A 409,674-nucleotide genomic window follows, 5' to 3' on the forward strand; every position below is an offset into this window, starting at 1 on the left:
AAAGAATGAACCATCCCTTCGATCATTGGTTTGAAAAGGATTAATAATGTCCAAATCGCCGCAATACCGATAGTACCTACACCGATAAAGCGAACTTTCGTTTTCCATTCAGCCATGGCATAACTAACAATAGAGGCATCCGTTGGCATATCGCCTGTTGCAGTGAAATAAGGTACCGCGACACCCCAAGCAAGGAATGTCCCGAATAACATAGCAAGACCGCCCACGATACCAATTAAGTAACCTGCACCCACTAAGGCAAGTGAGAAACCCATTGGTAATTGGAAAATCGCTTTGCCGTTAGAGAACCATGCGCTCGCGCTATCAGACATGACACGTAATGCGTTGGTTAAGAATGCAACGGTTCCTGCAAAAATACCGCCGTAAGCAATATCTTTTACACCACTGTCGCTTTCGTCATTATTACCCGCTTTTAAGATTTCAGCGGCAGCCACGCCTTCAGGGTAAGGTAAGTCACTGTTTACCACCATTGCACGACGTAATGGAATGGTAAATAGTACGCCTAAGGTACCACCAGCGGCACAAATAAGCACTGTTTGCCAGAATGGGAATTCTTGCCAGTAACCCATCATTAATAGGCCAGGAAGCACGAAAATAACAGAAGATAACGTCCCCGCTGATGAAGCTTGGGTTTGTACCATGTTATTTTCTAAAATACTGGAATCCTTGAAGAATTTTAAAACAGCCATAGAGATAACGGCAGCAGGAATGGAGGACGCAAACGTCATCCCCACTTTAAGACCCAAATAAACGTTAGATGCAGTGAAGATCACTGTAATTAACGCCCCAAGGAACATCCCCCGGAAGGTCAATTCTTTTAAATTATTATGAGACATAGATTTTCCTATATATATTTTTCAAAAAATGGCGATACATTCTCAAAAAAAGAATATTTATGCAAGTTTTCTTTAAAGTTAATCGCTTGCGATTAGAATTTATCTAAATTTATTCGATTTATTTACGTTTTTTCAAAAAATCTCGCAAAGAATAAAGTGCAGCAAGATTTCTGGCCTCATTAAATTCATCACTGACCAAAAGTGCATCAAGTTGCGATAACGGATAACGCACCATTTCTAATGGTTCAGGCTCATCGCCTTCTAGTTGATTTGGATACAGATCTTCGCCTAATAAAACGTGCATTTTATGCCCCATAATTTGTGGATTGATTTTCATGGTACGTAAAAATGTCCATTTTTTTGCGCCGAAGCCAATTTCTTCCTGTAATTCTCGATTGGCACTTTGTTCGGGCGTTTCTCCCATATCCATTCCACCTTTTACAAAGCCTAACTCATATTGTTCTGTTCCTACCGCGTATTCACGAACAAGAAGTAAATCTTCACCATCAATTGCAATCACCATGACAGAATCGCGATTGAAAGGGCGAAAACGTTCGTAAGTGCGGTCAATTCCATTGGAGAATTTGAGAGCAACAGCTTGAATTTCAAACAAGCGGGATTTTGCCACCGTGGAAAGGGAGAGAATGTGTGGAAGTTGTTTTTTCATGATATTAGCCCTATTATCTTGTCATTGGCTCATCATACGCAAAGTGAGAGAAATAGGAAGAGTTATGGCTGAAAATAACGAAGTACGATTAGATAAATGGCTCTGGGCAGCACGTTTTTATAAAACCCGTAGCATTGCGAAAGCGATGATTGAAGGGGGCAAAGTCCATTACAACGGTCAACGAGCAAAAGTGAGTAAAAATGTAGAAATCGGTGCCATGATTAAGCTCCGTCAAGGCAGCGATGAAAAAGAAATTGAAGTGATTGCGTTGAGTGACCAACGTCGTGGCGCCCCTGAAGCCCAATTGCTTTACCAAGAAACGGCACAGAGTGTGAAAAAACGCGAGGAAATGGCGTGGGCAAGAAAAAATAATGCCCTTTCGATGCCACATCCTGATCGTCGTCCAAACAAAAAAGAACGTCGAGATTTATTGAAATTTAAACACCAAGATGAGTTCTAGAAAATAAAAGTGCGGTCAATTTTGACCGCACTTTGTGTATTAATGGTTTTTGTGGCTTGTACTGTAGAGAATTTTGTCGGTATAAGCCATCGCAATCGCTGAAATCAAGAAAGAAAAATGAATAATCACTTCCCACATAATTGTTTTTTCAGAAATTTTTGAGGCATTCACAAAGGTTTGCAATAAGTGAATAGACGAAATGCTGATAATTGACATAGAAAGTTTCACTTTCAGCACTGTTGCATTAACATGGCTCATCCATTCAGGTTGATCAGGATGGTTTTTTGTACGAAGTTTTGAAACAAAAATCTCGTATCCGCCTAATGTCACCATCACCAATAAGTTCGCAATCATCACCACATCAATGAGATTAAGTACAGCGAGCATAATGGTGTCCGCATCCATTTCATTAACATTGGTGATGAGATACCACAAGTTTTTCATAAACTTGTAGGCATAGATGCCTTGCACGACAATTAAACCTAAGTAAATAGGCACTTGTAACCAACGGCTTGCAAAAATTGTTTTGCTTAGAAAACTGGTTTGTTCGTTATATTTTGCGCATGGATCCGTGATTTCTTTTTGTTCTGTTGCCATAAAATTCCCCACAAATAAAAAAGCGGCAAGAAAATAGCCGCTTTTAGAGAAAAATTCAACAGGTATGCTTTATTTTACCCCGTTCTCGGTAGTGATAAGAGATAGGCGCGTTAAATCCACGTCATTATTGAGCAATTCAACGTTTGGCATGCTCTTGTTAGCCTTCGCTGACAAGTCTTTAAATCGCTCCACTTTCCCCACTAAACCCTGTTGCCCCACAAGAGCGGTAACAGTACTGTTATATTGATTGCTCACGGTGGAAAGGGTATTGCCCAGTTTGCTCAAGCGTTCTGCTACCAAGCAAATCTGGTTGTAAATTTCGCCTGCTTTTTCTGCGATTTCTTTAGCCTCAGCATTACCTCGTTCGATACGCCATAAATTTGCCACCGTGCGTAAAATTGGCATTAAGGTCGTGTGCGACACCATAATGACATTTTTCTCGTAGCCATAGTTAAACAGACTTGGGTCTAATTTTAAGGCTTCAATATAAGCGGGTTCCACAGCGATGAACATCAAGACAAAATTAGGGCTACGCATGCCAATCAAATTGCTGTAATCCTTGCGGTGCAAGTCATCAATGTGATTTTTCAACGCTTTAATATGCTCCCTTAGTAAACGCTCACGTTCGAATTCATCCTCAGAATTGACCGCACTTTCGTAAGCATTCAATGACATTTTGCTATCAATGATGATATTTTTCTCATCGGGCAGATTCAGTACAAAATCAGGATAGTTTCGTCCGCCTTGCTCATCTTTAAAATGGACCTGTGCACTGTAATGCACGTTCTCAATTAAACCAGCCAACTGAAGTGCGCGCTCAAGTTGTACTTCTCCCCAGTTTCCTAAGGTTTTCTTTTCACCTTTTAGTGCAGAGGTTAAATTATTGGCTTCTTTCGACATGTTTAAGCCAATTTCCAACACCTTTTTGATTTCCGCTTCTAAACCCGCATTGCCTTTTACTGATTCCGAATGGATTTCATTGACTCGTTTTTGAAAGCCTTCGATTTGTTCACGGAAAGGCTTCAATAAGGTTTCCAATGCCGTCTGATTGGTTTGATTAAAGGATTGGCTTTTTTCTTCCAAAATGCGGTTGGCCAGATTTTGGAATTCTACGCCAAGCTGTTGTTTGGATTGTTCAATATGCTGTTGCTGTTCAGCAAAATGTTTTTCTTTTTCAGAAAGTGTGGTTTTTAATTCCGTTAATTCCTGTGAAAGTGCGGTCAATTTTTCCTGCGTTTTTTGCTGCTCTTGTTCTTTTCTAAGTAGATTTTCCTGAGCTTGTTGTAATTGACCTTGCAAGCTTTCGGCTTGTGCAGATGCTATCCCAAAACGTTCTTTTAATGCGGTGATTTGCCCGCCAATTTGATCGTGTCGGAGCTGTTCTTCATCTAATTCTTTTTCTAAATATTGGATTTTTTCATCACGTTCATTAAGGCGAGTTTGCAAACCTTCTGCATGAGTTTGCGCTTTAACGGCTTGTTGTTCTAATTGATTTTTGACCGCACTTAAAGAATCAAAACGCTCAGCTAATTGATTGTAATCTTCGATGGTTTTATTGAGATCTTGTTGTAATTCTTGCGTATCTCGTTTGCTGCGGCTTAATAGAAAAAGCATCACAATACTGATAAAAACCAGCACGGCAATGATGATTAAATATTGATTAGACGTGAGTTCTGACATAAATAGGCTCCTAGAAACGCAAAAATTTTAGCATATTCCCAGAAACTTTCTAAAAATTAAGATTGTTAATTAGGTAAGAAAAGTGCGGTCAAAGTAACCGCACTTTTTTTATAAAGATTAGTAGTTTGAGTTAATCAATACTTCTTCGCCGTAGCCACCAAGGGTTGGCATTGGTTGATAAGTTGAGTTAGCGGCACGCATTAAACGAATACCACGAATACCTGCTTCTTTTGCGGCTAGGATATCGTCATCGCTGTCACCATAGTGAATACTCACTTTGTGCTCAATAATACCCGGTGTTTTGTTATATTTAGTTGGAAGTTTGCGACCACCCATGAATTCTACAGGATGCATGTCTTTAATATTAAAGGCTTTTTGTAGCACTGGTGTCACACCATCTTTATCGCCTGCTGTACGACCGGTAATGAAATAAATTTGGTCACCACGTGCTTGGTGCATATTAATTAAATCCACCGCAATTTGTTTTGGAATAGAATATTGGTCACAACCCGCATTTACTTCATTCCAGAAATCTTGATTTTTTAAGTAATCATTTTTACCTGGTGAGTATTTTTCTTGGCCGTGATAGAAACAAGGGCTACTGAAAAGGACGGTATCGTCAATGTCGAAGCTCACATTAATGGGTGCTTTGCCTTCCAATTCTTTTTTCAATTGTTCAACAGAGATCCAGTGAATCGGTTTTTGCTCTGTCATTTCACGAGCATTCGTACCTTGTTCAGTGTAAGGTTCTTTGTTTGATGCAAAAGTAGAGACTGCGCTTGCCGCTAAAATTGCAATGGCAGAAAGTTTAAGTAAATTTTTCATGTTTTCCTCATTAAGTAGTTTGTTTTACTTGTAACAAATCATATTCCTAAAAAATATGGGTGTGAAATAATAGCAATCGTTTGCTATTTAAAAAAGTGATCTTTATCACATTTTTTTCAGATGATTGTTTAATAAAGCATCAAAGAAAAATTACCCCTTGAATTTGGCTGAATTGAACGCCATATAACGAATAACTTTTCTTAAAAGAAGGATAAAAGAATGACAACAATTGTAAGCGTACGTCGTAATGGCCAAGTGGTTGTTGGAGGCGATGGACAGGTTTCATTAGGCAACACCGTCATGAAAGGGAATGCCCGTAAAGTACGCCGTTTATATAATGGCAAAGTTTTAGCCGGTTTTGCAGGTGGTACAGCCGATGCGTTCACCTTATTTGAATTATTTGAGCGTAAATTAGAAATGCATCAAGGGCATTTGTTAAAAGCTGCCGTGGAATTAGCGAAAGATTGGCGAACCGATCGTGCGTTACGCAAATTAGAAGCAATGTTGATTGTGGCAGATGAAAAAGAAAGTTTAATCATTACCGGTATTGGTGATGTGGTGCAACCGGAAGCCGATCAGATTTTAGCCATTGGTTCCGGTGGTAACTATGCATTATCGGCAGCCCGTGCGTTGGTGGAGAATACTGATTTATCAGCTCGTGAAATTGTGGAAAAATCTTTAAAAATTGCCGGTGATATTTGCGTGTTTACCAATACGAATTTCACTATCGAAGAATTACCGAATAAATAAGGAAAAATTATGTCTGAAATGACCCCTCGTGAAATTGTTTCCGAATTAGATCAACATATTATCGGCCAAAAAGAGGCGAAAAGAGCGGTTGCGATCGCATTACGTAACCGTTGGAGAAGAATGCAGTTGCAAGAGCCACTTCGCCATGAAGTGACCCCTAAAAATATTTTAATGATTGGGCCAACAGGGGTGGGTAAAACCGAGATTGCACGTCGTCTTGCAAAATTAGCTAATGCGCCATTCATTAAAGTGGAAGCAACCAAGTTCACCGAAGTGGGCTATGTGGGGAAAGAAGTGGACTCCATTATCCGTGATTTAACGGACAGTGCGATGAAATTAGTTCGCCAACAAGAAATTGCGAAAAATCGTGCGAAAGCAGAAGATGCGGCGGAAGATCGTATTTTAGATGCATTATTGCCTCCACCGAAAAATCAATGGGGTGAAGTGGAAAACCACGACACCAACAGCAGCACTCGCCAAGCGTTCCGTAAAAAATTACGTGAAGGACAATTAGACGATAAAGAAATCGAAATTGATGTGTCTGCAGGCGTTTCAATGGGGGTGGAAATCATGGCACCTCCAGGCATGGAAGAAATGACCAATCAGTTGCAATCCATGTTCCAAAGCCTGGGTTCGGATAAAACCAAAAAACGCAAAATGAAAATTAAGGATGCATTAAAAACCTTAATTGACGATGAAGCGGCCAAATTGATTAATCCGGAAGAATTGAAACAAAAAGCCATTGATGCAGTTGAGCAAAACGGTATCGTGTTTATTGATGAGATCGACAAGATCTGTAAAAAAGGCGAATACAGTGGTGCGGATGTTTCTCGTGAGGGTGTGCAACGTGACTTATTGCCATTAGTGGAAGGTTCAACGGTTAATACCAAACACGGGATGGTGAAAACCGATCATATTCTCTTTATTGCATCGGGTGCATTCCAAGTGGCGCGTCCATCAGATTTAATCCCAGAGTTGCAAGGTCGTTTACCAATTCGTGTTGAATTGTCTGCATTAACGGCAGAGGATTTTGAGCGTATTCTAACTGAGCCAAATGCGTCTTTAACGGAGCAATATAAAGCGCTCATGGCAACAGAAGGCGTGAGCATTGAATTTACACAAGATGCTATTAAGAAAATTGCCGAAGCAGCTTTCCGTGTGAATGAGAAAACGGAGAATATTGGTGCAAGACGCTTACATACCGTTATGGAACGTTTAATGGATAAAATCTCATTTGATGCGAGCGATATGAACGGACAAACCGTGAATATTGATGCGGCCTATGTGATTGAGGCATTAGGCGAAGTGATCGAGAATGAAGATTTAAGTCGATTCATTCTGTAATGAAAGTTTAGATAAAGAAAAAGGGGCTGTAACAGAATGCTGTGAAACCGCATTCTAGTTGCAGTCCCTTTAAAATATAGAAAATACCAAGGCTTTTAAAGTAATACGTTCTTTAAAGCTCTTGGTATTTTTCATTTTTAGGCGCACTTAAATAAGCCCTAGTCAGATTAAAATTTTTTGGATTTAAGCTACTTCTTTAATCTCGAATAAGGTCTTGTTAATTTGGCCAGATTGTATTCTGTTATGTAATTTTGCAAGATTAAATCTCATCGCTCGAATATAGAGCATTTTATGAACATTATCTTTACCGCGATGGTTAAATCGTTTAAATTGAAAGTCCTCTTTAAGTACACCGAAGGTACCTTCCACTTGTATGGAACGTTTAGTCCGTAATTGTATGCCTTCAGCACTTATTAATCGCTTTTGGTTATCTGCCAATAATGCATCATATGCTGGATTCGTTTCAATTTGTTTAGGATTAGATGCATTCCATATTTTGGCATATGGCTGGCATTCTTTACGAAGACCACAGCGAGGGTTGATAGGAACGTGCTGAACTGCACAGTATTCTACGAATATCGATATAGCAAATGCACGAGTAAAACGATGTTCACTGGGGAACCGTAAAAAATAACATAGGAATTAATTTAATCAAACAGACATATTACAGTAGATTTAATTTGGTAAGCAATTCCATAATATTTTCTCCTAATACTAGATTTGTGATTGTCTTTGATGGACTTAGATATTCTATCATTTGTCGATAGAGAAAGGGGTCACCATATGGTGCATCAGAACTAAATAAGCATCTTTCAGGCAATTCTAATAATGCCATTTTTGTTGCTATAGATGTAAATTGTGCTGATAAATCTAAATATATATTAGGTACTGTTTTTGCTAATTCAATTAATTCCATCCAATTAGTACCGCCTAAATGACCAAAAATGATTGGCACTGTAGGGAATTTTTTACATAAATCTACAAGTGAAAATATCATTTCTTTTGTTACTGGTAGAAATGTATGTATCCAGAGGGGATATATTCTATTGGAGCATACTATTTTCATAATGTCCCCTATTTGTTGTATTTGAGCAATAGTACTAGGTGTAAATTCTCCAAGCCCCATTAAGTGATTTCTACATATTTGTTTGTCAATCCATAATTCTATATCGAATGATGTCATACCTAATGGTATATTTCCAAAACCTAGAAATCTATCAGGGTAATAATTCATTGCTGTGGTTAAATCTTTTATATTATTTTCATATAGTCTTTTCTTTTCTTTCGCATTTATATTTCCATTTAACACGGAATTTAGCATAGAAATTTGTTGTTTTAATTCCTGTAAAGAATGAGCCTGTTCGGGATGAGGAGTTGTAGTAAATAGAATAGCTTTATCAATTTTTGATTGATCCATCAACTCTATTTGATTTTCGGTTGGCAATATTAGGTGTTCGTGACTATCTATAACCATTGTTATTCATCTCCTATTATTTTATTACTAAATATATTATAGTAATAACTGTACGCTTTATTATGATATATAACAAGAAGGCACTTTCTCTATACTACGTATCCTTTAGTATAGTAGGTGTGAAAGAGGGTAGTATTTTGTCGAAAGTAGATTCTATTAATCAAGAATGTCCTATGGAGATTGCTTTAAATCTGTTAAGCGGTAAGTGGAGGTTAAAAATACTGTATTATTTACTAAAGGGAGAGTCAATTCACTTTAATCAATTACAACGATTATTAGGAGATATAACGACAAAAGTGTTGACGGCTCAATTACGTACACTAGAAGAAGCGGGTATTGTATCTAGAGTTGTATATGATGAATCGCCAATTAGAGTTAAATATTCTATGACAGATACAGGTAAAACACTGATTCCACTTATGACCGAATTATGTAATTGGGGGAAGACATACAAAAAAAGCCGACTTTTATCATAATTATTAATTCTTGATATAATTTAGCATCTCAACTTTTATGCCTTGTAAAGTTTAAATAAATAGTTTTATATGATAACCAAGAGTGATATATATAGAGATATATAAAAAGGGGCTGTAACAGAATGCGGTTTTACCGCATTCTGTTACAGCCCCTTTTTTTGTCTCTAGTTTTATCTCTAGATTAAGATTAGTGACCGCCGCAACCACAGCCGCCATGACCGTGTCCGTGATCATGATCGTGTTTATGACCACCGCCACAGCAACCGCCGTGTCCATGATCGTGATCATGGTGGTGGTGACCGTGACCGCCACAACCACAACCGTGACCATCTTCGTCATCATGATGGTGGTGGTGATCATGTGCGCCATGTACGTGACCGTGAGCAATTTCTTCTAATGTTGCTTCACGAGTACCAACAACTTCCACAGTGAAGTGTAATTCTTGACCCGCTAACATGTGGTTACCATCAACCACCACTTCATCGCCATCCACTTCAGTGATCACAACAGGAACTGGGCCGATATCTGTGTCAGCTAAGAAACGCATACCAACAACGACTTCATCAACGCCTTGGAATACCTCTTTTGGTACACGTTGAACCATGTTTTCATTGTATTCGCCGTAGCCTTCTTCAGGTTGAACACGCACTTCAAATTTGTCGCCAACTTCTTTACCTTCTAAGGCATTTTCAAGACCAATGATTAAGTTATTGTGGCCTTGTAAATATTCTAATGGTTGATTTGCTGGTGCTTCATCAACTAATACACCGTCTTGAGTACGTACTTGGTAAGCAATACTCACAACCGTATTTTTTGCTACTTTCATAGTGTTTTCCTTATTAAAAAAATCGTCGTTCATTGTATAGAAAATTATTCTTTAAGCAATGCAATTCGCGCATTCACACTGACTTTAATTTTCTCTTTACCACTTTGAGTGTAAGTTTCATCTTTTTCATCCGAGTAAGAGAAACTTTTTGCCATCATAGCCCCTGCGGCATAAGGGCGGAAATCATTCGCGGAATCATTGGCAGAAGACACGTCAAGGCTTTGTGTGTGATAACCTTTCATCTGCAAAGATTCTTGAATTAAGAGTGCTTTATCTTTAACTTTCGCTAAAGCCTCTTTGGTTAATTCATTTTCTAAACTACTTAATTTCTCACGTGAAACAGAGGCACTTACGCGATCAATGGCTAATACACCATCTAATTCATGTACAAGTGTTGATAACGCTTGAGAATCTTTACTTTCCAAAGTTAATTCTGCACGCGCAATCCAGCCTTGTTGTTTGCCTTTATTGTCATAACGAATCCAGGTATTGCGAGAATTATCTTTAATTTCAACCGCACTTTGTGCTTTTGCTAACTCAATGGCTTTATTCATTTTTTCTGCCATGGTTTTATTGAGCGCGGATAAATCATTGCCTTCCGCTTGGTAAAAAAGGGACACTTGCAATAAATCTCGTTCTACCTCTCTTTCAGCTTCAACACTAAAGCTGACATCCGTTGGCTGATGAGATACGGGCTCTGCTGCAAAAGAAGTGATAGGCAAGGCAAGTAATGCTAAAGAAAGCGCTTTGAGTTTCATTGTTTCATTCCTATTTGGGTAAGATAAAAATTAAGGGCGGTTTAACACGCCCTTTGTTATTATTAATGTAAACGTTCGTTGTCGTCTTCGACATCTTCATCGTCAAAAAATTCGCCATCATCGCCGTATTCATCATCTTCCGCATTCGGATCTTCAAAATACGTGCCCCAGCCATCATAAATACCTTTGTATTTTTCCACTAATGGCAGAATTTCTTTTTGCTGTGCATCGATAATTTCGGGCTTTAATTCTACTTCACTGATGATGTCAAAGCAGAAAATCACCTTGCCACTTTCATCTTCAAATTCTTCCGCTTCTGACACTTCATAGCCTGCTTTAAAAGCATCCACAGCAATTTTTTCTAAGGTATCAAAATCATAATGAGCGATGTGATGTTCGATAATATAAAGGGCATCCGGATCGCTGCCGTCATTTAATAAATCCGTAATGATTTCACGGGTTTCTTCTTGAAGTTCGTTAAAATTCGTCATAAGGTATTCCTTTTGTCAGAAAAAGTGCAGTCATTGTAGGGGATAAAGATGAAAATGTCGCTAAAAATTTATTCTCATTTCAGTTTGCCTTGAAGGGGCGGAAAGGTTAAAATTCTGCGCGAATAAATTGTGCTTAACATGCCCAGCTGATCACGCTATTTATTGCAGCGAAAAAGTTGGGTTTTCTTATTTTAGAACGAAAAAAAATGGTCAAACATCTCCCTTATTTCACCTTAAAAACACCGCCAAAAACAACCGCACTTTTAAAGCAAGCGTTCGCTGATTTTATTGTTAAAGAAGATCTGGGCTATGAAATGTCAGGCGAAGGCGAATTTGTGGCGGTAAAAATCCGTAAAACGGATTGCAATACACTGTTTGTCGGTGAAAAACTTGCCAAGTTTGCGGGTATTTCTGATCGAAATATGGGGTATGCCGGTTTGAAAGATCGTCATGGCATTACGGAACAATGGTTTTGTTTACAAATGCCGGGGAAAGAAACGCCTGATTTTAGCCAATTTCAATTGGAAGGCGTCGAGATTTTAGACGTCACTCGTCACAATCGTAAAATTCGTACGGGTAGTCTTCAAGGAAATGCCTTCGAGATTTTATTACGCGGTGCAAAAGAAAGTGATGAGTTAAACGAACGTTTAAATTTTGTGGCGAAATACGGTTTTCCTAACTACTTCACTGAGCAGCGTTTTGGGCGTGATGGTCATAATCTGACTCAAGCGATTCGTTGGGCGAAAGGGGAGATTAAGGTCAAAGATCGTAAAAAACGCAGTTTTTACCTTTCAGCAGCTCGCAGTGAAATTTTTAATTTAGTTGTGGCAGGACGAATTGAACAAAATGTAGCAGATCAGGTTCTAAGAGACGATATTGTGCAATTAAACGGATCGCACAGTTGGTTTAAAGCCGATGAAAATGAAGATTTAGCTGTTTTACAGCAACGTTTGAACGAGCAAGATATTTTGCTCACTGCACCTTTAATTGGCGAAGAAAATTTATCTGCAAGTGCGGTCGAAAATCAAGTGGTTTTAGAACACCAGGTTTTCCAAGAATTAATGAAACAAGAAAGAATGAAAGCCGCTCGCCGCCCTTTATTGATGCAGGCAAAAGATTTCCATTGGACGTTTGTTGAAGAAGGATTAAAACTCTCATTTTATTTGCCGGCGGGGAGCTATGCCACTGCATTGGTGCGAGAGTTAGTGAATATTAAGGAAGAAGAATAATGCGAATTTTAGTCAGCAATGATGACGGTTTTCACGCCGAAGGGATTCAAGTTTTAGCAAAAGAATTACGAAAAATTGCCGATGTAGTGATCGTCGCGCCCGATCGTAATCGTAGCGCGGCATCAAGCTCATTAACGCTTGTTGAGCCGCTTCGTCCGCGTCATTTAGACAGTGGTGATTATTGCGTGAACGGCACACCGGCTGATTGTGTGCATTTGGCATTGAACGGTTTTTTATCTGGACAAGTGGATCTTGTGGTATCAGGTATTAATGCAGGCTGTAACATGGGTGATGATACCTTGTATTCAGGTACCTTAGCTGCCGCGTTAGAAGGTCGTCATTTGGGATTGCCAGCCATTGCGGTATCTTTAGATGGTCGTCTGCATTATGAAACAGCGGCTCGCGTAGTGTGTGATTTGATTCCTAAATTACATCCTCAATTATTGAATAAACGCGAAGTGATCAATATCAATGTGCCAGATTTGCCTTACGAAGAGCTTAAAGGAATCAAAGTCTGTCATTTAGGTTATCGCTCATCCGCTGCAGAAGTGATTAAACAAGAAGATCCTCGAGGCGAAAATATCTATTGGATTGGTCCGTCAGGCTTGCCTGAATATGATGGTGAAGGTACCGATTTCCATGCGGTAAAAAATGGTTATGTTGCCATTACGCCAATTCAAGCGGATCTTACTGCTCATCAGTCAATTGCTGCTTTACAAGCTTGGCTGGAAAGTGAATAATGTGCCGTTTTGAAACGAATTTTCCCGATTGAAGCAATAAAGGATAAGTGAATGAATATTTTTGGTGCGATGTATGATAAAACAATGCAATGGTCAAAACATCGCTTTGCCGTGTTTTGGCTATCCTTTGTGAGTTTTATTGAGGCCATTTTCTTCCCCGTTCCACCGGATGTCATGTTGATTCCGATGTCAATGTCAAAACCGAAAAGTGCATTTCGTTTTGCACTTTATACCACGATTGCTTCGGTTGTCGGTGGAATGATTGGTTATGCTATTGGTTACTATGCCTTTGATTGGGTACAAGGCTATATTCAACAATGGGGTTACCAAGCCGCTTGGGAACAAGCTATGGCATGGTTTAAAGAATGGGGTATTTTAGTGGTCTTTGTTGCCGGTTTTAGCCCGATTCCTTACAAAGTTTTCACCATTTGCGCAGGCGTGATGCAAATGGCGTTTATCCCCTTTGTGATTACCGCGTTTGTGTCGCGTTTTGCTCGTTTTATTTTAGTCGCAAAACTGGCTGCATGGGGCGGAGAAAAATTCGCCGCGAAATTACGTAAATCTATTGAAATCATTGGTTGGAGTGTGGTTGCTCTAGCTGTGATTGCTTATCTTATTTTAAAATAACAGGGTGACCTTTTTTATGAATAAATTACTCTTAATTATCTCGAGTGCATTGCTGATCTCAGCTTGTACAGGAGAACCACAAAAACAAGATCCCGATGCATTACCTAATGGTATTATGCAACCCGTAGAAGGAACGGGAGCGGTTGCCGGTGGTAGCTTTATGCCGGAAATTGAAAAGAACTCGATGCCAAATCAAATGAAATAAATTTAATGTTAAAGGAAGAATAAATGAAAAAATCGTTTTTATTGCTCCCTGTGAGTATCGCTATTTTAACAGCTTGTAGTTCAAACAGCCCTGCGCCAATTGAAAATGTAGATGGCACACTTTCTCCGGGCGTAATGCAGCCTGTTGATAATAATTCGAGCGGTACATGGCAGCCAGAAATCCAACAAAATACCATGCCAAGTACAATGGGCAATAGCGTGCCAACGGGCACTCAAACACCACAACCAAGTTTTCAACCAACTTATCAACCGGTTCAACAACCTGCTGCAGCACAGCCTAAACCAACGCCAGCTCCAGCTCCTGCACCGGTTCAACCACAGATTAAAACCGTAACCAAAACGGTTTCTGATTGCACCAGCTCTGGCGCAATCAATGTGCCGCGTAATCCAAATACCAATGCGCCGGATTACAGCCAAATTCAAAAAGGTTCATACAAAGGAAATACCTATAAAGTAAACAAAGGCGATACCATGTTCTTAATCGCTTACTTGACCGGTATGGACGTGAAAGATTTAGCGAGCATGAACAATATGAAAGAGCCTTATAGCTTAAGTGTGGGCCAAACGTTAAAAATTTCAAATTGTTCAACTAAAACGGTTACCACGACTGTACCAGTGAAAACGACGGCACCAACTGCACCAACAGCTCCAGCTGAACCAGAAGTGACTTATACACCAGGTGCGAATGGTACTCAAATTGGCTCTGATGGTACGGTAATTGGTCCAATTAAAGCTGGTGTCGCAACAGGTGGAACATCAGCCCCAGCGTTTACCAACAATACACCGAGTACACCTGTGACAACGACAACGCAAGTGGGAACTACTACAAACGATACGCCAATTAATGCGAACGTTGTGGCACCAGTGGCATCGAATGTGGCATGGCAATGGCCAACCCAAGGTAACGTGATCCAAGGTTTCTCTAACTCTGATGGTGGTAACAAAGGGATTGATATCAGTGGTTCTCGCGGACAAGCGGTTAAAGCGGCGGCGAGCGGTCGTGTTGTGTATGCAGGTAACGCATTACGTGGCTACGGTAACTTAATCATCATCAAACATAATGATGATTTCTTAAGTGCTTATGCACACAACGACAAGATCCTTGTGAGCGATCAACAAGAAGTGAAAGCGGGTCAAGAGATTGCGAAAATGGGTAGCACAGGGACCAATGCTGTGAAACTTCACTTCGAGATCCGTTATAAAGGTAAATCTGTCGATCCAGTTAGATACTTACCGAGAAGATAATCTTTTCTCAGAAAAAAGTGCGGTTAAAAATGACCGCACTTTTTGTTATACTCTCACCAATTTTTTCTCAATGCTTAGAATCTAAGGTTAATTCAATGCGTACAAGTCAATATTTATTCTCAACACTAAAAGAAACCCCGGCTGAAGCGGCCATTGTGAGCCATCAATTAATGCTTCGTGCAGGGATGATTCGTCCTCTTGCTTCAGGTCTCTATAATTGGATGCCAACCGGCTGGCGTGTGCTCCGTAAAGTAGAAAAAATCATTCGTGAAGAAATGGATAAAAGCGGCGCACTTGAAATCAAAATGCCAGTCGTGCAACCAGCAGAATTATGGGAAGAATCAGGTCGTTGGGAACAATATGGCCCCGAATTACTTCGTTTTGAGGATCGTGGTAATCGTAACTTTGTATTAGGTCCAACACACGAAGAAGTGATTACGGATTTAGTTCGCCGCGAAGTGTCATCATACAGACAACTTCCAATCAATTTATACCAAATTCAAACCAAATTCCGTGATGAAGTGCGTCCGCGTTTCGGTGTAATGCGTTCACGTGAATTTATCATGAAAGATGCGTATTCTTTCCATGCTGATCACGCGAGCTTACAACAAACTTATGATGTGATGTATCAAACGTATAGCAATATTTTTAATCGCTTAGGTTTAGATTTCCGTGCAGTACAAGCAGACACTGGTTCTATCGGTGGTAGCGCCTCACATGAATTCCAAGTGTTAGCAAACAGCGGTGAAGATGATGTGATTTTCTCTACGGAATCTGATTACGCAGCAAACATTGAATTAGCGGAAGCGGTGGCGATTGGTGAGCGTGCAGCGCCAACGAAAGCGATGGAATTAATTGATACACCAAATGCAAAAACCATTGCTGAGTTGGTGGAACAATTCAATTTACCAATTGAGAAAACGGTTAAAACCTTGATTGTAAAAGGGGCAAGCGAAGAGCAACCATTGGTGGCGTTAGTGATTCGTGGTGACCATGAATTAAACGAAATCAAAGTAGAAAAATTACCAGAAGTGGCTTCACCATTTGAATTTGCAGACGAAGCTGTTATCAAAGCTAAAATTGGTGCGGGTGTAGGCTCATTAGGCCCTGTTAATCTCAATATTCCAGTGATTATTGACCGTTCAGTGGCGTTAGTGTCTGATTTCAGCGCAGGTGCAAACATTGATGGTAAACATTACTTCAATATCAACTGGGAACGTGATGTAGCGTTACCAAAAGTAGCCGATATTCGTAATGTGGTTGAAGGTGATCCAAGCCCGGATGGTAAAGGTACCTTATTGATTAAACGTGGTATCGAAGTAGGTCATATTTTCCAATTAGGTAAAAAATACTCAGAAGCCATGAATGCAACTGTTCAAGGTGAAGATGGTCGTCCAATGGTCGTAACCATGGGATGTTACGGTATTGGTGTAACACGAGTGGTTGCTGCGGCGATTGAACAGCATTTTGATGGGCGCGGTATCGTGTGGCCAACAGATGAAATTGCGCCATTCACCGTAGCCGTCGTGCCAATGAATATGCACAAATCTGAAAGCGTTCAACAATATGCGGAAGAATTGTACCGCACTTTACAAGCACAAGGCGTCGAAGTGATCTTTGATGACCGTAAAGAACGCCCAGGTGTGATGTTTGCCGATATGGAACTTATCGGCGTGCCACACATGGTGGTGATTGGTGAGAAAAATCTCGCAAACGGCGAAATCGAATATAAAAATCGCCGCACTGGTGAAAAACAAATGATTGCAAAAGATCAGTTGTTAGATTTCTTGAAAGGACAAATTAAAGCTTAAGTAAGTCTTTGATGATGAAAAAAGGAGATTGAGATATCCACTTCAATCTCCTTTTTTATTATCGATTAGTAATTACTTGAGGTATTACCGGAAACACCCGTTACAATCGCAATGCCTGCGCTTGCGCCAATTCGTGTCGCACCTGCTTCAATCATCGTTAGTGCGGTTTGAGTATCACGAATACCGCCAGAAGCTTTCACGCCAATGTTGCCTACCGTTTTCTTCATTAATGCGACATCTTCTACGGTTGCACCGCCTTTATTGAAACCCGTTGAGGTTTTAACAAATGCCACACCTAAAGCCTTACAGATTTCACAGGCTTTCACGATTTCTTCTTTGGTGAGTAAGCACGTTTCTAAAATCACTTTAAGTGGCACGCCATGACAAGCGATTAACACAGCTTGAATATCGTCTTTTACGGCATCCCATTTATTTGATTTAATCAAACCGACATTAATTACCATATCGATTTCACCCGCACCCGCTTTGATGGCTTCTTGGGTTTCAAACGCTTTGACTGAGGATAAGTTGGCGCCAAGAGGGAAACCAACAACCGTACAAATTTTGACGTTTGAGCCAGCGAGTTTTTCTTTGGCTAAAGGAATATAGCCTGAATTAATACAGACTGAATAAAAGCCGTATTGAATGGCTTCATCACAGAGTTTAAGAATATCCTGTTCTGTTTTTTCTGCAGTAAGGGCGGTGTGATCAATATATTGTGCTAATTGTTTACTATTCATATTTTTCTCCTTAACTTAGTCATCGGTTATTATTGATGATTATTCTTTATTATGAAATTTTTAGGTAATTCTTGATCACATATTAATAAGTCGAATTGATTTAAATCATTAATATATGCTTTTCTTACTAGTCCTATTTTCATATGATCAAATACCAATATATTCTTTTTACTTTTTTTCATTGCCATTTTTTTTACTTTTGCTTCATTATAATCAAAGCAGCTAACACCATATTCATCGCTTACACCTGCCGCAGAAATAAAGGCTTTAGTTGTAAGTATCGATTCTATTTCTGAGTTATTAATTGGAGTGAAAAATGAGTTATGACTAGAGTATGATCCACCTGCTAGTATTACTTCACAATTACTTTTTTCTTGCAAAATTGTAAATGTATTTAGAGAACAACAAAGTGCAGTAAATTTTATATCTGATTTTATTTGTGATGCAATAAAAGGGATTGTTGAACCACAATCAAAAAAAATAACATCCCCATTTTCAACAAGTTCTGCAGCCGCTTTACCTATAGTCATTTTCTCCTTTAAATTCTTATTTTCTTGTTCAAAAATCAGATAGTTAGCCTCATGATGGTTTTGAGGGGCTTTGACTATGTGACCACCTAGTAGAATTAAGGGGCATCCTTCAGTACTTAAATCTCTTCTTAAAGTCATTTCAGATACACTTAGTATATTGGCTGCATCTCTTAATTTTATAGAGCTCATTGTTCTGAGTATAAATTCTAAGCTTTTTATTCTTGAATTGTTTTTTCTGTCCATGGTGATATGTGGTTATAGTTTTATTGCTTCTAATAATATCATAAAAATTTTTTCTAGAACTGTGATCTTTGTCACTTTTTTAACATTTTTTGAGTATTATACTGTTGTTTAAATGAAATGTTACTTTATTAACAATTGAAATGGAGGTCGTATGGATATTGCAGTTATTGGTTCAAATATGGTTGATCTGATTACATATATAGATCGGATGCCTAAGTTGGGTGAAACAATCGAAGCTCCTAGCTTCAAGATAGGATGTGGAGGTAAAGGTGCTAATCAAGCAGTAGCTGCTGCTAAGTTAGGATCGGATGTGATGATGTTAACAAAAGTTGGAGATGATTTGTTCGCTGAGAACACACTAAAAAACTTTCATCTGAATGCTATAAATACTGATTATGTAACAGTAGCAAAAGGTGTTTCCAGTGGTGTCGCACCGATATTTGTAGATAAGTCATCCCAAAATAGCATTCTTATTATTAAAGGTGCAAATAGTCACTTATCAACAAAAGATATAGATGACGCAGAAAATGAACTTAAAAAATGTAAGCTTATTATTTTGCAATTAGAAGTTCCATTATCTGTTGTTTATTACTCAATTGATTTTGCAGTTAAAAATAATATACCTGTGATATTAAATCCAGCTCCTGCTGATCCAAATTTAGATATTAATTATGTGTGTAAGTGTGATTTTTTTATGCCTAATGAGACTGAATTAGAAATTCTTACAGGGTTACCAGTTTCTAATATTGATGAGATTCTGATAGCAGCTAATTCATTGATTTCAAAAGGATTGAAAAATCTTGTTGTTACTTTGGGGGAGAAAGGTGCGATATGGCTAGATGGAAATGTAATTCATCATATTGCTCCTCATAAGGTTAATGCTATTGATACTAGTGGAGCTGGGGATGCATTTATAGGATGTTTTGCACACTATCTTGTTAAAACGCATGATATTTTAGCATCTTTGAACATGGCCTCTGCATTTTCAGCTTATAGCGTGACTGGTCAAGGAACTCAAATATCATATCCGGATAAAAAAGAATTTGAGTGTTTTTTGGGTAAATTATAAGGAGTATGTTATGAAAGGAATACAGCAAATGCCTGATGGATATTTGAATCGAACACCTATATTTCAGTTCATATTATTATCTTGCCTATTTCCATTGTGGGGGGCTGCCGCGAGCTTAAACGATATTCTTATTACTCAATTTAAGAGTGTATTCACATTAAGTGACTTTGCAAGTGCATTAGTTCAAAGTGCCTTTTATGGTGGATATTTCTTAATTGCAATTCCAGCTTCTCTAGTAATAAAGAAAACAAGTTATAAAGTTGCTATTTTGATTGGTTTAACCTTGTATATTATAGGCTGTTCAATGTTTTATCCAGCTTCTCACATGGCTACTTATACTATGTTTTTAGCTGCTATATTTTCTATTGCTATCGGTTTAAGTTTCCTTGAAACATCAGCGAATACTTATAGTTCTATGCTCGGCCATCGAGATTATGCGACATTAAGACTGAATATTAGTCAAACATTTTATCCGATTGGTGCGATTTCTGGCATTTTACTGGGTAAATATTTAATCTTCCAAGAAGGGGCTAGCTTGAAAGAACAATTGCTTACGATGTCACCAGATCAAGCTCATGAATTTAAATTATCATTGCTTGAGCATACATTACAACCTTATAAATATCTTATTTTTGTATTAATTGCTGTTACTTTGTTGTTCTTATTGACAAAATTCCCTAGATGCAAAGCTGAAAATGAAGTTTTAGCTACTAATGTGAAATTCATTGATACATTGAAATATTTATCAAAGAATAAACAATTTAAGAAAGGAATTATTGCTCAATTTTTATATGTGGGCATGCAGGTTGCAGTATGGTCGTTTACAATACGTTTAGCTTTAAATTTAAGTAATATTAATGAGAGGGATGCTTCAAATTTCATGATATATAGTTTTATTGGTTTTTTCATCGGAAAATTTGTAGCAAATTTTTTAATGACTAAGTTTAAATCAGATGCAGTATTGTTTGTGTATTCTATTCTTGGTGTATTTACTCTCTCTTATACTTCTTTTGTTCATGACTTTTCAGCTGTTTATGCTGCAATTTTTGCAAGTGTATTGTTTGGACCATGTTGGGCTACAATTTATACATCTGTATTAGGAACTGTTAAACAAGAACATCGGGAAGTAGCCGGAGCTGTTGTAGTAATGTCAATTATTGGAGCTGCGGTTGTTCCTGCTATTCATGGATATGTTTCTGATACTTTAGGATCTTTACAATTAGCCTTTGTTGTACCAACGCTTTGCTTTATCTATGTTGGATATTACTTCTGGGATAAAATGAAATTAGAAAAAGGAGAGGAATAATGGAAACGAAGTTATTTTTATTCAAAGAATTATTTTCTAGAGATGAAAAAGTATTGCTTAGTAATAATGATTTTACAGTGTTTGGCTTTAAGTATGAATCAGGAATTGAAGCAATAAAAATTTGTAATAAAAAAGGATTTATTATTGTATTGCCTTTTTATGGTCAAATTATTTGGGATGCTGAATTTGGTAAACATTCATTAAAAATGAAGAATATGTTTTCTGAGCCGAAATTTGGTAATAGTATTGTTGATACTTACGGATGTTTTGCTTTTCATTCGGGGTTAATCAGAAATGGCTGTCCAAGCCCTGAAGATGATCATGTTTTGCATGGAGAGATGCCCTGTTCAATTATTAATAATGCCTGGTTAATCATTGATAATAATTCAATAACCCTTACGGGAGAAGTTGAATATGTGAAAGGGTTTGGAAATCATTATTCAGCAAGACCAGCTGTAACACTTTATTCAAATAGTACTTTATTTGATATTCAAATGAGTGTAACTAATTTATCTAGTGTTGATATGCCATTGCAATACATGTGCCACATGAATTATTGTTATGAGCATGGAGCGGTGTTAACACAGAATATTCCTGATGAGGCTATTGTTTTGAGAGAAACTATACCAGCTCACGTTAGCCCAACAGAAAAGTGGCTTGAGTTTAATGATAAAATTAAAAAAGGGGAATACCATCTTGATAAATTAGATAATGATGTGATGTATGATCCTGAAATAGTATTCTTTATGGATAATCTCAGTAAATATCAAGAGAATTTAGAATATAAAATGAAATCACCTAGTGGGCATAGCTATGTAACAAAATTCTCATCTAAAGACTTTAATTATGCAACACGATGGATTTTGTTTAATGAGGATCAACAAGTAGGTGCATTTGTATTACCAGCAACTTGTAGGCCAGAAGGTTTTTTAGCAGCTAAAAAAGCAGGAAGTTTAATTATGCTAAAACCTAAAGAGACAAAAGCATTTAGTGTAACTACAGGAATTGAAAATTTATAGTTATTAAATAATGCTCCTATTTTTATAATAGGAGCATTTTTTATGTGATGCCAAGTTTAGATAATGTATTTATAGCAAAATATCTGTAATTTTGACCGCACTTTTCTGATCGATTACAATCCATTTATCCTAGATCATGAAATTTTATTGTGAAACTTAAAACCTTATTAAAAAATGCGATTTCGCTCTTGCTGACGTTGATTATCGTGAGCAGTATTCTTGATTTTATTCGTAAACCTAATATTCCGCCTGAAATCAATGCAACGGCACTTTATGATTTACAGGGAAATGCCTTCTTTTTACCTCAATTAGATCAAGCTAAGCCGACAATCATTTATTTCTGGGGAAGTTGGTGCGGTTATTGTCGTTATACTTCTCCAGCGATTAATTCACTTTCAGAAGAAGGCTATCCGGTAGTTTCTGTCGCACTACGTTCGGGGACAAATAAGGACGTGGAGGATTATTTACAAACCCATCGCTATCAGTTTACAACGGTGAATGATCCTCAAGGCAAGATTGCGGATCAATGGCAGGTGAATGTGACACCGACGATTATTATTTTAAACAAAGGAAAAATGGATTTAGCCACAACGGGTTGGACAAGTTACTGGGGCTTAAAAGTGCGGTTGTTTTTCACAGAGTTTTTTGGCTAAGCGGCACAAAATCTATTACAATACACAGACTTATTTTAAAGAGGACAGAATTATGATTATCGTAACAGGTGGCGCCGGCTTTATCGGCAGTAATATCGTTAAAGCATTAAACGATATGGGACGCAAAGATATTTTAGTGGTGGATAACTTAAAAGACGGGACTAAATTCATTAACTTAGTGGATCTTGATATCGCAGATTACTGCGATAAAGAAGACTTCATTGCGTCAATTATTGCAGGTGATGATTTAGGTGAGATCGATGCGGTATTCCATGAAGGCGCTTGCTCGGCGACTACTGAATGGGACGGTAAATACATCATGCATAATAACTACGAATATTCAAAAGAGTTATTGCATTACTGCTTAGATCGTCAAATTCCGTTCTTGTATGCATCAAGTGCGGCGACTTATGGCGACAAAACTGAATTCCGTGAAGAGCGTGAATTTGAAGGCCCATTGAATGTGTACGGTTATTCTAAATTCTTATTCGACCAATATGTGCGAGCGATTTTACCTGAAGCAAAATCACCAGTATGTGGTTTCCGTTATTTTAACGTGTATGGTCCGCGTGAAGGCCACAAAGGTTCAATGGCAAGCGTGGCATTCCACTTAAATAACCAAATCCTGAAAGGCGAAAATCCAAAATTATTTGCAGGTAGTGAACACTTCCGCCGTGATTTCGTTTATGTAGGCGATGTGGCACAAGTCAACATTTGGTGCTGGCAAAATGGCATTTCAGGTATCTTCAACTGTGGTACCGGCAATGCAGAATCTTTTGCGGAAGTGGCAAAAGCGGTGATTAAATTCCACGGAAAAGGCGTAGTGGAAACCATTCCATTCCCAGAGCATTTGAAATCTCGCTATCAAGAATATACGCAAGCGGATTTAACGAAACTTCGCGCAACTGGCTATGACAAACCATTTAAAACCGTAGCGGAAGGTGTGGCTGAGTACATGGCGTGGTTAAATAAATAAAAATATTGAACAAATAATGTCGTTCAATACTAGAAAATGAATAAAGTGCGGTTAAAATTAGTCTTATTTTTAGCCGCACTTTTGTTATAAGGTCAAGCATGAATATTTTAATTATCGGCCCGTCTTGGGTCGGCGATATGATGATGTCGCACAGTTTGTATCAACAACTCAAACTGCAATATCCCAATTGCCAAATTGATGTGATGGCACCGAATTGGTGTAAACCGCTTTTAGCCCGTATGCCAGAAGTGCGCCATGCCATTGAAATGCCGCTTGGACACGGCAAGTTTGCCTTGTGTGAACGTTATCGTTTAGGTAAGGCTTTGCGCAATCAATATGATATGGCGATTGTGTTACCAAATTCCTTGAAGTCAGCTTTTATTCCTGCTTTTGCAAAAATTGCTGTGCGTCGTGGTTGGAAAGGGGAAAGCCGTTATTTCTTACTTAATGATTTACGCAATAACAAACGTGATTACCCAATGATGGTGCAACGTTATGTGGCGTTAGCTTTTGAGCAAAATGCAGTACCGAAAGCGGCAGATATTTCTGTTCTAAAACCTTATTTAGCCGTTGATCCAACGCAACAAACAGAAACCTTAAAAAACTTTGAAAAACAGACCGCACTTTTAGGCGAACGTCCGATTATCGGTTTCTGCCCAGGTGCAGAATTTGGTCCAGCTAAACGTTGGCCGCATTATCATTATGCTAAATTGGCTGAAATGCTAATTGAAAAAGGCTATGCGGTAGAATTATTTGGTTCACCAAAAGATGTGGAGGCAGGAGAGCAAATCCGCAATGCGTTGCCAGCCGAGCTACAACCGTTTTGTTTGAATTTGGCAGGGCAAACGAATCTTAATCAAGCTGTGGATCTAATCGCTAACTGCACAGCAGTGGTGAGCAATGATAGCGGCTTAATGCATATTGCCGCTGCAACAGATCGTCCATTGGTCGCGCTTTACGGCCCAACGAGCCCAACTTATACGCCACCATTATCTGATAAAGCGGTGATTATTCGTTTAATTGAAGGCGATTTAATTAAAGTGCGTAAAAGCACAGATAGCTCGGAAGGGTATCATCAAAGTTTGATTGATATTACACCAGAAATGGCATTAGAAAAATTAGAGACATTATTAGCAAAATGAACCCTCTTCGCATACACTTACAATTAATCGGAATGGCTATTTTATGGGGCGCATCTTGGCCTTGGGGGCGAGTGGTTGCCCAAGCTATGCCGACATTTGTTGCCTCAAGTTTACGATTTTTCTTTGCGATTATTCCGCTCATGATTTGGTTATATGCGGCAAATCGCTTTAAATATGCGAAACAACTAAGAGCAAACCAATGGATAGGTTTGTTTGTGACTGCCTTTTTCGGTGTTTTTGCCTATTCCACGTTTTTTATCTGGGGACTGAAATATCTTCCGGCAGGGCAAGCTGCCGTGATTGTAGCAACAAACCCAGTTTTCACGACGTTTTTGGCAATTTTTTTATTTAAAGAAAAATGGAATCGATGGGTAATACTCGGAATGATTATTGCCATGAGTGGATCGCTATTGGCTCTCACAAAAGGGAATTTTTTACAGATGATGGATTCCTTTGGCTTTGGGCAAATATTATTAATTGGGGCGCTAATTTGTTGGGTCGTTTATACCTTACTGGCGAGAAAAGTACTCGCAGGTATTGATTCACTCACCGCAACCACCTTATCTTCTATTTTTGGTTTTTTATTGTTATTTATGAGCGCATTATGCGTGGAAAGTGCAGCCGATTGGCTTACGGTACTGAATTTATCTCAAGGTGAGTGGATAAGTTTGCTTAGCCTCGCATTTGGAGCAACAGTATTAGCCTATGCCTGGTATTTTGATGGGGTGAAATACTTAGGGGCAGGTAATGCCTCAGCTTATATCATACTTGTGCCGATTTTAGGGATTTTATTCTCAGCTGTTTGGTTGAATGAACAAGTGGATTCATCCTTAATTATTGGTGGTATTTTAGCTGTGTCAGGTCTCGGTATTATGCACTGGGGAAGAAGGTTAATTAAATGAAAGTATGCGTGATCAAAACGTCTTCTATGGGCGATGTAATCCATACTTTGCCAGCATTGACTGATGCGCAGCATGCTATTCCTAATCTCTCCATTGATTGGGTGGTAGAAGAGAATTTTGCCGAAATTCCACATTGGCATTCTGCCGTGAAGCAAATCATTCCAATTGCCTTAAGACGTTGGCGAAAATCGCCTTTTTCGACTCAGACCAAAAACGAGTGGAAATCTTACCGCGCGTTATTACAAGCCAAGCAATATGATGCCGTGATTGACGCACAAGGGCTTTTTAAGAGTGCTTTTTTTGTAACACGCTTAGCTAATGGCATTAAACATGGCTATGATTGCAAAAGTATCCGTGAACCGATTGCTTCATTTTTCTACGATAAAAAATACACTATTTCCTATCAACAACATGCGGTAGAACGTATTCGTCAACTTTTTGCGCAAGCCTTATCTTATCCATTACCGAAAGAAAAAGGGGATTATGGTATTGCTCGTCATTTTATTTCTGCAGATTCTATCGAACCTTATGTGATCTTTTTTCATTCTACGACAAGAGATGAAAAGCATTGGCCAGAACAAGAATGGCGAAATTTAATTGAAAAACTGACCACGCTTTCTGTTCAAGTCCGTTTACCTTGGGGAAATGAAAAAGAAAAGGCAAGAGCAGAGCGATTAGCCGCAGGTTTATCTCATGTAGTCGTTTTGCCTAAGCTTTCATTGAATGAATTGGCTGGACAAATTGCCAATGCGAAAGCCGTGGTATCGGTAGATACAGGGCTTGCCCACTTAACTGCTGCGCTGGATAAACCGAATATTACACTTTATGGCGCAACAGATCCGACCTTAATTGGCTGTTATGGTAAAAATCAGCATTATTTAACGGCAAATTCAATGGAAAATATTACTTCAGACCAAGTGTTTTCTACGCTAAATTTATTAATTAAATAGGTGATAAAGTAATCAAATATGTATTTATCTTGATTGATTTTAGTCAAAATATTGCCTATTTTCTGATAGTTGGCAAAATTTAGGGTTGACCATTTAAGTTGTAGTGTATAAACTGCAAAAAGTTCAATTTTTTAATAAACTTCATTAAATAATAGGGAAAGCGTTATGAAAAAAACACTTCTTGCTTTATCTGTAGCTGCATTAGCAGCAGGTTCTGCACAAGCTTATAATTTCCACATTGACCAAACTGGTACTGATGTTGATTTTTACGGTTCTTTACGTGTTAAATGGGAAAGCACCTCTAACAAAACTAACTATGTAAATGGTGATGTAACTAAAGAACACATCAATCACGCAGTTGATAACAACGGTTCACGTTTTGGTTTCAAATTAAAACAAAGCTTAGGTGGTGATTTCTACGCTTTAGGCCGTGCTGAATGGCGTATGCGTGGTGAAGCACCTTCACAACATGATTTTGACCATGTTTATACTCACCAACTTTATGCTGGTTTTGGCCACAAACAATTCGGTGAATTAACTTACGGTAACATGGTAACTATCACTGATGAAGTAAAACAAAGTGATTTAGCAAATACTTACAGCTTGACTGATGGTTTATTAGAGACTTCAGCTCGTCGTGTAACACAATATGTTTATAATGGTGACTACGGTTCAAATAAAGTGAAATTTGGTGCGTACTACGGCGGTTCAAGCAAACGTAACATCAAAAACGTAGATTTAAAAAATAATCGTAAAAACACTTGGGGTACAGGTCTTATCTTCAATCATGAAATTGATAGTATCCAAAATGTAACTGTCGCAGCAGGTTTCACTCGTGAAATTTCTGAAAATGCGAACAAAACAGCATACTACAGCAATGCTTATGCTTTAGGCTTAGCGTATAACTTTGTTCACACTACTTATGGTTTAGACTTAGCTCACAAAGATACTAAAAATAAAGATGGTGCAGGTAACAAAGTGAAAAATAATGAAGTAACTGCAGTGATTCGCCAAGGTTTAAATGAAGATTGGAATGTATATGCAATGTATTCTTACAAAACTGAGAAAACTTTACCTGTAGGTTCTGCATATTCAAAAGCGACTGATCGCCAGTTCTTAGTGGGTACTGAATACTATGTGTATAATCAAGGTTCGTTAAAAGTGAAACCATTCATTGAATGGCAAGCAACTCGTACTAAATACGAGAATACCTTTGATAAAGACTCTGGTAAACAACTTGATCGTAGCCGTGATTTCAAAACTGTTATCGGTTTACGTGCATACTGGTAATTTATCAGTTTAATCTTATAAAGCGAGCGGATAGTGAGAGCTATCCGCTTTTCTTTTTGGCTTGTAATTTTGATTTTCACCCCCATAATATTGCTCAGGCACAAAGTGCGGTAACAAAACGACATCTTTTTTGAACGTTTAAGATTTATTCACAAAATTGACCGCACTTTTTACTCAAAGAATAAATAGGAACAAATAATGAATTACACTCAAGACAATGACAAACTTTACCGTTACCTTTTCCAAAACCGTGCCGTGCGTGGTGAATGGGTACGATTAAACCAAACTTTTACTGATACGTTGAACACTCATCATTATCCAAAAGCAGTACAAAACTTACTGGGTGAGATGATGGTGGCAACGAATTTGTTGACCGCCACATTAAAATTTAATGGCAATATTACAGTTCAAATTCAAGGTGATGGTCCATTAAAATTAGCCTTAGTTAATGGCAATGATCAGCAACAGATCCGTGCATTAGCACGTGTGCAAGGTGATATTCAAGACGGCATGAGCCTACATGATATGATTGGCAAAGGCGTATTAGTGATTACGATTGCTCCAACTGAAGGTGAACGTTATCAAGGCGTTATCGGTTTAGATAAACCAACGATTACGGAATGTTTAGAAGACTATTTTGTGCGTTCAGAGCAATTACAAACCCAACTTATTATTCGCACGGGTGAATATGACGGTAAAGCTGTTGCCGCTGGAATGTTGCTACAGATTATGCCAGATGGCCAAGGTACGCCAGAAGATTTTGAACATTTAACGACCTTAGCTGCAACCGTAAAAGATGAGGAGTTATTTGGATTACCTGCAGAAGAATTGCTTTATCGTTTATACCACGAAGAAGTAGTGGAAGTTTTTGAACCTCAAGCCGTTTCTTTCTTCTGTGGTTGCTCACCTGAGCGTTCTGGGGCAGCATTATTACTGATTCCAGAAGCTGAAATAGAGGAAATTTTAGAAGAGCATAAAGGCAGCATTGATATGCAGTGTGAATGTTGTGGTACGCATTACTTCTTCAATAAAGAAGCGATTGATAAACTTAAACAAGCCCAATAAGAAAAATCCCCGTTCATGATAATGGGGATTTTTTTATGCTCTTTTATTGTTGAACTTGTTCTAAACAATGTTTGATAGCGTCCGGAATTGAGCCACCATGATTTTTATTGGGAATAGAAATAAATTCCACGGAATTACCCTGTTTTTCCAATATTTCCGCCAGTTGATGCGCATTGATTGTTCGCATTTGTTTCCGTTGATTAATACGCTGTAATTGTTCTTCAGTCATATTTGGATCCTGTTCAGGATGCTCTTCATAATAGCCTAATGTAATCAGAATATGTGATGGTTTTGGGCTAATCCATGGTTCATTTTGAGGTAGAAATGAGCCATTCCCCCACCAAAGAGAAGGGCTTGCCAAGGTGTAATATTGAAATAAATCCGGTTGATGGAAGAGTACGTACAATCCAAATAATCCACCAAAAGAATGGCCAAAGAAATATTGTTTTTCCTTATTAATATCGAAATGCTGTTCAATATAAGGCTTTACGTCTTGTTGAATAAAGCGTAGAAAATCGGCTGCTTTTCCTCCTTTGGCGAATTCGGTACCTTCTGCCGGGAAAGTGTAGTCTCTCGTGCGTTCTTCAATGACATAAGCTTTATCTGATACATAACCGATACCGACAATAAGCGGGAGAGGTTTATTGGGATTGACAGCATTCACTGCCATTGGAAATTGAGCATTGCCATCTAACGTGTAAAGTGCGGTCAGTTTTTGCGATGTTTTTGGTGGTACCGCAATAAACAAGCGGTAATGTTTGTCTTCAAAGGTAAAATCTTTTTGTTGAATTTGATACATTTTTTTCATGTTTTCTTGAATAGGTGGAATCTTAAAGTCGGGTTCTGCTTGCGTGCTTTGCGTAAACATCAGCAGACAAAATAAAAAGGGTAAACGCAGAAATGAGAACATAGGTATTGAGTCTTGAGTTGATAATAGTTCTCACTATATCGAAAATATGATGGGTAAATCAACCTTGTTGTATCCCAACCTCCTAAACCACCTAAAAAGGGGTAGAATTTTCCAATGAATGTTCAAAAATGAGATCTAGTTAACATTTTTTTTTTGACAATTCCCATACAATAAACATAGGAAAAATTTTTAAACTTTAATCAAGAGGTGAACTATGACTGATGTTAAAAACGTAATTAAAGAACTTGAAGCCGTTGGTATTCATGATGTTAAAGAAGTGGTTTATAACCCAAGTTATGAACAACTTTTTGAAGAAGAAACAAAACCAGGCTTAGAAGGCTTTGAAAAAGGGACACTTACCACAACTGGTGCGGTGGCTGTTGATACAGGGATCTTTACCGGTCGTTCACCGAAAGACAAATACATCGTTTTAGATGATACCACAAAAGATACTGTGTGGTGGACTTCTGATGTGGCGAAAAACGATAACAAACCAATGACTCAAGAAACTTGGTCGAGCTTGAAAGATCTTGTGACTAAACAACTTTCTGGCAAACGTTTATTCGTGGTTGATGGTTTCTGTGGCGCAAGTGAACAAGACCGTATCGCAGTGCGTATTGTGACTGAAGTGGCATGGCAAGCACATTTTGTAAAAAATATGTTTATTCGTCCGACAGAAGAACAATTAAAAACTTTTAAACCAGATTTTGTGGTCATGAATGGCTCTAAATGCACCAACCCGAACTGGAAAGAACAAGGTTTGAACTCTGAAAACTTCGTTGCATTTAACTTAACTGAGCGTATTCAATTAATCGGTGGTACTTGGTACGGTGGTGAAATGAAGAAAGGTATGTTCTCAATGATGAACTACTTCTTACCACTTAAAGGTGTAGGTGCAATGCACTGTTCTGCTAACGTAGGTAAAGACGGTGATGTAGCAATCTTCTTCGGTTTATCAGGTACAGGTAAAACCACGCTTTCTACCGATCCAAAACGTGAATTAATCGGTGATGATGAGCACGGTTGGGATGATGTAGGTATCTTCAACTTTGAAGGTGGTTGCTACGCGAAAACTATCCATCTTTCTGAAGAAAATGAACCAGATATCTATCGTGCAATCCGTCGTGATGCATTATTAGAAAACGTCGTGGTTCGTGCAGATGGTTCAGTTGATTTCGATGATGGTTCTAAAACTGAAAATACTCGTGTGTCTTACCCAATTTATCACATTGATAATATTGTTAAACCAGTATCTCGTGCAGGTCACGCAACGAAAGTAATTTTCTTAACTGCGGATGCATTCGGTGTGTTACCTCCAGTGTCTAAATTGACACCAGAGCAAACCAAATACTACTTCTTATCTGGTTTCACTGCTAAATTAGCTGGTACAGAGCGTGGTATTACTGAGCCAACTCCAACTTTCTCAGCATGTTTCGGTGCAGCGTTCTTAACTCTCCACCCAACACAATATGCTCAAGTATTAGTTAAACGTATGCAAGCTGCTGGTGCAGAAGCGTATTTAGTTAATACTGGTTGGAACGGTACAGGTAAACGTATCTCAATCAAAGATACTCGTGGTATTATCGATGCGATCTTAGATGGTTCTATCGAAAAAGCAGAAATGGGCGAGTTACCAATCTTTGATTTAGCGATTCCAAAAGCATTACCTGGCGTAGATCCTGCGATTTTAGACCCTCGTGATACTTATGCCGATAAAGCACAATGGGAAGCGAAAGCGAAAGACCTTGCTGGACGTTTCGTGAAAAACTTTGAAAAATATGCGACCAACGCAGAAGGTAAAGCACTTATCGCAGCAGGTCCAAAAGCTTAATTAGAGAATATCGTATCTAATTAAACATTTCTAAAAATAACCGCACTTTGATTTGTTAACCAAAGTGCGGTTTTTTTTATGTTAAGTTTTTTGCGAGTTATTCTTTTGCTACGGTAAGAATAGACCAAATATAAGCCAAGATGACCAATACCGCAGAGACAGAAAACATGATGCTGACCACATCGACAAAAAAGAAACTTTCCAGAATCGGTTTAGTGAAGATGCGTTCCGCATATCTCGCGACAAAAGTGATGATATAAGCCCATAAAGCCCAGGTAACTAGATCTAGTACAAAGCTTTTGGCTTTAATCAGCAAGGGAAGGCTGCTACCTTTATTAATAACCATCAATTGTTGTAAAGTGGCGGTTGCCATTATTTAAACTCCTCTGTCAGGGCTTGTCCAGACAGCTAGCTTGGACTTGTTTCTAAAAATCGCTTTTGGGATCCCAATGAGTAACGTTACTGTATTAAGTAACCAATAAACATAGGGATACCAAATGCAGGAAATTCCATATTGGATCAATCCTTTTTCATAACGTGAATCAATGTATAAGCTTAAGAGACACTGTAAGAAGAAAGAGAAAAACATGATCGAGATATTTGTTTCAAACAGCTCCATGTTTTGAATACCTATACCTAAGGTAATCTTGCGGTATAGTGCAAGCGCAACCAGTACAACCAATAAGATTGCCCAAGTTGCGGTAACAAAATATTCGGCATACATTGGCCATAGACGGCGGTTTCTCCAACGCCAGACCTGAGGGAAATATTTGAGAATGGTTTCAGCACCACCTTGTGCCCAGCGTAAACGCTGTTTGTATAAGCCATAAAGACGTTCAGGCATTAATACCCAACATAAGGCACGAGGCTCATACATGATGTTGTAACCAGCCGTTTGAATTTTCCAACTGACATCAATATCTTCAGTGATCATATTGGTACTCCAGCCACCGATTTCTTCCATCACATCTTTGCGGAATAAACAACATACGCCGGATACCGTGAAAATGGTTCCCATTAGACTTTGAGCGCGTTTGATTAAACCGATAATAGAGCTAAATTCAGAAACTTGTAGACGACCTAAAATGGTGCTGCGGTTACGTACGCGTGGATTGCCAGTAACGGCGCCATAAGCACGGTTTAATTCGAGGGATTGCACCATGTAATCGATCGCATCGAAATCCAATACTGCATCGCCATCAATACAAGCTACATATTCACCTTTAGCAACTAACAAGCCATGATTTAATGCACTGGCTTTACCTTGGTTTTCTTGGTGAAGCGCCACGATGCGTTCGTCAGCTTTTGCCCAACGCTCAATAATTTCGCCCGTGTTATCTTTACTGCCATCATTGATGAAGATCAGTTCATAGTTTGGGTATCTGAGTTGGAGCAAGTAAGGAATGGCTTCATCTAAATTGTCCCCTTCGTTATAGCAAGGCACCATAATGCTGACCATCGGAACACGTTCTTTTGGCATTTGTTGGAAAGTTGGTTGCCCAAGTTTTCCTTCCATAAAAAGGTAATAACACAGACTTGCCGTCACCCAATATATCGCCATTCCAGCAGGATACATGAATACGAAGATACTCACGGCTTCTAAGAATTGTTGGTTCATAAGTCAATCCTTATTGTTTTCCTGCATTCGTATTTACGGAAAAATACGGTTTCATTTTGTTCAGATCCGGTTGATTTGTTAAAAAGTTATCCGGATAGTAGCCATAGCTATAAATATGATTTTTTTGTAATAGCGTCATCCAATCAATCAATTCGGATTCAGGAATTGGCTTTTGAGTCCGCCAATTCACCGCTTGGAATTCAAATAAGACTTTATCTAATGGCGCTTGGGCTTTCACATTTTCAATGAGAGAAGCAAACCATTGATAGGCTTCTTTTTGTGAAATAGGCTGTTCATTTTCCATGTATGGCATCGCCATGATGGCAATGGTATCGTAATTGTCGGTGAGCGTTTTTAAGTTTTGTGCCAACCATTCTTCTGCATTTGGATTTGTGATCACTGATGCATAAAGATTACGAGCCGTTTTAAGAGAATATGAACCACGCAAGAAATAAGGTTTTAACGCATCGGTGAGTTGATGGGTTAATTGGATTAAATCTTGTGTTTTTTGTTTTGCTTGTGGGCTAACTATACCTTCAGCATGATCACCTTCTGCGCCCTCAAAATCGGTTAGGAACGCGTCATCGTGGAATAAAATGCCATTAAATTTGGCATAGAATGACAAATCGTTATAAATGGATTTAATGATTTCAACATTCTGTTTGTTATAAGGTGAAAGGCGTAAATAAGCCTTTGTTGAAGGTTTGCCCGTGCGGCTATCAATGACATATTCCGCCTCTTTTACACTTTTGCGTAAATCAAAGGCGAGTACAGGCATCCAAGCGTAGACTTGTACGCCTGCGCGCGTTTGTAATTGCCAGGCAATTCGGCCAAAAATATCATCTCGTACAGGAAGGTATTTATTTGGGAAATACAAGGCATCCGCTACACCATCCCCATCGGGATCAGAGAAGGCTTGAAGATAAACTGTCGTCACACCATAGCGATAGATGCGGTCGATTAACTTATCAAGGTTTTTGGCTTGCTGAGCTTTATCCGCATCATAGACATAATCTAAATCGACATGCAGTACTCGTTGAATTTGTTTGCTTTCATCAATGCCATCAAGATAGTTTTTAACGGTATTTAGATCGGTTTCTGCATTAAGTAATAAGCGTCCAATATGTTTATCGTCAACTTTATTGATGATTTTTTCACCTAATGAGAAATAGTGTGACATTCCTGCTTGTCGTGCAAGTTGCACAGCAACATCATTAAATTGTCCATAAGGCCACACCATTACACGTGGTTTCTTACCGATATGATTGACTAACGTTTGAACAGAACGAGTGAAATCAGATTTCAATCTGTTTTTGTAGGCATCTTCCGTTTCATATTTTCCGTTTTTATATTCAGGTGCAATCACTGAGGGTAATTGACCACCAGATGGGTTGGCATTTATACCGTTATGAAGATTATGAGTATGTGAGGCTACTTCAACGAGCCCACTTTGTTCCATTTCTTTGACTTGCGACCAAGTGGCAAAAACGGAACGATCTAGCATTTTATCGGCATAAGCGATTTTTTGATCTGCCGACGTATCTAACCAGCCTGTCACTGGCGCAAAAACAGCAGGGTAGTTATAGGCCTTTAATAGAGGAAAGACCACGTTATACATGGTTTCATAGCCATCATCGAAGCTTAGCAATACCGCATTATCAGGTAATGTGCCTTTACCATTTTCAGCATCGATAACTTGCTGCCAACTGATCACGTTGTATCCGTTTTCTTTTAGCCAATTAAAATGTTTAATTAAGGTTTGGGCTGAAATCGTTTGAGGAAAATAATGTTTTTGATTTTCAGCCGCACTTTCATCTACAACAGAGTGATAAGCTAATACGCCATAACGATCTTGCGCAAAGGCAAAAGCCGAAAAAAGGGAAAGCGTGCAAATAATGATTTTTGCAAAATGTTTTAGAGATTTCATAAAGTTATACCGTTTAAGTATTTAATAATAAATAGAGAAATTTAAATTTCCGAAATTGTTAAATTCAGCATTGCCATCGTAAATATTCTTTTTACGGCCAATTTCATAAGACACGCCAAATTTTTTACCCACTCGCCATTGGTGTCCGTAGCTAATCGACCACATTTTTTCTCGACTGAGTTCTGCCTGTTTATAGGCACCCACACTGGCTTTCAGATGGTGATTTAAGATCAAGCCATAATTAAGTGGTTGGTAGTAACTTAAATCCGCACCGAATTCCAAGCTTGTCGCTTTTGATGGGTTGTAATATTCAGCAGAATCAATGGTTTTGTTTTTGCTGTAATCGACTCTGAAATTGTTGGTTAGCGTCCAACGGTCATGTTTGAATGTATTGAGATTCAACCAGAAATTGGCTTCTTTTCTTAAGTTGCCGTCATCAAATTTCATGACGCCACCACCTAGTCCGGCTTGGAAAATATCGGAATAGGAATACGTGGTAGAGAAACCAATATCTTTGGTATACACACCTTTATTAATGGCTTTAACTGGGGTGCCACTACCATTAATATTGGCGTTTAAATTAAATGACCAATGTTGGTTGAGGGTATAATTTGCCTCTGTAGAGAAATAGGCTTTATCATTAAGCTTAATGCCTTTCCCGCCTTCCATTTTCAATTGGAGCGGATAGAAATTGAGCTCTGTTCCCACACCAATTCGGCGAGAAATGAGGCTTTCTTTATCATAAGGGGAGCGTGTTTCTAAGTAATGAACGTAGAGATCGTGACCATTTGCTGTTTTCGGTGTGTAAATCGCATAATCTTGACTACTTTCATTGCTATAACTTATTGGTGAAGTGCGATGCTGTATGCCGACGCTCCCTACAATTTTGCCAGAACGCACTTGTTCATAATGCTTAATAAGGGATTGCGCTGACTGACGTTGTTCTTCATTCATTGCATCAATCGTTTTTGAAACTGTTGGTAAATCATTTTGACTTAAGGCAGTCTCAGCCAGGTTATTACGAGCTTCTTGCTGATCATTTTTTCTCAAAAAATAACCGGCTTTTTCCGCCCATAATTTAGCATCATCATAATTGCCGCGATTTCGCTCAAGTTCCGCTTTTTGCAACATCACCCATGGATCACCAGGCGTTTTGTTAAATAGGCGATCATCTATAAGTTGCTGAGCTAATTTGCTGTTACCACGCCATAAAGCTAAACGTGCCAAACCAAAATAGCGAGAATCGTAGCCTGGATTCAGAATTTTTGATGTTCGGGTATAGTCATTGATATAAACATTTGAATTCATACGCTCTAAATATTGTTGAGCCAATTCAAATTTGCCCGCATCGCTTGCGGTCAGAGAGAGTTTATGAAGTAAACCATCACTCACAGCGAGTTTATTGTTTGAGTATTGTTGTTCAATTGATTGATAAATCGCTAATGCTTTGTGTGGTGAGCCTTTTGCTGCCCAATAATCACCAAAGGCTTCTTCTAAATACGCGGGCACATTAGGTTGAGCCTGTAATGTATTGAAGTCGTCTTCTATTTCATAAAATTTATTCAATCGGACACCCATCACAAAATGATCTTGCAATGCTTGTTGATACAAAGGATGTTCAGGGTTAATTTTAGCCAAAAGTGCGGTCAATTCTTCAAATGATTTTTCTTGCTGTGCAGGCGTTGTCGCATTTTTTGAGGAGGTAATCGTCTTACCATGCTCAAACCACATCATGTCTTTTTGATTGAATTGATCTGGATAGGCTTTTTGTAGTTTCTCTTGTAATGGCAGAAGGTTGTATTTTGATGCTAAACGATACAACTCTCTCATTAAGGTGATATTTTTCGGATTTTGTTCTAACTGACGTTGCCAACGGCCAAGTTTAGCCATATCGGGTTCAGTGAAATCAAGCAAATAACTCTCAGCATCAAGATAGGCATTATCTTGTCCAAAACGTTTTTTATAAACACTCAGTGCATTTTTTGCCGCATTGTAGTTTTTGGTTTCTGTGAAAGCTAATGCGCCACCAAGCCAGCCATTTGGATTATCAGGGTATTGCTTTTGCAATTGGGAATAGAATGCAACGGCACGATCGTATTGTTTTTCATTTCGAGCGGCTTTGCCTAAATTTTCGAGTTCATTTTGGGAAAATTGCGCTGGTGCGCAGCTTTCGCAAAGTGAAAGTGCTTTAGCAGATTGATTCGTCCTCAGATAGAGTGTCATTAAATCATCGCGCACTTTTACATCGTGAGTCCTCTTAAATAAGGATTCAAGTTTGGGAATAGCTTGATTTAATTGGGTATCTCCTTGACGGGAGAAAATGATGATATTTTCTCGTTCGGTATCAATAGAGGAATTTTGGGCATAGGCAACCTGTACTACTGAGGTACTGACACCTACTAATAGCATTGCCTTAAAGACATGGGCTAGAGATTTCATTTTTTAGTTCTACTATATTAATAATAATTATCTAGTACTTCGTTATTTCAGACAGTGTAAAGAAGTGTAAGTTTTGCAAAGAGGTCCGACCTCTTTGCAAGCGATGGAAAATATTAATTATGTATAAATGGAGGGGGGGGATAAAAAAATAGGCGTTCTAGTAAAATAAAACACCTATTTTATATTTAGAGAAGTGATTGAACGTTATTTCAAAATAAACATCGGTGTGTTACTGATAGGATCACGATGAATGATGACATCCAAATCAAACACATCCTTAAGTAACTCTTCGGTCATGACCTCATCAGGTGTGCCTTGTGCCATTACGGCACCTTTTTTCATGACGATTAAGTGATCGCAATAGCGGCAGGCTTGGTTGAGGTCATGTAACACTGTAATTACGGTTTTGCCGTTTTGTTGCATTTGTCGCATCATGCCCATGAGTTCTGCTTGGCGGTTTAAATCCAGATAAGTGGTAGGCTCATCAAGTAGCACTAATTCAGCATCTTGCGCAAGTGTCATGGCTAAAAATACCCGTTGTTGCTGACCACCAGATAAATCGGAAACCAACTGTTCGGCGAGTTCGGCAGTTTGTGTTTGCGCCATCGCCCAAGTGACCAATTCTTCATCTTTTTGACTGAGTTTACCCCATAGATTTAAGTAAGGCGAACGCCCGTAAGCGATCAATTCGCGCACTTTTATCCCTTCAGGTACCAAGTGTTGCTGCGGGAGAAAAGCCAATTCTTGGGCATATTCTTTAGGGCTTTTTTGCCAAATGTCCTTGCCTTTATGGGTGATTGAGCCTTGCTTCGGTTTAAGCAGGCGAGCCACCGCTTTTAATGTGGTGGACTTACAGCAACCATTTGGGCCGATTAACGCAATCACTTTATTTTTCGGGAATTTTAGCGACAGATTTTTAACCACGAGTTTATCTTGATAACCTAAAGATAAATTATTGATTTCAATGCTCATTATTTAGTTCTCATCAATAAGTAGAAGAAATATGGCGCACCGATAATCGCGGTCAGAATACCCGCTGGTAGTTCAGTTGGTGGGTCAATCACCCGCGCCAAAATATCCGAAAGTTGTAATAAGAGGGCGCCAATAATCAAGGCCGCCGGTAATAGGGTGCGATGTCTGCCGCCGACTAAACGACGGGCAAGATGCGGCGCAACCAAGCCTAAAAAGGCAATCGGACCACAAATTGCTACGGCCGTAGTGGAAAGGGCGACCGCTAGCACTAAAACGCTGATTTGCACTTTATTCACAGTCACGCCTAAGGTGGAGGCTTTGTTTTCACCTAAACCAAGGGTGTCGAGATCGCGACAGAAAATAAATGGCAAGGGTAGCAACACTACTAACCATGGCAATACCACATTCAAATAAGACCAGCTGCGCCCCCATAGGCTTCCTGTAAGCCATAACATCGCTGTATTGATCTCGACCGGATTGGTAAGCATCAGATAATGACTAATGGCTGCCCACAATGCGGAAAGTGCGACCCCAATGATTGCCATTTTAATAGGGCGGAAGTTAAAACCGCACACGATCCATAAAATGACAAAAGAGAGCACTCCACCTAAAAAGGCAAAAATTGGCATCCAGTAAAATGCTAAGTTTGGTAAGAACATCAATACCGAAACAGCAACTAACCCTGCCGCATTGTTAATCCCTAAAATATCGGGAGAGGCAAGTGGATTGCGTACTACGCTTTGCACTAACACACCGGAAATCGCTAAGGCTCCGCCTAATAAAATCGCTAATACCGCACGAGGTAGGCGATATTCCATCAAGGTAAAATAGTTTTTATCGTCAGGCTGAAAGGCCGCCCAAATTTCCTCAAAAGAAAGCGTATAAGTGCCAAGTCGAATACTCAATCCAAAGAGTAGTACCATCAGACTGAGCGTGACGACATAAAAGCCGATAGCGCGAAAAGATACATGAGAAGCTCGCATTAGTGTCTTCCTCTGGCAAATAATACAAAGACTGGGGCACCGATTAAGGCAAGCACCGCACCAGCAGGCACTTCGCTAGGGAAGTTCACCGCACGGGCAATGGTATCTGCAGCGAGCATTAAAATTGCGCCGAGTAACATTGCCATAGGGAGCGATTTTCGCAAGTCATAACCAATCCAATAGCGGGCAAGGTGGGGCACGAGTAAGCCAATAAAGGCCACAGGGCCAGCAACACTCACGCTTGAGCCCACAATCAATAACGCCATGATGTTAGCGTACCAACGTAAACGGAAGAGATTGATACCTAGCGAACGCGCGGATTCATCACTTAAATTGAGTAAATTCAAACGACTGGCAAAAAGCAGGCAGAAAAGTGCGGTCAAAATAAAGAACGGAAATAACGTCAATAATTCATTCCAACGGGCATGTGCAATGCCGCCAGCTAGCCAGCTCATAATACCGAAGGCATGATCTTCCGCGATAATGAGCACCAATTTCGTGAGCGCGGCACAAAGTAGTGATACGGCAATCCCCGCTAAAATCACTCGGCTACGATCTCCACTATTATCTTTCCATCCGTTGCTGATCAGCATCACCACAAACCAACTCAGACCGCCGCCGATACTAGCCACTAAGGCAATGCTATAACCAGAAAGAATCAAGGGGCTAAACGCACTGGCGGTTACCATGGCAAGACTAGCTCCAGAGTTCACGCTGAGTAGCGTAGGTGAAGCAAGCGGGTTGCGCGTAATGGTTTGTAACAACGCCCCCGCCACCGCAAGATTGGCACCTAAAATCATGCCAACTAATGCGCGCGGTAGGCGTAAATCGGTTACCGTAATTTTGGCAATTTCATCGCCATCGGGGAGGAACGCTTGTAACGCTGCAAGCGGTCGAATTTCGATGGGATAATACAAAAACAGGCTTCCCCATAATAGGAAAGCCAGAATGATAAGGGGAAGTCCCCAACGGAAAGCAGACTTCATCATTATTTTTGCTTCACGAAATCTTCAATTTGTTTTGCCATAATTTTGCTTGCTTCTAAACCGCGACCACGCGCCCACATGTCGGAGTCAACACTGTAAACATGGTTCGCTTTGACCGCAGGAATGGCTTTCCAAAGTGGCTCAGCTTCCCATTTGCGCGCAATACTTTCATCACGATAATGGGCAATGAACAAGTATTCCGGTTTTTCCATTACTAATTGTTCAAGGTTGATTTCTACGAAAGCTTGATCGCTATTGAGTTTAGTTGGCGCAAAACCTAATGTCGTTAAGAAACTACCCACATAGCCATTGTCATTTTGGATATTAAATTTATCTTCTCGGGAAGTACCAAATGAGGCTTTTTTGCCTTGTACACCTAAATTTTTTGCGATGTTGGCAATGTAATCATTATGTTCATTGATCTTCGCTTTCATTTCAGCGCTTTTACCGACTAAATCACCAATTTTCTGCGCAGTTTCAAGATTTTCTTGGTAGCTTTCATGACGGGAATCAAACATCACCGTTGGCGCAATTTTTTTCAATTCTTCAAATACTGCAGTATGGCGAGATGGATCAGCAATAATTAAATCGGGTTTGAGAGAAGCAATCACTTCAAGACTCGGTTGAGAACGCGTGCCAACGGATTGCCATGCAGCAATTTTTTCGCGCACTTGCGGCAAAATACGATCGATTTTGTTGTCGTCAGCCACACCTACTGGGCTTACACCGACTTGGGCTAAAGCATCCACAAAAGAATATTCCAATACCACAACACGGCTTGGGGTTTTATCAAGGGTAAATTCACCTTTCGCATCTTTAACCGTCACGGCGCTAGCGAATGCGGATACCATTAATAATGCGGAAGCTAAAGTAGTTTTGAATAATTTTTTCATGTTGTGTCCTCAATAATAAAAAGCATTTGGATTATACACTCAAACAATGTTATTGAGAATAGTTATATTCTAGCTATTTGGTCGGATTTCTCTATTTTGCCCGCATTCTGGCAAGTAAACTGACGGCAATAATAATGACTAATGAACCAATCCAGAAATTTAGGCTTGGTACGTTATCCCAGAAGAACCAGTCACAGATGCTGGAGAAAATCACGCCAGTAAAAGCAAAAGGCGTGATGACATTGGCAGGGGCGTATTTAAAGGCGCGAGTGAGTAATAATTGGAAAATAAGACCAAATCCGCCCACTAAAAGCAGTAATGTGAATCCATGTAGTGTTGGTATTTCCCATTGAGTAATAAAAAAGAGTGGCAATAAAATCGAGCCTAATAAGTGGAAGTAAAACACGATATTTTTAGGTGAGTTGTGTTTATTGAGCTCTTGTAAGCTGATAAATGCCATGGCCGCCAATACTGCAGCACCTAACGCATAGCCTACATGGATAGGGTTGATATTCATTGAACCGTTGGTCAGCATAATGATGGATACACCGATAAACCCCATAAAACTGCAAGCTAATACTTTTAATGGCGTTCTGACTTTAAAGAAAAACAGCAATAAAGGCACAAAAAGTGCGGACGTATTCATCAATAAAATCGCAATAGAAATCGGCAAATATTTAATGGCGTAGAAGGTTAGCAACATACTGGCAATGCCGGCTAGATTACGCAAAATGAGAAACTTCCATTGCGACATATCGACTTTGAAATCTCCATCTTTAATTAAAAAGGGCAAGAGAAAAACAAAACCAATAAAGAAGCGGGAAAATAAAATTTCACTGGACGGTAATTCATCAGAGGCGTATTTTACAAATACACCCATTAAGGCAATGCTGATGTAAGCTAACACCATACAAACAACAGCTTTTTGATAATTATTGCGGAGATGTATGTTTGGCATAAAGGTTCCTTGCACAAAGTGCGGTAAAAAATTGCCTTATTTTGTAAGAAAATGGGCTTGTCTTCGTCTAATGAAATGCAAGCTGAAGATTTTTCTATAATAAGGAAAGAAAATGAAATATACAAAAACATTTCTCATATTGACCGCACTTTTTGGCGGTTTGCAAAGTAGTTTAACGTATGCTGATCACACAGAATCATCAAAGGAGCAAAAAATGACAATGGAAAGTAAACAAGAACAACAAATTATTTATCTTGCCGGTGGTTGTTTTTGGGGACTAGAAGCTTATATGGAACGCATTCAGGGCGTGACCGATGCAGTTTCGGGTTATGCCAATGGAAAAGGTGATACCACTAACTACCAATTATTGCATGCGACAGATCATGCGGAAACGGTGAAAGTCACTTACGATCCAAATAAAATTTCGTTAGATAAATTACTGCAATATTATTTCCGCGTTATCGATCCAACCAGTATTAACAAGCAAGGCAATGATCGAGGCAGACAATATCGCACCGGCATTTATTATCAAAATGAGCAAGATAAAGCCGTTATTGAAGCGGCATTAAAAACCTTACAAAGTAAATATCAAGTGCCGATTCAAATTGAAGTAGAACCGCTGAAAAATTATGTGGAGGCGGAAGAGTATCATCAGGATTATCTCAAGAAAAACCCGAATGGTTATTGCCATATTGACATCAAAAAAGCCGATGAGCCATTAATTGATGATAAAAAATACCCAAAACCAAGTGATGCAGAATTAAAGCAAAAACTGACCGCACTTCAATATGATGTGACGCAAGGCAAACATACCGAACGCTCTTTTAGTAACGAATATTGGGATAATTTCGCGCCGGGTATTTATGTGGATATCACCACGGGAGAACCGTTATTTTCTTCTAAAGATAAATTTGAATCAGGTTGCGGCTGGCCAAGTTTTACCAAACCGATTGCCGCTGAAGTGGCGGAGTATCAAAGAGACAATAGCTTTAATATGACTCGCATTGAGGTATTAAGCCGCAGTGGCCATGCCCATTTAGGTCATGTATTTGATGATGGCCCTCGTGATAAAGGCGGTTTACGTTATTGCATCAATAGCGCATCGATTAAGTTTATTCCATTAGATGAAATGGAAAAACAAGGCTATGGCGATTTGATTCCCTTTGTGAAATAAGAGGAAAAAATGAAAAAAATATTGATCGCACTTTTATTGTTTTTGAGTCCATTGAGTTTTGCACAAGAGAATGTGTCTTTGGCGGACATCCCCTTGAAGACGTTGGATAATCAAACCGTCTCTTTATCACAATATCAAGGCAAACCGCTTTATATCAAAATGTGGGCATCTTGGTGTCCAATTTGTTTAGCGGGGTTAGCAGAAATTGATGATCTCAGTGCTGAAAAGAACCTTGATTTTAATGTGATTACGATTGCCTCACCTGGACAAAAGAATGAACAAAATAGTCAAAAATTTATCAATTGGTATAAAGGCTTGGACTATAAAAATATCACCGTATTATTGGATGAAAACGGTGAAATCATTAAACGAGCTAATGTATTAGGCTATCCGTTTAATTTGCTCTTGGATAAGGATTTAAATCTTATCAAAGCACAACCTGGACATTTGAATTCAGATCAAATTAAACAATTTGTGAAGGAATAAAAAAGTGCGGTCATTTTTGACCGCACTTTTATTATTGGCTTGATTATGCAAATGCCTGTAATTCAGGATTGATTGGGGTTTCAGCGATATTATTCACATAGTTACATAATGTGGCGAGGCTGACACCTAAAATCACATCAATGGCATTTTCTTGAGTATAACCTGCATCAAAGAACGCTTTAAGCTGTGCTTCAGTTAATTTTGCTTTTTGCAAAATAACGGCAAGGGTGAAACGCGCTAAAGTATCGAGTTTTTTATCACTTTCAATACGAGCAGTTGCACGAATTTGGTTCACAAGCTCTTCTTCAAGTTTTAACACTTTTAAAGCGATCTTCGTGTGGCCTGCTACACAGAAACCACAGCCATTGACTACAGCAGCGGTAATTTGCACCACTTCGCGTTCTGTTGCCGTTAAGCTGTTACGACCATTAATGCCGCCTACCGTGCGATAAGTTTCAAGTGCAGTAGGGGCATTCGCAAGAACACCAATTAAATTTGGAATAAACCCATTGGCATTTTGTACGGCTTTTAAGGCTTCTTGTGCGGCTTCAGGGGCTGATTCAATGGTGTGAATTTTAAATTGAGACATAAACTACTCCTAAGGGATAAATCATAAATTTCCGCTTGATAATACCTTTCTAACTTAAATAAGAAAAAGAAGAAAAGCTTATTTCATATAGCCAAAAGTTATGATTATTTTGGCGTTGCTATGCTAAATGCGTTTAACGACAGACAGTAATCTCTCCAACTCTTTTTTGCCTTTTTCAGAAAGGACTTTGTTGTCGCGCAACATTTGGGTGGCGCGTGCTTCAATAAAGCGGAGGTAATTGCTGTTTTGGGTTTCTTGGAATTGCTTTTCGGCTAACTGCATTTCAGTGAAATCTTTATTGGTTTGAGCAAGCAGCACTTTTTGTCCGATTAATACAATTAATGCGGCAATTAAGGCGATGACAGCACCATAGCCGTTAGTGGGATAATAAAGAATGCCCGCGAGAACAAAAAGTGCGGTCACTAAATTGGATGAATTCTTGATATAGCCTTCAGCCGGTGGTGGCTTAATGAGATCTTTCCAGTTCATAGGATTTATATGTCATGCTAAAAAATTTGCCTTCCCTCAATAGAAAGAGAGAAGGCAATACCATAATATATTATGCTAACACACCAAAATGATAGCCTAAAATACCCACGCCGAATAAGGCGAAGATGATGTACATAGCGTTGATTTTTTTACGTAATAAATACATACATAAGAAGGTTAAACCTAACGCTGCAAGACCTGGGAGAAGGTCATTTAACACGCTTTGCACAGTGGTCACCACTTCTTCGCCCATTTGGTTTTTATAGCGGGAAAGTTCTAATGGAATGTTGATACTTGTCCATTTCGATACCAGTGAGCCCATGACAAAGAGACCGAGGATAGACGCCCCCTGCGTCAATTTTTGTAAGCGACCGCCACCCATATCGTTAACGATTGTGGTACCTTTTTCATAGCCGTATTTGAAACCATACCAACGAGTTACTGCACGGCAAAGGTTGATACCGATGAAGAAAAGCAATGGCCCTAAAAGGCTACCAGTAATGGCTAAACCTGCACCAAGTGCGGCCAATACAGGACGTAATGTTCCCCAGAAAATTGGGTCACCCACACCGGCTAATGGGCCCATTAAACCGACTTTCACCCCGCTGATTGCTGAGTCATCAATATCGTTACCGTTCGCACGTTCTTGTTCCATCGCAGCGGTTACACCGATGATAGATGATGCGACCCAAGGTTGGGTGTTAAAGAATTCTAAATGGCGTTTTAATGCCGCTGCTTGATCTTCTTTTTTGCTGTAAAGACGTTTAATGGCTGGGATCATGGATACACAGAAACCCATTGCTTGCATACGTTCAAAGTTGAAGGATCCAAGCAAGAAAGTTGAACGCCAGTAAGTGCTACGAATATCGCCTTTTGTTAATGATTTTTTAGTTTGTTCAGTCATAATTTCTTCCTTATAGTCCTTCAAGTTCATCGTCAGCTAATTCACGTTTTGCAACTGCTTGTGGTGCAGTAGATTGATGGAAACGTGGGTTCAATTGAATGTAAATCATCGCTAAGCATGTGCCTAAAATACCGAGACCGACAAGGTTGTAATTGGTGAAAGAGGCGATCACGAAGCCTAGGAAGAAGAATGGCATTAATGCGCCTGCACGCATCATATTGATGACCATCGCATAACCGACGACCACGATAAAACCACCAGCGATTTGTAAACCGCGAGTAACCACTTCTGGAATCGCGTTCAATGCTTCGGTTACCGTATCCGTACCTGCTACTAACGCAACGAAGAAGGTTGGAATTGCCACGCGTAACGCTTGTAATGCAAGGCCGCTAAAGTGACAGAATTCAATACCTCGGAAGTTCGCTTTTGCGGCAAAATCATCGGCTTTGTGTTGAAGGAAGATAGTTAAAGTACGAACGAAGATGGTTAATACTTGACCTGCCGCCGCTACCGGAATCGCAATCGCTAATGCGCTCCCTTTATCTTGTCCGCCTTTGATGACAAGGATAGTCGCAATCACACTGGCTAATGCCGCATCTGGTGCCATTGCTGCACCCACGTTCATCCAGCCTAATGCCACTAATTCAAGGGTACCACCGACAATAATACCGGTTTCTAAATCACCTAATACTAAGCCTATTAGGGTACAAGCAACTAAAGGACGATGGGTTTGACGTTCGTCCAATACACTCCCCATTCCGCAAATGGCGGCAACGAGCGTGACTAAAATAATTTCCATTGTTGTCATAATGAATTGTCCTCGTAATTAAAATTGAATCGCATCAAGCTCTTTGTGTGTGAGCATTGATTTCGGGCTGCTCGCCACTTGTTGTAAGCTTAATTCCACGCCTTTATCTAAAAGCTGTTTAAATGCCGCTACATCTGTTGGGTTGACGGCAACGGCTTGAGAAATAAGTTTATCACCTTCGCGATAGGTCATACCGCCCACATTGACCTTATCAATTTTCACGCCACCCTCGATTAAGCGCAGGATGTCTGTTGGGTTGGTTACCAACCAAAGGATGTTTTTACCTGCATATTTCGGGTTGTGATACACCTTAATGGCTTTCTCCACTGGAATCACATAAGCTTTCAAATGTTCAGGGGCAATTTGAAGTAATAAATCACGACGAAGCGCATCATTCGCCACATCATCATTTACCGCAAAAATCGCTTCACATTTCACCGCTTTCGCCCAAGAGGTTGCCACTTGACCGTGGATTAAACGGCTATCAATACGCAATAAGGAAATGTTCATATTGCCAGAAAGTGCGGTTGGATTTGGAGCGGTTTTTGGTGCTTCAGCTGGCTTAGCAGCGGGCGTTGGAGCAGGCTTGCTTTCTTTAGGTTGACGGAAGGATTTCACAGCAGCGACCCCGACTTCTTTCGCGGTTTCTACCAATTCATCTAAGCTGGCGCCATCTTTAGCATCAAGTACTTCTAGCAACATCGGTAGATTAATGCCGGTGACGATATCGGTATTATCTCTTTCACTGGCGACTCGGCTTGCCGCGTTATAAGGGCTACCACCAAATAAATCGACCAAAAAGAGCACTGGTTCATTTTCAGGCAGCGTGGCAATAATCGCATTGTATTTCTCGATTAAATGCTCACCGCCTTCACCCGGTAAGAAAGTCACGACATGGCAGTTTTCATCTTCGCCATACACCATAGCGGCGGAGTTGACGATTTCTTCAGAAAACTTACCGTGCGTTGCAACGATAATGTGGGTCATGGATATTCCTCCCATTGAGTTGATAAAATCAGTCTATTTTGCTTTCAATACGCATTACGCAAACGATTGCTCCGAATGGAGTTTAGTGTATGGATTTGAAGATTACCGTCAAATAAAGAATAGTCAAATAGTGATCGAGATCAAATAAACAGGTAAGATGACTTACAACTTTTGAGGTATTTATGAATGAAATGCAAAGTGCGGTAGATTTTTTGATTATTTTTCAGAATAGAAAGCATTTCGCGACAAGATAAATAGGAAAAGGTTAAAATAAGCCAAATTTTCTGTTGGGAGTTTCGATGTTTTTTGTTTATCTCATTATCGCCTTAGCGGCAGGTGTCGCACTCGCCACGCAATCGGCAATTAATACACAACTCGCGAAAGCCATGAGTGGCCAAGCAGTGATCGCGACCTTTATTTCTTTTGCAGTGGGAACGATCGTTCTCTTTTTTATTGCTTGGGTAAAAACCGATTTATGGGGCAATTTATCAACCGTCCCTTCACAACCTTGGTGGAAATTAATTGGTGGGATACTTGGTGCAGTTGTCGTGTTCACAACGGTTTTACTTGCGCCTAAACTAGGTATTACCGCGATGTTATTTTTTATCATCGTCGGGCAATTAATTACGGCAACAACCATCGATCATTTTGGTCTTATCGGTATGCCAATTCGAGAAGTGAATATCACAAAATTCATTGGATTAATTATTGTCGCCTTTGGATTGGTGTTTTATTTCTTTGGAGATAAGTTGGTTGAGCTATTTGGGGCGAGATAGGATAGAATACGCCTTTATTTTTATTGATTAATCGTGCAATTGGGGAAACTATGCGAAAGCGTTGCCTGTGGGCGTTGATTATTTTGTTGCTGTTGATCGTAGTAAGCGTTGGCTTAGTACGCGTTTTGGCGACTCCGAAACGAGTGGAACAACTTGCAAATCATTTTTTAGCTCCCCATTATCACATTGAATTAGCTGATGATTGGCAATGGAAAACGACAAGTTTAACGCTGCCTGAGCTAAAAGTGAAAACAGATCAATGTACCCTCGTAAACCTCAATAATACGCAACTCACTTGGTGGAATACGCGTAGTCTTGATGTTGAAAAGGCTAGCTTGAATTATGATTGTTTAACCCATTTACCCAGTGATAATGCCGAAAAAAGGCCGCCAAATTTGACCGCACTTTGGGCAGCATTGCCTATTTCCAATGTTAAGGTTAAACACTTTCAATTAACGAATGCCGAAGCGTTGACACAAGAGGCTTTAAAACCTTTCTTATCGGCTGATTGGACGTTAGACGCAAACTATAACGGCAACCAATTAGCACTCGAAGCCCAAGCAAATAATGATGGGCTTGAGCTACATCACCAATCCACTGTCACGCCAAGAGATGGAATCTTCCAATGGACGGGGAGTACCGACATCAAGCAAGCGGGCGATAAAAACTACGATCTTCATTTTACTGCGAATTTTGAGCCCGATCTTTCTCAACTCCCTCAACAAGGCAATGTCTTACTCAACTGGAATAACCCAGAACTAGCCGTCACAAAAGGCGAGGCAAAAGTGTCATGGCAAGGTGCAGATGGTCAGTTAAATGTCCAAGATTTAACAACAAATTCGCCTCTGTTAGATGTGCCTTTTGTGTTCACCAAAGACGGTTTGGATATTTCGTGGGGGAAATTTTATTGGACCTTCGACAGCTATCAACCGATTAAAGGCTTCCTTGGATTATCAATTCACCGTTCGGCAGAAGGCTTGTTGCCGTTAAGCATTGATATGAACGTGATCGTGCAAACCTTTGGCGAGTTTGGTAAAGGGGAGATCGTGATTTCAGGTAAAAATGGTGAAATCGGCGGTGGCGATGACAATAACGAATTGGATTTTGAACTGAAAACACGCGGGGATTTACGTTATAACGCTACCGTGGCACTCACTAATTTAACTTATCATCTAGGCGGGATTTTTACGCATCCAGTGGTATATTTTTATCCGGGGTCGGTCTTCAAAATGGATACGGTGCAACCCGATACCAAATTACATGTTCGTTTACCGTTAGATGACATTATTATCGGTCGTTATGGCTTAGAAGGGCGTTTGCAGGCAACGTTGAATGGTACAACTCCGCAGTTTGAAAATCTCAATCTAAAATTAGACGGAAACGCCCACGAGTTTATTGCGGGTATTAAAACCGTATTTGACTTCCGAGATGAAGAACATAAGTTGCAGTCAGTGGAAAAACAAGCGACAAACCGTTGGGATTGGATTATCAATGGCAGTGCAAACTGGAAATCTTTAAATACGCCAGTCAAAATGGAAGGTAAAGGATTTTGGGAAGCTGATCATATTGAATTAAATCAACTTTCTGCTCACTCCAAAGAAGTCAAAATGAAAGAGGTAAAAATGGCACCACTTTCGTTGGAACTTAAAGATCGACTCCGCTGGGATTATGAAGAAGAGCATATTCGAGGTTTGTTGCAAGCGAAAACAGATTGGATTGAATTGGCTTATGGCGGCCGTTTTGTTTCGCCTGTTTTCGGCTTAGGTATTGATGGTAAGAGTATCAGTAACTTCAATTTTGCAGGTGATTTAAAGGCTGGTTCGCTTGGACCTTTAGATGTCTTAGGTGTATATCAGAATAGTGCACTTTCAGGCAAAATTAGCTGGAAAGAACAATCTGCAAAAGTATTCCAATCACTTTTCCCTCAACAATGGAATTGGATAATTCATGAGGGCAGCATTAAAGGACAAAGTGAATTCGCAATCAATGGCAATGGCGTGAAGATGAAGGGGGAGCTGAATCTTAAAAATGGCAAAATCACTATGCCAGATGGTGAGATTTATGGCTTGAATATTCGCTTCCCGATGAATTATGAAAATTCGGCATTGCAAGTGGCTTCGGGTAAACCGATCCATATTTCGACTCAAAATATTCGCTATGGCGCGCTTTCCGTCGCAAATGGGGAATTGGATTTGTTTGGGCGTTATCCGAACACCATGAAAAATCCGCTTACTTTGAGAAATGTGAAACTTTCCTTATTTGATGGTGTATTAACAGTGCCTCAGCTTACTTTCCCACAAAGTAAAATGGCGACACTTTCTTTTACTAATATTGATTTAGCCCAAGTATTAGCCTTGGCACAATATAACCAAGTAACCTTAACCGGCCGCGCCAATGCGACCCTGCCATTTTGGCTTGGACATAAGGAATGTTTGATTTGTAATGGCACATTGGAACAAGTGGGTAATGTATCCATCAAATTAACCGATGAAATGGTGAAAGGGCTAAAAAAAGGCGGTTGGACAGAAAATATTTTGGTGGATTTATTAAAAGAAATAGAACTACAAAATTCCCATGCGGCGGTGACGCTCGATCCTAAAGGGCAAATGACATTGCGGGCGAGTATTAGTGGATTTAATCCAACCAAGCGAACCCATAATCCGATAACGTTAAATTATACGCACCAAGAAAATATGTTTGAATTGTGGAATATGATTGACTACGGCTCGCAATTTGAACAAAATCTGCAATATAAACTTTATAAGCAATTAGACAAAGACAAATGATAAAACACCTTAAATTTCAACCGCACTTTTTTATTTGGGCGGCGATGTTCACGCTTACAGCTTGCACACCGACCATTCAATTGGATACACCAAAGGAAGGCATCACCATTAATATGAATGTGGTAGTGGATCACAATATTAAAGTGGAAATGGATGAAAAATCTCAGAAAGCCGTGGGTGAAGTAGAGCCTGCGAAGAAATAATCGAATAAATTGAAAAGGCCATCTGAATGTTAGATTTCAGATGGCCTTTTTTCTTTTTAAGCGCGGTTAAATTTCACGAAAATTTTACTTAATTTTTACTTCATTTATAGTTTATTATCTTTATATTTAGGCGTATGATGACTGTCAGTTTTACATAACCCCTAAATTTATTTAGGTAAATATATTATTTTTATTTAATAGGAGATTAAATAATGAAAAAATTATTCACAGCAGTACTTTATGCGGCAGCGATTGCTGTACCTTTTTTTGCTTCTGCGAATACTGCACCACAAACAGAACAAAGCGCAGTACAACCGGAAAAAGCAAAAGGCGTTTGGATTGATGTACGTTCAGCCGAGGAGTTTAACGCAGGTCATTTGCAAGATGCAGTGAATATTCCACATGATAAAATCGTTGAAGGTGTTAAAGCGATTGGCTCAGATAAAGATGCACCGATCAACCTTTATTGTCGTAGTGGTCGCCGTGCCGAAACCGCACTCACTGAGTTGAAAAATGCAGGTTATACCAATGTAACCAACCACGGCGGTTATGAAGATTTGGTTAAAAAAGGTTTGAAATAAACATCCCATTATTTAAAGCAAAATCCCCTAGAGCAGAACAGTAGGGGATTTTTACTATAAAGAGCGGTCAGATTTTCCAGTATTTTTGCAAATGCTCTTCAAAACTTGACCACTTGCATCATTATCAAGACCGCAGCCGTCTGAAACATTGATAGACCGGTTACTGATGTTCGCTTTCTGCTACTTTTGTCCATTTTGCCAATGTCTGTTTCATCTGTGCCTGAGGGATGAAGCGGGCCATCCGTTCTACTTCCTTGCCTTGATAAAACAGCAGCCATGCAGGTGCGGTCAGCACGTGGAAACGTCCGGCCATTTCGGGTATTTCAGCAATATCGGCTTTTACGGCATACACATTTCCTTCCTCCGCCAAAGCTGAGTCAAGCTGGGCGGCCACGACCGTACAAACACTGCAGATTGGGGCTTTGATGTACAGTGATACTAAAGGGTGTGTGGCGATGGCCTGTTCGATGTCTTTCAGAGTGTGTAGTTGTTGCATGTCATGTACTCCTTTGAGCGATTAAGCACGTTTCTAGTTGTCCAGAAAAGGGGCTTTCAACGAAATGAAAACAAGAAAACGTTTTGAGTCGTCTAGATTTTTTCCACAACCACTTTTGCCCGCGCTTTCAGGCTGTTCAACACTGGCGAGGTGGCGGCGGAGCGGTCGGCGAAATTTTGCAGGGAATGAAAGGTCTCTCTTCATAAAACAATGTTATATGAATAATTTGTAAAAAATCTCCAAAATTATGCAGGATTTGGGTGTTTGCAAATTAAAATAACTTATTTTGCCTTCAATTTTTAACCAGTCAAATTTACCATTGCCCACTCTTCGTATTGGGAAGTTTGATTTTTAACTGGTTTTAAATTCATTTTGCTATGATATTCTGTTTAAGGTTTTTATTATTATACCTAATGAATGTTTAAATTGGGGTGTTCACGCAAAAACACATTGACTGCTTTAAATCCGTATGTGGTACTGTGGTGATGGTTATTTTATTTTCTGATATTTCAAAAGCTTGCGGCTCTCTTGTCCAGACAAGTGATTTGGGATGGAATGTGTGCATTATTACTCCTGAGTAATGAGACTGTATTATAGTAAAGATTTCATACATATTGAAAAACAAGCGGTAGGATTTTGAGAAAAATTTGCAAATTATTTTTTCAAATCCCTTGAGCTTAACCCTAGGTTAAGCTTTAACATGATGTCCATTCAATCTCAATAAAAAATAAGGACATCTTATGAAATTACATAAATTCACCCGCTCATTGTTGCTTTTAAGTTTAGGCATAACCGCTTTTGCTCAAGCACAAACACTTTCTATGGAAGTGTGGAAAAGCCCGACTTGTGGCTGTTGTAATGAATGGATCAGCTATATGCAGAAAAACGGTTTTGAGGTTAAAGTCAACGAAACAGGCAATTATGATGCTCATAAGCGCTTTAACATTAAATATGAACATGCTTCTTGCCACACAGCCGTGATTGATGGCTATGTGATTGAAGGACATGTACCTGCTGAGGATATCAAACGTTTACTCGCAGAAAAACCCGATGCAATAGGCTTGTCTGCACCGGGAATGCCAATTGGTTCACCAGGTATGGACGGTGAAGCATACGGCGGACGCAAAGATCCTTATGATGTTGTTTTGATTAAGAAAAACGGTGAAAGTGAAGTGTTTAAATCCTATAACCAATAGGGGGGGAAAGAATGAAACGTCGAGATTTTTTACGTTATGGAATTGGAATTAGCTTAGCCAGTAGCTCGCTTTATAGCCTTGCGAATGCGAATATGATGAACCACGCACAACATGGCAATATGGCGATGATGCATTCAGTACCTACTGGCCTAATGCCAACTGAGGCAATGCCTTCAGGTTTATCGCTTAATGGGATATTACCAAAACTTGCTAATCAATCGACTCAAGCTGGACTGTTCAAAGCCACTTTAAAAGCAGAGCCAATTAAAATTCGCCTCGCAGACAATAAAGAAACGGAATTTTGGGCTTATAACGGACAACTACCAGGGCCACAAATTGAAGTATTTGAAGGCGATGCCGTAGAAATTGAATTTATCAATCACCTACCACAACCCTCAACAGTACATTGGCACGGCTTAGATGTACCAAATGAAGCGGATGGTAACCCGATGGATATGGTTGAACCGCAAGGGAAAAAAGTCTATCGCTTTACGCTACCTCAAGGCAGTGCTGGGACATATTGGTACCACCCTCATCCACATGACCATGTTTCCGAACAAGTCTATAAAGGCTTAGCAGGCACTTTCGTTGTTAAAGCGAAAAATGATCCGCTTGCACACCTTCCTGAACAACATTGGGTGATTTCCGATCTGCGTTTAAATGCCGATGGCACCATTCCAGCAAACACGATGTTAGATTGGATGAACGGTCGTGAGGGTGAATTTGTGTTAATCAACGGTCAATATCAGCCCCAGATTCAAGTGAAAACGAATGAACGAATCCGTCTTTGGAATGCCACTAGCGCTCGTTATTTTCGTTTAAACATTCCAGGGGTGAAATGGATTGTGGTGGGTACCGAAGGTGGTTTACTTGAAAAACCTCGCTCGCCTGTTGATGAACTGCTACTTACACCAGCCGAACGCGTTGAAGTGATTATGGTGGGTGAAACGCAAGGAACAGTCAATTTACAAAGCGGTTATTATGATCGCCGTAAGATGATGGTGCAAGAACAGCCTAAAGATCTCACTTTAGCCACAATTCAGGTGAAATCAGAACCTATTCAGTTACCTGAAAGCTTAAGGTCCTTCCCTAACTGGGATGAGCCAAAGCAGGTTCGCCAAATTCGCTTTAGTGAAAAAATGATGAACCATACGAATATGCCAATGATGAATCAAGGTACACATCACGCTACTACAACAACAACGGACAACCCTATTCCACCAATGATGAATGGTATGTTCTTAATCAACGGTCAAACCTTTGATATGAACCGTATTGATTTTGTTGCCAAATTGAATGAAGTGGAACAGTGGGAAATTTTCAATGAAAGCCATATGGATCATCCGTTCCATTTGCACGGCACTCAATTTGAAGTGATTCAACATACATTAAACGGCAAAACCTTCAAGCCAGAAGGCAGGGCGTTAAAAGATGTAGTCAATTTGCGCCCTTATGAAAAAGTGATTATTCGCTTTAAGCAAGGACACACTGGGTTGAAAATGTACCATTGCCATATTTTGGAACATGAAAATCTCGGTATGATGGGGATGTTTAAAGTGGAATAGTGGTATCTAACCATAAAAAACAGAGGGATTTTCGTGAAAATTTGTAAATCGCGAAAATCCCACTGCGTATTGATAATCTTGTACCAATACAATTCAGAATGGAATGTTATCATCAAATGCGTCCATTGGTGGCTCAGCTTGTGGCGCTGGCGCAGATTGTGCTGGACGAGATTGATAGCTTGGTTGTGGTGCTGATTGTGCAGGTGCATAACCGCCCATATCTTGAGAGCGACCACCTAACATTTGTAAGTTATCACCTTGGATTTCAGTGGTGTAACGATCTTGGCCGTTGTTATCTTGCCATTTACGGGTTTTTAAACGACCTTCAACATAAACTTGTGAACCTTTGCGTAAGTATTGACCCGCAATTTCCGCTAAACGACGATATAACACGATGCGGTGCCATTCGGTCACTTCGCGACGTTCACCCGTGTTTTTATCTGTCCAGCTTTCACTTGTTGCCACGCTGATATTTGCTACCGCTTCGCCATTTGGCATCGTGCGGATTTCAGGATCATTACCTAAATTACCCACGATGATTACTTTATTAATACCTGCCATAGAATCCTCTATATTTTAGAAATAAGATGAAAAATTTTGGCTATTTTGCCTTAAAAGAAACAAAAGATCCATAAAAATTAACTGGATATTTGCACAGATATTGAAATATGCGATAATGGTCGCAATTTTTGAATTTATTTTCTTAAGGCAATCGCTTTTTTTATGGATACTATCGACATTCGTGGGGCTAGAACCCACAACCTCAAAAACATCAATTTAACCATTCCGCGCGATAAATTAATTGTGATAACAGGCTTGTCTGGTTCGGGCAAATCTTCTTTAGCATTTGATACGCTTTATGCGGAAGGGCAGCGCCGTTATGTGGAATCGCTTTCTGCTTATGCGCGTCAATTCCTTTCTTTGATGGAAAAGCCGGATGTGGATTCGATTGAGGGCTTGTCGCCAGCGATTTCTATTGAGCAAAAATCCACTTCTCATAATCCGCGTTCAACCGTGGGCACGATCACCGAAATTTACGATTATCTGCGTTTGCTGTTTGCTCGCGTAGGGGAGCCGCGTTGTCCTGATCATGATGTGCCATTAACGGCACAAACCATCAGTCAAATGGTGGATAAAGTTTTAAGTCTGCCTGAAGAAAGCAAAATGATGTTGCTTGCGCCTGTGGTGAAAAACCGTAAAGGTGAGCACGTTAAGCTGTTAGATAGCTTGGCGGCACAAGGTTATATTCGCGCAAGAATTGATGGTGAGATTTGTGATTTATCCGATCCACCAGAACTTGCTTTACAGAAAAAGCATACCATTGAAGTGGTGGTAGATCGCTTTAAAGTGCGGTCAGATTTAGCCACACGTTTAGCAGAATCCTTTGAAACGGCTTTGGAGCTTTCTGGTGGTACAGCAGTTGTGGCAGATATGGATAATCCTAACGCTGAAGAATTGGTTTTCTCGGCGAATTTTGCTTGTCCACATTGTGGCTATTCCGTACCGGAATTAGAGCCTCGCTTGTTCTCATTTAATAACCCAGCAGGGGCGTGTCCGACTTGTGATGGCTTAGGTGTTCAGCAGTTCTTCGATGAAAGCCGTGTGGTGCAAAATGAAAGCATTTCCCTCGCAGGTGGTGCGGTGAAAGGTTGGGATCGTCGCAATTTCTATTACTATCAAATGCTTACCTCGTTGGCGAAACATTATAAATTTGATATTGAAACGCCATACGAAGATTTACCACAGAAAATTAAAGATATTGTGATGCATGGTTCAGGCAAGGAAGAAATTGAATTCCAATACATGAACGACCGTGGCGATGTGGTGATCCGCAAACATCCTTTTGAAGGGATTTTGAATAATATGGCGCGCCGTTACAAAGAAACGGAATCCATGTCTGTGCGCGAAGAATTGGCGAAAAATATCAGCAATCGCCCTTGTGCAGATTGTGGTGGTTCGCGTCTTCGTCCTGAAGCTAGAAACGTGTATATCGGTAATATTAACTTGCCACAAATTTCAGAGAAAAGCATTGGTGAAAGCCTTGAGTTTTTCCAAGGGCTTACTTTAACCGGCCAAAAAGCACAAATTGCAGAAAAAATCCTGAAAGAGATCAGAGAGCGGTTAGAGTTTTTAGTGAATGTGGGTTTGAATTATCTTTCCCTTTCTCGTTCTGCCGAAACCCTTTCGGGTGGTGAAGCGCAACGTATTCGTCTTGCGAGTCAGATTGGTGCCGGCTTAGTTGGCGTCATGTATGTGTTGGATGAGCCTTCTATCGGTTTGCATCAACGCGATAATGAACGTCTGTTAAATACGCTGATTCATTTGCGTAATTTGGGTAACACCGTGATCGTAGTGGAACATGATGAAGATGCTATTCGAGAAGCCGATCATATTATTGATATTGGCCCTGGGGCAGGTGTGCATGGTGGTCAAGTGATTGCGCAAGGTACCGCCAAAGAAATCATGGCGAACCCGAATTCGATTACAGGTAAGTTCTTATCGGGTGAAGAAAAAATCGACATTCCGAAAAAACGAACTGCACTTGATAAAAGCAAACTTTTAAAATTAAAAGGTGCGACAGGGAACAATCTAAAAGGTGTGAATTTAGAGATTCCAGTAGGCTTATTTACTTGTATAACAGGGGTATCAGGTTCAGGCAAATCAACGCTAATTAATGATACCTTATTCCCATTGGCTCAAAACGCTTTAAATCGTGCGGAAAAAACAGATTTTGCACCTTATAAATCCATTGAAGGCTTGGAATATTTCGATAAAGTGATCGATATTAACCAAAGCCCGATCGGTCGTACACCGCGTTCTAACCCAGCGACTTACACGGGATTATTTACCCCAATTCGTGAATTATTTGCGGGCGTGCCAGAAGCGCGTGCGCGTGGTTATAACCCAGGACGTTTTAGCTTTAACGTGCGTGGTGGACGTTGTGAAGCATGCCAAGGTGATGGTGTGCTGAAAGTTGAAATGCACTTCTTGCCGGATGTGTATGTACCTTGTGATCAATGTAAAGGTAAACGCTATAACCGTGAAACCTTGGAAATCCGATACAAAGGTAAAACTATCCACCAAGTGCTAGATATGACAGTGGAAGAAGCGCGCGAGTTTTTTGATGCGATCCCAATGATTGCGCGTAAATTGCAAACCCTAATGGATGTGGGCTTGTCCTACATTCGTTTAGGTCAGTCTTCTACCACGCTTTCAGGTGGTGAGGCACAACGTGTTAAGTTAGCGACAGAGCTTTCAAAACGTGATACCGGTAAAACCCTTTATATTTTGGATGAGCCGACAACTGGCTTGCATTTCGCTGATATTAAACAGCTTCTCGAGGTGTTACATCGCTTACGCGATCAAGGCAATACTATCGTGGTGATCGAACACAACTTAGATGTGATCAAAACCGCAGACTGGATTGTGGATCTTGGTCCTGAAGGGGGCAGTGGCGGTGGTCAAATCATCGCAACAGGTACACCGGAAGACGTTGCAAAAGTCAAAGGTTCGCATACCGCGAGATTCCTGAAAGATATCTTAGCAAAAGGCTAGAAAAAATAACCGCACTTTTGAGCATCATCAAAGTGCGGTTATTTTTTTAAGGTTTTTTAATGGCGATTTCCAAAAGGTGGTTTAGCAAACCAGACGATAATAAATAATGCCAAGAATGTGATAGCCGATAACCAGAAAATTTCATTAGCGCCAATAATAAAGCCCTGTGCAGTGATTTGTCTGGCGAGATATGAAGCTGTTTGTTGTTCGTTCAATCCAAAACTTGCCATCGTCTGGAAGAACTGTTGGGAAATCGGATTATATGGGTTAATCGCTTCCGTGAGTTGAGTATGATGCACGGCTTCGCGGTTATACCACATAAATGTCGTGAGGGATGTTCCCACCGAGCCAGCAAGGGTTCGAAGGAAATTAAATAAGCTCGATGCTGAAGCCATTTTTTCGGGTGGTAAACCCGAAAGTGTGATGGTTGTCAGTGGCATAAAGAAGCAAGCAACCGCTAAACCTTGCACAAATTGTGGCAAGGCAACATCGGCAAAGGTCATGCCAGGCTCAAAGGTTACAGCTCGCCAATAAAAGGTCAAAGCATAAACCATAAAACTGATCGTGACTAAAATTCGCATATCAATTTTATGTCCTAGTTTACCGATGATTGGTGAAAGTAAAATCGGGAATAATCCCACTGGTGCGGCTGCGAGCCCAGCCCAAGTCGCGGTGTAGCCGTAAACTTGTTGGAGTAGAAGTGGGATAAGCACAACAGACCCCAAATACACCAAAAAGGCGAGACTGGTTGAAAGGCAACCTACGCTAAAATTGCGTGATTTGAACAGTGAAATATCCACAACGGGATTGTCATCAGTGAGTTCCCAAATGGTGAGCGCGATTAAACACACAACCGCAATCACGGTGAGAACAATAATCTCCGTTGAATTAAACCAATCTTGCTCTCTTCCTTGGTCCAGCATTAATTGTAAACAGCCTACGCCGAGAACCAGTAAAACAAGCCCAACAGTATCAATAGGTTGATGAGAAATTTGGCTTTCTCGATCGCCTAAAATCTTCCAACTCATTAAGACGACGGCTAATCCAATGGGAACATTGATGAAAAAGATCCAACCCCAATGAATGTTATCGCTGATCCAGCCTCCCAGAATTGGCCCGAAGATAGGTGCTACGACCACGGTCATTGACCAAAATGCGAGTGCCATACCTCGTTTTTTAGGCGGATAGTTATTGAGTAATAAACTTTGCGAAAGCGGTATGATTGGACCGGCAACTGCACCTTGGATGACGCGGCAAATAATCAACATTTCCAAACTATGTGAAATGCCACAAAGCCAAGAGGCAAGGACGAAAAGTAAGGTTGAGATTAAAAATAACCGCACTTCACCGAAACGTTTTGCCAGCCAACCGGTGATAGGAATTGAGATCGCATTGGCCACACCAAACGAGGTGATGACCCATGTGCCTTGGCTGGATGAAGCCCCTAAATCTCCTGCAATAGTAGGAATGGCAACGTTAGCGATGGTGGAATCCAACACCTGCATAAAAGTCGCAAGCGAGAGCGCTAACGTGAGAATAACCAGTGCACCGCCTTGTACCGGCGTAAAATGAGATTGCGACATCGTGAAACCTAGTAACTATTGTCGCGAATAATGGATTCGATCAAATTATTGACCGCACTTTCATCATATTGCAGCACATTGGTGGAATAAAGTGTTGTAGTAGGTGCTTGGTTACGCAAAGTTTCGCCTTGGCCATCACTCACATTTACTTTCACTGTCGCAGAAAGACCAATACGTAATGGATTTTCAGCCAGTTGTTGCGGATCTAATTGAATACGCACAGGCACACGTTGCACCACTTTGATCCAGTTACCGGTCGCATTTTGAGTGGGTAATAATGAGAATGCACTGCCCGTACCCATTTCAATTCCGACGACTTTTCCATTAAAGGTTTTATCCTTACCATAAAGGTCGAAATGAATTTCAACCGGCTGACCAATTCGCATATGGGTTAATTGTGTTTCTTTAAAGTTGGCATCTAACCACATTTGATCGGTATTCACCACTGCCATTAATGCCCCACCAACAGAAACCGCTTGTCCTACTTGCGCATTGCGACGAGCCACATAGCCTTTAATTGGACTACGGATTTTTGTGCGTTCTAAATTCAACCAAGCTTGCTTCAAATTACTGACCGCGCTTTGAATTTGTGGTTGTTCACTTAAAGGACCGTCTAACAATAAGGCTTGATTGGCTTCAAGTTGGTTTTGTGAGGTGGTTAAGTTTGCTTTCGCCAGTTCAACGGCTTCTTTGGCGTGTTGGAAAGATTCTTTATCGATAGCCCCATCTTTTACCAATTGAACGCGACGGTTTAAATTTCCTTGGGCTTGAGCAAGGGTAATTTCATTCGCTCGAACAGCAGATTTCAATTGTTTTACGGTGTAATTCAGTTGAGAAATTTGGCGAACGGCATTGGCTAAATTGCTTTTAGCCTGTTCAAAACTTAATTTGGCGTTGGTGTCATCCAGTTCCAATAACACGTCACCCGCTTGTACGGGATCCATATTATCAACATTAATTTTCGAAATATTTCCCGCAACTTGTGATGAGACCATCACCTGATTGCCGCTCACATAGGCATCTTCGGTTTCTTCAAAGTCTTTAATAAAGAAAAACCAATAAGCCGCAGAACCTATTGCAATCAGAAGAAGCAAAAGAATAAAAATGGAAAGCCCTTTTTTACGTTGTTGAGATTTATTATTTGAGGAAGTTTGTGTATCTGTTTGTTGATCGGACATAATGCGAGCCTTATGAGAAAATGCTGAAGTAAAAAAGGCTTCAGTCTATAAAATATGAATGTTTGTTCATTATGAACATGAATTAGAATTATTTCAAGAATTACCGCACTTGTTTAGATAAAAGTGCGGCCAATTTCAATGACGTTTTTTCATAACAAACAGGTGTCGGTATTGCTAAAGCAGAGAGTGGGATTTTGTTATGGTTTCTGAGTATAAAAATAAAATAATTATGTATTTGTTTTTTTAGGATAATTTATTTACATACTTTTACATAAATTATATTGAAAATGCCTAGATTTTATTATGCGGGTGTTAGATAATGGGGATTTGTCTCTGCTTGGGCATTTTGAGGCAGGCTCATTGTTTTATATAAGTTAAATTTATACAAAGGAGTTTCATTCTTTATGAATAAGATTTTTAAAGTAATTTGGAATCGTACGACTCAGTCGTTGGTGGTGACGTCTGAGTTGGCGAAAGGTGCAGCTAAAGCATCATGTGAGAATAACAACCAGGAAAATAAAACTTCCTTTGGAAGAATTTTCAAATTATCAACTCTTGCGATAGCTTTAACTAGTGCCGTTAATTATGCAAATGCTGCGTATACAGAAAATGGTTTTGCAAAGGCTGATAGTATTGCAATTAGCGGTAATACTGATATAAGCAAAAAAGCTGATGCACGAGGGCAAGGTCAAAATACTGATACAGGGAATATTGCCATTGGTACAGAAGCAGCTGCTCAGGGTGGTAATTCTGTAGCAATTGGATATTTAGCTAAAACCAGAGGTAATGGTGGTACAGCTGTTGGTCAAGGTGCTAAAGCTGGTGTTTCAAAAGATGATGGCTCAGCATCTTCAGCTTTTGGTTATTATGCAAATGCTGCTGCAAGTGGTTCAACTGCATTAGGCTTTCAAACTGTCGCTTCTACTAAACAGGCTACAGCAGCAGGTTATAAAGCTTCAGCCTCTGGCGAAGGTGCAACCGCTTTAGGTGCTAATGCAATAGCCTCCAATCAAAGTACAATCGCTATTTCTGCAGGTCCTAATACCACAACTGCAAGTGGAGTTGGTTCTATCGCGATTGGTACGAATGTAACTTCGAATGGAGCTGGAAATATTGCAACGGGTGCCAATGCCAATGCAACTGGAAACGGTGCTGTTGCAACGGGTTCTGGTTCAGTAGCAAATGGAAATAATGCAGTAGCAGTTGGAAATAATGCAAATGCAACTGGGGCAAAAGCTATGGCATTTGGTTCAGATGCTAAAGCACAAGCAAATAGAACTGTTGCAATTGGTGATGGAGCTAGCGCTACTAAAGAAAATGCAACAGCAATTGGTACTAATGCTACTGCTACTGGTAATTATTCAATTGCAATTGGTCTCAATGCAACTAGTGATCAAGCGGGTATTGCACAAGGATTCAATGCTAAGGCAGGTATTGACTCACTTGCTTTAGGAAGAGATAGTAAGGCAGCGTCTGGAAATAATATTGCTATTGGATCAGGTTCTAACGTTACTTCGGATAATGATGGCGTAGCGTTAGGAAAAGATACCTTTGTAAGTGGCGCTTCAGGTACCGCTTTAGGTTCTAGAGCTAATGTTAATGCTACTGCTGCTGCTGCGTTTGGTATGGCTTCTAAAGCCGAAGCTGAGTATGCTATTGCACTAGGCGCATTGTCAAAAGCAGGAACTAAGAATAGTATCGCGTTAGGAGCAATGTCAGAAGCAAAAGAAAATAAATTTGATGACTTAACAGCTCAAAAAGCAACATTTAATAATAAACAAGTTACTTTTGCAGGAACAAGTGGTTTTGAAGGAGCAGTTTCTGTTGGTACAGAACAAAGACAGCGCCAAATCCAAAATGTGGGTGCTGGCCGTCTAACCGCCACTTCTACCGATGCTGTCAATGGTAGTCAACTTTACGCTGTAATGACTAATTTAGGTTTTAATGCAGAACAAAATGGCGAATCAAAAGTACGTATTAACAATGATGGTAAGCTTAACTTTAAAAATGGAACAGAAACTGTTGCAACTGTTTCTAACACTGGTGATGTAGTTTACGATTTATCTGATGTAGCAAAAGCCAACATTACCACTGCATTAAGTAAAGCAAATCAAGCATTAAATACAACAAACTATTTCCATGTAAACAACGATGGAAAGAATCCAGCTAGTTCAACAGATGCTTTAACTTCTAATAGTGATAAAGTAGGTTTAGCTGGTGGAGCACAAGGTAAAAATTCTATTACTGCAGGTGTGGCAGCTACTACAACAACAGCTGCAGCTGGTGCCGTTGTGATGGGATATAAATCTTCATCAGCATCTGAAGATGCAGTTGTAATTGGTTCTGGTAGTGCTGTTTATACTGATGCAGCAAATGCAACACTCATTGGTAAAAACTCAAGCATAAAAGTGGGTAGTACCAATTCAACTCTATTAGGTTCTAACTCAGAAGTTCAAGCTGGCGCCCAAAATGCGACTGTTGTCGGTCAATACTCTGCAGCCGGCGAGAATTCATTAAATGCAACTGTTGTAGGTTCAAGAAGCTATGTTCGTCCGAATACAAATGATGGCACAGCATTAGGACATTACGCTGGCGTGGATAATAGCACAACAAATGGTACATCTGTTGGTGCCCGCACTTGGGTTGGCGAAAATGTGAATAATGGTACTGCTTTAGGGGTATATAACCTCGTTGGTAATAATACGCAAAATACCATTGCTATAGGTGTTGCAAATAATGTAAAAGATGGTGTTAAAAATAACACGATTATTGGACACGGCAATACCATTGCATCAAATGGTACAACAGTATTAGGTAATAACTTAAATATCGCAGCTGGCCTAGATGAAGCGGTGGTATTAGGTAATCATTCAACCACAACTGGCTCTCACGCAATTGAAAACGTAACTTCTGCAACTGTGGGTAATTTAACCTATAGTGGTTTCAAAGGAACAGTTGCAGGTGCAGGTAGTTTCGTAAGCGTCGGTGCGGCAGGTGATGAGCGTAAATTGATCAATGTTGCTGCAGGTAATATTTCCGCGACTTCAACAGAAGCGATCAATGGTTCACAACTCTATGTAGTAACTTCGCAATTAGATAAAACAAATACAACAGCGAATACGGCTAATGCAACAGCCAATGCCGCCAATGCAACTGCCAATACGGCTAATGCAACAGCGAATACCGCAAATGCAACGGCCAATGCTGCCAATGCAACAGCGAATGCCGCGAATGCGACGGCCAATACGGCCAATGCCACAGCGAATACCGCGAATGCGACGGCCAATACCGCCAATGCCACAGCGAATACCGCTAATGCAACAGCGAATACGGCTAATGCAACAGCCAATGCCGCGAATGCGACGGCCAATACCGCCAATGCAACAGCGAATACGGCTAATGCAACAGCCAATGCCGCCAATGCAACTGCCAATACGGCCAATGCAACAGCGAATACCGCAAGCGCAACGGCCAATGCTGCCAATGCAACAGCGAATACCGCGAATGCGACGGCCAATACCGCCAATGCAACAGCGAATACCGCGAACGCAACAGCGAATACCGCGAACTTAACAGCGAATACCGCGAATGCCACAGCGAATACCGCGAACGCAACAGCGAATACCGCGAATGCCACAGCGAATACTGCGAATGCCACAGCGAATACCGCGAATGCCACAGCGAATACGGCTAATGCGACAGCCAATACCGCCAATGCAACAGCGAATACCGCAAACGCAACAGCGAATACGGCTAATGCCACAGCAAATACAGCCAATGCAACAGCCAATACTGCCAATGCGACTGCCAATACCGCGAATGCAACGGCGAATACGGCTAATGCGACAGCTAATACCGCCAATGCCACCGCGAATAAAATAGCGGAATACATTGCAGCTGATAACACCAGCAAACGTGATAGTGCGAAAGCGAAAGGTAAAGATGCAACAGCGGTTGGTTATGGATCAAATGCAAGTGGCGAAAATGGCACTGCACTAGGCAATAACTCACAAGCTTCAGGTAAAAACTCAACTGCTGTGGGTCAAGGTGCGAAAGCAACTGCAGCTAACTCAGTAGCTCTAGGTCAAGGCTCTGTAGCAAATGAAGCAAATACTGTTTCAGTTGGTTCAGTCGGTAATGAACGTCGAATCACAAATGTCGCAGATCCTATTCGTGGTACTGATGCGGCTAATAAACAATATGTTGATAGTAAAATTGGTTCCGTACGTAGTGATTTGAGAAAAACTGATAAGAAACTTCGTGGTGGTATTGCTGGTGCAACAGCCGCAGCTAATATCCCACAAGTAACGAAAGCAGGTGGTTCAATGGTTGGCCTTGGTGTTGGTAACTACAAAGGTGAAAGTGCCGTTGCTGTAGGTTACTCTCGTGCGAGCGATAACAATAAAGTTATCTTCAAAGTGAGTGGGGCTGCAACTACTCAAGGTGATTACAATGTTGGTGCAGGTGTAGGTTATCAATGGTAGTCACTCACTAAACTAGATAAATCACTCGGGTAGGAATATCCGAGTGATTTTTATTATTTAAGTTATTTAAAAAACAGTTTTATTTTTGATCGCACTTTTAGATAATTTAAGTAATAGAAGAAGGACGAAAGCATGCGTAAATATAAAATTCGGATTACTTTTAATTTGTGAGCAAGCTTATCGAACAGATCCTGGGAAGCTTAAACATTTTTATGCCTGTAACAATTATCATAAGAAAGATAACTCAACATTCTTTAATTTTATTGGTCGAACTCAAATTATAGGAAAGGGGATTATGACCGTTGAAGGACATTATCAAATGCCTGATTTTCTTACCCGTTATATTGATGTAGTATTAAGCCACCAATGGGAAAATGGTCTGAATTATGCTTACAATGATGCGTTATATGGTGGCTATCCTTTTATTCATAACTCCAAGTTATTACCGGTGTAGGGTATTACTACAATGAATTTGATGCATTTGAGGGTGCAAAAGTTTTACTTGATGTGATTGAAAACTACGATAAAAATCATGATAAATATGTAAAACGTGCAAATGAATATCTCGATTCGTTACTGCCAACAAATCCAATGAATATTTATCTCTACGAGAAAGAACTTAAAAGACTTTTTGAATAAAAAAGAAAATCCTTTGCTAAAGTGGCAAAGGATTTTTTATTAAGACGTGATTATTTCGGTAACCTTGTGGTGGCTTTTAACGCCATATACCCCACAATCGCAGAAACAGTGGAGCCTAATAAGATCCCTAATCGAGAAAGGGCGTTAATGCTTTCACCGGCATCAGCATTGAAGGCAAGGCTGGCTAAGAACATTGACATGGTGAAGCCGATACCACACAAAATTGCTACGGCAAAAATTTGTTTAAAGTTGATGCCTTGTGGAAGTTTTGCAATGCCAAGTTTAACGGAAAGATAACTGAAACCAAATACGCCGAGTGGTTTTCCGATAATTAAGCCAAGAGAAATCGCGAGCAATAATGGTGATGTCAGCATGCTGAGATCAATGCCATCAAAGCTTACACCCGCATTGGCAAATGCAAATAATGGCAAGATAACAAAGGATGACCAAGGGGCAAGAATGTGCTCAAAGTCGTGTAATGGTGTTTCGCCATTTTTGCCTTTCAATGGAATACAAAATCCGATGATAACCCCTGCAAGGGTAGCATGCACACCTGATTTTAATACCGAAGCCCATAAGATTGTTCCCACTACCATATAGACACAAAGTGCGGTCACTTTAAAGCGGTTTAATGCGATAAGTACAACAATAGCAACCGCAGCAAAGATAAGTGCTTGTACACTTAATCCGTGTGAGAAAAACAGTGCAATAACGACAATGGCACCTAAGTCATCAATGATGGCTAAAGCAAGTAAAAAGATTTTTAGTGGGAGTGGCACTTGTTTACTTAATAACGCCATGATGCCCAGTGCAAAGGCAATGTCTGTCGCCATTGGGATTGCCCAGCCATCGGCTAAAGTAGGATCTTGTTGTGCAATAAAAATATAAACCAAGGCAGGAATAACCATTCCGCCAACTGCAGCAATGGCAGGGAAAACCGCTTGTTGATAGCTTGAAAGGGAACCCTCAAATAATTCTCTTTTGACTTCCATTCCCACTAAAACAAAGAATACCGCCATAAAACCATCATTGATCCAGTGAATTAAGGTTTTATCGATAGAAAAAGTCCCTACTTGAATGCTGACTGGTAAGTTTAAAAAGTCGTTATAGTTTTGATTGAGCGGTGAATTAGCTAATAGCATTGCGACTACCGCTGAAAAAAGTAATAAAATTCCGCCAGCTGATTCCAATTTGAAAAAACGCTGAATTTGTTGAATCAAACTCAGTTTATTCATTCATTTTCTCCTAAAAAAGTAATAATAAAGCTTGGATATTATCACAAATTTACTAATTTAGGGAAAATAGGCTGTGGATAATGTGTGATTTAATCAGAATGTGATAGATTTCGTGATCTATTTCACAAAATTTATTTTCATTTTTGGAATAAAAAACAATTTAATAGTAGAATTCTTAAAATTTATTTATTCGAGAATACTTATGTTTTCAAAAAAAGACATCATCGTACTAGGTATGATGATTTTTGCTTTATTTTTAGGCGCGGGAAATATTATTTTCCCACCGATGGAGGGGTACTCCGCAGGTAACCATTGGGCAACGGCTTCGCTAGGGTTTGTGATAACAGGTGTACTCATGCCATTTATTACATTGGTTGTGGTGTCAGTGTTAGGACGTGGCGAAGAACTGACTAAGGATTTACCCAAGTGGGCAGGCGTATCCTTTTTAACCATTCTTTATTTAGTCATCGGTTCAACCTTTGCGATGCCTCGAATTACCAATGTCGCTTATGAAATGGCATGGTTACCATTGGGGCTCGTTGAAGATAGTTCGACGACACGCCTTATTTTCTCTGTGATCTTTAATATTATAGCAATGGGATTCATGATTCGCCCAAGTACCATTATTTCAACGGTGGGTGAAGTGATGACGCCAGCATTGTTGGTATTATTACTCGTTGTTGGGATCACGGTTTTTGTTTCACCTCTTTCTGACATTGTTGCCCCATCGCAGGCGTATGCCGAGAATTCAGCATTAACTACAGGATTAATTAGTGGTTATCAAACGATGGATGTATTGGCTGCGATTGCCTTTGGTGGCATTGTTGCAAGGGCGTTGTCTGCAAAAAATGTGACCAATCCACAAAAGATTGTTCAATATACGATTTCAGCGGGTTTTGTCTCTGTCATTTTATTAGCTTGTCTATATTTTGCCTTATTCTATTTAGGGGCGACTTCTGATGCTGTAGCACAAGGTGCAACAAATGGCGGCCAAATTTTCTCTCGTTATGTGAACAGTTTATTTGGCACAGCGGGAACCTGGATCATGGCAGGTATCATTACTTTAGCAAGTTTAACCACATTAGTGGGCGTAACCAGTGCGTGTGGTGATTATTTCTCCAAGTTTTCGACACGTTTTTCTTATCCATTTTGGATTGTCTTCTTCACCGCAATGACGACAATTATTTCACAATATGGCTTAACAAAATTACTCCGAGTGACAATTCCAGCCTTGTTGTTGATTTACCCAATGGCGATCATGTTAGTGGTTTTACAGCTTGTGCGTAATAAATTGCCTTCTATTCGATTGAGTTATTACGTAACCATCTTTGTGACAGTTTGTTTTAGTTTGGTTGATAGTTTGAAAAACTTAGATGTCTTGCCTGAAGGGTTGCATCAAGTCATGATTCATTTCCCGCTTTACTCACAGGGATTAGCTTGGTTGGTACCTGCATTATGTACTTTAGTGATCTCCATACTATTAGGGAAAACCATTTCAAAATAACAAAAATGCCGACAATGATTTGTCGGCATTTTTTATATCAAGTGCGGTTATTTTTTCACGCGTTTTTAGGCGGCTAGACGTTGTCTTACAATTTCAAATAAACATACGCCAGTCGCAACAGAAACATTCAGGGATGAAACTGATCCCGCCATTGGAATACTAATGAGTTGATCACAATGTTCACGAGTAAGGCGACGCATGCCTTCACCTTCGGCCCCCATCACCAAGGCAAGAGAACCCGTAAGTTTACTTTGGTAAATGGTTTCTGTTGCTTCACCAGCTGTACCCACTACCCAAATATTATGGTTTTGTTGTAGATCTCGCAAAGTACGCGCTAAGTTAGTGACGCGAATCAATGGTACAGTCTCCGCAGCACCGCAAGCCACTTTACGTGCGATAGAGGTAAGTTGAGCCGATTTATCTTTTGGCACGATGACTGCACTCACACCAGCTGCATCCGCAGTACGTAAACAGGCCCCTAGGTTATGGGGATCCGTCACGCCATCAAGCACCAATAAAAGTGGATTTTGTTTACGAGTAAGAAGTTCATCCAAATCATGTTCATTTAGCTCTTTGGCTTCTTGCACACGCGCAATCACACCTTGATGCACTTCACCATTAGATTTTTTATCTAATGTTTGACGGTTTACAAATTGCACCGCAATACCTAAAGCATAGAGCTCATTGAGTAAGGGTTGTAGGCGTTTATCTTCACGGCCTTTCAGCACAAAAACTTCAATTAAACGTTCAGGGCTATTTGCTAAAATGCTGTTTACAGCATGGATACCATAGATATTTTCTGACATAGGGTTCTCTTATTTATTATTTTTTGTCATTATCCTCCCTCTTTAGCAAAGAGAGGGAAGGGGAGATTGGATAAAAATATTATTTCTTCCGTTTTCTCGTCGGTTTCTTCGAAACATCTTTATTTTTGACCGCACTTTTACGTTTCTTTGACGCTTTAGGTGGCAGTTCCTTAAAGACTTTTTTCGCTTTTTGTTTCGCTGTTTTTCCCACTCGACGTGGTTTTCTGGCACTTTCAACTAAACTAAAATCTACCATTTTTTGTTCTAAATGAACGGCGACCACGCGAATTTTGACTTTATCGCCAAGGCGGTAGATCATACCACTATTTTCACCGATCAAACGTTGTTTTGCCGCATCAAATTGATAGTAGTCGTTATCTAAAGTGGAAATATGGACTAATCCGTCAATGAATAAATCATCTAAACGTACGAATAAGCCAAAGCCCGTTACAGATGAGATCACTCCGCTAAATTCAGCGCCCACGTGATCTTGCATATATTCACATTTCAGCCAATCTGCTACTTCGCGAGTGGCATCATCGGCACGGCGTTCTGTCATCGAGCAGTGATCGCCTAATAAATCCATTTCATCAAAGGAATAGTGATAGCCGCCAGTATCTGTGGTTTTACGTTTAGCGCCTTTTTCTTTCGCTAACAAATACTTAATCCCACGATGAAGGGTTAAATCCGGATAACGACGAATCGGGGAAGTAAAGTGTGCATATTCCTCTAAAGCTAAACCAAAGTGACCGATATTATCCGCATGATAAACCGCTTGGCTTAATGAGCGAAGTAACATGGTTTGAATGAGCTCGTGATCCGGACGATCTTTCACTTGCTCTAACAATTTCGCATAATCTTTTGTGGTCGGTTTCATGCCACCTTCAAGGCTTAAACCACATTCACTTAAGAATGCACGGAAAGACGTCAGTTTTTCTTCACTCGGAGCGGCATGAATGCGATAGAGTGCAGGCTCTTTATGTTTTTCCATAAAGTTTGCCGCCGCAATATTCGCGAGAATCATGCATTCTTCAATGATTTTGTGAGCATCATTTCGCACAACAGGTTCAATGCGATCAATTCGTCCCATGGCATTGAAAATAAATTTGGTTTCAATGGTTTCAAAATCGATGGCACCACGTTGTTTACGGGCATCGAGTAACGCTTGATAGAGATGATGCAATTCTTCTAAATGTGGCACTAGCCCTTGATAACGGGAGCGAAGTTCATCATCGCCGTCTAAAACCGCCGCGACTTTCGTATAGGTTAAACGTGCATGAGAATTCATGACCGCTTCATAAAAACGATAGTCCGTGAGTTTACCTTTGGCAGAAATGTGCATTTCACACACCATACACAAGCGATCAACTTGTGGATTCAGTGAACACAATCCGTTCGATAAAATCTCCGGTAGCATTGGCACGACACGATTTGGGAAGTAAACGGAGTTACCTCGGTTATAAGCTTCAGTGTCCAATGCAGAACGTAAACGCACATAATAGCTGACATCGGCAATTGCCACCCAAAGCTTCCAGCCTTTACCACTTTTTTCACAATATACAGCATCATCAAAATCACGTGCATCTTCGCCATCAATGGTCACCAGAGGAAGATTGCGTAAATCCACACGGCCTTTTTTTGCTTCTTCAGGCACTTCTTCAGTAAATTTTTTAACGTATTTTTCGACCGCACTTGGGAATTGGTGAGGAATGTCATGATTACGAAGGGCGATTTCCACTTCCATCCCTTTTGCCATATTGTCACCGAGAATTTCGGTGATGATACCAACAGGTTGACTAAAGGATGCAGATCGTTCTTGCAATTCAACCACGACAACTTGTCCCATTCGGGCACCATTGCGGTGTTCATTAGGGACTAAAATATCTCGTCCGATACGGCTATCATCAGGCACCACATAGCTAAAACCATTTTCTAAGAAGAAACGGCCGACAATTTGTTTTTTACGACTTTCAAGTACACGAACAATTCGAACTTCACGACGACCACGGCGATCTAAGCCTGCAGGTTGGGCTAACACAAAATCACCATGCATTACACGTTGCATTTGGTGATTAGGAATAAAGAGATCTTCTTTTTTGCCTTCGACTTGTAAAAAGCCATAGCCTTCGCGGTGGCCAATAACCATGCCTTTGAATAAATCTAATTTTTCAGGCAAGGCATAGCGTTTACGTTTAGTGAAAACTAATTGTCCATCATTTTCCATGGCGCGTAAGCGGCGGCGCATGGCTTCTTGTTGTTCATCACTTTTAATTGAAAGTGCGGTCAGAATTTCTTCCCGACTCATCGGGGCATTATTTTCACGGATAATTTGCAGAATGTAGTCTCTGCTTGGGATCGGATTACCATATTTGGCTAATTCTTTTTGATAATTCGGATCCGCTTTTTTAAAAGATTTTTTGGTCATTTATTGTTTATTTTATGATTAATTTTTAAGTTGTGGGGTAGTTTACAGGTTAAAGGGGGGAATGCAAGCTTGTTATCAGGCGTTTGTGGCAGGACGGTTTACGGCAAACAAAAACCGCACCAAAGTGCGGTTTTATTTTTAAGCTGTTTTAATGCTTTAATTACGCTAATTTTTTGATTTGAGCAGCTAATTTAGCTTTGTGGTTTGCTGCTTTGTTAGCGTGGATTAAGCCTTTAGAAGCCATACGGTCAACAACTTTTTGCATTTCAACGAATGCTGCTTCAGCTGCTGCTTTTTCACCTGCTACTACTTGAGCATATACTTTTTTGATGTAAGTACGCATCATAGAGCGTTGGCTTGCGTTGTGTTGGCGGCGTTTTTCAGATTGAACCGCGCGTTTTTTTGCTGACTTGATATTAGCCAAGGTCAAACTCCTAAAATTTCTGTTAGATGATTATGACAAAATAAGGGCGTAGAATATGCCGATTTTTTATACTTTTGTCAATGAATAATTTGTGTTGATTTCGGTGAGACACAACCGAAAGTAAGCATCGTTATTAAAAAAAAGCGCTTTCTATTGGCTCACACAAACGATGTGGGCAGGATTTTATCAGTTTTTTTCGTTGGAATATAGCGTAAAAACAAAAATTCTATACAATTAAGGCAAATTTTTTTGAAGAGACCCCTATTTTGAGTAAACGACTTTTAAAATCCGGCATTATCGTGAGTGGGATGACATTAGTGTCCCGTGTGTTAGGTTTAGTCCGCGATGTGGTGATTGCCCATTTGATCGGTGCAGGCGCAGCGGCAGATGTGTTTTTATTCGCTAACCGTATCCCAAACTTTTTACGTCGTTTATTTGCGGAAGGGGCATTTTCTCAGGCTTTCGTCCCTGTGTTAGCCGAATATCAAAAATCGGGCGATCTTTCTAAAACGCGAGAATTTATCGGAAAAGTATCGGGTACGCTAGGCGGATTAGTCAGTATTGTTACTTTGCTTGCCATGGTGGGCTCACCTGTTGTTGCGGCGATCTTTGGTATGGGCTGGTTTACCGATTGGCTAAATGACGGACCTGATGCGCACAAATTTGAACAAGCGTCTTTACTCTTAAAAATTACGTTTCCTTATTTATGGTTTGTCACCTTTGTGGCACTTTCCGGCGCGATTTTAAATACGATAGGTAAATTCGGTGTGATGTCGTTCTCGCCTGTTTTACTTAATATTGCGATGATTGCGACCGCACTTTTCCTCGCACCAAGATTAGATAATCCTGATCTTGCCCTTGCTATCGGGATCTTCTTAGGCGGTTTATTACAATTTTTATTCCAAATCCCTTTCTTGAAAAAAGCCGGCTTGCTCGTAAAACCAAAATGGGCATGGCATGATGAAGGGGTAGCCAAAATTCGTCGATTGATGATTCCTGCCTTGTTCGGGGTTTCCGTCAGTCAAATCAACTTGCTACTTGATACGGTCATTGCCAGTTTCTTAATGACGGGATCTATTAGTTGGCTTTATTATTCTGATCGTCTATTAGAGTTTCCACTTGGTCTATTTGGTATCGCCATTTCCACCGTGATTTTACCAACACTGGCTCGCCATCATGTGAATCGAGAAGATAATTCTTCCCAAAGCGCAGTGGATTTTCGTAACACCATGGATTGGGGCGTGCGAATGATTTTATTACTCGGTGTGCCGGCTGCAATTGGTATTGCCGTGTTAGCGCAACCAATGTTATTGGTGTTATTTATGCGTGGCAGTTTTACCTTAACAGATGTGCACGCAGCCTCTTATTCTTTATGGGCATTCAATGCCGGTTTACTTAGCTTTATGCTGATTAAGATCCTGGCTAACGGCTATTACGCACGCCAAGACACCAAAACCCCCGTGAAAATCGGGATCATCGCCATGGTGAGCAATATGGGCTTTAACGTATTGGCGATTCCATTTAGTTATGTGGGCTTAGCGATAGCTTCTGCGATGTCAGCAACCTTAAATGCTTATTTGCTTTATCGTGGTTTAGCTAAAGAAGATGTATACCATTTTTCACGTAAAAGTGCGGTCTTTTTTCTGAAAGTTTTAGGTGCAGCCTTAGCCATGGGCGGTTTGGTTTGGTATAACTGCCCACCGATTCAAGAATGGGCATCCATGACATTTTTAATGCGTATCTATTGGTTGGTTTGGTTAATTGGACTGGCTGCGGTCGTTTATTTAGGCGTATTGGTGCTCTTGGGTGTTCGTAAACACCATTTACTGACAAAACATTAAGTTACCGCTATAATGCACCGATTATTTTTCGTTTTTTGGAATAAGATGTAATGCAATTAATTCGTGGGCTTCATAATTCACAGCCATATTTGTCAGGGTGCGCATTAACCATTGGCAATTTTGATGGGGTGCATTTGGGGCATCAGGCGATTTTGCGTCATCTTCGTCAGAAAGCGAATGCGCTAAATTTACCCATGGCGGTGATGCTTTTCGAACCGCAACCGCGCGAATATTTTATGGGTGACAAAGCCCCTGCGCGCTTAATGCGGTTAAGAGATAAATTACATTATTTAGCTCAGGCTGGTGTGGATGTGGTGATCGTCGCGAAATTTGACCGCACTTTTGCTGATCTTCCTGCAGAACAATTTATTGAAGATTGGCTTGTTCGCAAATTAAATGTGAAATTTCTCAGTATTGGCGATGATTTCAAATTTGGTGCGAAACGTTTAGGCAATTTTGCGATGTTGCAAGAAGCCGGAAAGCAGTTTGGTTTTGAAGTTGAAGACAGTCGCACCTTCTGTTTAGATGAGTTACGTATTAGTAGCACCGCTATCCGTGAAGCGTTGGCTAAAGATGATTTACAGCATGCGCAAAATTTACTCGGCAAGCCTTATCGTATTTTTGGTCGAGTGATCCATGGCAATAAATTAGGCCGAACCATTGGTTTTCCTACCGCGAATGTTCTCTTACATCGCCAAGTGAATCCTGTAAAAGGGGTTTATGCGGTGAAAGTGCGGTTAAAATCAGGCGAGATTTTTAATGGTGTCGCCAACATGGGAAAACGCCCAACTATTAACGGTACGATACAATTATTAGAAGTCCATTTGTTTGATTTTTCTGAGAATATTTATGGACAAATGGTCGAAGTGGAATTCTGCCATAAGATTCGAGATGAGATAAAGTTTCCGTCTTTTGAGGCGTTAAAAGCTCAAATTGAACAAGACGTAAAAACAGCGAAAGCATTTTTTGCAAAATAGAATTAGATTGAAATATAAAATTGGAAAATAACATGACAGTTGATTACAAAAACACGTTAAATTTACCTGAAACAGGTTTCCCAATGCGTGGCGATTTAGCCAAACGCGAACCTGTAATGTTAAAAAATTGGTATGACAAACAGTTGTATCAAAAAATCCGCCAAGCGACGAAAGGTAAAAAATCCTTTATTTTGCATGATGGCCCTCCATATGCGAACGGTAACATCCATATCGGTCATGCCGTGAATAAAATTCTGAAAGATATTATTATTAAATCTAAAACGGCATTAGGTTTTGATTCACCTTATATCCCGGGTTGGGACTGTCATGGTTTACCAATTGAATTAAAAGTAGAAGGTTTGGTGGGTAAACCAAACGAGAAAGTGACCGCAGCTGAATTCCGCCAAAAATGCCGTGAATACGCCGCAGAGCAAGTAGAAGGTCAGAAAAAAGACTTTATCCGTTTAGGCGTGTTAGGCGATTGGGATAATCCTTATTTAACCATGAACTTCAACACCGAAGCAAACATCATTCGTACACTCGGTAAAGTGATTGCGAATGGTCATTTATACAAAGGTTCAAAACCGGTGCACTGGTGTTTGGATTGTGGCTCTTCTTTAGCGGAAGCGGAAGTGGAATACGAAGACAAAGTTTCTCCGTCTATCTATGTGCGTTTCCCTGCAGTAAGTGCGGTTGAAATTGAAGAGAAATTTAATGCAGTAGGCAAAGGCCATGGCAAATTATCTGCGGTGATTTGGACAACTACACCTTGGACAATGCCATCTAACCGTGCGATTGCAGTAAATGCAGACTTAGAATACAACTTAGTACAACTTGGCGATGAGCGTGTGATTTTAGCTGCTGAATTAGTGGAGTCTGTAGCGAAAGCGGTGGGTGTAGAACAGGTCGAAGTTTTAGGCTCAGTAAAAGGTCAAGCACTTGAGTTAGTACGCTTTAACCATCCATTCTATGATTTCACTGTGCCAGTGATTCTGGGCGATCACGTTACCACTGATGGCGGTACAGGTTTAGTTCACACAGCACCAGACCACGGTTTAGACGACTTTATTGTAGGACAAAAATATAATTTACCGATGGCGGGTCTTGTATCGAATGACGGTAAATTTATTTCAACGACTGAATTCTTCGCAGGCAAAGGTGTATTTGAAGCCAATCCATTGGTTGTTGAAAAATTACAAGAAGTGGGCAACTTATTAAAAGTTGAGAAAATCAAACACAGTTATCCACATTGCTGGCGTCACAAAACTCCGATTATTTTCCGTGCGACACCGCAATGGTTTATCGGTATGGAAACACAAGGCTTACGTCAACATGCTCTAGGCGAAATCAAACAAGTTCGTTGGATTCCAGATTGGGGTCAAGCTCGTATCGAAAAAATGGTTGAAAACCGCCCAGACTGGTGTATTTCCCGTCAACGTACTTGGGGCGTGCCGATGACCTTATTCGTGCACAAAGAAACCGAAGAGCTTCATCCGCGTACTTTAGAGTTACTTGAAGAAGTAGCTAAACGTGTAGAAAAAGCCGGTATTCAAGCATGGTGGGATTTAGACGAAAAAGAATTATTAGGTGCAGATGCAGAAACCTATCGCAAAGTGCCTGATACCCTTGACGTATGGTTTGACTCAGGATCAACCTATTCTTCTGTTGTGGCGAATCGTCCGGAATTTAACGGTCAAGATATCGATATGTATTTAGAAGGTTCTGACCAACACCGTGGTTGGTTTATGTCTTCTTTAATGCTTTCTACGGCGACAGACAGCAAAGCACCATACAAACAAGTCTTAACCCATGGTTTCACCGTGGATGGTCAAGGCCGTAAGATGTCAAAATCTATCGGTAACATCGTGACTCCACAAGAAGTCATGGATAAATTCGGTGGTGATATTTTACGTTTATGGGTTGCGTCTACCGACTATACCGGTGAAATGACCGTTTCTGATGAGATCTTAAAACGTGCAGCAGATAGCTATCGTCGTATTCGTAACACTGCGCGTTTCTTATTAGCAAACTTAAACGGTTTTGATCCGCAACGTGATGCGGTTAAACCGGAAGACATGATTAGCTTAGATCGTTGGGCGGTAGCTTGTGCCTTAGATGCACAAAAAGAAATTAAAGACGCGTACGATAACTATCAATTCCATACTGTGGTACAACGTTTAATGCGTTTCTGTTCTGTGGAAATGGGCTCATTCTACCTTGATATTATCAAAGACCGTCAATACACCACCAAAGCAGACAGCCTTGCGCGTCGTAGCTGCCAAACAGCGTTATGGCATATTGCGGAAGCATTGGTTCGTTGGATGGCACCAATCTTGTCATTCACGGCAGATGAAATTTGGGGCTACTTGCCACAAACCGTGACGCCACGTGCTGAATTCGTCTTCACTGAAGAATTCTACGAAGGCTTATTTGGTTTAGGCGAGAATGAAAAATTAGATGATGCTTACTGGCAACAACTGATTAAAGTTCGTTCTGAAGTGAACCGTGTATTAGAAATCGCCCGTAACGACAAAGTGATCGGTGGTGGTTTAGAAGCAGAAGTAACGGTTTATGCGAACGATGAATATCGTGCATTGTTAGAACAATTAGGTAATGAATTACGTTTCGTGTTAATTACCTCAAAAGCAGAAGTGAAAGTATTAGCTGACAAACCAGCAGATATAGCTGCTGGCGAGTTAGAGGGAATTGCCGTAAGCGTAGTACGTTCTAACGGTGAAAAATGCCCACGTTGTTGGCATTATTCTGATAAAATCGGTGTGAACCCTGAACATCCTACACTTTGTCCACGTTGTGTGGAAAACGTAGCGGGTAACGGCGAAGTACGTCAGTTTGCGTAGCTTAACATCATAAAGAGAAAGTGCGGTCAATTTTGACCGCACTTTTTTTTGCTGAAATGCACAGAAATAAAAAAGGCTGACATGAATCAGCCTTAAAGATCTTATTGGTTAAAGGTATTACATACAGAAGGGTTAGCGCTTTGTAAGCCTTTTCTGAACCATTCTAGACGCTGTGCAGATGTACCGTGAGTGAAACTATCCGGTACCACATAACCTTGGCTACGTTTTTGTAAACGGTCATCGCCCACAGCTTCTGCCGCATTAAACGCTTTTTCTTCATCACCGCGTTCAAATAAACCACTTTTCACCGCTTGGCTCGCCCAAACACCGGCGAAACAGTCAGCCTGAAGTTCTAATTGAACGGAAAGTTGATTCGCCGTTTTACGATCGCTGCTTTGTTGTGCGCGATTCACTTGCGGCAGAATACCGAGCATATTTTGCACGTGGTGACCAACTTCGTGTGCAATCACATAAGCAAAGGCTGAATCGCCTGCTGCACCTAGTTTATTTTTCATTTCATTATAGAATGATAAATCAAGGTAAACTTTGCGATCGCTTGGGCAGTAGAATGGACCCATTGCAGATTGACCCGTACCACAAGCAGTTGGGGTCACACCATTGTAAAGTACCATGGTTGGCTCGCTATAGGTTTTACCCATTTGTCTAAAATATTGCCCCCAAACGGTTTCAGTATCCGCTAATACAACTTTAGAAAGACTCGCAAGCTGCTGTTCTTCTTGGGTTTCTAATTGTTGAGAGCTTTGTCCTGAAAAATCAGGCGTACCTACTAAGCCTGAAAGATCCACGCCATAATAAGCGCCGACTAAAAGAATGATAATACCGAGAACACCGGTGCCTTTTCCGCCACCGAAGTTACCGCCGCCAGAGCCACGTCTATCTTCAATATTTGAGCTTTCTCTACGACCTTCCCAACGCATAATTTGTCCTTTCTGAGTGAGTAAATTAAAAATCGGCGTATTCTATCAAAGTGCGGTCAATTTTAGATCAGTTTTCTTGAAATATTTACATAGCTTTACACTCTGTTTTATAGACTTCTTAAGGGAATTTCAGTATCGTAATACTCCCTTAAACAAACATACAAAAGGAACTTTAAAATGGGTTTATTTGATTTTGTCAGTGACATTGGTAAGAAAGTTTTCTCTAAAGAAGAAGATGCATCTAAAGCAGTGACTCAACACATCGCTGAAGATAATCCAGGCGTGGAAAACTTATCTGTTACCGTTGAAAATGGTGTAGCAAATATCCAAGGTGTGGCAGCAAACGCGGCTGCATTAGAAAAAGCAGTATTAATGGCGGGTAATATTCAAGGTATCCGTTCAGTGACTAGCGATGCAAGCATCAATAGCGGTGAAACCTTAGGCAGTGATGAAACATTCTATGTAATCCAAAAAGGTGACACCTTGTGGAAAATCGCTGAGAAAGCTTATGGAAATGGTGCAAAATATACCGCTATCGTTGAAGCAAACAAAGAAGTGATTAAAGACGCGGATAAGATTTTCCCAGGTCAAAAAATTCGTTTACCGAAAGGTTTATAATTCGATAAAAAGTGCGGTTATTTTTGACCGCACTTTTTTCTTTATCAAAAATTGTTGATAAATTGTGCAATTTTAGCCGGTTTTCCAGTGAATTTTCCGGTTTCTATCGACTGTTTGATTTTCTTTCGCTATAATTTGGCGGTTTTTTACTTTTACAAACAATAACGTGTTCGGTGTGGTTTTTACCGAGTGCAACATTAATTGAGGTTACAAATGTCATTAAATATTGAAACAACTCAAGGTTTAGAGCGTCGCGTGACGATCACCGTTCCAGCTGAAGCTGTAGAAAAAGCAACTCGTGAAGAATTCAAACGTGCAGCAAAAAATGTACGTGTTGATGGTTTCCGTAAAGGTCACGTGCCAGCTCACATCATTGAACAACGTTTTGGCGCATCAATCCGTCAAGATGTATTAAATGATTTATTACCACGTCATTTCTTTGACGCAGTAATCGCTGAGAAAATCAACATCGCAGGTCGTCCAACTTTCGCTATCGAAACGTTTGAACCAGGTAAAGATTTATCATTCACTGCAACTTTCGAAGTGTACCCAGAAGTTGAATTAAAAGGCTTAGAAAACATCAAAGTTGAAAAACCAACTGTTGAAATCACTGAAGCTGATATCGATAAAATGATCGATGTATTACGTAAACAACAAGCAACTTGGGCTGAAAGCAAAGCAGCAGCGAAAGCAGATTCTCGCGTAACAATCGACTTCGTTGGTTCAGTAGATGGCGAAGAATTCGAAGGCGGTAAAGCAACTGATTTTGTTCTATTCATGGGTCAAGGCCGCATGATTCCTGGTTTTGAAGAGGGCATCGTAGGTCACAAAGCAGGCGAGCAATTTGATATCAATGTGACTTTCCCAGCGGAATACCATTCTGAAAACTTAAAAGGTAAAGATGCAAAATTTGCGATCACCTTGAAAAAAGTAGAAGAAATGGAATTACCAGAATTAACAGATGAGTTCGTTGCTAAATTTGGTCCAAACACCAAAACTGTGGCAGATTTACGTGCAGAAATCCGTAAAAACATGGAACGTGAATTGAAAAACGCATTAGTTTCTCGCGTTAAACAACAAGTAATCAACGGTTTAATCGAACAAAACCCAATTGATGTTCCAGCTTCTGCTGTAGAAGAAGAAATCAATGTGTTACGTAACCAAGCAGCACAACGTTTCGGTGGCAATGCACAACAAGCAGCACAATTACCACGCGAATTATTTGAAGCAGATGCAAAACGTCGTGTTCAAGTTGGTTTATTATTCTCTGAAGTGATCAAATCAAACGAATTGAAAGCGGATGAAGAACGTGCGAAAGCAATGATCGCAGATATCGCTTCTGCTTACGAACAACCAGCTGAAGTAGTTGAATATTACAGCAAAAATGAAGAGTTAATGAACAACATTCGCAACGTAGTATTAGAAGAACAAGCCGTTGATGCCGTTCTTGCTAAAGCTCAAGTGACTGAAAAAGCGTCTTCATTTGATGAGATCATGAATCCACAAGCATAATAATTGATATAACGTGAATTAAATTCACAGGTATATCATCGAAAAGTGCGGTTGTTTTTTTCAATGAAAAGCGACCGCATTTTTGTTTTTACTGATTTTCGGGTAGAATATTGCCCGATTTTTTAGCACATATTTAGGGGCAAAAATGAGTGTAATTCCTATGGTTGTCGAACAAACCTCTCGTGGTGAACGTTCGTACGACATTTATTCCCGCCTATTAAAAGAGCGCGTGATCTTCTTAAGTGGTGAAGTAGAAGATCGTATGGCAAACTTGATCGTGGCACAGCTACTTTTCTTAGAATCAGAAGATCCGAAAAAAGACATCAATATTTATATTAACTCACCAGGTGGTTCGGTAACTGCGGGTATGGCAATTTACGATACCATGCAATTTATTAAACCGGATGTGCGTACCCTTTGTATTGGTCAAGCGTGCTCAATGGGCGCATTTTTACTAGCGGGTGGTGCGGCAGGAAAACGTGCGGCATTACCGAATGCTCGTGTGATGATTCACCAACCGTTAGGTGGTTTCCGTGGACAAGCATCAGATATTCAGATCCACGCTCAAGAAATTTTAAAAATTAAACAAACCTTAAACGAGCGTCTTGCTTTCCATACTGGTCAAAGCATTGAACGTATCGAAAAAGACACAGATCGTGATAACTTTATGTCGGCAGAAGAAGCAAAAGCTTACGGCTTAGTGGACGATGTGTTGATTAAACGTTAAGGATTTAACATGACAACAAATGATAACGATCTTCACTGTTCTTTCTGCGGAAGAGAAAAAAGTGAAGTAGGTAAATTAATTGCGGGTACAGATGGTTATATTTGTAACGAGTGTATCGAGCTTTGCCACAGTATGTTAGAAGACAGTGGAGAAATCGAAACACCTAGCGAACTGGCAGTTGAAGAAAAATTACCAACACCACACGAAATTCGTGCACACTTAGATGATTATGTAATTGGGCAAGATTATGCGAAAAAGGTCTTGTCAGTGGCGGTTTACAATCACTATAAACGCTTACGCACGAATCACCAAAGCAATGATGTGGAATTAGGTAAAAGTAACATCTTGTTAATTGGTCCAACTGGTAGCGGTAAAACCTTATTAGCTCAAACCTTGGCGCGTCGTTTAAATGTACCTTTTGCTATGGCCGATGCGACGACGTTAACTGAAGCAGGCTATGTGGGCGAAGACGTGGAAAATGTTCTACAAAAATTATTGCAAAACTGCGATTACGATACAGAAAAAGCAGAGCAGGGCATTATCTATATTGATGAAATTGATAAAATCAGCCGTAAATCAGAAGGTGCGTCTATTACTCGCGATGTGTCTGGTGAAGGTGTGCAACAAGCCTTATTAAAATTAATTGAAGGCACTATTGCGTCTGTGCCTCCACAAGGTGGACGTAAACATCCTCAACAAGAAATGTTGAAAGTGGACACCTCAAAAATCCTCTTTATTTGTGGTGGGGCATTTGCTGGCTTAGATAAAATCATCGGTAAGCGTACACAAACTGATACCGGAATTGGTTTTGATGCTAAAGTAGAGAAGGAAGAAGATAAAGAAAATCTTTCTGAATTATTCCGTCAAGTTGAGCCGGATGATTTAATGAAATTTGGTTTGATTCCAGAATTTATTGGTCGTCTTCCAATGATTGCGCCATTAAGCGAATTAGATGAAGAAGCATTAATTCAGATCCTTACTCAACCGAAAAATGCACTGACCAAACAATATCAAGCATTATTTGGCTTAGAAGATGTAGAGCTTGAATTCACGCCAGAAGCATTAAAAGCGATGGCGAAAAAAGCTCTTGAACGTAAAACCGGTGCGCGTGGTTTACGCTCAATCGTTGAGGCTGTATTGTTAGATACGATGTATGATTTACCTTCAATCGAAAACTTGAAAAAAGTGATTGTGGATGAAGAAACCATCGTTGATAACAAACCACCAAAACTCGAATATAAAAATTAACAGAAAGTGCGGTTGTTTTTTCTGACATTTTTCATAGGCAATTCCGAAAGAAAATGCTACAATCGCACGTTCTGAAATTAATCTAAAAATTATTTATCCCTTATTTTATACGGATTCAATTATGGCAACTGAAATTGTTGAGAAAAAGAAACACGACCAAGAACAAGTCGTAGAAGGAAAATCAAAAGGCTTAAACACGCTTCTTTGGATTCTTTCTGTGGCATTTTTTACCGCAGCAGCAATTGGTAACGTTTATTTTAAAGAAGCCTTTTCTTTACCTGTGCGTGTAGTTGGCGTAGTTGTCGCCTTATTAATTGCCTTTGGTTTCGCTGCAATTACCAACCAAGGTACAAAAGCTCGTACATTCTTTAGCGAAGCAAAAGTTGAAGGTCGTAAAGTGGTATGGCCAACTCGTGCAGAAACACGTCAAACAACTTTAATCGTTATTGCAGTAACGGTGCTTACTTCTTTATTCTTCTGGGCAATTGATTCAATTATCATTGCATTGATTAACTTCTTAACTGATTTGAGATTCTAAAATGAGCGAAACTGAAAACGTATCCAAAAAACGTTGGTATGTATTGCAAGCATTCTCAGGCTTTGAGAGTCGTGTTGCAATCACATTGCGTGAATATATCAAACAACAACAAATGGAAGATCAGTTTGGCGAAGTGTTAGTGCCGACTGAAGAAGTCGTTGAAAACGTAGCAGGTAAACGTCGTAAAAGTGAACGTAAATTCTTCCCTGGCTATGTATTAGTTGAAATGGCAATGAATGATGACACATGGCACTTAGTGAAAAGTGTACCACGTGTAATGGGCTTTATCGGGGGGACACCAGATAAACCAGCACCAATTTCTAAACGTGAAGCGGATTTAATTTTAAATCGTTTAGAGCAAAGTGCTGAAAAACCACGTCATCGTAAAGAATATCAACCAGGTGAAGAAGTGCGTGTGACAGAAGGTCCATTCGCAGACTTTAATGGTACGGTTGAAGAAGTAGATTACGAAAAAGGCCGCTTAAAAGTATCAGTATCGATCTTCGGTCGTGCAACACCAGTTGAGCTTGAATTTGGTCAAGTGGAAAAAACACGTTAATTTCCCTTTTCCAAAATAAGAAATTTAATGACCGCACTTAAAAAATAAAGTGCGGTTGTTTTTCGAGTAGTTTTTCTGCTTGAAATTTCGAGGCTGATTAATTAAAATACAGCCTTTCATTAACAGGGGAGCCGATTTCGGCGTTATCACCCATTTAGAGGAAACTAAAAAATGGCAAAAAAAGTCCAAGCATACGTTAAGTTGCAAGTTGCAGCTGGTATGGCAAACCCATCACCACCAGTTGGTCCTGCATTAGGTCAACAAGGTGTGAACATCATGGAATTCTGTAAAGCATTCAACGCTCGTACTGAGAGCATTGAAAAAGGTTTACCAATTCCAGTTGTTATCACTGTATATGCAGACCGTTCATTTACTTTCATTACTAAAACTCCACCAGCAGCAGTATTATTGAAAAAAGCTGCAGGTATCAAATCTGGTTCTGGTAAACCGAACAAAGATAAAGTGGGTAAAGTAACTTTAGATCAAGTTCGTCAAATCGCTGAAACTAAAGCAGCAGATATGACTGGCGCGACTATCGAAACTAAAATGAAATCAATTGCTGGTACTGCTCGCTCAATGGGCTTAGTGGTGGAGGAATAATACGATGGCTAAATTGACTAAAAAAATGAAAGCAATCAAAGCTGGCGTAGATTCTACTAAAGCATACGAAATCAACGAAGCAATCGCGTTATTAAAACAATTCGCAACAGCTAAATTCGTTGAAAGTGTTGACGTTGCAGTAAACTTAGGTATCGATCCTCGTAAATCAGACCAAAACGTTCGTGGTGCAACAGTATTACCACACGGTACTGGTCGTGAAGTACGCGTAGCTGTGTTCACCCAAGGTGCTAACGCAGATGCAGCTAAAGAAGCTGGCGCTGATTTAGTCGGTATGGAAGATTTAGCAGAGCAAATCAAAAAAGGCGAAATGAACTTTGACGTTGTTATCGCTTCTCCTGATGCAATGCGTGTTGTTGGTCAATTAGGTCAAGTATTAGGCCCACGTGGTTTAATGCCAAACCCTAAAGTTGGTACCGTAACACCAAACGTTGCTGAAGCAGTTAAAAATGCTAAATCTGGTCAGATCCGTTATCGTAACGATAAAAACGGTATCATCCACACAACAATTGGTAAAGCAAACTTCTCTGAAGTTCAATTAAAAGAAAACCTTCAAGCATTATTGGCTGCTTTAAACAAAGCAAAACCAACTACTGCAAAAGGTATCTTTATCAAGAAAGTAAGCATCTCTACAACTATGGGTGCTGGTGTGGCTGTTGATCAAGCTTCACTATAATTAAGCGTTAAAACTTAATTCAAATTAACCGCACTTTGGGTAACTAAAGTGCGGTTATTTTTTTGTGTTCTTTTCAATAAAGTGAAATATTGAGAATATAAAAAGAGCGGTCAAATTTCATTATATTTTGAATTTGACTGCTCTTTCTTATGAGAGATTACTTCGCTAAAGCGAAAATGGCTTCAATAGCTTCTTTAGTATACGTTTTTTCCACTTTCGCTCTGATAGCGGTTTGAACCGCATTATCGACAATTTCAGATAAGGTTTTATCATCAATGCCAAGTTGTTCAAGGCGAGTTGGTGTGCCGATTTTATCAAACCAGGTTTTTAAAGCTTGAATACCCTCTTCAGCATTATCTAGGCCAAATATTTCTTTAGCAAAGCGTTTGAATTGAGCAGGTCTTTGAGATTGATACCATTGCATCCATGCAGGCATAATCACAGAAAGCCCAGCTCCATGTGGCACATCTGAAATCGCACTCATGGAATGCTCAATCATATGATTTGGGAAACCGTAAGGTGAGATACCTAAATGCGTTAAACCATTTAACGCAAGTGTAGCCGCCCAGGCAAATTCACCACGTGCATTGAGATCTTGTGGGTCATTAAGCAAGATTTCCGTGGTGCGAATAACGGTTTTAATATTGCTTTCTACTAAGAAATCAATAATTTCAGGGCGATATTCCGCCGTGAAATAGGCTTCAATCGAATGAGCAATAATATCTGCAGCAGAATACACTAAATAATCACGGCTGACAGTCGCTTGTAATTTCGGATTAATGACTGATACTTTTGGGAATAAATGATTGCTATGAATCGAATATTTTTGCTGTGTTTCTTCATTGGTAATGACTGAGCCCCAGTTCATTTCACTGCCTGTTGCCGCAAGGGTGATCACATCGAAAATCATTAATGCTTTTTGCACCGGTGTGCCTTTAAAGAAATCCCAAGTATCGCCGTCATAGCATGCACCAGCCGCGATCGCTTTTGCACTATCAAGGCAAGATCCACCACCGATACTCAACACACTATCTGCACCGAAGGCTTTCGCCATTACAACGGCTTCACGGACTTTGCTGATTGTCGGGTTGCTTTTTACCCCACCACATTCAATATATTCAATTCCCTGCTCACGCAAGCTTTTCGCCACATCTTCAAATAAACCGGATTGTTTGACACGCTCACTGCCATAGATAATTAAGGCCTTTTTTGCACCGTATTCGTGCATATATTTCCCCATCTCTTTTTCTTTATCGAGGCCAAATTCAATGCGAGTAGGGTTTTGAAAACTAAATGGATACATATTTATCTCCTTATTATCTGTTAAGTGCGGTCAGTTTTTGCGTTGTTTTTATTCCACAAAGTAATGCGGAATGAAGTGGCTATCATTGCCGGTAACTGGGGTAAAATCTTCTCTTAATCCAATGCCACAAGCCACATCACCCACTACCCAAGAACCAATCATAGGGTACATGCCATCAAAATTTGGCAGTTCAAATTTTTGTTGATAGATGTAACCTGCTTGATCGTAAAAGGCAGAATGTTCGCTACCTTTGGCGGCAAATTCTAGACCATTACGTTTTTCATAGTAAAAAACATTCGCGCCCTCACGGCCTAAGGTTGGTTTTTTCACCCATATTGATTGGCGATCTGTAATATCATGCTTGCTAAAGTAAGCGGGTAGTAATAATGGATGATTTGGATGTTTTTGCCATAATTTCGCCAATAGCACTTTATTGCTTAATAGTAATTTCCACGCCGGTTCAATAAAGGTGGTGGATGAGTTAAGCATGTGTGGTGCATATTCTGTCGTGGTCATCCATTCAAGTGGGTAGAGCTTAAATAAACAATCAATAGGTTGATTATTCAGATCGAGGAATTGCTGACTGTCTTTATCGTAACCCACGTCTTCAATAGCAAGCTGATGAATATGCCAACCTGCGTTGTAAGCCACATCCGCTAGGTAATCGATATTGCCCCAATCTTCACGGCCTGCTTCTTGCATGGCACTAAAATGGAAATCTTTTAATCCAGTTTGCTGTTGAATAAACTGAAAGCGATTAAGCAATTCTTCGTGAATCCAATTGAATTGGTCACGATGCGCTAAGCCTTCAATTTGCTCTAACCATTGCCATTGCACCACGGCAGCTTCAAGCAGGGAAGTTGGGGTGTCGGCATTGTATTCAAACATTTTGAGGTTTTCACCGTCATAACCAAAATCAAAACGGCCATATAAGTGCGGTACGTTTTTAGACCATGTTTGTTCAATCAGATTTTTCTGTAAATCGGTGAAGCGATAATAGGCATAATCACCTTGTTTGATTTCATCGGCAACAAAATCCATACACATCGCATGCAATTCGTTGGTGGCGTCTTCAATACGATCGATTTCCGCTAGGGTAAATTCATATGCTACATTGTCCGACCAATAATGGGAGCCATCAGAGGAAGGCAGGTTATAGTAATCAAAGCCCACATCTAATAATTGTTGCACCATATTGGGGCGAGTAGGAAAGCCTGTGATTCGTTTCATATTTAACCGCCTGAGCTACGGCTACTACTTGAGTTAGAACTTTTAAAGCCACCGCGTGAAACTGGTTTGCTGTAAGTACTGCCTGCATTGCCTTTAACTAATACGGGCTTACCGACAGAACGATTAGTTTGCGGTTGAATAACTTGACCCGTTGGCGTTGAGACGGCACGATTGCTTGGATTGTAACTAGGGCCTAAAAATGAGCCCATCGTACGCGCGATCATATAGCCCATTGCTGCACCTGCAATCGCACTACCCATACTGCCGTGTCCTTCTCCTGTTGCTGAGCTAGTGTGGCTTGCTCCCTCTGTGCTGCTTGAATTGCCAGAATGAGTTGCACCATCAGGATTTAAGGTTTGTTTAACGGTCTGATTGTCTTCTGACCATTCACTATTATTGCTTGGACGTGTATTTAAATTGCCCGAGAGAGAGGAACCAGATCCAGCATGTGCAGTTGTGCCGCTGTTATTTTCATTAGATTGGTCAGCTTCGCACAATTCAATTTTTTGCCAATCGGCTAAACAATCCTCAAGGCTATTATAAACATCTCGTTGAACTTGCTCTTCTGAGCAACCGCCCAATAAAGCCACAATGGAAAGGCTGACGAGAATTTGATTTTTCTTTTTCATCATAGGGTTAAAGTGTTAATAATTCAGTTAAATGATTGATTTCTAATGTAGGCAAAACACTTGCTTCAGTAAATGAATTGAGGTTTTTACCCGATAAATTAATCCATACAGCTTGGCAGCCAGCTTGAATGGCGCCTTGAACATCCGTGGTTAAGTTATCACCGATATGTAAAATTTCACTCGGTTTTACGCCAAAATAATGGGCGGTTTGGTGGAACAAATCTTGATGAGGTTTCGCTCTGCCTTGTTCTCCACCACGTAAACTCAGCTGAAAGTGTTTAAATCCAATACGTGTTGCAATCACATTACCGTTAGTAATCACGCTAAGTGGGTAGCGATCTTTCAGTTGATTCACCACTTCGATGCTTTCAGTGGGGACATTAATTTTATGTCGCCATTCAATAAATTCTTCCATGGCAAGCGCTAAAGTGCGGTCAATTTCAACCGCACTTTTACCATGATGTGTCAGTAAGTTGCGTAACGTTTCGACGCGCCAGGCAATCACATCTTCAGCAATCAAGGGATCTTTCTCCGCCAATTGCCATTTCCATTCTCGCCAATATTCTGAGGTAAGATCGCTTAGTTGCGCGTGTTCTTGCACACATTGAAGAAAGCGTTCTTCGGCTAAACGAATGACATCACTGTTATCGTAAAGGGTATCATCAAGATCAAAACTCATGACCTTGAAAGGCTGAAGACCGCGGTAAAATCGCATAGTTAATCCTATTTAATCGTATTCACACCAAGCCATGCTGTCGCACGTTCATTGGTGATTTCTTCGTGTGTCCACATGCTCATTAAGTCAGGCTGAGGATGTTTGTTGGTGTTATAGCCGATCAAATGGGCAAAATCAAATACAGCATGGGGATAGCCGTTAATGAGCAATAAGGCTAAATAACCACTTTCATCCCAGCAGATTTCTAATTTACGTGCTTCGTGGTGATTGCGTGTGTTATCAACATTATAAACATGTAAGCAATCGACAACAGGCTGCGCATTTTGACGCATATCTAATGCATAAAAATAGCCGGTTTCGCCATCATCTTCAAACATTACCGCCAGATGATCATGCACAGTCGAGTGTGTGCCGACTTGTTTTGGTTGACCGAGAAAGAGTTGATCTTCGAGGGTTAAATGTAACATGGTATTTCCTAATCAAATTGTGTAGTCCAGTGACTACTATGGTGTGCTTGAAAGCAAAGTTCAACCTGTGCGGGCGTATTTTTTTCTTCATTCATTGGTGGCAGTTCACTCAACGCAAAATAGGCAGATTGCACAGTTTCACTATTTGGTTGAAATTCACCACTTAATGGTTCGCACATGACGAAGGTTTTGAGTACAGGATGCGCAAAAGGCGGAAAATTTCGTTTATGTTGTTCGTGAATAGCAATAATGAAAGTCGGTTTAACATTAAGCCCCGCTTCTTCGCGTACTTCTTTAATCGTATTACTATGAATGGTTTCTAGCACATCTATCCAGCCGCCAGGCAGTGACCAAAGTCCATCATTTTCTTGTACTAATAAAATTTTATCATCTTTAAAAATAGCTGCACGCGAGTCGATTTTAGGGGTTTGATAACCTGCCCCATTGCAGAAAAATGATTTGACGGTTTCTTTGGGTATTGCTGTTTTATAAGCGAGCATTTCAGCAGACAAATCCCGCAAGCGTTCATAGCGTTCAATATCATAGATATTTTTGCAATAAGTTAGCCCGTTTTGTGCAATGCTTTGGATTTCGATAGCCCAAGATAGCCAAGGTTCAGTAAGAAGTGAATCAGATTGTGTCTTCATAAAAACACCTTAAAAAAACACCGCACTTTTGTGCAAAGTGCGGTGAGATTTTACAGTAAATTCAGCGTGAATTACGCTTGACCTTTAACCGCTTTTAAACCTAAGAACGGAGCTGGTGTGCCAGCACGTTCTAATGCTTCTTCGATACGGATTAATTGGTTGTATTTCGCAATACGGTCAGAACGGCTCATAGAACCAGTTTTGATTTGACCTGCTGCTGTACCAACCGCTAAATCAGCGATAGTCGCATCTTCGGTTTCACCTGAACGGTGAGAGATAACTGCTGTGTAACCTGCATCTTTAGCCATTTTAATTGCTGCTAAAGTTTCAGTTAAAGAACCGATTTGGTTGAATTTGATTAAGATAGAGTTTGCGATACCTTTTTCGATACCTTCTTTTAAGATTTTGGTGTTGGTTACGAATAAGTCGTCGCCCACTAATTGAACGCGGTCGCCTAACACTTTAGTTTGGTATGCGAAACCTTCCCAGTCAGATTCATCTTGACCATCTTCGATAGACACGATTGGGTATTGTTTAGTTAATTCTTCAAGATAGTGTGTGAACTCTTGAGAAGTGAATGAACGGCCTTCGCCTTTCATTTCGTATTTGCCAGTTTCTTTGTTATAGAACTCAGAAGATGCACAGTCCATTGCTAAAGTGACGTCTTTGCCTAATACATAACCTGCTTTTTCTACAGCTTCTTTGATACATGCTAAAGCGTCAGCGTTAGATGCTAAGTTAGGTGCGAAACCACCTTCATCACCTACAGCCGTGCTCATGCCTTTAGATTTTAATACTTTCGCAAGGTTGTGGAAGACTTCAGCACCGATACGAAGTGCTTCGCGTAATGTTTTCGCACCAACTGGTTGAATCATGAATTCTTGGATATCAACGTTATTATCTGCGTGCTCACCACCGTTGATGATGTTCATCATTGGTAATGGCATAGAGTAAACGCCTGGAGTGCCGTTAAGTTCTGCGATGTAAGCGTAAAGAGGTAAACCTTTAGACGCAGCTGCTGCTTTTGCGTTTGCTAAAGATACCGCTAAGATTGCGTTTGCACCGAAGTTAGATTTGTTTTCAGTACCGTCTAAATCGATCATGATTTGGTCGATTTCAGCTTGGTTAGACGCTTCTTTACCCACTAATGCATTTGCGATAGGACCGTTTACAGCCGCAACCGCTTTTAATACACCTTTACCTAAGAAACGAGATTTGTCGCCGTCACGTAATTCTAATGCTTCACGAGAACCGGTAGATGCACCTGATGGAGCAGCTGCTAAACCAACGAAACCACCTTCAAGATGAACTTCAGCTTCTACAGTTGGGTTACCACGAGAGTCGATGATTTCACGACCAATGACTTTAACGATTTTTGCCATTTTGTTTTCCTCTGTTTAAAGTTAATTAAAATTAGTTAGGCGAACCTAAAACGGGAATATAATAAAGCAAATTTAGAAATTTGTCTTGGAAAAATGACCGCACTTTGATCTGTATCTTATTTTTCAATCAAGTGCGGTAAGTTTTTGTCTCTTTTTCGCCAATTATTTCTTTTATTTCAGTGGAATTGCCTTCAAAAGTTAGTTACAGTTGCACGAAATTTCGTATTATTTTACGACGAATTATTTATTCTTAATTGAGACTTTCTTGCATTGAAAAAGGAATCATTATGTCTCTTTCGACTTTTTTTCACCAAACCAAAACACGAATAAAATCAGCGATATCCACCCATCCGATTGAAATCTTCATGATTGCTACGTTTGCTCTTGGGATTTGGTTTGTGGATATGAATTCAGAAAAAGATCATTTAGCTTATTGGCTATTTGAGCCGATGCTGTTTGTCTTTATTTATTTATCTCGCCCTTATGCCTGGTATCGTTTTTCGTGGATTGTGCCGATTATTGCCGTTTTCACCATTTGGCAAGTGAATGATAATGCTGATTTTTATGCTTATAGCCCTAAGTTTTGGAGCGCTCAATTTATTGTATTATTGATATTATGTGGTTTTCCATTTTTCAGAAACAATCAAGCCTTTACTTATCGTAATTTTACGACGCTATATTACATCACGTCATCCATCGCTGGCTGGGGGCTCGTCTCTGGTTTGGTCGCTGCAATTTTGGCTTCAATCAGTGCATTATTTAATATTGATTTTAGTGAATGGTTTCAAAAGCATCTTTATTCCTCAATTACCGCATTTTGTCTTCCTTTATTCTTTTTGGTTTTTCAACAGCGCCAAGAAAATACAGAGATGACGCTAAATCGTAGCGTTGAAATTTTAGTAAATTTTATCTTAGCGCCCGCCTTGATGATTTTTACTGCGCTACTTTATGCTTATGTGGGCAAAATTATCTTAGCAGAGGCCTTACCCAAAGGGATGGTGTCGAATATTGCGTTGCCTTATTTAGTTGGTGGCTTAGGTGTTTACGCTTTACGTAGTATTAGTATTAAAGCAAATTGGGATGGTTTCTTTAAGTTTTTCCCATACCTTTCCATTGTGCCCATTGTACTGCTATGGTTGGCCATTGACCGTCGAATAAGTGCCTATGCTTGGACTGAACAACGGATTTATTTAGTGGCATTAGCCTCAGCGATTACGGTGGCTTATGCCATTTTAATCATCCCTAAAATTCGCCAATATCGTTTGATTTCTGTCGTTGTAATGGCCGCAATTTTTGCCATGACTTGGGTGGTGAAACCAAAAGAAATCGCTTATCAAAGCCAAACGGAACGTTTTGAGCATTTACTCACAAAGCTTAATTTATCTGATGGGCAAGGAAAAATTCGTGATGATGTGGATTTTTTTAGTCGTTTAGAAAATATGCCAGAAAACGAACGCCAAGATTGGAATGAATTAGATGATGTATCTGATTATTTAGTCCATCGTTTGGACTTAGGGCCTTATGACAGCTCTAATTATGAAGAGAAACGAAAAGCCTTTGTACGAAGATATGGTGAAAAAGCGAATGAACTGATTTCATTGGATGTTTATGAACATTCTTTCCGTATCAATGATAGCGACATTATGGCTCTGCAAAATAGTCCGGTTAGAGAAGCTGAGTTTGAATGGTCATCAATTGATGTGAGTTCATATAAAAAATGGATCCATGTGCCAGTCTATCAATTCTATCGTGTGGACGATAACAGCTCGAAAAAAGAAGAGAATGAGCCAAAAGAACGAGCCGAAGTTTGTTTTGTTGAAGAACATGATAGATATTGTACCGATATGGATCAGCATATTAAACAGGTCTTTCAACAACATCATTTAGATTCAATGAAAAAACTGGCGGAATCAGATCTTAAACTCATCCGTAAAGACTTACTAAAAATTGATGCGCCAAGTTTTGCTATCTATTTAGGTTCACTTGAAATGCAATTTAGTCAAGAAAAGGGCTATCACTACAAGGAATTAACCGTCGAAGCCATTTTTGAGAAATAGGCTGGATATGTAAAGTGCGGTGATGTTATTGCAAAAATTTGGTTAAAAATGACCGCGCTTTGAGATTAAATGAATAAAATTTCCCCAATCCTATTTAAATTGGGGAAGTAGAATGGTAGAAATCAAAGCGTTATTGAACGCATTGATATAAAAGTTTTTTCAATAATTGGATGCGTTGGTCTAAAATGCTGAACATCGTATGTCGATCTTCTCCAAATAATGAAATCTCACGAGTAGATTGAACCTTATCGTAAGCCGAAAATGCCATTTCAAACTCTTCCTTGCTGAGTTTAATGGATTTTTCGTGTAACGTTCGGCTTAGTAAGCTCACTTCTTTCAATGTTAAGTCAGGAAATAAATGGCCGATCCAGAGTTCCATCGAGTATTGAACGGCCTCGCTAATTTTTTCTTGTTTTTTACTTTCTTGTCCGGGATGTAGTCGATAAAGCAACAAGGGCTCCGGTAAATTTGCAAATTTCTTTTTGTGTAATGCGCATTGTACCCACATATGAAAATCGGGCGCTGTGGCGGTTTTGGCATAATTAATGGCGAGCACTTTGACACTAGAATGTCGCCACATTGAAGAGGGATTAATGATATTGTCACGAGCTAAAGAAAAATGTGCTTTTATATCTTTATCTAAAAGAGGAAGTGTACTCACTTTAGTCATTTTATCAGTTTGCCCATCATTAAAGAGCAGAGCATTACTTCCTAAAATATCAATTTCAGGATGCTTATCTAAATATTGAACTTGTTTTTCAAAACGGTGTGGTACACAAATATCATCGGCATCCATGCGAGCGACATATTCCACATCCATCTCTTTAAGTATATCCATAGTGAATTGCATTACGGCAGGTTCACCTTGGTTTTCAGAAAAGTGATAAACGCGTAAGCGAGCATCTTTCGCTGCATAATTCTCGAGAATCTTGCCTGTGTTATCGGTAGAATCATCATTAACCGCAAGAATACAAAAATCACTAAATGTCTGATTCACCAATGAATCTAAACATTCAGTGATAAAATTTTCTGCATTGTATGCAGGTAACATTACGGCAAGTTTCATTTTTAGTTATCCGTTATTAAATGAGTGAATAAGGCATAGATAATTTTATTCCCTATTAATACAAAGTGCGGTCAAAAACACAAGAATTTTTGACCGCACTTTTTCATCGTATTATCAACAAATTACTTTTCAGTTTTTAACTGATTTTCTCTGGCTGCTTTGACAAAGCCCTCGAATAATGGGTGACCATCACGTGGTGTTGATGTAAATTCCGGGTGGAATTGACATGCCACAAACCATGGGTGGTTCGGTACTTCAATGATTTCCACTAATTTACGATCCGCAGATAAGCCCGTCACTTTAAGACCTGCTTTTTCAATTTGTGGAAGCAGATTATTGTTCACTTCATAACGGTGACGGTGACGTTCTTCAATGGTTTCTTTGCCATATAATGCACGCGCTTTTGAACCTTCAATTAAATGGCATTGTTGTGCTCCTAAACGCATCGTACCACCGAGATCTGAATTATCATCACGGGTTTCAATGTGGCCTTCCGCATCTTGCCATTCTGTAATTAAGCCCACAACAGGTTGCTCACAGTTACGATCAAATTCAGATGAATTCGCTTTCTCAAGACCTGCAACATTACGCGCGTATTCGATTAATGCAATTTGCATCCCTAAACAAATACCGAGGTAAGGAACATTGTTTTCACGTGCATATTTTGCAGTCAAGATTTTGCCTTCTACACCGCGATAGCCAAAGCCGCCTGGTACTAAAATACCATCTACGCCTTTTAATACGTCAGTGCCTTTGGTTTCAACATCTTGTGAATCAATGTATTTGATATGCACGCTTAAACGGTTTTTCAAACCTGCGTGTTTTAAGGCTTCATTCACTGATTTATACGCATCTGGTAATTCAGTATATTTACCTACCATACCGATGGTGACATCGCCCACAGGGTTGGCTTCTTGATAAAGCACTTGTTCCCATTCAGAAAGGTCCGCTTCAGGACAGTCTAAGTGGAAACGTTGGCAGATGAATTCATCTAAACCTTGCGATTTCAATAATGCTGGAATTTGGTAGATCGAATTCACATCTTTTAATGAGATGACTGCACGTTCTGGCACGTTACAGAATAAGGCGATTTTTGCACGCTCATTTGGTGGAACCATGCGATCTGAACGGCAGATAAGCACATCTGGTTGAATACCAATCGAAAGTAATTCTTTTACAGAATGTTGTGTTGGCTTGGTTTTCACCTCGCCCGCCGTTGGGATATATGGCACTAACGTTAAGTGCATAAAAATAGTATGCTCACGTCCTACTTGCACGGCAAGTTGACGCAGTGCTTCTAAGAATGGAAGTGATTCAATATCACCCACTGTTCCGCCTACTTCCACGATAACTACATCATGGCCTTGCGCACCGGCAATCACGCGATCTTTAATTTCATTGGTGATGTGCGGGATAACTTGAATTGTCGCACCTAAATAATCACCACGACGCTCTTTGCGTAATACTTCAGAATAAATTTTACCGGTGGTGAAATTATTGCGTTTTGTCATTTTGGTACGAATAAAACGCTCGTAGTGACCTAAGTCTAAATCGGTTTCCGCCCCGTCTTGTGTCACGAATACTTCGCCGTGTTGGGTTGGGCTCATTGTACCCGGATCTACGTTGATGTAAGGGTCTAATTTCATAATAGTCACGTTTAAGCCACGTGCTTCTAAAATGGCTGCTAATGATGCTGCAGCAATACCTTTACCTAACGATGAAACCACACCGCCTGTGACGAAAATATAATTTGTAGCCATAGTGAGAGACCTAAAATGTGTTGGGATAAAAATGATTATAGCCAATCATCTTTTATGCAAATTTGTGCAGAATGCTGAAAAGTGCGGTCAAAAATAAAAGAAAAAGATGATTAGCTATCAAGACGGGAGGATAGTTTACAGGATTTGAGATTTTTATACAATCTTGTCTTGTCAGGAATGTATGAAAATTAAATGGCTTATCATATTCTCCATTCTACGATAGAATACGCCCAAAATTTTTTATAAAGAAGAGAAAAATTTATGACAAATAAAGCATTAAGCGTGGTGATTTTAGCAGCCGGTAAAGGCACTCGTATGTATTCTGATTTACCTAAAGTCTTGCACAAAGTGGCAGGTAAACCGATGGTAAAACATGTGATCGATACGGCAAATCAATTAGGTGCGGAAAACGTGCATTTGATTTATGGTCACGGTGGCGAATTAATGCGTGAGCGTTTAGCAAATGAAAGCGTGAACTGGGTGTTCCAAGCGGAACAATTGGGTACAGGACATGCTATGCAACAAGCAATGCCTTTTTTCCGTGATGATGAAAATGTTTTAATGGTGTATGGCGATGGCCCAATGATTACACCGGAAACATTGCAAAAATTAATCGATGCGAAACCTGAAAATGGTATCGCAGTGTTAACGGTCGTATTAGATAACCCAACAGGTTATGGTCGAATCGTACGTGAAAATGGCAAAGTTGTAGGGATTGTTGAACAAAAAGATGCAACGCCTGAGCAACTCAAAATTCAAGAGATTAATACAGGTGTGTTAGTTTCAGATGGTGCAAGTTTCAAAAAATGGTTAGCGCGTTTAGATAATAATAATGCACAAGGTGAGTTTTATATTACTGATGTAATTGGCTTAGCTCATCAAGATGGTTGTCCGATTGTAGCTGTTCAAGCAACTGATTTTATGGAAGTTGAAGGGGTGAATAACCGCCTACAATTAGCCAAAATGGAACGCTATTATCAACGTAAACAAGCAGAAAAACTTTTACTTGCAGGCGTCATGTTGATTGATCCAGCTCGTTTTGATTTGCGCGGGACATTAGAACACGGTAAAGATGTTGAAATTGATGTGAACGTAATTGTGGAAGGCAATGTGCGTTTGGGCGACCGTGTAAAAATCGGTGCAGGTTGTGTATTGAAAAACGTGACCATTGGTGATGATGTTGAAATCAAGCCTTATTCTGTTTTAGAAGATGCCACAATTGGTGAGAAAGCAGCGATTGGCCCATTCTCTCGTTTACGTCCAGGTGCTGAATTAGCGGCTGAAACCCATGTGGGCAACTTTGTGGAAATTAAAAAATCTACAGTAGGGAAAGGTTCTAAAGTAAATCACCTCACTTATGTGGGTGATACAGAAATCGGTGAAAACTGTAACATTGGTGCGGGCGTGATTACTTGTAACTATGATGGTGCCAATAAATTTAAAACAATCATCGGTAACAATGTTTTTGTTGGTTCGGATACGCAGTTAGTTGCACCAGTTACTGTAGCCGATGGCGCAACGATCGGTGCGGGCTCAACGATTACTCAAAATATTGAGAAAGATGAGTTGGTGATCACTCGTGTGCCACAACGTCATATTCAAGGTTGGCAAAGACCGGTGAAGAAAAAATAATTAACATTGAAAGGCGAACCAATGTGTTCGCCTTTTATGATTTGATGCCTTTTACTTTATAAAGGTTGTTCGAGTTGCTAAAATCATCGTCCATTTATAAAGACAGATAATTTCCTATGACAAAAAATAAAACAGGACTTTCATTCCTTTGGCTAAGTGCGGTCGCATTTATCCTTGATTTACTGACCAAATATATTGTGGTACAGCGCTTTGATCTCTATGAAAGCGTGAACATATTGCCCGTTTTTAATTTAACTTACGTACGAAATTACGGTGCGGCATTTAGCTTTTTAGCTGATCATGATGGTTGGCAGAAATATTTCTTTATCGTGCTCGCAATTGGGATTTCTTTAATGCTGGCTTACTTTATGAAAAAGAATTCGGCAGAACAAAAATTACAAAACTCAGCTTATGCGCTGATTATTGGCGGTGCGTTAGCCAATATGGTGGACCGTGTGTATAACGGTTTTGTGGTGGACTTCTTAGATTTTTATTGGGATATTTATCATTATCCGGTATTCAATGTGGCAGATATTGCGATTTGTATTGGTGCGGGTTTATTAGCATTAGATGCCTTTAAAGGTGATAAAAAGAGCGGTCAAAAATGAAGATAATTTTAGCCAATCCTCGCGGATTTTGCGCAGGTGTCGATCGAGCCATTAGCATTGTTGAATTAGCGCTTGAAATTCATGGCGCACCGATTTATGTGCGCCATGAAGTGGTGCACAACCGTTTCGTGGTAAATGGTTTGCGTGAGCGTGGAGCGATTTTTGTGGAAGAACTGAGCGAAGTGCCTGATGGCGCCATTGTGATTTTCTCTGCTCATGGTGTGTCACAAGCCGTTCGTCAAGAAGCGAAAGATCGTCAGTTAAAAGTGTTTGATGCAACTTGCCCGTTGGTAACCAAAGTTCATATGCAAGTGGCTCGTGCGAGCCGTAAAGGGACGAAAGCGATTTTGATCGGTCACAAAGGCCACCCAGAAGTGGAAGGCACCATGGGGCAGTATAATAATGCCGAAGGTGGCATTTTCTTAATTGAAAGCGTGGAAGATATTGCGCGCTTGCCGGTTCAAGAAAATGATGATTTAACCTTTATGACACAAACCACACTTTCTCTTGATGATACGGCAGAAACTATCAGTGCATTGAAAGATAAATATCCTGCGATTCAAGGCCCGCATAAAAACGATATTTGCTATGCCACAACTAATCGTCAAGAAGCAGTGCGTGAATTAGCGAAACAGTGTGATTTAGTGGTGGTTGTAGGCTCTAAAAACTCATCGAATTCTAATCGTTTAGCTGAGTTGGCATCGCGTATGGGTGTGAAATCAAAATTGATTGATGATCCAAATGATGTAGCGGCAGATTGGTTTGAAGGTGTTGAAACAATTGGCGTAACAGCAGGTGCATCAGCACCAGAAGAGTTGGTGCAATCCGTGATTGCTCGATTAAAAGAATTTGGTGCGGATAGTATCGAAGAGCTTAAAGGCTTAGAAGAGAATATGTTCTTTGAAGTGCCAAAAGAGCTACGAATAAAAGAAGTAAACTAATTCTATTAAAAAAGTGCGGTTAATTTACCGCACTTTTTTTGTGTTATTTTATTTTTTATTGTGCACTTTAAGCCATTTTTGCATTTGTTCAATTTCTGCCTGTTGAGCGTTAATAATATTCTCAGCAAGCTTACGCATCTCAGGATCTTTTCCGTATTTTAATTCAACTTCCGCCATTTTTACTGCGCCAATATGGTGTGGCAACATACCTGCTGCAAAAGCAACATCAGGATCTTTATATTGCGCAGCTGCCATCATGTCTTGATTCATTTGATTCATACCTTGCATTAATTCTTGTTGCATTGCAGAATCTGTCGACATTGACATATTCATGTGTGCTTGATGTGGTTGTTCATTAGCTTGGGCATAAATTGAAACTGCAGCAGCGCTAAGTGTGATAAAAGTCATAAGTTTTTTCATGTTTTTCTCCTATGTGATAACTGAATGAGCACGAATCATAAACTTTAACCTAAGGTTAAGGTCAATATTTATTCCGAAAATTTTTGGTGAGATGCTAAAATAAGACAATGTTTGATATGAGGGACAGAATCATGAAACAAAAAATTGTGCTTGCCACAGGTAATAAAGGCAAAGTAAAAGAAATGGCGGATGTATTAGCCAATTTCGGTTTTGAAGTGATTGCTCAAACGGATTTAGGCATTGAAAGTCCAGAGGAAACAGGCTTAACGTTTGTTGAAAATGCCATTCTGAAAGCACGTTATGCATCTGAAAAATCAGGTTTACCGGCTATTGCAGATGATTCTGGTCTTGTGGTGGATGCGTTAAATGGTGCGCCTGGATTATATTCTGCTCGTTATGCAGGTGTGGATGGTGACGAAGCTGATGCGAAAAACCGAGAAAAATTATTGGCAGAATTAGCCGATGTACCGACTGAACGTCGCCAAGCAAAATTTGTGAGCACGATTGTGTTATTACAACACCCAAGTGATCCTTCTCCGATCATTGCTCAAGGTGAATGTGACGGGCAGATTATTTATGAAGAAAAAGGTGAAAATGGCTTCGGTTACGACTCGCTCTTTTTTAGCCCTGAAAAAGGCTGTACCTTTGCCGAATTAGAAACCGTAGAGAAAAAGAAAATTTCTCATCGTGCGAAGGCATTAGCTGTTTTAAAATCAAAATTAACCGCCTAAAGTGCGGTTGATTTTTAACGAGAATTAAAGGATACAAAATGATTATTACCACTACACCTAATATTGAAGGTAAACAAATCGTAGAATATAAACAAGTTGTCTTTGGAGAAGTGATTGCAGGGGCAAACTTCATACGTGATTTTTTTGCGGCTATTACCGACGTGATTGGTGGGCGTTCTAGTGTTTATGAGCGTCGAATTAGTCGTGCACGCCAAGATGCCTTGAAAGAGTTGGAGGAAAAAGCGATTGCTTTAGGGGCAAATGCCGTGGTTGGCGTAGAGATTAATTACGCAACAGTAAGTAATAAAAGTATGTTTATGGTGATTGCAAGTGGCACGGCAGTGGTAGTGCGCTAAGGTCGTTTTTTCATTTACTTAAATGTAATTTTTGCGATCAGGATCGCAAAAGTGCGGTCAATTTCTTGCGTGTTTTCGGTGTTTCTTAAAAATGTCGCTGTTGATATGAATCAACGGTACTTATTTGTTAATAAAGGGCATTTTTATGAAATTGATGAAACATTTATTTAGTTCATTATTTATTGCAGGCGCGATGTTGAGTACACAAGCAATTGCAGAAGAAAAGACAGCAGAGCAGGCTCAACCGCAAACGCAAGTGCAGCAACAAACTGCTGTGCAAGCACCATCACAAACTGTACAACAAACGGTGAGTGATAAATTAAATATCAATACCGCTAGCGCATCAGACATTCAAAAAGCACTGATTGGTATTGGGGCGAAAAAAGCAGAAGCCATTGTGCAGTATCGTGAAAAACACGGTAATTTCACTGTGGCAGAACAACTACTTGAAGTACAAGGCATTGGCAAAGCCACACTAGAGAAAAACCGAGATCGTATCGTGTTTTAATGTTGTTATTTTTATATGAAAAGCGGAATAGTGATATTCCGCTTTTTTTATTTTTTGAGCAGAAAATTTACCAAAACTTGCAAAATATCAAATTTTTTTGGAATAAGTCGGGGATTTCTTGCAATGGTTTTATAAGAGAGTAGAATACCAAACGGGTATAGGAATACCTATGTTGTAGTATAAGAAATAATAAACCAACTATTTGGAGTTAGATATGGCATCAGAAAATTTAAATCAATCTTCTGTTGCTCTCACACCAGTTGAAGCAACGGATTATGCTGAAAGCGTCGCTGCGTATAAAGCGCAAAAACGCCCATTTTTATCATTTCTGTCTGGTATTAGTGCTGGGGCTTGTATTGCTTTAGCCTTTGTATTCTATACGACGACACAAACAGCAAGCGCAGGAGCGCCTTGGGGATTAACCAAGTTAGTCGGTGGGTTAGTCTTCTCTTTAGGCGTAATTATGGTGGTAATTTTAGGATCTGAATTATTCACCTCTTCTACTTTAACCTTAGTTGCCCGCGTAGGCGGTAAGATAACCACAGCTCAAATGATCCGAAATTGGATTGTGGTGTATTTGGGCAACTTTGTGGGCGGTTTATTTATTGCTGCAGTGATTTGGTTTGGGGGACAAACCATGGCAGCAAATGGTCAATGGGGTTTAACCATTTTGGCAACCGCTCAACATAAGATTCATCATACTTGGTTTGAAGCATTTAACCTTGGTATTTTATGTAACATTATGGTGTGTGTAGCGGTATGGATGTCTTATTCCGGTAAAACTGTTACAGACAAAGCATTTATTATGATCATGCCGATTGGTTTATTTGTCGCATCAGGTTTTGAACACTGTGTGGCAAATATGTTTATGATTCCACTAGGCATTATCACAGCTCATTCTAGTACGCCAGAATTTTGGCAACAAATTGGTGTGGATCCAATGAAATATGCAGATTTAGATCTCTATCATTTCATTGTGAAGAATTTGATTCCAGTAACGTTAGGAAACATTGTGGGTGGTGCGGTTTGTATCGGCTTATTCCAACGTTATTTAACCAAAGCTCACTAATGTACTAACGAACTAAACAAGACTTATTTTTTATCAATTAAAAAAGGAAATGACTATGTCAGAACTTAATGAAGCACAAAAAGTTGCGTGGGCAGGATTCGTTGCCGGTGATTGGCAAGAAAACGTCAACGTGCGTGATTTTATTCAAAAGAACTACACCCCGTATGAAGGTGATGATTCTTTCTTAGCAGGTCCAACCGAAGCGACAACAAAACTTTGGGAAACCGTTATGGAAGGAATTAAAGTTGAAAACCGCACACATGCGCCATTAGACTTTGACGAACATACGCCTTCAACGATTACTTCTCACGCACCAGGTTATATCAATAAAGACTTAGAGAAAATCGTAGGTCTTCAAACCGATGCTCCATTAAAACGCGCCATTATGCCATTTGGTGGTATTAAAATGGTGGAAGGATCATGCAAAATTTACGGTCGTGAATTAGATCCTGAAGTGAAAAAAATCTTCACTGAATATCGTAAAACCCACAACCAAGGTGTATTCGATGTTTATACGCCAGACATTTTACGTTGTCGTAAATCAGGTGTATTAACTGGTCTTCCAGATGCTTACGGTCGTGGTCGTATCATTGGTGACTACCGTCGTGTCGCACTTTATGGTGTTGACTTCTTAATGAAAGATAAATACGCACAATTTACTTCTTTACAAAAAGACTTAGAAGATGGCGTAAATCTAGAAGCAACTATCCGTTTACGTGAAGAAATCGCAGAACAACACCGTGCATTAGGCCAAATGAAACAAATGGCAGCAAGTTACGGTTTTGATATTTCTAATCCTGCAACTAACGCTAAAGAAGCAATTCAATGGATGTACTTTGCTTACTTAGCAGCAATCAAATCACAAAATGGTGCAGCGATGTCATTCGGTCGTACTGCAACCTTCATTGATATCTATATCGAGCGTGATTTAAAAGCAGGTAAACTTACTGAAACTGAAGCTCAAGAATTAGTTGACCACTTAGTCATGAAACTTCGTATGGTTCGTTTCTTACGTACACCTGAATACGATCAATTATTCTCTGGTGACCCAATGTGGGCAACTGAAACCATCGCAGGTATGGGGTTAGACGGTCGTACATTAGTAACCAAAAATACATTCCGTATTTTACACACCCTTTACAACATGGGTACTTCTCCAGAGCCAAACTTAACAATTCTTTGGTCTGAACAATTACCTGAAAACTTCAAACGTTTCTGTGCAAAAGTATCGATTGATACCTCATCTGTTCAATACGAAAACGATGATTTAATGCGTCCAGACTTCAACAATGATGATTACGCAATCGCATGTTGTGTATCACCAATGGTTGTTGGTAAACAAATGCAATTCTTCGGTGCGCGTGCAAACTTAGCGAAAACATTGTTATACGCAATCAACGGCGGTATCGATGAAAAATTAGGTATGCAAGTAGGTCCGAAAACTGCACCAATCACGGATGAAGTGTTAGATTTCGACACAGTCATGACTCGTATGGACAGCTTTATGGATTGGTTGGCAAAACAATATGTGACTGCCTTAAATATCATCCACTATATGCATGATAAATATTCATACGAAGCAGCATTAATGGCATTACATGATCGTGATGTATACCGTACCATGGCTTGTGGTATCGCAGGTCTTTCTGTTGCAGCAGACTCACTTTCAGCAATTAAATATGCGAAAGTTAAACCAGTTCGTGGCGACATCAAAGATAAAGATGGCAATGTTGTAGCAAGCAACGTAGCGATCGACTTCGAAATCGAAGGTGATTATCCACAATATGGTAACAACGACAACCGTGTTGATGACATCGCTTGTGATTTAGTTGAACGTTTCATGAAGAAAATTCAAAAACTTAAAACTTATCGCAATGCAGTGCCTACACAATCTGTATTAACCATTACTTCTAACGTGGTTTATGGTAAGAAAACAGGTAACACCCCAGATGGTCGTCGTGCAGGCGCGCCATTCGGACCAGGTGCAAACCCAATGCACGGTCGTGACCAAAAAGGTGCGGTAGCATCATTAACTTCTGTAGCTAAACTTCCATTTGCTTACGCGAAAGATGGTATTTCTTATACCTTCTCAATCGTACCAAATGCGTTAGGTAAAGATCCAGAAGCACAACGTCGCAACCTTGCGGGCTTAATGGATGGTTACTTCCACCACGAAGCAGCAGTAGAAGGTGGTCAACACTTAAATGTGAACGTATTAAACCGTGAAATGTTATTAGACGCGATGGAAAATCCGGACAAATATCCGCAATTAACCATTCGTGTATCTGGTTACGCAGTACGTTTCAACTCTTTAACTAAAGAGCAACAACAAGATGTCGTGACTCGTACATTCACAGAATCGTTCTAAATAAAGTTATGCTTTAATACAAACCACTTATAGACTAGTTTTATAAGTGGTTTATTTTTATATATAGGAGAGCAAATTATGCTAACAGTTATTGCCCAATTTTCAGTAAAAGCAGACAAAATCAATGATTTTCTCACTCAATGCCAAGAGTTGATTAAGCATACTCGCCAAGAAACAGGATGCGTATCTTACGAATTACAACAAAATAGCGAACAAGCTAATCATTATGTTTTTATTGAGCAATGGAAAAGCAAAGCCGATTTAGAACAACATTTTGCAACACCACACTTTACCTCAATTGTACCTGTATTGGTCGAGTATTGTGAACAAGCGCCGGTGGTGCAAACCTTTCAAAAAGTTAGCGAATAATGACCGCACTTTGATAAATATATTTTAATTATGAGCCTGATTTTAAGTCAGGCTCATTTTTTATAGATGATATTTTTGGTAAAATTTAGCTAGATTTATTTTTTTGGAAATTTATGTATGTCTGTTCTAGGAAGAATTCACTCCTTTGAATCCTGTGGAACCGTGGATGGTCCCGGCATTCGTTTTATTTTATTTATGCAAGGCTGTTTAATGCGTTGCAAATATTGCCACAATCGTGATACTTGGGATCTAGATGGTGGTCGCGAAATCAGTGTAGAAGAGCTCATGAAAGAAGTGGTGAGTTATCGTCACTTTATGAATGCAACCGGTGGTGGTGTCACAGCATCAGGTGGTGAAGCCATTCTTCAAGCTGAGTTTGTTCGTGATTGGTTCCGTGCTTGTAAAGCAGAAGGGATTAATACGTGTTTAGATACCAATGGTTTTGTACGTCATTATGACCACATTATTGATGAACTACTCGATGTAACCGATCTTGTTTTGCTTGATTTAAAAGAACTGAACGATCAAGTACACCAAAACCTGATTGGTGTACCAAATAAACGGACGCTGGAATTTGCGAAATATCTGCAAAAACGTAATCAGCGCACTTGGATTCGTTATGTAGTCGTTCCAGGCTATACAGATAATGATCATGATGTTCATCTGCTCGGACAGTTTATTGAAGGTATGACCAATATTGAAAAAGTCGAACTTCTCCCTTATCATCGATTAGGGGCTCATAAATGGAAAACCCTTGGCTTTGAGTATGAGCTCGAAGATGTTTTACCACCGACAAAAGAGTCACTTGAACATATTAAAACGATCCTTGAAGGATATGGACATACGGTAAAATATTAAGCTAAGGTATAAAAAGATTAACAGCAGGCTTTAGAAAGCTTTAAGGAGGAAAAATGAAAAAATTAGCATTAACGTTTTTAGGTGTAGCCCTTTTAGCAGGCTGTTCAGCTGTTCAATCGCCAGTTACACAAGAAGAGGTGACATTAACGCCCCCTTCAAAAGATAGAGTAGGGTATGTTCGATTAGTAAAAGATAAAAATTACTACATTGATACCGATTCAATTTGGGTAGATAACCAAGATTTAAACCAAGTGCATTTTGATGCGGTGGTGAATTTGGATAAAGGTTTATATGTGTATCCAAATGAGAAAAGACGTTATGCACGTTCTGTTCGTCAATATAAAATCTTAAACTGTAAGAACTACCATTTAACCCAAGTTCGTACTGATTTTTATGATGATTTCTGGGGCGAAGGTTTGCGCGCGGCACCGAAGAAACAAGAGAAATACACTATTAGTTTAAAACCTAATACAACGCTCTATGCTGCAGCACAAATCATTTGTGTAAATTCAGACAGAAAACCTTCTTTAGATTTAGAAGGCTCAAAAGCGAAATAATCAATCAAAGTGCGGTTAGAAATAACCGCATTTTTTATTTTTCTGAAACGAGTGAGTAGGCAATAAAAAACGGTCAATATTCATTAAATATTGACCGCGCTTTTTATCTCTCAATGAAAGATTATTTCACACGAGAAACGTATTCGCCTGAACGAGTATCGACTTTAATTACTTCACCGATTTGAACGAAAAGAGGTACTTTCACCACAGCACCAGTGCTTAATGTTGCTGGTTTACCACCTGTACCCGCAGTATCACCTTTAAGACCTGGGTCAGTATCGATGATTTCTAATTCTACGAAGTTTGGTGGGGTAACAGTAATTGGCGCACCGTTCCATAAAGTCACGATACAATCTGCTTGGTCTAATAACCATTTTTCTGCATCACCTACTGCTTTTGCATCAGCAGAGTATTGTTCAAATGTTTCAGGGTGCATGAAGTACCAGAATGCATCATCTTTGTATGAATAAGTCAGGTTAAGATCCATAACATCAGCAGCTTCAACCGAAGTACCAGATTTGAAGTTTACATCTAATACTTTGCCTGAAATTAATTTACGAATACGAGTACGAGTAAAAGCTTGGCCTTTACCTGGTTTAACGAATTCGTTTTCAACGATCACACAAGGCTCACCGTCTTGCATAAATTTTAGACCTGGTTTGAAATCACTGGTAGTATATGTAGCCATATTAAAAATATCCTAAAAAATAGAGATTGTTTGAAAGTGCGTATTTTAACCCGAAATATTGCGATTAGAGAAGAACAAAATTGGTTAGAAACCCTAAAAAATGCGATTTCTGATCCGAAAATCTTATTAAAAACCTTAAATTTGCCCGTTGACGATTTTGCAGAGGATATCGCTGCCCGTAAACTTTTTGCCATGCGAGTGCCTTTACCTTTTGTTGAAAAAATGGAGAAAGGGAATCCGAAAGACCCACTTTTTTTGCAGGTTATGACAGCTCAACAAGAATTTATTGAAGCGGAAGGGTTTAGCCAAGATCCTTTAGATGAGCAGCAAAAAAATGCGGTGCCTAATATTCTGCATAAATATCAAAATCGCTTGCTGTTCATGGCAAAAGGAGGCTGCGCCGTTAACTGTCGTTATTGCTTCCGTCGTCATTTCCCTTACGATCAAAATCCAGGTAATAAAAACAGTTGGCAACAAGCAATAGACTATATTGCCGCCCATCCTGAAATTGAAGAAGTGATTTTTTCGGGCGGCGATCCGATGATGGCGAAGGATAGTGAATGGGCGTGGCTATTAGAACGTCTTGAAAAAATACCGCACTTACAGCGTTTACGTATTCATTCTCGTCTGCCGGTTGTGATTCCGGAGCGTATTACGGATGAATTTTGTGATTTATTGCTAAAAAGCCCATTACAAACGGTGTTTGTGACGCATATCAATCATCCGAGTGAAATTGATGAGGCACTCGCTTTCGCTATGCAAAAATTGGCAGTGGCTAAAGTCACCTTACTCAATCAATCGGTCCTCTTAAAGGATGTGAACGATAACCCACATACATTAAAAGTATTAAGCGATAAGCTGTTTCAAGCAGGAATTTTGCCTTATTACTTGCACTTGTTGGATAAAGTGCAGGGGGCGAGCCATTTTTATATTTCAGATGAGAAAGCATTACAAATTTATAAAGAATTGCAGGCGCTCACTTCTGGCTATTTAGTGCCCAAATTAGCACGAGAAATCGGTGGAGAGCCAAATAAGACTTTATACACAGCGTAAGATCCGATAAAATACGATTCAATTTTTCACCGCACTTTTGTGCGATCTTTAGTTTAGCAAATCGAGGTAATACCGTGGATAATAAAAATCAACCTAACGACAATTCATCTCAAAATGAATTAGATTTAGGATTTAATCACTCTGACTCTGTGACACCAAGAAAACCGGTTCAACAAAGTGGCTCAATTTTTGATAAAGCCAAAGGTTTATTTGGTAAAAAAGAACAGCCAGATACACAATTCCATGTTCGCCGCGAACCAACTTTTGGTGCGGCAGCAAGTCAACCTTTTTCACCTTCTCAAGCATTCCAAAGTGAAAATACTGAACAGTCAGTGCAATCAAGTGCTTTCGGCGCTCAAGAGCCTGTTGAAAATGTTCAAGTGGAAAACGTAGCGGAAGAAAAAGTGATTTTTGAAAATTCACCTGCAGAAGAGATTGTGGAAGAAGTGACAACTCAAGCCGAAACCGTTGCACCGGCAGCCGCTGCAGCAGCAAGCTTGAAATCACCTGAAAAATGGAAGGTTCTACAAATGTTACCAGAAAAACATCGCCGTTTATTTATTGCTATTTTGGGTTTAGTGGTATTACTGATCATTTTCTTCACCCTAAAACCAAATTCAGATACGGTAGAGTCTTTTGAACAACAAAACAGCAATGAAATTCCGGTTCAATTCCAATCATTGGATCAGTCTCAACCAGTTGAAACCACTGTATTAGATAACAATAACAATGCAGCGCCGGCAATGACAGAACAAGCTGTAAATGAGACTAAATCAGATACACCTCCAGCCATGGAGTACGTAGGTGATAAAGCGGATGCCGCAAAATCAAAACCTGTAGAGCCTGCACAGCAAACTGTTGCTCAACAACCAGCAACTCAACCTGCACCGGTTCAACCAGCTGTTGCTCCTGCACCAGTTAAAGAACCCGTGAAAACAGTACAACCAGCTGTAGAAAAACATACCGCAACAGTTGAGCATAAAGCAGAACCTCGTCGTGAACAAACACCAGTGGTTCAAGAGAAAAAACAGCCTAAACCTGTAGCTGAAAAAGCGACAGTTCAGCCGACTCAAACCGTGAAAAAAGAGTCAAGTAAAATTCAAGAAGCGAAACCAGCTGCGACTAAAGACAGTAAGGTTCAAATTGTGGAAGCGAAATCAGCAACCCACAATGCGGTGAAAGCAGCTGAACCTTCAGCACAAACCGCTTCAACAGGTGCGACAAAAACATTAACTGTGCCTCAAGGTGTTTCACTGATGCAGGTATTCCGTGATAATAAATTGAATATTTCAGATGTGAATGCGATGACCAAAGCAAGCGGTGCAGGTAATGCATTAAGCAGTTTCAAACCTGGCGATAAAGTACAGGTATCTGTGAATAGTCAAGGCCGAGTGAGTGAGCTTCGTTTATCAAATGGCGGTAAGTTCATTCGTCAAGCCGATGGTTCATATCAGTATAAAAAATAATTTTTAGTGGGCGAGTAATCGCCCATTTTTCTAGATAAGATTGTTTATCCTTGCTCATTTCGCAAAGTGAGCAATCATAAACAAACCTTAATGGAAATAGAATTCATGTTAAAAAAATTAAGCGTAATTTTAACCGCACTTTGTCTTTCCGCTTGTTCACAAAATGTTGAGTTAAGCAAACCCGCACCACAGAAAATGAAAGTGCAAACCGTTGATAAAAAATCCCAAAAGGGTTCAGCGACGGTTTATTTGTGTAAAGGCAATAAAGAAGTGAGTGTGGTTCATACCAAGCAAAAACAGAAAAGTAAAAAAACACTCAGTCAGGTGACCGTTACTTTTAATGATGTAACTGAAAAATTGACACGAGTGATTTCTGAGCGTGGGAGAAATTATGCGAATATTCGTTGGTATTGGCAGGAGCGTGATGACTTCAGTCAATTACAAACTAGCGTAGGTGAAGTGCTCGTAGAACGCTGTGTTAAACAACCAAGTGAATTAAAATCAGGCAAATAATTCTTTTATGGATCTCCAACGCGGCTTTGTGTTACATCGTCGTCCTTATAGTGAAACTAGCCTTTTGGTGGATTTATTCACTGAAGAAACAGGACGTTTGACGGTTATTGCAAAAGGTGCACGTGCGAAACGTTCGGCATGGAAATCTGTCTTACAGCCTTTTACGCCATTACTTCTTCGTTGGTCAGGAAAAGGCGCATTAAAAACACTCACGAAAGCAGAGCCCGCGGCAATTACGCTACCTTTGCAGCAAACGGCTTTATACAGCGGCTTTTATGTGAATGAATTGATTACGCGAGTGATCGAGCCCGAAACGGCCAATTCACAACTTTTTCAGCATTATCTGCAATGCTTAACAGGCTTAGCCACTCAGCCACAGGTTGAGCCTACATTGCGCTTATTTGAATTTCATTTACTTAAAATCTTAGGTTATGGCATTGATTTTCTGCATTGTGCAGGTTCAGGTTTACCAGTGGATGAATCGATGACTTACCAATATCGTGCGGAAAAGGGTTTTATCGCTTCGTTGGTGAAAGATAACTTGACCTTTTATGGCAGAGATTTGCTTGCTTTTGACCGTTTGGAATTCACCGATGAGGCTGTATTACAAGCGGCAAAGCGCTTTACCCGCATCGCACTTAAACCTTATTTAGGCGATAAACCGCTGAAAAGCCGAGAATTATTTACACAAAACGTACTTTATTTGAAATAATCCCTTTCTTTGATACAAACAGATTAAAACATCACCATGGCTTTACTTTACGCTCCACAAAAAAAACAGAAAACCACGCAAAAAATCGTCGCAGAAATTCAGGATTTAGATTATCAAGGATTAGGCGTAGCCAAAATTCAAGGTAAAACCTGGTTCATTGAAAATGCTTTGCCAACGGAAAAAGTGGAAGCGGTAGTGACTGATGAAAAACGTCAATATGGATTAGCGACTGCACAAAAATGGCTACAAGAGAGTAAGCAGCGTGTTGAGCCTCAATGTACTTATTATGGCCGTTGTGGTGGATGCCAAGGTCAGCATATTCCGGTGGAAATGCAGCATAAAGCGAAAGAGAAAGCACTTTTTTCTCGTTTAAGTAAACTGCAAGCAGAGCCTATTCAATTAATGCCAATGATTTGTGGCGAACAATGGGGCTATCGCCGTCGTATACGATTAAGTTTGCTATGGAATGCTAAAAACAAAACCGTTGACATGGGATTTCGTCAGAAAAACTCCAATCAGTTAGTCAGCATTCAGCAATGCTTAGTCGCAGAGTCTGCAATCAATCATCTTATCCCAAAATTGACCGAACTTTGGACTCAATATTCAGCCCCGAAACAATTAGGGCATATTGAATTAGTTTCAGCGGGTAATGGCGTAGCCATGTTGTTACGTTACAAAGGAAATTTAGCCGAAACTGACCGCACTTTGTTACTCGAGTTTGCACGTGTCAATGCTGTGAATTTGTTTTTACAAGATGATCAAAATATCCAACTTGTGCATGGTGAAATGCCTTATTATTCTCTGGACGATATTCGTTTATCTTTTGATATCCGCGATTTTATTCAAGTGAATACCCACTTAAATCAACAAATGGTTGAGACGGCTTTAGATTGGCTTGATTTGAATCAGGACGATCACGTTTTAGATTTATTCTGTGGTATGGGCAATTTCACGTTGCCTTTAGCCAAACGCGTGAAAAGTGCGGTTGGAATTGAAGGTGTTTTGGATATGGTGAAAAAAGCCCAAGCGAATGCGCAGTTTAACCATCTTGAGAATGTTGAATTTTATCAAGCCGATTTAGACCAAGCTTTTTTAGAACAACCTTGGGCAACACAACATTTCAATAAAATTCTTCTTGACCCACCTCGTAGTGGTGCTGCATTTGCACTGAATGCGTTGTGTGAACTTGGTGCCGAAAGCATTCTCTATGTATCTTGCAATCCCGCAACCTTAGTACGGGATGCTGAGATTCTTCGCTCTTTCGGCTATCGCATTATCAAAACCGCTATGATTGATATGTTTCCACATACCAGTCATTTGGAGTCGGTGACATTATTTATCAAATAAGGCGTAAATTCTGATAGAATAGTCAGACTTTTTTGTTGTCTTAAAAAGACAACTCGGCTGACAGGATGTTGCCGAGCCATATTCATCAACAAGGGGGTATTATGGTTGCAGTTCGTGGTTCTCACTTATCAAATCCACATGATTTTGAGATCGAACAATGGTGTTCGAGCCTTAAACTTGCTGCCCCCGTAGAAAAGTCCCTGATTGATGCATGGTATTATGCCCAAGCCAAAATAGCTGAACATGCCGATCAAATGGAGAATGCAATCCTTACATTGCAATCCGGTGTGGAAATGGTGGAAATCCTGCATGAAATGAATATGGACAGTGAGAGTTTGCTCACTGCGATGCTATTCCCATTAGTGGCCAACCAGCTCGTAGATTGGGAACAAATTCAAGAAGATTTTGGTCCTAAAATCACCAAATTACTCAAAGGCGTGGAAGAGATGGATAACATCCGTCAGCTCAACGCCAGTCATTCTGCCAATGCTTCCCAAGTAGATAATGTGCGCCGTATGCTCCTTGCAATGGTGGACGATTTCCGCTGTGTGATCATCAAACTTGCCGAACGTATTACCTTTCTTCGCGACGCGGAAAATCATTTTTGCGAAGAAGAAAAAGTGTTGGCAGCCAAAGAATGTTCCAATATTTATGCCCCGTTGGCGAACCGTTTAGGTATCGGTCAATTGAAATGGGAGCTTGAAGATTACTGTTTCCGTTATTTGCATCCAGAACAATATCGAAATATCGCCAAATTATTGCATGAGCGTCGTTTAGATCGTGAACAGTATATTACTGATTTTGTGACAGAATTAACCGGTTATTTAAAAGAAAATATTGATCAGGTTGAGGTTTACGGTCGTCCAAAACATATCTATAGCATTTGGCGAAAAATGCAAAAGAAACATTTGGAATTCAGTGGCTTATATGATGTCAGAGCGGTTAGGGTGATCGTACAGAAATTGCAAGATTGTTATACGGCGCTCGGTATCGTCCACACGCATTTCAAACACTTGCCAAAAGAATTTGATGATTATGTCGCCAATCCGAAACCAAATGGCTATCAATCCATTCATACTGTGGTGTTAGGCAAAGGTGGTAAGCCAATTGAAGTGCAAATTCGAACCCAGCAAATGCATGATGATGCGGAGCTTGGTGTAGCCGCCCACTGGAAATACAAAGAGGGCACGACAGGTAGCCTTTCTGCTTACGAAGAAAAAATCACTTGGTTGCGTAAATTACTTGCATGGCAAGATGATATTACGGATTCTGGCGAAGTGATGGCTGAATTACGTAGCCAAGTCTTTGATGACCGCGTATATGTGTTTACGCCAAAAGGTGAAGTGGTTGATTTACCCGCGGGATCAACCCCTCTCGATTTTGCTTATGCGATCCACAGTGAGATTGGCCACCGTTGTATCGGGGCGAAAGTTGGGGGGCGTATTGTGCCATTCACTTATCACCTGCAAATGGGGGAGCAAGTGGATATCATCACACAGAAAAACCCAAATCCAAGCCGAGATTGGGTCAATCCGAACTTAGGCTTTACCCATACCTCAAAAGCGCGAGCCAAAATCCAAGCGTGGTTTAAGAAACAAGATCGTGATAAAAACGTTCCAGCGGGTAAAGAGCAGTTAGATAATGAACTTGCTCGTTTGAATATCAGTTTGAAACAGGTTGAGCAGCTTGCCTTGCCGCGTTATAACTTAAGAAACCTCGAAGATTTATACGCCGGTATTGGTAGCGGAGATATTCGTTTAAATCAGTTGATGAATTTCTTGCAAAGCCGATTGATCAAAGTGACGGCTGAAGAAGCAGATCAAGAAATTCTCCGCCATGTGGCGAGTAAAAGCGCGAATACTGCACAGCAAAAGGCGCAACAGAAAGCCGAGCAACAACAGAATAAAGGTTATGTCATTGTTGAAGGGGTCGGTAATTTAATGCATCACATGGCGCGTTGTTGTCAGCCTATTCCAGGTGATGCGATTGCAGGCTACATTACGATGGGACGAGGTATCTCAATTCATCGTTGTGATTGTGAACAGTTCATTGAATTACAAGCTGCCCATCCTGAACGCGTGGTAGAAGCCCTTTGGGGAGATGATTATGCGGCTGGTTTCCATATTAATATTCGCATTGTGGCCAGTGATCGCAATGGTTTATTACGCGATATTACTACCGTGCTTGCGAATGAAAAAGTCAGCGTGTTAGGGGTTTCAAGCCGTGCGGACACCAAAAAACAAGTTGCAACGATGGATATGGAAATTGAACTGAAAAATGTCGAAAGTTTAAGTAAAATACTGGCCAGATTAGCAAAGTTAGACGACGTTATCGAAGCAAAACGTTTATAGATTACAACATAGGAACTTTTATGTATAAAACCACGGGATTAACTCATTTAATTAACTCTACAAAATATTCTTTGCAAGGCTTAAAAAGCGCATTCAAAAATGAAACCGCATTTCGCCACGAATGTTTTCTTGCGTGTATTATGATTCCGCTCGCCTTTTGGCTGGGTGACACTAAAATTGAAATTGCTTTGATGATTTCATCGGTTTTACTTGTGATGGCAGTAGAACTGTTAAACAGTGCAGTTGAAGCGGTGGTGGACCGTATCGGTACAGAACGCCACGAGCTTTCTGGAAGAGCCAAAGACCAAGGTTCAGCAGCGGTATTTATCGCTCTTTGCATTGTTGTCGTGGTTTGGGGAAGTATTTTATTTTTCTAAAGTGCGGTCAATTTTCAGTAACAATTTCGGCTTATGTGTTTTACATAAGCCGTTTTTGTAGGTGGAAGTCGGACAAGATTTTATTCCTCTGCTTTTGCTGATATAAATAAGAAAGATTTTTGCATATTCATATCAACAGGAGGACGTTATGCCAACAGTCTCAGCCTTAGGTGCGCTCATTGCACTCATCGTCGCTATTTTCCTTATTTTGAAAAAAGTCTCACCAGCCTATGGTATGTTAGTCGGGGCTTTAGTCGGGGGATTAGTTGGCGGCGCTGATTTATCTCAAACCGTGAGTCTCATGATCGGAGGCGCTCAAGGTATCACTACTGCAGTCATGCGAATTCTCGCAGCAGGGGTATTGGCGGGAGTACTGATTGAATCCGGTGCGGCTAATAGCGTTGCTGAAACCATTACAAACAAGTTAGGTGAAACAAGAGCATTATTAGCGTTAGCGTTGGCCACATTAATTTTAACCGCCGTTGGTGTATTTATTGATGTTGCCGTGATTACGGTCTCTCCAATTGCCTTAGCACTTGCTCGTCGTACTGACTTATCAAAACCTGCCATTCTCTTAGCGATGATTGGTGGGGGAAAAGCAGGAAACTTAATGTCACCCAATCCCAATGCAATCGCGGCGGCAGACACGTTCCATCTACCTTTAACGTCAGTGATGATGGCAGGGATTATTCCCGCTATTTTTGGCTTAATATTGACCTATTTATTAGCAAAACGTTTAAGAAGCAAAGGTTCGCGCGTTTCAGCCCAAGAAGTTGTCGCAGTTGAAACACAGAATCTACCCTCATTTTTGACCGCACTTGTGGCGCCTTTGGTTGCCATCTTCTTACTGGCACTTCGTCCGTTAGCCGATATTAAAGTCGATCCTTTAATCGCTTTACCACTTGGTGGTCTGATTGGCGCATTATGTATGGGCAAGCTTCGCCAAGCCAATAACTATGCGATTAGCGGTTTAGGGAAAATGGCTCCGGTGGCGATTATGCTACTTGGTACGGGAGCTTTAGCCGGTATTATTGCCAATTCCGGTATGAAAGATGTGCTCATTGAAGGCTTAAAACATTCGGGTTTGCCTTCTTATATCCTTGCGCCAATTTCAGGCGCACTCATGTCGCTTGCTACGGCATCAACAACTGCAGGTACTGCTGTTGCTTCGAATGTGTTTAGTTCAACGCTATTAGAGTTGGGAGTGAGTAGTCTGGCAGGTGCCGCGATGATTCATGCGGGGGCGACAGTTTTCGATCATATGCCACATGGTTCTTTTTTCCATGCAACTGGTGGTAGCGTAAATATGGACATGAAAGAACGCTTAAAATTGATTCCTTATGAAAGTGCAGTGGGGTTAATGATGACCATTGTGTCTACCTTAATTTTTGGTGTATTTAATTAGTGTAAGGAGAAAATATGAAAATTGTCATTGCGCCTGATTCATTTAAAGAAAGTTTAACCGCACTTGAAGTGGCTAATGCAATTGAAACTGGTTTTAAACGTATTTTCCCAAACGATGAATATGTGAAATTACCAATGGCAGATGGGGGAGAGGGAACCGTGCAATCCTTAGTGGATGCCACTCAAGGCCGCCTGATTGAAACGGAAGTCACAGCACCGTTGGGTAATCAAGTAAAAAGCTTTTTCGGTTTATCGGGTGATGGTAAAACGGCGATTATCGAAATGGCGGCCGCATCGGGATTACATCTTGTTCCAATGGATAAACGAAATCCTTGTCAAACCACTAGCTTTGGTACGGGGGAGTTGATTAAGCAAGCCCTAGATCTTGGCGTACAACATATCATTTTAGGAATTGGTGGGAGTGCCACAAATGACGGTGGTGCGGGTATGCTGCAAGCGTTAGGTTTACGTTTATTGGATAAAAATGGGCAATCCATTGGCTTTAGTGGTGCAGCATTATCTAATCTTGCTGAAATTCAACTGGTTGATTTAGATCCTCGATTGCAACACGTACAAATCGAAGTGGCTTGTGATGTGAATAATCCACTTTGTGGCGAACGAGGCGCCTCTGCGATTTTTGGTCCTCAAAAAGGTGCCACGCCTGAGATGGTGAAGGAACTCGATGCTGCATTAGCCCATTTTGCCGAAATTGCCGAGCGAGATTGTGGCAAACAAATTAAAGATCAATCAGGTGCGGGTGCAGCAGGTGGTATGGGCGGTGGTTTATTGCTCTTACCTAATGTGCAACTGAAAGCCGGTGTACAGATCGTGTTAGATAATTTGAAACTCGCTGAGCAAGTTAAAGAGGCTGATTTAGTGATTACTGGTGAAGGCCGTATGGATGCGCAAAGTATCTTAGGTAAGACCCCTATCGGTGTGGCGCGCACGGCGAAACAATTTAATAAGCCTGTCATTGCGATTGTGGGTTGTTTGCGTGAGGATTATGAAGTGGTGTATGAACATGGCATTGATGTGGTGTTCCCAATTATTCGTAATCTGGGCGATTTACCGACAATTCTCAAACAGGGCGAGCAGAATTTAATCTCAACGGCTCAAAATGTGGCGAGATTATTGTCATTAAAATAAGCTTTTCATACTAAAGTGCGGTCAAAAATAACGATAAATTTGACCGCACTTTTTTATTTTATCCCCGTGGATGGAATCTTTCATGAAGGTGTTTTAAGCGTTCTTTAGCCACATGAGTATAGATTTGCGTGGTGGAGAGATCGCTGTGTCCGAGGAGCATTTGTACAACACGGAGATCCGCACCATGATTCACCAAATGTGTCGCAAAGGCATGACGGAGAACGTGTGGAGAAAGTGCATCTGTATTGATTCCTGCTAACACGGCATAATGCTTTATACGATGCCAAAAGGTTTGGCGAGTCATTTGTTGAGCTCGTTGACTAGGAAAAACCACATCAGAGCTTTGCCCATTAAGCAAAATAGGGCGACCGTAAAGTATGAATTGTCGCACCCAAAACGCGGCTTCTTCTCCCATTGGTACAATACGTTCTTTGTTACCTTTACCAATCACACGCACGACACCTTGTTGTAAATTCATATTCTCAATAGTGAGCGTGACCAATTCCGTGACACGTAATCCAGTGGCATAAAGTAATTCCAACATGGCTTTATCACGTAACTCGAGCGGAATTTCGACATCAGGTGTATTTAATAAATCCGTGACTTGTTGCTCGGTTAAATATTTAGGTAAGCGGCTTGGCAATTTAGGTGAGCTCAGTACAGCACTTGGGTCATCCGTACGATACTTTTCACGATACAAATATTGGAATAATTTCCGCATTGCACTCAACATTCGCGCAGTGCTGGTGGCTTTGTAACCTTGCTCTAAACGACTGCCTAAAAATTGTTGCAGATCTAAGGGTTCGAGAGTTTCGAGGGATAAATTTTGTTTATCCAACCAATCACAAAGTGCGGTCAAATCGAGACGATAGGACTGCACGGTGTTTTCAGACAATCCTTTTTCGATCCAATATTCATTTAAGAACAAATCGACTAGCGTAAGGTTATTCATGTTTACACTCTATGTACCAAAAAGGCTTTCACACCACGCGGAGTGATAAATAAGCCAATGAAGGCAAAGGCAGCCATTAAACTAAAGGCATAAACAGGCGAAATTGGATAAAGTATGCCAGAAAGCGCAGTGAAAATCGCAATGGCTGCACATCCCGCCAAGGCATTGTATAAGCCTTGTAATTTCGCAATATGGGTTTGTGGTTGAGTGGTGATATAACGCACGGTCGCGTAATGGCCAACGACATAAGTAAGACTGTGAAAGCATTGTAGTAAGACAATCTCAACAAAGGTATCGGCATAACCGAAAGCGAGCCAACGCACGATAGCCGCAATACCGGTGAGATAGAAAAGGGCTGTAATGGTCCAGTTTTTGAATAATCGGGTGGAGAAGAAAAAGACCACGATTTCAGCTAATACACTGATTCCCCAAAATAAACCTGCATCGGAAACGGAGTGGCCATGATTTGTCCAAAAAATAGTGCTATATGAGTAATAAGCTGCATGCGATCCTTGAATGAGTGAAATCGCAATAAACAAACGAAGGGTCGTTTTATTTTTCAGTAAGTCTAAAAATCCAACGGAATTTTCGACCGCACTTTGGGGTTCATCTTGCGGCATTGGGTTCGGATGAAGTAATTGCACAATACAGTAAAAAACGAGTATGCCTGTGATCATCCAAGTAATATATTGTTCACCCACGAGTCCAATAAAATAACCGAATACCATCACACCGACAACGAACGCAAAGGAGCCAATTAAGCGCGCTTTACCGTAATCTAAATGAATTTGCTGTTGCCACGTGCTGGCGAGACTATCACCAATCGGCATACCGGCTGCATTCACCATGGAATACAATGCAAGTCCAATAAATAATAGCCAGAAATTGTGTGACATCAGTCCAATTAAGGCCATTGTAATGGCACTGGCCACACCTAAATAACGTAACCCATTTACTAAGAGGGAAACACGTTTGATTAAGCCAGAAAATAAAATACCGCCGCTGAAACGGAAAATGTAGGCACAGGCAAGCAATAAGCCGATGCTTTCTTCGCTATAAGATTGTGTTTTCAACCACGCAGGGAAAAGCGGAAGAAACACACCGTAGGCACAGTAGTAACCAAAAAAGCTCAAGGCGAGCCAAGTAAAAGGACGAACTTGCATTAGAATAATTTTTCCATTTCTTGTGAGCGTGCCACACAGGCTTGCATCGCTAGTTTAATAATGTCGTTAAATTGGTGTTGATTGAATACATTTAATGCGGCTGCGGTGGTGCCGCCTTTTGAGGTGACATTTTCTCGTAATGTGGAAAGGGCTATTTGAGGATTTTCAATCACCAACTTCGCCGAGCCTAACATGGCTTGTTGTACCAACTCACGAGATTGGTTTTCATCTAAGCCCATTTCTATTAAGCCTTGTTGCATGGCTTCTAAAAATTGGAAGAAGTAAGCTGGGCTACTGCCAGATGCAGCGGTGACTGCATGCATTTGATCTTCATTTGTCACCCAAGTGGTTTTCCCTACAGCTGAAAGTAAATCTTCCGCAAAAGCGCGGTCAATTTCAGGTGTGTTTTTGTCCGCAAATAAGCCTGCCATGCCTTCACCCACTAATGCAGGTGTGTTTGGCATCACGCGAACAATGGATTTTGCTGTTGGAAGGAGTTCAGCTAATCGGGCAGTCGAAATTCCTGCTGCAATAGAAATAATTAATTTATCAGATAAATCAACCGCACTTAATGGCTTGCAAACATCGGCTAGCACTTGTGGCTTAATGGCAAATAACACAACTTGAGATTGTGTGATGGATTGCTCGTTATCCGTAGAAACGGCGACGCCATATTGAGCAAAAAAAGCACGTTTCTCTTCATTAGGATCATTAACGATAATTTTATCGGCAGGATAACCTTGCTTTAATAGGCCTAACACAATCGCTTGTGCCATATTGCCACCGCCGATGAAGGCAATTAATTTCTGTTGCATCATTTTTTCCCGTGAGTTTATGGGCTACAATGTCGCGTATTTTACCCTATTATGAAGGAAGTGTTACGATGTGGTTTAAAAATTTAATGTCATATAGGCTGACTAAGCCCTTAGATTGGGATCTTAATGAATTACAACGCCAGTTGTCAGATTGTGAATTTCATCCTTGTGGTTCACAAGATCAAAGTAAATTTGGCTGGACGAATCCGTTGAAAGGCAGCGAATTATTGCATTTTTCAGTGGGTAAACACATTTTGTTAGTTGCGAAAAAAGAAGAAAAAATGTTGCCGGCGAATGTGGTAAAACGTGAATTAGATGAACGCATTGAAAGCCTAGAGCAAAAAGAAAACCGTAAATTGAAGAAAACGGAAAAACAAACGTTAAAAGATGATGTGGTGATGAATTTATTGCCACGTGCATTCACTAAAAATCAGCAAACTTCTGTATGGATTGATACAGAGAACAACCTTGTGCATGTCGATGCGGCATCGAGTAAACGAGCAGAAGATGCCTTGGCGTTATTACGTAAATCACTTGGTTCGTTACCCGTTGTACCGTTGGCATTTGCAAATGAACCTTCGACCATTTTAACGGATTGGATTGTGCAGGAAAAAATCCCGCATTGGTTGGTGGCATTAGAAGAGGCTGAACTGCGAGGAAGCCAAGAAGACAGCGTGATCCGTTGTAAGAAACAGCCTTTAGAAAATGAAGAGATTCTCGCACTTTTACAAGATGGCAAAAAAGTGGTGAGCAAACTCGCATTGGAGTGGGAAGATACGCTGACGTTTGTATTTAATGAAGATTGCACGCTCAAACGTTTAAAATTTGCTGATGCAGTGCGTGAGAAAAATGCGGATATTTTAAAAGAAGATTATGCGCAACGTTTTGATGCTGATTTTGTATTAATGACGGGCATTTTATCTAAACTGACCGAAAACTTACTCGATGAATTTGGTGGCGAGAAAGTCAGATTAGGCTAGTTTTAATCATGAAATAAAAAGGCGAACATCATGTTCGCCTTTTGTTTGTTTAAAAGTGCGGTCAAATTTCCGCACGTTTTTAATTAGTGAGTACTCGTACTAGTTGTCGTACGGTTTGCACGTTTACGATCGTTTTCCGTTAAGAGTTTTTTACGGATACGGATCGATTCTGGTGTCACTTCCACTAACTCGTCATCATCGATAAACTCGATGGCTTGTTCAAGTGTAAATTTCACCGGTGTGGTTAAGACGATGGCATCATCTTTACCCGATGCACGCATATTGGTGAGTTTTTTACCTTGTAAACAGTTTACGGTTAAGTCATTTGTTCGGCTGTGAATACCGATGATTTGACCTTCGTAAACTTCTACGTTAGCTTCGATCATTAATTTACCACGCTCTTGTAAACCAAATAGTGCATAAGCAAGTGCTTTACCGGTTGCGTTAGAAATTAATACACCGTTTTTACGTTGGCCGATTTCACCTGGTTTGATGTCATCGTAGTGATCGAAACTAGAGTAAAGTAAACCAGTACCAGATGTCATAGTCATGAATTCACCACGGAAACCGATCAAGCCACGGCTTGGGATGATGTATTCTAAACGTACACGACCTTTGCCATCCGGCATCATATCGCGAACTTCACCTTTACGGATACCTAATGCTTCCATGACAGAACCTTGGTGTTGTTCTTCCACGTCGATAGTCACTTGCTCGTAAGGTTCTTGTTTTTTACCGTTGATTTCACGGTAGATTACTTTAGGGCGAGAAACCGCAAGTTCATAACCTTCTCGACGCATATTTTCAATTAATACAGAAAGGTGTAATTCACCACGACCAGAAACACGGAATTCATCTGGGTTTGGTGTTTCTTCTACGCGTAATGCCACGTTGTGAACTAACTCTTTGTTTAAACGTTCAAGAATTTGACGAGAAGTCACATATTTACCTTCTTGACCCGCAAACGGAGAAGTGTTTACACAGAAGAACATGGTTACGGTTGGTTCATCAACGGTTAATGAAGGTAGTGCTTCAACCGCGTTGATATCACAAATAGTATCCGAGATATTTAATTCACCTAAACCCGTAATCGCGATGATATCACCTGCGTAAGCAACATCTTCTTCATAACGTTGTAAACCAAGGTGACCTAATACTTGACCTACACGGCCTTGACGAGTTTTACCTTCGCCATCAATGATCGTCACAGGTTGATTTGGTTTGATTGAGCCACGTTTGATACGACCGATACCAATAACACCCACATAGCTGTTATAGTCTAATTGGGAAATTTGCATTTGGAATGGGGCATCAAGTTCCACTTTTGGCGGTTCAACGTGTTGAACAATCGCTTCAAATAATGGGGTCATGTCTTCTGCTAATTCTTCGTGTTCAAGACCTGCGACACCATTTAATGCAGATGCATAGATAATAGGGAAGTCTAATTGCTCATCGGTTGCACCAAGGTTAACGAATAAATCGAAAACTTGATCCACCACCCAATCAGGACGTGCGCCTGGGCGGTCAACTTTGTTGATAACTACAATTGGTTTTAAACCATGAGCAAAGGCTTTTTGTGTCACGAAACGCGTTTGTGGCATTGGGCCGTCAAAGGCATCTACCACTAAAAGTACAGAATCCACCATAGAAAGTACACGTTCTACTTCACCACCGAAGTCGGCGTGTCCTGGGGTATCTACGATGTTAATGCGATAACCATTCCAGTTAATTGCGGTATTTTTTGCAAGAATGGTAATGCCACGTTCTTTTTCAAGATCGTTTGAGTCCATTACGCGTTCATCAACATCACCACGAGTTGATTCAAATGTACCAGATTGTTGAAGGAGTTTGTCAACGAGGGTGGTTTTACCATGGTCAACGTGAGCGATAATTGCGATATTGCGCAATTTGTTAATATCAATGTCGTTTTTCATTTATTACGTTCTTAAAGTTTAAGTTTTGTAGGGTGGAATTTTAATGCCACCGAATAGTCCAAGTAGTTTGAATTAGTGAGTAAACTCACTCTACGAGAATCTCGAAAGGGCAAAAATTATACACGATATTTCGCTGCTCTGCTATGCCAGGACATAAAATAAATCTTATGAAAAAAGCAAGCGATTGCGTTATAATGCTCTTTTAATTTTATTAAAGATTATACACATAGCAAAATAGAGGACTCCTTATGCCAAATGCAAATGCAATTGCCAACGTATTTAAACTGATCGAAGAGAACGATATTAAGTTCGTGCTACTTCGTTTCACCGACATTAAAGGTAAAGAACACGGTGTTTCTATCCCGGTTAGCCTTGTTGATGAAGATATGTTTGAAGATGGCAAAATGTTCGATGGCTCTTCTGTTGAAGGTTGGAAAACCATTAACAAAGCCGATATGCTTTTAATGCCAATTGCTGAAACTGCAGTAGTCGATCCATTTGCGCAGATCCCAACACTTTCAATTCGTTGTAGCGTGTATGAACCAACAACTATGCAAAGCTATGATCGTGATCCGCGTTCAATCGCTATTCGAGCTGAAAACTATATGCGTTCAACAGGCGTTGCAGATCAGGCATTCTTTGGTCCAGAACCTGAGTTCTTCTTATTTGATGATGTACGTTTTGATGTATCAATGAACCGTGCTTCTTTCGCCATTGATGATATTGAAGCCGCTTGGAACACCAATAAAAAATATGAAGGCGGAAACAATGCTTACCGTCCATTGAAAAAAGGTGGTTATTGTGCAGTGGCACCAATTGATACCGCTCATGATATTCGTTCTGAAATGTGTTTAATTTTAGAAGAAATGGGCTTAGTCATCGAAGCTCATCACCATGAAGTGGCAACAGCAGGTCAGAACGAAATTGCAACCAAATTCAACAGCTTAACCTTAAAAGCGGATGAAACACAAATCTATAAATATGTGGTGCAAAACGTTGCATTAGAACATGGTAAGACCGCTTGCTTTATGCCGAAACCAATTACGGGTGATAATGGTTCTGGTATGCACTGTAATATGTCATTAAGCAAAGATGGCAAAAACATTTTCCAAGGTGATAAATATGCAGGCCTTTCTGAAACCGCACTTTATTACATCGGCGGTATCATTAAGCATGCTAAAGCATTAAATGCGTTCACAAACCCAAGTACTAACTCATACAAACGTTTAGTGCCAGGTTTTGAAGCGCCAGTATTGTTGGCTTACTCTGCAAGTAACCGTTCTGCGTCAATTCGTATTCCAGCAGTAACTAGTCCGAAAGCAATCCGTATTGAAGCTCGTTTCCCAGATCCATTGGCAAACCCGTACCTTGCATTCGCTGCATTATTGATGGCTGGCCTTGATGGCGTGGTAAACAAAATCCACCCAGGCGATGCAATGGATAAAAATCTTTACGATCTTCCACCAGAAGAATTAAAAGATATTCCAGCAGTTGCGAGCTCGCTAGAAGAAGCGTTGAATTCATTAGAAAAAGACTATGAATTCTTAACGCAAGGTGGTGTGTTTACGAAAGACTTTATCGAAGCATTTATTAATATTAAACGTAAAGAGGTAGAGCGTTTAAATATGACACCACATCCTGTTGAGTTTGAGATGTATTATGCATAATGATAAACAACAGAATTCAAGTTGTTGAATAAGAAAAGTGCGGTCATTTTTGACCGCACTTTTTTCATAAGTATTGTATTCTTTAATTGTGAAATAGTATTATTTCAAATAGAATACAGGGCAATGTTTTATTTGTTAAATAACCAAGAGGATGAAAATGAGCAAAACAATTTTGGTTACTGGTGGTGCTGGTTTTATTGGCTCTGCAGTTGTTCGCCACATTATTGAAAGCACGCAAGATAACGTGGTAAATGTTGATAAATTAACTTATGCAGGTAATTTAGAATCTTTAGAATCTGTAGAAAATAATCCACGTTATGCATTTGAACAAGTGGATATTTGTGATTCAAAAGCATTGTTGCGTGTATTTGAACATCATCAACCTGATGCCGTAATGCATTTAGCGGCAGAAAGTCATGTTGACCGTTCTATTGATGGGCCAGCAGCTTTTATCGAAACAAATATAGTAGGCACTTACACGCTATTAGAAGCAGCTCGAGCCTATTGGAATACTTTAAATGATGAGAGAAAAGCAGCATTTCGTTTTCATCACATTTCAACAGATGAGGTATATGGTGATTTAGAAGGAACAGATGATTTGTTTACTGAAACTACACCTTATGCACCTAGCAGTCCTTATTCAGCATCTAAAGCCTCTAGCGATCACTTGGTTCGCGCATGGTTGCGTACTTATGGTTTACCAACGATTGTGACTAACTGTTCAAATAACTATGGTCCATTTCATTTCCCTGAAAAACTTATTCCATTAATGATTTTAAATGCACTAGATGGAAAACCATTACCAGTTTATGGAAATGGTCAACAAATTCGAGACTGGTTATTTGTAGAAGATCATGCGCGTGCATTATATAAAGTCGTAACCGAAGGAGAAGTAGGGGAAACATACAACATCGGTGGACATAATGAGAAAGCAAATATTGATGTAGTACATACTATTTGTAGTTTATTAGAAGAGTTAGTACCAAATAAACCAGAAGGTGTAGCAAAATATGAAGATCTTATTACCTATGTGAAAGATCGCCCAGGTCACGATGTACGCTATGCGATTGATGCAGCCAAAATTGGCCGAGAATTAGGTTGGAAGCCACAAGAAACTTTTGAATCAGGTATCCGCAAAACGGTAGAATGGTATTTAAATAACAAAAAATGGTGGAGCCGTGTATTAGATGGCTCGTATAACCGTGAGCGTTTAGGTAACTAATTATTAACAAGCGGTGAAGTTTTCCTAATAATTTACAAAAATTTAAGAAAATCTATCCGCTCTTTTAAAGGTCTCCTTATGAAAGGTATTATTCTTGCAGGCGGTTCTGGTACTCGCCTCTATCCCATTACTCTAGGTGTGTCTAAGCAGCTTTTGCCTGTTTATGATAAACCGATGATTTACTATCCACTTTCAGTATTAATGTTAGCGGGTATTCGCGATGTTCTTATTATTACTACCCCTGAAGATAATGAAAGTTTCAAGCGCTTATTAGGTGATGGTTCAGACTTTGGTGTGAATTTACAGTATGCAATTCAACCAAGCCCAGATGGTTTAGCCCAAGCATTTCTTATTGGTGAAGAGTTTATCAATGGAGATAGCTGTTGTTTAGTATTAGGCGATAACATTTTTTATGGTCAGCATTTCTCTCAAATGTTGCAAGAAGCAGTTGCTCAACCAAGTGGTGCAACAGTATTCGGGTATCTTGTAAAAGATCCTGAACGTTTCGGCGTAGTTGAATTTGATGAAAACTTCAAAGCGGTTTCAATCGAAGAAAAGCCTGCCCAACCTAAATCTAACTATGCCGTAACAGGATTATATTTTTATGATAACCGTGTGGTTGATTTTGCAAAACAAGTTAAACCTTCAGCGCGTGGTGAATTAGAAATCACCACATTAAATGAAATGTATCTAAAAGACGGTTCATTAAACGTGCAATTACTTGGACGTGGTTTCGCTTGGTTAGATACAGGTACGCACGAAAGTTTACACGAAGCTGCTTCTTTCGTGCGTACCATTGAAAATGTTCAGGGCTTGCAAGTCGCTTGTTTAGAAGAGATTGCATGGCGTAATAGTTGGTTAACTTCTGAACAAGTCGAGGCATTGGCAAAACCGATGGCGAAAAACGAATATGGTCAATACCTACTTCGTTTAATCAAAGAGGGCAAATAGAATGGCAAAATTTTTGATTACGGGTGCTAAAGGGCAAGTTGGCTACTGTTTAACGCAGCAATTACAAGGTAAACACGAAATTTTAGCCGTTGACCGTGATGAACTTGATATTACCGATCAAAGTGCGGTAAAAAATGCGATTGAAAATTTCCATCCTGATGTCATTATCAACGCCGCTGCACACACAGCTGTGGATCGTGCTGAAACAGAAGTAGAACTTTCCAAAGCCATTAATGTGAAAGGCCCGCAATATTTGGCAGAAGCCGCAAAAGATGTAGGGGCAACCATTTTACATATCTCAACCGATTACGTTTTTGATGGGCAGCGAGAAGGAAAATATAAAGAAACTGATGCTACCGATCCGCAAGGCGTATATGGCAAAACAAAATTAGAAGGTGAGCAAGCTGTTGCAAAAGCGAACGATAAATTTATTGTCTTGCGTACAGCTTGGGTATTTGGCGAACACGGCAATAACTTCGTGAAAACGATGTTACGTTTAGCAAAAACTCGCGATACATTAGGCGTCGTAGCAGACCAAATTGGCGGGCCTACCTATGCAGGTGATATTGCAGCAAGCTTAATTCAAATCGCAGAAAAAATTATTGCTGGCGAAGATGTTCAATATGGCATTTACCATTTCACAGGTGAACCTTGTATCAGTTGGCATGATTTTGCAAAAGCGATTTTTGCTGAAGCTGTTTCACAAAAAGTACTAGAAAAGGCACCGCTTGTGAATTCTATTACTACTGCTGATTATCCTACACCAGCAAAACGTCCAGCAAACTCATGCTTAGATTTAACTAAAATTCAGCAAGTTTTTGATATTCAGCCAAGTAATTGGCAAAAAGCATTGAAAAATATTAAGGCTTATGCAGAATAAGAAAATATAAGGATTTATAATGAAAGTTATTGATACTAAAATTCCCGATGTAAAATTATTAGAACCTCAAGTATTCGGTGATGAACGTGGTTTCTTTATGGAAACCTTCCGTGATGAATGGTTTAAACAAAATGTAGCAAATCGTACTTTTGTGCAAGAAAATCACTCTAAATCAATAAAAGGTGTGTTACGTGGATTACATTATCAAACTGAAAATACACAGGGTAAATTAGTGCGTGTAGTATCTGGAGCCGTATTTGATGTTGCCGTTGATATGCGGGAATTCTCTCCCACATTTGGACAATGGGTAGGTGAAATTTTGTCAGTTGAAAATAAACGTCAGCTTTGGGTACCTGAAGGGTTTGCACATGGCTTTTATGTTTTAACTGATGAAGCTGAATTTACTTATAAATGTACTGATTACTATAATCCTAAAGCAGAGCATTCTTTAATTTGGAATGATGAGACCGTTGGTATTGAATGGCCTCTTGAAGGTGAGCCGAGTTTATCTGCTAAGGATTTAGCAGGTAAAGTGTTGGCGGAAACAGTGAAATTTAAATAAGATCTTGCAAATATATGGGGGTATTGCATAAACTTCCCCCCTTTCATCTTTTAGATTCTATTGTTTTACATTCGTATTGAGATTCTTATGAAAAAACAAACTGGATTAATTGAATTATTACACTACAAAGAGTTATTAAGACAATTAGTCATTAAAGATATCAAATTAAAATATCGCCGCAGTTATTTAGGTTATATTTGGAGTATTTTAAATCCATTATTAATGATGACTGTATTGGTTATTGTTTTCTCGCAATTATTTAGATTTGATATTCCAAACTTTGCAGTATATTTACTAAGTGGACAAGTATTATTCAGCTTTCTTAGTGAAGCAACAACAATGGCTGTAAGCTCTATCGTAGGGAATGCACCTTTACTAAAAAAAACCTATGTTCCTAAATATATTTTTACTATTTCTAAAGTAACAAGTTCATTAGTTAATTTATTATTTTCACTTGTTGCATTAGTATTAGTGATGATATTCACTCAAGTTTCTTTTACTTGGAATATTCTTTGGTTTCCTGTTGTATTACTTGAAGTTTATGTTTTCAGCTTAGGCGTTAGCCTTATTCTTGCCGCCACTGCAGTATTTTTCCGAGATATTCAGTATTTATGGGGTGTATTTATTTCTATTTGGATGTATTTAACGCCAATTATTTATCCTGTTTCGATTATTTCAGAAGAATATCGTTGGTGGTATGACAATTTAAATCCAATGTATGGTTACGTTACGCAATTTAGAGATGTCGTTTTAAATGGTAATCCATTGCCATTAGAATGGTTAACTCAAGGATTTATTGTTGCCTTTGCTTTCTTATTTATTGGATATTGGGTATTTAAACGTAAACAAAACCAATTTATTCTTTATATTTAACGGAGGTAAGAAATGAATGACATCGTTGTAAATGTAAAAAATGCCTCCGTACGCTTCAATAAAGCTTCTGGTAATATCAGTGGCTTAAAAGAATATGTAATTAAACTTTTAAAACGAGAACTGATGTTTCAGGAATTCTTTGCTTTAAAAGATATTAATTTGCAAGTAAAAAGAGGCGAAGCTTGGGGATTAATTGGAACAAATGGTTCAGGAAAATCTACATTATTAAAATTAATTAGTGGAATTATTGACCCTTACACAGGTAGTGTTGAAATTAATGGTTCGATTTCACCGTTAATTGAATTAGGTGCTGGATTTGATTCTGAGTTAACTGCGCGTGAAAATATATTTTTAAATGGTTCGTTATTAGGGCATAGCAAAAAATTCATAGAAGAGCATTTCCAACAAATTGTTGATTTTGCTGAGCTTAATGATTTTTTAGATGTGCCTATTAAGAATTTTTCATCAGGAATGTCTGCCCGTTTAGGTTTCGCCATTGCAACCGTAACAAAACCCGATATTTTAATCGTAGATGAAGTATTAGCTGTCGGAGATTATGCTTTCCAACAAAAATGTAAAGCAAGAATGGAAGAGTTATTAAGTGGTGGTACAACGCTTCTCTTTGTATCTCACTCTATTGAACAAGTAAAAGAGCTTTGCCAATACGCCATTTGGATTGATAAAGGTATTGTAAAAGCACAAGGTGATGTGAATTTGGTAGGCCAACAATATATGTCAACGTTTAATTAGGTTATTTTTTATGTTAAAAAAAATCTTCCATATTCTTAAAGAAAAATTTTTATTTAATTCTATGCTTTCTTTCTTAATCAAAGAACGCTATAAAATGAGTAAAGCTGCTAAAAATTACTCAAAATCTAACCCTAATGGTACGATCAAGCCAATTAAGCAATTTGAAGCTTTTGACTACACTTCATTAAATAATGAAAATGTTATCTTGTTTGTTGTTTATGCTCCTAAATCATTTCTAATGTATGAAAGATATTTTCAAATGTTAGAAAAATTAAATTATAAAATTGTAGCGATTTCTAATGGTACATTAAATTCAGATTTTGTTGAAAAATTTAACGATAAAGTCGTCTTTATGGGCGAACGTGCGAATATTGGACGTGACTTCGGTACTTATAAAGAATTTATCCGTTTACTTCGTCACAAAAATGTAACGCCTAACAACCTTATTATTTGTAACGATTCTGTTTTTGCTAATTTAAAACAAAAAGATAATCGATTTATTGACTTCCTCATTAAAAGTGAAAAAGAAGATTTTGTTGGTGTTGCGGAATATATGGGAAAACCAGGTTATCACGTTCAATCTTATTTCTTAAAATTTTCACATAATGTGCTAAAAGCACCCAATTTTATTAAGTTTTGGGATAATTTCTTAATTAGCGATGATAGACGTTTGAATATTCATAATGGAGAAATTAAACTTTCTGCATCTATTTTAAAAGATGGGTTTAAACCAGTTGTATTTTTAAGCACAGATAATGTTATCAATAAAATTGTTAGTTCAAAAGAGACCCTGCAAAAATTCTTAATTGAAGCCTCAGCGAATAAACACTTAGATCAAAATGTTATCTCAAGTCTAAAATCTTTAAGTCTTGCTTTTTATGATAAAAAATCTACACCAGAACACATAGCTTATTATACTGCCTCTTTAAAACAAGAAATTTCTCGTATGATAGATCGATTTGGGATGATAGTAGTTTGTCCATTTTTTATTATCGATGAGTTTGGTTTTCCATTCTTAAAACGTGATTTAGTCTATAGACAAATTACAGAATGGATGTTAATTCGTGAGCAAGGTAAGTTATTTGATCAAGATTTATTAAATGAATATGTTAATGATCAGCGTATTCGCTGTCGAGCTTGGAATCTTGGAAGTTTAAAAGACAAATTGATGTATCATACAGGTATGAATTAAATATGGAAAAGTCTTTTTTTAAAATCAAAGATAAACAATATGAGAAATTAATTAAATTTTTATTATCTATTATTTTTATCTCTGGAATATTATCTATATTTTATCGTTCTCCGATGTCTTGGCTAGATGAACAAATCCACTATGCTAGAGTTATTCAGTTATCTAATGGTGATATTTTTAAATCCATTGATAATGATAACTCTAAATGGGGGGGGGATATATCAAAAAATCATCAGGAATTTATTGATCGCTCTATGTCAAAAATTGTTGCATCTCTTTCTTCAGGAGAAGACTCAATTATTAGTGATGACTGGAGTAACTATTATAATGATCTAGATTATACTGAAGATAAACATTTTCATATAGCAACAGGCGCAGTACCTTATGTTCCTGCTGTTTATGGAATTTATGTTTTAGCTGCAGATTTTAATAAAATATTGCATCTAAATATAGTAAATGAATATAAATTTATGAAATTATTAAATTTCATATTTTGTTATCTACTTATTTTAGCCACTGTAAGAGTGCTTCCTTATCATAAATTGGCTTTTTGTGCTATTTTTTTACTACCAACTACTATACTAACATTATCTTCTGTTACCGCAGATGCAATATCTTTTTCAATAAGTTTTTTATTCGCGGCATATACTCTCAATTTATTTAATAGAATAGCTAAAAGTAATAAAATTGATAAATCATCTATTATTTTTTATTTGATTATATCTATTGGAGTAATTATCTCAAAAATGCCCACATTTATGCTTATAGTGCTGTATATCCCTTTAATACTTAAAAATTACATTACTAATAAAAAGATCACTAAATTTAGTCTAATACTATTTTTCTCTGCATTGCTATTTGCAGCATTTACTCTGAGTTGGTTTTATCTTATTAAAGATATTAATACAGGGGCTTATCACGGAAAAAATGATGTTAATACACTTGAACAAATAACATACATTATACATAATTTTAGTGAGTTTTTAACTACACTAATAAAATCAATTTTTAGTTATAACTTTTTAAATATGCAGTTGGGGTATGCTGATAGATCTTATTATATGTATATACCAAATATATTTAGCTACCTATTTTTAATTGGTTTAATACTTTCATTCTTTATTCAAGATCAAGAAGAAAATAAACAAAATTCGCTATTATCAATATTCTCAATATCTTCTTTTGTTTTAATTACAGTGTTAATTTTTACATTGCTCTATTTACAATTTACTCAAGTAGGTGGAAAAGAGATTGCAGGGGTACAAGCTAGATACTTTATTCCATACTTTCCTCTACTCATTATTGCTTTTCCGTTTTTAAAAGTTAAGGAGGGATATGCCACTTTAAAGTATTTAGCTACATTTTTTATATTGCTCCCCTTGTTTTATTATTTATTGTTATTTTCTAATCAGCTTTTTACCAAGAAATCAGATAAACTTGATTATGAGGAAATTAACTCTATACCGTCTAGCCTAGAATACAATGGCTTTATCGATGAATTAAAGGTTAATGATAGTAGTATTTTTATTAGAGGTTGGGGGATGCTTTCTGATTTTAAAGACAGTAATCAAAAATTATTAATTTATACTAACAGCAATTATAAAATTGAATACATTAATAGAAACAGAAGAAATGATGTATCTAAAGCATTAAATAATGAATCACTTGATAATTCAGGATTCACACTAAAATTGATGTTTGATGAGAGTAAAAAGGAAAATTTTAAAATTTGTATTATCTCTCAAGACAAATCTCTTGGGGAATATAAAATAAAAATGGAGAATCCTAATGCCATATACAACTGTGAGTAATCTATGAAACTAGAAAAACACAAACAATTCGTTATATTTCTTTTTGTAGGTGGTAGCTCAGCTTTAGTTGATATAGGGAGCTTATACTTATTTAATAAGATTTTATTATGGAATAATGAACTATCTATCTCTTTGGCATTTATATTAGGACTGGTATTTAATTATTTTTCACACACATACTTTACTTTTCAAGATAAAGCCAGTATCGGAAATCTAATAAAATACCTCATTCTTGTTTTATTGAACTATATTAATACAATCATATTAATGTATCTTCTAACAGAATTCTTAGATATTGATATTATAATAGCGAAAGTAATTACACTTCCAGTTATTGCAGTTACTACTTTCATTATATCCAAGATCTGGGTTTATAAAAATTAAAATAGGATTCATATATGATAGAAAATAAACGTATTGCGGCTGTTGTTCCAAGCTATCGAGTTATTGCACATATCAAAAGTGTAATTTCAAAGATGCCTGATTATATTGATGTTATTTATATTGTAGATGATAAATGCGATCAAAATAGTGGCAAATTTGTAGAAGACAACATTACAGACCCAAGAGTTAAGGTTATCTTTCACAAAGAAAATCAAGGTGTTGGTGGGGCTGTTATCACTGGGTACCGTCAAGCTATTGAAGATAATATGGATATTGTTGTCAAAATTGATGGCGATGATCAAATGGATCCTACATTAGCTAGAAAATTTATTACGCCCATTGTCAACGGTGAAGCCGATTACACAAAAGGAAATCGATTTTTCAATTTCTCAGATGCAAGTTCAATGCCTAAAGTCCGTCTATTTGGTAATATAGCACTCTCTTTTTTAACTAAATTATCTTCTGGATATTGGAAAACATTCGATCCTACTAATGGCTATACAGCCATTAGTACTGCAGTACTAAAACGCTTAGCATTAGATAAGATACAAAAACGTTATTTCTTTGAAAGTGATATTTTATTTCATCTTAATTTAGTACAAGCTAAGGTTATGGACATACCAATGATTGCTGTATATGGAGACGAAATATCCAATTTGAAAATCAATAAGATATTTTTCCCTTTTCTTAAAGGGAATCTGAAAAATTTTTCTAAGCGGATATTCTATAAGTATTTCTTACAAGACTTTAATGTAGCTTCGTTAGAACTTATATTTGGTATCTCATTGAGTTTATTTGGTACCATATTTGGGTTATATCATTGGTTTGTTAATACGGGATTAAATGTTCAAACACCAACAGGTACTATTGTTGTTGCATTATTACCTATTTTAGTTGGAATATACCTATTATTATCATTCCTCTCTTACGATGTGAATAATATTCCCTCAGAAGCTATTTCTAAAAATCTAGATGATAAAGAAAACTAATAAGAAACATTTTAATTATAATGTTATTGTATGCACCTTCAATGGTGCATCTTTCATATCAGAACAACTAAAGAGCATGTTATCGCAGCCTATTCTGCCACAAAAAATTATTATATCTGATGATGGTTCTTGCGATGAAACCCTTGCTATTGTTCAGCAAATTTTTGCTCAGGCTAACTTTGCGGCTTATCAAATTGTACAAGGTCCTAAAAAAGGCGTAATCGCTAATTTTCTGTCTGCCTTAAAGCATTGTGAAGCAGATTTTACTTTTTTAGCGGATCAAGATGATATTTGGCACTTGGACAAGATCACAGAATTTGCTCAAATGGCTAAAAAACAAAATAGTAATGTCCCAACTCTGACTTTCAGTGATGCTCGTTTGATTGATGAACAAAATAATGAAATTTCGCCAAGTTTTTTTACTTATCAGGCTTTGAGTGCGAAATGCTTAAGTGATGATTCGATTTTGTATAAAAATTGTGTGCAAGGCGCAGCCTGTATGATCAATAGTGCTTTACGCAATCTGGCACTTAACTCTTTATCTTATATTCAACTTTCCGATCTTTATATGCACGATTGGTGGTTGGCACTGTTAGCACGTTATTATGGTGAAATACAATTTATAGATAAGCCTTTACTAGATTATCGTCAACATTGCCAAAATCAAGTGGGGGTGTTTAACCATAAATTGCGTCTATTTTATTATTTTATTCGATTTAAGTCTTACTGGAAAAATATTCGTCAGGCAATCCGGCAAGTTAAAATGTTTGAACAATTTACTACACAATATGGCAAACCACATTGTTTACCTCCCTCTTCAAAAAGAGAGTACCAAAGTGTGCCAAAATTAAAGCAGTGGCTATTATCCCTTTTGGTAAAATAAGGACGAAAAATGGCCGCTCTTCAATTTGTATTATGTGTACCAACTTATAACGCGGGTAATAAATGGCAAGATTGGATCGTTGCCTATCAATCCCAATCCTTAAAAGCTGATAAAGTAATTGTGATTGATTCTTCCTCTTCTGATAATACGGTAAAATTAGCGGAAGAAGCAGGATTTTCAATCTATTCTATTCCGCAATCCGCCTTTAACCATGGTGGAACTCGTAATCAAGCGGTTGAATTTGGCAAAAGTTTTACTGATGTAGTGGTATTTATGACTCAAGATGCAATTTTAGCTTCATCAGATTCGTTAGCGAATTTGCTTGCTCCCTTTGTAGATCCTGAAGTGGCTGCTGTTTGTGGACGACAGTTGCCACATCATGATGCAACACTGTTAGCCGCTCATGCCCGCTATTTTAATTATCCGTCTGAATCAAAAGTTAAATCACAGGTAGATATTTCTACACTTGGAATAAAAGTAGCATTTATGTCAAATTCTTTTGCTGCCTATCGTCTATCAGTTTTTGAGGAATTAGGTGGATTCCCGGATAACACTATTCTAGCGGAAGATATGTATTTAACGGCAAAAATGATTTTATCGGGATATAAAGTTGCTTACTGCGCTGAGGCAACAGTATTTCACAGTCATAACTATACACTAAAACAAGAATTCCAACGTTATTTTGATACAGGTGTATTTCAGCAAGAACAGAAATGGATTCAACAAAAATTTGGTAAGGCTGCTTCTGAGGGGAAAAGATTTGTATTGTCAGAATTAAAGTTTTTATCTATAAAGTCACCGCATTTAATTCCTAAGGCAATACTATCTACATTGGCTAAATTAATTGGTTTTAAATTAGGTTATTATTACTATATGTTGCCTTATAAGTGGTGTAAGGCACTTAGTATGCATAAAGGATATTGGAATAAGTAACATGAATAGAGCCAATTTTATTAAGTTTTTTCAAATTTCTATAGATTTTTTTTCTTTTGCGATTTCTATTTTTTTATCATCTTTCTTTTTGCTTGAAATTAGTGGGCGAGATGAACAATATTTTCCTGTCGAGCAGCTTTCCTCTTTTATTCTTATACATTGTCTTATGGGAGTCTGCTGTGTTATTTGGTTTTGGATTCGTTTGCGTCATTATACCTATCGCAAGCCATTTTGGTTTGAGCTAAAAGAAATATTTAGAACATTATTAATTATTTTTGTTATTGAGCTGGCTATAGTTGCTTTTTCCCGTCTTTATGTTTCTCGTTATTTTTGGTCTGTAACTTGGCTTTTGGTTTTTACTTTAGTTCCATTGGGACGAATTTCAATCAAAAATTTACTTATTAAATTAGGGTGGTATTTAAAAGAAACTATCATTATTGGAAATGGCAAGAATGCGAAAGAAGTATTTGATGCATTAAATAATGAACCATATTTAGGATTTGATATTAAGTTGTTTATAACTACTGAAGAATATAAGTCAGAGTTTATTGAAGGTGTGCCAGTAATGCGCCATAACCCTGAGTTATTGATCAAACTGGTTTCTCCAGAGTTCACGCAGTTTATTCTTGCTGTAGATGAGGAAAATAAAGTAAAACAAGATTTCTGGTTGCGTTATTTAATTCGAAAAGGTTGTCGTTCAATATCAGTTATTCCTGATTTCCGAGGTATTCCACTTTATGGTACGGATATGTCTTTTTTGTTTAGCCATGAAATGGTACTGTTTCGAGTAAATAATAACTTAGCAAAACGGTCTTCTCGATTTATTAAAAGAGTCTTTGATATATTGGGTGCCTCTTTTCTTTTGATTTTTTTATTTCCATTATGTATCCCATTGTATTTTCTTATTAAGAAAGATGGTGGAAAACTAATTTATGGGCATTCAAGAATTGGTCAAAATAAAAAAGAATTCAAATGTTTGAAGTTTAGAACTATGGTAAATAACTCTGATGAAGTTTTAGAAAGAATTTTAGCAACGGATAAAGATGCTCGTTTAGAATGGGAAAAAGATTTTAAACTTAAAAATGATCCTCGTATTACACCAATTGGAAGATGGCTAAGAGCAAGAAGTCTAGATGAACTGCCACAGCTTTGGAATGTTCTTAAAGGTGAAATGAGTTTGGTGGGCCCTAGACCAATAGTGAAAGAGGAGTTGCTTTATTACCAGGATGATGTTGACTATTATCTTATGGCAAAACCTGGAATGACAGGTTTGTGGCAGGTTAGTGGACGAAATAACGTAAGTTACGATACTCGAGTCTATTTTGATACCTGGTATGCTAAAAACTGGTCTTTATGGAATGATATCGTGATTCTATTTAAAACATTTAAAGTTGTATGGAAGAAGACCGGAGCTTATTAGCAAAGTAACTTATGCAATAAATAAAGGAGAAGAACCACATGCAAATTACATTATCAACGGCTCCCGCTTCGGAGAGTTGGGGCAAAAATGCCATTTTAAGTTTTAATCAAGATCAAGCTGTTATTCATCTTAAAGATGATGAAAAATCGAACCTTGTTTTAGTTCAAAAAGCCGCACGTAAGTTACGTGGACAAGGCATTAAAGACGTTGAACTTGTAGGTGATGCATGGGCGTTAGAAAATTGCTGGGCATTTTATCAAGGTTTTTACTCGGCGAAGCAAGATTATTCGATTGAATTTCCTCATTTAGATGACGAGCCACAAGATGAATTATTGGCTCGTATTGAATGTGGTGATTTTGTGCGTGGCATTATTAATGAACCGGCACAAACCCTTACCCCGGTTAAATTAGCAGAACGCGCAGCTGATTTTATTTCTAAACAAGCCGAAAATTATGCCGATAAAAGTGCGGTCAGTTTTCAAATCATTTCTGGCGAAGCGTTAAAAGAGCAAGGCTACCACGGGATCTTTACGGTGGGGCGTGGTTCTATTAATCCACCAACTATGTTGCAATTAGATTTTAACCCGACTAATGATCCAAATGCGCCGGTATTAGCGTGTTTAGTCGGCAAAGGTATTACTTTTGATAGTGGCGGTTATAGCATCAAACCAAGTGATGGCATGAGCACTATGCGTACAGATATGGGCGGCGCAGCGTTATTAACGGGGGCATTAGGATTTGCCATTGCGCACGGTTTAAATCAACGTGTAAAACTCTATCTATGCTGTGCAGAAAACTTGGTGAGCGGAAATGCGTTTAAATTAGGGGATATCATCACATATAAAAATGGTGTAACCGCGGAAATTTTAAATACTGATGCGGAAGGCCGTTTGGTATTGGCGGATGGCTTAATTGAAGCCGATAGTCAAAACCCACAATTTATTGTTGATTGTGCAACCTTAACGGGAGCGGCGAAAGTTGCAGTCGGTAATGATTACCACAGCGTGCTTTCTATGGATGATGCGTTGGTAAATAGCTTATTCCAAGCTGCCAAAGAAGAAAATGAACCGTTCTGGCGTTTGCCTTTTGAAGCGTTCCATCGTAGCCAAATTACTTCTTCTTTTGCAGATATTGCAAATACAGGCACTGCGCCAGTTGTGGCGGGGGCGAGTACTGCAACGGCATTTTTATCGTATTTTGTGAAAAACTATCAACAAGGTTGGTTGCATATTGATTGTTCGGCCACTTATCGTAAATCAGGTAGTGATTTATGGGCGGTTGGTGCAACCGGAATTGGTGTAAAAACTTTAGCAAATTTATTAGTAACGAAAGCAAGTTAAGTAGGATTTTATGGTAGAACGTACTTTTTCGATTATCAAACCCGATGCAGTAAAGCGTCATTTAATTGGTGCTATTTTAGGGCGTTTTGAATCTCAGGGATTCCGTGTCGTTGCCCTTAAAATGGTGCAATTAACCAAAGAACAAGCGGAAGGTTTCTATGCAGAACATCAAGGTAAACCATTTTTTGATCCGTTGGTGGAGTATATGCTCTCTGGCCCGATGGTGGTTTCTGTGTTGGAAAAAGAAAATGCCGTGAAAGATTACCGCACTTTGATTGGTGCAACGAATCCAGCTGAGGCGGCAGAAGGCACTATCCGTAAAGACTTCGCGTTAAGCCAGCGTGAAAACTCTGTCCATGGTTCTGATAGCGTTGAAAGCGCAAAACGAGAAATTGCTTATTTCTTCGTAGATTCAGAAATCCAACCGTAATTCATTTCTATAAAAAAAGCACTTAGTGAATATCTAAGTGCTTTTATTTTTATTGCTTTTCAATTTTTGAGATAGCCTTTTCCAGAGGATCAATCTCAGCACGAATATGAAAGGCTTTCGCCAAATTTTCCGCATTTAACACGGCTTGAGTTTCACCGACTGCTAACAATTTGCCTTGTTCTAATAGAATAATTTCATCACAAAATTGATAAGCCAACGACAGGTGATGAATTGCGACGATGCATGTGTGTTGTGGTGTGAGTGATTTAAGTTGTTCCATCATATCAATTTGATAATAAGGGTCGAGTGGCGCAATCGGCTCATCGACCAATAAAACAGGGGATTCTTTAATACAGCAACGAGCGAGTTGTACGCGTGCTTTTTCGCCACCAGAAAGTTTTTGAAATGGCTTATCGAGTAAATGCGTTACCGCAAATTTTTCTGAAAACGCTTGAATTTTTGACCGCTCTTTTTCTTTTGGTAACGGAGCTGCTAAGCCTAACGCAATCACATCATAAACGGATAAATCCCAATGAATTTGCGTATTTTGTGCAAGGTAAGCAATGTGTTGGCTTTTTTCAGTTGCATTCATTTGGCTTAATGGCTGATTATCAAACCAAACTTCTCCTTGTTTGAGGGGCAAGATACCCGCAATAGTTTTTAATAATGTGGATTTCCCCGCACCATTGGCACCCATGATGCCGATCAATTTACCTGATGGAAGCGTACAGTTGATGTCATTTAAGCAATAGGATTGGGTGAGTTTTTCAATTCTAATCATAGATTTTTCTCTGTTGCGTTAATAGCATCCAAATCAAGCAAGGGGCACCGATAAGTGCGGTCAATGTACCGATGTAAATATGGGAAAACAGTGGGATATATAAAATCGCTAAATCGGCCAGTAACAGCAATAATGCCCCAATTAACGCACTCGTAAGGTAAAGCTGTGATGGGCACGCTTTCAGTAAAATACGGGCGAAGTGTGGCGCGATTAAGCCGATAAAGCCAATAGTACCGGTTTGCGGAATGGTCGCACCGACTAATAAGGCCACACCAAAGGTACTGATGAAAAAGCTACGTTTCGGATCCACGCCCATGGTGCTTGCTGTTTCTTCACCAAAGGTGAGTAAATCTAAGTATCGGCGAGTGTGGTATAAGCAGAAAACCCCTGCCAGAACAATCGGGAGTGAAATAAGCAAAGTATTTAATTTTGCCCACATCAATGAGCCTTGTAGCCAACGATAAAGTTCAGCTAGTGCCCATGGACTTTCAGCGTTGGAGAGTAATAATGCAATTGCTGAACCAAGCAACATATTGACCGCTAAGCCGCTTAGAATCATCATTGTGGTGCCGTAGTTTTTGGCGATCAAATACACGATGAAAAAGCTTAAAAGCGCACCAATCACACCACCAGCTAAGAGCAGTGAAAATGGCACGGCAAAATAATAGAGGATAAATACACTAGCCGCTGTGGCTCCAGAACTACTGCCGAGTAAGCCCGGACTCGCTAATGGATTTTGGAAAATACCTTGCATCGCATTGCCCGCTATCGCTAGGCTAGCGCCCGTCAATAAAGCTAAACCAATGCGCGGAAAACGAATATCCCACAGTACCATCGAGCGCATATCGGTGAGCACGCCATCCGCATTTTTGAGATGGGCGAAATCGCCGAGCTGATGATAAATCGCAAAGCCGCTAATCAGCAGCAACGCGAAGAAAAGTGCGGTATTTAATTTTAGTGTTTTGGTCAATGATCAATTTCCTATGTAATCCAAATATCATTTGTTAATTTGATTTTGTCAAATCTCCCCTAACCCCTCTTTGCTAAAGAGGGGGATTATAGTGTCAAGATTTATAATTCTGATGTTTTCTTCTAATCATTTATACATAAAGACATATAAATATGTCATCTAGAGTTAATTTAATAATGGAATTCCCCTCTTTAGCAAAGAGGGGGTAGGGGAGATTTGTCAGCTACATTATTTTAATTGTTGATAAATCTTCTCCGCCCCTTGCCACACACCGTGATCAAAGCAATAGGTATATTTCATCGGGATGCTTACAAGCGGTTGGTTTTTGAAAAAATCTTGCAACATAGGGTGGTGCAGTAATTCAGCCTGTGCATTGTAACCTTGTTTGTCAGTCAGTGAAATGAGCACATTCGGTTGGCTTAAAATCACTTTTTCTAACGAGAAATTTTGTGCGGTAAGGGGTGTTTTTAACGGTGTTAATCCGAGTAAATTTAACAGCACAGGATATTGCGGATAATAACTCTCTACCACACCAGTTTCTGACAAAATCAGTGTATCAGTAAGCGGTCGATTTAAGTGAAAGTTTTGCGATTTGAGTTTTGTTACTAAATCAGCCGCCTTTTGCTCATTACCTAGTTGTTTGCCTAAGTCTAGAATCAGCGCAAATAATTCATCTGGCGTTTGCGGGCTGTCGTTAATGGGAATAATCTTCACACCAAGTTTTTTCAGTTCTGCGACTAATTGGGGATAAAAGGTTTCGTTAATTAGAATGGTTTTATCCAAATAGGGCAATAATTCCGTTAATTGCGGTTCCAGAATAGGTTTATCGGTATTAATTTTATCCAACATCATCAACGGATTTTTCGAATAAGGCGACTGCGCGGCAATTTGCGAAGACTCTGCCAGTTCAATAAGTAGTCTGTCGCTGCAAAGCGTAAGCGAGACAAATTGTTCCGAAGCCTGAGCGGTAAACGGAAGGAAAAGTGCGGTTAAAATTAAGCGAGTTTTTTGCATAGGGTTAATGATACGCTACGCCATCAAGAATGTAAAAAGGCGTGCTAAGCACGCCCTTATAGGTAAGGAAGAATTAGAACGATCCTTTTAACCCAACGTAAACATTACGTCCTTCTTGACCATAGCCCAGTACGTTTTCATATTTTTTATTGAATACGTTGTTAAGGTTCGCATAAATCGTCAAGCTATCCGCCACTTTATAGTTCAGGCCTAAGTTTGCCAAGGTGTAAGATGGCAATTTCACTTTATGTGTTGTGTAGGTCGGAGAATAGTAGGTATCCATGCGTTTGCCTGTGTAAGATACATTTACATCCGCACCCAATTTTTCAGTGATTTGGTATGCTAAGCCCGCGTTCGCCAAATGTTTTGGACGACGTGCTAATTCAGCGCCTTTGCTGTCTCGAGTTTGAGTGTAAGTGTAGTTGGCATAAGCAGTTAATGCATCGGTGATTTTACCGTTGTAAGCCACTTCAACACCTTTCACTTTGCTCTTACCTTCAAGGTTTACGGCACGGCTTGCATAAGTGGTAAAGTTGATTACTTCGCTGCTAATCGCATTTTTCACGTTGCGAGCGAAATAAGTCACATCAAAGCTATGACGACCATCATTGGTTTCAAATAAGAAACCAACATCGCCGCCTAAACTTTTCTCTGGTTGTAAATTCGGGTTGCCGATATAGCGCGCGTTGTAACCGTAATATTCAGTGATCGTCGGATTTTGAATCGCTGAACCAAAACTGGCGTGTGCTTTCACGTTATTGTGTAAACGGTAAGCACCAGCAATACGGCCAGTCCATGAGTTTTCATATTCAGAGCTGTCAGTGTAACGACCGCTAATATTTAAGCTATGATCTGCATCGTGCAATAAGCGATATTCTGCCGCTAAGCTTTTCTCAACAAGTTTTTTATTGCCAGCATTGTTGAAATAAGACGAGTTGAAATCTGTTTTTTGATAGTCAGTTAAGAAGCTTAAACCTTGCGTGAGGGGGCCTTCACGATCGAAATTGACGTCTAATTGATAGTTTGCGTTGAGTTTTTTCGCATCGTAAGCTGATGCGTAGCCAACGGTATCGCTGTCAGTTTTGAGATGGCTTACCCCAACTTTGTGTTTAAGCAATTCATCATCGTTACCTAAGAAACCACTTAATTTGAATAAGGTGTCACGTGTGCGAGTGTAGTGGCCTTTTTCATCCGTTGCGCTGTTATCAAAGTTAGCAGTTTGGCTGCTGTGAGAGGTTAAGAAATCGAAACCTTTTTGGTTATCGTCATAGCCGAAACGAAGAGAAGCGTTATCACGATGGAATTTATCGCGTTCGCTTGAGCCACCGGTACTTACCGCTGTGCCATCTTGCGCAGTGTAGTTAAAGCGGTTTTTGCTGAGTGCTGAAATGCCTTTGGTGTGGTGACTGTCACCATGTAAAGCATAATAGAAATTGTTGTTTGAGCCTGAAAGGGTTAATGAACCATCTACCGTACGATTCGAGCCTGTGCCAAAATCGTAATCGACGTTGAAGGTTTTGCCTTTTTCTAAGCCTTTCTTCGTGGTGATATAAATCACACCACCCATCGCATCACTTCCCCAAAGGGCAGATTGCTCGCCGCGTAATACTTCGATGCGGTCAATGTTGCTTAATGCTAAGCCACCGAAATCAAAGCCATAACCAGAAACAGGGTTCACTTTCACGCCATCAATAATTACGGCAGTGTGGTTTGCATCTGCACCACGTAAGAATACATTGGTTAAGGTACCACGACCGCCCGACGCGCTTACCGCTAAACTCGGTACAGTTTTCAACACATCACTGACATAAGTCGCACCACGTTGTGCAAAATCTTTTTCGGTTAAAACGGTAACAGATGAAGCTGTTTGATGAAGGCTAGTTGGGGTAGCTGAGGCAGAATAGACGTTAATCACATCTAATTTTGCCACGTCTTCAGCTACCGCTAATGCTGGAATTGCTAATAAAATCGCTGAAGTAATCACATTTTTTTTCATTTTAAAATCCCTAGGATAAAAGTCTGTATAAAAGCGCCAGCAGTTTACACATTTGAGGCCTGGCAAGCAAATCTCTCATGATGAAAATAACTCATCATCAAAATGAATGAAATTTAAGAGAAATAAAAAATTTAAGGATTTTTCTGACCGCACTTTTTCGCCTTTATCCGCCTTATAGTTTCAAGTATAATGCCTGTATTTTTCATCACATTGTTATTAAAAAAATTATGAGTACAAAATTCAACGTAAAAACATTCCAAGGCATGATTTTAGCCTTGCAAGAATATTGGGCAAATCAAGGTTGTACCGTTGTTCAACCTTTTGATATGGAAGTGGGCGCAGGGACTTCTCACCCGATGACTGCATTACGCGCGTTAGGCCCAGAGCCGATGGCATTTGCTTATGTGCAACCTTCACGTCGTCCAACCGATGGTCGCTATGGCGAAAACCCGAACCGTTTACAACATTACTATCAATTCCAAGTGGTGATTAAACCCTCTCCAGATAATATTCAAGAACTCTATTTAGGTTCCCTTGAAATGCTCGGTTTTGATCCAACACAAAACGACATCCGTTTCGTGGAAGATAACTGGGAAAACCCAACCTTAGGGGCTTGGGGTTTAGGCTGGGAAGTGTGGCTAAACGGTATGGAAGTGACCCAATTTACTTATTTCCAACAAGTGGGTGGCTTAGAATGTAAACCCGTAACAGGTGAAGTAACTTACGGTTTAGAGCGTTTAGCCATGTACATTCAAGGCGTGGATTCTGTGTATGACTTAGTTTGGTCTGACGGCCCGCTTGGCAAAACCACTTACGGTGATGTATTCCACCAAAATGAAGTAGAGCAATCAACTTATAACTTTGAATACGCAGATACCGATTTCTTATTCTACTGCTTCGATCAATACGAAAAAGAAGCGAAAAGTTTATTAGAATTAGAACGTCCGTTACCATTACCGGCTTACGAGCGCATTTTAAAAGCGGCACACAGCTTCAACTTGTTAGATGCACGTAAGGCGATTTCGGTCACAGAGCGTCAACGCTACATTTTACGTATTCGCGCGCTCACTAAAGGCGTGGCGGAAGCTTATTATGCCAGCCGTGAAGCCTTAGGTTTCCCTGGTTGTAAAAAATAAAGCGAAAAACGACCGTACTTTAAGCATTAACCCAACGATATAAGGAGAAAATGATGAAAGATTTTCAATACCCAGACGATATCTACACGGAAGCAGAAACTGATCCTAATACACTCGCGAATTTAGGCCCATTAGCTAGATTAGCGGGTGTTTGGGAAGGTAAGCGTGGTGTGGATATCAACCCGAAAGCAGAAGGGCCAGAAAAAGATCCTTATATCGAACGTTACGAAGCCCATCCAACGGATGCGCAAACCAATGGTCCGCAACTCTATTATGGATTACGCTATCACACCCATATTGTACAACCAGGCGAAGTGGAGACGTTTCACGATCAAGTGGGCTATTGGTTATGGGAGCCTGAAACAGGCAATATTTTATTAACAGGTAGCATTCCACGTGGCCAAACGTTTATTGCTGTCGGTAATGCACCGGCTGATGCGAAAGAGTTTACGGTAAAAGCAGTACGTGGTTCACTAACAAACGGTATTATTTCGAATCCGTTCTTAGAGCGTTCATTTACCACGGAAAGTTTTGAAATGACGGTAAAATTTCATGATGATGGCTCTTGGTCATATGATCAAACCACAACCATGATTATCCCGAATTATGATGCGCCATTTGAACATCGCGATCGTAACCGTTTAACGAAAATTGCTGACCCGAAATTAAATCCAACTGCGGCAGCAGAACAAGGAGGTGAATAATGAAACCTATCCTTTATTATGCAGCAGATTGCCCTGATACTGTGCCATTTGTGGCAGAGTTAAAACGCTTGGGCGTGGATTATGAGGCAGTGGAAGTACTATCTTCCATCCCGAATTTGAAACAATGGTTGCGTTTGCGTGATCGTCATGCCGCATTTGATGATGCAAAAGCACAAGGCTATGCGGGCTTTCCGGCATTATTGTTAGATGATGACCGTGTTATTTTAGATGAATCCAAATTAAAAGAGATTTTTTAAAGTAATGAAGAAAGTCAGTTTTTTGCAATTTTTATTTAGCATTGGTGATGACTATTTAATGTTTTTGCGAAATTTAACACCCGCTGTGTTGTTTTTATCACTCGCGTTATTTATGTATTCTGAGCTGAATTGGACACATTGGGCGTGGAGTAATGTTCTCGTGCTGTTTTTAAGTTTGGCTTCAGGATTTATTGCACTCAGCGTCATGGCAATAAATACTGTCGCTTTCGTACGCGAGATGCTGAAAACCTTAAGAACACTAGGCGGAGAGAGCGAACTTGATGAAAATATTGGTACGCTCGCATTATTTAAAATGCTCTGGGTGGAGAGCAACAGTAAACAACTAATCTTTTTTGCGGTAGTCAATATTGTTGCAGTATTTATGGTGTTAGTTTACGGCACCAAATATGCCTTGAATTTTTATAGCTCAATTTCAACATTAAATGATTAAGTCTTAAAGGCATAATAGAAAGTTAGGTTAAGTCTCGAATATGAAAAAAACAGCCCTAAAACTCACCGCACTTTTACTTGGCTCAGCTTTAGCAAGTAGTGCGTTTGCAACAGAAAATGGTCAAATTTCCTCAAGTTCTGATTATGAATTAGAGAAAGTATTGATTTTCAGCCGGCACGGATTGCGTTCACCAGTGGAAAAAGATCCGCAAGAAATGGCAAAATATTCTCCGTATGCATGGGCAAAATGGGATGTGCCATCAGGTTATCTCACGGCAAAAGGGACCGTATTAGAAACCTATTTCGGCCAATATTTAGGGCAATGGCTTGCGGGTAAAGGATTATTAACGACAGAGCGTTGTGCATCGGGTGAAGGTATTTTCGCTTATGCGAATGCAGTACAACGCACAGTTGCAACGGGGCAAGCGATTGTGGCAGGTGCTTTTGCCGGATGTAATGTGCAATTACAACATCGTGGAGAAATTGGTTCAGAAAAAGATCCAATTTTTACGACAAAAGTCCACAACCCAAGTAAAGCCTTAATCGAATTAGCAAAAAATAATGTAGATTTAACCGCTTTACAGAAAAAATTAGCGTCAAATTATGCACTGTTAAGTGAAATCATTGATTACAAAAATTCACCAAACTGTTTGCAAAAAGGCGAATGTGATTTAGGTGGAAAAGTCGGTGAGTACAGTATTAAAGACGGCAAGTCAGTCAAAATTACTGGCTCTATCAGCACTGGAAAGAAAATTGTCAGTGCATTATTGCTCGCGCATTATGTAGGCAAGCCTGATTCAGAAATCGCAAACGGTCGCGTGGATAGCCAAGAAAAATGGCGTGCAATTAACGAAATTAAAAACGAATATTACCGCACGTTATTTAAAAACAACGAAGCGCTGGCACAAAATGCATCATACCCGTTATTGGCATTTATTCAGCAACAGCTAAACAGCGAAAACAAAATTAACTTATTGGTTGGACACGATTCTAATATCGTCGCTCTGCTGGCTGCACTAGGTGTTGAGCCTTATGAATTGAATGATTCATTGGAAAATATCCCAATTGGCGGAAAACTGATGTTTGAAGTGTGGAAACATAAGCCAAGTGGCAAATTGAAATTTAAGTTGGATTATGTTTATCAAACCACCGACCAGCTGATTAATATCACGCCATTAAGTTTGGCGACACCACCAAACCAGACAGCATTAACCCTCAAAGGCTGTGAAAAAGATGAACATGGTTTTTGTGATTATGAGCAGTTTCAAAAGGTGTTGAGTGAAGGGATTGAGAACGGTAAGAAATAGCGTTCATGCAACCCTATGAAAAATACTTAAAAGAGAATTCGCAAAAATTGCGAGTGGATCAAACGGATGCGGAAAGAAAGCTATGGCAACGCATCAATCGAGATCAATTATTAGGATTTCGATTTAATCGACAAAAGCCACTTTTAAGTTATATCGTTGATTTTTATTGTGCGAAAGCAAAGCTGATTATCGAATTAGACGGTAGTCAGCACTATGAACCTGATTATCAGGAAAAAGATGCATTGCGAGATGCAGAATTAAATTCACTTGGTTTTACGGTGATGCGATTTAGCAATGATGAAGTAATGCGTGAAATTGAAAGTGTAGTAGAGCAGATTTATTTGTTTTTAGAGAATGTAAGGGCTGATTGAGTATGAGGTTGGATTAACTTCTGACAAATCTCCCCTAACCCCTCTTTGCTAAAGAGGGGAATTCTTTAGTAAATTGATTGTAACTGGCCCATTTACATTTTTAATTTCAATAGAGATTAAAATATCTGCTTTAAAAAACGTTAAAGTAGAACATAAATATTTAACTCTCCAAAGATCCAATCCCCTCTTTAGCAAAGAGGGGTTAGGGGAGATTTGGCAGAAGTGATAACGAAGAAAATAAGAATTTAAACCTACAGAATTTTTAAATAAGAGAAACAAAATGACAACCCAAAACTTCCTAGTAGAAATCGGCACTGAAGAGCTGCCACCAAAAGCTCTTAAAACATTAGCGACCTCTTTTGCGGATAACGTTGAAGCGGAATTGAATCAAGCGGGCTTAACCTTCGACAAAATCGAATGGTTTGCGGCGCCGCGTCGTTTGGCGGTAAAGGTGTTGAACTTAGCCACACAACAGCCAAGCAAAGAAATCGAAAAACGCGGGCCGGCAGTGTCTGCAGCTTTTGATGCAGAAGGTAAACCAACTAAAGCGGCTGAAGGTTGGGCACGCGGTTGTGGTATTACCGTTGATCAAGCAGAACGCATTGCGACTGATAAAGGTGAATGGTTAGTTCATCGTGCGAAAATTGAAGGTCAACCGACCAAAAACTTACTGAACGACATTGTGGCCAATGCGTTGGCGAAATTGCCAATTCCAAAACCAATGCGTTGGGCTGACAAAACCGTGCAATTTATCCGTCCGGTTCACACGGTTACTATGTTATTGGGTGACGAGTTAATTGAAGGTGAAATTTTAGGTGTGGCAAGTGCGCGCACTATTCGCGGTCACCGTTTCTTAGGCGAGAGAGAATTTGAAATTCAACATGCTGACCAATATCCGCAATTATTGCGTGAGAAAGGTTCTGTGGTAGCAGATTTCAATGAGCGTAAAGCGGAAATCCTTGCAAAATCTCAAGCAAAAGCGACCGCACTTGGCGGCGTGGCTGATATTGAAGAAAGCTTGCTTGAAGAAGTGACTTCATTGGTGGAATATCCAAACGTTTTAGCGGCAAAATTTGAAGAACGTTTCTTAGCGGTGCCTGCGGAAGCCTTGGTTTACACCATGAAAGGCGACCAAAAATATTTCCCAATTTATGACAAAGACGGCAAATTATTACCGCACTTTATTTTTGTCTCGAACATCAACCCAGAAGATCCAACCGCGATTATCGAGGGTAACGAAAAGGTGGTTCGCCCACGTTTAACCGATGCGGAGTTCTTCTTCAAAACAGACTTAAAACAAAAACTGGTTGATCGTTTACCACGTTTAGAAACTGTGTTGTTCCAACAACAACTGGGCACATTGAAAGATAAAACTGACCGTATTGAACAACTTGCAGGCGAAATTGCAAAACAAATCGGTGCAGATGAAGCGAAAGCAAAACGTGCGGGCTTACTGTCAAAATGTGACTTAATGACCAACATGGTATTCGAATTCACCGATACACAAGGTGTAATGGGTATGCACTATGCTCGTCATGACGGTGAAGATGAAGAAGTGGCTGTGGCGTTAAACGAGCAATATATGCCACGCTTTGCGGGGGATGAATTACCTAAATCACTCGTTGCAAGTGCGGTCGCTTTAGCGGATAAATTTGACACCTTAACGGGTATCTTCGGCATCGGGCAAGCACCAAAAGGTAGCGCAGACCCATTTGCACTTCGTCGTGCAGCATTAGGTGCATTACGTATTATCGTTGAGAAAAACTTACCACTTGATCTAGAAGATTTAGTGAAAAAATCAGCCGCACTTTTCGGTGATAAACTCACGAATCAAAACGTGGTTGCTGATGTGGTGGACTTTATGCTCGGTCGTTTCCGTGCATGGTATCAAGATGAAGGCATTGCAGTGGATGTGATTCAAGCAGTATTGGCGCGTCGTCCAACTCGTCCTGCTGATTTTGATGCGCGCGTGCGTGCGGTTTCACACTTCCGTACTTTAGATTCAGCGGAAGCGTTAGCAGCAGCAAACAAACGTGTAAGCAATATCTTAGCCAAAGCGGATGCTGCAATTGGCGAGATCAATTTGACCGCTTGCGTAGAGCCAGCAGAAAAAGCCCTTGCTGAAGCGGTGCTTGCATTACGTACTGAAGTTCAACCGCTTATCGCACAAGGCGATTACACGACAGTATTAGATAAATTAGCAAACTTACGTGCACCAGTAGACAGTTTCTTTGATAACGTAATGGTAAATGCTGAAGATCCAGCATTACGCCAAAACCGCTTAGCGATTTTAAATACGTTACAAGACTTGTTCTTACAAGTGGCGGATATTTCGGTATTGCAATAATAGATCTAAAAAGGATGGTCAATTTTCCAACGACCATCCTTTTGTATATAGACTTCAAATGATTATTTCTCTATAATCAACCGCACTTTCCCCCCTTAGCTCAGTCGGTTAGAGCAGGCGACTCATAATCGCTTGGTCACTGGTTCAAGTCCGGTAGGGGGGACCATTTGTTGAGATCGCATTAGGCGGTCTTTTTTATTGCCTTTTTCTAATGCGTTTTAGGCGTTATATCCTTTCAATAATTCAGCCCAATTTTCTTCATTGAATTGAATATTCATTCTTCCGACTTCTTTAACAAAAGAGCGGTGTAATCTTTCCAGGTTGCCTTGTTTCCAAGAATCTCCTGATTTTTGACCGCACTTATCGAAATCAATGAGCCAACATTTTTGTTCATTTTCGCGTTGTTGAACGAGAATATTATGGGCGTTGAGATCCGTATGACAAATTTGCAAATCATGTAACTGGCGAATTAATTTACCGATGGCTTGCCAGATGTCATTCGGCAGTTGTTGAATTTGTAAAAGTGCGGTCAGATCTTGGGCATTTTCGATCTTTTCAATCAAGATATCCGCTTGGTAGCAAATTCCTAATTTGCCTTTTTTAACACGTGCAGCAATCGGTTTAGGTACAGCTACACCAGCTTGATGGAGTTGATTTAACAGCTGAAATTCCGCTACGCTGCGTGTTTCAGTAAATGATTGAAAACGATAGCGATCTTTGTTGAATTTTCCCCATAAACCACCGCGATAATAATGACGAAGGGCAGAGTTTACACCAAAAAGATCTTTTGTATTGAGGAAGTAGGTTGTGCCGCGTCCTTTAGCTGAACCGGTAATACGTTGTTGTTTTTCCCAAAAAGCTGATTCAAAAAATGAAGAGGGCTCTGTTGGTTTTTCCGTGAGGTTAAAAAGAAAGAATTGATTATCTTGTTGGAATTCAAGCATTTTAGTTGAACCGAATAATAGAAAATGCCCTCATTCTACTTTAAAATAGACGGAAATTAAATGCGCGAGGAACTCAAATGTCCCATTCTCCACTTTTTACCTTCCCCCCTAAATCACTTTGTATTTTGCGTTTGTCTGCGGTGGGTGATGTTTGCCATGCACTTGCTGTGGTACAGCATATTCAACGTCATTGGCCGCAAACGAAATTAACGTGGATTGTGGGTAAAACAGAAATGGGTCTACTTTCCGGTATTGAAGGCGTGGAACTAGTTCCTTACGATAAAAAGAGCGGTTGGAAAGGCGTGTGGAATTTATGGATGTTTTTGAAAAACAATCAATTTGATGCGCTTTTGAATATGCAGACGGCATTTCGCGCTTCGATTATCTCTCTTGGTATTCAAGCGAAATATAAAATTGGGTTTGGCAAAAAACGTTCTCGAGAAGGGCAGTGGTTGTTTGTGAATCGCCGAGTTCAAGATCCGGAAACGCCTCATGTGCTAGAGGGTTTTATGGCTTTTGCGGATTATCTTGGTGTTCCACCGGCAGAAATGCTTTCTTGGCAATTAGCGATCTCTGATGCAGATCGCGAATACGCCAAACAGTTTATTGATCCTACACGTAAAAATCTGATTATTTCTCCTTGCTCCAGTAAAGCCGAGAAAGATTGGTTGGTGGAGCGTTATGCGGAAGTGGCAAATATTGCTCATCAACATAATGTGAATGTAATTTTTTGCAGCTCACCAGCAAAACGCGAATTAGAAATGGTAAAAAAAATTACCGCACTTTGTGATTTTCAACCGGTTGATGCTTCTGGAAAAACCAGTTTAAAACAACTTGCTGCATTAATTCATCAAGCAAATTTAGTGATTTCGCCCGATTCTGGTCCGGCTCATATTGCGACCACTCAAGGTACGCCAGTGATTGGATTATATGCTTACCACAACCCATTGCGCACCGCACCTTATCATAATCTGGATAATGTGGTGTCAGTATATGAAGAAAATGTGCAAAAAGAACAAGGAAAACCTTCAGGTGAATTGCCTTGGGCGACTAAATTAAAAGGCAAAAATTTAATGGCTGAAATTCAGGTAGAGCAAGTGGTGGCTCAGATGAGAGCGTTGAATTTATTTTAAAGTGCGGTCAATTTTAGAGATAAAAAAAGCCCTCAAATGAGGGCTAAAAGAATCATAAAGTTCCTTGCGAATTATTCGCCTTTTTGTGCGTTGTAAGCTTCTAATGCACGAAGAGAGTAGGTGTAAGCTGCACCTGCATTTAATGCGATAGACATCGCTAATGCTGCTGCCACTTCTTCTTCAGTTGCACCTGCTTTCACTGCTTCATCAGCATGTACGCCAATGCAGCTTTCACAACGTGTTGTGACGGCAACTGCTAATGCAATTAATTCACGGGTTTTGGCATCTAATACGTTACCTTCTGCCGCCGCCGCACCTAATGCGCCGTAAGCTTGTAACATTTTAGGGTATTTTTTACCTAATGCACCGAATGATTTTTTAACGTGTGCTACATCATTTTTCCAATCTGCAAACATTGTTTTTCTCCTTAAATTTAGTACAAATTTCGAGAGGAATTATAAGCAGATTAGCGTATGATACTTGTCAAATTGTCTTAACTTTTAGACGGAAAATCTCACAATGGATTATTTAGATAAATTAACACAGCTGGCGCAAGTGCGAGGGGAAATTAATATTCACTGCTTGTTTCAAGGGGATTGGCAAGTTGAACATCAGCCAGATGCGGCGGAATATCAAGGTTTATTTCATTTAATCGAGCAAGGTGAGTGCTGGGTAACCTTTGCGGGAAAACAATTTCATTTGAAAAAAGGCGATCTCTTTTTTCTTCCTCAAAATCGACCGCACTTTTTGGGCAGTTCTCAACAAAAAAAAGAGAATAGCATACAGAAAGAGCAATCAAATGCACTTTTTAATGTTCATCAAATAGGTGCAGGTACGCCCGATCTGAAGATGTTTTGTGGGACATTTTATTATCAAAAACCGTCATTATTAATTAATTCATTACCAGACTATTTGCATTTTTCGCTACAAAATACGCCTGTGCAGCCCTTGGTTTCACTTTTTTTACAAGAAGCCGAGAAACCGGAGCAAGGCACAAAATCGGTGATTGATGCATTATCAAATGTGTTGTTTATTTATATTTTGCGTCATGCTCAGCAAATAGGTTTGCTCAATCAAGGCTTACTAGCCGCGTTGCAGGATAAAAGGCTGAATCAAGTCCTTGAAAAAATCCTGTTTTCACCTCAATTAGATTGGAATATTGAGCAATTAGCAGAGTTGGCTTCCATGTCTCGTGCGACCTTTATGCGGATCTTTCAACAGCAATTAGGGATGCCCCCAGGAAAATTTCTCACACAAGTGCGGTTAGAAATGGCGGCTGTTTTATTGAAAAATACGCAAAAGACCATTTTGGCAATCGCCCTTGAAGTAGGGTATCAATCAGAAGCACATTTTAGTAAGGCGTTTAAAGCAATTTATGGGCTTTCACCGAGCCAATTTCGCAAAACCTAACCCATCGTTTAAAACTTGCGTTATAATGACCGCACTTTAGGCGGCTCTGTCGCCTTTAATTTTTTAAGGTATTGTTATGTTTAATAAAATATTTTCATGGTTTGAAAACCGTTTAAATCCTTATCCGGAAAGCAATCCAACGACGCCTGAAAAAGGCTTGTTCCGTTTTATTTGGTCAAGCATTGACGGCATGAAAGGCTGGATCTTTTTACTAGCGGTATTGACGGTCGGTACCGGTGTGATGGAAGCCTTACTTTTCCAATTTATGGGATTATTGGTGGATTGGCTGGGTGCTTATTCACCAACCACACTTTGGCAAGAAAAAGGGCATTTGCTTGCCGGCATGGCAGCTTTGCTTATTTTCAGTATTGTATGGTCATTTGTAGGCGTGAATGTGCGCTTACAAACGCTACAAGGGGTGTTTCCAATGCGTTTGCGTTGGAATTTCCACCGATTAATGCTAGGACAAAGCTTAAGCTTCTACCAAGATGAATTTGCAGGTCGTGTATCGGCGAAAGTGATGCAAACCGCCCTTGCGGTGCGTGATACCGTCATGACCATTGCGGATATGTTGGTGTATGTTGCCGTCTATTTTATTACTTCAGGCTTAGTGCTTGCGGCTTTAGATACCTGGTTTTTAGTGCCGTTTTTCTTATGGATTGTGGCATTTGTGACTATTTTACGTCTGCTTATTCCTCGTTTAGCCAAAACCGCACAACGACAAGCTGATGCGCGCTCTTTAATGACAGGACGTATTACGGATGCTTACTCAAATATTGCAACGGTGAAACTATTTTCACATGATGCGAGAGAAGCGAATTATGCAAAACGTTCCATGGAAGAATTTATGGTCACCGTGCATGCACAGATGCGTTTGGCGAGTTCATTAGATACCTTAACTTACGCAACCAATATCTTCTTAACGTTAAGCACCGCGATTTTAGGTGTGGTGTTATGGCAAAGCGGCCAAGTCGGTGTGGGAGCAGTAGCTACAGCAACCGCGATGGCGTTACGTGTAAATGGTCTTTCTCGTTGGATTATGTGGGAATCAGCTCGTTTATTTGAAAATATAGGGACAGTGAATGATGGTATGGCAACGCTAACCAAACCGCATACCATTGTTGATAAGCCAAATTGTGTTGCATTAGAAGTAAAACAAGGTGAGATAAAATTTAACAATGTTTCGTTTGCCTATGATCCAAATAAACCGTTACTTAACCATTTTAATCTCACCATCAAACCGGGTGAAAAAGTGGGCTTAATTGGTCGTTCTGGTGCAGGCAAATCAACTATTGTGAATTTGCTTCTACGTTTCTACGAGGCACAAGAAGGCTCAATTACCATTGATGGTCAAAATGTTTTAGATGTAAGCCAAGAAAGCCTTCGTCGTCAGATTGGTCTTGTGACACAAGATACCTCGCTTTTACACCGTTCTGTTCGCGATAATATTATTTATGGTCGCCCAACAGCGACAGATGAAGAAATGTTCAATGCAGCTAAACGTGCGGAAGCAGCCGATTTCATTCCTTATCTCAGCGATGCGCAAGGCAGAAAAGGCTATGATGCTCATGTTGGTGAACGTGGGGTAAAACTGTCTGGTGGTCAACGCCAACGTATTGCGATTGCGCGCGTCATGTTAAAAGATGCACCAATTTTACTACTAGATGAAGCGACCAGTGCGTTAGACTCCGAAGTAGAAGTGGCGATCCAAGAAAGTCTCGATAAGATGATGGAAAATAAAACGGTTATTGCCATTGCTCACCGTTTATCCACTATTGCAGCAATGGATCGTTTAATCGTGTTAGATAAAGGACAAATTGTCGAGCAAGGGACTCACGCAGAATTGCTTGAACAAAATGGCCTTTATGCTCGCCTTTGGAAACACCAAAGTGGTGGCTTCTTGAGTGAGCATTCCGAGTAAAACACTGGAAAAAATGACCGCACTTTGCAAAGATGCAACTCTTGAGAGAGTTTAGATAGAGATTGAACTTTTCTCATAATTAGTGCGAATTTCCTTTGACTATTTTATTGACAACAGGTAATATTCGCACCCTATGCAAAAGGTAAAACTACCCCTAACCGTTGATCCGGTTAAAGACGCTCAACAAAGAATTGATTATGATGGTTATTATACCGCTAGTCAGTTAGTGCGTTTAGCTGAATCTACGGGGAAAGTGCTCAGCGATGCACAGGTAACATTATCGTTTTATATTGATCCACAAAAATTAGTGGTGATGAAAGGGCAAGTACAAGTTGATGTCGAATTAGACTGTCAACGTTGTGGCGAACCATTCAAACAAACATTGGAATGTCATTTTATGTATAGTCCAGTGGCTAATTGGGATCAGGCTGATGACTTGCCGGAAATTTATGAGCCAATCGAATTTAATGAGTTTGGTGAAATAGATTTACTTGGTGCAGTGGAAGACGAACTTATTTTAGCTCTACCGCTTGTTCCAATGCATTCATCTGAACACTGTGAAGTGTCCGCGCACGAACAGGTTTTTGGCGAATTGCCTGAAGAATTGGCAAAAAAACCGAACCCGTTCGCTGTATTAGCTAATTTAAAGCAAAAGTAAATTAAATTTAGGAGTATAGCCAATGGCTGTTCAACAAAACAAAAAATCTCGTTCACGTCGTGATATGCGTCGTTCACACGATGCATTAACTACTGCTGCAGTATCAGTGGATAAAGCAAGCGGTGAAACTCACTTACGCCACCACGTAACTGCTGACGGTTACTACCGTGGTCGCAAAGTGATCAATAAGTAATTTTACTTATAAGGTATTCACTTGAACCGTCTAACCTTAGCGTTAGATGTGATGGGCGGGGACATTGGTCCCCGTATTACTATCCCCGCATCTCTTTCAGCGTTGGAAGCAGATCCAATGCTCTCTTTAGTGCTGTTTGGCGATAGCCAACAAATTTCCCCTTTACTGGAAAATGCACCTTCTTCCCTTTTAGAACGTATTCAAATTCATCATTGCACTAAGACTATTGATAACAATCAAGGTATTTCTCATGCATTGCGTCATAGCAAAGGCACGTCGATGCGTTTAGCGATTGAAATGGTTCAGAAAGGCGAGGCGCAAGGTTGTGTCAGCGCAGGAAATACGGGCGCATTGATGGGATTGTCAAAGGTACTCTTACAGCCTTTAGAAGGGATTCAACGCCCAGCGTTGGTATCCTTATTACCGTCGATGACGGGTGATAAAACCGTGATGTTAGATTTAGGCGCAAACGTAGAATGTTCTGCTCAAAATCTTTATGAATTTGCCGTCATGGGCTCGATCTTTGCCGAAAACCAATTGAACTTAGTTTATCCACGCATTGCCTTACTCAATATTGGTGTGGAAGAAATTAAAGGGCATCAATCCATTCGTGAAGCTGCGAATTTATTAGAAAAGTCAACCGCACTTAATTATACCGGCTTTATTGAAGGTAACCTTTTATTAAATGGTGTGGCTGATGTGATCGTGAGTGATGGGTTTTCGGGAAATATTGCATTAAAAACCCTTGAAGGGGCAGCTAAGAATCTGTTATCTCTTCTGAAAGGAAAAGAAAAACAGCCTATTTTTAAATCATTTGCCAAATTTATTCTGCGTTTTTTCTTTAAGGATGCTTATCATCGCTTGAAACGCATTAACCCAGATGAATATAATGGGGCATCTTTACTCGGATTAACGGCTGTTGTGGTGAAAAGCCATGGCAGCGCAAATGTGGATGCATTTGCTCGTGCAATTGCGGATGCAGCTTTGCAAGCTCGTTTGCAAATTCCACAAAAAATCTTGGCGGGTTTACAACGTTATTAATTAATAAGTTTTGATATTATGAATAGTAGAATTTTATCCACCGGTAGCTATTTGCCGAGCCATATTCGTACCAATGCTGATTTGGAAAAAATGGTTGATACTTCAGATGAATGGATCGTGACACGTTCAGGCATTCGTGAACGTCGTATTGCTGCAGAAGATGAAACTGTTGCAACAATGGGATGTGAAGCAGCCAAAAAAGCACTTGAAATGGCCAATCTTGATCCTCAAGAAATTGAGTTGATCATTGTTGCGACAACCAGTGGTTCTCACGCTTATCCAAGTTCAGCTTGCCAAGTTCAAGGTTTATTAGGCATTGAAGATGCGATTTCTTTTGATTTAGCAGCGGCTTGTACCGGTTTCGTTTATGCTTTAGGCGTAGCGGATAAATTTATTCGTTCAAGTAGCGTGAAAAAAGCCCTTGTCATTGGTGCGGATATTAACTCGCGTAAATTAGACGAAACCGATCGTAGCACTGTCGTGTTATTTGGTGATGGTGCGGGTGCCGTGATCTTAGAAGCATCAGAGCAAGAAGGCATTATTTCAACGCATTTACATGCATCGCCAGATAACAATGCGGCATTACTACTTCCACAAGCTGAGCGTGGCGTGGAGAAATCTGGTTATATTGAAATGCAAGGTAATGAAACCTTTAAATTAGCGGTACGTGAGCTTTCTAATGTGGTGGAAGAAACCCTTTCTGCTAATAATCTCCAAAAAACAGATATCGACTGGCTTGTGCCACATCAAGCGAATTTACGTATTATTACGGCGACAGCGAAAAAATTAGAGATGGATATGTCACAAGTCGTAGTAACGCTTGATCGTACAGCTAATACCAGTGCGGCGACTGTGCCAACCGCTTTAGATGAAGCGGTGCGAGATGGCCGAATTCAACGCGGTCAATTGCTTCTACTCGAAGCTTTTGGCGGTGGTTGGACTTGGGGTTCAGCATTGGTGCGATTCTAATTAATTTGTTAGAATCCCGACAGAATTTTAAAAGTGCGGTTAAATTTGACCGCACTTTCAACATTTAAACGATGAAGAAATAGGAAGAAAACATGAAAAAATTCGCAATGGTTTTTCCAGGACAAGGTTCTCAAGCTGTTGGTATGTTAGCAGATCTTGCTAACGAATATCCGGTAGTCACTGAGACTTTTAAACAAGCATCAGAAGCACTTGGCTATGATTTATGGAACTTGGTTCAACAAGGTCCAGCAGAAGAATTAAATAAAACTTGGCAAACTCAGCCTGCATTATTAGCGGCATCCGTTGCGATCTTCCGTGTATGGCAAGAGAAATACCCACAATTACAACCAAGCGTAATGGCTGGTCACAGTTTAGGTGAATATTCAGCATTAGTTTGTGCTGGAGTCATTGATTTCAAAGACGCGATTAAATTAGTGGAATTACGCGGTAAATTAATGCAACAAGCAGTACCAGAAGGTACTGGTGCAATGTATGCGATTATTGGTTTAGAGAATGAGGCAATTATCAATGCATGTAAACAAGCTGAGCAAGGCGAAGTGGTGTCTGCAGTAAACTTTAACTCACCAGGCCAAGTAGTCATTGCTGGAGCGAAAGAAGCAGTAGAACGTGCGGCTGCTTTATGTAAAGAGGCGGGTGCAAAACGTGCTTTACCATTAGCGGTAAGTGTTCCTTCACATTGCGCATTAATGAAGCCAGCAGCAGACCAATTAGCTGTAACACTTGAAGGGATTACGCTTAATGCGCCTGCAACTGCCGTATTAAACAACGTGGATGTCAAAGCGGAAACAGAAAGTGCAGAAATTCGTACCGCACTTATCCGTCAATTATATAGTCCAGTTCGTTGGACTGAAACTGTTGAGAAAATGGCGCAAGATGGCGTAGAAGTTTTAGTTGAAATCGGCCCAGGTAAAGTATTAAACGGTTTAACAAAACGTATCGTGGCAGAATTACAAGCAACATCAGTAAACGATGTGGCATCATTAGATGCTGTTGAAGCATTATTAGCATAAAAGGGGATTAAAAATGCAAAATAAAATCGCATTAGTAACAGGTGCAACACGTGGTATTGGCCGCGCAATTGCAGAAGAATTAGCATCAAAAGGTGCATTTGTAATTGGTACCGCAACCTCTGAAAAAGGTGCAGAGACAATTTCTGCTTACCTTGGCGATAAAGGTAAAGGTTTAGTATTAAATGTGGCAGACAAAGAAAGCATTGATGCCGTATTAGAACAAATTAAAGAACAATTTGGTGATATTGATATTCTTGTGAATAACGCAGGTATCACCCGTGATAACTTATTAATGCGAATGAAAGATGAAGAATGGTTCGATATTATGCAAACCAACTTAACCTCTGTGTTCCATCTTTCTAAAGCGATGTTACGTTCCATGATGAAAAAACGTTTCGGTCGTATCATTACTATTGGTTCAGTGGTGGGTTCAATGGGTAATCCTGGTCAATCTAACTACTGTGCCGCAAAAGCCGGCTTAATTGGTTTCTCTAAAGGTTTAGCGAAAGAAGTGGCATCACGTGGCATTACCGTAAACGTTGTAGCACCCGGCTTTATCGCAACAGATATGACTGAAGTGCTTACTGAAGAACAAAAAGCGGGTATTCTTGGCAATGTCCCTGCAGGTCGTTTAGGTGAACCAAAAGATATCGCAAAAGCGGTAGCATTTTTAGCTTCTGACGATGCGGCTTATATTACCGGTACCACATTACATGTGAATGGCGGCTTATATATGAGCTAACCCTTTAGGGGAGATATATCTGGGATTTTGCCTATAAGATATAGCAAAGCAGTTTAGTTAATGATAAAATCCCGACTGCAATGTAACTTTTTCTCTGTATGTGTTTTTACATTGCCTGTTTTTTGTGGTGCGACCACCTAAGAAATAGTTGCAACTTTATCAAAAATGCATACACTAACCGCTCTTAAATGAGTTAAAACAACAATAGGAAAAACAAATGAGTATTGAAGAACGCGTGAAAAAAATCATCGTTGAACAATTAGGTGTTAAAGAAGAAGACGTAAAACCAGAAGCTTCTTTCGTTGAAGATTTAGGTGCGGACTCTTTAGATACAGTTGAATTAGTAATGGCTTTAGAAGAAGAATTCGATATCGAAATTCCTGATGAAGAAGCTGAAAAAATCACAACTGTTCAATCTGCGATTGACTACGTTCAAAACAATCAGTAATTTTTAAGTTGGGCGATCTTTTAGGTCGCCTAATTTTTTTCTTTAAATTCCTTTTCTAAATTCTTTATCTTCAAATAAAACAAGATACATCTAAATCTTTTAAATTTCCAACCGCACTTTCCTTTATTTAATCTCACTCAGATTTGTTTTTATTATTTAGTTCCCCTATTTTTTGATTTAAAACAAAATTTACCCTAAAAATACTTATTATGAGTTAATTTTGATGCTAGTATTCGATCAAAATTTTTTTCTAATTAACCATAAAATGATTCGGAGTATCTTATGGATTTTCTAATGAACCTAGGTGAAGGTAGCCAGTTTGCTATTCAGCTTGTTATTGTTCTTATCTGTTTGTTTTACGGGGCAAAAAAAGGTGGTATCGCACTGGGTATGCTCGGTGGGGTAGGCTTAATTGTTCTTGTTTTCGGCTTCGGTATTGAACCAGGTAAGCCAGCTATTGATGTGATGTTAACCATCCTTGCTGTGGTGGTCACATCGGCAACATTACAAGCCAGTGGTGGTTTAGATGTAATGTTACAAATTGCGGAGAAAATGCTTCGTCGTAACCCGAAATATGTCAGTATTTTGGCACCATTCGTCACCTGTTTCTTAACCATTTTATGTGGTACAGGACACGTGGTTTATACCATGTTACCAATCATCTATGATATCGCGATCAAAAATGATATTCGTCCTGAACGTCCAATGGCGGCAAGTTCAATTGCTTCTCAAATGGGTATCATCGCATCACCTGTTTCTGTGGCAGTAGTAACTTTAACCACATTCTTAGTGAATGCTAAAACACCATTAGCAGGTTTTGATGGTTATTTAGATTTATTAAAAATTACCGTGCCTTCAACCCTTTGTGGTGTATTAGCTATCGGTATTTTCAGCTGGTTCCGCGGTAAAGATTTAGATAAAGACCCAGAATTCCAAGAGAAATTAAAAGATCCTGAATTCAAAAAATATGTTTACGGTGATAGCACATCATTGTTAGACAAAAAATTGCCACAATCTAGTTGGAATGCGATGTGGATCTTCTTTGGTGCAATTTTAGTAGTAGCGGTATTAGGTTACTTTAAAGATTTACGCCCAGCTTTCGAAAAATCAGCACCGGCTCAAGTGGTTGAAATTGTTTCTGCCGATAAAGCAGTGAAATCTTTCAATGTAAAAGACGGTAAAATTGTTGCATTAGCAAAAGATGGTACATTAGTGCTTGATGTTAAAGACAGCAAAGCGAAAGCACAAACAGCCTACAATAACGTTGCAATTTATAACGATAAAGGTGAAGTCGCTCAAAAAATTACCGCTCAAGATAACAATGTTGTCATCACTGCTGGTGATAAAACTGAAACTATCGATAACGCTGCAATCGTATTAAAAGACACCGCGAAGAAAAAAGTGAATTTAAGCATGGTTCACGTTATTCAAATCTTCATGTTATTAGCGGGCGCATTAATTGTTATCTTTACAAAAACAGATGCAGGTAAAATCAGTAAAAATGAAATTTTCCGTTCAGGTATGATTGCGTTAGTGGCTGTATTCGGGATTTCTTGGATGGCGGAAACCATGTTTACCGTTCACACACCAATGATGAAAGCAGCACTTGGTGATGTGGTAAAAGCACATCCTTGGACTTACGCAGTGATGTTGTTATTAATTTCTAAATTCGTAAACTCACAAGCTGCAGCATTGGTTGCATTCGTTCCATTAGCTTTAGGTATCGGTGTTGATCCAGCTGTTATCTTAGCCTTTGCTTCAGCTTGTTACGGTTACTACATTTTACCTACTTACCCAAGTGACCTTGCGGCAATCCAATTCGACCGTTCAGGCACAACCCACATTGGTAAGTTTGTAATTAACCACAGCTTTATTTTACCGGGCTTAATCGGTGTAATTACTTCATGTATCTTTGGTTACATTTTCACAAGTTTGTTTGGTTATCTATAATGACTAACAGATAAAAGAAAAGGCTATTCGTTTGAATAGCCTTTTTTGTTTGTAAAGTGCGGTTAAATTTTAGTATGTTTTATCTCAATGCTACATTTGACTTTATCATTCATAAAAATTCCTAAAACTGGCCGCACTTTTGCGCTTCTTAAAATAAATTCCTGCTAAAGGTTGAAACATAGGGGGATTTATTGCGATAATTCTCATTATTTTTGGGGTGATCTTTCGGGCTGCCATTTTTTCAGGTGGCCAGTTTTATTAGGAAAGATTAATTTGAACATTATTTAAGTAAGTTAGAAGAATAACAATGGCTGAAAAACGTAATATTTTTTTAGTCGGTCCAATGGGCGCAGGTAAAAGCACCATTGGCCGTCAGCTTGCGCAACAATTGAATATGGACTTTGTCGATTCAGATGCAGTAATTGAGGAACGTGCGGGCGCAGACATTAGCTGGATTTTTGATTTAGAAGGCGAAGAAGGTTTTCGTAAGCGTGAAGAACGCATTATCAATGAATTAACCCAATTACAAGGCGTTGTGCTTTCCACTGGTGGTGGAGCAGTGATGTCAAAAGAAAATCGTAATTATCTTTCTGCTCGTGGTATTGTGATTTATTTAAAAACCTCAGTAGATAAACAATATCAACGTACGCAACGTGATAAAAAACGTCCTTTATTACAAGGAACAGATAACCCACGCCAAGTATTGGAAGATTTAGCCAAAGTACGCAATCCGTTATACGAAGAAATTGCAGATATTACTTTGCCAACAGATGAGCAAAATGCCAAAGTAATGGTTAATCAAATTGTTGATTTAATTGACAATTTAAATGGCTTAAACGGTTCACTTTAAGGATTTAAAATGTTGTGCGTAAATGTTGAATTAAAAGAACGTCGTTATCCTATTTATATTGGCGAAGGGTTACTTAAAGATGAAACCTGCTATCCGCTGAAGAAAGGGGATAAAGTGATGATTGTGACTAATCCAACTGTTGCAAAATATTATCTTGAGTCCGTTACAGAAACGTTAGAAAAAATAGGTTGTCAGGTTGAATCGGTATTATTGCCTGATGGCGAAAAATATAAAACGCTCGAGTCTTTAAACCTCATTTTTACCGCACTTTTAAAGCATAATCATGGGCGAGATACCACCATTGTGGCATTAGGTGGTGGTGTGATCGGTGATGTGGCAGGTTTTGCCGCAGCAAGTTATCAGCGTGGCGTGCGTTTTATTCAAATTCCTACCACATTATTAGCCCAAGTGGATTCTTCTGTTGGTGGAAAAACCGCCGTTAATCATGAGTTAGGCAAAAATATGATTGGCGCGTTTTATCAACCTTCTACGGTGATTATTGACACGCTTACACTCAATACCTTGCCAAAACGTGAAGTGAATGCGGGACTTGCGGAAGTCATTAAATATGGGGCGATTTTAGATTATGCCTTTTTCGAGTGGCTTGAAGCTCATATTGATGAATTAGTCGCATTAAATCAACATTCACTGCAGCATTGTATTGCGCGTTGCTGCCAGATTAAAGCTGATGTTGTTGCACGCGATGAAACTGAAAAAGGCGATCGTGCATTACTAAATCTTGGTCATACTTTTGGTCATGCAATTGAAACACATCTAGGCTACGGAAACTGGTTACATGGTGAAGCTGTTGCTGCTGGAAGTATGATGGCAGCGGTATTATCTGAACAATTAGGCGATCTTTCTTTTGAAGATGTTGCACGTTTAGAAAAACTCTTAGCACGCGCTAATTTACCGACCGTTTCTCCTGATACTATGCAGCCAGAAGATTATTTACAGCATATGATGCGAGATAAAAAAGTGCTAGCAGGCAAATTGCGTCTTGTGTTGCTAAAAGCCCTTGGGCAAGCCTACGTGGCGACTGATACTGACAAATCTCTTGTGCTAAACGCAATTGAGCGTTGCACACAACATGACTAACTGTCATTGCTCCATGTTGCGTCCGAAAAATAACAAAACGAAACCTCGAATTAAACACCGCCCGTTTTTAAAATGGGCGGGCGGTAAATTTCGTTTAACGGACGATCTCAACCGAGTTTTTCCTAAAAGAAAACAGTGTTTAATCGAACCTTTTGTGGGGGCGGGTGCTGTTTTTCTTAATTCTCATTTTGAGCGTTATATTTTGGCAGATATTAATCCTGATTTGATTAACTTGTTTAATATCGTCAAAGAAAATGTGGATGCCTATATTGAGGCTTGTAAGCCAATTTTCTTTGCCGAAAATGCCAATACTGCCGAGTATTATTACGCACAGCGAGATGCCTTTAATCAATCAAGCGATCCTTTCGAGCGTTCGGTGTTGTTCCTTTATTTGAACCGTTTTGGATTTAATGGATTGTGCCGTTATAACAGTAAAAATGAGTTTAATGTGCCCTTTGGCGCTTATAAAACCCATTATTTCCCTGAAGATGAATTGCGCTATTTCGCCCATAAAGCGCAAAGTGCGGTCTTTTTATGTGCCGATTTTCAACAGACCTTTGAATTAGCGGATAAACACAGCGTGATCTACTGTGATCCGCCTTATGCGCCGCTTCCACAAGATACTAATTTTACTGGATATGCGGGGAATGCTTTTGGTATTGAACATCAAAAGAATTTAGCAGAATGCGCTAAAAAAGCACAAAAAGAAAAGCAAATTTCTGTTGTGATTTCTAACCACGATACGAAATTTACGCGTGAGATTTATAAAGGGGCAAAATTTAAACGCGTTAAAGTACAGCGCTCGATCAGTCAATCCTCAGAAAAACGAGTTAAAGTAAAAGAATTGATCGCTATCTTTAAAGGTTAAGTTTAGCAGGTTAATTCAGGATTAATTTTAATCTCAAAGCCTTTTACTTCGGGATAAGTCGGTTGAATTGCAGTGAGTAATTCGCTTTGTCGAAATAAAATCCCTTGGCGAACGACCGCACTTTTGACTTCGATAAAGAGTTTCCCATCTGTGATGGAACCTAAACGAAAAAGTCCTTTAAATTCTCGAGGGAAAAGGCGACTGATGTTTTGGTTCAGTTCATTCAACATTAACCCTTTCTGCATGATTTTGGCAAATTGTGATCCTTCTAGCACATCAATAATATTCATGGCTTTTTGATAACGCCCATGCTTGTTTTCCACAAAAATACCCCAATAATGACTTTACGTTGAATTTCCGATACAATACACACAAATTTTGTCAGAGACAATAAGATGATGAAATCAAACAAAGGTAAAACAAATTTCTGGTCGCAGTTGCTGTTAAGCATGATTGCGATTTTTGCTTTACCTGTCGCTCAGGGATTAGAAGCACCGCCTTCATCAAATGTGAGTGGCGAAAATTACCAAACATCATCTGAACAACATATGTTGATTGCGGTGCGTGAAATTCGTCAAGCATTGCAGGTTCAACCTCAGCCAACAAATCACAAAACCCATTCCAATCAAAAACACGAAAAAATTCAACCGCACTTTACCGCGGCAGAGTTTCCTGTTTTTGCCCCTATTCGTGCCGGCCCTGCCATCATTTAATTTTCTTTTATCTTTGAACGAACCGATTTTTTAATCGGATGATCCTTTTTATTTTTTATTTGAAAGAGAAATTATGAGTTTTTTAACAAAAATTTTTGGCAGCCGTAACGAACGTATTTTACGCAGATTAAGAAAACAAGTTGCGAAAATCAACAAAATGGAGCCGGCTTTTGAAGCATTAAGTGATGATGAATTAAGAGCAAAAACAGAAGAATTCCGTAGCCGTTTAGCTAACGGTGAAACCTTGCAACAACTTTTACCTGAAGCGTTTGCAACCGTGCGTGAAGCGGGTAAACGTGTACTCGGTATGCGCCATTTCGATGTGCAATTAATCGGTGGTATGGTGCTAACAAACCGTTGTATCGCAGAGATGCGTACGGGTGAAGGTAAAACCTTAACTGCAACCTTGCCTTGTTATTTGATGGCATTGGAAGGTAAAGGTGTACACGTTGTGACAGTAAATGATTACTTAGCACGTCGTGACGCAGAAACTAACCGCCCATTATTTGAATTCTTAGGTATGACTGTTGGGGTGAATATCCCTGGTTTACCGCCTGAAGCAAAACGTGAAGCTTATGCGGCAGATATTACATATGCCACAAACAGCGAGCTAGGTTTTGATTACCTTCGTGATAACTTAGCGCATTCCAAAGAAGAGCGTTTCCAACGTCATTTAGGCTATGCCTTAGTGGATGAAGTGGACTCTATCTTAATCGATGAAGCACGTACGCCGTTGATTATTTCAGGTCAAGCGGAAGACAGCTCTGAGCTTTATATTGCGGTAAATAAATTAATTCCGAATTTAATTAAGCAAGAAAAAGAAGATACGGAAGAATATACCGGTGAAGGCGACTACACCTTAGATCTTAAAACCAAACAAGCGTATTTGACTGAACGTGGTCAAGAAAAAGTTGAAAATTGGTTAATTGAACAAGGTTTAATGCCAGAAGGTGATTCTCTTTATTCACCAGCGCGCATTGTATTGCTACACCATGTTATGGCAGCGTTACGTGCGAATACTTTATTTGAGCGCGATGTAGACTATATCGTGAAAGATGGTGAGATCGTGATCGTCGATGAACATACTGGTCGTACTATGGCGGGTCGTCGTTGGTCTGATGGTTTACACCAAGCAATCGAAGCAAAAGAAGGCGTAGAAATTAAGAGTGAAAACCAAACTGTTGCGTCGATTTCTTACCAAAACTACTTCCGTCTTTATGACAAATTAGCGGGTATGACGGGTACGGCTGATACCGAAGCCTTTGAATTCCAACAAATTTATGGTTTGGAAACTGTTGTTATCCCAACCAATCGTCCAATGATTCGTGATGATCGTACGGACGTTATGTTTGAGAATGAAGAATACAAATTCAATGCAATTATTGAAGATATCAAAGACTGTGTCGCTCGCAATCAACCGGTTCTTGTCGGTACCGTATCAGTTGAGAAATCTGAAATGCTTTCTCAAGCGTTAGATAAAGCGGGCATCAAACACAACGTATTGAATGCAAAATTCCATGCACAAGAAGCGGAAATTGTTGCGGAAGCAGGGGCGCCAGGTGCAGTAACCATTGCAACTAACATGGCGGGTCGTGGTACCGATATTATCCTCGGTGGTAACTGGAAAGCAAAAGCTGCAAAATTAGAGAACCCAACTCCAGAGCAAATTGAGGCACTTAAAGCTGAGTGGGAGAAAAATCACGAGATCGTGATGCAAGCCGGTGGCTTACACATTATCGGGACAGAACGTCACGAATCACGCCGTATTGATAACCAGTTACGTGGTCGTTCAGGTCGTCAAGGTGACCCAGGTTCTTCACGTTTCTACCTTTCTTTGGAAGACGGCTTAATGCGCATTTATCTGAATGAAGGTAAATTAAATATGATGCGTAAAGCCTTCACCCAACCAGGTGAAGCGATGGAGTCTAAACTTCTCGCTAAAGTGATTGCATCGGCGCAAGCGAAAGTAGAAGCCTTCCACTTTGATGGTCGTAAAAACTTGCTTGAATATGATGATGTGGCTAATGACCAACGTCATGCAATTTACGAACAACGTAATTACTTGCTCGATAATGATGATATTTCAGAGACGATCAAAGCTATCCGTAGCGATGTATTTAATGATGTGATTGACCAATATATTCCACCACAATCGTTGGAAGAACAATGGGATATTAAAGGCTTAGAAGAGCGTTTAGCTCAGGAGTTTGGTCTTGAGTTACCAATTGAACATTGGTTGGAAGAAAATAACAATCTTCATGAAGAAAACTTGCGTGAGCGCATTATTCAAGAAGCCGAAGATGAATACAAAGCGAAAGAAGCGCTTGCGGGTGAAGAAACCATGCGTCATTTCGAAAAAGGTGTGATGTTACAAACTCTTGATGAGCTTTGGAAAGAGCACTTGGCGGCAATGGACTATTTACGTCAAGGTATCCATTTACGTGGTTATGCGCAAAAAGATCCAAAACAAGAGTACAAAAAAGAATCTTTCCGTATGTTTACTGAAATGTTGGATTCTTTAAAACATCATGTGATTACGACACTTACTCGAGTGAAAGTCCGTACACAGGAAGAGATTGAAGAAGCGGAACGTGCACGTCAAGAAATGGCTGAACGTGAAGCATTAACTCATCAACCTGTAGATGAAAATACAGAGCAAGCTCAAAGCGAGGACTATTCTGATCGCCATATTGGACGTAATGAACCTTGTCCTTGTGGGTCCGGTAAAAAATACAAGCATTGCCACGGCAGTAAAGCCCGATATGCTTAGTTAAGGTAAAGAGCGGTTAAATTTTTGCGTGTTTAAAACACCGCTAAAAATGACCGCTCTTTCTACTTTTGAGATAAGGAAAAACGATGAGTAAGCCTATCATTCAAGTTGCGGCAGGGATTATTCGTAATGAATTTGGGCAGCTATATTTGACCCAGCGTTTAGAAGGGCAAGATTTTGCGCAAGCATTAGAATTTCCAGGTGGTAAAGTTGATGCGGGTGAAACACCTGAAGAAGCGTTAAAAAGAGAATTGGAAGAAGAGATTGGCATTCACATTTTAAATGCTGAGCTGTACGAACGTTTTCAATTTGAATATCCAACCAAAATTTTAGATTTTAGTTTTTATCTGGTCACTGAATGGATTGGCGAGCCGTTTGGTCGAGAAGGTCAGGAAGGTTTTTGGCTTGAACAAAGTGAGCTTGATGCAGGGCAATTCCCTCCAGCCAATTTAAAGCTGATTCAGCGTTTAGTGGCTGAAAGTGTCAAATAACATTTAATCAAATTTATTTATTATGATTCCAAGTATTTTTCTGAGTTTATTTTTTATTGCGACGGTGATTTTTATCGTCAATTCGCACTATCGTTGGACATATTTTTTTGCGATTGCATTATTCGTCTTATTGTTTAGTTCAATGTTTGCGATAACTGGTCAATGGCAACGCGGATTGAATTTTGCGTCCGTACTTTTTGTGGTGTTGATGCTATTCCATCGAATGAAAATTCATTACTACAAACAACCTTTACTCATTTCAGATTTTTGGCTTGTGACAGACTGGCGAAATTGGGAAACCCTCTTACATTATAAAGGGGCGATTTTCGGCGTGTTGGGGCTATTAGGTCTGTTGGGTTATGCTATCTTTGGTTGGTCAGATGCTGAAACTGCATCTACTGGATTTCGCGTATTTGCAGCAATATTCGCTGTAACGAGCTTTGGTTTAATGTGGCATTATTCTAAAGATCCGGATGCGACAAAAGTCTGGCTAGATTCATTGCCGGATGATGGTCGAGATGTTTTCTTAAACCTGCCAATGTCTTGTCGTGGTGTATTCTTTAAAGTGCCAGAATTTGAAGGTAATAGCCAAAAATTTAAAGAAAAACTGACCGCACTTTTAAGTGAAAAGGCAGAGAGTAAAACTGAAAGTGCAGAAAAGCCAGATATTGTGGTGTGTTTACAAGAATCAACCTTGAATCCCCATCAATTTGATTTTGATGCAGAAACTATCCCGCCATTTTCAATGTTTAATAAGCAAGAAGATACTGCGTTTGTAAGCCCATTGCGTGTGCATACGGTGGGTGGCGCAACGTGGAAATCTGAATTTGCTTTCCTTGCAGGCGTGCCATCAACCGATTTTGGTGCTTTAGCAAGTGGGGTGTTTTATTCGGTTGTGCCACACTTACAGACAGGTTTTATTAAAAATCTTCGTGAGCAAGGCTATTTTTGTGTGGCGTTATCGCCTTTTACGAAAGGTAACTACAACGCAAAACCAGCTTATGACCACTTTGGTTTTGATTTGATGTTGCAACCACAAGATTTAGGCTATCCAGCATCAATCAGCAAAAATCTCTGGCACATTACCAGTGAAGAGATGATGTATTACACTAAGCTGATTCTGCAGAAACAGCATCCATCATTGGAAAATGTGAAACAGCCTATGTTTGTCTATGTGCTCACGATGAAAGAGCACGGCCCTTACAACACAAATATGCCAAACCATTTTAATTTGGCGAGTAAGCGTTTAGGGGGAAAAGCGATTTCCTGCCTAAATGATTATATTGATCGCATTGCTAGCCTCAATGAGGCAATTGAAGGTTTAAATGATTATTTAAAATCACGTGAAACGCCTTATGTATTCGGTTATTTTGGTGATCATCAAGTCGCTTTTGATAATCAGCTTCCACCGAAAAAAGGTAACTTTGCGAATCCAGATTATGTGACTCAATTTGTCGTTAGAACTAATCGTAAGACTGACTTTGTTCAACAGCAAGATTTCTTAGATTTAGCCTTTGTTGGTGGTGTATTACTTGATGTGGCAGGTTTATCACCGAAAGATGATTTTATGCGAGCGAATATCGCGATGCGTCAGCTAAGCCAAGGTAAGCTCGAAGATGCGGAGGATGTGGATTTAGTGAATAGCTATCGAAATTATCTGTATCAAGATTTAAAAATTGCGCAATAATAAAAAATCTCGGTTAACGCCGAGATTTTTTATAAACAAATTTTAACCGATAAGTCTGCCAATTTTACCCACACGTCTTGACCATATTCTTGCTTTGTTGTGCGCTCAATATCTGCCAATTCTTGCAATATTTCAAAGAGCTTTTGATAGGTGAGTCGTTGTATCGCTGCGGTATAAAGATGACGACGATTCTGCCAAATTTTGAGACGGTCAAAATCCGCTTTGAGTGTCTGTGTTGGCAAACTCGTTTGAAGAGATGGATTACGCAGCTGTGGTTTGGTTAATTCTAACAAGGTGAGTAGTTCACGCTGCAAAGTACGCAATAAAATGACAGGTTGCACATCTTCAGCTTGTAAACCTCGCAAAATTCGCTTTGAGCGATTAGCCTTGCCTGCTAACAATGCATCAATCCATTGGAAAGGGGTAAAGACAGAAGATTGCTCTACGACTGATTTAACGCGGTTATAAGTGAGTTTGTGATCAGGATAAAGCAAATCTAAAAGCTGTAACGCTTGTTTCAATGCCAGTAGATTATTTTCATAGCTGTAACAAAGTAGTTGAATGGCTTCCTCATCAGCTGATAATCCCATGTTTTTTGTACGATGCTTCACCCAACGAGAAAGCTGTTCTGAGTTCGGTGTTTGGCAGTTCACGATAACAGATTGCGGATCAAGTTGATTTGCTTGAATAAACCACTCTTGTTTTTCGGCTGCTTTAGACAATTTAGGCAAGGTGAGAACAAACAAGCTATCTTCATATAATCCACTGATAAATTGCAGAAGGTTTTTCTGCAAAAGTGCGGTCAAATTTTCGGGTAAATTGAGAATGAAAATTTGCTTATTAAAGAAGAGCCCCATAGATTGGCTAGCCTCAATTAATGTAGGCCAGTCAGTATTAGTATCTGTGGTGATTTGATTTTTTTCATCAAAACCTTGAAGAAGGGCGGCTTGATGAATGAGATCTTCACTTTCACTGAGCAACAGGGGATCTGTCCCAACCAAAAAATAGACTTTCGCTAAATGGCTGTTCAGGTTAGAGGCCAGTTGCTCAGGAAAAATGCGGTTCATTATTTTCCTTGAACTTGATGTTGCAAGGCGGCCATTTTATTAATTAATTGGCGAGCCGCTTGTTCGCGCATATCATTCCAAATCACATCGCGCTCAGCTGATTTTGCTAATGCAGCACGTGAGTTATCAAAGAAAGTGCGGTTGATTTTTGCAGAGATTGGATAGGTTTCTCCATTAGCCAAGCGTACACTTGCTTCAACATCAAGGGTCAGTACTTTTTCTGCTTCACGACCTTGTTTAAAGACTGATGCGACTTTGTCGCTTGAAGTCTGTTTATTTAAACGCAACACTGGCACCCCTTGTTTGGCAGGCACAAGGTTTACGTTGTTGCTAAGCAGTTGCTTACGCATAGCCATAGACATTTCACTGTATGGGTCGCTACTTTCAAGAGCCATTGTTTTTAATTCTGCAGGAACAGCCGCACCATTATCGAAGTGCCAACCACAAGCCGTTAAAAAGGCAGTTGCCCCAACAAAGCAGATCGTTTTGATTGATTTCATCATAAAAATTACCTGTAAAATTCACCGCACTTTATTTTGTTTAAGAGCCGTTTATGCAACGCTTAGAATAAAATGCGGTTATTTTATGGATTATTGCGGTTTAACCACCACATTTAACAATTTACCTGGTACATAAATCACTTTCACGATTTGTGTATTATCAGTAAATTTCTTCACATTTTCATCTGCAAATGCAACCGTTTTTACGGTTTCTTCATCCGCATCAGCTGCAACAGTCACTTTACCACGTACTTTACCGTTGACTTGTACCACGATAAGTTTTTCATCTTCTACCATCGCCGCTTCATCAGTTTTCACCCATTCTGCATGGTCGATGTTGCTTTCGTTGCCTAAAGCTTTCCATAATTCAAAGCAGATATGTGGTGTGATTGGGTAAAGCATACGTACGACTGCGCTTAATGCTTCAGCCATAACAGCGCGATCTTGTTCACTTTCTAATGGCGCACGGGTTAATTTATTCATTAACTCCATTACTGCCGCGATAGCGGTATTGAAGGTCTGACGGCGACCAATGTCATCACTCACTTTTGCGATCGTTTTATGCACATCACGGCGAAGCGCTTTTTGGTCTGCAGAAAGTGCGGCCACATCTAAAGCATTTTTTGCAGGATTTTGACTGTATTCATACACCAAATTCCATACACGACCTAAGAAACGTTTTGCTCCTTCTACGCCCGATTCTTGCCATTCAAGTGTCATTTCTGCAGGAGATGCGAACATCATGAAGAGACGCACAGTATCTGCACCGTATTTTTCCACCATCTCTTGTGGGTCAATACCGTTGTTTTTGGATTTCGACATTTTGGTCATACCGGTATGCACCAATTCACGGCCTTCCGGATCGGTTGCTTTGATAATACGACCTTTTTCATCACGCTCAAGAGTGACTTGCGTTGGACTTACCCAAATACGCTCGTTAGTCGGGCTGGTGTAGTAGAACGCATCAGCTAATACCATGCCTTGGCATAATAATTTTTGTGCTGGCTCATCGCTCGTTACGAAACCTGCATCACGCAATAATTTGTGGAAGAAACGGAAGTAGAGCAAGTGCATGGTCGCGTGCTCGATACCGCCGATATATTGATCCACTGGTAACCAGTAATTAGCTTCCTCTTTATCCAACATGCCTTCTGCATAGCTTGGTGAAGTGTAACGCGCGTAGTACCAAGAGGATTCCATAAAAGTATCAAAAGTATCGGTTTCTTTTAACGCAGGTTCACCGTTAAAGGTCGTTTTCGCCCAATTTGGATCCGCTTTAATTGGGCTTTTCACGCCATCCATGACCACATCTTCCGGCAGAATAATCGGTAAATCTTCGATTGGTGCCGGTACGGTTTCACCGTTTGGTAAGGTGAGCATTGGAATTGGAGCCCCCCAATAACGTTGACGAGAAACGCCCCAGTCACGTAAACGATAATTCACTTGGCGTTTACCCACGCCTAATTTTTCTAATTTGTCCGCAATACCGTTGAATGCCGCATCAAAATCTAAACCATCAAACTCAGCAGAGTTCACTAATTTACCGTGTTCAACAAAAGCTTGTTTGGTTAAATCAATTTCTTCATCTGCAAGCGGTGCGATTACCTGTTTAATTGGCAAATTGTATTTTTGAGCAAATTCAAAGTCGCGTTGGTCGTGTGCTGGAACCGCCATTACCGCGCCAGTACCGTAGTGCATTAACACGAAGTTAGCGACCCAAATTGGTAATTTTTCACCGGTTAATGGATGAATGGCGAATAAGCCGGTTGCCATCCCTTTTTTCTCCATAGTGGCAAGGTCTGCTTCGGCCACTTTGGCATTTTTCGCTTCACGGATGAATTCAGCCAATTGAGGATTTTTTTCTGCCGCTAATTCTGCTAATGGGTGAGCAGCTGCGATACCTAAATAGCTCACACCATAGAAAGTATCTGGACGGGTGGTATAAACTGAAACTTTTTCTGCGGTATCCGCCACATCAAACGTAATTTCCACCCCTTCAGAACGGCCAATCCAGTTACGTTGCATGGTTTTTACCATATCTGGCCATTGTGGCAGTTGGTCTAATCCACCTAGTAATTGTTCAGCGTAATCAGTGATTTTAATAAACCATTGTGGGATTTCTTTTTGCTCGACCGGAGTGTCACAACGCCAGCAGCAACCTTCGTGTACCTGTTCGTTCGCCAATACGGTTTCATCGTTCGGACACCAGTTCACAGTTGAGGTTTTTTTGTAAACTAAGCCTTTTTTATAAAGCTCGGTGAAGAACCATTGTTCCCATTTGTAGTATTCTGGACGGCAAGTCGCAATTTCTCGCTCCCAGTCATAACCAAAGCCCAACATTTTGAGCTGTTTTTTCATGTATTCAATGTTTTCGTAAGTCCATTTTGCGGGCGCGGTTTTATTTTTAATCGCAGCACCTTCCGCCGGCAAGCCGAATGCATCCCAACCGATCGGTTGTAATACGTTTTTGCCGTTCATACGCTGGTAACGTGAAACTACATCACCGATGGTGTAGTTACGCACATGGCCCATGTGTAAACGACCTGATGGGTAAGGGAACATTGAAAGACAGTAATATTTTTCTTTAGACGTATCTTTGATCGCTTTGAAGACTTTATTTTCAGCCCAATATTGTTGAACGGCAGGTTCAATCAAATCAGGACGGTAATGTTGTTGCATAGAAAATCACCTTAAATTTTGACCGCACTTCGCGGCATATTTTGCTTTATAAAATGTGGTATAGGATAGCGTAAAACGGGGAAAATTGGTAGAAAGTGCGGTGATTTTTTTACTGATTTTATAAGAGATTTTGAATTTCAGATGGAATTAATTTAGGCGAAGGAATCCAAACTTGTTTATGTCGGTTTAATTCACCTTTTTCAAGAACTATTGAACTCTTAGGTACTTTGAATGCTTTACTCAAAAATTTCAGCAAGTGAGTATTTGCTTGACCATCAACAGGTGGAGCAGTAATCGTAATCTTTAGCTCATCATCATGTAATCCCATGATTTGATCTTTACTGGCTTTGGGTTGCAAAATGATTTTAAGACGTAGTCCTTCAGGTGTTTGTTCGATTGCTGGCATAACTAAATTTACTCACCATATTTACAATAAGGGCTGGAAAATCCAGCCCGAAAAAATAATGTTATTTTTAACCGCACTTTACGCAGCAATTGCCCATAAAAGGTTAAAGTAATCGTAAAAGAGATTATTCAAAAATAACAGGATAATAGCGATAACCATCGGTGAAAAATCAATCACGCCCACAGTTGGTAAAATGCGTTTAATGGGTTTCAATAATGGTTCGGTAAGTTGATATAACGCATAGAATGCAGGATTATTGCCACGATTAAACCAACTTAAAATTGCACCGGCGATTAACACATAGAAAATGGCCACACCGATATTTTTAATTAGTCCTAATATGCCCAATAGCAAGAAGAAACTGAGATTTAATCCGCCAAAGAGAATCGATTTTAGTCCGCAAAGCAAGAAGACTAAAAACAGTGCCGCAGTTTCTACTTTTTTCACCACAGGAAAAACTTTACGTAATGGCACAATAACCGGTTGGGTAAATTTCAGCGTAAATTGAGAAATAGGATTGTAATAATCCACGTTAGCTAAGGGAAGCCATACGCGTAAAATTAACACTAAACAATACAGATCGATAATCGATCCTAAAAATAATGCAGTTTGGGAAATTTCCATTATAACCAACCTTTCCGTTTAAAATAGATATAAGGCGTAAGCGCCGCGCCAATCATTAATCCAATAGCCATTGGGTAACCATATTTAAAATGGAGTTCCGGCATAAATTCAAAGTTCATCCCGTAAGTAGATGCGACAAGCGTTGCCGGTAGGAACATAACCGATACCACTGAGAAGAATTTCATGATTTTATTCTGCTCGATATTAATATAACCCATTGCCGCCTGCATTAAAAAGTTTACTTTTTGGAACAATGATTCATTATGCGGTTGCAATGATTCGATATCTCGTAAGATTTCTCGTGCTTGTTCTAACTGATTTGGCGGTAAGCGAGTTTTACGCACCAAGAAACCCAACGCGCGTTGTGTATCCATCAAACATAAACGCACTTTAGAACTGGTATCTTCTTGTTCTGTTAGGGTATTTAAGGCTTCATCGAAAGCTTCATCTTGCGTACCGTTTAAAATTACGCGACTTAATTTTTCCAAATCGGCATAAACGTTTTCGATAACATCGGCTAATTGCTCAATTTTGGTTTCAAATAAGTCGAGTAAGACTTCATATGCATTACATTCAAATAAGCGCTGGCTACGAGAACGCATACGATATAAACGGAATGCCGGTAATTCACGATCACGCAAGGTAAATAGGCGGCCATCACGAATAGTAAACGCTACGCTTGCGAGATCGGCGTAGTTTTCTTCGTCTTCACAATAGAAGAATGAGTGCAAGTGCAAGCCGTCTTCGTCTTCAAAGAAACGCGCGGACGCTTCGATATCTTCCAATTCGAGGAATGAGGCAAGACTTTGTCCTAAGCCTTCTTGCAACATTTCACGTTCTTCCCCTGTCGGCTCCAGCAAATCTAACCAAATGGCAGAGCTGAGATCGGCTGGTTCGTCATCAATACGAAGCAAGCGAGAATCGTTAATGGTAAAAGCGTTAATCATTGGTCATACTCCTTTTGGGATTATGAAGATCCAACTGTGAACAAAAAAAGATCAAACGAAATTGGCACTAGAGAAAAGTGCGGTCAAATTTTTGAATGTTTTAAAATGGGTTTCGTTCGATAAAAGATGCCGAAGAAAGGTAAATTGATTACCAGCGAGCTCTCGCTGATAAGAGGCGAGAGTCTAGAGCGATATTCGGTATCGACTATGACTGTCCAAAGTGTGTGTCCTTCTCGTTAAAAAATCGGTCGAATGTTACGCTTGAAAGGCGTATTCGTCAAGTGATTATTGAAAAGGACACGGCACTTTTTAATTAATTGGTATATTGATTAATGGCGTTAGTAACTTCTTGATCTTGATAAATATTATTAACAATATCTTTGAAGGTTTCGCCTAACACTTTTTGAATTTCATCATTACTCGCATTAAATGCGCCAGACTGTGAACGGGTTGCATTAAAGGTTTTGTTGTATTGTCCGCGTGGACCTTGTACATAAACCACCGCTTGAATTTTGCTGTTCAAGGTATAACGTAAATTACCTTGCTCTACTTTAGCGTTGAATTCTTTCACATCAACAGTTACGCCAGCATTCGCATTATTCGCTTGTCCGATACGGAAACCTTTACTAACTAAATTTTGTTGCATCACCTGTTGGAAAAGTTGAGTAACGCTTGGTGAGGCGTTTAATTTAATCAGCTCACCTGATTTAGTATAAGTTGCAATTTCTTGTTGTGGACGAGAATCGCGAGTATTAACTGTTACCACTGCTGATTGGTTAATATTCATTGATGCAGTCGGTGATTGAGGCGCAAAAGTTAAGGTATTAGATTGCGCTTGGCAACCTGCTAAAAATAATGTCGCAGCCGCCAACGTCATTGTTGATAATGCTTTGATTTTGTTTGTTACTTTCATAATTTCCTCATTGAATTAGGTTAATTTGTGTTATTCTTACAAACTTAACGCCGAATGTATAGCAAAAAGTTAGGGAGTTTATTTATGTCAAAACAGCAAGAATTATTAGAGAGAATTCAAGCCGAATTTCAACCGCACTTTGCCACCGTAGAAAATGAAAGTCATATGCATAGTTCCGGTCGAGGGGCGGATTCTCATTTTAAATTAGTGATTGTCAGCGATGCTTTTGAAGGCATGCGCAAGGTGCAACGTCACCAAAAACTTTACCAACTTTTTGCCGATGATTTAAAAAATGGCATTCACGCATTAGCTCTTCATCTTTATACAAAAAGCGAATGGGAGAGCCTAGGTGAAGCATTTCCAAAATCACCAAATTGTCTTGGTGTTGGACAGTAAGTATTCCCTTACGTTCCCTATATTAGATTTTCATAAGAAGAGAGAAGGCGATAAGCGTTCTCTCTTTTTATTTTGATGGAGATTTATTTTTACTCCAGATAAATATCTGTCTAAAAAGTTCACAAATATTTCACAAAAAATGGGGGGTAAAGTGGAATAAAAGCCCATTTTCCGATAGAATAAGGCGCTTTTAATTTTCGAATTTCAATTTCTAGATGTGTGAGTAATTCCTTACTCGTCGAGAAATTAAACAGATTTGAGTTTTTAAATTTATGTGTCAGTTAATAATGCTTTGATCTCAAAGTGTTTTCTGTCACGCTCAATCGCGAGATTGCTCTTAAGGCATAGGCTTTGATTGCAATCGTGTTTTTAACCTAGAAAAGTAGTGCAAACAGTATGATTACAATCAAAAAAGGCTTGGACCTTCCTATTGCAGGAAAACCAGCACAAGTAATCCATAGCGGTAACGCTGTGAATCAGGTTGCGATTCTTGGTGAAGAGTATGTGGGTATGCGTCCTTCTATGAAGGTACGCGAAGGCGATGTCGTGAAAAAAGGCCAAGTGCTTTTTGAAGACAAGAAAAACCCTGGAGTGGTTTTCACAGCCCCTGCGAGTGGTACTATCACTGTAATTAATCGTGGCGAAAAACGTGTATTACAATCTGTGGTCATTGATGTGCAAGGTAACGATCAAGTTACTTTCGCTAAATATAACGCAGGTGAGCTCAATACGCTTTCTTCTGAACAAGTTAAACAAAACCTCGTTGAATCCGGTTTGTGGACAGCGTTCCGCACTCGTCCATTCAGCAAAGTGCCTGCCGTAGATGCAGAACCTTCTTCTCTGTTTGTAAATGCGATGGATACCAATCCTTTGGCGGCAAATCCAGAGGCGGTGTTAAAAGAGCATTGGCAAGATTTTATTGACGGTTTAACTGTATTAAGTCGTCTATTCCAAAATAAACCATTAAATCTATGTAAAGCGGGTGATAGCAATATCCCAACCGTGGATTTAGCTAACTTAAAAGTACATGATTTTGGTGGTGTTCATCCTGCTGGCTTAGTGGGTACACATATCCACTTTATCGATCCGGTTGGTGTGAATAAAACCGTATGGCACATCAATTACCAAGATGTGATTGCTGTAGGTAAATTATTCACTACGGGCGAACTTTATGTAGAACGCATTATTTCTCTTGCGGGTCCACAAGTGAAAGAGCCTCGTTTAGTTCGTACCGTTGTCGGTGCAAACCTTTCTCAATTAACAGCTGGTGAGTTAAAAGACGGTAATAACCGTGTGATTTCTGGTTCAGTACTTTGTGGTCAAACGGCAAAAGATGCTCATGACTATTTAGGTCGTTATGCATTACAAGTTTCTGTGATTGCGGAAGGTAATGAGAAAGAGTTCTTAGGTTGGATCACACCACAATCGAACAAATATTCGATTACCCGTACCGTATTAGGTCACTTTGGTAAAAAATTATTCAACTTCACTACAGCAGAAAATGGTGGTGAGCGTGCAATGGTACCAATCGGTAGCTATGAGCGCGTAATGCCGTTGGATATTTTACCGACATTATTACTACGTGATTTAATCGTGGGCGATACCGATGGTGCACAAGCGTTAGGTTGTCTTGAATTAGATGAAGAAGACTTAGCATTATGTTCTTTCGTTTGCCCGGGCAAATATGAATACGGTTCAATCTTGCGTCAAGTATTAGATAAGATTGAAAAGGAAGGTTAAAAATGGGTTTAAAAAATCTTTTTGAAAAAATGGAACCCGCGTTTTTGCCAGGTGGTAAATACAGCAAGCTTTATCCGGTCTTTGAATCGATTTATACCTTGCTTTATACACCAGGTACGGTAACGCACAAAAACACACACGTTCGTGATGCGTTAGACTCAAAACGTATGATGATTACGGTTTTTCTTGCGTTGTTCCCAGCGATTTTCTACGGGATGTACAATGTGGGTAACCAAGCGATCCCGGCCTTAAATCAATTAGGCAATTTAGATCAATTAATTGCTAACGATTGGCACTATGCACTTGCAAGTTCATTAGGTTTAGATTTAACCAATAATGCAACTTGGGGTTCAAAAATGGCATTAGGGGCGATCTTCTTCTTACCAATTTACTTAGTGGTATTCACCGTTTGTACAATTTGGGAATTATTGTTCTCAGTGGTGCGTGGTCATGAAGTAAATGAAGGGATGTTCGTTTCAACCATTTTATTTGCGTTAATCGTTCCACCAACATTGCCATTATGGCAAGCTGCACTTGGTATCAGTTTTGGTATTGTAGTAGCGAAAGAAATCTTCGGTGGTGTAGGTCGTAACTTTATGAACCCTGCGCTTGCTGGTCGTGCATTCTTATTCTTCGCTTATCCGGCTCAAATTTCTGGTGACTTAGTATGGACCGCTGCAGATGGTTTCTCTGGTGCAACCGCACTTTCACAATGGTCTCAAGGTGGTCAAGCAGCATTACAACACACTGTAACCGGTCAACCTATTACTTGGATGGATGCATTCATCGGTAATATTCCTGGTTCAATGGGTGAGGTTTCAACGCTTGCGTTATTAATCGGTGGTGCGTTAATTGTATTCACCCGTATTGCTTCTTGGCGCATTATGGCTGGTGTCATGATCGGTATGATTGGTACAGCAACCTTATTCAACTTAATCGGTTCTGATTCTAACCAAATGTTCTCAATGCCTTGGCATTGGCACTTTGTATTAGGTGGTTTTGCACTTGGTATGATCTTCATGGCAACCGACCCTGTGTCAGCTTCATTCACCAACACAGGTAAATGGTGGTACGGTGCGTTAATTGGCGTGATGGCGGTATTAATTCGTACAGTGAACCCAGCTTATCCAGAAGGGATGATGTTAGCGATTTTATTTGCAAACTTATTTGCACCAATTTTCGACTACATCGTGGTTCAAGCAAATATCAAACGTCGGAGAGCAAGAACAAATGGCTAAATTTAATAAAGATAGCGTTAGCGGTACAGTTACCGTTGTTGTGTTGCTAAGTTTAGTGTGTTCTATCGTGGTTTCTGGTGCTGCAGTAGCATTAAAATCCAAACAAGATGAACAAAAAGCACTCGACGTTCAACGTAACATTTTAACTGTTGCTGGCTTAATGAAAGAAGATAATGCATCAGTAATTAAAGACACTTACAGCAAATTTATTGAACCGCGTTTAGTTGATTTGCAAAGTGGTGATTACGTTCAAGCTTCAGCAGAAGAAATTAATAAATTTGAACCTAAAGATGCCGTTAAAGATCCAGCTAAAAGCCAAGCAATTCCAGCTGAAGCAGATAAAGCAGGGATTAAAGTTCGTGCAAATCAAGCACGTGTTTATCTTGTAAAAGATGAGCAAGGCAATGTAACCCAAGTTGTATTACCAATGTATGGTCGTGGTTTATGGTCAACCATGTATGGTTTTGTTTCTGTTGCACCAGATGCGAATACTATCAAAGGTATTACTTACTATGATCAAGGTGAAACAGCCGGTCTTGGGGGCGAAATTGCGAACCCTCGTTGGCAAGCACAGTTTGTCGATAAAAAATTATTCGATGAACAAGGTAACCAAAAATTCAAAATCTACAAAGGTAGTTCTGCTGCAGATAAAGAGCACGGTGTAGATGGTTTATCAGGTGCAACTTTAACCAGTAACGGTGTTCAAGGTTCATTTGATTATTGGTTCAGCCAAAATGGCTTTGGTCCATTCTTAGCGAAATTTAAAGCAGGAGAAATCAAATAATGGCTGATGCAAAAGTAAATTTAAAAGGTCTTTTATTAGATCCTATTGCTAAAAATAACCCGATTGCCTTGCAAATTTTGGGTATCTGTTCTGCATTAGCGGTAACAACCCAATTACAAACAGCGATCGTTATGGCGATTGCGGTAAGTTTGGTAACCGGTTTTTCCAGTTTGTTCATTTCATTGATTCGTAACTATATTCCAAATAGTATCCGTATTATTGTGCAACTGGCGATTATCGCGTCTTTAGTAATCTTGGTTGACCAAGTATTAAAAGCTTATGCTTATGGTTTATCTAAACAGCTCTCTGTATTCGTCGGTCTTATCATTACAAACTGTATCGTAATGGGCCGTGCAGAAGCGTTTGCGATGAAATCACCACCGTTAGAAAGCTTTGTTGACGGTATCGGTAACGGTTTAGGTTATGGTGCGATCTTATTAATTGTCGCCACATTACGTGAATTAATCGGTTCTGGTCGTTTGTTTGGTTTCCCTGTATTCCAGACTATTCAAGACGGCGGTTGGTATCAACCAAACGGTTTATTCCTTCTTGCACCAAGTGCGTTCTTTATTATCGGCTTCGTTATTTGGGGCTTAAGAACGTGGAAACCTGAGCAACAGGAGAAATAATCAATGGAACATTATATTAGCCTATTCGTGAAGGCGATCTTCATTGAAAACATGGCGCTCTCTTTCTTCTTAGGGATGTGTACTTTCCTTGCGGTTTCTAAGAAAGTTTCTACGGCGTTTGGCCTTGGTGTTGCGGTAACAGTGGTACTTGGTATTGCGGTACCGGCTAACCAATTTGTATACGAACATGTATTAAAAGATGGCGCATTGGTAGAAGGTGTAAGCCTTGAGTTTTTAAACTTTATTACCTTTATCGGGATTATTGCGGGTCTTGTTCAATTACTTGAAATGACTTTAGATAAATTCTTCCCAGCACTTTATAACGCATTAGGTATTTTCCTTCCACTTATCGCTGTAAACTGTGCGATCTTTGGTGGTGTATCTTTTGCTGTACAACGTGAATACACTTTTGCAGAATCTGCAGTTTATGGTGTGGGTGCAGGGTTAGGTTGGATGTTAGCAATCGTTGCGCTTGCAGGCTTAACCGAAAAAATGAAATATGCCGATGTACCGGCAGGCTTAAAAGGATTAGGGATTACCTTTATTACTGCAGGCTTGATGGCGCTTGGCTTTATGTCATTCTCTGGAATTCAGTTATAAGGAGGCATAAATGAGCGAATCTTCAATTTTATTATTAGGTGTTGCGGCATTTACGGTTATCCTTTTAGTGCTCGTTGCGATTATTTTATTCGCTAAATCAAAATTAGTGGATTCTGGTGATATCACCATTTCTATTAATGACGATCCTGAAAAAGCGATCACTTTACCTGCTGGCGGTAAATTACTTGGTGCATTAGCAAGTAAAGGTATCTTCGTTTCTTCTGCTTGTGGTGGCGGTGGCTCTTGTGGCCAATGTATTGTGAAAGTGAAAAGTGGTGGTGGTGAAATTCTCCCAACTGAGCTTTCTCATATTAATAAACGTGAAGCAAAAGAAGGTTATCGTTTAGCTTGCCAAGTGAATGTAAAAGGCAATATGGACATTGAACTTCCAGAAGAAATTTTCGGCGTGAAAAAATGGGAATGTACTGTTATTTCTAACGATAACAAAGCAACCTTCATCAAAGAGCTTAAATTAGCGATTCCTGAAGGTGAAGAAGTTCCTTTCCGTGCGGGTGGTTATATCCAAATCGAAGCTGATCCACATACGGTTTACTATAAAGATTTCGATATTCCAGAAGAATACCACGAAGACTGGGATAAATACGACTTATGGCGTTATGTGTCTAAAGTGGACGAGCATATTATCCGTGCTTACTCTATGGCTTCATACCCAGAAGAGAAAGGCATCATTATGCTTAACGTGCGTATTGCAACGCCTCCACCACGTCAACCTGATGCGCCTCCAGGTCAAATGTCTTCTTACATTTGGTCATTAAAACCAGGTGATAAAGTGACAATTTCTGGTCCATTCGGTGAATTCTTCGCGAAAGAAACCGATAATGAGATGGTATTCATCGGTGGTGGTGCGGGTATGGCACCAATGCGTTCTCATATCTTTGACCAATTAAAACGTTTACACTCTAAACGTAAAATGTCATTCTGGTATGGCGCACGCTCTAAACGTGAAATGTTCTATGTAGAAGATTTTGATCAGCTTCAAGCAGAAAATCCTAACTTTACATGGCACGTGGCATTATCTGATCCGTTACCAGAAGATAACTGGACAGGTTACACCGGCTTTATTCACAACGTACTTTATGAAAACTACTTGAAAAATCATGAAGCACCAGAAGATTGTGAATACTACATGTGTGGACCTCCAGTGATGAACGCTGCGGTAATCAAAATGTTGAAAGACCTCGGTGTTGAAGATGAAAACATCTTATTAGATGACTTCGGTGGTTGATTTTAGTTAATCAAAACATCATGAAAACTGACCGCACTTTTTGATGAAGTGCGGTCAATATTTAACATGGATTACAGGCAAGCTGATAGATGCGTCGGTTTGCCTGTAATTCATATATTTAGGAAGGAATAGATGGAAAAAATATTAAGCGGATTGATTGCAATTGCCTTGGTGTGTTCATTAAGTGCTTGTAAAAAAGATCCGGAAATTATTTCACTTAGCGGTAAAACCATGGGAACCACTTACCATATCCGCTACATTGATGACGGTTCAGTTAAAGAAAATGCTGAAAAAACACATGAGCAGATTGAAGTGGTTTTAAAAGATGTGAATCAGAAAATGTCCACTTATATTAAAGATTCCGAATTGAGCCGTTTTAATCAAAATACACAAGTGAATACGCCAATTGAAATCTCTGCGGACTTTGCCAAAGTATTACAAGAAGCGATCCGTTTAAATCAGGTTACTGAAGGTTCATTGGATGTGACTGTAGGGCCTGTAGTGAATTTATGGGGTTTTGGGCCAGAAAAACGCCCAGAACGTAAGCCAACCCCAGAGCAACTTGCTGAACGTCAAAGTTGGGTGGGAATTGATAAAATTCACCTTGATATGAGCGGTAAAACCCCAACTTTAAGTAAAGCAGTACCGCAAGTTTATATTGATTTATCATCTATCGCTAAAGGTTTCGGTGTGGATCAAGTTGCGGATGTATTAGAGCAAAATCACGTACAAAACTATATGGTGGAAATTGGCGGAGAAATCCGTGCAAAAGGTAAAAATGCCGAAAATAAAGCCTGGCAAATCGCTATTGAAAAACCTAATAATACGGGTGAAAGAGCAGTCCAAGAAGTGATTGGGTTAAATAATATGGCGATGGCGACCTCAGGCGATTACCGTATTTATTTTGAGGAAAACGGTCAACGCTTTGCTCATGAAATCGATCCAAAAACCGGCTATCCAATTCAGCATCATTTAGCCTCAATTACCGTACTTGCACCAAGTTCAATGACTGCTGATGGCTTATCTACAGGTTTATTTGTGCTCGGTGAAAATAAAGCACTTGAAGTGGCCGAGAAAGAAAATATTCCAGTGTATTTAATTAAGAAAACGGAAAAAGGCTTTGAAACAAAAATGTCGTCATCCTTCCAAAAGTTACTCGCAAATAAGGAATAATCATGCAAACTTTATTTTTTACCCTAATCGCTTTTGTGGCCATTATTGTATTAATGTCTGTGGGCTTTATCTTTAAAAAACAAAGCTTAAAGGGCAGCTGTGGCGGACTTTCATCACTCGGTATCGCCAAAGCCTGTGACTGCGATAAACCTTGCGACACTTTACAAGAAAAATTAGATGCAGGCGATGAAAATGCCAAAGCTGAATACGAACAAAAATTTGCGAAGAAAGACGATGATTCGCACTTTTATGAAGTGAAATAATTCACGCAAAATCAACAGCACTTTGTGCAATAACCTTAATTTATGGCGCGGAAGTCATTCCGCTATGTTTCAATCATTATCACCAATGTGCTTCGCCTTAACCGAAGTTACGGGAGACTTATGTTAACTTCAAATACTTATAACCAACATTTCGTACCATTGAGTGCAGAACAACTTGCCCAAAATGCCACTAAAAAAGTCATTTGCGGTATGTCTGGTGGGGTAGATTCCTCCGTTTCCGCGTTTATTCTTCAACAACAAGGCTACCAAGTGGAAGGCCTGTTTATGAAAAACTGGGAAGAAGATGACGATACCGATTATTGTACAGCCGCAGCGGATCTTGCTGATGCGCAAGCAGTATGTGACAAGCTAGGTATTAAGCTACATAAAATCAATTTTGCGGCAGAATATTGGGATAACGTGTTTGAGCATTTCTTAACGGAATACAAAGCTGGTCGTACGCCAAACCCGGATATTTTGTGCAATAAAGAAATTAAATTTAAAGCCTTTTTAGAATATGCGGCGGAAGATTTAGGCGCTAACTATATTGCTACTGGCCATTATGTGCGTCGTCGTGGTGAAGATAATCAAGCAGAGCTATTGCGCGGCTTAGATAGCAACAAAGACCAAAGCTATTTCCTTTACACGTTGAGTAAACATCAGGTAGGTCAAAGCCTTTTCCCTGTAGGTGAAATCGAAAAGCCAATCGTGCGTGCTATTGCAGAAGATTTAGGTTTAATTACCGCGAAGAAAAAAGACTCTACGGGTATTTGTTTTATTGGTGAGCGTAAGTTTAAGGATTTCTTAGCGCGTTATTTGCCGGCTCAACCAGGTGACATCCGTACCGTAGATGGCGAGATTATTGGTCGTCATGAAGGATTGATGTACCACACACTGGGGCAGCGAAAAGGGCTAGGGATCGGTGGATTAAAAAATGCCGGTGATGAAGCCTGGTATGTAGTAGATAAAGATGTGGAAAATAATGAATTGATTGTGGCACAAGGCCATGATCATCCACGTTTGTTCTCCAAAGGCTTAATTGCCAAACAGCTACATTGGGTGAGTCGCGAACCTGTGCGTGAAGCGTTCCGTTGCACGGTGAAAACTCGTTATCGTCAAACGGATATTGCTTGTTTGGTTGAGCCGATTGATGACGATTGCATTCGAGTGATTTTTGACGAACCACAAGCCGCGGTCACACCAGGTCAATCAGCCGTGTTTTACCTAGATGAAGTCTGCTTGGGTGGCGGAATTATCGAAGAACGAATTTAATCAATGTTGAATAAAGTGCGGTAAAAAATTTAACGATTTTTCTGGCCGCACTTTTTCTTTTACGCTATTTAAATTTTCGTCAATTTGAAAAAATGTTGATGTTTTGATAATATATATTTCGTATTTGGAAACAATCCACTCAAATCCTACTGAGCGTTTTCTTCAAAATCGCACTTCTCCGTGCTATCATTTGCGATGGTTCCATCTCACCATTTAGGGCTTAAGGGCTTATTTTATTTAATCTGATTTTATTTTTATTCACTTAATTTTTAAGGGGGAAGCGTTGTCTTTATCTAAATTTATGGAAAAGCAAACGTCGTTCAATCCTTTAGTGATTGGTGCAACGTTATTTTTTGTGGTGTTGCTTGTCGCGATGATTTTAATCGCACCTGAACAAACACAAACTTTATTAAATGCTGCTAAATCGGGCATTTTTGCCAACTTTAGTTGGTTTTACGTATTAGCATTCTCAGTATTTTTGGGCTTTTTAGTCATTTTATCAGTCAGTAGCCTAGGTAATATCAAATTAGGCAATGATGAAGAAGAGCCTGAATTTGGTTTTCTGTCTTGGTTGGCGATGTTATTTGCTGCCGGTATGGGGGTAGGGTTGATGTTCTTTGGTGTAGCAGAACCATTGACGCATTACTTATCTGATATTACCACAGGCAGCGCAGAGCATAAGCAACAAGAAGCCTTGTTACACACCTTATTCCACTGGGGAATTCATGCCTGGGCGGTGTATGGCACGATTGCGTTGGCATTGGCTTACTTTGGATTCCGTTACAAATTACCTTTGGCATTACGTTCTTGTTTCTATCCGTTATTGAAAGAGCGTATTAATGGCAAGTTAGGCGATCTTATCGACATTATGGCGTTACTTGCCACCTTATTTGGTGTTATCACAACATTAGGTTTTGGTGCATCACAATTGGGTGCAGGCTTACATCAATTAGGCTGGATTAGCGAAAATAGCTTCAGCTTGCAAGTTGTCGTAATTGCCGTGGTAATGAGTTTAGCGATATTTTCCGCGATTTCCGGTGTAGGGAAAGGGGTAAAAATCTTAAGTGAGCTGAATTTAACATTAGCTTTCTGTTTGTTGATTTTCGTCTTAGTGGCGGGGCCAACACTTTATTTATTATCCGCTTTTAGCGACAATATCGGAACTTATCTCAGCAACTTAGTCCAATTAAGCTTCAAAACCTATGTTTATGAACAAGAACATACTGGCTGGTTTAGCGGTTGGACAATTCTGTATTGGGCATGGTGGTGTTCTTGGGCACCATTTGTCGGTTTATTTATTGCGCGTATCTCGAGAGGACGTACCATTCGCGAATTTATTTTTGGCGTGTTGGTGATTCCTAGCATGTTCGGCATCTTGTGGTTTACCGTATTTGGTAATACGGCCATTTGGTTGAATGATGGTGAAGCTGCAGGTACGTTAGGGCAAATGATTTCCTCGCCTGAAACGTTACTCTTTAAATTCTTAGATTATTTACCGCTTTCTGGTGTGACGGGTTTAGTGAGTTTGGTGGTGATTTCTTTATTCTTTATCACCTCGGCAGACTCCGGTATTTATGTATTAAATAACATTGCATCACGCGATAAAAGCCTTGCAGCACCTCGTTGGCAGGCTGTGATGTGGGGTGTATTAATGTCAGTCGTCGCGATTGTTTTAATGCAATCGGGTGGTTTGGCAAACCTGCAGGCAATGACCTTGTTGGTAGCATTACCTTTTGCGATGTTGATGTTGCTGATGTGCTTTAGTTTATGGAAAGGCTTGAGTGCAGATAAAAAATATTTTGATACCAAAGTTAATCCAACCAGTATTTTCTGGACAGGTGATAAGTGGAAAGAACGTTTGGAACAAATGATGAACCAAACGCAAGAAAAAGATATTTTACGTTTCCTTAAACATACGGTATTACCGGCTATGCGAGAATTACGTCAAGAGTTGATCGGCAAATATGACTTGAGCGTGCAAATTAACACGTTATTTGATCAAGATGAACCTGCAGTCGAGTTAGTCATTCAAAAAGATTTGATGCGAGACTTTATGTACGGGGTGAAATCTATCGGTCGTGAGGTGTCAGAGCAATTAATTAATGATGATAACTTGCCACATATCCAACATAGTATGACCTATGAGCCATACACTTATTTCTTTGATGGTCGAGTGGGTTATGATGTGCAATATATGGACCAAGATGAATTGATTGCCGATATGTTGAAACATTATGAACGTTACTTAAGTTTGCTAGACGATGTGGGTCAAGAATTGATGGCACATGAGCAAACAGAACTGGCTGAATAATAAGACTAAAGTGCGGTTGAAAATCCTCTTAATTTTTAACCGCACTTTTTATCTTAAAACAAATATGAAGATACAAAATACTTTCAAAGCAAATGTTATTTGGGGCAGTTTAGGTTTTAGTTTAGCGATTATTGCAGCCCTTTTATTTGATACGCAGCAAACGATATCTTATCTTGCTGCGGCGAAAGCCTTTATTTTCTCTCAATTTAGCTGGTTTTATATTTTACTGAGTGCATTTTTTCTATTCTTTTTACTTTTCTTGGCGTTAGGACGATACGGCGATATTAAACTTGGGAGTGATGAGGAAGAACCAGAGTTTAAATTAGGTTCTTGGATTGCATTACTCTTCACCTCTGGAATTGGTATTGGCATTGTTTTTCTTGGTGTTGCTGAACCGCTTTCACATTTTCTTTCACCAATAGGTGAATATGAGAAAGTTCGAACGGCATTATTTTTTAGTATTTTTCATTGGAGTATCAGTGCTTGGGCTATTTATGGATTAATTGCACTTACGATTGCTTATTTCGGATTTCGCTATAAATTACCCTTTTCTTTACGCTCTTGTTTTTATCCCTTACTGAAAGAAAAGATTAATGGAAAAGTGGGGGATGTCATTGATATTCTCGGGATTTGTACCACCTTATTTGGCGTAGTCGCAACCTTAGGTTACAGTGCGATTCGGTTGGCTGCAGCATTCCACTCAATGCATTTATTGGATAACTCACTGTATTTGGTTCCCCTTATTTTAGTGAGTGTTTTTATCATTGCTATCTTAATTTCACTGCAAGGGATTGCCAACGGGTTCCGTATTCTTAGTGAGCTAAATCTAGGCGTTACCTTTCTCTTTATGTTATTGGTTTTGCTATTCGGTCCGACAATATATTTAATTTCTGCTTTTACGGAAAATATTGGTACCTATTTAAGCGGTTTAATTAGAGTCGGCTTCAAGGCTTATGCCTATGATGTAGAACATCTAGATTGGTTTATGGATTGGACGGTTTTTTACTGGGCATGGTGGTTTTCATGGGCGCCAGGCTTTGGGATTTTTATCGCACGGATTTCTCGCGGACGAACTTTACGGGAGTTTATTTTCGGCGTATTGATGGTGCCAAGTTTATTCTTTGTTTTATGGTTCACAGTATTTGGAAATGGGGCCATTTGGGTGAATGAACATCTTGCTGAGGGGGCATTAGGCCAAGCTGTAAATAATGTGGGATCACTTCTTTTTGATTTTTTGAGTTATTTACCCTATTCCGGTTTAACTAAAACGTTAGCTTTATTTATTATCACACTCTTTTTTATCGTCACCATTAACTTTGGTATTTATACGCTTAATAATATCGCAATTGAAGACAAAAGCCAGGTTTCACCTCGTTGGCAATCTATGTTTTGGGGTGGTTTATTGTCAGCAGTTACGTTTGTTCTTTATCTTTTTGGCGGTATTGAAATACTCCAATCAACGATGTTGTTTTTCTCTTTACCCTTTGCTCTGTTGATGTCTGTGATGGCATGGAGTTTGTTGAAGGGCTTACGATTTGAACGTCAATATTATTCCACAAAGGTTTCAGATTTGTGGACAGGTGCAAACTGGCGTAGCCGTTTAAGACAGTTAGTGATTGAACCTAAGCGAGATGATACCATTTTACATTTAAAAACAACGGCGCTTTTGGCAATGAGAGAGCTGCGCCAGTTACTCATCGGTACCTATGGTTTAAATGTGACCTTACAGCAACATTTGGGTCGTGATAATAATCAACTGGTTCTTTCTATTGAAAATGGATTAGCAGAAGATTTTTTTTACCAAATTACCTTATTCGAGAAGCCTGAGCCTGAAACTGCACAAGTTCATCATGCATTAATGGTTTCAACTAATATTCAATTGGACGGTTATCCTTTGAATATTACAAATGAAGAGGATTTGATCGTGGACATCTTGCAATGTTATGAGCGATACATGAAAGAACTGGATTTTGTTATTTCATAATTCCTGTCTCATGAGCAAACAGAACTGGCTGAATAATAAGACTAAAGTGCGGTTGAAAATAACATTATTTTTTGACCGCACTTTTAAAATTACCTCTTGAGACAAATGCATAAAAAGAGTATATTCAAGCCCAAATTTTCAATTTAATTCTAACGGAGTTTTTCTATGTTTGGTTTATCCCCAGCACAAATGATTATTTTATTAGTCGTGATTTTATTAGTATTCGGTACCAAAAAATTACGCAATGCGGGATCTGATCTTGGCGCAGCAGTAAAAGGCTTTAAAAAAGCGATGTCTGATGATGAGCCGAAAAAAGATGCGGAATTTACTCAAATTAAAGACGGTACAAACACCGCTGAAAAAACTGAAACTGTAAAAGATAAAGAACAGGCATAACCGTGTTTGATATTGGTTTTTCCGAACTTGTTTTATTGATGCTTGTGGGCTTGGTGGTGCTAGGCCCTAAGCGTTTACCTGTGGCTATTCGCACGGTAATGGGCTGGGTGAAAACGATCCGTGGATTGGCAGCTAATGTTCAAAATGAATTAAAACAAGAGCTTAAATTGCAAGAGTTGCAAGATAGTATTAAGAAAGCGGAACAACTTAATCTCAAACAGCTTTCCCCAGATTTAAGTAAAACTGTTGAAGAGCTGAAAGAGCAAGCTCAAAAAATGCGTGCAGAGTTAGAAGAAAAAGCGGCTACAGCAGGAACAACAGTGGAAGAGCAAATTAAAGAAATTAAAAGTGCGGCTGAAAATCCGGCTGATTCTGCGGAAAAACTTGAGGTAAGCGCACAAGAAACAGCAGAGGAAGCGGTTGAAACAGCATCCACAGAACATGCAGAGAATGGAACTGCCGAAGTTTTGGAATCTGCAAAAACAGAAGTGGATTTGACCGCACTTGAACCTCGTGAACAAGCTGAATTAACTGAGCGTTTATCCGATTACTATTCGCCGGATGATGTGGAGCTACAGCCAGCACCCAAATCTGAAGCGAAGTCCTAGAGAATAATTATGAGCAATATGACGGACGATTCCCAACCGTTAATTACCCATCTTGTTGAACTCAGAAACCGCTTATTACGTTGTGTAATTTGTATTTTAGTGGTTTTTGTGGCGTTGGTTTATTTTTCTAATGATATTTATCATTTTGTCGCAGCACCTTTAACGGCAGTAATGCCAAAGGGTGCAACGATGATTGCAACCAATATTCAAACGCCATTCTTTACTCCAATTAAATTAACCGCGATTGTTTCGGTGTTTATTTCTGTACCTTATTTGCTTTATCAAATTTGGGCATTTGTTGCACCAGCACTGTATCAACATGAAAAACGTTTAATTTATCCGTTATTATTTTCCAGTACAGTTTTATTCTATTGCGGTGTAGCGTTTGCTTATTATGTTGTTTTCCCTTTCGTGTTTAGTTTCTTTACGCAAACTGCACCAGAAGGGGTAGCTATCGCCACAGATATCAGCAGTTACCTTGATTTTGCTTTAGCATTATTCTTGGCATTTGGTGTGTGTTTTGAAGTACCTGTTGCTATTATTTTGCTTTGTTGGACAGGTGTAACCACGACGAAAGCATTGGCTTCAAAACGTCCTTATATTATTGTGGGAGCGTTCTTTGTTGGCATGATCTTAACGCCACCAGACGTGTTCTCTCAAACTTTACTTGCTGTACCAATGTGTCTTCTCTTTGAATTAGGCTTGTTAGTTGCACGTTTCTATCAACCGAAAGAGGATGAAGAAGAGTCAGCTGATGAAGAAAGTGCGGTAGAAAATCAAGGTGATTTGAATCACAAAGATTAAGAAAATGGGCGTAGGTGATACGCCCTTTTAACATCATAAAAACAGGAAATATTATTATGACTCAACAAATTTTAGGCGGTTTCCCAACCCGTCGTCTTCGTCGTTTACGTAAACATGATTTTAGTCGTCGTTTAGTGGCAGAAAATACGTTAACCGCGAATGATTTAATTTATCCGGTATTTATCATTGAAGGTGAAAATCATCGTGAGCCTGTCCCTTCTATGCCTAAAGTTGAACGTTTAACGATCGATCAATTATTAATTGAAGCAGGCCTTTTAGTGAAATACGGTGTGCCTGTGATTTCATTATTCCCTGTGGTTGAGCAAGATAAAAAATCGTTAATGGCAGATGAAGCGTTTAATCCGAATGGTTTGGTACAGCGTGCAGTGAGAGCATTGAAAGCCGCTTATCCAGAATTAGGTGTATTAACCGATGTCGCACTCGATCCTTATACACTACACGGGCAAGACGGGATCATTGATGAAGAAGGCTATGTATTAAACGATATTACAACAGATATCCTGATTAAACAGGCTGTTTCACACGCTGAAGCTGGTGCTGATATTGTTGCACCGAGTGATATGATGGATGGACGTATTGGTCGTATTCGTCAGGCATTGGAAGAAAATGGTCATATCAATACGCAAATTATGGCGTATTCTGCAAAATATGCGTCTAATTATTATGGTCCATTCCGTGATGCAGTCGGTTCTGCCGGTAACCTGAAAGGTGGTGACAAGAAAACCTATCAACTTGATCCAGCCAACGGTAATGAAGGCTTGCAAGAAGTGGCTCTTGATTTACAAGAAGGGGCAGATATGGTGATGGTAAAACCAGGTATGCCATATTTAGACATGGTATATCGTGTGAAAGACTATTTCGGCGTGCCAACCTTTGCTTATCAAGTTTCTGGTGAATATGCGATGCATATGGCAGCCATTCAAAAAGGTTGGTTGAAAGAAAAAGAATGCATTATGGAATCATTGCTTTGCTTTAAACGTGCGGGTGCAGACGGTATTTTGACGTATTTTGCGAAGCAAGTCGCTGAATGGCTTTACTTAGAAGGTAAAAATAAATAAGCACTTTTTAACTTGAAGTGCTAATCCAGGTGCTAATTTTAGATGCCGTCTAATAAAAACGAGAAAATATTAAATGTTTTCTCGTTTTTTATTTTTTCTTCATTTTTTCTATAAAAAAACTATTGCCTAGTTGATTTTTCTATTGTTATATTGATGACACGCCGCAACAAGACGGTGATAAATAAAATAACGTTACACACATCATATTAACTCACTACTAGAAGGAAAATCCTATGTCAGCAGTAGCATCATTAGACGCATTTCTTGAAAAAGTGGCTCAACGTGACGGCCACCAACCTGAATTTTTACAAGCCGTTCGTGAAGTCTTCACGTCAATCTGGCCTTTCTTGGAAGCAAACCCTAAATACCGTTCAGAAGCTTTATTAGAGCGTTTAGTTGAGCCAGAGCGCGCAATCCAATTCCGTGTGGCATGGACTGATGATAAAGGCCAAGTTCAAGTAAACCGTGCTTTCCGCGTGCAATTCAACAGTGCAATTGGTCCTTTTAAAGGTGGCATGCGTTTCCATCCATCCGTTAACTTATCAATCTTAAAATTCTTAGGTTTTGAACAGATCTTTAAAAATGCCTTAACCACATTGCCAATGGGCGGTGCGAAAGGCGGCTCAGATTTTGATCCTAAAGGAAAATCAGATGCTGAAGTGATGCGTTTCTGCCAAGCGTTAATGGCTGAATTGTATCGTCATGTTGGCCCAGATACCGATGTGCCCGCCGGTGATATTGGTGTAGGTGGTCGTGAAGTAGGCTATCTTGCAGGCTATATGAAAAAATTATCAAACCAAGCTGCTTGCGTGTTTACTGGTCGTGGTCTTTCATTCGGTGGAAGTTTAATTCGTCCAGAAGCAACGGGGTATGGATTGGTTTATTTTGCCCAAGCAATGCTTGCAGAGAAAGGGGATAGCTTCCAAGGTAAAACGGTTTTAGTTTCCGGTTCGGGTAACGTGGCGCAATATGCGATTGAAAAAGCGATGGCGCTCGGTGCGAAAGTCGTAACCTGTTCTGACTCTGCGGGTTATGTGTATTTACCTGAAGGATTCGATCGTGAAAAATTAGAAGCTTTATTAGAGCTCAAAAATGTAAAACGTGGTCGAGTAGAAGAGTTTGCAAAACAATTCGGTCTTCAATATTTTGCAGGCAAACGTCCTTGGGAAGTGAAAGCAGATATTGCACTTCCTTGCGCAACCCAAAATGAATTAGAGATTTCAGATGCGAAAGCCTTAATCTCAAATGGAGTGAAATTAGTCGCAGAAGGTGCAAACATGCCAACCACTATCGAAGCGACAGAAGCATTCTTAGAGGCTGGTGTATTATTTGGCCCAGGTAAAGCAGCTAATGCAGGTGGTGTTGCGACATCAGGCTTAGAGATGGCGCAAAGTTCACAACGTTTATACTGGACGGCTGAAGAAGTGGATAAACAGCTTCATCGTATCATGTTAGATATTCATGCAAACTGTAAAAAATACGGTTCAGCAGAAGGCCAAGCAAACATTAACTACGTAGTGGGCGCAAACGTAGCAGGCTTTGTAAAAGTAGCCGATGCAATGTTGGCTCAAGGGGTTTATTAATCCAATAAATGAATGAAAATTTGACCGCACTTTGTGATGAAGTGCGGTCATTTTTTATAGTGAATTTCTCAAGTAGAAATAGGCTATCGGCTTGCTTTTTTGCTCAAAAAGTGTAAAATCTTCAGGCTTTTTGTCTATATATACAGAGAAAAAAGTAAGCTATATTCTTAAATAACTTTCGAGTTTGGGAATATTCTTTTAGTAATTAAACATTTAGAGGAAGGTTATGGTAACCATTCGTTTATCTCGTGGCGGAGCTAAAAAACGCCCATTTTATCAAATCGTAGTAGCTGACAGTCGTTCACCACGTGACGGTCGTTTCATTGAGCGTGTAGGTTTCTTCAACCCAATCGCACAAGGTAACGCAGAGCGTCTTCGTGTTGATCTTGAGCGTGTAAACCACTGGGTTGCTCAAGGTGCATCACTTTCAGACCGTGTTGCAACTTTGGTAAAAGAAGCTCAAAAAGCATAATCTCGCTTTTTGATTTAGTTCTTAAACTAAGATAGGTGAAAAATATGGAACAACAACGCATTGAAGTTGTGGGCAAATTAGGCTCAACCTACGGTATTCGTGGGTGGTTACGTATTTATTCATCAACAGAACAAGCTGAAAGCATTTTTGATTATCAACCTTGGTTTTTAAAAATCAAAGGTGAATGGCATCCAACTGAATTAGAAAACTGGCGCCATCATAATCACGAAATCATCGTTAAATTAAAAGGCGTTGATGATCGTGAAGCTGCACAAATTTTAGCAAATGTTGAAATTGGTGTGGATTTATCTGTTTTCCCTGAACTGGAAGAGGGAGATTATTACTGGCACGATTTAATCGGCTGTTCAGTTGTCAACCTAGAAGGTTACACAATGGGAACGGTAACAGAGATGATGGAAACCGGTTCTAATGATGTATTAGTGGTTAAAGCCAATACTAAAGATGCTTTTGGAAAACAAGAGCGGTTAATTCCGTTCTTGTATGAACAAGTAGTTAAAAGAGTCGATCTCACCACGAAAACAATTGAAGTGGATTGGGACGCTGGTTTCTAATCTCAAGTATGCACAAACGTAATGTAGTAGGCTTTTTATGTGGATAGGGGTGATTTCATTATTCCCCGAAATGTTTAAAGCGATTACGGAATTTGGGGTTACAGGAAGAGCCGTAAAACATAATCTTCTGCAAGTAGAATGTTGGAATCCAAGAGATTTTACATTCGACAAGCATAAAACCGTGGATGACCGTCCTTATGGTGGTGGTCCAGGAATGCTGATGATGGTGCAACCTTTACGGGATGCGATTCATGCTGCGAAAGCAGCGGCAGGAGAAGGCGCAAAGGTGATTTACCTTTCGCCACAAGGACGTAAACTCGATCAAGGCGGCGTAACCGAGCTTGCTCAAAATCAGAAATTGATTTTGGTATGTGGACGTTACGAAGGTATTGATGAGCGATTGATTCAAACTGAAATCGATGAAGAATGGTCAATCGGCGATTACGTTCTGACTGGTGGGGAGTTGCCGGCAATGACATTAATTGATGCTGTTGCGCGTTTTATTCCCGGTGTGTTAGGCAAGCAAGCCTCCGCAGAAGAAGATTCTTTTGTAGATGGTTTATTAGATTGCCCGCATTACACCAGACCGGAAGTGTTAGAAGGATTAACTGTACCACCTGTGCTGATGTCGGGACATCACGAAGAAATTCGGAAATGGCGATTAAAACAATCGCTACAAAGAACGTGGCTCCGACGCCCTGAGCTCTTAGAAGGCCTAGCTCTGACTGACGAACAACGTAAGCTGTTAAAAGAAGCGCAAGCCGAATATAACAGTTAGTTTCAGTTACATCTAGGATCAATAAAGGATCAAACAATGTCTAACATTATCAAACAACTTGAACAAGAACAATTAAAACAAAACGTACCTAGCTTCCGCCCAGGTGATACTTTAGAAGTTAAAGTATGGGTAGTTGAAGGTAGCAAACGTCGTTTGCAAGCATTCGAAGGCGTGGTTATTGCAATTCGTAACCGTGGCTTGCACTCAGCATTCACTTTACGTAAAATTTCTAACGGCGTAGGTGTTGAGCGTGTATTCCAAACTCACTCTCCAGCTGTAGATTCTATCGCTGTTAAACGTAAAGGTGCAGTACGTAAAGCTAAACTTTACTACTTACGTGAACGTTCAGGTAAATCAGCTCGTATTAAAGAGCGTTTAGGCGAATAATTCGCAAAATAAAAAAGGCTTGGTTTTCCAAGCCTTTTTTGTTTTTAAGAGCGGTCAACATTAAGACCGCTTCATAATTTCAAAAAACTCATCGTTGGTTTTCGCCACCATAAGTTTGTCGATGAGGAATTCCATCGCTTCCACTTCACCCATTGGGTTAAGGATTTTGCGAAGAATCCACATTTTTTGTAATTCATCTGGTGTGGTAAGTAAGTCTTCTTTACGCGTACCAGAACGGTTGAAGTCAATCGCAGGGAATACACGTTTTTCTGCAATTTTGCGAGAAAGATGTAATTCCATGTTACCCGTACCTTTAAATTCTTCAAAGATAACCTCATCCATTTTTGAACCAGTATCCACAAGTGCGGTTGCAATAATGGTTAAACTACCACCTTCTTCCACGTTACGCGCCGCACCAAAGAAACGTTTTGGACGATGTAAAGCATTTGCATCCACACCACCAGAAAGAATTTTACCAGATGCTGGTGTAACTGTGTTATAAGCACGTGCTAAACGCGTGATAGAGTCGAGTAAAATCACCACGTCTTTTTTGTGCTCAACAGAACGTTTTGCTTTCTCGATAACCATTTCAGCCACTTGAACGTGACGAGCAGCTGGTTCATCAAAGGTTGAGGCAATCACTTCACCTTTTACTGAACGTTGCATTTCCGTTACTTCTTCTGGACGCTCATCGATTAAAAGAACAATAAGTTCACATTCAGGGTAGTTGTGCGTGATGCTTTGTGCAATATTTTGTAGCAACATGGTTTTACCGGCTTTTGGTGGTGCTACGATAAGACCACGCTGACCTTTACCAATCGGAGAGGCTAAATCCAAAATACGCGCGGTTAAATCTTCGGTTGAACCATTACCACGTTCCATTCTTAAACGAGAATTTGCGTGTAATGGGGTTAAGTTTTCGAAAAGGATTTTGCTACGAGAGACTTCTGGTTTGTCATCGTTAACTTGGTCGACTTTTAAAAGTGCGAAATAACGTTCGCCCTCTTTCGGTGGACGGATTTTGCCTTCGATTTTATCACCAGTTTGAAGATTGAAGCGACGAATTTGACTTGGAGAAACGTAGATGTCATCAGGACCAGCAAGGTAGGAACTGTCTGCAGAGCGTAAGAAACCGAAACCATCGGGTAAAATCTCTAACACGCCGCCACCAAAAATATCTTCACCGCTTTTTGCGTGCTGTTTCAAAATAGCAAAAACAATATCTTGTTTACGTAAACGGGCAAGATTTTCCAAACCCATTTGTTCTTCGCCAAGTTTCACAAGATCAGAAACAGGCGTATTTTTAAGTTCTGTAAGATGCATAATTAATAATGTTGGAACGAATAAGAGTTGATAATACTGAAATGTTTGAATGGTGGGCAATGCCCTTAAGAATGGTGCGTAAATTACCACTAAAATTTAATACTGTCTAGTTTTTGTTAGAAAAAACAGGGTAAAATAGCAAACCATAAAGAGATTATTATTGCATATTGATTAATTATGCGTGATAATTGAATAATTAATCAATTTTGATATTAAAAGAAGGATAACCTATGGCTCTCTGGGGTGGTCGTTTTACACAAGCGGCAGATAAACGTTTTAAAGATTTTAATGATAGCCTGCGTTTTGATTATCGTTTGGCAGAGCAAGATATTGAGGGCTCTATTGGCTGGTCTAAAGCGTTAGTCAACGTTGGTGTATTAAGTGCTGAAGAGCAACAACAGCTAGAAGTTGCCTTAAATGAATTATTAATTGAAGTGCGGTCAAATCCACAGGCGATTTTGCAAGATGATGCAGAAGATATTCATAGTTGGGTGGAAAGTAAGCTTATCGATAAAGTGGGTAATTTAGGTAAAAAATTACACACAGGCCGTAGCCGTAATGACCAAGTTGCACTTGATATTAAAATGTGGTGCAAACAACGTGTAACGGAGTTGCAAGCATCTATTCGTAATCTTCAACGTCATTTGGTGCAAACAGCGGAAAAGACGCAAGATGCAGTGATGCCGGGTTATACTCATTTACAACGTGCTCAACCAATCACTTTTGCCCATTGGTGTATGGCTTATGTGGAAATGTTTGAGCGTGATTATTCACGTCTCGCCGATGCTTATAAACGCATGAATAGCTGCCCATTAGGCAGTGGTGCACTCGCGGGGACAGCCTATGCAGTTGATCGTGAACAATTAGCCGCTGATCTGGGTTTTGCTTTTGCGACGCGTAATAGTTTGGATAGCGTATCAGATCGCGATCATATTGTGGAATTACTTTCAACGGCATCTTTAAGCATGGCTCACCTTTCTCGTTTCGCAGAAGATATGATTATTTTCAACAGTGGTGAAGCGAATTTTGTGGAATTATCGGATCGTGTGACTTCTGGTTCATCTTTAATGCCACAAAAGAAAAATCCAGATGCTTGTGAATTGATTCGTGGTAAAGCGGGCCGTGTCATGGGGGCATTAACCGGTATGTTGATGACCTTAAAAGGTTTACCATTAGCGTATAACAAAGATATGCAAGAAGACAAAGAAGGGATCTTTGATGCATTAGATACCTGGCAAGATTGCGTAGATATGGCGACTTTTGTACTAGATGAATTAAAAGTGAATACCGATCGTACTCGTGAAGCTGCTTTAAAAGGCTACTCAAATGCAACAGAGCTAGCAGATTATCTTGTAGCAAAAGGTGTACCATTCCGTGATTCGCACCATATTGTCGGTGAAACCGTGGTTTATGCCATTGAAAAAGGCAAAGCCTTGGAAGACTTAACCATTCCTGAATTCCGTCAATTCAGTGATATAGTAGGGGATGATGTATATGACATTCTTTCACTACAATCTTGTTTAGATAAACGTTGTGCGAAAGGTGGGGTTTCACCACTTCGAGTGGCAGAAGCGATTGCAGAAGCAAAAGCGAGATTAGCTTAATTAGCGCAAATAAAAAGAGCGGTCAAAAAATGTTGTGTTTTTTGACTGCTCTTTCGTTTTTATGGTGTAGGTGGATCCATTAATTCAAGGATTTTATCGGTAGGCTCTTTTATATCGAAACTCGATTCCATTAATAATGAAAAAGTCTCGTCATTTCGTTTACAAGCAGCATGAGAAATTAGCTTACCTTTCTCATCACGCAAATCGATAGTAACTTGATTGATGCCCGTCTTATCTGCTGCGTTCTCTTTTATTATCGTCCACAACTGATTATTTTCTGTTGGTGGAAGGAAAAGCATCGCTTCTGTGGCATAAGCTTGTAAGTAAGCATTATCTATCGTTTGATGAGCCACATTCGCATCATTTTTCATATAAGTGAATGTTTTTAGATTATTTAGTGCGACCCAAAGTTTTTCTCCTTTGGTGCTTTCACATTTTACAACATCAATGACGCTATCACCGAGATTCATGGCATTCTCATTTGCGAACGAACATAGTGGAATGGCAGCCAAAAATACCCACAGATATTTATTCATTAAATTAATCTCTAAAGTTATTAAATTGGAATGGTTGGCCTAATTCAGCGCCTTTCACCAATTGAATAACAGCTTGTAAATCATCACGGGATTTACCGGTTACGCGTACTTGTTCACCTTGAATTTGAGTTTGAACTTTGATTTTTGAATCTTTCACTAATTTAGTGATTTTCTTCGCCATCTCTGGTTCAATCCCTTGTTTTAATTTGATTTCTTTGGTGTAAAGTTTACCGTGATGTTCACTTTCTGTTGGAATATCCAATGAGCTATGCTCAATGCCACGTTTTACAAACGCACCAATCAAGATTTCAATTAATTGTTCTAATTGGAAATCAGATTCTGTGGTCACTTTCACTGTTTCGCTTTTTTCATTTAATTCAATGACGGCTTCCACACCACGGAAATCATAACGTGTACTTAATACGCGGTTTGCATTTTCAACCGCATTACGCACTTCGTGCATAGTAATTTCAGATACGATATCAAAAGATGGCATAAGTTTTCTCCCAAAATGAATTAAATTCGATCATTTGCACTTAAAAGACATAAAAGTGCGGTTAAGTCAGCAAAGTTTACCACAATTTGTGCTTGTTGTTGCACCTTCGGTTTGGCATGGAATGCTACGCCTAATCCGGCGACCTTCATCATCGCCAAATCATTGGCTCCATCACCAATAGCAAGGGTATTTTTGCGTGGAATGTTGTATTCTTCAGCGAGTTTTTGCAAGGTATTTGCTTTATATTGTGCATCGACTACGCTACCTTTTACATTTCCAGTTAGCATGCCATCAATAATTTCAAATTGATTAGAAGCCGCAAAATCGAGGTTTAATAAGCTTTTTAAGTAATCGGCGAAATAGGTAAAGCCACCGGAAGCGATGGCAGTTTTCCAACCATATTGTTGTAATGTCTTAATGGTTTCAATTAAGCCCGGCATTAAAGGCAATTTTTCACGCACTTGTTGCAAAATGCTTTCTGGCGCACCTTTCAGCGTACCGACACGACGACGCAAACTTTGTTCAAAATCGAGTTCGCCACGCATGGCACTTTCAGTAATGGCAGAAACTAATTCACCTGTGCCGGCCAGTTTGGCGATTTCATCAATGCATTCAATTTGAATCGCCGTAGAATCCATATCCATTACCAATAAACCTTTTTCTGATAATTTTGCATCAAAATCCAGTTTAGCGATGTCTAATTGCAGGTCGTGAGCATGGGCAATAAAATCGGTTAGCCATTTGCCTTTTAAAAGGACAACGGTATTTTTTTCAACGTTCCATGCATCAAAACACAGGAAAGATTGACCGCACTTTTGTTGGAATTCGAGTAATTTGGCTAAATTCAGCGTTGTGCCGTATAAAATAAACGCATGAGTTTCATCGGGATGAGGCAAATCAAACGAAAGTGCGGTGGGAAATTGGGGATATTTTTGGGTAATGCTTGCAAGGTTTTGAATTTGCATAGAAAATCCTGTAAATTGTGAATACTCATCTATTCTAGCCGATCTTGGCGAAAAAATGGAAAAACAACGTGCAATTAATTAAAGAAAAACTTCAAAAATCACTGATGTTTGGGCTCATCGTGCTGCTTTGTATCGGTGCCATGGTCGTGATTTTGTTTGGCGTGAAACAATTTAAGATTGGTTCACAGCTTTCAAGTGTGAATCAAGTGGCGAATTTATCGCATACTTTGGTTCGTCAGCAAGCCAATTTATTTTCAGTTTTATTAACTAATAATGCGAAATCCGATCAGCTCATTGAAAATTTAGATAATTTAGTCAAAGAAGACTTTGTGCTTGATGCGACCATTTATGATTATAACGGTAAAGAATTGGCACAAAGTACCAATACTGGCAACCTTCGTGAGCAACTTGGCCTAGAACATAAAAATGAAGGTGAGTTTTCAACACAACAAATTGTTGAGCCTATTTATTCTGCTTCTAATAACGCGGTTCGAGGCTTTTTGCGTGTGACCTTTGACGCCCAATATGCTCAAACAACACAGAACAAAATCAATCAAGTTTTTCACCGGTTATATGGTGAAATTGTCGTGGTCTTTTTATTAGGCGCTTTATTCGCCAGTTCCATTCATTATTTTTTAAGTCATTATCGTCGAACATATCGAAAACCAGTGGAAACTAAAACGGTGGTCAATTTACAAGGTAAATCGAGTAGCCAACGTTTCCATCAACGTCGTCGAAGAATTTGATCAAGGTAAATAAAATTGCAAATATTGGTTAAGCCAATCAGTAAATAGGGTAGAATACTGAGAATTATTTAGATAGGAGAAAAACATGGCAACTCGTAGACAACTCGCCAACGCAATTCGTGCGCTATCAATGGATGCAGTACAAAAAGCAAAATCAGGCCACCCAGGTGCACCGATGGGAATGGCGGATATCGCTGAAGTATTATGGCGCGATTTCTTAAAACACAACCCAAACAATCCTAAATGGGCCGATCGCGACCGTTTTGTACTTTCTAATGGCCACGGTTCAATGTTGATCTATAGCTTATTACATTTAACAGGCTATGATCTTTCTATCGAAGATTTAAAACAATTCCGTCAATTACATTCTAAAACCCCAGGTCACCCAGAATATGGTTATGCACCAGGCGTTGAAACCACAACTGGTCCTTTAGGCCAAGGTATCACTAATGCCGTGGGTATGGCGATTGCGGAGAAAACATTAGCAAGTCAATTTAATCGTGAAGGCCATGAAATTGTTGATCACCACACTTATGTGTTCTTAGGTGATGGCTGTTTAATGGAAGGGATTTCTCACGAAGCTTGCTCTTTAGCTGGCACATTAGGCCTAGGCAAATTAATCGCATTCTACGATGACAACAACATTTCGATTGATGGTCATGTTGATGGTTGGTTCAGTGATGATACGGCAGAACGTTTTGAAGCTTATGGCTGGCAAGTAATCCGTAATGTAGATGGTCACGATGCAGAACAAATTCGTGCCGCAACCATTCTTGCTCAAGCAGAAAAAGAAAAACCAACATTAATTATTTGTAAAACCATCATCGGTTTTGGTTCACCAAATAAATCAGGCTCTCATGATTGCCACGGTGCACCATTAGGTGATGAAGAAATCGCATTAACCCGTAAAGCACTTGGCTGGGAATATGGTCCATTTGAAATTCCGGCTGAGTACTATGCAGAATGGTCTGCGAAAGAAAAAGGCGCTGCAGCAGAAAAATCTTGGGAAGAAAAATTTGCCGCTTATGCAAAAGCATACCCTGAACTTGCAGCAGAATTTACACGTCGTGTAAACGGTGAATTACCAGCAAATTGGGCGGCAGAATCTAAAGCGTTCATTGAAAAATTACAAGCGAATCCTGTAAGCATTGCGAGCCGTAAAGCATCACAAAATGCCATTGAAGCTTATGCACATGTGTTACCTGAATTCTTAGGTGGTTCTGCAGACTTAGCAAGCTCTAACTTAACCTTATGGAGCGGTTCTAAACCAATTCGTGCAAACGAAAACGTAGGTGGTAACTATATCAACTATGGTGTGCGTGAGTTCGGTATGTCAGCGATTATGAATGGTATTGCTTTACACGGCGGGTTCATTCCTTATGGCGCAACCTTCTTAATGTTCTACGAATATGCACACAATGCAGTGCGTATGGCAGCATTAATGAAACAACGCTCACTCTTTGTTTATACACACGACTCGATCGGTTTAGGCGAAGATGGACCAACTCACCAACCAGTTGAGCAAACCACCTCATTACGTTTAATTCCAAATCTTGAAACATGGCGTCCATGTGACCAGGTGGAATCAGCTATCGCATGGCAACAAGCGGTTGAGCGTCAAGATGGCCCAAGTGCGTTGATCTTTACCCGTCAAAACTTAGCCCAAATGGACCGCACTTCTGCACAATTAGAGGCAGTTAAACGTGGTGCTTATGTGTTAAAAGACTGTGAGGGTACACCAGAGTTAATCTTCATTGCGACAGGTTCTGAAGTGGAATTGGCAGTGAAAGCAGCAGATGTATTGACTGCTGAAGGTAAAAAAGTGCGTGTCGTCTCTATGCCAAGTACTAACCGTTTCGACAAACAAGATGCAGCGTACCGTGAAAGTGTGTTACCTGCAGCCGTAACCAAACGTGTTGCAATCGAAGCAGGTATTGCAGACTTCTGGTATAAATACGTCGGCTTTGAAGGTCGCGTGGTAGGTATGAATAGCTTCGGCGAATCAGCTCCAGCAGATCAATTATTCAAACTCTTTGGTTTCACTGTGGATAACGTGGTAGCAAAAGCAAAAGAAATTTTATAATTATTAAAATGGATAAAGGCAGGCAATGACCTGCCTTTCTTTTTTGATTTGAAAAAGTGCGGTTAAAAATAAGAAAATTTTTGACCGCACTTTGTTTTTATCTGCTTTCACCTTGTTATCTAAGCCTTTTTTTGTCAATCCATTGAGTTAGCCTTTCAAGTTTGCTAAAATTCGCGACACTTTTTGCGATTAAAAATAAAACGTAAAAAGTGAGTTCGGAAGAAGGTAGCTGGAGAGTAGGGAATTGCCCCTACGCCGACGAGGTAAAATCTTTCAGGCGCAATCGCAAGATTGCAGGGACTGTTACTGGACGAACCCTTGGAGAGATCCATTGCATTTTATCGATGTAAATGGACGCCGAAGGCGCAAAAGAGCGGTCGATTTTTCGATTGTTTTCCAAACGCTCAGGCAAAAGGACAGGGGCAAAAGACAATCCGTATTATCAATATATTTCTATCGGGATTCTTCTTGTCTCCTTGTCGAGTTTATTTGTATTTTAAACGACGAGGAATCATCAATGTCATTACAGACAATCTTATCGGCTGTTAGTAGCTTTATATGGGGACCGCCCCTACTTATTCTTTTGTCCGGAACCGGACTTTATCTCACCCTTCGTTTAGGCTTTTTGCAAATTCGTTATTTGCCTCGTGCCTTGGGCTATTTATTTGCTCGTGGTGCAAATAAAGGCAAAGGGGACGTGTCTTCTTTTGCTGCACTTTGTACCGCATTAGCGGCAACCATTGGTACAGGGAATATCGTGGGTGTAGCGACCGCAGTACAAGCGGGTGGACCTGGCGCGATTTTTTGGATGTGGCTAGTTGCATTATTAGGCATGGCAACCAAATATGCCGAATGTTTGCTTGCAGTGAAATATCGTGTGCGCGATAAATACGGTTTTATGGCTGGTGGACCAATGTATTACATCGAACGTGGTCTTGGTATCAAATGGTTAGCGAAATTATTTGCGTTATTTGGGGTGTTGGTGGCCTTTTTCGGTATCGGTACTTTCCCTCAAGTGAATGCGATTACGCATGCGATGCAAGACACCTTTAACGTGCCTGTTGTGATTAGTGCAACTGCGGTGACGGTATTGGTCGCTATGATTATTCTTGGTGGAGTAAGACGTATTGCGCGAGCATCTGCAGTCATTGTGCCTTTTATGGCGCTGGGTTATGTGACGACCTCAATTATCATCTTAATTGTTAATTACGACAAATTGCCAGCAGCAATTGCATTAATTATTCAGAGTGCGTTTAATCCACAGGCTGCTTTAGGTGGCGCAGTTGGCTTTACCGTGATGAAAGCCATTCAATCGGGTGTGGCGCGCGGTATTTTCTCAAATGAATCAGGTTTAGGAAGTGCGCCAATCGCAGCCGCAGCAGCGCAAACGAAAGAGCCCGTTCGCCAAGGTTTAATTTCGATGACGGGGACGTTTTTAGATACCATCATCGTATGTACGATGACAGGCTTAGTGCTTGTGATTACAGGAGCATGGAGTAACCCAGAGCTTTCAGGTGCAAGTGTGACTAACTATGCTTTTGCACAGGGATTAGGTACATCATTTGGTGCAACGATTGTAACAGTTGGTCTATTATTTTTTGCTTTTACCACAATTTTAGGGTGGTGCTACTACGGTGAACGTTGTTTCCTTTACTTAGTCGGTATTCGTGGTATTAAATTGTATCGCTTCGTGTTTATTGTTCTAGTTGGAGCGGGTTCATTCCTCACCTTAGATTTAATCTGGATCTTAGCGGATATTGTGAATGGTTTAATGGCCTTTCCAAACTTAGTTGCATTAATTGGTTTACGTAAAGAGATTATTTCAGAAACCAAAGATTACTTTGAGCGTTTAAAAGCGACGCAACATGATCAAGATGAATTAGCCTAATAATTCATCTTGTAAAAAGAAAAGGGAAGCAGAACGCTTCCCTTTGTTGTTTACAGCTTTACATCATAACGAGTTTACACGGAAATGAAATCACATTTTTTCAGAAATTAGATCCCGATCATATTTTTGAACATTTGTTTTTTTATTTACCTAAAAGCACTTGAAAAAGTGGTTCAAGGTCGATATGTTGTTATTAAAGATGAACGGAACCGAAGGGTTCATTTAAGCAAAAGAGGTAAATGCTATGACACTCAATATCACAAGTAAACAAATGGAAATCACCCCTGCAATTCGTGAACATGTGGAGGGGAGACTTGCAAAATTAGAGAAATGGCACACTCAACTGATTAGCCCGCATTTTGTTTTAAGTAAAGTACCAAACGGCTTTTCTGTAGAGGCTTCAATTGGAACTCCATTAGGTAATCTGTTAGCCACTGCAACGGCTGATGATATGTATAAAGCGATCAATGAAGTCGAAGAAAAATTAGAACGTCAATTAAATAAACTTCAACATAAAGGCGAATCCCGCCGAGCAGATGAGCGTTTGAAAGATTCTTTTTAAAAATAGAGAATAATGAGTAGATAAAAGGGCGAACATGATGTTCGCCCTTTTTTACTAAGGATGTAATCAATTAAAAACGAATCTCAATAGATGCTGCAAAATTACGTCCTGGCGCATAAAAACGCTCTAAACCTTTTCCTTCTTTATCAACTGAATCAGTCGTGCTTATTTTGTTAATGCCGCGTAGAGTATCCCAGGTGTGATATTTGCGATTAAATAAGTTATAAAGCCCTGCGCGTAGCGTGATATTTTGATTGATTTTATAGAAACCATATAGATCAAATAATACTGCAGAATTATTAAGATAAGGGTAAGTTTTTACTTCTCTAACAAAGTTTGTAGAGTATTGTACTATTTGGGCATCTTTAGCTTTTTTTGCGCCAAGATAGCTAGCTTTCACGTTAACTCCCCAGTGGTCATTTGGATCTTCATACCCAATTCCTAAAATCACTTTAATAGGTTGAATGGAAAGTAAGCTTGCTTCAGTACCACTAAGTTTCCCTTTGGCATAACCGAGATTTGCTGTAAATTTCCAACCTTGCGGAATAGCTGAAATAATCTGATCTAAATTAACTTTACTCGTGAATTCTACACCAGAAATACGAGCTCGGTCGATGTTAACTGCTTTCTGAGCGATTGTTGTGTAATAAGCTTGCTGCCCATAACTTGCACTATAGGCATTGTAATACGGGTTACGTTTTTTATACGTTGATTCTTGTTCAGTTAAGAAGTTTTTATAACGAGTATGATAAAACGTTAACCCAAATGAGCCTAATTGATGATCAGCTTGAATATAAATAGATTGATTTAGTGCTTGTTCAGCTTTTAAATCAGGGTTTGGTATCCAGTTACCAGCAGGATGTTCGAAAGAGAAATACATTTCTGAAGCAGTTGGAATACGGAAACCAGTAGAAATGTTATAGCCTATTTTCCAAATATCATTAAGCTGAGCATCTAATCCAAATGAACCACTTAAACTTTGGAAGGTATTTGATGCAGGTTTACTGCTGCAAGCTCTACAAAAAGCTTTTAAATCTTGTGGCACTAATTCATCCCAATCATAACGAATACCTAATTGACTAGAAAAGATATCATTCCATATCACATTGTCTTGTAATTGAGCAAAGAATGAACGGGTTCTGACAGGGTGTTGAATTGATTCACTATCTTTTGCACTGCTGCCGTCAGTATTTATATTTGGATATTCATGCTCATTACGATTATCAAAATCTTTTTGTGAAATACCGGTTCTTAGTGTAAATTGATGGCTACCAAATCTGGTTTCCCATGGCATGAGCTCGGCTCGCAGAGAGGCTCTCATAAAGCGGCTATTCATGCTGGTATCCTGAATTTCGATTAAATCTTTTCCTGAATATGCAGTAAAATCAGCATTATAGCGATATCCACCTTTGTAGTTTTCTGAACCAATATTTGTTTTTTGAAAATCTAATTCAGTTTTTAGGTAACTTAACCATCGACTATTTTCTGGAAAATATTCGTAGGCAATATTGGCATTATAGCGTTTACTTATATCATTGGATTCACGCCAGAGTCCTGCAAGTTGGTACGATTTTTCATCAACAAAGTTATTTGCTTTTTGAGCATTAAATGATGCACTTACACGTTGTGTCCGGGTAATAAAATAGCCAATTTTAGCTAAGTAGCTATGGTTTTTATGATGTGATGGATCTGGGATGCCGCGAGCGTTACCTACGATATCCTGACCTTTTCCACGGCTTTTCATTTCATATCCATGGCGATAGGAATAGAGTAAGGCTGCATCAAATTTGTCATCTTTATAAGCAACCCCTAAAGTATGTGTCCATTCACTATTTTTGCTGGCATAACCATTTTTAAGCAATACACCCCATTTTTTATTTGGCAGAATGATATCATCAGCACCTAAGGTTCGATAGTTAACGGAACCGCCTATCGCACCACTACCTGAATTGAAAGAATCTGCTCCTCGCATAATATCAATACCCTGTACTAATTCTGGATCGATACTTAGACGAGAGCTATTAAAATTACCGTAACGTGCATATAGTGAATTTTCTTCTGATTCGGGTAAATTGACGCCATCAACACTGATACCAACACGATTTCCTTCAACACCACGCATTGCAAAACCTTTGTTACGACGGCCATTATCACTAATGCCCACATCAGTAGCATAACGAACTAAGTCATAGTTATCTGAAATCAGTTCTTCTTGAATTGCTTTACGCGTTTTTTTTATTTGATTTGCTTTGACCTCAGAAGCATTGGCATTAACAGTAATTGTATCTAATGTAGTTTGCTCTTCTGCATACGCGTGCACAGCAAAAGCGACACAAAGTGCACCTAAAGAAAGTGGAAATTTATGAATCATATTTTTACCTGAAATATTATTTTGATTTAGTAGAATCCGGAGCAAAGTTTACAAAATTTAAATAAATCTTACAATGGTATTGAAAATTATTTTCATTTCATTTAAATTGTGCAAAGTCATCATTTAGTCTAAAAAAAACAAGATAATAAGGATCCTTTTATGAACAAAATTAAACTTTCCATTATTGCGCTTTCCTGTGTTATGGCATTAAGTGCTTGTTCTTCAAGTTCAAAAGGTGGTTCTGATAATTCAGAGCAGATTCGCCAAGCTGAGACTGAATTAAATCAAAGAATCACAGAAGCGAATAAGAAAGCTGAAGCAGCAGTGCAAAAAGCCGAAGCTGCAATAAAAGCGGCACAAAATAATAGCGAACAAACAGAAGCAGAAAAAAAAGCCGCTGAAGAAAGATTAAAACAACTTGAAAATTTACAAGCAGATGAAAAAGCACGTATTCCATTAAGTGATAAGATCTTTGGTGGAATTAGCGGTAATATGGAAGATGCTATCTCTGGTGGTGTATTGATTGGTAAAGGAAATAATATTAATCGCCCTCAAGCTAGAGATATACAACATTTAGCAGTCATCGATAATAAGTCTGGTAAAGTAAGAGATGTTCCTATTTTCAAAGAAGCTAATGCTATAGATCCATGGAGCGGAGAGCAATTAGAAGATGATCCATATAATCTTCGTAAAGAAGGGGAAACTATTTTAAGTAATAGTAATTTTCAAGCCAGTGCTTTTGGTACATATATTGATGATTTAATTGATCAATATTTCTTTGCACAAGGTTTGCCGACTGCTATAGCACAAATCCCAACAACAGGATTAGTAGAGTATAAAGGTGGTGCTGTTTATAAAAAAGATGGAAGTAATAGTGAGCGTAGTGAAATGAAAGCTACAGCTGATTTTGCTAATAAAGTCATTGATATTAATATTACGGAAAAAGCTAATGCCGTACCAAGTATGAATTTTGGTGGTAAAATTACGGGTAATAGCTTTGCTGGTGAAGTAAATGGTATTAAAACCCAAGGTGGTTTCTTTGGTGAAAATGCACAAGAAATGACAGGCTTATTTACGAATGAAGCAGATCAGTCTCGTGGTGCATTTGGTGGTATTAAGCAATAACATCTAATAACAAATAATAAAAGGGCGGACATGATGTTCGCCCTTTTTTAGATATCTTGAATCACTAATTGTAACGCATGACGTTGGAATTGTTTTGCTTTACGGTGTTTTAAGCGTCTTAAACGCAAGTTACGTGAGGCAGAGATATCTCTTGATGCTTTTTTCTTTAAAAAAGTTTTTCTTTTTAACATCTTTTTCTCCTTGTTTTCTTTGAGTTCAATAAAACGTTGCTTTTTCTGACCGCACTTACTCTGTTGCAGTCGCTTGGTTTTCTTGAACGCGATGATAATTCACAATACTATTCATGTAACGGCGAATATTTTCGACATATTGATAGGCTTCATAGCCGCGAGCGTAGCCATATTTTAAGTTTGAATAATGGCGCTTTTCCGATAATAGCTGAAGATTATTTTTTACATCTAACCAGTTATCAGGATTGCCGCCTAATTTTTTAGTTAAGCGACGAGCATCTAAAATATGCCCTAACCCCATATTGTATGCCGCTAAAGAATACCAAATTCTATCCTCTTCTGGAATACTGTCAGGCATTTGGTCGAGTAGCCAATGCAAATACTCCGATCCCGCTTTTATACTTTGTTCGGCATCTGTGCGATTATTAATATTCATCCGCACAGCCGTATCTTTGGTAAGCATCATCATTCCGCGTACACCTGTTGGAGAGGTAGCATAAGGGTCCCAATGTGATTCTTGATAGGCCACCGCGGCTAATAATCGCCAGTCTAAATTGCCTTTGTATTTTTCAAAGAGCGGTTGATATTGAGGCAGAATTTTTTCAACCGCCTCTAAATAAGCCTGAGTATCCACATAATCAAAGGCAGTAATATGGCGGAAATATTTTTCCTCAATACGATCAATTAATCCCGTTTCAATAGCATTATTCATAAAATCCAATAAGCCTGCTTGTAGCTCATTATAGGATTTATTAGAAAGATACCAATGCACGGTCATTTCATCTGTTAAGTCAAATGCAATTGCTAAGTTAGGGCGAATTTGTTGTGCAGCTGCCACATCAATACTATTTGCAATTGTATAAGGAATTTTGCCTTCCGCCACTTGAATTAATAATTCCTCTTGGGTTAACTGCTTGTTATTCTGCCATTTGAGTGCAGGGAGTTTCTTCTGAGCCAGGAATAATAATTTTTCTAAGTCTTCCCCCGCCGAAATGATAATTTCTTGCTGGACTTGCGCTAAATCTTTCGGGCGATTTTCACCTTTTTTATACACAAGCTGCCAAGAGGCGGAGGTGTAAGATGGTCCTAACTGAAATTTTTCTGCACGCTGAGGCTGGAACAAAAGATTCGCAGCGGCGATATCAATATTATTGTTCTCTAATTCATTAAAAAGCTGATCGTTATTTTCTAAGGTTTTAATTTGTAAGCGAACCCCTAAATAATCAGCAAAGTTTTTTGCTAACTCGTATTCTAAGCCTGATTCGCCTTCATTCCCAATAAAATAGTAAATGGGATTGTTAATGGTACCGACTATCAGGCTACCGCGATTTTTGATCGTGGTGTAAGGGTTTTGCTCCGATTGCATAATTTTTTGCCAAGGGAAGACCATATCAATTGCCCAAAGTAATAATGCAAAAGCAGCAATAATACGTAAAAATAGACCTTTCAATAGATAAACCTTATAAATTGAGATAAGAGACGATTGTAACGAGAATTAAGACAATAAAAAAGCCCCTTTTACTTCAAGGGGCTGTTAAATAAGGATTAACGTTGGCGATCTCGGCGACCACGTTCATTAAAAGTGCGGTCATTTTTATCGTTAAATTTACGTTGACGACGTTCGCCATTACGTTCACCACGGAAACGATCTTGGCCTCTATCTCCACGTTCATTACGACGACCTTTTCCACCAAAATCGTTGCCACCACGTCTATTGTCTGACTGTGCTGCACCCATAAAGCTCATTTGCATTTGTTTATTTAAAACGCGAGTTTTTCCGAATTGTTGGAGCAATTCTTTTGGCATACCTTGTGGTAATTCAACAGTAGAGTAGTCATCGTAAAGTTTGATATGGCCAATATAACGGCTGTTGATATCACCTTCATTTGCGATAGCACCTACGATATGACGCACTTCTACGCCATCTGCACGACCTACTTCGATACGATATAAATCCATTGGTTGTGGGGTGCCATAGCCTTTACGTTCACCACGACGTTCAGCTGAACGTGGATTTTCACGACGATCACCGCGATCATTACGGTCACGACGACGCTTATCCATTGGTGGATCAGGTGGAAGGATGAGTTTTTGTTTACCTTGAAGCAACATCAACATGGCTGCAGCAATATCTTCTTGATCCTGATCTGCCGTGAATAAATCTTCTAGTAAGCTACGATACATTTCGAGATCGTGATGTTCCAATTGCTTGGTAATCTTGTCTTGGAATTTTTTACGACGACAGGCTTGCAACACTTCATGATTTGGTAATTCAACTTCATTGATTGGTTTTTTCATCAAGTGTTCGATATTGCGAAGTAAACGGCGTTCACGTGGTTCAACGAATAATAATGCACGACCAGAACGACCTGCGCGACCCGTACGGCCGATACGGTGAACGTAAGACTCTGCATCAAGTGGGATGTCATAGTTCACTACAAGGCTGATTCGTTCAATATCAATACCGCGCGCAGCCACATCGGTTGCAACGACGATATCAAGGCTACCATTACGTAAGCGATCTAGGGTTTGCTCACGTAATTGCTGAGTCATATCACCGTTTAATGCCGCAGCACGGAAACCGTGTTTTTCTAACAATTCGGTCACATCAAGTGTACCTGTTTTAGTGCGGGTAAAAATGATTGCCGCATCAAACTCTTCCACTTCTAAGAAGCGTAATAACGCCTCATTTTTACGGAAACCTTGAACATACCAACAATTTTGTTCAATATCCGGCGCATTATCGTTATTTACTTTGATTTTCACTTCTTGTGGATTGTTCATGAAGCGTTTTGTGATACGACGAATTGGTTCAGGCATGGTGGCTGAGAACAGGGCAGTTTGGTGCTCTTCCGGTAATTCAGCCATAACGGTTTCTACATCATCAATAAAGCCCATGCGAAGCATTTCATCTGCTTCATCAAGTACGATTGCTTTTAATTCAGATAGATCTAATGTGTTACGACGGATATGATCCAAAATACGGCCTGGGGTACCCACAACAACTTGTGCACCTTGTTTTAATGCACGTAATTGGATGTCGTAACGTTGACCACCATAAAGGGTCACGATGTTGATGCCTTTTGCATATTTCATGAAGTGTTCACAAGCATCAGCAACTTGAATGGCAAGTTCACGCGTTGGTGCCATCACCAATAATTGTGGATGTTTTGCGGCAGGATCAATTTTTGCCAAAATAGGTAAAGAGAATGCGGCAGTTTTACCACTACCGGTTTGTGCCATACCAAGTACATCTCTGCCTTCTAAAAGAGCAGGAATACAAGCTTGTTGGATTGGCGAAGGTGTTTCAAAACCAAGGTCAGAAACGGCTTTTAGAATGAATTCAGGCAAGCCTAAATCATTAAAAGTGATTTTGTCTGTCATTAAAATACTCGAATGTAAGTAAGGAAAGCTCAATTTCGCTTTCAGGTTTATTTGTTACAAAAGAAAGAGGCAAGTCTAAAAAACAGCAGTTTTTGTGACCGCACTTTTTTCTTCTTTTTCGTCGTCAGTTTGAGCTGGTTTCAATTTCATCAGCTCTAACACGGCAAAACGATACTCAACAAAGTTATACACCTGATTCGCAATAGCGAGTTTGAATAAAGCCGCAGCTTCATCAATTTGCCCCAAATTGAGTTTTTGTTTTGCTAGATAAAAGTAGGTTTCGGTTAATATTTCTGCATATTGTTGTGAGTTTTCTGCAAATTTGGTTGCCCGTTCTTGCAAGTCACTCACGGAAATATTACCTAAATAGTATTGAACGATATTGGTTCCCCAGAAGTCCTTAGATAGCCCTTTAGCTCGTTCAACAAGGTTGGCATGGGCCTCTTGTGGTTTTAATTTTTGTTCGTTCAAATAGAGCCAGAGTACGCGATAGGGATCTTTGGTATCGGCTTCGTAAAACTTCATCAAATCGTCTTCAGCAAGATTATAGCGTTCGACGTAATAAAAATTTAAACCACGATTAAGGTGGGTGTAGTCATAACTTGGGTCCAATTCAAACACCGCATTAAAGGTTTCTAATGCGCTGTCGTAATCTTCTTCAAGCAATAAGTAAAGCCCTAAATAATTGTAAACGGAAGCCATCTTTGGCTGTAACGCAAGGGCTTGTGTAAAGTCATAACGTGCGAGGCCCCATAAACCGAGGGAATCATATAAAACACCACGTTCAAAGTGAAGCGCCGCTCGTTCTTCATTACTCATTTTTCCAACTAATAAAACCTGCCCGATTCGGGTAATCATCACTTCTTGCTCGAAGTGCGTATTCGGCGTTTGATCCGCGAGCACGACTTTATTTGGCGCAACAAACACGTTTCCCGATTGTATACAACCGGAAATAAATAAAGTCAGACTTAGGCTAGATAACGAAATTAGAAAACGGAATAACCGAAAATATTGCATTGTTTTATAAGTTAGTTTGATAATCAAAACGGGTGTGTAAGGTTTTTTACACACCCTGTGAGATTATTCTTGTTCTACAGAAGTCTCTTCTGCTGGTGCAGATTCTGCTTCAGTTTCTTGTTTTGGTGCAAGATCTTTCATAGTTAAGCGGATACGACCTTGGCGATCGATTTCAACCACTTTCACAGTCACTTCTTGACCAACATGAAGATAATCACTCACTTTCTCTACACGCTCTTCAGCGATTTGAGAAATATGAACTAAACCTTCTTTATTTCCTACGATAGCCACGAATGCACCGAAGTCAGCAAGACGAGTCACTTTACCTTTGTAAATTGCGCCCGCTTCAACTTCAGCAACGATTTCTTCAATACGTGCCATCACATTTTTCGCTGCACTACTATCTACTGCGGCGATTTTCACTGTACCATCATCATCGATATCGATAGAAGTACCAGTTTCTTCAGTTAATGCACGGATAGTTGCACCACCTTTACCGATAACATCTTTGATTTTCTTCGGATCAATTTTCATGGTGTGAATACGCGGCGCGTAGTCAGAAATATCCGCACGTGGTGCAGGGATTGCTTGTTCCATTACGCCAAGAATGTGCATACGTGCACCTTTTGCTTGGTTTAATGCAATTTGCATAATTTCAGGGGTGATACCTTCAATTTTGATATCCATTTGAAGTGCGGTTACACCTTCACGTGTACCAGCCACTTTAAAGTCCATATCACCTAAGTGGTCTTCATCACCTAAAATATCTGAAAGCACCACGAATTTCTCTTCTTCTTTTACTAAGCCCATTGCGATACCTGCAACAGCGGCTTTGATTGGAACACCCGCATCCATTAATGCTAAAGACGCACCACATACAGAGGCCATAGAAGAAGAACCGTTAGATTCAGTGATTTCAGACACAACACGCACTACATACGGGAATTCAGCAAGGCTAGGCATAACTGCCGCGACGCCGCGTTTTGCTAAACGACCGTGACCGATTTCACGACGTTTTGGTGAGCCGATCATACCGGTTTCACCTACAGAGTATGGAGGGAAGTTGTAGTGGAATAAGAAGTGATCTTGACGTTCACCTGTTAATTCATCAATGATTTGTGCATCACGTTCAGTACCTAACGTTGCTACGGCTAACGCTTGCGTTTCACCACGGGTGAAAATTGCCGAACCGTGAGTACGTGGTAATACACCTGTGCAAATATCTAATGCACGAACGGTATCAACGGTACGGCCATCAATACGTGGTTCACCTGCAATGATACGGCCACGAACGATTTGGCTTTCAAGTGCGGTGAAAATATCTACGATTTTACCTTCGCTGATTTCTTCGTCTTCAGCTGTGATTTGTGCAATCACATCCGCTTTAATTGCATCGATTTGTTCGTAACGTGCTTGTTTTTCAGTAATGCGGTATGCATCGCCTAAACGTGCTTCTGCAATCGCTTTTACTTTGTTGATTAAATCTGTGTTTGGTTGTGGTGCAACCCAATCCCAACGTGGTTTACCCGCTTCTTTTGCAAATTCTTTGATTGCTTCAATCACAACTTGTTGTTGTTGATGACCGAATACTACCGCAGCTAACATTTGTTCTTCAGTTAAAATGTCAGCTTCAGATTCAACCATTAATACGGCTTTGTCAGTACCTGCAACCACTAAGTCCAAACGGCTTTGCTTTTGTTCAGCCATAGTTGGGTTTAATACGAATTGGTTGTCGATAAAACCAACACGCGCTGCACCGATAGGACCGTTGAAAGGTACACCTGATAAGGTTAATGCTGCAGAAGCACCGATCATTGCCACTAAGTCAGGGCTGATTTGCGGGTTTACAGAAACCACAGTTGCCACAACTTGGATTTCGTTGAAGAAACCTTCTGGGAATAATGGACGAATTGGACGGTCGATTAAACGAGCAATTAAGGTTTCGCCTTCAGATGGACGACCTTCACGTTTGAAGAAACCACCAGGGATTTTACCCGCCGCATAAGTACGCTCTTGGTAGTTCACGGTTAATGGGAAGAAGTCTTGACCTTCTTTCACATCTTTTTTAGCAACAACAGTCACGAATACCGTGGTATCGTCCATGCTTGCCATAACCGCAGCAGTTGCTTGACGTGCAATTGCGCCAGTTTCTAGAGTAACGGTATGTTGACCGTATTTAAATTGTTTAACAATTGGATTCACAATGTTTTCCTTCAAAATAATATTTAAAACAAAGCTTTATTTTCCAGATTGCGACTAGCAAAAGAAATCTTTCGAAAAAATGACCGCACTTTTGGCGTTTAAAAATCTCTTTTGATAGCCGCACGCTAATGCAGAAAATAAAGCTCGCTTATTATACAGAGTTTTAAATTTATTGGTAACTTTATTTAATATAAGCAACTTGTTATCATATTCTCATACAAATACATACGTAAGGAGACACTATGATTATCAGTGCATTAAATAACCCAAATTTCAAAGTGGGTTTACCAAAAGTTATCGCGGACATTTGCGATCATCTCAATACCTTAGATCTTGAAGCATTAGAAAATGGCCGTCATGATTTAAGCGATCAGGTTTATATGAATGTCATGGAATTTGATACGGTTGAAGCGGATAGCAAACAAGCTGAACTTCACCATAAATATTTGGATATTCAGTTACTTATTCGTGGTGAAGAGAATGTTGAAGTAAGCGCGACTTATCCAAACCTCAGCTTATACGATGAATATCGTGATGCCGATGACTACCAACTTACCCCACAAATTGAAAATAAAAGTACGGTGACACTTTTACCAAAAATGTTCGCTGTCTTTTTCCCTTATGAGCCACATAAACCAGGTTGCACCGTAAACGGCAAATCAAGTTTTGTGAAAAAACTGGTGGTGAAAGTACCAGTAGAATTGATTTAATTATTTCGATTCATTAAAGCAAAAGTGCGGTCAGAAATTTGTATATTTTTCTGACCGCACTTTTTAGTGTTAAGTTTTTACGTTTTTATAAGGAAATTAAATGAAAATTGCTGATGAATTTATTGAAAAAACAAGAGAATTTTATGAGGAACTTAAAGTACAAGATCAGCACCGATACTTATCCTGGGAACACTGCTATACTCAATTTTATGAAGCTAGACAAAATCCTGAAAAAGCTAATGTTGATAATTTAAGTTTACATCTGGCGTTCTATTTAGCCAGTTGGGGGATGTATAGAGGTTCATCTTTTTTATTACAGTATGATTACACTATCCATACTTCTGTAGTAAAAGAAATATTGAAACCTGAATATAACAAATTATTTGGGATAGAGTGTAAAGAGTTAAATAGTGAGCAGACTGCTTTATTACTAAAAAAACTAAATAGTGAAATTGGCGGTATTTATAAGCAGTTTCGTTCAAATGCAGGGAAAGAAGACATAAAACAAGATATTTCAACAACTTTAGTTACTAAGGTTTTATTGGGGGCACTAGGTTGTGTGCCGGCTTATGATCGTTTCTTTGTTGATGCCGTAAAAAAGAATGAAGTGACGACAGGGAACTACAATATAGCATCTTTACAGAAACTAATTAAATTTTATGAAAAGCATCAAGAAAGACTGGAAGAATTAAGAAGTAAATTTTTAATTGAATATCAATTTAACGAGGATAAGAAAACTCTACTTTATCCACAAATGAAAGTACTTGATATGGGTTTTTGGAAAATTGGTTTTGATTTGTCGAAATAGGCAAAATAGGTTTCCAAATTTAATAGCAAAAGTGCGGTCAGAAATTTATGTATTTTTTTGACCGCACTTTTTTATTATTTAATCACCGTAATTGACCATTTGGCATCATCAATTTGCTCGAAGTTTGTGACTTCATAGCCTTCTTCTGCTGCCCAAGCAGGAATAGCCTCGGTGGCTTGTGTACAGTCGAATTCAATTTCTAGGCCATCGCCTTTATTTAACTTAGCCATGGCTTCCTTAGCTTCAACGAGAGGAAATGGGCAAACAAGGCCGAGTGTTGGTAATTTAACGATCATATAAACTCCTTATGATGCTTTTGCTAATTTTAAACGTTGTGGACGGATAATGGTGAAGTAGGCGGCCACCCAAGTGCCGAGGATCATCAATGGCAATGAGACCCAACCTTGCCAAGAGAAAAAGGCAGTTTCGACTAAACCATTACCGATAGAACAGCCACCCGCCAGGGTTGCGCCAATACCCATGAGAATACCGCCGAGTCCGCTGCGTAGAATCGTAGTGGCATCCGGTACACGAACACGAAATTCATTGCTTGCTTTCGCGCCGATGAATGAGCCGATAAAAATCCCTAAAACTAAGAATACGCCCCAGTTAATAAATTTACCGTCGCCAGTAACAAGGAATTGCATAATATTAGCGGATGGGCCAGTGATCCCAAGTCCAAACTCACGACCAGTAGCGACACTGAGTGGCCAAGCGGCAAGCGCGATTAATCCGATTAACACGGCTGAGAAAAATGGGTGCCAGCGTTTTTCAAATAATAAATGAGCAAGCCCCGTTTTTTTCGGTTTTAATGCTGCGACTTTTACGCTGGGTTTGCTGAGATGTTTATATACATAAAAGGCTGTCACTAAAGTTAATAGTGCCACTAACCACCAAGGTGAGATACCGAATGTATCATAAATATTGCGTTGTTCGATATTGATGCCACGTAAAGTTTTATTGAATTCCCCTAATGGGCCAGTTCGCATGATGGCACTTAATAACATATAAGTGAATAACGCGACCCAACTGCCGACTAAGCCTTCTGCAGCGCGGTACCATGTACCTGTTGCACAACCGCCAGCAAGAACAATGCCGATACCAAATACAAATGCACCGATAATCACCGCTAAAAAGGCAAAATTTTCAGCCGGATCGACATTTAATACACCGATTTCTTTTAAGAGGAAGAAACCGATGGATTGCACGGTGATTGCCAATAGAAGGGCAATAAACATTTTGTTATTTTTGGTGACATACATATCGCGAAATGCGCCAGTAATACAAAAGCGCCCACGCTGCATGACAAATCCGAGTAAAATTCCGCAAAGTAATCCGGTTAAAAGCATAAATATTCCTTCTCTTTTAGAACTAAGCAGGTCGGTATTTTCTAAAAAAATAAGAAGGTTGCGCCAATAACTTTTAGCTAGAAAATATGTTTTTTTGATATAAAAAAAGTGCGGTCAGAAATTTGTGTGTTTTTCTGACCGCACTTTATCGTAAGTTATTTCGATGTTAAGGGCAGGGTTTACTCACCATAATTTCAATCACTTGGCGATCGATGTGGTGCATACTCTTAGAAGCAATTGAGCATAGATTGTCGATAGTACGATCGAGATCGTGTTCAACAATGCCTTCATTACCAGTAACATGGGTTTCATCCATGGCCATGAGTACCGATTTATAGCCAGAAGCCACGCTGGTGGACACTTTCATGGCACAGCTATTGGATGCGCCATCGCAGATGATTCCGCTGATGTCACCAATCATGCTGCAAATCCCCATGCTCACGGTTTCGAATTTGCCCGTAAGTAAATAGGCGATACCCGCACAGCTTCCCATAGAGGCGGTTGTTACCGCACAAAGGGCAGAAAGTTTGGGTAATTTACTGTGGATATAAATGGCCATTAAGTGTGATAAGAAGAGGGCGCGGAGACGTTTTTCTTCACTCACGTTTAAATAATCGGCGACCACAACCACGGGCATAGTGGCGGTAATACCTTGGTTACCTGAACCTGAATTACTCATTGCTGGCAATGTAGCCCCGCCCATACGCGCATCGGAGGCTGCAGTGGTTTCAATCATAATTTTACTGAGCAAATCGTCTGACATTAAACCGCTGCCAACTTGTTTGCGTAATGTTCTGCCAATATGTAATCCGTAATTTTCACGTAATCCTTCGTCAGATAGCGCACGGTTTAGATCGGCTGCTTGTCCGATAAAGCGGATTTTATCTAGCTCAACTTCACAAGAAAATTCAAAGATTTCACGTGCGCTCACCTGCTTGAAAATATCATAGGGATCGCAATCCGCACATTCATCCTGTTCTTTCTCAAAAACAACTTCGCCATTTTTTTCAATCAAAATGATGTTTGTGTGTTGATCTTGAATGGCTACTTTCACTCGGTCATTATCCGCAAACAGCACGGCTTCCGAATATAAAATATGATCGGTTTGATGAATATCGACATTAACGAGTTTTTTATCAAGCATCGCCTTGGCTTGGGATACTTGCTCTGGCGTGATGTGTTTTAATACTTCCAATTCACCCTCTGGGTCACCGCCTAAAGCACCAATCGCCGCAGCAATTGGCAAGCCCACCATGCCCGTTCCCGGTACTGCAACACCTAAACCATTTTTCATTAAGTTTGGTGATACCTTGGCTTCAATACGTTCAGGTGTTTTGCCTAAATATTTGGCTGCAGTTGCTGCAGCAAGCGCCAACGAGATAGGTTCAGTACAGCCAAGTGCAGGAACCACATCGCGTTCCACAAGGTGAAGTAATGGTTTTTCGATTTCGCTGAGTCTTTCTTGATTCATAAAATTCTTTTTAAGTTTGTTAAATACTGTCTTCTTTCTCTATGACTAATATGCGCGCTTCACCTTGTGGATGAGCAACATGTTCGGTACCGATACCCGCATAAAAAATATCACCCGTATGGAGTAATACGGCTTTCTCTTTGCCATCTTCCTTGTAGCGCATTTCCACCGTGCCATCCATGACAGCAAAGACTTCTTCACCGTCATTGATATGCCATTTGTAAGGTTTGTCTGTCCAGTGCAGACGCACGGAAATGCCATTCATATTGGTAATATCAAGGGCTGCCCAAGCGCGTTCAGCCGTAAATAGGTGACTTCTAATAACTTTATTCATGACTAAATTTGTTAGTGAGCCTCATCCCAGTTAGTGCCTTGCCCCACATCTACAATCAGTGGCACCACTAAATCAGCTGCGCTTTCCATTTGTATTTTGATGAGCTCGCTATAAAACGCGACTTTTTCTGACCGCACTTCAAACACCAATTCATCGTGCACCTGCATAATCATCGCAATATCGGGATCGTTTTGTAGTTTTTGATCCAATTGAATCATGGCACGTTTAATGATGTCTGCGGCGGTACCTTGCATTGGTGCATTGATCGCGACACGTTCAGCAGCTTTACGGCGCATACCGTTAGAGGAGTTGATATCTGGTAGATATAAACGACGGCCGAATAGGGTTTCCACATAGCCTTGGGCTTTGGCTTTTTCGCGAATATCGTGCATAAAAGTTTGCACGCCAGGATAGCGTTTGAAATACAAATCCATATAGCTCTGGGCATCGGCACGGCCAATACCGAGTTGACGCGATAAGCCAAAGGCAGACATACCATAAATTAAACCGAAGTTAATTGCCTTGGCATTGCGGCGTTGTTCGGACGTCACTTCATCCAGTGCGACACCAAAGATTTCTGCTGCGGTAGAGCGGTGAATATCTTTGCCTTGGGTAAAAGCATTAATTAAGCCCGGATCCTGTGATAGGTGCGCCATAATGCGCAGCTCGATTTGCGAATAGTCTGCTGCCACAACAGTAAAGCCTTCGCGCGCAATAAATGCCTGACGAATACGACGTCCTTCTTCATTACGAATTGGAATGTTTTGCAGATTCGGATCACTTGATGAAAGACGACCGGTGGCTGTCACCGCTTGATGGTAGGATGTATGCACTCGACCCGTTTGCGGATTCACCATTTGTGGCAATTTGTCGGTGTAAGTGGATTTTAGTTTGCTGAGACCACGATGTTCTACCAACACTTTCGGTAATTCATGACTAAATGCCAGTTCCTCCAATACTTCCTCGTTGGTGGATGGCGCGCCTTTTGGTGTTTTTTGAATGATAGGCAAACCTAATTTATCAAACAAAATTTCCTGTAATTGTTTGGTTGAGGCTAAATTAAATGGCTGCCCAGCCAAGACATAGGCTTGTTCTTCTAATTCACTTAAACGATTTGCGATTTCATTAGATTGTAGGAATAGTGCATCGCTATCAATTAAAACACCGCGACGTTCCATACGGGATAGCACACCTAACAATGGCAATTCCATTTCTTTAAAGAGTTTTTCCAGAGTGGGTTCTTTAGAGAGTTTTTCCCATAGCACTTGTTGCAGTTTCATTGTTACATCAGCATCTTCCGCCGCGTACTCGGCGGCTTTTTCCAACGGAATTTGGTTAAAAGTCAGCTGATTTTTACCTTTGCCTGCAATCTCTTCAAAAGTGATGGTTTGATGCCCTAAATAACGTTTCGCCAGATCGTCCATATTATGACGGCCTGTGCTGTTGAGTACATAGGACTCCAACATAGTATCGAAAGCCACACCTTGCACATCGATGCCATTACGGGCGAAGATGGTGAGATCGTATTTGAAGTTTTGCCCGACTTTTTGAATAGCAGGATTTTCTAAAACCGGTTTTAACAACGTAAGTGCGGTTGTTTTTTCGAGCGTTTTTGGTGCGCCTAAATAATCTAATTGTAGCGGTAAATAAGCCGCCTCGCCGTTTTCTAACGCAAAGGAAATCCCCACTAAGTTGGCAGCCATATAATCTAAATTATCGGTTTCTGTATCCAACGCAAAAAGTTTAGCTTGCTTGAGTTTTTCCACCCAACGATTTAAATCTGCTTCAGTGAGCAAGGTTTCATAACGGCTGCGATCAATTTGAATTGCCGGCAATGCTTCCTCGCTATTGTCTTGAGCGAGTGCAGGCGTAGCTTGATAGTGATTAATCTTGGTCGGTTGTTCGTTGTTATTGGTGATGGAATCAGCACCATTCATTACTTCATTGAGCCAACGTTTAAATTCATAACGGCCGAAATATTCGGTAAGTTGATCGTTATTGCTTGCACCAAGGGTAAGTTGTTCCGGAGTGATATCGAGAGCGACATCGGTTTTGATCGTGGCAAGGCGATAGGATAAATCGGCCATTTCTTTTTCAGCCAATAATTTATCCCCTAATTTTTTTGCCCCACGAATTGGCAATTCAGCCACTTTGTCTAAGTTGGCATAAATTTCTGCCATGCTGCCGATACCTTGCAAGAGACCTAGTGCCGTTTTTTCACCGACACCCGCTACGCCTGGAATATTATCGGCGCTATCGCCCATTAGCGCTAAGTAATCAATGATGAGTTCTGGCGGAATGCCGTATTTTTCAATCACGGCTTCGCGATCTAATAAGGTGTTATTCATGGTGTTGATCAACATAATGTTGTCATCCACTAGTTGCGCCATATCTTTATCACCGGTGCTGATCAAGACTTTTTGATTGGCTTTGGAAGCGGCTACCGCTAAGGTACCGATGACATCATCGGCTTCTACACCTTCAATGACTAAAAGAGGAATGCCAAGGGCTCGGATAATATCGTGTAGTGGCTGAATTTGTTTGCGCAGATCGTCTGGCATTGGTGGACGATGGGATTTATATTGTTCAAACATTTCATCACGGAAAGTTTTGCCTTTCGCATCAAAGACCACCGCAATATGGCTCGGTTGCACTTGCGAAATCAGGCTTTTGAGCATATTTAGCACACCGTACATGGCACCAGTCGGCTCGCCAGCAGAATTGGTGAGCGGCGGAAAAGCATGAAAAGCACGATATAAATAAGATGAACCGTCCACTAGGACTAATGGATTAGGAGCGATAGTTGGCATAAATATTCCGTTTAAAAATAATGAAAAGTGTCGCATTATAGCGTAAATTGCGAAATGGGGCGAACGGATAAAGTGCGGTCAATTAAACGTAAAAATTATGACGAAGGCATTTGGCTGTGGCATAATAGGCTCACTTGAGCATTCAACATAAGGGAATAACATGTCATTAAAACTGGTTGAAGTTGTTGTATTAGGGCAAGTGCTGCGCTTGAATGTCCCTGCTGAACAAGAAGAGATTTTGCGTCAAGCGGCGCGTAATTTAGATCTTCAAGTGTCAGAAATGAAAGAGCGTACAGGTTTATTACAATTAGACCGAGTGCTTTCTATTGTTGCCTTGAATTTAAGTTTTGAATTAACCCAAGAAAAAAATAAAAATGCCCAGATTGAAAACGTGTTATGTACGCGAATTCAGCAGTTAGATCATTCTTTAGAGAATGCATTAGGTGGGCGTCTTATCGTCGATTAAATAAAAAAGAACCGCATGTTGAAAGTGCGGTTCTTTTTTTATGTGTTTTTTAATCTGGCGTGTAATAGAGTTTACCAATTTCAATTTTTTGTCGCCCCGTTTCTTCACGCCATTTATTGCTGTCTCGTAAAGAATAAACACAGCCACAATATTCCTGTTGATAAAAACGTTCACGCTTACTGATTTCGATCATGCGTTGCGATCCACCAGCTTTACGCCAGTTGTAATCCCAATAAATCACATCATCATATTTTTCAGCCGCACGGTGACCACAACCATTAATTTGATCCATATCTTTCCAGCGAGAAATACCAAGGCAGCTGGTAAATACAGGGAAACCATGTTCATGAGCATATTCAGCTGCTTTTTCAAAACGCATATCAAAACACATGGTACAGCGAATGCCACGTTCAGGTTCCCATTCCATACCTTTTGCGCGATCAAACCATTGTTGGCGATCGTAGTCTGCATCAATAAACGGAATTCCGAATTTTTGGGCAAAGCGAATGTTTTCTTCTTTACGAATTAAATATTCTTTTAATGGATGAATATTCGGGTTGTAAAAATAAATCGTAAACTCAATACCTGAGGCCAAAATGGCTTCCATCACTTCACCTGAGCAAGGCGCACAGCAAGAGTGGAGAAGTAGCTTATTATGCCCTTCAGGTAATTCGAGTTTTTCACGAATAAAAGGCGCATTGGGATCCTTGCGCACTTTTTGTTTACGTGGTTTTTGAAATTTAGGTTGAGAATCGACCGCACTTTGTGGTTGAATTTGTTCTTCTGTCATATTAATAAGTTCGGTCTACCGATAGATAAGCCAGTGAAATTAAGGCTTTTTTGTATTCGCTTTCAGGTAATAAGGCAATAGCATCAACCGCTTTTTTCGCTTCTTGTTTCGCACGATCCATTGCGTAATCGAGGGATTTATGTTCTGCCATAATCTTAAGTACTTCATCAATCGCATCACGTTTTCCGCCTTGTTCAATGGCTTCGCGAATAAGCGCGGCTTGTTGTGGATTGCCGTGACGCATTGCGTGTAATAAAGGAAGAGTAGGCTTACCTTCAGCGAGGTCATCACCCACATTTTTACCTAATGCAGCTGCATTAGCACTGTAATCTAGCACGTCATCTACTAATTGAAATGCGGTACCAAGATAGCGACCATATTCTTGAAATGCGGTTTCAATTGATTTTTCAGCACCTGCAACAATCGCCACAGATTGTGCCGCCACTTCAAATAAGCGTGCCGTTTTACTATAAATCACACGCATATAGCTTTCTTCAGTGGTATCCGGATCATTCACGTTCATCAATTGTTGAACTTCACCTTCCGCCAACACGTTGGTGGCGTCCGCCATAATACGAAGAATATCTAGCGATTGTAACTGCGCCACTAATTGGAATGCACGAGTATAAATGAAGTCACCCACTAATACGCTAGCGGCATTACCAAAGGCAGAGTTTGCCGTTGCGCGACCACGACGCATATCCGATTCATCTACTACATCATCATGTAATAGAGAAGCGGTATGAATAAATTCTACAAAGGTAGCACAAGTGGCCACTTTATCGCTTTCGTAGCCTAATGCACGCGCCGCTAAAACCGCAATAAGAGGTCGAATACGTTTTCCGCCACCTTGTACAATATAAAAACCAAGCTGATTAACCATCGGCACATCGGAGTTAATTTGTGCTAAAATGGCCTGGTTGACTTTCTGCATATCCGCATCTGTTAATGCTTGGATTGCATGCATATCCATTAAATCTTGTTTGTTCATCTTCATTTGGTTCAATGGTTGTGTATATAAAAGAAAAGTGCGGTGAATTTTACCCGATTTTTCAGGGTTTCTGAAATTAAACTCGAGGAAAAGCGCTTTTTTTTATTTTATTGCAAATAAGTGCTTGCGATCGAGTTGTTTTTTCCGTAGAATTTGCGACCTATTTATATGAATTTTGAAGTGTGGACCGAAAATAGTAACGGAGAAGCACAATTATAGCGGAGTATTTATGTACGCAGTTTTCCAAAGTGGCGGTAAACAACACCGTGTGAGCGAAGGTCAAGTAGTTCGTTTAGAAAAACTTGAACTTGCAACTGGCGCAACAGTTGAGTTCGACTCAGTGTTGATGGTCGTTAATGGTGAAGATGTTAAAATTGGTGCACCAGTAGTAGCTGGCGCGAAAGTAGTGGCTGAAGTTGTGACACAAGGTCGTGGCGATAAAGTTAAAATCGTTAAGTTCCGTCGTCGTAAACACAGCCGTAAACAACAAGGTCATCGTCAGTGGTTCACAGAAGTGAAAATCACTGGGATTCAAGCATAATTTCAGAGGAGATCAAGTAGATGGCAACTAAAAAAGCTGGTGGTTCAACTCGTAACGGTCGTGATTCTGAAGCTAAACGCCTTGGTGTTAAACGTTTCGGTGGCGAATCTGTATTAGCAGGTAGCATCATTGTACGTCAACGTGGTACTAAATTCCACGCAGGTAACAACGTAGGTATGGGTCGTGACCACACCTTATTTGCTACCGCTGACGGTAAAGTAAAATTTGAAGTGAAAGGCGAGAAAAGCCGTAAATACGTAAGTATTGTAACTGAATAATTTTACATCTGATTTTTAAACGCCCCGCATTATCTGTGGGGCGTTTTCTTTTGTTTCCAAGCAATTTACAATAATTACTCACATCTGTTATTCTGGCACTATTGCTTATCTTGATATTTCTTAGTCGAAATTTATCTTAATTCCTAACCGCACTTTAGTAAAATAAAGGAAGATATCATGAAACAACAACCGCTTTTAGGTTTTCTCTTCGCTTTAATTACGGCGATGGCGTGGGGATCTTTACCTATTGCGTTAAAACAGGTTCTATCAGTGATGACACCACAAACGATCGTTTGGTATCGATTTGCGGTAGCTTCTCTTGCACTATTGATTCTGTTAGGTTACAAGAAAAAACTGCCACAATTTTCGAAAGGTGGTCGTTTCATTTGGCTTGTACTCATCGGTGTAGCAGGGTTAGCGGGTAATTTCTTTTTATTTAATAGCTCACTTAATTTTATCGATCCTTCTTCAGCCCAAATTTTTATTCATTTTTCTTCTTTTGGTATGTTAATTTGCGGTATTTTTGTCTTTAAAGAAAAACTCGGATTACATCAAAAGATTGGTTTAGGCTTATTATTGGCTGGGTTGGTGCTTTTCTTCAATGACAAGCTTGATGTGTTTAAAGGAGAGAGTTGTTATTTAACAGGTGTCTTACTCAGCCTGACTGCTTCATTAGTTTGGGTGGCTTATGGTATGGCACAAAAGCTTATGCTCCGTCGTTTTAGTTCGCAACAAATTTTATTAATGATGTATTTCGGCTGTCTTTTAGTCTTTACACCTGTAGCTGAATTCTCACAAGTGAGTAACCTCACCCCGTTTGCATTCGGTTGTTTTGTTTATTGCTGCTTGAATACGTTATTTGGTTATGGGGCTTATGCTGAGGCGCTTAATCGTTGGGAAGTTTCTAAAGTAAGCGTTGTGATTACCTTAGTACCACTATTTACCATTTTCTTTGCTCATCTTGCGCATTATGCGAGCCCTGAGAATTTTGCCGCGCCAGAATTAAATATGATTAGCTATATTGGGGCGTTTGTTGTAGTATGCGGAGCAATTTTGTCGGCAATCGGACATAAGTTATTACCGCAATCAAAATAAAGTTCGGTTAAATATTGGAGAGTTTTTATGAAATTTATTGATGAAGCCCTGATTCGTGTGGAAGCAGGGGATGGTGGAAACGGTTGTGTAAGTTTCCGCCGTGAAAAATTTATTCCAAAAGGCGGCCCAGATGGCGGTGATGGCGGTGATGGCGGTGATGTTTATTTGGTTGCAGACGAAAACTTAAATACTTTGATCGATTATCGCTTTACGAAACGTTTTGCTGCTGAGCGTGGTGAGAACGGACACAGTTCAGATTGTACCGGTCGCCGAGGTAAAGATATTACATTACGTGTACCAGTGGGAACGCGTGCAATTGATAATGACACCAAAGAAGTGCTTGGCGATTTAACAAAGCATGGAGCCAAAATGTTAGTGGCGAAAGGTGGTTATCATGGTTTAGGTAATACGCGTTTCAAATCTTCAGTGAACCGTGCACCTCGCCAAAAAACCATGGGTACACCAGGGGAAAAACGCGATTTATTATTAGAATTAATGCTTCTTGCGGATGTCGGGATGCTAGGTTTACCGAATGCAGGTAAGTCTACCTTTATTCGTGCTGTTTCAGCCGCAAAACCAAAAGTCGCTGATTATCCATTTACCACTTTAGTGCCAAGTTTAGGCGTAGTGAAAGTGGATGAGAGCCATAGCTTTGTGGTGGCAGATATTCCTGGATTGATTGAAGGTGCATCGGATGGCGCAGGTTTAGGGATTCGTTTCTTAAAACACTTGGAACGTTGTCGTGTGTTAATTCATTTAGTGGATATTAATCCTATTGATGAATCCGATCCTGCAGATAATATTGCGATCATCGAGTCAGAATTATTCCAATATAGCGAAAAATTGGCAGATAAACCGCGTTGGTTAGTCTTTAATAAAATTGATACGATGACTGAAGAAGAGGCGCATGAACGAGCACAAGAGATTACGGAACGTCTTGGTTGGGAAGAAGGCTATCATCTTATTTCTGCCGCAACCGGTAAAAATGTGTCGCCACTTTGTCGTGATATTATGGATTTCATTGAAGCAAATCCACGTGATGCGGAAGTAGAAGAAAATAAACCAGAAGAAGTGAAATTCAAATGGGAAGACTACCATCAAGAACAGCTCGCTGAACATCAATTTGATGATGAAGATGACGATTGGGATGATTGGGACGAAGAAGATGAAGAAGGCGTTGAGTTTATTTACAAACCTTAATGCCTAAATGAAAAAAAGAGCGGAAATTTAACCGCTCTTTTTTATTGGTGTTAACCTTTCTTTTTCCCACCTTGACGCGCTTTAAAGCGAGGGTTGGTTTTCGAAATGACATAAACGACACCGTGGCGGCGAACAATTTTGCAGCCAGGACGGTTTTTAGCACTTTTTAGCGAAGATAATACTTTCATTGAATATTCCTATTTTGATTTAAATGCACCAAATTTACCATAGCGGTTTGCAAATTCACTTGCACGACCTTCATTCCCAATTTGACGGGTTTTACCGGTATAAAACGGGTGAGATGCAGATGAGGTATCACACATAAATACAGGGTATTCGTTACCATCTTCCCATTTCATGGTGTTGTTAGTTTTAGCGCAAGAACGGATGAGAAAGCCTTGTTTCGCATTAGAATCGTAAAATAAAACGGTACGATAATTTTCAGGATGAATGCCTTTTTTCATTAGAACTCCTTATATGACGGAAATAATTGGGCGAAAATACTAATTCAAAAGAGAATGATTATCAATGTACTTTTATTCATAACCATGAGAATTTTTTTCATATTGAGAAAAAGAAAAATGCCTTTCGATTGAAAGGCATTTTGTCTGTTTGGTCGGAGAGTTATCCACGATGCGCATTTTTCATAATACGCTCTTTCGCTACTTTCCATTCACGTTCTTTAATATCATCACGTTTATCATGTTGTTTTTTACCTTTCGCAAGACCGATTTTGATCTTAGCCCAAGGGCCTTTCCAATAGAGAGAAAGGGCAACAATGGTAAAACCATCACGGCTTGATTTACCGAAAAGATTATCTAGTTCACGTTTATTCAATAAAAGCTTACGTGTACGCGTCGGATCGCAAACCACGTGGGTCGAGGCCAAGCTTAATGGTTGAATGGTCGCACCAAATAAATAGGCTTCACCATTTTTAAAAATGATATAGCTGTCGCTGATATTGGCTTTACCTGCGCGCATTGATTTCACTTCCCAACCTTGTAATTCAAGGCCGGCTTCAATTTCATCTTCAATAAAATATTCGTGTCTAGCTCGTTTGTTTAAGGCAATGGTGTTGGAGCCGACTTTGACTTTCTTTTTGGTCATTGGTATCCGTTGTTCATTAATCGTAAATTGGCATTGATTTTACCGAATCTCGCCCTGGATAGCAAAAAAACAAAAGGCTGATTTGACTCAGCCTTTTGTTACTTAATGAGAGATTATTCTTCTAATTCACCACAGAAACGATAACCTTCACCATGCACGGTAGCAATGATTTCAGGTGTATTAGGATGATCTTCAAAATGTTTCCGAATGCGGCGAATTGTTACATCCACAGTACGATCTTGTGGCTTTAATTCACGCCCTGTCATTTTTAGCAATAATTCTTCGCGAGTTTGCAATTTTCCTGGGTTTTCACAGAAATGCAACATGGCACGAAATTCACTACGCGGTAGCTTAAACTCAGTGCCTTCAGGTGTAATTAAATTATGACTATTTAAATCCAGTGTCCAACCATTAAAACGATAGTTCTCACGTTGTAAATGGGCCTCTTTGCCATTTAATGTCATGGTGCGATGCAATAAATTTCTTGCACGAATGGTGAGTTCTCTTGGGTTAAATGGCTTAGTGAGATAATCATCGGCCCCAATTTCTAAACCTAAAATTTTATCAACTTCATTATCTCGCCCTGTGAGGAAAATCAGAGGAATAGGTGTTTTTTCACGTAATTCACGGCCCAGTAATAAACCATTTTTGCCGGGTAAGTTGATATCTAATACGATGAGATTAACCGTTTCTGAGCTTAACTGACGATACATTTCGGCACCATCTTGTGCTTGTAATACCTCATAGCCCTCAGCTTCAAAAATTCCTTTTAACGTATTACGGGTTACCGCTTCATCTTCCACGATGAGAATTTTGGGGGTAGCCATTCGTTGCTCCTTGTTATTCTTTGTTATGGGCATATTCTATAATTGTAACATTGCTGTAACAACAGAAAAGTGCGGTCATTGTTTAAATTACATTTAATTTTATGATCTAAGTCATAAATTATTAACATTCTTTTGATCTATGCTAGAATTTTAGTAGGAACAATAGTTGGAACTTTATGATGAAGCGAATTCTTCTTTTTTTATTTTTTATTTTTACCGCACTGTCCACTCAAGCCGGTCTTTTTGATAAGAAACCGGCTTTCTTACCTGTGGATGACGCTTTTCAATTTTCAGCTGCGAAAAGCGAGAATCAAGAAAATGTGATCGTCAATTGGTCGATTGCAGAAGGATATTATCTCTATCAAGAGAAAATTTCCGTGAAGCTCAACCAAGAGGAAACCTCATCATTTGATGTGCCGACATTTTCTATTTCACCTGAAGATTATAACGATCCTTATTTTGGCTTAATGAAGATTTTCAAAAAGCCCGTGCAAGCTATTTTTAAAGCAAGCCACCCGCCATTAAAAGCCGAAGATGTGGTTGAAATTGCTTACCAAGGTTGTACATCGGGCTTTTGTTATCCGCCTGAAGTGAAAGAAATAAAAGTGGCGGATTTGCCGATTGCACAGATCGCCAATACTGAAAAAACATCAGAAAAATCGACCGCACTTTCCGCACAACCTAAAGCAGAGCAAGATCGTTTAGCGGAAAGCTTATTTAATAGCAAATATGCCGTATTTGGCTTTTTCTTATTGGGCTTAGGTTTGGCTTTTACCCCTTGTGTATTGCCAATGCTGCCGTTGCTTTCAGCGATAGTGATTGGTCAAAATCAACGCCCTAATATGTGGCGCGCTTTCGCATTAAGTTTTGTATATGTGCAGGGGATGGCGCTGACTTATACCTTGCTAGGCTTGATTGTGGCTGCAATTGGTTTACCGTTCCAAGTGGCGTTGCAACATCCTTACGTGATGATTGGCTTATCAATCATCTTTGTCTTGTTAGCGTTGTCGATGTTCGGTGTGTTTACCTTACAGCTCCCAAGTTCCTTACAAACAAAACTGTCTTTACTTAGCCAACAGCAAAAAGCTGGAGCCTTTGGTGGCGTATTCTTAATGGGTATGATTGCAGGGCTTGTGGCTTCACCTTGCACATCCGCACCGCTTTCTGGCGCGTTGCTTTATGTAGCGCAGAGTGGTGATTTATTCACTGGCGCAATTACACTTTATCTGCTTGCATTAGGCATGGGTGTACCGCTGATTTTAATCACTTTATTTGGGAATAAAATCCTGCCTAAATCAGGCATGTGGATGGAAACGGTCAAAAAGCTCTTTGGCTTTGTGATGCTCGCGTTACCAGTATTCTTAATTTCTCGTATTTTGCCGGATGAATGGACACCAAGATTATGGGCGATGCTGGGTACCGCATTTTTCATTTGGTTTGCTTTCCAAATGCCAAAAAATGGCACCGGTTGGGTATTCCGAATTTTCTTTTTAGTGGCGGCAATGATTAGTGTTAAACCGCTTCAAACTTGGGTTTGGGGCGAAAGCCAAGCACCAAGTACGGTCGAAAATAAAGCGGTTTCTCATGTTGAATTTAAGAAAGTGAAAAGCGAAGCTGAATTGCAACAAGCACTGTCAGAAAATAACAAATCGCTTGTGATGATCGATCTTTATGCGGATTGGTGTGTGGCTTGTAAAGAGTTTGAAAAAGAAACATTTAGTGATCCAAGTGTACAAAAAGCCTTTGGTGACATGCTGCTCCTTCAAGTTGATATGACAAAAAACTCCGAAGAAAATCGTGCTTTAATGACAAAATATAAAGTGTTAGGTTTACCGACTATTTTGTTCTTTAACCGAGATGGAAAAGAAATTGAGGGGAGTCGTGTGAACGGATTCATGCCACCAGTTGAGTTTTTACAATGGATTGAGAAAATCAGTAAAGCATAAAATTATTTCCTAATAGTAAAAAGTCCTTTTCGATTTTAGGTATTGTTTGGCTTTGAGTTAATCATTAATATACACCCCGTTCTCAAATCACTTTTTATTTTTATTAGGAAAACTTTATGAAAAACTTAGAAAAATACTCTCCGTATGTTTTAGCTTTATTACGTATCGTCGCCGCGTATATGTTTATCTTACACGGCACAGCGAAATTCTGGGAATTCCCAATTTCGATGACGGGCGGTAATGGCGCAGTGGGCGATCCACTGATGATCGTCGGTGGGGTAATTGAGATTGTCGGTTCAATCCTATTAATTTTAGGTTTATTTGTTCGCCCTGCGGCATTTATCCTTTCTGGTCAAATGGCTTATGCGTATTTCTTTATGCACGCTGCAGGTAAAGGGAATTTATTCTTCCCAATCGCGAACGGTGGTGAACTCGCTTTACTTTATTCTTTAGTGTTCTTCTATTTTGTGTTTGCCGGTGCCGGAGCGTTTTCTTTAGATAACCGTAAACGTTAATCATATTGTTAGATTGCCCGCATTCGCGGGCTTTTTTATTTTTAAAATCGTTTAAATAAATCACCGCACTTTTAAGTGCGCTTACCAGGAAAATTTTTTCTATATAAACGCAAACGTTTGCGCTATAATTCCCCCCGCTTATTTTTAACCATTTAATGAAAGGAAAATGTAATGACAGATCGTCCAATTCGTCAGGCTTTACTGAGTGTTTCTGATAAAACCGGTATCGTAGAATTTGCTCAAGGCTTAGTACAGCGTGGTGTAAAACTACTTTCCACTGGCGGTACCGCAAAATTATTGGAGCAACATGGTTTACCGGTGACAGAAGTGTCTGATTATACGGGATTCCCTGAAATGATGGACGGTCGTGTGAAAACCTTACATCCAAAAGTACATGGCGGTATTCTTGGTCGTCGTGGTACAGATGACGCTATCATGCAGCAACATGGCATTGAAGGCATTGATATGGTCGTTGTGAATTTATATCCATTTGCCGCAACAGTAGCGAAGCCAAATTGTACGTTAGAAGACGCGGTAGAAAATATCGATATCGGCGGACCAACCATGGTGCGTTCTGCAGCGAAAAACCACAAAGATGTGGCGATCGTGGTGAATAATCATGATTTTAACAACATTCTTGCTGAAATGGATAAACACCACAACAGCCTAACACTTGAAACTCGTTTTGACCTTGCGATTAAAGCATTTGAACATACCGCTCAATATGATTCTATGATTGCCAACTATTTTGGACAAATGGTGAAACCGTATCATGTGGCAGAGGAAGAAGATGCGAATGCGAAGTGCGGTCAATTCCCACGTACTTTAAACCTTAACTTCGTGCGTAAACAAACCATGCGTTACGGCGAAAACTCTCATCAAAATGCGGCTTTCTATGTTGATTTAAATGTGAAAGAAGCAAGTGTAGCCACCGCTCATCAATTACAAGGCAAAGCCTTGTCTTACAATAATATTGCAGACACCGATGCGGCACTTGAATGCGTGAAAGAATTTGATGAGCCGGCTTGCGTGATCGTTAAACATGCAAATCCATGCGGTGTGGCTTTAGGTAAAGATATTTTAGACGCCTACAACCGTGCTTACCAAACCGATCCAACCTCTGCATTTGGCGGCATTATTGCTTTCAACCGTGAATTAGACGAAAAAACCGCGACTGAAATCGTGGAGCGCCAATTCGTTGAAGTGATTATTGCACCGAAAGTATCAGCTGAAGCGCAAGAAGTGGTGAAACGTAAGAAAAATGTTCGTTTGCTTGAATGTGGTGAGTGGACCTCTCGTTCTGAACGTTTGGATTTTAAACGTGTAAACGGCGGTTTATTAGTACAAGATGCGGATTTAGGCATGGTTGGTGTGGATGATTTAAAAGTGGTAAGTAAACGTCAACCAACTGAACAAGAACTAAAAGACTTATTGTTCTGCTGGAAAGTGGCAAAATTTGTGAAATCTAATGCCATTGTTTACGCCAAAGACAATCAAACTATCGGCATTGGTGCAGGCCAAATGAGCCGCGTATATTCTGCGAAGATTGCAGGGATTAAGGTACAGGATGAAGGTTTAACCGTAGCTGGTTGTGTGATGGCATCTGATGCATTCTTCCCATTCCGTGACGGTATTGATGCGGCGGCGAAAGTAGGGATTCAATGTGTTATCCATCCAGGTGGTTCAATGCGCGATCAAGAAGTCATCGATGCAGCGGATGAACATAATATGGTGATGGTATTAACTGGAATGCGTCATTTTAGACATTAATTTATATCGTAACTTCGCTCAATAAGCGAATTACTTTTTTACTTATTCCTCCCCCTCTTTCGTAAAGAGGGGGCTGGGGGGAGATTTAAACGATGCTAAATATACTATGAGGTTGAAATAACTTCTGCCAAATCTCCCCTACCCCTCTTTGCTAAAGAGGGGGTTAAATTCAAAAAGATACAAGGAGCATTATGAACATCCTCATCATTGGAAATGGCGGTCGTGAACACGCCTTGGCTTGGAAAGCAGCACAATCTCCATTGGCAGACAAAGTTTTTGTCGCACCGGGCAATGCAGGTACAGCATTAGAACAAAAAGTTGAAAACGTGAATATCGCTGCGACAGATATCCCCGCATTAGTGAAATTTGCTCAAGATAAGCAAGTTGGATTAACCATTGTTGGCCCTGAAGCACCGTTAGTAATTGGTGTGGTTGATGCATTTCGTGCAGCGGGATTAAAAATTTTTGGCCCAACTCAAGCGGCTGCACAATTAGAAGGTTCAAAAGCATTTACCAAAGATTTCCTCGCTCGTCATAAAATCCCAACGGCAGAATATCAAAACTTTACCGAAGTTGAGCCTGCGTTAGCATATTTGCGTGAGAAAGGCGCACCAATTGTCGTTAAAGCGGATGGTTTAGCAGCGGGCAAAGGGGTAATCGTTGCAATGACATTGCAAGAAGCGGAAGACGCTGTGCGTGATATGCTTTCTGGCAATGCCTTTGGCGAAGCGGGTAGCCGAGTGGTGATTGAAGAGTTTTTAGATGGCGAAGAAGCCAGCTTTATCGTCATGGTGGATGGTAAAAACGTCGAGCCTATGGCAACCAGTCAAGATCATAAACGCGTGGGCGAAAATGATACAGGTTTGAATACTGGTGGCATGGGGGCGTATTCGCCTGCACCAGTGGTGACACCTAAAATTCATGATCGCATTATGCGTGAAGTGATTTATCCAACGGTTAATGGTATGGCGGCAGAAGGCAATGTTTACACAGGTTTCTTGTATGCCGGATTAATGATCATGCCAAATGGTCAGCCGAAAGTGATTGAATTTAACTGCCGTTTTGGCGATCCAGAAACACAGCCAATTATGCTACGCCTTGAATCAGATCTCATTGAGCTTTGCCTTAAAGCTTGCGAGGGAAAATTGGATGAAGTGAAATCCCAATGGAATCCAAAAGCGTCCTTAGGTATTGTGTTAGCCGCAGAAGGGTATCCAGGCGATTATCGTAAAGGCGATGTGATTAGCGGTTTACCACAAAGTGCGGTCGAAAATGAGAAAGTTTTCTTAGCGGGCGTCGCAGAAAAAGAAGGCAAATTAGTTACGAATGGCGGTCGCGTACTTTGTGTTACTGCATTAGGCAAAAGCGTATTTGAAGCACAACAAAAAGCCTTAAAACTCGCTGAACAAATTCAATGGACGGGGCGTTTTTATCGTCGAGACATTGGCTATCGTGCAGTTGAACGTGAGCAGCAAAATAACTACATTTAATGTTAAGGGATCGAATGGATTATAAAAATAAGGAATTATGTCGTCTTCGCACAATCAGTTTTTTTCTGACGTTACATAAAGATAAAACGCAATGGGAAGACGCCCTTTATTCGGTAAAACGTGATGTGGATTTGTTATTGCCAGCTGTGCAGAAAGCTGGTTATACCTTGCAATCGATTCGGGTCATTACCAATCCTTTTGGGGAATATTTGGATTTAACCAATTTGCAGACAGCAAAAGCAGATTTGCAGTATTTAACGGAGTTATTGAATAAATTTAATGAAAGTGGAATTCGTATTCGATTTGCAATAGGTGCGGCGAGAAATAAAGAGGAAATTGCGTTATTGCCAGAGTTAATCGCAGCTTATGGTGACTTGTGTAATGCTTGTGTCAATGTGCCATTAGATGAAAATGGCGTGTTAGATAATGAACTTATCGAGCAATCTGTTTATGCCGTGCAAAAAATTGCAAACATCACACCACGTGGCGAAGGTAATTTTAACTTTACTGTGAATTTTAACTGCAAGCCATTTATTCCTTATTTCCCCGCCGGTTATCATCTAAGTCATTTGCCAAACAGTTTTGTCATTGGGTTAGAAACACCAGATTTATTAGTCGAAGTATTAAAATCTGTACCAAAGTCTACTCATAATCAATTTTATGCAGATTGCTATCAAGCTATGTCGCAGGCTCTGCAATATCATGTAGATGAAATACTAGATATGTTAAGTGCGGTCAAATTGTCGGGCGAATTTGAATTTGCAGGCATTGATAGTTCGGCGGCACCATCGAAAAATTGTGCATCCATGACAAAAGTTTATGAATTAATGGGATTGCCATATTTTGGTGCGGCTGGTTCAGTAGAAGTTTCTGCTTTACTAACAAAAGTGTTTAAATCAATCCAACACGTGCCATTGGTTGGGTTTTCTGGATTAATGTTGGCGGTGACAGAAGATTTGGGCTTAGCGGAAGGTACACAAAAACACTATTTTGATATCCGAGCTTTACTGACTTATAGTGCAGTATGTGGTATCGGTTTAGACACAGTCCCAGTGGCGGGAGATGTCAAGGCAGAAAGCATTGCCGCTATTATGCGCGATACTGGAACAATGGCATTTCGCTTAAATAAACCACTAACTGTACGCTTATTCCCAATTCCGAATAAGGTTGCAGGTGAAATATCAGAATTTGAGAGTGATGATTTATGTAACTGCCGCCTTTTGCGTATTCCGGATTAAATAAAAATTTTCCTACTTTGTTGTGATGAATGTTATCCCTACTGACAATAAAAGGAGTATCTTATGAGAAAGTTAATATTGGGTAGTTTTGTAGCAGTATTATTAACAGGTTGTGCTGGGGCTTCAAATGTTTCACAAAGCTCAACGTTAGATGGCGAATGGATTTGTCATACTATCCCGACGAAAGATAAACAAACTTATGATCGTTTAGATCATTTTGTCTTGAAATCTGATGGAACAGGTGCCTTGCGAGGAATTTCCTACATCGAATTGGATAAAGAAAAAGCTATTCGTTATTTAATAAAAGGCAAGGTGAAATGGCAGAGCCAAAATAATGTCTTGAGTTTTGATTTTATCAATCGTTCTATGGTACCGGCTCATAGTAAAAATGTGGCTAAAGTCATCAAGCAAAATAAAGTTCTACAAAAACAAGAAAAAGAAGAGTTGGCTGCATTTTATAGTAAATCTGCCAATCATACAGATATGCCAATTGAGCTGAAAAAAAATGGCAATCAATTTATTCTCGGTAAGGATTATGCGACCTGCCGACGAGTAACAGAGAATGACAAGGACATTCAGTTATTGAATAAGTGGTTTGTAAAGAAATAGGGTCGATTAAGAAAAACGAATACGATTTCAACCGCACTTTATTTTTAGGAGCGGGGACTGATTAATAAAAGGAGAATTATGATGAGAAAATTAGTATTAAGTAGTCTTGTCGCTGTATTGTTATCGGGATGTGCAACGGCGCATCAACAAACTGAACAGGAAAAAGCCTTAGTGGGCGATTGGATTTGCCATGTAAAACCTGCAGCCAAATCTCCTTTACCTGTTGAGCATTTTGATTATGTCACCTATCACGCAGATCAAACTGTACTTCTACGTGGTATTTCACAGATTGATACAAAAGAAGGCTGGATGCGTTATTTATTGCAAGCTAAAGCCAAATGGCAGGCGAATGATGGTAAGTTAAGTTATGACTTTACGGATCGTCTATTTAAAACTGCGCATTCACCAGAAGTTGCGAAAATTATTGAACGATCTCCAGAATTTAAAGAATTAGATAAGGAATTTGTTTCACCTTGTAATAACTGTGGTAATCATTTGGATATGAAGATTAAAATGAAAAGCCCAACAAGGATGACAAATTTTAATACTTATACGAAAGAAACCAGTCAATGCCATAAACTGGGAGCTGGCGAGAAAACAAAAGAAGTTAAACTAATTGAGAAATTAGTGAAAGAAAAAGGCTCGATTTAGATAAATGAATGTTTTTCATTGTAATAATGAAAAATATGATCGAAATTTTTGATTAAGTTTTTACTTGGAAACAGGTAAACTATACACAAATAATTCAAACAACGAGGAAAACACAATGTTTAAAAAAAGTATGAACATCGCTGATTACGATCCGGTTCTCTGGCAAGCCATTCAGGGCGAAAATCGTCGTCAAGAAGAGCATATCGAGCTTATCGCATCTGAAAACTATGCGAGCCCACGCGTAATGGAAGCGCAAGGTTCACAGTTTACTAACAAGTATGCTGAAGGCTACCCAGGTAAACGTTACTACGGCGGTTGTGAGTACGCAGACATTGTCGAGCAGTTAGCGATTGATCGTGCTAAAGAGTTGTTTGGTGCGGATTATGTAAACGTACAACCACACTCAGGTTCACAAGCCAATGCGGCGGTATATGGCGCATTAATCAATGCTGGCGATACTATTTTAGGGATGGATTTAGCACACGGTGGTCACTTAACCCATGGGGCGAAAGTGAGCTTCTCCGGTAAAATCTATAATTCTGTACTTTATGGTATCACTGCTGATGGTTTAATTGACTATGAAGATGTCCGTCAAAAAGCATTAGAGCACAAACCAAAGATGATTGTGGCGGGTTTCTCTGCTTATTCTCAAGTCGTAGATTGGAAAAAAATGCGTGAAATCGCGGATGAAGTAGGCGCGTATTTATTTGTGGATATGGCACACGTTGCAGGCTTAATCGCAGCAGGTTTATATCCAAATCCATTACCATACGCACATGTTGTCACAACAACTACCCATAAAACCTTAGGTGGTCCACGTGGTGGTTTAATCCTTTCTTCTTGCGGTGATGAAGAGCTTTATAAACGCTTACAATCTTCTGTTTTCCCTGCAAATCAAGGTGGTCCATTAGTTCACATTATTGCGGCGAAAGCAGTATGTTTCAAAGAAGCGTTAGAACCAGCTTATAAAGAATACCAAGCCAACGTAATTAAAAATGCGAAAGCAATGGTGGAAGTGTTTAAACAACGCGGTTATGACGTGGTTTCAAACGGCACAGAAAACCATTTATTCTTAGTGAGCTTCATCAAACAAGGCTTAACCGGTAAAGCGGCTGATGCTGCGTTAGGTAAAGCGAATATCACGGTGAATAAAAACTCAGTACCAAATGACCCACAAAAACCATTTGTGACCTCTGGTATTCGTGTCGGTACACCAGCAGTGACTCGTCGTGGTTTTAATGAACAAGACTGTCGTGAGTTAGCCAGCTGGATGTGTGATGTATTAGATGCATTAGGCAAAGAAAACGAAGAACAAGTGATTGCAGCAACCAAAGAAAAAGTATTGGCAATCTGCAAACGTCTTCCAGTTTACGCATAATGCTGATTCAGCTTTTATTTGTGATGTTAGCGGCGGTGAATATCGCCGCTTATTTTTTAATGTGGAAAGACAAAGTCCGCGCGGTTCGTCATGGCTGGCGAATTTCTGAAACTACTTTCTTTCTATTAAGCCTGCTTGGTGGTTTTATTGGTGTTTATTGCGGGATGAAACGCTTTCGTCATAAAACCAAACACTTCAGTTTTAAATTTGTTGTTATTCTCAGTGCCTTTATTTGGTTGATCTTAATGCCTTATTGGTATTTCTTTCTTGAATAATGTTGAGTACAGAATGACTTTCAGTAATAAAAAAGCCTAGAGAATATCTCTAGGCTTTTTAGTATGCGATTAGACTACTTAAAAATGAGACGTCGATTTCGACTTTTCTTCACTTGTGAAAGTGTAATTAATCCCAACACAATGATATAGACAGCGAAAATAAATACCAACCATTGCACCATCGTGATGCCGAAAAGTGACCATTGGCTTTCATTACAGCTACCTGTTGGATTGAACACCGCAGGTAGCCATTTATGGAATGGTAACGTTTCTGGAAAGTTTGGTATAAATTCACATTGTTTCCATGGCGCAGGGTTCATTTGTAAATCAAGGTGACGAATGGAAATCATTAATCCTTTGATTGCACTAAATAAACCCATAATAAGAGCAAGTATGCGGACAATAAGCGAACTAGGGGCTAAGGCGCCGATAAAACCAGCAATAAATAACCCTACCATAGCTAAACGTTCGTAAACACAAAGTACGCAAGGTTGTAAACCCATGCCGTATTGAAAGTAAAGTGCGGTCGATTCTAAGGCTAATGCGGTAAATGCCAAAAAGATCCACGCTGAACGTTTAAGGGATAATTGCTTAAAAAAGTCGAGCATTCTTTCTCCTTATGCTTCATTAAATTGGAAGAATTAAGCCAAGGTTTGCAAGCAAAATCGTCATTCCTGGTAGGATAAATTCGATTGCAAGGAAACCAACTAGCGTTAATACGATAGTGTAAGGCAATGCCATGTAGACCATTCTACCATAAGAAAGTTTAATTAACGGTGCAAGCGATGATGTTAATAAGAACAAGAATGCTGCTTGACCGTTTGGTGTCGCGACAGAAGGTAAGTTTGTACCTGTATTGATTGCGACCGCAAGTAATTCAAATTGGTGCGGTGCAATTGCGCCTGTCGCAAGGGCATGTTTCGCTTCATTGATATAAACTGTTGCTACGAATACGTTATCAGAAATCGCAGAAAGTAAACCATTGAAACCGTAGAATAATGCTAACTGTGTTTTCTCTTCAGAACTTAATACAAAGTGAATAATTGGCGCAAAGAGTTTTTGATCGATAATCACCGCAACGACAGAGAAAAATACGACTAATAATGCAGTGAAAGGTAAACTTTCTTGGAATGCTTTACCAATAGCGTGTTCATCAGTTACACCAGTAAAGGTTGTTGCAAGGATAATCACACTTAAACCAATCATGCCTACAGCCGCTAAATGGAAGGCTAAACCTAAGATCAACCAAACCGCGATAACCGCTTGGACAGAAAGACGAATCTTATCTTGTTTAGACATTTTTTGTGCGTTTTCACGATCTAAATCCGCTAAGACTTGCCATACTTCTTCCGGTAGTTTTTCACCATAACCGAATAATTTAAATTTTTCGACTAAAATACAAGTGAGTAATCCGCAGATAAATACAGGGACTGTTACAGGAGCCATGCGGAAGAAAAATTCAATGAAATTCCATTTAGCTTGTTCTGCAATGATTAAGTTTTGTGGTTCACCCACCATGGTCATTACCCCACCGAGTGCGGTACCGACACCGGCATGCATCATTAAGCTACGTAAGAAAGAGCGAAATTTTTCGAGAGTTTCATGATTTTTGATTTTGTTATCATCGGCAATATCAACCGCATCCTGTAGGTTCTTTCCTGATGCGACTTTGTGATAAACCCCATAGAAGCCCATGGCAACACTGATGATGACCGCCACAACAGTCAATGCATCTAAGAAAGCTGAAAGAAATGCAGCACTAAAACAGAATGCTAAAGAGAGAACGATTTTAGAACGGATACGAACTAATAATTTGGTGAAGACATAAAGCAAAAGTTGCTTCATAAAATAAATACCGGCGACCATGAAGATTAACAGTAAAACGACTTCAAAGTTTGCTACGATCTCCGCTTTAACGTGTTCGGCATTCGTCATGCCAATGGCAATGGCTTCAAATGCTAATAAACCACCTGGTTGAAGAGGGTAGCATTTTAATGCCATAGCTAGCGTGAAAATAAACTCGGCAACGAGTAGCCAACCTGCAAGAAATGGACTAACAAAAAAGAATAAAATCGGGTTAATTACCAGGAAGGCAATAATGGTTAATTTATACCAATCTGGACTTGCGCCCAGAAAGTTTTTCATAAATGCTTGTGTGTAAGTCATATCGAACTCCGTTTTTTTATAGTCTTAACATTGTAATATATACAGCTTTAAAGGATAATAGACCAGTTAAAGATTTATTGAATAAATCACATTTTTTTGATCTTTTTAAGCTTTTTTATATTTATTTTATATTTATGCAAACAGATAATACCCTTTTACGGGCACAAAGCCCAGCCGCACTTGCCGAAGAATATATTGTTAGAAGCATTTGGGATGATGTATTTCCCGCGGGTACCAATCTTCCTTCTGAACGTGATTTAGCCGATAAAATCGGTGTGACACGTACCACATTACGTGAAGTATTGCAGCGTTTAGCACGAGATGGATGGCTAACCATTCAACACGGCAAGCCGACAAAAGTCAATGATATTTGGGATACAGCCGGTCCAAGCATTATTGAAACCTTAATTACCTTAGATCGTCAAAGTGCGCCATTAATCATTGAAAATATGCTTTCATTGCGCAGTCGTATGTCCGAATCTTATATTTATGAAGCTGTCAAAAATTCGCCTAAAGCTTCAGTTACTTTGTTTAAAGGGTTAGACTCATTAGAAAACACCGCTGAAAGTTATATGGAATTTGATTATGCATTATTCCGCCAATTTACAGTCATGGCGAATAAACCTTTCTATCGTTTGATTTTTAATAGTTTACGTGGGGTTTATCATAAAATTGGCTTATTGTTTTTCAGCGAAGAAAAACATCGCCAAGTCACGCATGATTTCTATGTTGAATTGCGCGATATTTGTGAAAGTGGCCAATCCGATTTAGTGGTAGGCTGTATTCGCAAACATAAGCAAGTGACTTCCGCTTACTGGCGAACCATTTTAGAAAGTTTGCCAAAAGATTTAGAAACAGAATAATATGAAAAGTGCGGTTGAAAATGACCGCACTTTTTCCTTATATCAAAGACTCAATGTTATGCGTATTCCAAGAATTTATCATCCAGAATCCCTTAAAAATCAATCCACTTGTCAACTTTCAGAGGATGCGGCTAATCACGTAGGACGTGTGCTGCGTATGACGGAAGGTGAGCAAATTGAATTATTTGATGGTAGTAATCATATTTACCCAGCAAAAATTATTGAAGTGAGCAAAAAAGCCGTTAAAGTGGACATTCTTGGCTGTGAATTAAGTGATAAAGAGTCGAATCTATTTATTCACTTAGGTCAGGTTATTTCACGTGGTGATCGAATGGAGTTTACCATTCAGAAATCCGTAGAGTTGGGCGTGAGTATGATTACACCATTATGGTCAGAACGCTGTGGCGTGAAGCTAGACGGCGAACGCATGGATAAGAAAATTCAACAATGGCAAAAAATTGCCATTGCCGCTTGTGAACAATGTGGCCGTAATGTTGTGCCGGAAATCCGTCCATTAATGAAATTGCAAGATTGGTGTGCAGAAAATGATGGTGCACTGAAATTGAATTTACATCCAAGAGCCCAATATTCAATTAAAACCTTACCTTCAATTCCGAAAGAAGGGGTTCGTTTACTTATTGGTTCAGAAGGTGGCTTATCACCTCAAGAAATCGCACAAACTGAACAGCAAGGATTTACTGAAATTTTATTAGGAAAGCGCGTGTTGCGTACAGAAACAGCCTCTTTAGCGGCAATTAGTGCGTTACAAATTTGTTTTGGAGATTTGGGATAATGATGGATTTACAAGGACAATTTTTAATTGCGATGCCACAGTTGGAGGATTATTTCCAAAATACTGTGGTGTATATGTGCGAGCATAATGAGCAAGGTTCGATGGGTTTAGTGATTAATCAACCCACCGATTTAAGCATTGCTGAACTGTATTCAAAAATGAATTTTATGATGAAAAATGACCGCACTTTTAGCAATGAACTTGTGCTTGCAGGTGGGCCGGTACATTCTGAGCGTGGTTTTATTCTGCATAAGAAAGCCGCGAAAGAATTTGAGCATAGTTATAAAATTACTGATGAGATGTTTCTGACCACTTCGGCAGATATTGTAGAAACCTTTGGTTCAGAGGATGCGCCCGACAAATATCTTGTGGCTCTCGGTTGTGCCAGTTGGACAGCAGGGCAACTTGAACAAGAGATTGCGGATAATGCCTGGTTAGTGGCACCTGCTTCAGACACCATTTTATTTGAAACCATTTATGAAGATCGTTATCCTGCAGCGAATCAATTATTGGGGATCAATCCTCATAATTTTGTCTTTTCACAAGTAGGGCATAGTTAATGGGTATCACGGCAATCGCGTTTGATTTTGGCACAAAAAGTATCGGTTGTGCGGTTGGGCAAAGTATTACGGGTACAGCGCAAGCCTTGCCTGCATTTAAAGCCCAAGATGGGATTCCCAATTGGGATGCCATTGAAAAATGTTTAAAGGATTGGAAACCCGATGTTATTGTGGTGGGATTGCCCTTAAATATGGATGGCACTGAGCAAGATTTAACACTTCGTGCGAAAAAATTTGCTAATCGCTTAAATGGTCGTTTCGGTATCAAAGTAGAATTGCAAGATGAGCGTTTAACAACGGTTTCTGCACGCGATGAAATTTTCCAGCGTGGCGGTTATCGTGCACTCAATAAAGGCAAAGTAGATGGGATTTCTGCTTGCTTGATTTTAGAAAGTTGGTTCGAAAACTATTCAGAATAAGCCAAAAATAAACCGCACTTTAAGTTGTATTGATGAGTTTATTTTTTTATCCAAATTAGACTCGCCATTCTTCCTGTTTTGCCATCTCGACGATAGGAAAAGAAAGTCTCTTTTTCTGTGAATGTGCAATGTTCACCGCCGTAAATTTGGGTAATCCCTAATTTATTGAGGCGTTGTGTGGCTATTTGATAAAGATTGCCAAGGTATTTTCCTGCTTCATTCGGATCGGGTCGAAAAGCCGTTTCTGCAATCGGGTCAAAAGCCATAAATTGCTCAATCACTTCTTTGCCAACTTGGAATGCATTAGGGCCGATAGCAGGTCCAAACCATGCGATAATCTCTTCGGGAGCTGATTGGAAACATTTCACGGTTTCTTCTAATACACCATCACAGAGTCCTCGCCAGCCCGCATGGGCAGCGGCCACTTCAGTGCCTTGTTTATTAGTAAATAAAACAGGCAAGCAATCAGCCGTCATGACCAAACAGACTTGGTTCGGTTGGTTGGCGTAAACTGCATCAGCTTCAAAATTATTGCCTTCATAAGGTACTGTAATCACACGAGTGCTGTGCGTTTGAGTTAAAAACAACGGGAAATGTGGCAGATTAAATTTTTCAACCAATAAAGTGCGGTTAGTTTTGACCGCACTTTTATCATCTTCGACATGATCGCCTAAATTGAAACTCTCGAAAGGCGGCAGGCTTACACCACCTTCTCTTGTGGTTGTAAAAGCTTGGATATGTGGTGGAACATTCCAGTTTGGAACAATGGTTTTCATCTTAATAATCCAACTCGTCTTTGTGTTCGAGGTAATCCGCTTTTAAGGCATGAAGTAATTCGACAAAGTCATCCGGTAATGGGGCATACCATTCCATCATTTCTCCCGTAATCGGGTGAGCTAAACGCAACATAACCGCATGTAAGGCTTGACGTTTAAAATTACGCAGCACTTCAGTAAAGGCTTTGCTTGCATTTTTAGGTGGACGAGGACGACCACCGTAAGTTTGATCACCTAATAATGGATGTGCGATATGCGCCATGTGCACACGAATTTGGTGAGTACGACCGGTTTCTAAACGTAAGCGTAAGCGGGTGTAATTACGGAAGTTTTCCATAATGCGGTAGTGCGTCACAGCCGGTTTACCCATTGGGTGAACCGCCATCAATGTGCGTTTTGTCGCATGACGAGCCATTGGCTGATCTACTGTGCCACCTTTGGTCATAATGCCACTGGCGACGGCTTCGTATTCACGAGTGATCTTACGTTTTTGTAAGTCTCGTACGAGTTTCGTTTGTGCGGGGATCGTCTTAGCAACAACCATGAGACCCGTTGTGTCTTTATCTAAACGATGCACAATTCCTGCGCGCGGTACTTCGGCAATAGGTGGATAGTGATAGAGTAGCGCGTTAAGTACTGTGCCATCCGGATTGCCCGCACCAGGGTGAACCACGAGATCTTTAGGTTTGTTAATCACGATAATATCGTCATCTTCATAAACGATATTGAGTGGAATATTTTGTGGCTCAAAACGGTTTTCATCTTCCACTTCTACCGAAATTTCAATTTGCTCTCCGCCATAAACTTTTGCACGTGGAATATCGGCAATTGCACCGTTCATTTTTACCTGTTTTGCTTCAATCCAGGTTTTTAAACGGGAACGGGAATATTCAGGGAACAACTCTGCGAGGGTTTGGTCTAAACGCTGTCCCATTTGTTCGGGCTGAATTTCAGCCGTTAAGGTAATTTGTGGCATAAAAAATCCATCTAAAAATTTAAAAAGTTGGCTTATTGTGTAATGTTCTATACAATATTCGTTAATTGTAACTTATTTATTGATTTTCGTAAAAATTAAGGAAAAAAGAATGCGTAAAATAAAATCTCTTGCACTTATTGCATTGACCTCATTCGCGATTGCAGCTTGCAGCAGTGGTAATAAAGAAGTGGAGCAAGCTTCTGTTGATGATCTTTATGCAAAAGGGGCAGCAGCATTGCAAGAAGGAAGCTATTCTGACTCGATTCGTTATTTAAAAGCAGCAACAGAGCGTTTCCCTGGTAGTACTTACCAAGAGCAAGCAATGCTTGATTTAATTTATGCAAACTATAAAACGCAAGATTACACCGCAACGTTGGTAACCGTAGATAACTACTTACACCAATTCCCACAAAGTCCAAACCGTGACTATGCAGTGTATATGGCGGGTTTAACTAACTTAGCAACGGCCGATAACATGATTCAAGACTTCTTTGGTATCGATCGTGCAACGCGTGAAACAACTTCAATGAAAACGGCGTTTTCAAACTTCCAAAGCTTAGTGCGTGCGTTCCCAAATAGCCCATATTCACAAGATGCAGTAGCTCGTATGGCGTATATTAAAGATTCATTAGCACGTCATGAATTAGAAATTGCGAAATTCTATGCAAAACGTGATGCATGGGTAGCGGTATCAAACCGTGTAGTAGGTATGTTACAACAATATCCAGATGCTAAAGCGACTTACGAAGGCTTATTCTTAATGAAAGAAGCCTATGAAAAAATGGGTTTACAACAATTAGCAAGTCAAACTCAACAAGTCATCGATGCGAATAAAGATAAACAATTTGCGGACGTGAAAAAACCGGAAGAGTCTGATTTAATTCAACCGGTTAAAAAATAATCCCGTCCCTTGTGGGACGTGCTTGAATAAGCAAAATTATTCAAATAAAGGCTAGTCAAACCAATCAAATTGAGCTAGTATAAATTTAAAAGATTTCCTGGGGTGTTCGTGGATGGGTTATGTCCCTGAGCCGATACTTAGAACTTTATAAATCGGTTTCCCGCCATTGGTGTGTAGGCTTGACCTTTGACTTTGTCATTGGACTAAAGAAACCTAAAAATGGCCTTACCGGTTTCCTTGGACCGTCGGGTTCAAGGACTACTACTCGTAGCGGCACTCTGGGACCTTTTTCTTAAATCCATTCTTTCCAATCGAATGAAATCAACACAGCAAACGCTTCGCAATCAACTCCGTCAACAAATTCGTAAAACACGAGCAAATTTGACCGCTCTTCAGCAGCAACAGGCAGAAGATTCTATCACTCAACAAGCACTTGCGTTAATTGAAGAACGAAATGCTCAGCATATTGCTTTGTATCTTTCCTTTGATGGAGAAATCTCCACGGATAAACTCATCAAAATCCTTTGGGCGCAAGGTAAACAGGTTTATTTGCCGGTATTACACCCTTTCAATCCGAATCATCTTTTGTTTTTACGTTATTTGCCAGATACCCCGATGCTGAAAAATAAATTTGGCATTTGGGAACCTAAACTCAATGTGCAAAATGTCTTGCCTTTGGATGAATTAGATATTCTTTTTACGCCACTCGTCGCGTTTGATAAACAGGGGAATCGCCTAGGCATGGGCGGTGGTTTTTATGATCGCACCTTACAACATTGGCAGAAATCTCCTTTTATCCCCGTGGGATTAGCCCATCAATGTCAGCAAGTCGAACAGCTTCCAACAGAAGCGTGGGACGTGCCACTTCATCAAATCTTAGTTGCTTAAACCTATCAAGACGTAAAGTTTGATAGAAAAAATTAAAAATAGTCTATTTTTTCTCTTGAAATACCAAAAAAGGGTCTTATTTAATTACTCATAAAGGGGATGACCCCAAGGATTTTATGCAGGAGAAGATAAGATATGAATATTGAAAAATTTACCACTAAATTCCAACAAGCACTTAGTGAAGCACAGTCATTAGCGCTTGGTAAAGATAATCAGTTTATCGAACCAGTGCATTTATTGGCTGCACTTTTAAATCAACAAGACGGTTCAATTGCACCGATTTTGACAGCAAGTGGCGTGAATGTCGCGTTATTACGTAATGAATTAAACGCAGAATTGAATAAATTGCCACAAGTGTCAGGTAATGGCGGAGACGTGCAAATTTCTCGTCAATTACTCAACTTATTGAATTTATGTGACAAATTAGCACAACAAAAACAAGATAAATTTATTTCCAGTGAATTGTTCTTATTAGCAGCGCTTGAAGAGCGTGGCGCATTAAATGACATTTTGAAAAAATGTGGTGCGAAAAAAGAACAAATTTTACAAGCGATTCAACATATTCGCGGAGGACAAAGCGTGAACGATCAAAATGCAGAAGAAAGTAGACAAGCTCTTGAAAAATATACAATTGATTTAACAGCTCGTGCTGAAAGTGGCAAACTCGACCCGGTTATTGGTCGTGATGAAGAAATTCGTCGAGCCATTCAAGTATTGCAACGTCGTACCAAAAACAACCCAGTATTAATCGGTGAGCCTGGTGTAGGTAAAACCGCTATTGTAGAAGGTTTGGCACAACGTATTGTCAATGGTGAAGTACCGGAGGGCTTGAAAAACAAACGTGTCCTTTCTTTAGATATGGGTGCCTTGATTGCAGGTGCTAAATATCGTGGTGAATTTGAAGAACGTTTAAAAGCGGTATTAAATGAACTTGCAAAAGAAGAAGGTCGCGTGATCCTCTTTATTGATGAAATCCATACCATGGTTGGTGCAGGTAAAACTGACGGTGCGATGGATGCAGGTAACTTATTAAAACCAAGTTTAGCACGTGGTGAATTACACTGTGTGGGTGCAACAACGTTAGACGAATATCGTCAATATATCGAGAAAGATGCGGCGCTTGAACGTCGTTTCCAAAAAGTCTTTGTGGACGAGCCAAGTGTAGAAGATACCATTGCGATCTTACGTGGTTTGAAAGAGCGTTATGAGATCCATCACCATGTAGATATTACTGACCCAGCAATCGTAGCAGCGGCAACACTTTCGCATCGTTATATTTCCGATCGTCAATTGCCGGATAAAGCCATCGACTTAATCGATGAGGCGGCTTCTAGTATCCGTATGGAAATTGACTCTAAACCTGAGCCTCTCGATCGTCTTGAACGCCGTATCATCCAATTAAAATTGGAACAACAGGCGTTACAAAAAGAAGAAGACGAAGCAAGCCGTAAACGTTTAGAAATGTTAGAAAAAGAACTTTCTGACAAAGAACGTGAATATGCTGAGCTTGAAGAAGTATGGAAGTCAGAAAAAGCAGCACTTTCAGGTTCTCAACACATCAAACAAGCGTTAGATGCGGCGAAAACTGAAATGGAACAAGCGCGTCGTGCTGGCGATTTAAGCAAAATGTCTGAGCTTCAATACGGTCGTATTCCAGAATTGGAAAAACAACTTGCTGCCGCTGAAACCGGTGAAGGCAAAGAAATGAGCCTATTACGCTATCGTGTGACAGATGAAGAAATTGCGGAAGTGCTTTCTAAAGCAACAGGTATTCCTGTTTCTAAAATGATGGAAGGTGAGAAAGAAAAACTCTTACGCATGGAAGAAGAATTGCACAAACGTGTGATCGGTCAAGAAGAAGCAGTTGATGCCGTCGCGAACGCAATTCGTCGTAGCCGTGCAGGGCTTTCAGATCCTAACCGCCCAATTGGTTCTTTCTTATTCTTAGGTCCAACTGGTGTAGGTAAAACTGAGCTTTGCAAAACATTGGCGAAATTCCTCTTTGACAGCGAAGATGCGATGGTGCGTATTGATATGTCAGAGTTTATGGAAAAACACAGCGTATCTCGTTTAGTGGGTGCGCCTCCAGGCTACGTAGGCTATGAAGAAGGTGGTTACTTAACTGAAGCTGTACGTCGTCGTCCATATTCGGTGATTTTGCTTGATGAAGTGGAAAAAGCCCATGCAGATGTATTCAATATCTTGTTACAAGTATTGGATGATGGTCGTTTAACTGATGGTCAAGGTCGTACTGTGGACTTCCGTAACACAGTCGTGATTATGACCTCTAACTTGGGTTCTGATTTGATCCAAGGTAGCAAAGACGAAAGCTATGGCGAAATGAAAGCCTTAGTGATGTCAGTGGTTAGCCAACATTTCCGTCCGGAATTCATCAACCGTATTGACGAAACTGTTGTATTCCACCCACTTGGTAAAGACAACATCCGTGCGATTGCAAGCATCCAATTAGAACGTTTAGCAAAACGTATGGAAACTCGTGGTTACGAATTAGTGTTTACTGAAGCTTTATTAGATTTCATTGGTGAAGTGGGTTACGACCCAATTTATGGGGCACGTCCATTAAAACGTGCAATCCAACAAGAGATCGAAAACAGCTTGGCACAACAAGTTCTATCTGGTCAATTATTACCAGGTAAAGTGGTCACAGTGGATTATGTGGATGGCAAAGTTCAAGCCAGACAATAATTTGTAAAATGAAAAGCCATTTAGTGAAAGCTAAATGGCTTTTTTATGCTTTGGTAAAAGATAAAATAAGGTAGAATGACGCTGTTTATAGCGTATAAAAATGAGGAAAAAAATGACCGCACTTTTAAAAATTGGTTTGGTTTCAGTGTCAGACCGTGCATCAAGTGGTGTGTATCAAGATCAAGGGATTCCAGAATTACAACAATGGTTAGAACAAGCGTTGGTGGATCCTTTTGAAGTGGAAACGCGATTAATTCCAGATGAGCAACCATTAATCGAACAAACGCTGAAAGAATTGGTGGATGAGCACCATTGTCATTTAGTGCTCACAACGGGGGGGACTGGACCTGCAAAACGTGATGTGACACCAGATGCTACATTAGCGGTAGCCGATCGTGAAATGCCAGGATTTGGTGAGCAAATGCGTCAAGTAAGTTTGCATTTTGTGCCAACAGCGATTTTATCTCGTCAAGTTGGTGTGATTCGTAAAAATAGTTTAATTTTGAATTTACCAGGGCAGCCAAAGGCTATCAAAGAAACCTTAGAAGGTGTGAAAGATGAGCAAGGTAAAGTCTTAGTAAAAGGGATTTTTAGTGCAGTGCCTTACTGTTTGCAATTAATTGATGGTATTTATATTGATACCAAACCTGAAGTGATTACAAGCTTCCGCCCGAAAGCCGCGCGCCGTGAAAATTTGGAGAAATAAGATGAAAAAAATCGAAGCCATTATTAAGCCATTTAAATTAGATGATGTGCGTGAAAATTTATCTGATATTGGTATTAGCGGAATGACCGTGACTGAAGTCCGTGGTTTTGGCCGCCAAAAAGGGCATACAGAGCTTTATCGCGGTGCGGAATATATGGTGGATTTTCTACCTAAAGTGAAAATGGAAATTGTCGTGCCGGATGATTTACTTGAACAATGTCTTGAAACCATTGTTGAAACTTGCCAAACAGGGAAAATCGGTGATGGGAAGATCTTTGTTTATGATGTAGAACGCGTGATCCGTGTTCGTACAGGCGAAGAAAATGAGGAAGCCATTTAGTGGAAAAAAACTTAAATTTTAACCGCACTTTAGTCGCAATGGCGGCTTTAGTGATTGTGTTTGCGGGAATTAAACTGGCTGCAGAAATTGTCGTGCCTTTTTTATTGGCATTATTTATTGCCATTATTTGTTCGCCAGTGATTAAAGCGATGACACAACGCAAAGTGCCACATGGCATCGCCATAGCCTTGTTGTTTATCTTAATTTTAATCGTATTCTTTTTCCTGGCGGGATTAATTAATAGCAGTGTACAAGAATTTACACGCTCGATTCCTCAATATAAAGTGCTGCTTTCGGAACGTATAAATGACGTCATGGCGTTAGCTCAAAAACTGAAATTGCCGATTGTGATTTCTCGCGAAGCCATTATGGAGCATTTTGATCCAAGTGTGATCATGAACTTTGTGAGCCGTTTACTATTAAACTTTTCTGGCGTGGTGACGAATGTTTTTGTGTTGATCTTAGCGGTGATTTTTATGCTGCTTGAAGCACCAACCATGAAGCATAAACTTGCTTTAGTTTTAAGTGATAATGAACATGATGTTGTCGCGGAAGAACATCACATCGATCGTATTTTAGACGGAGTGATTAGCTATCTTGGTGTGAAAACGGTGATTAGTTTGCTTACCGGCGTCTCGACGTGGATTTTGTTGGATGTAATGGATGTCCAATATGCGATTTTATGGGCAACCTTAAGCTTCCTATTAAATTACATTCCAAATATTGGTTCGATTATTGCAGCCGTGCCGATTGTTGTTCAAGCGTTATTGCTGAATGGATTTGGTGTGGGTATGGGTGTAACCGTTGGTATCATTGCATCAAATATTGTGATCGGTAATATTATTGAACCGAAAATGATGGGAAAAACCTTAGGGCTTTCTACCTTGGTTGTATTCTTTTCGTTGCTTTTCTGGGGATGGTTGCTCGGTACAGTCGGTATGTTACTTTCAGTGCCGCTAACAATGGCGTTTAAAATTACCTTGGAAAGTTCCGAATCAACGAAGAAATACGCTGCTTTATTAGGAGATGTAAACGACTAAAGTGCGGTCATAAAATGTCATAATTTTAGCAATAAAAAAGCCACCGTTATGGTGGCTTTCTTTTTATCTGATGTTTAATAGATTAAGGTAAATCATCTACTTCTTTATCCACTTTTGGTGGAATCATATGTTCACGGCGCAGGCCGATATCATAAGCAATCGCAATCGCGATAAAGATGGATGAATAAGTACCAAAACCGATACCAATTAATAACGCTAATGAGAAGTTATGAATTGATGGACCACCAAAGAAGAACAAGGCAATCACAACAAGAAGCGTTGTGAGAGATGTCATGATGGTTCTCGATAAGGTTTGCGTTAAGGAAATATCAATAATATCGATGGTTTCTACACGGCGAATTTTACGGAAGTTTTCACGCACACGGTCGAATACCACGATACTATCGTTGATAGAATAACCTACAACGGAAAGAATCGCTGCCACGAAGGTTAAATCCATTTCGACTTGTAATGCAGAGAATACACCGAGTGTAATCACCACGTCATGCGCAAGTGAGGCAATACCACCAAAACCTAAACGCCATTCAAAACGTGAGCCCACGTAAATTAACATCATTGCTAGGGTTGCAAGGGTCGCATAAACCGCACCTTGAGCCAGTTCTTCACCAACGTTTGGACCGACGAATTCGATACTGTTAATATGAATATTAGGGTCAATTGTTTGGAGCATGCTTTTAACGTGATCACCAATAGCAGAATCGTTATTATCAGCTGGTAAGCGGATCATCACGTCTTGTACAGAACCGGTTGTTTGTACAATTGGACTTGCAATACCATTTTGATTTAATGTGCCACGGATTTTTTCTAAATCAGCCGGTTGTGAGAAATGAGTATCAAATACCACACCACCGGTAAAATCCAAGCCCCAGTTGAAGCCTTTTGTCACAATGAAGAAGAGGGAAATCGCCATCAAAATCGCAGAAAATGCATATCCCACAAATCTCACTTTCATAAATTCAGTGAGAGGGAATGGCAATTTAATCCCATTCACTTCACGGATAAAATGTCCGTTTTTATCTTTTGCAAATAATCTCATCTTATCCTACCTAAATTGATAATTTTTCAAGACGTTTACCGCCGTATAGGAAGTTCACGATAGCACGTGTTCCGGTAATTGCCGTAAACATTGAAATTGCCACACCTAATGCAAGCGTTACCGCAAAGCCTTGAATTGGACCGGTACCCACAGCATAAAGAATGATTGCCGTTAAAATTGTGGTTAAGTTCGCATCGAAGATAGAGGTGAATGCACCGTTATAACCTTCGTTAATGGCTTGCTGGATTGGACGACCATTACGAATCTCTTCTTTGATACGCTCAAAAATAAGTACGTTGGCGTCCACCGACATCCCTAGGGTTAATACGATACCCGCAATCCCCGGCATAGTGAGTGTTGCACCTGGTAGGATAGACATTAAACCAACTAATAAAACGATATTAATCACCAAGGCAAAGCTTGCGATAATACCGAAGATTTTATAGTAAATCAGCATGAAGACTATGACAGCAATTAAGCCCCAGAAGCTTGCATCAATACCTTGTTCTACGTTTTGTGCACCAAGAGAAGGACCGATTGTACGTTCTTCAACAATTTGCACTGGCGCGATTAAAGCACCTGATTTTAATAACATAGAAAGGTTTTGTGCTTCTGCAGAACTGCTTACACCAGTAATTTGGAAGTTAGAACTAAAGCGACCTTGAATGGTAGCAACGTTAATCACTTCTTCGCTTTTCTCTAAAATGGTTTTGCCATTTTCGTCTTTCTTACCATTGTCTTTGTATTCTACATACAAGGTTGCCATTGGTTTTTTGTAGTATTTCTTGGTCGTTTGCGACATGATTTCGCCGCCTTCGCTATCCAAGGTTACACTTACTTGTGGCGTGCTGGTGTTTTGGTCTAAGCCCGAGCTTGAGTTGATGATGTGTTCACCACCCAATACCGCACGTTTGTAAAGTGCAACAGGTCTACCTTGACGGTCATATTTGATTTCTGTGTCAGAAGGTAACATACCACGCGCGGCTGATTCAGGGTTGACCAACGAATTCACAATGCGGAATTCAAGTGTTGCGGTTGCCCCTAAGATTTCTTTTGCACGCGCAGTATCTTGAACACCCGGTAATTCGATTACGATACGTTCTGCACCTTGACGTTGGATAACTGCTTCAGCTACGCCTAATTCAGCAACACGTTTACGTAAAATCGTTAAGTTTTGCTCGATTGCTAAGTTACGTGATTCTGTTAATGCTGCTTCAGAAAGAGCAAGGTTTAAGGTGTTGTCACCAATATCAGACACTTCTAATGTTGGGTGTAACTGACGAATAATACGCGCTGCTTTTGACATTTGGTCGGCGTTTTCTAAGGTGACCGTTGTACCAAATTTGTCGCCATTTTTAATCGCCGTAAACTGAATTTTTTCTTTACGTAATTCGTTGCGTAATGTGTCTTGTAACTGTTCTTGACGTTTAGCAAGCGCAGAATTCATGTCCACTTCCATCAAGAAACGCACACCACCACGTAAGTCCAAACCCCATTTCATCGGGTTAGCACCAATGCTGCTTAACCAAGCTGGTGTTGCTGGTGCAAGGTTTAATGCCGTGGTGTAGTTGTTGCCTAGTTTTTCTGCAATTTTATCTTTGGCAAGAAGTTGGTCATCTGTGTTGATGAAACGGGCAAGAATAGAGCCATTTTCAAGAACGATAGATTTGGTTGGAAGGTTATTTTCTTTCAGTACGTTTTGTACTTCAGTTAATGCGGTGGTGTCTGCTTGTTGTCCGCGTGTACCGGAAATTTGCACCGCAGGATCTTCACCATAGATATTTGGAAGAGAGTATAAAGCACCAATGGCGACCACAAGGATCACCATTAGATTCTTCCATAATGGGTAACGATTTAACATAGTTTTCCCTTTAGGAATTTAAATTAGAGAGATTTTACAGAACCTTTCGGTAATACTGAAACGATGTAGTTACGGTTAATCGTGATTTCAGTAGTATCGTTTAACGCGATAACAATTTCAGCACCTTCGGTTACTTTAGTGATTTTACCAATCAAACCACCAGCGGTTAATACTTCAGTGCCTTTCGCTAATTCAGACATTAATTTTTTGTGTTCTTTGTTACGTTTCGCTTGTGGACGGTAAATCATAAAATAAAAAATTAAACCGAAGATCACGAAAATAAATAACGTGGACATTGGGCTTTGTGCTTCCATTGTGTTTTCCTTATAAATGAAAAGTTAAAAGTGTGCGTAAAATACCATAAAACGGCATTCAGTAAAAGCCGATGAAGGCAATAACAACCAGAATTTTAGGATTAATTGATTTTTTTCAAGCAAACCTCGAAGATTTGTTCGGAAAGCCAATGCTGATTCACTAATTCACATTGATTTTCTTCACAAAAAACAACAAAATTTTCTACCGCACTTTGACGATTTAATTGCAATACTAATTCATCATTTGGCGCTAAATTTGCTAAAGCCTTCTTCGCCGTTAAAAGCGGAATCGGGCAGGAAAGTGCGGTCAAATCTAATTGATATTTCATGATTTAAGCTTGGCGACGAGCAAACATAATTTTGCCCATAGCCGTGAGTTGTTCTGCTGATAAATATTGCTTACCAAGCTCAAATAGCGGCTCTTCAAGGGCAATGTGTCTATCATAGCTCGCCACAAATAGCGTAATCAGTCTTTCATCTACATCAGTACGTTTCTCTGCAATTAATTCTTCTAGCTGCTCCGAAAGCTTTGCCCAATTTTCATGCAAAGTCACATGTTGGAGTTCTAATTCATCCACCGATTCTTTTGCTTGAGGCGCTTTTTCAATTAAAGCGGGGAAGAAGTCTTTTTCTTCATCATCATGGTGAAGTGGCGCCGCGTGATTAAAATACTGCAATATGGTTTTCACATCATTTAATACGGCTTGATTCACGCCATTTTTTTCTAAGTAGCCTGGAAGAATGGTGAGTTGCTTGCAAAAGCGTTTCACTTTGCTATGACAAGCATAAAGCATATCAATCGGTTCATTCCAAGTGGCAAATTGTTGAGGTTCAAGGATTTGCATAAGGTTTCCTTTGTTAAAAGTGCGGTCAGAAAACATTTCATTTTTCTACCGCACTTTCATTAATTATGATTTATCTGCTAATTGTAATGGTTGAACAGGTTTGCCCATGCGAGCATAGAATTCCACTACAAAATCATCAAAACGATCGTCTTCGATAGCTTGACGAATTTCCGCCATTAAACGTTGATAATAGCGTAAATTGTGAATGGTATTTAAGCGTGCACCTAAAATTTCACCGCATTTATCTAAATGATATAAATACGCTTTGGTGTAGTTTTTACAGGTGTAGCAATCACATTCAGGATCTAACGGGCTAGTATCATCACGATATTTTGCATTACGGATTTTAACAATGCCGTCTGTCACGAATAAATGGCCGTTACGTGCGTTACGGGTCGGCATTACGCAGTCGAACATATCAATACCACGACGCACGCCCTCCACCAAATCTTCTGGTTTACCCACACCCATTAAATAACGAGGTTTGTCAGCCGGAATTTGTGGGCAGATGTATTCTAAAATGCGGTGCATATCTTCTTTTGGTTCGCCTACTGCTAAACCGCCCACCGCATAACCGTCAAAGCCAATATTCACTAAGCCTTCTAATGATACTTTGCGTAATTCTTCAAATACGCCGCCTTGGATAATACCGAATAGGGCATTTTTATTGCCTAATTCATCAAAGCGATTGCGGCTACGTTTTGCCCAACGAAGAGACATTTCCATGGATTTTTTAGCATAATCGAAAGTCGCAGGATAAGGTGTACATTCATCGAAAATCATCACGATGTCAGATCCTAAATCATATTGAATTTCCATGGATTTTTCAGGTGAAAGGAAAATGCGCTCACCGTTAATTGGGTTTTGGAATTTCACGCCTTCTTCTGTGATTTTACGTAATTTACCTAAGCTGAATACTTGGAAACCGCCACTGTCAGTCAAAATCGGACGATGCCATTGCATAAAGTCGTGTAAATCACCGTGTTTACGCATCACTTCTTGACCTGGACGAAGCCATAAATGGAAGGTGTTACCAAGTAAAATTTCTGCGCCTGTCGCACGCACCTCTTCTGGTGTCATGCCTTTTACCGTGCCATAAGTACCCACTGGCATAAATGCAGGAGTTTCTACGCTGAACGTGCCTTGTGGACGTTCAAATACCAAGCGACCACGACGTGCACTACCGCTGGTTTTATCTAATTCATATTTCATTTTCTTTCCTCAACGAATAAACAGTTCGAAGATTTTTTACAATAAAAAAGCCTGTTTTGTTTTCACAGGCTTAACAATCTTTGTGAGAGAGCATTTTATGCGGTGTGATTTAATAAGTCAAAAAATCTCTTGCAGAAGTAAATTTTCATGTTAATATGAATAAAAATGCATTTTAAATGAATAATTATATTTTAAATCGGGAGGCGATTATGCAACGGAGAACACTTTTTAAATTAGCAGGTACGACAGCGTTAGGTATGGCATTGGCACCAAAATTGATGGCAGAAAATCAGGTGCCAAAAGCAACTTCAACGAAAGTATTACATCTCAATTTTAATGAGAATGCGCTAGGGATGTCGGAAAAAGCAAAACAAGCGATTATGAATAGTTTAGCAATTGGTTCATATTATCCTGATGATCAACGTGCAGCAGTCATTACGCAATTAGCCGCTAAACACAATGTCGCTGAAAGTTTCATTTCATTGGGGAATGGTTCTTCAGAAAATATTCAAGCTGCCGTTCAAGCATTGATCGTTAAGGCTCAAAATGCAAAACAAGCGGTTCAACTTGTGGTGCCGGATCCAACATTTAATTATGCAGAATTATATGCAAAAGCGTTAGGTGTGCCAGTGGTGAAAGTGCCGCTCGCAGACGATTTTTCTTTTGATTTAACGAAGTTAAAAAACGCCGCAGAAGCCTTTGATGGTGTGACGATTTTCTATTTATGTAACCCAAATAATCCAACATCAATGATTACGCCAGCTAAAACATTTTTCCCTTGGATTAAATCATTTTCTCAAAATAACTATTTTCTGCTAGATGAAGCTTATGCTGATTTTGTGGAAGATCCAGCCTTTGAAACAGGTATGGCGTTAGTCAAAGAAGGCTTGAAAAATGTATTAGTCACACGGACTTTCTCTAAGTTTTATGCGTTAGCGGGCTATCGTGTGGGATATTTACTCGCCCAGCCAGAAGTGGTTGAAGAAGTAGAAAAATTTATGTCCTTGGATAACACGAATCTTGCGGGTGCAGTGGCTGCCGTGGCCTCTTTACAAGATAAAACCTTTGCGAAATTGAGTTTCCAAAGTAATACTGCCTCACGTCAGATTGTTCAAAATGCCTTAACAGAACTTGGTTTAAAATTTGCACCATCTAATGGTAACTTTATTTTCCATGAGATTAAGGGGGACGTAAAAACTTATCAAGAACGCATGAAAGCGCATTCTATTTTGGTGGGACGGGAGTTTTTGCCTATTAAAGGATGGAATCGTCTCACGCTCGGTACACCAGATGAGATGAAAGTATTTGTTAAGGTACTAAAAGCGTTTAGAGCAAAAGGTTGGATTTAAAAAAATGGGTGGTATTTGACCACCCATTTTTCTTATTCTAACCCTTTCACATTGGGATTTTGGGTAATGAACATTGCATCGCCATAACTGAAAAAACGATAGCGATTTTCGACCGCACTTTTATAGGCATTCATGGTGTGGCTAAAGCCTGCAAAGGCAGACACCAACATAATCAATGTACTTTCTGGCAAGTGGAAGTTGGTAATCAACGCATCCACCACACGGAATGATTTGCCTGGGTAAATAAAAATGGACGTATCTGAAAAATAAGGTTCAATTAAATCTGGGTTGCCATTTTCTTCTGCTGATAGGGCGGCGGTTTCAACAGAACGCACGGATGTTGTGCCTACCGCAATCACACGTTTGCCCGCTTTTTTCGTTTCAATAATGGCATTGCAGACTTCTTGAGAAAGCTCCACATATTCCGCGTGCATAATGTGATCTTCAATATTTTCAACACGTACGGGTTGGAATGTACCGGCGCCCACATGCAAAGTTACAAATTCAAAATTAACGCCTTTTTCGTGTAATTTTTGTAAAAGCTCATCATCAAAATGCAAACCAGCTGTTGGTGCAGCCACTGCACCTGGCACTTTGTTATATACGGTTTGATAACATTCTTGATCCGCTTCTTCATCAGGGCGATCGATATAAGGCGGCAAAGGCATATGACCGATTTCTTGTAACACATCAAGTACATTGCGACTTTTATCCGCTAATTCCACTTCAAAAAGGGCATCTTGACGACCAACCATAATGGCTTTTACGCCATTATTTTCACCGAGCTTATCTTCACCTAAAAATAATTCTGCGCCTTCTTTCGGGGCCTTTGATGAGCGAATATGCGCTAAGAAATGGTGTTCACTTAAAACACGTTCTACCAACACTTCAATTTTCCCGCCACTGGCTTTACGACCAAACATACGAGCAGGGATTACGCGTGTATTGTTAAAAATCAACAAATCACCTTCGTCGATTAAATCTAATACATCGGTAAAAGTGCGGTGAGAAATTTCCCCGTTTTCACCGTTGAGTTGTAGCAAACGGCAAGAAGAGCGATCTTCTTTAGGATAACGAGCAATGAGCTCATCAGGTAAGTCAAAATGGAAGTCAGAAACACGCATAATTGTAAATCATGAAAGCTAAAAATGGGGCATAGTCTAGAGCGAATAAGGTGGAAATACAAGGGGGAATGTTGTTGGGCATGAATCGGGTTGAGAGATAGAGTAGGAAGATAAATATTATACTATTCAAATTTATTGAGTTTTATTCCGCCGCATCGCCCTCAATGCAGCACACCACGTCCAGCTGATCCGCGCTCTTCAACTGTCGTAGCGAAATATTCAAAGAATTGACACACTTTGAATCGTCACATTTTCGCCGTAATTGCGAATCTGTCGCTGAAGCACCTGAAAAATGATAGGTTGGATTCTCGAATTCGACACTTTCAAAGTTACCGCAATAATTTCAAATCATATAAATATCAAAAGGTTGTCGGATACAAGTATACGACCTACATAGATTGAAACATAAGGTCATCAGAACGTTTGAAGTAATGACTTGAACAGCCAAAACTGCGTGCGTACCGCATACACCTTACATTTTTATTTTAAAGGTGGAGATGTAGGTTACGGTTTACTTACTTCACTTTAGTTACTCAGCCTTTTTATATAAAACTGCGTTTTTATTCTCAAGTTTAATATTTAAATATCCATTATCAAAATTAGCAGTACCAATAAGGACAATTTTATACACTGAATCTTTATCAAAACATTCATTTATTGAACCACGATACAGGCTAGTTCTATACTTCCATTCTCCATCTTTATTTTTTGTTTTTATAACCCATCTAAAATAAGTGTTTCCTGTTTTTGATTGTTTTTCTTCAGATAAAATCTTAACATCCCCATAGAAAAGATAAAGCTTACCTGAAATATCGGAGTCAATCCATCCAGAAAGCCTTTGTTTTCTTATCGTCTTTTTTATAACCTGTTTACTTTGAGCATTTTCTTCCTCATCAAAAAGAAAAGAATTGTTTTCGATAGTCAGATTAGATTGTAATTCTGCTATATCATTTTTACTTGGCATTAATTGACGCATCATGCTATTTAACCGATTTTTTACTTGCTCAGAAGTTAATTTTTCAAGATACTTCAGGATAGTCCTTTTCCTTGCATAAGAATAATTATATGAGCAACTATTTGAGTGAAGAGATGATGGAATACTTCTTAGATGAGGTGTTTTACCATGAACCAACGATAAGGCAGCAATATAACATTCTGGACAAAAAATATGGTTTAAATAGGGATTGATATTGCCATTTTTATCATCATAAGCTATCAAAACATCAACTTTTTTAATTGAATTACTTGTTCTATCAAAAAAATCTTCAAATTTTTTTTGTTTTGACATTTTTAACTCCTTAATAATCACACTATCTCACAAATGTAGTTTAGCGCATCTAAATAAATTTAAAAATTAAAAAATCTTCGTCCATAATTTGTGGGCTGCTAGTTTTAGCTTTAGACGAAATCTCTATAGAAATAAAATAAAATCAATATGTTAAAATATGTTTTTGTAGTAAATTCAAACCAGTACATCTCTGCCAATACCCTTATATGCCATTTGTATATAACAAGCATTGATGCTTTGTCCTCATTTGAATTCAATCCGCCATATTCTCCTATTTATCAAACATCCCTGTACTCCTATCCCGTTTCCCCCAACAACTCAGGCTGGCAAATCACCACCAGCTACCAGGCTTTGCAGCGTTTGCCGTAGTCGGGCGGCGGGGATCCGGTAGCGGGTTTGCATATACTACAGTGCGTCCTCAGAGACGGTTTTTGCGGCAAGGTTGGTGGAGATAAAGCCGTGTATTTTATGATTATCTAGATCATGCGCAAATACTGGAGGAGAGAAAATTAATACTGACAGAATTAATGTTTTTTTCATAGAAATTTACTTAAGTTAGTAAAAGTTCTAATAAATCATATTCCAATAAATTTTATTTTACTCATAAAAAAAACGCCCTTTCGGACGTTTTTATTAATTATCTGCCACAATCACATTGCGGGATTGGCATAGGGCGGTGTTTAGCTCTAATAATTGCGCCGGTACGTGGGTCTTCACGCGTCCAACGGAAAATTAGAGGGCAAACACGACCACACTTAGAACAAGTTGTCATAGCCATTAGGCTTACCTCTTATTTTTCAGGTTACCACCACTTTACCTATGGACAACGCCATGCAACTTGTTTTAGAATACTTCACCGTTTTCGAAGGTGTTCTTCTTTTGCAGGTATTGTGTACAGCGGATGGAGAACTATACATAGTAATTAATACGCCAATATTACTTACTATCCTAAAACCCAGTCCTTGTGATTGGGTTTTTATTTTCCGTATTTAGCAACTCTTGTTTGGGCACACTCGTAACTTACCCCAAACAAATCAGCGAGTTCAGAAACTGCCATGTTATGAAAACGTTTGATACTACTATCAGGCAATAGAAGTCGCCCCGCAAATTCATTTGCTTGCCATTCAGCGTTGCAATAAATTTTAGTGCTTTTATCCACAGGTCGAGCAAATCCTATCTGTTCCTTATGTATGACTCCATGCGCTAATTCATGAGCAACCGTAAAGCGATCTCGTCCATTACCATCACAAGCCCCATTATAGACGCTTTCCCTTAAAAGGATCTCTCCTGTTGGTAATGTTAGTCCTAAAGCACCCGCCATCTCATGATCTGGCACAATGCGAAAGTTTTCATAGCCAAACTCTAAGAGAGATATAATATCAACGGCACCATTAGAATCTATCCACCCACACTTAGCAGCTATTTCACGGATAGCTTGAGTGATTGAATCTATTTGTTTTCTTGACATAGGGCTAACCGAAAACCCCTCGTTATAAAAAATTGAACTCACTATTTGACTCCTTTTAATAAATTTAATAATTCTTGTTTTTTAGTATCATCGAGTTCATTGAAATTCCGACAAAATGCCCCAACAATCATTTGATCTAATGAGTTTTGCGGGATTGTAATTGTGCTTTGTGTTCTTGTGGTATCAACTGATTCAAATAAGCGCTCTTTGTCCTGATCTGAAAAGCTAAAACTATTTACAAGCTTTTGCTCAATACCTTGCGGAATTGGTTTATTTCCATTTTCAATGGATGACATAAATGCAGAACTAAAGCCCAAAGCATCTGCCATTTGTTTTAATAGGATCTTATTGGCGCGACGATACCCCCTTATAAATTCTCCGAAGTTGGTTTTTTTCATAGTTTTCTCCTTATGTAGTGTGTTAACTGAATATTAAAAGTTAACCTTGAGGTTTAATTTAACCTACGGATTAATTTTTGTCAACGCTTATGTTCAAAAAAAACGCCCTTTCGGACGTTTTCTCACTTTTAGCGGTTATTTCTCCCCAAACATATCAAACTGCCGTCGGGCGATTTCTTCTTTTGTGACACGCTTCACAATTTGGTAAATCCACTGCATGGATACGTTGTATTTGCGTGCTAGTTCGCGGTGGTTTGTGCCGTTGAATTCATTGAAAATCTTGCGGTCACGTTCGCTTAACAACAAAATCAGGTTACGTGGGATGTAAATTACTTCACCGCCCCAGATTTACGCAATATGCCCGGCGACTTCCATGACAATTTGTTTTGTCAAAAGCTTTGCGGAATTCGGCGGCATTTTGTTCGATTATGCTAGTGAACGGAATGACATAAATTACGCGCCGCATACCTTGCCGTTTGGCGTGCTACAGCGTGAAAGCCATGGAAGTGGAAGTGAAGGTTTTGCCGCCGCTCGTTGGTATGGTGAGCGTGAACAATCCATGTGGTTGTGCCGCTTGTTCTACAGTATGATCGAGAATTTCACTGCGCAGACGGTTAAAGGCTTCCGAATATTTCCCTAAATCGTGAAGCTTTCCCGTCTGGCAGGCAATTTCCTGAGCACCGAATACCCGACAAACTCCGCCACCATTTCACCAACATTGACTGAATGGCTTTGCAAGGTTTGCCAATGTTCGTAAGGCAAGAGATTGCCGAGTTTATCTTGCGCGGAATGGGCGTAGTAGGAGAGTTTCACAAACATAAAATAATCCTTTATATTTATGATTACTTTTAATGATTATTGCTTAATGTCCCCCTAACTTTATTTTTATATCAATGCTCATTAGTTTATATATTTTTTCATAAAAAAATATGAAGTTAATTAATTTTAAGAATGGAGTGTTTTATATGATTTTGGAGTGTGTTTTTAAGGCATAAAAAAAGCCCTATCAAAAAGGTGAAAGGGCAAAATATTTGGAGTCATACTATGAGTTGTTGAATTAACAAATCAGGTATGGAGTGTATTATAGTACACCTATTAACAAATGCAACAATTTTTTAACAAGTTAATTGTGTGGATTGCGCGTGTTGGTGTTGACCAAATTACGCATCAACAATGCATAATCAAGTTGGATGTCTTGTGGCACATCTAAAAATACAAAATGGCCATCGCCAAGTGCGGCTTCCACATTTTCGTTTTTGCGATTGAGCATTTTTTCAATTTTAAAGACGATGTTGCCTTGTGGGGTCATCATTTCGACCTCATCACCAAGCAAGAATTTATTTTTCACCGCTACTTCAGCCATACCTTGTTCATTACGTTTACCGGTAAATTCACCGACAAATTGTTGGCGTTCAGAGATAGAGTAGCCGTATTCGTAATTTTGGTATTCATCGTGCGTATGGCGACGTAAGAAACCTTCGGTATAACCACGATGAGCAAGGGATTCCAAGGTATCCATTAAGCTTTCATCAAATGGTTTGCCTGCTGCCGCATCATCAATGGCTTTGCGGTAAACTTGTGCGGTTCTTGCACAGTAATAGAATGATTTAGTACGGCCTTCGATTTTTAAAGAATGCACACCAAGTGCGGTCAATTTTTCCACGTGTTGTACTGCACGTAGATCTTTTGAGTTCATAAAGTAAGTGCCGTGTTCATCTTCAAACGCCGTCATTTGTTCATCAGGCTTTTGTGATTCGGTGTAAAGGAAAACTTTATCCGTTACTGCACCTTCACCCAAGGTTGGTGCCACATTTTTCACTTCGATTTGTTGAGCGGGATCGATTTTCGGCACGATATTGCCTACTTCATCTGTGGTGCCTTCTTCCATTTTGTATTCCCAACGGCAAGCATTCGTGCAAGTACCTTGGTTTGGGTCGCGTTTGTTGATATAGCCAGAAAGCAAGCAGCGGCCAGAATACGCCATACATAACGCACCGTGTACGAAAATTTCGAGTTCGATATCAGGCACGTGTTGGCGAATTTCAGCGATTTCTTCGATGGACAATTCGCGCGATAAAATCACACGAGTTAATCCCATTTGTTTCCAGAATTTTACGGTTGCCCAGTTTACCGCATTCGCTTGTACAGAAAGGTGAATGTCAATATCCGGGAAGTTTTCACGCACCAACATGATTAAGCCTGGATCAGACATAATTAAGGCATCAGGGCCCATGTCGATCACAGGTTGTAAATCTTTGATAAAGGTTTTGAGTTTGGAGTTATGCGGTGCAATGTTTACGACCACATAGAATTTTTTGCCAAGTGCATGGGCTTCATCAATCCCGATTTTTAAATTGGCGTGATTAAATTCATTGTTGCGTACACGTAAGCTATAACGTGGTTGGCCTGCATAAACGGCATCTGCGCCATACGCGAAGGCGTAGCGCATATTTTTAAGGGAGCCCGCAGGGGAGAGTAATTCAGGTTTAAATGGGGTTGTCATAATGTTCTCTTGTCTGATTTCAGGTCAGTAGCTTGCTTTTGGCAAGCCGTATTAAAGGCCTGTATTTTAGGCGGATTTAGGGATTTGTAAAGTAAAAGTGCGGTTGGATTTTTGATTGTTTTTTAGGTTAAAAATAAAAAAGGCGAACCATTCGTCCGCCTTATCATGATGAGCTTTAATTAAATCGCCCAGCCGCCAGCATAGAATGCGACAAGTACAACAGCGATGATAATTGTGCCGATGTTGAGTTTTTTCACGTCGCCACTTACGATGCGACCGATTACTAATGCGGCAAAACCAAGCATGATACCGGTTACGATGTTTGCCGTTAACACGATGAATACCGCGCAAACTAAGCCGCTCATTGCGCCCACGAAATCATCGAAGTCTAATTTGCTTACATTGCTTAGCATTAATAAGCCCACATACATTAACGCCGGTGCAGTTGCATAACCTGGCACTAAGAAGGCAAGTGGTTGGAAGAATAACATTAATAAGAATAATACACCGACGACGATAGCGGTGATACCTGTTTTACCACCTGCGGCTGTACCTGCTGCAGATTCGATATAAACGGCGGCTGGTGCAGTACCGAATAAACCTGAGAATAAGCTACTTACGGAGTCAGAGGTTAAGGCTTTACCACCGTTGATGATTTGTCCGTCTTTGTCTAATAAGTCAGCTTGACCTGCCACAGCACGAATAGTACCTGTTGCATCAAATACCGCCGTCATCACTAAAGCAAAGACAATTGGTAAAATGGCAGGTTGTAATGCACCTTGGAGATCTAATTGTAAGAAAAGTGAGTTTTCACCAAAGGTTGGCATTTTGAAGATTTGGCCATTGAATGTTACGTTTGGATCGAAGATTAAACCAACGATAGTAATTGCGATGATGACCCATAAAATTCCGCCTTTCACTTTCATTTTTTCTAAGCCGATAATGAATGCTAGGCCGATTAAAGACATCATTACAGGGAAAGAGGTGAAATCGCCTAATTTAACCGGTAGACCCGCTTGGTTGCCGACCACTAAGCCTACGCCATTTGCGGCGATTAAAAGTAAGAATAAGCCGATCCCGATCCCTGCACCATGCGCGATACTTGATGGCAGGTTACGTAAGATCCATGAACGAATACCTGTTGCAGAAATTAAGGTAAACACCAAACCCATGAGGAATACAGCACCTAATGCCACAGGAATAGAAACATGTTGACCAATTACTAAGCTAAATGCGGTAAAAGCAGTTAATGAAATGGCACAACCGATCGCCATTGGCGCATTTGCCCAAAAGCCGATTAAAATCGATCCAAGTCCCGCGACTAAACAGGTTGCGATAAAGACAGATTCTGCCGGAAAGCCTGCATCACCAAGCATTTTAGGCACAACAATCACGGAATACACCATGGCTAAGAAGGTGGTTAAACCTGCGATGATTTCTTGACGAACCGTTGAACCGCGTTTACTGAGTTCAAAGGTTTTTTCTAAACTTGACATAAAGTCCCCTAGGTTAATAATCAAAAAGATGTGCTATTTTATAGTAAATCATTTAAAAGTAAACGTTTGCGTAATTGTTTTATAGAAGTTAGATGAGAAAGTGCGGTCGCTTTTGAGGATGTTTTTCGCATATTTTTTTATCGGCTAAAAACTGCTATACTCTGTAAGTTTTTAACGTAATCAAAAAAGGAAAAACAATGGCTGATTTTAATCAAATTTTAACGCCAGGCGATGTAGATGCCGGCATTATCAATGTGGTAAATGAAATTCCAGAAGGTAGCTGCCACAAAATCGAATGGAACCGTAAAGTTGCAGCGTTCCAATTAGACCGTGTTGAGCCAGCGATCTTCGCAAAACCAACTAACTATGGTTTCATTCCGCAAACTTTAGACGAAGATGGCGATGAGTTAGACGTTTTATTATTAACTCGCCAACCACTTGCAACAGGTGTATTCCTCGAAGCAAAAGTAATCGGTGTGATGAAATTCGTTGATGATGGTGAAGTGGACGATAAAATCGTTTGTGTGCCAGCGGATGACCGCGATACCGGTAATGCATACAACAGCCTTGCAGATGTACCTGCGCAATTAATCAAACAAATTGAATTCCACTTCAACAACTACAAAGCATTGAAAAAACCAGGTTCAACGAAAGTGACTCACTGGGGCGATGTAGAAGAAGCGAAAGAAGTGATTCGTGAATCAATCAAACGTTGGAATGAACGTTAATTTTCATGTTAATGAATTAAAAAGGCATCAGATTGATGCCTTTTGTTTTTATATTCACTATAAGAAAAATATTCTTTCGCAATATGAGCAGGTTTCAGATAATGTATTACTTCATAAAGAAACAGGTGAAATAGTGAATGGTCCATTTGATATAGGGCATATTCCAGAATGGGAGCATAGAAGATTAGAAGAGGCTGCTAAACAATTGGGTTTAACAAGACAGGAATTTAATGATTACGTAAATTCAAGACCCAACATTTTTAGGCTAGAGAATCGTTCTGAAAATCGTAGTCATAGAAATGAGATGCCTGGTAAAGATGATATTGAACGAATTGTTCGTGATATGAAAAACTTTGAAAGGGGAAAATAAATGAATAATAAGTTAGAGATGGGCATAAAAATTTTAGATGCAATGGATTCTGGTGATTTAACTTTATTGGAAGAGCTTTTTCAAAATAAGGAAAGAAATATCATGGAAGTAACTCCTGTAGAGCATTGGAATTGGTTGCATAAAGCCTTATTAGGATTTGAGTCAAATAAACCATCCTCTGAGGTTATTAATTATCTAATTAATAAGGGTATAGATATTAATGTTCAAGATATATACGGAATGACTCCTTTGCATTATGCGTTAAGAAGTAAAAATATTGATGCTGCGATAGCGTTACTTAAGGCTGGTGCAAACCCTAATTTACCAAATGAAAGAGGAATTACACCTTTATCCTATATTAATGGTTTCCCTGAAAGACTGGATTTGCTTCAATTAATGCTAGATAACGGGGGAGATGTAGATTTCTTTACTGGACAGCATGGTATTTTAGAAGGGATCAAAAAATATCGTTCACAAGATCCTAAATTTAAACCAGTGATTGAGTTAATGGAAAAGTATTCCAAAAAGGGAATTTAATTTACTTTGGGAATAAATTTAAAGGTGTGCTATATAAAGCTCATTTTTAATTATTTACAAGTAGATTGGAAAAATGGAAATATCAAGTGCGGTCAATTTTCAAAGAGTTTTAAAACCTCTTAAAAACTGACCGCACTTTTTGTCTTATTGAATATCGTTAAAATGAGAAACGTAATTCCGCATTAACATTATTCGCTTTTGTATCGTGGTTATAAGCACCTTGATAGCCGACTTTTACGCTAAATGCTGGTGTGAACTGCGCTTGTAATGCAACACCTGTCGTGACGACATTTTTCAATTCTTTACCATAAAGATTTGCTACACCTTGATTATTGATAACCAAGCTACCTTCAGCGGCTTTATCTTTGTGGAAACGATGATAAGCTACATCACCTAATAAGTTTAATTGAACGCCACCGATTGCAAATGGAATGGATGGACGTAAACCTGCAGAGGTGACGATTAAATCACGATTGTTGTCTGTTAACTGCACTTCGCCTTTTGTCACACCTTTATTTTTGATATGCATATAGCTTACGCCGGCATAAGGTTCAATCGCAAAATGTTCGCCTTTTAAGCCAGTGTAAGCAAGTTCAGCAAAGACATTTTGTGTTTGGCTATGGCTTTTCACTCCTTGTGCAAATTCAGCGCGTTGTTCATGTTTACCCCAGCTTTGAATAAAGCCAATTTTCGGTGTTAACACGTTGAAACGATGTTCAGCTGTTAAGCCTAAATGCACAGCACGATCTTTCGAAGTGCGGTCAATTTTGTGGCTATTTTGTGTTGAACCAACAAATACACCTAAATGTTTGTTTGTATCAATGGTTGCATCAATACCCACAAGTTGATTGTATGCGTGGCTGCTTAAACTATCCGTGTTGAAGTGAGTGAAGGTGCCACTTGTCCAAATTTGTGTGCCGGTATTAAGTTGCGCTCTTACTGCACCTGGTTGGGCAAGTTGCTGACGAAGCAATAAGCCATTTAACACATTGTGTTGTTGAGCCGCGAGATCTTCATCATAGCTTAAACGAGCAAAAGCTTGTCGAGCATTCTCTTTTGTTCCCCAAATAAGGCTTTGGTAAGCCGTACTGTTTGTTGCTGCATCTAAGGCATTAGCGATAGCCACTTCATTTTCAGTCGTTGCTGCAGATGAAAGGGCTTTTTTCTGAACGGTTACTTTCAACGTATTTGCATTACTTTCATTTTTAACCGCAAAGAAATCATAATTGCGAGGTGTTTCAACTACCGCATTTTCAGCCCCCACAAATGAGCCAGTACCTTGCACAGATACCGCTCTTTGTGGATCTTTTTGTAATTGAGGCAGAATTTCTTCATCAAATTTATTTGGCACTAAAACAGAACCGTCTGCAAAGGTGGCATTGACGTTAGCAATACCATTATTCAGTAAGAAACGACCACCTTTTTCCACTGTAGCAGTGACTGTTTTCGCGGTGCTGGTTAAGGTTTCAGTAACAAATCCATTCTCACTTGGTTTAGTGACTTCCGCTTTCGGTAACACTTCCAATGTTGCACCTTGTTTTACGATGACTTGTTGTGCCGAACCAAGGGATTGATTTAACCCTGAAAGCTGACCTTCATTCACAGTAATTTCACCGGTGAAGCTGTTATTACCGGTGAGGGTTAAGGTACCAGAACCATTTTTAGTTAATGCACCAACATAACCTTGTGCGGCACGTTCATTACGAGCGGCTTCACGCGCTAAACCGACTTGATATTCCGCTTTTTCTTCAGCTGTCGCGCCTGCACGATTTTGCATTAATGCTTGTAATTCTGCTTTGCGTGTAGCCCAAGTCGCGGCTTCAGCTTGATCTTCGACTTGACGTGCTTTGATGGCTTTATCGCTAATATCATTTGACCAAACATCATTTTGATTGAGGTTGATTTTCATGTTTCCTAAGAATTGACCCGGGCCAAACATCGCTTTGCCAAGATCTAAAATTCCCCAACCCCAAACGTTACTTGGTACACCTTGTTCAGTTTCCCAACGTTCTAACGGTTTACCTTCAAGCCCTTTGCGAAGTGTGGTTTGTCTTGCTGTGGTGAGCATAACATCGCGAGCTTGATCGGTTGTCATGTATGGATAGCGAGAAAAGATGACACCTAATGCACCACTTACGTGTGGGGCAGCCATTGAAGTACCACCGGCTGATTTGTAAATAGGGTCACCATAAGTATTGTTGTCTTGTAATTGAATGTAGGAGGAATAGATGTTGGCGGATGGCGCTGCAATCGTCCACCATTTTGAATGGCCTGCGAGGTTAAATTCTTGAATATCTGCACCTGCTTTTTCATCACTCACATCGTCATTTGAATCATTTGGATAGCCTTCACCACCCACTTGCCCAGTGACGTTTACCCAGTATTTTTCTGCATCCGGTCTGAAATAAGGCAACATCGCACGTGTAAAGGACTCAGCCATCATACTACGGTTACCCGCTGTAAAGACTTGAATCACTTGTTTATTTTTTGCCACTTCATAAGCCGCATCAACAAAGTTTTTCTCACCATTGGTGACAAATTGATAATAAGCTTTTTCAGCTTCGCCTAAATTACTTAAATAAATATGTGCTGCAGGACTGGAAATTGGATCAGGTGCTTTTGGTACATCATAATATTGCACGCCATATTCAGGCACATTACGCCAATCATATTTGGGTTTATAGCCTAAGGCACTGGCAAAGGATGAATTGACACGACGGTTTGAACCCCAACTGTTATTAATTACTTTGGCACCGGCATCCGCTAGGGCAGAGTAGCCTTGTAAGAAGAAATCATAGTCTTGGTTTGGACCATAGGTCATGTTGTCGTTACCACCAGTATTGGCAGAATAGAGGTTAGCACCGAAAGCCACACCGTGCATTTCATTGCCGTCACGGCTTGCCGCCATTGTCCCGCCAACGTGCGTACCGTGTGCATCATTGGTATATTTATGCCATGCACCGTCAATATTGAAGGCTTCACCTTTAGTGAAGATGCCATTATCCGTTTTATCAAAATTGCGTTTGCCGTTTTTTACCGGTTCATTTTTATTAATTGGACCATTTCCCACCGATGCATCGGGATAACGCATGCCATCTTTACTATAAGTCCCCTCCGTTTTTACAACGTGGATTCGACCGTCTTGAAATTCAGGGTGGTTTAATAGCACACCTGAATCCATCACGCCGATTTTTACGCCTGAACCATTAAAGCCTAGGGCATAAGCTGTGGAGGCATTCATTGAGGTTAAGCCCCAGTCTTTGAGGTATTCAGTGCTTTCCCAACTTTTTGTATTACCGGCTTGGCCTTGTTCAGAATAAGCTGCTGCATTAGCAGCATACCAACCAACAAGTAGTGCGAGTGCAGTTTTTTGAAGTGTTTGAGGTTTCATGTTGTCTTCCTTTATCTTTTCGATTTTCGCAGGCTATTATTCGCCTCATCGCGAAGCGCTTCAATGACTCAAATCAAAATTCCAGAGAAAAATGTTTATTCTGTGACAACGATCACACCAAAGTGCGGTCAAAAGAGGGGATAAATTTATGTATCGTAGAAATCAATGTTATAATTTGCGAACAAAATGATTAAGGAGTAACTCATGGCTATTTTAGTAACGGGTGGCGCAGGCTATATCGGTTCACACACTGTAGTGGAATTATTAAATGCAAATAAAGAAGTGGTGGTATTGGATAATTTATGCAATTCATCCCCAAAATCTTTAGAACGCGTAAAAAAAATCACGGGCAAAGACGTGAAATTTTATGAGGGCGATATTTTAGATCGTGCTTTATTACAAAAAATCTTTGCTGAAAACAGTATTCAATCGGTCATCCATTTTGCGGGTTTAAAAGCCGTGGGTGAAAGTGTCCAGAAACCCGCTGAATACTACATGAATAACGTCGCAGGCACGATTGTTCTCATTCAAGAAATGAAAAAAGCAGGTGTGTGGAACTTTGTATTTAGTTCATCTGCAACGGTTTATGGCGATCCGGAAATTATTCCAATTACAGAAGATTGCAAAGTGGGTGGGACAACCAACCCTTACGGTACCTCTAAATACATGGTAGAACAAATTCTGACCGATGTAGCGAAAGCTGAACCACAATTTAGTATGACGATCTTACGTTATTTCAACCCAGTGGGCGCTCACGCAAGCGGTTTGATTGGTGAAGATCCAAATGGTATTCCAAATAACCTATTGCCTTACATCAGCCAAGTTGCGATCGGTAAATTACCGCAACTTTCGGTATTTGGTAGCGATTATGATACTCATGACGGCACAGGTGTACGTGATTATATTCACGTGGTGGATTTAGCGATTGGTCACTTAAAAGCATTAAATCGCCATGAAAATGATGCAGGTTTACACATTTATAACTTAGGTACCGGTACCGGTTATTCTGTGCTTGATATGGTGAAAGCGTTTGAACAAGCGAACAATATTAAAATTCCATATCGTCTTGTTGCACGTCGTCCAGGCGATATTGCAACATGCTATTCCGATCCAAGTCTTGCAGCAAAAGAGTTAAATTGGACAGCAGAACGTGGTCTTGAGCAAATGATGAAAGACACCTGGAATTGGCAAAAAAATAATCCGAAAGGATATCGAGATTAATCTCATCATTGTTGGGCGGAGCATCATTCCGCCCTTAATATTTTAATCAGATAAAACACGCTCAAAAATAACCGCACTTTATGTCAGAACAATCCCTTTCTAGTCAAATATTTACCCGCAAAATGCTGATCTGTGTTTTCACTGGATTTAGTTCGGGTTTACCACTTTTCGTGTTATTGCAAATGCTGCCTGTATGGTTGACCGATAAAGGGCTTTCCGTTGAATTAATCGGTGCATTGACAGGAGTGATGGTGCCATATGGTTTGAAGTTTTTATGGGCGCCGTTATTAGACCGCTATTTCCCGCATTTTTTAGGTCGTCGTCGTAGTTGGTTATTGATTTCTCAAGTGATTTTGCTGATTTCCCTTTATGCGATAAGTCAGTTTGATCCAGTGGCAGAATTAAGTACGGTGGCTAAAATTGCCACATTCATTGCCTTTTTCTCAGCGACACAAGATATTGTGCTCGATGCTTACCGTCGTGAGATTTTAACGGATAATGAATTAGGATTGGGGAACACCATCCACATTAATGCTTATCGCGTTGCGGGCTTAATACCTGGTGGGCTCTCGCTTTATTTAGCGACAATTTATCCATGGGAAACCGTCTTTTTATTGACCGCACTTTGTATGCTAGCGGGCATATTTATGACGCTCTTTTTAGCAAAAGAACCGCAGATTGCACAGGTCGATCGTGATCAACCTTTCTATATGGTGTTTTGGATACCGTTAAAAGAATTCTTCCAACGTAAAGGTGTCGCCCAAGCGATTGGTTTTTTACTCTTTTTGTTCTTGTATAAATTTGGTGATTCATTTGCCACTACGTTACAAACGAAATTCGTCTATGACATGGGCTTTGAGAAAGAGCATATTGCGTTGGTGGTAAAAAGTACTTCACTTTGGGCGAGTATCTCTGCCGGTCTCGTGGGTGGCGTGATCATGCTGCGTTTAGGGATTAACCGCGCATTATGGGTATTTGGTTTTATCCAATTGATTACTATTGGTGGATTTATTTGGTTAGCTGCATTTGGGCATTTTGACCATATCGGTGCAGCAGAACTTTGGAAATTAGGTTTCGTTATTGCGGGTGAATATATCGGTGTCGGTCTTGGTACCGCCGCCTTTGTCGCCTTTATGGCTCGCGAAACGAATCCGCTTTATACAGCCACTCAATTAGCTTTATTTACCAGCCTTTCTGCTTTACCAAGTAAAGGGCTTGGTATGTTATCGGGTTACTTGGTTAAAGCAGTGGGCTACTATCATTTTTTCTGGATTTGTTTATTCCTCGCTATCCCAGGAATGATTTGTTTATTCTGGGTTGCTCCGTGGAATGAAAAAGGAAATAAAAAAGCTTAAAATAAAATAAAGTGCGGTCAAAATTTACAGTAAAATCATTTGACCAAACAAGGCTTTAACGGTATTTTAAACGGGTCTATTATTTATTGGAGATTTGTATGAAAATTATTCTTTTAGGTGCACCTGGTGCAGGAAAAGGCACACAAGCACAATTTATTATGAACAAGTTTGGCATCCCACAAATTTCAACAGGGGACATGTTCCGTGCAGCGATTAAAGCAGGGACAGAATTAGGCAAACAAGCAAAAGCATTAATGGATGAAGGGAAATTAGTACCGGATGAATTAACCGTGGCATTAGTAAAAGATCGTATTTCTCAACCAGATTGTGCAAATGGTTTCTTATTAGATGGTTTCCCACGTACGATTCCACAAGCAGATGCATTAAAAGATTCTGGCGTGAAAATTGACTACGTTTTAGAGTTTGATGTACCGGATGAAGTGATCGTTGAACGTATGAGTGGTCGTCGTGTACACCAAGCGTCAGGTCGTTCTTATCATATCGTTTACAATCCACCAAAAGTGGAAGGTAAAGATGATGTAACGGGTGAAGATTTAATTATCCGTGCGGATGATAAACCAGAAACGGTGTTAGATCGTTTAGCGGTTTACCACAAACAAACCAGTCCATTAATTGATTATTACCAAGCTGAAGCAAAAGCAGGTAACACTCAATATTTCCGTTTAGATGGTACTCAAAAAGTGGAAGCTGTAAGTCAAGAGTTAGATAAAATCTTAGGCTAAAATAGACTGGAAACTGACCGCACTTTGAAGATTAAAGTGCGGTTAATTTTTCAAAAGGATTTTGAGATCGTAAATTGAGATCGTATTTGGGGACATTATGAGCAAGAAAAGAACAATAGCATTGACGATTTCGGCTATCGCAGTGGCACTTGGGATCGGCGCACAATTTTACACCAATCATAAAATCGATCAGGTGTTAAAAAATTTCCCTTATTCTTTGGATAACCAAGCAACCTTAAATGTGACGCAAACTGCGAAAAACTTTTTTATTCGTGAGTTGATCTTTAGTGTAAAAGATAGCGATGCGAAAAGCACAAATGTGATTTCAACTAAGCTCACCGCGCTACCTTTCTTCATTACAGCGGAGTCTCAGTTATCAGATCAATTAGTTCGTCAATTAAATAAAACATTAAATATCACGATTGATAAAAACACGATTAATAGTAAATTTTCGCCGGTAGGGGATTATTTACAGTCTGATATTTTGACGGAGTTCCGTGATTTTGCGAATAAGTCCCAAAACCTTTCTATCGGTCTTCATTTCTTAAAAAATAAAGAGGTTGAACTAAAAACAGCTCTAAGCGGTTTTAATTACGATAAAGACACTAAATTGGAACAAATTGAAGGTGAAGCTCGTCTCGTACCAGTTGGTGCAAATCAATACGACCTATCAAGTATTGACTTAACCGCGAAAAATGCCGAAGTAGCGTTGTTAAACGGGGAAAATACCCATGTTTATATGAAAAATGCGACGTATCATTTTGACGTAAAACCAGGCGAAGCAGATAAGCGTGATCTGAGTACGAAATTCAGTAGTGATATTTTACGCATTGCCAATAAAAGCCGTACGACAGAAGAAAGCCAAGCGACAGCGGGTGGTTTGAATTTATTGATTAAACAAAATGGCGTGCCAAGTGCGGTCAATTTTCATCATGAATTTAAAAAATTAAGTGATGGCTCCCTAGACATTAAAGATGGCGTTAATTTGTTAACGAAAATTTTTACACAAAACGATCGTTTTGATGGTTCGTTATCCGTGCTTTCTGTCAATGTGCCTAAAAATAATCAACCTTACTTTAACTTACAAAATGCCGGTCTTGAACTTAAGTTGGCGAATACGGATTTAACCAAGGCTAATGTAGATTTTAAACTGAATGTTGATAGTGTGAAACAAACCCCTGCCGATGACGAGCGTAAATGGGAAGCTAAAGGCGGTAAAGTTAATATTCAGTTAGATGATTACAACGTGGCAAACGAATTAGCGTTTGTACCGTTTTTATTAGATGCTTTTGCGGAGAAAGAGGCACCATCAAAAGACAATAAAGACTTCTTGAATGCCAAAGATAAATGGGTGAAAGAATTTAGTGGCAAGACGAATATTGAGGTAGCCTTAAAATCATTTAATATGGCCGATTTAGTGCTTGATGACGTATCAGCCAGTGATAAGACGGAAACACTAGACAATGATCAATATAATGAACATATCACATTGTCTGCGAATAAAGCGAGTTACCCAAGTGCAGGGTTCCAATTTGAAAAATTAGCGGTTGATGCACCATTTAAAATTAATCACAGCAAAGCGCATTTATCAGCAAGATTTTGCTCAGCACCGTTTTATGGGGCCTTATGCAGCACGCATTTAACGTCTGCCACATTTGATAAGTACATTAAAAACTCTTGGAAAGAGCTTGATTTAATCGTTGATAATGCAACGTTGAATTTAAATCTAAATACTTATCCTGAGACCAATGCTTATCCAGTTAAATTGGAAGTGAGTGGTATTGTGCCTCAAGTGCCCGAAGATGAGTCATCAGACATGATTCCAGATAATATTGAAGGCACATTTAATCTGACATTAAGTAAAATGTTGTTTGATGATCAAAATGAAAAAGCCTTAGCCATTAAGGAAAACTCATACTTTTGGCAATATTTAAGTAGTTTTGTGAAACATGATGGAAAACTTCACCGAGAATTTGTAGAAGAAGGTGATAATTACGTTTCTAGAGTGGAAAAAACAGAAAATGGCTACTTAATTAATGGTCGTACGCTTGAAGATCTTCGTCAAGAAAGCATGATGGAGAGTGATGAGGGCGAAGAAGAGAAGCCAGCAGCAACTGACTAGTTGAAAGGATAATATAAGAAATGACCGCACTTGCGATTCAAAGTGCGGTCATTTTTTTAGCTGTTTTTGATTACTTTACTAATCCACCACTTGCTTGTAAATCAGCATGGTAGGAAGAGCGAACAAATGGGCCACAGGCCGCGTGTTCAAAGCCCATTGCGTTGGCTTTATCACGGAACCCATCAAATTCGGCTGGTGGCACATAGCGTGCAACCGGTAAGTGATGGCGACTTGGTTGGAGATATTGACCCAGTGTAAGCATGGTTACGCCGTTTGCACGTAAGTCTTCCATCACTTGAAGAATTTCCTCATTGGTTTCACCCAATCCAACCATTAAACCTGATTTCGTTGGGATGTTTGGGAACATTTCTTTGAAATCATGAAGTAATTTTAAGGACCACTGATAATCAGCGCCCGGACGAATTTCTTTATACAAACGTGGCACATTTTCCAAGTTGTGGTTGAACACATCTGGTGGATTGTCTTTTAATTTTTCTAAGGCTTGAGTAATACGTCCTCGGAAATCAGGAACCAAAATCTCAATTTTGATGCCAGGGTTTAATGCACGCACTTCTTTTACACATTCAGCAAAATGACCTGCACCACGATCAGGTAAATCATCACGGTCTACAGAGGTAATCACCACATATTTCAACTTCATATCTTGGATAGTTTCAGCTAATTTACGTGGTTCATCCGGATCGGGTGGTAATGGTTTACCATGTGCAACGTCACAGAAAGGGCAACGACGAGTACAAATCGCCCCTAAAATCATGAAGGTTGCTGTACCATGGTTAAAGCACTCGTGTAAATTTGGACAAGACGCTTCTTCGCAGACAGAATGTAGCCCATGACGACGCATCCCGTTTTTGATGGTCTCGATCTTTAATGAGCTAGACGGCAATTTGATTTTCATCCATTCCGGCTTTTTCAATAATTCTTGATTAGGATCGATGTTTTTAACAGGGATAATTGATGTTTTGGCTGCATCACGGTATTTCACACCGCGTTCCATTTTAAAAGGCGTTGACATTGTTCTTTCCTAAAGAAAAATGCCTGATTCAGGCATTTTTAAATGTGTTATAAAAGTGAATGTTATAAATTTGTAACATTATAGCCCAAAAGTTCGGCAAAGTGTTTAATTAATTTTGGGGAAACCTTGTCAAGTGTTGCCTCTTCTTTACCGATAAAATCAGCAAGCTGACACATTTCAAGCCCTGCATAGCCGCAAGGATTAATGTAGTGGAAAGGATTGAGATCCATATTGATATTAAACGCAAGCCCATGGAAAGAGCAGCCTTTTCGAATGCGTAAACCTAATGAACAGATTTTTTTGCCATCAATATACACACCAGGTGCATCGGGTTTGGGATAACCTTCAATACCATAGTCTGCAAGGTTTTTTACAACAGATTGTTCAAGTGCAGTCACTAATTGGCGAACATTTAAATGTTCATGACGTTTAATATCAATGAGCACATACATGACCTGCTGACCAGGACCATGGTAGGTAATTTGACCACCACGATCCGATTGTACAACAGGAATATCACTGCGTTGTAATAAGTGTTCCGGTTTGCCAGCTTGGCCTTGTGTGAAAACAGGATGATGCTCAACTAGCCAAATTTCATCGGTGGTTTCTGCATTTCGATTATCCGTGAATTCCTGCATTTTATGCCAGATTTCCTGATAATCTTGTAATCCTAATTGACGGACAATTAAATCAGTATTGCTCATCTTAGAGAACCATTTTGACGCCTTCAACTTTTGCAAGTTCTTTGTAAAGGGTTTCTACTTGCTCAAAGTTTTGCGCGACGATATCAATCGAAACTGAATTATACGTGCCTTTACTACTGCGTTTTTCCTTTGGAATATAATCACCCGGTAAATATTTTTGTATCACTGCTACGATGTCTTGCGCTAAACCTTCACGGTTAACACCTGCGACTTTAAATGTCATTGCAGCGGGGAATTCCATTACTTCTTTTAGTTTTTCATAATCGTTTTCGGTTGCCATGTTGTTTCCTTAATTTAAGAATAAGGTGCGTGAATCAGCTAAATTCACACACCTTACGAATTTATTGATGTGATATAAATGGGGAAGTGCGGTTAATTTTCAAGGTGTTTAGTCAAATAATCCTTTAACTGTTAACACTAACCAGTCCCAACCTTTACCTAAGAAGCCGCCTTCTTGTACATCTTCTAATGCTTGAAGATTTACGGTAGCGACATCTTTGCCATCTAATTGATAAACGATTTTACCCACCACTTGACCTTTTGCTAAAGGTGCTTGTAAGTATTTGTTATCTAATTCATAACGTGCTTTTAAGTCAGTTTGTTTACCTTTTGGCACAGTGATAAAACCATCTTCTAATACACCAAGTTTAACGTCACCTTTATCACCGTAGTAAACAGATTGTTTTGAAATTTCTTCACCTGCTTTTTGAGTTTTTAAGGTTTCAAAGTTAGCAAAACCCCATTGTAAGAGTTTTTTACTTTCTACTTCACGGCCTTTATAGGTTGGTACACCCATTACAACAGAAATTAAACGCATATTGTTTGGACTTGTTGCTGATGCGACAAGGTTATAACCTGCTTGGCTTGTGTGTCCGGTTTTCATACCATCAACGTTAATGGTTTTATCCCATAATAAGCCATTACGGTTAGGTTGTTTGATTTTGTTGAAAGTAAAATCTTTTTCTGCGTAGATTTTATATTCTTCCGGTAAATCACGAATGATATGTGCACCAATAATCGCCATATCACGTGCAGTTGAATATTGGTTTGGATCGTCTAAACCATGTGGTGTGGTGAAGTTAGTATTTTTTAAGCCAAATTGTTGAACATATTTATTCATGGTATCAACGAAGTTAGCCACGGTACCCGAAATATGTTCAGCTACAGCAACGCAGGCATCATTACCAGAAACAATGATAATCCCTTTGTTTAAATCACCCACTGACACTTGTTGATTTAAATTTAAGAACATTTTTGACGAATCAGGGAAATTTCTACCCCAAGCGCTTTCGCTAATTGTCACCATATCTTCATTATGGATTTTACCTTGTTTTAATGCTGCACCAACTACGTAGCTAGTCATCATTTTTGTTAATGAAGCAGGGTATTGACGTTGGTCTGGGTTAAGTGATGCAAGTACCGCACCAGAATTGTAATCCATTAAAACATAAGTTTGCGCATTCACTTCCGGTACTGCGATACCGTATTGAATATCTTCAGCGGCAGCAAATGTTGACGCTGCTATTAATCCCGAGAAGAGTACAATTTTTTTCAATTTTGCAGATTGTTTTAACATAGCATTTCCTTTAATAGCTTATTGGTTTTTATAAGTATAAACGATTACGGGTTGCCCATTGATCGTTTTTTGTAATTTTGTTTTTAATTGATTAATATCCGCTTGATCCGCTAATGGGCCAAAATGGATTTCATAGTTTTGCCCATTTTGGTTAATTTCCGTTTTGATGTCATCTAACGCGAGTTTTGTGATGATGCTTTCTGCTTGGCTTTTTGACGACAGCGCTAGTAGTTTTAGCTTGAAAACAGTTTTTGCATCGTTTGTGCTGTCTAAGTTTTGATTTTTTTTTTCGCTATTTTTATTGACGACTAAACGCTCACTGGCTTCTTGCGTTTTAGCATGCTTGGCAAGCGTTTTTGCTCCCGCACCTGAAATTTGACCTTTGTGATCCACATGTAAAGCTTCAATTCTTACTTGCCCTGTACCACGAGCAATAAGGCCTAATTCTTTTGCGGCAGAATGAGATAAGTCAATGATACGTTTCTCACTAAACGGACCACGATCATTAATTCGCACAATCACCTTGCGATTGTTATGTAAGTTTGTAACAACCGCATAAGAATTCAAAGGTAAGGTTTTATGTGCGGCAGTGAAAAGTGCTGAATCATAGCGTTCACCATTAGCTGTTTTACGACCATTAAATTTATGGTGATAATAGCTTGCCGTTCCTTCTTTTGAATAGGATTTCGCTTCATCGCCTTGTGTAGTGTATGTTTTACCATTCACTTCATAGCTCTGTGGCGCTTGAACGGTCGTGGTAATCGACAGCGAATCCCCTTGAATACCATACATTTTTTGCGTATCGGCAAAAGCAGAGAAACTTGAGCTGCTTATCAAGGTGAAAAGTGCGGTCGTTTTTAAGATGTTTTTTAATGTCATACTTATTACTTTCAAGATTATCGGTGCTCTTCATAAGAAAGCCAAAAGGGAAATTAGTTCCCTTTCATAAAGCGAGGTTTATGAGTATGAATGGACATCACTAAACCAAAGCTTGCCATGATGGCGACATATGAGGTACCGCCGTAGCTAAAGAGTGGTAAAGGCACCCCTACAACAGGCAAAATGCCACTCACCATACCAATATTCACGAAGACATAAACGAAGAATATCAGTGTGGTTGCACCAGCAAGAATACGCCCGAAAGAGGTTTCTGCATTTACCGCAATTATTAAGCCACGGATAATAATAAACAAATAAATTGCCATCAGAATAAGAAAACCGACCATTCCATGTTCTTCACTCATCACGGCAAAAATAAAATCAGTGTGTGGTTCAGGCAAAAATTCTAATTGGGATTGTGTCCCTTGCATCCATCCTTTGCCAGATATACCGCCTGAACCGATAGCAATTTTGGATTGCAAAATATGGTAACCTGCCCCAAGTGGATCTTTCTCGGGGTCAAGTAAGGTTAATACACGCATGCGTTGGTAGTCATGCATTAAATACATCCACATGATAGGAATAAATGCTGCTAATCCAACTACTGCAGCAAGAATAAGCCACCAACTCATCCCTGCTAAGAATACCACGAATAAGCCCGATGCACTAACCAGAATTGATGTACCTAAGTCTGGTTGAATAGCCACAAGTAAAGTTGGCACAATAATCATGGCGATAGCAATAAAGGTTTCACTCATTTTCGGTGGTAGCGGACGGTTACCTAAATATACCGCAACCATTAATGGTACCGCGAGTTTGACAATTTCAGAAGGCTGAAAGCGAATAAATCCAAGATCTAACCAACGTTGTGCCCCTTTACTGGTTGTACCGATAGCATCAACCAAAATCAGCATGATAAAACCCACCAAATATAAGTAAGGGGCGAGTCGCTGATAAAATTTAGGGGGAAGTTGCGCCATAATCATCATCACGGCAAAACCTAATATGACCTGAATAATACGATTTTGGAACATGACTTCACTGGCGCCTGATGCACTATAAAGCACAAGCATGCCATAAGCTGTAATAGCGGCTAATCCAATAAATAATAAAAAATCAATATGTAAGCGTTGCCATAATCGCAAGCATAAAGGCACTTTTTCTTCCATTATTCATTCTCACTTGGTTGAGATTCTAGTGCTGGCGCATCTAAATCAGTTTGGTTCGTCTTTTTCTCTTTTTCAGCATTTTCTTGACGTTCAATTTGTGGCAAGCGTTTATTCAAATAGAAATCCATAATTTGACGTGCAATTGGTGCTGCATTACTTGAACCACCACCCGCGTTTTCTAAAATAATCGTCACAACTAATTTCGGATCTTCATAAGGCGCATAAGCCGTAAACCAAGCATGGTCATGTAATTCTTTTTTCAATCCCGCTGCATTATATTTTTGGTTTTCCTTTAAGCTGAATACCTGTGCGGTACCGGATTTTCCTGCTACATGGTAATTCGTGCCGATAAAGGCTTTTCGTCCTGTCCCTGCACCTGAGTTTACCACATTGAACATCCCGCGCTTAGCCGCATCCCAATAAGCTTGTTTCGGGTCGGTAATATCTTCATATAAAAGCGGGTCTTGATACGGTTCAATGGTGGCGCCTTCAACTGATTTCATTAAATGTGGCGTATGAATTTTACCGTTATTGACCACAATAGAGGTTGCTTTTGCCACTTGTAATGGTGTGGCTGTCCAATACCCCTGACCAATACCCACTGAGATTGTATCGCCCTGTACCCAAGGTTTTTTATAACGTTTTTGTTTCCATTCTTTACTCGGCATATTGGCCGTGGCTTCTTCTTGAATTTCAATACCTGTTGGCATACCAAACCCAAAACGTTTCATCCACATGGAGAAACGATCAATACCTAAATTAAAGGCGGTTTGATAGAAGAAGGTATCCGATGATTCAGTAATGGCCTTGTTTAAATCCGTATAACCATGCCCTGTTTTTTTCCAATCTCGGAAACGTTTTGTTGAGTTTGGCAATGTCCAGTAGCCTGGGTCAAAAATCGTGGTATTAGGCGTAATCACCCCTTCAGTTAATGCCGCAACAGCAACGAATGGTTTTACAGTAGAGGCAGGCGGGTACACACCTTGTGTTGCACGACTGTAAAGTGGTCGAGTAGGGTCTTCGAGTAAACGTTTATAATCACTAGAAGAAATGCCATCGACGAATAAATTATTGTCATAACTTGGTGTTGAAACCATCGCTAATACGCTGTTATCTTTCGGATCGAGCACAACAACAGCGCCTTTTTGTCCTGAAAGTAAGGACATAATATAACGCTGAAGGGTAAAATCGATAGTCAGATGAATACTTTTACCCGCGGTGGCGGGTTGTTCACGTAGTTTACGAATAACTTTCCCACGATTATTAATTTCAACCTCTTCGAAACCGGTTGTACCATGGAGTTGTTCTTCGTAATAACGTTCAATACCCAGTTTCCCCATGTCCGTAGAACCAGAATAGTTAGCAAATTTTTCTTCTTTTTTTAGGCGCTCCACATCTCGGTCATTAATGCGTCCAACATAACCTAAAATATGAGTCATGGCTTCGCCATATAGGTAATTTCGTTTGAAATAAGGACGTACATCAAGGCTTGGATATTTATACTGGTTTACTGCAAAACGAGCAATTTGCTCTTCCGTTAAGCTAGGTTTGAGTAAGATCGGCGTATAGCGTGTACCACGACGACGCTCTTTTTTGAAATGCTCAATGTCTTCATCAGTGAGTCCCACTATATAGCGCAATTCTTCAAAAGTGCGGTCTAAATTTTCCGTTTTTTCCGGCACAATATATAAACCAAAAAAGGTGAGGTTTTCTGCCAGTAATTCGCCGTAACGGTCGTAAATTAATCCGCGAGTAGGAGGAAGCGGAAGCAATTTAATACGGTTACCATTAGAGCGAGTTTGGTACATGTCGTAATTCACCACCTGAAGATGGTAAATATTGGCAAATAGCACGCCACTTAGGGCTAAAATACCGATGAATGCCACCAATGTCCGACGCGCAAACAAGTTCCGTTCCGCTTTTTTATCGCGGATCGGTTCATTGGTTGGTGCAGAAAAGAATTTTTTTAAATTCATCGGTAATGTAATACGTTATTCTCTGTGATAGGGGTGGTTTGTCGTCAGTGACCACGCACGGTATAAACTTTCTGCCACGACAACACGCACTAATGGATGGGGCAGTGTGAGTGGTGACAGTGACCAACTTTGTTCTGCTGCCGCTTTGCATTCAGGGGATAAACCTTCAGGTCCGCCAATGAGTAAGCACACATCACGACCATCATTTTTCCAACCCTCTAATTGCTCAGCAAGTTGTGGTGTTGTCCAAGGTTTGCCTGGGATATCTAATGTGACTACTTTGCCTTTTCCGCAAGCTGCGAGCATCGCTTTGCCTTCTTGCTCTAAGATGCGTTTAATATCCGCATTTTTTCCACGCTTGCCTGCAGGGATTTCAATGAGTTCAAAAGGCATGTCTTTAGGAAAACGACGTTGGTATTCTTCAAATCCGGTGGTAACCCAAGCCGGCATTTTCGTTCCCACTGCAATTAATGTAATTTTCATCCTTTTCCCTTTCAAAACACCGTCAAAATTGACCGCACTTTATGCCCAAAGTTTTTCTAATTGATACATTTCACGTGCATCGCGCTGCATAATGTGAACGATGGTTTGACCGAGATCAACCACGATCCAATCTGCGGTATTACGACCTTCTTCACCAAAGGTTTCATAACCGGCTTTTTTACATTCTGCGATAAGGTTATCGGCCATAGCGGCGACTTGGCGGCTAGATGTACCGGTACAAATAATCATATTTTCAGTAATCGATGATTTGCCTTTTACATCAAAATGCACAATTTCGGTGCCTTTTAAATCATCGAGTTTATCAATTACAAATTCAACTAATGACATTTCTTTTCCTATCTAAATAAAGCGATGAATTCTATCATTGAATGAGGGAAAGGGGTAGGCTTGGGGCCGATTTTATTTGAATTGTTTTATGGTCGTAATGCTGCTTAGTAATAAAACTTGGGGCAGTTATTCTGCCCCAAGTTTGAAAGGGTATTAAACCCATAAAAGAATTGCTAACAATTGCGGTGAAATGATCCGTAAGAACATGGTGAGCGGATAGACTGTCGCATAGGAGAGTGCTGCGGCACCGCTTCCTTCTTTCAGTTCATTGGCGAAAGCAAGCGCAGGAGGATCCGTCATCGAACCAGCTAACAGGCCACAAAGAGAAAGATAATTTAATTTTACATATAAACGTGCAATGATACCTACAATCATTAATGGTACAAGAGTGATGAAAATACCGTAGCCCATCCATTCAAGACCGGAACCATTGGTGAGTGTGTCCACAAAGCTACCGCCAGATTTTAAACCGACTACAGCAAGGAAGAGCACAATACCAATTTCGCGCAATGCCAAGTTCGCACTCGGCGGCATAAACCAGTAGAGTTTTCCGATAGACCCAATCCGAGCCAAGATCAATGCGACGACTAACGGTCCTCCTGCTAGCCCTAATTTTAATGCCACAGGGAAACCTGGAATATAGAAAGGAATGGAGCCGAGTAATACCCCTAAGCCAATCCCAATAAACACTGGTAACATTTGAACTTGAAGTAGTTTTTGTTTCGCGTTACCAATAACTGAAATGGCTTGGTTTAGAATGTCGGTTTTACCAACCATGTGCAATACGTCACCAAATTGAAGGGTAGTATGGGCAGTTGGCACCAATTCCACACCTGCACGGTTTAAACGCGAAATGACTACACCATATTTTTGATGAATACCAAGATGACGAATTTGTTTTCCGAGTACTTTTTCATTGGTGACGACCACTCGCTCAGAACGAATTTCGCCACTCAAGCTTGCTACCGGGATATCAACTTCTTCCCCAATGATAAGGTGCATTTTTTTCAAGCCTTCAGGATTGCCGACCAAATGTAAAATATCCCCAAGTTGAACATCGGTATCTGCTTTCGGCACAATAACAAGCTCACCTCGTTTCAAGCGAGAGCAGACGACATCTTCATCATCAAAACCTGGAATTTCAATCAAATGGATACCATTGAGATTAGTATTGGTGACTTTCAGAGACATGCTTTTGAGTGCTTCTTTGTCATGACCACTTTCTTTTTCAAAATTTGCTGCTTCTTCATCCACTTTAATTTTAAAGAAAAGACGAATAAGCCACATAGAAAGTAAAATACCACAAATTCCAAAAGGATAAGCCATTGCATAGGCCATCCCCATGTTAGACGTCGTTTGCGACATACCTAATTCAGAAAGAATTTGCTGACCCGCACCGAGAGATGGGGTATTGGTTACCGCACCGGAGTAAATACCAAGCGCGACATCAAGAGGAATATCCGCAAGCTTATAAATGAGAATTGTCACCACTGCACCCAGTGCAACGATTAAAATGCCTAACCCATTTAAGGTTAAGCCTGATTGTCGTAAGGAAGCAAAAAAGCCAGGCCCCACTTGAATACCAATCGTATAAACAAACAGAATTAAGCCGAACTCTTGCACGAAATGTAATGTATGGCTATCTAATTTAATGCCATATTGGGTGGTAAAATGGGCAACTAAAATCCCACCAAATAGCACGCCCCCAATACCCAGACCTACACCTTTAATTTTAAAATGCCCGATCCATAGGCCAATCACGGCAACGAGGGCAAGCAAACTAATGGTAATCGCAGTTTCACTCATACCGACCTCTAATTTATTAAAAATTTAACTATTTTGGATTATATCAACTTGATTTCTTACCTGCTTGTGACAAAGTCAAAAAATGTTATCTCCATCACATTTTTTCTTGCTTAAAAATAAACACCGCCTAAAATGACCGCACTTTTTTGATTTTATAGGTTGATTATGGATTACGCTCAAGAAGCCATTAATTCGCTTTTATGGATAGCAAAAACATTAGCGATGACGGCTGTGGTGTTTAGCTTTGGTATTTTCTTATTAGTCCGTTTTACCCATTGGGGGAAACAATTTTGGCAATTCGCGGGTGGGTATCTTTCACCACGCCGAAGTATTAAACCTTTGTTATTTTTCTTGTTAATTGTGGCGATGACATTAGTTAGCGTGCGTATTAGCTTGGTGCATTCCGAGTGGTATAACAATATGTACACATCCTTGCAGGAATTTAATGAACCTGTATTTTGGGATCAAATGGTACTGTTTTGTGTGATTGCGACAAGCTCAGTCATTGCCGCATTGCTTAGCTACTATTTAGAACAACGTTTTTCTATTGATTGGATTGAATGGTTGAATGGTCAGCTAGTGGATAAATGGATGAATAATCGCGCGTACTATAAAACGCAGTATGTTTCCGCTAACTTAGATAACCCGGATCAACGTATTCAACAAGATGTGCAATCCTATGTGCGAACTACGCTCTCTTTAAGTACTGGAGTGATTGATGCCGTCACCTCCATGATTTCTTATACGATCTTATTGTGGGGATTAGCGGGACCAATGATGGTATTTGGTACTGAAATTCCACGCATGATAGTGTTCTTGGTATTTGCTTATGTGATTATCACTACCGCGATTGCATTCCGTTTAGGGCGTCCGTTAATTATGTTGAATTTTGTCAACGAACGCTTAAACGCTAACTATCGTTATTCTTTAATTCGCATCAAAGAATATGCGGAAAGTGTGGCATTTTATGCGGGTGAGAAAGTTGAGAGTAGCCAACTTTATAAACAATTTGGCGCAGTGATCAATAACATGTGGGATATTGTTTATCGAACCTTAAAATTCTCTGGTTTTAACCTAGTAGTAAGCCAAGCTTCCGTGGTGTTCCCTTTACTCATTCAAGTGGGGCGTTATTTTGAGAAGCAAATTAAACTCGGCGATCTGATGCAAACGCTACAAGTATTTGGTAAATTGCATTCAAATCTTTCGTTCTTCCGTAATTCTTACGATGGTTTTGCCGGATATAAAGCCACATTAGATCGTTTAACAGGCTTTAGTTATGCGATTGATATGGCAAATCGTCAATCTACTTCTCATTTACACGAACATGAAACTGACGTGATCTTTAAGAATTTAAGCATCAGTAATCCATTTGGAAAAACCTTAATTGAGAATTTAAATTTGACGTTGCTACAAGGTTCAACTCTATTAATTCAAGGTAATTCAGGCGTGGGTAAAACTACGTTGTTGAGAACAGTGGCAGGGCTTTGGGCTTATTCTGAAGGGGATGTGTATTGTCCTACCCATCAGCTTTTCTTATCGCAAAAACCTTATTTACCACAAGGCAGCTTATTGACTGCGCTGGCTTATCCGAATGAAGAAAAGGCCTTTAATCGTGATGAGATGATTGAGGTATTAAAACAAGTGTCTTTAGGGCATTTAGAAGATCGTTTAGAACAAGAGCAAGATTGGACACGTATCCTTTCTCTTGGTGAACAACAACGTTTAGCTTTTGCTCGTTTGTTATTACATAAACCAAGCGTCGCTTTCTTGGATGAGGCCACTGCGAGTATGGATGAAGGCTTAGAAGATTCTATGTATCGTCTGTTAAAAGAACGCCTACCTCATACAACGGTTATTAGCGTGGGACATCGTTCAACCTTGCAGGCTTTTCATCAGCAACAATTGATGATTTTAGGTAACGGTAAGTGGCGATTCACAGACCGAAATCAGGCATAAAACGCCACTAAAATTGACCGCACTTACCTTGTTAGAAAAAATAGCGAGGTAAGTGTAGAGGATCAAGGCAAAAAATCCTGTTATCAAGCTCGATTTTTTGGTACATTTAGCACAATTTTTTTCTATGCTCAGAAATGAGTGATTTTTCACCAAACTAATGACGGAATTCTTATGTTATTCAAAAAAATTCGTGGTTTATTTTCAAACGATCTTTCTATCGATCTAGGTACAGCAAATACATTAATTTATGTGAAAGGCCAAGGTATCGTACTTGATGAGCCTTCTGTGGTGGCAATTCGTCAAGATCGTATGGGCGCATACAAAAGCATTGCGGCAGTAGGTAAAGAAGCAAAACAAATGCTTGGTCGTACACCAAAAAGCATTGTAGCTATTCGTCCGATGAAAGATGGTGTAATTGCCGATTTCTCTGTGACTGAAAAAATGTTGCAATATTTTATTAAACAAGTACATAGCGGTAACTTCATGCGTCCTAGCCCGCGTGTACTCGTTTGTGTGCCGGCTGGTGCAACTCAAGTTGAACGTCGTGCAATCAAAGAATCAGCATTAGGTGCAGGTGCGCGTGAGGTCTATTTAATTGAAGAGCCAATGGCGGCAGCAATCGGTGCAAACTTGCCGGTTTCTACCGCGATCGGTTCAATGGTCATTGATATCGGTGGTGGTACCACTGAAGTCGCAGTGATTTCTTTAAACGGTATCGTGTACTCCTCTTCGGTACGTATTGGTGGTGACCGTTTTGATGAAGCAATCATTTCTTATGTTCGTCGTACTTTTGGTTCTGTGATAGGTGAACCAACTGCAGAGCGTATCAAGCACGAAATTGGTTCAGCTTATATTCAAGAAGGTGATGAAATTTTAGAAATGGAAGTGCACGGTCATAATCTTGCTGAAGGTGCGCCTCGCTCATTCAAATTAACCTCTCGAGATGTACAAGAAGCTCTTCAACAACCATTAAATGGTATTGTTGCAGCGGTGCGCACAGCGCTTGAAGAATGCCAACCAGAACACGCAGCGGATATTTTTGAACGTGGCATGGTGTTAACGGGTGGTGGTGCCTTATTACGCAACATTGATGTATTGTTATCAAAAGAATGTGGCGTACCGGCAATCATCGCAGAAGAACCATTAACTTGTGTGGCTCGTGGCGGCGGTGAAGCAATCGAAATGATCGATATGCACGGCGGCGATATTTTTAGCGACGAAATTTAATCTCTAAAAGTGCGGTCAGAAAAATCGGCGTTTTTAATTCGTCTGATTTTTTGACCGCACTTTTCCTTTTAACCCTAGGACAGTGAATGAAACCCATTTTTGGTAAAGCACCACCATTAGGTATCCGGCTCGCATTAGCGGTGATTGCTTCGATGACACTCATTTTAGTTGATGGACAAACCTCATCAATGACAAAGGCGCGTAGTGTGATGGAAACTGCCGTTGGAGGATTGTATTACCTTGCGAATGGGCCAAGAGCAGTTCTAGATGGTGTATCAAGCAACTTGGTGGATACCAATAAACTACTTATTGAAAATAAAGTATTGCGTGAGCAATTGCGTGAGAAAAATGCTGATCTTTTATTATTGGATCAACTCAAAGTAGAAAACCAACGTCTTCGTTTACTGCTTAATTCGCCTTTACGCACCGATGAATACAAAAAAATTGCCGAAGTACTTACTGCTGAAACTGATGTTTATCGTCAGCAAGTGGTGATCAATCAAGGTGAACGTGATGGTGCGTATGTTGGTCAGCCTGTGATTGATGAAAAAGGGATGATTGGACAGATTATATCTGTCGGCGAGAACACCAGCCGAGTCTTGCTTTTAACGGATGTAACCCATTCTATCCCAGTGCAAGTTTTACGTAATGATGTACGCGTGATCGCGAGTGGTACAGGACACTCTGATGAACTTACTTTAGATAATGTGCCTCGTTCCGTGGATATTGAAAAAGGCGATTTATTGGTGACTTCCGGTTTAGGCGGTCGCTTTGTAGAAGGCTATCCGGTGGCAGTCGTACAAAGTGTGTCTCGCGATGGTTCTAATTATTTTGCAACAGTGAAAGCGAAACCTTTAGCTGAATTAGATCGTTTACGTTATTTACTTTTACTCTGGCCGAGCAATCTTGATATGTCGAAAGTGAAATCCATGTCACCAGAAGAAGTGCGTCGTTTAGTACAGCAACGTTTAGAAAGCCAAGCCCATGAAGCGACACATTCTGTGAGTAAAACCAAGATTACGGATGACCAAGCGGATAGCACTCAACCACATACAGGAAAAGAAATCGTGGATCCTGAAATTCCAACCACAATGCCTCAACAAGAGGAACCGGTTTCTCCAGATCAACAAGAACATAGGGATGAAGACTAATGCAAGGGCGTTTTATTTTTCAATGGGCGACCATTTTATGCTTCTTTGTTGTAGCATTAGTGATGGAGTTAGCACCATGGCCAGCAGGCTTTCAAGCCTTTAAACCTTCTTGGTTGATTTTAGTCTTGCTTTACTGGACCCTTGCTTTACCTGATAGAGTAAGCATTGGTTGGGCGTTTTTACTCGGGGTTTTATGGGATATTGTGTTAGGCTCTATTCTAGGCGTGCATGCATTAGTGCTTTCTGTCGCCTTCTATTTTGTTTCCAAATATTACTTAATGTTGCGCAATCTTTCCCTTTGGTTTCAAAGTTTATTGGTCCTTCTTTTCGTTTTTGCCATTCGAGTGGCTATTTTCTTGGTTGAATTCTCTTTACATGGGGCATTTTTTAACTGGCAGGAAATCTTTGGCGCCATCGCATCAGGCGTGTTATGGCCGTGGGTATTCTTATTGATGCGCACTGCACGCCGACGAGTCGGATTGCATTAATCATAAAAAAAGCTGATGAAGGTATTCATCAGCTTTTCTTTTTAGTTTTTACGACGATAGTTTGTTTTTCTTGTCGTAGTAGTATTTCTCGTTTGAGGCGTAGGATTGCGTTTTAAACGATAAGGTTTTGGAATATCAGTAATCAATGAATTCGGGTCATATTGACTGACGGGAATAGAATGACCAATGTATTCTTCAATTGCCGGTAAATTCATCGCGTATTCTTCACAAGCAAAGCTGATAGATACACCACTTTCACCTGCCCGACCAGTACGGCCAATACGGTGAACGTAATCTTCTCGATCATCAGGTAAATCAAAGTTAAAGACGTGTGTCACATCTGAAATATGTAGCCCACGCGCGGCAACATCGGTTGCGACGAGAATATCGAGTTCACCATCGGTAAATTGTTTGAGCAATGAAAGACGTTTTTTCTGTGCTACATCACCTGTGAGCAATCCCACACGATGACCATCGGCTGCTAAATAGCCCCAAATTTCTTCACATTTATGTTTAGTGTTCGCAAAAACAATGCAACGCTCCGGCCATTCTTCTTCCATTAACGTGAGCAAGAGAGGAATTTTGTCTTCATTTGAGGGATAGAATAGTTCCTCTTTAATTCGATGCCCCGTTTTTTGTTCTGGTTCAATTTCAATGTATTCTGGGGAATTCATATCTTCAAAGGCAAGTTCTCGTACTTTGTAAGAGAGCGTTGCAGAAAAGAGCATGGTGAGTCGTTCTTGCGGAGAAGGACATTTACGTAATAAATAACGAATATCACGAATGAAACCTAAATCAAACATACGATCCGCTTCGTCCAATACTACGACTTGGATATCATCTAAACGGATAATCCCTTGTTTCACGTAGTCAATTACACGACCAGTGGTACCAATTAAAATATCCACACCAGCTTCAATCGCTTTGAGCTGTTTATCATAGCCATCCCCACCATAAGCAAGTGCGGTTCGTAATCCACTTGTTTTTGCTAATAATTCTGCATCATTATTAATTTGTACAGCCAGTTCACGGGTTGGAGCAAGAATTAATGCTCGGGGGGGATTAGTGGCAAAATCAGGTTGATGTGTTAATAAGTGATGAAATGTTGCCGTTAAAAATGCCATTGTTTTACCAGTGCCGGTTTGCGCTTGGCCAGCAACATCTTTTCCTTGTAAGGTAATAGGTAACGATAACGCTTGAATAGGGGTGCAATATTCAAATCCCTTGTCTTGTAGGGCTTTTTGTACGATAGGATGTAATGGAAGATCAGCAAACCGCTGCTGACTTAAATAATTTTCTTGCATAATAAATAACAGGTTCTCAGAAATAAATGGGGCTAAGGATACCACGAAGTCGGAAAAATATCCTTAAAAATGACACGCTTATTAATAGGATTAAGCTTGTGATTGAGAAGATTGGGTTCGTTCCCATTTTCTTTCAATATAGCTACAAGTTGGGTGCAAAGTGAGCTTTTTAGTCTGGATAAAATGAATTAATGCTTGATAGAGTTTGTCTGCCATACCTTGTCCACGAAGAGAATCATCAACAAACGTGTGATTAGCATTAATGGTATCGGGTGTTTCATAAAATAGGTGAGTTTCGCGATTTTCTTGCCTTGCTCATCAAGTAAGAAAAACTCACCCTGTTTACCATTATCGTGATGCTGAAGACTCATTTGATACTCCATTCATCACTGAGATTGGGATCCATGGCAAAATCAGCAGTATCACTTGGAATGGCTTTTTCTTCTGCAGCCCATTCGCCTAAATCAATGAGTTGGCAACGTTTGCTGCAAAAAGGGCGAAATTGACTTTCCTGTGTCCAAGGCACGGGCTTTTGGCATGTCGGGCAAGGGACTTCAAAAATTTCATCAGACATCTTTTTTTCTCGATTCACTTAAATAAAATTGGTGCAATTCTAGCACTTTTTGTTTTAAGTGCGGTAAGTTTTCTGGCAATTTTGCATCATTTGAAATGATATCATCCGCCCATTTTAATCTTTCTTCTCGGCTGACTTGTGCATTCATAATAGCTTGAATTTGCTGAATATTATTATGATCTCTCGATGATGCACGAGCCAGCTGAGTTTCAGGTTTAACATCGATAACAAGCACGCGATCGCAAAGTGTGGTGAGCTTGTTTTCAATAAGTAGTGGAACGACAAACAAAGTATAAGGAGCGGTCTGAGCATTTAACTGCGCTAACATTCTTTCGCGAATAGCAGGATGTAATAAATGATTGAGCCAGTTTTTTTCATTTTCGTCTGCAAATACTTTTTTTCGTAGCTCAGCTCGATTTAATTCCCCCTCTTCAGTCAGAATTGATTTTCCAAAGTGCTCAGTAATTTGAGCAAGCAGCGGTGAGCCTTTTTCAACCACTTCTCTAGCCACAATATCTGCATCAACAATGGGTACACCAAGTTCAACAAAGAGATTTGCAATCGTGCTTTTTCCACTACCGATGCCGCCAGTGAGTCCTACAATATAAGTCATGATATTCCTTGCTACTTGATTTAAGAGGAGGATGTTTTACATCCACTCCTTAAACATAATATTTTTCAATGTTGCCAATATATTACATTTATAGGGTTATTGCACTGGTGATGATTAACGATAAGCAAAGAAAGGGCGCGAAAGGTAAAACGGGCTGACGAAAAATCCAATAACCTATGATGCCTAATAGACAAGCAATGAATAAGAAAAGTGGTAAGTGTGCGATGGTGAGATAAGCGCCGATTCCTAAAGCGAGCCAATAATCGCCACGGCCTAACGCTTCCTTCTTATAAAACCATTTAGACAAATGATAGATGATATAAAAAACACCGAAAAAACTAACCGCACTTTCTAAACTTTGAGAAAGCGCCAGAGTCGAAAGCTCTTGATATGCGCCGAATAAACCCAGGAAAAATAAAAACAGGCAAGGTGTAGGTGAAATCAGTTGATAATGCCAGTCTAGCCAACTGATAACAAAGATGAGACTAAGCGTAATCGCGAGCCATAAAGTAAATAATTCATTTTGTAGAAAGTAATAGAGTACCGCAAAACAGAGTCCAAACCCTAAAAAATAAAGAAAAATGTGACCGCACTTTTGAGATTGAATGGCTGCTTTTTCGCTGTGAAACAGGGGCTTATTTTCAGGATAAAGTTCGATATAGTTCTGATAAATCTCTTGTTGGAGGTTGGGAATAAAACGATCAATATAAAGCCAAGCAAAGATGCCCGCTAAACCACCCAATAAGAAAAAAGCTAATGTCATCATTGGATTACCGATCCCATATTAAAAATTGGCAGATACATGCCCATCATTATGATACCTATTAAACTACCAATGATGAGCATCATTAAAGGCTCTAAAAGTTGGGAAAGTAAATCAATTTGATGATTGAGTTCTTCTTGATAGTTATCAGCAATATGACGCAACATCAACGCAAGTTTTCCACTTTTCTCTCCAATCTGTAGCATTTGTTGTGCTTCCATTGGAAAAAGATGACTACTGACACTTTCTGAAAATGGATAACCTTGAGAAACCCACTGTAAAATTGACCGCACTTCTTGTTGTAGCAGAATATCGCCTTTTAAGGTACGTTGTGTTTGCCAGGTTTGTTGTTTGGGTAGGAAGCTATTTAAGGCTGGTGTTAATGCCACTCCTGATTGAAGCATTAATTGCAGGTTATGGCTAAAACTGATTAAACGAGAAAGGCAAATGATATTGCCCAAAATTGGCATGCGACTAATCAGCGCATTCTTTTTTTGATTCACCCAAAGAGAATGTTTTAATGCCATCTTCAGCATAAAAAGAGCGAAAATACAGACAATCATCAAGGCGATAAAATGATGTTGTAGGAATTGAGACATGGCTAATAACACAGCAGTTAATGTAGGCAGTTCAGCGGAGTTTTCGCCATACATTTCAGCAAATTGTGGTACAACGAAGAGTAATAAAATCAACGTAAGTGAAAGCGAAATACCTAATACCATGGCGGGATAAAGCATAATTTTTTGTAATTTTCGTTGAAGCGTTAATGATTGCGTTCGACGTTCTGCAATTTTAGTGCATACCTCCGCCAGTTTTCCTGTCATCTCTCCCACTTGAATAAGTTGAATTTCTTGAAAATTTAAATACTTTCCTTGAATTTCCAAGCTTTGTGAAAACGGAAGACCACTTTCAATTAACTCAATTAAGGTGCCAAGCCACTGATGCAATCCCAATTGTGTGCAGTTGTCTTGCAAAATATGTAATGCATTTTTTAATGGAATGGCAGAGCTGAGTAGTGTAGATAGCTGATTTAATAAAGCACTGATCTCAGCATTTTTAGGTTTCTGATTAAGTTGCCAATCTTGTTGCAAGCGAATGTGGCTAAAACCTTTTGCAATTAACAGAAATTGTGCGGCTTGTTTAGATTGGGCAACCAGACTGCCTTTTTGCCATTGTTGTCGCTGATCATAGGCTTGAAAATAAAAGAGTTTTTGCTTTGCCATAGTGATACCTATTTTTTACCTAATACGCGTTGAATTTCGGCGAGATCGGTGACGTGATCTTTTACTTTTTCTAAAGCGCTTTGATAAAGTGACTCAAAATCAGTTTGGTAACGGTTATTTTCGCATTGTAAAAATTGATATACCCCAATACGCCCTTGATACCCCTGATGGCAATCGCAAGAATCACTAAAATGTTGACCGCACTTTAAGCAACGTTTACGTACCAATCTCTGTGCGATAACCAATAAGAGACTATTTTCAATTTCGTGAGATTGAATGCCTAATTGTTGTAAGCGTGAAATGGCTGAGATCGCATCGTTGGTATGTAAGGTAGAAAGTACTAGATGACCTGTTTGAGCCGCTCTTAATGCCATCAATGCACTTTCTTCGTCTCGAATTTCACCAAGCATAATAATGTCGGGATCTTGTCGTAAAAATGTACGAAGTAATCGGCTAAAATCTAAACCGATTTGCGGATTCACTTGAGTTTGAATAATACCTTCTAATTCAATTTCAACGGGATCTTCTGCCGTCATAATATGTTTATCTGGCGTATTGAGCCATTGAAGTGCGGTATAAAGCGAGATACTTTTTCCGCTTCCCGTTGGTCCTGTCACAAGAATTAAACCTTGTGGTTGGCTGAGTGCATGTTGAAATTGGATTTGTTGGTTTTGTGTCATGCCAAGTTCAGCAAAACTTAACTGAACAGGTTTATTTTGTTGTAATCGTAATACCGCTTTTTCTCCCCAATGCGTGGGCAAGGTAGAAAGGCGGAAATCTAAAATATCTGAGAATGTCGTTTTGAATTGAAAGCGGCCATCTTGTGGTAGCCGAGTTTCACTGATATCCAGTTTGGCTAAGAGTTTTAAACGAGAAATTACACGATTGGCGAGCGATTTACTGATTACCGGCTGAGGTTGGAGTACACCATCAATACGTAAACGAATTAAGAGCCCATTTGACTGAGTTTCTAAATGAATATCGGAGGCATTTTTTTGCAGGGCTGTTTCAAAAATACTGTTTAATAATTGAATAACGGGTTCATCTTCATTAGATAAATTAGCCGTGCTTTCGTCTTCTGAATGATGATAAAACGTCGTTTGTTCTTCTATTTGATTGGCTTTAGGGGCAAGGGATTGTAAAAGTTGCTTGAGTTTAGTCGTTTCAAATAAAATCGGTTCAACCAATTTTCCACTTAAAAAAGCAAAGGTTTCACAAGCCGCAAGATTATTCAGCGAATCCACCGCAAGCCATAAATGGTGTTCGTCTTCTTTAAGAGGGAGCGCAAAGTAACGCAGCAGCAAAGCTTGTTGCTGTTGGTTTTGTTGCCAATATTGTGGCGAGATATGATAAATCTCGCCATTTTTTGCGATTGCTTGATAGGCCATGTTTCGCTATTTGGTAGGAGAGCAGAAACCCGCAGGGAATAAATCCGCATTGCTTGGGCAAGCAGTTGTCCAAGTCACACCTGATGAGGTTGAGCCTGTCGCCGTTAAAGAATAACTTATCCCATCCAATGCGCCATTTCCTGTTACCGTAATCACACCCGATTTCGTGGTAATGGATTTAACATAGCCTTTTGCAGTAGTGATGTCTGCTGCAATGCCATTTGAACCACCTGAACAGTTTGTCGGGGCATTGGTGCTATAGACACATAACTCCACATCAGATTTATAAGGTGCCGAAGCTTGCAACAATTCGGAGATGGCTGCTTTTTTGGTATAATTTTGATAAGACGGAATGGCGATCGTCGCGAGAATAGCAATAATCGCAATCACGATCATCAATTCAATTAACGTAAAACCTTTATGTAAAGGTTTAGAAAAAGTGAGTTTCATTAAATTAAATTTCCTTTTGGTTGAATAAAAAAATGCCAGAATTGGCTGCAACATTGTGTAAAAGGGAAAAATGAAAGTAAAACTAACCGCACTTCTTTTGCGATCGAGATCGCAAAAATGAAATTTAATCGCAGAAAAACAGATGAATAAGATAAAAAATGGCTGGTTAAGCCAGACAAGAAAAGTGATTTCACCACATTTTGATGAACGTCCTGATATAGAGGATATTTCATTACTCGTTATTCATTACATCAGTTTGCCGCCAGAACAATTTGGTGGTGGATATGTAGATGATTTTTTCCAAGGAAAACTCGATCCCACAATTCATCCTTATTTTGAGGAAATTTATCAATTTCGTGTGTCAGCCCATTGTTTAATTGAACGTGATGGCAAGGTGACGCAATATGTCAGCTTCGATGATAGAGCGTGGCATGCAGGACTTTCTTGCTTTGAAGGACGCGATAAATGTAATGATTTTGCGATTGGTATTGAGCTAGAGGGCAGTAATGAACAACCTTTTACAGCGGAGCAATACCAAGTGCTTGCTGCATTAACACGAGATATCATGCAGGCGTACCCGAAAATAACGCTCGATCGTATCGTTGGGCATTGCGATATTTCTCCTGGTCGTAAGATCGATCCAGGTCAATATTTTGAATGGGAACGCTATTTAGCGTTAGTCAAAAAAGGTTTGGATGAAAAATAACCACTAAAATTTTTACTTGAATGTGAATAAGATGGTGTCTGTGAATAAGCGTTATCTTCATGAAATTAAAGATAAAATTTCTTCTCAGAAATCGATGATAAAATGCTAAGAAGAGTTATGCAACAGTCACCATTTGCTCAATCACAATTTTATCCACAGAAATATTGAATAACTCACAGCTGTTATTTCTTAACCAAGCCAGGAATGTTTAAACTAAAAAATGGCTGAATTTTTGACCGCACTTTGATGAGAAAAAGTGCGGTCATTTTTTTTGGAAAATTTTTGATTAAAGGTTATGCAAAAATGAAAAAAATGAAGTATGAAAAGCGGTTTTTAATTTTTATACACAGTTAAATTTAGACTATCCAAGCGTTACCCACAGAGTTATCCACAATAGGGTAAATATGCCCATTCGGTTGATAAAAAAGCGAATTTATGAAACAATCTGCAAATTATTTTTGTACAAAATTTAAGGTGAACGATAGTGATCGATTTTGATGGCTACCGTCCAAATGTAGGCATTGTCATTTGTAATCGCAAAGGGCAGGTGCTTTGGGCTAAACGATACGGGCAGAATTCGTGGCAATTCCCGCAAGGTGGAATTAATGATAATGAAAGTGCCGAACAAGCCATGTATCGTGAATTATATGAAGAGGTTGGCTTGCAACCCAAAGATGTGAAGGTGCTTTACGCGTCTAAACATTGGTTGCGTTATAAGCTGCCGAAAAGATTGCTGCGTTATGACAGCAAACCCGTGTGTATTGGGCAAAAACAACGTTGGTTTTTGTTGCAATTAGTGGGTGATGAAAAAAATATTAATATGAACACAACAAAATCACCTGAATTTGATGGTTGGCGTTGGGTAAGTTTTTGGTATCCCGTACGTCAGGTTGTGTCCTTTAAGAAAGATGTTTATCGCAAAGCGATGAAAGAGTTTGCCCAAGTGATGTTTGGCAACGAAAAAACATTGCTTGAAAATTCGCAAGAGCATGAGACAAATAAACCTTATCATGCGCCGCGTAAAAATGGTTCTTCTAAATATCAAAAACGTTCGTTTTATAAATCAAGGGGGCAATAATGCTCACTTTTATTTTACTTTGTTTGCTTGTCGGGTCTGTGGTTGGTTTTCTTGCGGGATTATTTGGCATTGGTGGTGGGTTAATTATCGTCCCTACCTTGGTTTATTTATTGCCGATGGTAGGCGTACCTGAACCCTTACTGATGTCCACCGCATTAGGGACTTCATTTGCAACCATTGTGATTACTGGATTTTCTTCTGCACAGCGTCATCATAAACTAGGTAATATAGTCTGGAGTGCAGTGAAAGTATTGGCACCGATGGTGATGATCTCGGTCTTTATCTCTGGTTTGTTTATTGGCAAACTTGATCGTGATGTATCAGCCAAAATCTTTGCCTGTTTAGTCGTATATTTAGCGGCAAAAATGGTGATTTCTATTAAGAAAAATACAGGGAAAACCAAACCTTTAACAACACAAGCATCTGTTATCGGTGGTATTTTAATTGGGATGGCATCAAGTGCAGCAGGCGTTGGCGGTGGTGGTTTTATTGTACCATTTTTAAATTCCCGCGGGATTGATATGAAAAAAGCCATCGGTTCTTCTGCATTCTGTGGGGCACTTCTTGGTTTATCAGGCATGCTGAGCTTTATGGTAAGTGGTTGGAGTAATCCTGCCATGCCAGATTATTCCCTAGGTTATGTTTATTTGCCTGCCGTGCTTGGTATTACGTGTACTTCATTCTTCACTTCTAAACTAGGGGCAACAGCAACCTCCAAACTCCCTGTCCCAACCTTGAAAAAAGGCTTTGCCTTGCTATTAGTTGCGATCGCAGTTGATATGTTTATTAAATAAGGAATGTTATGAATTCAGAATTTTTGATGCTTCCGCATTTTGATCCGACTATTTTCACTTTCGGTGATAGCAATATAGGGTTGCGTTGGTATGGTTTAATGTATTTATTAGGCTTTATCTTTGCTCGTTGGCTAGCGGTTCGTCGTGCCAATCAACCAAATAGTGGTTGGACCGTCGATCAAGTGGATACGTTACTTTTTAATGGCTTTATGGGCGTGTTCTTAGGTGGTCGCATTGGGGATGTTTTCTTCTATAATTTCGATCATTTTGTGCAAGACCCGCTGTATTTATTTCGTGTTTGGGAAGGAGGAATGTCATTCCATGGTGGATTAATTGGGGTGATTATCTCAATGATTTGGACCTCTTATTCTCAAAAAAGAAGCTTCTGGCAGACGGCAGATTTTGTAGCGCCCTTGATTCCATTCGGCTTAGGGATGGGACGAATTGGTAATTTCATCAATTTAGAACTTTGGGGACGAGAAACGGATGTGCCTTGGGCCATGATTTTCCCAAATGATCCATTGTTATTACCACGCCATCCTTCACAGCTTTATGAAGCATTCTTAGAAGGTTTCGTGCTGTTTATTATTCTGAATGTCTTTATTAAAAAGCCTCGTCCTGTGGGTTCAGTGGCTGGATTATTTCTGATTTGTTACGGAATTTTCCGTTTTATCGTTGAATATGTCCGTGAGCCTGAAGTGGAATCTTTCTTAGGCATCATGACACGTGGACAAGCGCTTTGTTTGCCGATGATTATTGGCGGTGTATTAATTATGGCATGGGCATACAATCGCTCGAAAAGTGCGGTTCATTAGTAAGGAGTTTTTATGAAACAATATTTAGATCTTTGCCGACGTATTGTAAATGAAGGTGAGTGGGTTGCTAATGAGCGTACTGGTAAGCGTTGCCTTACAATGATTAATGCGGATTTAGAATATGATGTTGCTAATAATCAATTCCCCTTAATTACCACGCGTAAAAGCTATTGGAAAGCGGCAATTGCGGAATTTTTAGGTTATATCCGTGGTTATGACAATGCGGCAGATTTCCGCAAGCTTGGTACCAAAACGTGGGATGCCAATGCCAATGAAAATGCCGCTTGGCTTGCCAATCCACACCGTAAAGGCACCGATGATATGGGCCGCGTTTATGGTGTGCAAGGTAGAGCATGGCGTAAACCGAATGGCGAAACCATCGATCAACTTCGTAAAATTGTGAATAATTTAAGTCGAGGTATTGATGATCGTGGCGAAATCCTGACTTTCTTCAATCCAGGCGAATTTGATTTGGGTTGTTTGCGCCCTTGTATGCACACACATACTTTCTCTTTAGTAGGCGATACATTGCACTTAACCAGTTATCAGCGTTCTTGTGATGTGCCACTTGGCTTAAACTTCAATCAAATTCAAGTCTTTACTTTCCTTGCATTAATGGCGCAAATTACCGGGAATAAACCGGGTAAGGCATATCATAAAATTGTAAATGCGCATATTTATGAAGACCAACTAGAGTTAATGCGTGATGTGCAATTAAAACGTGAACCATTCCCTTCACCACAATTAGAAATTAATCCTGATATTAAAACCCTTGAAGATCTTGAAACTTGGGTGACGATGGATGATTTCAAGGTGGTGGGCTATCAATCTCACGAACCAATCAAATATCCTTTCTCAGTTTAGGCATTCAAAGTGCGGTCAGATTTAGACGAGAAATTTATGCAATACGCTCTGATGCTTGCCGATCGTGCAGAAGCACTCGGTGAGATTCCTGTCGGTGCGGTGTTGGTGGACGATGAAGGAAATATTCTCGGTGAAGGCTGGAATTTATCTATCATTGAAAATGATCCGACTGCTCACGCTGAAATTGTCGCATTGCGTAACGCGGCGCAAAATATTCAAAATTATCGTCTGCTTAATACCACACTCTATGTCACCCTTGAGCCTTGTACCATGTGTGCGGGTGCGATTTTACATAGCCGGATTAAACGTTTAGTCTTCGGTGCGTCAGATTATAAAACCGGGGCAGTAGGTTCTCGCTTTCATTTCTTTGATGATTATAAAATGAATCATACGTTAGAAATTACGTCTGGCGTGCTCGCAGAAAAGTGCGGTCAGAAATTGAGTGATTTTTTTAAAAAAAGACGAGAGCAGAAAAAGGAAGAAAAGCGGGAAAAGAATCTCCCGCTTGATGTTGAGTCGCAATCTTAAACTTGCCAATCAATTTCAGTTAAACCATTTTGTTTTAAATATTCGTTAGTTTTAGAAAAATGATGGCATCCTAGAAAACCTCGATGTGCAGAAAGTGGAGAAGGGTGCGGGGCAGTTAAAACATAATGACGATTGCGATCAATAAATTGCCCTTTTTTCTGCGCATGGCTTCCCCAAAGTAAAAATACTACTTTTTCACGATGTTCATTAAGTGCTGCAATCACTTGATCTGTAAAAACTTCCCAACCAAATTTAGCATGTGAATGTGCCATGCCACGTTCTACCGTTAGCACGGTGTTAAGCAACAGCACACCTTGTTCAGCCCATTTCACCAAGTAGCCATGATTTGGCATTTTAAAACCAGGAATGTCGTTAGACAATTCTTTGTACATATTCAGTAGAGAAGGGGGAATTGCAACCTCAGGTTTCACCGAAAAAGCTAAACCGTGCGCTTGATTTGGGCCATGATAGGGATCCTGTCCTAAAATGACGACTTTCACCTCATCAAATGCCGTATATTTAAAGGCATTAAACACTTCGTCTTGCGGTGGGTAAATGGTTTTCCCCGCGAGTCGCTCTTGATGGACTTGTTGTAGAATGTGTTTAAAGTAAGGTTTTTCTTTCTCTTGACCGATAACATCTGTCCAGGTTTTCATTCTGTATTTCCTTATTGGATAAGCTTGAGCACATTATAAATGAAATTGCTTAGAAAGGCTTTATCTGAGAATCATGTTAATATTTTGTTAAAGTTTAAAGTATGTTGAGGCCTTGCTGTGGCTGAAACTTTAATCTAGATCAATTTTTAAAAATTAGTCAGAAAAAAGAACCTGTTTTATGTCAAAATTAATTGAATTCTTCAAATAGTTTGATAAAATTTGCACAGTTTAATAAATATACAACCGCCAAATTAGGAGGCACTTTATGATCAAAGGTATCCAAATTACTCAAGCAGCAAATGACAATCTTTTAAACTCATTCTGGTTATTAGACAGCGAAAAAAATGAAGCTCGTTGTTTATGTGCAAAAGCTGAATTCGCAGAAGACCAAGTAGTAGCAGTGAGCGAATTAGGCCAAATCGAATACCGTGAATTACCGGTAAACGTAGCACCAACAGTTAAAGTTGAAGGTGGTCAACACTTAAACGTAAACGTATTACGTCGTGAAACTTTAGAAGATGCAGTAAATAACCCGGATAAATACCCTCAATTAACTATCCGTGTTTCTGGTTACGCAGTACGTTTCAACTCTTTAACGCCAGAACAACAACGTGACGTTATTACTCGTACTTTCACTGAAAGCCTATAATTTCAGTTTGAATGAAAAAAGAAACCCCGAAGTAATTCGGGGTTTTGTTTTATCTATAAAGGTTTGAAAATTTGACCGCACTTTCGCTTTATTTTGTGTAAAATACCTAATGTTTTTACACAAAGAGGTATTTATGAGAAAGTTATTTTTTAGTAGTCTAGTCCTTGCCTTAGTAGGTTGTTCATCAACTCCATCAAACCTAACGAAACAAGATTTTGTGGGAGATTGGTCTTGCTCAATCAAATATGAAGATATTGGAGTGGGAACTATTGATTTAATTTATCTTAAATCAGACGGTTCTCTTAAAGATGAGAATTTCATTTTTGATCATAGCTTAAGTAGATATGCTGAATTACCAATTAAAGACTATTTCTCTTCACCGTTAAAATATTTAACTATTGCTAATGGTAGTTGGAGTTTTAATAATAATTATTTGGTATACAAATTAAAAAAACAAAGTGCACAACGTTTAATTTATCCTGATACATTTGGGAAAATACAACAGACAAATAGCTTTAAGAATATTGAGAAAAGTGTTTTTAATATTTATTCAAACAATATTGGTAAAGAGGATACTATCGAGTTGAAGGTGACTAAATTCTCAAGAGATAGATTCACGGTAGTTCAGCCTCTTACTAAAACATACGAAGGCGAGTGTGTACGTAAAGATAAGGCTGAGAATAAATTTAATGGTTTTTTAGAAGCACTTAAAGAAATATTTAAAGTTAAGTAATGTAAAAGCCTCTTATTAAGAGGCTTTTACATATTAATATTTAGTTTATTATTGTTTTTTTTAATTTTTCTGCATTTCGATGAGTACATTTTCTTTTTCTCCAAATTTTTTCCCAGCATATTGGCAAACTTTTGCTGATATGAGAGATAAAGGAGTGGTATTTTGCATTTCTATTTTTTGTGCTTTTTCGGGGATGTCAAAAAGTTTTTCACCTTGAGCAAAGAACTGAGTATATACTTCAAACTGATTGTTTGCGCTGAGTATAGCCGTCTTATCTGCACAATTTACCGTTGTTAGTTTTTTCATCGACGTGCCTTTTAGAGCTCGATCAGATGAGCTTATATTAGTTATTAAATAGTACGACAGCTCATTGGAGTTATCAGAATTAACACGGATGCTTGATTTATCTAGATAAAGAGGATCTTGACCATTTAGGACTTTTAAGTATCTATCTTGTTGCGGTAGTTCTTGATTTGGTAATAGTTTTAGTTGTGAACAACCAATACAAAACAAGCTGATTAATGTGATAGTTACAAATCTTTTCATAGGATTCCCTAGGGATATTGGTATTGATTGAGCCATATTGGGGATTATAGCATTAATTTTTAAATAAAAAACTCACCATATACATCCTTTTATTTTCTAGCGATTTCCACGCTTTTCAGGTACAATCCGCCAGTTAAATTTAATGATTTTTGAGAAAACTAATCTATTTATGAAGAATATTCGCAACTTTTCTATTATTGCCCATATTGACCACGGTAAATCGACTCTTTCTGACCGATTAATTCAAACCTGTGGTGGGCTTTCTGATCGTGAAATGGAAGCGCAGGTGTTGGATTCTATGGATCTTGAGCGTGAGCGCGGTATTACCATTAAAGCCCAAAGTGTAACTTTAAATTATCAAGCGAAAGATGGTGAAACTTACCAATTAAACTTTATCGATACACCAGGGCACGTGGACTTCTCTTATGAAGTATCACGCTCTCTTGCAGCTTGTGAAGGGGCATTGTTAGTTGTGGATGCAGGACAGGGCGTAGAAGCTCAAACCTTGGCAAACTGCTACACCGCCATTGAAATGGACTTAGAAGTTGTGCCGATTTTAAATAAAATCGACTTACCGGCAGCAGATCCTGAACGTGTTGCAGAAGAAATTGAAGACATCGTGGGTATTGATGCGATGGAAGCGGTACGTTGTTCAGCTAAAACCGGTGTGGGTATCGAAGATGTATTAGAAGAAATCGTTGCGAAAATTCCTGCGCCAGAAGGTGATCCTGATGCACCATTACAAGCATTGATTATTGACTCTTGGTTCGATAACTATTTAGGCGTGGTGTCATTAGTTCGTATTAAAAATGGTGTGTTGCGTAAAGGCGATAAAATCAAAGTAATGTCCACAGGACAAGCTTATAACGTCGACCGTTTAGGGATTTTCACGCCAAAACAAGTGGATACGACAGTATTAAATACCGGCGAAGTAGGTTGGGTTGTTTGTGCGATTAAAGATATTTTAGGAGCACCAGTAGGGGATACCTTAACGCACCAACACAATCCTGCAAGCCATGTATTGCCAGGCTTTAAGAAAGTAAAACCACAGGTTTATGCGGGTTTGTTCCCAGTTAGCTCTGACGATTATGAGGCTTTCCGTGATGCGTTAGGTAAATTAAGCTTAAACGATGCATCGCTGTTCTATGAGCCAGAAAACTCAACGGCTTTAGGTTTTGGTTTCCGTTGTGGCTTCTTGGGGCTTTTACACATGGAGATCATTCAAGAGCGTTTAGAGCGTGAATACGATCTTGATTTGATTACCACAGCACCAACTGTAATTTATGAAGTTGAAATGACCAATGGTGAAGTGGTTTATGTGGATAGTCCATCAAAACTACCACCACTAAATAATATTGCGGAAATTCGTGAGCCAATTGCAGAGTGTAATATGCTTGTACCACAAGAATTCTTAGGAAATGTCATCACCCTTTGTGTGGAAAAACGTGGTGTGCAAACTAATATGGTGTATCACGGTAACCAAATTGCGTTAACTTATGAAATTCCAATGGGCGAAGTAGTCTTAGATTTCTTCGATCGCTTGAAATCAACATCGCGTGGTTATGCGTCTTTGGATTATGGTTTCAAACGTTTCCAAGCAGCGGACATGGTTCGTGTGGATATTATGATCAATGGTGATCGTGTTGATGCGTTAGCATTAATCGTTCATAAAGATAATGCACCTTATCGTGGTCGTGAATTAGTTGAAAAAATGCGTGAACTGATTCCACGTCAACAATTTGATATCGCGATCCAAGCTGCGATTGGCAACCACATTATTGCGCGTTCAACGGTAAAACAATTGCGTAAAAACGTATTAGCAAAATGTTATGGTGGGGACGTGAGCCGTAAGAAAAAACTCTTACAGAAACAGAAAGAGGGTAAAAAACGAATGAAGTCTTTAGGTAACGTGGAAGTACCGCAAGAAGCGTTTTTAGCGATCTTACATGTTGGTAAAGATAAATAGGAAAGTAGAGCAATGTCGAATGTATTTTTTATTCTGTTGTTAGCCGTAGGCTTTGCTGGTTGGAAAGTGTTAGATTATTTCCAACTGCCTAACACATTCAGTATTTTATTGCTGATTTTAACTGCACTTTCCGGCATTTTATGGTGTTATCACCGCTTTGCCGTGATGCCGAGACGTCGTCGTCAAATTGCACGCGCAGAACAACGTTCAGGCAAAGCATTAACAGACGAAGAAAAAGCGAAAATTGAGCCTATTTCAGAAGGTTCAGAATTTATTTCTTCGCTTTTCCCTGTGTTATCCGTGGTATTTCTTGTGCGTTCATTTATTTTTGAACCATTCCAAATTCCATCAGGATCAATGGAAGCGACGTTGCGCGTAGGGGATTTCCTCGTTGTTAATAAATATACTTATGGTATTAAAGACCCCATTTTCCAAAATACGATTATTGAAGGTAACAAACCAGAACGTGGTGATGTAATTGTGTTTAAAGCGCCGGAACAAGCGTTACTTCGTACAAGTTTAGGGGCAACGCGAGCCGCTTATGCTGAAAATCTTGCATTAACATCTAAAAACAATATGTCTGGTGTAGATTACATTAAACGTATTGTCGGGAAAGGCGGTGACCGCATTATCCTTGATGTTGAAAAAAATGCTTTAACACTGGTTTATGGCAAAGATGGCAAACCTTGCGAAGTAGATTGCCAAACTAAAGCGTTTGAATATAAACAAGAACCTACAAATCCAGCATTCCCAACGCAAGTGGAATATTTGGAAATTGGTGACGTGACCCATAGTATTTTAGTGGAGCCAATGCGCCGTTATTCGGGGATTGAATTCTATCCACAAGAAGGCTTACCTACTGCAGAATGGATTGTGCCTGAAGGGCAATATTTTGTGATGGGGGATAACCGTGATCATAGTGATGACAGCCGTTTTTGGGGATTTGTACCAGAAAAAAATATCGTGGGTAAAGCCACTTATATTTGGATGAGTTTAGAAAAAGAACCAAATGAGTGGCCTACAGGCTTCCGTTTAGACCGTTTCTTTACAAAAATTAATTAATATGAATCATTTAGATCGCCTAGAACGAAAAATTGGTTATCAATTTTCCGATCTAAAACACTTAAAATTGGCACTGACACACCGCAGTGCCTCCACTCAACATAATGAACGCCTAGAATTCCTAGGCGATTCGATTCTCAATTATGTCATCGCAGACGCGCTTTATCATCAATTCCCTCGTTGTAATGAAGGTGAACTGAGCAGAATGCGTGCCACATTAGTTCGTGAGCCAACCCTGGCGATGATTGCCCGCAATTTTGAGCTTGGGGATTATATGTCCTTAGGTTCTGGTGAATTGAAAAGTGGTGGCTTTCGTCGTGAATCTATTTTGGCGGATTGTGTTGAAGCGGTAATTGGCGCAATGGCATTAGATTCAAGCTTTGATAAAGCAGCAGATATTGTGCGTAGTTGGTATAAAACTTTACTCGCCGAAATTAAACCGGGTGATAACCAAAAAGATGCCAAAACGCGCTTGCAAGAGTATTTACAAGGTAAGCATTTTGCCTTACCAACCTATGAAGTAATCAAAATTGAAGGCGAAGCCCATTGCCAAACCTTCACCGTAGAATGTACAGTAAAAAACGTACCCAATATTGACCGCACTTTTATCGCGAAAGGTTCTAGCCGCCGTAAAGCAGAACAAGCGGCCGCAGAACAAATCTTAAAAACATTGGAAATTAAATGAGCGAATTAAATCAAGAACAAGAGACCTATTGTGGCTTTATTGCTATCGTAGGCCGCCCAAATGTAGGGAAATCTACCCTGTTAAATAAAATTTTGGGACAAAAAATCTCGATTACGTCTCGCAAGGCGCAAACTACGCGTCACCGTATTGTGGGAATTAAAACGGAAGGTATCTACCAAGAAATTTACGTGGATACGCCGGGGCTTCATATTGAAGAAAAACGCGCGATTAACCGTTTAATGAACCGTGCAGCAAGCTCGGCAATCGGGGATGTAGATCTCATTATTTTCGTCGTGGATGGTACACATTGGAATGCCGATGATGAAATGGTGTTAAACAAATTACGTAATGCGAAAGCACCTGTCGTACTTGCCATCAACAAAGTTGATAATATTAAGAATAAAGATGATTTATTGCCATTTATTACAGATTTAGGCAGCAAGTTTAACTTTGCTCACATTGTGCCGATTTCTGCACAACGTGGTAATAATGTCCATCAATTAGAGAAAATTGTTCGTCAATCATTACGTAAAGGCGTTCACCACTTCCCAGAGGATTATGTAACGGACCGTTCACAGCGTTTTATGGCGTCAGAAATTATTCGTGAAAAATTAATGCGTTTCACAGGGGAAGAGCTACCTTATTCGGTAACGGTTGAAATTGAACAATTTAAAGTAAATGAGCGTGGTACTTATGAAATCAATGGCTTGATTTTAGTTGAACGCGAAGGCCAAAAGAAAATGGTGATCGGTGCTCAAGGGCAAAAAATTAAAACTATTGGTATGGAAGCGCGTGCTGACATGGAACGCTTATTTGATAATAAAGTACACCTTGAACTTTGGGTAAAAGTGAAGTCAGGTTGGGCAGACGATGAACGTGCCTTAAGAAGTTTAGGTTATATGGATGAATAAAAAACTTGAGTAATACTCTATACCGTCCTATTATTAGAAACATATTTATGTTTTTTAATAAAAACAAGGAGATGGTAGATGAGTATCTATGCTTTAAAACCCAAATTTCAGAATTTACTTCGGCCTTTAGTTAGGCAATTAGCGGCAAAAGGCGTAACAGCAAATCAAGTTACGCTAATTGCCTGCTTACTTTCTATTTTACTCGGTGTGGTTCTCGCACTATTTCCGACATTTTCTTCTCTTTTCTTCCTTATCCCTATTTGGTTGTTTTTGCGTATGGCGTTGAATGCCATTGATGGCATGCTCGCACGTGAATTTAATCAAAAAAGTCGATTAGGGGGGTATCTTAATGAAATTACTGATGTCGTCTCTGATGCAGCACTTTACCTTCCTTTTGCTTTTGTCGCGCCTTTTGATGGTATTCAAATCTCAAGTATTATTTGGCTTGCCGCGTTGAGTGAGTTATGTGGCATTTTAGGGCAAGTTCAAGGCAAAACGCGTCGTTATGATGGCCCAATGGGTAAAAGTGATCGTGCATTCGTATTTGGTGTGCTCGGTTTACTCTATGCGGTGAATGGTAGTTTGCATTCACTTTTCTGGTGGGTAGCTAATATCGTCATTATCTTGCTCATTGTGACTTGTATTAAGCGAGTAAAAAATGGTTTAGCCGAAGTGACGGAATAATAGGAGCAAATATGTTTGCGAGATTAATCGATTTTTTATTGTGTCGCTTTGCTTCTTTTATTACAGGCGTTCGACCACAACCTGCAATTGCAGAACAATCTTCAGAAGGGCATCGTGTCTATTTTGCCAATCATAATAGTCATGGGGATTTTATCTTACTTTGGATTTCATTGCCTTATGAAGTGAGAAAGCAAACCCGCCCTGTTGCAGGCAAAGATTATTGGACGAAAGGCGCAATTCGTCGCTTTTTAGCCTATAAAGTGTTCAATATGTTACTGATTGAACGTAATAGCCAAGATCCAAAAGCTGCCATACGACAAATGAGTGAAGCATTAGTCAATGACTCCCTGATTATTTTTCCTGAAGGAACTCGTAAGATGGATGATGATTTCCCACTTCAACCATTTAAAAGCGGATTGTTTTATTTAGCCAAAGAAAATCCTGATTGTGAGTTTGTGCCCGTTTGGATTAGTAATATGAATAATGTTTTACCAAAAGGCTTTATTTTACCGATCCCATTGTTATGTGATCTTTATGTGGGCGAGCCATTAAAGATTGGGGCAGATGAAACTAAAGAGGTGTTTCTGACACGTGCTCAATTGGCATTATTAAGTTTAAACGTCAGTGAAAAAGGCAAATCTTAGGAGCAAATGATGACAGAAATATGGCAACTCTTCGGTGGTTTATTTATCGCCTTAATTTTTGCTTCCTCAGTGGGATATATTTTAAAACGCAGATCGGGTGTGGATACACCGAATAGCGTTATTGATAACCTGAATGCACGCATCAATGCTTGGTGGGTGATGATTGGGATTATCTTTATTGCGAGTTTATTGGGCTTTTATGGCGTGATTGGGCTATTTTTGATTATTTCATTTATGGGATTGCGTGAGTTTCTTTCTCTATTGAATATTCGGCGAGGCGATCATCTTGCGCTAGCCGCTTGTTTTTATGTGATCTTACCATTGCAATATTTTTTAGTCGCCATTGATTGGTTTAGCATGTTCACAATTTTCATTCCAGTATATGGCTTCTTATTTTTACCTATTCTGTCGGCATTACTCGGCGATCCGGCGCATTTCTTAGATCGTTCAACGAAAATTCAGTGGGCATTGATGATTAGTGTATTCTGTATTTCACATATTCCCGCTTTATTGACCCTTGATATCTCTGGTTATGAAGGAAAAAATCTTTTATTAATGATCTTCTTAATCTTGGTAGTACAGTCAAGTGATGTGTTGCAATACGTTTGGGGTAAACTTTTTGGTAAGCATAAAATTGCACCAACCTTATCGCCATCTAAAACAGTAGAAGGTTTTGTTGGTGGGGTATTAAGCGCAAGTTTATTAGGGATGTTGCTTCATTGGCTGACACCATTTAATGCATGGCAAGCCTTTTTAATGAGTTTGTTAATTTGCTTAATGGGATTCTTAGGGGGGCTCGTGATGTCAGCAATGAAACGCAGTATGGGTGTGAAAGACTGGGGGAATATGATAAGTGGCCATGGTGGTATTTTAGACCGTATGGATTCGCTTTGTTTCTCCGCACCAATTTTCTTCCATGTGGTGCGTTATTTCTGGGCATAGTTATAAATCATGAAATAAAAAAGAGCGGTTAATTAACCGCTCTTTTTTATTATTGACGATAAGTCTCTAAGAATCGTGCCAATTTGCCAATGGCTTCTTCTAATTGACCGGTATAAGGAAGTGTCACCACACGGAAGTGATCCGGTGAATGCCAGTTAAAGCCTTTACCGTGCACGAGAAGCACTTTCTCTTTACGTAATAAATCGAGCACAAATTTTTCATCACTATGAATGTTGAATTTTTGGATATCGAGTTTCGGGAACATATACATTGCCCCCATTGGTTTTACGCAACTAATACCCGGGATTTGAGTAATTAAATCATAGGCTTTATTGCGTTGTTCCAGTAAACGACCACCCGGTTGAACAAATTCATTAATACTTTGATAGCCACCTAATGCAGTTTGAATGGCATGCTGCATTGGCACATTTGCACATAAACGCATAGACGCCAGCATATCTAAACCTTCAATATAGCCTTTAGCATGTTGTTTTGGCCCATTTAAAATCATCCAACCTTGACGGAAACCCGCAACACGATACGCTTTTGATAAGCCATTGAATGTAATGGTTAATACATCTGGTGCAAGGGCAGCAATATGATGGTGGACAGCACCATCGTAGAGAATTTTGTCATAAATCTCGTCTGCAAAAATAATCAGATTATTTTCACGTGCAACTTGGATAATTTCTTCAAGTAACTCTTTGCTATAAACTGCACCCGTTGGGTTGTTCGGGTTGATCACGACGATAGCTTTAGTTTTGGCATTTACTTTTGCGCGAATATCATCAATAGCTGGGAACCAACCAGCCTCTTCATCACATAAATAATGTACTGCATTTCCGCCCGCTAACGTCACAGCCGCTGTCCATAATGGATAGTCTGGCATTGGAACTAATACTTCATCACCATCATTGAGAAGAGCTTGCATGGACATGGTAATCAATTCAGACACACCATTCCCGATGTACACATCGTTTACTGTCGCATCATGAATACCTTTAGATTGATAGTATTGCACGATAGCCTTACGTGCCGAATATAACCCTTTGGAATCGCAATAACCTTGTGCAGATGGTAGGTTGCGGATAACATCAACTAAAATTTCATCAGGCGCTTCAAAACCAAATGGGGCAGGGTTGCCGATATTAAGTTTTAAGATTTTGTTGCCTTCTTCTTCTAGACGTAAAGCTTCTTTGTGAACCGGTCCACGAATATCGTAGCAAACGTGTTCTAATTTGTCTGATTTCGGAAAAGATCTCATTAGTAACATCCTATGATAATTAGATTTTCATTCAAAAATTACGTCTAATTTACGCTTAAATTCTTATCTTGAAAAGATTTAATAAAAAAATTTTTTGAATGTATTAAAGTGCGGTAGAATATGGGCTAATTTTTTGTGTGTTTTATTATTTTTCATGGGCCCTTTAGAACAAGCTAAATCTGAGCTAATTCGCCAGTTTGAAACCTTGGCGACAACTGATCAGCAACCCGCTATTGCACGTCTTCAGACGAAGATGAAATTGGGTGTTGATCTTTTGGCATGGATGAAAGGGCAACTTGTTTATCCACAATTTTATTTACGTTTTCGTGATAAAGCTAAAACCGTCGCAGCGGTGGGGAAAGTGCGGTCATTTTCAGATGTGGATTTGGCACAGCAATTTATCCAAGAACACGATTTCCCTTTAGTCGGTGGTTTACAGTTTCAAGGTGAAAGCCAGTTTATTTTGCCTCAAGTTTTAATTGAACAACAACATGGAGAGACTGAGATTTCAGTTTTTGTTGAAACAAATGAGCTTAATCTGGCAAAAGCGGTATTGAATTCATTTGAAAAAACGACCGCACTTTTACCACTTAATCAATTAACCATCGAAAGCATGGTGCCAAAAGCAAACCAAGAAACGTGGTGTGACTGGGTCAATCAAGCACTCGCTCGCATTCGACAAGGTGAATTAACCAAGCTTGTGTTAGCAAATGAAACCGTGTTTGGTCTTCAGAGTAAGTTAAACGGAAAAGATTTTCTTGCCGCAAGCCAAGCAAAAAATAGTGGTTGTTACCATTTTTTATGGGCAGATAATGCTGAACACTGTTTTGTAGGTTCGACGCCTGAACGTTTATTTGCGCGAGATGATCGTCAGTTATTTACGGAAGCGCTTGCGGGGACTGCGCCTGTTAGTGATAATCCGAGTGAGAATGATGAACGTGCGAATTGGTTATTAAATGATGAAAAAAACCTCAATGAAAACTGGTTGGTGGTTGAAGATATTTCACAAAATATCAGTCACTTAGTGGAACAAATTACCGTTGATGATGTCGCATTAAAGTCATTACGCAAAGTGCAGCATTTGATTCGAAAAATGCAAGCAAAATTGACCGCACTTTGTACGGATGCCGATTTACTGAAGGCGATTCATCCAACGGCAGCAGTATCAGGTTTACCACAGCAACAAGCAAAGAAAGCTTTGGCTGAAATAGAAACCTTTGATCGTCGTTGGTATGCTGGAACATTAGGTGTGATGAGTCAACATCTCTCAGAATTTTGTGTCACCATTCGTTCGGCTTTTATTGAAGAAAACCAAGTACGTGTATTTGCTGGCGCGGGGATTGTGGAAGGCTCACAACCTGTAGAGGAGTGGTTAGAAATTGAACGTAAAGCGGCAGGGCTGATTTCCCTGTTTGCAGAGAATAACGGAGAATAAGAAGAATGTCTGTAAGCGTATTTAATCGTTGTTGGTCAAAGGTGATCTTAGAAACCTTGGTTCGCCAAGGCGTGAGTCACTTTTGTATTGCGCCAGGTTCACGCTCAACACCTTTAACGCTAGAAGCTGTGCGTTTACAAAATGCTTCTCGTGCAACGTGCCATAGCCACTTTGATGAACGTGGTTTAGGTTTTTTTGCGTTGGGGATTGCAAAATCTACACAAGCACCAGTTGCAGTGATTGTCACCTCGGGCACCGCAGCAGCAAATTTATATCCAGCAATTATCGAAGCTCGTCAAACAGGCGTGAATTTAATCATTCTTACCGCTGATCGTCCACCTGAATTATGGGAATGTGGGGCGAATCAAGCTATCGTGCAACAAAATATGTTTGCAGATTACCCTGTGGCAAGTGTCAATCTACCGAAACCTCAGGCAGATTATGCAGCAAAATGGTTAATTTCTACGTTAGAACAAGCTTGCTATAAACAAAAACAACAACCAGGTGTGGTACATATCAATGTGCCTTTTGCAGAGCCACTTTATAATGCCCAAGAGCAAGAAATTGACGGTCACCCATGGTTAATGCCAATTCAACGTTGGTTAAGTCAGCCTAAAAATTGGGTTGATCATCAACCATTACAGCAAGAAGTGTTAATGCACGAGAATTGGGATACTTGGCGTACGAAACGTGGTGTGATTGTGGCAGGACAATTAACGCCTGAACAAGCAATGGGTATTAACTCATGGGCAAATACCATGGGATGGATTTTGCTTACGGATATTCAATCAGGTGTAGAACCTCTCATGCCTTATGCGGATATTTGGCTAGCAAACCAAACTGTGAAGCAAAAATTACTTCAAGCTGATATCGTGATTCAATTTGGCTCTCGTTTTATCAGTAAACGGATTAACCAATTCTTAGCGGAATTCCAAGGCGAATTTTGGGTGGTGGAGCAAAGTCAAAATGCAGTTGATCCAAACCACCATACGCAAACTCGCTTTAACGCCAAAGCTCATCATTGGTTGCGTGCACACCCGCCATTGCGTCAAAAGCCTTGGTTGCTCGAACCTCTGGCACTTTCAAAATTCTGTGCAACCTTTATCGAACAACAAGTCGGTGGCAATCTTAATGAAGCCTCATTAGCACATCATATTGAGCGTGTTTTACCTTACAACGGTATTTTGTTCTTAGGAAACAGTCTTTTTGTACGCTTGGTTGATGCATTAACCAAATTACCTGAAGGGTATCCAATTTTCACTAACCGTGGTGCAAGCGGAATTGATGGCTTATTAGCAACGGCTGCAGGTATTGGTATCGGTGCCGATCAACCTGTGGTGGCCATGATTGGTGATACGTCCACGCTTTATGATTTAAACTCTTTAGCCTTATTTAAGAATGTCACTCAACCGACTATTATTTTTGTGATTAACAATAATGGTGGCGCAATCTTTGATATGTTGCCAGTGGAGGAAGAGGTGAAAGAGCAGTTCTATCGCTTGCCACATAATGGTGATTTCTCTCAAGTCGCGGCAATGTTTGGCTTAAAATATGCCTTGCCTTACACCTGGGCAGATTTAAGCTCCGTGTTAAAACAAGCTTATACTCGCCGCCGTGCGACATTAATTGAAATTAAAACAAACCCAAGTGATGGTAGCGCAACCTATAAGCGCTTGATTGAACAAATCAGCCACGCGGTGATTGGTGAATAATTTTTTCCCCTCTTATATAGAGGGGATTTCTTTATATGGCATTATTATGATGAATCTTGTTTTTCTTCATGGCTTATTAGGTACGAAATCAGATTGGCAAAAAGTCATCGAAAATCTACCGCACTTTCGTTGTTTCTCTCTCGATTTACCGTTTCATGGTGAGAATAAAGCTGTTGCCGTTGAAGATTTTGAGCAAACCGCTCAGTGCCTTGAAGAACAAATTCAACATCTCATAAAAAATGAGCCTTATATCTTAATCGGTTATTCACTTGGTGGACGAATCGCACAATATTATGCACTGCAAGCGAAAGTGAAAATAGGGCATTTAAAGGCAGTCATTTTAGAAGGGGCGAATTTAGGTTTACAATCTGAACAAGAAAAACAAAGCCGTCTAGTCAATGACAACATGTGGGCTGAGCGTTTTTTTCATGAAAAGCCTGAAACCGTGCTCGAAGATTGGTATCAACAACCTGTTTTTTCTCATTTAAATGAACAGCAACGTAAGGCATTAATTGAAAAGCGAAAAGCCAATAGTGGGGCAAATATTGGTCATATGTTATTAGCCACTAGTCTTGCTAAACAGCCTGATTTTCGCGAGAAAGTGCGGTCAAGTTTGCTGCCATTTTTTTATTTTTGTGGTGAACGAGATCAGAAGTTTCGCCAGATGGCAGAGGATAATCAACTCAATTTAACGCTTATTCCTGACGCAGGCCATAATGCACATCTAGAAAACCCGACATATTTTGCTGAAAAAATCGAAAATATCGTATTAAAAATTGCTCAACCTTAAGGGAAATGCTAGGATTTAGCCCTTTCGTTTTATTTGAACTCTTAAGGAAGCAAAATGTCCTCACAACTTCGTAATGATCCACTTAAGGTTGCTTTAGCATCTATGGTGGGTACCGCAATTGAATTCTTCGATTATTATATCTATGCCGCTGCGGCAGTATTAGTTTTTAACACGCAATTCTTCCATAGTGGCGATCCGCTTTCAGATGATTTGCTTTCTCTTTCAACACTAGCCTTAGCGTTCTTTGCTCGTCCAATTGGCTCAGCTTTATTTGGGCACTTTGGTGATAAGATTGGTCGTAAGAAAACCTTGGTCGCCTCTTTGGTTTTAATGGGCGGATCTACTGTCGTTATCGGTTTATTGCCGACTTATTCTCAAATTGGTATTTGGGCACCGATTTTGTTATGTATTTGCCGAGTCGGTCAGGGTATTGGTCTTGGTGGTGAATGGGGCGGAGCTGCTTTAGTGGCAACAGAAAATGCACCAGAAGGAAAACGTGCTTGGTATGGTACATTCCCTCAATTAGGTGCACCAATTGGTTTATTTGTTGCTAATGCGACCTTCTTCTTAGTGAGCTATTTCTGGGGGCAACAAGCCCTTGTTGAGTGGGCATGGCGTATCCCGTTTGTTTCTTCTTTAGCCTTAGTTTTAGTTGGGTTGTATGTTCGTTTAACTTTACATGAGAGCCATGTTTTCGTTGAAGCGGAAGTAAAAGGGAAAAAATTAAAAGCACCGGTGAGTGTGGTTTTCACTAAACACTTTAAACCAATGGTGATTGGTACATTTATCATGGTGGCAACCTATTCCTTGTTCTATATTATGACCGCCTTTGCTCAAGCGTATTCTCGTACACCGGCAACCCTTTCAGAAGCGGGCTATCCTATGGGGTTAGGCATTCCTGCCAATACCTTCACGGGATTACTTTTAATGAGTGCGATCGTTTTTGCGATTTTTATTAGTATTTCAGGTCTTTATGCAGATAAAATCGGTCGTCGTAAATGGTTGATTTGGACAACGGTCAGCATTTTAATTTTTGCATTATGTATGCCATTATTCCTTGGAAATGGTACACCGGCTTCTGTATTTGCTTTCTTAGTAATTGGTATGGCATTAATGGGCATGACATTTGGCCCAATGGCGGCGTTATTACCTGAATTATTCCCAACGGAAGTACGTTATTCTGGCGCCTCTTTAGCCTACAATATTGCATCCATTATCGGGGCAACCATTGCGGCAATGATTTCATTAAAAATCAATGCACTTTATGGCTTAATGGGTGTAGGGATTTATTTAGCCATTAATGCATTCTTAACCTTGTTAGCATTATTAGCCTCAAAAGAAACGAAAAACGTCGATTTAACGCAAATTTAGTGACAAATTGATAATGAAAAAGCTGATGCGAATAACATCAGCTTTTTTATTTATTGAAAGGAAGTAATAAAAAAGAGCGTATTGCTACGCTCTCAGTCTATAAAAGTGCGGTTAAAAAACAGCGTGTTTTTAACATCAGGTGTGAAAGAGTTAATCTTCACCCCATACTTCTTTGGCGATTTCTTCAACGTAACGGACTTTTGCCCATTGCTGTGCTTCCGTCATGATATTCCCTTCTTCTGTTGATGCAAAACCACATTGTGGGCTTAAGCAAAGTTGCTCAAGTGGAACATATTTAGTCGCTTCTTCAATGCGAGCTTTAATAGCCGCTTTATCTTCTAATTCAGGGAATTTTGAACTGATTAAGCCTAATACCACGCGGCCTTTGTGTGGGTTATTGGCAAAGTGTTTTAATGGCTCAAACCCACCAGAACGTTCGTCATCATATTCAAGGAAATAGCCATCGTATTGGGTTTGACCGAATAACGCATCCGCAATAGGATCATATGCGCCAGTTAATAAATAGGTTGAACGGAAATTGCCACGACAAACATGCGTTGTGATAACCATATCTGCTGGTTTAGCGGCTAATACAACTTGAATATTTTCAAGGGCTTGCGCTTTATCTGCTTCAAATTCTGGTTTTAAGTGATTATTACAGAGTGAACCCCAATACACATCATCAAATTGTAAATAACGGCAACCCGCATCGTAGAAAGCTTTGATCGCATCTTTATAAGCTTGTTGAACATCTTTGGCAAATTCTGCACGCGTCGCATAAACTCCTGTATCCCATTGAATTGGATACATTAATTGATTCGGACTTGGAATGGTATATTTTACGATGCCACGATCCCCAACAATGTCTTTTAATTTTTTGAAATGTTCGATAAATGGATGGTTTGGATTCCAAGATACTTTACCGCAGCAGCGAGTATTGTAAGGTTTGGTTTCCACACCATTAAATTTATAACCATGTTCAGGGTGATAACCTTCGATGCCATTTAAGTTTTCTAAGAAATCAATATGCCAAAATGCACGGCGATATTCTCCATCCGTGATGACTTGAATACCTGCATCTAACTGAGCTTGTACTAATTTTGCAATTTCTTGATCTTCAACTTCTGTTAATTGTTCACGCGAAAGTTCACCTGCTGCAAATTTTGCACGGGCTTCTTTTAAAGGTTGAGAACGCAAGTATGAGCCCACAGTATCAGCGTGAAAGGGAAGTGTTTTTGATGTCATGTTTATATCCTTCTTTTCATTTTAGTATGATGATTTTAACGTAAGGATATTTCATGATCAAAGTAATGATTTTTCCATTCATGATGAAAATAATTAATGCAGAGAAAGATTAGCTTTCAGCAATCCCCATTGCACAAACGGCAGCAGAACTCCATGCCCATTGAAAATTATAGCCACCTAACCAACCAACGACATCGAGCACTTCACCGATAAAATAGAGACCTTTAATCTTTGTGGCTTCCATGGTTTTAGATGAAATCTCATGGGTATCAACACCGCCCATTGTGACTTCAGCTGTGCGGTAGCCCTCAGTGCCATTAGGAATGAATTGCCAATTGTGGATTAAATTCTCTAGATTTTCTAACCGTACTTTACTTAAATTTGCAATCACTTCATCTTGAATCAAGCCTTGTTCTAACCAAAGTTCGACTAATTTCTTCGGCAATAAGCGACTTAATACGGTTTTTAGCTGCAATTTTGGCGAAGATTGACGCATTTCATCCAGGTGATGACGAATATTGTTATAAGGCAATAAATCCAAATGAATGCTTTCACCCGGTTGCCAATAATTGGAGATCTGTAAAATAGCAGGACCAGATAAACCGCGATGGGTGAATAGCATTTGATGAGTAAAGGTTTTGTTTTGATTTGTAGCCGCCACATCTAATGAAACACCAGAGATAGCTGCATAGAATTTTTCACTTTCTCGCCACGTGAATGGCACAAGACTTGCTCGCGGAGGAATCACATTTAATCCAAATTGTTCTGCAATTTGATAGCCAAAAGGCGAAGCGCCTAAGCCAGGCATGGAGAGCCCACCTGTGGCGATAATTAAATTCTGGCATTGCCATTCAACCGCATTTACCTTTAATTTGAACCGCACTTTAGGATTGTTTTCAACGACTTCAACATCACTGACTTCGCTACGTAATTGAATGCTAACACCATATTTGTTACATTCCGTTCCGAGCATCTTCACGATATCTTCTGCGCCGTTATCACAAAATAACTGACCTAATTCTTTTTCGTGGTAAGGAATGCCGTATTCAGCGACTAAAGCAATAAAATCCCATTGTGTATAACGTTTTAGGGCAGATTTGACGAAATGCTTGTTTTGACTGATATAACGGTCTGGACTGATTTCCATATTGGTGAAATTACAGAATCCGCCACCAGACATTAAAATTTTTCTGCCAATTTTCTTACCGTTATCAAAAATAGTGGCTGGTTTTCCCAGTTTACCTAACTGTGCGGCACAAAATAAGCCGGCAGCACCGGCTCCAATGATGATATTTTCTGAATAATGAGACATAGCTTATTGTGAGGTTTGTCCTTTTTCAAAATAGTCTATCATTTTGATTCGTTGGATGACAGTTCGGCGATCTACGGCAGCATTACCTGAATCTAATAATTGTTGCCAATAAGCTTTGGCTTTTTCAGCTTCATGATTTTTAAAAGCTTCGGTCGCCAATAAGGTCATTACCGATATTTCATGTTTATCTTGTTTTAACGCTTCATCCATTATTTGCTGGATTTGTGGTGTGATGTTTTGACCGGCTTGATAATAAAGTGCGGTCGCTTTTAAGCCTAAAATAGCCGGGGTTGTGCCTGAAATTTTTTCTGCATTGCTATAGGCGATGAGCGCATGATCAAATTCATCATTTTGCATATAGGCGTCACCTAGCTGAGCCCAAAGCTCAGGGTTATTCACATCTTCTCGAATTTTATTTTGAATTTTGAGCACCATATCTTCTTTTTGATGCACCATTGATGTATCTGCTTTTTTATTGGCAAGCTCAACCATCTCTTTTTCGCCTTGTTGAACGCGCTCAAAACGATCAAGGGAGAAGTAATAACTTAAAGGAAGAATCAATAAGATTGCAAAGACCCAAATGGCGGATTTGGTTTCAAATTTGACCGCACTTTTTTCTTTTTTAGGCGCTGTATGAGGTTGATTTCCAAGTGGTTTAGGGGCGTCTTCTGATTTTTTAGTGGAAAACAAAATCAACGCAAAAGCACCAATTAATAGCAAAATAGGCAATAGCCAGAGTAGTGCGGTATTCCATTGGAAAGGTGGCTTATAGTTCACGAAATTACCAAAACGTGCAGTCATCGTATCAATAATTTGTTGGTTCGTTTTTCCTTCATCCACCATTTTATAGACTTCAATACGTAAGTCATAAGCAATCGGTGAATTGGACTCAACTAAATTCTGATTCTGACATTGTGGGCAGCGTAAGGATTTTGCCAGTTCAACAGCACGAGTACGATCGGCTTGGTTTTTAAACGCATAAGTATCCACCATTTCTGCGTGAGCAAAAAGGGCGAAAGTCAGTAGAAGTGCGGTCAGAAATCGGGTTAATTTTTTCATTTTACTTTTTAGTTAATTCATCAAGTTTTGGTTTGATCTCATTGAGCCACGTTTCTCTATCCATATAGCCAGAATGACGATAACGGATCATGCCGTGTTCATCGACAATATAGGTCTCAGGTGCACCATCTACGCCTAATTGCATTGCAAATTCACCACGACTATCGTCAATAGTGAGTATAAATGGATTGCCCATGCGTTCTAGCATCGCAATGCCATTTTGAGGTTTGTCACGATAGTCGATTCCAACAATGGGCACTTCTTTTGAAATTTCCATCAAAAGAGGGTGTTCCTGTTGGCAATAGCCACACCAACTTCCCCATACATTAAGCAGGAAAGGTTTCTTTGGGAAATCTCTTGGGCTGACGATTTGACTCGGTTCAAGTAGATTTGCTTGATAGAATTCCGGCACTGGCTTATTAATGAGTGCAGAGGCAATTTGTTTTGGATCTTTGTGTAAGCCAACAAAAAGCAGTAAGCAAACGCTCAATAATAAAATCAGTGGTAAAAACAAAATAAACTTTTTATTCATCGCGTTTTCTCTTCAAATTGATGGCAGAACATAATGCGCCAAGTGCCATTAAAATGCCTCCGAGCCATAACCAGCGAATAAGTGGTTTGTAATGTAAGCGGAACGTGAATTCACCTTTGCCCAAGTTATCACCCATCACAATATATAAATCGCCCCAAAAGCCTGCATCTAAGCCCACTTCACTCATGGTCATGGTGCGAACATCATAATAACGGCGCTCCGGTACAATTTCAGCATAAGGTTTACCTTGTTTTGACACGTTAAAGAAAGCGACTTCGGCGGTAAAGTTAGGTCCGATTTCATTGGAAAAACGATCGTAGTGGAATTCAAATTGACCTAATTGTTGGCTTTGTTGTGGCGCAAGTCTAACACCTAACTCACTGCCAAAGTAACTACTCATCACGGCGCCCATTGTGGCAATCGCCACGCCACAGTGGGCGAGAATCATCCCGAAATAGGCAAGTCTTACTTTTACCCAATTTTGCCATAAGGTGACGAATAATACCCAAATAGCAAGGGTGAGTAATACATAAGCGAAGAAATGGAAACGTAATGCGCCATCATTTTGCAGCGCATTCCAAATCATGCCATAAGCCATCACTGCAGCGGGAATAAGTAATAACAGACGTTTGAGAAAGCGTTTTTTGTCTGATTTAAACCAGTTTAAGCAAAGTGTAGCCGCCATCGCAAAAAGCACTAAAGTGAGTAATGGCAAGAAAATGCTATTAAAGTAAGGCGCCCCCACAGAAATACTTCCCCAATTCATGGCCTGGAATAGCATTGGATAGAAAGTGCCTAAGAATGTGCTGACAGTTGCCACGGTCAATACGATATTTAAGCCTAAAATTGCCCCTGTTTTAGAAATAAGCGGAAATTTGACCGCTCTTTCATTGGTATTTGTGCGTAGGGCAAATAAGCTCAGCGAACCAACAGTTAGTAAGAAGAAAATGAGTAATAACACATAACCACGGGAGCTATCTAAAGCAAAGGCGTGAACGGAGGTTAATGCACCTGAACGAACAATAAAGGTACCTAATACACTGAATGCAAAAGCGAGTAGGGAAAAGAGTGTTGTCCAATAGCTAAACATGCCTTGTTTTTCCGTCACCATCAAGCTGTGTAGCAGTGCGAGTCCCAATAACCATGGCATAAGTGAGGCGTTTTCTACTGGGTCCCAGAACCACCAGCCACCCCAGCCTAATTCGTAATATGCCCACCAGGCACCGAGTACGATCCCTAAGGTTAAGAATAACCAAGAAACGAGCACCCAAGATCGCATAGCACGTGCGATAGCTTGTGTAGAACGATTAAAGATTAAGGCTGAAATAGACATGGAAAAGTTAACGGCAAAGCCCACATAACCCACATATAACAGTGGTGGATGGAAAATTAAGCCAATATCTTGCAGCATTGGATTGAGATCTCGTCCTTCCGAAGGGGCAGGAAACGCACGTCCAAATGGATTGGAGTAGAACAAAATAAAAATAGCAAACCCAAGACAAATTAAGCCAAGTAAAGAAAGGGTTTGTGCAGAAAAAGTGCGGTCATTTTTGCGAGAGAAAAAGGCAAAAGCCACCAACCAAAGACTTAATGTGAAAAGCCAAAATAAAATAGAGCCTTCATGTCCGCCCCAAGTGGCGGCGACTTTAAAGAATGTTGGTAATTGGGAATTAGAATGTGCTGCCACGTATTCCAATGTGAAATCATCGGTTGCAAAAGAGTAGGCAAGAATACCGATTGAAACGCTCGTAAAAATACCGAAGCAATAACTTAATCCCCAAGCCGTGTTGGTGAGAGAGGGTTTATTTCGCCAAATACCAATTTGCGGCACGATAGAAAGTAAGAGCGCCGCGGTGGTAGCAAAGAGTAATGAGAGAAATCCGAGTTCGGGAAGCATAGTATTCTTCAGTATTAAAGGTTGTATTTTACAAAATAAGGTTGATTTTAAGCATGAAAAAACATACGTAAAATTAACTGCACTTTAGTCTTCTAAATAAACAAAAGGCGTATTGTATACGCCTTTTGATTAAATAAGAAATTTATCCTTACGCAACGGTAAGTTGTCCTGCATACAAAATGAAGTAACGTAAGCAGAGAACCCCGATTAAGTCGAAGATTGACACAAGGATAATAAAGTTCTTGTTGTATTTTAAGTTGTCTTTTACGGCAAGGTTGGCAAATAGTGGAATTAAGATACCAATTAAGAATACCCCAATCCAGAACACAGCGCCCCAGAAGCCGGAAAGTGCATTGTGTAATGCAACCACTTTCTGACCACCACCGAAGTGTAGACCAACAAAGAAACAGATTAATAAACCAAGTTCAGTCACCATAATTGGCACTTCAAATTTGTGAATGAAGTGTGACTCATGGCTATCACCTTTTAATTTACCTGCAATGAGGATAAATAAGAAGGTTGCAGCGATACCTGAAGAGGTACCTGAAGCCAAGAATAACGCTGGTAGAACAGGGTTATTTAACATTGGGTAACTGATCAATGCTGAAAGTAAGAAACCGGTATAAGCCCCTAGCACAGCGGCTAAGATGAAGAGAATAACTTCTACAGGACCAGTTAAACGTTCTAATACATTGATAATTTTACCGACAAAACCAAGTTTTGGCATAAAACGTTGGATAAACGCCATGATATCTTCTTTGAAGATAACCGCACACCAACATACCAAGAACAGCATATAAACTTGGAATAACATTACCCCCATAGACATTACAGAGTTGAATTGATAGTTAAACATCAATTTCCAGAATGTCCAAGGACGTGCCAAGTGGAAAATTAATAGGGTTAAACCAATTAATGTTGGCACAGAACCTAAAACGGCGGCTGCTCTGATAATCCAGTTTTTGCTAGGATTTTCTAATTTGTGACTACGTTTATAAGCAATCGCTAATTGTACCGCACCGGAAGAAATACCAAGTAAGAACAAATAGATAGCGATTGTTGAATCCCACACCAAATTAGGTGTGTGAAACGGAACAGGATAATCTAATGTCATCTTCTTGGCTCCCCGTGTTGGAATGGAATATGGTAAAGATTTGGTTGAGTACCTAATTCCACTTTAGTGCGATAAACCGGATTTTCTTTCACTTTGCGGGAAACTGCACTGCTTGGATCATTCATATCGCCAAAGGTTAATGCTTTGGTTGGACAAGCTTCTACACAAGCAGGTTGTTTGCCAGCTGCTAAGTTTGTATCGCGACAGAAGTTACATTTATCCGCAGTACGGTGTACTGGGTGAATGAAACGTACGCGGTAAGGACAAACTGCAACACAGTATTGGCAACCTACACAAAGATCTTTATGCACATCGACGATACCTGTTTCAGGATCAATAAATGATGCACCGGTTGGACAAACTGCCACGCAAGGGGCGTTTGTACAGTGTTGGCAAGATTGACGGAAAAACTCGTATTCTTGATTTGGGAATTCACCGTAAGGTTCACTACGGAGAATTTCCAAACGTGAAACGCCTTCAGGAACGTGGTTTGTTTCACGACAAGCATCCATACAAGCAGTACAGCCGATACAAGCTGTTTCGTCGTGTACCATTGCATAGCGTTTCGGTTTATCCGCCTTTTCCTCTTTCGCTAAAGAGGTAACTGATGTCCCCGTCATAAGGATTAATGCCCCCATGCCGGAAACAAAGTTTCGGCGTGAACAAGCTGTCATTATTTATCCTTTTGTTCGGTTGATTGCGTTTGTGATTGTGCGTCTTTTGCCGCTTTGCGTTTTTGTTGTTCGCCGTGGCAATCTACACAAAGTTTCACACGATTTTTCGGTTGAATACCTTTCATCGCATCATCTTTCGGGTGTAATGTGTGGCAGCTTGCACAAGGCAATTTCATTGCGTGAACATCGTGCGCCCAAAGTTTTTCACGAAGTTTTGCTGGTTGGTGACAAGCAAAACAAACTTGGTTTTGTTCTTGCGCGGTATACATTGGTTTTTTATCACCAAAGATATCGCCATCAAAACGCATCACATCTTTTGCACCACGACGGTGATCTTCCGAAATATTACCGTGACAGTTTACACAGTTAATCGGTTTACCTGTGTTAGGGCTTTTTTGATTTAAGTGTGCGCCGTGGAATTTACCAAAGTGTAATTCACCACCAGATTGATCTAAAGTTTGGTTTTTATCAACTTGGTCAAATTTGTGACATTTTGCACAATATTGGTTTGGATCACGTTGGTTATCCATTTGTGGCTCGTAAGTGAGTTGAGAGGCAGGTGTTTTTGCCATCTCTTCCGCACTTGCAGCCATTGGCATTGCCGCAAGCATTGCAAGCAATGCAAGGGATTTTGCCGATTTGCTGATTAAAGAAGTTAAATTCATTCTGATTACCTCAAATATATGGTTAAAAATGACCGCACTTCGACACTTTAGTTACAAAGTGCGGTTCTTTTTTTATTGTTTTGTTGCGGTATCTTCAGCTAATTTGCCATTGGCTTTCGCTTCTTTTACCCATTGAGGTACAACAGTTTCTAAGAATTCTTTTTTCGCTTGACGTTCTTTCTCGATATCAATACCCATTACTTTCCATGCTTTATCAGCTGTAGAAATATCTGGTACTTCAACCGGAGTTTTCACGCCATGTTTAGTTAAGATTGCTGCAAGTTTAGCACGTGCATCCGCAGCTTTGTCGATACCAGAACCTAATACGCGAAGCATTACATCAGGTGCGTGCATGTGACCACCGTGACTTGCTGCTGCGTAGTCCCAACGCCATTGAGCGTGACGGATATCCATTAAAGCAGGTTCCATTTCTTCTTTAGTTGCACCTGCATCCCATGCCGCTTTCGCTTCAAAGTGAGCACGAACAACTTGATCTTCTAAACGACCCATTACATCTTTCACTTCTTTTTTACGTGAAGCAACGATGTCTTTAAGTTTTTCTTTGCTTTGATCGTGACAGTTTGCACATGTGGTATCAAATGCATCGAATGGGTTTTGGATTTGGTGGTCGGTGTAAACTTTACCGTCTTTACCTTGTACTTTAGGCATGTGACAGTCGATACAAGTTACGCCGTTTTTACCGTGCATACCTAAAGACCAAATTTCAAAGTCAGGGTGTTGCGCTTTTAACATTGGTGCTTTAGAAAGAGAGTGAGTCCAGTCACTGAAGCCGATATCATCATAGTATTTTTCGATGTCATCAACAGTTTGACCGTTATCCCAAGGGAAGGTTACTTGTTTTAAGTCGCCCGCGAAGTAGTATTCAACATGACAGTTTGCACAGATTTCAGCACGTTTTTCAGTGCGAGCAGCTGTGTTAAAGCTTAAGTTAGCTTGTTCTTTACCTTCAGCTTTTGCTTTTGCTTGAAGTGCATTATTTAAGTGATCTAATGCACGAAGAACGTGTGGACGAGCAATACGTAATGCAGGTTTGCCTTCAGCAAAGTCTTTAGAGGTCGTATCGTGACAGTCAGCACAACCGATCGAGTTGACAATTTCTGGTCCACCTTTAGCCCATTTGGCACCAAAGTAACCATCTTCACCCCATTCTGCAATTAAACGAGGAACGTCTGGACCTTTACAAGTCCAACATGCCATTGGTTGAGGGCCATCATTTGCATTTTTGGGCGCACCAGTACGTAAAATATTACGTACATCTTCTACTGCATAAACGTGACCACGAGGTGCGTTATATTCTTTTGCGAAAGAATAGCCCCCCCATAACACGATTAAACGAGGATCTTGTTCATTAGCATAGATGATTTTGTCGCCTTTTTCAGTCGCTTTCCACGAATTGAATTGGCTAGGATATTTCTCAGCAAATTTTTCATTCACTGCTTCGATTTTTAAATTAGGGTTTGGTGCTTCCACAGGTTGTTCAACAGGCTTGTATACCATTTCAGCCATCGCTGAGTTATACACACCTAAAGCTGCGAAAGAAGTGGCCAAAACAAGGCTTTTTCTCAATGCGTTCACGATAATCACTCCATTAGGAAAGAATAAAAAACAATTTTAAATGCAAACAATTCCTATTAAGCTTTTGAATTCACTCATAAAAATAGTTCAGTGCAAGCATAAGATACCAAAAAGTAGTAGTTTTTCTAAGGTTATCTTCCAAAAGTTTGAGGTTGATCAAACTTTAAAATCAAAATACTCACAAAGAGGTATACTTGGGTATAGGTAAAGTGGTAAGAGGAGAATACCTTGAAAGAGGAAGAAGTGCGGTCAATTTTTATCGTGTTTCTTACTTGTTTGAGAGAGATTAAAACCTTGTGATTAGCCACTCTAGATGGCTTTTTCTAATACCATTGTTACACAAACGTTAAAATGTAAATTTTTTGTAAAAAAACAGTGTAAAAAGCAAACATTTCCTTGATCTTATATTTGGGTCAGTTATACTCCCAAAACTTAATGATTTATTCGCTTAGTTTGTATTATTTGAGCGTGTTAGAAACTTGACCTATTTGTTTGGGAGAACCTTTTTATGAACAAAGTATTTAAGATTATTTGGAACAAAACGACACAATCTTTTGTCGTGACATCAGAATTAGCAAAAGGAGCCGTAAAAGCTTCTTCAAACTCCGAACAACGTGTAACAAGCGAAACACGTTTATCTTCTCTTTTTAAACTTTCTGTCTCTTCTCTTATTTTAGCTGGAGTAGTATTGCCGGCACAAGCTATCGATATAAGTGAACCTCTTATTAAAATTACGGAGGGAGGACTTAACATGTTTAAGGGTGAAGCATCTGTGAATGGTGGCTCGAATATTGGGATTGGTCACAGTGCAACAATTTCAAATAATAGTCAGAGAGGACGAAATATTGCCATTGGTATGGGAGCGTATATTTCAGGCGCTAATAGCGAGGAATCAATTGCAATTGGTAGTTCGGGTGATGGGGCTCGAACTCAACGAACAGAAGTGAAAGGTGATCAATCTATTGCTATTGGTGCAAATACTTTAGCAAAAGGTAACTCATCTATTGTTATTGGTAACGATGATGTTGATAAAGTTAATGGTGGTAAATACAGTGGTGACGAAGTTGTTTATGAATATACGTTTAATGAAAATGGAACAGTTGCTACTAAAAAACAAATTCGATTAGATAGTTTTGCAAATCGAGGTTTGATTTACAAAAAATTAACGGGTGAGAGTTTGAATGGATATTCTCCCGCGACAAGTGGTGAGGGCGCGGTAGCTATTGGTGTTAAAACACAAGCAGTGGGTGATTTCTCTACTGCACTAGGTACTAATGCAACTGCAACAAAATTTGGTACGCTTGCGCTTGGAACAGGTGCAAATGCTAATATAACCAACGCTGTTGCAATTGGTATGGCATCTGCAACGGACAAAGAAGGTATAGCTTATAAAGGTAAGGAAATTCTAGGAAATACTTATACTTGGGCTGGTGGTGCATCGGTTGATCCGGGTGATGTTGTATCAGTGGGTAAGAAACAATTTGAACGTCAAATTATTAACTTAGCACCTGGTGATGTTTCTGCAGATTCAACTGATGCAATCAATGGTTCTCAGCTTTATTCAGCAATTCAACAAATTGAAAAAATGCGCTACTTCTCAGTGAATTCAACAATTGGTGTTAAAGATGATGCAACTGAGGAAAACCCAACTAATAGTATCAATAAAGGTGCTAAAGGTGAAAACTCTATTGCTATTGGACCAAATGCTCATACAACGAATACATCAACTGCGTCAATTGCAATTGGTTTAGGCTCTAATGCAACAGCGGCAAATGCGGTAGCATTAGGTCATAATTCAGTTGCAGGTTCAAATATGTTTGATGCTACATCTTCAGGGGCAACATTTAAAAATGATGCTGGTGTCACTACGACTGTTTCATTTGCTGCAAATTCTTCAGCAATTGGTGGTGCAGTTTCTGTAGGTAAAGCAGGCAATGAGCGCCAAATCCAGAATGTTGCAGCGGGTCGTATTTCCGCGACTTCAACTGATGCAATTAACGGTTCACAACTTCACGCAGTATTAAACAATAGCGGTTTTAACGTACAAGAAAATGGTTCACCTAAATCACGCATTAATAATAATGATGTAGTGAACTTCAAAGATGGAAACCTAACTACCGCGAATGTGACTAAAACCCCAAATGACACAATTGTGAAATTTGATGTGAATACAACAACTATCAATACTGATAAAGACGGCAATGCAACTGCAGAGAATCCAAGCAACTTAGCAACTGCAGGTGATGTGACTAGCGCAATTAATAAAGTACGTAATATGCCATTAACCTTTGCTGGAGATACTGGCACTAATGTAACACGTAAATTAGGTGAAACAGTTAAGTTAGTTGGTGGTGAAACTGATGCGGCTAAACTTTCTGATGGTAACATCGGTGTGGTAGCAGATGGCAATGATAAGTTAGAAATTAAATTGGCAAAGGATATCAAAGTTGATAGCGTAAAAGCAGGCGATACAACCATTAATACTGATGGTTTAAAAATCGCCGGTGGTCCAAGTGTTACTAAATCTGGCATTGATGCTGCGGGTAATAAAATTACTAATGTTGAAGCGGGTACCGATGACAAAGATGCTGTGAATTTTTCACAATTAAAAGATGTGGAAAAAGTAGCTAATAAAGGCTGGAATTTAACTGCTAATGGAGAAAATAGTAGTAATGTAGCACCTGGTGAAACGGTTGATTTGAATAACACCGATGGCAATATTAAAATTACCAAAAATGCAGCAGATGATAATGTGACGTTTAATTTAAATGAAACGATTAATGTTACTAATGTTAATGCTGCAGGTAATGTAACAGTTGGTGATACTGTTTTAAATACAGATGGCTTGAATATTAAAGATGGTCCAAGTGTAACAAAATCTGGTATTGATGCTGCTGGCAAGAAAATTAGCAACGTAGCAGCAGGTGATGTAAATGAAACATCACAAGATGCAGTAAACGGTAGCCAACTTTATCAAACAATTAATAACCTCACCACAAAAGGCTTTGGATTAACTGCTCAAGATGGTAATTCTGTGAAGAAACCATTAGGTGAAACGGTTGAGGTTGTTGGCGCAGATAAAAATATCAGCACCAAGGTTGAAGAAGGTAAAGTTAAGATTGCTTTATCGAAAGATATCAAGGTTGATAGTGTCACTGCGGGCGATACCAAAATTGATAAAGATGGTTTGAAAGCAGGTGATGTTACCGTGACTAACGCACCAATTAAAGTAGATGGTAACGTAGTAAATAACGTTAATGAGGCGATTAATCAAACTGCGAAACAAGCATTTAGTCCACTTACTTTTGCTGGTGATACTGGAAACAATGTAGAGCGTAAATTAGGTGAAACAGTTAACCTAGTTGGTGGTGAAACGGACACGACTAAACTTTCCGATGGTAACATTGGTGTGGTAGCAGATGGCACTGATAAGTTAGAAATTAAATTAGCTAAGGATATCAAAGTTGATAGCGTAAAAGCTGGCGATACAACCATTAATACTGATGGATTAACTATTGCTGGTGGGCCAAGTATAACCAAATCAGGTATTGACGCTGCAGGTAAGAAAATTAGCAATGTTGGAGATGGCGATGTATCTAAAGATAGCAAAGATGCAATAAACGGTAGCCAACTTTATAATGCTGTAGCGACCACTGATTTAAAACCTAATACAACAGGAAAAATTGATACACCTGTAGATGGCTCTAAATTGGTGAATGCAACCACAGTTGCAAATGCAATCAATAATTCTGGTTGGAATGTCACTGTGAATAAAGACGGTGGTGAAGCTGAAGGTGAAACTGTTCAAAAGGTAAGCCCAGGTAATACCGTGACTTATATCGCAGGACAAAATATCAAAATTAAGCAAGATGGCATGAATTTCACTATCTCTACTACGAAAGATTTAGAAGCCGGAGCGGTGAATGCCACAACGGTTAATACCACAACAATTAATCTTGGTGAAGGTGATAACTCAACGCCAATTACAGTAGTAAGTGGTAAAGATGCAGCACCAAATCTTGATGGTAAAACACCAAATCGTATGAACTTTGGTGGTGAAACTATCGCAACATTAAGCGATGGCTTAAAATTTGGCGCAAACGTAGGTGATGTTTACGGTGCGAAATTAAATAGCCAAATCAATGTGAAAGGCGCAGATAGCAACACAAACTGGAGTGAGTTTGATGGTGGCGATAATGTGATGACAAACATTGATAAGAGCGGTAATCTTCGTGTAGGTATCAAGAAAAACCTTAAAGTGGAAAGTGTAACTGCAAACAAATTCACTGCGGGTGATACTGTGATTGATGGCAATGGCGTAACCATTAAAAATGGTCCAAGCATGACTAAAAATGGTATTGATGCAGGTAATAAACAAATTACCAATGTTGCACCAGGGCGCATTGCAGCAGACAGTACTGATGCGGTAAACGGCAGCCAATTACACGAAGTAAAAGCTGACATGAATAACAAGATCAATAAGTTAAATGGTCAAGTGAACAAGTTAGGTAAACGTGTAAATGCAGGTACAGCAAGCGCGTTAGCAGCGTCTCAATTACCACAAGCTTACATTCCAGGTAAGAGCATGGTGTCTGTGGCAGCGGGTAATTATCAAGGTCAAAATGCAGTGGCATTAGGTATGTCACGTATTTCAGATAATGGTAAAATCATTATTCGTTTAGCAGGTACTAGCGATACACAAGGTAAAGTGGGTGTAGCAGTTGGTGCAGGCTACCACTGGTAATTTATTGTTAATAAATAAAAGGCATGGGAAACCATGCCTTTTTTATTGCCAAAAGTGCGGTCGATTTTCATCGCGTTTTTCGTATAATAGGGTGAGTCAACTCGGAGAAGAATATGATTATCGGACCTTATATCAACGCACTAGCGATTATCAGTGGTGCAGTTATCGGTGCGGTGCTCGGTGGGCGCATTCCAGAACGTTTACGCACTAATCTAACCTTAATCTTTGGCTTGTGCTCGATGGGCATGGGTATTGTGATGGTGGCGAAAACCACCAATATGCCGGCAATGATTTTATCGCTGTTATTAGGGACGATAATTGGCGAGTTGCTTTTATTGGAACAGGGGATCAATAAACTGGCATCATCAGCCAAAGGCCTTGTTGAAAAAATGTTCCCTGATAAGCCAAGTAGCATGAGTAGCCAAGAAGAGTTCTTATCTAAATTTGTTGCGATTGTAGTTTTGTTTTCATTTAGTGGAACGGGTATTTTTGGGGCGATGAATGAGGGGATGAGTGGTAATTTTGATATCCTCATTGTGAAATCCTTTTTAGATTTTTTCACGGCGATGATCTTTGCCACATCACTCGGCATTTCTGTGGCAAGTATTTTTGTGCCACAAACATTGGTTCAAGTGATTTTAGCTTATTCTGCGGTGTTTATTATTCCTTTTGTGACACCTGAAATGCGAGGTGATTTTGCTGCGGTAGGCGGTATGCTAATGATTGCGGCGGGCTTTCGCATTTGTAATATCCAAATGTTCCATGTGGCGAATATGCTGCCGGCTCTTTTCCTTGCCATGCCAATTTCTCATTTCTGGAGTACTTTTTTCTAAAACATAGGCGTGTATCACGCCTATTTCTTTTTCTGACAATGAGGGCAATAAAAGCTATTGCGTTGCCCAATAATCATGCTTTCAATCTTAGTGCCACATTTAGGGCAAGGCTTATCTTTGTTTCCGTACACTAATAATTCCTGGGCAAAATAACCAGGGCGACCATCAGGTTGTAAGAAATCTTTTAATGTTGTACCACCTTGTGTAATGGCTTTCGCTAATACGTTTTTAATCGTTTCAACGAGTAAGGCACATTGGTTCCGAGTAAGATTTTCGGCTAATTTCATTGGGTGTAAACCACATAAAAAGAGCGTTTCATTGGCATAAATATTTCCTACACCCACGACGACAGCATTATCCATTAAAAAGGTTTTAAGTGCGGTCGATTTTTTGCGTGATTTCTTAAAAAGGTATTCAGCATTAAATTCATCTGAAAGCGGTTCAGGACCAAGTTTTAGAAAAAGATGAAAGTCATCTAAACTTTCTGTCCATAACCATGCACCGAAGCGTCTCGGGTCGTTATAACGTAGTAATTTGCCATTATTCATCACAATATCAAGGTGATCATGTTTATCAATAGGACTATCGTGCGGCACAATTCGAACGGAGCCAGACATCCCCAAATGACCAATGATGTAACCTTTTTCTGTATGAATAATGAGATATTTCGCACGACGAGAAGTATCTAAAATTTTGACGTTTTTGAGCGTTGTTAATTCAGGAGAGACAACCCAGCGTAATTGTGGTTGGCGCACTACAATTTTTTCGATGGTAAAACCTTTTAAATAGGGAGTGACACCGCGTAGGGCTGTTTCGACTTCAGGAAGTTCAGGCATAGATAATCTCGGTAATGAATTTGTGATATAAAAAAACCCGAACAATGTCGGGCTTTTTTCAAATCAGCAAAATTATTTGATTTTTGCTTCTTTATAGATAACGTGTTTACGCACTACTGGATCAAATTTTTTGATTTCCATTTTTTCAGGCATATTACGTTTGTTTTTATCAGTTGTGTAGAAGTGACCAGTCTCTGCTGTAGAAACTAAACGGATTTTCTCACGAGCGCCTTTAGCTGCCATGTTTTAGCTCCTTAGATTTTTTCGCCACGAGCACGGATTTCAGCTAACACTGCATCAATGCCTTTTTTATCGATAATACGCATACCTTTCGCAGTTAAACGTAAGGTTACGAAACGGTTTTCACTTTCAACCCAGAAACGGTGAGTGTGAAGGTTTGGAAGAAAACGACGACGTGTCGCATTCAACGCGTGTGAGCGGTTGTTACCCACAGCTGGACGCTTGCCTGTTACTTGACAAACTCTAGACATAATAATCTCCAATAATTTAAATATAAGCTCGAGCTTATGGTTCGGATAATGAAGCTTAAAACTAAGCTTGCTTCCTCGTCAGGTCGCAGTATCCGACCCACTTACTATATTAAAGGTCGCAAATTATACTGACTTTATTTTCATTTCTCAAGTCTAAAAGCGATTTTTCCGTCTTTAAATGGAAATGAACGATAAAAAAATCATCAAATTCCCTAAAACTATAACAGATTATGCTCTGCAAAAGAATAACAAGTGCCTTTGCCGACAATAAAATGATCCAAAATACGAATATCCATTAACTCAGCAGCCTCAATAATTTTTTGTGTGATCATTTTGTCAGAATAGCTTGGTTCTGCCAGACCAGAAGGGTGGTTGTGAGCTAGAATTAAGGCGGCAGCATTGCAGTAAAGGCTTTCTTTAATGATTTCACGTGGATAAACATTCGTCACATTAATTGTGCCTAAAAATAACCGTTCTTTTTTAATTAAGCGATGTTGATTATCTAAAAATAACACCATAAAAATTTCACGTTCTTCGTGATGAAGCTCTGCTTGAAGATAAAGTTTTACCGTGGATGTGTCGCTAAATACGTGCTCTATCAGCAATTCTTGTTTCAGATAACGCTTTGTCATTTCTGTGGTGGCTTGCAGTTGAATAAACTGCGTAATGCCTAATCCTTTTACTTTGCAAAAGGCTTCTTTATCAGCACTTAATAAGGTTCGAAGAGAGCCAAAATGTTGCAGCACGTTATGTGATAATTCCATGACAGGGCAACCTTTAATCCCTGTTCGTAGAAAAATAGCAAGTAATTCGTGATCCTCTAGGGCTTCAACACCGAATTTCAACAATTTTTCGCGAGGCATTAAAGGAGAATTTGTTTGCATATTAATATGATGAAAAGAAAAAAGTGCGGTCAATTTTCATGATGTTTTGAATCTTTGCGAGAAGTCAGTTTTATTTTTGGAACAGCGATCACAAAAATAAAATTTTTTATTGGTGAAATTTGAAGTAAAATAGGCGACCTTAAGTTGTTAAGTACTAACACACAAAAACATATCCATTCTATTAAGTCGTAGCGGAGTAGCAAATGAGCTTGAGCGGAAAGCGTATTGTTGTCGGGATTACAGGGGGCATAGCCGCCTATAAAACCATTGAGTTTATCCGTTTGTTACGCAAATCTAACGCAGAAGTTCGAGTGGCTTTAACACCTGCCGCCGCTGAATTTGTCACGCCTTTAACGCTACAAGCCATTTCAGGCCATGCGGTTTCTCAATCTTTACTCGATCCTCAAGCCGAATTAGCTATGGGGCACATTGAGCTAGCCAAATGGGCTGATGCGATTGTCATTGCACCAGCCAGTGCCGATTTTATTGCGCGTTTAACCGTTGGAATGGCAAATGATTTACTCAGTACGATTTGTCTTGCGACAAGTGCGCCTATTTTGCTCGCTCCAGCGATGAATCAACAGATGTACCGTCAGGCGATTACACAACAAAATTTAACCGCCCTTTCTGCGCGAGGTATTCATTTTGTGGGACCTAATAGCGGCTTTCAGGCTTGTGGCGATGTGGGCGCAGGCAGAATGTCAGAACCCACTGAAATCTTTGAATCGCTTCAATCACTTTTTGCCGTTTACCAAGATTTAGCCGATTTAAGCGTTACCATTACGGCAGGTCCAACGCGTGAAGCTATCGATCCTGTTCGTTATATTTCTAATCACAGCTCAGGCAAAATGGGCTTTGCGATAGCCGAGGCCTTTGCCAAACGTGGGGCAAATGTCACCTTAATTGCGGGTCCTGTTAATTTGGCTACGCCGAAGAATGTTCATCGTATTGATGTGATAACTGCCCATGAAATGTGGCAAGCCTCTCTTGAAAGTGCGGTCAAAAATTGTATCTTTATTGGCTGTGCTGCAGTGGCAGATTATCGAGTCGCGGAAGTTGCTGAGCAAAAAATTAAGAAAACCAATGATAACGATGAGCTTTCTCTTAAATTGGTGAAAAATCCAGACATTATCGCAAGTGTCGCAAGTTTAGAAAAAGATCGTCCATTTGTCGTAGGCTTTGCAGCTGAAACGCAAAATGTTGCTGAATATGCGAAGAGCAAACTTCAACGAAAAAATTTAGATATGATTTGTGCCAATGATGTATCGGGTGGACAAGTATTCGGACAAGATCAAAATGCTTTGCAGATCTTTTGGAAAACAGGCGAAAAAGCGTTGCCGTTGGCTGACAAAAATAAATTGGCAGAAGTGTTAGTCACAGAAATTGTTGAGCATTATCACAAATAAAATAGGCTAAAAATTCGTTAGATTTTGTGACCGCACTTTTATATGACAGATTTCTTTTAAAGGATAAATAAGCATGAAAAAAATTGATGTAAAAATTTTAGATAGCCGTATTGGCAATGAATTTCCTTTACCAACCTATGCAACTGAAGGTTCAGCAGGTTTGGATTTACGTGCATTGCTTGAAGCGGGCATTGAAATTCAACCAGGCGAAACTAAACTTATCCCAACAGGTCTTTCAATTTATATTGCCGATCCGAACCTTGCAGCGGTAATTCTGCCTCGTTCTGGTTTAGGTCATAAACACGGTATCGTATTAGGTAACTTAGTGGGCTTAATTGATTCAGATTACCAAGGTCCATTAATGGTGTCTGTATGGAATCGTGGCCATGAACCGTTCAAAATTGAAGTTGGTGATCGTATTGCGCAGTTAGTCTTTGTGCCAGTAGTACAAGCTGAATTCAATATTGTTAGTGAATTTACCGAAACTGAACGCGGTGAGGGCGGTTTTGGTCATTCAGGTAAAAAATAAACTATGGTAGAACAATTATCTCTCGTTGAAGTTGATGAGATTGCGGCGGAAATCAAACCGCCAAAAATCGAAAAACGCACGGTAAAAGAACGTCGTCAACAAGTGTTGACGGTGCTTACCCATATGCTGCATTCTGAACGCGGAATGGAGCGGATGACGACGGCGCGTTTAGCGGAAGAAGTGGGGGTGTCAGAAGCTGCACTTTATCGTTACTTCCCAAGTAAAACCAAAATGTTTGAAGCGTTGATCGATAATATCGAAGCGAATTTATTTAGCCGTATTACCACATCGATTCGCAATGAAACCAATACGATGAATCGTGTGCGTGACATTATGCAGATGATTCTCGACTTTGCGCGTAAAAACCCTGGTTTGACACGTATTTTGACCGGACATGCATTGATGTTTGAAGAGCCGCTTTTACAGGCTCGTGTCGCTCAATTTTTTGATCGTCTTGAAATGCAATTTGTGAATATTTTACAAATGCGAAAATTACGCGAAGGGCGGGGTTTTAACGTGGATGAACGTATTATTGCGGGGCATTTAGTGACGCTTTGTGAAGGGCAGTTTATGCGTTATGTTCGTACAAACTTCCGTTTAGGTGCAAATCAAAGTTTTGAACAGCAATGGCGTTTTCTTGAACCACTTTTTGCTTAATTGACTTTAGTTGATAAATATATGATTATTCCGTGGCAAGAATTGCCAACAGAAACCTTAGAAAATATTGTGGAAAGTGTGGTACTTAGAGAAGGTACCGATTATGGTTCACACGAATTTTCTTTAGAACAAAAAAAACAACACCTACTAAACAAGATTCACAATGGAAGTGCAGTGATTGTTTGGTCAGAGTTACATGAATCCATTGATATAAAAGATAAAATGGAATTTCTAAAATAAATCAATAGGAGCTTATATGTCAGAAAATGTCGAATTATTAGAAGAACAAAAGCCGCAGGACGATGATCAGCAGCGAGATCCTGCTCTGGATTGGTTCCTTACTCACTGTCATTTACATAAATATCCAGCAAAATCGACCTTAATTCATGCGGGTGAAGATGCCAATATTTTATATTTCTTAATTAAAGGAACCGTGATGGTTTCATCGAAAGATGATGAAGGCAAAGAGATGATCTTATCTTATTTAGGTGCTGGACAATTTTTTGGTGAAGCAGGTTTATTTGATGAAGGCTCGAAACGTTCTGCTTGGGTGAAAACGAAAACGCCTTGTGAAATTGCAGAAATTTCCTATAAAAAATATCGTCAGCTGATTCAAATTAATCCTGAGATTTTAATGTTCCTTACCGCTCAGTTATCAAAACGCCTGCAAAATACATCGCGACAAGTGACAAACTTGGCCTTTTTGGATGTGGCAGGACGTATTGCTCAGGCGCTTATGCATTTAGCAAAACAACCTGAAGCTATGACGCATCCTGATGGTATGCAGATTAAAATTACACGTCAGGAGATCGGTCAGATGGTAGGCTGTTCGCGTGAAACCGTAGGGCGAATCATTAAGATGCTGGAAGATCAAAATCTCATTCATGCACACGGCAAAACCATTGTGGTTTATGGCACAAGATAGCAAAAATAACCGTCTCTAATCAGACGGTTATTTTGTTTTTGTTACATTGATGTGATAGTTGAAATGTCTTTGTTAATTTTTATACGAAAAGCGAAAAAATACTTCTTTTAGTGCAATATCTTAATTGACAAAATTGCGGAAGACTTCTATCATAATACTGCCTTCCAACGTGGTTTGTTTGGAAGTCAGGATTGGTCTCCTGAATATAATAAGTGGCTTTTAAAAGATACTTAATCTTTTAATTTTATATCGCAGACTGGAACCCCAGAGATGCTTTAAATCTATGGTGGGCTAGGTAGAAATCCCGCAGGGATGCGATGCAGTAAGCCACTTGCTGTTAAGACCAATTCTGCTTAGTTCCACCACCCTTCAAAACAATCTTCAATTTTCAAACATTCATCAAAATCACTTCAAACGAGAAATTCTCGGTTAAAGTGCGGTCATTTTTTACTTTATTTTTGGCAAAAAAATACCGACCCATTTATGAGTCGGTATTTCATTTGGTGTATTTTATTTTACTTTTTGTTTCATGGCTTCTGCCACAAGTTCAGCTTCAGGGCCGAGAACCACTTGTAAGCCATCGTTACCGATTTTCACGATACCTTTTGCGCCAAGAGACTTAAGCTGTTCTTCATTAATTTTGTGTTGATCCACTAAGCTCAAACGTAAGCGAGTGATACAAGCATCAATATTTTTGAAGTTATCTGCACCACCTAAAGCATCAATAAATTTGACCGCTCTTTCTTCGCGAGATTGGCTTGCAGCTGGTTGTGCTGCAGTCGTTTCTTCCGCTTCTTCTGTGCGACCTAATGTTTTTAAGTTGAACGCTTTAATTGCAAAACGGAATACCACGTAGTAAATCACGAAGAATACTAAGCCTTGTACGATGAGCATATACCATTCAACCGCTAATGGGTTGCGTGATGAAAGCACCATATCCACAAGACCTGCACTGAAACCGAAGCCTGCGATCCAATGCATTGTCGCCGCGATAAAGACGGAAATACCGGTTAATACCGCGTGGATGAAGTAAAGCACTGGCGCAACAAACATGAAAGAGAATTCTAATGGTTCAGTGATACCAGTAAAGAATGAGGCAAATGCACCCGCAAGCATAATGGATGCAACTTTCGTTTTTTGGCTTGGTTTAGCACTGAGGTAAATCGCTAATGCCGCACCCGGTAACCCGAACATCATGACAGGGAAGAAACCGGCTTGATACATACCGGTTACACCAACTGTTGCAGTACCCTCAGCAAGTGATTTAGCACCACCTAAGAAGTTTGGAATATCGTTGATACCGGCCACGTCAAACCAGAATACAGAGTTTAATGCGTGGTGTAAGCCAACCGGAATGAGTAAACGGTTGAAGAAACCATAAAGACCCGCACCAACTGCACCTAAATCTTTAATGCTTTCACCGAATGATACTAAACCGCCGAAAATATATGGCCAGATGTAAAGTAATACGAAGCTGAGAAGCATCATGACAAAAGATACAACAATCGGCACGAGACGTTTTCCGCTAAAGAAGGAAAGCGCTTTTGGCAATTCTACTTGATAGAAGCGGTTATAAAGTTCAGCCGAAATCACCCCGATCAAAATCCCAATAAATTGGTTATTGATTTTCCCGAAAGCAGCGGGCACTTCACTTACATCGATATGTTGTAGCTGAGCAACACTGCCAGGTGAAAGTAGAGTGGTTACCACATAGTAACCTACTAAACCTGAAAGCGCAGCGGAACCATGTTTGTCCTTAGATAAACCGAAAGCAACGCCAACGGCAAAAAGCAGGCCCATGTTATCGATGATAGCACCGCCTGATTTAATTAAAAATGCAGCAAGTTGACTGTTTGCACCCCAGCCATCAGGGTCAAGCCAATAACCGATACCCATCAGTACAGCAGCTGCTGGTAAAACAGCGACAGGTACCATTAAGGCCTGCCCAATTTTTTGCGCATAACCTAACACATTCATTTTTTTCTCCTATTTATATTATAAGTAATGAAGTATTACTTCATATTTTAAAGTAAAAAAAAATATTTTGTATAGATGTTGTCACTTTATCTTAAATTTGAGAAGCCGATCACAAATTTTGAAATTAAACTTCAAAAAATATTTTTTTATGGCGTATGTTTTATTATAATGATGAAAGAGCCAAAAGGACACCAAGTGTTACTGTCTAACATAGGAGTTTATATGTCGAAATTATCACATAATGAAGTCTTAGATAAAATCAAATTTGGTCTTATTGCTTCTTGTCAGCCTGTCGATGACGGCCCGATGGATAAACCAGAAATCGTGGCGGCGATGGCGCAGGCTTCTGTTATTGGTGGCGCAGCCGGATTGCGCATTGAGGGCGTAGAAAATCTCAAAGCAACACGCCCTACCGTGAATGTACCGATTATTGGTATTGTGAAACGAGATTTACCTGACAGCCCAGTGCGAATTACCCCATTTTTGCATGATATTGAAGATTTAGCGAAAGCGGGTGCAGATATTATTGCTGTGGATGGAACAAATCGCCCTAGACCGGTAGATATTGAAAGTGCGGTCAAAAAAATCCACGAATTAGGCTGTTTGGCTATGGCGGATTGTTCGAATTTAGAAGAAGGCTTGTACTGCCAAAAATTGGGTTTTGATATCGTGGGGAGTACGATGTCAGGCTATACAGGTGGCGCTGTGCCGGAAGAACCGGATTATCAATTAGTCAAAGATTTGAAAGCCGCAGGCTGTCGTGTCATGGCGGAAGGACGTTATAACACCCCTGAGTTGGCGAAAACAGCAATTGAAATTGGTGCTTATTGCGTGACAGTTGGTTCTGCATTAACGCGTTTAGAGCATATTGTAAGCTGGTTTGCTAAAGCCATTCATTCAGCAAAAAAATAAAGGAAGAAGAGATGTCATTAACAGTGGATAGTGGTCAAGCATTACAGCGTTGTTTGGCATTAGATATTGGTGGCACGAAAATTGCTTCTGCTATTGTGAAAAATGGCGAAATTGAGCAACGAAAACAGATTTCCACGCCACAAGATGATGCCGCGCAAGCCATGCATCAAACTCTTGCTCAGTTGCTAAAAGAATATGAAGGACAGTTTGATTATGTTGCCGTTGCTTCAACGGGCATTATTAATCAAGGCATTCTGACTGCACTTAACCCAAAAAACTTGGGTGGATTAGCCCAATTTCCGCTAAAAGACAGCATTGCGCAGCATACTGATAAACCTATTGGGTTGCTTAATGACGTGCAAGCTGCAGCCTATGCAGAGTATCAACTACAAAATCCTGATGATGTGCAAAACTTTACCTTTATTACGGTTTCCACAGGCGTAGGTGGCGGTTTAATTTTAAATCATCGTTTGCTCACTGAGCCAAACGGCATTGCAGGGCATATAGGTCATACTTTGGCCGATCCTAATGGCCCCGTTTGCGGCTGTGGTCGCCGTGGTTGTGTCGAAGCCATTGCATCAGGTCGAGCTATTGAAGCAGTTTCTTCTCAATGGGATGATCCTTGTGATCCGAAAGAAGTTTTTGCACGTTTTCGTCAAAATGATGAAAAAGCAACTGCACTTGTCACACGTTCAGCTCAAACCATCGCGAATTTAATTGCAGATTTGAAGATTGGGTTAGATATGCAGAAAGTCGTAGTTGGCGGTAGTGTCGGATTAGCAGAAGGTTATTTACCGTTGGTTCAATCTTTATTAAGTGAACTTCCTGCTGTTTATCATTGTGAATTAGAAAGTGCTAAATTCGGGCAAGATGCTGGCTTGATTGGTGCAGCTTACTGGGTAAAAGATTGCTTATTACAAGCAAAAAATACGGGAGTGGTTTATGGCTAAAAATGGCAATATTTTAAATACCATCAGCTCGTTATATCGCAGTTTAACGAAAACTGAAAAGAAAATTGCGGATGCGATTTTATTGAATCCTGATCTTGCGGTGCAATGTCCTCTAGCTGAAATTGCGGCTCATTTAGAAGTTGGGGAAGCGACCTTTGTGCGTTTTTGTCGTACTCTCGGCTTTAAAGGATTTAGTGATTTTAAATTGGAATTATCCATCGAGCTTGCGACGAAAGATGGCAAAGATAACACCGTATTAGATTCAGATATTACCGATTCTGATAACTCCTTGAATATTGCACATAAGCTGAAATCTGCCATCAATAACGTGATGGATGAAACCATTAATTTATTAGATTTTGAGCAGTTGGAAGAGGCAGTAAAAGCCATTCAGCAAGCAAATCGTGTCTTTTTATTTGGTGTGGGCACATCGGGTATTACTGCGGAAGATGCCAAAAATAAACTAATGCGTATCGGTGTGCAAGTGGATGCGACAGGTAACAACCATTTTATGTATATGCAGGCATCTTTATTGACGAAAAAAGATGTGGCAATTGGTTTGAGCCATTCCGGTTATTCTCAAGAAACCACTCATACCATGAAAATCGCCAAAGAAAATGGCGCCAAAACCATTGCGATTACACACAGCTTGCGTTCTCCAATCACTGAATATGCCGATCTGGTTTTAGTGAATGGCAATAAGCAAGGCAAGTTACAAGGCGACTCTATCGGCACGAAGATTGCTCAATTATTTGTATTAGATTTAATTTACGCTTTATTGGTACAGGCATCACAGGAAAGTGCGGTCAAAATAAAGCAAAAAACATTAAATGTCATTTTAGAACAACGTATTAAATAGGAGAGAAAAATGCGTAACTTAAAAGGTATTTTTAGTGCGTTATTAGTATCATTCAATGAAGATGGCTCTATCAATGAAAAAGGCTTGCGCGAGATTATTCGCTATAACATTGATAAGATGAAAATTGATGGTTTATATGTAGGCGGCTCAACAGGTGAAAACTTCATGCTTTCTACGGAAGAGAAAAAACAAATTTTCCGTATCGCGAAAGATGAAGCAAAAGACCAAGTAGCGTTAATCGCACAAGTGGGTAGCGTGAATTTACATGAAGCAGTGGAATTAGGTAAATATGCAACGGAATTAGGCTATGACAGTCTTTCTGCGGTAACTCCGTTCTACTACAAATTCAGCTTCCCTGAAATTAAACATTACTACGACACCATTATTGCGGAAACAGGCAATAACATGATCGTGTACTCAATTCCGTTCTTAACAGGTGTGAACATGGGTATTGAGCAATTCGGCGAACTTTATAAAAACCCGAAAGTGCTTGGTGTGAAATTTACCGCTGGGGACTTCTATTTATTAGAACGTTTGAAAAAAGCTTATCCAAATCACCTCATTTGGGCTGGTTTTGATGAAATGATGGTACCTGCAGTCTCTTTAGGCGTGGATGGTGCGATCGGTAGTACATTCAACGTTAATGGTGTACGCGCAAGACAAATCTTTGAATTAACCAAACAAGGTAAATTGGCTGATGCCCTTCAAGTTCAACACGTGACCAATGACCTTATCGAAGGCATTTTAGCGAATGGCTTATATCTCACTATCAAAGAGTTATTGAAACTAGATGGCGTGGATGCAGGTTATTGCCGTGAGCCAATGACAGCGAAGGCGACGCCAGAGCAATTAGCGAAAGCGAAAGAGTTAAAAGCAAAATATTTATAAATTAATGGAAAAGTGACCGCACTTACTTCTTTCCTCTCTCTATAGCGGGGAGGAAAGAATGTCTGTGTGGTACCGATAAGGAAGGTTATTATGCGTCTCATTCCTCTGAACAATGAACAACAAGTCAGCCGTTGGGCGGCGCGTCATATTGCTGATCGAATTAATCATTTTAAACCTACCGCAGAACGTCCTTTTGTATTAGGTTTACCAACAGGTGGTACGCCACTTAAGACCTATCAAGAATTGATTAAGTTAAATCAAGCGGGAGAAGTGAGTTTTAAACATGTGGTGACCTTTAATATGGATGAATATGTGGGTTTACCAAAAGAACATCCAGAAAGTTATCACAGCTTTATGCATAATAATTTCTTCAATCATATTGATATTCAACCGCAAAATATCAATATTTTGAATGGTAATACCAATGACCATGATGAAGAATGTCGTCGTTATGAAGAAAAAATTAAATCTTACGGCAAGATTCATTTATTTATGGGGGGTGTAGGTGTTGATGGCCATATTGCCTTTAATGAACCTGCGTCTTCTTTAAGTTCGCGTACCCGTATTAAAACTTTAACGCCAGATACTATTATCGCGAATTCTCGTTTCTTTAATAATGACGTAAATCAAGTACCAAAATATGCCTTAACAATCGGTGTAGGGACATTACTTGATGCAGAAGAAGTGATGATTTTAGCAACGGGTCATAATAAAGCCTTAGCCGTACAAGCAGCCGTAGAGGGCAGTATTAATCACCTTTGGACAGTGAGTGCTTTACAGCTTCATCGTCATTTCGTTTTGGTATGTGATGAGCCAGCATTGCAAGAATTGAAAGTCAAAACAGTGAAATATTTTACTGAATTGGAAGGTCGTGCGATTCATAGTGTATTATAAGTGCGGTTAATTTTAATTTGATTTTAGGAAGGTATGATGAAGTATGCATTAATTAACAGCGTAATCTACACGAAAAATGAAGTGTTAAGAGATTATGCAGTGGTTATTGAAGGGGAATATATTCAATCCGTTATTCCACAAAGCGAATTAGAAAGCGGGATTAAAACCATTGATTTAAAAGGTCATAATCTCACTGCAGGTTTTATTGATTTGCAATTAAATGGCTGTGGCGGCGTGATGTTTAACGATCAAACAAGCGTGGAAACATTAGAAATTATGCAAGCCACTAATTTGAAATCAGGCTGTACCAGTTTCTTACCAACGTTTATTACTGCACCAGATGAAGATATTAAACGCGCAGTAAATATTATGCGTGAGTATTTGAATAAGTATAAAAATCAAGCGCTTGGCTTACACATTGAAGGCCCTTATTTAAGTCTTGAGAAAAAAGGCGTACACCGCCCAGAATATATCCGTGAAGCGACGCCAGAGATGAAAGATTTCTTATGTGATAACGCGGATGTTATCACCAAACTGACCATTGCCGCTGAAAACCCAACGGTGCAATATATTCCTGACTTTGTAAAAGCGGGGATTATCGTATCTATAGGTCATTCTAATGCGACTTATGAAGTAGCAAAAGCCGCCTTTCATAAAGGGGCAACCTTTGCGACACACTTGCATAATGCGATGTCACCGATCAGTTCAGGACGTGCGATGGGCGTAGTTGGCGCAGTGTTAGATTCCGATGTTTACACGGGGATTATTGTAGATGGCGTGCATGTGAATTTTGGTAACGTTCGCTTAGATAAAAAAGCGAAAGGTGACAAACTTTGCATTGTAACCGATTCTCTTGCTGCTGCAGGTGCACCACCTGAATTGGAAACTTTCACTTTTGTAGGAAAACCAATTTATGTAAAAGAAGGTCGTTGCTACGATGCAAATGGTACGATTGCGGGTGCATCAATTACCATGATGGAATCTATTAAGAATGCTGTAGAGTATGTAGAAATTCCATTAGCGGAAGCAATTCGCATGAGTAACCTTTACCCAGCAAGAGCGATTGGCGTAGATGACCGTTTAGGCTCAGTTGAAGCTGGAAAAGTAGCAAACTTGGCGGTATTCACAAAAGATTATGATGTGATAGGTACCGTATTGAATGGTGAATGGAAACCAAACTAAAGTGCGGTCAAAAATAGCATTGTTTTAAACGTAATCCGATCCTTAAACCGATCGGATTATTTTTTATGGTTGCAATTCGGTGATCTTACCGGTATCCACTTGGAATAATTTTCCTTTTCCCACTTGCATCTCTTTGAGCTGGCCTTGAGTGATGGCAGTAACAAAGACTTGAGATCCACTTTGTTGCAAGCGTTCAGCTAGAAGCGCACGTTTATGTTGATCCAGCTCAGAGGCAAAGTCATCAATTAGAAAGATACAATGACGCTGTTTTTGAATCATTAAATGCTCCCCCTGGGCTAAACGTAGCGCACACATCAATAATTTTAATTGACCACGAGAGAGTACGTCTTCCACGGGGAGTCCATTGGCTTTAAAACGGAAATCGGCTTTTTGTGGACCAGAAACCGTATAGCCAATGGCTTTATCTCGCTCAAAGTTTTGCGCCAATAATTCACCATATTCTGTCTCTTTCTCCCAGCCTTGATGAAAGCTAACAGTAATCTCTAATTCAGGTAAAAATAACTGGCAGGTTTTTTCAATTTCTGGGCGTAAGGCCTCTGCGTATTCAGCGCGCCAATCACTCACTTGGTGGGCTAATTTAGCTAATTCAATGTCCCATATTTTTATTGCAGAATAAAGCTGATTTTGACTGAGTGCGGCATTTCGTTGTTTTAATAAACGGTTTAAGGCAACCCAAGAGGAATGGAAACTATTATGGTGGTGGAATAAGCCCCAATCTAAAAATGCACGTCGAAAACTTGGCCCACCGTTTAATAGGGTAAGTCCTTCAGGCGTAATTAATTGCATGGGTAAAAGGTGAGCGAGATCGGCAATTTTATTGCCGTCTTCACCGTTTATTTTTGCAATAGTATTACCTTGACGAAGTTTTTGTAAGCCGACAGACCATTGATGCTGACTTTCTTGAATTTGGCCAAAAAGCGTGAAATGAGGTTCGTCGTAAGAAATGATGCGATTTGCGACCGCACTTTTAAAAGAGCGCCCATGCCCGAGATAAAAAATTGCTTCTAATAAGCTCGTTTTTCCGCTGCCGTTATTGCCGACTAAAAAGTTAAAGCCGTGATCAAATTCAAGATCCACGGCATTTAAATTTCTAAATTTTTCAACAATTAAGCGGGAAATGGCCATTATTTCTAGAGGCGCATTGGCATAATGACGTATTCTGCGCTTGCATCTTCGCTGTTTTCAATTAAGCAGCTTGATGATGCATCAGTGAGGCGAATACGTACTTGTTGGCATTTTAAGGCGTTTAATACATCTAAAATGTAAGTCACATTAAAGCCCACTTCCATTTCTTCACCTTGATAATTCACATCCACGATTTCTTCTGCCACTTCGTGTTCAGGGTTAGATGCGGTAATTTTAAGTTGGTTTTCACTTAAGTTTAAACGCACACTACGTACACGTTCATTTGAAAGGATAGAAGCGCGTACAAAAGCTTGTTTTAAGGTTTCCCAGTTTCCTTCTACGATACGAGTTGCATTACGTGGTAATACACGACGGTAATCAGGGAAACGACCATCAATGAGTTTTGAGGTAAACACAATGTGGTTTAAGTGAATGCGAAGGTTATTCGTGCCGATTTGCAAACGAGCAAGTTCATCACTGCTTTCTAATAAGCGATTCAGTTCTAATACACCTTTACGTGGCAGAATAACTGAATGGGTTTGCAGATCTTGCTCTAATTCGATTGTACAAACGGCAAGACGGTGACCGTCAGTTGCAACAGTGCGTAATAAATTACCTTCCGTTTCAAATTTCATGCCGTTTAAGAAATAGCGGGCATCCTGATTTGCCATTGAAAATTGAGTGGCTTCAATTAAACGACGCAAGGTGCTTTGCGGTAAGGCAAAATCCACTTCAGATTGCCAATCCGTCAGATTTGGATATTCTTCAGCTGGTAGCGTAGTGAGATTAAATTTACTGCGACCCGATTCTACAATGGCGCGATCTTCTTCAAAGGTAACGGTAATTTCAAATTCATCGGATAATGTACGGCAAATATCCAAGAATTTTTTAGCCGGAATGGTGAAAGCACCATCTGCCGTTGACGACGAAAGTTGAGTATAGCTAGAAAGCTCAACTTCAAGGTCTGTACCCGTAATCGTTAAACGGTTATCTTCAATTTGTAATAACACGTTATTTAATACAGGAATATTCGGACGATTGCTCAATACGCCACAAACTTGCTGTAAGGGTTTTAATAGATTTTCTCTTGAAATGCTAAATTGCATCATTGGCTCCTTATGCAGATAATGTGCGAATTAAATTCGCCCAATCTTCTTGAATACTGCTGTCTTTTTCACGGAATTTTGGCACTTCACGGCAGGCATTTAAGACTGTCGTATGGTCGCGTTCAAAGGCACGACCAATTTCCGGTAAGCTTTTATTGGTTAATTCTTTTGCTAACGCCATCGCAACTTGGCGTGGGCGAGTGACTGACCTTGCTCTGCTTTTTGATTTTAGATCAGCCACTTTAATTCGATAGTATTCTGCCACGACTTTCTGAATATTTTCAATGGTTACCAAACGTTCTTGTAAGGCAAGAATATCTTTTAATGTGTCACGCACAAAATCAATATCAATGTGACCACCTTTGAAGTCTTTCATCGCTTTCACACGGTTTAAGGCACCTTCTAATTCACGAACATTGGTGCGTAAGCGTTGGGCAATAAAGAATGCCACTTCTTCTGGCAGCTCCATATTATGTTCTTCTGCTTTTTTCAGCAAAATCGCAACACGAGTTTCTAAATCAGGTGGCTCAATCGCAGTGGTTAAACCCCAGCCGAAACGAGATTTTAGGCGTTCTTCAATTTTCTCAATTTCTTTTGGATAGCGGTCAGAGGTCAAAATAATTTGACGACCAGTTTCAAATAAACTATTGAAAATATGGAAAAACTCTTCTTGTGTTTTTTCTTTTTCGGCGAAGAATTGAATATCATCCACTAATAATGCATCAAGAGAACGATAGAATTTTTTGAATTGATCCATTTTATTATCACGCATCGCTTTTACCATGTGCTGCATAAAATTATTAGCATGGATATAAAGCACTCTGGCATTCGGTTTATTCGCTAAAATGCCATTACCGATTGCGTGTAATAAGTGAGTTTTACCTAAACCTGTCCCCCCATATAAAAAGAATGGGTTTGCGGTTGGTTCACCAGGTGCAAGGGCAAGTTTTTGCCCCACTGCACGAGCAAGCTGGTTTGATTTACCTTCAACAAAGTTTTCAAATAAATGTTTACGATTTAGATGTGATTCAAATTTAGTGGATGAATCAGATTCTTGGTGAAAACTCACCGCACTTTCTTGATGATTATTCGTTTGAATTGGGGCTTCAACTGCTTTTGGAGCTGGTTTTACCCCTTCTTTTACGATAATTTGTAAATTTGGATTTTTAGCAAGGGCTTGGCAAATTTGATGAATTTGGGCCAAGTAATGATTTTCTACCCAGCTTTTCACAAACATATTTGACGCATATAACACCACTTGATCTTGCGAGATGACATCCGCTTGTAATGGGCGTAACCACGTGCTGAGATCCATCGGGGAAACCTGATCTTGTAGTTGTGATAAGCAATCTTGCCATAGGGTAGAAAGGCTCACGATAAATTATCCTTATGTTATATGCGTATAAAATAAAAGCCGCAAAAGTGCGGTAAAAAATCGAAGAGAATTTTACAATAATTTAGGCAAAAGATCTTCTGTTGGTCGTCAAAAAAAGACAAAAAGGTTGCTTGAGATTTTGTCCAAAATCCGTATAATCCCCACGATTTTAGAAGAAACGGAAGATTATTTCGGAATTTTCTCTTTTCTTATTTGACGAAAGCCCAATTTATGATTAAAATTGCGGTCTATTTTTTATAACCCTTGTTGTGTTTTGAATATCAAAACAGTAAACCATTTTGATTTAGGTAGATTACAATGAAACGTACATTTCAACCTTCTGTATTAAAACGTAGCCGTACTCACGGTTTCCGTGCTCGTATGGCAACTAAAAACGGCCGTCAAGTTTTAGCTCGTCGTCGTGCTAAAGGTCGTAAGAGTTTATCTGCATAATCACCGTTTTTAGTGATTAAGCTAAACTTCTCTCGGGAGTTACGATTGTTAACTCCCATTCAATTCAAAAATGTCTTCGAACAACCGTTTCGAGCAAGCACCCCTGAAATTACCATTCTCGCACGCAAAAATAATCTTGAGCATCCACGCTTAGGTTTAACTGTGGCTAAAAAACATCTTAAACGAGCGCACGATCGTAATCGTATTAAACGTTTAGTTCGTGAAAGTTTTCGTTTATCCCAACATAATTTGCCCTCTTGTGACTTTGTCTTTGTGGCGAAACGTGGCATTGGTCAGCTTGATAATAAAACGTTTTTACAAACTTTGGATAAATTATGGGCACGTCACATTCGTTTGGCACAAAAATCCTCATCGCTTTAATTAAGTTTTATCAAGTAGCGATTAGCCCTTTAATCGGGCCACGTTGTCGTTTTGTGCCAACCTGTTCTTGTTATGGTATTGAGGCGTTAAAAACACATGGATTGTTAAAAGGTAGTTGGCTTACGCTAAAACGTGTATTAAAATGTCACCCCTTAAGCGCCGGTGGATTCGATCCTGTTCCGCCGAAAAAGATTAATAATAACGATGAGAAAAAATAATGGACTCAAGACGTAGCCTATTAGTGCTTGCACTACTCTTTATTTCTTTCCTTGTTTATCAGCAATGGCAACTTGATAAAAATCCACCTGTTCAACAACAGACCACGGAACAAACAACAGCCGCCTCTTCTGATGTCCCGGCAAGTTCTTCTTCATCTGCTGAAGTAGTGGCAGATTCACAAACAAAAGGTCAAATTATCACATTAGAAAATGATGTACTCCGTTTGAAAGTGGATACATTAGGTGGTGATGTAATCAGTTCTGAACTATTAAAATATGATGCGGAATTAGGTTCAAAAGAACCTTTCGTCTTGTTAAAAGATACAAACGAGCATGTTTACATTGCACAAAGCGGTTTAATTGGTAAAGACGGGATCGATACAAAAGCAGGTCGCGCGCAATATCAAGTTACGGGTGATAATTTCAAATTAGCAGAAGGTCAAAATGAACTTTCTGTGCCATTAACATTTGAAAAAGATGGTGTGACTTATCATAAAATCTTTGTGTTAAAACGCGATAGCTACGATGTAGGGGTTAACTTTGAAATTGTGAACCAAAGTGGTAGCACAATTGAAGTTGAACCTTACGGCCAATTAAAACACACATTAGTTGAAAGCAGCGGTAACGTGGCAATGCCTACTTATACCGGTGGTGCGTATTCTTCTTCAGAAACCAATTACAAAAAATACAGCTTCAGCGATATGAAAGACAAAAATCTTTCTATCGATACCAAAGCAGGTTGGGTTGCTATTTTACAACACTATTTCGTATCAGCTTGGATCCCAAATCAAGATGTAAATAACCAACTTTATAGTATTACAGACAGCAAAAATAACGTTGCGTCTATTGGTTATCGTGGTCCAGTCGTTTCTATTCCAGCAGGTGCAACAGAGACTATTACCAGCTCATTATGGACAGGTCCGAAATTACAAAACAAAATGGCTGAAGTGGCTAACCACTTAGACTTAACTGTTGATTATGGTTGGGCATGGTTTATCGCGAAACCATTATTCTGGTTATTAACGTTCATTCAAAGTATTGTATCTAACTGGGGTGTGGCAATTATTTGTGTCACCTTAGTGGTTAAAGCGATTTTATATCCGCTTACAAAAGCACAATACACTTCTATGGCGAAAATGCGTATGTTGCAACCAAAAATGCAAGAAATGCGTGAACGTTTTGGTGATGATCGCCAACGTATGAGCCAAGAAATGATGAAACTTTACAAAGAAGAAAAAGTAAATCCACTTGGCGGTTGCTTACCATTAATCCTCCAAATGCCAATTTTCATTGCATTATACTGGACGTTTATGGAAGCGGTTGAGCTTCGCCATGCGCCATTCTTTGGTTGGATTCAAGATTTATCGGCACAAGACCCTTACTACATTCTCCCAATCTTAATGGGCGGATCAATGTTCTTGTTACAAAAAATGTCACCGACACCAGTTGCCGATCCAATGCAACAAAAAGTGATGAACTTTATGCCGTTGATCTTCATGTTCTTCTTCCTCTGGTTCCCGGCAGGTCTAGTACTTTACTGGTTAGTGTCTAACTTAATCACTATAGTACAACAACAAATGATCTACCGTGGTTTAGAGAAAAAAGGGTTACATACCCGTAAAAAATAACAGATAGAAGGCATCGAAAGATGCCTTTTTTCTATCATTGATTGATATATAATCACATGGGCGTATTAATGCGCCCTCTCATTTTTTTATCGCAGATAAAAGTGCGGTCAATTTTTAGTGAGTTTTTATGAAAGAAACAATCGTCGCACAAGCGACAGCGCCTGGTCGTGGCGGTATTGGTATTTTGCGTGTATCAGGCCCAAAAGCGGTTGAGGTTGCACAAGCGGTACTAGGTAAATGTCCTAAACCACGAATGGCAGACTATTTACCTTTTAAAGATGCTGATGACACAGTTTTAGATCAAGGTATTGCGCTTTATTTTAAATCACCTAATTCCTTTACTGGTGAAGATGTATTGGAATTACAAGGCCATGGTGGACAAGTGGTATTAGATTTGTTGCTAAAACGAATCTTACAACTTGATGGCGTTCGTCTTGCACGTCCAGGTGAATTTTCTGAACAGGCTTTTTTAAACGATAAATTAGATTTAGCTCAAGCGGAAGCCATTGCTGATTTGATTGATGCGACTTCGGAGCAAGCTGCTCGTTCAGCATTAAAATCGCTACAAGGTGAATTTTCTAATAAAGTGAATCAGTTGGTGGATTCCGTGATTTATCTGCGTACTTATGTGGAAGCATCAATTGATTTCCCTGATGAAGAAATTGACTTTTTGGCAGATGGTAAAATCGAAGCAAAATTACGAGAAATTATCACTCAGCTTGATTTAGTCCGTAGCGAAGCAAAACAAGGCTCGATTTTACGTGAAGGAATGAAAGTGGTGATTGCCGGTCGTCCAAATGCAGGTAAATCAAGTTTACTGAATGCTTTAGCGGGCAGAGAAGCGGCTATTGTGACAGATATTGCAGGAACAACGCGCGATGTGTTGCGTGAGCATATTCATATTGATGGCATGCCTTTACATATTATTGATACCGCAGGGCTTCGTGAAGCGACAGATGAAGTTGAACGTATCGGGATTTCGCGTGCCTGGACGGAGATTGAGCAAGCCGATCGTATTATCTTAATGTTAGACAGTAGCGATCCTGATAGCCAAAATATCGAAAAAGTGCGGTCAGAATTTTTATCAAAATTGCCAAATAATATGCCGGTGACTATCGTTCGTAATAAAGTAGATTTAAGCGGCGAGGCAGTTGGGCTAAAAGAAGAAAATGGAACAACGACCGTTTGTTTATCAGCCCAAACACACCAAGGCGTAGATTTGTTGCGTGAGCATTTAAAACAGGCGATGGGTTTCCAAACAGGGATGGAAGGAGGTTTCTTAGCGCGCCGTCGTCATCTTGATGCCTTAGAAAAAGCAGCTGAACATTTACAAATTGGATTAGTCCAATTAACCGAGTTTCATGCAGGTGAATTATTGGCGGAAGAACTTCGTTTAGTTCAAGCTAATCTGAGTGAAATTACGGGACAATTTACCTCGGATGATTTGCTCGGTAATATTTTTAGTTCTTTCTGTATTGGAAAATAAACGTTAGTTTATGACTTTTCATATGTTGTGGGTCATTGCGCTTGGTCTCTCGATGGATGCCTTTGCCGTATCCATCTCTAAAGGCTTAGCAATGCGCGCTTTTCGATGGAAACAAGCATTGGCTATTGCATGCTGCTTTGGATTATTCCAAGGCATCATGCCTGCGATAGGCTATGTTGTCGGACTGCAATTTAGTCAGATGATTCAAAATTGGGACCACTGGATTGCCTTTGTTTTGCTTGCGTTCATCGGTGTGAATATGATTCGAGAAGGACTTAGCTCGGATTATGAACCCGCTCTCTCATTGATTAGTTTAAAACACTTGCTAACACCTGGCGTGGCAACGAGTATTGATGCATTAGCCGTCGGTGTTTCTTTTGCTTTTCTTTCCGTGGACATTTTATTGGCTGTCTTCATCATAGGTTTTACAACCTTTGCCATCTCTTTTATTGGAGTAAAGAGCGGTCATTTTTTAGGGAAAAAATTCAAAAGCAAAGCTGAGATTTTTGGCGGTTTAGTGTTATTAGTCATGGCTGTGAAAATCCTACACGAACATGGTGTTTTTTAAGTGCGAATTTTCGCCTTTTAGATTATAATCTTACGAACTTTGTCTTTTTTAAAAGGGTAATAATTGAATGTTAATTGAAAAAATGCATGGCATCGCCCATAGCTTTATCGGAAAAGCGATCTTTGCTTTAATTCCAGTTTCATTTTTGATTGGTGGGATGTCAGGTTATCTGTATAGCAGCAACGATAGTTTTGCGGCAAAAGTAAATGGCGAGACTATCTCTCAACAAGATTTCTTAAATCGTTATAACCAAGAGTTTGAAGCGCGAGCTCAACAAGAAGGCGAGAGCTTCCTAGCGAAAACTGACTCTGTGGAATTTGTGACTGCACTTCGTCAAAATTTAATTCAACGTTTGGTGGATCAAGAATTAATCCGTCAATATGCGAAAGAATTAAAATTAGGTGTAAGTGATGAGATGATCAAACGTGCGATTGTAAGCGATCCTAACTTACAATCTAACGGTAAATTTGATAACGCGCGCTATCAACAATTATTGACTCAAAATGGGTTAACATCTGATACTTATGCGGCTATTTTACGTAATGCATTAACACTTGAACAAATGCAAAACGGTTTGGCAGATAGTGAATTTGTTGTGCCGGCTCAAGTAAAAGATAACGCACAAGTCTTTTTCCAAAAACGTATCGCTCGTCTTGCAACTCTTCCATTAGCCGATGAAATTGCAAAACAAAAAGTGACGGACGAAGAAATTAAAGCGTATTACGATGCGAATGCGAAATCACTTGTTCAACCTGAACAAGCGAAAGTGCAATATATTAGCGTTTCAGCAGATGCATTAGGTAAATTACAACCTGTAACTGAAACACAAATTGCACAATATTATCAAGAAAATAAAGCACAATTCATTAGCCAAAAATTAGCTCATATTCAATTATCAACTGAGAAAGAAGCGGATGCCGTTTATCAAGAACTGCAAAAAGGTGCTGATTTTGCTGAGTTAGCAAAAACAAAATCCCTAGATAAACTTTCTGGTGCTCAAGGCGGTGAATTAGGTTGGGTAAAAGACAACGAATTACCGAAAAACTTTGAAGATGCAGCATTATTGTTAAATGTTGGTCAATACAGTACACCGGTTAATGTGGATGGGGCTTACCATATTATTTTAGTGCAAGATCGTAAAGAACGTACTTTAGAAGAAGTGAAAGAACAAATCGCAGAGACTGTACGTAAAAACTTAGCAGAAAGCCGCTTCCAAGCAGTAGAAAAAGCGGTTCGTGAAAAAGCAGCAGAAAGCAGTGATTCTTTAGCTGCGGTAGCAGAAGCAGCAGGCGTGAAAGTGGAAGAAACAGATTATTTCGGTAAAAATAATGTCCCTGCGGCGTTAAATTTCCCAAATGTGACTTCTGCCATTTTTGAATCAGATATTGCAAACGGCGGCGCAAATTCTGAGCCATTAACTGTGGGTGAAAATGAATTTGTTGTGGTGCGTGTCGTGGATCATAAAGCTGAAGGTTTACAAAGCCTTGATGAAGCGAAATCAACGATTGAGCAGTTCTTAAAACGTGAAAAAGCCGATAAAGTATTAGCTGAAAAAGCAGAACAAGCAGTTAAAGAACTATCTGCGAATCCTGCTAAAGTTCCAGCAGGTATTAGTTTTAGTGAACCACAAACCTTTACATTAATGGATAATAAAGATCCAATGCTTTATGAAGGTATATTTGCTATTGCTAAACCACAAGATGGTAAAGTAGCTTATCAAGTTGCTCGCAACAGCAAAGGTGACGTAGTTGTGGTTGCTCTTGAACGTGTAGAAGAACCTACTTTAACTGAGCAAGAATTAGCGAAATTTAGCACTCAACTTCTTCTTGCACGTCAAGGTGAATTGCAAGGACAGTTAATGCAAGCATTACGTGAAAAAGCACAAATTGAGATTAATAACACCTTTATTAATCAAGATGATTCAGAAGAAGGTGCCTCTCACTAAGTTGATTGAAATATCATTCATCATCAATTTCTGATGGAAAATAAAAGCAAAGTGCGGTAAATTTTGACCGCACTTTTTTATATAAAATAAGGAGAAGACTATGGCTCAAGAAACCATTTTTAGTAAAATTATTCGCAAAGAAATTCCTGCCAATATTGTTTATCAAGATGAATTAGTGACTGCATTCCGTGATATTTCACCACAAGCGAAAACCCATATTTTGATTATCCCAAATAAAGTGATTCCAACGGTTAATGATGTGACGGAACAAGATGAAGTTACCTTAGGTCGCTTATTTACGGTCGCAGCTAAAATTGCTAAAGAAGAAGGCATTGCCGAAGACGGTTACCGTTTAATTGTGAATTGTAATAAACATGGTGGACAAGAAGTATTCCATATTCATATGCATCTTGTTGGTGGTGAACCTTTAGGTAGAATGTTGGCGAAATAATGAAAAAGATCCTCATTACAGCAACGGTATTATTTTTGACGGCTTGTTCATCCGCACCAAATATTGTGGGAACCAATAAGCCAATTTTAAATATGACGGCAAATTTAGCGCCGGCTTTAGATGTCGATTTGTCGGATAATACCGCGGCTTTAAAAAATAAAACTACGCAACAGCTCAATGTGCTTTACCATCTTTATTGGTATAACACACAAGGTGTAACGCAAGTTTGGCCGAATCAGCAAGAAAGCCAATCAGGCAATATTTTATTGCAACCGCAAGAAAAGAAAGTGTTTGAACTACCAAAACCAAGCACAGAAAGCACCAATTATCGTCTTTATTTACAATAGTTTATGTCCACATTATTGATTGACCTTGAAGGTCATGAGCTCAAACAAGAAGAAGTTGAATTACTGGAACATCCTTTAGTTGCCGGTTTGATTTTATTTACCCGCAATTTTTATGATCGTCAGCAAGTTCAAGCTCTAATTAAATCCATTCGTCAACGAGTGAAAAAGCCTTTATTGATCACGGTCGATCAGGAAGGTGGTCGCGTTCAACGTTTCCGTGAAGGTTTCACTCAGTTACCCGCAATGCAAGCTTTTGCGGCATTAGTTAAGGATTCAACTCTGCAAAACCAAATAGCGAAAGAAGCGGGTTGGCAAATGGCAGCTGAAATGGTGGCGCTAGATATCGATTTGAGTTTTGCTCCCGTGTTGGATTTGGGGCATGAATGTCGTGCGATTAGCGATCGTAGTTTCGGCTGTGATGTAGAAAGTGCGATCAATTTGGCGGCTGCTTTTATTGATGGTATGCACCAAGCAGGCATGGCAACAACGGGAAAACATTTTCCAGGACATGGTCATGTTTTAGCCGACTCTCATCTTGAAACACCTTATGATGAGCGTGCAAAAGAAGTGATTTTTAATCATGATATTTTGCCATTCCAGCAATTAATTCAACAGAGTAAGCTTGATGCAATTATGCCGGCTCACGTGATTTATACACAATGTGATAGCCAGCCAGCAAGTGGTTCGACTTATTGGTTAAAAGAAATTTTGCGTGAACAGTTAGGCTTTCAAGGGGCGATTTTCTCTGATGATTTAGGCATGAAGGGCGCAGGTTTTATGGGTGATTTTGTGGCTCGCAGTGAAAAAGCCTTGAAGGCTGGTTGTGACTTATTATTGCTTTGTAATGAACGTGAAGGTGTTATTCAAGTGCTTGATAATCTGAAGTTAGAGGAAACAACAGAGCATTTCGCAGCACGCCAAGCTCGCTTGAAATCGCTCTTTAAACAAAAATCCTTTGATTGGTCAGAACTCACAAAAACTTCGCGTTGGATTGAAAATTATCAAAAACTGACCGCACTTCAACAAGAGTGGCTTGCTTCTAAATGATTAATTGCCATCATTATCAAAAAGGCAATTGCCGTTCTTGTCAATGGCTTGAAATGCCTTATGAACAGCAACTCGCCAAGAAAGAAGAGCATCTAAAACAACAACTTGCCAAATTAGATTGTGATAATTTAATTTGGCATCCGCCTTTTTATTCCTCCGAGTCGGCCTTTCGTAATAAAGCGAAAATGGGTGTAAGTGGCGCGGTGGAACGCCCCATTCTAGGTATTTTACAAGACCCGAATGATCCACAAAGTGCGGTGGATTTATGTGATTGCCCGCTTTATCCACAACGCTTTGCTGAACTCTTTCCGATTCTAAAAGATTTTATTGGGCGCGCTGGTTTAGTCCCTTATAACGTGGCTAAGCAAAAAGGTGAGCTCAAATATATTCTGCTTACAGAAAGCCAACATACAAAAAAATTGATGTTGCGTTTTGTATTACGTTCAGAAACTAAACTATCGTTAATTCAACGTGAATTTGCAGGGTTATTGGAAAAATTACCACAACTTGAAGTGGTGAGCGTGAATATCCAACCTAAACATGCGGCGATCTTAGAAGGTGAGAAAGAAATCTTTTTAACGGACCAGCACACCTTATCAGAGAGCTTTAACGGTATTCCGCTATTTATTCGCCCTCAAGGTTTCTTCCAAACGAATCCACTGGTAGCACAAGGGCTATATGCAGCAGCGCAAGATTGGGTGCAAGATTTGCCGATTACTAAACTTTGGGATCTCTTTTGTGGTGTTGGAGGTTTTGGACTTCATTGCGCTAAAGCTTTACAGGATAAACATCAGCAAGAAGTGGAATTGACCGGGATTGAAATTTCGCCATCTGCTATTCAAGCGGCGACTCAATCCGCTCAGGTCTTAGGGCTAAACAACGTTAAATTCCAATCTTTGGATGCGGCTAATTTTGCTTTAACACAAGATGAAAACAAACCCGATTTGGTGATCGTCAATCCGCCTCGTCGAGGTATCGGAAAGGAACTCGCTGAGTTTCTCAATGAAATGCAACCGCACTTTATTCTTTATTCCAGCTGTAACGCGATTTCCATGGGAAAAGATTTGCAACACTTAACCAATTATAAGCTTACTCAAATTCAATTATTTGATATGTTCCCGCATACAGCGCATTATGAAGTACTGATATTATTAAAACGCAATGGTTAACAAAAAAGCTAACAGAAATGTTAGCTTTTTTATTTAGAAATTTAACCGCACTTTTATTTTGCTATAAATTAATGCTATTAAGAAGAACGCTGCTTGTAGCAAAATAATGCATGCACCAGTGGATGCATCAAAATGATAGCTAAGTAGCACGCCTAATAGACTTGCAGTTACAGCGCTGATGATTGCGATAACGAGCATTTTATCGAAGCGATTGGTCAGTGTTAGCGCGGTGATGCCAGGCGCAATTAGCATCGCTACAACCAAAATAACCCCAACGACTTGCATCGTACTCACAATAGTGAGCGCGAGTAATGTGAGCAAGCCATAATGTAATAATTTAGGCGAGAGACCCGCAACACGAGCATGGCTAGGATCAAAGCAATAAAGCAGAAAATCACGACGCTTTAATCCAAGTAAAATAAAAATGATCAAGGCGATGATAGCCGTTTGAATCAGCTCTTGTTGGCTTACACCCAATACGTTTCCGAATAATATATGTGTAAGATGTTGTGAGGTTTGGATTTTAGTGAACAGAACCAAACCAATGGCAAACATGCCAGAAAATACAATCCCCATTGCGGTATCTTCTTTGATACGGCTGTTTTCTTTTAAATAACCCACCCCTAAGGCGCAGGCAATACCAGAGACAAATGCACCAATCACTAATGGAATACCCGCTAGAAAAGCCAAGACAATGCCAGGTAGGACAGCATGAGAAATGGCATCCCCCATCAATGACCATCCTTTCAACACCAAATAGCAAGAGAGTAGCGCACAGATCACGGCAACCACTAATGCGGTGAGTAGCGCATTTTGCATGAAGGCAAATTGAAATGGCTCAACGAAAATAGTGAATATTTCACTCATGGGCCACCGCCTTACGTCGTTTTTGACTCATCAATCCGTATTTAGGCGAGAATAGAAAAGCCAGTAAGAATAAAAAAGTTTGTAATGTTACGATGACACCACCTGTTGCGCCATCCAGATAATAGCTTAAATAGACACCGACGAAACCAGTGATTGCGCCTAATGCTACGGCAATTTTGATAAGAGTTTTGAACTTGTCAGTAAGTAAATAGGCAGTTGCACCTGGTGTGATTACCATCGCAATCACCAAAATCGCCCCGACAGTTTGTAATGCGGCAACGACACAAGCACTCAAGAGTGTAAAAAAGAGGACTTTGTAAAAAAGTGGCGAAAGACCTACTGTAATTGCTTGCGTTTCATCAAAGAAAATCAGTAACAAATCCTTCCAAAAAATAAGCAATAAGACCAAGCAAATCAACATAATGATGGCTACTTGATAAATATCTTCATCGGCAATCCCGAGGATATTACCGAGAATAATATTTTGCACGTTTATTGAGGTTGGATTTAGAGAAATAATCAGCAATCCCAGGGCAAAAAAGGTACTGAAAATAAAGCCGATAACGGCATCTTCTTTGAGTTTTGAGATAGATTTGATCCATAAAATGGAAAGTGCGGCCAAAATTCCGGCAAAAAAAGCACCTAAAGCATAGGGGAGTGAAAAGGCATAAGCTATCGCCACACCCGGAACCACGGAATGAGAGAGCGCGTCGCCAATTAATGACCAACCTTTCAACATTAAATAGGCAGAAAGAAAGGCACAAATGCCACCGACTGCGGTACTTATCCACATGGCTTTTTGCATATATTCATAGGAGAAAGGTTCCAGTAAATATTCAAGCATAGCTTATTCCTTGTCAGACGGAGGCAGACGACAAGATTTTACAGCCGTTGCTGGCGGATCATTTTTGGTTTCGCCATAGAAGACAACAGGACGTTCATCATCCGTAAGCACGGTGACTGCACGTTTATCTTCATCATTATGCAGATCTTCACCCAATAATTTGATGTGTCGTAATACACCACCAAAGACTTTTTCCAAATTATGCTGATTAAATGTATCTTCTGTTTTACCCGCTGCAATCACAGTACGGTTAATCATCACCACTTGGTCACAGAAGTCTGGTACAGAACCCAAGTTGTGGGTAGAAACTAAAATTAAATGGCCTTCAGCACGTAATTGGCGAAGGAGTTCCACAATAGCATTTTCAGTTTTAACATCCACTCCTGTAAAAGGCTCATCGAGTAAGATAATCTTACTTTGTTGTGCTAATGCTCGAGCCAAAAATACGCGTTTTTTCTGTCCACCAGAAAGCTCGCCGATTTGTCGTTCAGCTAAATGCTCGATGTTTACTCGTTGCATCGCTTCGAGCACTTTTTGTTTATCTTCCGCTTTTGGAATACGCAAAAAGTTCATATAGCCATAACGCCCCATCATGACAACATCATAAACGGAGACTGGAAATTGCCAATCGACTTCTTCCGCTTGCGGCACATAGGCGACCAAATTTTGTTTCAATGCTCGATTAATTGGCAAACCACAAAGCGCAATATTGCCTTGCTGTGGTTTAATTAAGCCCATGATGCTTTTGAATAGCGTTGATTTTCCGCTCCCATTTACGCCGACAAGAGCACAGATGGTTCCCCCTTGTAATGCAAAGGTCACATCATAAATTGCAGTGTGCCCGTTGTTGTAACGAACGGTTACATCATTAACGGAAATAGAAGCGGAAAGTTCAGTCATTATTTTTCAAATCCTTTGACTATGGTGGATACAGTGACATTCAGTAAGTCAATATAAGTTGGTACAGGACCGTCAGCGGCAGAAAGAGAATCGACATAAAGTACGCCACCGTACTTAGCACCGCTTTCTTTTGCTACCTGCTGAGCAGGTTTAGCTGATACAGTACTTTCACTAAATACCACTGGAATGTGATTTTTTTTCACTAAATCGATAAGTTTACGCACTTGTTGAGGCGTGCCTTGTTGTTCAGCGTTAATTGGCCATAAATAGCCTTCTTTGAGATCGTAATCTTTCGCTAAATAACTAAAAGCGCCTTCACTGGTGACTAACCAACGTTGGTCGGCAGGAATTTGTGCGAGTTTTTCACGTAAAGGTTTATCGAGTTGTTTGATTTTTTCCGCATACGCCGCTGCATTTTTTTGATAAGTATCAGCATTTTGCGGATCGTATTTAACTAATGCATTTTTAATATTTTCGACATAAATCAACGCATTAGATGGCGACATCCAAGCGTGTGGGTTAGGTGCATCTTTATAAGGGCCTTCATAAATAGACAGTGGCGTGATGCCTTCGGTTACCACAACGGCTGGTTTGTCTTTGATATTTTGGAAGAAACGCTCAAACCAACGCTCTAAATTTAATCCGTTCCATAAAATTAAATCAGCAGATTGAGCTTTTACAATATCTTTAGGGGTCGGTTCATACTCGTGAATTTCTGCACCAGGTTTGGTGATAGATTCCACCGTCGCGGCATCGCCCGCAACATTTTGTGCGATATCCTGAATCACAGTAAATGTGGTCACCACTTTAAATTTCGCTTCGGCTTGTAAAGCGGCTAAACCTAGAGCGATAACAGATAGGCTTTTAAATAAATGCTTCATGAGATCTCCTTAAAAATAATGATCGATTAGCATTCTGCAGAATAATATCATTTTTTATAAAGTTTTCAAATGAAAATAATTATCAAATCGATAGGTGATTAAAATTAAAAAGCGGAAAATTTTGTGCAAAATTGACCGCTCTTTTTTGAAATAATTAACCACCAACTTGCTGTATTAGACGATCCATGCCGCTTTCATCATAGGCTTCTTCGTATTGGGCTTCATCAGCGGTAAAGTTTTGCATGCTACGTCCAGCAGTACAACCATATTGTTCTAATTTTCCTTTCGTAAAGTTACTACGAAATGCGGATGAATGGTTATTTAAACTGATCACACCGATGGTAGAGTGATTACATGGATTCTTATTCACGAAGACTAGATTATAGCCAGATTCGCGAATATAGCCGGTTTTATTAATTGCCGCATCGAAGACTTCTTCACGCACTAATTTATTGGTATTTTTGACGAAAACACTGCGTCCACCTGCTTGAATGAAGGCGCTTGGCATATTAGAAAGATTTTTAATTTGAGCTTTGTTGAGCGAGTATTTGGCTAGCTTAACCAAATCCATTGCACTTGAAATGTTGCTGTCAGATAAACCTGAGCTGTCTGAAAAGCGAGTAGAGCGCATGCCTAATTCTCGTGCTTTTTCATTCATTTTTTGGATAAATTGCAAACGACTCATACCTGCAGAACGAGAAAGTGCATGAGCAGCATAGTTATCAGAATGAACAAGCATTGCTTTTAACAATTCATTACAAGAAATTGGCGTATATTTAGGTAATTTTGTATGAGTGCCTTTAATGTAATCGAAATCATCGTCAGTAATCGATGCAGTACAGTTTGCGTTTCGATTATTTTCAAGGAACACATTCGCCGTCATTAATTTGGTGACCGAGGCGATAGGTTGAACATGATTGGGAGAGCTACTTTCTAATACTCTATCATGGGTGAAGTCATACACAATGTAAGATTGTGCCGTTGCGACGGCGGGCACTAAACACAATACAGAAAGAACTTTTTTTAACATATCTTCAATATAGCTAACTCAGAGAATAAAACGAAGTGCATATTCTATCAGTTTTTGTGGGGCTTTGGGATGAGTGAAAGAGAAAAAATTTGAAGTTTTTTTAACCGCACTTTTCCCTTTCATTTTTTTGATTTTTGCGATGCTGATCGCACAGAAGTGCGGTCAAAATTTTCGTTGTTTTTCAAATCTGCTAGCTTATCCGTCGGTAAATCTGTAAAATCTCGGCTCATTTTTAATATGCGAATTTTTTGTTGCTCAATTCTGAGTAACATCATCGCCGTAATGTGTAATAACGAGGCTTTATGTTAGAACAACCCCTTTCATCCGAAACGAATACAAAAAAGATTAACTTAATGGATTTAACGCGTCAGCAGATGCGTGAGTTTTTTGCTGAATTAGGCGAGAAACCATTTCGTGCAGATCAATTAGTAAAATGGATTTATCATTTTGGCGAAGATAACTTCGACAATATGACCAATATTAATAAAAAATTACGAGAAAAATTAAAAGCGGTCGCGGAAATTAAAGCGCCAGAAGTCGCAGTTGAGCAACGCTCTGCGGATGGCACCATTAAATGGGCGATGCAGGTAGGTGAACAACAAGTTGAAACGGTCTATATTCCTGAGGCGGATCGCGCAACACTTTGTGTTTCTTCTCAAGTAGGCTGTGCCTTAGCTTGTACCTTTTGTTCGACAGCACAGCAAGGCTTTAACCGTAATTTAACGGTGTCTGAAATTATTGGGCAGGTTTGGCGTGCATCAAAAATTATCGGTAATTTTGGTGTGACGGGTGTTCGTCCGATTACCAATGTGGTGATGATGGGCATGGGTGAACCTTTGTTAAATGTGGCCAATGTTGTACCCGCGATGGAAATTATGCTCGATGATTTCGCGTATGGATTGTCTAAACGACGCGTGACGTTATCTACTTCAGGTGTCGTGCCTGCGCTCGATATGTTACGTGATAAGATTGATGTAGCATTGGCCATTTCACTTCACGCACCTAATGATGAATTGCGTGATGAAATTATGCCGATCAATAAAAAATATAACATCAAAATGTTGATGGATTCGGTACATAGATACTTAGAAGTATCAAATGCTAACCATGGCAAAGTGACTATTGAATATGTGTTGTTAGATCACGTGAATGATGGTACAGAACATGCGCATCAATTAGCTCAAGTGTTAAAAAATACCCCGTGTAAAATTAACTTGATCCCATGGAACCCGTTCCCAGAAGCGCCTTATGGTAAAAGCTCAAATAGCCGTGTCGATCGTTTCCAAAAAACCTTAATGGAATACGGTTTTACGGTGATTGTGCGCAAAACTCGTGGTGATGATATTGATGCCGCTTGTGGTCAGTTGGCGGGGGATGTGATCGACCGAACCAAACGTACAGCAATGAAACGTAAGTTTGGCGAAGGTATTGACGTAAAAGCTGTTAACTAAGCTAAATATAGCAATACTTGTAAAGGGAAAATGGCCTGGAGAAGAGTGATAAGATAGAGGAGTGATAAGATGAAATTAATCTCAATTAACATTCTAAGTGCGGTCATTTTTCCTTTTGTTTTTTCTGCTTGCGTCTCTCAGTCTTCAGTTGACTTTAATAAACAACAAGCAGCAAAAGCCCGAGTTGAATTGGCATTAGGCTATCTGCAACAAGAGGATTTTGTTCAAGCAAAACTGAATTTAGATAAAGCCTTTGAACATGATGACCACTATTATCTTGTGCACTCGGCACTTGCGCATTTTTATCAATTACAAGGCGATACGGAAAAAGCGAAGCAAGCTTATTTACAGGCGATTAAGTTAGACGATAAGCAAGGTGATGTGTATAACAACTTCGGTGCTTTTTTATGTGGGCAAGGTGAGTTTGAACAAGCTTATTCACAATTTAATGCGGCACTCGCTGCACCGAATTATTATCATCAAGCTGATACTTACGAAAATATGGCACTTTGTGCTTTTGCCGGAAAACAAACCGATGTTTATCAACAAGCGTTGGATAAATTACGCCAAGTTGATCCTTCTAGAGCGGAAAAGCTCCGTTCACTCAAATAATCATTGCCAAAAGCCCCTTTCGACTTTAGAATTTAGCATTTAGTTTTTTATTGCTATTTCTTTATTTTATACCTATGAATACAATCCTTGAACAAACCGAAAAAACAGACATCTCCTTTGGGGATAAACTTCGTCAAACTCGCGAAGCATTAAATCTTTCTCTGGAAGATGCTGCAAAGGCGATATCTTTGCGCCCAAGTATTTTGGAGCAATTAGAAAATAATGAATTTGTCCAAAAAAATGTGCCATCAACTTTTATGAAAGGGTATGTGCGTAGTTATACAAAATTTTTACGCATTCCTGAGAGTGAATGGGCGCATTTGACCTTTGGTGAAGCATATAAAAACGATTTAGGTAAGAATGCACGCGCGACGCGTTCAGTAAACCAATACTCATCTCATAGTCGCTGGGTCGGCACACTTACAACCATTATTTTACTCGCGGCTGTTGGGATGACTGGCTTATGGTGGTGGCAGAATTATCAAAAATCAAACGAAGAACGTGATAATTTAGTGCAAACCTACGTTGAAAAAGAAAAAACAGCAGAGGCACCGGCTACTCATTCGAATGAAATTCCAGTAACAGTAAATAGTCAGCCTGCGGTGTCAAGCAATGAAACTACGTCTGTAGCGGAAAAAATAAATAATGCTACTGAACCCGCTGTTTCAACGACTCAAGAAAATCAAGTTCAACCAGTAAGTGCAGAAGCTTCAACTGTCGCAACTTCAGCACCTACCGTTGAACAAGCTCAAGCACCTGTTGTGGAACAAACATTACCTAATACAGAACCAACAACAGAGCCAACCGTACCAGATGCGCAAAGTGCGGTTGAAAATCCAGCCATTTCTGAAGCGCCAACCACAGCGAAAGGCGATCTCGTTATTGAGATCACAAAGAATTCAAGTTGGATTAGTGTGAAAGACCAAAACCGTAAAGTATTAGCGCAAAAAGAATATAAACAAGGCGAAGTCTTAACCTTTAATGGTAATGACTATGCATTGATTATTGGTGCGCCGGGTAACGTTCGCATTACTTATAAAGGCGAAGCGTATCCTCTTACCGTTGATGGCCGTGTGGCTAAATTTAAATTACCAAAACCTTAACGAATAATTTACGAAAGAATGTCAGCAGTAAAACCTACTATCAAACGTCGTGAATCGACAAAAATTTATGTGGGCAATGTACCAATCGGTGGTGATGCGCCGATTGCCGTACAATCCATGACAAATACTCGCACAACTGATGTTGAAGCGACCGTTGCACAGATTAAATCGTTGGAACGTGTCGGCGCAGATATTGTGCGCGTTTCTGTTCCCACCATGGATGCCGCCGAAGCGTTTAAAATCATTAAACAGCAAGTGAATGTGCCATTAGTGGCGGATATTCATTTTGACTATCGCATTGCGTTAAAAGTGGCTGAATATGGGGTGGATTGCTTACGTATTAATCCAGGTAATATCGGTCGTGAAGATCGTATTCGAGCAGTGGTTGATTGTGCACGCGATAAAAATATCCCGATCCGTATTGGTGTCAATGCTGGCTCATTAGAAAAAGACATCCAAGAGAAATTTGGCGAGCCAACACCTGAAGCCTTATTAGAGTCAGCATTACGCCATGTTGAGATTTTAGATCGTTTGAACTTCGATCAATTTAAAGTGAGCGTAAAAGCATCTGATGTCTTCCTTGCGGTGGAATCTTACCGTTTACTGGCAAAAGCCATTAAACAGCCGTTGCATTTAGGTATTACGGAAGCAGGTGGTGCACGTGCCGGTGCGGTGAAATCTGCAATTGGTTTAGGTATGTTGTTAGCGGAAGGTATTGGTGATACCTTGCGTGTCTCTTTAGCCGCCGATCCTGTAGAAGAAATCAAAGTTGGCTTTGATATTTTGAAATCGTTACGTATTCGTTCTCGCGGGATTAACTTTATTGCTTGCCCAACTTGTTCACGTCAAGAGTTTGATGTGATTGGCACGGTGAATGCACTGGAACAACGTTTAGAAGATATTATCACCCCAATGGATGTGTCTATTATTGGTTGTGTGGTAAATGGCCCTGGTGAAGCATTAGTGTCTGACCTCGGTGTTACCGGTGGTAATAAGAAAAGTGGTTATTATTTAGATGGCGAGCGTCAAAAAGAACGTTTTGACAACGACGCGATTATTGACCAATTAGAAGCAAAAATTCGTGCCAAAGTAGCACAACAAGATCCAAAAAATCGAATTATTTAAGGAAAACTCGTGGCAAAAAATATTCAAGCAATTCGTGGGATGAATGACTGTTCCCCAACTGAATCTCCACTTTGGCAATGGATTGAAGGACAGGTTCGACAAATTTTAAGCAGCTACGGCTATTCAGAAGTGCGTATGCCAATCGTAGAAAGTACGCCATTATTTGCTCGTGCAATTGGTGAAGTCACAGATGTCGTCTCAAAAGAAATGTACACATTTTGGGATAATGATGAGCAATTAACGCTTCGTCCAGAAGGTACGGCAGGATGTGTGCGTGCTGCGATTGAGCATGGTTGGATTTACAACAATGAACAACGTTTATGGTACATGGGACCGATGTTCCGTCATGAACGTCCACAAAAAGGTCGTTATCGTCAATTCCACCAAGCGGGTGTAGAAGTATTTGGTATCGCAACCCCTGAAATTGATGCGGAGCTAATTATTTTAACGGCTCGTTTGTGGAAAGCATTAGGTATTGATCAACATGTTTCTCTTCAATTAAATTCGATTGGTTCATTAGAAGCACGTGCAAACTATCGCTCTGCATTAGTGGCCTTCTTAGAAAATCACCAAGATTTAATGAGCGAAGAAGAGAAAGAACGTCTTGTAAAAAATCCATTACGTATTTTGGATACTAAAAATCAAGCATTACAAGATGTATTGGACGGTGCGCCAAAATTATTGGATTATTTAGACGATGAAAGTCGCGAGCATTTTGCGCAGTTATGCGGTCTATTAGATTCGGTTGGCATTCAATATGAAATTAATCCAAAATTGGTTCGTGGCTTAGACTATTATAATAAAACCGTATTTGAATGGGTGACTTCAGCATTAGGTGCACAAGGCACCGTATGTGGTGGTGGACGTTATGATGGCTTAGTTGAACAACTTGGTGGTCACGCAACAAGCGGAGTCGGTTTCGCAATGGGCTTAGAGCGTTTAGTGCTACTCGTTCAAGAAGTGAATAAATCGATTCCGGTAAAAAGTGCGGTAGATATTTACGTTGTTTATCAAGGTGAAGGCACAACATTAGCCGCATTCCAACTCGCTGAAAAACTTCGCTCAGAATTACCGCACTTAAGCACCATGTTGCATTGCAGCGGCGGTAACTTTAAAAAACAATTTAAACGCGCTGATAAATCAGGTGCAACCCTTGCCCTTGTGCTCGGTGAAAGCGAAGTGCAAAATAATCAAGTAGTGGTAAAACACTTACTTGGCGCAGCTGAGCAACAAACCATTGATGTGACCAATTTAATTGAACACGTGAAAGCTCAATTTTAATTTTAGAAGGATAGGAAAATGGCATATACCATTGAAGAAGAACAAGAACTGAATCAGTTAAAAGAGTGGTGGAAAGACAATGGCAAAGCCATTATTGCCGCTTTTATTCTTGGCGTAGGCGGGATGTTGGGCTGGCGTTATTGGCAGTCTTATCAAGCTAATCAAATCATGCAAGCGTCTGCTGAATATGATGCTCTAGTTTATACTGCAAACAAAGATGCCGCAGCACAACAAGCTAAAGTGGCTGAATTTGTGAAAGCACATGATAAAACCAGCTATGCGGTATTTAGCTTATTAGATGAAGCAAAAGGTTTCGTTGCAAAACAAGATTACGCTTCTGCTGAAAACAGTTTGAAACAAGCGATTGCTCAATCACAAGATGATATCTTAACGTCTCTTGCGGCACTTCGTTTGTCAGCCGTGCAATTCCAACAAGGTCAATTTGATGCCGCATTAGCAAGTCTAAATCAAGTGAAAAGCCAAGGCTTTAGTGCGCGTAAAGATCTTTTAGCGGGCGATATTCAAGTCGCAAAAGGTGATGTGAATGGTGCTAAAGCAAGTTTTGAAAATGCACAGAAAAACGGTAACCCGTTAGAAAAACAAATGGCGCAGATGAAATTAAATAATCTGTAATATTTTAATTAGCCCGAATTGTTCGGGCTTTTTTATTGGATTTTTGATCTTATGATTCAGAAACCTATTTTGCCGCCACCTGTTATTTTTCTTGGTTGTGCACTTATCATGGCATATTTGCCTAATCTTTATCCGTTATCAACCAATGTACTCATTGCTTATTTGATGGTATTGGTTTCTTCTGTCATCGCTTTTTTTAGTCTTTGGCAATTCTATAAAAGAAAAGCAAATATCAATCCAATTCACTTAGAAAAAAGTGATGTGTTTGTGGCAAATGGTATTTATCGTTTTAGCCGTAATCCCATGTATTTAAGCTTAGCGGGTTTGTTAGTGGCATGGGCGGTTTATTTGCAAAGTGCGGTCAGTTTTCTCGGTGTTTTTCTGTTTATTTATCTCATCACACAATGGCAAATTAAGCCTGAAGAATACTGGTTAGAGAAGATGTTTGGTGAGTCTTATTTAGCTTATAAGAAAAAAGTCAGACGTTGGATTTAACCAATAAAAAAAATCGCCTAAAAAAAGGCGATTTTTTACATTTTGAAAAGCGATTATTTAGCTGAACATCCGCAGTTTGCTAATTTTTTAGCTAAACGCTCTGCCACGAAATCCCAGTTCACTACGTTCCAGAATTCTTTGATGTAGTCTGGACGACGGTTTTGGAATTTCAAGTAGTAAGCGTGTTCCCAAACGTCTAAACCTAAAAGTGGGAAACCTTCACAACCAGCGATTTCTTTACCCATTAATGGAGAATCTTGGTTTGCGGTAGAAACAACAGATAATTTACCTTGGTTAATCACTAACCATGCCCAACCTGAACCGAAACGAGTCGCTGCTGCTTTTTCAAATTCAGCTTTGAAGTTTTCTACAGAACCGAAATCACGTTCGATAGCTGCTTTTAAATCACCTTGTAAAGTTGTGCCTTTTTTCAATGATTTCCAGAATAAGCTGTGGTTTGCGTGACCGCCAGCGTTGTTACGTAATGCAGTACGTTTTTCAGCTGGGATTTTATCTAATTGGCTGATTAATTGGCCTGCACACATTTCAGAAAATTCAGCGGGTAAAGTTTCTAACACGGCATTTGCATTATTTACATATGCTTGGTGGTGTTTAGAGTGGTGAATTTCCATTGTTTGTGCATCAAAATGTGGTTCTAACGCATCATAAGCGTAGCCTAATTCAGGTAGAGTATAAGACATAATATGTTCCTTTTTTAAATGAAGTTAAGGTAATGTTTTTGATAAAACAACATCAAAAAGTAACTAAATAGTAGCAGAAAATTTGATTTAGATCAGTAAATCTTTTAATTATTTGATTATCTGATGAAAAAGCTAGGAAAATTTAGTTTGTTTTAAATCAATAAACACACCGATCTACTTCTAAATAGTTATACCTTTTAGCCCTTAAAATCTCGTCAAAATTTCCCCTTGTGGTAGAATACCCGCTGATTTTTCACAAGATTTTATTTTTAAGGCTGAGACTATGTTTCCTGCTCATCAACTTCAATTAGAACAATTAGCGTGCCAACGGGGCGATCGCGTGTTGTTCACTGATCTTTCACTGCAATTTCAAAGCGGTGATTTCGTGCAAATTGAAGGGCACAATGGTATCGGTAAAACAAGTTTATTGCGGATTTTAGCCGGCCTTGCACAACCTGTAGAAGGTAAAGTGCGGTGGAATTCAGAAGAGATTACAAAACAACGCGAAGAATACCATCATCAGTTACTTTATCTCGGCCATCATTCTGGTGTGAAACCTGAATTAACGGCATGGGAAAATTTAAAATTTTATCAGCAGATTAGTCAAAGCCAGCAAGGCACCGATATTTTATGGGATGTGTTGGAAACAGTAGGTTTACTTGGACGTGAAGATTTGCCGGCAGCTCAACTTTCAGCGGGTCAGCAAAAGCGCATTGCCTTGGCGAGATTATGGATCTCGGAAGCACCACTTTGGATTTTGGATGAACCTTTTACAGCAATAGATAAAAAAGGGGTTGAAGTTTTGACCGCACTTTTTGAAAATCATGCTAAAAAAGGTGGAATAGTGATTTTAACGAGCCATCAAGAAGTGCCAAGTAGCTTATTGAAGAAAATTAATCTTGCTGATTATAAATATAACCCTTAGATTTTTATGATATTTTTACAGATTATAAAGCGTGAGCTGAAGATTGCGACCCGTAAACAAGCGGAAATTTTAAATCCGCTTTGGTTCTTTTTGATTGTCATCACGCTATTTCCATTAGTCATTGGGCCGGATCCTAAATTACTTTCTCGCATCGCACCTGGCGTTGCTTGGGTGGCAGCATTGCTTTCTGCATTGCTGTCTTTTGAACGCTTATTCCGAGATGACTTTATTGATGGCTCTTTAGAACAATTGATGCTCACGGCTCAACCTTTAGCGCTAACGGCACTCGCAAAAGTTATTGCGCACTGGCTATTAACTGGTTTGCCGTTAATTTTACTGTCACCCATTGCCGCTTTATTGCTCTCGTTAGAAGTGAATATTTGGTGGGCATTGGTACTTACACTCTTAGTAGGCACACCGATTTTAAGCTGTATTGGTGCAATTGGTGTGGCATTGACAGTGGGGTTGCGTAAAGGTGGCGTATTGCTGAGTTTACTTGTGGTACCATTATTTATTCCGGTTTTAATTTTTGCCTCAGCAATTTTAGATGCCGCCGCGTTAAATCTCCCTTATGGTGGACAACTTGCTATTTTAGGCGCAATTTTGGCTGGTGCAATAACGTTATCACCTTTTGCGATTGCCGCTGCACTACGAATTAGTTTAGATAATTAATCATCATGATGGTGAAAGTGCGGTCAGATTTTTAACTGTTTTTTATTTTTTGGAATTAAGGATCTTTTATGTGGAAGTGGTTACATCCTTACGCAAAACATGAAACCCAATATCATTTATGTGGCAAATTGAGCCCATTTTTTGGTGTGATTGCGGTTTTATTATTGGCTGTTGGAATCGTTTGGGGTTTAGCTTATGCGCCGGCAGATTATCAGCAAGGCAATAGTTTCCGAATTATGTATGTGCATGTGCCGGCGGCGATTTGGTCAATGGGCGTATATGGCTCGATGGCGATTGCTGCGATTATTGCGTTAGTTTGGCAAATTAAAGCTGCACATCTTTCGATGGTTGCCATGGCGCCAATTGGTGCGATGTTTACCTTTATCGCGTTAGTCACAGGTGCAATTTGGGGTAAACCAATGTGGGGAACCTGGTGGGTGTGGGATGCGCGTTTAACCGCAGAACTCATTCTTTTCTTCTTATATATCGGTGTATTAGCCCTTTATTCTGCATTTTCTGATCGTGCGGTGGGCGCAAAATCAGCGGGAATCTTGTGTATTGTTGGCGTAGTGAATTTACCAATTATTCACTTTTCCGTAGAGTGGTGGAATACTTTACACCAAGGGGCAAGTATCACGAAGTTTGAAAAACCTTCAATTGCAACGCCAATGTTAATTCCACTGATTTTATGTATTTTGGGATTTTTATTTTTATCCATTTGGTTTACGCTTGTGCGTTACCGCGTTGAATTGCTAAAAGAAGACAGCAAACGCCCATGGGTAAAAGAGTTAGCAAGTAAGCTGAAATAGTTTTTTATTTTTATTTTAGGGAGCGGAAAATGTTTTTCCAAAGTTGGAGTGATTTTATCAATATGGGAGGCTACGGTTTTTATGTGTGGCTTTCCTATGGCATTAGCCTTGTGGCAATGATCATTTTGGCGATACAAAGCGTCAAGGGTCGTAAAGCAGTATTAAAAGAAGTGTTACACGAGCAACAACGTGAAGCTCGTTTAAACCAAGCAAATAAAGGGAATACGCTATGAATCCAAGACGTAAATCAAGACTCTCGATCATCATCTTTGTGATTTTAGGTATTTCGATTGCGACAGGTTTGGTGCTTTATGCACTTCGCCAAAATATTGATTTATTTTATACCCCTTCGGAAGTTGTAGAAGGGAAAGACGGAAATCCTGATCAAAAACCTGAAGTTGGGCAACGTATTCGTGTTGGTGGTATGGTGGTTGAAGGCTCTGTTAGTCGAGATCCGAAAAGTCTCAAAGTTCGCTTTGATGTGAATGATATTGGTCCATCAATTACAGTTGAATACGAAGGTATTCTGCCGGATCTTTTCCGTGAGGGACAGGGTATTGTTGCGCAAGGCGTGTTAAAAGAACCAACCTTATTAGAAGCAACAGAAGTGCTTGCTAAACATGATGAAAATTATGTGCCGCCAGAATTAGGTGAGAAAATGCAGAAAATGCATAAACCAATGGGGGCAGAACTAAAAGGCGAGAGTGAAGCCGATCGTCGTTATAAAGAAACCCAGCAAAAATCGCAAGAAGGTCGCTAATGATTGCTGAATTAGGAAATTATGCGCTTGCTTTAAGCCTTGCCGTTTCATTCTTTTTAGCCATTCTCCCATTATGGGGGGCTGAAAAAGGTCATTCTCAACTCATGTCATTGGCTCGTCCAATGACTTATGGTTTATTTTTCAGTTTAACCATTGCTTTTGGAGCATTATTTTACCTTTTTGCCGTTAATGATTTTAGTGTGCAATATGTGGTAAATAACTCTAACAGCAGCTTGCCGATTTATTATCGTTTATCTGCGGTGTGGGGTTCACACGAGGGTTCGTTGTTACTTTGGATTTGGCTATTAACCCTTTGGGGGGCAGCGGTTGCCTTATTTAGCAAACACTTACCACAAGAAGCGGTGGCTCGCGTGTTGGGTATTATGGGGATTATTAGCATCGGCTTCTTACTCTTCGTATTATTTACCTCAAATCCATTTACCCGTACATTCCCTGACTTCCCAGTAGATGGTAGAGAACTCAACCCAATGTTGCAAGATGTGGGCTTGATTTTCCACCCTCCATTACTTTATATGGGATATGTTGGTTTTTCTGTTGCTTTTGCCTTTGCGATCGCATCATTAATGACGGGTAAATTAGACTCCGCTTGGGCTAGATGGTCACGTCCTTGGACGATCGCTGCTTGGGTATTTTTAACACTCGGGATCGTGCTCGGTTCTTGGTGGGCCTATTATGAGCTAGGCTGGGGCGGCTGGTGGTTCTGGGATCCAGTAGAAAACTCTTCTTTAATGCCTTGGCTTGCAGGAACCGCATTAATCCACTCTTTAGCGGTTACTGAAAAACGTGGCTCTTTTAAAGCTTGGACTGTGCTTTTAGCAATCCTTGCTTTCTCACTTTGCTTACTGGGTACGTTCTTAGTTCGTTCCGGTATCTTAGTGTCAGTACACGCCTTTGCTTCAGATCCTACACGTGGTTTATATATTCTTGCTTATTTGGTTGTGGTAATTGGTGGTTCTTTAACCTTGTACGCTTACAAAGGCAACCAAATTCGTTCGCGTGATAATGCAGAACGTTATTCTCGTGAAACCTTATTGTTACTAAATAACATCCTATTAATGACCGCACTTTGTGTGGTGTTCTTAGGAACGTTATTGCCGTTAGTTCACAAACAATTAGGTTTGGGGTCTATTTCGATCGGTGCACCGTTCTTTGATCAGATGTTCTTGATTATTATGACTCCATTTGCCTTATTACTGGGTATTGGACCGTTAGTAAAATGGCGTCGTGACCAGCTCTCTGAAATTCGCACACCGGTTGTTGTGAGTGTGATTGTGATGGCGATTACAGGTTTTGCTTTACCGTATTTCCTACAAAATAAACTCACTGTCAGTGCTGTGCTTGGCACTATGATGTCCGTCATTATTGTGTTACTCAGTCTCTATGAAATGAAACAACGTGCAACACACCGTGAATCGTTCTTTAAAGGTATGACCAAACTTTCCCGTTCCCATTGGGGGATGATTTTGGCTCACCTCGGTGTGGCGATGACGGTTTGGGGAATTGCCTTTAGCCAAAACTTTAGTGTAGAACGTGATGTGCGAATGGCCGTGGGCGATACGGTACAGATTGCTAACTATGACTTCAAATTTGCAGGCGTGAGTGACGCAAATGGTCCTAACTATATGGGCGGTAAAGCACAAATTGATATTTCAAAAGCGGGTAAACCGGAAGCAACATTATTTGCCGAAAAACGCTTTTATACCGTCAGTAAAATGCCAATGACGGAAGCGGCAATTAATTGGGGCTTTACTCGCGATCTTTATGTTGCCTTGGGCGAAAAAATAGATGATAACTCATGGGCGCTACGCCTTTACTATAAACCGTTTATCCGCTGGATTTGGATTGGTGGCTTGTTTATGGCGCTAGGTGGCTTGCTCTGTATGTTTGACCGTCGTTATCGTTTTAGTCGTTTGGTAAAACAGTCTTAATTGTAATAAGGGGCCTATTGCCCCTAGAAATAGATGTAAAATTGATAGTGTTATGAATAAAAAACTACTTATCCCACTTATTGTTTTTCTTGCCGTGGCGGCAGCTTTTTTAGTTCAGCTAGGACGCAATGCGCAAGGTGATGATCCAAAAGCGTTAGAATCTGCTCTTGTGGGGAAACCTGTGCCACAGAAAACATTAACGGATTTATTGGAAAATAAAACCTACGGTAATGAAATTTTCCAACAAGGTAAACCGATTCTCTTGAATGTGTGGGCGACTTGGTGTCCAACTTGTTATGCAGAGCATCAATATTTGAATCAATTGGCTAAACAAGGCGTAACAATCATTGGTATCGACTATAAAGATGAATCACCAAAAGCTGTAAAATGGCTAAAAGATTTAGGCAATCCTTATAGTCTTGTGCTTAAAGATGAAAAAGGTTCTTTTGCATTAGATTTGGGTGTTTACGGCGCCCCGGAAACATTTATCGTGGATGGTAAAGGCGTGATTCATTATCGCTTAGCGGGTGATGTGAATGAACGCGTTTGGAATGAGACCTTAAAACCGATTTATGACAAACTCGCGGAGAAACCATAATGAAAAAATCATGGCTTTTTTTAACCGCACTTTTTGTGAGTATCTCAGCGACAGCCTCTATTGATGCATTGAATTTTGCCTCATCGGAGCAAGAAAAGGACTATCATCAATTAACACAAGAATTGCGTTGTCCTCAATGTCAAAATAACAATATTGCTGATTCGAATGCAACCATTGCAGTAGATATGCGTGGTAAAGTGTTTGAGCTGTTACAAGAAGGTAAAAATCGAAATGAAGTGGTGGATTATATGATCCAACGCTATGGCAATTTCGTGACTTATGATCCACCAATGACGATGTCAACAATCGTTCTATGGATTGCTCCAATTTTGTTAGTGTTGATTGGCATTCTATTTGTATTTAAACGTAAATCTAAAAGCCCAAGTGCGGTCAATTCTGACGCGATTTTAAATGATGAAGAGAATGCACGTTTATCGGCTTTACTCAAAGAAAAGGATAAATAATGAATTTTGCATTAAGTATTATTGCGCTCACTTTAGTCGTGGCATTGATTTGTTTTTATCCCTTGTTACGTTCTGTTAAAGCTAAAGAAGATAAAAAGCGTGATGAATTAAATAAAGCGTTATATTTTTCTCGTTTGCAAGAGATTGAGCAAGATAATCAACAGGGTTTAGTTGAAAATGTTGAACAACTCAAGCAAGAGCTACAAAAAACATTATTGGAAGATATTCCTCAAAAAGAGACTCAAACCATCGATAAAAATGCTAAAAATTACGGTAAGTTGTGGTTTGTTTCTGGTTTATTAGGTTTGGCCATTATTGCTGGTGCGGCTTATTTCCCTCTGGGTTCTTGGAAAGCCGAAGATATGATGGAAAAGACATTGGCAAAATTACCTTATTTCTTTGAACGGATCAAAGAAGAAGACACAAACCCAATGACAGATGCAGAAATGCAGCAATTTTCGACCGCACTTCGTTTGGATTTACAAAAAACACCAAAGGATGCTAAAAAATGGTGGTTGTTAGGTCAGGTAGGGATGAATTTAGGTAATGGAAAATTAGCCTTTGATAGTTATCAACAAGCGAATAAACTTGAGCCGGATAATTTAGATTATAAGCTTTCTTATGCGCGTATGTTAATGTCTTCTGAAGATCAAACGGATAAACTGAAAGGTAATCAGCTTTTACGCGAGATTATTCGTCAAGATCATTCTAATCCTGAAGCATTAAGTTTACTTGCTTTCAGTTATTTTGAAGGTGAGGATTATAAAATGGCAGCCGTTACCTGGGCAATGATGCTACGTTTATTGGAACCAGATGATCCTCGCGTGCCAATGCTTGAAAAGAGTATTCGTGCGGCACGTGATGCTCTTGCTTTACAGGAAGAAGAAAAAGCAAAAAGTGTCACACCGGAGAAATAATGAAACCTCAATTATTAGGTTTTCACCATATTGCAATTATTGCTTCGAACTATGCTCGTTCGAAGCATTTTTATATGGAGATTTTAGGGGCAAAACAGTTAAATGAAACTTATCGTGAAGAGCGAGATAGTTATAAATTAGATTTAAGTTTTCCTGATGGGAGTCAAATAGAGCTATTTTCTTTCCCAAATCCGCCTCAAAGAGTAACTAGCCCTGAAGCCTGTGGTTTACGGCATTTGGCATTCAAAGTAGAAAATATTGATGAGTATGTCGCTTATCTTTTTGAAAATAGCATTGATAGTGAACCAATTAGGGTTGATGAATTAACGGGAATGAAGTACACTTTCTTTAGAGACCCAGATTATTTACCTATTGAGTTATACGAAAATAATTATTAACGTAGAAAATCAAATTATTATGAGTCATATTAAGAAAAAAATTGGGATTTACTCTTTTTGTATTTTAGCATCGTCAGTTGTTTTAGCCGAAGGTAGTAGTGTTGTATATGCAACAAAGGTAAAAACGCCTGAAAATAATCTTTCAGTTAATGTTTCTGAAAGTAATATTTCTGAAACAGTGAAATATATTGATGGAAAAGGGCAAAGAAGTTTAGATCCTAAATCTGAAAAAGATATGGAAGAGCTTGCTAATAGTGTTGAATTTGAAGTATATAAATTTAACGAAGTTGCGGCATCCAAAACAACGTTTCTTTCACCAGCGGGAATCTGTAGCGGTTTTAAAAGTACAGATGGTGTAGATGTAACAAATTCTAGTAATTATTACATTAAGCCAAATGATGCCAGTGAATATTATGGAAGCGTGTTAGGGGCAACAATTTATAAACAGAGCGAAACGAAAACTTCGCAGTATGTGCCTGTTTATGCAATAAAGAATGCCAATGTAGCGAAATACATTGAAAATAACGAAGATCCGAATGTTAGAAGAAAAGCGAACGAACGGATCAAAGAAGGCAGAGAAACACTTAATAAAGTGGTTTGTAACAAAAGGTAAAATTTATGAAAAAATTAATCTCTATTGCAGCGTTAGCTGTTTTAACTGCGTGTACTGCACCTCAGGAAGCTTCAAGTATTGGTAATGGCGCAGCTGCGTATGATATGAATACTGTACAAGATTATAATGCTCGAGTAACAAGTGGTAATACTGTTACTGCTCGAGAAAAAGCGAGAGTCGAACAAAGAGATAGCGTTCCAAATGAAGTGAATGCAAGCGATCATCGTCCAAAAATGACAGGCTATTCTCGTTATCCAGTGGCCATTATGCCGGCATTTGGCTATTGTCACCATTGCTGGTAATTAAATAAAGAAAAAATAACCGCGCTTGAAAAAGTGCGGTTATTTTTTTGCTTGTTTATAAGCCTAAAATTGATTTCACAAAAGGAATCGTCAGATTTCGTTTGGCTTGTAGTGAGGCTTCATCGAGTTTTACTAATGCTTCTTTTAGTGTCGCCATATCACGATCTAAACGCGTGAATATAAAATTGGCAGTATCATCTGAAAGTATGATACCTCGTTGATGGGCATTCTGTTTCAATACTGCAAATTTTTGTTCATCGCTGAGTGGAATCAATTGATAACTTTCTCCCCATTTTAAGCGAGAAGCAAGATCCGGTAATTTAACGGGTAGGGCAGTTGGAGATTGATCGGCACTGACAACTAATAAGGTTTTACCATTAGCCTTAATGCGATTAAAAAGATCAAATAAGGCAATTTCCCATTCTGAATTTCCAATAATTGTTTGCAAATCGTCTAAGCAAACCAGTTCTTGTTGTTCTAAATTCTCAAAAACCACCGTGGAAAAATATTGTGATTTACTCAGTGGGACATAGATGGCACTTCGTTGTTGCTGAATATATTCATTACAAAGTGCGCGCAAAAGATGGGTTTTCCCAACGCTTTGGCTGCCCCAAAGGTAGAAGAATTGTTGTTGTAAATCAGTCATGTTTTGACGTAAAGAATTAAGCAATAATGCATTATTATCGCTATAAAAATTCTCAAGCGTTTCATCATCAATTTGATGAATAGGTAAAGAAAGTTGCTGATTCACGGATTAACGAGTTGATTTAAAATAAAAAGAAAGGGCTAAATTTTCATTTAACCCTTTTGTTTGGGAAGTTTTATTCTACTTCATTTTTTGCTTTTGGCAAAATCAAGTTCAGTACAATGGCAACGATGGCACAAAGGCTAATTCCTTTTAGGGAAACAACATCGCCTACGTTGACAAACATATTACCGATACCGAAAGTCATAACTACCGAAATGATACAAAGGTTGCGAGGTTCGGTCACATCTACTTTACCTTTAATTAAGGTGCTCATCCCGACAACAGCAATAGAACCGAATACCAACATCATAATGCCACCCATTACGATGGTTGGAATTGTAGAAAGGAATGCGCCTACTTTACCACAGAAGGAAATCGCAATTGCCCATACTGCCGCCCAAGTCATAATATTTGGATTAAAGTTGCGAGTGAGCATTACAGCACCGGTTACTTCTGCATAAGTAGTATTCGGTGGACCACCTACTAATGACGCTGCAGCAGTTGCCACACCATCGCCTAATAGGGTGCGATGTAAGCCTGGTTTTTTAAGGAAATCTTTACCTGTTACAGAACTGATTGCCATAATACCACCCACGTGTTCAACGGCTGGTGCAATAGCAATTGGTAGCATATAAAGAATCGCTTCTAGATTAAATTCTGGTTTGGTTAACTCAGGTAATTCAAACCATTTTGCATCTAAAACAGGTTGGAAGTTAATTAATCCTAGGAATAAACAAACCACATAGCCAGCAACGATACCAAACATAATTGGAATCAGTTTCATCATACCTTTAGCAAATACCGCAACAGAAAGGGTAGTGACTAAGGTGATCATCGAAACTAATACCGAATGCTCATAGCTATATGTGCTGTTTTTACCTAATGCCATATCAACAGCAACAGGTGCAAGCCCCATACCAATAATGATAATTACGGGACCCACAACAACAGGCGGGAAGATGCGTTCGAGCGCAGCACTACCACGTAATTTCACTAAGGTTGATAGCGCGAAATAGACGAAGCCTGCGCAAGCAAGTCCCCCCATTGTGGTTGGAATGCCCCAAGTTTGTACGCCATATTGAATAGGCGCAATAAAGGCAAAAGAGGAGGCTAAGAAAATAGGAACCTGTTTACCGGTACAAAGTTGGAAAAGTAGTGTACCGATACCTGCGGTTAGAAGGGCTGTATTAGAATTTAATCCGGTGATTAAGGGAACTAATACTAAGGCGCCAAAGGCCACAAATAACATCTGTAAACCGACAAACGCTTGTTTGCCCATGCTTTGCACCTCAACAGGTGCGGTTGTAGTTTGATTACTCATTTAGTTTCAACTCTCGGTTTGAATTAACTGAAAGTGCGGTCGGTTTTAATGCTTTTTTAGCTTTTGTGTTTTCACGCACGGAAAAAAGACGGCCATAAATGCCGTCTTATTAAAAGGGAATTATTTCGTCCCAAAAATCTTATCGCCTGCATCACCCAAGCCTGGAATGATGTAGCCTTGTTCATTTAAGTGATCATCAATCGATGCACAATAAAGTTCGATATCTGGATGTGCTTTTTCTAATGCTTTGATCCCTTCTGGTGCTGCTACTAATACTAATACTTTGATATGTTGGCAACCTTTTGCTTTTAATAGATCAATTGTAGAGATCATTGAACCACCCGTTGCAAGCATTGGGTCTACAACGATAGCTAAACGTTCTTCTAAATCGCTCGCGAGTTTTTGGAAATAAGGGACGGGTTCAAGGGTTTCTTCATTACGATAAATCCCAACCACACTGATACGAGCACTTGGAACATGTTCTAATACACCGTCCATCATGCCTAGGCCAGCACGTAAAATTGGTACAACAGTGACTTTTTTACCTTTGATACGTTCAATTTCAACTGGGCCATTCCAACCTTCGATAATCACTTTTTCTGTTTCAAGATCGGCAGTGGCTTCATAGGTAAGTAAGCTGCCAACTTCAGTGGCAAGTTCACGGAATTTTTTGGTATCAATATCAGCTTCGCGCATCACGCCTAATTTATGTTTAACAAGCGGATGTTTAACTTCAACAAGTTTCATCTTTTTTCTCCCTTTTAAAAAACAAATCGGAGAATTCTATATCAGAAATATTGAATTTCCTAGTGTTTTTATTATGACAGTTCGGTATAAAAACGGTGATAAAATTGACCGCACTTTGATATTAAATACATCCACCACAGCTACCACAGCGCCAGTCTTCTTTATTCACCGCTTGATAGAATGCTCGCATGGTTTCTTCTTCTAAAGGGATATTGTGCTCGATAAAAACATCAGAAAGCAAATCGATGTTTTCCACAATCCAATCATCTTCCATTAAGCCTTCTCGGTAAAGTTCATCTTCGGGATCCATGAAATTATAAATATTATTTGTTCCCATATCTTTATCTCGACGTTCAATTGGCAGTACCACAGGTAAACCGAGATAAGTAATATCCCAATGACCTAGACATAGCGTATTGCCTTTTGATGACCAACTAGCGTTGAATGGATTGTCACTCATGTTGAAATGTTATAAGAAAAGTTTAAAAGTGTAGAAAGTATAGATCTAAAGACGAATTTAATCATACTTAAAAGAAGGTAAATGATTTGATAGAGATCAAAGTGCGGTCAGAAAATTTAATGGATTTTTTATAAATAAAAAGCGGCTAATGCTTAGCCGCTTTTGCATTATTATTAATTACGCTGCTTTTTTCGGTTTAAAGAAAATCATCGTAAAGATTTGCCAGAAGAAAGCTAATGCACCGAAGATGAAGACAACGTCGCCACCGAAACGAACCCAACGTAGGGTATCGAATAGAGGTTGTTGCATAAATTCTTCACTACGAGCATACCATAAGCCTTCAGAGATACTGGCATAACCTTGAATAATACCGATAGGTAATAAGCTTGATACGATCATTAACACTAAACCGCCATTTAACAACCAGAAGCCCCATTTCATTAATTTATCGTTAAATGGTGTATCTGGGCGTAAATAACGAGCGATTAAGAAGACGAAACCTAACGCTAAGAAACCATACACACCGAATAATGCGGCGTGAGCATGAACGGCAGTGGTATTTAAGCCTTGGATATAGTAAAGCGAAATTGGTGGATTGATTAAGAAACCAAATACGCCAGCACCTAACATATTCCAGAATGCCACTGCAACGAAGCAGTAAAGAGGCCATTTTAAGCGATCCATCCAAGGTGTTTTTTGTTGCATCGCCCAGTGTTCCCAAGCTTCATGGCCTAATAATACTAATGGTACCACTTCAAGCGCAGAGAATGATGCACCAACTGCGATAATTGGTGTGGTTGCACCTGCGAAGTATAAGTGGTGGAATGTACCTGGAATACCACCGATTAAGAATAATGCTGCTTCAGTAATGGTTGCCACAGTCGCAGTACGACGCGAAACTAAACCTAAACTTACGAAGATGAATGAGAGTGCCGCTACAGAGAATACTTCGAAGAAGCCTTCTACCCATAGGTGAACTACCCACCAACGCCAGTATTCCATCACGGAAATGTGAGTATGCTCGCCATAGAATAATGCTGGACCATAGAATAAACCGATCGCAATTACTGAGGCGAAGAATAATGCCAATAAGTTTTTATCACCTGGTTGTTTGAACGCATTCACTGTACCGCGAAGCATTAAGACTAACCAGAATAAGATGCCTGCGAATTTCACTGCTTGCCAGAAACGACCTAAGTCAATGAATTCATAGCCTTGGTGACCAAACATGAAGCTCCATTCTTCTGGAAGAATATGCGCAATCGCTAAGTAGCTACCAGTGAATGAACCGACGACTAATACCACTAATGCCCAGTAGAGAACATCTACCCCCAATTTTTGGAATTTAGGATCTTTGCCGCCATTAATGATTGGCGCAAGGAATAAACCACCCGCTAAGAATGCCATTGCAATCCAGAATAAGGCTGCTTGAATATGCCATGTACGCACTAATGAATACGGGAAGTATTGAGAAATATCAATACCATAGAATTCTTGACCTTCAACCGTGTAGTGTGCAACAACTGCACCTAATGTGACTTGCAAGAGGAAAAGTGCAAGCACAGTGAAGAGGTATTTACCTAATGAACGTTGAGAAGGGGTAAGTTGTAATTTTGTGAGCGGATCGAACTCAGGTGTAGGTGGTTCTTTTTCATCTTCACGTTTTTTGAATGACCAAATCCATACTACGAAACCAATACCTGCAATGAGGAATACCACACTCGCAATAGACCAAATGACGTTTTCTGGTGTTGGCACGTTATTAATTAACGGCTCGTGTGGCCAGTTGTTGGTGTAACTTGCGTGAGTATTTGGTCGTTCAGCAGATGCCGTCCATGCGGTCCAGAAGAAGAATTTAGCTAAGTCTTTACGAGCTTGTAAATCAGGAAGAGTATTATCCTTCATCGCAAAGTGTTCACGGGTCACTTTGGTTGCAGGATCATCACCATATAAAGAGATGTAGTATTGTGCTGTTTTTTCCATTGCCGCTAAACGGGTGTTTGAAAGCACAACGGTACCGTTTTCAACTTTGCTACCACGATATTCTTTGGTTAGACGCGCTTTTAATAACGTTTGTTGTTCATCATTTAAATCAGCGAAGTTTTTACCAAATTCTTGATTCGCTGTAATATCCAACCAGTTAGTTAATTCACGGTGAAGCCAATCTGCCGTCCAGTCTGGTGCTTGGTATGCACCGTGTCCCCAAACAGACCCCACTTGCATACCACCAGTGGTTTGCCAAGCGGTTTGACCATGTAAAATATCATCGTGAGTAATCACTTTTTCGCCAGATTCAGAAACATATTGTTGCGGAATCGGTGGTGCTTCACGATAAACTTCGAACCCATAGTAACCGAGGATGGAGAAGGCTCCAATCAATACGGCGACTAATAGGTACCAGAACTTTTTATACTGTCCCATTTTATCACTCCTAGATTATTAGAAAATATCACTTCCTGATGATTAAATGTCGTAGATAATCATCAGGACCTAGATTTTACGCCAAGTAAAATACTTGAGCAATTATATCGGCTATCGATTGATGAAAATATTACCTAAAACTGAGTAATTTAATCAGGTAATAGGAAATGCTGAATAAAAAGATAAAAAATACGGTCAAAAACCTATTGATTTTTGACCGCACTTTATTTGAAGAAGGAATTAACGTTTAAACATACCGCCTAAACCACCAAGGCCACCTAAGCCGCCTCCGCCCATTAAGCCTTGCATGCCACGCATCATTTTCGCCATTCCACCTTTGCGCATTTTCTTCATCATGCGTTGCATTTCGTCAAATTGTTTCAGCAACTTATTCACATCTTGAACTTGAGTGCCAGAACCTAATGCAATACGACGACGGCGAGATCCTTTGATAATATCTGGATTGGCACGTTCTTTTAAGGTCATGGAATTAATGATGGCTTCCATTTTGATGAACATTTTGTCATCTACTTGATTTTTGACATGATCCGGTAAGTTTTTCGCACCCGGTAATTTTTCAAGCATCGACATCATGCCACCCATTTTTTTCATTTCGCGAAGCTGTTCACGGAAATCGTCTAAGGTGAAATCATCGCCTTTCTTGAATTTTTGCGCCATTTTTTCCGCTTTTTCGCGATCGACTGAACGTTCCAGATCTTCGATAAGGGAAAGCACATCGCCCATGCCTAAAATACGGGATGCTACACGATCAGGATGGAATGGCTCGAGGGCTTCTGTTTTTTCACCCACACCAAGGAATTTAATCGGTTTGCCTGTGATTTGACGGATAGATAAAGCTGCACCGCCACGCGCATCACCATCCACTTTGGTTAAGATAACCCCGGTAAGTGGCAAAGCTTCATTGAAGGCTTTTGCAGTATTTGCCGCATCTTGACCCGTCATCGCATCAACCGTGAAAAGCGTCTCAATTGGATTTAATGTCGCATGAACTTGCTTGATTTCATCCATCATCTCGCTATCAACGTGTAAGCGACCCGCGGTATCTACGATTAATACATCGTAAAATTTGAGTTTAGCGTCAGCAAGTGCCGCTTTTGCAATATCTACCGGTTTTTGTTTGACATCAGATGGGAAGAAGTCCACGCCAACAGATTGTGCTAAGGTCTCAAGCTGTTTGATCGCCGCTGGACGATATACGTCAGCAGATACCACGAGCACTTTCTTTTTATAACGTTCGCGTAAGAATTTCGCTAATTTACCCACGCTGGTGGTTTTACCCGCACCTTGTAAACCCGCCATTAAAATAACTGCAGGTGGTTGTGTCGCCAGGTTTAAGCTTTCATTGGCTTCCCCCATGGCTTTTTCGAGTTCACGTTGAACAATTTTTAAGAACTCTTGGCCTGGTGTTAAGCTTTTATTGACTTCTTCGCCTAATGCGCTTTCTTTTACTTTGGCGATAAATTCACGTACGACAGGCAACGCAACGTCAGCTTCTAACAATGCCATACGCACTTCGCGTAGGGTTTCTTTAATATTATCTTCAGTTAAGCGACCTTTACCGCTAATGTTGCGTAGCGTTTTAGAAAGGCGATCCGATAAATTCTCAAACATTTTAAATCCTGTTTTTTCTTAAAAAATTGCCGTGATTATACCGAAATTTGGGCGTTTTTCATCATTTCAAATAAAATTATGGCGATCTAGAGAAAAGATCCGTTAAAATAAGAATAATTCCTAGTAAAGAGAACGCATTATGTGGTTTGCCCTTTTTTCGATTATTTTTTATATTCTTAGTCTATTGCTGATCGCTCCATTTTTGATGAACTCATCAGAAGGGAAGTTGAGTCGAAGAAAAACTCCATTTTTTCTGACCGCACTTGCTGCAATTATTCTGCATGCTGTCAGCACTTTCCCTTTGTTAGAGGATTTGGCCTCAGGGCAGAGTTTTACGCTAATGGAAATCGCTTCCTTAATGAGTGTAATTATTGCTGCCTTAGCGACGCTTTCAATGTTTCTGGTTTCCACGATGTGGTTTGTTTTACCTATCGTGTATGCGTTTTCGATCATTAGCTTGATCTTTGCGACATTCTTATCAAGCCATATCATTCAGATGCTTAATCAAAATACATTGATGCTGTTCCATATCGGTTTGTCGCTGTTTACCTATGCAGTTTGTTTTATTGCAACGCTTTATGTGATTCAGTTGGTCTGGTTAGACCGTAATTTGAAAAAACGTAAAATTCAATTTTCGCCAGCAATTCCACCATTAATGGCGGTAGAACGTCATTTCTTCTGTTTATTTGCGATGGGAGAAGTTTTACTCACGCTGACTTTAATTTCGGGTACTTATCATGTATTACAAGCAGTAACCCTAGAAAATCTGCACAAAGCGATTTTCTCTTTCCTTGCTTGGATTAGTTTTGGTATTGCTTGTTTTGGTCATTGGCGACTAGGTTGGCGTGGAAAAAGGATGATTATTTACGCAATTTCAGGTATCATTCTGCTCACGATTGGCTATTTTGGTAGTCGTTTGATTTAATCAAAATCAAAGAACAGGTAAAAAGTGCGGTGAAAATAACCGCACTTTTTGTTGATTAACGAACAAAAGGATTTACCCTTGGACAGTATTCCCCTTAGTACTTTATTTATTACACTCATTATTTGTTTAGTTTTATCAGCCTATTTTTCCGGCTCAGAAACCGGATTACTCTCTCTCAATAAATATCGCCTTCGTTTTATGGCGGAACAAGGTAATAAAGGTGCGCAAAAAGCAGAAAAACTGCTTGAGAAGCCAGATACCTTGTTAAGTTTTATTCTGATCTTTAATAACCTTGTTAATATCAGTGCTTCAGCTATTGCAACCATGATTGGTATGCGTTTATATGGCGATGCGGGTGTGGCTATTGCAACAGGTTTATTAACCTTTGTGATGCTTGTTTTTTCTGAAATTTTCCCTAAAACTGTCGCGGCAATGCATCCTGAAAAGGTGGGATTATTTTCAAGTCATATCTTGGTCTTGCTATTAAAAATATTTTATCCGTTAGTTTGGTTAATGAATATTTTCACGAAAACGTTAATGCGAATGGTGGGTTTAAAACCCGATATGCAAAAACAAGTGATTAGCCGTGAAGAACTTCGTAGTATTGTATCGGAAGCGGGAGAAGCTACACCGGATGAACAGCATCCACAAATGTTGCTCTCTATTTTAGATATGGAAACCGTGACCGTCGACGATATCATGGTGCCACGTAATGAAATTGCTGGGATTGATATTGATGACGATTGGAAAGCCATTATGCGTCAGCTTAATCATGCACCACATAATCGAATTGTGTTGTATAAAGGCAGCCTTGATGAGCAAGTATTAGGTATTTTGCGTGTGCGTGAAGCGTTTCGTTTGTTATTAGAAAAAAATGAATTTACTAAAGAAACCTTATTACGTGCCGTCGATGAAGTGTACTTCATTCCAGAAGGGACACCACTAAAAACACAATTAGCGAATTTCCGTACGAAAAAAGAACGTATCGGATTAGTGGTGGACGAATATGGTGACATTAAAGGACTCGTCACGCTTGAAGATATTTTAGAAGAAATTGTGGGTGATTTTACAACCACTACTGCACCGACTATTGAACAAGAAGTCGTTCAGCAATCTGATGGTTCGATGATTATTGAAGGTTCGGCAAATCTTCGTGATTTGAATAAAATGTTTAGTTGGGAATTAGATACAGAAGATGCACGCACCTTTAATGGTTTGATTCTCGAGCATCTTGAAGATATTCCTGATGAAGGAACTGTTTGTGAAATCAATGGCTTAAGAATTACCATTTTAGAAGTCAGCGATAACATGATCAAGCAAGCAAAAGTGGAGAAGTTAGCCTCTTAAATACGGCTTTTTCTGACCGCTCTTTTTGTTTAAGAAATACGTTATTTTAACAAAGGATTGAATATGACGGATGAGATTCGTTTAACACAATACAGCCACGGCGCAGGTTGAGGCTGTAAAATTTCGCCTAAGGTGTTAGGGACAATTTTACAGACTAAACTCGAAAAATTTGCTGATCCCAATTTATTAGTGGGAAATGAAACAGCGGATGATGCAGCGGTTTATGATCTTGGTAATGGTACTGCAATTATCAGTACCACGGATTTCTTTATGCCGATTGTGGACGATCCTTTTGATTTTGGACGTATTGCCGCAACCAATGCCATTAGCGATATTTTTGCAATGGGTGGTAAGCCGATTATGGCAATTGCCATTTTAGGTTTCCCTATTAATAAATTACCGGCAGAAGTGGCACAGAAAATTGTTGATGGTGGCCGTTTTGCTTGTCATCAAGCGGGGATTTCACTGGCTGGTGGACACTCGATTGATGCGCCAGAACCTATTTTTGGTTTAGCCGTAACAGGCGTTATAGCAACGGATCGTGTAAAACGTAATGCCTCAGCGGAAGCAAATTGTAAGCTTTATTTAACCAAGCCATTAGGTATCGGTGTGCTGACTACTGCTGAGAAAAAAGGCAAGTTAAAACCAGAACATCAAGGATTGGCAACGGCAGCCATGTGTCAAATGAACCTGATTGGTAGCCAATTTGCGGAAGTTGCTGGTGTAACTGCCATGACGGATGTCACTGGCTTTGGTTTATTAGGACATTTAGCTGAAATCTGTGAAGGCTCAAATCTTAATGCGGTTGTGCATTTTGATAAAATCAAATTATTAGATGGCGTAGCGGATTATATTGCTGAAGGTTGTGTACCAGGTGGAACCAACCGTAACTTTGAAAGCTATGGTCATAAAATTGGTCCTCTTACGGATTATCAAAAGGCGGTACTTTGCGATCCTCAAACTTCAGGTGGCTTGTTGATTGCGGTTAAACCTGAAAGTGAAGCGGAAATCTTAGAGATTGCGAAAAAAGCCGGTATTGAGCTTAGTGAGGTTGGCGTATTGAAACCTCACCAAGAAGGTGTGCTGGTAGAAGTCGAATAAGTCATTTTCGTTAAAATAAAAAGTGCGGTGAAATTCACCGCACTTTTTTTATTCTTTATTTTCCTTGTTCTCTTTATTGTTGGAATACATCGAATCAATGATATGACGATAACGTTCCATAATTACTTTTCGGCGTAATTTGAGCGTAGGCGTGATTTCACCAAGTTTGACGCTAAATGCCTGAGAGAGTAGCGTAAATTTCTTCACCTGCTCAAAGTGTGCCAGTTCTTTTTGAAGACTTTCGATACGTTGTTCAAACATTTTGATAATGTCAGAGTGTTTGAGTAATTCCATACGATCTTGATACTTAATATTCAGTTTTTTCGCATATTCTTCTACGTTATCAAAACAAGGTACGATCAACGCTGAAACATATTTTTTTGCATCAGCAATAATCGCAATTTGTTCGATAAATTTATCTTTTCCAATTTTACCTTCGATATATTGTGGCGCAATGTATTTGCCGTTAGACGTTTTCATCAACTCTTTAATACGGTCGGTAATGAATAAATTACCATCAGCATCAAATTCACCAGCATCTCCCGTTTTCAAGAAGCCATCTTCAGTGAAGGCTTGAGCCGTTTCTTCAGGTTTTTTATAGTAGCCTTTCATTACCATGCCACCACGCACCAGAATCTCGTTATTTTCACCAATTTTAACTTCTGCGTTTGGCATTAATTTACCAATAGAATTCGGATTAAAATGATGATCATCCCAGCAAGAAACGGTAGCCGTGGTTTCTGTCATGCCATAACCGAGTTTGATATTAATCCCAATGCTATGGAAGAAAAGGCCAATGGTTGGTTCTAATTTTGCGCCACCACAAGGCATCATTTTGATACGCCCGCCTAACAATGAACGCAGCTTAGACAGCACCAGTTTATCGGCAAGCGCATAACGTTTTTGCAAAAAGAACGGGACTTTTTTATTTTGAGAGAGAAGATCAAAACGTTTTTGCCCCACTGCAATCGCCCAATGGAAAATCATCTGACGAATAAAAGGCGCTTTTTGGACTTTATCAAGCACGGCAGAATAAATTTTTTCATAGAAACGCGGTACAGCACACATAAAGGTCGGGCGCACTTCCGTTAATGCTTCACGTACTTGATTGGTATCTTCGAGATAACAAAGGATTGCTCCGCGATGTAACACATAGGCAACCCAAGCACGCTCAAAAATATGGCTAAATGGTAAAAAAGAAAGTGAAACCTCATCTTGATTAACATCTAATGCAATATCATGGGCTTCAAGTTGATGTGCCAAGTTATTGTAATCGAGCATTACGCCTTTCGGTTCACCTGTTGTGCCAGAGGTGTAGATGATCGTGAATAAATCATCCATCGTTTTATTTGCTAAGCGAGTTTCAAATTCAGTCTGAAATTCGGCTTTACCTAATTGAATTAAATCGTCCCAATGGCAGGAAAGGGTAGTTTCTGTCAGTTGAATTTGTTCTTTCATGGCCACAATTTTTTGTAATTGTGGACACTGATGTGCAATTTCTAACGCTTGGTCATATTGTTCTTGATCACCAACAAACAGAATTTTGACATCGGCATGATTTAAAATAAATTCAGCTTGCTGTGCCGTATTGGTTGCATAAATTGGAACAGTGATAGCTCGGACTTGAAGCGCTGCAATATCAGCGATTGTCCAACGTGACATATTGTGTGCAAAAATCGCAATTTTATCTTGTACTTGAATATTGCAAGCAAGAAAAGCTAATGAAAGCTGATCAAGCTGTTGTTGGAATGCGTTCCACGAAATATCTTTCCACAAGCCATTAATTTTATGACGAAGTGCGGTTGCATTTTGACGAGTTTTTGCCTGCTGGCGAATTCGATTGACGAAATGACGTTCTAAATTCATATAAGCCTTATTTGAGCGAACAACTGTACGCTAATATAAACGAAATAAATTTAAAATCTAGTAAAATGTTATTATTTTGTGAATATAGAATAAATGATAGACATATTATTTTTCTATTTTTATATTGAAATGAGCAATAAAGAATATATAAAGTATTGAGAAAATTTAAATTGATTAGAAATAAAAAACCGCTCTAAAAAGAGCGGTTAATTTTTTAGCTATTTTGATTAGCCTTTGTAGTTGTATACGTGTGCAACTAAGTCTAATACTTTGTTTGAGTAACCAGTTTCGTTATCGTACCAAGATACTAATTTAACGAAAGAGTCAGTTAATGCGATACCCGCATCAGCATCAAATACAGAAGTTAAAGCACAACCGTTGAAGTCTGTAGAAACTACTGCATCTTCAGTGTAGCCTAAAACGCCTTTTAATTCGCCGTTGAAAGTTTTACCTTCAGCTGCATCTTTGATTGCTTGTTTGATTTGTTCGTAAGTTGCTGGTTTTTCTAAGTTTACAGTTAAGTCAACTACAGAAACGTTTGGAGTAGGAACACGGAACGCCATACCAGTTAATTTACCGTTTAATGCTGGTAATACTTTACCCACAGCTTTCGCAGCACCGGTAGATGAAGGGATGATGTTTTGTGATGCACCACGACCACCGCGCCAGTCTTTAGCTGATGGACCATCAACAGTTTTTTGAGTCGCTGTTGTTGCGTGAACAGTAGTCATTAAACCATCTTTGATACCGAAAGTTTCGTGAACAACACGTGCTAAAGGTGCTAAACAGTTTGTAGTACAAGAAGCGTTAGACACAATGTCTTGACCTGCGTATGCACCGAAGTTTACACCACGTACGAACATTGGTGTGCTATCTTTAGAAGGACCAGTTAATACGACTTTTTTCGCACCAGCAGTGATGTGTTTGCGTGCTGTTTCGTCAGTTAAGAATAAACCTGTTGCTTCAACTGCAACATCAACGCCGATCGCACCCCAGTTAAGGTTTGCAGGATCACGTTCAGAAGTAACACGGATAGTTTTACCGTTTACGACTAAGTTACCGTCTTTAACTTCAACAGTACCGTCAAAACGACCGTGAGTTGAATCGTATTTCAACATGTAAGCCATGTATTCAACGTCGATTAAGTCGTTGATACCTACAACTTCGATGTCATCGCGATGTTGTGCTGCACGGAATACGATACGACCGATACGGCCGAAACCGTTGATACCAATTTTAATAGCCATAAGATTTTCACCTTCTATTTTTTTAAGTTAAACAAAATCGTTGCTCTAACGAGTTCCCGTGGATTATAGCATGGGCATTTTGATAAAAAAAAGGGTATATACCACTTTTTTGTGATCTCGATCACTTTTTAACAATTTGGTAAAACAAATGAAAATTTGACCGCACTTTTCATTTTCTTTTTGTATAATAAAAACAAACAACAAGAAGAGGTTTCAATTATGTCTCAAGGTAATTTATACATTCTTTCTGCACCAAGTGGGGCGGGCAAGTCATCATTAATTTCCGCATTATTAGAAAAAAATCAAGGCACGAAAAAAATGGTGTCTATTTCACACACGACACGTTCTCCTCGTCCAGGCGAAAGTCATGGTGTGCATTATTATTTTGTTTCAGTAGAAGAATTTGAAACCTTAATTGAAAAAGGCCATTTCTTAGAATATGCAAAAGTGTTTGGTGGTAATTATTACGGCACTTCATTGCCAGCAATTGAAGAAAACTTAGCAAAAGGCATTGATGTGTTTTTAGATATTGACTGGCAAGGTGCGCAGCAAATTCGTCAAAAAGTACCTTCTGTAAAAAGCATTTTTATTTTGCCACCATCATTGCCTGAATTGGAGCGTCGCTTGGTTGGGCGCGGACAGGATAGCAAAGAGGTTATTGCTGAGCGAATGTCAAAAGCAATCAGCGAAATTTCGCATTATGATGAATATGATTACGTTATTGTGAATGATAATTTTGAGCAGGCATTGGCAGATTTGCAAAGCATTTTGCAGGCAGAACGCTTGACCAAAGCTTACCAACAAACAGAAAATGCAGACTTAATTCAACAGCTACTAGCAAAATAAGCTTGAATTGAGTACAATATTTCCCCTTTATAGACATTATTTTTAACATCGGAGTAAAACATGGCTCGAGTGACTGTGCAAGATGCAGTAGAAAAAATTGGTAACCGTTTTGATTTAATTTTAACCGCCGCTCGTCGTGCGAGACAATTAGAGTTACATCAAAGTGAGCCGTTAGTGCCGGAAGATAACGATAAACCAACTGTAATCGCATTACGTGAAATCGAAAAAGGGTTAATCAACCAAAAAATCATGGATGCAAAAGAGTATTTAGATGCGGCAGTTTCTCAACGTAACGAAGAAGTGGCTGTAGCGTTAATCGCAGAATAATCTCATTAAAGTGCGGTTAAAATTAGAGCTATTTTGATCGCCTAGTCTTTCTCTCTACAAAAAAGTCAGGTGTCCTTTGGAATTGTTTGCAGATTTAGATCGAATTATTCAGGGGTATTTGCCCGCCGATAAAATTGAATTAATCAAACGTGCATTCGTCATTGCGCGAGATGCTCACGAAGGACAATTTCGCTCAAGCGGCGAACCTTACATTACTCACCCTGTCGCAGTAGCTTCAATTATTGCGGAAATGCATTTAGACCATGAAGCAATCATGGCAGCATTATTGCATGATGTTATCGAAGATACTCCTTATACCGAATCCCAATTAAAAGATGAATTTGGTGCTAGCGTAGCTGAAATTGTTGACGGCGTATCGAAACTAGATAAATTGAAATTCCGTACCCGCCAAGAAGCGCAGGTTGAAAACTTCCGCAAAATGATTTTAGCGATGACTCGAGATATTCGCGTCGTCTTAATCAAACTGGCTGACCGTACCCATAATATGCGAACGTTGGGAGCACTACGTCCAGATAAACGTCGTCGTATCGCAAAAGAAACTCTAGAGATTTACTGTCCATTAGCCCACCGTTTAGGCATCGAGCATATCAAGAATGAATTAGAAGATTTATCTTTTGAAGCAATGCATCCTCGCCGTTATGAAGTACTTAAAAAATTTGTCGAACAGGCGCGCGGTTCTCGTCAAGAATTAATCCAACGTATTTCTAATGATATTTCACAACGTCTTGAGGATGCGGGTATTCCAAGTCGTATTTGGGGACGTGAAAAACATCTCTATAAAATTTATCAAAAAATGCGCATGAAAGATCAAAAATTCCATTCTATTATGGATATTTATGCTTTCCGCGTTATTGTGAATTCGGTGGATGATTGCTATCGCGGATTGGGACAAATGCATAGTTTGTATAAGCCTCGCCCGGGTAAAGTGAAAGATTATATTGCCGTGCCACGTGCAAATGGCTACCAAGCTTTACAAACCTCGATGATAGGCCCTCATGGTGTACCCGTAGAAGTTCATCTTCAGACTGAAGAAATGGAACAGGTTGCTGAAATGGGGATTACCGCTCATTGGGTGTATAAAGAAGGTGGTAAAAACGATAGCACCACCGCTCAAGTACGTGCACAACGTTGGTTACAAAGCCTAGTAGATATTCAACAAAACGTCGGTAACTCCTTTGAGTTTATTGAAAATGTAAAATCTGAGTTTTTCCCGAAAGAAATCTATGTCTTTACGCCGAAAGGTCGCATCGTTGAATTACCAATGGGCGCAACAGCTGTTGATTTTGCTTATGCCGTGCATTCTGATGTGGGAAATCATTGTGTTGCTGCAGTAGTAGAGCATAAACCTTATCCGTTATCACAAGCTTTAGAATCTGGTCAAACCGTTGAGATTGTGACCAGTGAAAATACTCATCCAAGCGTTAGCTGGTTAAACTTTGTAGTGACGGCTCGAGCAAGAACCCGTATTCGTCATTTCTTAAAATTATTACGTGCAGATGATGCGGTTCAGACGGGCAAAAAACAGCTAGAAATGGCTTTGAAACCTCATTATCTCTCTGAAGTTTCTGAAGAGAAAATCCAAGCGTTACTAAATGAATTGAACCTCTCAAGTCTCAATGAGCTTTTTGAGGAAATCGGTGTAGGCAATCAAATGTCGAGTGTCATTGCGCATCAATTAATGGATGAAGCTATTGAAATTGATGTGGATGGCGTTTCTGAAAACACACAAAGTACGCTAACGTTAAGCCGAGATGGCGAAATGAAAGCGTCTTTCGCGCAATGTTGTCATCCAATTCCGGGTGATCCGATTGTGGCATTAAGTACTGCGAAGAAAGGTGTGGTTGTACATCATCAAGCTTGTTCTAATTTAACGTCAAGCAATGCCAAAGATTTCACCGCGGCAAAATGGGAAGAGGCTGAAAGTGCGGTCAATTTTGATGCCGAATTACACATTGAAATGCTTAATGAACAAAATGTATTAGGTAGTCTCATGACAGCCGTCGCGACTTGTGAAAGTAATATTCAAAGTATTTGGACGGAAGAATTAGAGAATAATGTGCTATTAGTCATTATCCAAGTTGGCGCGAGAGATATCTATCATTTAGAAAACATTATGCGAAAAATCAAACAAATTACCAGTGTGATTCGTTTGAAGCGCAATATTAATGAAGCATAATGAGCACACAACTTCTTGATGCCGTTCCTCTAACCACTTTATCGGGTGTAGGCGTGGCAATCTCTGATAAATTAAGCCGTCTTGGAATTCATAATCTCCAAGACTTGCTTTTTCATTTACCTATCCGTTATGAAGATCGCACGAGAATTACGCCTATTGCCGATCTTCGTCCTGAACAATATGCCACCATTGAAGGGGTTGTCCAAACCTGTGAAGTTGCCTTTGGGCGCCGTCCTATTTTAACCGTAAGTCTTTCTGATGGAACGAGCAAGATTATGCTCCGATTCTTCAATTTTAATGCAGGGATGAAAAATAGTTTTCAGATTGGTACGCGTGTCAAAGCGTTTGGTGAAATTAAACGCGGCCGTTTTATGACGGAAATTCATCATCCTGAATATCAAATCATACGGGATAATGCACCATTGGTTTTAGAGGAAACGCTCACGCCTATTTATTCCACAACGGAAGGTCTAAAACAAAATTCATTACGTAAGCTAACCGATCAAGCATTGGCTTTACTCGATAAAATCCAATTAACGGAAATTTTACCTAATGAATTTAATCCACATCCTTTTAGTTTAAAGGAGGCTATTCGATTTTTGCATCGTCCACCGCCAGATATCTCATTAGATGTTTTGGAGAAAGGACAACATCCTGCACAGCAACGACTTATCTTTGAAGAGCTTCTTGCACATAATCTTGCGATGCAAAAAGTGCGGTTGGGTACGCAGCAGTTTTTAGCGTTGCCATTGCATTATCAAACCGATTTGAAGCAACGTTTTCTTGCATCTTTGCCTTTTCAACCAACAAATGCCCAAAATAGAGTCGTGGCGGATATTGAACAGGATTTAGCGAAAGATTATCCAATGATGCGCCTTGTTCAAGGGGATGTAGGTTCGGGGAAAACATTAGTGGCAGCCTTAGTGGCCTTATTAGCGATTGATAATGGCAAACAAGTGGCTTTAATGGCGCCAACAGAGATTTTAGCGGAACAGCATGCAAATAATTTCCGCCGTTGGTTAGAACCTTTTGGTATTGAAGTAGGCTGGTTAGCGGGTAAGGTGAAAGGAAAAGCTCGCCAAACCGAATTGGAAAAGATTAAATCAGGTGCTGTGCAAATGGTGGTGGGTACACATGCTTTATTCCAAGAAGAAGTGGAATTTGCTGATTTAGCCTTGGTGATTATTGATGAACAGCATCGTTTTGGTGTGCATCAACGTCTAATGTTGCGAGAAAAAGGCGAAAAAGCAGGATTTTATCCACATCAACTGATTATGACAGCAACACCAATCCCAAGAACATTAGCGATGACGGTTTATGCTGATCTTGATACGTCGATTATTGACGAATTGCCACCAGGTCGAACGCCGATTACGACAGTGGTTATTTCTGAAGAGCGTCGAGATGAAATTGTTGCTCGAGTCAAGAATGCCTGTATTAATGAAAAACGTCAGGCTTATTGGGTATGTACTTTAATTGATGAATCTGAAGTATTAGAAGCGCAAGCAGCCGAGGCAATTTGGGAAGATTTAACGAAAGCCTTGCCGATGCTTAAAATTGGTCTTGTACATGGGCGAATGAAACCGCAAGAAAAACAAGATATTATGGCTGCCTTTAAAAATGCAGAACTCGATTTGCTTGTGGCCACAACCGTAATCGAAGTGGGCGTAGATGTGCCGAATGCCAGTCTAATGATCATTGAAAATGCAGAGCGTTTGGGCTTATCACAACTCCATCAGTTACGTGGACGAGTAGGGCGTGGCAGCACGGTATCTTTTTGTGTCCTAATGTATAAACCGCCATTGGGTAAAGTATCGCAAAAACGTTTACAGGTACTACGCGATAGCCAAGATGGCTTTGTGATTTCGGAAAAAGATTTAGAAATTCGCGGACCTGGTGAAGTGTTGGGCACTAAACAGACGGGTATCGCCGAATTTAAGGTGGCGAATTTAATGCGCGATCGTAAAATGATTCCAACTGTTCAACATTATGCTAAAGCATTAATAGTGAAATATCCGGATGTGGCAGAAAGTTTAATCCGCCGTTGGCTAAATAATCGAGAAATTTATTCGAATGCCTAAAGTGCGGTTATTTTTGAAAGAGTTTTATAAATGAATAAATCAACGGTACTTTTCTTTGATTCTGGAATGGGTGGCTTAAGCGTTTATCGGGAAGCGAAAAAGCTCATGCCTGATAACCATTATTTGTATTGCTTTGACAATGCGGGTTTCCCCTATTCAGAAAAATCAGAAGAAACAATTATTCAGAGAACATTGGATATTTGTAAAAAAATTAATCAGGATTATCCACTTGATGCCATTGTGATTGCTTGTAATACCGCGAGTACGGTAGTGTTACCGCCTTTACGCGAGCAATTTTCTATTCCGATTGTAGGTACCGTGCCAGCTATTAAGCCTGCAGCAGAAATCTCACAAACGAAACATATTGGGCTGTTGGCAACAAAGGGTACAGTTAAACGCCCTTATGTTAATGATCTTATTCATCAGTTTGCCTCCCATTGTATAGTAGAACGATTAGGCTCGACTAAATTGGTTGAAATCGCAGAGCATAAAATCCAAGGAAAATCGGTCGATTTGATTGCATTGAAAAATGAATTAACTCCTTGGGCCTCAATAGAGAATTTAGATACGATTTGTTTAGGCTGTACCCATTTCCCTTTAATTAAAGATGAAATTCAAATTTGCTTACCTCAAGTGAAGAATTTTATGGACCCTGGATTCGCTATTGCCAAACGGCTACAATTTTTACTTGATAAATTAGAAGTGCGGTCAAAATCTGAGATGAAAAATCAGGTTTTTTGTACGCAAGATGTAGAGAATAAATACCAATTAGAACAAGCGTTGGCTCTCTGGGGATTTGATGGAATTACCGTTTTAAAATGATTTTTTCTTGTCATGTTGGTGCGTTTGTAAGCAAACAGCAAAAAAATTTACATTTTTTTACAAAAAGATCTTGCAAAGGCGTCTGAAATGCCTATAATACGCCCCACACAACGACGCGCTGTTGTGAATCTTAAGAAAAACCAGTGCGTCGTTATTTTTTGCTCTTTAACAATATATCAGACAATCTGTGTGGGCACTTGTTGATTGACTTGTTTTAAAAATATTTTTTAATTTTGAAGTCTTAATAGGTGCTAACTAGAAATTCATAATACTTTTTTAAG

Annotated in this window: 397 protein-coding genes, 1 tRNA gene, 1 other RNA gene, 5 pseudogenes and 1 riboswitch (1 of these 405 only partly in view); of the genes and pseudogenes, 244 read left to right on the forward strand and 160 right to left on the reverse strand. The window is 39.7% G+C overall.

Annotated features, from left to right (window positions below; translation table 11 throughout):
* Both DPV81_RS05175 and nudE read right to left on the reverse strand, forming a co-directional pair.
* On the reverse strand, positions 1-857 hold the beginning of the coding sequence (locus tag DPV81_RS05175; RefSeq protein ID WP_111387086.1) for an OPT family oligopeptide transporter. 1,144 nt of this gene lie to the left of the window's left edge; the window shows 857 of its 2,001 coding nt (coding positions 1-857); the start codon lies at positions 855-857; the stop codon falls past the left edge of the window.
* A gap of 118 nt (positions 858-975) precedes the next feature.
* On the reverse strand, positions 976-1,524 hold the full coding sequence (gene nudE, locus DPV81_RS05180) for an ADP compounds hydrolase NudE (protein WP_111387088.1): 549 nt from the start codon (positions 1,522-1,524) through the stop codon (positions 976-978).
* Positions 1,525-1,588: 64 nt separating this feature from the next.
* Here nudE and hslR point away from each other — a divergent pair, with 64 nt between their 5' ends.
* Positions 1,589-1,984 (forward strand): ribosome-associated heat shock protein Hsp15, encoded by a 396-nt coding sequence (hslR, locus tag DPV81_RS05185; protein WP_005698885.1) that lies wholly within the window; start codon positions 1,589-1,591, stop codon positions 1,982-1,984.
* 39 nt (positions 1,985-2,023) lie between these two features.
* Here the strand turns inward: hslR and DPV81_RS05190 are convergent, their stop codons facing one another.
* The 3 genes from DPV81_RS05190 to aphA all read right to left on the reverse strand — a co-directional run bounded on the left by DPV81_RS05190 (position 2,024) and on the right by aphA (position 5,086).
* Positions 2,024-2,581: a TIGR00645 family protein gene (locus DPV81_RS05190; RefSeq protein WP_049371844.1), complete on the reverse strand. Its 558-nt coding sequence runs from the start codon at positions 2,579-2,581 to the stop codon at positions 2,024-2,026.
* A gap of 69 nt (positions 2,582-2,650) precedes the next feature.
* On the reverse strand, positions 2,651-4,261 hold the full coding sequence (locus DPV81_RS05195) for a DNA recombination protein RmuC (RefSeq protein WP_111387090.1): 1,611 nt from the start codon (positions 4,259-4,261) through the stop codon (positions 2,651-2,653).
* 117 nt (positions 4,262-4,378) lie between these two features.
* A complete protein-coding gene (gene aphA, locus DPV81_RS05200; RefSeq protein WP_014064597.1) occupies positions 4,379-5,086 on the reverse strand; it encodes an acid phosphatase AphA in 708 nt (235 codons plus the stop codon).
* 219 nt (positions 5,087-5,305) lie between these two features.
* On the opposite strand from aphA, the gene hslV reads away from it, so the two are divergent.
* Both hslV and hslU read left to right on the forward strand, forming a co-directional pair.
* Positions 5,306-5,836, forward strand: coding sequence for an ATP-dependent protease subunit HslV (hslV, locus tag DPV81_RS05205; RefSeq protein ID WP_005695137.1), 531 nt, complete (start codon positions 5,306-5,308; stop codon positions 5,834-5,836).
* 9 nt (positions 5,837-5,845) lie between these two features.
* Complete coding sequence (gene hslU, locus DPV81_RS05210) at positions 5,846-7,180, forward strand: ATP-dependent protease ATPase subunit HslU (RefSeq protein WP_049369891.1); 1,335 nt, start codon at positions 5,846-5,848, stop codon at positions 7,178-7,180.
* A gap of 183 nt (positions 7,181-7,363) precedes the next feature.
* On the opposite strand, the gene DPV81_RS09550 is transcribed toward hslU, so the two are convergent.
* Positions 7,364-7,765, reverse strand: coding sequence for a transposase (locus tag DPV81_RS09550; RefSeq protein ID WP_111387092.1), 402 nt, complete (start codon positions 7,763-7,765; stop codon positions 7,364-7,366).
* 79 nt (positions 7,766-7,844) lie between these two features.
* Positions 7,845-8,654, reverse strand: a complete 810-nt coding sequence (locus DPV81_RS05220; RefSeq protein WP_111387094.1) for an amidohydrolase family protein — start codon at positions 8,652-8,654, stop codon at positions 7,845-7,847.
* 137 nt (positions 8,655-8,791) lie between these two features.
* On the opposite strand from DPV81_RS05220, the gene DPV81_RS05225 reads away from it, so the two are divergent.
* Positions 8,792-9,130, forward strand: coding sequence for a winged helix-turn-helix transcriptional regulator (locus DPV81_RS05225; protein ID WP_207930105.1), 339 nt, complete (start codon positions 8,792-8,794; stop codon positions 9,128-9,130).
* 187 nt (positions 9,131-9,317) lie between these two features.
* On the opposite strand, the gene slyD is transcribed toward DPV81_RS05225, so the two are convergent.
* From slyD to rraB, 3 genes are all read right to left on the reverse strand, one after another.
* Positions 9,318-9,956: a peptidylprolyl isomerase gene (slyD, locus tag DPV81_RS05230; RefSeq protein WP_070867718.1), complete on the reverse strand. Its 639-nt coding sequence runs from the start codon at positions 9,954-9,956 to the stop codon at positions 9,318-9,320.
* A gap of 44 nt (positions 9,957-10,000) precedes the next feature.
* Positions 10,001-10,714 carry an SIMPL domain-containing protein gene (locus DPV81_RS05235; protein ID WP_111387096.1) on the reverse strand — a complete coding sequence of 238 codons (714 nt, stop codon included), beginning with the start codon at positions 10,712-10,714 and terminating at the stop codon, positions 10,001-10,003.
* Positions 10,715-10,776: 62 nt separating this feature from the next.
* Complete coding sequence (rraB, locus tag DPV81_RS05240) at positions 10,777-11,205, reverse strand: ribonuclease E inhibitor RraB (protein ID WP_005695141.1); 429 nt, start codon at positions 11,203-11,205, stop codon at positions 10,777-10,779.
* Between the two features lie 206 nt (positions 11,206-11,411).
* On the opposite strand from rraB, the gene truD reads away from it, so the two are divergent.
* The 6 genes from truD to proS all read left to right on the forward strand — a co-directional run bounded on the left by truD (position 11,412) and on the right by proS (position 17,082).
* A complete protein-coding gene (truD, locus tag DPV81_RS05245; RefSeq protein WP_111387098.1) occupies positions 11,412-12,434 on the forward strand; it encodes a tRNA pseudouridine(13) synthase TruD in 1,023 nt (340 codons plus the stop codon).
* Positions 12,434-13,174: a 5'/3'-nucleotidase SurE gene (gene surE / locus DPV81_RS05250; RefSeq protein WP_111387100.1), complete on the forward strand. Its 741-nt coding sequence runs from the start codon at positions 12,434-12,436 to the stop codon at positions 13,172-13,174. Before truD ends, surE begins: the two co-directional genes overlap by 1 nt.
* A gap of 51 nt (positions 13,175-13,225) precedes the next feature.
* Positions 13,226-13,801 carry a YqaA family protein gene (locus tag DPV81_RS05255; RefSeq protein WP_049364715.1) on the forward strand — a complete coding sequence of 192 codons (576 nt, stop codon included), beginning with the start codon at positions 13,226-13,228 and terminating at the stop codon, positions 13,799-13,801.
* A gap of 16 nt (positions 13,802-13,817) precedes the next feature.
* The gene (locus tag DPV81_RS05260; RefSeq protein ID WP_049363974.1) at positions 13,818-14,006 is read left to right on the forward strand and encodes a hypothetical protein; all 189 of its coding nucleotides are present in this window, start codon (positions 13,818-13,820) and stop codon (positions 14,004-14,006) included.
* A gap of 23 nt (positions 14,007-14,029) precedes the next feature.
* Positions 14,030-15,271: a murein hydrolase activator NlpD gene (nlpD, locus tag DPV81_RS05265; RefSeq protein ID WP_111387102.1), complete on the forward strand. Its 1,242-nt coding sequence runs from the start codon at positions 14,030-14,032 to the stop codon at positions 15,269-15,271.
* Between the two features lie 95 nt (positions 15,272-15,366).
* Entirely contained in the window at positions 15,367-17,082 is a 1,716-nt protein-coding gene (gene proS / locus DPV81_RS05270) for a proline--tRNA ligase (protein ID WP_111387104.1), read from the forward strand.
* A gap of 65 nt (positions 17,083-17,147) precedes the next feature.
* On the opposite strand, the gene deoC is transcribed toward proS, so the two are convergent.
* Positions 17,148-17,822 (reverse strand): deoxyribose-phosphate aldolase, encoded by a 675-nt coding sequence (deoC, locus tag DPV81_RS05275; protein WP_111387106.1) that lies wholly within the window; start codon positions 17,820-17,822, stop codon positions 17,148-17,150.
* 29 nt (positions 17,823-17,851) lie between these two features.
* Positions 17,852-18,595: a DNA-binding transcriptional repressor DeoR gene (deoR, locus tag DPV81_RS05280; protein ID WP_070592688.1), complete on the reverse strand. Its 744-nt coding sequence runs from the start codon at positions 18,593-18,595 to the stop codon at positions 17,852-17,854.
* A gap of 151 nt (positions 18,596-18,746) precedes the next feature.
* On the opposite strand from deoR, the gene rbsK reads away from it, so the two are divergent.
* From rbsK to hslO, 10 genes are all read left to right on the forward strand, one after another.
* Complete coding sequence (gene rbsK / locus DPV81_RS05285) at positions 18,747-19,664, forward strand: ribokinase (protein ID WP_111387108.1); 918 nt, start codon at positions 18,747-18,749, stop codon at positions 19,662-19,664.
* A gap of 10 nt (positions 19,665-19,674) precedes the next feature.
* Complete coding sequence (gene fucP, locus DPV81_RS05290; RefSeq protein ID WP_070592681.1) at positions 19,675-20,970, forward strand: L-fucose:H+ symporter permease; 1,296 nt, start codon at positions 19,675-19,677, stop codon at positions 20,968-20,970.
* Positions 20,970-21,989 carry an aldose 1-epimerase family protein gene (locus DPV81_RS05295; RefSeq protein ID WP_111387110.1) on the forward strand — a complete coding sequence of 340 codons (1,020 nt, stop codon included), beginning with the start codon at positions 20,970-20,972 and terminating at the stop codon, positions 21,987-21,989. The genes fucP and DPV81_RS05295 overlap by 1 nt, the downstream gene beginning before the upstream one ends.
* 149 nt (positions 21,990-22,138) lie before the next feature.
* Entirely contained in the window at positions 22,139-22,642 is a 504-nt protein-coding gene (locus DPV81_RS05300; RefSeq protein WP_111387112.1) for a protein disulfide oxidoreductase, read from the forward strand.
* A 52-nt stretch (positions 22,643-22,694) separates the two neighbouring features.
* The gene (gene rfaD / locus DPV81_RS05305) at positions 22,695-23,618 is read left to right on the forward strand and encodes an ADP-glyceromanno-heptose 6-epimerase (protein WP_070867712.1); all 924 of its coding nucleotides are present in this window, start codon (positions 22,695-22,697) and stop codon (positions 23,616-23,618) included.
* Positions 23,619-23,716: 98 nt separating this feature from the next.
* Positions 23,717-24,760: a lipopolysaccharide heptosyltransferase II gene (gene waaF / locus DPV81_RS05310; protein ID WP_070867711.1), complete on the forward strand. Its 1,044-nt coding sequence runs from the start codon at positions 23,717-23,719 to the stop codon at positions 24,758-24,760.
* Positions 24,757-25,662, forward strand: coding sequence for a DMT family transporter (locus DPV81_RS05315; protein ID WP_111387114.1), 906 nt, complete (start codon positions 24,757-24,759; stop codon positions 25,660-25,662). The genes waaF and DPV81_RS05315 overlap by 4 nt, the downstream gene beginning before the upstream one ends.
* Entirely contained in the window at positions 25,659-26,612 is a 954-nt protein-coding gene (gene rfaC / locus DPV81_RS05320; RefSeq protein ID WP_070867709.1) for a lipopolysaccharide heptosyltransferase RfaC, read from the forward strand. Before DPV81_RS05315 ends, rfaC begins: the two co-directional genes overlap by 4 nt.
* 165 nt (positions 26,613-26,777) lie before the next feature.
* The gene (locus DPV81_RS05325) at positions 26,778-27,902 is read left to right on the forward strand and encodes a porin (RefSeq protein ID WP_070867708.1); all 1,125 of its coding nucleotides are present in this window, start codon (positions 26,778-26,780) and stop codon (positions 27,900-27,902) included.
* A 198-nt stretch (positions 27,903-28,100) separates the two neighbouring features.
* Positions 28,101-28,967, forward strand: a complete 867-nt coding sequence (gene hslO, locus DPV81_RS05330; protein WP_070867707.1) for an Hsp33 family molecular chaperone HslO — start codon at positions 28,101-28,103, stop codon at positions 28,965-28,967.
* A gap of 43 nt (positions 28,968-29,010) precedes the next feature.
* Here the strand turns inward: hslO and DPV81_RS05335 are convergent, their stop codons facing one another.
* The gene (locus DPV81_RS05335) at positions 29,011-29,835 is read right to left on the reverse strand and encodes an alpha/beta hydrolase (protein WP_083327134.1); all 825 of its coding nucleotides are present in this window, start codon (positions 29,833-29,835) and stop codon (positions 29,011-29,013) included.
* A gap of 256 nt (positions 29,836-30,091) precedes the next feature.
* Here DPV81_RS05335 and pckA point away from each other — a divergent pair, with 256 nt between their 5' ends.
* A complete protein-coding gene (gene pckA, locus DPV81_RS05340) occupies positions 30,092-31,708 on the forward strand; it encodes a phosphoenolpyruvate carboxykinase (ATP) (RefSeq protein WP_070867705.1) in 1,617 nt (538 codons plus the stop codon).
* Positions 31,709-31,805: 97 nt separating this feature from the next.
* Here pckA and DPV81_RS05345 read toward each other — a convergent pair whose 3' ends face one another.
* The 9 genes from DPV81_RS05345 to DPV81_RS05385 form a co-directional block, all read right to left on the reverse strand.
* The gene (locus DPV81_RS05345) at positions 31,806-32,081 is read right to left on the reverse strand and encodes an HmsD (protein ID WP_065420546.1); all 276 of its coding nucleotides are present in this window, start codon (positions 32,079-32,081) and stop codon (positions 31,806-31,808) included.
* Positions 32,082-32,084: 3 nt separating this feature from the next.
* Positions 32,085-33,326 carry a poly-beta-1,6-N-acetyl-D-glucosamine synthase gene (pgaC, locus tag DPV81_RS05350; protein ID WP_070867704.1) on the reverse strand — a complete coding sequence of 414 codons (1,242 nt, stop codon included), beginning with the start codon at positions 33,324-33,326 and terminating at the stop codon, positions 32,085-32,087.
* Positions 33,327-33,336: 10 nt separating this feature from the next.
* Positions 33,337-35,253 (reverse strand): poly-beta-1,6-N-acetyl-D-glucosamine N-deacetylase PgaB, encoded by a 1,917-nt coding sequence (gene pgaB, locus DPV81_RS05355; RefSeq protein WP_111387116.1) that lies wholly within the window; start codon positions 35,251-35,253, stop codon positions 33,337-33,339.
* A gap of 21 nt (positions 35,254-35,274) precedes the next feature.
* Complete coding sequence (pgaA, locus tag DPV81_RS05360) at positions 35,275-37,692, reverse strand: poly-beta-1,6 N-acetyl-D-glucosamine export porin PgaA (RefSeq protein ID WP_111387118.1); 2,418 nt, start codon at positions 37,690-37,692, stop codon at positions 35,275-35,277.
* Between the two features lie 204 nt (positions 37,693-37,896).
* Entirely contained in the window at positions 37,897-38,664 is a 768-nt protein-coding gene (fecE, locus tag DPV81_RS05365) for a Fe(3+) dicitrate ABC transporter ATP-binding protein FecE (protein ID WP_111387120.1), read from the reverse strand.
* Complete coding sequence (gene fecD / locus DPV81_RS05370) at positions 38,664-39,647, reverse strand: Fe(3+) dicitrate ABC transporter permease subunit FecD (protein WP_005695168.1); 984 nt, start codon at positions 39,645-39,647, stop codon at positions 38,664-38,666. Before fecD ends, fecE begins: the two co-directional genes overlap by 1 nt.
* Positions 39,647-40,636, reverse strand: a complete 990-nt coding sequence (gene fecC, locus DPV81_RS05375) for an iron-dicitrate ABC transporter permease FecC (protein ID WP_111387122.1) — start codon at positions 40,634-40,636, stop codon at positions 39,647-39,649. The genes fecD and fecC overlap by 1 nt, the downstream gene beginning before the upstream one ends.
* Positions 40,636-41,526, reverse strand: a complete 891-nt coding sequence (locus DPV81_RS05380) for a Fe(3+) dicitrate ABC transporter substrate-binding protein (RefSeq protein WP_070592650.1) — start codon at positions 41,524-41,526, stop codon at positions 40,636-40,638. Before DPV81_RS05380 ends, fecC begins: the two co-directional genes overlap by 1 nt.
* Before the next feature lie 91 nt (positions 41,527-41,617).
* The gene (locus tag DPV81_RS05385) at positions 41,618-42,484 is read right to left on the reverse strand and encodes a DMT family transporter (RefSeq protein ID WP_070592649.1); all 867 of its coding nucleotides are present in this window, start codon (positions 42,482-42,484) and stop codon (positions 41,618-41,620) included.
* Positions 42,485-42,596: 112 nt separating this feature from the next.
* Between DPV81_RS05385 and msrAB the strand changes: the two genes are divergently transcribed.
* Positions 42,597-43,658, forward strand: coding sequence for a bifunctional peptide-methionine (S)-S-oxide reductase MsrA/peptide-methionine (R)-S-oxide reductase MsrB (msrAB, locus tag DPV81_RS05390; RefSeq protein ID WP_070592645.1), 1,062 nt, complete (start codon positions 42,597-42,599; stop codon positions 43,656-43,658).
* A 9-nt stretch (positions 43,659-43,667) separates the two neighbouring features.
* Complete coding sequence (locus tag DPV81_RS05395) at positions 43,668-44,144, forward strand: redoxin family protein (RefSeq protein WP_111387124.1); 477 nt, start codon at positions 43,668-43,670, stop codon at positions 44,142-44,144.
* Positions 44,145-44,187: 43 nt separating this feature from the next.
* Here the strand turns inward: DPV81_RS05395 and DPV81_RS05400 are convergent, their stop codons facing one another.
* The 5 genes from DPV81_RS05400 to DPV81_RS05420 all read right to left on the reverse strand — a co-directional run bounded on the left by DPV81_RS05400 (position 44,188) and on the right by DPV81_RS05420 (position 47,921).
* On the reverse strand, positions 44,188-44,733 hold the full coding sequence (locus tag DPV81_RS05400) for a carboxymuconolactone decarboxylase family protein (protein WP_005695174.1): 546 nt from the start codon (positions 44,731-44,733) through the stop codon (positions 44,188-44,190).
* Positions 44,734-44,856: 123 nt separating this feature from the next.
* The gene (locus tag DPV81_RS05405; protein WP_111387126.1) at positions 44,857-45,222 is read right to left on the reverse strand and encodes a hypothetical protein; all 366 of its coding nucleotides are present in this window, start codon (positions 45,220-45,222) and stop codon (positions 44,857-44,859) included.
* A gap of 70 nt (positions 45,223-45,292) precedes the next feature.
* Complete coding sequence (locus DPV81_RS05410) at positions 45,293-46,126, reverse strand: PTS mannose transporter subunit IID (protein ID WP_049364739.1); 834 nt, start codon at positions 46,124-46,126, stop codon at positions 45,293-45,295.
* A 10-nt stretch (positions 46,127-46,136) separates the two neighbouring features.
* On the reverse strand, positions 46,137-46,934 hold the full coding sequence (locus tag DPV81_RS05415; RefSeq protein ID WP_005695178.1) for a PTS mannose/fructose/sorbose transporter subunit IIC: 798 nt from the start codon (positions 46,932-46,934) through the stop codon (positions 46,137-46,139).
* Between the two features lie 18 nt (positions 46,935-46,952).
* The gene (locus DPV81_RS05420; RefSeq protein ID WP_111387128.1) at positions 46,953-47,921 is read right to left on the reverse strand and encodes a mannose/fructose/sorbose PTS transporter subunit IIB; all 969 of its coding nucleotides are present in this window, start codon (positions 47,919-47,921) and stop codon (positions 46,953-46,955) included.
* Positions 47,922-48,220: 299 nt separating this feature from the next.
* Here DPV81_RS05420 and DPV81_RS05425 point away from each other — a divergent pair, with 299 nt between their 5' ends.
* The 4 genes from DPV81_RS05425 to DPV81_RS05440 all read left to right on the forward strand — a co-directional run bounded on the left by DPV81_RS05425 (position 48,221) and on the right by DPV81_RS05440 (position 52,267).
* Positions 48,221-48,697, forward strand: a complete 477-nt coding sequence (locus DPV81_RS05425; RefSeq protein ID WP_111387130.1) for a DMT family transporter — start codon at positions 48,221-48,223, stop codon at positions 48,695-48,697.
* A gap of 50 nt (positions 48,698-48,747) precedes the next feature.
* Positions 48,748-51,483 carry a YdbH family protein gene (locus DPV81_RS05430; RefSeq protein ID WP_111387132.1) on the forward strand — a complete coding sequence of 912 codons (2,736 nt, stop codon included), beginning with the start codon at positions 48,748-48,750 and terminating at the stop codon, positions 51,481-51,483.
* On the forward strand, positions 51,480-51,686 hold the full coding sequence (locus DPV81_RS05435; RefSeq protein WP_111387134.1) for a YnbE family lipoprotein: 207 nt from the start codon (positions 51,480-51,482) through the stop codon (positions 51,684-51,686). Before DPV81_RS05430 ends, DPV81_RS05435 begins: the two co-directional genes overlap by 4 nt.
* Before the next feature lie 212 nt (positions 51,687-51,898).
* Positions 51,899-52,267 carry a rhodanese-like domain-containing protein gene (locus tag DPV81_RS05440; protein WP_111387136.1) on the forward strand — a complete coding sequence of 123 codons (369 nt, stop codon included), beginning with the start codon at positions 51,899-51,901 and terminating at the stop codon, positions 52,265-52,267.
* Positions 52,268-52,427: 160 nt separating this feature from the next.
* Here the strand turns inward: DPV81_RS05440 and DPV81_RS05445 are convergent, their stop codons facing one another.
* Positions 52,428-52,763 (reverse strand): thioredoxin family protein, encoded by a 336-nt coding sequence (locus tag DPV81_RS05445; RefSeq protein ID WP_111387138.1) that lies wholly within the window; start codon positions 52,761-52,763, stop codon positions 52,428-52,430.
* Positions 52,764-53,503: 740 nt separating this feature from the next.
* Between DPV81_RS05445 and DPV81_RS05460 the strand changes: the two genes are divergently transcribed.
* Positions 53,504-53,959, forward strand: a complete 456-nt coding sequence (locus tag DPV81_RS05460; protein ID WP_005612095.1) for a DUF411 domain-containing protein — start codon at positions 53,504-53,506, stop codon at positions 53,957-53,959.
* Positions 53,960-53,970: 11 nt separating this feature from the next.
* A complete protein-coding gene (locus DPV81_RS05465) occupies positions 53,971-55,524 on the forward strand; it encodes a multicopper oxidase family protein (RefSeq protein ID WP_111387140.1) in 1,554 nt (517 codons plus the stop codon).
* A 93-nt stretch (positions 55,525-55,617) separates the two neighbouring features.
* Here the strand turns inward: DPV81_RS05465 and DPV81_RS05470 are convergent, their stop codons facing one another.
* Positions 55,618-56,085, reverse strand: coding sequence for a single-stranded DNA-binding protein (locus DPV81_RS05470; protein ID WP_111387142.1), 468 nt, complete (start codon positions 56,083-56,085; stop codon positions 55,618-55,620).
* Between the two features lie 162 nt (positions 56,086-56,247).
* Here DPV81_RS05470 and uvrA point away from each other — a divergent pair, with 162 nt between their 5' ends.
* A complete protein-coding gene (uvrA, locus tag DPV81_RS05475; protein WP_111387144.1) occupies positions 56,248-59,079 on the forward strand; it encodes an excinuclease ABC subunit UvrA in 2,832 nt (943 codons plus the stop codon).
* Between the two features lie 56 nt (positions 59,080-59,135).
* On the opposite strand, the gene DPV81_RS05480 is transcribed toward uvrA, so the two are convergent.
* Both DPV81_RS05480 and DPV81_RS05485 read right to left on the reverse strand, forming a co-directional pair.
* Positions 59,136-60,662 carry a DHA2 family efflux MFS transporter permease subunit gene (locus tag DPV81_RS05480; protein ID WP_111387146.1) on the reverse strand — a complete coding sequence of 509 codons (1,527 nt, stop codon included), beginning with the start codon at positions 60,660-60,662 and terminating at the stop codon, positions 59,136-59,138.
* Positions 60,663-60,670: 8 nt separating this feature from the next.
* Positions 60,671-61,840: an EmrA/EmrK family multidrug efflux transporter periplasmic adaptor subunit gene (locus DPV81_RS05485; protein ID WP_111387148.1), complete on the reverse strand. Its 1,170-nt coding sequence runs from the start codon at positions 61,838-61,840 to the stop codon at positions 60,671-60,673.
* Positions 61,841-62,244: 404 nt separating this feature from the next.
* On the opposite strand from DPV81_RS05485, the gene DPV81_RS05490 reads away from it, so the two are divergent.
* Entirely contained in the window at positions 62,245-66,324 is a 4,080-nt protein-coding gene (locus tag DPV81_RS05490) for a YadA-like family protein (RefSeq protein ID WP_111387150.1), read from the forward strand.
* A 148-nt stretch (positions 66,325-66,472) separates the two neighbouring features.
* Positions 66,473-66,963: pseudogene (locus tag DPV81_RS05495) on the forward strand (DUF2827 family protein); the annotation flags it as partial.
* Positions 66,964-67,013: 50 nt separating this feature from the next.
* Here DPV81_RS05495 and nhaA read toward each other — a convergent pair.
* Positions 67,014-68,198, reverse strand: a complete 1,185-nt coding sequence (nhaA, locus tag DPV81_RS05500; protein ID WP_111387152.1) for a Na+/H+ antiporter NhaA — start codon at positions 68,196-68,198, stop codon at positions 67,014-67,016.
* 202 nt (positions 68,199-68,400) lie between these two features.
* On the opposite strand from nhaA, the gene brnQ reads away from it, so the two are divergent.
* Positions 68,401-69,702 carry a branched-chain amino acid transport system II carrier protein gene (brnQ, locus tag DPV81_RS05505; protein ID WP_111387154.1) on the forward strand — a complete coding sequence of 434 codons (1,302 nt, stop codon included), beginning with the start codon at positions 68,401-68,403 and terminating at the stop codon, positions 69,700-69,702.
* Between the two features lie 65 nt (positions 69,703-69,767).
* Here brnQ and rlmB read toward each other — a convergent pair whose 3' ends face one another.
* The 3 genes from rlmB to rpsT form a co-directional block, all read right to left on the reverse strand.
* Positions 69,768-70,508: a 23S rRNA (guanosine(2251)-2'-O)-methyltransferase RlmB gene (rlmB, locus tag DPV81_RS05510; protein WP_005698098.1), complete on the reverse strand. Its 741-nt coding sequence runs from the start codon at positions 70,506-70,508 to the stop codon at positions 69,768-69,770.
* A 79-nt stretch (positions 70,509-70,587) separates the two neighbouring features.
* On the reverse strand, positions 70,588-72,933 hold the full coding sequence (gene rnr, locus DPV81_RS05515) for a ribonuclease R (RefSeq protein WP_111387156.1): 2,346 nt from the start codon (positions 72,931-72,933) through the stop codon (positions 70,588-70,590).
* Positions 72,934-73,093: 160 nt separating this feature from the next.
* Positions 73,094-73,357, reverse strand: coding sequence for a 30S ribosomal protein S20 (gene rpsT / locus DPV81_RS05520; protein ID WP_111387158.1), 264 nt, complete (start codon positions 73,355-73,357; stop codon positions 73,094-73,096).
* Between the two features lie 266 nt (positions 73,358-73,623).
* Here rpsT and murJ point away from each other — a divergent pair, with 266 nt between their 5' ends.
* Genes murJ through ileS form a run of 3 tightly spaced genes read left to right on the forward strand, consistent with a single transcriptional unit; the run spans position 73,624 to position 79,033 of the window.
* Complete coding sequence (gene murJ, locus DPV81_RS05530) at positions 73,624-75,198, forward strand: murein biosynthesis integral membrane protein MurJ (protein WP_111387160.1); 1,575 nt, start codon at positions 73,624-73,626, stop codon at positions 75,196-75,198.
* Between the two features lie 50 nt (positions 75,199-75,248).
* A complete protein-coding gene (ribF, locus tag DPV81_RS05535; RefSeq protein WP_111387162.1) occupies positions 75,249-76,175 on the forward strand; it encodes a bifunctional riboflavin kinase/FAD synthetase in 927 nt (308 codons plus the stop codon).
* A gap of 32 nt (positions 76,176-76,207) precedes the next feature.
* A complete protein-coding gene (gene ileS / locus DPV81_RS05540) occupies positions 76,208-79,033 on the forward strand; it encodes an isoleucine--tRNA ligase (RefSeq protein ID WP_111387164.1) in 2,826 nt (941 codons plus the stop codon).
* 101 nt (positions 79,034-79,134) lie between these two features.
* On the opposite strand, the gene ypfJ is transcribed toward ileS, so the two are convergent.
* Positions 79,135-79,971: a KPN_02809 family neutral zinc metallopeptidase gene (gene ypfJ / locus DPV81_RS05545; protein WP_005699634.1), complete on the reverse strand. Its 837-nt coding sequence runs from the start codon at positions 79,969-79,971 to the stop codon at positions 79,135-79,137.
* Positions 79,972-80,148: 177 nt separating this feature from the next.
* Between ypfJ and lysM the strand changes: the two genes are divergently transcribed.
* From lysM to rplA, 8 genes are all read left to right on the forward strand, one after another.
* Positions 80,149-80,589 (forward strand): peptidoglycan-binding protein LysM, encoded by a 441-nt coding sequence (gene lysM / locus DPV81_RS05550; protein ID WP_111387166.1) that lies wholly within the window; start codon positions 80,149-80,151, stop codon positions 80,587-80,589.
* Between the two features lie 213 nt (positions 80,590-80,802).
* Positions 80,803-82,101, forward strand: coding sequence for a trigger factor (gene tig, locus DPV81_RS05555; RefSeq protein ID WP_049384847.1), 1,299 nt, complete (start codon positions 80,803-80,805; stop codon positions 82,099-82,101).
* 145 nt (positions 82,102-82,246) lie between these two features.
* Positions 82,247-82,828: an ATP-dependent Clp endopeptidase proteolytic subunit ClpP gene (gene clpP, locus DPV81_RS05560; protein WP_049364030.1), complete on the forward strand. Its 582-nt coding sequence runs from the start codon at positions 82,247-82,249 to the stop codon at positions 82,826-82,828.
* Positions 82,829-82,837: 9 nt separating this feature from the next.
* Complete coding sequence (clpX, locus tag DPV81_RS05565) at positions 82,838-84,076, forward strand: ATP-dependent protease ATP-binding subunit ClpX (protein ID WP_049364761.1); 1,239 nt, start codon at positions 82,838-82,840, stop codon at positions 84,074-84,076.
* Between the two features lie 121 nt (positions 84,077-84,197).
* Positions 84,198-84,614 (forward strand): preprotein translocase subunit SecE, encoded by a 417-nt coding sequence (secE, locus tag DPV81_RS05570; RefSeq protein WP_005695226.1) that lies wholly within the window; start codon positions 84,198-84,200, stop codon positions 84,612-84,614.
* Between the two features lies 1 nt (position 84,615).
* Positions 84,616-85,173: a transcription termination/antitermination protein NusG gene (nusG, locus tag DPV81_RS05575; protein ID WP_005695227.1), complete on the forward strand. Its 558-nt coding sequence runs from the start codon at positions 84,616-84,618 to the stop codon at positions 85,171-85,173.
* A 171-nt stretch (positions 85,174-85,344) separates the two neighbouring features.
* Positions 85,345-85,773: a 50S ribosomal protein L11 gene (gene rplK / locus DPV81_RS05580; RefSeq protein WP_005695228.1), complete on the forward strand. Its 429-nt coding sequence runs from the start codon at positions 85,345-85,347 to the stop codon at positions 85,771-85,773.
* 4 nt (positions 85,774-85,777) lie between these two features.
* Complete coding sequence (gene rplA, locus DPV81_RS05585; protein WP_005695230.1) at positions 85,778-86,467, forward strand: 50S ribosomal protein L1; 690 nt, start codon at positions 85,778-85,780, stop codon at positions 86,465-86,467.
* A 157-nt stretch (positions 86,468-86,624) separates the two neighbouring features.
* Here rplA and DPV81_RS05590 read toward each other — a convergent pair whose 3' ends face one another.
* The 7 genes from DPV81_RS05590 to eno form a co-directional block, all read right to left on the reverse strand.
* On the reverse strand, positions 86,625-87,770 hold the full coding sequence (locus tag DPV81_RS05590) for an iron-containing alcohol dehydrogenase (protein WP_111387168.1): 1,146 nt from the start codon (positions 87,768-87,770) through the stop codon (positions 86,625-86,627).
* A gap of 48 nt (positions 87,771-87,818) precedes the next feature.
* A complete protein-coding gene (locus DPV81_RS05595; protein WP_111387170.1) occupies positions 87,819-89,000 on the reverse strand; it encodes a glutathionylspermidine synthase family protein in 1,182 nt (393 codons plus the stop codon).
* A 2-nt stretch (positions 89,001-89,002) separates the two neighbouring features.
* Positions 89,003-89,629, reverse strand: a complete 627-nt coding sequence (locus tag DPV81_RS05600) for a DUF1190 domain-containing protein (RefSeq protein ID WP_165818970.1) — start codon at positions 89,627-89,629, stop codon at positions 89,003-89,005.
* Positions 89,630-89,636: 7 nt separating this feature from the next.
* Entirely contained in the window at positions 89,637-90,344 is a 708-nt protein-coding gene (locus DPV81_RS05605) for an HAD-IA family hydrolase (RefSeq protein ID WP_111387174.1), read from the reverse strand.
* 8 nt (positions 90,345-90,352) lie between these two features.
* Positions 90,353-90,772 (reverse strand): DUF2251 domain-containing protein, encoded by a 420-nt coding sequence (locus DPV81_RS05610; RefSeq protein ID WP_049364023.1) that lies wholly within the window; start codon positions 90,770-90,772, stop codon positions 90,353-90,355.
* 8 nt (positions 90,773-90,780) lie between these two features.
* Positions 90,781-91,419 (reverse strand): NUDIX hydrolase N-terminal domain-containing protein, encoded by a 639-nt coding sequence (locus tag DPV81_RS05615; RefSeq protein ID WP_111387176.1) that lies wholly within the window; start codon positions 91,417-91,419, stop codon positions 90,781-90,783.
* 71 nt (positions 91,420-91,490) lie between these two features.
* The gene (gene eno / locus DPV81_RS05620; RefSeq protein WP_111387178.1) at positions 91,491-92,801 is read right to left on the reverse strand and encodes a phosphopyruvate hydratase; all 1,311 of its coding nucleotides are present in this window, start codon (positions 92,799-92,801) and stop codon (positions 91,491-91,493) included.
* 365 nt (positions 92,802-93,166) lie between these two features.
* Here eno and DPV81_RS05625 point away from each other — a divergent pair, with 365 nt between their 5' ends.
* Positions 93,167-94,858: a DUF4153 domain-containing protein gene (locus tag DPV81_RS05625; protein ID WP_243583381.1), complete on the forward strand. Its 1,692-nt coding sequence runs from the start codon at positions 93,167-93,169 to the stop codon at positions 94,856-94,858.
* Between the two features lie 130 nt (positions 94,859-94,988).
* On the opposite strand, the gene DPV81_RS05630 is transcribed toward DPV81_RS05625, so the two are convergent.
* Positions 94,989-95,924, reverse strand: a complete 936-nt coding sequence (locus DPV81_RS05630; protein WP_049384838.1) for a glycosyltransferase family 2 protein — start codon at positions 95,922-95,924, stop codon at positions 94,989-94,991.
* 122 nt (positions 95,925-96,046) lie between these two features.
* Entirely contained in the window at positions 96,047-97,684 is a 1,638-nt protein-coding gene (pyrG, locus tag DPV81_RS05635) for a glutamine hydrolyzing CTP synthase (protein WP_049384837.1), read from the reverse strand.
* 261 nt (positions 97,685-97,945) lie between these two features.
* Here pyrG and glmU point away from each other — a divergent pair, with 261 nt between their 5' ends.
* From glmU to ispH, 3 genes are all read left to right on the forward strand, one after another.
* Positions 97,946-99,316, forward strand: a complete 1,371-nt coding sequence (glmU, locus tag DPV81_RS05640; protein WP_111387180.1) for a bifunctional UDP-N-acetylglucosamine diphosphorylase/glucosamine-1-phosphate N-acetyltransferase GlmU — start codon at positions 97,946-97,948, stop codon at positions 99,314-99,316.
* A gap of 116 nt (positions 99,317-99,432) precedes the next feature.
* Positions 99,433-99,924: a signal peptidase II gene (gene lspA, locus DPV81_RS05645; RefSeq protein ID WP_111387182.1), complete on the forward strand. Its 492-nt coding sequence runs from the start codon at positions 99,433-99,435 to the stop codon at positions 99,922-99,924.
* Entirely contained in the window at positions 99,921-100,865 is a 945-nt protein-coding gene (gene ispH / locus DPV81_RS05650; RefSeq protein WP_111387184.1) for a 4-hydroxy-3-methylbut-2-enyl diphosphate reductase, read from the forward strand. The genes lspA and ispH overlap by 4 nt, the downstream gene beginning before the upstream one ends.
* 48 nt (positions 100,866-100,913) lie before the next feature.
* Here ispH and copM read toward each other — a convergent pair whose 3' ends face one another.
* Positions 100,914-101,285 (reverse strand): CopM family metallochaperone, encoded by a 372-nt coding sequence (gene copM, locus DPV81_RS05655; RefSeq protein WP_111387186.1) that lies wholly within the window; start codon positions 101,283-101,285, stop codon positions 100,914-100,916.
* Between the two features lie 131 nt (positions 101,286-101,416).
* Here copM and rdgB point away from each other — a divergent pair, with 131 nt between their 5' ends.
* From rdgB to DPV81_RS05695, 8 genes are all read left to right on the forward strand, one after another.
* Positions 101,417-102,016, forward strand: a complete 600-nt coding sequence (gene rdgB, locus DPV81_RS05660; RefSeq protein WP_111387188.1) for an RdgB/HAM1 family non-canonical purine NTP pyrophosphatase — start codon at positions 101,417-101,419, stop codon at positions 102,014-102,016.
* Between the two features lie 38 nt (positions 102,017-102,054).
* Positions 102,055-102,372, forward strand: coding sequence for a heavy metal-binding domain-containing protein (locus DPV81_RS05665; protein WP_005695251.1), 318 nt, complete (start codon positions 102,055-102,057; stop codon positions 102,370-102,372).
* Between the two features lie 145 nt (positions 102,373-102,517).
* The gene (locus tag DPV81_RS05670) at positions 102,518-102,880 is read left to right on the forward strand and encodes a helix-hairpin-helix domain-containing protein (RefSeq protein WP_111387190.1); all 363 of its coding nucleotides are present in this window, start codon (positions 102,518-102,520) and stop codon (positions 102,878-102,880) included.
* Positions 102,881-103,094: 214 nt separating this feature from the next.
* Positions 103,095-103,949: a formate transporter FocA gene (gene focA / locus DPV81_RS05675; protein ID WP_049364775.1), complete on the forward strand. Its 855-nt coding sequence runs from the start codon at positions 103,095-103,097 to the stop codon at positions 103,947-103,949.
* A 55-nt stretch (positions 103,950-104,004) separates the two neighbouring features.
* Positions 104,005-106,317, forward strand: a complete 2,313-nt coding sequence (pflB, locus tag DPV81_RS05680; RefSeq protein ID WP_165818966.1) for a formate C-acetyltransferase — start codon at positions 104,005-104,007, stop codon at positions 106,315-106,317.
* 78 nt (positions 106,318-106,395) lie between these two features.
* Positions 106,396-106,686 carry a putative quinol monooxygenase gene (locus tag DPV81_RS05685; RefSeq protein ID WP_005636456.1) on the forward strand — a complete coding sequence of 97 codons (291 nt, stop codon included), beginning with the start codon at positions 106,396-106,398 and terminating at the stop codon, positions 106,684-106,686.
* A gap of 117 nt (positions 106,687-106,803) precedes the next feature.
* Positions 106,804-107,544, forward strand: a complete 741-nt coding sequence (gene pflA, locus DPV81_RS05690; protein WP_111387194.1) for a pyruvate formate lyase 1-activating protein — start codon at positions 106,804-106,806, stop codon at positions 107,542-107,544.
* Positions 107,545-107,597: 53 nt separating this feature from the next.
* Positions 107,598-108,101, forward strand: a complete 504-nt coding sequence (locus DPV81_RS05695; RefSeq protein WP_070582679.1) for a surface-adhesin E family protein — start codon at positions 107,598-107,600, stop codon at positions 108,099-108,101.
* 121 nt (positions 108,102-108,222) lie between these two features.
* On the opposite strand, the gene efp is transcribed toward DPV81_RS05695, so the two are convergent.
* Entirely contained in the window at positions 108,223-108,789 is a 567-nt protein-coding gene (efp, locus tag DPV81_RS05700) for an elongation factor P (protein WP_005695259.1), read from the reverse strand.
* A 36-nt stretch (positions 108,790-108,825) separates the two neighbouring features.
* Between efp and epmB the strand changes: the two genes are divergently transcribed.
* The 9 genes from epmB (at position 108,826) to DPV81_RS05745 (ending at position 119,158) form a co-directional block, all read left to right on the forward strand.
* Complete coding sequence (gene epmB, locus DPV81_RS05705; RefSeq protein ID WP_111387544.1) at positions 108,826-109,842, forward strand: EF-P beta-lysylation protein EpmB; 1,017 nt, start codon at positions 108,826-108,828, stop codon at positions 109,840-109,842.
* Positions 109,843-109,916: 74 nt separating this feature from the next.
* A complete protein-coding gene (oapA, locus tag DPV81_RS05710) occupies positions 109,917-111,308 on the forward strand; it encodes an opacity-associated protein OapA (protein WP_111387196.1) in 1,392 nt (463 codons plus the stop codon).
* A gap of 105 nt (positions 111,309-111,413) precedes the next feature.
* Entirely contained in the window at positions 111,414-111,821 is a 408-nt protein-coding gene (locus tag DPV81_RS05715) for an MliC family protein (RefSeq protein WP_111387198.1), read from the forward strand.
* A gap of 7 nt (positions 111,822-111,828) precedes the next feature.
* Entirely contained in the window at positions 111,829-112,533 is a 705-nt protein-coding gene (gene recO, locus DPV81_RS05720; RefSeq protein ID WP_111387200.1) for a DNA repair protein RecO, read from the forward strand.
* 36 nt (positions 112,534-112,569) lie between these two features.
* Positions 112,570-113,880 (forward strand): 23S rRNA (uracil(1939)-C(5))-methyltransferase RlmD, encoded by a 1,311-nt coding sequence (rlmD, locus tag DPV81_RS05725; protein WP_111387202.1) that lies wholly within the window; start codon positions 112,570-112,572, stop codon positions 113,878-113,880.
* Between the two features lie 101 nt (positions 113,881-113,981).
* Complete coding sequence (gene relA, locus DPV81_RS05730) at positions 113,982-116,231, forward strand: GTP diphosphokinase (RefSeq protein ID WP_111387204.1); 2,250 nt, start codon at positions 113,982-113,984, stop codon at positions 116,229-116,231.
* 20 nt (positions 116,232-116,251) lie between these two features.
* A complete protein-coding gene (locus tag DPV81_RS05735; RefSeq protein WP_005698040.1) occupies positions 116,252-116,608 on the forward strand; it encodes a diacylglycerol kinase in 357 nt (118 codons plus the stop codon).
* A 148-nt stretch (positions 116,609-116,756) separates the two neighbouring features.
* Positions 116,757-118,013 (forward strand): GntP family permease, encoded by a 1,257-nt coding sequence (locus DPV81_RS05740; protein ID WP_111387206.1) that lies wholly within the window; start codon positions 116,757-116,759, stop codon positions 118,011-118,013.
* A 14-nt stretch (positions 118,014-118,027) separates the two neighbouring features.
* Positions 118,028-119,158: a glycerate kinase gene (locus DPV81_RS05745; RefSeq protein WP_111387208.1), complete on the forward strand. Its 1,131-nt coding sequence runs from the start codon at positions 118,028-118,030 to the stop codon at positions 119,156-119,158.
* 58 nt (positions 119,159-119,216) lie between these two features.
* Here DPV81_RS05745 and xerD read toward each other — a convergent pair whose 3' ends face one another.
* Genes xerD through proC form a run of 3 tightly spaced genes read right to left on the reverse strand, consistent with a single transcriptional unit; the run spans position 119,217 to position 122,088 of the window.
* A complete protein-coding gene (gene xerD / locus DPV81_RS05750; RefSeq protein WP_111387210.1) occupies positions 119,217-120,110 on the reverse strand; it encodes a site-specific tyrosine recombinase XerD in 894 nt (297 codons plus the stop codon).
* 2 nt (positions 120,111-120,112) lie between these two features.
* Positions 120,113-121,273, reverse strand: coding sequence for a 3-phenylpropionate MFS transporter (locus tag DPV81_RS05755; protein WP_111387212.1), 1,161 nt, complete (start codon positions 121,271-121,273; stop codon positions 120,113-120,115).
* The gene (gene proC, locus DPV81_RS05760; RefSeq protein ID WP_111387214.1) at positions 121,273-122,088 is read right to left on the reverse strand and encodes a pyrroline-5-carboxylate reductase; all 816 of its coding nucleotides are present in this window, start codon (positions 122,086-122,088) and stop codon (positions 121,273-121,275) included. Before proC ends, DPV81_RS05755 begins: the two co-directional genes overlap by 1 nt.
* A 68-nt stretch (positions 122,089-122,156) precedes the next feature.
* Between proC and rdgC the strand changes: the two genes are divergently transcribed.
* On the forward strand, positions 122,157-123,068 hold the full coding sequence (rdgC, locus tag DPV81_RS05765; protein ID WP_111387216.1) for a recombination-associated protein RdgC: 912 nt from the start codon (positions 122,157-122,159) through the stop codon (positions 123,066-123,068).
* Between the two features lie 83 nt (positions 123,069-123,151).
* Here rdgC and typA read toward each other — a convergent pair whose 3' ends face one another.
* On the reverse strand, positions 123,152-125,002 hold the full coding sequence (gene typA / locus DPV81_RS05770; protein WP_014064214.1) for a translational GTPase TypA: 1,851 nt from the start codon (positions 125,000-125,002) through the stop codon (positions 123,152-123,154).
* Positions 125,003-125,250: 248 nt separating this feature from the next.
* Between typA and glnA the strand changes: the two genes are divergently transcribed.
* The 16 genes from glnA to ndk all read left to right on the forward strand — a co-directional run bounded on the left by glnA (position 125,251) and on the right by ndk (position 141,289).
* Complete coding sequence (gene glnA / locus DPV81_RS05775; protein ID WP_049384821.1) at positions 125,251-126,669, forward strand: glutamate--ammonia ligase; 1,419 nt, start codon at positions 125,251-125,253, stop codon at positions 126,667-126,669.
* A 157-nt stretch (positions 126,670-126,826) separates the two neighbouring features.
* On the forward strand, positions 126,827-127,891 hold the full coding sequence (gene rffG, locus DPV81_RS05780; protein ID WP_111387218.1) for a dTDP-glucose 4,6-dehydratase: 1,065 nt from the start codon (positions 126,827-126,829) through the stop codon (positions 127,889-127,891).
* A 78-nt stretch (positions 127,892-127,969) separates the two neighbouring features.
* Entirely contained in the window at positions 127,970-128,842 is an 873-nt protein-coding gene (gene rfbA / locus DPV81_RS05785) for a glucose-1-phosphate thymidylyltransferase RfbA (RefSeq protein ID WP_070776186.1), read from the forward strand.
* Position 128,843: 1 nt separating this feature from the next.
* Entirely contained in the window at positions 128,844-129,722 is an 879-nt protein-coding gene (rfbD, locus tag DPV81_RS05790; RefSeq protein ID WP_111387220.1) for a dTDP-4-dehydrorhamnose reductase, read from the forward strand.
* A 19-nt stretch (positions 129,723-129,741) separates the two neighbouring features.
* The gene (gene rfbC, locus DPV81_RS05795) at positions 129,742-130,284 is read left to right on the forward strand and encodes a dTDP-4-dehydrorhamnose 3,5-epimerase (RefSeq protein WP_111387222.1); all 543 of its coding nucleotides are present in this window, start codon (positions 129,742-129,744) and stop codon (positions 130,282-130,284) included.
* 87 nt (positions 130,285-130,371) lie between these two features.
* The gene (locus tag DPV81_RS05800; RefSeq protein WP_111387224.1) at positions 130,372-131,157 is read left to right on the forward strand and encodes an ABC transporter permease; all 786 of its coding nucleotides are present in this window, start codon (positions 130,372-130,374) and stop codon (positions 131,155-131,157) included.
* A 12-nt stretch (positions 131,158-131,169) separates the two neighbouring features.
* Entirely contained in the window at positions 131,170-131,907 is a 738-nt protein-coding gene (locus tag DPV81_RS05805) for an ABC transporter ATP-binding protein (protein WP_111387226.1), read from the forward strand.
* A gap of 10 nt (positions 131,908-131,917) precedes the next feature.
* Complete coding sequence (locus DPV81_RS05810; RefSeq protein ID WP_111387228.1) at positions 131,918-133,099, forward strand: rhamnan synthesis F family protein; 1,182 nt, start codon at positions 131,918-131,920, stop codon at positions 133,097-133,099.
* Positions 133,100-133,101: 2 nt separating this feature from the next.
* A complete protein-coding gene (locus DPV81_RS05815; RefSeq protein ID WP_111387230.1) occupies positions 133,102-134,910 on the forward strand; it encodes a DUF2142 domain-containing protein in 1,809 nt (602 codons plus the stop codon).
* Between the two features lie 3 nt (positions 134,911-134,913).
* Complete coding sequence (locus DPV81_RS05820; RefSeq protein ID WP_111387232.1) at positions 134,914-135,294, forward strand: GtrA family protein; 381 nt, start codon at positions 134,914-134,916, stop codon at positions 135,292-135,294.
* A gap of 14 nt (positions 135,295-135,308) precedes the next feature.
* The gene (locus DPV81_RS05825; protein ID WP_111387234.1) at positions 135,309-136,283 is read left to right on the forward strand and encodes a glycosyltransferase family 2 protein; all 975 of its coding nucleotides are present in this window, start codon (positions 135,309-135,311) and stop codon (positions 136,281-136,283) included.
* Positions 136,267-137,166 (forward strand): glycosyltransferase family 2 protein, encoded by a 900-nt coding sequence (locus tag DPV81_RS05830; RefSeq protein WP_111387236.1) that lies wholly within the window; start codon positions 136,267-136,269, stop codon positions 137,164-137,166. Before DPV81_RS05825 ends, DPV81_RS05830 begins: the two co-directional genes overlap by 17 nt.
* Before the next feature lie 9 nt (positions 137,167-137,175).
* Positions 137,176-138,099 carry a glycosyltransferase family 2 protein gene (locus tag DPV81_RS05835; RefSeq protein ID WP_111387238.1) on the forward strand — a complete coding sequence of 308 codons (924 nt, stop codon included), beginning with the start codon at positions 137,176-137,178 and terminating at the stop codon, positions 138,097-138,099.
* 1 nt (position 138,100) lies between these two features.
* Positions 138,101-139,519 (forward strand): undecaprenyl-phosphate galactose phosphotransferase WbaP, encoded by a 1,419-nt coding sequence (gene wbaP / locus DPV81_RS05840; RefSeq protein WP_111387240.1) that lies wholly within the window; start codon positions 138,101-138,103, stop codon positions 139,517-139,519.
* Between the two features lie 38 nt (positions 139,520-139,557).
* On the forward strand, positions 139,558-140,859 hold the full coding sequence (gene pepB, locus DPV81_RS05845) for an aminopeptidase PepB (RefSeq protein WP_111387242.1): 1,302 nt from the start codon (positions 139,558-139,560) through the stop codon (positions 140,857-140,859).
* Positions 140,860-140,869: 10 nt separating this feature from the next.
* A complete protein-coding gene (ndk, locus tag DPV81_RS05850; protein WP_111387244.1) occupies positions 140,870-141,289 on the forward strand; it encodes a nucleoside-diphosphate kinase in 420 nt (139 codons plus the stop codon).
* Between the two features lie 49 nt (positions 141,290-141,338).
* Here ndk and DPV81_RS05855 read toward each other — a convergent pair whose 3' ends face one another.
* From DPV81_RS05855 to DPV81_RS05870, 4 genes are all read right to left on the reverse strand, one after another.
* Positions 141,339-142,070: an ABC transporter ATP-binding protein gene (locus DPV81_RS05855; protein ID WP_111387246.1), complete on the reverse strand. Its 732-nt coding sequence runs from the start codon at positions 142,068-142,070 to the stop codon at positions 141,339-141,341.
* Complete coding sequence (locus tag DPV81_RS05860; RefSeq protein WP_111387248.1) at positions 142,063-143,040, reverse strand: FecCD family ABC transporter permease; 978 nt, start codon at positions 143,038-143,040, stop codon at positions 142,063-142,065. The genes DPV81_RS05855 and DPV81_RS05860 overlap by 8 nt, the downstream gene beginning before the upstream one ends.
* A 228-nt stretch (positions 143,041-143,268) precedes the next feature.
* Complete coding sequence (locus DPV81_RS05865) at positions 143,269-144,054, reverse strand: substrate-binding domain-containing protein (RefSeq protein WP_111387250.1); 786 nt, start codon at positions 144,052-144,054, stop codon at positions 143,269-143,271.
* Positions 144,055-144,127: 73 nt separating this feature from the next.
* Positions 144,128-146,050 carry a TonB-dependent receptor plug domain-containing protein gene (locus DPV81_RS05870; RefSeq protein ID WP_111387252.1) on the reverse strand — a complete coding sequence of 641 codons (1,923 nt, stop codon included), beginning with the start codon at positions 146,048-146,050 and terminating at the stop codon, positions 144,128-144,130.
* A gap of 227 nt (positions 146,051-146,277) precedes the next feature.
* Between DPV81_RS05870 and glyQ the strand changes: the two genes are divergently transcribed.
* The 8 genes from glyQ to DPV81_RS05910 all read left to right on the forward strand — a co-directional run bounded on the left by glyQ (position 146,278) and on the right by DPV81_RS05910 (position 152,788).
* Positions 146,278-147,186, forward strand: a complete 909-nt coding sequence (gene glyQ / locus DPV81_RS05875) for a glycine--tRNA ligase subunit alpha (RefSeq protein ID WP_005695296.1) — start codon at positions 146,278-146,280, stop codon at positions 147,184-147,186.
* 53 nt (positions 147,187-147,239) lie between these two features.
* On the forward strand, positions 147,240-147,890 hold the full coding sequence (locus DPV81_RS05880) for an FABP family protein (protein WP_049371715.1): 651 nt from the start codon (positions 147,240-147,242) through the stop codon (positions 147,888-147,890).
* Positions 147,890-148,147: a hypothetical protein gene (locus DPV81_RS05885; protein ID WP_111387254.1), complete on the forward strand. Its 258-nt coding sequence runs from the start codon at positions 147,890-147,892 to the stop codon at positions 148,145-148,147. The genes DPV81_RS05880 and DPV81_RS05885 overlap by 1 nt, the downstream gene beginning before the upstream one ends.
* 4 nt (positions 148,148-148,151) lie before the next feature.
* Positions 148,152-148,598: a hypothetical protein gene (locus DPV81_RS05890; protein ID WP_111387256.1), complete on the forward strand. Its 447-nt coding sequence runs from the start codon at positions 148,152-148,154 to the stop codon at positions 148,596-148,598.
* A gap of 40 nt (positions 148,599-148,638) precedes the next feature.
* On the forward strand, positions 148,639-149,904 hold the full coding sequence (locus DPV81_RS05895; RefSeq protein ID WP_111387258.1) for a histidine-type phosphatase: 1,266 nt from the start codon (positions 148,639-148,641) through the stop codon (positions 149,902-149,904).
* A 5-nt stretch (positions 149,905-149,909) separates the two neighbouring features.
* Positions 149,910-150,275: an endonuclease domain-containing protein gene (locus DPV81_RS05900; RefSeq protein ID WP_111387260.1), complete on the forward strand. Its 366-nt coding sequence runs from the start codon at positions 149,910-149,912 to the stop codon at positions 150,273-150,275.
* A 280-nt stretch (positions 150,276-150,555) separates the two neighbouring features.
* Complete coding sequence (glyS, locus tag DPV81_RS05905) at positions 150,556-152,622, forward strand: glycine--tRNA ligase subunit beta (RefSeq protein WP_111387262.1); 2,067 nt, start codon at positions 150,556-150,558, stop codon at positions 152,620-152,622.
* Between the two features lie 89 nt (positions 152,623-152,711).
* Positions 152,712-152,788: transfer RNA gene (locus DPV81_RS05910), tRNA-Ile, on the forward strand.
* Between the two features lie 52 nt (positions 152,789-152,840).
* Here DPV81_RS05910 and DPV81_RS05915 read toward each other — a convergent pair.
* Entirely contained in the window at positions 152,841-153,566 is a 726-nt protein-coding gene (locus tag DPV81_RS05915) for a 3-deoxy-D-manno-octulosonic acid kinase (RefSeq protein ID WP_111387264.1), read from the reverse strand.
* 77 nt (positions 153,567-153,643) lie between these two features.
* Between DPV81_RS05915 and DPV81_RS05920 the strand changes: the two genes are divergently transcribed.
* Positions 153,644-154,699 carry a glycosyltransferase family 9 protein gene (locus DPV81_RS05920; RefSeq protein ID WP_111387266.1) on the forward strand — a complete coding sequence of 352 codons (1,056 nt, stop codon included), beginning with the start codon at positions 153,644-153,646 and terminating at the stop codon, positions 154,697-154,699.
* A gap of 71 nt (positions 154,700-154,770) precedes the next feature.
* On the opposite strand, the gene DPV81_RS05925 is transcribed toward DPV81_RS05920, so the two are convergent.
* Positions 154,771-155,115 carry a carboxymuconolactone decarboxylase family protein gene (locus DPV81_RS05925; protein WP_005698020.1) on the reverse strand — a complete coding sequence of 115 codons (345 nt, stop codon included), beginning with the start codon at positions 155,113-155,115 and terminating at the stop codon, positions 154,771-154,773.
* A gap of 103 nt (positions 155,116-155,218) precedes the next feature.
* Here DPV81_RS05925 and DPV81_RS05930 point away from each other — a divergent pair, with 103 nt between their 5' ends.
* The 13 genes from DPV81_RS05930 to DPV81_RS05990 all read left to right on the forward strand — a co-directional run bounded on the left by DPV81_RS05930 (position 155,219) and on the right by DPV81_RS05990 (position 167,878).
* A complete protein-coding gene (locus tag DPV81_RS05930; RefSeq protein WP_111387268.1) occupies positions 155,219-156,109 on the forward strand; it encodes a cupin domain-containing protein in 891 nt (296 codons plus the stop codon).
* Positions 156,110-156,185: 76 nt separating this feature from the next.
* A complete protein-coding gene (locus DPV81_RS05935; protein ID WP_111387270.1) occupies positions 156,186-158,030 on the forward strand; it encodes an ABC transporter ATP-binding protein in 1,845 nt (614 codons plus the stop codon).
* Positions 158,031-158,163: 133 nt separating this feature from the next.
* A complete protein-coding gene (gene yceD, locus DPV81_RS05940) occupies positions 158,164-158,688 on the forward strand; it encodes a 23S rRNA accumulation protein YceD (RefSeq protein WP_049357999.1) in 525 nt (174 codons plus the stop codon).
* A gap of 22 nt (positions 158,689-158,710) precedes the next feature.
* Complete coding sequence (rpmF, locus tag DPV81_RS05945; RefSeq protein WP_005544470.1) at positions 158,711-158,881, forward strand: 50S ribosomal protein L32; 171 nt, start codon at positions 158,711-158,713, stop codon at positions 158,879-158,881.
* A 21-nt stretch (positions 158,882-158,902) separates the two neighbouring features.
* On the forward strand, positions 158,903-159,922 hold the full coding sequence (gene plsX / locus DPV81_RS05950; RefSeq protein ID WP_111387272.1) for a phosphate acyltransferase PlsX: 1,020 nt from the start codon (positions 158,903-158,905) through the stop codon (positions 159,920-159,922).
* Positions 159,923-159,940: 18 nt separating this feature from the next.
* Positions 159,941-160,891 carry a beta-ketoacyl-ACP synthase III gene (locus DPV81_RS05955; RefSeq protein WP_111387274.1) on the forward strand — a complete coding sequence of 317 codons (951 nt, stop codon included), beginning with the start codon at positions 159,941-159,943 and terminating at the stop codon, positions 160,889-160,891.
* A gap of 92 nt (positions 160,892-160,983) precedes the next feature.
* On the forward strand, positions 160,984-161,922 hold the full coding sequence (gene fabD / locus DPV81_RS05960; protein ID WP_111387276.1) for an ACP S-malonyltransferase: 939 nt from the start codon (positions 160,984-160,986) through the stop codon (positions 161,920-161,922).
* A gap of 13 nt (positions 161,923-161,935) precedes the next feature.
* Entirely contained in the window at positions 161,936-162,664 is a 729-nt protein-coding gene (gene fabG, locus DPV81_RS05965; protein ID WP_111387278.1) for a 3-oxoacyl-ACP reductase FabG, read from the forward strand.
* Positions 162,665-162,881: 217 nt separating this feature from the next.
* A complete protein-coding gene (gene acpP / locus DPV81_RS05970) occupies positions 162,882-163,112 on the forward strand; it encodes an acyl carrier protein (RefSeq protein WP_005544465.1) in 231 nt (76 codons plus the stop codon).
* A 282-nt stretch (positions 163,113-163,394) separates the two neighbouring features.
* Positions 163,395-165,062, forward strand: a complete 1,668-nt coding sequence (locus DPV81_RS05975) for an anaerobic C4-dicarboxylate transporter (protein ID WP_111387280.1) — start codon at positions 163,395-163,397, stop codon at positions 165,060-165,062.
* A 307-nt stretch (positions 165,063-165,369) separates the two neighbouring features.
* Positions 165,370-165,912, forward strand: coding sequence for a shikimate kinase AroK (gene aroK, locus DPV81_RS05980; protein WP_111387282.1), 543 nt, complete (start codon positions 165,370-165,372; stop codon positions 165,910-165,912).
* Between the two features lie 9 nt (positions 165,913-165,921).
* Positions 165,922-167,010, forward strand: coding sequence for a 3-dehydroquinate synthase (gene aroB, locus DPV81_RS05985; protein ID WP_111387284.1), 1,089 nt, complete (start codon positions 165,922-165,924; stop codon positions 167,008-167,010).
* Between the two features lie 13 nt (positions 167,011-167,023).
* On the forward strand, positions 167,024-167,878 hold the full coding sequence (locus DPV81_RS05990) for a Dam family site-specific DNA-(adenine-N6)-methyltransferase (protein WP_111387286.1): 855 nt from the start codon (positions 167,024-167,026) through the stop codon (positions 167,876-167,878).
* Between the two features lie 2 nt (positions 167,879-167,880).
* On the opposite strand, the gene DPV81_RS05995 is transcribed toward DPV81_RS05990, so the two are convergent.
* Positions 167,881-168,201 carry a DciA family protein gene (locus tag DPV81_RS05995; protein WP_111387288.1) on the reverse strand — a complete coding sequence of 107 codons (321 nt, stop codon included), beginning with the start codon at positions 168,199-168,201 and terminating at the stop codon, positions 167,881-167,883.
* 72 nt (positions 168,202-168,273) lie between these two features.
* Between DPV81_RS05995 and secM the strand changes: the two genes are divergently transcribed.
* The 4 genes from secM to DPV81_RS06015 all read left to right on the forward strand — a co-directional run bounded on the left by secM (position 168,274) and on the right by DPV81_RS06015 (position 173,539).
* A complete protein-coding gene (gene secM / locus DPV81_RS06000) occupies positions 168,274-168,591 on the forward strand; it encodes a secA translation cis-regulator SecM (protein WP_111387290.1) in 318 nt (105 codons plus the stop codon).
* Positions 168,592-168,664: 73 nt separating this feature from the next.
* The gene (gene secA / locus DPV81_RS06005; protein ID WP_070582610.1) at positions 168,665-171,361 is read left to right on the forward strand and encodes a preprotein translocase subunit SecA; all 2,697 of its coding nucleotides are present in this window, start codon (positions 168,665-168,667) and stop codon (positions 171,359-171,361) included.
* 86 nt (positions 171,362-171,447) lie between these two features.
* Positions 171,448-171,852: an 8-oxo-dGTP diphosphatase MutT gene (mutT, locus tag DPV81_RS06010; protein ID WP_005699596.1), complete on the forward strand. Its 405-nt coding sequence runs from the start codon at positions 171,448-171,450 to the stop codon at positions 171,850-171,852.
* A gap of 22 nt (positions 171,853-171,874) precedes the next feature.
* Positions 171,875-173,539 carry a sulfatase-like hydrolase/transferase gene (locus DPV81_RS06015; protein WP_111387292.1) on the forward strand — a complete coding sequence of 555 codons (1,665 nt, stop codon included), beginning with the start codon at positions 171,875-171,877 and terminating at the stop codon, positions 173,537-173,539.
* A 29-nt stretch (positions 173,540-173,568) separates the two neighbouring features.
* Here DPV81_RS06015 and holA read toward each other — a convergent pair whose 3' ends face one another.
* From holA to DPV81_RS06050, 7 genes are all read right to left on the reverse strand, one after another.
* Positions 173,569-174,606 (reverse strand): DNA polymerase III subunit delta, encoded by a 1,038-nt coding sequence (gene holA / locus DPV81_RS06020; RefSeq protein WP_111387294.1) that lies wholly within the window; start codon positions 174,604-174,606, stop codon positions 173,569-173,571.
* Complete coding sequence (locus DPV81_RS06025) at positions 174,606-175,109, reverse strand: LPS-assembly lipoprotein LptE (RefSeq protein ID WP_049358012.1); 504 nt, start codon at positions 175,107-175,109, stop codon at positions 174,606-174,608. Before DPV81_RS06025 ends, holA begins: the two co-directional genes overlap by 1 nt.
* Positions 175,110-175,196: 87 nt before the next feature.
* Positions 175,197-177,785, reverse strand: coding sequence for a leucine--tRNA ligase (gene leuS / locus DPV81_RS06030; RefSeq protein WP_111387296.1), 2,589 nt, complete (start codon positions 177,783-177,785; stop codon positions 175,197-175,199).
* A gap of 118 nt (positions 177,786-177,903) precedes the next feature.
* A complete protein-coding gene (gene yggU, locus DPV81_RS06035) occupies positions 177,904-178,191 on the reverse strand; it encodes a DUF167 family protein YggU (protein WP_111387298.1) in 288 nt (95 codons plus the stop codon).
* A gap of 78 nt (positions 178,192-178,269) precedes the next feature.
* The gene (locus DPV81_RS06040; RefSeq protein ID WP_111387300.1) at positions 178,270-178,815 is read right to left on the reverse strand and encodes a YggT family protein; all 546 of its coding nucleotides are present in this window, start codon (positions 178,813-178,815) and stop codon (positions 178,270-178,272) included.
* A complete protein-coding gene (gene corA, locus DPV81_RS06045) occupies positions 178,815-179,762 on the reverse strand; it encodes a magnesium/cobalt transporter CorA (protein ID WP_111387302.1) in 948 nt (315 codons plus the stop codon). The genes DPV81_RS06040 and corA overlap by 1 nt, the downstream gene beginning before the upstream one ends.
* Before the next feature lie 313 nt (positions 179,763-180,075).
* The gene (locus DPV81_RS06050) at positions 180,076-180,675 is read right to left on the reverse strand and encodes a YajG family lipoprotein (RefSeq protein WP_049364852.1); all 600 of its coding nucleotides are present in this window, start codon (positions 180,673-180,675) and stop codon (positions 180,076-180,078) included.
* Between the two features lie 84 nt (positions 180,676-180,759).
* On the opposite strand from DPV81_RS06050, the gene DPV81_RS06055 reads away from it, so the two are divergent.
* From DPV81_RS06055 to rplS, 21 genes are all read left to right on the forward strand, one after another.
* Entirely contained in the window at positions 180,760-181,071 is a 312-nt protein-coding gene (locus DPV81_RS06055; RefSeq protein WP_049369782.1) for a BolA family protein, read from the forward strand.
* Positions 181,072-181,467: 396 nt separating this feature from the next.
* A complete protein-coding gene (locus DPV81_RS06060; protein WP_111387304.1) occupies positions 181,468-182,811 on the forward strand; it encodes a Na(+)-translocating NADH-quinone reductase subunit A in 1,344 nt (447 codons plus the stop codon).
* 2 nt (positions 182,812-182,813) lie between these two features.
* Positions 182,814-184,049 (forward strand): NADH:ubiquinone reductase (Na(+)-transporting) subunit B, encoded by a 1,236-nt coding sequence (locus tag DPV81_RS06065; protein ID WP_049375788.1) that lies wholly within the window; start codon positions 182,814-182,816, stop codon positions 184,047-184,049.
* On the forward strand, positions 184,042-184,833 hold the full coding sequence (locus DPV81_RS06070) for a Na(+)-translocating NADH-quinone reductase subunit C (protein WP_005695373.1): 792 nt from the start codon (positions 184,042-184,044) through the stop codon (positions 184,831-184,833). The genes DPV81_RS06065 and DPV81_RS06070 overlap by 8 nt, the downstream gene beginning before the upstream one ends.
* Positions 184,833-185,462 (forward strand): NADH:ubiquinone reductase (Na(+)-transporting) subunit D, encoded by a 630-nt coding sequence (locus tag DPV81_RS06075; protein WP_049379887.1) that lies wholly within the window; start codon positions 184,833-184,835, stop codon positions 185,460-185,462. Before DPV81_RS06070 ends, DPV81_RS06075 begins: the two co-directional genes overlap by 1 nt.
* Before the next feature lie 3 nt (positions 185,463-185,465).
* A complete protein-coding gene (gene nqrE, locus DPV81_RS06080) occupies positions 185,466-186,062 on the forward strand; it encodes an NADH:ubiquinone reductase (Na(+)-transporting) subunit E (protein WP_049362633.1) in 597 nt (198 codons plus the stop codon).
* A gap of 10 nt (positions 186,063-186,072) precedes the next feature.
* A complete protein-coding gene (nqrF, locus tag DPV81_RS06085; protein WP_111387306.1) occupies positions 186,073-187,308 on the forward strand; it encodes an NADH:ubiquinone reductase (Na(+)-transporting) subunit F in 1,236 nt (411 codons plus the stop codon).
* Between the two features lie 132 nt (positions 187,309-187,440).
* Complete coding sequence (locus DPV81_RS06090) at positions 187,441-188,481, forward strand: FAD:protein FMN transferase (protein ID WP_111387308.1); 1,041 nt, start codon at positions 187,441-187,443, stop codon at positions 188,479-188,481.
* A gap of 2 nt (positions 188,482-188,483) precedes the next feature.
* Positions 188,484-188,744, forward strand: coding sequence for a (Na+)-NQR maturation NqrM (nqrM, locus tag DPV81_RS06095; protein WP_005697994.1), 261 nt, complete (start codon positions 188,484-188,486; stop codon positions 188,742-188,744).
* A gap of 120 nt (positions 188,745-188,864) precedes the next feature.
* The gene (mnmA, locus tag DPV81_RS06100; protein WP_111387310.1) at positions 188,865-190,016 is read left to right on the forward strand and encodes a tRNA 2-thiouridine(34) synthase MnmA; all 1,152 of its coding nucleotides are present in this window, start codon (positions 188,865-188,867) and stop codon (positions 190,014-190,016) included.
* Between the two features lie 283 nt (positions 190,017-190,299).
* Positions 190,300-192,327, forward strand: a complete 2,028-nt coding sequence (locus tag DPV81_RS06105) for a BCCT family transporter (protein WP_033002707.1) — start codon at positions 190,300-190,302, stop codon at positions 192,325-192,327.
* A 64-nt stretch (positions 192,328-192,391) separates the two neighbouring features.
* Complete coding sequence (locus DPV81_RS06110) at positions 192,392-194,311, forward strand: BCCT family transporter (protein ID WP_111387546.1); 1,920 nt, start codon at positions 192,392-192,394, stop codon at positions 194,309-194,311.
* 165 nt (positions 194,312-194,476) lie between these two features.
* Complete coding sequence (locus DPV81_RS06115; RefSeq protein ID WP_005697873.1) at positions 194,477-194,707, forward strand: twin-arginine translocase TatA/TatE family subunit; 231 nt, start codon at positions 194,477-194,479, stop codon at positions 194,705-194,707.
* A gap of 2 nt (positions 194,708-194,709) precedes the next feature.
* The gene (tatB, locus tag DPV81_RS06120; RefSeq protein WP_111387312.1) at positions 194,710-195,315 is read left to right on the forward strand and encodes a Sec-independent protein translocase protein TatB; all 606 of its coding nucleotides are present in this window, start codon (positions 194,710-194,712) and stop codon (positions 195,313-195,315) included.
* A gap of 9 nt (positions 195,316-195,324) precedes the next feature.
* Positions 195,325-196,119, forward strand: coding sequence for a twin-arginine translocase subunit TatC (gene tatC / locus DPV81_RS06125; RefSeq protein WP_111387314.1), 795 nt, complete (start codon positions 195,325-195,327; stop codon positions 196,117-196,119).
* A gap of 56 nt (positions 196,120-196,175) precedes the next feature.
* Positions 196,176-197,198: a porphobilinogen synthase gene (gene hemB / locus DPV81_RS06130; protein ID WP_111387316.1), complete on the forward strand. Its 1,023-nt coding sequence runs from the start codon at positions 196,176-196,178 to the stop codon at positions 197,196-197,198.
* A gap of 233 nt (positions 197,199-197,431) precedes the next feature.
* Entirely contained in the window at positions 197,432-198,781 is a 1,350-nt protein-coding gene (gdhA, locus tag DPV81_RS06135) for an NADP-specific glutamate dehydrogenase (protein ID WP_049364864.1), read from the forward strand.
* 226 nt (positions 198,782-199,007) lie between these two features.
* The gene (rpsP, locus tag DPV81_RS06140; protein WP_005697005.1) at positions 199,008-199,253 is read left to right on the forward strand and encodes a 30S ribosomal protein S16; all 246 of its coding nucleotides are present in this window, start codon (positions 199,008-199,010) and stop codon (positions 199,251-199,253) included.
* A 44-nt stretch (positions 199,254-199,297) separates the two neighbouring features.
* Positions 199,298-199,825 (forward strand): ribosome maturation factor RimM, encoded by a 528-nt coding sequence (gene rimM, locus DPV81_RS06145; protein WP_111387318.1) that lies wholly within the window; start codon positions 199,298-199,300, stop codon positions 199,823-199,825.
* Between the two features lie 37 nt (positions 199,826-199,862).
* Positions 199,863-200,603 (forward strand): tRNA (guanosine(37)-N1)-methyltransferase TrmD, encoded by a 741-nt coding sequence (gene trmD / locus DPV81_RS06150; protein ID WP_111387320.1) that lies wholly within the window; start codon positions 199,863-199,865, stop codon positions 200,601-200,603.
* A gap of 36 nt (positions 200,604-200,639) precedes the next feature.
* Positions 200,640-200,990: a 50S ribosomal protein L19 gene (gene rplS / locus DPV81_RS06155; RefSeq protein WP_005697898.1), complete on the forward strand. Its 351-nt coding sequence runs from the start codon at positions 200,640-200,642 to the stop codon at positions 200,988-200,990.
* A 60-nt stretch (positions 200,991-201,050) separates the two neighbouring features.
* On the opposite strand, the gene rho is transcribed toward rplS, so the two are convergent.
* Positions 201,051-202,313, reverse strand: coding sequence for a transcription termination factor Rho (gene rho / locus DPV81_RS06160; RefSeq protein WP_005695393.1), 1,263 nt, complete (start codon positions 202,311-202,313; stop codon positions 201,051-201,053).
* A 230-nt stretch (positions 202,314-202,543) separates the two neighbouring features.
* On the opposite strand from rho, the gene argH reads away from it, so the two are divergent.
* Positions 202,544-203,917, forward strand: coding sequence for an argininosuccinate lyase (gene argH, locus DPV81_RS06165; RefSeq protein ID WP_111387322.1), 1,374 nt, complete (start codon positions 202,544-202,546; stop codon positions 203,915-203,917).
* 59 nt (positions 203,918-203,976) lie between these two features.
* On the opposite strand, the gene DPV81_RS06170 is transcribed toward argH, so the two are convergent.
* The 3 genes from DPV81_RS06170 to serB are packed head-to-tail and all read right to left on the reverse strand — an operon-like array spanning position 203,977 to position 205,914.
* A complete protein-coding gene (locus DPV81_RS06170; protein ID WP_239658561.1) occupies positions 203,977-204,453 on the reverse strand; it encodes a hypothetical protein in 477 nt (158 codons plus the stop codon).
* Positions 204,454-204,457: 4 nt separating this feature from the next.
* Positions 204,458-204,949, reverse strand: a complete 492-nt coding sequence (locus DPV81_RS06175; protein ID WP_049371578.1) for a YajQ family cyclic di-GMP-binding protein — start codon at positions 204,947-204,949, stop codon at positions 204,458-204,460.
* 20 nt (positions 204,950-204,969) lie between these two features.
* Positions 204,970-205,914 (reverse strand): phosphoserine phosphatase, encoded by a 945-nt coding sequence (serB, locus tag DPV81_RS06180; RefSeq protein WP_049371579.1) that lies wholly within the window; start codon positions 205,912-205,914, stop codon positions 204,970-204,972.
* Positions 205,915-205,982: 68 nt separating this feature from the next.
* Here serB and DPV81_RS06185 point away from each other — a divergent pair, with 68 nt between their 5' ends.
* Together DPV81_RS06185 and tkt are read left to right on the forward strand one after the other, a co-directional pair.
* Positions 205,983-206,660 (forward strand): YtjB family periplasmic protein, encoded by a 678-nt coding sequence (locus DPV81_RS06185; RefSeq protein ID WP_102703970.1) that lies wholly within the window; start codon positions 205,983-205,985, stop codon positions 206,658-206,660.
* An 85-nt stretch (positions 206,661-206,745) separates the two neighbouring features.
* Entirely contained in the window at positions 206,746-208,743 is a 1,998-nt protein-coding gene (tkt, locus tag DPV81_RS06190; RefSeq protein ID WP_111387324.1) for a transketolase, read from the forward strand.
* Positions 208,744-208,746: 3 nt separating this feature from the next.
* On the opposite strand, the gene DPV81_RS09515 is transcribed toward tkt, so the two are convergent.
* Positions 208,747-208,881, reverse strand: a complete 135-nt coding sequence (locus tag DPV81_RS09515) for a hypothetical protein (RefSeq protein WP_279385953.1) — start codon at positions 208,879-208,881, stop codon at positions 208,747-208,749.
* Positions 208,882-209,051: 170 nt separating this feature from the next.
* Positions 209,052-209,173, forward strand: a riboswitch (glycine riboswitch).
* 87 nt (positions 209,174-209,260) lie between these two features.
* Here DPV81_RS09515 and DPV81_RS06195 point away from each other — a divergent pair.
* Together DPV81_RS06195 and hpf are read left to right on the forward strand one after the other, a co-directional pair.
* Positions 209,261-210,631 (forward strand): alanine/glycine:cation symporter family protein, encoded by a 1,371-nt coding sequence (locus DPV81_RS06195; RefSeq protein WP_111387326.1) that lies wholly within the window; start codon positions 209,261-209,263, stop codon positions 210,629-210,631.
* A 244-nt stretch (positions 210,632-210,875) separates the two neighbouring features.
* Positions 210,876-211,193 carry a ribosome hibernation-promoting factor, HPF/YfiA family gene (gene hpf, locus DPV81_RS06200; RefSeq protein WP_049369563.1) on the forward strand — a complete coding sequence of 106 codons (318 nt, stop codon included), beginning with the start codon at positions 210,876-210,878 and terminating at the stop codon, positions 211,191-211,193.
* 70 nt (positions 211,194-211,263) lie between these two features.
* Here hpf and DPV81_RS06205 read toward each other — a convergent pair whose 3' ends face one another.
* Positions 211,264-213,564: a TonB-dependent hemoglobin/transferrin/lactoferrin family receptor gene (locus DPV81_RS06205; protein WP_111387328.1), complete on the reverse strand. Its 2,301-nt coding sequence runs from the start codon at positions 213,562-213,564 to the stop codon at positions 211,264-211,266.
* A 159-nt stretch (positions 213,565-213,723) separates the two neighbouring features.
* Here DPV81_RS06205 and DPV81_RS06210 point away from each other — a divergent pair, with 159 nt between their 5' ends.
* Positions 213,724-214,689: a transferrin-binding protein-like solute binding protein gene (locus DPV81_RS06210; RefSeq protein WP_111387330.1), complete on the forward strand. Its 966-nt coding sequence runs from the start codon at positions 213,724-213,726 to the stop codon at positions 214,687-214,689.
* Between the two features lie 47 nt (positions 214,690-214,736).
* On the opposite strand, the gene DPV81_RS09410 is transcribed toward DPV81_RS06210, so the two are convergent.
* From DPV81_RS09410 to pnp, 5 genes are all read right to left on the reverse strand, one after another.
* Positions 214,737-214,880, reverse strand: coding sequence for a hypothetical protein (locus DPV81_RS09410; RefSeq protein WP_005697833.1), 144 nt, complete (start codon positions 214,878-214,880; stop codon positions 214,737-214,739).
* Positions 214,881-214,935: 55 nt separating this feature from the next.
* On the reverse strand, positions 214,936-216,330 hold the full coding sequence (gene mltF, locus DPV81_RS06215; RefSeq protein ID WP_111387332.1) for a membrane-bound lytic murein transglycosylase MltF: 1,395 nt from the start codon (positions 216,328-216,330) through the stop codon (positions 214,936-214,938).
* A gap of 95 nt (positions 216,331-216,425) precedes the next feature.
* On the reverse strand, positions 216,426-218,264 hold the full coding sequence (locus DPV81_RS06220) for a DEAD/DEAH box helicase (protein ID WP_111387334.1): 1,839 nt from the start codon (positions 218,262-218,264) through the stop codon (positions 216,426-216,428).
* Between the two features lie 75 nt (positions 218,265-218,339).
* Positions 218,340-219,281, reverse strand: coding sequence for a protease adaptor lipoprotein NlpI (nlpI, locus tag DPV81_RS06225; RefSeq protein WP_111387548.1), 942 nt, complete (start codon positions 219,279-219,281; stop codon positions 218,340-218,342).
* 63 nt (positions 219,282-219,344) lie between these two features.
* Positions 219,345-221,483: a polyribonucleotide nucleotidyltransferase gene (gene pnp, locus DPV81_RS06230; protein WP_005700002.1), complete on the reverse strand. Its 2,139-nt coding sequence runs from the start codon at positions 221,481-221,483 to the stop codon at positions 219,345-219,347.
* A gap of 242 nt (positions 221,484-221,725) precedes the next feature.
* Between pnp and nanQ the strand changes: the two genes are divergently transcribed.
* Positions 221,726-222,193: an N-acetylneuraminate anomerase gene (nanQ, locus tag DPV81_RS06235; RefSeq protein ID WP_111387336.1), complete on the forward strand. Its 468-nt coding sequence runs from the start codon at positions 221,726-221,728 to the stop codon at positions 222,191-222,193.
* Between the two features lie 100 nt (positions 222,194-222,293).
* Entirely contained in the window at positions 222,294-223,001 is a 708-nt protein-coding gene (locus DPV81_RS06240; RefSeq protein WP_111387338.1) for a hypothetical protein, read from the forward strand.
* 74 nt (positions 223,002-223,075) lie between these two features.
* Here the strand turns inward: DPV81_RS06240 and DPV81_RS06245 are convergent, their stop codons facing one another.
* The 5 genes from DPV81_RS06245 to polA form a co-directional block, all read right to left on the reverse strand.
* A complete protein-coding gene (locus DPV81_RS06245) occupies positions 223,076-223,297 on the reverse strand; it encodes a sulfurtransferase TusA family protein (RefSeq protein WP_005631077.1) in 222 nt (73 codons plus the stop codon).
* A gap of 9 nt (positions 223,298-223,306) precedes the next feature.
* Positions 223,307-224,350, reverse strand: a complete 1,044-nt coding sequence (locus DPV81_RS06250; RefSeq protein WP_111387340.1) for a YeeE/YedE family protein — start codon at positions 224,348-224,350, stop codon at positions 223,307-223,309.
* Positions 224,351-224,516: 166 nt separating this feature from the next.
* Positions 224,517-225,821, reverse strand: coding sequence for an L-cysteine desulfidase family protein (locus tag DPV81_RS06255; protein WP_111387342.1), 1,305 nt, complete (start codon positions 225,819-225,821; stop codon positions 224,517-224,519).
* Positions 225,822-225,840: 19 nt separating this feature from the next.
* Positions 225,841-226,155 (reverse strand): cupin domain-containing protein, encoded by a 315-nt coding sequence (locus DPV81_RS06260; RefSeq protein ID WP_111387344.1) that lies wholly within the window; start codon positions 226,153-226,155, stop codon positions 225,841-225,843.
* Positions 226,156-226,166: 11 nt separating this feature from the next.
* Positions 226,167-228,965, reverse strand: coding sequence for a DNA polymerase I (polA, locus tag DPV81_RS06265; protein WP_111387346.1), 2,799 nt, complete (start codon positions 228,963-228,965; stop codon positions 226,167-226,169).
* Between the two features lie 160 nt (positions 228,966-229,125).
* Between polA and DPV81_RS06270 the strand changes: the two genes are divergently transcribed.
* Positions 229,126-229,431 carry a cell division protein ZapA gene (locus tag DPV81_RS06270; RefSeq protein ID WP_049362360.1) on the forward strand — a complete coding sequence of 102 codons (306 nt, stop codon included), beginning with the start codon at positions 229,126-229,128 and terminating at the stop codon, positions 229,429-229,431.
* 49 nt (positions 229,432-229,480) lie between these two features.
* Here DPV81_RS06270 and DPV81_RS06275 read toward each other — a convergent pair whose 3' ends face one another.
* A complete protein-coding gene (locus DPV81_RS06275) occupies positions 229,481-230,221 on the reverse strand; it encodes an epoxyqueuosine reductase QueH (protein WP_049379906.1) in 741 nt (246 codons plus the stop codon).
* 1 nt (position 230,222) lies between these two features.
* Positions 230,223-231,212 (reverse strand): octaprenyl diphosphate synthase, encoded by a 990-nt coding sequence (ispB, locus tag DPV81_RS06280; RefSeq protein WP_111387348.1) that lies wholly within the window; start codon positions 231,210-231,212, stop codon positions 230,223-230,225.
* A 229-nt stretch (positions 231,213-231,441) separates the two neighbouring features.
* On the opposite strand from ispB, the gene rplU reads away from it, so the two are divergent.
* The 4 genes from rplU to cgtA all read left to right on the forward strand — a co-directional run bounded on the left by rplU (position 231,442) and on the right by cgtA (position 234,326).
* Positions 231,442-231,753, forward strand: a complete 312-nt coding sequence (gene rplU, locus DPV81_RS06285) for a 50S ribosomal protein L21 (protein WP_109064410.1) — start codon at positions 231,442-231,444, stop codon at positions 231,751-231,753.
* 20 nt (positions 231,754-231,773) lie between these two features.
* Entirely contained in the window at positions 231,774-232,031 is a 258-nt protein-coding gene (rpmA, locus tag DPV81_RS06290) for a 50S ribosomal protein L27 (protein ID WP_005539872.1), read from the forward strand.
* 177 nt (positions 232,032-232,208) lie between these two features.
* Complete coding sequence (locus DPV81_RS06295) at positions 232,209-233,126, forward strand: DMT family transporter (protein WP_111387350.1); 918 nt, start codon at positions 232,209-232,211, stop codon at positions 233,124-233,126.
* A gap of 27 nt (positions 233,127-233,153) precedes the next feature.
* On the forward strand, positions 233,154-234,326 hold the full coding sequence (gene cgtA, locus DPV81_RS06300; protein ID WP_111387352.1) for an Obg family GTPase CgtA: 1,173 nt from the start codon (positions 233,154-233,156) through the stop codon (positions 234,324-234,326).
* Between the two features lie 50 nt (positions 234,327-234,376).
* Here cgtA and ykgO read toward each other — a convergent pair whose 3' ends face one another.
* The 4 genes from ykgO to arcA form a co-directional block, all read right to left on the reverse strand.
* On the reverse strand, positions 234,377-234,514 hold the full coding sequence (ykgO, locus tag DPV81_RS06305) for a type B 50S ribosomal protein L36 (RefSeq protein ID WP_005695435.1): 138 nt from the start codon (positions 234,512-234,514) through the stop codon (positions 234,377-234,379).
* A gap of 9 nt (positions 234,515-234,523) precedes the next feature.
* Positions 234,524-234,790 (reverse strand): type B 50S ribosomal protein L31, encoded by a 267-nt coding sequence (locus DPV81_RS06310; RefSeq protein ID WP_005695437.1) that lies wholly within the window; start codon positions 234,788-234,790, stop codon positions 234,524-234,526.
* A 160-nt stretch (positions 234,791-234,950) separates the two neighbouring features.
* The gene (gene smpB / locus DPV81_RS06315; RefSeq protein WP_014064114.1) at positions 234,951-235,433 is read right to left on the reverse strand and encodes an SsrA-binding protein SmpB; all 483 of its coding nucleotides are present in this window, start codon (positions 235,431-235,433) and stop codon (positions 234,951-234,953) included.
* A 113-nt stretch (positions 235,434-235,546) separates the two neighbouring features.
* The gene (gene arcA / locus DPV81_RS06320) at positions 235,547-236,260 is read right to left on the reverse strand and encodes a two-component system response regulator ArcA (protein ID WP_070582579.1); all 714 of its coding nucleotides are present in this window, start codon (positions 236,258-236,260) and stop codon (positions 235,547-235,549) included.
* A 179-nt stretch (positions 236,261-236,439) separates the two neighbouring features.
* On the opposite strand from arcA, the gene DPV81_RS06325 reads away from it, so the two are divergent.
* From DPV81_RS06325 to DPV81_RS06365, 9 genes are all read left to right on the forward strand, one after another.
* On the forward strand, positions 236,440-238,206 hold the full coding sequence (locus DPV81_RS06325) for a protein-disulfide reductase DsbD (RefSeq protein WP_165818972.1): 1,767 nt from the start codon (positions 236,440-236,442) through the stop codon (positions 238,204-238,206).
* A 116-nt stretch (positions 238,207-238,322) separates the two neighbouring features.
* Positions 238,323-238,721 carry a DoxX family protein gene (locus DPV81_RS06330; RefSeq protein WP_049372802.1) on the forward strand — a complete coding sequence of 133 codons (399 nt, stop codon included), beginning with the start codon at positions 238,323-238,325 and terminating at the stop codon, positions 238,719-238,721.
* Positions 238,722-238,892: 171 nt separating this feature from the next.
* Positions 238,893-240,491 carry a bifunctional phosphoribosylaminoimidazolecarboxamide formyltransferase/IMP cyclohydrolase gene (gene purH / locus DPV81_RS06335; RefSeq protein ID WP_111387356.1) on the forward strand — a complete coding sequence of 533 codons (1,599 nt, stop codon included), beginning with the start codon at positions 238,893-238,895 and terminating at the stop codon, positions 240,489-240,491.
* Between the two features lie 191 nt (positions 240,492-240,682).
* A complete protein-coding gene (gene purD, locus DPV81_RS06340; RefSeq protein ID WP_111387358.1) occupies positions 240,683-241,981 on the forward strand; it encodes a phosphoribosylamine--glycine ligase in 1,299 nt (432 codons plus the stop codon).
* Between the two features lie 14 nt (positions 241,982-241,995).
* Positions 241,996-243,219, forward strand: coding sequence for a DUF711 family protein (locus tag DPV81_RS06345; protein ID WP_070582576.1), 1,224 nt, complete (start codon positions 241,996-241,998; stop codon positions 243,217-243,219).
* Between the two features lie 63 nt (positions 243,220-243,282).
* Positions 243,283-243,828, forward strand: a complete 546-nt coding sequence (locus DPV81_RS06350) for a hypothetical protein (RefSeq protein ID WP_070582575.1) — start codon at positions 243,283-243,285, stop codon at positions 243,826-243,828.
* 78 nt (positions 243,829-243,906) lie between these two features.
* On the forward strand, positions 243,907-244,479 hold the full coding sequence (locus DPV81_RS06355; protein ID WP_243583385.1) for a hypothetical protein: 573 nt from the start codon (positions 243,907-243,909) through the stop codon (positions 244,477-244,479).
* A gap of 115 nt (positions 244,480-244,594) precedes the next feature.
* A complete protein-coding gene (gene glyA / locus DPV81_RS06360) occupies positions 244,595-245,857 on the forward strand; it encodes a serine hydroxymethyltransferase (RefSeq protein ID WP_049372808.1) in 1,263 nt (420 codons plus the stop codon).
* On the forward strand, positions 245,857-246,132 hold the full coding sequence (locus DPV81_RS06365) for a DUF1294 domain-containing protein (RefSeq protein WP_111387360.1): 276 nt from the start codon (positions 245,857-245,859) through the stop codon (positions 246,130-246,132). The genes glyA and DPV81_RS06365 overlap by 1 nt, the downstream gene beginning before the upstream one ends.
* 74 nt (positions 246,133-246,206) lie before the next feature.
* On the opposite strand, the gene dsbB is transcribed toward DPV81_RS06365, so the two are convergent.
* Together dsbB and nhaB are read right to left on the reverse strand one after the other, a co-directional pair.
* Positions 246,207-246,740: a disulfide bond formation protein DsbB gene (dsbB, locus tag DPV81_RS06370; RefSeq protein WP_111387362.1), complete on the reverse strand. Its 534-nt coding sequence runs from the start codon at positions 246,738-246,740 to the stop codon at positions 246,207-246,209.
* 19 nt (positions 246,741-246,759) lie between these two features.
* On the reverse strand, positions 246,760-248,298 hold the full coding sequence (gene nhaB, locus DPV81_RS06375; RefSeq protein ID WP_111387364.1) for a Na(+)/H(+) antiporter NhaB: 1,539 nt from the start codon (positions 248,296-248,298) through the stop codon (positions 246,760-246,762).
* Positions 248,299-248,432: 134 nt separating this feature from the next.
* On the opposite strand from nhaB, the gene fadR reads away from it, so the two are divergent.
* The 4 genes from fadR to ruvX are packed head-to-tail and all read left to right on the forward strand — an operon-like array spanning position 248,433 to position 250,933.
* Complete coding sequence (fadR, locus tag DPV81_RS06380) at positions 248,433-249,161, forward strand: fatty acid metabolism transcriptional regulator FadR (protein WP_111387550.1); 729 nt, start codon at positions 248,433-248,435, stop codon at positions 249,159-249,161.
* A gap of 58 nt (positions 249,162-249,219) precedes the next feature.
* The gene (gene rsmE / locus DPV81_RS06385; protein WP_111387552.1) at positions 249,220-249,954 is read left to right on the forward strand and encodes a 16S rRNA (uracil(1498)-N(3))-methyltransferase; all 735 of its coding nucleotides are present in this window, start codon (positions 249,220-249,222) and stop codon (positions 249,952-249,954) included.
* A complete protein-coding gene (locus DPV81_RS06390; RefSeq protein WP_111387366.1) occupies positions 249,954-250,514 on the forward strand; it encodes a YqgE/AlgH family protein in 561 nt (186 codons plus the stop codon). The genes rsmE and DPV81_RS06390 overlap by 1 nt, the downstream gene beginning before the upstream one ends.
* The gene (ruvX, locus tag DPV81_RS06395; protein WP_014064097.1) at positions 250,514-250,933 is read left to right on the forward strand and encodes a Holliday junction resolvase RuvX; all 420 of its coding nucleotides are present in this window, start codon (positions 250,514-250,516) and stop codon (positions 250,931-250,933) included. Before DPV81_RS06390 ends, ruvX begins: the two co-directional genes overlap by 1 nt.
* Before the next feature lie 38 nt (positions 250,934-250,971).
* Here ruvX and pgeF read toward each other — a convergent pair whose 3' ends face one another.
* Positions 250,972-251,709 carry a peptidoglycan editing factor PgeF gene (gene pgeF, locus DPV81_RS06400; RefSeq protein WP_111387368.1) on the reverse strand — a complete coding sequence of 246 codons (738 nt, stop codon included), beginning with the start codon at positions 251,707-251,709 and terminating at the stop codon, positions 250,972-250,974.
* A 1-nt stretch (position 251,710) separates the two neighbouring features.
* Entirely contained in the window at positions 251,711-252,685 is a 975-nt protein-coding gene (gene rluD, locus DPV81_RS06405) for a 23S rRNA pseudouridine(1911/1915/1917) synthase RluD (RefSeq protein WP_111387370.1), read from the reverse strand.
* 109 nt (positions 252,686-252,794) lie between these two features.
* Here rluD and bamD point away from each other — a divergent pair, with 109 nt between their 5' ends.
* The 7 genes from bamD to DPV81_RS06440 all read left to right on the forward strand — a co-directional run bounded on the left by bamD (position 252,795) and on the right by DPV81_RS06440 (position 259,266).
* Positions 252,795-253,586 (forward strand): outer membrane protein assembly factor BamD, encoded by a 792-nt coding sequence (gene bamD, locus DPV81_RS06410; protein ID WP_005700035.1) that lies wholly within the window; start codon positions 252,795-252,797, stop codon positions 253,584-253,586.
* A gap of 91 nt (positions 253,587-253,677) precedes the next feature.
* Positions 253,678-253,875: non-coding RNA, 6S RNA (gene ssrS, locus DPV81_RS06415), on the forward strand.
* A gap of 26 nt (positions 253,876-253,901) precedes the next feature.
* Entirely contained in the window at positions 253,902-254,474 is a 573-nt protein-coding gene (locus DPV81_RS06420; RefSeq protein ID WP_032822898.1) for a 5-formyltetrahydrofolate cyclo-ligase, read from the forward strand.
* 135 nt (positions 254,475-254,609) lie between these two features.
* Positions 254,610-257,180 (forward strand): ATP-dependent chaperone ClpB, encoded by a 2,571-nt coding sequence (gene clpB / locus DPV81_RS06425; protein WP_111387372.1) that lies wholly within the window; start codon positions 254,610-254,612, stop codon positions 257,178-257,180.
* Positions 257,181-257,292: 112 nt separating this feature from the next.
* Positions 257,293-257,886: a molybdopterin adenylyltransferase gene (gene mog / locus DPV81_RS06430; protein ID WP_049362318.1), complete on the forward strand. Its 594-nt coding sequence runs from the start codon at positions 257,293-257,295 to the stop codon at positions 257,884-257,886.
* Position 257,887: 1 nt separating this feature from the next.
* Complete coding sequence (gene glnB / locus DPV81_RS06435; protein WP_005697836.1) at positions 257,888-258,226, forward strand: nitrogen regulatory protein P-II; 339 nt, start codon at positions 257,888-257,890, stop codon at positions 258,224-258,226.
* On the forward strand, positions 258,226-259,266 hold the full coding sequence (locus DPV81_RS06440) for an AI-2E family transporter (protein WP_111387374.1): 1,041 nt from the start codon (positions 258,226-258,228) through the stop codon (positions 259,264-259,266). The genes glnB and DPV81_RS06440 overlap by 1 nt, the downstream gene beginning before the upstream one ends.
* Positions 259,267-259,348: 82 nt before the next feature.
* On the opposite strand, the gene secF is transcribed toward DPV81_RS06440, so the two are convergent.
* The 6 genes from secF to tgt all read right to left on the reverse strand — a co-directional run bounded on the left by secF (position 259,349) and on the right by tgt (position 264,555).
* Positions 259,349-260,323 carry a protein translocase subunit SecF gene (gene secF / locus DPV81_RS06445; RefSeq protein WP_005697896.1) on the reverse strand — a complete coding sequence of 325 codons (975 nt, stop codon included), beginning with the start codon at positions 260,321-260,323 and terminating at the stop codon, positions 259,349-259,351.
* Between the two features lie 10 nt (positions 260,324-260,333).
* Positions 260,334-262,184, reverse strand: a complete 1,851-nt coding sequence (gene secD / locus DPV81_RS06450; RefSeq protein ID WP_111387376.1) for a protein translocase subunit SecD — start codon at positions 262,182-262,184, stop codon at positions 260,334-260,336.
* A 23-nt stretch (positions 262,185-262,207) separates the two neighbouring features.
* Positions 262,208-262,498 (reverse strand): preprotein translocase subunit YajC, encoded by a 291-nt coding sequence (gene yajC, locus DPV81_RS06455; protein WP_005695468.1) that lies wholly within the window; start codon positions 262,496-262,498, stop codon positions 262,208-262,210.
* A 101-nt stretch (positions 262,499-262,599) separates the two neighbouring features.
* Complete coding sequence (locus DPV81_RS06460) at positions 262,600-262,827, reverse strand: sulfurtransferase TusA family protein (protein ID WP_005697892.1); 228 nt, start codon at positions 262,825-262,827, stop codon at positions 262,600-262,602.
* Between the two features lie 3 nt (positions 262,828-262,830).
* Positions 262,831-263,343, reverse strand: coding sequence for a hemerythrin domain-containing protein (locus tag DPV81_RS06465; RefSeq protein ID WP_111387378.1), 513 nt, complete (start codon positions 263,341-263,343; stop codon positions 262,831-262,833).
* 63 nt (positions 263,344-263,406) lie between these two features.
* Positions 263,407-264,555 (reverse strand): tRNA guanosine(34) transglycosylase Tgt, encoded by a 1,149-nt coding sequence (gene tgt, locus DPV81_RS06470; protein ID WP_111387380.1) that lies wholly within the window; start codon positions 264,553-264,555, stop codon positions 263,407-263,409.
* A gap of 209 nt (positions 264,556-264,764) precedes the next feature.
* Here tgt and DPV81_RS06475 point away from each other — a divergent pair, with 209 nt between their 5' ends.
* Positions 264,765-265,904: a pyridoxal phosphate-dependent aminotransferase gene (locus DPV81_RS06475; protein ID WP_111387382.1), complete on the forward strand. Its 1,140-nt coding sequence runs from the start codon at positions 264,765-264,767 to the stop codon at positions 265,902-265,904.
* Between the two features lie 32 nt (positions 265,905-265,936).
* Here the strand turns inward: DPV81_RS06475 and queA are convergent, their stop codons facing one another.
* The 10 genes and pseudogenes from queA to DPV81_RS06515 all read right to left on the reverse strand — a co-directional run bounded on the left by queA (position 265,937) and on the right by DPV81_RS06515 (position 274,181).
* A complete protein-coding gene (gene queA / locus DPV81_RS06480; protein ID WP_070582561.1) occupies positions 265,937-267,028 on the reverse strand; it encodes a tRNA preQ1(34) S-adenosylmethionine ribosyltransferase-isomerase QueA in 1,092 nt (363 codons plus the stop codon).
* A gap of 148 nt (positions 267,029-267,176) precedes the next feature.
* A pseudogene (locus DPV81_RS09430) lies at positions 267,177-267,370 on the reverse strand (hypothetical protein); the annotation flags it as partial.
* Positions 267,371-267,557: 187 nt separating this feature from the next.
* On the reverse strand, positions 267,558-268,316 hold the full coding sequence (locus DPV81_RS06485) for a hypothetical protein (RefSeq protein ID WP_111387384.1): 759 nt from the start codon (positions 268,314-268,316) through the stop codon (positions 267,558-267,560).
* A gap of 637 nt (positions 268,317-268,953) precedes the next feature.
* Positions 268,954-269,094 (reverse strand): hypothetical protein, encoded by a 141-nt coding sequence (locus DPV81_RS09415; protein ID WP_160271609.1) that lies wholly within the window; start codon positions 269,092-269,094, stop codon positions 268,954-268,956.
* Positions 269,095-269,292: 198 nt separating this feature from the next.
* Entirely contained in the window at positions 269,293-269,784 is a 492-nt protein-coding gene (locus DPV81_RS06490) for an ImmA/IrrE family metallo-endopeptidase (protein ID WP_133252925.1), read from the reverse strand.
* Positions 269,785-269,825: 41 nt separating this feature from the next.
* Positions 269,826-270,182 carry a helix-turn-helix domain-containing protein gene (locus DPV81_RS06495; protein WP_111387388.1) on the reverse strand — a complete coding sequence of 119 codons (357 nt, stop codon included), beginning with the start codon at positions 270,180-270,182 and terminating at the stop codon, positions 269,826-269,828.
* Between the two features lie 135 nt (positions 270,183-270,317).
* A pseudogene (locus DPV81_RS06500) lies at positions 270,318-270,527 on the reverse strand (Mor transcription activator family protein); the annotation flags it as partial.
* A 46-nt stretch (positions 270,528-270,573) separates the two neighbouring features.
* A pseudogene (locus DPV81_RS09555) lies at positions 270,574-271,001 on the reverse strand (DEAD/DEAH box helicase family protein); the annotation flags it as partial.
* A gap of 304 nt (positions 271,002-271,305) precedes the next feature.
* The gene (gene trhP, locus DPV81_RS06510; RefSeq protein WP_005695474.1) at positions 271,306-272,685 is read right to left on the reverse strand and encodes a prephenate-dependent tRNA uridine(34) hydroxylase TrhP; all 1,380 of its coding nucleotides are present in this window, start codon (positions 272,683-272,685) and stop codon (positions 271,306-271,308) included.
* A gap of 179 nt (positions 272,686-272,864) precedes the next feature.
* Positions 272,865-274,181, reverse strand: a complete 1,317-nt coding sequence (locus DPV81_RS06515) for an NCS2 family permease (RefSeq protein WP_005695475.1) — start codon at positions 274,179-274,181, stop codon at positions 272,865-272,867.
* A 197-nt stretch (positions 274,182-274,378) separates the two neighbouring features.
* Between DPV81_RS06515 and DPV81_RS06520 the strand changes: the two genes are divergently transcribed.
* From DPV81_RS06520 to DPV81_RS06530, 3 genes are read left to right on the forward strand one after another with little or no spacing between them, the layout of a single operon-like run.
* A complete protein-coding gene (locus DPV81_RS06520; RefSeq protein ID WP_005695476.1) occupies positions 274,379-274,909 on the forward strand; it encodes an inorganic diphosphatase in 531 nt (176 codons plus the stop codon).
* The gene (locus DPV81_RS06525; protein WP_133252926.1) at positions 274,878-275,279 is read left to right on the forward strand and encodes a GH-E family nuclease; all 402 of its coding nucleotides are present in this window, start codon (positions 274,878-274,880) and stop codon (positions 275,277-275,279) included. The genes DPV81_RS06520 and DPV81_RS06525 overlap by 32 nt, the downstream gene beginning before the upstream one ends.
* A complete protein-coding gene (locus tag DPV81_RS06530) occupies positions 275,280-275,816 on the forward strand; it encodes an ankyrin repeat domain-containing protein (protein WP_049364913.1) in 537 nt (178 codons plus the stop codon).
* 157 nt (positions 275,817-275,973) lie between these two features.
* On the opposite strand, the gene DPV81_RS06535 is transcribed toward DPV81_RS06530, so the two are convergent.
* Positions 275,974-279,207 carry a S8 family serine peptidase gene (locus DPV81_RS06535; RefSeq protein ID WP_111387396.1) on the reverse strand — a complete coding sequence of 1,078 codons (3,234 nt, stop codon included), beginning with the start codon at positions 279,205-279,207 and terminating at the stop codon, positions 275,974-275,976.
* A gap of 204 nt (positions 279,208-279,411) precedes the next feature.
* On the opposite strand from DPV81_RS06535, the gene galE reads away from it, so the two are divergent.
* The 4 genes from galE to DPV81_RS06555 all read left to right on the forward strand — a co-directional run bounded on the left by galE (position 279,412) and on the right by DPV81_RS06555 (position 284,648).
* The gene (galE, locus tag DPV81_RS06540; protein ID WP_111387398.1) at positions 279,412-280,428 is read left to right on the forward strand and encodes a UDP-glucose 4-epimerase GalE; all 1,017 of its coding nucleotides are present in this window, start codon (positions 279,412-279,414) and stop codon (positions 280,426-280,428) included.
* 80 nt (positions 280,429-280,508) lie between these two features.
* Entirely contained in the window at positions 280,509-281,783 is a 1,275-nt protein-coding gene (locus DPV81_RS06545) for an MFS transporter (RefSeq protein WP_111387400.1), read from the forward strand.
* A gap of 98 nt (positions 281,784-281,881) precedes the next feature.
* Positions 281,882-282,526: an adenylate kinase gene (gene adk, locus DPV81_RS06550; RefSeq protein ID WP_005695482.1), complete on the forward strand. Its 645-nt coding sequence runs from the start codon at positions 281,882-281,884 to the stop codon at positions 282,524-282,526.
* 97 nt (positions 282,527-282,623) lie between these two features.
* Positions 282,624-284,648, forward strand: a complete 2,025-nt coding sequence (locus DPV81_RS06555; RefSeq protein ID WP_111387402.1) for a hypothetical protein — start codon at positions 282,624-282,626, stop codon at positions 284,646-284,648.
* A gap of 70 nt (positions 284,649-284,718) precedes the next feature.
* On the opposite strand, the gene lipA is transcribed toward DPV81_RS06555, so the two are convergent.
* From lipA to DPV81_RS06605, 10 genes are all read right to left on the reverse strand, one after another.
* Positions 284,719-285,681 (reverse strand): lipoyl synthase, encoded by a 963-nt coding sequence (gene lipA / locus DPV81_RS06560; RefSeq protein WP_049369511.1) that lies wholly within the window; start codon positions 285,679-285,681, stop codon positions 284,719-284,721.
* Between the two features lie 62 nt (positions 285,682-285,743).
* Positions 285,744-286,385 (reverse strand): lipoyl(octanoyl) transferase LipB, encoded by a 642-nt coding sequence (gene lipB, locus DPV81_RS06565; protein ID WP_111387404.1) that lies wholly within the window; start codon positions 286,383-286,385, stop codon positions 285,744-285,746.
* Between the two features lies 1 nt (position 286,386).
* Positions 286,387-286,665 carry a DUF493 family protein YbeD gene (gene ybeD / locus DPV81_RS06570; RefSeq protein ID WP_049369509.1) on the reverse strand — a complete coding sequence of 93 codons (279 nt, stop codon included), beginning with the start codon at positions 286,663-286,665 and terminating at the stop codon, positions 286,387-286,389.
* 108 nt (positions 286,666-286,773) lie between these two features.
* On the reverse strand, positions 286,774-287,961 hold the full coding sequence (locus tag DPV81_RS06575) for a D-alanyl-D-alanine carboxypeptidase family protein (RefSeq protein ID WP_049369508.1): 1,188 nt from the start codon (positions 287,959-287,961) through the stop codon (positions 286,774-286,776).
* 18 nt (positions 287,962-287,979) lie between these two features.
* Entirely contained in the window at positions 287,980-288,840 is an 861-nt protein-coding gene (locus DPV81_RS06580) for a septal ring lytic transglycosylase RlpA family protein (protein ID WP_005699977.1), read from the reverse strand.
* 53 nt (positions 288,841-288,893) lie between these two features.
* Positions 288,894-290,009 carry a rod shape-determining protein RodA gene (gene rodA / locus DPV81_RS06585; RefSeq protein ID WP_049364923.1) on the reverse strand — a complete coding sequence of 372 codons (1,116 nt, stop codon included), beginning with the start codon at positions 290,007-290,009 and terminating at the stop codon, positions 288,894-288,896.
* Positions 290,009-291,985, reverse strand: a complete 1,977-nt coding sequence (gene mrdA, locus DPV81_RS06590) for a penicillin-binding protein 2 (RefSeq protein ID WP_111387406.1) — start codon at positions 291,983-291,985, stop codon at positions 290,009-290,011. The genes rodA and mrdA overlap by 1 nt, the downstream gene beginning before the upstream one ends.
* A gap of 15 nt (positions 291,986-292,000) precedes the next feature.
* Positions 292,001-292,468, reverse strand: a complete 468-nt coding sequence (gene rlmH, locus DPV81_RS06595; protein WP_005695494.1) for a 23S rRNA (pseudouridine(1915)-N(3))-methyltransferase RlmH — start codon at positions 292,466-292,468, stop codon at positions 292,001-292,003.
* Positions 292,469-292,507: 39 nt separating this feature from the next.
* Positions 292,508-292,816, reverse strand: coding sequence for a ribosome silencing factor (gene rsfS, locus DPV81_RS06600; RefSeq protein WP_049367137.1), 309 nt, complete (start codon positions 292,814-292,816; stop codon positions 292,508-292,510).
* 153 nt (positions 292,817-292,969) lie between these two features.
* A complete protein-coding gene (locus DPV81_RS06605) occupies positions 292,970-294,622 on the reverse strand; it encodes a putative transporter (RefSeq protein ID WP_111387408.1) in 1,653 nt (550 codons plus the stop codon).
* 165 nt (positions 294,623-294,787) lie between these two features.
* On the opposite strand from DPV81_RS06605, the gene DPV81_RS06610 reads away from it, so the two are divergent.
* The 4 genes from DPV81_RS06610 (at position 294,788) to mreD (ending at position 299,444) form a co-directional block, all read left to right on the forward strand.
* Positions 294,788-296,578 carry an ABC transporter ATP-binding protein/permease gene (locus DPV81_RS06610; RefSeq protein WP_111387410.1) on the forward strand — a complete coding sequence of 597 codons (1,791 nt, stop codon included), beginning with the start codon at positions 294,788-294,790 and terminating at the stop codon, positions 296,576-296,578.
* 171 nt (positions 296,579-296,749) lie between these two features.
* Positions 296,750-297,805 carry a rod shape-determining protein gene (locus tag DPV81_RS06615; protein ID WP_014064069.1) on the forward strand — a complete coding sequence of 352 codons (1,056 nt, stop codon included), beginning with the start codon at positions 296,750-296,752 and terminating at the stop codon, positions 297,803-297,805.
* Positions 297,806-297,891: 86 nt separating this feature from the next.
* Positions 297,892-298,956 (forward strand): rod shape-determining protein MreC, encoded by a 1,065-nt coding sequence (gene mreC / locus DPV81_RS06620; RefSeq protein ID WP_111387412.1) that lies wholly within the window; start codon positions 297,892-297,894, stop codon positions 298,954-298,956.
* Complete coding sequence (gene mreD, locus DPV81_RS06625) at positions 298,956-299,444, forward strand: rod shape-determining protein MreD (protein ID WP_049364929.1); 489 nt, start codon at positions 298,956-298,958, stop codon at positions 299,442-299,444. The genes mreC and mreD overlap by 1 nt, the downstream gene beginning before the upstream one ends.
* Before the next feature lie 41 nt (positions 299,445-299,485).
* Here the strand turns inward: mreD and rhlB are convergent, their stop codons facing one another.
* The 8 genes and pseudogenes from rhlB to ppdD form a co-directional block, all read right to left on the reverse strand.
* On the reverse strand, positions 299,486-300,748 hold the full coding sequence (gene rhlB / locus DPV81_RS06630) for an ATP-dependent RNA helicase RhlB (protein WP_111387554.1): 1,263 nt from the start codon (positions 300,746-300,748) through the stop codon (positions 299,486-299,488).
* Between the two features lie 90 nt (positions 300,749-300,838).
* Positions 300,839-301,119: pseudogene (locus DPV81_RS06635) on the reverse strand (GNAT family N-acetyltransferase).
* Positions 301,116-301,322, reverse strand: a complete 207-nt coding sequence (gene yacG / locus DPV81_RS06640; RefSeq protein WP_005695505.1) for a DNA gyrase inhibitor YacG — start codon at positions 301,320-301,322, stop codon at positions 301,116-301,118. The pseudogene DPV81_RS06635 and the gene yacG overlap by 4 nt, the downstream one beginning before the upstream one ends.
* The gene (coaE, locus tag DPV81_RS06645; protein WP_111387414.1) at positions 301,315-301,935 is read right to left on the reverse strand and encodes a dephospho-CoA kinase; all 621 of its coding nucleotides are present in this window, start codon (positions 301,933-301,935) and stop codon (positions 301,315-301,317) included. The genes yacG and coaE overlap by 8 nt, the downstream gene beginning before the upstream one ends.
* A gap of 88 nt (positions 301,936-302,023) precedes the next feature.
* On the reverse strand, positions 302,024-302,701 hold the full coding sequence (locus DPV81_RS06650) for a prepilin peptidase (RefSeq protein ID WP_111387416.1): 678 nt from the start codon (positions 302,699-302,701) through the stop codon (positions 302,024-302,026).
* On the reverse strand, positions 302,698-303,921 hold the full coding sequence (locus DPV81_RS06655) for a type II secretion system F family protein (RefSeq protein ID WP_111387418.1): 1,224 nt from the start codon (positions 303,919-303,921) through the stop codon (positions 302,698-302,700). Before DPV81_RS06655 ends, DPV81_RS06650 begins: the two co-directional genes overlap by 4 nt.
* A gap of 8 nt (positions 303,922-303,929) precedes the next feature.
* A complete protein-coding gene (locus DPV81_RS06660; protein WP_111387420.1) occupies positions 303,930-305,309 on the reverse strand; it encodes a GspE/PulE family protein in 1,380 nt (459 codons plus the stop codon).
* Between the two features lie 6 nt (positions 305,310-305,315).
* Positions 305,316-305,759 (reverse strand): prepilin peptidase-dependent pilin, encoded by a 444-nt coding sequence (gene ppdD, locus DPV81_RS06665; protein WP_005697917.1) that lies wholly within the window; start codon positions 305,757-305,759, stop codon positions 305,316-305,318.
* A 142-nt stretch (positions 305,760-305,901) separates the two neighbouring features.
* Between ppdD and ampD the strand changes: the two genes are divergently transcribed.
* The 6 genes from ampD (at position 305,902) to tadA (ending at position 310,544) form a co-directional block, all read left to right on the forward strand.
* Positions 305,902-306,465, forward strand: a complete 564-nt coding sequence (gene ampD / locus DPV81_RS06670) for a 1,6-anhydro-N-acetylmuramyl-L-alanine amidase AmpD (RefSeq protein ID WP_111387422.1) — start codon at positions 305,902-305,904, stop codon at positions 306,463-306,465.
* 484 nt (positions 306,466-306,949) lie between these two features.
* Positions 306,950-307,543, forward strand: a complete 594-nt coding sequence (gene rppH / locus DPV81_RS06680) for an RNA pyrophosphohydrolase (protein WP_049384519.1) — start codon at positions 306,950-306,952, stop codon at positions 307,541-307,543.
* The gene (locus tag DPV81_RS06685; RefSeq protein ID WP_111387424.1) at positions 307,543-308,337 is read left to right on the forward strand and encodes a sulfite exporter TauE/SafE family protein; all 795 of its coding nucleotides are present in this window, start codon (positions 307,543-307,545) and stop codon (positions 308,335-308,337) included. The genes rppH and DPV81_RS06685 overlap by 1 nt, the downstream gene beginning before the upstream one ends.
* 8 nt (positions 308,338-308,345) lie before the next feature.
* Positions 308,346-309,152 (forward strand): prolipoprotein diacylglyceryl transferase, encoded by an 807-nt coding sequence (gene lgt / locus DPV81_RS06690; RefSeq protein WP_111387426.1) that lies wholly within the window; start codon positions 308,346-308,348, stop codon positions 309,150-309,152.
* Positions 309,153-309,164: 12 nt separating this feature from the next.
* On the forward strand, positions 309,165-310,016 hold the full coding sequence (locus DPV81_RS06695) for a thymidylate synthase (protein ID WP_111387428.1): 852 nt from the start codon (positions 309,165-309,167) through the stop codon (positions 310,014-310,016).
* A gap of 9 nt (positions 310,017-310,025) precedes the next feature.
* Positions 310,026-310,544, forward strand: coding sequence for a tRNA adenosine(34) deaminase TadA (gene tadA, locus DPV81_RS06700; protein WP_111387430.1), 519 nt, complete (start codon positions 310,026-310,028; stop codon positions 310,542-310,544).
* Here the strand turns inward: tadA and ung are convergent.
* Positions 310,541-311,215, reverse strand: a complete 675-nt coding sequence (ung, locus tag DPV81_RS06705) for a uracil-DNA glycosylase (RefSeq protein WP_279385954.1) — start codon at positions 311,213-311,215, stop codon at positions 310,541-310,543. The genes tadA and ung overlap by 4 nt on opposite strands.
* A 250-nt stretch (positions 311,216-311,465) precedes the next feature.
* On the opposite strand from ung, the gene grcA reads away from it, so the two are divergent.
* Together grcA and DPV81_RS06715 are read left to right on the forward strand one after the other, a co-directional pair.
* Entirely contained in the window at positions 311,466-311,849 is a 384-nt protein-coding gene (gene grcA, locus DPV81_RS06710) for an autonomous glycyl radical cofactor GrcA (protein ID WP_005697846.1), read from the forward strand.
* 109 nt (positions 311,850-311,958) lie between these two features.
* Positions 311,959-312,582, forward strand: a complete 624-nt coding sequence (locus DPV81_RS06715) for a hypothetical protein (protein WP_133252927.1) — start codon at positions 311,959-311,961, stop codon at positions 312,580-312,582.
* Positions 312,583-312,642: 60 nt separating this feature from the next.
* Here DPV81_RS06715 and DPV81_RS06720 read toward each other — a convergent pair whose 3' ends face one another.
* Positions 312,643-313,128, reverse strand: a complete 486-nt coding sequence (locus DPV81_RS06720) for a surface-adhesin E family protein (RefSeq protein ID WP_111387436.1) — start codon at positions 313,126-313,128, stop codon at positions 312,643-312,645.
* Positions 313,129-313,297: 169 nt separating this feature from the next.
* Here DPV81_RS06720 and lepA point away from each other — a divergent pair, with 169 nt between their 5' ends.
* From lepA to DPV81_RS06755, 7 genes are all read left to right on the forward strand, one after another.
* The gene (gene lepA, locus DPV81_RS06725) at positions 313,298-315,094 is read left to right on the forward strand and encodes a translation elongation factor 4 (protein ID WP_049362389.1); all 1,797 of its coding nucleotides are present in this window, start codon (positions 313,298-313,300) and stop codon (positions 315,092-315,094) included.
* 12 nt (positions 315,095-315,106) lie between these two features.
* Positions 315,107-316,156 (forward strand): signal peptidase I, encoded by a 1,050-nt coding sequence (gene lepB / locus DPV81_RS06730; RefSeq protein WP_111387438.1) that lies wholly within the window; start codon positions 315,107-315,109, stop codon positions 316,154-316,156.
* A 1-nt stretch (position 316,157) separates the two neighbouring features.
* Positions 316,158-316,841: a ribonuclease III gene (gene rnc, locus DPV81_RS06735; protein ID WP_049371671.1), complete on the forward strand. Its 684-nt coding sequence runs from the start codon at positions 316,158-316,160 to the stop codon at positions 316,839-316,841.
* Positions 316,838-317,752 carry a GTPase Era gene (era, locus tag DPV81_RS06740; RefSeq protein WP_111387440.1) on the forward strand — a complete coding sequence of 305 codons (915 nt, stop codon included), beginning with the start codon at positions 316,838-316,840 and terminating at the stop codon, positions 317,750-317,752. Before rnc ends, era begins: the two co-directional genes overlap by 4 nt.
* 78 nt (positions 317,753-317,830) lie before the next feature.
* Positions 317,831-318,436, forward strand: a complete 606-nt coding sequence (locus DPV81_RS06745; RefSeq protein WP_049367105.1) for a CDP-alcohol phosphatidyltransferase family protein — start codon at positions 317,831-317,833, stop codon at positions 318,434-318,436.
* A gap of 11 nt (positions 318,437-318,447) precedes the next feature.
* Complete coding sequence (locus tag DPV81_RS06750) at positions 318,448-319,080, forward strand: lysophospholipid acyltransferase family protein (RefSeq protein ID WP_111387442.1); 633 nt, start codon at positions 318,448-318,450, stop codon at positions 319,078-319,080.
* Positions 319,081-319,089: 9 nt separating this feature from the next.
* Positions 319,090-320,022 carry a phosphatidate cytidylyltransferase gene (locus tag DPV81_RS06755; protein WP_178161010.1) on the forward strand — a complete coding sequence of 311 codons (933 nt, stop codon included), beginning with the start codon at positions 319,090-319,092 and terminating at the stop codon, positions 320,020-320,022.
* 49 nt (positions 320,023-320,071) lie between these two features.
* Here DPV81_RS06755 and DPV81_RS06760 read toward each other — a convergent pair whose 3' ends face one another.
* Entirely contained in the window at positions 320,072-321,286 is a 1,215-nt protein-coding gene (locus DPV81_RS06760; RefSeq protein ID WP_049372855.1) for a pyridoxal phosphate-dependent aminotransferase, read from the reverse strand.
* 154 nt (positions 321,287-321,440) lie between these two features.
* On the opposite strand from DPV81_RS06760, the gene DPV81_RS06765 reads away from it, so the two are divergent.
* The 4 genes from DPV81_RS06765 to DPV81_RS06780 are packed head-to-tail and all read left to right on the forward strand — an operon-like array spanning position 321,441 to position 326,594.
* Positions 321,441-322,721 (forward strand): isochorismate synthase, encoded by a 1,281-nt coding sequence (locus DPV81_RS06765; protein ID WP_111387444.1) that lies wholly within the window; start codon positions 321,441-321,443, stop codon positions 322,719-322,721.
* A 5-nt stretch (positions 322,722-322,726) separates the two neighbouring features.
* The gene (menD, locus tag DPV81_RS06770; RefSeq protein ID WP_111387446.1) at positions 322,727-324,433 is read left to right on the forward strand and encodes a 2-succinyl-5-enolpyruvyl-6-hydroxy-3-cyclohexene-1-carboxylic-acid synthase; all 1,707 of its coding nucleotides are present in this window, start codon (positions 322,727-322,729) and stop codon (positions 324,431-324,433) included.
* A gap of 46 nt (positions 324,434-324,479) precedes the next feature.
* Positions 324,480-325,223: a 2-succinyl-6-hydroxy-2,4-cyclohexadiene-1-carboxylate synthase gene (gene menH / locus DPV81_RS06775; protein ID WP_111387448.1), complete on the forward strand. Its 744-nt coding sequence runs from the start codon at positions 324,480-324,482 to the stop codon at positions 325,221-325,223.
* A gap of 54 nt (positions 325,224-325,277) precedes the next feature.
* Positions 325,278-326,594, forward strand: coding sequence for an MFS transporter (locus tag DPV81_RS06780; protein ID WP_111387450.1), 1,317 nt, complete (start codon positions 325,278-325,280; stop codon positions 326,592-326,594).
* A 150-nt stretch (positions 326,595-326,744) separates the two neighbouring features.
* Here the strand turns inward: DPV81_RS06780 and DPV81_RS06785 are convergent, their stop codons facing one another.
* The 9 genes from DPV81_RS06785 to nrfA form a co-directional block, all read right to left on the reverse strand.
* Positions 326,745-327,839 carry a 5-methyltetrahydropteroyltriglutamate--homocysteine S-methyltransferase gene (locus DPV81_RS06785; protein WP_111387452.1) on the reverse strand — a complete coding sequence of 365 codons (1,095 nt, stop codon included), beginning with the start codon at positions 327,837-327,839 and terminating at the stop codon, positions 326,745-326,747.
* 109 nt (positions 327,840-327,948) lie between these two features.
* Positions 327,949-329,151 (reverse strand): BaiN/RdsA family NAD(P)/FAD-dependent oxidoreductase, encoded by a 1,203-nt coding sequence (locus DPV81_RS06790; protein ID WP_111387454.1) that lies wholly within the window; start codon positions 329,149-329,151, stop codon positions 327,949-327,951.
* 3 nt (positions 329,152-329,154) lie between these two features.
* Entirely contained in the window at positions 329,155-330,210 is a 1,056-nt protein-coding gene (nrfF, locus tag DPV81_RS06795; RefSeq protein ID WP_111387456.1) for a heme lyase NrfEFG subunit NrfF, read from the reverse strand.
* Position 330,211: 1 nt separating this feature from the next.
* On the reverse strand, positions 330,212-330,742 hold the full coding sequence (locus DPV81_RS06800) for a DsbE family thiol:disulfide interchange protein (protein ID WP_111387458.1): 531 nt from the start codon (positions 330,740-330,742) through the stop codon (positions 330,212-330,214).
* Entirely contained in the window at positions 330,735-332,639 is a 1,905-nt protein-coding gene (nrfE, locus tag DPV81_RS06805; protein WP_111387460.1) for a heme lyase NrfEFG subunit NrfE, read from the reverse strand. Before nrfE ends, DPV81_RS06800 begins: the two co-directional genes overlap by 8 nt.
* 148 nt (positions 332,640-332,787) lie before the next feature.
* Positions 332,788-333,753 (reverse strand): cytochrome c nitrite reductase subunit NrfD, encoded by a 966-nt coding sequence (gene nrfD / locus DPV81_RS06810; protein ID WP_111387462.1) that lies wholly within the window; start codon positions 333,751-333,753, stop codon positions 332,788-332,790.
* Positions 333,750-334,427 carry a cytochrome c nitrite reductase Fe-S protein gene (nrfC, locus tag DPV81_RS06815; protein WP_005695543.1) on the reverse strand — a complete coding sequence of 226 codons (678 nt, stop codon included), beginning with the start codon at positions 334,425-334,427 and terminating at the stop codon, positions 333,750-333,752. The genes nrfD and nrfC overlap by 4 nt, the downstream gene beginning before the upstream one ends.
* The gene (gene nrfB / locus DPV81_RS06820; RefSeq protein WP_070776062.1) at positions 334,427-335,092 is read right to left on the reverse strand and encodes a cytochrome c nitrite reductase pentaheme subunit; all 666 of its coding nucleotides are present in this window, start codon (positions 335,090-335,092) and stop codon (positions 334,427-334,429) included. Before nrfB ends, nrfC begins: the two co-directional genes overlap by 1 nt.
* Before the next feature lie 72 nt (positions 335,093-335,164).
* Positions 335,165-336,688 (reverse strand): ammonia-forming nitrite reductase cytochrome c552 subunit, encoded by a 1,524-nt coding sequence (nrfA, locus tag DPV81_RS06825; protein ID WP_180363118.1) that lies wholly within the window; start codon positions 336,686-336,688, stop codon positions 335,165-335,167.
* Positions 336,689-337,196: 508 nt separating this feature from the next.
* On the opposite strand from nrfA, the gene DPV81_RS06830 reads away from it, so the two are divergent.
* Together DPV81_RS06830 and DPV81_RS06835 are read left to right on the forward strand one after the other, a co-directional pair.
* On the forward strand, positions 337,197-341,432 hold the full coding sequence (locus tag DPV81_RS06830; RefSeq protein WP_111387464.1) for a YadA-like family protein: 4,236 nt from the start codon (positions 337,197-337,199) through the stop codon (positions 341,430-341,432).
* Between the two features lie 113 nt (positions 341,433-341,545).
* Complete coding sequence (locus DPV81_RS06835; RefSeq protein WP_111387466.1) at positions 341,546-342,265, forward strand: DUF554 domain-containing protein; 720 nt, start codon at positions 341,546-341,548, stop codon at positions 342,263-342,265.
* Between the two features lie 20 nt (positions 342,266-342,285).
* Here the strand turns inward: DPV81_RS06835 and mutM are convergent, their stop codons facing one another.
* From mutM to radC, 4 genes are all read right to left on the reverse strand, one after another.
* Complete coding sequence (gene mutM / locus DPV81_RS06840) at positions 342,286-343,101, reverse strand: DNA-formamidopyrimidine glycosylase (protein WP_111387468.1); 816 nt, start codon at positions 343,099-343,101, stop codon at positions 342,286-342,288.
* Positions 343,102-343,173: 72 nt separating this feature from the next.
* Complete coding sequence (rpmG, locus tag DPV81_RS06845) at positions 343,174-343,344, reverse strand: 50S ribosomal protein L33 (protein ID WP_005613503.1); 171 nt, start codon at positions 343,342-343,344, stop codon at positions 343,174-343,176.
* A gap of 11 nt (positions 343,345-343,355) precedes the next feature.
* Positions 343,356-343,592, reverse strand: coding sequence for a 50S ribosomal protein L28 (gene rpmB, locus DPV81_RS06850; protein WP_005599762.1), 237 nt, complete (start codon positions 343,590-343,592; stop codon positions 343,356-343,358).
* Between the two features lie 218 nt (positions 343,593-343,810).
* A complete protein-coding gene (gene radC, locus DPV81_RS06855; protein WP_111387470.1) occupies positions 343,811-344,476 on the reverse strand; it encodes a RadC family protein in 666 nt (221 codons plus the stop codon).
* 203 nt (positions 344,477-344,679) lie between these two features.
* Between radC and coaBC the strand changes: the two genes are divergently transcribed.
* From coaBC to crp, 5 genes are all read left to right on the forward strand, one after another.
* Entirely contained in the window at positions 344,680-345,882 is a 1,203-nt protein-coding gene (gene coaBC / locus DPV81_RS06860) for a bifunctional phosphopantothenoylcysteine decarboxylase/phosphopantothenate--cysteine ligase CoaBC (RefSeq protein WP_111387472.1), read from the forward strand.
* A 73-nt stretch (positions 345,883-345,955) separates the two neighbouring features.
* Positions 345,956-346,411 (forward strand): dUTP diphosphatase, encoded by a 456-nt coding sequence (gene dut / locus DPV81_RS06865; RefSeq protein ID WP_111387474.1) that lies wholly within the window; start codon positions 345,956-345,958, stop codon positions 346,409-346,411.
* Positions 346,412-346,414: 3 nt separating this feature from the next.
* Positions 346,415-347,068 (forward strand): nucleoid occlusion factor SlmA, encoded by a 654-nt coding sequence (gene slmA, locus DPV81_RS06870; protein WP_005698358.1) that lies wholly within the window; start codon positions 346,415-346,417, stop codon positions 347,066-347,068.
* 21 nt (positions 347,069-347,089) lie between these two features.
* The gene (locus tag DPV81_RS06875) at positions 347,090-347,308 is read left to right on the forward strand and encodes a YheU family protein (RefSeq protein WP_005695554.1); all 219 of its coding nucleotides are present in this window, start codon (positions 347,090-347,092) and stop codon (positions 347,306-347,308) included.
* A 16-nt stretch (positions 347,309-347,324) separates the two neighbouring features.
* Complete coding sequence (gene crp / locus DPV81_RS06880) at positions 347,325-347,993, forward strand: cAMP-activated global transcriptional regulator CRP (RefSeq protein WP_049364966.1); 669 nt, start codon at positions 347,325-347,327, stop codon at positions 347,991-347,993.
* Between the two features lie 510 nt (positions 347,994-348,503).
* Here crp and nagE read toward each other — a convergent pair.
* Positions 348,504-349,970, reverse strand: coding sequence for an N-acetylglucosamine-specific PTS transporter subunit IIBC (gene nagE / locus DPV81_RS06885; RefSeq protein ID WP_111387476.1), 1,467 nt, complete (start codon positions 349,968-349,970; stop codon positions 348,504-348,506).
* Between the two features lie 222 nt (positions 349,971-350,192).
* Here nagE and DPV81_RS06890 point away from each other — a divergent pair, with 222 nt between their 5' ends.
* The 6 genes from DPV81_RS06890 to nagA all read left to right on the forward strand — a co-directional run bounded on the left by DPV81_RS06890 (position 350,193) and on the right by nagA (position 355,655).
* The gene (locus DPV81_RS06890; protein WP_049372873.1) at positions 350,193-350,882 is read left to right on the forward strand and encodes an N-acetylmannosamine-6-phosphate 2-epimerase; all 690 of its coding nucleotides are present in this window, start codon (positions 350,193-350,195) and stop codon (positions 350,880-350,882) included.
* Positions 350,883-350,893: 11 nt separating this feature from the next.
* The gene (locus DPV81_RS06895) at positions 350,894-351,832 is read left to right on the forward strand and encodes an N-acetylmannosamine kinase (RefSeq protein ID WP_111387478.1); all 939 of its coding nucleotides are present in this window, start codon (positions 350,894-350,896) and stop codon (positions 351,830-351,832) included.
* Positions 351,825-352,691, forward strand: coding sequence for a MurR/RpiR family transcriptional regulator (locus DPV81_RS06900; RefSeq protein ID WP_014064022.1), 867 nt, complete (start codon positions 351,825-351,827; stop codon positions 352,689-352,691). The genes DPV81_RS06895 and DPV81_RS06900 overlap by 8 nt, the downstream gene beginning before the upstream one ends.
* 9 nt (positions 352,692-352,700) lie before the next feature.
* Positions 352,701-353,579, forward strand: a complete 879-nt coding sequence (nanA, locus tag DPV81_RS06905) for an N-acetylneuraminate lyase (RefSeq protein ID WP_005695560.1) — start codon at positions 352,701-352,703, stop codon at positions 353,577-353,579.
* Positions 353,580-353,669: 90 nt separating this feature from the next.
* Positions 353,670-354,473, forward strand: coding sequence for a glucosamine-6-phosphate deaminase (nagB, locus tag DPV81_RS06910; protein ID WP_014064021.1), 804 nt, complete (start codon positions 353,670-353,672; stop codon positions 354,471-354,473).
* Between the two features lie 36 nt (positions 354,474-354,509).
* Entirely contained in the window at positions 354,510-355,655 is a 1,146-nt protein-coding gene (gene nagA / locus DPV81_RS06915) for an N-acetylglucosamine-6-phosphate deacetylase (RefSeq protein ID WP_111387480.1), read from the forward strand.
* 63 nt (positions 355,656-355,718) lie between these two features.
* On the opposite strand, the gene recF is transcribed toward nagA, so the two are convergent.
* Genes recF through dnaA form a run of 3 tightly spaced genes read right to left on the reverse strand, consistent with a single transcriptional unit; the run spans position 355,719 to position 359,282 of the window.
* Positions 355,719-356,801 carry a DNA replication/repair protein RecF gene (gene recF, locus DPV81_RS06920; RefSeq protein ID WP_111387482.1) on the reverse strand — a complete coding sequence of 361 codons (1,083 nt, stop codon included), beginning with the start codon at positions 356,799-356,801 and terminating at the stop codon, positions 355,719-355,721.
* A gap of 5 nt (positions 356,802-356,806) precedes the next feature.
* Positions 356,807-357,907, reverse strand: a complete 1,101-nt coding sequence (dnaN, locus tag DPV81_RS06925; RefSeq protein WP_111387484.1) for a DNA polymerase III subunit beta — start codon at positions 357,905-357,907, stop codon at positions 356,807-356,809.
* Between the two features lie 10 nt (positions 357,908-357,917).
* Positions 357,918-359,282 carry a chromosomal replication initiator protein DnaA gene (dnaA, locus tag DPV81_RS06930; RefSeq protein ID WP_111387486.1) on the reverse strand — a complete coding sequence of 455 codons (1,365 nt, stop codon included), beginning with the start codon at positions 359,280-359,282 and terminating at the stop codon, positions 357,918-357,920.
* A gap of 318 nt (positions 359,283-359,600) precedes the next feature.
* Between dnaA and rpmH the strand changes: the two genes are divergently transcribed.
* The 11 genes from rpmH to rlmC all read left to right on the forward strand — a co-directional run bounded on the left by rpmH (position 359,601) and on the right by rlmC (position 368,975).
* Positions 359,601-359,735: a 50S ribosomal protein L34 gene (gene rpmH, locus DPV81_RS06940; protein WP_005539760.1), complete on the forward strand. Its 135-nt coding sequence runs from the start codon at positions 359,601-359,603 to the stop codon at positions 359,733-359,735.
* A 12-nt stretch (positions 359,736-359,747) separates the two neighbouring features.
* Entirely contained in the window at positions 359,748-360,116 is a 369-nt protein-coding gene (rnpA, locus tag DPV81_RS06945) for a ribonuclease P protein component (RefSeq protein ID WP_111387488.1), read from the forward strand.
* Positions 360,071-360,334, forward strand: a complete 264-nt coding sequence (yidD, locus tag DPV81_RS06950; RefSeq protein ID WP_005695569.1) for a membrane protein insertion efficiency factor YidD — start codon at positions 360,071-360,073, stop codon at positions 360,332-360,334. The genes rnpA and yidD overlap by 46 nt, the downstream gene beginning before the upstream one ends.
* Entirely contained in the window at positions 360,334-361,962 is a 1,629-nt protein-coding gene (gene yidC / locus DPV81_RS06955; protein ID WP_049369435.1) for a membrane protein insertase YidC, read from the forward strand. Before yidD ends, yidC begins: the two co-directional genes overlap by 1 nt.
* A gap of 127 nt (positions 361,963-362,089) precedes the next feature.
* Positions 362,090-363,448, forward strand: coding sequence for a tRNA uridine-5-carboxymethylaminomethyl(34) synthesis GTPase MnmE (mnmE, locus tag DPV81_RS06960; protein ID WP_111387490.1), 1,359 nt, complete (start codon positions 362,090-362,092; stop codon positions 363,446-363,448).
* A 10-nt stretch (positions 363,449-363,458) separates the two neighbouring features.
* Positions 363,459-364,016, forward strand: coding sequence for a manganese efflux pump MntP (locus DPV81_RS06965; protein ID WP_111387492.1), 558 nt, complete (start codon positions 363,459-363,461; stop codon positions 364,014-364,016).
* Positions 364,017-364,083: 67 nt separating this feature from the next.
* Positions 364,084-365,961 carry a peptidylprolyl isomerase gene (gene ppiD, locus DPV81_RS06970; RefSeq protein ID WP_111387494.1) on the forward strand — a complete coding sequence of 626 codons (1,878 nt, stop codon included), beginning with the start codon at positions 364,084-364,086 and terminating at the stop codon, positions 365,959-365,961.
* A 100-nt stretch (positions 365,962-366,061) separates the two neighbouring features.
* A complete protein-coding gene (gene hinT, locus DPV81_RS06975) occupies positions 366,062-366,412 on the forward strand; it encodes a purine nucleoside phosphoramidase (protein ID WP_005695575.1) in 351 nt (116 codons plus the stop codon).
* On the forward strand, positions 366,412-366,759 hold the full coding sequence (locus tag DPV81_RS06980; protein WP_111387496.1) for a putative periplasmic lipoprotein: 348 nt from the start codon (positions 366,412-366,414) through the stop codon (positions 366,757-366,759). Before hinT ends, DPV81_RS06980 begins: the two co-directional genes overlap by 1 nt.
* Positions 366,760-366,762: 3 nt before the next feature.
* Positions 366,763-367,806 carry a beta-N-acetylhexosaminidase gene (nagZ, locus tag DPV81_RS06985; protein WP_111387498.1) on the forward strand — a complete coding sequence of 348 codons (1,044 nt, stop codon included), beginning with the start codon at positions 366,763-366,765 and terminating at the stop codon, positions 367,804-367,806.
* Entirely contained in the window at positions 367,803-368,975 is a 1,173-nt protein-coding gene (gene rlmC / locus DPV81_RS06990) for a 23S rRNA (uracil(747)-C(5))-methyltransferase RlmC (protein ID WP_111387500.1), read from the forward strand. The genes nagZ and rlmC overlap by 4 nt, the downstream gene beginning before the upstream one ends.
* Before the next feature lie 33 nt (positions 368,976-369,008).
* On the opposite strand, the gene DPV81_RS06995 is transcribed toward rlmC, so the two are convergent.
* The 5 genes from DPV81_RS06995 to DPV81_RS07015 all read right to left on the reverse strand — a co-directional run bounded on the left by DPV81_RS06995 (position 369,009) and on the right by DPV81_RS07015 (position 373,497).
* Positions 369,009-369,842 (reverse strand): metal ABC transporter permease, encoded by an 834-nt coding sequence (locus DPV81_RS06995; protein WP_165818967.1) that lies wholly within the window; start codon positions 369,840-369,842, stop codon positions 369,009-369,011.
* Positions 369,835-370,686: a metal ABC transporter permease gene (locus DPV81_RS07000; protein WP_111387502.1), complete on the reverse strand. Its 852-nt coding sequence runs from the start codon at positions 370,684-370,686 to the stop codon at positions 369,835-369,837. Before DPV81_RS07000 ends, DPV81_RS06995 begins: the two co-directional genes overlap by 8 nt.
* Before the next feature lie 3 nt (positions 370,687-370,689).
* Positions 370,690-371,586, reverse strand: coding sequence for a manganese/iron ABC transporter ATP-binding protein (locus DPV81_RS07005; RefSeq protein ID WP_070582499.1), 897 nt, complete (start codon positions 371,584-371,586; stop codon positions 370,690-370,692).
* On the reverse strand, positions 371,586-372,467 hold the full coding sequence (locus DPV81_RS07010) for a metal ABC transporter substrate-binding protein (protein ID WP_111387504.1): 882 nt from the start codon (positions 372,465-372,467) through the stop codon (positions 371,586-371,588). Before DPV81_RS07010 ends, DPV81_RS07005 begins: the two co-directional genes overlap by 1 nt.
* A 154-nt stretch (positions 372,468-372,621) precedes the next feature.
* Positions 372,622-373,497 (reverse strand): D-alanyl-D-alanine carboxypeptidase family protein, encoded by an 876-nt coding sequence (locus DPV81_RS07015; protein WP_049364986.1) that lies wholly within the window; start codon positions 373,495-373,497, stop codon positions 372,622-372,624.
* 302 nt (positions 373,498-373,799) lie between these two features.
* Here DPV81_RS07015 and rlmN point away from each other — a divergent pair, with 302 nt between their 5' ends.
* From rlmN to DPV81_RS07050, 7 genes are all read left to right on the forward strand, one after another.
* On the forward strand, positions 373,800-374,948 hold the full coding sequence (rlmN, locus tag DPV81_RS07020) for a dual-specificity RNA methyltransferase RlmN (RefSeq protein ID WP_049363743.1): 1,149 nt from the start codon (positions 373,800-373,802) through the stop codon (positions 374,946-374,948).
* A gap of 69 nt (positions 374,949-375,017) precedes the next feature.
* Entirely contained in the window at positions 375,018-375,560 is a 543-nt protein-coding gene (gene pilW / locus DPV81_RS07025; RefSeq protein ID WP_111387506.1) for a type IV pilus biogenesis/stability protein PilW, read from the forward strand.
* Positions 375,561-375,634: 74 nt separating this feature from the next.
* On the forward strand, positions 375,635-376,663 hold the full coding sequence (locus DPV81_RS07030; RefSeq protein ID WP_111387507.1) for a RodZ domain-containing protein: 1,029 nt from the start codon (positions 375,635-375,637) through the stop codon (positions 376,661-376,663).
* A gap of 18 nt (positions 376,664-376,681) precedes the next feature.
* Complete coding sequence (gene ispG / locus DPV81_RS07035) at positions 376,682-377,788, forward strand: flavodoxin-dependent (E)-4-hydroxy-3-methylbut-2-enyl-diphosphate synthase (protein ID WP_049363739.1); 1,107 nt, start codon at positions 376,682-376,684, stop codon at positions 377,786-377,788.
* 9 nt (positions 377,789-377,797) lie between these two features.
* Positions 377,798-379,069, forward strand: coding sequence for a histidine--tRNA ligase (hisS, locus tag DPV81_RS07040; protein ID WP_111387508.1), 1,272 nt, complete (start codon positions 377,798-377,800; stop codon positions 379,067-379,069).
* 18 nt (positions 379,070-379,087) lie between these two features.
* Positions 379,088-379,702: a YfgM family protein gene (locus DPV81_RS07045; protein ID WP_111387509.1), complete on the forward strand. Its 615-nt coding sequence runs from the start codon at positions 379,088-379,090 to the stop codon at positions 379,700-379,702.
* A 51-nt stretch (positions 379,703-379,753) separates the two neighbouring features.
* Positions 379,754-380,197 carry a methyltransferase family protein gene (locus DPV81_RS07050; RefSeq protein WP_165818968.1) on the forward strand — a complete coding sequence of 148 codons (444 nt, stop codon included), beginning with the start codon at positions 379,754-379,756 and terminating at the stop codon, positions 380,195-380,197.
* Between the two features lie 53 nt (positions 380,198-380,250).
* Here the strand turns inward: DPV81_RS07050 and sodA are convergent, their stop codons facing one another.
* Entirely contained in the window at positions 380,251-380,898 is a 648-nt protein-coding gene (sodA, locus tag DPV81_RS07055) for a superoxide dismutase [Mn] (RefSeq protein WP_049364993.1), read from the reverse strand.
* Positions 380,899-381,181: 283 nt separating this feature from the next.
* On the opposite strand from sodA, the gene ccmA reads away from it, so the two are divergent.
* From ccmA to DPV81_RS07115, 12 genes are all read left to right on the forward strand, one after another.
* Positions 381,182-381,823: a cytochrome c biogenesis heme-transporting ATPase CcmA gene (gene ccmA, locus DPV81_RS07060; protein ID WP_111387511.1), complete on the forward strand. Its 642-nt coding sequence runs from the start codon at positions 381,182-381,184 to the stop codon at positions 381,821-381,823.
* A 6-nt stretch (positions 381,824-381,829) separates the two neighbouring features.
* Positions 381,830-382,495, forward strand: a complete 666-nt coding sequence (gene ccmB, locus DPV81_RS07065; protein WP_111387512.1) for a heme exporter protein CcmB — start codon at positions 381,830-381,832, stop codon at positions 382,493-382,495.
* Between the two features lie 68 nt (positions 382,496-382,563).
* Entirely contained in the window at positions 382,564-383,304 is a 741-nt protein-coding gene (locus tag DPV81_RS07070) for a heme ABC transporter permease (protein ID WP_049356987.1), read from the forward strand.
* Between the two features lie 29 nt (positions 383,305-383,333).
* A complete protein-coding gene (gene ccmD / locus DPV81_RS07075) occupies positions 383,334-383,537 on the forward strand; it encodes a heme exporter protein CcmD (RefSeq protein WP_111387513.1) in 204 nt (67 codons plus the stop codon).
* The gene (gene ccmE / locus DPV81_RS07080; RefSeq protein WP_049374622.1) at positions 383,534-384,064 is read left to right on the forward strand and encodes a cytochrome c maturation protein CcmE; all 531 of its coding nucleotides are present in this window, start codon (positions 383,534-383,536) and stop codon (positions 384,062-384,064) included. Before ccmD ends, ccmE begins: the two co-directional genes overlap by 4 nt.
* Positions 384,064-386,013: a heme lyase CcmF/NrfE family subunit gene (locus tag DPV81_RS07085; RefSeq protein WP_111387514.1), complete on the forward strand. Its 1,950-nt coding sequence runs from the start codon at positions 384,064-384,066 to the stop codon at positions 386,011-386,013. The genes ccmE and DPV81_RS07085 overlap by 1 nt, the downstream gene beginning before the upstream one ends.
* A gap of 52 nt (positions 386,014-386,065) precedes the next feature.
* Positions 386,066-386,611: a DsbE family thiol:disulfide interchange protein gene (locus tag DPV81_RS07090; RefSeq protein ID WP_005698393.1), complete on the forward strand. Its 546-nt coding sequence runs from the start codon at positions 386,066-386,068 to the stop codon at positions 386,609-386,611.
* Complete coding sequence (locus DPV81_RS07095; protein WP_111387515.1) at positions 386,611-387,075, forward strand: cytochrome c-type biogenesis protein; 465 nt, start codon at positions 386,611-386,613, stop codon at positions 387,073-387,075. Before DPV81_RS07090 ends, DPV81_RS07095 begins: the two co-directional genes overlap by 1 nt.
* Entirely contained in the window at positions 387,075-387,992 is a 918-nt protein-coding gene (ccmI, locus tag DPV81_RS07100) for a c-type cytochrome biogenesis protein CcmI (protein WP_111387516.1), read from the forward strand. The genes DPV81_RS07095 and ccmI overlap by 1 nt, the downstream gene beginning before the upstream one ends.
* Positions 387,992-388,390 carry an SMU1112c/YaeR family gloxylase I-like metalloprotein gene (gloA2, locus tag DPV81_RS07105; protein WP_070582485.1) on the forward strand — a complete coding sequence of 133 codons (399 nt, stop codon included), beginning with the start codon at positions 387,992-387,994 and terminating at the stop codon, positions 388,388-388,390. The genes ccmI and gloA2 overlap by 1 nt, the downstream gene beginning before the upstream one ends.
* Before the next feature lie 19 nt (positions 388,391-388,409).
* Entirely contained in the window at positions 388,410-389,003 is a 594-nt protein-coding gene (locus tag DPV81_RS07110) for a DUF8095 domain-containing protein (protein ID WP_070582484.1), read from the forward strand.
* Positions 389,004-389,008: 5 nt separating this feature from the next.
* On the forward strand, positions 389,009-389,305 hold the full coding sequence (locus DPV81_RS07115; protein WP_111387517.1) for a hypothetical protein: 297 nt from the start codon (positions 389,009-389,011) through the stop codon (positions 389,303-389,305).
* Between the two features lie 55 nt (positions 389,306-389,360).
* On the opposite strand, the gene hda is transcribed toward DPV81_RS07115, so the two are convergent.
* The 6 genes from hda to ffh all read right to left on the reverse strand — a co-directional run bounded on the left by hda (position 389,361) and on the right by ffh (position 396,634).
* Complete coding sequence (gene hda / locus DPV81_RS07120) at positions 389,361-390,056, reverse strand: DnaA regulatory inactivator Hda (RefSeq protein ID WP_111387518.1); 696 nt, start codon at positions 390,054-390,056, stop codon at positions 389,361-389,363.
* A 70-nt stretch (positions 390,057-390,126) separates the two neighbouring features.
* A complete protein-coding gene (locus tag DPV81_RS07125) occupies positions 390,127-391,374 on the reverse strand; it encodes a nucleobase:cation symporter-2 family protein (protein WP_111387519.1) in 1,248 nt (415 codons plus the stop codon).
* A 120-nt stretch (positions 391,375-391,494) separates the two neighbouring features.
* The gene (gene upp / locus DPV81_RS07130) at positions 391,495-392,121 is read right to left on the reverse strand and encodes a uracil phosphoribosyltransferase (RefSeq protein WP_005695610.1); all 627 of its coding nucleotides are present in this window, start codon (positions 392,119-392,121) and stop codon (positions 391,495-391,497) included.
* A 121-nt stretch (positions 392,122-392,242) separates the two neighbouring features.
* The gene (locus DPV81_RS07135; protein WP_111387520.1) at positions 392,243-392,581 is read right to left on the reverse strand and encodes a PM0253 family protein; all 339 of its coding nucleotides are present in this window, start codon (positions 392,579-392,581) and stop codon (positions 392,243-392,245) included.
* 177 nt (positions 392,582-392,758) lie between these two features.
* Complete coding sequence (locus DPV81_RS07140; RefSeq protein ID WP_049372906.1) at positions 392,759-395,002, reverse strand: nitric-oxide reductase large subunit; 2,244 nt, start codon at positions 395,000-395,002, stop codon at positions 392,759-392,761.
* A gap of 240 nt (positions 395,003-395,242) precedes the next feature.
* The gene (gene ffh / locus DPV81_RS07145) at positions 395,243-396,634 is read right to left on the reverse strand and encodes a signal recognition particle protein (protein WP_111387523.1); all 1,392 of its coding nucleotides are present in this window, start codon (positions 396,632-396,634) and stop codon (positions 395,243-395,245) included.
* 139 nt (positions 396,635-396,773) lie between these two features.
* Here ffh and DPV81_RS07150 point away from each other — a divergent pair, with 139 nt between their 5' ends.
* The 3 genes from DPV81_RS07150 (at position 396,774) to selD (ending at position 400,007) form a co-directional block, all read left to right on the forward strand.
* Positions 396,774-397,559, forward strand: a complete 786-nt coding sequence (locus DPV81_RS07150) for a cytochrome C assembly family protein (protein ID WP_111387525.1) — start codon at positions 396,774-396,776, stop codon at positions 397,557-397,559.
* Positions 397,560-397,637: 78 nt separating this feature from the next.
* Positions 397,638-398,906 carry an HlyC/CorC family transporter gene (locus DPV81_RS07155; RefSeq protein WP_111387527.1) on the forward strand — a complete coding sequence of 423 codons (1,269 nt, stop codon included), beginning with the start codon at positions 397,638-397,640 and terminating at the stop codon, positions 398,904-398,906.
* A gap of 63 nt (positions 398,907-398,969) precedes the next feature.
* Positions 398,970-400,007, forward strand: coding sequence for a selenide, water dikinase SelD (gene selD, locus DPV81_RS07160; RefSeq protein WP_111387529.1), 1,038 nt, complete (start codon positions 398,970-398,972; stop codon positions 400,005-400,007).
* Between the two features lie 48 nt (positions 400,008-400,055).
* Here selD and DPV81_RS07165 read toward each other — a convergent pair whose 3' ends face one another.
* Positions 400,056-401,873 (reverse strand): AMP-dependent synthetase/ligase, encoded by a 1,818-nt coding sequence (locus tag DPV81_RS07165; RefSeq protein ID WP_111387531.1) that lies wholly within the window; start codon positions 401,871-401,873, stop codon positions 400,056-400,058.
* Between the two features lie 227 nt (positions 401,874-402,100).
* Entirely contained in the window at positions 402,101-403,120 is a 1,020-nt protein-coding gene (gap, locus tag DPV81_RS07170; RefSeq protein WP_049363694.1) for a type I glyceraldehyde-3-phosphate dehydrogenase, read from the reverse strand.
* 219 nt (positions 403,121-403,339) lie between these two features.
* Between gap and gmk the strand changes: the two genes are divergently transcribed.
* The 5 genes from gmk (at position 403,340) to murI (ending at position 409,393) form a co-directional block, all read left to right on the forward strand.
* A complete protein-coding gene (gene gmk / locus DPV81_RS07175) occupies positions 403,340-403,966 on the forward strand; it encodes a guanylate kinase (protein ID WP_054419615.1) in 627 nt (208 codons plus the stop codon).
* Between the two features lie 60 nt (positions 403,967-404,026).
* A complete protein-coding gene (gene rpoZ / locus DPV81_RS07180; RefSeq protein ID WP_111387533.1) occupies positions 404,027-404,293 on the forward strand; it encodes a DNA-directed RNA polymerase subunit omega in 267 nt (88 codons plus the stop codon).
* 76 nt (positions 404,294-404,369) lie between these two features.
* Entirely contained in the window at positions 404,370-406,490 is a 2,121-nt protein-coding gene (spoT, locus tag DPV81_RS07185; RefSeq protein ID WP_111387535.1) for a bifunctional GTP diphosphokinase/guanosine-3',5'-bis pyrophosphate 3'-pyrophosphohydrolase, read from the forward strand.
* Positions 406,490-408,571 (forward strand): ATP-dependent DNA helicase RecG, encoded by a 2,082-nt coding sequence (gene recG / locus DPV81_RS07190; RefSeq protein ID WP_111387537.1) that lies wholly within the window; start codon positions 406,490-406,492, stop codon positions 408,569-408,571. The genes spoT and recG overlap by 1 nt, the downstream gene beginning before the upstream one ends.
* A 30-nt stretch (positions 408,572-408,601) precedes the next feature.
* Positions 408,602-409,393, forward strand: a complete 792-nt coding sequence (gene murI / locus DPV81_RS07195; RefSeq protein WP_111387539.1) for a glutamate racemase — start codon at positions 408,602-408,604, stop codon at positions 409,391-409,393.
* Positions 409,394-409,674: the final 281 nt, after the last annotated feature.

Origin of the sequence: Haemophilus parainfluenzae (assembly GCF_003252795.1) — a bacterium.
GTDB lineage: Bacteria > Pseudomonadota > Gammaproteobacteria > Enterobacterales > Pasteurellaceae > Haemophilus_D > Haemophilus_D parainfluenzae_K.

What these genes read in the sequence shown, in the direction of transcription:
- nudE (WP_111387088.1), bottom strand. Translation starts at nt 1,524, where the DNA reads ATGAAAAAACAACTTCCACACATTCTCTCCCTTTCCACGGTGGCAAAA.
- hslR (WP_005698885.1), top strand. Translation starts at nt 1,589, where the DNA reads ATGGCTGAAAATAACGAAGTACGATTAGATAAATGGCTCTGGGCAGCA.
- DPV81_RS05190 (WP_049371844.1), bottom strand. Translation starts at nt 2,581, where the DNA reads ATGGCAACAGAACAAAAAGAAATCACGGATCCATGCGCAAAATATAAC.
- DPV81_RS05195 (WP_111387090.1), bottom strand. Translation starts at nt 4,261, where the DNA reads ATGTCAGAACTCACGTCTAATCAATATTTAATCATCATTGCCGTGCTG.
- aphA (WP_014064597.1), bottom strand. Translation starts at nt 5,086, where the DNA reads ATGAAAAATTTACTTAAACTTTCTGCCATTGCAATTTTAGCGGCAAGC.
- hslV (WP_005695137.1), top strand. Translation starts at nt 5,306, where the DNA reads ATGACAACAATTGTAAGCGTACGTCGTAATGGCCAAGTGGTTGTTGGA.
- hslU (WP_049369891.1), top strand. Translation starts at nt 5,846, where the DNA reads ATGTCTGAAATGACCCCTCGTGAAATTGTTTCCGAATTAGATCAACAT.
- DPV81_RS05220 (WP_111387094.1), bottom strand. Translation starts at nt 8,654, where the DNA reads ATGGTTATAGATAGTCACGAACACCTAATATTGCCAACCGAAAATCAA.
- slyD (WP_070867718.1), bottom strand. Translation starts at nt 9,956, where the DNA reads ATGAAAGTAGCAAAAAATACGGTTGTGAGTATTGCTTACCAAGTACGT.
- DPV81_RS05235 (WP_111387096.1), bottom strand. Translation starts at nt 10,714, where the DNA reads ATGAAACTCAAAGCGCTTTCTTTAGCATTACTTGCCTTGCCTATCACT.
- rraB (WP_005695141.1), bottom strand. Translation starts at nt 11,205, where the DNA reads ATGACGAATTTTAACGAACTTCAAGAAGAAACCCGTGAAATCATTACG.
- truD (WP_111387098.1), top strand. Translation starts at nt 11,412, where the DNA reads ATGGTCAAACATCTCCCTTATTTCACCTTAAAAACACCGCCAAAAACA.
- surE (WP_111387100.1), top strand. Translation starts at nt 12,434, where the DNA reads ATGCGAATTTTAGTCAGCAATGATGACGGTTTTCACGCCGAAGGGATT.
- DPV81_RS05255 (WP_049364715.1), top strand. Translation starts at nt 13,226, where the DNA reads ATGAATATTTTTGGTGCGATGTATGATAAAACAATGCAATGGTCAAAA.
- DPV81_RS05260 (WP_049363974.1), top strand. Translation starts at nt 13,818, where the DNA reads ATGAATAAATTACTCTTAATTATCTCGAGTGCATTGCTGATCTCAGCT.
- nlpD (WP_111387102.1), top strand. Translation starts at nt 14,030, where the DNA reads ATGAAAAAATCGTTTTTATTGCTCCCTGTGAGTATCGCTATTTTAACA.
- proS (WP_111387104.1), top strand. Translation starts at nt 15,367, where the DNA reads ATGCGTACAAGTCAATATTTATTCTCAACACTAAAAGAAACCCCGGCT.
- deoC (WP_111387106.1), bottom strand. Translation starts at nt 17,822, where the DNA reads ATGAATAGTAAACAATTAGCACAATATATTGATCACACCGCCCTTACT.
- deoR (WP_070592688.1), bottom strand. Translation starts at nt 18,595, where the DNA reads ATGGACAGAAAAAACAATTCAAGAATAAAAAGCTTAGAATTTATACTC.
- rbsK (WP_111387108.1), top strand. Translation starts at nt 18,747, where the DNA reads ATGGATATTGCAGTTATTGGTTCAAATATGGTTGATCTGATTACATAT.
- fucP (WP_070592681.1), top strand. Translation starts at nt 19,675, where the DNA reads ATGAAAGGAATACAGCAAATGCCTGATGGATATTTGAATCGAACACCT.
- DPV81_RS05295 (WP_111387110.1), top strand. Translation starts at nt 20,970, where the DNA reads ATGGAAACGAAGTTATTTTTATTCAAAGAATTATTTTCTAGAGATGAA.
- rfaD (WP_070867712.1), top strand. Translation starts at nt 22,695, where the DNA reads ATGATTATCGTAACAGGTGGCGCCGGCTTTATCGGCAGTAATATCGTT.
- waaF (WP_070867711.1), top strand. Translation starts at nt 23,717, where the DNA reads ATGAATATTTTAATTATCGGCCCGTCTTGGGTCGGCGATATGATGATG.
- DPV81_RS05315 (WP_111387114.1), top strand. Translation starts at nt 24,757, where the DNA reads ATGAACCCTCTTCGCATACACTTACAATTAATCGGAATGGCTATTTTA.
- rfaC (WP_070867709.1), top strand. Translation starts at nt 25,659, where the DNA reads ATGAAAGTATGCGTGATCAAAACGTCTTCTATGGGCGATGTAATCCAT.
- DPV81_RS05325 (WP_070867708.1), top strand. Translation starts at nt 26,778, where the DNA reads ATGAAAAAAACACTTCTTGCTTTATCTGTAGCTGCATTAGCAGCAGGT.
- hslO (WP_070867707.1), top strand. Translation starts at nt 28,101, where the DNA reads ATGAATTACACTCAAGACAATGACAAACTTTACCGTTACCTTTTCCAA.
- DPV81_RS05335 (WP_083327134.1), bottom strand. Translation starts at nt 29,835, where the DNA reads ATGTTTACGCAAAGCACGCAAGCAGAACCCGACTTTAAGATTCCACCT.
- pckA (WP_070867705.1), top strand. Translation starts at nt 30,092, where the DNA reads ATGACTGATGTTAAAAACGTAATTAAAGAACTTGAAGCCGTTGGTATT.
- DPV81_RS05345 (WP_065420546.1), bottom strand. Translation starts at nt 32,081, where the DNA reads ATGGCAACCGCCACTTTACAACAATTGATGGTTATTAATAAAGGTAGC.
- pgaC (WP_070867704.1), bottom strand. Translation starts at nt 33,326, where the DNA reads ATGAACCAACAATTCTTAGAAGCCGTGAGTATCTTCGTATTCATGTAT.
- pgaB (WP_111387116.1), bottom strand. Translation starts at nt 35,253, where the DNA reads ATGAAATCTCTAAAACATTTTGCAAAAATCATTATTTGCACGCTTTCC.
- pgaA (WP_111387118.1), bottom strand. Translation starts at nt 37,692, where the DNA reads ATGAAATCTCTAGCCCATGTCTTTAAGGCAATGCTATTAGTAGGTGTC.
- fecE (WP_111387120.1), bottom strand. Translation starts at nt 38,664, where the DNA reads ATGAGCATTGAAATCAATAATTTATCTTTAGGTTATCAAGATAAACTC.
- fecD (WP_005695168.1), bottom strand. Translation starts at nt 39,647, where the DNA reads ATGCGAGCTTCTCATGTATCTTTTCGCGCTATCGGCTTTTATGTCGTC.
- fecC (WP_111387122.1), bottom strand. Translation starts at nt 40,636, where the DNA reads ATGATGAAGTCTGCTTTCCGTTGGGGACTTCCCCTTATCATTCTGGCT.
- DPV81_RS05380 (WP_070592650.1), bottom strand. Translation starts at nt 41,526, where the DNA reads ATGAAAAAATTATTCAAAACTACTTTAGCTTCCGCATTATTAATGGTA.
- DPV81_RS05385 (WP_070592649.1), bottom strand. Translation starts at nt 42,484, where the DNA reads ATGCCAAACATACATCTCCGCAATAATTATCAAAAAGCTGTTGTTTGT.
- msrAB (WP_070592645.1), top strand. Translation starts at nt 42,597, where the DNA reads ATGAAATATACAAAAACATTTCTCATATTGACCGCACTTTTTGGCGGT.
- DPV81_RS05395 (WP_111387124.1), top strand. Translation starts at nt 43,668, where the DNA reads ATGAAAAAAATATTGATCGCACTTTTATTGTTTTTGAGTCCATTGAGT.
- DPV81_RS05400 (WP_005695174.1), bottom strand. Translation starts at nt 44,733, where the DNA reads ATGTCTCAATTTAAAATTCACACCATTGAATCAGCCCCTGAAGCCGCA.
- DPV81_RS05405 (WP_111387126.1), bottom strand. Translation starts at nt 45,222, where the DNA reads ATGAACTGGAAAGATCTCATTAAGCCACCACCGGCTGAAGGCTATATC.
- DPV81_RS05410 (WP_049364739.1), bottom strand. Translation starts at nt 46,126, where the DNA reads ATGACTGAACAAACTAAAAAATCATTAACAAAAGGCGATATTCGTAGC.
- DPV81_RS05415 (WP_005695178.1), bottom strand. Translation starts at nt 46,934, where the DNA reads ATGACAACAATGGAAATTATTTTAGTCACGCTCGTTGCCGCCATTTGC.
- DPV81_RS05420 (WP_111387128.1), bottom strand. Translation starts at nt 47,921, where the DNA reads ATGACCCACATTATCGTTGCAACGCACGGTAAGTTTTCTGAAGAAATC.
- DPV81_RS05425 (WP_111387130.1), top strand. Translation starts at nt 48,221, where the DNA reads ATGTTTTTTGTTTATCTCATTATCGCCTTAGCGGCAGGTGTCGCACTC.
- DPV81_RS05430 (WP_111387132.1), top strand. Translation starts at nt 48,748, where the DNA reads ATGCGAAAGCGTTGCCTGTGGGCGTTGATTATTTTGTTGCTGTTGATC.
- DPV81_RS05435 (WP_111387134.1), top strand. Translation starts at nt 51,480, where the DNA reads ATGATAAAACACCTTAAATTTCAACCGCACTTTTTTATTTGGGCGGCG.
- DPV81_RS05440 (WP_111387136.1), top strand. Translation starts at nt 51,899, where the DNA reads ATGAAAAAATTATTCACAGCAGTACTTTATGCGGCAGCGATTGCTGTA.
- DPV81_RS05445 (WP_111387138.1), bottom strand. Translation starts at nt 52,763, where the DNA reads ATGCAACAACTACACACTCTGAAAGACATCGAACAGGCCATCGCCACA.
- DPV81_RS05460 (WP_005612095.1), top strand. Translation starts at nt 53,504, where the DNA reads ATGAAATTACATAAATTCACCCGCTCATTGTTGCTTTTAAGTTTAGGC.
- DPV81_RS05465 (WP_111387140.1), top strand. Translation starts at nt 53,971, where the DNA reads ATGAAACGTCGAGATTTTTTACGTTATGGAATTGGAATTAGCTTAGCC.
- DPV81_RS05470 (WP_111387142.1), bottom strand. Translation starts at nt 56,085, where the DNA reads ATGGCAGGTATTAATAAAGTAATCATCGTGGGTAATTTAGGTAATGAT.
- uvrA (WP_111387144.1), top strand. Translation starts at nt 56,248, where the DNA reads ATGGATACTATCGACATTCGTGGGGCTAGAACCCACAACCTCAAAAAC.
- DPV81_RS05480 (WP_111387146.1), bottom strand. Translation starts at nt 60,662, where the DNA reads ATGTCGCAATCTCATTTTACGCCGGTACAAGGCGGTGCACTGGTTATT.
- DPV81_RS05485 (WP_111387148.1), bottom strand. Translation starts at nt 61,840, where the DNA reads ATGTCCGATCAACAAACAGATACACAAACTTCCTCAAATAATAAATCT.
- DPV81_RS05490 (WP_111387150.1), top strand. Translation starts at nt 62,245, where the DNA reads ATGAATAAGATTTTTAAAGTAATTTGGAATCGTACGACTCAGTCGTTG.
- nhaA (WP_111387152.1), bottom strand. Translation starts at nt 68,198, where the DNA reads ATGAATAAACTGAGTTTGATTCAACAAATTCAGCGTTTTTTCAAATTG.
- brnQ (WP_111387154.1), top strand. Translation starts at nt 68,401, where the DNA reads ATGTTTTCAAAAAAAGACATCATCGTACTAGGTATGATGATTTTTGCT.
- rlmB (WP_005698098.1), bottom strand. Translation starts at nt 70,508, where the DNA reads ATGTCAGAAAATATCTATGGTATCCATGCTGTAAACAGCATTTTAGCA.
- rnr (WP_111387156.1), bottom strand. Translation starts at nt 72,933, where the DNA reads ATGACCAAAAAATCTTTTAAAAAAGCGGATCCGAATTATCAAAAAGAA.
- ribF (WP_111387162.1), top strand. Translation starts at nt 75,249, where the DNA reads ATGCAATTAATTCGTGGGCTTCATAATTCACAGCCATATTTGTCAGGG.
- ileS (WP_111387164.1), top strand. Translation starts at nt 76,208, where the DNA reads ATGACAGTTGATTACAAAAACACGTTAAATTTACCTGAAACAGGTTTC.
- ypfJ (WP_005699634.1), bottom strand. Translation starts at nt 79,971, where the DNA reads ATGCGTTGGGAAGGTCGTAGAGAAAGCTCAAATATTGAAGATAGACGT.
- lysM (WP_111387166.1), top strand. Translation starts at nt 80,149, where the DNA reads ATGGGTTTATTTGATTTTGTCAGTGACATTGGTAAGAAAGTTTTCTCT.
- tig (WP_049384847.1), top strand. Translation starts at nt 80,803, where the DNA reads ATGTCATTAAATATTGAAACAACTCAAGGTTTAGAGCGTCGCGTGACG.
- clpP (WP_049364030.1), top strand. Translation starts at nt 82,247, where the DNA reads ATGAGTGTAATTCCTATGGTTGTCGAACAAACCTCTCGTGGTGAACGT.
- clpX (WP_049364761.1), top strand. Translation starts at nt 82,838, where the DNA reads ATGACAACAAATGATAACGATCTTCACTGTTCTTTCTGCGGAAGAGAA.
- secE (WP_005695226.1), top strand. Translation starts at nt 84,198, where the DNA reads ATGGCAACTGAAATTGTTGAGAAAAAGAAACACGACCAAGAACAAGTC.
- nusG (WP_005695227.1), top strand. Translation starts at nt 84,616, where the DNA reads ATGAGCGAAACTGAAAACGTATCCAAAAAACGTTGGTATGTATTGCAA.
- rplK (WP_005695228.1), top strand. Translation starts at nt 85,345, where the DNA reads ATGGCAAAAAAAGTCCAAGCATACGTTAAGTTGCAAGTTGCAGCTGGT.
- rplA (WP_005695230.1), top strand. Translation starts at nt 85,778, where the DNA reads ATGGCTAAATTGACTAAAAAAATGAAAGCAATCAAAGCTGGCGTAGAT.
- DPV81_RS05590 (WP_111387168.1), bottom strand. Translation starts at nt 87,770, where the DNA reads ATGTATCCATTTAGTTTTCAAAACCCTACTCGCATTGAATTTGGCCTC.
- DPV81_RS05595 (WP_111387170.1), bottom strand. Translation starts at nt 89,000, where the DNA reads ATGAAACGAATCACAGGCTTTCCTACTCGCCCCAATATGGTGCAACAA.
- DPV81_RS05600 (WP_165818970.1), bottom strand. Translation starts at nt 89,629, where the DNA reads ATGAAAAAGAAAAATCAAATTCTCGTCAGCCTTTCCATTGTGGCTTTA.
- DPV81_RS05605 (WP_111387174.1), bottom strand. Translation starts at nt 90,344, where the DNA reads ATGCGATTTTACCGCGGTCTTCAGCCTTTCAAGGTCATGAGTTTTGAT.
- DPV81_RS05610 (WP_049364023.1), bottom strand. Translation starts at nt 90,772, where the DNA reads ATGTTACATTTAACCCTCGAAGATCAACTCTTTCTCGGTCAACCAAAA.
- DPV81_RS05615 (WP_111387176.1), bottom strand. Translation starts at nt 91,419, where the DNA reads ATGAAGACACAATCTGATTCACTTCTTACTGAACCTTGGCTATCTTGG.
- eno (WP_111387178.1), bottom strand. Translation starts at nt 92,801, where the DNA reads ATGGCAAAAATCGTTAAAGTCATTGGTCGTGAAATCATCGACTCTCGT.
- DPV81_RS05625 (WP_243583381.1), top strand. Translation starts at nt 93,167, where the DNA reads ATGATTGCTACGTTTGCTCTTGGGATTTGGTTTGTGGATATGAATTCA.
- DPV81_RS05630 (WP_049384838.1), bottom strand. Translation starts at nt 95,924, where the DNA reads ATGAAACTTGCCGTAATGTTACCTGCATACAATGCAGAAAATTTTATC.
- pyrG (WP_049384837.1), bottom strand. Translation starts at nt 97,684, where the DNA reads ATGGCTACAAATTATATTTTCGTCACAGGCGGTGTGGTTTCATCGTTA.
- glmU (WP_111387180.1), top strand. Translation starts at nt 97,946, where the DNA reads ATGACAAATAAAGCATTAAGCGTGGTGATTTTAGCAGCCGGTAAAGGC.
- lspA (WP_111387182.1), top strand. Translation starts at nt 99,433, where the DNA reads ATGACAAAAAATAAAACAGGACTTTCATTCCTTTGGCTAAGTGCGGTC.
- ispH (WP_111387184.1), top strand. Translation starts at nt 99,921, where the DNA reads ATGAAGATAATTTTAGCCAATCCTCGCGGATTTTGCGCAGGTGTCGAT.
- copM (WP_111387186.1), bottom strand. Translation starts at nt 101,285, where the DNA reads ATGAAAAAACTTATGACTTTTATCACACTTAGCGCTGCTGCAGTTTCA.
- rdgB (WP_111387188.1), top strand. Translation starts at nt 101,417, where the DNA reads ATGAAACAAAAAATTGTGCTTGCCACAGGTAATAAAGGCAAAGTAAAA.
- DPV81_RS05665 (WP_005695251.1), top strand. Translation starts at nt 102,055, where the DNA reads ATGATTATTACCACTACACCTAATATTGAAGGTAAACAAATCGTAGAA.
- DPV81_RS05670 (WP_111387190.1), top strand. Translation starts at nt 102,518, where the DNA reads ATGAAATTGATGAAACATTTATTTAGTTCATTATTTATTGCAGGCGCG.
- focA (WP_049364775.1), top strand. Translation starts at nt 103,095, where the DNA reads ATGGCATCAGAAAATTTAAATCAATCTTCTGTTGCTCTCACACCAGTT.
- pflB (WP_165818966.1), top strand. Translation starts at nt 104,005, where the DNA reads ATGTCAGAACTTAATGAAGCACAAAAAGTTGCGTGGGCAGGATTCGTT.
- DPV81_RS05685 (WP_005636456.1), top strand. Translation starts at nt 106,396, where the DNA reads ATGCTAACAGTTATTGCCCAATTTTCAGTAAAAGCAGACAAAATCAAT.
- pflA (WP_111387194.1), top strand. Translation starts at nt 106,804, where the DNA reads ATGTCTGTTCTAGGAAGAATTCACTCCTTTGAATCCTGTGGAACCGTG.
- DPV81_RS05695 (WP_070582679.1), top strand. Translation starts at nt 107,598, where the DNA reads ATGAAAAAATTAGCATTAACGTTTTTAGGTGTAGCCCTTTTAGCAGGC.
- efp (WP_005695259.1), bottom strand. Translation starts at nt 108,789, where the DNA reads ATGGCTACATATACTACCAGTGATTTCAAACCAGGTCTAAAATTTATG.
- DPV81_RS05715 (WP_111387198.1), top strand. Translation starts at nt 111,414, where the DNA reads ATGTTAAAAAAATTAAGCGTAATTTTAACCGCACTTTGTCTTTCCGCT.
- recO (WP_111387200.1), top strand. Translation starts at nt 111,829, where the DNA reads ATGGATCTCCAACGCGGCTTTGTGTTACATCGTCGTCCTTATAGTGAA.
- rlmD (WP_111387202.1), top strand. Translation starts at nt 112,570, where the DNA reads ATGGCTTTACTTTACGCTCCACAAAAAAAACAGAAAACCACGCAAAAA.
- relA (WP_111387204.1), top strand. Translation starts at nt 113,982, where the DNA reads ATGGTTGCAGTTCGTGGTTCTCACTTATCAAATCCACATGATTTTGAG.
- DPV81_RS05735 (WP_005698040.1), top strand. Translation starts at nt 116,252, where the DNA reads ATGTATAAAACCACGGGATTAACTCATTTAATTAACTCTACAAAATAT.
- DPV81_RS05740 (WP_111387206.1), top strand. Translation starts at nt 116,757, where the DNA reads ATGCCAACAGTCTCAGCCTTAGGTGCGCTCATTGCACTCATCGTCGCT.
- DPV81_RS05745 (WP_111387208.1), top strand. Translation starts at nt 118,028, where the DNA reads ATGAAAATTGTCATTGCGCCTGATTCATTTAAAGAAAGTTTAACCGCA.
- xerD (WP_111387210.1), bottom strand. Translation starts at nt 120,110, where the DNA reads ATGAATAACCTTACGCTAGTCGATTTGTTCTTAAATGAATATTGGATC.
- DPV81_RS05755 (WP_111387212.1), bottom strand. Translation starts at nt 121,273, where the DNA reads ATGCAAGTTCGTCCTTTTACTTGGCTCGCCTTGAGCTTTTTTGGTTAC.
- proC (WP_111387214.1), bottom strand. Translation starts at nt 122,088, where the DNA reads ATGCAACAGAAATTAATTGCCTTCATCGGCGGTGGCAATATGGCACAA.
- rdgC (WP_111387216.1), top strand. Translation starts at nt 122,157, where the DNA reads ATGTGGTTTAAAAATTTAATGTCATATAGGCTGACTAAGCCCTTAGAT.
- typA (WP_014064214.1), bottom strand. Translation starts at nt 125,002, where the DNA reads ATGAAAAACGACATTGATATTAACAAATTGCGCAATATCGCAATTATC.
- glnA (WP_049384821.1), top strand. Translation starts at nt 125,251, where the DNA reads ATGCCAAATGCAAATGCAATTGCCAACGTATTTAAACTGATCGAAGAG.
- rffG (WP_111387218.1), top strand. Translation starts at nt 126,827, where the DNA reads ATGAGCAAAACAATTTTGGTTACTGGTGGTGCTGGTTTTATTGGCTCT.
- rfbA (WP_070776186.1), top strand. Translation starts at nt 127,970, where the DNA reads ATGAAAGGTATTATTCTTGCAGGCGGTTCTGGTACTCGCCTCTATCCC.
- rfbD (WP_111387220.1), top strand. Translation starts at nt 128,844, where the DNA reads ATGGCAAAATTTTTGATTACGGGTGCTAAAGGGCAAGTTGGCTACTGT.
- rfbC (WP_111387222.1), top strand. Translation starts at nt 129,742, where the DNA reads ATGAAAGTTATTGATACTAAAATTCCCGATGTAAAATTATTAGAACCT.
- DPV81_RS05800 (WP_111387224.1), top strand. Translation starts at nt 130,372, where the DNA reads ATGAAAAAACAAACTGGATTAATTGAATTATTACACTACAAAGAGTTA.
- DPV81_RS05805 (WP_111387226.1), top strand. Translation starts at nt 131,170, where the DNA reads ATGAATGACATCGTTGTAAATGTAAAAAATGCCTCCGTACGCTTCAAT.
- DPV81_RS05810 (WP_111387228.1), top strand. Translation starts at nt 131,918, where the DNA reads ATGTTAAAAAAAATCTTCCATATTCTTAAAGAAAAATTTTTATTTAAT.
- DPV81_RS05815 (WP_111387230.1), top strand. Translation starts at nt 133,102, where the DNA reads ATGGAAAAGTCTTTTTTTAAAATCAAAGATAAACAATATGAGAAATTA.
- DPV81_RS05820 (WP_111387232.1), top strand. Translation starts at nt 134,914, where the DNA reads ATGAAACTAGAAAAACACAAACAATTCGTTATATTTCTTTTTGTAGGT.
- DPV81_RS05825 (WP_111387234.1), top strand. Translation starts at nt 135,309, where the DNA reads ATGATAGAAAATAAACGTATTGCGGCTGTTGTTCCAAGCTATCGAGTT.
- DPV81_RS05830 (WP_111387236.1), top strand. Translation starts at nt 136,267, where the DNA reads ATGATAAAGAAAACTAATAAGAAACATTTTAATTATAATGTTATTGTA.
- DPV81_RS05835 (WP_111387238.1), top strand. Translation starts at nt 137,176, where the DNA reads ATGGCCGCTCTTCAATTTGTATTATGTGTACCAACTTATAACGCGGGT.
- wbaP (WP_111387240.1), top strand. Translation starts at nt 138,101, where the DNA reads ATGAATAGAGCCAATTTTATTAAGTTTTTTCAAATTTCTATAGATTTT.
- pepB (WP_111387242.1), top strand. Translation starts at nt 139,558, where the DNA reads ATGCAAATTACATTATCAACGGCTCCCGCTTCGGAGAGTTGGGGCAAA.
- ndk (WP_111387244.1), top strand. Translation starts at nt 140,870, where the DNA reads ATGGTAGAACGTACTTTTTCGATTATCAAACCCGATGCAGTAAAGCGT.
- DPV81_RS05855 (WP_111387246.1), bottom strand. Translation starts at nt 142,070, where the DNA reads ATGATTAGAATTGAAAAACTCACCCAATCCTATTGCTTAAATGACATC.
- DPV81_RS05865 (WP_111387250.1), bottom strand. Translation starts at nt 144,054, where the DNA reads ATGCAAAAAACTCGCTTAATTTTAACCGCACTTTTCCTTCCGTTTACC.
- DPV81_RS05870 (WP_111387252.1), bottom strand. Translation starts at nt 146,050, where the DNA reads ATGAAAAAAAATGTGATTACTTCAGCGATTTTATTAGCAATTCCAGCA.
- glyQ (WP_005695296.1), top strand. Translation starts at nt 146,278, where the DNA reads ATGAGTACAAAATTCAACGTAAAAACATTCCAAGGCATGATTTTAGCC.
- DPV81_RS05880 (WP_049371715.1), top strand. Translation starts at nt 147,240, where the DNA reads ATGAAAGATTTTCAATACCCAGACGATATCTACACGGAAGCAGAAACT.
- DPV81_RS05885 (WP_111387254.1), top strand. Translation starts at nt 147,890, where the DNA reads ATGAAACCTATCCTTTATTATGCAGCAGATTGCCCTGATACTGTGCCA.
- DPV81_RS05890 (WP_111387256.1), top strand. Translation starts at nt 148,152, where the DNA reads ATGAAGAAAGTCAGTTTTTTGCAATTTTTATTTAGCATTGGTGATGAC.
- DPV81_RS05895 (WP_111387258.1), top strand. Translation starts at nt 148,639, where the DNA reads ATGAAAAAAACAGCCCTAAAACTCACCGCACTTTTACTTGGCTCAGCT.
- DPV81_RS05900 (WP_111387260.1), top strand. Translation starts at nt 149,910, where the DNA reads ATGCAACCCTATGAAAAATACTTAAAAGAGAATTCGCAAAAATTGCGA.
- glyS (WP_111387262.1), top strand. Translation starts at nt 150,556, where the DNA reads ATGACAACCCAAAACTTCCTAGTAGAAATCGGCACTGAAGAGCTGCCA.
- DPV81_RS05915 (WP_111387264.1), bottom strand. Translation starts at nt 153,566, where the DNA reads ATGCTTGAATTCCAACAAGATAATCAATTCTTTCTTTTTAACCTCACG.
- DPV81_RS05920 (WP_111387266.1), top strand. Translation starts at nt 153,644, where the DNA reads ATGTCCCATTCTCCACTTTTTACCTTCCCCCCTAAATCACTTTGTATT.
- DPV81_RS05925 (WP_005698020.1), bottom strand. Translation starts at nt 155,115, where the DNA reads ATGTTTGCAGATTGGAAAAATGATGTAGCACACGTTAAAAAATCATTC.
- DPV81_RS05930 (WP_111387268.1), top strand. Translation starts at nt 155,219, where the DNA reads ATGGATTATTTAGATAAATTAACACAGCTGGCGCAAGTGCGAGGGGAA.
- DPV81_RS05935 (WP_111387270.1), top strand. Translation starts at nt 156,186, where the DNA reads ATGTTTAATAAAATATTTTCATGGTTTGAAAACCGTTTAAATCCTTAT.
- yceD (WP_049357999.1), top strand. Translation starts at nt 158,164, where the DNA reads ATGCAAAAGGTAAAACTACCCCTAACCGTTGATCCGGTTAAAGACGCT.
- rpmF (WP_005544470.1), top strand. Translation starts at nt 158,711, where the DNA reads ATGGCTGTTCAACAAAACAAAAAATCTCGTTCACGTCGTGATATGCGT.
- DPV81_RS05955 (WP_111387274.1), top strand. Translation starts at nt 159,941, where the DNA reads ATGAATAGTAGAATTTTATCCACCGGTAGCTATTTGCCGAGCCATATT.
- fabD (WP_111387276.1), top strand. Translation starts at nt 160,984, where the DNA reads ATGAAAAAATTCGCAATGGTTTTTCCAGGACAAGGTTCTCAAGCTGTT.
- fabG (WP_111387278.1), top strand. Translation starts at nt 161,936, where the DNA reads ATGCAAAATAAAATCGCATTAGTAACAGGTGCAACACGTGGTATTGGC.
- acpP (WP_005544465.1), top strand. Translation starts at nt 162,882, where the DNA reads ATGAGTATTGAAGAACGCGTGAAAAAAATCATCGTTGAACAATTAGGT.
- DPV81_RS05975 (WP_111387280.1), top strand. Translation starts at nt 163,395, where the DNA reads ATGGATTTTCTAATGAACCTAGGTGAAGGTAGCCAGTTTGCTATTCAG.
- aroK (WP_111387282.1), top strand. Translation starts at nt 165,370, where the DNA reads ATGGCTGAAAAACGTAATATTTTTTTAGTCGGTCCAATGGGCGCAGGT.
- aroB (WP_111387284.1), top strand. Translation starts at nt 165,922, where the DNA reads ATGTTGTGCGTAAATGTTGAATTAAAAGAACGTCGTTATCCTATTTAT.
- DPV81_RS05990 (WP_111387286.1), top strand. Translation starts at nt 167,024, where the DNA reads ATGTTGCGTCCGAAAAATAACAAAACGAAACCTCGAATTAAACACCGC.
- secM (WP_111387290.1), top strand. Translation starts at nt 168,274, where the DNA reads ATGATGAAATCAAACAAAGGTAAAACAAATTTCTGGTCGCAGTTGCTG.
- secA (WP_070582610.1), top strand. Translation starts at nt 168,665, where the DNA reads ATGAGTTTTTTAACAAAAATTTTTGGCAGCCGTAACGAACGTATTTTA.
- mutT (WP_005699596.1), top strand. Translation starts at nt 171,448, where the DNA reads ATGAGTAAGCCTATCATTCAAGTTGCGGCAGGGATTATTCGTAATGAA.
- DPV81_RS06015 (WP_111387292.1), top strand. Translation starts at nt 171,875, where the DNA reads ATGATTCCAAGTATTTTTCTGAGTTTATTTTTTATTGCGACGGTGATT.
- holA (WP_111387294.1), bottom strand. Translation starts at nt 174,606, where the DNA reads ATGAACCGCATTTTTCCTGAGCAACTGGCCTCTAACCTGAACAGCCAT.
- DPV81_RS06025 (WP_049358012.1), bottom strand. Translation starts at nt 175,109, where the DNA reads ATGATGAAATCAATCAAAACGATCTGCTTTGTTGGGGCAACTGCCTTT.
- leuS (WP_111387296.1), bottom strand. Translation starts at nt 177,785, where the DNA reads ATGCAACAACATTACCGTCCTGATTTGATTGAACCTGCCGTTCAACAA.
- yggU (WP_111387298.1), bottom strand. Translation starts at nt 178,191, where the DNA reads ATGCCAGCAATCGAACAAACACCTGAAGGACTACGTCTTAAAATCATT.
- DPV81_RS06040 (WP_111387300.1), bottom strand. Translation starts at nt 178,815, where the DNA reads ATGGAAATTTCCCAAACTGCATTATTTTTAGGATCGATTATCGATCTG.
- corA (WP_111387302.1), bottom strand. Translation starts at nt 179,762, where the DNA reads ATGATTAACGCTTTTACCATTAACGATTCTCGCTTGCTTCGTATTGAT.
- DPV81_RS06050 (WP_049364852.1), bottom strand. Translation starts at nt 180,675, where the DNA reads ATGAAAGTAACAAACAAAATCAAAGCATTATCAACAATGACGTTGGCG.
- DPV81_RS06055 (WP_049369782.1), top strand. Translation starts at nt 180,760, where the DNA reads ATGTCAAAACAGCAAGAATTATTAGAGAGAATTCAAGCCGAATTTCAA.
- DPV81_RS06060 (WP_111387304.1), top strand. Translation starts at nt 181,468, where the DNA reads ATGATTACAATCAAAAAAGGCTTGGACCTTCCTATTGCAGGAAAACCA.
- DPV81_RS06065 (WP_049375788.1), top strand. Translation starts at nt 182,814, where the DNA reads ATGGGTTTAAAAAATCTTTTTGAAAAAATGGAACCCGCGTTTTTGCCA.
- DPV81_RS06070 (WP_005695373.1), top strand. Translation starts at nt 184,042, where the DNA reads ATGGCTAAATTTAATAAAGATAGCGTTAGCGGTACAGTTACCGTTGTT.
- DPV81_RS06075 (WP_049379887.1), top strand. Translation starts at nt 184,833, where the DNA reads ATGGCTGATGCAAAAGTAAATTTAAAAGGTCTTTTATTAGATCCTATT.
- nqrE (WP_049362633.1), top strand. Translation starts at nt 185,466, where the DNA reads ATGGAACATTATATTAGCCTATTCGTGAAGGCGATCTTCATTGAAAAC.
- nqrF (WP_111387306.1), top strand. Translation starts at nt 186,073, where the DNA reads ATGAGCGAATCTTCAATTTTATTATTAGGTGTTGCGGCATTTACGGTT.
- DPV81_RS06090 (WP_111387308.1), top strand. Translation starts at nt 187,441, where the DNA reads ATGGAAAAAATATTAAGCGGATTGATTGCAATTGCCTTGGTGTGTTCA.
- nqrM (WP_005697994.1), top strand. Translation starts at nt 188,484, where the DNA reads ATGCAAACTTTATTTTTTACCCTAATCGCTTTTGTGGCCATTATTGTA.
- mnmA (WP_111387310.1), top strand. Translation starts at nt 188,865, where the DNA reads ATGTTAACTTCAAATACTTATAACCAACATTTCGTACCATTGAGTGCA.
- DPV81_RS06110 (WP_111387546.1), top strand. Translation starts at nt 192,392, where the DNA reads ATGAAGATACAAAATACTTTCAAAGCAAATGTTATTTGGGGCAGTTTA.
- DPV81_RS06115 (WP_005697873.1), top strand. Translation starts at nt 194,477, where the DNA reads ATGTTTGGTTTATCCCCAGCACAAATGATTATTTTATTAGTCGTGATT.
- tatC (WP_111387314.1), top strand. Translation starts at nt 195,325, where the DNA reads ATGAGCAATATGACGGACGATTCCCAACCGTTAATTACCCATCTTGTT.
- hemB (WP_111387316.1), top strand. Translation starts at nt 196,176, where the DNA reads ATGACTCAACAAATTTTAGGCGGTTTCCCAACCCGTCGTCTTCGTCGT.
- gdhA (WP_049364864.1), top strand. Translation starts at nt 197,432, where the DNA reads ATGTCAGCAGTAGCATCATTAGACGCATTTCTTGAAAAAGTGGCTCAA.
- rpsP (WP_005697005.1), top strand. Translation starts at nt 199,008, where the DNA reads ATGGTAACCATTCGTTTATCTCGTGGCGGAGCTAAAAAACGCCCATTT.
- rimM (WP_111387318.1), top strand. Translation starts at nt 199,298, where the DNA reads ATGGAACAACAACGCATTGAAGTTGTGGGCAAATTAGGCTCAACCTAC.
- trmD (WP_111387320.1), top strand. Translation starts at nt 199,863, where the DNA reads ATGTGGATAGGGGTGATTTCATTATTCCCCGAAATGTTTAAAGCGATT.
- rplS (WP_005697898.1), top strand. Translation starts at nt 200,640, where the DNA reads ATGTCTAACATTATCAAACAACTTGAACAAGAACAATTAAAACAAAAC.
- rho (WP_005695393.1), bottom strand. Translation starts at nt 202,313, where the DNA reads ATGCATCTTACAGAACTTAAAAATACGCCTGTTTCTGATCTTGTGAAA.
- argH (WP_111387322.1), top strand. Translation starts at nt 202,544, where the DNA reads ATGGCTCTCTGGGGTGGTCGTTTTACACAAGCGGCAGATAAACGTTTT.
- DPV81_RS06170 (WP_239658561.1), bottom strand. Translation starts at nt 204,453, where the DNA reads ATGAATAAATATCTGTGGGTATTTTTGGCTGCCATTCCACTATGTTCG.
- DPV81_RS06175 (WP_049371578.1), bottom strand. Translation starts at nt 204,949, where the DNA reads ATGCCATCTTTTGATATCGTATCTGAAATTACTATGCACGAAGTGCGT.
- serB (WP_049371579.1), bottom strand. Translation starts at nt 205,914, where the DNA reads ATGCAAATTCAAAACCTTGCAAGCATTACCCAAAAATATCCCCAATTT.
- tkt (WP_111387324.1), top strand. Translation starts at nt 206,746, where the DNA reads ATGGCAACTCGTAGACAACTCGCCAACGCAATTCGTGCGCTATCAATG.
- DPV81_RS06195 (WP_111387326.1), top strand. Translation starts at nt 209,261, where the DNA reads ATGTCATTACAGACAATCTTATCGGCTGTTAGTAGCTTTATATGGGGA.
- hpf (WP_049369563.1), top strand. Translation starts at nt 210,876, where the DNA reads ATGACACTCAATATCACAAGTAAACAAATGGAAATCACCCCTGCAATT.
- DPV81_RS06205 (WP_111387328.1), bottom strand. Translation starts at nt 213,564, where the DNA reads ATGATTCATAAATTTCCACTTTCTTTAGGTGCACTTTGTGTCGCTTTT.
- DPV81_RS06210 (WP_111387330.1), top strand. Translation starts at nt 213,724, where the DNA reads ATGAACAAAATTAAACTTTCCATTATTGCGCTTTCCTGTGTTATGGCA.
- DPV81_RS09410 (WP_005697833.1), bottom strand. Translation starts at nt 214,880, where the DNA reads ATGTTAAAAAGAAAAACTTTTTTAAAGAAAAAAGCATCAAGAGATATC.
- DPV81_RS06220 (WP_111387334.1), bottom strand. Translation starts at nt 218,264, where the DNA reads ATGACAGACAAAATCACTTTTAATGATTTAGGCTTGCCTGAATTCATT.
- nlpI (WP_111387548.1), bottom strand. Translation starts at nt 219,281, where the DNA reads ATGCAATATTTTCGGTTATTCCGTTTTCTAATTTCGTTATCTAGCCTA.
- nanQ (WP_111387336.1), top strand. Translation starts at nt 221,726, where the DNA reads ATGATTATCAGTGCATTAAATAACCCAAATTTCAAAGTGGGTTTACCA.
- DPV81_RS06240 (WP_111387338.1), top strand. Translation starts at nt 222,294, where the DNA reads ATGAAAATTGCTGATGAATTTATTGAAAAAACAAGAGAATTTTATGAG.
- DPV81_RS06245 (WP_005631077.1), bottom strand. Translation starts at nt 223,297, where the DNA reads ATGATCGTTAAATTACCAACACTCGGCCTTGTTTGCCCATTTCCTCTC.
- DPV81_RS06250 (WP_111387340.1), bottom strand. Translation starts at nt 224,350, where the DNA reads ATGCTTTTAACCGGATTACTTTGCGGAATTTTACTCGGATTTGTCATG.
- DPV81_RS06255 (WP_111387342.1), bottom strand. Translation starts at nt 225,821, where the DNA reads ATGAATCAAGAAAGACTCAGCGAAATCGAAAAACCATTACTTCACCTT.
- DPV81_RS06260 (WP_111387344.1), bottom strand. Translation starts at nt 226,155, where the DNA reads ATGAATAAAGTTATTAGAAGTCACCTATTTACGGCTGAACGCGCTTGG.
- polA (WP_111387346.1), bottom strand. Translation starts at nt 228,965, where the DNA reads ATGCCAACTATCGCTCCTAATCCATTAGTCCTAGTGGACGGTTCATCT.
- DPV81_RS06270 (WP_049362360.1), top strand. Translation starts at nt 229,126, where the DNA reads ATGTCATTAAAACTGGTTGAAGTTGTTGTATTAGGGCAAGTGCTGCGC.
- DPV81_RS06275 (WP_049379906.1), bottom strand. Translation starts at nt 230,221, where the DNA reads ATGACAGAAGAACAAATTCAACCACAAAGTGCGGTCGATTCTCAACCT.
- ispB (WP_111387348.1), bottom strand. Translation starts at nt 231,212, where the DNA reads ATGAACAAACAAGATTTAATGGATATGCATGCAATCCAAGCATTAACA.
- rplU (WP_109064410.1), top strand. Translation starts at nt 231,442, where the DNA reads ATGTACGCAGTTTTCCAAAGTGGCGGTAAACAACACCGTGTGAGCGAA.
- rpmA (WP_005539872.1), top strand. Translation starts at nt 231,774, where the DNA reads ATGGCAACTAAAAAAGCTGGTGGTTCAACTCGTAACGGTCGTGATTCT.
- DPV81_RS06295 (WP_111387350.1), top strand. Translation starts at nt 232,209, where the DNA reads ATGAAACAACAACCGCTTTTAGGTTTTCTCTTCGCTTTAATTACGGCG.
- cgtA (WP_111387352.1), top strand. Translation starts at nt 233,154, where the DNA reads ATGAAATTTATTGATGAAGCCCTGATTCGTGTGGAAGCAGGGGATGGT.
- ykgO (WP_005695435.1), bottom strand. Translation starts at nt 234,514, where the DNA reads ATGAAAGTATTATCTTCGCTAAAAAGTGCTAAAAACCGTCCTGGCTGC.
- DPV81_RS06310 (WP_005695437.1), bottom strand. Translation starts at nt 234,790, where the DNA reads ATGAAAAAAGGCATTCATCCTGAAAATTATCGTACCGTTTTATTTTAC.
- smpB (WP_014064114.1), bottom strand. Translation starts at nt 235,433, where the DNA reads ATGACCAAAAAGAAAGTCAAAGTCGGCTCCAACACCATTGCCTTAAAC.
- arcA (WP_070582579.1), bottom strand. Translation starts at nt 236,260, where the DNA reads ATGGCTACCCCCAAAATTCTCATCGTGGAAGATGAAGCGGTAACCCGT.
- DPV81_RS06325 (WP_165818972.1), top strand. Translation starts at nt 236,440, where the DNA reads ATGAAGCGAATTCTTCTTTTTTTATTTTTTATTTTTACCGCACTGTCC.
- DPV81_RS06330 (WP_049372802.1), top strand. Translation starts at nt 238,323, where the DNA reads ATGAAAAACTTAGAAAAATACTCTCCGTATGTTTTAGCTTTATTACGT.
- purH (WP_111387356.1), top strand. Translation starts at nt 238,893, where the DNA reads ATGACAGATCGTCCAATTCGTCAGGCTTTACTGAGTGTTTCTGATAAA.
- purD (WP_111387358.1), top strand. Translation starts at nt 240,683, where the DNA reads ATGAACATCCTCATCATTGGAAATGGCGGTCGTGAACACGCCTTGGCT.
- DPV81_RS06345 (WP_070582576.1), top strand. Translation starts at nt 241,996, where the DNA reads ATGGATTATAAAAATAAGGAATTATGTCGTCTTCGCACAATCAGTTTT.
- DPV81_RS06350 (WP_070582575.1), top strand. Translation starts at nt 243,283, where the DNA reads ATGAGAAAGTTAATATTGGGTAGTTTTGTAGCAGTATTATTAACAGGT.
- DPV81_RS06355 (WP_243583385.1), top strand. Translation starts at nt 243,907, where the DNA reads ATGATGAGAAAATTAGTATTAAGTAGTCTTGTCGCTGTATTGTTATCG.
- glyA (WP_049372808.1), top strand. Translation starts at nt 244,595, where the DNA reads ATGTTTAAAAAAAGTATGAACATCGCTGATTACGATCCGGTTCTCTGG.
- DPV81_RS06365 (WP_111387360.1), top strand. Translation starts at nt 245,857, where the DNA reads ATGCTGATTCAGCTTTTATTTGTGATGTTAGCGGCGGTGAATATCGCC.
- dsbB (WP_111387362.1), bottom strand. Translation starts at nt 246,740, where the DNA reads ATGCTCGACTTTTTTAAGCAATTATCCCTTAAACGTTCAGCGTGGATC.
- nhaB (WP_111387364.1), bottom strand. Translation starts at nt 248,298, where the DNA reads ATGACTTACACACAAGCATTTATGAAAAACTTTCTGGGCGCAAGTCCA.
- fadR (WP_111387550.1), top strand. Translation starts at nt 248,433, where the DNA reads ATGCAAACAGATAATACCCTTTTACGGGCACAAAGCCCAGCCGCACTT.
- rsmE (WP_111387552.1), top strand. Translation starts at nt 249,220, where the DNA reads ATGCGTATTCCAAGAATTTATCATCCAGAATCCCTTAAAAATCAATCC.
- DPV81_RS06390 (WP_111387366.1), top strand. Translation starts at nt 249,954, where the DNA reads ATGATGGATTTACAAGGACAATTTTTAATTGCGATGCCACAGTTGGAG.
- ruvX (WP_014064097.1), top strand. Translation starts at nt 250,514, where the DNA reads ATGGGTATCACGGCAATCGCGTTTGATTTTGGCACAAAAAGTATCGGT.
- pgeF (WP_111387368.1), bottom strand. Translation starts at nt 251,709, where the DNA reads ATGAAAACCATTGTTCCAAACTGGAATGTTCCACCACATATCCAAGCT.
- rluD (WP_111387370.1), bottom strand. Translation starts at nt 252,685, where the DNA reads ATGCCACAAATTACCTTAACGGCTGAAATTCAGCCCGAACAAATGGGA.
- bamD (WP_005700035.1), top strand. Translation starts at nt 252,795, where the DNA reads ATGCGTAAAATAAAATCTCTTGCACTTATTGCATTGACCTCATTCGCG.
- DPV81_RS06420 (WP_032822898.1), top strand. Translation starts at nt 253,902, where the DNA reads ATGAAATCAACACAGCAAACGCTTCGCAATCAACTCCGTCAACAAATT.
- clpB (WP_111387372.1), top strand. Translation starts at nt 254,610, where the DNA reads ATGAATATTGAAAAATTTACCACTAAATTCCAACAAGCACTTAGTGAA.
- mog (WP_049362318.1), top strand. Translation starts at nt 257,293, where the DNA reads ATGACCGCACTTTTAAAAATTGGTTTGGTTTCAGTGTCAGACCGTGCA.
- glnB (WP_005697836.1), top strand. Translation starts at nt 257,888, where the DNA reads ATGAAAAAAATCGAAGCCATTATTAAGCCATTTAAATTAGATGATGTG.
- secF (WP_005697896.1), bottom strand. Translation starts at nt 260,323, where the DNA reads ATGAGATTATTTGCAAAAGATAAAAACGGACATTTTATCCGTGAAGTG.
- secD (WP_111387376.1), bottom strand. Translation starts at nt 262,184, where the DNA reads ATGTTAAATCGTTACCCATTATGGAAGAATCTAATGGTGATCCTTGTG.
- yajC (WP_005695468.1), bottom strand. Translation starts at nt 262,498, where the DNA reads ATGGAAGCACAAAGCCCAATGTCCACGTTATTTATTTTCGTGATCTTC.
- DPV81_RS06460 (WP_005697892.1), bottom strand. Translation starts at nt 262,827, where the DNA reads ATGAAATATCAATTAGATTTGACCGCACTTTCCTGCCCGATTCCGCTT.
- DPV81_RS06465 (WP_111387378.1), bottom strand. Translation starts at nt 263,343, where the DNA reads ATGCAAATCCTTGAACCTCAACAATTTGCCACTTGGAATGAACCGATT.
- tgt (WP_111387380.1), bottom strand. Translation starts at nt 264,555, where the DNA reads ATGAAATATGAATTAGATAAAACCAGCGGTAGTGCACGTCGTGGTCGC.
- DPV81_RS06475 (WP_111387382.1), top strand. Translation starts at nt 264,765, where the DNA reads ATGCAACGGAGAACACTTTTTAAATTAGCAGGTACGACAGCGTTAGGT.
- queA (WP_070582561.1), bottom strand. Translation starts at nt 267,028, where the DNA reads ATGCGTGTTTCTGACTTCCATTTTGACTTACCTGATGAGCTCATTGCT.
- DPV81_RS06485 (WP_111387384.1), bottom strand. Translation starts at nt 268,316, where the DNA reads ATGTCAAAACAAAAAAAATTTGAAGATTTTTTTGATAGAACAAGTAAT.
- DPV81_RS09415 (WP_160271609.1), bottom strand. Translation starts at nt 269,094, where the DNA reads ATGGCTATGACAACTTGTTCTAAGTGTGGTCGTGTTTGCCCTCTAATT.
- DPV81_RS06490 (WP_133252925.1), bottom strand. Translation starts at nt 269,784, where the DNA reads ATGTCAAGAAAACAAATAGATTCAATCACTCAAGCTATCCGTGAAATA.
- DPV81_RS06495 (WP_111387388.1), bottom strand. Translation starts at nt 270,182, where the DNA reads ATGAAAAAAACCAACTTCGGAGAATTTATAAGGGGGTATCGTCGCGCC.
- trhP (WP_005695474.1), bottom strand. Translation starts at nt 272,685, where the DNA reads ATGACAACCCCATTTAAACCTGAATTACTCTCCCCTGCGGGCTCCCTT.
- DPV81_RS06515 (WP_005695475.1), bottom strand. Translation starts at nt 274,181, where the DNA reads ATGTCAAGTTTAGAAAAAACCTTTGAACTCAGTAAACGCGGTTCAACG.
- DPV81_RS06520 (WP_005695476.1), top strand. Translation starts at nt 274,379, where the DNA reads ATGGCTGATTTTAATCAAATTTTAACGCCAGGCGATGTAGATGCCGGC.
- DPV81_RS06530 (WP_049364913.1), top strand. Translation starts at nt 275,280, where the DNA reads ATGAATAATAAGTTAGAGATGGGCATAAAAATTTTAGATGCAATGGAT.
- DPV81_RS06535 (WP_111387396.1), bottom strand. Translation starts at nt 279,207, where the DNA reads ATGAAACCTCAAACACTTCAAAAAACTGCACTCGCACTACTTGTTGGT.
- galE (WP_111387398.1), top strand. Translation starts at nt 279,412, where the DNA reads ATGGCTATTTTAGTAACGGGTGGCGCAGGCTATATCGGTTCACACACT.
- DPV81_RS06545 (WP_111387400.1), top strand. Translation starts at nt 280,509, where the DNA reads ATGTCAGAACAATCCCTTTCTAGTCAAATATTTACCCGCAAAATGCTG.
- adk (WP_005695482.1), top strand. Translation starts at nt 281,882, where the DNA reads ATGAAAATTATTCTTTTAGGTGCACCTGGTGCAGGAAAAGGCACACAA.
- DPV81_RS06555 (WP_111387402.1), top strand. Translation starts at nt 282,624, where the DNA reads ATGAGCAAGAAAAGAACAATAGCATTGACGATTTCGGCTATCGCAGTG.
- lipA (WP_049369511.1), bottom strand. Translation starts at nt 285,681, where the DNA reads ATGTCAACGCCTTTTAAAATGGAACGCGGTGTGAAATACCGTGATGCA.
- lipB (WP_111387404.1), bottom strand. Translation starts at nt 286,385, where the DNA reads ATGAGCAATACTGATTTAATTGTCCGTCAATTAGGATTACAAGATTAT.
- ybeD (WP_049369509.1), bottom strand. Translation starts at nt 286,665, where the DNA reads ATGGCAACCGAAAACGATTATGAAAAACTAAAAGAAGTAATGGAATTC.
- DPV81_RS06575 (WP_049369508.1), bottom strand. Translation starts at nt 287,961, where the DNA reads ATGTTAAAACAATCTGCAAAATTGAAAAAAATTGTACTCTTCTCGGGA.
- DPV81_RS06580 (WP_005699977.1), bottom strand. Translation starts at nt 288,840, where the DNA reads ATGACATTAAAAAACATCTTAAAAACGACCGCACTTTTCACCTTGATA.
- rodA (WP_049364923.1), bottom strand. Translation starts at nt 290,009, where the DNA reads ATGGAAGAAAAAGTGCCTTTATGCTTGCGATTATGGCAACGCTTACAT.
- mrdA (WP_111387406.1), bottom strand. Translation starts at nt 291,985, where the DNA reads ATGAATTTAAAAAAATTCTTTTCTGCACCAACCAATGAACCGATCCGC.
- rlmH (WP_005695494.1), bottom strand. Translation starts at nt 292,468, where the DNA reads ATGAAAATTACATTAATTGCAGTGGGAACGAAAATGCCGGCTTGGGTT.
- rsfS (WP_049367137.1), bottom strand. Translation starts at nt 292,816, where the DNA reads ATGTCATTAGTTGAATTTGTAATTGATAAACTCGATGATTTAAAAGGC.
- DPV81_RS06605 (WP_111387408.1), bottom strand. Translation starts at nt 294,622, where the DNA reads ATGAGTGAAACTGCGATTACCATTAGTTTGCTTGCCCTCGTTGCCGTG.
- DPV81_RS06610 (WP_111387410.1), top strand. Translation starts at nt 294,788, where the DNA reads ATGGATTACGCTCAAGAAGCCATTAATTCGCTTTTATGGATAGCAAAA.
- DPV81_RS06615 (WP_014064069.1), top strand. Translation starts at nt 296,750, where the DNA reads ATGTTATTCAAAAAAATTCGTGGTTTATTTTCAAACGATCTTTCTATC.
- mreC (WP_111387412.1), top strand. Translation starts at nt 297,892, where the DNA reads ATGAAACCCATTTTTGGTAAAGCACCACCATTAGGTATCCGGCTCGCA.
- mreD (WP_049364929.1), top strand. Translation starts at nt 298,956, where the DNA reads ATGCAAGGGCGTTTTATTTTTCAATGGGCGACCATTTTATGCTTCTTT.
- rhlB (WP_111387554.1), bottom strand. Translation starts at nt 300,748, where the DNA reads ATGCAAGAAAATTATTTAAGTCAGCAGCGGTTTGCTGATCTTCCATTA.
- yacG (WP_005695505.1), bottom strand. Translation starts at nt 301,322, where the DNA reads ATGTCTGATGAAATTTTTGAAGTCCCTTGCCCGACATGCCAAAAGCCC.
- coaE (WP_111387414.1), bottom strand. Translation starts at nt 301,935, where the DNA reads ATGACTTATATTGTAGGACTCACTGGCGGCATCGGTAGTGGAAAAAGC.
- DPV81_RS06650 (WP_111387416.1), bottom strand. Translation starts at nt 302,701, where the DNA reads ATGATGACATTAGCTTTTTTCTTATTGGGTGGTTTAGCGGGCATCTTT.
- DPV81_RS06655 (WP_111387418.1), bottom strand. Translation starts at nt 303,921, where the DNA reads ATGGCAAAGCAAAAACTCTTTTATTTTCAAGCCTATGATCAGCGACAA.
- DPV81_RS06660 (WP_111387420.1), bottom strand. Translation starts at nt 305,309, where the DNA reads ATGGCCTATCAAGCAATCGCAAAAAATGGCGAGATTTATCATATCTCG.
- ppdD (WP_005697917.1), bottom strand. Translation starts at nt 305,759, where the DNA reads ATGAAACTCACTTTTTCTAAACCTTTACATAAAGGTTTTACGTTAATT.
- ampD (WP_111387422.1), top strand. Translation starts at nt 305,902, where the DNA reads ATGAATAAGATAAAAAATGGCTGGTTAAGCCAGACAAGAAAAGTGATT.
- DPV81_RS06685 (WP_111387424.1), top strand. Translation starts at nt 307,543, where the DNA reads ATGCTCACTTTTATTTTACTTTGTTTGCTTGTCGGGTCTGTGGTTGGT.
- lgt (WP_111387426.1), top strand. Translation starts at nt 308,346, where the DNA reads ATGAATTCAGAATTTTTGATGCTTCCGCATTTTGATCCGACTATTTTC.
- DPV81_RS06695 (WP_111387428.1), top strand. Translation starts at nt 309,165, where the DNA reads ATGAAACAATATTTAGATCTTTGCCGACGTATTGTAAATGAAGGTGAG.
- grcA (WP_005697846.1), top strand. Translation starts at nt 311,466, where the DNA reads ATGATCAAAGGTATCCAAATTACTCAAGCAGCAAATGACAATCTTTTA.
- DPV81_RS06715 (WP_133252927.1), top strand. Translation starts at nt 311,959, where the DNA reads ATGTTTTTACACAAAGAGGTATTTATGAGAAAGTTATTTTTTAGTAGT.
- DPV81_RS06720 (WP_111387436.1), bottom strand. Translation starts at nt 313,128, where the DNA reads ATGAAAAGATTTGTAACTATCACATTAATCAGCTTGTTTTGTATTGGT.
- lepA (WP_049362389.1), top strand. Translation starts at nt 313,298, where the DNA reads ATGAAGAATATTCGCAACTTTTCTATTATTGCCCATATTGACCACGGT.
- lepB (WP_111387438.1), top strand. Translation starts at nt 315,107, where the DNA reads ATGTCGAATGTATTTTTTATTCTGTTGTTAGCCGTAGGCTTTGCTGGT.
- rnc (WP_049371671.1), top strand. Translation starts at nt 316,158, where the DNA reads ATGAATCATTTAGATCGCCTAGAACGAAAAATTGGTTATCAATTTTCC.
- era (WP_111387440.1), top strand. Translation starts at nt 316,838, where the DNA reads ATGAGCGAATTAAATCAAGAACAAGAGACCTATTGTGGCTTTATTGCT.
- DPV81_RS06745 (WP_049367105.1), top strand. Translation starts at nt 317,831, where the DNA reads ATGAGTATCTATGCTTTAAAACCCAAATTTCAGAATTTACTTCGGCCT.
- DPV81_RS06750 (WP_111387442.1), top strand. Translation starts at nt 318,448, where the DNA reads ATGTTTGCGAGATTAATCGATTTTTTATTGTGTCGCTTTGCTTCTTTT.
- DPV81_RS06755 (WP_178161010.1), top strand. Translation starts at nt 319,090, where the DNA reads ATGACAGAAATATGGCAACTCTTCGGTGGTTTATTTATCGCCTTAATT.
- DPV81_RS06760 (WP_049372855.1), bottom strand. Translation starts at nt 321,286, where the DNA reads ATGAGATCTTTTCCGAAATCAGACAAATTAGAACACGTTTGCTACGAT.
- DPV81_RS06765 (WP_111387444.1), top strand. Translation starts at nt 321,441, where the DNA reads ATGGGCCCTTTAGAACAAGCTAAATCTGAGCTAATTCGCCAGTTTGAA.
- menD (WP_111387446.1), top strand. Translation starts at nt 322,727, where the DNA reads ATGTCTGTAAGCGTATTTAATCGTTGTTGGTCAAAGGTGATCTTAGAA.
- menH (WP_111387448.1), top strand. Translation starts at nt 324,480, where the DNA reads ATGATGAATCTTGTTTTTCTTCATGGCTTATTAGGTACGAAATCAGAT.
- DPV81_RS06780 (WP_111387450.1), top strand. Translation starts at nt 325,278, where the DNA reads ATGTCCTCACAACTTCGTAATGATCCACTTAAGGTTGCTTTAGCATCT.
- DPV81_RS06785 (WP_111387452.1), bottom strand. Translation starts at nt 327,839, where the DNA reads ATGACATCAAAAACACTTCCCTTTCACGCTGATACTGTGGGCTCATAC.
- DPV81_RS06790 (WP_111387454.1), bottom strand. Translation starts at nt 329,151, where the DNA reads ATGTCTCATTATTCAGAAAATATCATCATTGGAGCCGGTGCTGCCGGC.
- nrfF (WP_111387456.1), bottom strand. Translation starts at nt 330,210, where the DNA reads ATGAAAAAATTAACCCGATTTCTGACCGCACTTCTACTGACTTTCGCC.
- DPV81_RS06800 (WP_111387458.1), bottom strand. Translation starts at nt 330,742, where the DNA reads ATGAATAAAAAGTTTATTTTGTTTTTACCACTGATTTTATTATTGAGC.
- nrfE (WP_111387460.1), bottom strand. Translation starts at nt 332,639, where the DNA reads ATGCTTCCCGAACTCGGATTTCTCTCATTACTCTTTGCTACCACCGCG.
- nrfD (WP_111387462.1), bottom strand. Translation starts at nt 333,753, where the DNA reads ATGACATTAGATTATCCTGTTCCGTTTCACACACCTAATTTGGTGTGG.
- nrfC (WP_005695543.1), bottom strand. Translation starts at nt 334,427, where the DNA reads ATGACAGCTTGTTCACGCCGAAACTTTGTTTCCGGCATGGGGGCATTA.
- nrfB (WP_070776062.1), bottom strand. Translation starts at nt 335,092, where the DNA reads ATGAATTTAACTTCTTTAATCAGCAAATCGGCAAAATCCCTTGCATTG.
- DPV81_RS06830 (WP_111387464.1), top strand. Translation starts at nt 337,197, where the DNA reads ATGAACAAAGTATTTAAGATTATTTGGAACAAAACGACACAATCTTTT.
- DPV81_RS06835 (WP_111387466.1), top strand. Translation starts at nt 341,546, where the DNA reads ATGATTATCGGACCTTATATCAACGCACTAGCGATTATCAGTGGTGCA.
- mutM (WP_111387468.1), bottom strand. Translation starts at nt 343,101, where the DNA reads ATGCCTGAACTTCCTGAAGTCGAAACAGCCCTACGCGGTGTCACTCCC.
- rpmG (WP_005613503.1), bottom strand. Translation starts at nt 343,344, where the DNA reads ATGGCAGCTAAAGGCGCTCGTGAGAAAATCCGTTTAGTTTCTACAGCA.
- rpmB (WP_005599762.1), bottom strand. Translation starts at nt 343,592, where the DNA reads ATGTCTAGAGTTTGTCAAGTAACAGGCAAGCGTCCAGCTGTGGGTAAC.
- radC (WP_111387470.1), bottom strand. Translation starts at nt 344,476, where the DNA reads ATGCAAACAAATTCTCCTTTAATGCCTCGCGAAAAATTGTTGAAATTC.
- coaBC (WP_111387472.1), top strand. Translation starts at nt 344,680, where the DNA reads ATGAGCTTGAGCGGAAAGCGTATTGTTGTCGGGATTACAGGGGGCATA.
- dut (WP_111387474.1), top strand. Translation starts at nt 345,956, where the DNA reads ATGAAAAAAATTGATGTAAAAATTTTAGATAGCCGTATTGGCAATGAA.
- slmA (WP_005698358.1), top strand. Translation starts at nt 346,415, where the DNA reads ATGGTAGAACAATTATCTCTCGTTGAAGTTGATGAGATTGCGGCGGAA.
- DPV81_RS06875 (WP_005695554.1), top strand. Translation starts at nt 347,090, where the DNA reads ATGATTATTCCGTGGCAAGAATTGCCAACAGAAACCTTAGAAAATATT.
- crp (WP_049364966.1), top strand. Translation starts at nt 347,325, where the DNA reads ATGTCAGAAAATGTCGAATTATTAGAAGAACAAAAGCCGCAGGACGAT.
- nagE (WP_111387476.1), bottom strand. Translation starts at nt 349,970, where the DNA reads ATGAATGTGTTAGGTTATGCGCAAAAAATTGGGCAGGCCTTAATGGTA.
- DPV81_RS06890 (WP_049372873.1), top strand. Translation starts at nt 350,193, where the DNA reads ATGTCGAAATTATCACATAATGAAGTCTTAGATAAAATCAAATTTGGT.
- DPV81_RS06895 (WP_111387478.1), top strand. Translation starts at nt 350,894, where the DNA reads ATGTCATTAACAGTGGATAGTGGTCAAGCATTACAGCGTTGTTTGGCA.
- DPV81_RS06900 (WP_014064022.1), top strand. Translation starts at nt 351,825, where the DNA reads ATGGCTAAAAATGGCAATATTTTAAATACCATCAGCTCGTTATATCGC.
- nanA (WP_005695560.1), top strand. Translation starts at nt 352,701, where the DNA reads ATGCGTAACTTAAAAGGTATTTTTAGTGCGTTATTAGTATCATTCAAT.
- nagB (WP_014064021.1), top strand. Translation starts at nt 353,670, where the DNA reads ATGCGTCTCATTCCTCTGAACAATGAACAACAAGTCAGCCGTTGGGCG.
- nagA (WP_111387480.1), top strand. Translation starts at nt 354,510, where the DNA reads ATGAAGTATGCATTAATTAACAGCGTAATCTACACGAAAAATGAAGTG.
- recF (WP_111387482.1), bottom strand. Translation starts at nt 356,801, where the DNA reads ATGGCCATTTCCCGCTTAATTGTTGAAAAATTTAGAAATTTAAATGCC.
- dnaN (WP_111387484.1), bottom strand. Translation starts at nt 357,907, where the DNA reads ATGCAATTTAGCATTTCAAGAGAAAATCTATTAAAACCCTTACAGCAA.
- rpmH (WP_005539760.1), top strand. Translation starts at nt 359,601, where the DNA reads ATGAAACGTACATTTCAACCTTCTGTATTAAAACGTAGCCGTACTCAC.
- yidD (WP_005695569.1), top strand. Translation starts at nt 360,071, where the DNA reads ATGGGCACGTCACATTCGTTTGGCACAAAAATCCTCATCGCTTTAATT.
- yidC (WP_049369435.1), top strand. Translation starts at nt 360,334, where the DNA reads ATGGACTCAAGACGTAGCCTATTAGTGCTTGCACTACTCTTTATTTCT.
- mnmE (WP_111387490.1), top strand. Translation starts at nt 362,090, where the DNA reads ATGAAAGAAACAATCGTCGCACAAGCGACAGCGCCTGGTCGTGGCGGT.
- DPV81_RS06965 (WP_111387492.1), top strand. Translation starts at nt 363,459, where the DNA reads ATGACTTTTCATATGTTGTGGGTCATTGCGCTTGGTCTCTCGATGGAT.
- ppiD (WP_111387494.1), top strand. Translation starts at nt 364,084, where the DNA reads ATGTTAATTGAAAAAATGCATGGCATCGCCCATAGCTTTATCGGAAAA.
- hinT (WP_005695575.1), top strand. Translation starts at nt 366,062, where the DNA reads ATGGCTCAAGAAACCATTTTTAGTAAAATTATTCGCAAAGAAATTCCT.
- DPV81_RS06980 (WP_111387496.1), top strand. Translation starts at nt 366,412, where the DNA reads ATGAAAAAGATCCTCATTACAGCAACGGTATTATTTTTGACGGCTTGT.
- nagZ (WP_111387498.1), top strand. Translation starts at nt 366,763, where the DNA reads ATGTCCACATTATTGATTGACCTTGAAGGTCATGAGCTCAAACAAGAA.
- rlmC (WP_111387500.1), top strand. Translation starts at nt 367,803, where the DNA reads ATGATTAATTGCCATCATTATCAAAAAGGCAATTGCCGTTCTTGTCAA.
- DPV81_RS06995 (WP_165818967.1), bottom strand. Translation starts at nt 369,842, where the DNA reads ATGAGTGAAATATTCACTATTTTCGTTGAGCCATTTCAATTTGCCTTC.
- DPV81_RS07000 (WP_111387502.1), bottom strand. Translation starts at nt 370,686, where the DNA reads ATGCTTGAATATTTACTGGAACCTTTCTCCTATGAATATATGCAAAAA.
- DPV81_RS07005 (WP_070582499.1), bottom strand. Translation starts at nt 371,586, where the DNA reads ATGACTGAACTTTCCGCTTCTATTTCCGTTAATGATGTAACCGTTCGT.
- DPV81_RS07010 (WP_111387504.1), bottom strand. Translation starts at nt 372,467, where the DNA reads ATGAAGCATTTATTTAAAAGCCTATCTGTTATCGCTCTAGGTTTAGCC.
- DPV81_RS07015 (WP_049364986.1), bottom strand. Translation starts at nt 373,497, where the DNA reads ATGTTAAAAAAAGTTCTTTCTGTATTGTGTTTAGTGCCCGCCGTCGCA.
- rlmN (WP_049363743.1), top strand. Translation starts at nt 373,800, where the DNA reads ATGTTAGAACAACCCCTTTCATCCGAAACGAATACAAAAAAGATTAAC.
- pilW (WP_111387506.1), top strand. Translation starts at nt 375,018, where the DNA reads ATGAAATTAATCTCAATTAACATTCTAAGTGCGGTCATTTTTCCTTTT.
- DPV81_RS07030 (WP_111387507.1), top strand. Translation starts at nt 375,635, where the DNA reads ATGAATACAATCCTTGAACAAACCGAAAAAACAGACATCTCCTTTGGG.
- ispG (WP_049363739.1), top strand. Translation starts at nt 376,682, where the DNA reads ATGTCAGCAGTAAAACCTACTATCAAACGTCGTGAATCGACAAAAATT.
- DPV81_RS07045 (WP_111387509.1), top strand. Translation starts at nt 379,088, where the DNA reads ATGGCATATACCATTGAAGAAGAACAAGAACTGAATCAGTTAAAAGAG.
- DPV81_RS07050 (WP_165818968.1), top strand. Translation starts at nt 379,754, where the DNA reads ATGATTCAGAAACCTATTTTGCCGCCACCTGTTATTTTTCTTGGTTGT.
- sodA (WP_049364993.1), bottom strand. Translation starts at nt 380,898, where the DNA reads ATGTCTTATACTCTACCTGAATTAGGCTACGCTTATGATGCGTTAGAA.
- ccmA (WP_111387511.1), top strand. Translation starts at nt 381,182, where the DNA reads ATGTTTCCTGCTCATCAACTTCAATTAGAACAATTAGCGTGCCAACGG.
- ccmB (WP_111387512.1), top strand. Translation starts at nt 381,830, where the DNA reads ATGATATTTTTACAGATTATAAAGCGTGAGCTGAAGATTGCGACCCGT.
- DPV81_RS07070 (WP_049356987.1), top strand. Translation starts at nt 382,564, where the DNA reads ATGTGGAAGTGGTTACATCCTTACGCAAAACATGAAACCCAATATCAT.
- ccmD (WP_111387513.1), top strand. Translation starts at nt 383,334, where the DNA reads ATGTTTTTCCAAAGTTGGAGTGATTTTATCAATATGGGAGGCTACGGT.
- ccmE (WP_049374622.1), top strand. Translation starts at nt 383,534, where the DNA reads ATGAATCCAAGACGTAAATCAAGACTCTCGATCATCATCTTTGTGATT.
- DPV81_RS07085 (WP_111387514.1), top strand. Translation starts at nt 384,064, where the DNA reads ATGATTGCTGAATTAGGAAATTATGCGCTTGCTTTAAGCCTTGCCGTT.
- DPV81_RS07090 (WP_005698393.1), top strand. Translation starts at nt 386,066, where the DNA reads ATGAATAAAAAACTACTTATCCCACTTATTGTTTTTCTTGCCGTGGCG.
- DPV81_RS07095 (WP_111387515.1), top strand. Translation starts at nt 386,611, where the DNA reads ATGAAAAAATCATGGCTTTTTTTAACCGCACTTTTTGTGAGTATCTCA.
- ccmI (WP_111387516.1), top strand. Translation starts at nt 387,075, where the DNA reads ATGAATTTTGCATTAAGTATTATTGCGCTCACTTTAGTCGTGGCATTG.
- gloA2 (WP_070582485.1), top strand. Translation starts at nt 387,992, where the DNA reads ATGAAACCTCAATTATTAGGTTTTCACCATATTGCAATTATTGCTTCG.
- DPV81_RS07110 (WP_070582484.1), top strand. Translation starts at nt 388,410, where the DNA reads ATGAGTCATATTAAGAAAAAAATTGGGATTTACTCTTTTTGTATTTTA.
- DPV81_RS07115 (WP_111387517.1), top strand. Translation starts at nt 389,009, where the DNA reads ATGAAAAAATTAATCTCTATTGCAGCGTTAGCTGTTTTAACTGCGTGT.
- DPV81_RS07125 (WP_111387519.1), bottom strand. Translation starts at nt 391,374, where the DNA reads ATGAGTAATCAAACTACAACCGCACCTGTTGAGGTGCAAAGCATGGGC.
- upp (WP_005695610.1), bottom strand. Translation starts at nt 392,121, where the DNA reads ATGAAACTTGTTGAAGTTAAACATCCGCTTGTTAAACATAAATTAGGC.
- DPV81_RS07135 (WP_111387520.1), bottom strand. Translation starts at nt 392,581, where the DNA reads ATGAGTGACAATCCATTCAACGCTAGTTGGTCATCAAAAGGCAATACG.
- DPV81_RS07140 (WP_049372906.1), bottom strand. Translation starts at nt 395,002, where the DNA reads ATGGGACAGTATAAAAAGTTCTGGTACCTATTAGTCGCCGTATTGATT.
- ffh (WP_111387523.1), bottom strand. Translation starts at nt 396,634, where the DNA reads ATGTTTGAGAATTTATCGGATCGCCTTTCTAAAACGCTACGCAACATT.
- DPV81_RS07150 (WP_111387525.1), top strand. Translation starts at nt 396,774, where the DNA reads ATGTGGTTTGCCCTTTTTTCGATTATTTTTTATATTCTTAGTCTATTG.
- DPV81_RS07165 (WP_111387531.1), bottom strand. Translation starts at nt 401,873, where the DNA reads ATGAATTTAGAACGTCATTTCGTCAATCGAATTCGCCAGCAGGCAAAA.
- gap (WP_049363694.1), bottom strand. Translation starts at nt 403,120, where the DNA reads ATGGCTATTAAAATTGGTATCAACGGTTTCGGCCGTATCGGTCGTATC.
- gmk (WP_054419615.1), top strand. Translation starts at nt 403,340, where the DNA reads ATGTCTCAAGGTAATTTATACATTCTTTCTGCACCAAGTGGGGCGGGC.
- rpoZ (WP_111387533.1), top strand. Translation starts at nt 404,027, where the DNA reads ATGGCTCGAGTGACTGTGCAAGATGCAGTAGAAAAAATTGGTAACCGT.
- recG (WP_111387537.1), top strand. Translation starts at nt 406,490, where the DNA reads ATGAGCACACAACTTCTTGATGCCGTTCCTCTAACCACTTTATCGGGT.
- murI (WP_111387539.1), top strand. Translation starts at nt 408,602, where the DNA reads ATGAATAAATCAACGGTACTTTTCTTTGATTCTGGAATGGGTGGCTTA.